Origin of the sequence: Plantactinospora sp. CA-294935, assembly GCF_050936445.1 — a bacterium.
Classification (GTDB): domain Bacteria; phylum Actinomycetota; class Actinomycetes; order Mycobacteriales; family Micromonosporaceae; genus Plantactinospora.
Window position 1 is genome coordinate 1913965 of record NZ_JBNJMU010000001.1, and the last position, 461373, is coordinate 2375337.

General features: G+C 71.8%; 397 protein-coding genes, 6 tRNA genes and 9 pseudogenes (2 of these 412 cut by a window edge). 184 read left to right on the forward strand and 228 right to left on the reverse strand.

Translation table 11 applies throughout. From position 1 onward, the window contains the following. From ACQEVC_RS08625 to ACQEVC_RS08640, 4 genes are all read right to left on the reverse strand, one after another. Window positions 1-895: the 5' portion of an acetyl-CoA carboxylase biotin carboxylase subunit gene (locus tag ACQEVC_RS08625; protein ID WP_432874896.1), read on the reverse strand. 482 nt of this gene lie to the left of the window's left edge; the window shows 895 of its 1377 coding nt (coding positions 1-895); it begins with the start codon at window positions 893-895; the stop codon falls past the left edge of the window. Window positions 896-1052: 157 nt separating this feature from the next. Next, window positions 1053-1661, reverse strand: coding sequence for a TetR/AcrR family transcriptional regulator (locus ACQEVC_RS08630; protein WP_432891177.1), 609 nt, complete (start codon window positions 1659-1661; stop codon window positions 1053-1055). A 144-nt stretch (window positions 1662-1805) separates the two neighbouring features. Continuing rightward, complete coding sequence (locus tag ACQEVC_RS08635) at window positions 1806-5000, reverse strand: hypothetical protein (RefSeq protein WP_432874899.1); 3195 nt, start codon at window positions 4998-5000, stop codon at window positions 1806-1808. A gap of 2 nt (window positions 5001-5002) precedes the next feature. Next, complete coding sequence (locus ACQEVC_RS08640) at window positions 5003-6796, reverse strand: HSP90 family protein (protein WP_432891179.1); 1794 nt, start codon at window positions 6794-6796, stop codon at window positions 5003-5005. 423 nt (window positions 6797-7219) lie between these two features. Here ACQEVC_RS08640 and ACQEVC_RS08645 point away from each other — a divergent pair, with 423 nt between their 5' ends. Then, window positions 7220-8572, forward strand: a complete 1353-nt coding sequence (locus ACQEVC_RS08645; protein WP_432874901.1) for an MFS transporter — start codon at window positions 7220-7222, stop codon at window positions 8570-8572. Window positions 8573-8623: 51 nt separating this feature from the next. Then, window positions 8624-9193, forward strand: a complete 570-nt coding sequence (locus tag ACQEVC_RS08650) for an NUDIX hydrolase (RefSeq protein WP_432874904.1) — start codon at window positions 8624-8626, stop codon at window positions 9191-9193. Window positions 9194-9213: 20 nt separating this feature from the next. On the opposite strand, the gene ACQEVC_RS08655 is transcribed toward ACQEVC_RS08650, so the two are convergent. After that, on the reverse strand, window positions 9214-9405 hold the full coding sequence (locus tag ACQEVC_RS08655; RefSeq protein ID WP_432874907.1) for a DUF397 domain-containing protein: 192 nt from the start codon (window positions 9403-9405) through the stop codon (window positions 9214-9216). A gap of 239 nt (window positions 9406-9644) precedes the next feature. On the opposite strand from ACQEVC_RS08655, the gene ACQEVC_RS08660 reads away from it, so the two are divergent. Together ACQEVC_RS08660 and ACQEVC_RS08665 are read left to right on the forward strand one after the other, a co-directional pair. Beyond that, window positions 9645-11006, forward strand: coding sequence for a YncE family protein (locus ACQEVC_RS08660; protein WP_432874910.1), 1362 nt, complete (start codon window positions 9645-9647; stop codon window positions 11004-11006). A 96-nt stretch (window positions 11007-11102) separates the two neighbouring features. Further along, window positions 11103-12257 (forward strand): low temperature requirement protein A, encoded by a 1155-nt coding sequence (locus tag ACQEVC_RS08665; protein WP_432874913.1) that lies wholly within the window; start codon window positions 11103-11105, stop codon window positions 12255-12257. Here ACQEVC_RS08665 and ACQEVC_RS08670 read toward each other — a convergent pair. After that, a complete protein-coding gene (locus ACQEVC_RS08670) occupies window positions 12254-13162 on the reverse strand; it encodes a sulfurtransferase (protein WP_432874916.1) in 909 nt (302 codons plus the stop codon). The genes ACQEVC_RS08665 and ACQEVC_RS08670 overlap by 4 nt on opposite strands. 63 nt (window positions 13163-13225) lie before the next feature. On the opposite strand from ACQEVC_RS08670, the gene ACQEVC_RS08675 reads away from it, so the two are divergent. Further along, on the forward strand, window positions 13226-13837 hold the full coding sequence (locus ACQEVC_RS08675; protein WP_432874919.1) for a pentapeptide repeat-containing protein: 612 nt from the start codon (window positions 13226-13228) through the stop codon (window positions 13835-13837). Window positions 13838-13959: 122 nt separating this feature from the next. Here ACQEVC_RS08675 and ACQEVC_RS08680 read toward each other — a convergent pair whose 3' ends face one another. Both ACQEVC_RS08680 and ACQEVC_RS08685 read right to left on the reverse strand, forming a co-directional pair. Further along, window positions 13960-15303 (reverse strand): hypothetical protein, encoded by a 1344-nt coding sequence (locus ACQEVC_RS08680; RefSeq protein ID WP_432874922.1) that lies wholly within the window; start codon window positions 15301-15303, stop codon window positions 13960-13962. A 168-nt stretch (window positions 15304-15471) separates the two neighbouring features. After that, window positions 15472-16257 carry an SGNH/GDSL hydrolase family protein gene (locus ACQEVC_RS08685; RefSeq protein ID WP_432874924.1) on the reverse strand — a complete coding sequence of 262 codons (786 nt, stop codon included), beginning with the start codon at window positions 16255-16257 and terminating at the stop codon, window positions 15472-15474. Window positions 16258-16481: 224 nt separating this feature from the next. On the opposite strand from ACQEVC_RS08685, the gene ACQEVC_RS08690 reads away from it, so the two are divergent. Further along, window positions 16482-18257 carry a proline--tRNA ligase gene (locus ACQEVC_RS08690; protein ID WP_432874927.1) on the forward strand — a complete coding sequence of 592 codons (1776 nt, stop codon included), beginning with the start codon at window positions 16482-16484 and terminating at the stop codon, window positions 18255-18257. Here ACQEVC_RS08690 and ACQEVC_RS08695 read toward each other — a convergent pair. Continuing rightward, complete coding sequence (locus tag ACQEVC_RS08695) at window positions 18254-19198, reverse strand: LysR family transcriptional regulator (RefSeq protein WP_432874930.1); 945 nt, start codon at window positions 19196-19198, stop codon at window positions 18254-18256. The genes ACQEVC_RS08690 and ACQEVC_RS08695 overlap by 4 nt on opposite strands. A gap of 122 nt (window positions 19199-19320) precedes the next feature. Here ACQEVC_RS08695 and ACQEVC_RS08700 point away from each other — a divergent pair, with 122 nt between their 5' ends. Next, complete coding sequence (locus ACQEVC_RS08700) at window positions 19321-20547, forward strand: MFS transporter (RefSeq protein WP_432874933.1); 1227 nt, start codon at window positions 19321-19323, stop codon at window positions 20545-20547. A gap of 90 nt (window positions 20548-20637) precedes the next feature. On the opposite strand, the gene ACQEVC_RS08705 is transcribed toward ACQEVC_RS08700, so the two are convergent. Then, window positions 20638-21267 (reverse strand): dTDP-4-dehydrorhamnose 3,5-epimerase family protein, encoded by a 630-nt coding sequence (locus tag ACQEVC_RS08705; protein WP_318399762.1) that lies wholly within the window; start codon window positions 21265-21267, stop codon window positions 20638-20640. A gap of 161 nt (window positions 21268-21428) precedes the next feature. Between ACQEVC_RS08705 and ACQEVC_RS08710 the strand changes: the two genes are divergently transcribed. Together ACQEVC_RS08710 and ACQEVC_RS08715 are read left to right on the forward strand one after the other, a co-directional pair. After that, complete coding sequence (locus ACQEVC_RS08710; protein ID WP_432874936.1) at window positions 21429-21854, forward strand: CBS domain-containing protein; 426 nt, start codon at window positions 21429-21431, stop codon at window positions 21852-21854. A 22-nt stretch (window positions 21855-21876) separates the two neighbouring features. Next, window positions 21877-22308, forward strand: a complete 432-nt coding sequence (locus tag ACQEVC_RS08715; RefSeq protein WP_318399766.1) for a SufE family protein — start codon at window positions 21877-21879, stop codon at window positions 22306-22308. A gap of 90 nt (window positions 22309-22398) precedes the next feature. Here the strand turns inward: ACQEVC_RS08715 and ACQEVC_RS08720 are convergent, their stop codons facing one another. After that, on the reverse strand, window positions 22399-23481 hold the full coding sequence (locus ACQEVC_RS08720; protein ID WP_432874940.1) for a helix-turn-helix domain-containing protein: 1083 nt from the start codon (window positions 23479-23481) through the stop codon (window positions 22399-22401). 670 nt (window positions 23482-24151) lie between these two features. Between ACQEVC_RS08720 and ACQEVC_RS08725 the strand changes: the two genes are divergently transcribed. After that, window positions 24152-24820: a DUF6882 domain-containing protein gene (locus ACQEVC_RS08725; protein ID WP_432874943.1), complete on the forward strand. Its 669-nt coding sequence runs from the start codon at window positions 24152-24154 to the stop codon at window positions 24818-24820. Window positions 24821-25060: 240 nt separating this feature from the next. Further along, window positions 25061-25423 (forward strand): hypothetical protein, encoded by a 363-nt coding sequence (locus ACQEVC_RS08730; protein WP_432874946.1) that lies wholly within the window; start codon window positions 25061-25063, stop codon window positions 25421-25423. Here the strand turns inward: ACQEVC_RS08730 and ACQEVC_RS08735 are convergent. The 3 genes from ACQEVC_RS08735 to ACQEVC_RS08745 all read right to left on the reverse strand — a co-directional run bounded on the left by ACQEVC_RS08735 (window position 25352) and on the right by ACQEVC_RS08745 (window position 26788). After that, the gene (locus tag ACQEVC_RS08735; protein WP_432891182.1) at window positions 25352-25903 is read right to left on the reverse strand and encodes a YbaK/EbsC family protein; all 552 of its coding nucleotides are present in this window, start codon (window positions 25901-25903) and stop codon (window positions 25352-25354) included. The two genes, ACQEVC_RS08730 and ACQEVC_RS08735, sit on opposite strands and share 72 nt — an antisense overlap. 84 nt (window positions 25904-25987) lie before the next feature. Next, on the reverse strand, window positions 25988-26182 hold the full coding sequence (locus tag ACQEVC_RS08740) for a hypothetical protein (protein WP_318399774.1): 195 nt from the start codon (window positions 26180-26182) through the stop codon (window positions 25988-25990). 30 nt (window positions 26183-26212) lie between these two features. Further along, on the reverse strand, window positions 26213-26788 hold the full coding sequence (locus ACQEVC_RS08745) for an exonuclease (RefSeq protein WP_432874949.1): 576 nt from the start codon (window positions 26786-26788) through the stop codon (window positions 26213-26215). Window positions 26789-26915: 127 nt separating this feature from the next. Here ACQEVC_RS08745 and soxR point away from each other — a divergent pair. Next, window positions 26916-27353, forward strand: a pseudogene (gene soxR, locus ACQEVC_RS08750) (redox-sensitive transcriptional activator SoxR); the annotation flags it as partial. A gap of 286 nt (window positions 27354-27639) precedes the next feature. Beyond that, entirely contained in the window at window positions 27640-32166 is a 4527-nt protein-coding gene (locus tag ACQEVC_RS08755) for an HAD-IC family P-type ATPase (RefSeq protein ID WP_432874951.1), read from the forward strand. A gap of 102 nt (window positions 32167-32268) precedes the next feature. Here the strand turns inward: ACQEVC_RS08755 and ACQEVC_RS08760 are convergent, their stop codons facing one another. Further along, the gene (locus ACQEVC_RS08760) at window positions 32269-33225 is read right to left on the reverse strand and encodes a GNAT family N-acetyltransferase (protein ID WP_432874953.1); all 957 of its coding nucleotides are present in this window, start codon (window positions 33223-33225) and stop codon (window positions 32269-32271) included. A 240-nt stretch (window positions 33226-33465) separates the two neighbouring features. Between ACQEVC_RS08760 and ACQEVC_RS08765 the strand changes: the two genes are divergently transcribed. From ACQEVC_RS08765 to ACQEVC_RS08790, 6 genes and pseudogenes are all read left to right on the forward strand, one after another. Further along, complete coding sequence (locus tag ACQEVC_RS08765) at window positions 33466-35379, forward strand: PPC domain-containing protein (protein WP_432874956.1); 1914 nt, start codon at window positions 33466-33468, stop codon at window positions 35377-35379. 125 nt (window positions 35380-35504) lie between these two features. After that, window positions 35505-35681 (forward strand): annotated as a pseudogene (locus ACQEVC_RS08770) (YciI family protein); the annotation flags it as partial. 19 nt (window positions 35682-35700) lie between these two features. Further along, entirely contained in the window at window positions 35701-35844 is a 144-nt protein-coding gene (locus tag ACQEVC_RS08775) for a hypothetical protein (protein WP_432892094.1), read from the forward strand. Window positions 35845-36005: 161 nt separating this feature from the next. Further along, window positions 36006-36983, forward strand: coding sequence for an aldo/keto reductase (locus tag ACQEVC_RS08780; protein ID WP_432874959.1), 978 nt, complete (start codon window positions 36006-36008; stop codon window positions 36981-36983). Between the two features lie 73 nt (window positions 36984-37056). Beyond that, window positions 37057-37929 (forward strand): annotated as a pseudogene (locus ACQEVC_RS08785) (serine/threonine-protein kinase); the annotation flags it as partial. A gap of 1029 nt (window positions 37930-38958) precedes the next feature. Then, window positions 38959-39234 (forward strand): hypothetical protein, encoded by a 276-nt coding sequence (locus tag ACQEVC_RS08790; protein WP_432874962.1) that lies wholly within the window; start codon window positions 38959-38961, stop codon window positions 39232-39234. Between the two features lie 536 nt (window positions 39235-39770). On the opposite strand, the gene ACQEVC_RS08795 is transcribed toward ACQEVC_RS08790, so the two are convergent. The 6 genes from ACQEVC_RS08795 to gyrB all read right to left on the reverse strand — a co-directional run bounded on the left by ACQEVC_RS08795 (window position 39771) and on the right by gyrB (window position 47302). After that, window positions 39771-39846: transfer RNA gene (locus ACQEVC_RS08795), tRNA-Ala, on the reverse strand. Window positions 39847-39890: 44 nt separating this feature from the next. Beyond that, a complete protein-coding gene (locus ACQEVC_RS08800) occupies window positions 39891-40019 on the reverse strand; it encodes a DLW-39 family protein (protein ID WP_225945452.1) in 129 nt (42 codons plus the stop codon). 42 nt (window positions 40020-40061) lie between these two features. Then, window positions 40062-40135, reverse strand: a tRNA-Ile gene (locus ACQEVC_RS08805). 169 nt (window positions 40136-40304) lie between these two features. Beyond that, window positions 40305-41402 carry a DUF3566 domain-containing protein gene (locus tag ACQEVC_RS08810; RefSeq protein WP_432874965.1) on the reverse strand — a complete coding sequence of 366 codons (1098 nt, stop codon included), beginning with the start codon at window positions 41400-41402 and terminating at the stop codon, window positions 40305-40307. Window positions 41403-41405: 3 nt separating this feature from the next. Then, a complete protein-coding gene (gene gyrA / locus ACQEVC_RS08815) occupies window positions 41406-45191 on the reverse strand; it encodes an intein-containing DNA gyrase subunit A (RefSeq protein WP_432874968.1) in 3786 nt (1261 codons plus the stop codon). A gap of 167 nt (window positions 45192-45358) precedes the next feature. After that, window positions 45359-47302, reverse strand: a complete 1944-nt coding sequence (gene gyrB / locus ACQEVC_RS08820; RefSeq protein WP_318399794.1) for a DNA topoisomerase (ATP-hydrolyzing) subunit B — start codon at window positions 47300-47302, stop codon at window positions 45359-45361. 590 nt (window positions 47303-47892) lie between these two features. Between gyrB and ACQEVC_RS08825 the strand changes: the two genes are divergently transcribed. Beyond that, window positions 47893-48447: a hypothetical protein gene (locus ACQEVC_RS08825; RefSeq protein WP_346261110.1), complete on the forward strand. Its 555-nt coding sequence runs from the start codon at window positions 47893-47895 to the stop codon at window positions 48445-48447. Between the two features lie 364 nt (window positions 48448-48811). Continuing rightward, a pseudogene (locus ACQEVC_RS08830) lies at window positions 48812-49999 on the forward strand (MFS transporter); the annotation flags it as partial. Window positions 50000-50129: 130 nt separating this feature from the next. Here the strand turns inward: ACQEVC_RS08830 and ACQEVC_RS08835 are convergent. The 5 genes from ACQEVC_RS08835 to dnaA form a co-directional block, all read right to left on the reverse strand. Then, window positions 50130-50882, reverse strand: a complete 753-nt coding sequence (locus ACQEVC_RS08835) for a DUF721 domain-containing protein (protein ID WP_432874972.1) — start codon at window positions 50880-50882, stop codon at window positions 50130-50132. Beyond that, on the reverse strand, window positions 50872-52047 hold the full coding sequence (gene recF / locus ACQEVC_RS08840) for a DNA replication/repair protein RecF (protein WP_432874978.1): 1176 nt from the start codon (window positions 52045-52047) through the stop codon (window positions 50872-50874). The genes ACQEVC_RS08835 and recF overlap by 11 nt, the downstream gene beginning before the upstream one ends. Before the next feature lie 3 nt (window positions 52048-52050). Further along, on the reverse strand, window positions 52051-52923 hold the full coding sequence (gene gnd, locus ACQEVC_RS08845) for a phosphogluconate dehydrogenase (NAD(+)-dependent, decarboxylating) (protein ID WP_432874981.1): 873 nt from the start codon (window positions 52921-52923) through the stop codon (window positions 52051-52053). Between the two features lie 26 nt (window positions 52924-52949). Further along, a complete protein-coding gene (dnaN, locus tag ACQEVC_RS08850; protein WP_432874984.1) occupies window positions 52950-54083 on the reverse strand; it encodes a DNA polymerase III subunit beta in 1134 nt (377 codons plus the stop codon). Window positions 54084-54839: 756 nt separating this feature from the next. Continuing rightward, window positions 54840-56915 carry a chromosomal replication initiator protein DnaA gene (dnaA, locus tag ACQEVC_RS08855; protein WP_432874987.1) on the reverse strand — a complete coding sequence of 692 codons (2076 nt, stop codon included), beginning with the start codon at window positions 56913-56915 and terminating at the stop codon, window positions 54840-54842. A 766-nt stretch (window positions 56916-57681) separates the two neighbouring features. On the opposite strand from dnaA, the gene rpmH reads away from it, so the two are divergent. The 10 genes from rpmH to ACQEVC_RS08905 all read left to right on the forward strand — a co-directional run bounded on the left by rpmH (window position 57682) and on the right by ACQEVC_RS08905 (window position 67393). Then, window positions 57682-57819 (forward strand): 50S ribosomal protein L34, encoded by a 138-nt coding sequence (rpmH, locus tag ACQEVC_RS08860; RefSeq protein WP_318399805.1) that lies wholly within the window; start codon window positions 57682-57684, stop codon window positions 57817-57819. Between the two features lie 35 nt (window positions 57820-57854). Further along, window positions 57855-58286: a ribonuclease P protein component gene (gene rnpA, locus ACQEVC_RS08865; RefSeq protein WP_432874990.1), complete on the forward strand. Its 432-nt coding sequence runs from the start codon at window positions 57855-57857 to the stop codon at window positions 58284-58286. Between the two features lie 26 nt (window positions 58287-58312). Continuing rightward, window positions 58313-58576 (forward strand): membrane protein insertion efficiency factor YidD, encoded by a 264-nt coding sequence (gene yidD / locus ACQEVC_RS08870; protein WP_346262372.1) that lies wholly within the window; start codon window positions 58313-58315, stop codon window positions 58574-58576. Next, a complete protein-coding gene (gene yidC / locus ACQEVC_RS08875) occupies window positions 58573-59628 on the forward strand; it encodes a membrane protein insertase YidC (protein ID WP_432874992.1) in 1056 nt (351 codons plus the stop codon). Before yidD ends, yidC begins: the two co-directional genes overlap by 4 nt. A 218-nt stretch (window positions 59629-59846) precedes the next feature. Then, entirely contained in the window at window positions 59847-60551 is a 705-nt protein-coding gene (locus ACQEVC_RS08880) for a protein jag (RefSeq protein WP_432874995.1), read from the forward strand. Window positions 60552-60558: 7 nt separating this feature from the next. Beyond that, window positions 60559-61497, forward strand: coding sequence for a 16S rRNA (guanine(527)-N(7))-methyltransferase RsmG (locus ACQEVC_RS08885; protein WP_432874997.1), 939 nt, complete (start codon window positions 60559-60561; stop codon window positions 61495-61497). Between the two features lie 117 nt (window positions 61498-61614). Then, window positions 61615-62253 carry an HAD family hydrolase gene (locus ACQEVC_RS08890; protein WP_432891186.1) on the forward strand — a complete coding sequence of 213 codons (639 nt, stop codon included), beginning with the start codon at window positions 61615-61617 and terminating at the stop codon, window positions 62251-62253. Window positions 62254-63001: 748 nt separating this feature from the next. Next, the gene (locus ACQEVC_RS08895) at window positions 63002-64288 is read left to right on the forward strand and encodes an AAA family ATPase (RefSeq protein WP_432875000.1); all 1287 of its coding nucleotides are present in this window, start codon (window positions 63002-63004) and stop codon (window positions 64286-64288) included. A 27-nt stretch (window positions 64289-64315) separates the two neighbouring features. Then, a complete protein-coding gene (locus ACQEVC_RS08900) occupies window positions 64316-65347 on the forward strand; it encodes a ParB/RepB/Spo0J family partition protein (protein ID WP_432875003.1) in 1032 nt (343 codons plus the stop codon). A 1236-nt stretch (window positions 65348-66583) separates the two neighbouring features. Then, window positions 66584-67393, forward strand: coding sequence for a hypothetical protein (locus tag ACQEVC_RS08905; RefSeq protein WP_432875006.1), 810 nt, complete (start codon window positions 66584-66586; stop codon window positions 67391-67393). A gap of 126 nt (window positions 67394-67519) precedes the next feature. Here the strand turns inward: ACQEVC_RS08905 and ACQEVC_RS08910 are convergent, their stop codons facing one another. Then, entirely contained in the window at window positions 67520-68551 is a 1032-nt protein-coding gene (locus tag ACQEVC_RS08910; RefSeq protein WP_432875009.1) for a D-alanine--D-alanine ligase family protein, read from the reverse strand. Between the two features lie 8 nt (window positions 68552-68559). Further along, window positions 68560-69873, reverse strand: a complete 1314-nt coding sequence (locus ACQEVC_RS08915; RefSeq protein ID WP_432875012.1) for a PLP-dependent aminotransferase family protein — start codon at window positions 69871-69873, stop codon at window positions 68560-68562. A 511-nt stretch (window positions 69874-70384) separates the two neighbouring features. Here ACQEVC_RS08915 and ACQEVC_RS08920 point away from each other — a divergent pair. Further along, complete coding sequence (locus tag ACQEVC_RS08920) at window positions 70385-71044, forward strand: GNAT family N-acetyltransferase (protein ID WP_432875015.1); 660 nt, start codon at window positions 70385-70387, stop codon at window positions 71042-71044. Between the two features lie 40 nt (window positions 71045-71084). Here ACQEVC_RS08920 and ACQEVC_RS08925 read toward each other — a convergent pair whose 3' ends face one another. From ACQEVC_RS08925 to murJ, 7 genes are all read right to left on the reverse strand, one after another. Beyond that, entirely contained in the window at window positions 71085-72254 is a 1170-nt protein-coding gene (locus ACQEVC_RS08925) for an N-acetylmuramoyl-L-alanine amidase (protein WP_432875017.1), read from the reverse strand. Between the two features lie 405 nt (window positions 72255-72659). Further along, a complete protein-coding gene (trxA, locus tag ACQEVC_RS08930; RefSeq protein ID WP_130461256.1) occupies window positions 72660-72983 on the reverse strand; it encodes a thioredoxin in 324 nt (107 codons plus the stop codon). A gap of 35 nt (window positions 72984-73018) precedes the next feature. After that, a complete protein-coding gene (trxB, locus tag ACQEVC_RS08935; RefSeq protein WP_318399826.1) occupies window positions 73019-73975 on the reverse strand; it encodes a thioredoxin-disulfide reductase in 957 nt (318 codons plus the stop codon). Window positions 73976-74158: 183 nt separating this feature from the next. Beyond that, window positions 74159-75364 carry a hypothetical protein gene (locus ACQEVC_RS08940; protein WP_432875022.1) on the reverse strand — a complete coding sequence of 402 codons (1206 nt, stop codon included), beginning with the start codon at window positions 75362-75364 and terminating at the stop codon, window positions 74159-74161. Continuing rightward, window positions 75361-76125: an RNA polymerase sigma factor SigM gene (sigM, locus tag ACQEVC_RS08945; protein ID WP_432891189.1), complete on the reverse strand. Its 765-nt coding sequence runs from the start codon at window positions 76123-76125 to the stop codon at window positions 75361-75363. Before sigM ends, ACQEVC_RS08940 begins: the two co-directional genes overlap by 4 nt. A gap of 370 nt (window positions 76126-76495) precedes the next feature. Continuing rightward, entirely contained in the window at window positions 76496-78121 is a 1626-nt protein-coding gene (locus ACQEVC_RS08950) for a protein kinase family protein (protein ID WP_432875025.1), read from the reverse strand. Between the two features lie 585 nt (window positions 78122-78706). Next, window positions 78707-80425: a murein biosynthesis integral membrane protein MurJ gene (gene murJ, locus ACQEVC_RS08955; protein ID WP_432875028.1), complete on the reverse strand. Its 1719-nt coding sequence runs from the start codon at window positions 80423-80425 to the stop codon at window positions 78707-78709. Window positions 80426-80569: 144 nt separating this feature from the next. On the opposite strand from murJ, the gene ACQEVC_RS08960 reads away from it, so the two are divergent. After that, entirely contained in the window at window positions 80570-82048 is a 1479-nt protein-coding gene (locus ACQEVC_RS08960; RefSeq protein WP_432875031.1) for a CCA tRNA nucleotidyltransferase, read from the forward strand. Window positions 82049-82132: 84 nt separating this feature from the next. Here the strand turns inward: ACQEVC_RS08960 and ACQEVC_RS08965 are convergent, their stop codons facing one another. Together ACQEVC_RS08965 and ACQEVC_RS08970 are read right to left on the reverse strand one after the other, a co-directional pair. After that, window positions 82133-82369, reverse strand: coding sequence for a hypothetical protein (locus tag ACQEVC_RS08965; protein WP_432875034.1), 237 nt, complete (start codon window positions 82367-82369; stop codon window positions 82133-82135). Window positions 82370-82432: 63 nt separating this feature from the next. Beyond that, entirely contained in the window at window positions 82433-82867 is a 435-nt protein-coding gene (locus tag ACQEVC_RS08970) for an Rrf2 family transcriptional regulator (RefSeq protein ID WP_432875037.1), read from the reverse strand. Window positions 82868-83003: 136 nt separating this feature from the next. Between ACQEVC_RS08970 and ACQEVC_RS08975 the strand changes: the two genes are divergently transcribed. Beyond that, window positions 83004-83630 (forward strand): hypothetical protein, encoded by a 627-nt coding sequence (locus ACQEVC_RS08975; protein WP_432875039.1) that lies wholly within the window; start codon window positions 83004-83006, stop codon window positions 83628-83630. 196 nt (window positions 83631-83826) lie between these two features. Here ACQEVC_RS08975 and ACQEVC_RS08980 read toward each other — a convergent pair whose 3' ends face one another. The 14 genes from ACQEVC_RS08980 to ACQEVC_RS09045 form a co-directional block, all read right to left on the reverse strand. Further along, on the reverse strand, window positions 83827-85356 hold the full coding sequence (locus ACQEVC_RS08980) for a flotillin family protein (RefSeq protein ID WP_432875042.1): 1530 nt from the start codon (window positions 85354-85356) through the stop codon (window positions 83827-83829). A gap of 133 nt (window positions 85357-85489) precedes the next feature. Next, window positions 85490-86002 carry a hypothetical protein gene (locus ACQEVC_RS08985; protein ID WP_318399841.1) on the reverse strand — a complete coding sequence of 171 codons (513 nt, stop codon included), beginning with the start codon at window positions 86000-86002 and terminating at the stop codon, window positions 85490-85492. A gap of 309 nt (window positions 86003-86311) precedes the next feature. Next, entirely contained in the window at window positions 86312-87493 is a 1182-nt protein-coding gene (locus ACQEVC_RS08990) for a WD40 repeat domain-containing protein (RefSeq protein ID WP_432875046.1), read from the reverse strand. After that, entirely contained in the window at window positions 87490-88014 is a 525-nt protein-coding gene (locus ACQEVC_RS08995) for a SigE family RNA polymerase sigma factor (RefSeq protein ID WP_346262392.1), read from the reverse strand. The genes ACQEVC_RS08990 and ACQEVC_RS08995 overlap by 4 nt, the downstream gene beginning before the upstream one ends. Before the next feature lie 182 nt (window positions 88015-88196). After that, on the reverse strand, window positions 88197-90392 hold the full coding sequence (locus ACQEVC_RS09000; RefSeq protein ID WP_432875050.1) for an MMPL family transporter: 2196 nt from the start codon (window positions 90390-90392) through the stop codon (window positions 88197-88199). A 52-nt stretch (window positions 90393-90444) separates the two neighbouring features. After that, on the reverse strand, window positions 90445-91023 hold the full coding sequence (locus ACQEVC_RS09005) for a TetR/AcrR family transcriptional regulator (RefSeq protein WP_432875053.1): 579 nt from the start codon (window positions 91021-91023) through the stop codon (window positions 90445-90447). An 87-nt stretch (window positions 91024-91110) separates the two neighbouring features. Further along, window positions 91111-92112 carry an NADPH:quinone reductase gene (locus ACQEVC_RS09010; protein WP_432875056.1) on the reverse strand — a complete coding sequence of 334 codons (1002 nt, stop codon included), beginning with the start codon at window positions 92110-92112 and terminating at the stop codon, window positions 91111-91113. Further along, window positions 92109-93338: an MFS transporter gene (locus ACQEVC_RS09015; RefSeq protein WP_432875059.1), complete on the reverse strand. Its 1230-nt coding sequence runs from the start codon at window positions 93336-93338 to the stop codon at window positions 92109-92111. The genes ACQEVC_RS09010 and ACQEVC_RS09015 overlap by 4 nt, the downstream gene beginning before the upstream one ends. Before the next feature lie 31 nt (window positions 93339-93369). Next, entirely contained in the window at window positions 93370-93849 is a 480-nt protein-coding gene (locus tag ACQEVC_RS09020) for an RrF2 family transcriptional regulator (RefSeq protein ID WP_432875062.1), read from the reverse strand. A 50-nt stretch (window positions 93850-93899) separates the two neighbouring features. Beyond that, window positions 93900-95846: an anthranilate synthase family protein gene (locus ACQEVC_RS09025; protein WP_432875064.1), complete on the reverse strand. Its 1947-nt coding sequence runs from the start codon at window positions 95844-95846 to the stop codon at window positions 93900-93902. Between the two features lie 26 nt (window positions 95847-95872). Next, window positions 95873-96526: an isochorismatase family protein gene (locus ACQEVC_RS09030; RefSeq protein ID WP_432875066.1), complete on the reverse strand. Its 654-nt coding sequence runs from the start codon at window positions 96524-96526 to the stop codon at window positions 95873-95875. Window positions 96527-96541: 15 nt separating this feature from the next. Continuing rightward, window positions 96542-97324 carry a 2,3-dihydro-2,3-dihydroxybenzoate dehydrogenase gene (locus ACQEVC_RS09035; RefSeq protein WP_432875068.1) on the reverse strand — a complete coding sequence of 261 codons (783 nt, stop codon included), beginning with the start codon at window positions 97322-97324 and terminating at the stop codon, window positions 96542-96544. Between the two features lie 7 nt (window positions 97325-97331). Further along, complete coding sequence (locus ACQEVC_RS09040; RefSeq protein ID WP_432875071.1) at window positions 97332-98900, reverse strand: class I adenylate-forming enzyme family protein; 1569 nt, start codon at window positions 98898-98900, stop codon at window positions 97332-97334. 16 nt (window positions 98901-98916) lie between these two features. Further along, entirely contained in the window at window positions 98917-99483 is a 567-nt protein-coding gene (locus tag ACQEVC_RS09045) for an SRPBCC family protein (RefSeq protein WP_432875074.1), read from the reverse strand. A gap of 1044 nt (window positions 99484-100527) precedes the next feature. Between ACQEVC_RS09045 and ACQEVC_RS09050 the strand changes: the two genes are divergently transcribed. From ACQEVC_RS09050 to ACQEVC_RS09080, 7 genes are all read left to right on the forward strand, one after another. Next, window positions 100528-101502: a hypothetical protein gene (locus ACQEVC_RS09050; protein WP_432875076.1), complete on the forward strand. Its 975-nt coding sequence runs from the start codon at window positions 100528-100530 to the stop codon at window positions 101500-101502. After that, complete coding sequence (locus ACQEVC_RS09055) at window positions 101499-102575, forward strand: cysteine synthase family protein (protein WP_432875079.1); 1077 nt, start codon at window positions 101499-101501, stop codon at window positions 102573-102575. The genes ACQEVC_RS09050 and ACQEVC_RS09055 overlap by 4 nt, the downstream gene beginning before the upstream one ends. Then, a complete protein-coding gene (locus ACQEVC_RS09060) occupies window positions 102568-104145 on the forward strand; it encodes a lyase family protein (protein WP_432875082.1) in 1578 nt (525 codons plus the stop codon). Before ACQEVC_RS09055 ends, ACQEVC_RS09060 begins: the two co-directional genes overlap by 8 nt. Next, window positions 104138-105364: an ATP-grasp domain-containing protein gene (locus tag ACQEVC_RS09065; RefSeq protein WP_432875084.1), complete on the forward strand. Its 1227-nt coding sequence runs from the start codon at window positions 104138-104140 to the stop codon at window positions 105362-105364. The genes ACQEVC_RS09060 and ACQEVC_RS09065 overlap by 8 nt, the downstream gene beginning before the upstream one ends. Continuing rightward, complete coding sequence (locus ACQEVC_RS09070; RefSeq protein WP_432875086.1) at window positions 105361-106356, forward strand: EamA family transporter; 996 nt, start codon at window positions 105361-105363, stop codon at window positions 106354-106356. Before ACQEVC_RS09065 ends, ACQEVC_RS09070 begins: the two co-directional genes overlap by 4 nt. Beyond that, window positions 106353-107417 carry a low-specificity L-threonine aldolase gene (gene ltaE / locus ACQEVC_RS09075; protein ID WP_432875088.1) on the forward strand — a complete coding sequence of 355 codons (1065 nt, stop codon included), beginning with the start codon at window positions 106353-106355 and terminating at the stop codon, window positions 107415-107417. Before ACQEVC_RS09070 ends, ltaE begins: the two co-directional genes overlap by 4 nt. Before the next feature lie 135 nt (window positions 107418-107552). Beyond that, window positions 107553-108056 (forward strand): methylated-DNA--[protein]-cysteine S-methyltransferase, encoded by a 504-nt coding sequence (locus ACQEVC_RS09080; RefSeq protein ID WP_432875091.1) that lies wholly within the window; start codon window positions 107553-107555, stop codon window positions 108054-108056. A gap of 42 nt (window positions 108057-108098) precedes the next feature. Here the strand turns inward: ACQEVC_RS09080 and ACQEVC_RS09085 are convergent, their stop codons facing one another. The 3 genes from ACQEVC_RS09085 to ACQEVC_RS09095 all read right to left on the reverse strand — a co-directional run bounded on the left by ACQEVC_RS09085 (window position 108099) and on the right by ACQEVC_RS09095 (window position 112145). Further along, the gene (locus ACQEVC_RS09085; RefSeq protein WP_432875093.1) at window positions 108099-110279 is read right to left on the reverse strand and encodes an HAD-IC family P-type ATPase; all 2181 of its coding nucleotides are present in this window, start codon (window positions 110277-110279) and stop codon (window positions 108099-108101) included. Between the two features lie 118 nt (window positions 110280-110397). Further along, window positions 110398-111477 (reverse strand): inositol-3-phosphate synthase, encoded by a 1080-nt coding sequence (locus ACQEVC_RS09090; RefSeq protein ID WP_432875096.1) that lies wholly within the window; start codon window positions 111475-111477, stop codon window positions 110398-110400. A 50-nt stretch (window positions 111478-111527) separates the two neighbouring features. Then, on the reverse strand, window positions 111528-112145 hold the full coding sequence (locus tag ACQEVC_RS09095; RefSeq protein ID WP_432891192.1) for a PadR family transcriptional regulator: 618 nt from the start codon (window positions 112143-112145) through the stop codon (window positions 111528-111530). Between the two features lie 199 nt (window positions 112146-112344). Between ACQEVC_RS09095 and ACQEVC_RS09100 the strand changes: the two genes are divergently transcribed. The 3 genes from ACQEVC_RS09100 (at window position 112345) to ACQEVC_RS09110 (ending at window position 117558) form a co-directional block, all read left to right on the forward strand. Then, the gene (locus ACQEVC_RS09100; RefSeq protein WP_318399883.1) at window positions 112345-112809 is read left to right on the forward strand and encodes a DUF5318 domain-containing protein; all 465 of its coding nucleotides are present in this window, start codon (window positions 112345-112347) and stop codon (window positions 112807-112809) included. 200 nt (window positions 112810-113009) lie between these two features. Continuing rightward, window positions 113010-115898, forward strand: coding sequence for a transglycosylase domain-containing protein (locus tag ACQEVC_RS09105; protein WP_432875098.1), 2889 nt, complete (start codon window positions 113010-113012; stop codon window positions 115896-115898). A gap of 157 nt (window positions 115899-116055) precedes the next feature. After that, complete coding sequence (locus ACQEVC_RS09110) at window positions 116056-117558, forward strand: glycosyltransferase family 87 protein (protein ID WP_432875100.1); 1503 nt, start codon at window positions 116056-116058, stop codon at window positions 117556-117558. A gap of 201 nt (window positions 117559-117759) precedes the next feature. Here ACQEVC_RS09110 and ACQEVC_RS09115 read toward each other — a convergent pair whose 3' ends face one another. Beyond that, window positions 117760-119805, reverse strand: a complete 2046-nt coding sequence (locus ACQEVC_RS09115) for a hypothetical protein (protein ID WP_432891195.1) — start codon at window positions 119803-119805, stop codon at window positions 117760-117762. Window positions 119806-120076: 271 nt separating this feature from the next. Continuing rightward, window positions 120077-120856 carry a deoxyribonuclease IV gene (locus ACQEVC_RS09120; RefSeq protein WP_432875102.1) on the reverse strand — a complete coding sequence of 260 codons (780 nt, stop codon included), beginning with the start codon at window positions 120854-120856 and terminating at the stop codon, window positions 120077-120079. Window positions 120857-121818: 962 nt separating this feature from the next. On the opposite strand from ACQEVC_RS09120, the gene rpsF reads away from it, so the two are divergent. The 4 genes from rpsF (at window position 121819) to rplI (ending at window position 123489) form a co-directional block, all read left to right on the forward strand. After that, window positions 121819-122109 (forward strand): 30S ribosomal protein S6, encoded by a 291-nt coding sequence (rpsF, locus tag ACQEVC_RS09125; protein WP_101368798.1) that lies wholly within the window; start codon window positions 121819-121821, stop codon window positions 122107-122109. Between the two features lie 74 nt (window positions 122110-122183). Then, window positions 122184-122741: a single-stranded DNA-binding protein gene (locus ACQEVC_RS09130; protein WP_432875105.1), complete on the forward strand. Its 558-nt coding sequence runs from the start codon at window positions 122184-122186 to the stop codon at window positions 122739-122741. 44 nt (window positions 122742-122785) lie between these two features. Further along, complete coding sequence (gene rpsR / locus ACQEVC_RS09135; protein ID WP_007073789.1) at window positions 122786-123025, forward strand: 30S ribosomal protein S18; 240 nt, start codon at window positions 122786-122788, stop codon at window positions 123023-123025. 14 nt (window positions 123026-123039) lie between these two features. Next, entirely contained in the window at window positions 123040-123489 is a 450-nt protein-coding gene (gene rplI, locus ACQEVC_RS09140) for a 50S ribosomal protein L9 (protein WP_331210053.1), read from the forward strand. Between the two features lie 86 nt (window positions 123490-123575). On the opposite strand, the gene ACQEVC_RS09145 is transcribed toward rplI, so the two are convergent. Continuing rightward, window positions 123576-125993, reverse strand: a complete 2418-nt coding sequence (locus ACQEVC_RS09145; RefSeq protein WP_432875115.1) for a hypothetical protein — start codon at window positions 125991-125993, stop codon at window positions 123576-123578. Window positions 125994-126474: 481 nt separating this feature from the next. Here ACQEVC_RS09145 and dnaB point away from each other — a divergent pair, with 481 nt between their 5' ends. Next, entirely contained in the window at window positions 126475-127905 is a 1431-nt protein-coding gene (gene dnaB, locus ACQEVC_RS09150; protein ID WP_432891198.1) for a replicative DNA helicase, read from the forward strand. Between the two features lie 63 nt (window positions 127906-127968). Here dnaB and ACQEVC_RS09155 read toward each other — a convergent pair whose 3' ends face one another. The 9 genes from ACQEVC_RS09155 to ACQEVC_RS09195 form a co-directional block, all read right to left on the reverse strand. Further along, window positions 127969-129114 (reverse strand): RNA polymerase sigma factor, encoded by a 1146-nt coding sequence (locus tag ACQEVC_RS09155; RefSeq protein WP_432891201.1) that lies wholly within the window; start codon window positions 129112-129114, stop codon window positions 127969-127971. Window positions 129115-129122: 8 nt separating this feature from the next. Beyond that, window positions 129123-129530, reverse strand: a complete 408-nt coding sequence (locus ACQEVC_RS09160) for a YciI family protein (protein WP_432875118.1) — start codon at window positions 129528-129530, stop codon at window positions 129123-129125. A 209-nt stretch (window positions 129531-129739) separates the two neighbouring features. Then, entirely contained in the window at window positions 129740-130468 is a 729-nt protein-coding gene (locus ACQEVC_RS09165; protein WP_432875121.1) for a maleylpyruvate isomerase N-terminal domain-containing protein, read from the reverse strand. 187 nt (window positions 130469-130655) lie between these two features. Then, entirely contained in the window at window positions 130656-131060 is a 405-nt protein-coding gene (locus tag ACQEVC_RS09170; RefSeq protein ID WP_432875124.1) for a zf-TFIIB domain-containing protein, read from the reverse strand. 19 nt (window positions 131061-131079) lie between these two features. Then, entirely contained in the window at window positions 131080-131715 is a 636-nt protein-coding gene (locus tag ACQEVC_RS09175) for a phosphoribosyltransferase (protein ID WP_432875126.1), read from the reverse strand. Window positions 131716-131950: 235 nt separating this feature from the next. Beyond that, complete coding sequence (crcB, locus tag ACQEVC_RS09180) at window positions 131951-132316, reverse strand: fluoride efflux transporter CrcB (protein ID WP_432891203.1); 366 nt, start codon at window positions 132314-132316, stop codon at window positions 131951-131953. A 22-nt stretch (window positions 132317-132338) separates the two neighbouring features. Then, window positions 132339-132911: a fluoride efflux transporter CrcB gene (gene crcB / locus ACQEVC_RS09185; RefSeq protein WP_432875129.1), complete on the reverse strand. Its 573-nt coding sequence runs from the start codon at window positions 132909-132911 to the stop codon at window positions 132339-132341. Between the two features lie 17 nt (window positions 132912-132928). After that, window positions 132929-134287, reverse strand: coding sequence for a glycosyltransferase 87 family protein (locus tag ACQEVC_RS09190; protein WP_432891206.1), 1359 nt, complete (start codon window positions 134285-134287; stop codon window positions 132929-132931). Window positions 134288-134434: 147 nt separating this feature from the next. Continuing rightward, on the reverse strand, window positions 134435-136957 hold the full coding sequence (locus ACQEVC_RS09195; protein ID WP_432875131.1) for a putative bifunctional diguanylate cyclase/phosphodiesterase: 2523 nt from the start codon (window positions 136955-136957) through the stop codon (window positions 134435-134437). A gap of 879 nt (window positions 136958-137836) precedes the next feature. On the opposite strand from ACQEVC_RS09195, the gene ACQEVC_RS09200 reads away from it, so the two are divergent. Beyond that, window positions 137837-138256, forward strand: coding sequence for a BTAD domain-containing putative transcriptional regulator (locus ACQEVC_RS09200; protein WP_432875134.1), 420 nt, complete (start codon window positions 137837-137839; stop codon window positions 138254-138256). Window positions 138257-138617: 361 nt separating this feature from the next. On the opposite strand, the gene ACQEVC_RS09205 is transcribed toward ACQEVC_RS09200, so the two are convergent. Next, window positions 138618-138851 (reverse strand): hypothetical protein, encoded by a 234-nt coding sequence (locus ACQEVC_RS09205; RefSeq protein ID WP_432875136.1) that lies wholly within the window; start codon window positions 138849-138851, stop codon window positions 138618-138620. A gap of 563 nt (window positions 138852-139414) precedes the next feature. Here ACQEVC_RS09205 and moaC point away from each other — a divergent pair. From moaC to ACQEVC_RS09225, 4 genes are all read left to right on the forward strand, one after another. Next, window positions 139415-139906, forward strand: coding sequence for a cyclic pyranopterin monophosphate synthase MoaC (moaC, locus tag ACQEVC_RS09210; RefSeq protein ID WP_432875138.1), 492 nt, complete (start codon window positions 139415-139417; stop codon window positions 139904-139906). After that, complete coding sequence (locus ACQEVC_RS09215; protein ID WP_432875141.1) at window positions 139903-140385, forward strand: MogA/MoaB family molybdenum cofactor biosynthesis protein; 483 nt, start codon at window positions 139903-139905, stop codon at window positions 140383-140385. The genes moaC and ACQEVC_RS09215 overlap by 4 nt, the downstream gene beginning before the upstream one ends. Before the next feature lie 187 nt (window positions 140386-140572). Next, window positions 140573-141841: a molybdopterin molybdotransferase MoeA gene (locus ACQEVC_RS09220; RefSeq protein ID WP_432875143.1), complete on the forward strand. Its 1269-nt coding sequence runs from the start codon at window positions 140573-140575 to the stop codon at window positions 141839-141841. A gap of 1 nt (window position 141842) precedes the next feature. Further along, window positions 141843-142310, forward strand: a complete 468-nt coding sequence (locus ACQEVC_RS09225; protein WP_318399921.1) for a molybdenum cofactor biosynthesis protein MoaE — start codon at window positions 141843-141845, stop codon at window positions 142308-142310. Window positions 142311-142340: 30 nt separating this feature from the next. Here the strand turns inward: ACQEVC_RS09225 and ACQEVC_RS09230 are convergent, their stop codons facing one another. Then, window positions 142341-143786 (reverse strand): glycosyltransferase 87 family protein, encoded by a 1446-nt coding sequence (locus ACQEVC_RS09230; protein ID WP_432875146.1) that lies wholly within the window; start codon window positions 143784-143786, stop codon window positions 142341-142343. 294 nt (window positions 143787-144080) lie between these two features. Further along, on the reverse strand, window positions 144081-144626 hold the full coding sequence (locus ACQEVC_RS09235) for a DoxX family membrane protein (RefSeq protein ID WP_318399925.1): 546 nt from the start codon (window positions 144624-144626) through the stop codon (window positions 144081-144083). 83 nt (window positions 144627-144709) lie between these two features. Between ACQEVC_RS09235 and ACQEVC_RS09240 the strand changes: the two genes are divergently transcribed. After that, entirely contained in the window at window positions 144710-145249 is a 540-nt protein-coding gene (locus tag ACQEVC_RS09240; RefSeq protein ID WP_432875149.1) for a GNAT family N-acetyltransferase, read from the forward strand. A gap of 54 nt (window positions 145250-145303) precedes the next feature. On the opposite strand, the gene ACQEVC_RS09245 is transcribed toward ACQEVC_RS09240, so the two are convergent. The 3 genes from ACQEVC_RS09245 to ACQEVC_RS09255 all read right to left on the reverse strand — a co-directional run bounded on the left by ACQEVC_RS09245 (window position 145304) and on the right by ACQEVC_RS09255 (window position 149136). After that, window positions 145304-146566 carry an ATP-binding protein gene (locus tag ACQEVC_RS09245; RefSeq protein ID WP_432875151.1) on the reverse strand — a complete coding sequence of 421 codons (1263 nt, stop codon included), beginning with the start codon at window positions 146564-146566 and terminating at the stop codon, window positions 145304-145306. A 342-nt stretch (window positions 146567-146908) separates the two neighbouring features. Then, the gene (locus tag ACQEVC_RS09250; protein WP_432875154.1) at window positions 146909-147301 is read right to left on the reverse strand and encodes an LppU/SCO3897 family protein; all 393 of its coding nucleotides are present in this window, start codon (window positions 147299-147301) and stop codon (window positions 146909-146911) included. A gap of 932 nt (window positions 147302-148233) precedes the next feature. Continuing rightward, the gene (locus tag ACQEVC_RS09255; protein WP_432875157.1) at window positions 148234-149136 is read right to left on the reverse strand and encodes an LppU/SCO3897 family protein; all 903 of its coding nucleotides are present in this window, start codon (window positions 149134-149136) and stop codon (window positions 148234-148236) included. A gap of 85 nt (window positions 149137-149221) precedes the next feature. Between ACQEVC_RS09255 and ACQEVC_RS09260 the strand changes: the two genes are divergently transcribed. Both ACQEVC_RS09260 and ACQEVC_RS09265 read left to right on the forward strand, forming a co-directional pair. Then, window positions 149222-150445 (forward strand): EamA family transporter, encoded by a 1224-nt coding sequence (locus ACQEVC_RS09260; protein ID WP_432875160.1) that lies wholly within the window; start codon window positions 149222-149224, stop codon window positions 150443-150445. Continuing rightward, a complete protein-coding gene (locus ACQEVC_RS09265; RefSeq protein ID WP_432875163.1) occupies window positions 150442-151368 on the forward strand; it encodes a prepilin peptidase in 927 nt (308 codons plus the stop codon). Before ACQEVC_RS09260 ends, ACQEVC_RS09265 begins: the two co-directional genes overlap by 4 nt. Window positions 151369-151414: 46 nt before the next feature. On the opposite strand, the gene ACQEVC_RS09270 is transcribed toward ACQEVC_RS09265, so the two are convergent. From ACQEVC_RS09270 to ACQEVC_RS09295, 6 genes are all read right to left on the reverse strand, one after another. Further along, on the reverse strand, window positions 151415-154681 hold the full coding sequence (locus tag ACQEVC_RS09270) for a UvrD-helicase domain-containing protein (protein WP_432875166.1): 3267 nt from the start codon (window positions 154679-154681) through the stop codon (window positions 151415-151417). Between the two features lie 115 nt (window positions 154682-154796). Beyond that, window positions 154797-155981: a low temperature requirement protein A gene (locus ACQEVC_RS09275; protein WP_432875169.1), complete on the reverse strand. Its 1185-nt coding sequence runs from the start codon at window positions 155979-155981 to the stop codon at window positions 154797-154799. A 147-nt stretch (window positions 155982-156128) separates the two neighbouring features. Beyond that, entirely contained in the window at window positions 156129-157505 is a 1377-nt protein-coding gene (locus ACQEVC_RS09280; protein WP_432875172.1) for a metallophosphoesterase, read from the reverse strand. A gap of 13 nt (window positions 157506-157518) precedes the next feature. After that, window positions 157519-157776 (reverse strand): MoaD/ThiS family protein, encoded by a 258-nt coding sequence (locus ACQEVC_RS09285; RefSeq protein ID WP_432875175.1) that lies wholly within the window; start codon window positions 157774-157776, stop codon window positions 157519-157521. 2 nt (window positions 157777-157778) lie between these two features. After that, window positions 157779-158849, reverse strand: a complete 1071-nt coding sequence (gene moaA / locus ACQEVC_RS09290; RefSeq protein ID WP_432875178.1) for a GTP 3',8-cyclase MoaA — start codon at window positions 158847-158849, stop codon at window positions 157779-157781. Between the two features lie 17 nt (window positions 158850-158866). Continuing rightward, window positions 158867-159757, reverse strand: a complete 891-nt coding sequence (locus tag ACQEVC_RS09295) for a fructosamine kinase family protein (protein ID WP_432891209.1) — start codon at window positions 159755-159757, stop codon at window positions 158867-158869. Between the two features lie 79 nt (window positions 159758-159836). On the opposite strand from ACQEVC_RS09295, the gene ACQEVC_RS09300 reads away from it, so the two are divergent. The 3 genes from ACQEVC_RS09300 (at window position 159837) to ACQEVC_RS09310 (ending at window position 160998) form a co-directional block, all read left to right on the forward strand. Further along, window positions 159837-160346, forward strand: a complete 510-nt coding sequence (locus tag ACQEVC_RS09300; protein ID WP_432875180.1) for a GNAT family N-acetyltransferase — start codon at window positions 159837-159839, stop codon at window positions 160344-160346. 92 nt (window positions 160347-160438) lie between these two features. Further along, window positions 160439-160687: a hypothetical protein gene (locus tag ACQEVC_RS09305; RefSeq protein ID WP_432875183.1), complete on the forward strand. Its 249-nt coding sequence runs from the start codon at window positions 160439-160441 to the stop codon at window positions 160685-160687. Then, complete coding sequence (locus ACQEVC_RS09310; RefSeq protein ID WP_432875186.1) at window positions 160684-160998, forward strand: type II toxin-antitoxin system PemK/MazF family toxin; 315 nt, start codon at window positions 160684-160686, stop codon at window positions 160996-160998. Before ACQEVC_RS09305 ends, ACQEVC_RS09310 begins: the two co-directional genes overlap by 4 nt. Window positions 160999-161024: 26 nt before the next feature. Here the strand turns inward: ACQEVC_RS09310 and ACQEVC_RS09315 are convergent, their stop codons facing one another. Beyond that, complete coding sequence (locus tag ACQEVC_RS09315; protein WP_432875189.1) at window positions 161025-161216, reverse strand: DUF397 domain-containing protein; 192 nt, start codon at window positions 161214-161216, stop codon at window positions 161025-161027. Beyond that, entirely contained in the window at window positions 161207-161986 is a 780-nt protein-coding gene (locus ACQEVC_RS09320) for a helix-turn-helix domain-containing protein (RefSeq protein ID WP_432875192.1), read from the reverse strand. The genes ACQEVC_RS09315 and ACQEVC_RS09320 overlap by 10 nt, the downstream gene beginning before the upstream one ends. Before the next feature lie 416 nt (window positions 161987-162402). On the opposite strand from ACQEVC_RS09320, the gene ACQEVC_RS09325 reads away from it, so the two are divergent. Both ACQEVC_RS09325 and ACQEVC_RS09330 read left to right on the forward strand, forming a co-directional pair. After that, entirely contained in the window at window positions 162403-162720 is a 318-nt protein-coding gene (locus ACQEVC_RS09325; RefSeq protein ID WP_432875195.1) for a hypothetical protein, read from the forward strand. Between the two features lie 82 nt (window positions 162721-162802). After that, window positions 162803-163858 carry a DUF4192 domain-containing protein gene (locus ACQEVC_RS09330; RefSeq protein WP_432875197.1) on the forward strand — a complete coding sequence of 352 codons (1056 nt, stop codon included), beginning with the start codon at window positions 162803-162805 and terminating at the stop codon, window positions 163856-163858. 38 nt (window positions 163859-163896) lie between these two features. Here the strand turns inward: ACQEVC_RS09330 and ACQEVC_RS09335 are convergent, their stop codons facing one another. After that, entirely contained in the window at window positions 163897-164331 is a 435-nt protein-coding gene (locus ACQEVC_RS09335) for a nuclear transport factor 2 family protein (RefSeq protein ID WP_432875200.1), read from the reverse strand. A gap of 180 nt (window positions 164332-164511) precedes the next feature. Then, the gene (fdhD, locus tag ACQEVC_RS09340; protein WP_318399961.1) at window positions 164512-165369 is read right to left on the reverse strand and encodes a formate dehydrogenase accessory sulfurtransferase FdhD; all 858 of its coding nucleotides are present in this window, start codon (window positions 165367-165369) and stop codon (window positions 164512-164514) included. A 282-nt stretch (window positions 165370-165651) separates the two neighbouring features. Here fdhD and mobA point away from each other — a divergent pair, with 282 nt between their 5' ends. From mobA to ACQEVC_RS09360, 4 genes and pseudogenes are all read left to right on the forward strand, one after another. Beyond that, on the forward strand, window positions 165652-166251 hold the full coding sequence (gene mobA / locus ACQEVC_RS09345; RefSeq protein ID WP_432891212.1) for a molybdenum cofactor guanylyltransferase: 600 nt from the start codon (window positions 165652-165654) through the stop codon (window positions 166249-166251). Continuing rightward, window positions 166248-166499: a DUF6457 domain-containing protein gene (locus ACQEVC_RS09350; protein ID WP_432875204.1), complete on the forward strand. Its 252-nt coding sequence runs from the start codon at window positions 166248-166250 to the stop codon at window positions 166497-166499. The genes mobA and ACQEVC_RS09350 overlap by 4 nt, the downstream gene beginning before the upstream one ends. A gap of 158 nt (window positions 166500-166657) precedes the next feature. Then, window positions 166658-166714 (forward strand): annotated as a pseudogene (locus tag ACQEVC_RS09355) (hypothetical protein); the annotation flags it as partial. Between the two features lie 97 nt (window positions 166715-166811). Continuing rightward, window positions 166812-166961: a hypothetical protein gene (locus ACQEVC_RS09360; RefSeq protein WP_432875208.1), complete on the forward strand. Its 150-nt coding sequence runs from the start codon at window positions 166812-166814 to the stop codon at window positions 166959-166961. Here ACQEVC_RS09360 and ACQEVC_RS09365 read toward each other — a convergent pair. The 4 genes from ACQEVC_RS09365 to ACQEVC_RS09380 all read right to left on the reverse strand — a co-directional run bounded on the left by ACQEVC_RS09365 (window position 166936) and on the right by ACQEVC_RS09380 (window position 172081). Then, window positions 166936-170343, reverse strand: coding sequence for a S8 family peptidase (locus tag ACQEVC_RS09365; RefSeq protein WP_432875211.1), 3408 nt, complete (start codon window positions 170341-170343; stop codon window positions 166936-166938). The two genes, ACQEVC_RS09360 and ACQEVC_RS09365, sit on opposite strands and share 26 nt — an antisense overlap. Further along, window positions 170333-171007, reverse strand: a complete 675-nt coding sequence (locus ACQEVC_RS09370; RefSeq protein ID WP_432875214.1) for a hypothetical protein — start codon at window positions 171005-171007, stop codon at window positions 170333-170335. The genes ACQEVC_RS09365 and ACQEVC_RS09370 overlap by 11 nt, the downstream gene beginning before the upstream one ends. 2 nt (window positions 171008-171009) lie before the next feature. Beyond that, window positions 171010-171387, reverse strand: a complete 378-nt coding sequence (locus ACQEVC_RS09375; RefSeq protein ID WP_432875217.1) for a PadR family transcriptional regulator — start codon at window positions 171385-171387, stop codon at window positions 171010-171012. Window positions 171388-171481: 94 nt separating this feature from the next. Continuing rightward, the gene (locus tag ACQEVC_RS09380; RefSeq protein WP_432875219.1) at window positions 171482-172081 is read right to left on the reverse strand and encodes a PadR family transcriptional regulator; all 600 of its coding nucleotides are present in this window, start codon (window positions 172079-172081) and stop codon (window positions 171482-171484) included. Window positions 172082-172163: 82 nt separating this feature from the next. On the opposite strand from ACQEVC_RS09380, the gene ACQEVC_RS09385 reads away from it, so the two are divergent. Together ACQEVC_RS09385 and ACQEVC_RS09390 are read left to right on the forward strand one after the other, a co-directional pair. Beyond that, the gene (locus ACQEVC_RS09385; protein ID WP_432875221.1) at window positions 172164-173063 is read left to right on the forward strand and encodes an extracellular catalytic domain type 1 short-chain-length polyhydroxyalkanoate depolymerase; all 900 of its coding nucleotides are present in this window, start codon (window positions 172164-172166) and stop codon (window positions 173061-173063) included. Window positions 173064-173194: 131 nt separating this feature from the next. After that, window positions 173195-174301, forward strand: a complete 1107-nt coding sequence (locus ACQEVC_RS09390) for a T3SS (YopN, CesT) and YbjN peptide-binding chaperone 1 (RefSeq protein ID WP_432875224.1) — start codon at window positions 173195-173197, stop codon at window positions 174299-174301. A gap of 5 nt (window positions 174302-174306) precedes the next feature. Here the strand turns inward: ACQEVC_RS09390 and ACQEVC_RS09395 are convergent, their stop codons facing one another. The 3 genes from ACQEVC_RS09395 to ACQEVC_RS09405 all read right to left on the reverse strand — a co-directional run bounded on the left by ACQEVC_RS09395 (window position 174307) and on the right by ACQEVC_RS09405 (window position 178732). Then, window positions 174307-176343, reverse strand: coding sequence for a beta-propeller domain-containing protein (locus tag ACQEVC_RS09395; protein ID WP_432875226.1), 2037 nt, complete (start codon window positions 176341-176343; stop codon window positions 174307-174309). 164 nt (window positions 176344-176507) lie between these two features. Beyond that, a complete protein-coding gene (locus ACQEVC_RS09400; protein WP_432875229.1) occupies window positions 176508-177872 on the reverse strand; it encodes a glycoside hydrolase family 6 protein in 1365 nt (454 codons plus the stop codon). A gap of 401 nt (window positions 177873-178273) precedes the next feature. Beyond that, complete coding sequence (locus tag ACQEVC_RS09405) at window positions 178274-178732, reverse strand: Lrp/AsnC family transcriptional regulator (RefSeq protein ID WP_318400033.1); 459 nt, start codon at window positions 178730-178732, stop codon at window positions 178274-178276. Window positions 178733-178838: 106 nt separating this feature from the next. On the opposite strand from ACQEVC_RS09405, the gene ddaH reads away from it, so the two are divergent. Then, complete coding sequence (gene ddaH, locus ACQEVC_RS09410) at window positions 178839-179624, forward strand: dimethylargininase (protein ID WP_432891216.1); 786 nt, start codon at window positions 178839-178841, stop codon at window positions 179622-179624. Between the two features lie 30 nt (window positions 179625-179654). Here the strand turns inward: ddaH and ACQEVC_RS09415 are convergent, their stop codons facing one another. After that, complete coding sequence (locus ACQEVC_RS09415) at window positions 179655-180866, reverse strand: ABC transporter substrate-binding protein (protein WP_432875232.1); 1212 nt, start codon at window positions 180864-180866, stop codon at window positions 179655-179657. Between the two features lie 45 nt (window positions 180867-180911). Then, on the reverse strand, window positions 180912-181763 hold the full coding sequence (locus tag ACQEVC_RS09420) for an alpha/beta hydrolase family protein (RefSeq protein WP_432875235.1): 852 nt from the start codon (window positions 181761-181763) through the stop codon (window positions 180912-180914). Between the two features lie 119 nt (window positions 181764-181882). Between ACQEVC_RS09420 and ACQEVC_RS09425 the strand changes: the two genes are divergently transcribed. Then, on the forward strand, window positions 181883-182488 hold the full coding sequence (locus ACQEVC_RS09425; RefSeq protein WP_346258129.1) for a bacterial proteasome activator family protein: 606 nt from the start codon (window positions 181883-181885) through the stop codon (window positions 182486-182488). Between the two features lie 73 nt (window positions 182489-182561). Here ACQEVC_RS09425 and ACQEVC_RS09430 read toward each other — a convergent pair whose 3' ends face one another. The 4 genes from ACQEVC_RS09430 to ACQEVC_RS09445 all read right to left on the reverse strand — a co-directional run bounded on the left by ACQEVC_RS09430 (window position 182562) and on the right by ACQEVC_RS09445 (window position 186655). Then, the gene (locus ACQEVC_RS09430) at window positions 182562-183440 is read right to left on the reverse strand and encodes an HAD family hydrolase (protein ID WP_432875239.1); all 879 of its coding nucleotides are present in this window, start codon (window positions 183438-183440) and stop codon (window positions 182562-182564) included. Continuing rightward, complete coding sequence (locus tag ACQEVC_RS09435; RefSeq protein WP_432875242.1) at window positions 183440-184261, reverse strand: HAD family hydrolase; 822 nt, start codon at window positions 184259-184261, stop codon at window positions 183440-183442. The genes ACQEVC_RS09430 and ACQEVC_RS09435 overlap by 1 nt, the downstream gene beginning before the upstream one ends. A 151-nt stretch (window positions 184262-184412) precedes the next feature. Next, complete coding sequence (serS, locus tag ACQEVC_RS09440; RefSeq protein ID WP_432875244.1) at window positions 184413-185669, reverse strand: serine--tRNA ligase; 1257 nt, start codon at window positions 185667-185669, stop codon at window positions 184413-184415. A gap of 167 nt (window positions 185670-185836) precedes the next feature. After that, a complete protein-coding gene (locus ACQEVC_RS09445; protein ID WP_432875246.1) occupies window positions 185837-186655 on the reverse strand; it encodes a hypothetical protein in 819 nt (272 codons plus the stop codon). A 141-nt stretch (window positions 186656-186796) separates the two neighbouring features. Here ACQEVC_RS09445 and ACQEVC_RS09450 point away from each other — a divergent pair, with 141 nt between their 5' ends. The 3 genes from ACQEVC_RS09450 (at window position 186797) to ACQEVC_RS09460 (ending at window position 188629) form a co-directional block, all read left to right on the forward strand. Next, a complete protein-coding gene (locus ACQEVC_RS09450; protein ID WP_346258124.1) occupies window positions 186797-187228 on the forward strand; it encodes an OsmC family protein in 432 nt (143 codons plus the stop codon). 204 nt (window positions 187229-187432) lie between these two features. After that, window positions 187433-187774 carry a metallopeptidase family protein gene (locus ACQEVC_RS09455; RefSeq protein WP_346258123.1) on the forward strand — a complete coding sequence of 114 codons (342 nt, stop codon included), beginning with the start codon at window positions 187433-187435 and terminating at the stop codon, window positions 187772-187774. Between the two features lie 126 nt (window positions 187775-187900). Next, on the forward strand, window positions 187901-188629 hold the full coding sequence (locus ACQEVC_RS09460; protein ID WP_432875249.1) for an AIM24 family protein: 729 nt from the start codon (window positions 187901-187903) through the stop codon (window positions 188627-188629). 57 nt (window positions 188630-188686) lie between these two features. Here ACQEVC_RS09460 and ACQEVC_RS09465 read toward each other — a convergent pair whose 3' ends face one another. The 6 genes from ACQEVC_RS09465 to ACQEVC_RS09490 form a co-directional block, all read right to left on the reverse strand. After that, a complete protein-coding gene (locus tag ACQEVC_RS09465; protein ID WP_432875251.1) occupies window positions 188687-190078 on the reverse strand; it encodes a carbohydrate-binding domain-containing protein in 1392 nt (463 codons plus the stop codon). 320 nt (window positions 190079-190398) lie between these two features. Beyond that, the gene (gene pheA, locus ACQEVC_RS09470) at window positions 190399-191355 is read right to left on the reverse strand and encodes a prephenate dehydratase (protein WP_432875254.1); all 957 of its coding nucleotides are present in this window, start codon (window positions 191353-191355) and stop codon (window positions 190399-190401) included. 10 nt (window positions 191356-191365) lie between these two features. Further along, window positions 191366-191914, reverse strand: coding sequence for a hypothetical protein (locus ACQEVC_RS09475; RefSeq protein WP_432875257.1), 549 nt, complete (start codon window positions 191912-191914; stop codon window positions 191366-191368). An 88-nt stretch (window positions 191915-192002) separates the two neighbouring features. Then, on the reverse strand, window positions 192003-192392 hold the full coding sequence (locus tag ACQEVC_RS09480; RefSeq protein WP_318399993.1) for an ACT domain-containing protein: 390 nt from the start codon (window positions 192390-192392) through the stop codon (window positions 192003-192005). Between the two features lie 250 nt (window positions 192393-192642). Beyond that, the gene (locus ACQEVC_RS09485) at window positions 192643-193140 is read right to left on the reverse strand and encodes a hypothetical protein (RefSeq protein ID WP_432875260.1); all 498 of its coding nucleotides are present in this window, start codon (window positions 193138-193140) and stop codon (window positions 192643-192645) included. A 176-nt stretch (window positions 193141-193316) separates the two neighbouring features. Further along, a complete protein-coding gene (locus ACQEVC_RS09490; RefSeq protein ID WP_318399997.1) occupies window positions 193317-194054 on the reverse strand; it encodes a hypothetical protein in 738 nt (245 codons plus the stop codon). Window positions 194055-194218: 164 nt separating this feature from the next. Between ACQEVC_RS09490 and ACQEVC_RS09495 the strand changes: the two genes are divergently transcribed. Together ACQEVC_RS09495 and ACQEVC_RS09500 are read left to right on the forward strand one after the other, a co-directional pair. Beyond that, the gene (locus ACQEVC_RS09495; protein ID WP_432875264.1) at window positions 194219-195442 is read left to right on the forward strand and encodes an arginine deiminase; all 1224 of its coding nucleotides are present in this window, start codon (window positions 194219-194221) and stop codon (window positions 195440-195442) included. A gap of 413 nt (window positions 195443-195855) precedes the next feature. Then, window positions 195856-196044, forward strand: a complete 189-nt coding sequence (locus ACQEVC_RS09500) for a DUF397 domain-containing protein (protein WP_432891219.1) — start codon at window positions 195856-195858, stop codon at window positions 196042-196044. Between the two features lie 160 nt (window positions 196045-196204). Here ACQEVC_RS09500 and ACQEVC_RS09505 read toward each other — a convergent pair whose 3' ends face one another. The 20 genes and pseudogenes from ACQEVC_RS09505 to ACQEVC_RS09600 all read right to left on the reverse strand — a co-directional run bounded on the left by ACQEVC_RS09505 (window position 196205) and on the right by ACQEVC_RS09600 (window position 216810). Continuing rightward, window positions 196205-196912 (reverse strand): Clp protease N-terminal domain-containing protein, encoded by a 708-nt coding sequence (locus tag ACQEVC_RS09505; RefSeq protein WP_432875267.1) that lies wholly within the window; start codon window positions 196910-196912, stop codon window positions 196205-196207. Next, window positions 196912-197130: a helix-turn-helix domain-containing protein gene (locus tag ACQEVC_RS09510; protein ID WP_318400012.1), complete on the reverse strand. Its 219-nt coding sequence runs from the start codon at window positions 197128-197130 to the stop codon at window positions 196912-196914. Before ACQEVC_RS09510 ends, ACQEVC_RS09505 begins: the two co-directional genes overlap by 1 nt. Before the next feature lie 157 nt (window positions 197131-197287). Then, entirely contained in the window at window positions 197288-198205 is a 918-nt protein-coding gene (locus ACQEVC_RS09515; RefSeq protein WP_432875270.1) for a DUF5926 family protein, read from the reverse strand. A gap of 132 nt (window positions 198206-198337) precedes the next feature. After that, window positions 198338-198778, reverse strand: a complete 441-nt coding sequence (locus tag ACQEVC_RS09520; protein WP_432875273.1) for an ATP-binding protein — start codon at window positions 198776-198778, stop codon at window positions 198338-198340. Between the two features lie 148 nt (window positions 198779-198926). Further along, window positions 198927-200387, reverse strand: a complete 1461-nt coding sequence (locus ACQEVC_RS09525; protein WP_432875276.1) for a sensor histidine kinase — start codon at window positions 200385-200387, stop codon at window positions 198927-198929. 145 nt (window positions 200388-200532) lie between these two features. Further along, window positions 200533-201348 carry a glycerophosphodiester phosphodiesterase gene (locus tag ACQEVC_RS09530; protein ID WP_432875279.1) on the reverse strand — a complete coding sequence of 272 codons (816 nt, stop codon included), beginning with the start codon at window positions 201346-201348 and terminating at the stop codon, window positions 200533-200535. A 161-nt stretch (window positions 201349-201509) separates the two neighbouring features. Beyond that, complete coding sequence (locus tag ACQEVC_RS09535; RefSeq protein ID WP_318398914.1) at window positions 201510-201845, reverse strand: rhodanese-like domain-containing protein; 336 nt, start codon at window positions 201843-201845, stop codon at window positions 201510-201512. A 41-nt stretch (window positions 201846-201886) separates the two neighbouring features. Continuing rightward, on the reverse strand, window positions 201887-202834 hold the full coding sequence (locus ACQEVC_RS09540; RefSeq protein ID WP_432891222.1) for an LCP family protein: 948 nt from the start codon (window positions 202832-202834) through the stop codon (window positions 201887-201889). A gap of 260 nt (window positions 202835-203094) precedes the next feature. Continuing rightward, window positions 203095-204351, reverse strand: a complete 1257-nt coding sequence (locus tag ACQEVC_RS09545; protein ID WP_432875282.1) for an LCP family protein — start codon at window positions 204349-204351, stop codon at window positions 203095-203097. A 124-nt stretch (window positions 204352-204475) separates the two neighbouring features. Continuing rightward, on the reverse strand, window positions 204476-205732 hold the full coding sequence (locus ACQEVC_RS09550; protein WP_432875285.1) for an LCP family protein: 1257 nt from the start codon (window positions 205730-205732) through the stop codon (window positions 204476-204478). A 75-nt stretch (window positions 205733-205807) separates the two neighbouring features. After that, complete coding sequence (locus ACQEVC_RS09555) at window positions 205808-206788, reverse strand: GDP-mannose 4,6-dehydratase (RefSeq protein WP_432875288.1); 981 nt, start codon at window positions 206786-206788, stop codon at window positions 205808-205810. Between the two features lie 168 nt (window positions 206789-206956). Beyond that, entirely contained in the window at window positions 206957-208648 is a 1692-nt protein-coding gene (locus ACQEVC_RS09560) for a solute symporter family protein (protein WP_432875291.1), read from the reverse strand. Beyond that, window positions 208645-209010, reverse strand: coding sequence for a DUF485 domain-containing protein (locus tag ACQEVC_RS09565; RefSeq protein WP_318398919.1), 366 nt, complete (start codon window positions 209008-209010; stop codon window positions 208645-208647). The genes ACQEVC_RS09560 and ACQEVC_RS09565 overlap by 4 nt, the downstream gene beginning before the upstream one ends. A gap of 240 nt (window positions 209011-209250) precedes the next feature. Then, window positions 209251-209784: pseudogene (locus ACQEVC_RS09570) on the reverse strand (flavin reductase family protein); the annotation flags it as partial. 89 nt (window positions 209785-209873) lie between these two features. Then, complete coding sequence (locus tag ACQEVC_RS09575; RefSeq protein ID WP_432875294.1) at window positions 209874-211517, reverse strand: cation acetate symporter; 1644 nt, start codon at window positions 211515-211517, stop codon at window positions 209874-209876. 1 nt (window position 211518) lies between these two features. Next, window positions 211519-211926 carry a hypothetical protein gene (locus tag ACQEVC_RS09580; protein WP_432891225.1) on the reverse strand — a complete coding sequence of 136 codons (408 nt, stop codon included), beginning with the start codon at window positions 211924-211926 and terminating at the stop codon, window positions 211519-211521. A gap of 745 nt (window positions 211927-212671) precedes the next feature. Then, a complete protein-coding gene (locus ACQEVC_RS09585) occupies window positions 212672-212926 on the reverse strand; it encodes a Scr1 family TA system antitoxin-like transcriptional regulator (protein ID WP_432891228.1) in 255 nt (84 codons plus the stop codon). 55 nt (window positions 212927-212981) lie between these two features. Then, on the reverse strand, window positions 212982-214286 hold the full coding sequence (locus ACQEVC_RS09590; RefSeq protein ID WP_432875297.1) for a DUF4153 domain-containing protein: 1305 nt from the start codon (window positions 214284-214286) through the stop codon (window positions 212982-212984). A gap of 722 nt (window positions 214287-215008) precedes the next feature. Beyond that, window positions 215009-216127, reverse strand: coding sequence for a HAMP domain-containing sensor histidine kinase (locus tag ACQEVC_RS09595; RefSeq protein ID WP_432875300.1), 1119 nt, complete (start codon window positions 216125-216127; stop codon window positions 215009-215011). Beyond that, window positions 216124-216810, reverse strand: a complete 687-nt coding sequence (locus ACQEVC_RS09600; protein ID WP_432875303.1) for a response regulator — start codon at window positions 216808-216810, stop codon at window positions 216124-216126. The genes ACQEVC_RS09595 and ACQEVC_RS09600 overlap by 4 nt, the downstream gene beginning before the upstream one ends. A gap of 111 nt (window positions 216811-216921) precedes the next feature. Between ACQEVC_RS09600 and ACQEVC_RS09605 the strand changes: the two genes are divergently transcribed. The 4 genes from ACQEVC_RS09605 to ACQEVC_RS09620 all read left to right on the forward strand — a co-directional run bounded on the left by ACQEVC_RS09605 (window position 216922) and on the right by ACQEVC_RS09620 (window position 221161). Further along, entirely contained in the window at window positions 216922-217743 is an 822-nt protein-coding gene (locus tag ACQEVC_RS09605) for an RNA-guided endonuclease InsQ/TnpB family protein (protein WP_432875306.1), read from the forward strand. A gap of 183 nt (window positions 217744-217926) precedes the next feature. Further along, the gene (locus ACQEVC_RS09610) at window positions 217927-218640 is read left to right on the forward strand and encodes a hypothetical protein (RefSeq protein ID WP_432875309.1); all 714 of its coding nucleotides are present in this window, start codon (window positions 217927-217929) and stop codon (window positions 218638-218640) included. A 17-nt stretch (window positions 218641-218657) separates the two neighbouring features. Next, window positions 218658-220016, forward strand: a complete 1359-nt coding sequence (locus ACQEVC_RS09615; RefSeq protein WP_432875312.1) for a radical SAM/SPASM domain-containing protein — start codon at window positions 218658-218660, stop codon at window positions 220014-220016. A 5-nt stretch (window positions 220017-220021) separates the two neighbouring features. Next, a complete protein-coding gene (locus ACQEVC_RS09620; protein ID WP_432875315.1) occupies window positions 220022-221161 on the forward strand; it encodes an SUMF1/EgtB/PvdO family nonheme iron enzyme in 1140 nt (379 codons plus the stop codon). Between the two features lie 46 nt (window positions 221162-221207). On the opposite strand, the gene ACQEVC_RS09625 is transcribed toward ACQEVC_RS09620, so the two are convergent. After that, window positions 221208-221759: a phosphoribosyltransferase family protein gene (locus ACQEVC_RS09625; RefSeq protein WP_432875318.1), complete on the reverse strand. Its 552-nt coding sequence runs from the start codon at window positions 221757-221759 to the stop codon at window positions 221208-221210. A gap of 187 nt (window positions 221760-221946) precedes the next feature. On the opposite strand from ACQEVC_RS09625, the gene ACQEVC_RS09630 reads away from it, so the two are divergent. From ACQEVC_RS09630 to ACQEVC_RS09645, 4 genes are all read left to right on the forward strand, one after another. Beyond that, window positions 221947-222585 carry a septal ring lytic transglycosylase RlpA family protein gene (locus tag ACQEVC_RS09630; protein ID WP_432875320.1) on the forward strand — a complete coding sequence of 213 codons (639 nt, stop codon included), beginning with the start codon at window positions 221947-221949 and terminating at the stop codon, window positions 222583-222585. A gap of 266 nt (window positions 222586-222851) precedes the next feature. Further along, the gene (locus ACQEVC_RS09635) at window positions 222852-223979 is read left to right on the forward strand and encodes a PP2C family protein-serine/threonine phosphatase (RefSeq protein WP_432875323.1); all 1128 of its coding nucleotides are present in this window, start codon (window positions 222852-222854) and stop codon (window positions 223977-223979) included. A gap of 178 nt (window positions 223980-224157) precedes the next feature. Further along, entirely contained in the window at window positions 224158-226047 is a 1890-nt protein-coding gene (locus ACQEVC_RS09640) for an acyl-CoA dehydrogenase (protein WP_432875325.1), read from the forward strand. Between the two features lie 144 nt (window positions 226048-226191). Continuing rightward, a complete protein-coding gene (locus ACQEVC_RS09645; RefSeq protein ID WP_203859392.1) occupies window positions 226192-226461 on the forward strand; it encodes a DUF6458 family protein in 270 nt (89 codons plus the stop codon). 76 nt (window positions 226462-226537) lie between these two features. On the opposite strand, the gene ACQEVC_RS09650 is transcribed toward ACQEVC_RS09645, so the two are convergent. Continuing rightward, complete coding sequence (locus ACQEVC_RS09650) at window positions 226538-227113, reverse strand: SixA phosphatase family protein (RefSeq protein ID WP_432891231.1); 576 nt, start codon at window positions 227111-227113, stop codon at window positions 226538-226540. Window positions 227114-227480: 367 nt separating this feature from the next. Between ACQEVC_RS09650 and ACQEVC_RS09655 the strand changes: the two genes are divergently transcribed. Continuing rightward, window positions 227481-227747 (forward strand): DUF6458 family protein, encoded by a 267-nt coding sequence (locus ACQEVC_RS09655; RefSeq protein WP_432875329.1) that lies wholly within the window; start codon window positions 227481-227483, stop codon window positions 227745-227747. 177 nt (window positions 227748-227924) lie between these two features. On the opposite strand, the gene trhA is transcribed toward ACQEVC_RS09655, so the two are convergent. From trhA to ACQEVC_RS09685, 6 genes are all read right to left on the reverse strand, one after another. Then, window positions 227925-228602, reverse strand: coding sequence for a PAQR family membrane homeostasis protein TrhA (trhA, locus tag ACQEVC_RS09660; RefSeq protein ID WP_432875332.1), 678 nt, complete (start codon window positions 228600-228602; stop codon window positions 227925-227927). Window positions 228603-228680: 78 nt separating this feature from the next. Beyond that, window positions 228681-230519 carry an NHL domain-containing thioredoxin family protein gene (locus ACQEVC_RS09665; RefSeq protein ID WP_432875336.1) on the reverse strand — a complete coding sequence of 613 codons (1839 nt, stop codon included), beginning with the start codon at window positions 230517-230519 and terminating at the stop codon, window positions 228681-228683. A 131-nt stretch (window positions 230520-230650) separates the two neighbouring features. Continuing rightward, a complete protein-coding gene (locus tag ACQEVC_RS09670; protein WP_432875338.1) occupies window positions 230651-231001 on the reverse strand; it encodes a hypothetical protein in 351 nt (116 codons plus the stop codon). 285 nt (window positions 231002-231286) lie between these two features. Continuing rightward, window positions 231287-232072, reverse strand: coding sequence for a class I SAM-dependent methyltransferase (locus ACQEVC_RS09675; RefSeq protein WP_432875341.1), 786 nt, complete (start codon window positions 232070-232072; stop codon window positions 231287-231289). Window positions 232073-232090: 18 nt separating this feature from the next. Further along, a complete protein-coding gene (locus tag ACQEVC_RS09680) occupies window positions 232091-232882 on the reverse strand; it encodes an ABC transporter permease (RefSeq protein ID WP_432875344.1) in 792 nt (263 codons plus the stop codon). A gap of 11 nt (window positions 232883-232893) precedes the next feature. Next, entirely contained in the window at window positions 232894-233925 is a 1032-nt protein-coding gene (locus ACQEVC_RS09685) for an ABC transporter substrate-binding protein (protein ID WP_432875347.1), read from the reverse strand. Window positions 233926-234274: 349 nt separating this feature from the next. On the opposite strand from ACQEVC_RS09685, the gene ACQEVC_RS09690 reads away from it, so the two are divergent. Then, on the forward strand, window positions 234275-234469 hold the full coding sequence (locus tag ACQEVC_RS09690) for a winged helix-turn-helix domain-containing protein (RefSeq protein ID WP_239312855.1): 195 nt from the start codon (window positions 234275-234277) through the stop codon (window positions 234467-234469). A gap of 95 nt (window positions 234470-234564) precedes the next feature. Here ACQEVC_RS09690 and ACQEVC_RS09695 read toward each other — a convergent pair whose 3' ends face one another. The 5 genes from ACQEVC_RS09695 to pdhA form a co-directional block, all read right to left on the reverse strand. Then, complete coding sequence (locus ACQEVC_RS09695; RefSeq protein ID WP_432875350.1) at window positions 234565-237639, reverse strand: hypothetical protein; 3075 nt, start codon at window positions 237637-237639, stop codon at window positions 234565-234567. Window positions 237640-238000: 361 nt separating this feature from the next. Continuing rightward, window positions 238001-238138 (reverse strand): hypothetical protein, encoded by a 138-nt coding sequence (locus ACQEVC_RS09700; protein ID WP_203867450.1) that lies wholly within the window; start codon window positions 238136-238138, stop codon window positions 238001-238003. A 234-nt stretch (window positions 238139-238372) separates the two neighbouring features. Continuing rightward, window positions 238373-239893, reverse strand: coding sequence for a 2-oxo acid dehydrogenase subunit E2 (locus ACQEVC_RS09705; protein ID WP_432875354.1), 1521 nt, complete (start codon window positions 239891-239893; stop codon window positions 238373-238375). Between the two features lie 5 nt (window positions 239894-239898). After that, the gene (locus ACQEVC_RS09710) at window positions 239899-240888 is read right to left on the reverse strand and encodes an alpha-ketoacid dehydrogenase subunit beta (protein ID WP_432875357.1); all 990 of its coding nucleotides are present in this window, start codon (window positions 240886-240888) and stop codon (window positions 239899-239901) included. Continuing rightward, window positions 240888-242072, reverse strand: a complete 1185-nt coding sequence (gene pdhA, locus ACQEVC_RS09715; protein ID WP_432875360.1) for a pyruvate dehydrogenase (acetyl-transferring) E1 component subunit alpha — start codon at window positions 242070-242072, stop codon at window positions 240888-240890. The genes ACQEVC_RS09710 and pdhA overlap by 1 nt, the downstream gene beginning before the upstream one ends. A gap of 483 nt (window positions 242073-242555) precedes the next feature. Here pdhA and ACQEVC_RS09720 point away from each other — a divergent pair, with 483 nt between their 5' ends. Next, on the forward strand, window positions 242556-243356 hold the full coding sequence (locus ACQEVC_RS09720; RefSeq protein WP_432875363.1) for a hypothetical protein: 801 nt from the start codon (window positions 242556-242558) through the stop codon (window positions 243354-243356). A 277-nt stretch (window positions 243357-243633) separates the two neighbouring features. Here the strand turns inward: ACQEVC_RS09720 and ACQEVC_RS09725 are convergent, their stop codons facing one another. Beyond that, window positions 243634-244329, reverse strand: a complete 696-nt coding sequence (locus tag ACQEVC_RS09725; protein WP_432875366.1) for an NUDIX hydrolase — start codon at window positions 244327-244329, stop codon at window positions 243634-243636. 391 nt (window positions 244330-244720) lie between these two features. Between ACQEVC_RS09725 and ACQEVC_RS09730 the strand changes: the two genes are divergently transcribed. From ACQEVC_RS09730 to ACQEVC_RS09740, 3 genes and pseudogenes are all read left to right on the forward strand, one after another. After that, window positions 244721-246253, forward strand: coding sequence for a M28 family metallopeptidase (locus ACQEVC_RS09730; RefSeq protein ID WP_432875369.1), 1533 nt, complete (start codon window positions 244721-244723; stop codon window positions 246251-246253). Window positions 246254-246407: 154 nt separating this feature from the next. After that, window positions 246408-246587: pseudogene (locus ACQEVC_RS09735) on the forward strand (Uma2 family endonuclease); the annotation flags it as partial. Between the two features lie 16 nt (window positions 246588-246603). After that, window positions 246604-247023, forward strand: a complete 420-nt coding sequence (locus tag ACQEVC_RS09740; RefSeq protein ID WP_432875371.1) for a Uma2 family endonuclease — start codon at window positions 246604-246606, stop codon at window positions 247021-247023. A 6-nt stretch (window positions 247024-247029) separates the two neighbouring features. On the opposite strand, the gene ACQEVC_RS09745 is transcribed toward ACQEVC_RS09740, so the two are convergent. Genes ACQEVC_RS09745 through ACQEVC_RS09760 form a run of 4 tightly spaced genes read right to left on the reverse strand, consistent with a single transcriptional unit; the run spans window position 247030 to window position 252370 of the window. Continuing rightward, window positions 247030-248259 (reverse strand): hypothetical protein, encoded by a 1230-nt coding sequence (locus ACQEVC_RS09745; RefSeq protein WP_432875373.1) that lies wholly within the window; start codon window positions 248257-248259, stop codon window positions 247030-247032. 9 nt (window positions 248260-248268) lie between these two features. Beyond that, window positions 248269-248730 (reverse strand): hypothetical protein, encoded by a 462-nt coding sequence (locus ACQEVC_RS09750; RefSeq protein ID WP_432875376.1) that lies wholly within the window; start codon window positions 248728-248730, stop codon window positions 248269-248271. Beyond that, window positions 248727-250442 carry a GTPase gene (locus tag ACQEVC_RS09755; RefSeq protein ID WP_432875378.1) on the reverse strand — a complete coding sequence of 572 codons (1716 nt, stop codon included), beginning with the start codon at window positions 250440-250442 and terminating at the stop codon, window positions 248727-248729. Before ACQEVC_RS09755 ends, ACQEVC_RS09750 begins: the two co-directional genes overlap by 4 nt. Further along, window positions 250439-252370 carry an ABC transporter gene (locus ACQEVC_RS09760; protein ID WP_432875380.1) on the reverse strand — a complete coding sequence of 644 codons (1932 nt, stop codon included), beginning with the start codon at window positions 252368-252370 and terminating at the stop codon, window positions 250439-250441. The genes ACQEVC_RS09755 and ACQEVC_RS09760 overlap by 4 nt, the downstream gene beginning before the upstream one ends. A gap of 303 nt (window positions 252371-252673) precedes the next feature. Here ACQEVC_RS09760 and dnaK point away from each other — a divergent pair, with 303 nt between their 5' ends. The 7 genes from dnaK (at window position 252674) to ACQEVC_RS09795 (ending at window position 260255) form a co-directional block, all read left to right on the forward strand. Next, window positions 252674-254554, forward strand: coding sequence for a molecular chaperone DnaK (gene dnaK, locus ACQEVC_RS09765; protein ID WP_432875383.1), 1881 nt, complete (start codon window positions 252674-252676; stop codon window positions 254552-254554). Window positions 254555-254704: 150 nt separating this feature from the next. Further along, the gene (gene grpE, locus ACQEVC_RS09770; RefSeq protein ID WP_432875386.1) at window positions 254705-255679 is read left to right on the forward strand and encodes a nucleotide exchange factor GrpE; all 975 of its coding nucleotides are present in this window, start codon (window positions 254705-254707) and stop codon (window positions 255677-255679) included. Between the two features lie 140 nt (window positions 255680-255819). Next, a complete protein-coding gene (gene dnaJ / locus ACQEVC_RS09775) occupies window positions 255820-257007 on the forward strand; it encodes a molecular chaperone DnaJ (protein ID WP_432875388.1) in 1188 nt (395 codons plus the stop codon). A gap of 84 nt (window positions 257008-257091) precedes the next feature. Continuing rightward, on the forward strand, window positions 257092-257484 hold the full coding sequence (locus ACQEVC_RS09780) for a heat shock protein transcriptional repressor HspR (RefSeq protein WP_432891233.1): 393 nt from the start codon (window positions 257092-257094) through the stop codon (window positions 257482-257484). A 504-nt stretch (window positions 257485-257988) separates the two neighbouring features. Continuing rightward, a complete protein-coding gene (locus ACQEVC_RS09785) occupies window positions 257989-258534 on the forward strand; it encodes a DUF4360 domain-containing protein (protein ID WP_432875390.1) in 546 nt (181 codons plus the stop codon). Between the two features lie 250 nt (window positions 258535-258784). Next, window positions 258785-259429: a DUF4360 domain-containing protein gene (locus ACQEVC_RS09790; RefSeq protein ID WP_346258073.1), complete on the forward strand. Its 645-nt coding sequence runs from the start codon at window positions 258785-258787 to the stop codon at window positions 259427-259429. A 187-nt stretch (window positions 259430-259616) separates the two neighbouring features. Beyond that, window positions 259617-260255 carry a DUF4360 domain-containing protein gene (locus tag ACQEVC_RS09795; RefSeq protein WP_432875394.1) on the forward strand — a complete coding sequence of 213 codons (639 nt, stop codon included), beginning with the start codon at window positions 259617-259619 and terminating at the stop codon, window positions 260253-260255. Between the two features lie 375 nt (window positions 260256-260630). Here the strand turns inward: ACQEVC_RS09795 and ACQEVC_RS09800 are convergent, their stop codons facing one another. The 3 genes from ACQEVC_RS09800 to ACQEVC_RS09810 all read right to left on the reverse strand — a co-directional run bounded on the left by ACQEVC_RS09800 (window position 260631) and on the right by ACQEVC_RS09810 (window position 262969). Next, complete coding sequence (locus tag ACQEVC_RS09800; RefSeq protein ID WP_318398959.1) at window positions 260631-261062, reverse strand: hypothetical protein; 432 nt, start codon at window positions 261060-261062, stop codon at window positions 260631-260633. A gap of 200 nt (window positions 261063-261262) precedes the next feature. Further along, entirely contained in the window at window positions 261263-262462 is a 1200-nt protein-coding gene (locus ACQEVC_RS09805) for a cation:proton antiporter (RefSeq protein ID WP_432875397.1), read from the reverse strand. Between the two features lie 6 nt (window positions 262463-262468). After that, entirely contained in the window at window positions 262469-262969 is a 501-nt protein-coding gene (locus ACQEVC_RS09810; protein ID WP_432875400.1) for a cation:proton antiporter regulatory subunit, read from the reverse strand. Window positions 262970-263227: 258 nt separating this feature from the next. Between ACQEVC_RS09810 and clpB the strand changes: the two genes are divergently transcribed. The 8 genes and pseudogenes from clpB (at window position 263228) to ACQEVC_RS09850 (ending at window position 270596) form a co-directional block, all read left to right on the forward strand. Further along, a complete protein-coding gene (clpB, locus tag ACQEVC_RS09815) occupies window positions 263228-265819 on the forward strand; it encodes an ATP-dependent chaperone ClpB (protein ID WP_432875403.1) in 2592 nt (863 codons plus the stop codon). A 129-nt stretch (window positions 265820-265948) separates the two neighbouring features. Further along, window positions 265949-266326, forward strand: a complete 378-nt coding sequence (locus ACQEVC_RS09820; protein WP_432875406.1) for a hypothetical protein — start codon at window positions 265949-265951, stop codon at window positions 266324-266326. 169 nt (window positions 266327-266495) lie between these two features. Next, window positions 266496-267236: a hypothetical protein gene (locus ACQEVC_RS09825; RefSeq protein WP_432875408.1), complete on the forward strand. Its 741-nt coding sequence runs from the start codon at window positions 266496-266498 to the stop codon at window positions 267234-267236. Window positions 267237-267620: 384 nt separating this feature from the next. After that, complete coding sequence (locus ACQEVC_RS09830; RefSeq protein ID WP_432891236.1) at window positions 267621-268397, forward strand: SDR family NAD(P)-dependent oxidoreductase; 777 nt, start codon at window positions 267621-267623, stop codon at window positions 268395-268397. A 182-nt stretch (window positions 268398-268579) separates the two neighbouring features. Further along, complete coding sequence (gene pyrE / locus ACQEVC_RS09835; RefSeq protein WP_318398966.1) at window positions 268580-269119, forward strand: orotate phosphoribosyltransferase; 540 nt, start codon at window positions 268580-268582, stop codon at window positions 269117-269119. Window positions 269120-269176: 57 nt separating this feature from the next. Beyond that, window positions 269177-269554, forward strand: a complete 378-nt coding sequence (locus ACQEVC_RS09840; protein ID WP_007073957.1) for an ArsR/SmtB family transcription factor — start codon at window positions 269177-269179, stop codon at window positions 269552-269554. A gap of 94 nt (window positions 269555-269648) precedes the next feature. Beyond that, a pseudogene (locus ACQEVC_RS09845) lies at window positions 269649-269852 on the forward strand (class II aldolase/adducin family protein); the annotation flags it as partial. Between the two features lie 312 nt (window positions 269853-270164). Beyond that, on the forward strand, window positions 270165-270596 hold the full coding sequence (locus ACQEVC_RS09850) for a class II aldolase/adducin family protein (protein ID WP_432891239.1): 432 nt from the start codon (window positions 270165-270167) through the stop codon (window positions 270594-270596). A gap of 59 nt (window positions 270597-270655) precedes the next feature. Here the strand turns inward: ACQEVC_RS09850 and ACQEVC_RS09855 are convergent, their stop codons facing one another. From ACQEVC_RS09855 to ACQEVC_RS09870, 4 genes are all read right to left on the reverse strand, one after another. After that, entirely contained in the window at window positions 270656-271369 is a 714-nt protein-coding gene (locus tag ACQEVC_RS09855; RefSeq protein WP_432875412.1) for a DedA family protein, read from the reverse strand. 208 nt (window positions 271370-271577) lie between these two features. Next, window positions 271578-274187 carry a polynucleotide kinase-phosphatase gene (locus ACQEVC_RS09860; RefSeq protein ID WP_432875415.1) on the reverse strand — a complete coding sequence of 870 codons (2610 nt, stop codon included), beginning with the start codon at window positions 274185-274187 and terminating at the stop codon, window positions 271578-271580. Further along, complete coding sequence (locus tag ACQEVC_RS09865) at window positions 274184-275767, reverse strand: 3' terminal RNA ribose 2'-O-methyltransferase Hen1 (protein ID WP_432875418.1); 1584 nt, start codon at window positions 275765-275767, stop codon at window positions 274184-274186. Before ACQEVC_RS09865 ends, ACQEVC_RS09860 begins: the two co-directional genes overlap by 4 nt. Window positions 275768-275965: 198 nt before the next feature. Then, entirely contained in the window at window positions 275966-277534 is a 1569-nt protein-coding gene (locus ACQEVC_RS09870) for an LPXTG cell wall anchor domain-containing protein (RefSeq protein WP_432875420.1), read from the reverse strand. 193 nt (window positions 277535-277727) lie between these two features. Here ACQEVC_RS09870 and ACQEVC_RS09875 point away from each other — a divergent pair, with 193 nt between their 5' ends. The 3 genes from ACQEVC_RS09875 (at window position 277728) to ACQEVC_RS09885 (ending at window position 281202) form a co-directional block, all read left to right on the forward strand. Continuing rightward, a complete protein-coding gene (locus ACQEVC_RS09875) occupies window positions 277728-278207 on the forward strand; it encodes a SigE family RNA polymerase sigma factor (protein WP_318399087.1) in 480 nt (159 codons plus the stop codon). Between the two features lie 2 nt (window positions 278208-278209). Next, window positions 278210-279358, forward strand: a complete 1149-nt coding sequence (locus tag ACQEVC_RS09880; RefSeq protein WP_432875423.1) for an LCP family protein — start codon at window positions 278210-278212, stop codon at window positions 279356-279358. 269 nt (window positions 279359-279627) lie between these two features. Further along, window positions 279628-281202 (forward strand): glycosyltransferase family 4 protein, encoded by a 1575-nt coding sequence (locus ACQEVC_RS09885; RefSeq protein ID WP_432891243.1) that lies wholly within the window; start codon window positions 279628-279630, stop codon window positions 281200-281202. Here ACQEVC_RS09885 and ACQEVC_RS09890 read toward each other — a convergent pair. Next, window positions 281193-281408: a hypothetical protein gene (locus ACQEVC_RS09890; protein ID WP_432875426.1), complete on the reverse strand. Its 216-nt coding sequence runs from the start codon at window positions 281406-281408 to the stop codon at window positions 281193-281195. The two genes, ACQEVC_RS09885 and ACQEVC_RS09890, sit on opposite strands and share 10 nt — an antisense overlap. Window positions 281409-281543: 135 nt before the next feature. On the opposite strand from ACQEVC_RS09890, the gene ACQEVC_RS09895 reads away from it, so the two are divergent. Together ACQEVC_RS09895 and fbaA are read left to right on the forward strand one after the other, a co-directional pair. After that, the gene (locus ACQEVC_RS09895) at window positions 281544-281924 is read left to right on the forward strand and encodes a phage holin family protein (protein WP_432875429.1); all 381 of its coding nucleotides are present in this window, start codon (window positions 281544-281546) and stop codon (window positions 281922-281924) included. A 221-nt stretch (window positions 281925-282145) separates the two neighbouring features. After that, a complete protein-coding gene (fbaA, locus tag ACQEVC_RS09900; protein WP_432875433.1) occupies window positions 282146-283174 on the forward strand; it encodes a class II fructose-bisphosphate aldolase in 1029 nt (342 codons plus the stop codon). Window positions 283175-283264: 90 nt separating this feature from the next. On the opposite strand, the gene ACQEVC_RS09905 is transcribed toward fbaA, so the two are convergent. After that, on the reverse strand, window positions 283265-284497 hold the full coding sequence (locus ACQEVC_RS09905; RefSeq protein WP_432875436.1) for an LOG family protein: 1233 nt from the start codon (window positions 284495-284497) through the stop codon (window positions 283265-283267). Between the two features lie 305 nt (window positions 284498-284802). Between ACQEVC_RS09905 and ACQEVC_RS09910 the strand changes: the two genes are divergently transcribed. After that, window positions 284803-285231: a DUF3151 domain-containing protein gene (locus ACQEVC_RS09910; RefSeq protein ID WP_432875438.1), complete on the forward strand. Its 429-nt coding sequence runs from the start codon at window positions 284803-284805 to the stop codon at window positions 285229-285231. A gap of 33 nt (window positions 285232-285264) precedes the next feature. On the opposite strand, the gene ACQEVC_RS09915 is transcribed toward ACQEVC_RS09910, so the two are convergent. Beyond that, a complete protein-coding gene (locus ACQEVC_RS09915) occupies window positions 285265-285711 on the reverse strand; it encodes an NUDIX hydrolase (RefSeq protein WP_432875441.1) in 447 nt (148 codons plus the stop codon). A gap of 186 nt (window positions 285712-285897) precedes the next feature. Between ACQEVC_RS09915 and ACQEVC_RS09920 the strand changes: the two genes are divergently transcribed. The 3 genes from ACQEVC_RS09920 (at window position 285898) to ACQEVC_RS09930 (ending at window position 288841) form a co-directional block, all read left to right on the forward strand. Beyond that, window positions 285898-287352, forward strand: coding sequence for a helix-turn-helix domain-containing protein (locus ACQEVC_RS09920; protein WP_432875444.1), 1455 nt, complete (start codon window positions 285898-285900; stop codon window positions 287350-287352). 35 nt (window positions 287353-287387) lie between these two features. Then, window positions 287388-288254 carry a PfkB family carbohydrate kinase gene (locus ACQEVC_RS09925; RefSeq protein WP_432875447.1) on the forward strand — a complete coding sequence of 289 codons (867 nt, stop codon included), beginning with the start codon at window positions 287388-287390 and terminating at the stop codon, window positions 288252-288254. Between the two features lie 269 nt (window positions 288255-288523). After that, window positions 288524-288841 (forward strand): hypothetical protein, encoded by a 318-nt coding sequence (locus ACQEVC_RS09930; protein WP_432875450.1) that lies wholly within the window; start codon window positions 288524-288526, stop codon window positions 288839-288841. Here the strand turns inward: ACQEVC_RS09930 and ACQEVC_RS09935 are convergent. Both ACQEVC_RS09935 and ACQEVC_RS09940 read right to left on the reverse strand, forming a co-directional pair. After that, window positions 288807-290633: a chromosome partitioning protein gene (locus tag ACQEVC_RS09935; protein ID WP_432891246.1), complete on the reverse strand. Its 1827-nt coding sequence runs from the start codon at window positions 290631-290633 to the stop codon at window positions 288807-288809. The two genes, ACQEVC_RS09930 and ACQEVC_RS09935, sit on opposite strands and share 35 nt — an antisense overlap. A gap of 1033 nt (window positions 290634-291666) precedes the next feature. Next, window positions 291667-292662: a hypothetical protein gene (locus ACQEVC_RS09940; protein WP_432875453.1), complete on the reverse strand. Its 996-nt coding sequence runs from the start codon at window positions 292660-292662 to the stop codon at window positions 291667-291669. Between the two features lie 126 nt (window positions 292663-292788). On the opposite strand from ACQEVC_RS09940, the gene ACQEVC_RS09945 reads away from it, so the two are divergent. From ACQEVC_RS09945 to ACQEVC_RS09955, 3 genes are all read left to right on the forward strand, one after another. Next, a complete protein-coding gene (locus ACQEVC_RS09945) occupies window positions 292789-294087 on the forward strand; it encodes an adenylosuccinate synthase (protein ID WP_432875455.1) in 1299 nt (432 codons plus the stop codon). 219 nt (window positions 294088-294306) lie between these two features. Beyond that, entirely contained in the window at window positions 294307-295596 is a 1290-nt protein-coding gene (purD, locus tag ACQEVC_RS09950) for a phosphoribosylamine--glycine ligase (protein WP_432875457.1), read from the forward strand. 187 nt (window positions 295597-295783) lie between these two features. After that, complete coding sequence (locus ACQEVC_RS09955) at window positions 295784-296392, forward strand: hypothetical protein (RefSeq protein WP_432875459.1); 609 nt, start codon at window positions 295784-295786, stop codon at window positions 296390-296392. On the opposite strand, the gene ACQEVC_RS09960 is transcribed toward ACQEVC_RS09955, so the two are convergent. From ACQEVC_RS09960 to ACQEVC_RS09970, 3 genes are all read right to left on the reverse strand, one after another. Then, window positions 296393-297982, reverse strand: a complete 1590-nt coding sequence (locus ACQEVC_RS09960; protein WP_432875462.1) for an AMP-binding protein — start codon at window positions 297980-297982, stop codon at window positions 296393-296395. A 113-nt stretch (window positions 297983-298095) separates the two neighbouring features. After that, complete coding sequence (locus ACQEVC_RS09965) at window positions 298096-299310, reverse strand: acyl-CoA dehydrogenase family protein (RefSeq protein ID WP_432875464.1); 1215 nt, start codon at window positions 299308-299310, stop codon at window positions 298096-298098. Window positions 299311-299377: 67 nt separating this feature from the next. Further along, the gene (locus ACQEVC_RS09970) at window positions 299378-299830 is read right to left on the reverse strand and encodes an SCP2 sterol-binding domain-containing protein (RefSeq protein ID WP_318398983.1); all 453 of its coding nucleotides are present in this window, start codon (window positions 299828-299830) and stop codon (window positions 299378-299380) included. A 96-nt stretch (window positions 299831-299926) separates the two neighbouring features. Here ACQEVC_RS09970 and ACQEVC_RS09975 point away from each other — a divergent pair, with 96 nt between their 5' ends. Beyond that, complete coding sequence (locus ACQEVC_RS09975; protein ID WP_432875468.1) at window positions 299927-300574, forward strand: TetR/AcrR family transcriptional regulator; 648 nt, start codon at window positions 299927-299929, stop codon at window positions 300572-300574. A gap of 178 nt (window positions 300575-300752) precedes the next feature. Here ACQEVC_RS09975 and ACQEVC_RS09980 read toward each other — a convergent pair whose 3' ends face one another. The 3 genes from ACQEVC_RS09980 to ACQEVC_RS09990 all read right to left on the reverse strand — a co-directional run bounded on the left by ACQEVC_RS09980 (window position 300753) and on the right by ACQEVC_RS09990 (window position 304436). Then, window positions 300753-301625, reverse strand: coding sequence for a pectate lyase family protein (locus ACQEVC_RS09980; RefSeq protein WP_432891249.1), 873 nt, complete (start codon window positions 301623-301625; stop codon window positions 300753-300755). Between the two features lie 403 nt (window positions 301626-302028). Next, window positions 302029-302994, reverse strand: a complete 966-nt coding sequence (locus ACQEVC_RS09985) for a MaoC/PaaZ C-terminal domain-containing protein (protein ID WP_432875471.1) — start codon at window positions 302992-302994, stop codon at window positions 302029-302031. Next, window positions 302994-304436 (reverse strand): 3-oxoacyl-ACP reductase, encoded by a 1443-nt coding sequence (locus ACQEVC_RS09990; protein WP_432875474.1) that lies wholly within the window; start codon window positions 304434-304436, stop codon window positions 302994-302996. The genes ACQEVC_RS09985 and ACQEVC_RS09990 overlap by 1 nt, the downstream gene beginning before the upstream one ends. A 57-nt stretch (window positions 304437-304493) precedes the next feature. On the opposite strand from ACQEVC_RS09990, the gene ACQEVC_RS09995 reads away from it, so the two are divergent. From ACQEVC_RS09995 to ACQEVC_RS10020, 6 genes are all read left to right on the forward strand, one after another. Then, window positions 304494-305786, forward strand: coding sequence for an acetyl-CoA C-acetyltransferase (locus tag ACQEVC_RS09995; protein WP_432875477.1), 1293 nt, complete (start codon window positions 304494-304496; stop codon window positions 305784-305786). Between the two features lie 74 nt (window positions 305787-305860). Next, entirely contained in the window at window positions 305861-305986 is a 126-nt protein-coding gene (locus ACQEVC_RS10000; protein WP_432875480.1) for a hypothetical protein, read from the forward strand. Window positions 305987-306172: 186 nt separating this feature from the next. Next, on the forward strand, window positions 306173-306748 hold the full coding sequence (locus ACQEVC_RS10005) for an ArsR/SmtB family transcription factor (protein WP_432875482.1): 576 nt from the start codon (window positions 306173-306175) through the stop codon (window positions 306746-306748). A gap of 2 nt (window positions 306749-306750) precedes the next feature. Beyond that, entirely contained in the window at window positions 306751-308076 is a 1326-nt protein-coding gene (locus ACQEVC_RS10010) for an MFS transporter (protein WP_432875485.1), read from the forward strand. Between the two features lie 146 nt (window positions 308077-308222). After that, on the forward strand, window positions 308223-310127 hold the full coding sequence (locus tag ACQEVC_RS10015; protein ID WP_432875488.1) for a sugar ABC transporter permease: 1905 nt from the start codon (window positions 308223-308225) through the stop codon (window positions 310125-310127). A gap of 288 nt (window positions 310128-310415) precedes the next feature. After that, entirely contained in the window at window positions 310416-311534 is a 1119-nt protein-coding gene (locus ACQEVC_RS10020) for an IS630 family transposase (protein WP_432891150.1), read from the forward strand. Window positions 311535-311537: 3 nt separating this feature from the next. Here ACQEVC_RS10020 and ACQEVC_RS10025 read toward each other — a convergent pair whose 3' ends face one another. Both ACQEVC_RS10025 and ACQEVC_RS10030 read right to left on the reverse strand, forming a co-directional pair. Continuing rightward, window positions 311538-311807: a hypothetical protein gene (locus tag ACQEVC_RS10025; RefSeq protein ID WP_432874635.1), complete on the reverse strand. Its 270-nt coding sequence runs from the start codon at window positions 311805-311807 to the stop codon at window positions 311538-311540. A 51-nt stretch (window positions 311808-311858) separates the two neighbouring features. Next, window positions 311859-314282 carry a sigma-70 family RNA polymerase sigma factor gene (locus tag ACQEVC_RS10030; protein ID WP_432875491.1) on the reverse strand — a complete coding sequence of 808 codons (2424 nt, stop codon included), beginning with the start codon at window positions 314280-314282 and terminating at the stop codon, window positions 311859-311861. Between the two features lie 332 nt (window positions 314283-314614). Between ACQEVC_RS10030 and ACQEVC_RS10035 the strand changes: the two genes are divergently transcribed. The 3 genes from ACQEVC_RS10035 to ACQEVC_RS10045 all read left to right on the forward strand — a co-directional run bounded on the left by ACQEVC_RS10035 (window position 314615) and on the right by ACQEVC_RS10045 (window position 317807). Further along, entirely contained in the window at window positions 314615-315586 is a 972-nt protein-coding gene (locus ACQEVC_RS10035; protein ID WP_432875493.1) for a hypothetical protein, read from the forward strand. 82 nt (window positions 315587-315668) lie between these two features. Beyond that, on the forward strand, window positions 315669-317093 hold the full coding sequence (gene purB / locus ACQEVC_RS10040; RefSeq protein ID WP_432875495.1) for an adenylosuccinate lyase: 1425 nt from the start codon (window positions 315669-315671) through the stop codon (window positions 317091-317093). A gap of 207 nt (window positions 317094-317300) precedes the next feature. After that, window positions 317301-317807 (forward strand): hypothetical protein, encoded by a 507-nt coding sequence (locus ACQEVC_RS10045; RefSeq protein ID WP_432875498.1) that lies wholly within the window; start codon window positions 317301-317303, stop codon window positions 317805-317807. 28 nt (window positions 317808-317835) lie between these two features. On the opposite strand, the gene ACQEVC_RS10050 is transcribed toward ACQEVC_RS10045, so the two are convergent. Then, complete coding sequence (locus tag ACQEVC_RS10050; protein WP_318398999.1) at window positions 317836-318294, reverse strand: YbjQ family protein; 459 nt, start codon at window positions 318292-318294, stop codon at window positions 317836-317838. 219 nt (window positions 318295-318513) lie between these two features. Beyond that, window positions 318514-319194 carry a S1 family peptidase gene (locus ACQEVC_RS10055; protein ID WP_432875502.1) on the reverse strand — a complete coding sequence of 227 codons (681 nt, stop codon included), beginning with the start codon at window positions 319192-319194 and terminating at the stop codon, window positions 318514-318516. A gap of 357 nt (window positions 319195-319551) precedes the next feature. On the opposite strand from ACQEVC_RS10055, the gene purS reads away from it, so the two are divergent. The 4 genes from purS to ACQEVC_RS10075 all read left to right on the forward strand — a co-directional run bounded on the left by purS (window position 319552) and on the right by ACQEVC_RS10075 (window position 324198). Then, window positions 319552-319815, forward strand: a complete 264-nt coding sequence (purS, locus tag ACQEVC_RS10060; protein ID WP_318399001.1) for a phosphoribosylformylglycinamidine synthase subunit PurS — start codon at window positions 319552-319554, stop codon at window positions 319813-319815. Beyond that, window positions 319812-320495, forward strand: coding sequence for a phosphoribosylformylglycinamidine synthase subunit PurQ (gene purQ / locus ACQEVC_RS10065; RefSeq protein WP_432875506.1), 684 nt, complete (start codon window positions 319812-319814; stop codon window positions 320493-320495). The genes purS and purQ overlap by 4 nt, the downstream gene beginning before the upstream one ends. 143 nt (window positions 320496-320638) lie before the next feature. Continuing rightward, entirely contained in the window at window positions 320639-323377 is a 2739-nt protein-coding gene (purL, locus tag ACQEVC_RS10070; protein WP_432891251.1) for a phosphoribosylformylglycinamidine synthase subunit PurL, read from the forward strand. A 47-nt stretch (window positions 323378-323424) separates the two neighbouring features. Next, the gene (locus tag ACQEVC_RS10075) at window positions 323425-324198 is read left to right on the forward strand and encodes a 2-phosphosulfolactate phosphatase (RefSeq protein WP_432875509.1); all 774 of its coding nucleotides are present in this window, start codon (window positions 323425-323427) and stop codon (window positions 324196-324198) included. Window positions 324199-324317: 119 nt separating this feature from the next. On the opposite strand, the gene ACQEVC_RS10080 is transcribed toward ACQEVC_RS10075, so the two are convergent. Beyond that, window positions 324318-325820, reverse strand: coding sequence for a carboxypeptidase-like regulatory domain-containing protein (locus ACQEVC_RS10080; RefSeq protein ID WP_432875512.1), 1503 nt, complete (start codon window positions 325818-325820; stop codon window positions 324318-324320). Between the two features lie 609 nt (window positions 325821-326429). Between ACQEVC_RS10080 and ACQEVC_RS10085 the strand changes: the two genes are divergently transcribed. The 5 genes from ACQEVC_RS10085 (at window position 326430) to amcA (ending at window position 331324) form a co-directional block, all read left to right on the forward strand. After that, entirely contained in the window at window positions 326430-326783 is a 354-nt protein-coding gene (locus tag ACQEVC_RS10085) for a sterol carrier family protein (RefSeq protein WP_432875514.1), read from the forward strand. 151 nt (window positions 326784-326934) lie between these two features. Beyond that, window positions 326935-328500, forward strand: coding sequence for an amidophosphoribosyltransferase (gene purF, locus ACQEVC_RS10090; protein ID WP_318399091.1), 1566 nt, complete (start codon window positions 326935-326937; stop codon window positions 328498-328500). 144 nt (window positions 328501-328644) lie between these two features. Next, window positions 328645-329790: a phosphoribosylformylglycinamidine cyclo-ligase gene (gene purM / locus ACQEVC_RS10095; protein ID WP_318399006.1), complete on the forward strand. Its 1146-nt coding sequence runs from the start codon at window positions 328645-328647 to the stop codon at window positions 329788-329790. A 222-nt stretch (window positions 329791-330012) separates the two neighbouring features. Then, window positions 330013-331116, forward strand: a complete 1104-nt coding sequence (gene amcB / locus ACQEVC_RS10100) for a cyclophane-forming radical SAM peptide maturase AmcB (RefSeq protein ID WP_432891254.1) — start codon at window positions 330013-330015, stop codon at window positions 331114-331116. After that, complete coding sequence (gene amcA / locus ACQEVC_RS10105) at window positions 331085-331324, forward strand: multiple cyclophane-containing RiPP AmcA (RefSeq protein WP_318399007.1); 240 nt, start codon at window positions 331085-331087, stop codon at window positions 331322-331324. Before amcB ends, amcA begins: the two co-directional genes overlap by 32 nt. Window positions 331325-331598: 274 nt before the next feature. On the opposite strand, the gene ACQEVC_RS10110 is transcribed toward amcA, so the two are convergent. Both ACQEVC_RS10110 and ACQEVC_RS10115 read right to left on the reverse strand, forming a co-directional pair. Further along, complete coding sequence (locus tag ACQEVC_RS10110; protein ID WP_203867382.1) at window positions 331599-331814, reverse strand: DUF3073 domain-containing protein; 216 nt, start codon at window positions 331812-331814, stop codon at window positions 331599-331601. Between the two features lie 343 nt (window positions 331815-332157). Beyond that, window positions 332158-333240 (reverse strand): Glu/Leu/Phe/Val family dehydrogenase, encoded by a 1083-nt coding sequence (locus tag ACQEVC_RS10115; RefSeq protein WP_432875517.1) that lies wholly within the window; start codon window positions 333238-333240, stop codon window positions 332158-332160. A gap of 196 nt (window positions 333241-333436) precedes the next feature. Between ACQEVC_RS10115 and ACQEVC_RS10120 the strand changes: the two genes are divergently transcribed. Both ACQEVC_RS10120 and ACQEVC_RS10125 read left to right on the forward strand, forming a co-directional pair. Next, on the forward strand, window positions 333437-334276 hold the full coding sequence (locus ACQEVC_RS10120; protein ID WP_318399009.1) for a hypothetical protein: 840 nt from the start codon (window positions 333437-333439) through the stop codon (window positions 334274-334276). A gap of 265 nt (window positions 334277-334541) precedes the next feature. Continuing rightward, window positions 334542-334751: a BldC family transcriptional regulator gene (locus tag ACQEVC_RS10125; protein WP_007073996.1), complete on the forward strand. Its 210-nt coding sequence runs from the start codon at window positions 334542-334544 to the stop codon at window positions 334749-334751. A gap of 78 nt (window positions 334752-334829) precedes the next feature. Here ACQEVC_RS10125 and ACQEVC_RS10130 read toward each other — a convergent pair whose 3' ends face one another. The 7 genes from ACQEVC_RS10130 to ACQEVC_RS10160 all read right to left on the reverse strand — a co-directional run bounded on the left by ACQEVC_RS10130 (window position 334830) and on the right by ACQEVC_RS10160 (window position 345562). Continuing rightward, window positions 334830-335543 carry an ABC transporter ATP-binding protein gene (locus ACQEVC_RS10130; RefSeq protein WP_432875529.1) on the reverse strand — a complete coding sequence of 238 codons (714 nt, stop codon included), beginning with the start codon at window positions 335541-335543 and terminating at the stop codon, window positions 334830-334832. Between the two features lie 62 nt (window positions 335544-335605). Further along, entirely contained in the window at window positions 335606-336586 is a 981-nt protein-coding gene (locus ACQEVC_RS10135; protein ID WP_432875532.1) for an ABC transporter ATP-binding protein, read from the reverse strand. Window positions 336587-336611: 25 nt separating this feature from the next. Beyond that, complete coding sequence (locus ACQEVC_RS10140) at window positions 336612-339404, reverse strand: FtsX-like permease family protein (RefSeq protein ID WP_432875534.1); 2793 nt, start codon at window positions 339402-339404, stop codon at window positions 336612-336614. Beyond that, window positions 339401-342610: an FtsX-like permease family protein gene (locus ACQEVC_RS10145; protein ID WP_432875536.1), complete on the reverse strand. Its 3210-nt coding sequence runs from the start codon at window positions 342608-342610 to the stop codon at window positions 339401-339403. The genes ACQEVC_RS10140 and ACQEVC_RS10145 overlap by 4 nt, the downstream gene beginning before the upstream one ends. Before the next feature lie 316 nt (window positions 342611-342926). Continuing rightward, a complete protein-coding gene (locus ACQEVC_RS10150; protein ID WP_318399012.1) occupies window positions 342927-343175 on the reverse strand; it encodes a hypothetical protein in 249 nt (82 codons plus the stop codon). A 240-nt stretch (window positions 343176-343415) separates the two neighbouring features. Further along, complete coding sequence (locus ACQEVC_RS10155; protein ID WP_432875539.1) at window positions 343416-344051, reverse strand: hypothetical protein; 636 nt, start codon at window positions 344049-344051, stop codon at window positions 343416-343418. Window positions 344052-344191: 140 nt separating this feature from the next. Then, entirely contained in the window at window positions 344192-345562 is a 1371-nt protein-coding gene (locus ACQEVC_RS10160) for an ABC transporter substrate-binding protein (protein ID WP_432875542.1), read from the reverse strand. A 170-nt stretch (window positions 345563-345732) separates the two neighbouring features. Between ACQEVC_RS10160 and ACQEVC_RS10165 the strand changes: the two genes are divergently transcribed. The 3 genes from ACQEVC_RS10165 to ACQEVC_RS10175 all read left to right on the forward strand — a co-directional run bounded on the left by ACQEVC_RS10165 (window position 345733) and on the right by ACQEVC_RS10175 (window position 349394). After that, on the forward strand, window positions 345733-346122 hold the full coding sequence (locus ACQEVC_RS10165; protein WP_101368637.1) for a hypothetical protein: 390 nt from the start codon (window positions 345733-345735) through the stop codon (window positions 346120-346122). 85 nt (window positions 346123-346207) lie between these two features. Then, window positions 346208-346918 (forward strand): DUF2786 domain-containing protein, encoded by a 711-nt coding sequence (locus ACQEVC_RS10170; protein WP_432875544.1) that lies wholly within the window; start codon window positions 346208-346210, stop codon window positions 346916-346918. A 280-nt stretch (window positions 346919-347198) separates the two neighbouring features. Then, complete coding sequence (locus tag ACQEVC_RS10175; protein ID WP_432875547.1) at window positions 347199-349394, forward strand: FUSC family protein; 2196 nt, start codon at window positions 347199-347201, stop codon at window positions 349392-349394. 18 nt (window positions 349395-349412) lie between these two features. Here the strand turns inward: ACQEVC_RS10175 and ACQEVC_RS10180 are convergent, their stop codons facing one another. Beyond that, window positions 349413-349934 carry an SRPBCC family protein gene (locus ACQEVC_RS10180; protein ID WP_432875549.1) on the reverse strand — a complete coding sequence of 174 codons (522 nt, stop codon included), beginning with the start codon at window positions 349932-349934 and terminating at the stop codon, window positions 349413-349415. Window positions 349935-350218: 284 nt separating this feature from the next. On the opposite strand from ACQEVC_RS10180, the gene ACQEVC_RS10185 reads away from it, so the two are divergent. Continuing rightward, entirely contained in the window at window positions 350219-350716 is a 498-nt protein-coding gene (locus ACQEVC_RS10185; protein WP_432875551.1) for a hypothetical protein, read from the forward strand. A 43-nt stretch (window positions 350717-350759) separates the two neighbouring features. Here ACQEVC_RS10185 and ACQEVC_RS10190 read toward each other — a convergent pair whose 3' ends face one another. The 9 genes from ACQEVC_RS10190 to crtI form a co-directional block, all read right to left on the reverse strand. After that, complete coding sequence (locus tag ACQEVC_RS10190; protein ID WP_432875554.1) at window positions 350760-351434, reverse strand: excalibur calcium-binding domain-containing protein; 675 nt, start codon at window positions 351432-351434, stop codon at window positions 350760-350762. A gap of 254 nt (window positions 351435-351688) precedes the next feature. Continuing rightward, complete coding sequence (locus ACQEVC_RS10195) at window positions 351689-351892, reverse strand: hypothetical protein (RefSeq protein ID WP_432875557.1); 204 nt, start codon at window positions 351890-351892, stop codon at window positions 351689-351691. A gap of 166 nt (window positions 351893-352058) precedes the next feature. After that, window positions 352059-352132 (reverse strand) — tRNA-Phe (locus tag ACQEVC_RS10200). A 103-nt stretch (window positions 352133-352235) separates the two neighbouring features. Next, window positions 352236-352312: transfer RNA gene (locus ACQEVC_RS10205), tRNA-Asp, on the reverse strand. A gap of 36 nt (window positions 352313-352348) precedes the next feature. Then, window positions 352349-352421 (reverse strand) — tRNA-Glu (locus ACQEVC_RS10210). Window positions 352422-352559: 138 nt separating this feature from the next. After that, window positions 352560-353351 carry a polysaccharide deacetylase family protein gene (locus ACQEVC_RS10215; RefSeq protein WP_432875560.1) on the reverse strand — a complete coding sequence of 264 codons (792 nt, stop codon included), beginning with the start codon at window positions 353349-353351 and terminating at the stop codon, window positions 352560-352562. Between the two features lie 90 nt (window positions 353352-353441). After that, window positions 353442-354362 carry a MerR family transcriptional regulator gene (locus ACQEVC_RS10220; protein WP_432875563.1) on the reverse strand — a complete coding sequence of 307 codons (921 nt, stop codon included), beginning with the start codon at window positions 354360-354362 and terminating at the stop codon, window positions 353442-353444. Continuing rightward, complete coding sequence (gene idi / locus ACQEVC_RS10225; RefSeq protein ID WP_432891257.1) at window positions 354352-354999, reverse strand: isopentenyl-diphosphate Delta-isomerase; 648 nt, start codon at window positions 354997-354999, stop codon at window positions 354352-354354. The genes ACQEVC_RS10220 and idi overlap by 11 nt, the downstream gene beginning before the upstream one ends. A gap of 185 nt (window positions 355000-355184) precedes the next feature. Continuing rightward, the gene (gene crtI, locus ACQEVC_RS10230; protein ID WP_432875566.1) at window positions 355185-356672 is read right to left on the reverse strand and encodes a phytoene desaturase family protein; all 1488 of its coding nucleotides are present in this window, start codon (window positions 356670-356672) and stop codon (window positions 355185-355187) included. A 219-nt stretch (window positions 356673-356891) separates the two neighbouring features. Here crtI and ACQEVC_RS10235 point away from each other — a divergent pair, with 219 nt between their 5' ends. Beyond that, on the forward strand, window positions 356892-357839 hold the full coding sequence (locus ACQEVC_RS10235) for a phytoene/squalene synthase family protein (RefSeq protein ID WP_432875569.1): 948 nt from the start codon (window positions 356892-356894) through the stop codon (window positions 357837-357839). Here ACQEVC_RS10235 and ACQEVC_RS10240 read toward each other — a convergent pair. The 3 genes from ACQEVC_RS10240 to ACQEVC_RS10250 form a co-directional block, all read right to left on the reverse strand. Further along, a complete protein-coding gene (locus tag ACQEVC_RS10240; protein ID WP_432875572.1) occupies window positions 357829-358716 on the reverse strand; it encodes a carbohydrate ABC transporter permease in 888 nt (295 codons plus the stop codon). The two genes, ACQEVC_RS10235 and ACQEVC_RS10240, sit on opposite strands and share 11 nt — an antisense overlap. Window positions 358717-358728: 12 nt before the next feature. Beyond that, window positions 358729-359685 carry a carbohydrate ABC transporter permease gene (locus tag ACQEVC_RS10245; RefSeq protein ID WP_318399034.1) on the reverse strand — a complete coding sequence of 319 codons (957 nt, stop codon included), beginning with the start codon at window positions 359683-359685 and terminating at the stop codon, window positions 358729-358731. Window positions 359686-359765: 80 nt separating this feature from the next. Beyond that, complete coding sequence (locus ACQEVC_RS10250) at window positions 359766-361145, reverse strand: ABC transporter substrate-binding protein (protein ID WP_432875575.1); 1380 nt, start codon at window positions 361143-361145, stop codon at window positions 359766-359768. A gap of 649 nt (window positions 361146-361794) precedes the next feature. Between ACQEVC_RS10250 and ACQEVC_RS10255 the strand changes: the two genes are divergently transcribed. From ACQEVC_RS10255 to ACQEVC_RS10275, 5 genes are all read left to right on the forward strand, one after another. Further along, window positions 361795-363234 (forward strand): dihydrolipoyl dehydrogenase family protein, encoded by a 1440-nt coding sequence (locus tag ACQEVC_RS10255; protein WP_432875577.1) that lies wholly within the window; start codon window positions 361795-361797, stop codon window positions 363232-363234. Between the two features lie 70 nt (window positions 363235-363304). Continuing rightward, complete coding sequence (locus ACQEVC_RS10260) at window positions 363305-364306, forward strand: LacI family DNA-binding transcriptional regulator (protein WP_107262679.1); 1002 nt, start codon at window positions 363305-363307, stop codon at window positions 364304-364306. 410 nt (window positions 364307-364716) lie between these two features. Further along, on the forward strand, window positions 364717-366354 hold the full coding sequence (locus ACQEVC_RS10265) for a glycoside hydrolase family 13 protein (RefSeq protein WP_432875579.1): 1638 nt from the start codon (window positions 364717-364719) through the stop codon (window positions 366352-366354). A gap of 17 nt (window positions 366355-366371) precedes the next feature. After that, complete coding sequence (locus tag ACQEVC_RS10270; RefSeq protein WP_432875581.1) at window positions 366372-366554, forward strand: hypothetical protein; 183 nt, start codon at window positions 366372-366374, stop codon at window positions 366552-366554. Between the two features lie 17 nt (window positions 366555-366571). Beyond that, window positions 366572-367156, forward strand: a complete 585-nt coding sequence (locus ACQEVC_RS10275; protein WP_432875583.1) for a pyridoxamine 5'-phosphate oxidase family protein — start codon at window positions 366572-366574, stop codon at window positions 367154-367156. Window positions 367157-367175: 19 nt separating this feature from the next. Here the strand turns inward: ACQEVC_RS10275 and ACQEVC_RS10280 are convergent, their stop codons facing one another. From ACQEVC_RS10280 to ACQEVC_RS10300, 5 genes are all read right to left on the reverse strand, one after another. Beyond that, a complete protein-coding gene (locus ACQEVC_RS10280) occupies window positions 367176-367943 on the reverse strand; it encodes a crotonase/enoyl-CoA hydratase family protein (protein ID WP_432875585.1) in 768 nt (255 codons plus the stop codon). A gap of 61 nt (window positions 367944-368004) precedes the next feature. Then, window positions 368005-368961 (reverse strand): EamA family transporter, encoded by a 957-nt coding sequence (locus tag ACQEVC_RS10285; protein WP_432875587.1) that lies wholly within the window; start codon window positions 368959-368961, stop codon window positions 368005-368007. 42 nt (window positions 368962-369003) lie between these two features. Next, entirely contained in the window at window positions 369004-369531 is a 528-nt protein-coding gene (locus tag ACQEVC_RS10290; protein WP_432875589.1) for a DUF402 domain-containing protein, read from the reverse strand. A 72-nt stretch (window positions 369532-369603) separates the two neighbouring features. Beyond that, window positions 369604-369963, reverse strand: coding sequence for a nuclear transport factor 2 family protein (locus ACQEVC_RS10295; RefSeq protein WP_432875591.1), 360 nt, complete (start codon window positions 369961-369963; stop codon window positions 369604-369606). A 115-nt stretch (window positions 369964-370078) separates the two neighbouring features. After that, window positions 370079-371122 carry an NAD-dependent epimerase/dehydratase family protein gene (locus tag ACQEVC_RS10300; protein ID WP_432875594.1) on the reverse strand — a complete coding sequence of 348 codons (1044 nt, stop codon included), beginning with the start codon at window positions 371120-371122 and terminating at the stop codon, window positions 370079-370081. Window positions 371123-371228: 106 nt separating this feature from the next. Between ACQEVC_RS10300 and ACQEVC_RS10305 the strand changes: the two genes are divergently transcribed. Beyond that, window positions 371229-372077 carry a Rieske 2Fe-2S domain-containing protein gene (locus ACQEVC_RS10305; RefSeq protein ID WP_432875596.1) on the forward strand — a complete coding sequence of 283 codons (849 nt, stop codon included), beginning with the start codon at window positions 371229-371231 and terminating at the stop codon, window positions 372075-372077. A 55-nt stretch (window positions 372078-372132) separates the two neighbouring features. Here ACQEVC_RS10305 and ACQEVC_RS10310 read toward each other — a convergent pair whose 3' ends face one another. Both ACQEVC_RS10310 and ACQEVC_RS10315 read right to left on the reverse strand, forming a co-directional pair. After that, entirely contained in the window at window positions 372133-372819 is a 687-nt protein-coding gene (locus ACQEVC_RS10310) for a LuxR C-terminal-related transcriptional regulator (protein WP_432875599.1), read from the reverse strand. An 8-nt stretch (window positions 372820-372827) separates the two neighbouring features. Continuing rightward, complete coding sequence (locus ACQEVC_RS10315) at window positions 372828-373955, reverse strand: sensor histidine kinase (RefSeq protein WP_432875602.1); 1128 nt, start codon at window positions 373953-373955, stop codon at window positions 372828-372830. 259 nt (window positions 373956-374214) lie between these two features. Here ACQEVC_RS10315 and ACQEVC_RS10320 point away from each other — a divergent pair, with 259 nt between their 5' ends. Together ACQEVC_RS10320 and ACQEVC_RS10325 are read left to right on the forward strand one after the other, a co-directional pair. After that, window positions 374215-375162 carry a hypothetical protein gene (locus ACQEVC_RS10320; protein ID WP_432875604.1) on the forward strand — a complete coding sequence of 316 codons (948 nt, stop codon included), beginning with the start codon at window positions 374215-374217 and terminating at the stop codon, window positions 375160-375162. 68 nt (window positions 375163-375230) lie between these two features. After that, complete coding sequence (locus tag ACQEVC_RS10325; RefSeq protein WP_432875607.1) at window positions 375231-375530, forward strand: hypothetical protein; 300 nt, start codon at window positions 375231-375233, stop codon at window positions 375528-375530. A 126-nt stretch (window positions 375531-375656) separates the two neighbouring features. Here the strand turns inward: ACQEVC_RS10325 and ACQEVC_RS10330 are convergent, their stop codons facing one another. The 12 genes from ACQEVC_RS10330 to ACQEVC_RS10385 form a co-directional block, all read right to left on the reverse strand. After that, entirely contained in the window at window positions 375657-376850 is a 1194-nt protein-coding gene (locus ACQEVC_RS10330) for a LysM peptidoglycan-binding domain-containing protein (RefSeq protein WP_432875610.1), read from the reverse strand. Between the two features lie 15 nt (window positions 376851-376865). Further along, complete coding sequence (locus tag ACQEVC_RS10335; protein WP_432875612.1) at window positions 376866-377375, reverse strand: pilus assembly protein TadG-related protein; 510 nt, start codon at window positions 377373-377375, stop codon at window positions 376866-376868. Further along, on the reverse strand, window positions 377372-377851 hold the full coding sequence (locus tag ACQEVC_RS10340; RefSeq protein ID WP_432891260.1) for a TadE/TadG family type IV pilus assembly protein: 480 nt from the start codon (window positions 377849-377851) through the stop codon (window positions 377372-377374). Before ACQEVC_RS10340 ends, ACQEVC_RS10335 begins: the two co-directional genes overlap by 4 nt. Before the next feature lie 14 nt (window positions 377852-377865). Continuing rightward, window positions 377866-378282, reverse strand: coding sequence for a TadE/TadG family type IV pilus assembly protein (locus ACQEVC_RS10345; RefSeq protein WP_432891263.1), 417 nt, complete (start codon window positions 378280-378282; stop codon window positions 377866-377868). A 72-nt stretch (window positions 378283-378354) separates the two neighbouring features. Next, window positions 378355-378600 carry a hypothetical protein gene (locus ACQEVC_RS10350; protein ID WP_432875615.1) on the reverse strand — a complete coding sequence of 82 codons (246 nt, stop codon included), beginning with the start codon at window positions 378598-378600 and terminating at the stop codon, window positions 378355-378357. Window positions 378601-378634: 34 nt separating this feature from the next. Beyond that, window positions 378635-379504, reverse strand: coding sequence for a type II secretion system F family protein (locus tag ACQEVC_RS10355; protein ID WP_432891266.1), 870 nt, complete (start codon window positions 379502-379504; stop codon window positions 378635-378637). A 421-nt stretch (window positions 379505-379925) separates the two neighbouring features. Continuing rightward, window positions 379926-380822, reverse strand: a complete 897-nt coding sequence (locus tag ACQEVC_RS10360; RefSeq protein WP_432891269.1) for a type II secretion system F family protein — start codon at window positions 380820-380822, stop codon at window positions 379926-379928. A gap of 307 nt (window positions 380823-381129) precedes the next feature. After that, window positions 381130-382695 (reverse strand): CpaF family protein, encoded by a 1566-nt coding sequence (locus ACQEVC_RS10365; protein ID WP_432875618.1) that lies wholly within the window; start codon window positions 382693-382695, stop codon window positions 381130-381132. Then, entirely contained in the window at window positions 382685-383488 is an 804-nt protein-coding gene (locus ACQEVC_RS10370) for a ParA family protein (protein ID WP_432875621.1), read from the reverse strand. The genes ACQEVC_RS10365 and ACQEVC_RS10370 overlap by 11 nt, the downstream gene beginning before the upstream one ends. A 2-nt stretch (window positions 383489-383490) precedes the next feature. Further along, window positions 383491-384150 carry an SAF domain-containing protein gene (locus tag ACQEVC_RS10375; protein ID WP_432875624.1) on the reverse strand — a complete coding sequence of 220 codons (660 nt, stop codon included), beginning with the start codon at window positions 384148-384150 and terminating at the stop codon, window positions 383491-383493. Beyond that, window positions 384147-385061 (reverse strand): hypothetical protein, encoded by a 915-nt coding sequence (locus ACQEVC_RS10380; protein ID WP_432875627.1) that lies wholly within the window; start codon window positions 385059-385061, stop codon window positions 384147-384149. The genes ACQEVC_RS10375 and ACQEVC_RS10380 overlap by 4 nt, the downstream gene beginning before the upstream one ends. Further along, a complete protein-coding gene (locus ACQEVC_RS10385; RefSeq protein ID WP_432875630.1) occupies window positions 385055-385615 on the reverse strand; it encodes a hypothetical protein in 561 nt (186 codons plus the stop codon). Before ACQEVC_RS10385 ends, ACQEVC_RS10380 begins: the two co-directional genes overlap by 7 nt. A gap of 431 nt (window positions 385616-386046) precedes the next feature. Here ACQEVC_RS10385 and ACQEVC_RS10390 point away from each other — a divergent pair, with 431 nt between their 5' ends. Together ACQEVC_RS10390 and ACQEVC_RS10395 are read left to right on the forward strand one after the other, a co-directional pair. Then, window positions 386047-386955, forward strand: coding sequence for a prepilin peptidase (locus tag ACQEVC_RS10390; RefSeq protein WP_432875633.1), 909 nt, complete (start codon window positions 386047-386049; stop codon window positions 386953-386955). A 291-nt stretch (window positions 386956-387246) separates the two neighbouring features. Next, window positions 387247-388455: an LPXTG cell wall anchor domain-containing protein gene (locus ACQEVC_RS10395; protein WP_432875635.1), complete on the forward strand. Its 1209-nt coding sequence runs from the start codon at window positions 387247-387249 to the stop codon at window positions 388453-388455. 82 nt (window positions 388456-388537) lie between these two features. Here the strand turns inward: ACQEVC_RS10395 and ACQEVC_RS10400 are convergent, their stop codons facing one another. The 5 genes from ACQEVC_RS10400 to recD2 all read right to left on the reverse strand — a co-directional run bounded on the left by ACQEVC_RS10400 (window position 388538) and on the right by recD2 (window position 395168). Continuing rightward, window positions 388538-389110, reverse strand: a complete 573-nt coding sequence (locus ACQEVC_RS10400; RefSeq protein WP_318399058.1) for a CGNR zinc finger domain-containing protein — start codon at window positions 389108-389110, stop codon at window positions 388538-388540. Window positions 389111-389197: 87 nt separating this feature from the next. Continuing rightward, window positions 389198-391639, reverse strand: coding sequence for an RNA polymerase sigma factor (locus ACQEVC_RS10405; protein WP_432875639.1), 2442 nt, complete (start codon window positions 391637-391639; stop codon window positions 389198-389200). Further along, window positions 391620-392474, reverse strand: a complete 855-nt coding sequence (locus tag ACQEVC_RS10410; RefSeq protein ID WP_432875643.1) for a trypsin-like peptidase domain-containing protein — start codon at window positions 392472-392474, stop codon at window positions 391620-391622. Before ACQEVC_RS10410 ends, ACQEVC_RS10405 begins: the two co-directional genes overlap by 20 nt. 6 nt (window positions 392475-392480) lie before the next feature. Then, a complete protein-coding gene (locus tag ACQEVC_RS10415; protein ID WP_432875646.1) occupies window positions 392481-392786 on the reverse strand; it encodes a CU044_2847 family protein in 306 nt (101 codons plus the stop codon). A 171-nt stretch (window positions 392787-392957) separates the two neighbouring features. Beyond that, on the reverse strand, window positions 392958-395168 hold the full coding sequence (recD2, locus tag ACQEVC_RS10420; RefSeq protein ID WP_432891272.1) for an SF1B family DNA helicase RecD2: 2211 nt from the start codon (window positions 395166-395168) through the stop codon (window positions 392958-392960). A 204-nt stretch (window positions 395169-395372) separates the two neighbouring features. On the opposite strand from recD2, the gene ACQEVC_RS10425 reads away from it, so the two are divergent. The 3 genes from ACQEVC_RS10425 to ACQEVC_RS10435 all read left to right on the forward strand — a co-directional run bounded on the left by ACQEVC_RS10425 (window position 395373) and on the right by ACQEVC_RS10435 (window position 397268). Further along, window positions 395373-395675, forward strand: coding sequence for a hypothetical protein (locus ACQEVC_RS10425; protein ID WP_432875649.1), 303 nt, complete (start codon window positions 395373-395375; stop codon window positions 395673-395675). Between the two features lie 115 nt (window positions 395676-395790). Further along, the gene (locus ACQEVC_RS10430) at window positions 395791-396666 is read left to right on the forward strand and encodes an ABC transporter ATP-binding protein (RefSeq protein ID WP_432875652.1); all 876 of its coding nucleotides are present in this window, start codon (window positions 395791-395793) and stop codon (window positions 396664-396666) included. Further along, the gene (locus ACQEVC_RS10435) at window positions 396666-397268 is read left to right on the forward strand and encodes a hypothetical protein (RefSeq protein WP_432875654.1); all 603 of its coding nucleotides are present in this window, start codon (window positions 396666-396668) and stop codon (window positions 397266-397268) included. The genes ACQEVC_RS10430 and ACQEVC_RS10435 overlap by 1 nt, the downstream gene beginning before the upstream one ends. Window positions 397269-397385: 117 nt before the next feature. Here ACQEVC_RS10435 and ACQEVC_RS10440 read toward each other — a convergent pair whose 3' ends face one another. After that, window positions 397386-397667, reverse strand: coding sequence for a hypothetical protein (locus tag ACQEVC_RS10440; RefSeq protein ID WP_432875657.1), 282 nt, complete (start codon window positions 397665-397667; stop codon window positions 397386-397388). Window positions 397668-397723: 56 nt separating this feature from the next. Here ACQEVC_RS10440 and ACQEVC_RS10445 point away from each other — a divergent pair, with 56 nt between their 5' ends. From ACQEVC_RS10445 to lon, 6 genes are all read left to right on the forward strand, one after another. Further along, window positions 397724-398728 (forward strand): fibronectin type III domain-containing protein, encoded by a 1005-nt coding sequence (locus ACQEVC_RS10445; protein WP_432875660.1) that lies wholly within the window; start codon window positions 397724-397726, stop codon window positions 398726-398728. A gap of 334 nt (window positions 398729-399062) precedes the next feature. Next, the gene (locus ACQEVC_RS10450) at window positions 399063-400094 is read left to right on the forward strand and encodes a LuxR C-terminal-related transcriptional regulator (protein ID WP_432875663.1); all 1032 of its coding nucleotides are present in this window, start codon (window positions 399063-399065) and stop codon (window positions 400092-400094) included. Continuing rightward, window positions 400091-401152 (forward strand): hypothetical protein, encoded by a 1062-nt coding sequence (locus ACQEVC_RS10455; RefSeq protein WP_432875665.1) that lies wholly within the window; start codon window positions 400091-400093, stop codon window positions 401150-401152. Before ACQEVC_RS10450 ends, ACQEVC_RS10455 begins: the two co-directional genes overlap by 4 nt. A 150-nt stretch (window positions 401153-401302) precedes the next feature. Then, entirely contained in the window at window positions 401303-402334 is a 1032-nt protein-coding gene (locus tag ACQEVC_RS10460) for a response regulator transcription factor (protein WP_432875668.1), read from the forward strand. Window positions 402335-402383: 49 nt separating this feature from the next. Continuing rightward, the gene (locus ACQEVC_RS10465; protein WP_432875671.1) at window positions 402384-403457 is read left to right on the forward strand and encodes a hypothetical protein; all 1074 of its coding nucleotides are present in this window, start codon (window positions 402384-402386) and stop codon (window positions 403455-403457) included. Window positions 403458-403574: 117 nt separating this feature from the next. Continuing rightward, window positions 403575-405917: an endopeptidase La gene (gene lon / locus ACQEVC_RS10470; RefSeq protein WP_432875674.1), complete on the forward strand. Its 2343-nt coding sequence runs from the start codon at window positions 403575-403577 to the stop codon at window positions 405915-405917. A gap of 95 nt (window positions 405918-406012) precedes the next feature. On the opposite strand, the gene ACQEVC_RS10475 is transcribed toward lon, so the two are convergent. Continuing rightward, window positions 406013-407560, reverse strand: coding sequence for a glycosyltransferase family 39 protein (locus ACQEVC_RS10475; RefSeq protein ID WP_432875677.1), 1548 nt, complete (start codon window positions 407558-407560; stop codon window positions 406013-406015). A gap of 155 nt (window positions 407561-407715) precedes the next feature. Between ACQEVC_RS10475 and ACQEVC_RS10480 the strand changes: the two genes are divergently transcribed. Further along, the gene (locus ACQEVC_RS10480; RefSeq protein WP_432875680.1) at window positions 407716-409617 is read left to right on the forward strand and encodes an ABC transporter ATP-binding protein; all 1902 of its coding nucleotides are present in this window, start codon (window positions 407716-407718) and stop codon (window positions 409615-409617) included. A 119-nt stretch (window positions 409618-409736) separates the two neighbouring features. Beyond that, window positions 409737-410243, forward strand: coding sequence for a hypothetical protein (locus ACQEVC_RS10485; protein ID WP_432875683.1), 507 nt, complete (start codon window positions 409737-409739; stop codon window positions 410241-410243). Here the strand turns inward: ACQEVC_RS10485 and ACQEVC_RS10490 are convergent. Both ACQEVC_RS10490 and ACQEVC_RS10495 read right to left on the reverse strand, forming a co-directional pair. Continuing rightward, entirely contained in the window at window positions 410220-410447 is a 228-nt protein-coding gene (locus ACQEVC_RS10490; RefSeq protein ID WP_432875686.1) for a hypothetical protein, read from the reverse strand. The genes ACQEVC_RS10485 and ACQEVC_RS10490 overlap by 24 nt on opposite strands. A gap of 168 nt (window positions 410448-410615) precedes the next feature. After that, entirely contained in the window at window positions 410616-411800 is a 1185-nt protein-coding gene (locus tag ACQEVC_RS10495) for a low temperature requirement protein A (RefSeq protein ID WP_432875688.1), read from the reverse strand. A gap of 84 nt (window positions 411801-411884) precedes the next feature. On the opposite strand from ACQEVC_RS10495, the gene ACQEVC_RS10500 reads away from it, so the two are divergent. Next, on the forward strand, window positions 411885-413075 hold the full coding sequence (locus ACQEVC_RS10500) for a MalY/PatB family protein (protein ID WP_432875691.1): 1191 nt from the start codon (window positions 411885-411887) through the stop codon (window positions 413073-413075). A 16-nt stretch (window positions 413076-413091) separates the two neighbouring features. On the opposite strand, the gene ACQEVC_RS10505 is transcribed toward ACQEVC_RS10500, so the two are convergent. Further along, window positions 413092-414612, reverse strand: a complete 1521-nt coding sequence (locus tag ACQEVC_RS10505) for a hypothetical protein (protein ID WP_432875694.1) — start codon at window positions 414610-414612, stop codon at window positions 413092-413094. A gap of 52 nt (window positions 414613-414664) precedes the next feature. Between ACQEVC_RS10505 and ACQEVC_RS10510 the strand changes: the two genes are divergently transcribed. Together ACQEVC_RS10510 and ACQEVC_RS10515 are read left to right on the forward strand one after the other, a co-directional pair. Then, window positions 414665-415477, forward strand: a complete 813-nt coding sequence (locus ACQEVC_RS10510) for an alpha/beta fold hydrolase (RefSeq protein ID WP_432875697.1) — start codon at window positions 414665-414667, stop codon at window positions 415475-415477. A gap of 386 nt (window positions 415478-415863) precedes the next feature. Beyond that, on the forward strand, window positions 415864-416559 hold the full coding sequence (locus ACQEVC_RS10515) for a C39 family peptidase (protein ID WP_432875700.1): 696 nt from the start codon (window positions 415864-415866) through the stop codon (window positions 416557-416559). Between the two features lie 138 nt (window positions 416560-416697). On the opposite strand, the gene ACQEVC_RS10520 is transcribed toward ACQEVC_RS10515, so the two are convergent. Then, a complete protein-coding gene (locus ACQEVC_RS10520) occupies window positions 416698-417408 on the reverse strand; it encodes a B3/B4 domain-containing protein (RefSeq protein WP_432875702.1) in 711 nt (236 codons plus the stop codon). 41 nt (window positions 417409-417449) lie between these two features. Between ACQEVC_RS10520 and ACQEVC_RS10525 the strand changes: the two genes are divergently transcribed. From ACQEVC_RS10525 to ACQEVC_RS10540, 4 genes are all read left to right on the forward strand, one after another. Next, window positions 417450-418976 (forward strand): PLP-dependent aminotransferase family protein, encoded by a 1527-nt coding sequence (locus ACQEVC_RS10525; protein WP_432875705.1) that lies wholly within the window; start codon window positions 417450-417452, stop codon window positions 418974-418976. A gap of 30 nt (window positions 418977-419006) precedes the next feature. Next, entirely contained in the window at window positions 419007-419864 is an 858-nt protein-coding gene (locus tag ACQEVC_RS10530; protein WP_432875708.1) for an SMP-30/gluconolactonase/LRE family protein, read from the forward strand. Between the two features lie 117 nt (window positions 419865-419981). Continuing rightward, window positions 419982-422294 carry an ATP-binding cassette domain-containing protein gene (locus tag ACQEVC_RS10535; protein WP_432875711.1) on the forward strand — a complete coding sequence of 771 codons (2313 nt, stop codon included), beginning with the start codon at window positions 419982-419984 and terminating at the stop codon, window positions 422292-422294. Further along, on the forward strand, window positions 422291-422686 hold the full coding sequence (locus ACQEVC_RS10540; protein ID WP_432875714.1) for a hypothetical protein: 396 nt from the start codon (window positions 422291-422293) through the stop codon (window positions 422684-422686). Before ACQEVC_RS10535 ends, ACQEVC_RS10540 begins: the two co-directional genes overlap by 4 nt. A 221-nt stretch (window positions 422687-422907) precedes the next feature. Here ACQEVC_RS10540 and ACQEVC_RS10545 read toward each other — a convergent pair whose 3' ends face one another. Further along, the gene (locus ACQEVC_RS10545; RefSeq protein WP_432875717.1) at window positions 422908-424077 is read right to left on the reverse strand and encodes a low temperature requirement protein A; all 1170 of its coding nucleotides are present in this window, start codon (window positions 424075-424077) and stop codon (window positions 422908-422910) included. Window positions 424078-424412: 335 nt separating this feature from the next. Between ACQEVC_RS10545 and ACQEVC_RS10550 the strand changes: the two genes are divergently transcribed. Then, entirely contained in the window at window positions 424413-425207 is a 795-nt protein-coding gene (locus ACQEVC_RS10550; RefSeq protein ID WP_432875720.1) for a SigB/SigF/SigG family RNA polymerase sigma factor, read from the forward strand. 183 nt (window positions 425208-425390) lie between these two features. Then, window positions 425391-425462: transfer RNA gene (locus ACQEVC_RS10555), tRNA-Lys, on the forward strand. Between the two features lie 775 nt (window positions 425463-426237). Here ACQEVC_RS10555 and ACQEVC_RS10560 read toward each other — a convergent pair. Then, a complete protein-coding gene (locus tag ACQEVC_RS10560; RefSeq protein WP_432875723.1) occupies window positions 426238-426927 on the reverse strand; it encodes a hypothetical protein in 690 nt (229 codons plus the stop codon). A 169-nt stretch (window positions 426928-427096) separates the two neighbouring features. Between ACQEVC_RS10560 and ACQEVC_RS10565 the strand changes: the two genes are divergently transcribed. Continuing rightward, entirely contained in the window at window positions 427097-427465 is a 369-nt protein-coding gene (locus ACQEVC_RS10565) for a cyclic-phosphate processing receiver domain-containing protein (protein ID WP_432875725.1), read from the forward strand. 425 nt (window positions 427466-427890) lie between these two features. Here the strand turns inward: ACQEVC_RS10565 and ACQEVC_RS10570 are convergent, their stop codons facing one another. The 3 genes from ACQEVC_RS10570 to ACQEVC_RS10580 all read right to left on the reverse strand — a co-directional run bounded on the left by ACQEVC_RS10570 (window position 427891) and on the right by ACQEVC_RS10580 (window position 430618). Beyond that, on the reverse strand, window positions 427891-429258 hold the full coding sequence (locus tag ACQEVC_RS10570) for a hypothetical protein (protein WP_432875727.1): 1368 nt from the start codon (window positions 429256-429258) through the stop codon (window positions 427891-427893). Between the two features lie 332 nt (window positions 429259-429590). Further along, window positions 429591-429875 (reverse strand): DUF6225 family protein, encoded by a 285-nt coding sequence (locus tag ACQEVC_RS10575; protein WP_432875729.1) that lies wholly within the window; start codon window positions 429873-429875, stop codon window positions 429591-429593. Between the two features lie 170 nt (window positions 429876-430045). Further along, on the reverse strand, window positions 430046-430618 hold the full coding sequence (locus ACQEVC_RS10580; protein ID WP_432875732.1) for a TetR/AcrR family transcriptional regulator: 573 nt from the start codon (window positions 430616-430618) through the stop codon (window positions 430046-430048). A gap of 283 nt (window positions 430619-430901) precedes the next feature. On the opposite strand from ACQEVC_RS10580, the gene ACQEVC_RS10585 reads away from it, so the two are divergent. Next, window positions 430902-431486: a class I SAM-dependent methyltransferase gene (locus ACQEVC_RS10585; protein ID WP_432875734.1), complete on the forward strand. Its 585-nt coding sequence runs from the start codon at window positions 430902-430904 to the stop codon at window positions 431484-431486. A gap of 361 nt (window positions 431487-431847) precedes the next feature. Here the strand turns inward: ACQEVC_RS10585 and ACQEVC_RS10590 are convergent, their stop codons facing one another. The 7 genes and pseudogenes from ACQEVC_RS10590 to ACQEVC_RS10620 all read right to left on the reverse strand — a co-directional run bounded on the left by ACQEVC_RS10590 (window position 431848) and on the right by ACQEVC_RS10620 (window position 440498). Next, the gene (locus ACQEVC_RS10590; protein ID WP_432875737.1) at window positions 431848-432594 is read right to left on the reverse strand and encodes an alpha/beta fold hydrolase; all 747 of its coding nucleotides are present in this window, start codon (window positions 432592-432594) and stop codon (window positions 431848-431850) included. A gap of 713 nt (window positions 432595-433307) precedes the next feature. Continuing rightward, a pseudogene (locus ACQEVC_RS10595) lies at window positions 433308-433592 on the reverse strand (macro domain-containing protein); the annotation flags it as partial. A gap of 247 nt (window positions 433593-433839) precedes the next feature. Further along, window positions 433840-434484: a response regulator gene (locus ACQEVC_RS10600; protein WP_432875740.1), complete on the reverse strand. Its 645-nt coding sequence runs from the start codon at window positions 434482-434484 to the stop codon at window positions 433840-433842. Window positions 434485-434531: 47 nt separating this feature from the next. Further along, the gene (locus ACQEVC_RS10605) at window positions 434532-435875 is read right to left on the reverse strand and encodes a sensor histidine kinase (RefSeq protein ID WP_432875743.1); all 1344 of its coding nucleotides are present in this window, start codon (window positions 435873-435875) and stop codon (window positions 434532-434534) included. 74 nt (window positions 435876-435949) lie between these two features. Next, a complete protein-coding gene (locus tag ACQEVC_RS10610; RefSeq protein WP_432875746.1) occupies window positions 435950-438028 on the reverse strand; it encodes a serine hydrolase domain-containing protein in 2079 nt (692 codons plus the stop codon). A 690-nt stretch (window positions 438029-438718) separates the two neighbouring features. Then, window positions 438719-439471, reverse strand: coding sequence for a DUF6928 family protein (locus ACQEVC_RS10615; protein WP_432875749.1), 753 nt, complete (start codon window positions 439469-439471; stop codon window positions 438719-438721). A gap of 331 nt (window positions 439472-439802) precedes the next feature. Beyond that, on the reverse strand, window positions 439803-440498 hold the full coding sequence (locus ACQEVC_RS10620) for a TetR/AcrR family transcriptional regulator (protein WP_432875752.1): 696 nt from the start codon (window positions 440496-440498) through the stop codon (window positions 439803-439805). A gap of 95 nt (window positions 440499-440593) precedes the next feature. Here ACQEVC_RS10620 and ACQEVC_RS10625 point away from each other — a divergent pair, with 95 nt between their 5' ends. Both ACQEVC_RS10625 and ACQEVC_RS10630 read left to right on the forward strand, forming a co-directional pair. Continuing rightward, window positions 440594-441514 (forward strand): alpha/beta fold hydrolase, encoded by a 921-nt coding sequence (locus tag ACQEVC_RS10625; protein ID WP_432875754.1) that lies wholly within the window; start codon window positions 440594-440596, stop codon window positions 441512-441514. A gap of 356 nt (window positions 441515-441870) precedes the next feature. Continuing rightward, window positions 441871-442116 carry a hypothetical protein gene (locus ACQEVC_RS10630; RefSeq protein ID WP_432892097.1) on the forward strand — a complete coding sequence of 82 codons (246 nt, stop codon included), beginning with the start codon at window positions 441871-441873 and terminating at the stop codon, window positions 442114-442116. Between the two features lie 359 nt (window positions 442117-442475). Here ACQEVC_RS10630 and ACQEVC_RS10635 read toward each other — a convergent pair whose 3' ends face one another. Then, complete coding sequence (locus ACQEVC_RS10635) at window positions 442476-442907, reverse strand: peptidase inhibitor family I36 protein (protein WP_432875757.1); 432 nt, start codon at window positions 442905-442907, stop codon at window positions 442476-442478. Window positions 442908-443224: 317 nt separating this feature from the next. On the opposite strand from ACQEVC_RS10635, the gene ACQEVC_RS10640 reads away from it, so the two are divergent. Then, window positions 443225-444586: an IS1380 family transposase gene (locus ACQEVC_RS10640; protein ID WP_432875759.1), complete on the forward strand. Its 1362-nt coding sequence runs from the start codon at window positions 443225-443227 to the stop codon at window positions 444584-444586. Window positions 444587-444848: 262 nt separating this feature from the next. Then, window positions 444849-446129: an IS256 family transposase gene (locus ACQEVC_RS10645; RefSeq protein WP_432875762.1), complete on the forward strand. Its 1281-nt coding sequence runs from the start codon at window positions 444849-444851 to the stop codon at window positions 446127-446129. Between the two features lie 253 nt (window positions 446130-446382). On the opposite strand, the gene ACQEVC_RS10650 is transcribed toward ACQEVC_RS10645, so the two are convergent. Continuing rightward, the gene (locus ACQEVC_RS10650) at window positions 446383-450777 is read right to left on the reverse strand and encodes an FG-GAP-like repeat-containing protein (RefSeq protein WP_432875764.1); all 4395 of its coding nucleotides are present in this window, start codon (window positions 450775-450777) and stop codon (window positions 446383-446385) included. Window positions 450778-451055: 278 nt separating this feature from the next. Between ACQEVC_RS10650 and ACQEVC_RS10655 the strand changes: the two genes are divergently transcribed. The 6 genes from ACQEVC_RS10655 to ACQEVC_RS10680 form a co-directional block, all read left to right on the forward strand. Then, window positions 451056-457973: a polymorphic toxin-type HINT domain-containing protein gene (locus ACQEVC_RS10655; protein WP_432875766.1), complete on the forward strand. Its 6918-nt coding sequence runs from the start codon at window positions 451056-451058 to the stop codon at window positions 457971-457973. Continuing rightward, window positions 457967-458482 carry a hypothetical protein gene (locus ACQEVC_RS10660; RefSeq protein ID WP_432875768.1) on the forward strand — a complete coding sequence of 172 codons (516 nt, stop codon included), beginning with the start codon at window positions 457967-457969 and terminating at the stop codon, window positions 458480-458482. The genes ACQEVC_RS10655 and ACQEVC_RS10660 overlap by 7 nt, the downstream gene beginning before the upstream one ends. 214 nt (window positions 458483-458696) lie before the next feature. Continuing rightward, the gene (locus ACQEVC_RS10665; RefSeq protein WP_432891275.1) at window positions 458697-458972 is read left to right on the forward strand and encodes a hypothetical protein; all 276 of its coding nucleotides are present in this window, start codon (window positions 458697-458699) and stop codon (window positions 458970-458972) included. Continuing rightward, complete coding sequence (locus ACQEVC_RS10670) at window positions 458969-459091, forward strand: OST-HTH/LOTUS domain-containing protein (protein WP_432875771.1); 123 nt, start codon at window positions 458969-458971, stop codon at window positions 459089-459091. Before ACQEVC_RS10665 ends, ACQEVC_RS10670 begins: the two co-directional genes overlap by 4 nt. Window positions 459092-459374: 283 nt before the next feature. Next, window positions 459375-460337 (forward strand): endonuclease/exonuclease/phosphatase family protein, encoded by a 963-nt coding sequence (locus ACQEVC_RS10675; RefSeq protein WP_432875773.1) that lies wholly within the window; start codon window positions 459375-459377, stop codon window positions 460335-460337. A 623-nt stretch (window positions 460338-460960) separates the two neighbouring features. Continuing rightward, window positions 460961-461373: the 5' portion of a hypothetical protein gene (locus ACQEVC_RS10680; protein WP_432875776.1), read on the forward strand. It continues 403 nt past the right edge of the window; only the first 413 of its 816 coding nucleotides appear in the window; it begins with the start codon at window positions 460961-460963; the stop codon falls past the right edge of the window.

Genomic DNA, 461373 nt, shown 5'->3' on the forward strand with positions numbered 1-461373 from the left:
CCAGGAAGAAGAACTCTTCGGAGTCGGTGCCATCGCCTTGGGAGTCCCGCTGGCGCGGGACCAGCAGGCACTCCACGGTGCCGGCGTTGCGGTAGCCGACCGCCTCGCCGGCCCGGACCGCCGCCGCCAGCAGCCGCTCCCGCAGCGCGGGGTCGACGGCCGGGGACGGCGACTCCTCGACCAGCTTCTGGTTGCGCCGCTGCACCGAGCACTCCCGCTCACCGAGCGCCACCACCCGGCCGTCGGCCAGGCCGAGGATCTGCACCTCGACGTGCCGCACCCGGGGGAAGTACCGCTCGATCAGCACCGAGCCGTCCCCGAACATCCGCTCGGCGAAGGCGCGCACCCTGTCGTACTCGGTGCGCAGGCTGGCCTCGTCGGCGGCGGCCGCCATGCCCATCCCACCGCCTCCGGCGGCGGCCTTGACCATGACCGGGAAGCCGATCTCCTCGGCGGCGGCGATCGCGGCCTCGACCGTGCCGGCCGGGTCGGTGCTGCCGGGTGCCACCGGCACGCCCGCGGCGGCCATCAGGTTACGAGCATTGATCTTGTCACCCATCGCGGTGATCGCGTCGGCGCCGGGCCCGACCCAGATCAGGCCGTTCGCCTCGACGGTACGGGCGAAGTCCGCGTTCTCCGACAGGAAGCCGTACCCGGGGTGGATCGCCTGCGCACCGGTCGACTTGGCGGCGGCGAGGATCACCTCGGCGTTCCGGTAGCTCTGCGCCGGGTTCGGCGGGCCGACACAGACCGCCTCGTCGGCCTCGCGGACGAACGGCAGGTCGGCATCTGCCTCGGAGTAGACCGCGACAGTCCGTACGCCGAGTCGCCGGGCGGTCCGGATGATCCGGCGGGCAATCTCGCCACGGTTCGCGACGAGCAGGGACTCGATCATGATCGTGTTCTACCTCTCCGTACTCGAAGCGGCCGCACCTCGTTGTACGGCCGTCCGCGGCCCGGCTCGGTGAACCTCTTCAACCTCCCCGTGCGGTCCGGCGGACCGCAGGGCGGACGCGGTGCCCGAGCGCCACGCGGCTCAGGTCGAGAAAGGTTCAGTCATCCGGGTCGGCGAGCAGCGCAGCCAGGGTAGCGGCTCGGAGCAGCGCCGCCCGGCGCTGGCGGTCCACCTCGCCGCCGAGGAAGGGCGTGGAGTTCATCAGGCCGAACGCGGCATGGGCGAGCACCCGCGCCTCGCCTGCCGACAGTTTCGGGTGCAGCGCGGTCAGCACCCCCACCCACTCCTCGACGTAGAGCCGCTGGAGTCGCCGGATCTGCCGGCGGGGCTCCTCCGGCAGCCGGTCCAGCTCGTGCAGGTGCAGCGCGATGACCGCCGGGTTGGCCAGGGCGAACTCGACATGGAAGTCGATCAGGGATTCGAGGGCTGCCCGGAAGTTCTCCGGATGCTCCGCGACCCGCTGCCGGCCGCCGGCCAGCAGCCCGTCACTCACCGGCATCAGCGCGGCGATGAGCATCGCCTCCTTGCCGGCGAAGTGGTGGTAAAGCGCCGGGCCGGTGACCCCGGCGGCCGACCCGATGTCGTCCATCGAGACTCCGTGATAGCCGCGGGCCGCGAAGAGGCCGACCGCAATCTCCAGAATCTCCTCGCGCCGGGACCGCCGTCGCCGCACGCCGCTGGCGGGCGCGCCGGCCTCCGTCGCCATCACCTGCTCCTCCACCGTCACCCGACCAGCCTAGTCAGCTGTCAATCGCTGGCTCTCTGTCGAGTGTCGGCCGCCACTGGGCGGACGCCTCCGTCCGACCCGCGCCCGGGCCGGTGCCCGATCCGGCGGGCGGGATCGAGCCGGCTACTCGCCGTCGGGGTCGAGGTCGTAGCTGGCACGCAGGGCGTCGGCCTCCGCCGTACGGCCGAGCGCGGCGAGCGCGACGGTGAGCAGCCAGGCCGTCCGGCGTACCGGCTCGGAGTGCGCGGGCAGGCTGTTCAGGGTGGTCCGGAGCAGCGGTTCGGCCTCGGCCGGCCGGTCCAGCCGGAGCAACACCTCCCCGGTCAGCAGGTCCAGCAGGAGCGCCTCGCCGAAGGCCTGGATCGACCGCAGCGTGTCGGCGGCGCCGTCCAGCCGGGCCAGCGCCTCGTCGGGCCGGTCCGCGCCGAGCAGCGCCCGGGCCGCGACGTCGGCCAGCATCGCCCGCTCCCAGTGCACCGCCGGCTCGACCTCGGCGTCGTCGGAATCCGACGTACCGGATCCTGAGCCCGCCGGTGCCGAGTGCGCGGGACCGCCCGGCAGGGCCGCCGCCACCCGGTCGGCCACCTCCAGCGCGGCCAGCGCCGCCGCCGGGTCGCCGGCCCAGTGCTGGGCGGCCACCTCCCGACGCCGTACCCGCAACTCGTCGAGGGGCAGCCCGGCGAGCTGGAACGCGGTCGCGGCGGCACCGAACCGCTGCGCGGCGAGATTGTCCCGGTCCTGGGCGTAGAGCAGCTCGCCGGCCTCCTCCAGCACCCCGGCCCGGGCGGGCAGGTTGTCCGGGCCGTCGAGGTTGTCGGCGAGTTCGTCCAGCAGCGCCAGGGCGGGGCCGTCCTCGCCGAGCGACCGGTAGACGGTGGCGAGCAGGTGCCGGCACTGGTCCGCGTCGGCCTGCCGGCCGAGCCGGTCCAGCTCGCCGACCGCCTCCTCCGCCGCCTCGGCCGCCTCCACCGCCCGGTCGGCCCGCCGGTAGGCGTCGGCCAGCTCCCAGCGCAGGTAGGCGGCGCCGTCCACGATGCCGCGCTCGACGCAGAGCGCGACCGCCTCCACCAGGTCGTCGACCGCCTCGCCCGGTCGGCCGGCGGCGACCAGCGCCCGGGCCCGCCCGGTCCGGGCCGGCAGCGCCAGCCTGCCGGTGGCGAGCCGCACCGCCTCGTCGAACGCCGAGACCGCCTGCTCCGGGTCGTCGAGCGAGTTGGCGTAGCCGAGGCTGGCGACCGCCCGGTGTTCGGGCAGGCCGAGTTCGTCGTAGAGGTCCCGGGCCCGCAGCGCCGCCTCGCCGACCTCGGCACCCCGGTCCAGCAACTCCAGGACCCGGACCCTGGTCAGCGCGATCCGTGCCACCAGATAGCGGTCGTCGGAACCGGCCGCCTCGGTCGACGCCCGGTCCACCGCCGCCAGCGCCTCGGCACCCCGACCCCGCTCGGCGGAGGCGATCGCCAACCGGTCCTGCGCGGCGGCCCGATGCCAGGCGTCACCGTGCGCCATCAGGTAGTCGGCGGACTCCTGGACCAGCGGCATCCCCTCGTCCGGCTCACCAGACATCACCAGCAGTACGCCCAGCCGGCCGGCCACCACCTGGGCGCGGAGCGGATCCGGCACCTGCCGGTGCAGCGCCAGCGCCTCCCGGTTCGCCGCCACCGCTCCCGCCACGTCGCCGGCCACCTGCCGCTCGACCGCCCGGAACTCGGCCCGACGGGCGGCGACCGACTGCCCCTGCGCCTGCGACTGCCCGGCGAACCGTTCGTCGAAGACCGCCAGTACCGCGAAGAGGTCGTCGTCGCGCTCGGTACGCCAGGCCGCCTCGGCCAGGTCGAGCAACTGCTCCGGGCCGGCGTCCGGCGGTACGTCGAGCCGGACGGCTGGACGGGCCGACCCTGCGGAGGCTTCACCGGGCTCGGCGGCCGGAGCCGACCTGGCCGATCCGGCCGGAGCCGCCGTGGTGTTGCCGATCCCACCGGTGCCGTCGTCGCCGGACACGGCACCGGCCGGGCCGGTCGACGCGCCACCGCCCTCACCGGCCGGGCCGGTCGACGCGCCGCCGCCCTCAGCGGTCGAGCTGCCGGTCGACGCGCCGCCGCCCTCGGCGGTGGAGGTGCTGCCGGCGGAACTGCCGGCGGGCCGGCGGGCCGGGGCAGGCGCGGCGATGGGGGACGCGCTGGCGGGGGCCGGGCGGCGGCGGGCGGTCGGCGACAGCGGCAGGTACTCGCCGACCGGCTGCCCGCCGAGCAGTTCGGCGACGATCGCCGACTGCGCCCCGGTGCCGTTCCGGGCGTCGAACCGGGCGGCCAGGTCACGGGCCGTCCCGGTCAGCTCGGCGGCGAGCACCGTCACCGGCACCTCGGCCGCCGGGCGGTCCAGGTGGCCACGGCGCTGCACCGGCAGCTCCCCGTGGCCGTCGGCGGCCAGCCGGTGCAGCAGCAGCGCCCCGCTGGCGGCGAAGGCCATCGCGTCGGCCGGCGAGGGTGCCTCGTCCAGCCAGCCCAGATGCCGTTCCAGCAGCTCCAGCCCGCGCGCCTCGTTGCCGGTCAGCGCGCAGAAGGTCAGATGCTCACCGACCAGCGACATGTTCGCGATGTTCGTCCGGTGCCGGCGGTACGCCCGCAGGTGCGCGTCCCGCGCCTGCTCCCGCCGGCCGGTGTGCAGGTACGGCAGCATCAGCGCGGTGAGTACGCACTGCGGCTGCTCGACACAGCCCAGCCGGCCCGCCAGCACCGGCTCGGCCATTGCCACCGCCTCCTCGTGCCGGCCGAGCGAGGCGAGGTATTCGATCTGGTCCGTCGGGTCGCAGCCGGCACAGTCGGAGAGGTCGTCCCGGGGCGCGGTGGTCCACCGGCGGTACCACTGCGCGGCCTCCGCCGCCGCGCCGACGTGCACCGCCACCTGGTGCCGGTATTTGTAGACCATCTGGAGGCTGTGGCCGCCGTCGCGGTAGCGCCGTTCCATGTCGTCGAGTACCGCCATGGTGCGGTCCAGCGGCACCTCGGGAAACTCGAGCAGGCCGCTGACCATGTGCTTGAAGTACCAGAGCAGGGTGTGCAGGTGCCGCTGGTGGTGGGGCCTCGGGTTGCGGTCGAACTCGGCCAGGCACCAGGAGAAGGTGACGAACGACTTGGCCGGCTCGCCGCCGTAGTAGTAGGCGGCGGTGGCCAGCATCCGGGCCGCGAAGGCGAGCTGCTCGTCACCGGTGGCGTCCACCTGCCGGAGGAGCTGTTCGGCGGCGGCGACCTGACCGCTGCCGTACGGCATCTCGCCGACCCGGTCGATCGTCCGCCAGAGGTCGTCGGTGTCCCGGCCCATCGTCACTCCTGTCCTGGTACGGCCCGGCCGAGCAGGCCGAGGAACGAGCTGTTCAGCAGGGCGGCGTCGGCGGGGCGGATCGGGTGGTAGCCGAGCAGCAGCGCCTGGCCGTACAGGGCTTCGACGGCGAGCCCGACCAGCGCCGGATCGCCGAGCGCGCTGACCCGGCGGACCAGCGGGTTGCGGTGATTGAGCACCAACTGCGGGCGCTCGGCCGGTCCGGAGGCGGCGAGCGCGTCGAGTACCCCGGCCCAGGTCTCGTCGGCCCGCTCCCGGGTCGACCGGAGTTGCTCCTCGAAGGCCGCCGACCGGCTCACCAGATAGAGCGCCGGCAGCGACGCCGGGGCGTACGAGCGGAGCACCACCTCGACACCGAGCCGGTCCAGGGCACGCTGCGCGGCAACGACGAACGGCCGCAGCGCCAGTTCCGCCGCCGGGTCGAGGGCGTCGAAGCGGGTGGTCAGGTCGTTCGGCTCCAGCCGTTCGACCAGCACCGACCGGTCCACCGTCGGCAACCGCTCGATGATCTCGGTGTCGTACGTGTAACCGGCGTTGACCACCGCCAGGTCCTGCGCCGCCGCCACCCCGGCGAGCTGGCGGAACTCGTCGATGCTGGCCGCGTAGCGGATGAGGCCGTGCCGCTCGCGGAACTCCGCCAAGGTGGTCTGCCCGGTGTTGGTTTCCATCGGCCACCAGCGCTCGACCAGCCGCAGCATCTCGTCGTCGTGCAGGGCCAGCGCCTTCACCCCGAGGTGGTGCACCTGGAGGAACTCGGCGAGCCGGCGCGGCGCACCACCGGCCAGCCGGACCAGCCAGCCCCGGAGCTGGTCGCCGAGCGCCTCCCGGGTCGCCTCCAGCAGGCTGTCCTCGTAGAGCGCCTCGCGGCTGGCGGTCGGGCGCAGCTCGGTGGAGTCGACCACGCAGCGGGCGAAGAACGCCCAGTCCGGCAGCAGCCCCTCGGCGCCCTCGGTGAGCAGCATCCGCTTCAGATAGACCCGGTGACCGGCCCGGGCCGCCGGGTTGACCGCGGTGGGCAGCACGAAAGCCGCACCGGTCAGCCCCGCCTCCGGCACCGACAGCGGTACGACGTCGAACGGGGTGAAGCCGAGTACCTCGCGGGCGTACCCGACGAGGTTGTCCCGGCGGGCGGACGGCGAGGTGCCGGCGGAGGCCGACCACGGCGGCGGCCCGGTGGTGGTCTCGACGTCGCCGACCAGCACCCGGACCGGCAGCAGCGACCCGAACAGCCGGGCCAGCTCGGTCACGGTCGGCCGGGTCAGCCACTGCTCGGCGTCGCGGCGTGGGACCAGCGTGACGGTGGTGCCCGGCTCGGCGCGCTGCGCGTCGGCGGCAGCCGGCTCGACCCGGTAGCGGCCGTCGGCGTAACCGGTCCAGAGCACGGTGGGCTCGTCGCCGTGCCGGGTGCGGACCCGGACCTCGTCGGCGACCAGGAAGCAGGAGAGCAGGCCGATGCCGAACTGGCCGAGGAACTCGTGGCGGGCGAAGCCCAGCTCGTCCCGCTTCGAGCTGCGGCCGATGGTGGCGAGCAGCTCGTGCACCTGCGACTCGGTCAGGCCGATGCCGGTGTCGTACACCCGCAGCGTGCCGTCGCCGGTCAGCTCCGGCGGCTCGATCCGGATCACGGCCGGGGCGCCGGGGTCGGTGGCCCGCCGAGCGGTGATCGCGTCCACCGCGTTCTGCAACAGCTCCCGGACGTAGACCCGAGGACTTCCGTAGAGATGGTGACTGAGCAGGTCGACCACGCCACGGAGGTCGACCTGGAAGGTCCGGTCCACGATCGCTTCACTCACTCCTGTCCGGTGACGGCGCTCACGGTACCGGCCCGAGGTGACACGTCGCGTCCTGCTTTTCCGCCGACTTTCCCCGCAAACGGCGGGCGGGTGGCTTGACACTCGACCCGATCGAGACCGCAGGCTCGGCCCGGTCAGGAGGGCAGGTTGCGGAGCCGGTCACGGACGTACGGCGGTCACGGACGTACGGCGGTCACGGACGTACGGCGGTCACGGACGTACGGCGGTCACGGACGTACGGCGGTCACGGACGTACGGCGGTCACGGACGTACGGCGGTCACGGACGTACGGCGGTCACGGACGTACGGCGGTCACGGACGTACGGCGGTCACGGACGTACGGCGGTCACGGACGTACGGCGGTCACGGGCGCGGTTCCGGCAGGTCGACGGAAGGCGGTCACCCCCGATGCCCGACACGGCGGCGGTGAGGAAGGCGGCTGGGCACTTCGTCGGCGCTGTCCGAGCTGGCGGCTTCCGAGCACTGTGGACGGCGGCGGTGGTGTCCCGGCTCGGCGACGCGCTGCGTACCCCGGCTCTGGCACTGCTCGCCGCGTCGGTGACCCGGGATCCGCGCGCCATCGCGGCCGTGGTGGTCGCCGGGCAGCTCCCGCCGCTGCTGTTCGGCCTGCTCGGTGGCGTCTACGCCGACCGTCGGGACCGGCGCCGGACCATGGCCACAGTGGACGGGGTGCGTGCCGTCCTGGTCGCCGGCTTCGCTCTGCTGGTCATAACCGGCGAGGTCGGAATCGTCGCGCTCGTCGGCTGTGCCTTCCTGCTCGCCAGCCTCGGCGTACTCTTCGACGCCGCCGCGTTCGCCGTACTGCCCGGGATCGTGCCCGCCGAGCGGCTGGCGGTGGCCAACGGCCGGCTCCAGGCGGGTACCGCCGTCGCCGGTGGATTCGTCGGCGCACCGCTGGCCGGGGTGCTCTTCGCCGTCTCGGCGGCCCTGCCGTTCGCCGTCGACGCGCTGACGTTCGCGGTCGCCGCCCTGCTGGCCCTGACCCTGCGACCGACCTCGCTCCCGACAGCCCCGGGCGGGCCGCCACCGGTCGGGCCGGCACGTCAGGTCGTCGCCGTATCCACCGCCACGTCGCCGTCGGCTCGACAGCCAGGCGTCGGTGACCTGCGGCGCCCCGCCGGTCCAGGTGCTGTCCGGCGGGCGGCCGGGGACGGGCTGCGGTGGATCTGGCAGGACGCCACGCTGCGCCGGATCACCGCACTGACGATGGTCACCAACCTGGCCACCAGCGGCCTGATCGCGATCATCGTGCTCTACGCGTTGGAGGTGCTGGCGGTGCCCGCCGCCGGCTACGGCCTGTTCATGTCGGCGGCGGTGCTCGGCGCGCTGGCCGGTGGACTCTGCGCGGGGCGGGTCGCCGCTCGGCTCGGCGTCCTGCCAGGGCTGCGTTGGGTACTGGTCGCCGAGACGCTGGCGGTCGCCACCCTGGCGGTGGCCCGGCATCCGGTGCCGGGTGCCGTCGCACTCACCGCCTTCTCCGCCGGCACCGCGATCTGGAACGCGCTCTGGTCGGCGTACGGGCAGCGGAACGTCCCCGCCGAACTACTCGGCCGGGTCGGCAGCGCCCAGCGTACGGTCGGCCTGCTTGCCGCCCCGGTCGGTGCGATCGGTGCCGGAGTGCTCGGCGCCACCGCCGGCCTGCCCTCGGTGCCGTACGCCGCCACCGGAATCTTCGCCCTGGTCACGATGGCTTCCTGGCACTCCCTCCGACCCCGCGAACGGGCCATCGTCAGCGCGTAGCGTTCGGCTCGCTGTAGCCGGCCGAACACTACGTCCTGACATGATGCACGGGTGCGGACGTCGGTGGGAGTGGTGCGGGGTGTGGTGGCGGGGATCGTGCCCTGCGACGAGGTGGAGGCGGGCCACCGGTCGGAGACACTGCACTGGTTGCGGAGCACCGACGACGTGTTCCGGCGGCTGAAGCCGGCAACCCCGCCCCGGCACCTGGTGTCGTACGTGGTGCCGGTCGATCCGGCCGACGGTGCTGTGCTGCTGGTCGACCACGTCAACGCCGGCTTGTGGCTACCGCCGGGCGGGCACGTCGACCCGGACGAGCACCCCGCCGAGACGGCTCGCCGGGAGGCGTACGAGGAGTTGGGCGTACCGGTCGAGGGCGGTCTCGTCGGGGAGGAGCCGGTGTTCGTCACCGTGACCCGTACCGTCGGGATCGACGCCGGGCACACCGACGTGAGCCTGTGGTTCCTGCTCCGGCTGGACCGGACGCGACCGCTCACACTGGACAGTGGCGAGTTCCGGTCGGCCCGCTGGTGGTCGCCGGCAGAGGTACGCGACGTCGACCCGACCCGCTTCGATCCGCACTTCACCCGCTTCTGCTCGAAGCTCCAGCAGATGCGCTGCTGAGGCGGGTACGGCGCTGGCAGTCAGCGCGCCCGGACCTGCCCGACGAACGAACGCCACGCGGATGCGCTGAAGAGCAGCGCAGGACCCGTCGGATCCTTGCTGTCCCGCACCCCGACCACCCCCGGCAGGTTGTCCGCCACCTCCACGTACGCGCCATTGGCGCCATTGCTGCGACTGCTCCTGCGCCAGACTGCTGCTGCCGTCAGCTCCATCGCTCCGCCACTTCTGATATCAGCTTGGTGGACTGGTGGTGCGGCAGCGCGAACTCGCCGCCCGGATCGTCCACTGGCTCCCCCGCTCCCGCCCACGCTGACGACGAGCGGGACCACCAAGATTCTTGGCGAATTGTGGCGCGCCGCTAACCACAGTTCGCCAAGAATCTTGCAACCCTTCGGGCGTGGCCGCACCGGTGGCGGTGGAACCGGCGGGGGATGTCAGGGCTCTACCCGGCATGACGACGACGAGGCGTGACGTGTTGCGGCTGACCGGCGCGCTGCTGGCCGGTACCGCCGGGATCGGTGCGGTCGCGGCCAGCGCCGGCTGCCAGTTCCGGTCCGGAGGCCGGGCCGACGAGGCGGCCGCCCGCCGCAAGCTGGCTCCGGGTGAGGCGCTCGTGGTGGAGTTGGCCGACGGCAAGCTGGCGGTGGTCGACGCGGCGACCGGGCGGATGCTGGTCCAGCCCGCCCCGGCGGTGGTCAGCGGCGACGGCCGCCGGCTGGTCCGGGTCGAGCGCCCGGACGGGGGTACCCGGGTGACCAGTCACCGGCTGCCGGACGGTGCGGCGGTCAGCGCCGGTACCCTGACCGGCGCACTCGCCGTCCGCACCACCTCGGCGGAGGGCGACCTGGTGGCGCTTGCCGACGACGCCGGGCCGGGGCACTCGCCCTACCGGCCGGGGCCACGGGAGCGGACCACGATCGTGGTCGCCGACGGCGCCGGCCAGCGCCGTCGGCTGGAACTGCCCGGCAACCTCGAACCGGAGGCGTTCGACGCGTCCCGCCAGGCGCTCTTCGTCCTCGACTACCTGCCGCCGACCGCACCGGACCGCTACCGGGTCCGGGTCGTCGACATCGCGTCCGGGCGGGTGGAGCCGCTGCTGACCCGGGTCAAGGCGGTGGTGCCGGAGGGTGCCGAGGAGGAGATGCGCGGCGAGGGGCGGCAGGCGGTGTACGACCGGCAACGCAACCGGCTCTTCACGCTCTACACCCACCAGCCGGACCACGTGCACACCCGGGACCGGATCGCCGCTGCCAGGGACCCGCACGGCGCCGGAGCGCGCGACGACGCCCCGCACGTGCACGCCTTCGTGCACACCCTCGACCTCACCGAACGCTGGGCGTTCTGCGTCGACCTGCCGGCACCGTTCGGCGAGCGTGCGGCGACCGGGCACACGATCGCGCTGAGCCGGGACGGCAGCCGGCTCTACGTGGCGGACACCGGTACCGGCGCGCTCGCCACGATCGACCCGGCAGGGTTGACCGTGATGGACACTGTCCGGTTCGACGCGCTGGCCGGCACCGCCGGGCCGGGTAGCGCCGCACCCGCCGCCGCGAGCTTCGACGGTGCCGGGACCCTGCTGGTCGGGGCCGGCCGCGAGGTGGTCGGGATGGCGGCCAACACGGGCGGGGACCCGGCGCCGCGCTGGTCCACCCCTGCCGAGGTACGCGGTCTCGCCGGCCCACCCGACGGCTCCCGGCTGTACGTCGGCCAGCCCGACGCCGTACTCCGGGTCGACGCCGGCACCGGGGCGGTACGGCAACGTATCGACGTACCCGGGTTGGTGGCCCTGCGTCAGGTGGTCGCCCCGGGCTGACCGCCGGCCGTACCCGCCCCGGGCCGACGGCCGGCCGTGGTCGCCCCGGGCCGACCGCCGGACGCGGTGCGGGCGGCGGCCCTACGCTGTCTGATTGTGAGTCGTCTTGCCTGGCGCGGCGGGGCCCGCCGGCCGGCCGACCGGGTGAACCCCGTGGAGATCTTCTTCGACCTGGTCTTCGTCTTCACCCTGACCCAGCTCACCCGGATCCTGGAGGCGGACCTCTCCCTGCCCAGCCTCGGCCGGGTACTGCTGCTCTTCGGGATCATGTGGTGGATGGTCACCGGCTACGTCTGGCTACCCAACAGCGTGCCGCCCCGCCGGCCGGTCCAGAAGCTACTGCTGTTCGCCGGGATGGCGGGCTTCCTCGTCGCCGCGGTCGGGGTGCCGGAGGCGTTCGGCCGCACCGGCCTGGTCTTCGGCGTGGGATACCTGGTGGTGATCTGCGTCCACCTGCTGCTCTTCACCCAGGCGGGGATCGGCGTCGCCCTGCTCTGGTTGGCGGTCTACAACATCGGTTCCGCCCTGCTGGTCGTCCTCGGCGGGCTCGCCGACGGAGCGGCCCGGTACGAGCTGTGGCTGGCGGCCTTCGCGTTCCAGTCGGTCGTCCCCTACCTGGTACCCCGGCTCTCCTGGGTCAGCGTCATCGCCTCGTTCCACATCGCCGCGCGGCACTTCGTGGAGCGGCACGGCCTGCTGCTGATCGTCGCGCTCGGCGAGTCGGTGGTGGCGATCGGCGTCAGCGTGGACGTCGCACACCTCACCGCGGGCACCGTCGCCGTGACGGTCGCGGCGCTGGCCCTGCCCTGCGCGCTCTGGTGGACGTACTTCACCGACACCGGGACGGCGGAGGCGGCGCTGGAGCGGGCCGAGCACGGGCCGCGGGCCCGGTTGGCGCTCCGGATCGGCTTCACGCACATCCCGCTGCTGCTCGGCATCGTCGTCGCGGCCGCCGGGATCCACTCCGTGGTGGCGCACCCCGGCGAACCGGCGTCGGTGCACGCGGCCCTGGCCCTGGCCGGCGGGGTGGCCCTCTATCTGGCCGGAATCGCCGTGGCCCGGCAGTCCCTGCACGTCCCACTCTGGTGGAGCCGCTGGGTGGGCGCCGGCGTCGTACTCGGCACCGTGCCGCTCGGCACCGTCGTGAGTGCCTGGCTGCAACTGGTCGCGGTGATCGCGGTGATCGTCGCGATGCTCGCCCTGACCGGACACCGGAACAGGACGAGCACCGAAGGGGTTGGAGCGGTCTAGGACTGCGGGGTGAGGCCGCCCGGCTGGTCGCCCTTGACCACGGGTGCCCGGACCAGGTTGCCCCACTCGGTCCACGAGCCGTCGTAGTTGCGCACCCGGGGGTAGCCGAGCAGGTGCCGCAGCACGAACCAGGTGTGGCTGGACCGCTCGCCGATCCGGCAGTACGCGATCACGTCGTCGTCCGGTGACAACCCGAGCTGGTCGGCGTAGATCGCCCGCAGCTCGTCGGGGCCCTTGAAGGTGCCGTCGTCGTTCGCCGCCGACTTCCACGGCTTGCTCAGCGCGCCCGGGATGTGGCCGCCGCGTAGCGCGCCCTCCTGCGGGTACTCCGGCATGTGGGTCAGCTCCCCGGTGTACTCCTTCGGGGAGCGGACGTCGACCAGCGGCCGGGCCGCCGCAATGTGCGCCAGCACCTGGTCCCGGTACGCCCGGACCGGCGCGTCGTCCCGCTGCGGCGTCGGATAGTCGGCCGGCGGCCGCGCGGTCTTCTCCCGGGTCAGCTCCCGCCCCTCGGCGACCCACTTCTGCCGGCCGCCGTCGAGCAGCCGTACGTCGGGGTGCCCGAAGAGCGTGAAGACCCAGAGCGCGTACGCCGCCCACCAGTTGAAGTTGTCGCCGTAGAAGACGATCGTGTCGTCCCGGCCGATCCCCTTGGCCGCGCAGAGCCGGGCGAACGCCTCGGCGTCCAGGTAGTCCCGGGTCACCTGGTCGTTCAGTTCCAGGTGCCAGTCGACCTTGACCGCGCCGGGGATGTGCCCGGTCTCGTAGAGCAGCACGTCCTCGTCCGACTCGATCACCATCAGGCCCTGCTGGCCCAGGTGTTCGGCCAGCCACTCCGTGGTGACCAGGCGCTGCGGGTCGGCGTAGCCCTGAAGGCTCGGGGCGGGATCGCTCGGGATCGGCATGATCTCCACGGTACGCCGGGCGCCTGCTGGAGGAGGCCGGCTCTCCTCGGTTAGCGTCGTCACATGACGGAGCCGGCCCGGACAGGCGTACGACACGAGGGTCGGACCTTCCGACGCGACGACTGGTACGGCGACGAGTTCGTCGAACACGAGTACGTCGACTGCGAGTTCTTCGACGTCGACCTGACCGAGGCGACCCTGGAACGGGTCAGCTTCACCAACTGCGTCTTCGGCAACGTACGGTTCAACGCCTCCCGGCACACCGACTCGGCGTACCTGCGCTGCACCTTCACCCGGTGCAACTTCTTCGAGGCCGAGTTCGCCGGCTGCAAGCTGGTCGGCAGCACGTTCGCCGACTCGGCGGTCCGGCCGCTCACGGTGCTCGGCGGAGACTGGTCGTTCGTCAGCCTCTCCGGTGCCGACCTGCGCGGCGTCACGATCCAGGGGGTACGGATGCGCGAGGCCGACCTGACCGGTGCGAACTGCACCGACGCCATCCTGACCACCGTCGACCTCTCCGGTGCGCAACTGCGCGGCGCCCGGTTCGTCCGGGCCGACCTACGCGGCAGCGATCTCAGCACGCTCGACCCGACCACCGTCGAACGCTCCGGTGCCATCGTCGACCCCGGTCAGACGATCGTGCTCGCCCAGGCGCTCGGCTTCCAGGTCGGCTGAGGGCCGGGCCCAGCCCGCGCCGGTACGGCAGACGCGCACCGGCCCGGCGCCGAAGGGTCGGTGGCGGGAACGGGACCGGCCCGCCGTCGCGGAAGTGCTACGGCGGGCCGGTGCAAGCTCGCTCAGCTCGGCGTCACGGCCACCTGGAACTGGTACGAGGTGCCCGCCGTCGCGCTGCCGTCAGGGTAGATCCCCCGCACGCTGAGCAGGGTCTGGCCCGCCTTGGTCGGCGTCCAGGTCACCGACGCCCCGCCCGTGCCGTCGGCGTCCACCACCCGCTGCGGCTGGCCGAGAAACGTGTAGCGGTACCGCACCACGCCGGGCAGCCGGGGAGTGAACGTGAAGACTCCGGGGACGCCGACCCCACCCGACGCCGCGCCGGCGGGGTAGTCCGGCGAGGAGACGAAAGGCTCGGTCCGGACCAGGAAACTCCGGGTCGCGGTGGCCTCCAGTCCGGCGGCTGTCCGGCTGGTGACCGTCAGGGTGCGCTGACCGCCCCGGTTGTCGGTGAGGCTGACGGTGGCAGTCCCGTCCGGTCCGGCGGCGACCGTCTGCTCGGGCTCCCCGTCGAGGTGGTAGCGGTACTCGACCACGTCCGGCATGCCGGGACGGAAGGTGATCGGGGTGGCCACACCCGGCTCGGTCAGCCGGCCTTCGATGACCGGAGCGGTGTTGTTGACCCGAAAGTAGTAGCTCGTCGCCGGGGACCGGTTCCCGGCCTCGTCCATGCCGTACACCGTGATCCAGTTCGGGCCGTCGTCCACCGGGGTGATGGTGACCGTGGCCCGCCCGCCCGGCCCGTCGGCCGGTACGTACTGCGGGAGGGCGCTCTTCAGCCCGTAGCCGAACCCGACGACATCCGCGTCACCGTTGGCGTCGAAGGTGAACTCACCGGGGATGCCGATCCCGCCGTACCAGCCGTCGTCGTCCGGGTAGTCGGCCGAGGAGACCGTCGGCGGCTGGGCCGGGGCCTCGCTGTCCCGGGCGAAGTAGCAGGTCTGGCTCCACGCGCTGGTCACGCCCGCCTCGTCCCGGGCCCGGGCCGCCCAGGCGTACGTCCGGCCGTGTTGGAGCGCCGTCCCGGGCATGGTCGTCCAGGTCTGGGTTCCGCTGTAGTACCCGCCGAGTTCCGTCTCGGTGCGGCTCGCCGGGTCGTCGACCGGCCACAACGCGAACGTCGTCCAGACCACCGCCAGGTCGCCGGTGGAGTGGTCCGGGTCGGTGGAGGTCGCGAACAGGTACAGGTCGCCGGTTCCGAGCACCGGGTACGGCTCGGCCGTGGCACAGGGCAGGTCGGGATAGAGGTACAGGTTGGTCGGCACGTCCGGCGGGGTGTTGTCCTCGGCGGCGGCCAGGGCGGGTTGCCCGGTGGCCGCGAGCACACCGGCGGAGATCGCCGCGGTCACGACGGCGAGCCGCCGGACACTGCGGTGTCGGTAATGGACCGTGCTGGGCGCGAGACGCATGCGCCGTCCACCTCCACGAAATCGTCCCCCGTGGGTTTGGGGAGGGAGCATGATCATATCGACGGATGGCAGCCGGACGGTAACCCTTTGTCAAAGGTGGGCGCAGCCGGATCGACCCGTCGGTAGTGGACAGAGCGGCCCGAGAAGGTCTTGAAGGGGTGCCGGAGGTCAGTCCACGGAGGGCTGGCGCTGAGCGTACGGCTCCAGCGCCGGGCGCTTGGCGGTGATCGTGTCGCCGGACGACCGGCCGGTGAGCCGGCGCCTGATCCAGGGTGCGAAGTGCTGCCCCACCCAGCGCAGGTCCGCACCCCGGGCCGCCAGCCACGGCGTCGGGGCAGGTCGGGGCGGCACCACCAGCCAACCCTCGTCCGGTACGACGTCGAGCGCGGCCAGCACCCGGGCGGCGACCCGGCGATGGCCGGCGGCCGACAGGTGCAGCCGGTCGGGGCTCCAGAGCACCGGGTTGAGGAAGACGTCGTCGGCGAAGAGGTCCACCAGCTTCGCCCCGTGCCGCTGCGCCGTCTCGCCGACGGCCCGGTTGAGCAGCGCCACCCGGGGGGCGACGAGCCGCTGGCCGGGCAGCCGGGCCATCACGTCGGCGAACCGGAACAGCAGCACGTCAGCCCCGGTCGCCCGGAACTCGGCGACCACCTGGTCGAAGCGCTCCACCAGGGCATCCGGCTCGAAGTTGCGGCGCAGTACGTCGTTACCGCCGGCCGCGAAGCTGACCAGGTCGGGACGCATCGCCAGGGCGGCCGGCACCTGCTCGGCCACGACGTTGCCGAAGAGCCGCCCCCGGATGGCCAGGTTGGCGTACCCGAAATCCGGCCCCGCCTCGGCGGCCAGCGTTGCGGCCACCAGGTCGGCCCAGCCCCGGAAACTCCCGTCCGGGTACGCGTCGTCCAGTCCCTCGGTGAAGCTGTCACCCACCGCCACGAAGTTGCGCCAGCGCACGTCGCGCCTCCCCTGCACTACTCCCCAGTCCCACCACCCGCCGGGGGCGGACTCCCACCGGCCGGGGGCCAGTCTGTCAGCCGGCCCCCCGGCCGGGACACGCCCGGCGACCGAAGGTGATCGGGACCGCAGGCCCGACCGCGTGCCGCTCGTCGATGCGACACCCGGCCGACCGACCCGACAATTCGGCTGCTCCGCTCCGGTGCCGGGTCTAGGCTGCCCGGATGTTGCTGCGGATGTCCACGCTGTTTCTGCGTACGCTGCGCGAGGACCCAGCCGACGCGGAGGTGCCGAGCCATCGGCTGCTGGTCCGGGCCGGTTACGTCCGTCGCGCCGCCCCGGGCGGCTACACCTGGCTGCCGCTCGGCCGGCTGGTGCTGGACCGGGTCACCCAGGTGGTCCGGGAGGAGATGGTCGCGATCGGCGGCCAGGAGGTGCTCTTTCCGGCCCTGCTGCCCCGGGAGCCGTACGAGACGACCGGCCGGTGGACCGAGTACGGCGACGACATCTTCACCCTGAAGGACCGCCGGGGCGCGGAGTACCTGCTCGGCCCCACCCACGAGGAGATGGCCACCCTGCTGGTCCGGGACACCTTCACGTCCTACCGGGACTTCCCGGTCTCGATCTTCCAGGTGCAGACCAAGTACCGCGACGAGGCGCGGCCCCGGGCCGGGCTGCTGCGCGGGCGGGAGTTCCTGATGAAGGACTCGTACTCGTTCGACCTGGACCGGGCGGGGCTGGCGGCGGCGTACGACCGGCACCGGGCGGCGTACCAGCGGATCTTCGACCGGCTCGGGTTGGCGTACACGATCGTGGCGGCGACCTCCGGCGCGATGGGCGGCTCCGCCTCCGAGGAGTTCCTCGCCGCCACCCCGGTCGGCGAGGACACCTTCGTCGGCTGTACCGCCTGCGACTACGCGGCCAACACCGAGGCGGTGACCACCCCGCCGGCACCGGCCGGCGACGTGCACGCCCACCCTCCGGCGCAGGTGTACGACACCCCGGAGACGCCGACCATCGAGTCCCTGGTCGCGCTCGCCAACGCCCGGCAACTCGGCGGCCGGACCGACTGGACGGCCGCCGACACCCTGAAGAACGTCGTCGTCGAGCTGCGCCGGCCCGGCTCGGACGACCCGGAACTGCTGGTCATCGGCGTACCGGGGGACCGCGAGGTCGATCTCAAGCGGCTCGCCGCGGTGCTGAGCCCGGCCACCGTGTCGATGTTCGACGGCTTCGCCGACCGGCCGGAGCTGGTCCGGGGCTACCTCGGCCCGCAACTGCTGGCCAAGCTCGGCATCCGCTGTCTGGTCGATCCCCGGGTGGCGCCCGGCACCGCCTGGCTGACCGGCGCCAACGAGCCGGGGCGGCACGCCACCGACGTGGTCTGCGGACGGGACTTCACCCCGGACGGGACGATCGAGGCGGCCGAGGTCCGGGCCGGCGACCGGTGTCCGGCCTGCCGCCCGGGGGTGCTGACGATCCGCCGGGGCGTCGAGATCGGGCACGTCTTCCAGCTCGGCCGGCGCTACACCGACGCGTTCCGGGTCGACGTGCTGGGCCAGGACGGCAAGCCGGTCCGGTTGACCATGGGCTGCTACGGCATCGGGGTGTCCCGGGCGGTGGCGGCGATCGCCGAACAGCACCACGACGACCGGGGGCTGGTCTGGCCGGCGGCGGTGGCGCCGTGCGACGTACACCTGGTGGCGGCCGGTAAGGGGCCACAGGTGGAGGCGGCGCTGGAGTTGGCCGGGCAACTCGCCGGGCGCGGCCTGCGGGTGCTGGTCGACGACCGGACGCACGTCTCGGCCGGGGTCAAGTTCGCCGACGCCGAGCTGATCGGAATCCCGCGCGCCGTCGTGGTCGGCCGGCGCTGGGCCGACGGGTACGTCGAACTGCGCGACCGCGCCACCGGAGACCGCACCGAACTGTCGGCGGCGGAGCTGCTGGCGCGGCTGACCGAGCCGGCCCGTCCCGGATCGGACGGCTCCCCGGCGAGCTAGTGGCCGTCTCGCCCTGTCATTGCCCAGGGCGGGAGCCAGGCCGCCTCGGGGAGCGGTGCCAGGCTTGCGAAGTGGTTGATGATCGCCCGAAGTCCCGGGTGCGGACTCGTTCTGGGGAACATGAGGAAGAGCGGGTAGACGAGCATCGGGTTCACGATCGGGATGCGGCGTAGGTCGTGGTTCACCGGCCAGATGTACCGGTCGCGCGCGCCGACGAGGGTGGCCAGGTCGGCGGAGTCCGCGAGGGCGTCGAGGAGTACCTCGTTGCCGAAGTTCGGGCCTGCCGCGTCGATGCGGAGGTCGAAGGCGCTGCCGAGCTGATCGTAGAACTCCGCCCATTCGCTCCGGGGCACGATGCCCGGCACCCAGATCCGATGCTCGCGCAGTTGGGGTGGTGTCACTGTTCGTGCGGAGGCGAGCGGATGCCTGGGGCCGACGAGGAGTTCCAGTGCGGAGTCGAAGACGTGGGTCATTTGCACGTCGCGCGGCAGCGTGGCCGGATCGGTGACGGTGCGGAACGAGGCGTCGATCTCGCCTGCCTGGACGGCGGCGGCCGCCACGTGCGGGTCGTCGACCCTGAGGGTCACCACGTCGAGGTCGGTTTCGGGATGCGACCGCCAATAGTCGTGCAGGACGACCGCCTGCGCGCTTCGCAGCCCTAGAACGTCGATCCGTTGGGCCCGCGAGCCCGGCCTTACCGCGGTGACGGCGCGATCGGCACCCGCGACGATATTCCGGGCGTGTGGCAGGAATGCCTGGCCGTCGAGCGTCAGTTCGACCCCTCGGGCGGTACGGGTGAACAGGCGGACCTCCAGCTCGCGCTCCAGGGTGGCGACCCGCTTCGAGACCGCCTGCTGCGTCACGCCCAGCTCGTCGGCCGCCTGCTGCAACTGTCCCAGCTCGGCCGCCCGGACGAACGATCGCACTGCCTCGGTGTCCACCGGTCCAGCCTATGCATGCCCAACTGATCGTTGTGGCTCGCCGAAAGGCGGTTGTTTGATCCTGCCCCCGGACAGCCGATGTGATCACCGGACCCAAACACCGGTTGTCGCGGAGGAGTCAGGTGCGCGTGAAACTGGGGCCCGGTTTCGGCTGGCTGTGGTCGGCCTACGCCGTCAGCACGTACGGCACCTGGATCGCCTTCGGAGCGTTCCCGCTCATCGCGGTTCGAGTGCTGCACTCGTCGGCATTCGCGGTTTCGCTCCTGGAGGCGGCCGGGCTTGCCGTCGCGGCAATCATCGCCATCCCGCTCGGGCCGTGGGTCGAGCACCGGTCCAAGCGTCCGGTGATGATCGCGATGAACCTGGCTCGGTTCCTCGCGATGGCGAGTGTTCCGGTCGCCTACCTCCTGGGCCTGCTGTCCTACGGCCAACTGCTGGTCGTCTCGGTCATCTCCGGAGCCGCGAGCATCGCCTTCACCGCCGCCTCCGGCGCGTACCTGAAATTGCTCGTCCGCAGTGATCACCTGCTGACCGCGAACGGAAGATTCGAGGGCACGAACTGGGTGGCGACCGCAGCCGGACCGCCGCTCGGTGGCGCGCTCATCGGGCTGCTCGGCCCGGTCATCACTGTCACGGCCGACGCCGTCAGCTACCTGCTGGCCGCGCTCGGGATCCTCCGCATCCGCGGCGGCGACGTCGCGGCACCCCGCGACGGGGCCATCCGGCAGCGCGGGGACGACCTCCTTGGTGGCTGGCGGTTCATCCTGCACGACCGCGCACTACGGTGCCTGTTCCTCAACTCGATCCTGGTCAGCGGCCTGATCATGGCCACCGTCCCGCTCCTGGCCGTCCTCCTGTTGGGCGAATACCACTTCCCGGCCTGGCAGTACGGCCTTGCCTTCGGCATCCCGGCACTCGGCGGCTTCGTCGGCGCCCGCCTCTCCGCACGCCTCGTGCAGCGTTACGGCCGGCACCTGGTCATGACCGTCTCCGGCTGGCTGCGATCGCTATTCCCGTTCGGTCTCGCGTTCCTCCAGCCCGGCATCGCCGGACTCCTCACCGTGATCATCGTCGAGAGCCTGCTGATCACCTGCATGGGCATCTTCAACCCGATCTACGCCACGGAACGCCTGCAACGGACTCCCGCGAATCATGTCGCCCGGGTACTCAGCGCATGGAGTGTCAGCAGCAAACTCGGGCAGGCCACCCTCACGGTGATCTGGGGCATCCTCGCCACCCTCACCAGCCCGCTCGCCGCGATCACCATCTCCGGCGTTCTCCTGCTCGCCACCCCGCTCTTGCTGCCGAGACGGACACACCTCTCCGACCCTGAACCCGCGACGCGCTGAACATGTCGAATCTGCACACCACCACCGACCTGACGGCGCCCATGACGGCGAACCGCCCGCTGCACGCCGTGCCGGCAACGTCCCGGCCTCCTACACCTGGTCCGTCGGCCGGCTGGCCCGGCGGGACCGCTGTGCCTGGTAGAGCCGCTGGCACTCGGCGTACCGGGGCAGCAGGTCCGCGGCGCGCAACTCGGCGAGGCCAGGTGCGTCGGCGTCGCGTTCGGAGAGGATCGCGTCGAGGTCGGCCGGCCAGGGCAGCGCCAATTCCGGGTCCCGGACGTGCACGATCCGCTCCCGCGCCGGGGCGTACCGGGCGGAGCAGAGGTAGCTGACGATGCTCTCCTCCTCCAGCGCCACGAAGGCGTGACCGACCCCCTCGGGCAGATAGACGGCACGGTTGTCGATGGTGTCCAGCCGGGTCACCTCGTGCCGGCCGAAGGTCGGCGAACCGACCCGCAGGTCGACCACCATGTCGAGTACCGCGCCGCGCGGGCAGTAGACGTACTTCGCCTGGCCGACCGGCACGTCGGCCCAGTGCACACCCCGGATCACGCCCCGCCGGGAGACACTCTGGTTGGCCTGCGCCACGGCCAGCTCGAAGCCGAGCGCGTCGGCGAAGACCGCCGCGTCGTACCAGACGACGAGCCGGCCCCGGTCGTCGGAGAACTGCTGCGGGAGGAACTCCCAGGCGCCGGGGATGGAGAGCTCGGTGGCCTTCACTCGCACCTCACAGAGTCGCTCGGTTCTCTCCGGCTTATCGGGACCAACCGCACCATACCGTCCAACGGCCGGAGTGGCCGATCGGAAACCCGACACGGTGTTAGCGTGCCGGGCAGGGGGTAGCAGGTGGTATCGGGAAACCGGGGGTTCGGAGGCACACCGTGACTGAGGTCAGAGTCCGCGACGTCATGACCAGGGGGATCGTCTATCTACCCGCGGCCACCACTCTGGACGAGGCCGCCCGGGCCATGCGGGACGCCGACATCGGCGACGTGGTGGTGACGGACGGGCCGAACCTGTTCGGCATGGTGACCGACCGCGACATCGTGGTCCGGGCCGTCGCCGAGGGCAGGGATGCCCGGCAGACCACGATCGGCTCGGTGACCGCCCGAGACATCGTGATGATCGAACAGAACTCCACCGCCGCCGAGGCCGCCGCCCTGATGCGGGATCGCGCGGTACGCCGGATCCTGGTCTGCGACAACGACCGGCAACTGGTCGGCATCGTCTCCCTGGGCGACCTGGCGGTACGCCTGGACCCGTCGCCGGCGCTGAGCGAGATCAGCGAGGCCGGTCCGCGCCCCTGAGGCACCTCGGTAGCCTGGGTCCATGCCGCAGTCGATGCCACCGAAGCTCGCCGAGATCGTGGCGGAGTTCGCCGCCGCTCCCCGGGACGTGGTCCTCGAGATGCTGCTGGAGTACTCCGACGCGGTGCCGCCGCTGCCGACGGAGCTGACCGGCCACGCCGGGATGGAGCAGGTCCCGGAATGCCAGACCGCGTTCTTCCTGCGGGCCGAGGTGGCCGCCGACCGGACGGTGACGACCTGGTTCGACTGCCCGCCGGAGGCGCCCACCACCCGGGCCTTCGCCGGGATCCTGGCCGAAGGGCTGGCCGGGGCGAGCGCCGACGAGGTGCTGGCCGTGCCGGACGATCTCTACCAGCGGATGGGGCTGGCCCAGGCGATCAGCCCGCTGCGGGTACGCGGCGGCAACGCCATCCTGGCCCGGCTCAAGCGGCAGGTCCGGGAACAGCTCGACTGACCCGCACCGGACCGAACCCCGAGGTGTGGCAACGTTTCACGTGCAACAGTATCGACAGGCGTCGCTCCATAGCCGCCGGAGGGGGGTTCGTCAGTGCGCCGCTCCGGCCACCCGTTCCACCTCGGCCAGCATCAGCCGCAACGACAGGCTGTGCCGCTCCGGCGGCAACCGGTCGAGCGCCCGCCGGGCGTGGCCGAGACCGCCGGCCGCGTCTCCGGCGGAGGCCATCATCAGCCCCCGGTGCAGCTCGATGTGGGTGGCGAACCGGGGCAGGCTGTCCGGGCGGGTGCGGTCCGCCGCGTCCTGCGCGGCCACCGCTCCGGGATGGCCGAGCCGGGACAGCAGCATCGACTCGAAGGTGTGGAACCGCCACCGCGGCACCGCGAAGTCGGAGATCTGCTCCGAGCTGCCGGCCGTGTCGAAGACCCGGCGGGCGTCGTCCAGCCTGGCCAGGCCGGTGGCAGCGTCGCCCCGGCAGGCCGCGACGTGCGCCTGTGCGGTCAGCGCGTTCAACCGGCCCAGGGTCGGCCGGTCGGAGAGCGCGACGGCCTGCTCGGCGAGGCGGGCGGCGACCGGCAGGTGCGCCCCCTCGTACGCCAGCGCCAGGGCGGCCCGACCGCGTACCCAGACCCGGGTCTCCAGGTCGCCGGAGCGGTCCGCCGCGACGGCGGCCATCTCGTACGACCGGATCGCGCCCCGGCCACCGTCGTTGCCGGGCAGGGTCTTGCCGTGCACCGTCATCAACCGGGCGGCCACTCCCCACAGGTGTGGACTGTCCAGTTCCTGTTGCAGCACCACCAGGTCGGCGGCGAGCCGGGCCTGCAACTCGGCGGCGCCGAGCGACATGTAGTCCTGCCCGTACGCCTCGGCCCGGGCGACCCACTCGTCGATGTCCCGACGTGGCCCGATGGCGGCGGCGAATCCGTGCTGGACCAGCTCGGCCACGGCGGAGGAGACGACGACGGTCGCGGCGAGCGCGAGGGCACCTCTGCGGTTCACACTGTCTCCCAACACCCGCTCGTAGGCGAGGACCAGGTCCGGGGTGGCCGGTCGCTTGCCGAGCTCGACGTTGCACAGATGACTCTTGCTGTAGTTGGTACGGGCCGCCATCTGGGTCAAAGTGACCTGGGCGTCCGTACGCGCCACCCTCAGCCTTGCGCCGACGTGATCCATCCGTCTACCGCCTGTGCGCTCCGGAAAACACCTGAAAACCGCGCCTACTATCGGTAGTTCTCTGGTTACGGGAATGTGGGGATGTGGATCGCTTCAGTTCGATGTGGCACCGGTCAATGTTCTACCGCTTCCGGGCTCAGAACGTAAGCCTGGGATGACCTCGGGATCGGTGCCGGGACGGGAGTTCCACGGCCCGCGGGTATGACACGGCTCGACCTCATCGGCCTCCAGGTCGGCTCGTGATCGGTCCGCGCGGGACCGGGGCGCGTACCCGCTCTCTTCCCCCTGGGAAGCGGGCAGGCGCCCCACCGGGTGCGGCGGTCGTGCCGGCGACCGCCGCACCTTCCCGGCCAGCCCAGGAGGCGACTCGGCGTGCGGGTTCCCGGGATCACCGGGCTTCGCAACCTCATGATCACCAACGGGTCGCATCCGTCCTACATGGACCCGACCCCGCCCGAACACCCAGCTCAACCGCCCCACAACCGACGACGCCACAGCCGGAGGGCTGGCGCGGTGGCGAGTACACCGACTACTGGTCCTGTTCCGGACGGTTCCACTCGCATCTCCACCAATCTGCGGCGACAACGGAGTGAGACGCTGGCGTATCTGTTCCGGAATCCGCACCGCATGCGCAGGCACGCCTCACCTTGCGGTCTGGCACACTGCAGCGATGCTGACGTTTGATCGACTCTTCGCCGAGCATGTCGCGACCGGGCTCGCCCGCCAGATGGCGCTGAGCGAGCTGGTCGGCGAGCGTGACTGGCAACTCGACCTGCCCAGTGGCACCGTGACCTTCGGGAACGACCTGCGGTACCACATCCAGCTACTCGGCACTGAGAGCCACGACGACGGTAGCTGGCTGTGGGCATGGGCCAACGAGGCGAGCGACCTCCCGCCGGCGGTGCTGCGTTTGTGCGGCTGGCTGCGCGAGTACGGCCACCGCCAGGGAATTGCCGAACTCACCGAGCCCACGTTCGCGCTTCGGCGCGCAGACGGTCACCGCCTCGCCCTGCTGGCCTCCGGCCTGACCGGCCGGTGTTACTTCCGCGGCCCGTACTCCGGCGGCGCGGTCTTCTTTCACCTCGACGACGCCCCGCCGCAGATCACCGCGGCTGTCCGGCCGGAGCGCGCGCTGACCGTCCTGGGCCAGGTCATTCAGGGCTTCCAGGTGGAGCACCGCATTGCCGTGGAGTCGTTCCTGCACCAGCAGTCGTGGCGCCTGGACCAGGCGCCCACGTCGGTGACCGCGCACCACTCCGACGGATCCACCCTGCGCGTCGACTTCGACGCCCAGGGTCGTGTCAGCAACATGTCCGGCACGGTCAAGGCTGTGGCGTAGTCGCTCGATCGGCTACCACCGCGGCAACGGCGAAACCGACATCGCCCGAGCCACCCGACGCGCAGCCCATCGCCCACACGACCTCATCGACGCCGTGACCAGGAGCAACCCGACAACGCAATAGCTCTGATTCGGACCCGCACATCCGGTTGTCGATGTGGTAGACATCGACAGCCTGTGCTGCCCCCTCGGCGGGGGTGACCGGCGGCGAGCCGGTCGACGGGGGCGGAGGGAAGTCGGATGAGCGAGACGACGCTGTGCCTGCCCTGCGCGCTCGCCCTGCGCCCGCCGGTGACCGCGCCGCCCCACCACTGCCCGGGGCAGGTACGCCTGGTCTCCGGCACCGGCCAGGTCCGGATCGTCCTCTGCGGATGCCGCATCTGCTGGCCGGGCCGCTCGACCAACCCGTCCGGCCCAGAGCCGGCCGAGCCGGCCACCGCGAAGCCGACCGAGCCGGCCGAGCCGAAGCCGGCCACCGCGAAGCCGACCGAGCCGGCCGGGCCGAAGCCGACCGACGGGTCGGGGCAGCCGTCAGCCGACCTCCCGGGCGAGCCCCTCGACGACCTCGGCGTTCGGCAGGAGCCCGAGGGCGGCGCCGGGTAGCGCGATCTTGCTGTGTCGGACGCCGGACCCGACGATCACGTACGGCGTACCGACCACTCGCGAGTCGACCAGGATCGGCCACTGGCCGGGCAGCCCGATCGGGGTGATGCCGCCGTACTCCATCCCGGTCAGCTCGACAGCCTCGGCCATCGGGGCGAAGCTCGCCTTGCGTACGTCGAGGTGGCGGCGCACCACCCCGTTCACGTCGGCCCGGGTGGTGGCCAGTACGACGCAGGCGGCGTACCGGACCGCCCCCTCCCGCTTGCCGGCCACCACCACACAGTTCGCCGACACGTCCAGCCCGACGTCGTACGCGGTGCAGAAGGCGGCGGTGTCGGCCAGGGTGGCGTCGATCGGTGCGACCAGGATGTCGTCCCCGCCGACCGCCGAGTCGGCGGGCCAGCGGTGCAGGGCCTCGATGACCGGCGGTGCGAGCAGATCCTGGCGGGTTCGGGCCGGCTCCGTCTTCAGGGTTCCCATCACGCCCGTGATCCTCGCACCGACCGCCCCGGCCAGGCACACCGCCCGCGTTCCGGTGCATCGACCGGCGGCGGTGACGGCCAATCAGCTACCGGCGAGGAAGGCGTTGTCCGGCACCAGGGTGCGCTCCCGGAGCCGGTCCCGTTCGGGTGCCTGGGCGGCGCGCTCCCGCTGCAGCTCGACGTCCTCGATGGCGTGCCGGACGGCGAACCGGACCACGCCGTAGAGGAAGACGAAGCCGCAGACGTACATCATCGCGGCCAGAGCCATGTAGATCATGCGTTCGAGCCTAGGCGCCGAAGCCGGAAATTATTCGCGTACCGGACGGGGTCGCCCGGTCGGGTGGCGCAGTACGGCGTCGAAGACCTGGGCCAGTTCCGCCGCGTCCTCGCCCGCGTGGTGGGTGTGCGGAATCCCGGTCAGCCCGAGGGCGTGCTTGATCTTGCCCTTGTGCGTACCGGCCCACTCGCTGCCGGTCCGTCCCATCCAGTAACTGCGCAGGTCCACTCCGGAACCGGTCGCCCCGAACGGACTCCGGCCGGTGAACCGGACGAAGTACCAGTGCACGAACATCCCGTCCCAGACGGCGGGAGCGGCCAGGAAGACCGGCCGGCCCTGCTTGCGCAGCCCGTTCACCCACCTCGCCGCCGCGGCCATCGCCACCTCGGCCGGCGGCGCCTCCCGGAGCAGGCGCTCCCGATCCAGTCCGGAGACGGCGAGCGCCTGCGGCACGAACTCGTCGGAGATCGGGCGCAGTTCGGTGTAGAAGGCCAGCTCAGGGCGCCCGGCCACCGCCATGCCCAGCGAGATCATGCTGTACGGCCCGGGGATCGGCCCGTCCGCCTCGACGTCGACCGCGACGTACAGCTCCGGAAGATCAGCCACGGGACCAGCTTGCGGTGCCGGGGCCGGAGGGGTCCACCGAATTCCGCCCGGACGCCGAAGGGCGGCCCGACTGCGGGACACGCCACACCTGAATATTAGTTGAGGTATTCGGGGATACCCTCGACCCGTGACCGAACCCGCACACACCCTCACCGTCGGACAGCTCGCCGAGCGCAGCGGTGTCGCCGTCTCGGCCCTGCACTTCTACGAGGCCAAGGGGCTGATCACCAGTACCCGGACCAGCGGTAACCAGCGCCGCTACGGCCGTGACATCCTGCGCCGGGTCGCCTTCATCCGGTTCGCCCAGCGGGTCGGTGTGCCGCTGGCCCAGATCCGGGAGGCCCTGGCCAGCCTGCCGCAGGAGCGCACACCCACCCGGGCTGACTGGGCCCGGCTCTCGGCGAACTGGCGCGGCCAGCTCGACGAGCGGATCGTCGCCCTGCAACGGCTCCGCGACGACCTCTCCGACTGCATCGGCTGCGGCTGCCTGTCCCTGGACCGGTGTGCCCTCTCCAACCCCGACGACGTGATGGCCAGCACCGGCCCGGGGCCGCGCCACCTGCTCGCCGGCCTCACCGGGCCGGCACCCGCACCCGAGGACCCGGTCGACGCCCTGGGCGGAACGTGCGGCGGACCGGACGTCTGCACCCCGGACGACTCCACCGACCCCGCGATGGCCCAGGTCTGACGGCAGGGGAGATTTCATGCCGGAATAGGGTATAAGGCCGCGCCGACCGGGAACGCAGGGCCGATCTACGGCTCTGGGAGGGTGAGATGCGGTACCCGAGTGCGGCCAGCGACAGCCGCCCCGCCGCCGGGCGGAGCGGCCGGCCAGCCGGCGGCTCCGGTCGATGACGCCACTCGGGTTGAGGATTCCCGGCGTGGACCTGCGCCGCGTCCACCTGCCCAGCCTGCCCGAAGCCCTCTCGCCGCGCAGCGTGCCGCAACTCGTCGCCGGAGTCGCGCACAACGCCGAGTCGATGGTGACCCGGGCGGCCCGGGCCGCCGGACTCGATCGCCGTGCGGTCTGGACCCGGCCCGGTCGGCACCACATCGAGGTGCACGGCATCGCCCAGCCCGGTGGTGAACGGCTGGGCGCGCAGATCGAACAGGCGCTGGAGGCGGTGCCCGGGGTCGAGTGGGCCCGGATCAACGCCCCCTCCGGACGGGTGGTGGTGGCGGTCGGCACGCCCGCGCCGCGACTGCGGGAGCTGATCGCGGTGATCGCCACGGTGGAGCGTACCGACGGACGGGAGCCCGACCCGGACTGCGCGGAACCGCATCCCCCGGAGGAGGGGCCGCGGACCCGGCGGGCGATGACCCGGATCGCCACGGACGCGTTCGGGCTCGGCCTGTCGGCAGCGGTCCGGATCATGCCGTTCACCCGGGCACCGGGCGAACTCGCCGGCCTGCTCCGCGCGGTTGACCTGCACCCGAGGCTGCACGCGCTGGCCGGCCGGGGGCTGCGCGGCGACCACCGGGCCGACTCCTGGCTGCCGCTGGCCACCGTGCTGGCCCAGGGCCTGACCGGCGGCTGGGCCGGAATCCTGCTCGACGGTGCCCAGCGGGTCCTGCAGTGGGGCGAGGCCCGGGCCCAGTTGGCCGCCTGGGAGAAGACCGAGCCGCTGCTCGCCGGCACCCCGGAACGGGCCCGGGCGGCACCGCCGCCGGACGAGCGGCCACGCCCGAAGCCGGACGGCCCGGTCGAGCGGTATCTGGCCCGGGTGCTCGAATCCGGCACCGTCGCCGGCGCCGCCGCGCTCTCGCTGGGCGGCCGCAAGCGGGCGGCCGCGCTGGCCCTGTCCAGCATCCCGAGCGCGGCCGTCGCCGGCCGGGAGGCGTACGCGGCCCGGCTCGGCTGGCTGCTCGCCCGCCGGGGCGTGATCGCCATGGACCGTACGGTGCTGCGCGAACTGGAACGCCTGGACGTGTTGGTGCTGGACGCCGCCGCGCTGCGTTCCGCCCGGGGCGTCCTCACCGACCTGCTACCGCTGCCCGACGTCGACGCCGAGGAGGCGGCGGGACGGGCCTTCGACCTCTTCGACCCGGAGACCCCGGACCGGGTACGCGACGCCGACGGCTGGAGCCTCGGCCCGCTCGACGCGCTGCGGCTGCCCGCCGGGGTCGGCGCCGAGCAGATCGCACGGCTCCGCCCGGACGGTGGCACCCTGCTCGGCCTGACCGCCGACGGCCGGCTCGCGGCGGTGGTCCGGGTGGCCGCCGAACCCGCCCCCGGAATCGACGCGCTGCCGGCCGCGGCCCGGCGGGCCGGCCTGCGCCTGCTGGTCGCCGACGACGGCGACGGTGAGCACGACTTCGCGGACGGGCACCTGCCCGGCGGGCCACGACTCGCCGGGTCGATCCGGTCGTTGCAGTCCGAGGGGGCGATGGTCGCCCTGGTCTCCGGCGATCCGCGTGCGCTGGCCGCCGCCGACTGCGGACTCGGGATGTGGCACGCCGACGAGCCGCCGCCGTGGGGCGCCCACCTGCTGGTCGGCTCCGACCTCGGGGTGGCGGCGCTGGTGGTCGAGGCCGCCGGACTGGCCCGTACGGTAGCCCGGCAGAGCATCGCGCTGGCCGCCGGAGGCAGCGGGCTCGGCGCGGTGGCGGCGTTCACCGCGGCACCGGCGCAGCTACCGGCCCGGGCCATGACGGCGGTCAACGCCGCCGCCGGACTGGCGATCGGGCACGGCGTCTGGCGGGCGGGCCGGCTGCCGCAGCGGCGTACCTCGACCGCGGCCCCGCCGACGCCCTGGCACCTGATGCCGGTACGCAACGTGCTGGAGAGGCTCGGCACCGACCAGGCGGGCCTCTCCACCGAGGAGGTCGGGCGGCGCGGCCGGACGGCGTCGACCGGCCCGGCCGACAACCTCGACCTGCCCCGGGCGTTCCTCGAGGAGCTGGCGAACCCGCTCACCCCGGTACTGGCCGGCGGCGCCGGGCTCTCCGCCGCGGTCGGCTCGATCGCGGACGCCGCGCTGGTCGGCGGGGTGATCGGGCTGACCGCGCTGATCGGCGCCGCGCACCGGGTCTCCACCGAACGGTCGTTGGCCGAACTGCTGTCCCGGTCGGCGGTGACCGCCCGGGTCCGGCGGGACGGCACCGAGCGGGTCGTCGCCGCCGGCGAACTGGTCCCCGGCGACATCGTGGCGCTCGATCCGGGTGACGCCGTGCCGGCGGACTGCCGGGTGGTCGAGGCGGTCGGCCTGGAGGCCGACGAGTCGTCGGTGACCGGGGAGTCGCTGCCGGTGACGAAGACCAGCCAGCCGGTGGTGGCCGCCGCGGTCGCGGACCGCCGCTCGATGCTCTACGAGGGGACCACCGTCGCCGCCGGCCGGGGCCTCGCCGTGGTGGTGGCGACCGGGGCGGACACCGAGGTCGGTCGGGGGATGGCGCTGGCCGGCGAGGCCGCTCCGACCAGCGGGGTCGAGGCCCGGCTCGGCCGGCTGACCAAGATGTCGATTCCGCTCGCCGCCAGTTCGGCGGTGGCGGTCGCCGGGGCCGGGCTGCTCCGGGGCGTACCACTGGTGGAGTCGGCCGGCACCGCCGCCAACCTCGCGGTCGCCTCCGTACCGGAGGGATTGCCGTTCCTGGTCAGCGCCGCGCAGTTGGCGGCCGCACGCCGGCTGGCCGAACACGGCGCCCTGGTCCGCAACCCGCGCACCATCGAGGCGCTGGGCCGGGTCGACGTGCTCTGCTTCGACAAGACCGGCACCCTGACCGAGGGCGAGCTGATGCTGGCCGGAGTCGGCGACGGCGAGCGGTACGCCGACCTCGACGCGCTGGACAAGCCGCTGCGTGGCGTACTCGCGGCGGCGCTGCGGGCCACCCCGGCGGCCGACCGTCCGGAGGAGGTCAGCCAGCAGACCGACCGGGCGGTGCTGACCGGCGCTCGCCGGGCCGGCGTCGGCACCGGCACCCGGACGCACCCCTGGCAGCAGGAGCACGCGCTGCCGTTCGAGCCGTCCCGGGGCTACCACGCCACGGTCGGCCGACACCGGGGCCACCACCTGCTCAGCGTCAAGGGCGCCCCGGAGACGATCCTGCCCCGGTGCACCCGGCACGGCGACCGGAGCCTGGACGAGGCCGGTCGGCGGGCCCTCCAGGAGACGTTGGACCGGCACGCCGGGGCCGGGCAGCGGGTACTCGCGGTGGCCGAGCGGGAACTGCCCGGCGACACGGTCACCGAGACCGACGTCGAGGAGCTGACCTTCGTCGGCTTCCTGGCCCTCTCCGACGGGGTACGCCAGAGCGCCGCCCCGGCGGTGCACCGGATCCGGCAGGCCGGGGTGCACACCATCATGATCACTGGTGACCATCCGGCCACCGCCGAGGCGATCGCCGCGATCATCAGCACCGACGGCACCGCCCAGCGGGTGGTCACCGCCACCGAACTCGACCGGCTCGACGACGACGCGCTCGCCGAGCGGCTGGCCCGGACCGACGTGGTCGCCCGGTGCACGCCGACGCACAAGGTACGGATCATCCGGGCGTTGCAGAAGTGCGGCCGTACGGTGGCGATGACCGGGGACGGCGCCAACGACGCGCCCGCGATCCGGCTCGCCGACGTCGGCATCGCGCTCGGCCAGCGGGGCACCCCGGCCGCCCGGGCCGCCGCCGACCTGGTGGTCACCGACGACCGGCTCGAAACGATCATCGCCACCCTGGTCGAGGGGCGCGCGATGTGGTCCTCGGTACGGCACGCGCTGAGCATCCTGGTCGGCGGCAACCTCGGCGAGATCGCGTTCAGCGTGCTCACCGCCGCACTGACCGGCCGGTCGGCGCTGAACGGCCGGCAGATGCTGCTGGTCAACCTGCTCACCGACCTGGCACCGGCGATGGCGATCGCGGTCCGGGCACCCCGGGAGGAGAGCATGGAAGGCCTGCTCACCGAGGGGCCGGAGACCTCCCTCGGCGCCACCCTCACCCGGGAGATCGCGCTCCGGGCCGGTACCACGACCCTCGGTGCGACCACCGGCTGGACCCTGGCCCGCTACACCGGGACCCGCCGCCGGGCCGGCACGGTCGCGCTCGCCTCGCTGGTCGGTACCCAGCTCGGCCAGACCCTGCTGGACGGTGGAGCGAGCCCGAGCGTGCTGGCCTCGACCGCGGTCTCGGTGGCGGTCCTCGCCGGGGTGATCCAGACCCCGGGGCTGAGCCAGTTCTTCGGCTGCACCCCGCTCGGGCCGGTCGGCTGGGGGATCGCCGCCGGCAGCGCGCTGAGCGCCACCCTCACCAACGCCGCCGTCGACCGGCTGATCACCCCGCCGGCCGCCGACGGCCACCCCGCCGGGACCGGCGGTTCGCCACCGGCCGGTGATGCGGCCACGAACGGCGACGGCACCACCGGTCGGGGCGACGGCACCACCGGCCGGTGAGAATGCCCCGGTCGGGAAGGCAGTCGGGTGGTCGAGGAGTGGCCGGCCGGGCGGCCGGTGTCCGGGTGAAGGTCGGCAGCGGTCTCGTCGCTCCGGTAGGGGTCAGCCGACTCCGGAACCTGCCACCGCGAGGAGAGACTTCGCATAGGAAACGAACTGGGACACCGCGACGAATCCCGCCCGCTCGTAGATCCTGACCGCGCCGGTCGGGTTGGTCGCGTCGACGTTCAACCGGGCCGTCGTCTTCCCGCCCGAAGCAGCGGCGCGCAGTACGTCGGCGAGTAGGAGAGACGCGATGCCTCGGCCGCGCCAGGCTGGCCTGGTACCGACGACGCCGATGTACAGGTTCTCGGGCTGGGTCTCGTCGTCGAAGGACAGGACGTAGGCGACGATCTCCTGGCCGTAAACGATCCGGGACAGGTCTGGCCGGAAGACTGTCGACGCCGTGGTTTGGGCGGTCCACTCCTGCATGCCGCGGGGTTCGTGTCCGAAGTGCCCGGCAAAGGCGTCCAGGTGTGCCGCGTAGAGTGCCGCCGGGTCGACGTCTGCGGCGCTCTGCACCCGCAGCCCGTCCGGCAGCGCCCCGCCGGCCGCCACTGTGGTCGGTGCCTCCATGACGAACCAGTACCGAACCTTGGCGAAGCCCGCGCGCTCGAGCAGACGCCGGGCCGCGGTGTCCTGCCGGAGAGCGCCTGCCCGAACGGTCCAGTCGACTGCGGGCGCGACCCGACGATGCAGATCGTCCAGGCGTCCGAGCTGCCAGGCCAGGAGATCCCGACCGATGCCTCGACCACGCCAGGCCGGATGGACGGTACCTCTCAAACGGGCCTGCTGACCTCCGTCCGCCGGCACCGAGACCAGCCCGTACGCGACAGCCGTGCCGTCCGCGGTGACCGCCAGCCGAGTATCCAGGTCCACATCCCGTACCTCCCGCATCCGGGCGCCCACGTCGTGAGGCCCGAACAGCGGCGGTCCACCGAAGTGGACCTCGACCTCGTTCAGGAGCGCCGCCAACGCCGGAGCATCCCGGTCGACATATGACCGAACGACCACCGCCATGACCGCAGACTCTACGATCCGTCCCGGTCGGTCCGCCGTCGCCGGGAAGGTCGCTCGTCGTACGTCACCCGCCGGACGTACGCCTCGGTGGACCGCGACAGGTGGGAACGACGCTCCCGAGATACACGGCGACACACTCAGATATGTCGCTACTTCTATTAATTTCCCTTCGAGATCAGTAGCGTCACGGTAGCCATCGGTGGCGGGGGCCACCGAGAGATGGCAGACGGAGGGGGACATATGCGTCGAACGATCGCCATCCTGGCCGCCGGAACGTTGGTGGCCGCAGGGTTGACACCGGCCGGTGCCCAGGCCCGGCCGGGTACCGACGAGCGCACCACAGGCGCTGCCGCCAGCGCCCCGACCATCGGCCTCGCCAAGGTGAAGCCGAGCGCCGCGAAGCAGCCGGCCGGGCCGAACCCGTTCCTCGCGCTGCTGCCGGATCCCGCCAAGGCGGACTACGTCGGGTGGAAGAACTGGCTGGCGAAACAGGGCGACCAGCGGGCCGGGCTGCGGGCGCAGCAGCGGACGGTGGCCGCCGCACCGGTGCTGGCCGACGAGGAGGAACCGGCCGGCATCCGGGGCGGCAACGACACCCCGGCCACCGCGCAGCGGATCACCGGATTCGGTACCGCCGGCAAGGACAATCCCCGGCTGCGGATCCTCGGCACCCTCTCTCCGGAGCAGGTGGACGCGACGGAGATCGAGCCGAACCCGGAGGACGACGGCGCCATCCCGCTGGCCGGCGAGACCGGGGTCGGTGCGGCCGAGCAGGCCGTCACCACCACGGCGGCGATCGGGGACGGCCCGCACGGCAGCACCGGCAGCGGCAGCGGTGACTTCGACTTCTACGAGGTGACCGGCACCGCCGGCCGAACCCTGACGGTCGACATCGACACGCCGGCCGGCGAACTCGACTCGGTCGTGCTGCTCTACGACGCCGAGGGCGAGTTGATCGCGCTCAACGACGACAGCCCGGAGGGACTGGACAGCCTGCTGGTGCACCAGTTCGCCGCCGACGGCACCTACTACGTGGCGGTGGTCGGCTTCCCGACGATTCCGGAGGACCCGTTCGACTCGGCCAGCGGTGCGGGTGCCGGCAGCGAGGGGCCGTACCAGGTGACCATCGGGACCGCCGAGCAGGACAGCGACTTCTTCGCCGTGAAGCTGCGGCCGGGTGACGTACTCGGTGCCTCGGTCGAGGGGTCGGCCGCCAAGATCACGGTCTACGACCCGGAGGGCCACGAGGTACACGGCTCCGACCAGGACGGCTCCTCCCTCTATCCGCCGAACAGCCCGCTCCCGGGCGGCGGAAACGCGGTCACCGAGCACGTGGCCGACGAGGCCGGCTGGCACTACGTCGGCGTCAACCTCGGCGACGGCATGTACGACATCACGGTCGAGGCGTACCGGCCGGGACAGCAGCCGCGGCAGACGCTCTTCCTCGACTTCGACGGTGCGCGGATCAACACCGCCATCTTCGGCGGCCCGGGCGTACGCACCCTCAGCCCGATGCGCTCCTTCCTCGGCCGCTGGGGGCTGACCGCCGCCGACGAGGACGCGGTGATCGACGCGATCGTCGCCGAGGTCCGGGAGAACCTGCGCCACGACATGATCGAGAGTGGTCTCAACCAGCGCTTCGACATCCGGATCCTGAACAGCCGGGACCACGCGGACCCGTTCGGGCAGGCGAACGTCAGCCGGATCATCATCGGCGGCAGCATCGAGGAGTCGGGCGTACCCACCATCGGGGTCGCCCAGTTCATCGACCCGGGCAACTTCGGCACCCAGGACTCCGCCCTGGTGCTGCTGGACGTGCTGAGCGACCCGGCCGGTGACGACGCGTCGCTGAACACGTACCTCAGCGGGGCCAGTGACCGGATCGGCTTCGTCGGCCAGGCGGTGGGCAACGTGACCGCGCACGAGGCCGGGCACTTCTTCGGCGACTGGCACGTCGACCAGTTCAACGACCACGCCAACCTGATGGACCAGGGCGGCAACTTCCCGCTCATGTTCGGGGTCGGCCCGGACGGCGTCGGTGGCACCGCCGACGACCCCGACGTCGACTTCGGCGAGGACACCTTCAACCCGGGCGAGGGCTTCACCGGCACCGAGGACACCCTCAGCCGGATCGTCTTCGGCGTCACCCGGTGAACGCCGACTAGCACCGTCGACCGTTCACGGCGGCCCCTTCCGGTTGCACCCGACCGGGAGGGGCCGCCGGCTGTCCGGGGTCGATCCGGCCGGCACGCACCGCCGGCGGAGAAATTTTCCGGCCGTTGTCCTCCCGGCCGCCGGCTCTTCGACGCGTTGGTAGACAGGCACTACGCAGGATCAAAGGAGTCCGACGATGCGATTCATGTTGCTGCTCAAGGGGGCTGGTCGCCGGCTTCTACCTGATCCAGGTGGCGTCGCGGGAGGAGGCGATCGAGTGGGCGAGGCGCTGCCCGGTCGGGAGCGGAGCCTACTGCGCGAGTGGCGAGGCGCTGCCCGGTCGGGAGCGGAGCCTACTGCGCGAGTGGCGAGGCGCTGCCCGGTCGGGAGCGGAGCCTGCTGCGCGAGCGGGCCGCCGCCTGCGCGGAGCGGCTCCCGGCGCCGGCCGGTGATCCGGAGCGCTGACCGTTCCGGAGCCGGTCGTGATGGTGTCTGCCGTCATGGTCACGCACGGTTCCCCGGTCGCCCCGCCCGCCGGTACGTTGCCTGCAGCCGGTGATCGAGGGCTCGCCGGTGCGGTGTGCCGACGTCGTCGCGCACGACTACGGACGAGGCGAGGAGTACTGATGCGGTACGTACGGCTGGGCGGTTCGGGACTGGAAGTGTCGAGCGTCGTCCTCGGATGCATGAGCTTCGGCGACCCGCAGCGCGGCACCCACTCCTGGTCGGTCGGGCTGGACGAGGCGCGGCCGTTCATCCGGCAGGCGATCGAGGCCGGGATCACCACCTTCGACACCGCCAACGTCTACTCCCTCGGCACCAGCGAGGAGATCACCGGAAAGCTGCTCGGCGAGTTCGCCCGGCGGGACGAGGTGGTCATCGCCACCAAGGTGCACGGCCGGATGGGTCCGGGGCCCAACGGCGGTGGACTGTCCCGGGCGGCGATTTTGACCCAGGTCGACGAGAGCCTGCGCCGGCTCGGCACCGACTACATCGACCTCTACCAGATCCACCGGTACGACCCGGACGTGCCGATCGAGGAGACGATGGAGGCGCTGCACGACCTCGTACGGGCCGGCAAGGTGCGCTATCTCGGCGCCTCCTCGATGTGGACCTGGCAGTTCGCGCAGGCGCAGTACACCGCCGACCTGCACGGCTGGACCCGGTTCGTGTCCATGCAGGACCAGTACAACCTGATCATGCGGGAGGAGGAGCGGGAGATGCTTCCGTTCTGCCTCGACCAGCGCGTCGGGGTGCTGCCCTGGAGCCCGTTGGCCCGGGGCCGGCTGACCCGGGACTGGCAGGTCACCACCACCCGCAGCGAAACGGACAACTTCGGCGGCACCCTCTACAAGCAGGCCGAGGAGGCCGACCGGCGGGTGGTCGGCGCGGTCGCCGAGGTGGCCGGCGCACTCGGGGTTCCCCGGGCTCAGGTGGCGCTCGCCTGGCTGCTGCACCAGCCGGCGGTGACCGCCCCGATCGTCGGTGCGACGAAGCCCGAGCACATCACCGACGCGGTCGCCGCGGTCGACCTGTCGCTCGGCGAGGACGAGCTACGCCGGCTCGGCGAGCACTACGTACCGCACGCCCCGGAAGGCTTCTGACCGGTCGCCGGACGGTCGGGCCGGGCGGTAACCACCGCCGAACCGGCCGTCCGGCGACCGGTACCGTGATCGAATGTTGTCTCCGGGAGTCGTGCTCAACGACCGCTACCTGCTCGGGAACCGGGTCGCGACCGGCGGCATGGGAGACGTCTGGTCCGCCACCGACACCCTGCTGAAGCGACGGGTCGCGGTGAAGGTGCTGCTGCCGGCGCTGGTCTCGGACACCGAGTTCATCACCCGGTTCCGCACCGAGGCCCGGCTGATGGCCGCGCTGCGGCACCCCGGCATCGTCGCCGTCTACGACTACGGCGAGGACGCGGAGGTCGACGGGCGCCGGGTGGACTACCTGGTCATGGAGTTCATCGACGGGACGTCGCTGTCGAAGCGGATCAGGGAGCTGGGCCGACTGGGCGTCGCCGAGACCCTCTCCGTGCTGACCCAGGCCGCCCAGGCACTGCACGTCGCGCACCAGGCCAGCATCGTGCACCGGGACGTCAAGCCGAGCAACCTGCTGGTCCAGCCGGACGGTTCCGTCGTACTGGTCGACTTCGGGGTCGCCCGGTCGGCGAACGTGACCAGCATCACCGCCAGCAACATCGTGCTGGGTTCGGCGCACTACATGGCCCCGGAGCAGATCGCCGGCCGCCCCGTCTCGGCGGCGACCGACGTGTACGCGCTCGGCGCGGTCGGGTACTCCTGCCTGACCGGTCGGCCGCCGTTCACCGGCAGCAACCCGCTGCACATCGTGACCCAGCACCTCCAGGACGCGCCGCCGGCGCTGCCGCCGGACGTACCGGCCCCGGTGGCGATGCTGATCAACCGGGCCCTGGCGAAGGAGCCGGCCGACCGGTACCCGAGTGCGGCGGAGTTCGCCGAGGCCGCCCGCGCCGCCGGGCACGCCATCTCGTCCTCCTCGACGGTGCCGCTGCCCTCCGGCCCGCCCCCGCAGTCGACCATCCCGCCGCCAGCCGGACCGCTGCCGCCGGCCGGGGTTTCGCCGTCGACGTTTCCGCAGGGCTGGTCGGCCGGGCCCGGGCACACCGGGCCGACCCTGCCCGCCGGGCCCGGCGCGGTCGACGCGGTCGGCGCGGTAACCACCGGCGGCAACCGGCGCCGCACCGCCGTACTGGCCGGGGTGGCGGCCACCGTCGCCGTCGCGGTGGTCGGCCTGGTCGCGCTGCTGGTCCTGCAGCCCGGGCCGGAGGAGTCGACGACGGGGCCGCAGAACCGGGTACGGGTCGGCACGTCGACCAGCGGGGACCCGGGGACCGGGGCCGACGAGACCGAGCCGGCGGCCCAGGCCAGCGCGAGCGCCGGGCCGAACCCGTCGGTGAGCACACCCGGCCCGGACCGCTCGGCGGCGGCCCAACCCAGCCAGCCGGGCGGTGCCGGCGAGCCGGACCCGAAGCCCAGCGCCACCCGTCCGGAGCCCGAGAAGAACCCGCACACCCCGGGCAAGGTCTGCGGCAGCGGGTACGAGGTCATCGACTCGGCGACCCTGAACGGCGCGAACGGGGCGCAGTTGGCCCGGGTGTACCTGCTCTACAACAGCAGCAACGGCAACAACTGCACGGTCGCCCTCAAGACCAGTTCGGTCGGCACCGCGAGCCAGGTCTCGGCGTACCTGGAGGTGCAGGGCGGCAGCCGGCACACCGACGGCGGCGCGTTCGAGTACTACGCGGGCCCGGTACGGGCCAAGGCCGCCGGAACCTGCGTCAGGTGGGGCGGGTCGGCCGGCGGGGTCAGCTACAACAGTCCCTTCGAGCACTGCGACTGAGATCGGTCGTACCCGCTGCGCCGACCCGGATCGGCCAGAATTGTCGAGGACGGGTACTCCGCTCCGATCTCAGTCGCCCAGTTCCGGGAGAGCGCGGACTCCCGCCGACGTTCCCCCGGGTCAGGGCCGCTGGACCCGCTCGTTGACGCACTGGTCCACGGACAGGACGTCGCCCGTCCGCTCGGCCGGGCCCGGACGATGCCGCTGGAGCCGGCGCTCGCCGGCCTCGAGTACGCCCGACGCAGCTCCTTCCACGGTGCCCGCAAGCGCTTCCGGGGCACCCGGCTGGTCGCCACCGACCTGGACTGGTCGGCCGGGGACGGCCCCGACGAGGTACGCGGACCCGTCGCCGACCTGCTCATGCTGGCCACGGGTCGGGCCGCCGGCCTCGCCGCAATCTCCGGGCAGGGCGCCGAACGCATCGCCGCGACGATGCAGCCGAGGGACCCGGCCGTGCTCGTCGGTCGACCGTAGTCTCGGTGCCGTGCCGGCGGACGACTTCACCATCAGACTCACCCACGACCAGGCCGCCATACTGTCGGTTGCCCCCGGCCCTGTACGCAACTCGTCAGGTAGTTGAGTCGCCAGGGGGCGCCGCGATCGGACACGTACGGGTTACGTCCTCCGACAGAACCAGATCGTTGATCTCCAGTCGGTCGACCCGTACCGAGTGCAGCCGTACCTCCTGGATGACGGCGCGGCGGATCACCAACCGGCCGATGGCCAGCGCACCGACGGCGACCGCGCCGAGGGCCAGTGCGCCAACCGCTGATGCGCCGAGGCTGGCAGCGCCGAGGGCGGATCTCCTGCGGGCCGTCGCCGTGGTACCGCCGATCCCAGCGATCCGCGGGAGCGGGACTGACGACCCGCAGTGCCGACATGCCGTCATGACCCCATCGTGTACCAGGGGGATCGGCGCGGTAGGTACTTTCGACAGCCACCGGCAGCCCGTCGCAGAGACGGGTGGTAAAGATTGCTGTGCGCAAACCGAGGGTGACAAGTATTCGTGCTGGTGGAGCCGAGGGGACTCGAACCCCTAACCCCTGCCTTGCAAAGGCAGTGCTCTGCCAGTTGAGCTACGGCCCCGGGCGGGACGATGCCGTCCCGGGGATGGCAGTCCGGTCGACGCCCTACCGCAGGTCGGGTGCGGTGGTGGCCTCGTGCCAGAGGGCGCGCTCGTCGTTGGATTCCTTGACCTTCTTGTAGACGAGGGCCGCGACGCCCACCACGCCGACAACGAGCAGGATCTTCTTCAACATGGACGTATCCTCACGCTCGACGAGCCGTCGGACGGTATGAAGTGGGGCTAGATGGAATCGAACCATCGACCTCAGAGTTATCAGCTCTGCGCTCTAACCGACTGAGCTATAGCCCCCCGTTGCGACGAGCAAGGTTACCGTACCTCCGGCGCCGATCCCAACTCGGGGGCGGCGGTCCGCCGACCGAGCCGTCGTACCAGCTACGACGCAGACCGTACCGGAACGGCGAATGCCGGGGCCACCGCTTTGCGGCGCCCCGGCATCGACGAAGCTGCTGTCGACCGTTCAGTCACGCTCGGCGAGGGTCAACTCGACACCGCCGACAAGGTCGGCGCAGACGTTGTAGATGAACGCGCCGAGGGTGGCGAGTGCGGTGAACAGCACCACGTTCACCAGCCCGATCAGACCGGAGGTGAGGATCACGCCTTTGGCCGTGATCTGGAAGGTGTCGCCGGTGCCCTGCCCGCCACTCGCGCTGATCATGTCGGTCAACGTGCCGTTCACGCTGTCGAAGACACCCATCGCGTCGAGCGCCAGGTAGAGCACGGAGGTCGCGACGATCACCACGATGAACAACACCAGCGAGACCGCGAACGAGAACTTCATCACGGACCACGGGTCGATCCGCTTGAGGTTCAGCCGGGCCCGACGGGGACCACGCGAGGCGGCGGAGCTGACCGTACTGCGGGCGGCGCGGACCGCCTCGGTCACCCGGGCCGCACCGACCGCTCCGGCGCTACCGGGCGTACCCGGGCCCGGTGCGCCCGCGACACCGGTGCCCGCGGCTCCGGCAGTTCCGGTCGCGGTACGCGCCGCCGCGCCACCGAGGCCGAACCGGCCGGTGCCCGGGGTTGTCTGGGCACTCCCACCGGCCCTACCCGGCCGGAACGCGCTCTGCGGCGCACCGCCGGAGATCGGCTGGGTCGCCTCGGCGCCGGTGGCGGCACCCGGGGAACCCGGCCGGTCGGTCCGGCCGGGAATCCGCTCGGTACGGAGCGCCTCGCCGGGCTGCTCCAGCCGGCTCGTCGCGGTCGAATCGCTGTTGCCCGCCTGATCGGACCGGTTCACCTCGGAACTGCCTCGGGAAGCCGCAGCGGTCGCCGCCGGAGACGTCGCGGCAGTCGCGGCTTCCGTCGTGGCAGACGCCGGTTTTCCGCCCTCGGCCGCCCCGGCCGACGGTGTGGTCGACTCCTCGGGCAGCTGGTCGGGTGGCGGCGGCATGCCCGGCGCCCGGGTGAACTTGGGGGACGGCGTGTCGGCGCTGACCATCGCCCGGCCAACGGCCGCGCGGCCGGTCGCTGGTGCACCGCCCGCGGCGGCCTCCTCGTCGACCGGGTTGGTCGAGGTCCCCGCAGCCCCCGACTTCGCCTGTGTCTCCGTCATCAACTAGTCCTGTTCGTCAGGCTCGTCGGCATTGCGAGCAATCGCCACAATAGTCACGCCGTCTGGTAGGTCCATCAGTTTGACCCCCATTGTGTTCCGGTCACGCGTTCGGCGTACAGGCTTCACCGGAGTCCGGATCACGCCGCCGTTGCTGGTGATGGCAAACAGCTCGTCGTCCGGGCTGATGACAACCGCGCCGACCAGACCGCCGCGGCGCTCTGTGATCTTCGCGGTCAGCACCCCTTTACCTCCCCTACCCTGCACGGGGTACACCTCGATCGGGGTACGTTTCGCGTAACCCCCGTTCGTCGCCACGAGGACATCCAGGTCCATGCCCTCGCGGACCACCTCCATCGCCAACAGCACGTCGTCGTCGGTGAACCGCATCCCGATCACGCCGGAGGTGGCCCGGCCCATCGGCCGGAGCGCCTCGTCGGTGGCGTTGAACCGGATCGCCTGCGCCTTCTTGGACACCAGCAGGAGGTCGTCCCCGGGTCCCGCCAGCGCCGCTCCGACCAGCTCGTCCTCGTCGCGGAGGTTGATCGCGATGATGCCGCCGGAGCGGTTGGAATCGAACTCCTCCAACCTCGTCTTCTTCACCAGACCGTTCCTGGTGGCCAGGACCAGGTACGGCGCGACCTGGTAGTCCGGGATCTCGATCACCTGGGCGATCTGCTCGTCGGGCTGGAAGGCGAGCAGATTGGCCACGTGCTGGCCCCTCGCCACCCTACTGGCCTCCGGCAACTCGTACGCCTTGGCTCGGTAGACCCTCCCCTTATTGGTGAAGAAGAGCATCCAGTCGTGCGTGGAGCAGACGAAGAAGTTGCTGACGATATCGTCCTGACGCAGCGTCGCGCCACTGACCCCCTTGCCGCCCCGGCGCTGCGAGCGATAGAGGTCGACCTTGGTCCGCTTGGCGTACCCGGTCCGGGTGATGGTGACGACCACGTCCTCGCGGGCGATCAGGTCCTCCATCGAGACCTCGCCCTCGAAGGGCACGATCTTGGTCCGCCGTTCGTCGCCCCACTTGGCCACGATCTCGCCGAGCTCCTCGGAAATGATCTTCCGCTGCCGCTCCGGCTTGGCCAGGATGTCCTTGAGATCGGCGATCTCCAGCTCGATCTTGGCCAGCTCGTCGATGATCTTCTGACGCTCCAGCGCGGCGAGCCGGCGAAGCTGCATGTCCAGGATGGCGGTGGCCTGCACCTCGTCGATGTCGAGGAGCTGGATCAGGCCCTGCCGGGCCTCCTCCACCGTCGGCGAGCGCCGGATCAGCGCGATGACGTCGTCGAGTGCGTCCAGCGCCTTGACCAGACCCCGCAGGATGTGCGCCCGCTCCTCGGCCTTGCGCAACCGGTACGCCGTCCGCCGCCGGATCACGTCGATCTGGTGGCCCACGTAGTGCCGGATGAACTGGGCCAGGTTGAGCGTGCGCGGCACCCCGTCGACCAGGGCCAGCATGTTGGCGCCGAAGGTCTCCTGGAGCTGGGTGTGCTTGTAGAGGTTGTTCAGCACCACCTTCGCTACCGCGTCCCGCTTGAGCACCAGCACGATCCGCATACCGGTACGCCCGGAGGACTCGTCCCGGATGTCGGCGATCCCGGCGAGCTTGCCCTCCTTGATCAGCTCGGCGATCCGCTCGGCCAGGTTGTCGGGGTTGACCTGGTACGGCAGCTCGGTGACGACGAGGCTCGTCCGGCCCTTCTTGTCCTCCTCGACCTCCACCACCGCGCGCATCCGGATCGAGCCGCGCCCGGTCCGGTAGGCGTCCTGGATCGGGGTGGTCCCCACGATCAGTCCGTGGGTCGGGAAGTCCGGCCCCTTCACGATCCCGATCAGCGCGTCGAGCGTGGTGGCCTCGTCGTCGTCCGGGTGCTCCAGGCACCACTGCACCGCGTTGGCGATCTCCCGCAGGTTGTGCGGCGGGATCTTGGTGGCCATGCCGACCGCAATGCCCTCGGAACCGTTCACCAGCAGGTTGGGGATCCGGGACGGCAGGATGGTCGGCTCCTTGGCCCGGCCGTCGTAGTTGTCCTGGAAATCGACGGTGTCCTCGTCGATGTCCCGGAGCATCTCCATGGCAAGCGGGTCGAGCTTGCATTCGGTGTTGTGGCTGACGAACCCGTCGCTGACGAAGGAGTGGTCGTCGGTGTCGACCCGCAGGCTGTAGACCGGCTGTACGCCCGCGTCGGTCACGTCCGCAACCTCAGCGTAGTAAAACCGGCCGTCGACCAGCGGTTCGACGACGTCCAGTACCTCCTGGTCGGTGATTCGGGCCGCGATCTCGGCCCGGTCCCGCTCCCAGTGCTCGACCCGGTCGACGTTGTGCCGGCGCAGCCAGTCCCGCTCGGTCCAGCGCTGTGCGCCGTGCTCCCGGATGAAGTCGCCGACGTACGGCACGTGGTCGCCCGACAGCGCCGTGCTGGTGGACGGCATGCCGGCCAGCTCCGACTCAAGCTTGGCCTGCTTCCGGCCGAGGAAGCCGACCCGCTGCGCGAACAGCCGCGCGTCCCGGCGGTTGGTCACCACGACCTTGATCTCGCCGCTGTCGTACCGGTACTGCCGGCTGATCACGCCGAACTCCAGCAGCAGTTGCTGGACCTCGCGGGCCAGCCGCTCGCTCCGGGTCGAGTACGAGATCTGCATGGTGTTGCGCGGCAGCAACGAGGACGACCCGTCCCCCTCGAAGAGGGCCTGGAGGAACGCCCGCTTGACCTCCGCCGGCCCCTGCCAAACGAACTCCGGCACGAACTTCGCCGCGCTCCGCGCCCCGACCAGCTCGCCGAGCAGGCTGTCGCGCAGTTCGGTGAGATCCTGCACGTCGAGTTCGTGCAGCACATTGCCGGAGGCGATCACCCGCTCGGAGACGTAGCGGGGGCCGCCGACCGCAAGGTCGTAGGCGGCGAGCACCCGGACGAAGAACTCCCCGTCGACGTTGTTGAACCCGGCCCGCTCGGCCGAGACCCAGCCCTCGCTGACGAACGCGCCGGCCAGCACCGCCGCCTCGACGTGCTCCAGCATCGGGTAGCCGATCTCGTCCGGCACCGTACGCTGCAACACCACCCGGTCACCGGGGCGGACCTCGGCGAGCAGCTTCCAGAGCAGGGTCGGCACCCCGGCCACCTGCACCAGGCAGAGCACCGGGTGGTTGTGCGTACCGGTCAGCTCGTAGCCTTCACGGGTGCGCAGCCGCAACGTCGGGTGCTCGCCGGAGTGGAAGAACTTCGAGGCCCGGACCGGGTCGCCGTTGCGGTCCCGGACCTTGAGGTCAATGTCGGTCTCGGAGCTGGGCGCGGCATCGGGAACGATCTGGTCGATCCGGAGCGTGCCCTCGATGCCACGAACCCGGACATCTCCGGTCAGGCAGTAACGCATAGCCGCAGCCGGGTCATTTCCCGGCGAGCCGAAGTTGCCGTTGCCGTCGACCAGCGGGTAGCGCAGCGACCAGGTCTGGGCCATCCGGACCAGCGCGTCGTAGATCGCCGAGTCGCCGTGCGGGTGGAACTGACCCATCACGTCGCCGACCACCCGGGAGCACTTCACGTACCCCCGGTCGGGCCGGTAGCCGGAGTCGAACATGGCGTAGAGGATCTTCCGGTGTACGGGCTTCAACCCGTCCCGTACGTCCGGCAGCGCCCGCCCGACGATCACGCTCATCGCGTAGTCGAGGTAGGAGCGCTGCATCTCCACCTCGAGCCCGACCGGCTCGATCCGGTCGTGTTGAGCGACCGCGCTGGCGGCCGCCTCCTGCTCCGGCTCGTTAGCAGAGGACTCGGGAGTATCCGTCACTGTCAACCCTTATCAGACTCAAAGCCGCATTCCGCTGTGGATAACGGCTGTGGAAACCGTGGAAGCTGTGGATAACTGTGTGGAACGGCGGTCCCGGTCGGCCGTTCGGCCGGGTCGGAGATCTCGCCCCGGCCGAACGGCCAGCGTCGGGAGCCGCCGTACCGCCACTAGATGTCGAGGAACCGGACGTCCTTGGCGTTGCGCTGGATGAACGAGCGCCGTGCCTCCACGTCCTCGCCCATCAGGACGCTGAACAGTTCGTCGGCGGTCGCCGCGTCGTCCAGGGTGACCTGGCGGAGCGTACGGGTCGCCGGGTTCATCGTGGTCTCCCACAGCTCCGGGTAGTTCATCTCGCCCAGACCCTTGAACCGCTGGATGTCGTCCGGCTTGGCGTTCGGCTTCTTCTGCTGGCGCAGCGCGATCAGCCCGTCCCGCTCCCGGTCGGAGTAGGCGTACTGGGCGTCGTCGCCCTTGCGGTTCCACTTGATCTTGTAGAGCGGCGGTGCGGCCAGGTAGACGTGCCCCAGCTCGACCAGCGGCCGCATGAACCGGAACAGCAGGGTCAGCAGCAGGGTCTGGATGTGCTGCCCGTCGACGTCGGCATCGGCCATCAGCACGATCTTGTGATAGCGCAGCTTCTCGATGTCGAAGTCGTCGTGGATGCCGGTGCCGAGCGCGGTGATCAGCGCCTGGACCTCGTTGTTCTTCAGTACCCGGTCGATCCGGGCCTTCTCCACGTTGAGGATCTTGCCCCGGATCGGCAGGATCGCCTGGGTACGCGGATCCCGGCCCTGCTTCGCCGAGCCGCCCGCCGAGTCACCCTCGACGATGAACACCTCGGACTCGCGCGGGTCGGTGGACTGGCAGTCGGCCAGCTTGCCCGGCATCGAGCCCGACTCCAGCAGCGACTTGCGCCGGGCCAGCTTGCGGGCCTGCTGCGCCGCGATCCGGGCCCGGGCCGCCTGGGTCGCCTTGGTGATGATCAGCTTGACCTCGCCCGGGTTCCGGTCGAACCAGTCGACCAGCCACTCGTTGCAGACCCGCTGCACGAAGCTCTTCACCGGGGTGTTGCCGAGCTTGGTCTTGGTCTGCCCCTCGAACTGCGGGTTGGTCAGCTTGACCGAGATGATCGCCGCGAGCCCCTCCCGGATGTCCTCGCCGGAGAGCTTCTCGTCGCTCTTGAGCAGCTTCTTCTCCGCACCGTACCGGTTGACCACGCTGGTCAGTGCGGACCGGAAGCCCTCCTCGTGGGTGCCGCCCTCGTGCGTGTTGATGGTGTTGGCGAAGGTGTAGACCGACTCGCCGTACGACTCGTTCCACTGCATGGCGATCTCGACCGCCATGCCGTCCTCCTCCGCGCCGAACTCGACCACGGTCTTGTGGATCGGGTTCTTGGAGGCGTTGAGGTGCCGGACGAAGTCGGCGATGCCGCCCTTGTAGCAGAAGGTCACCTCGCGCGGCTTGCCGTCCTCCTCCCGCACCCGCTCGTCGCGGAGCTGGATGGTCAGCCCCCGGTTGAGGAAGGCCATCTCCTGGAGCCGCCGGTAGATGGTCTCGAAGGAGAAGTCGACGGTCTCGAAGACGTCCGCGTCGGGCCAGAAAGAAACCGCCGAACCGCTGGTGTTGGTGGTCTCGCCCTTCTCCAGCGGTGATGGCTTGGAGTTGGTGTAGCTCTGCCGCCAGACGTAGCCGTCCTTGTGGATCTCGACGAACATCCGGGTGGAGAGCGCGTTGACCACCGAGACGCCGACGCCGTGCAGGCCGCCGGAGACCGCGTACGCCTTGCCGTCGAACTTGCCGCCCGCGTGCAGCACGGTCAGCGCCACCTCGACACCCGGCTTCTTCAGCTTCGGGTGCAGGTCGACCGGGAAACCCCGCCCGTTGTCGGTGACCCGGACGCCGCCGTCGGCGAGCAGCACCACCTCGATGGTGTCGCAGTAGCCGGCCATCGCCTCGTCCACGGCGTTGTCCACGACCTCCTGGACAAGGTGGTGCAGACCGCGCTCACCGGTCGATCCGATGTACATACCGGGCCGCTTGCGAACGGCCTCCAGGCCCTCCAGAACGGTGATCGACTCGGCGCCGTACTCCTGCTTCTTCTGCGCTGCCACCTTGGCCACTTTCTCGCGCGGTCCGCGCCGTGCGGCGCGGAAGCGCGGGTTTGGTGGGCGGCCCACGACAGGCGCGCGGGCCGGCACCACGAGGAATTCCGGGTACGGTCGAACGCGCCGGTCGCCGCGGCTGCCCACGGATCGCGATCGGCTCGGACCCGGTGCGGTGCTGGCCGGACCACCCCGGGCCCGGTCTCCGCTCCACACCGTGTCGTCGTCTCGCCGTCAATCTTACTGTGCCCAGATGACATATTGGGTATGCGGCACCCCTGCGCGGCGCCCTGAGAACCTCGTAGGCGGCCGTACCCCCTCGCCTACGACTCCCCCCACACGCCTGAGATCGAATCGTGGGCCGTTTCCGGCATCGTCGTACCGTCGCCGGCCGACACCGCTCAGCCTGGTCGTCCCCGCCCAACCGGGGGCATGCCGGACCGGACGTTCGGCGCACCGGCGACCGGGGGTCGCGCGGAGGGTGAGCGGTGCCGTAACTTGGCGACGCCGGAAGTAAGCTCCGTGGCCGGGATGCCCGGTAAGCGCATCGGACGGTCCCAACGACCGGTTTCGTCAGGTGCATGGAGAGGTGACGCCCGATGGGGCTGGACAACGTCGCGGTGCGCTGGCCGCGGACCGGCCGCTTCTACGACCCGGTCGCCCCGGCCGAGTTCGTCGACTTCGGCGAGCTGGCCGACTCGCCCGAGGTGGCCGCCCCGACCGCGGCCCTCGCCGGATACATCGCCAAGAACGGTTCGGTCCGGGCGACCGCCTACACCGAACTGGTCGACCTGCTGCTCGGGCTGGACGGGGTGCTCTACGCCACCGAGGCCGCCGCCGAGGACGAGGATCCGGTGATCGACCCGGACGGCTGCGCCTGGATCGCCGGCGGCCTGGAGCGCTTCGTGGACGGGCACCGGGAGTACGGCGACTCGGTGACCTTCGACACGGTCAGCGCCGTACTGCGGGCCGCGCTGGCCGGCGGTCGCCTGGCCGAACAGCAACTGCGCTGGCTGGACAGCCGACTCGACGCGCTGCGCGACGAGTCCGGTGCGCCGCCGCAGTGGAGCTTCTCCCGCTCCGAGCTGGGCGTGCTGGCCGGTTTCTACCGCCGGTGCGCCGAACGCGGCTTCGCCGTCTACGCCGACTCCTGACGGACGCCTCCGGCGTCCGCCTGGACCGCCTCCGCCTGGACCGCCTCCGGCACGGGCTCCGACTCCGGTAAGGGAGCGCCGGACGGCGGCGGGGCTGAGCACGGCTGGGCTGGCGGAGCGTTCGGTCCGTCGTCGACTCCGGGCGTCCGACCGACCTCCCCTCCTCCGAATGGGTACGCCCCTATTGGCCCGAATCGTCGATTGTATGGCGGTACGGCGTGACGCGGCTCATCGCCCCCTGCACGGCGGGGTGAAGCAGAAGTCAGACTTGCCCGTCGCCCGGAGAGTCACGTCTTGGTGACATAGGGCCACGGCGTCAGGACGTACCGCGTTCGCCGCCGACCAACGGGGAGGGTTCGCGGCCTTGCGTACGACGTTCGGGGCGCTGCGCCATCGGAACTACCGGATCTGGGCCGGTGCCGGCTTCGTCTCGGTGATCGGCACCTGGATGCAGGTGCTCGGAGTCAACTGGTACGTCCTCCAGCAGACCGGCTCGGCCACCTCCATGGGGCTGGCCGTACTGCTCCAGGCGCTGCCCACCCTGCTGCTCAGCGGCTGGGGCGGCGCGCTGGCGGACCGGCTGCCCGCCCGACCGCTGCTGGTCGCCACCCAGGTCGGGCACGCCGGACTCGCCGCCGGGCTGGCCGCGGTGGCCTGGTCGGATGCGCCGCAGATGTCGACGATCTTTCTGATCTCGCTGGTCAGCGGCGTGCTCTCGGCGATCGAGGGACCGGTGATGGGGCGGTACGGCTCGACCATGGTCGACCGGGAGACCCTCGGCAACGCCCTGGCGCTGGGTTCGCTGACCAACTCCGCCGGGCGGATCCTCGGAATGAGCGTCGGCGCGGTCGTGGTGGCCGCCACCGGGCCGGCGATGCTGTTCGTGATCAACTCCGTCAGCTTCGCCGCGGTGGTCGCCGGGCTGCTCGCCGTACGCCAGCGGGAGTTGCACCAGCCGGAGGCCGCCGCCGCGGGAGGCGGCGGCGACCGGCACGGCGTACGCGCCGGGCTGCGCTACCTCTGCCGGCAGCCGGTCGTGCTGACCGCCCTCGCGCTCGCCTTCGTACTCGGCAGCCTGGGCCGCAACTACCAGGTCACCATGGCGGCGATGAGCGCCGGCCCGCTCGGCGGCGGAGCCGGCGGCTACGGGCTGCTCTCCACGGTCTTCGCGGTCGGCACGGTCCTCGGCGCGCTGGCCGCCGCCCGCAGGCGCGACCTCAGCTACCGGCTCCTGGTCGGTGCCGGGGTGGCCGCCAGCGTGTTGCAGGCGGTCGCCGGGCTGGCCCCCGGGATCTGGACCTTCGCCGTCGCAATCCTGCCGATCGCCGCCGCTGCGGTGATCATCGACACCACCGTCGGCACCCGGGCCCAGCTCGACACCGACGGCGCCATGCGGGGCCGGGTGCTGGCCGCCATCGCGGTGACCGGTTCGGTCGCCGCCGCCGTGGGCGCGCCGGTCCTCGGCTGGCTCTCCGAGCACGCCGGACCCCGGCAGACCCTGGTCCTCGCCGGTTGCGTCGGCCTGCTCGCCTCGGTCTGGGCCGGCCTGGCACTGGCCCGCCGCGAATCGGCGCCCGCCCGGCCCGCACCGCGCCGGCTCGCGCTGCCGGCCGCCCGCTCCGCCGCCGGCCGGCGCCGGCTCGCGGTCAGCCGGTTCGCCCGGCGCGTGCCGTCGGTCCGGCTCAGCCGTACGTATCCCGAGGGCCACGTCCTCGCACCCGCCGCGGACCTCGCGACCAGGACGGTGCCGTCGGGCCGTGCACGTGCAGCCGACGAACCACGCCGTGCCCGACCACGGCGGCGATCCGCCGCAGCAGCGAGCCGGCAAGCAGCCGGAGCTGCGTCGCCCACGCCGTGGACTCCGCCTCGACCGTGAGTTCGCCGTTCTCCAGCTTCACCGGGCGGCTGTGCTGGGCCACGTCCGGCCCGACCACCCGCTCCCAGGCGCCGAAGACGGTCGCCTCGGCGGCCGGCTGCTGCCAGCCCCGAGCCTTCACCAGCCGGGCCAGCACCGCACCGAACAGCTGCGGATCGCGGGGGTCCGGCCCGGGGCCGGAGTAGCCGCGCGGCCGGCGCCGCTGCCCGCCGGGTCGACCGGCGGTCGAGCCGGCACCGCCGGGCCCGCCTGCCGCGCCGTCGGCCGCCGACTCCGCGTCCAGGTCGGCTCCGCCAGAGGTACGCCGACGCGGGCCGGGCGCTCTCCGTTTCGCGAGCGCCGCGTCGAGAACCGCCCTGGCCAACGCCGGACCGGCAAGTTCACCGTCTCCGGCCTGCGCCGCGTCTGGTGGCGGTGTCGGCTCGGCCGGGGTGGCCGGGGTGGGGGTGGCCGGGTCGGCGGTGGAACGCGCCGCCGGCCTGCCGCGGACCCGGCCGCTGCCGTCACCGGAGCCGCGCGGTTCCGGGGCCGGACGTGGGGTCCGTGGATCAGTCGGCACGGGACACCTGCCCATCGGAGACCTCGTAGCGGGCGCCCCGCAGGGCCTGCGGCACGTCGTCGGCGACCGCGCAGGTGACCAGGAGCTGGCTCGCTCCGGCGACCAGTTCGGCGAGGCGTTCCCGGCGGCCGCTGTCCAGCTCGGCGAAGACGTCGTCCAGCACGAGTACCGGCTCGACGCCGTCGGCGCGGAGCAGGTCGTAGGCGGCGAGCCGGAGCGCCAGCGCGTACGACCAGGATTCGCCGTGGCTCGCGTACCCCCGGGCCGGCAGGGTGCCGAGCGTCAGGGTCAGCTCGTCGCGGTGCGGCCCGACCAGGGTCATGCCACGGTCGATCTCGGCCGGCCGGGACTCGGCGAGCGCGGCCGACAGGGCCCCCTCCAGCGCCGACCGGTCCGGCACCGGGTCGGGCAGCTCCACCGACGGGCGGTACGCGATCGACGCCGCGCCCCGCCCGGCAGCCACCGCGTCGTACGCCTTGGTCACGTGCGGGCCGAGCGCGGCGACCAGTTCCAGCCGCCCGGCCAGCAGCTCCGCCCCGTGCCGGGCCAGGTGGGTGTCCCAGACCGCCAGGGTCGACAGGTCACCGCCGCCCTCGGCCGGCCGCTCGGCGTCGGCGCGGGCGGCCTTGCCCCGCCCACCGGCGGTCTTCCGGGCCAGATAGGCGGTACGCAGCAGCGCGTTGCGCTGTTTCACCACCCGCTCGTAGTCGGCGCGGACCGCGGCGTACCGGGGCATCCGGGTGACCAGCAGGTCGTCGAGGTAACGCCGCCGCTCGGCCGGGTCGCCCCGGACCAGTTCCAGGTCCTCCGGGGCGAAGAGCACCAGCCGCAGCGCGCCGAGCACGTCCCGGGCCCGGCGGGCGGGCGAGCGGTTCAACCGGGCCCGGTTGGCCCGACCCGGGGCGATCTCCAGCTCGACCAGCAGCTCCCGGCCGTCGTGCACGATCGCGCACCTGAGCACCGCGACCGCGGCGCCGGCCCGAACCAGCGGGGCGTCGGTGGCGACCCGGTGGCTGGCCAGCGTCGCCACGTAGCCGAGCGCCTCGACGAGGTTGGTCTTACCCACCCCGTTCGGGCCGACGAGCACGTTCCCACCCGGCTCCAGATCGACCCCGACCCGCTCGTACGAGCGGAAGTCGACCAGTTCGAGCCGGCGGACGTACACCGGTCAGTGCTTGCGGACCGCGTGCCCGCCGAACTGCTGGCGCAGTGCGGAGACGGCCTTCAGCGCGGGCGAGTCGTCCTGGCGGGAGGCGAACCGGGCGAAGAGCGAGGCGGCGATCACGTTCAGCGGCACGGCGAGCCGGACCGCCTCGTCCACCGTCCAGCGCCCCTCCCCGGTGTCCTCGGTGTAGTCGCTGAGCTGGGACAGCTCCGGGTCCTCGTCGAGGGCCCGGTCGAGCAGGTCGAGCAGCCACGACCGGACCACGGTGCCGTCCCGCCAGGACTTGAACACGCCCGGCACGTTGGTCACCAGTTCGGAGGCGGTGAGCAGCTCGTAGCCCTCGGCGTAGGCGTGCATCAGGCCGTACTCGATGCCGTTGTGCACCATCTTGGCGTAGTGCCCGGCGCCGACCGGCCCGGCGTGCACGAAGCCGAACTCACCCTCCGGCTTGAGCGCGTCGAAGATCGGCATCAGCCGCCCGACGTGCTGCTCGTCACCGCCGGCCATCAGGCCGTAGCCGTTCTCCCGCCCCCAGATGCCGCCGGAGACGCCGACGTCGATGTAACCGATGCCGTGCCGGTCGAGCTTCTCCGCCCGGGGCAGGTCGTCGCTGAACCGGGAGTTTCCGCCGTCGATGACGATGTCTCCGGCGGAGAGGACCTCGATCAGCCCGTCGACGGTCGGCTCGGTGTACTGCACCGGCACCATCACCCAGACCGCCCGGGGCGCGGCCAGCTTCTCGGCCAGTTCGGCCAGGCTGGCCACGTCGGACAGCGCCGGGTTCTGGTCGTAGCCGATTACCTCGTGCCCGGCGGCGCGCAGTCGCTCGCGCATGTTGCCGCCCATCCGGCCGAGGCCCACCAGGCCGAGTTGCATGAACTTTCCTTCCAGAACCGGTGCGATCAGCGGGTGACCCGGATCGGCATGATCAGATAGCGGTAGCCGGGAATGATCTCTCCGTCCTCGGTGGAGGGCGAGATCACCGCAGGCTTGAAGGCGTCGACGAAGGAGAAGACCGCCAGCGCCGAGCCAAGGTTCTGGAGTCCGTCGATCAGGTACTGCGGGTTGAAGCCGATGGTGAGCGGCTCGCCGGTGAAGGTGGCGTCCATCGCCTCGCTGGCCCGGGCCTCCTCGGTGCTGCCGGCCTCGACGACCAGGCCGTCCGAGCTGAAGTTGAGCAGTACCGGCGTGGTCCGGCCGCCGACCAGCGACACCCGCTTGACGACCTCGACGAGCGCGGCGACCGAGACCCTGGCCTCCGCGTTGGAACTGGCCGGGAAGAGCGAGCGCACCGGCGGGTAGTTGGCGCCGTCCAGCAGCCGGCTGGTGGTCCGGCGGGTGCCGCCGGCGAACCCGATCAGGCCCTCGCCGGCCGCGCCCTGGGAGAGCGCCATCGTGACGTCGCCGCCGAGCGGCCCGAGGGCCTTGGCGGTGTCGTGCAGGGTCCGGGCCGGGACCAGCGCGTTGATGCTGACCTCCGGGTCGTCCGGCCGCCAGTCGATCTCGCGCAGCGCCAGCCGGTAGCGGTCGGTGGCGAGCATCGACAGGGTCGAACCGTTCAGCTCGATGCGTACGCCGGTCATCATCGGCAGCGTCTCGTCCCGGCCGGCGGCGATCGCGACCTGGCCCACCGCGGCGGCGAAGGTGGCCGCGTCGATGGTGCCGGCGCTGCCCGGCATCTCCGGCAGGGTCGGGTAGTCCTCGACCGGCATCGTCGGCAGGGTGAACCGGGCGCTGCCGCAGACCAGCTCCAGATGGGCCCCGGCGGCGGCGATGTCCACCGGCTTCGCCGGCAGTGCCTTGGTGATCTCCGCCAGCAGCCGGCCGGAAACCAGGGCCGCGCCCTCCGCCTCGCTCTGCACGTCGACGGTCACCTGGCTGGACACCTCGTAGTCGAAGCCCGAGACGTGCAGCCCGCCCTCACCGACCCGGAGCAGTACGCCGGCCAGCACCGGCACCGAGGGACGGTTGGGCAGACTCTTCGCGGTCCACGCCACGGCGTCGGCGAGCGCGTCGCGCTCCACGCGGAACTTCATGCCATGCCTCCGGATCGACGTCAGCGACAACTGTCTCATGCCGGCGGTCGCCTTCCGGCCCCGCCAACCGTGCGGCCCTGCATCGCACCTTAGGGCCCGGCCACATCGGCTGTGCGCCCGACCCCGGTACTTCGGCAGATCTTGACCCATGGGTACGACGGATCAAAAAGAGTCCACAGCATGCCCAACGCCGGTGATTGGTTTTTGTTCTCTTGAAGAGATAACTCAATCGTCTTCATCGGTGCTGTGCAAACTGTGGAGGGGTCGCCTTTACGCAGCTCAGCGGCTTCTCCACCGGTGTGCGAGGTGTGGACAACCGGGGTCGAAACCGGGCTCGCGATCCACAGCCACCGCCGTCGGCGGGGTTTTCCACGCTTGTCCACCGGCCGTCCACCGGGTTACCCACCGGCTTTTCCCCATCTGTGGGCACAGCCGGGCGGAGATCGACAGGCACCGTCCCCAGAACCTTCAACAGCCCGTACACAGCCCGCCCTGAGCGGTGGACAACTATGTGACAGTGGGTAACCGTCCACACACGTTTCCCCAACCCTTGTCCACAGGTTGTGGGTTGTCCGTCCGACGCCGAACCGAGGTTATCCACCGGCGGTGGACAACCGGCTGTGGACAGCTTGGGTACAACGAGCGGCCCTGTGTACGACCGAGGGCCGGACGATCGCCCCCGGAGGCCCCGGATCACGACCGAGGGCCGGGTACGGACCGGGTCGGCCCGTACCCGGCCCTCGCCGGTTCGGTCGGTCAGGTGTTCTGCTTGATCCGGTTCGTCAGCTCGGCGATCTGGTTGTAGAGCGAGCGGCGTTCCGCCATCTGCTGCCGGATCTTCCGATCGGCGTGCATCACGGTGGTGTGGTCGCGCCCGCCGAACGCCTGGCCGATCCGGGGCAGCGACAGGTCGGTCAGTTCCCGGCACAGATACATCGCCACCTGCCGGGCGTTGACCAGTACCCGGGACCGGGACTGCCCGCGCAGGTCCTCCAGGCTCACCCCGAAGTAGTCGGCGGTGGAGATCATGATCTGGTCCGCGGTGATCTCCGGCCCGGAGCCGTCCGGGATGAAGTCCCGGAGCACCTCCTCGGCCAGCGAGAGTTCGACCGGGGACCGGGTCAGCGACGCGAACGCGGTGACCCGGATCAGTGCCCCCTCGAGTTCCCGGATCGAGTTGGCGATCCGGGAGGCGATGAACTCCAGTACGTCCGGCGGGGCGAAGAGCCGCTCCTGGGCCGCCTTCTTCTGCAGGATCGCGATCCGGGTCTCCAGGTCCGGCGGCTGGATGTCGGCGAGCAGGCCCCACTCGAACCGGGTACGCAGCCGGTCCTCCAGCGTCGCCAGGTCCTTCGGCTTCCGGTCCGAGGTGATCACGATCTGCTTGTTGGCGTTGTGCAGGGTGTTGAAGGTGTGGAAGAACTCCTCCTGGGTCCGCTCGCGGTTCTCCAGGAACTGGATGTCGTCGATCAGCAGGATGTCGACGTCGCGGTAGCGGCGCTGGAACGCGCTCGTCTTGTCGTCCCGGAGCGAGTTGATGAAGTCGTTGGTGAACTCCTCGGTCGAGACGTACCGGACCGAGCGGGCGTTGCCCAGCGTCGTCGCGTAGTGCCCGATGGCGTGCAGCAGGTGGGTCTTGCCCAGCCCGGAGCTGCCGTAGATGAACAGCGGGTTGTACGCCTTGGCCGGCGACTCGGCGACCGCGACCGACGCCGCGTGGGCGAACCGGTTGGACGAGCCGATGACGAAGGTCTCGAACATGTACTTCGGGTTCAGCCGGTTGCCGCCGACGTCCCCGGCCCCGCCGACCCCGCCCGGCCGGCGGTCGTCCCGGCCACCCGGCCGGTGCAGGGCGTTGCCGCCGCCCCGCCCCGGGCCGTTGTCCGGGCCGCCGTCCCGGCCCGGGCCGAGCCGTCCGGCACCGTCCCGGGTGTCGTGGTAGCGGCGGTCCGCCGCCCGATGGTCGCCGAACTGGCCCAGGTCGCCGGTGTCGGTCCCCCGCTCGTCGAAGCCCCGCCGCTCCTGGTGCGGAGCGGTCGGCCGGTACGGCTCGGGATAGGGCGCGCTGAAGAGCGGCTCCTGGCCGTCCCGGCTGGTCGGGATCAGGTTGCCCCGGGCAGGGTCGGGGCGCCCGGGGGGCCGTCCCGCAGCGCCGGACGGCACCTGAGCCGAGCCGGTGAACGTCGGGGGCTTGCGCCCGCCGGTCTGGTCCGGCACCGGGTTCCGGTGTTCGGGTGCCTCCGGGCCGGGGCCGGCCGGAAACTCCCGCTCCGGTCGTACCGGGTATTCGCGTTCGGCCTCACCGGGAAAGCGGAGCGGCTCGGCCCGGTACCCGCCGGTCGGGTCGGAGTCGGCGTACCCGGCCGGCTCGCGGTCGCCGTATCCGTCGGCCGGGTCCGGGCCGGCGTAGCCACCTCCCGATGGGTCGGCGCCGTCGTATCCGCCGGCCGGCTCGGCACCGCCGGGATAGCCCGGCGGGCCGCCGGATCCGGGATAACCCGGGGGCGCGGCCATCCCCGCCGGTTCGGGTCCGGCCGGATAGCCGGTACCGGTCGGGCGCACCTGGCCGTCCTCGGGCGGCCGTACGGTGACCGCCACCTGGACGGCCCGGCCCAGCCGGCGGGAGAGTGCCTCGGTGATCGCCGGGCGGAGTCGCGACTCGATCACGTCCCGGGTGAAGGCGTCCGGTACGGAGAGCAGCGCGGTGTCCTCGATAATGGTGTGCAGCCGGGTCAGCCGGAGATAGGCGCGCTGCTGGGCCGAGATGATCGCGTCGGCCAGTTCCTCGGTCGTCGCCGCCCACACCGCGCCAAGGTCGATCGTGTCGGCCACCGTCGCGCCACCCCCATCGCCTCTGCGTCTCCGGCCGCCGTTGCCGTCCCAGTCGACCGTTCCAGGCTTGCTGACGTGCTCGAACAGGCACGACGCGGCGTTCGGCGGGTGCCGGCGCCGTCCACAGGTTATCCACAGCCTGTGTATCGACCGATTGTGTCGCCCGGCCGGGCGTCCGTGTCGTCTGCCCCCGGCCCGACCGGCGTTGACGCGGGTTCATCTGTCGAACGATCGACGAGCTTGTCCGGTTTTGCCCGTCAGCGGCATCCCCACCCCTTGACGCTGACGTGCAATCGGGCACGCTAACAGCGTTGTCCACAACCCTTCAACCGTCGGCTCCCCCCGGGACCTTGCCGACAGCAGAGAAAACCCCGTCCGGCGGGGTGGCGTCAGCGGAGTCGGGCACCGGCTTCGCCGGTATACCCCGGCCGGGCCGTCCGCCCGGCGAAGCCTGCGCCGGGCCGTCCGCCGAGGATGGTCCCCGACACCCACGCCTGACGCCCGACGGTCCGGAGCCCCGCGCCGGCAGCACGGCCGAGCCGGGTGCCGATCATGACGTTTGACGGCCGTTGTCGGGCTGCGTAGGCTCCAACGGTTGCTCTGTCGCCCTCTGCTAGGGTGATGGGAGACTGTTGACCGCGGCCCGGCACGGGCCGTGGCTGATGCCTGGACGGCATCGACACCCGGCCGTCCCGGCGGTCGACGCCAGACAATCACACGACCCCGCTGTCGCACGACCGGGGCGTACGACGACGGAGAGCCTGACGTGAGCAAGCGCACCTTCCAGCCGAACAACCGCCGGCGCGCGAAGACCCACGGCTTCCGGCTGCGCATGCGCACCCGGGCTGGTCGCGCCATCATCTCGGCCCGCCGTGGCAAGGGTCGCACCCGCCTGTCGGCCTGACGGCTGGCAAGGCCGGTCCGGGGATGTAGGCAGTCGTGCTGGCGGCCGCACAGCGACTGCGGCGCAGCAGTGACTTCGCCGCGGCGATCCGGGGTGGGCGCCGTGCCAGTCGAGGAACCGTGGTGGTCCATCTCGATTCGGCCGGAACGCCGGCGCCGACTTCTTCCCCGACCACGACGGCATCGGAGCCGGTTCGGAGCGCCGGTGCGGGACACGAGCCCGCGCCCGCCCGGGCCGGCTTCGTCGTGTCCAAGGCGGTGGGCGGCGCGGTGGCCCGGAACAAGGTCCGGCGCCGCCTGCGACACCTGGTCCGCGACCGGCTGCCGGGCCTGCCGCCCGACAGCACCCTGGTGGTACGCGCACTGCCCGGTGCCGCCGACGCCGCGTACGCGCGGCTCGGCACCGACCTGGACGCCGCGATCGCGGCGGCACTCGCCCCCCGGAAGTCCTCCCGGCGGTCCCGATGACGACGTCGTCCGACGGTACGCCCGGGATGACACTCGGTGCCCGAGTGCTGGCTGGAGCCATCGTCGCGTACCGTCGTTGGATAAGCCCGGCGCTGCCGGCCCGCTGTCGGTTCTACCCGTCCTGCAGCGCGTACGCCCTGGAGGCGGTCGCGCGGCACGGTGCACTCCGGGGAGCCGTCCTGGCGGTCCGGCGGCTGTTGCGCTGCCACCCCTTCCACCCCGGTGGATATGACCCGGTGCCGGAGCCGGGCGCACGCCGCCATGCCGATGTGACTGGAGCCCCGAATTGAGTCTCGACTGGATCTACTGGGCGATCTCGTGGATCCTGCTGCTGTGGCACTCCGCCTGGGACGCCATCGGGGTGTCGGCGGGGGCGGTCCTGGGCACCAACTGGTCCTGGATCCTGGCGATCATCTTCCTGGTGGTCACCCTGCGGGTGATCCTCTTCCCGATCTTCGTCAAGCAGATCAAGTCGCAGCGGGCGATGCAGGCGCTCCAGCCCCAGCTGAAGGCCCTCCAGGAGAAGCACAAGGGTGACCGGGAGACGCTCCAGAAAGAGATGATGGAGCTGTACCGGAAGGAGAAGGCGAACCCGCTGATGGGCTGCCTTCCGATCTTCCTACAGGCTCCGGTCTTCATCGGCCTCTTCCACGTGCTCCGCCGGCTGGACCCGGCCAACCAGGGCAAGACCCGGTACGGCTGGACGATCGACCAGTTCGAGAGCGCCACCCACGCCCGGCTCTTCGACGTGCCGATCGCCGGCAAGTTCGGCTCCAGCGCGGCGGAGCTGGCCCGGCTGAACGCCAGCGGCACGTCGGTCAAGATCCTGGCCGGCGTCCTGGTAGCCATCATGATCGCCACCACCTACCTGACCAGCCGGCAGATGATCCTCAAGACCGGCTGGGCCGAGGACCCGCAGCAGCGCATGATCCAGCGGCTGATGCTCTACGGCATCCCCGCCTCGCTGCTGGTCTCCGGCGCGATCTTCCCGATCGGTGTGGTCATCTACTGGGTCACCAACAACCTGTTCACCCTCGGCCAGCAGCAGTGGGTGCTGCGCAAGTACCCGCCGCCGCAGACCGCCCCACGGCTGCCGAAGCCGGGCGAGTCCGCCCCTCGGCGTACCACCGGAGCCGGCGGCGCGGCCGGGCGGCGGGGGACCGACTCCCGTAACCCGGTGCAGCCCGGCAAGCCGGCGAAGCCCGCCGGGCGGTTCGGGCGGTCCAAGGCCAACGGTGCGCAGCCGGAGAAGCCGGCCGTCGACACCAAGGCGCTCGCCCCCAAGCCGGGCGCCAAGCCGGTCAACCCCAAGAAGGGGCGTCCGGCGAAGCGTCAGGGTTGACGCGACCGGCCACCGGCCGTAACTGTCGGTCGGTGGCCCGGTAGGACTTCGGGCCGTGCTGCCACCAGCGCTGGCGCCGGACCGGAATCCGCCGCGCCCCCGTGACGACGGGCACCGTTGCCCGTGCAGACGTGCCCGTGGCACTCGGCGATCTCCCGCCGGGCCCGGGAAACCAGCGGGACCGTACGGTCCGGCCGAGAGAGTACGGAGATGAGACGGTGACCGACACCAGTATTCCGCGCGCCGAGCAGCCCATCGGCGACACCGACCCGGTCCTGCCGGCGGGCTCGCCCGCGGACGCCGAAACCACCGAGGCCGTTGCGGTTGCCGGGGACGTCGCGGACGCCGGTCCGGGGCAGGACGACGACGTGGACGACGTGGACGACGACGAGGAGGGCGACGAGGAAGGCGACGAGGTCGAGCAGGCCAGCAACGGTGGAAAGCCGGCCGGGGCGACCAGCGACGCCGACCTGTTCCGGCAGAGCGAGATCGCCGCGGACTACGTCGAAGGGCTGCTCGACATCCTCGACTACGACGGCGACATCGACGAGCTGGTCTCCGCCGGACGACCCGTGGTCGAGGTGGTCGGCGGGCGTCTGCAGGCGCTGGTCGGGCAGCGCGGCGCCACCCTGGAGGCGCTCCAGGAGCTGACCCGGCTCGCCGTGTTCCGGCAGACCGGATCGCCCAGCCGGCTGCTCCTCGACGTCGGCGGCTACCGGGCGACCCGCCGCAAGGAGCTCTCCGCGGTGGCCAAGAACGCGGTCGAGAAGGTCAAGCAGCACGGCGAGGCCGTCCGGCTGGAGCCGATGTCCGCCTTCGAGCGCAAGTGCGTGCACGACGTGGTGAACGCCATCGCCGGGGTGGAGAGCGAGTCCGAGGGCGTCGAGCCGAACCGCCGGATCGTCGTACGCCCGGTCGACTGAGCGGTCGATGACGTACCGATCCGTTTCCGGCCCGGGTGGCGAACCGCCGCCCGGGCCGTCGGCTGTCCGGGCCGGAGGCGACAGCTCGCCGGCCGTACCGCCGCCGGCCGTACCGCTCCCGGCCGAACTTGCCGAGCCGGCCCGTACCCTCTTCGCGGAGCGGCTTCCGCTCGCGGCCGCGTACGCGGAACTACTGGCCGGCCCCGGCGTGCTGCGCGGCCTGATCGGCCCCCGGGAGACTCCCCGGATCTGGGACCGGCACCTGCTCAACTGCGCCGCGGTGGCGGAACTCCTGCCGGTCGGTGCCTCGGTCGTGGACGTCGGCTCGGGTGCCGGGCTTCCGGGAATCGTCCTCGCGATCGCCCGGCCGGACCTGGCCGTCACGCTGGTCGAGCCGCTGGCCCGGCGGGCGGTGTTCCTGGCCGAGGTGGTCACCGCACTCGACCTCGCGGACACCGTGACCGTGGTCCGGGCCCGGGCGGAGGAACTTGCCGCGAGCCGGCGTGAGAGTGCCGCTGGTCGGCGGCGGCGAGCCGGCCGAAGCGGCCCGTCCAGCCGCCCGCTTCCGGTCGACCCCGACGTCCCGCTTCCGGTCGGCACCGGCGGGCCGGTGGATCTGGCCAACCTTCCGGCCGAGTTGCGGGTGCCGGCCGACGTCGTGACGGCGCGGGCCGTCGCCCCGCTCGACCGGCTCGCCGGCTGGTGTCTCCCACTCGCCGTGCCCGGCGGGCGCCTGCTGGCACTCAAGGGAGCCAGTGCCGCCGAGGAGGTGGCCGAGCACGCCGAGACGGTACGCCGGCTCGGTGGGTCGGCACCGGTCGTCCGGCAGGCCGGCCTCGGAGTTGTCGACCCGCCGACCACCGTTGTGGAGGTGGTCCGGGAGCGCGCCGGTCGACCGGCTGGCCCGGGTGCCTCGGGCGGTCGGCGGGGCGGTGCGGCCCGGTAGTTCCCTCGCGCCGGCGGGCGGCGGTGGCCGCTCACCCGCGGTACCCAGTTGCGCGGCTTCGGGCGTACCGGTTCGGTGCCTCGGCGGTAAGCGTGCCGGCGATACCCTGTGCCGGTGATGCTGCCCCTGCCGTCCGGCGAGTTCCGCGCGTACCTCTTCGACTGCGACGGCACCATCGCCGACTCCATGCCACTGCACTACGTCGCCTGGCAGCAGGCGCTGGCGGAGTGGGAGTGCGACTTCCCGGAGGACCTCTTCTACGCCTGGGGCGGGCGGACGGTGGTCGACATCATCGCCACGCTCAACGAGCGGCAGGGTCTCGCCATGCCGCCGGAGGTGGTCGCCCGCCGCAGGGAGGATCTCTACCGGGGACTGTTGCCGCGCCTCACCGCCGTACCCGAGGTGCGGCAACACATCGACCGGGCCCACCGGCGGCTTCCGCTCGCCGTGGTGTCCGGCAGCACCACGGAGTCGGTCACCGCCTCCCTGGAGAGGCTCGACCTGCTGGAGAAGTTCGACGTGCTGGTCTGTGCCGAGGACTACACGATGGCCAAGCCGGATCCGGAGGGCTTTCTGCTCGCGGCCCGCCTGCTGGGCGTACCTCCGGAGTCCTGTCTGGTCTTCGAGGACACCGAGTTGGGCATCCAGGCGGCGACGGCGGCGGGGATGGCATCGGTACGCGTACCCCAGCCCTGGCAGCGTCAGACGGCCGTCGGTCGGCAGGACCGTCTCGGTGAGGCGTCGGCGGCACTCTGACGGAAACGTTTCCCGCAGGTCGCAGCGACAACCAGCCAGGGCTTGTTTCGATAGGCGCCGATATACGTCGCGTCCTTCGTCGGCTGTGTCCGGGCGCGGGCCGTCGTAGCGGTTGCGATCCCCTCGTGGTGTGGCTCTGGGGAGCGGCTCGCGGTCCCTGGGATCGGGTGGCGGCAGGGCGGCGTGGGAACCCCGACGCGGCGGTGTGGCGGGCACAATTGTTGGCGGTCGAGCCGAGGCGTCGAATCCGCTGATCAGACACGGTCCCCGGGGGCAGATCTCCGGAACGGTGGGTTTTCATCCTACGGACAGCCGTGGCCCTAATTGCCCAGCGGCCGTAGGCTGACCGCGCGTCGATAGTGTAGACCGGGCAGCGGGTGGCGCCTCAGGCCTTCCCCGCTTCTTGCCGGACCGCACGCTAACGCCCAAGGCGCGGGCATGGGCGCTGACCGGGCCGACACCATCCGAAGCTGGCAGGGATGACACGGTGCATGACAACGGTAGGTATGACGATCCAGAGATGACGGACTCCGGGGGCTATCACTCCGGCGGCGCCGATGTTTCACGTGAAACCGACTATGAAGGTTGGTCTGCCAGCGGCCGGGCTCGGCCGCCGGGGCGGGACGACGGCTCCGACGGCCAGCCGACCGGGTATGACTCCGCACCGCCATCCGGTCCGAGTCGTGGTACCGCCCGGGTCGCCCCACCGCCCGGTGAGCCCGGGCACGGCGGGCCGGGATACCCCCCGGTGGGTTCGCCGTTCGCGGCAGAGGCATCCGGCCCGAGAGCGACAGCGGATCTGCCCCGCCAGCCGGTACCCGGACCGGGGCCGGACCAGTCCGGGAACGGCCCGGAGCACCCGAGGCCGGCCGGGCGGGCGGCGGCACCGACGTTCTCGGCGCCGCCGGACGTACCGCCGCAGTCGACGGCCCCACGCCCCGGCGCCCAGGTGCCGGTTGTGCCGCCTGTCAGCGCTGAGGCTCCGGCGGCTCCGGTCGGTTCGCCGGCACCGGCCCGCGCTGACGGCGCGGGTCTGGGCCCGCGCCCGGCCGTCGAGCCCGAGTCTCCGGCCGACACGCCGTCGGCGGTACCCGAGACCTTCCCCGAGGACGCCGCGTCCGACGCGTACGTTTCACGTGAAACCCCGTCGCGCGAACAGGACGATCCCCCGTTGGCAATGGAGGCAATGCGCGCTGTGCAAATCCTGAACCCGAGCGGCGAGGTGACGATGCCGCGTCCGGACCGGCCACGGATCATGTGTGTCGCGAATCAGAAGGGAGGCGTCGGCAAGACCACCACCACGGTCAACCTGGCGGTGGCTCTGGCGCTGCACGGCAACCGTGTCCTCGTCGTGGACCTCGACCCGCAGGGGAACGCCTCGACCGGACTGAACGTGCCGCACCACGCCGGCGTACCGGACGTCTATGACTGCCTGATCGACAACGTACCGCTGGCCGAGGTGGCCCAGTCGGTCGAGGGGATTCCCGACCTCTGGTGCGTACCGGCCACCATCGACCTGGCCGGTGCCGAGATCGAGTTGGTCTCGGTGGTAGCCCGGGAGTCCCGTCTCGCCCGGGCGATCGCCGGCCACCCGGCGCAGTTCGACTACGTCTTCATCGACTGCCCGCCCTCGCTCGGCCTGCTCACGGTCAACGCGCTCTGCGCCGCCCAAGAGGTGCTGATCCCGATCCAGTGCGAGTACTACGCGCTGGAGGGCCTCAATCAGCTGATCAACAACATCAACCTGGTACGGCAGCACCTGAACCCGACCCTTGAGGTCTCGACGATCCTCCTCACCATGTACGACCGGCGGACCCGGCTCGCGGACGCGGTCGAGCAGGACGTCCGGAACCATTTCGGCGACAAGGTGCTGCAGGCGGTGATTCCGCGCAACGTGCGGGTGTCGGAGGCTCCGAGCTACGGCCAGTCGGTGATGACCTACGATCCCGGTTCGCGGGGCGCCACGAGTTACTTCGAGGCGGCCCAGGAGATCGCCATGCGCGGGGTCAAAGAGTCTGTTGGCCGCAATGCATAGCTCGGTTGATGCGTCGGGAGGCGTGGCATGAAGAACCGTCCGCGGGGCGGGTTGGGTCGTGGACTGGGCGCGCTGATTCCCACAACACCGGAACCAGCGGCCGGGGTGGCGACGGCGGAGCCTCCAGCCGGTCGACCGGAGGCCGCGCAGTCGCTGCCCGGCGAATCCTCCTGGTCCGCGCCGGTGCCCTCGACTCCGGTGCAGCCGACGGGGCCGGAACTGGCGCCCGTACCCGGCGCCCGATTCGCCGAGATCCCGCTCGACGCGATCGTGCCCAACCCGAAGCAGCCACGGCAGGTCTTCGACGAGGAGGCCCTGGAGGAACTCAAGCTCTCGATCCAGGAGGTCGGATTCCTCCAGCCGATCGTGGTACGCCAGCTTCCCGGTGAGCGGTTCGAGCTGGTGATGGGCGAACGCCGCTGGCGTGCGGCGCAGGCGGTCGGTCGGGAGTCCATTCCCGCGATCGTCCGGGACACCCGGGACGACGCGATGCTCCGGGACGCGTTGCTGGAGAACATCCATCGGGCCAACCTCAACCCGCTGGAAGAGGCGGCCGCCTATCAGCAGCTCCTGGAAGAGTTCGGCGCGACGCACGAGGAGCTGGCCCGCCGGATCGGCCGCAGTCGTCCGCAGATCTCGAACACCATCCGGCTGCTGAACCTCCCTGCCGAGGTGCAGAAGCGGGTGGCCGCCGGAGTGCTCTCCGCCGGGCATGCCCGGGCGTTGCTCAGCCTGGAAAGTTCGGCAGCGCAGGAGGAACTCGCCCGGCGGATCGTGGCCGAAGGGCTTTCGGTGCGGGCCACGGAGGAGGTCGTGAAGCTGACCGAGACCTCCCCCAGTCGCCCCAGCCCAGCCAAGCGTCGCGCCAAGGTGCACGCCCCGGGGTTGACCGATCTCGCGGACCGGCTGTCGGATCGGTTCGACACCCGAGTCAAGGTCGACATCGGGCGTAACAAGGGGAAGATCACCATCGAGTTCGCCACGGTGGACGACCTTGAGCGGATCGTCGGCCTCATTGGAATGACAGGCTCGGACGCCGAACCCGACGAGTCGGTCTGACCGCAGGCCCGCGCCCGCCGTTCGGGCGAGGGCGGGCGATCCGGTCGACAGCGCGCGACTGGCCACCACCCCGACTTGGATCGGGGTGGTGGCCATTTCCGTCATCGATCCGGGGAGTCGGTGCGCTGGTTTCACGTGAAACAAGCGCACCCGGAGCGGGCGGACGTCCAGCCGCCGTTGCGCGGGCGCGACCGCTTCATCTCCGGGACTTGCGGCGACGGCGAGGGTCTGAGGACCGGCGAGTTGCCGTGCGCAAGGCCGAGCCGCGCGTCGATGGTGCGGGCGCCGCGAGCCTCAGTCGCCGCTCTCGGCTCCGCTCTCGGGCGCAGTTTCTCGGCTCTCGCCCTTCCGCTCTCGCCCTTCCGCTCTCGGCGGATGCCGGGTGATGTGGACGGATGGCGTCGACCGCCAAGACGCGGGGGACGGGGTCTGCCGGCGGGGATGGATTCGGCTGCAACGCGCCCCGGGGTCTGCTGTTCCAGTAGCCGGTAGGCGCCCGGCGAGTCCTGCTTGAGCCGGTCCAGGGACAGGCCCCCAGGTGTCGCCATCTCCTTCAGGGTCGGTGGCGCTGCTTCTCCGCCTCGTCCGGTACCTGCGATCGCGGTTCGAGTACTGCTCGCCGTAGGCGTGGACCGCCGCCGGATGTCGGCTGGGCGGGGCAGCCGACACGGCGCCGTCCTTCCCCCCGACCTCGCGGAGTTGTCGCTGCTGTGGAGATCCCAGCGGTCCCGGAAGGCGGTTGCGTGTCCCGGGCCGGATCTGTTCCCTAGCGGCTTGCTTCGGCGGGTGCCAGCGCGACGCCGTGACGGGCACTCCTCACCCCGCTTTTCCACCGTCCGCTCGGGGGTCCGCGGACGGACACAGCGCGGACGAGGATGGGATGAGAGGCGGGTCCGGAGATGGGCGAGAGGTAATCCACAGGGGTTGTCCACAGGCACCCCCCGTTTCACGTGAAACAGCGCGTGGAACGCGGTGTGGGCCTGTGGATGACGGTGGTGAAATTCGCCCGCGAGGGCCCATATTGGTGGCGGAGCCGGCCCGGAGGACGGTGCGCCGGAGACCAGGGAACCTGCCCTTGCGAGCCGGCTCGATGCCGCCGTACCGGGAGCGATTCGAGTCGCCCGTGCCTCGTCCAGCAGACGGCGGAAGTGGTACGGATGCCCCGCCGGGACGGCGATGATCGGCGGCCGAAACAGGGTAGGGACAGCGGTCCCGAACTCGGTTAGGGTCAGCGTCGTGCCCCACACCCCTCCCGCTGTACCAGACTTCACCAGGTGGCCTTCGTTCCCCTTCGAAGGCGAGTTCCGGGTCAAGCAACTCGACGAGCCCGTGGCGGTCGAGCCGCCGCGCAAGGGCGAGGGTTCCGGCGAGTGTCACTCCTGCAACGCTCCCGACGACGCCTACATCTGGGTCAGCGAACGCTGGCGGGTACGCGCCATGGACCGGCCGACCGGGCTGCCGATGGTGCTGATCCTCGAATCACGTTCGCATCTGGACCTGGGCGACCTGCCCAACCTGCTCGCTGCCGAACTCGGGGTGATGACGGTACGGCTCGAACGGGCCGTACGGTCCCTGGACGGGGTCGCCCGGGTGCACGTCAACCGCTGGGGTGACGGCGCCGCACACCTGCACCTGTGGTTCCTGGCGCGGCCGTACGGGCGGCTCCAGTTGCGCGGGACCTTCCTGTCCCTGTGGGACCACATCCTGCCTCCGATTCCCGAAGCACAGTGGCGGGAAAATCTCGCGCTGGTGGCAGCCTGGCTCGCCGAGTTCGGCGGACGTCCGCTGGCCGAGCCGCCGCGCATCCAGTGGCAGGCGCCGTCGAGCCTGGCCCAGCAGGGCGCCAGGGAGGCATCCGTCACCGCACCGGTAACCGGCTCGGCGACGTCGACCGAGCCGGCCGCCGCTTCCCCACCCCCGGCTACGCCGACGGTGACCGAGGCGGAGGCGGGGCCGGGGATACCGGAGCCGGCGGACTCGGCGGACGCCACCGATCCGGGCGCCCGCCGCGAGTCACCCGGTGATCCGGCCACCCGGGCCTACTAACCAGCCGGGCGACGACGAGGCACCGCTCCTCGACCAGCGCACGGTCCCGCCCGGTGCCGGGCACGACGCGCGGGTCGTCGGCGCCCGGCGGGTGGGCCAGTGCGCGGAGCCGGCGAGCGGCGTGGGTCAGGAGCGGCCGAGGGTACGGCGCTGGGATGCGCGGGCGACCAGGGTACGGAGCAGCTCGCCGAAGTCGAGTCCGGCGGCGTTCACGGCGAGCGGGAGCAACGAGGTCTCGGTCATGCCCGGCGAGACGTTGACCTCCAGCACGTGCGGCCGGTCGTCCTCGTCCACGATCAGGTCCACCCGGGACAGGTCGCGGAGCCCGAGCGCGGAGTGGGCCGCGAGGGCGGTTTCCGCTACCCGGGCCGCCGCGGTGGCCGACAACCGGGCCGGGGCGTGCCAGGTGGTGAGCCCGGCGGTGTAGCGGGCGGCGTAGTCGTAGACGCCGTTGCGGGGGACGATCTCGACGGCGGGCAGGGCACGCGGGCCGTCGCCCAGGTCGACCACCGAGACGGCCACGTCCATTCCGGGTACGTAGCGCTCGACGAGCGCCGTCGAGTCGTACGCGAAGCAGCCGACCATCGCCGCCGGCAGCGCGCCGGGATCCCGGACCACGGCGGCGCCGAGACCCGAGCCGCCCTGGGCCGGCTTGATCATGAGTGGCAGTCCGAGCCGGTCGACGATCCGGTCCAGCACCGCCACCGCGCCGAGTTCGGAGAACCGGTCGTGCGGCAGCGCCACCCAGTCCGGGGTGGGGATGCCGCCCTCGCGGAGCACCGCCTTCGCCGACGGCTTGTCCCAGGCCAGTCGGGACGACCGGGCGTCACAGCCGACGTACGGGACGTCGCAGATGTCGAGTACGCCGCGCAGCGAGCCGTCCTCTCCGGTCGACCCGTGCAGGGCGATCACCACCGCGTCCGGGGGATCCTCCCGGAGCAGTGGCAGCAGCGAGACGTCGGCGTCCCGGAGTTCCGCCTCCACGCCTACCGAGCGGAGCGCGTCGAGTACCCGTCGACCGGACTTCAGTGACACGTCCCGCTCGTACGAGAGTCCTCCGGCGAGTACCAGTACCCGCAGCTCCGCCGTGGCCTCCCGTGGTACGAGGTCCGGCCATTCGGCGGCGAGCAGCGGATCGTCGGCAGAGTGGGTACCCATGCCGGAGATCATGCCAAGTCGGGACCTGGCACGTCCGCGCCGGCCTGCCCACGACGGCGGGACGGAGCAGCCACGGTGCCGAAGACCTCGCGCATCGCGGTCTCCTGCTCCATCACACTCGCCAGCCGGCGCACGCCCTCGCGGATCCGCTCCGGCGGCGGGAAGGAGAAGTTGAGCCGCATGTGACCCGCCCCGGTGCCGTCGGCGAAGAAGCCGGTGCCGGGTACGTAGGCGACCCGGGCGGCGATGGCTCGCGGCATCATCGCCTTGGCGTCCAAGCCGTCCGGCAGGGTCGCCCAGACGAAGAGGCCGCCGCCCGGCTCGGTCCAGCTCGTGCCGGCCGGCATGTAGTCGGCCAGCGCGTCGAGCAGGGCGTCCCGGCGCTCCCGGTAGACCTCACGGTAGATCTTGAGCTGCTGCCGCCACGGCATCGTCGACAGGTAGGTGGTGACGGCGGCCTGGGCGAAGGCGCTGGGGCAGAGGATCTGCGCCTCGCTGGCGATCACCAGCTTGTCGCGTACGGCGTGCGGGGCCAGGATCCAGCCCACCCGCAGCCCAGGGGCGAAGGTCTTGGAGAAGGTGCTCAGGTAGAACACGCCGTCCCGGCGGCGCGCCCGCAGCGGCAGCGGCGCCTCGCAGTCGAAGCCGAGCTGGCCGTACGGGTCGTCCTCGACCACCAGCAGGCCGGCCCGTTCGCAGATGTCGAGCACCCGCTCCCGGCGTTCCTCGCTCAGCGTCACGCCGGCCGGGTTCTGGAACGTCGGGATCGTGTAGAGGAACTTCGCCCGTCGACCCGAGCGGGCGACCTCGGCGATGGCCAGCTCCAACGCCTCCGGGATCAGTCCGTCGGCATCCATCGGGACATGCACCACCTGGGCCTGGGCGCTCTGGAAGACACCGAGCGCGCCGACGTAGGTGGGCCCCTCGGCGAGTACGACGTCGCCGGGGTCGAGGAAGAGCCGGGCGACCAGGTCCAGCGCCTGCTGCCCGCCGACCGTCACCACCACGTCCTCCGGGGAGGCGCCGCAGCCGACGTCGATGCCGGAGAGCGCCATCACCTCGCAGATCCGCTCCCGCAGCTCCAGCGTCCCCTGGCCGATGCCGTACTGCAGGGTGCTCGCGCCCTGGTCGGCGGCGAGCTTGTTGAGCATCTCGCCGACCGCGTCCAGCGGCAACGCGGCGATGTACGGTGCGCCGCCGGCCAACGAGACGACCTCCGGACGGCTGGCGACAGCGAAGAGGGCCCGGATCTCCGATGCCGTCATCCCGCGTACCCGCCGGGCATAGCGGTCCGTGTAGTCGTCCAGCGTCGTGCCGGTCATGCCGCCTCCTCGCTGTGCTCTCTCCTCGTCACGACGTCCGCGACCGGGCCGGGGGATGGCGGCGCCGCGCCCGCTCATCCCGCCTCCCTGCGCTCGTCGTGCCTCCCCCATGATGGCCGCGACGGTCACCGAACGCATTCCCGGAACAGGTCGTTTGATCCCGCCCGGGCGCCCTCGGCACCTCGAACGCCGCGCCCGCTCTCCGTCCCGGTCCGCTCGACCCCGCCGTGCGGGCGGGTCGGTGGGGCTGTCCGGCAACTCCGCCGGTCGGCGCTCGTCGGTCGATCGTAATCCCGATCACCCGGTAAGGCCCTCGGCCCGGCGGTCCCGTCCACATGTCGGACCGGTTGACCTGCCCGGTCACCGACTGACCCGGCGGAACGGTGCGTAGTCGACCCGTCCTCTCCCGAGCCGGGAGGTTCCGGCGTACGATCGCTCGTTGGGGGTAGGGACCGGAGATGGCGGTATTTGCGGTCTTTGGACCTCCGGGACGATTTGTGGGGATGCGCCGATGTCGCGACGTCTGGTCAGTCTGACCCTCGACACTCTCGAAGACCTGCCCCGGCCCTGCCGGCGGTGCGTCTACTGGGAACTGGATCCGGTGGCGGCCGAACGTGCCCGCGAGGCGGGCGACCCCGGCCTGGAGAAGGAAGCCTGGGTCTCGCAGACGCTGCTCGAATGGGGCTCCTGCGGAAAGCTCGCGTACGTCGACGGTATGCCCGCCGGATTCGTGATGTACGCCCCGCCGGCCTACGTTCCCCGGTCGATGGCGTTTCCCACCTCGCCGGTCTCGGCGGACGCCGCACTGCTGACCACGGCACACATCATCGCCGCCTTCGCCGGTGGCGGGCTGGGCCGGATGCTCGTCCAGGGGGTCGCGCGGGACCTGACGAAGCGGGGCATCAAGGCGATCGAGGCGTTCGGCGACGCGAAGTTCGGCGACGCCGGTGAGGGCGCGGGCGGCTGTGTCGCCCCGGCCGACTACTTCCTCTCCGTCGGTTTCAAGACGGTACGTCCCCACCCACGCTTTCCCCGCCTCCGGCTGGAGCTGCGTACCGCACTGTCCTGGAAGTCCGACGTCGAGTACGCGCTGGAGAAGCTGCTCGGCTCGATGAGCCCGGAGGGGCTGCTCCGCCCGGTACGCCCCGCCACCCGCTCGGCCGCCGGCTGACGGTTGACGGTTGACGGTTCACCGAGCCCGCGGCAGTCGGTCAGTCGTGGGCGGCGGCGCCGGCCGCCACCATCGCCCGCAGCTCGCTGACGTCGATCGAGCCGGTCGGCACGTCCTCCTCGACCGGGAAGTACATCCGTTGCACCGCGGCGACGATGGCGTCCACCACCCGGTCCCGGAACCGGGGGTCGATCAGTCGGGCCCGGTCGGTGGGTGAGGTGAGGTAGCCGACGTCGACGCGTACCGCCGGCATCCGGGTCAGCCGGAGCAGCTCCCACGTCTTCGCGTGGGTTTGGCAGTTGCGCAGCCCGGTCCGGACCACGATCTCCCGCTGGACGAGCCCGGCCAGCCGTTCACCGACGCTCGAGGTGACCCCGTTGGCGGTGCCGTAGTGGTAGGTGGCGACCCCCTCCGCCTCCGGGTTGGCGTGCCCGTCGATGTGCAGCGAGATGAGCAGGTCACCGCCGAGTTCGTTGGCCAGGTCGGCCCGGGTGAGGTCGGCCAGCGGCGCGGCCGGCGCCGGGCCCCGGGTGAGGTGCACCCGCATGCCGGCGGCGGCGAGCCGGCCCTCCAGCCGGGCGGCGAGGTCGTAGGCGAGGTCCGCCTCGGTCCACCGCATCGCGCCGTCCTGCACCACGAACCCGGGATCGAAGGGGTCGTGACCGGGGTCGACCACGATGACCTTGCCGACCAGGTTCGGACCGGACTGGCGGAACGCGTCGGATTCGCGGAGCAGGGTCGGCCGGCCGCCGACCACCTTGCGACCGAGCCGGCGCAGCGCGTTCATGGTGTGCGGGCCGCAGGCGCCGTCCGGGGGGAGCCCGACCTCGCGCTGGAACTGGGCGACCGCGCGGGCCGTCCGGGCCCCGTACACGCCGTCGGCGCGACCGACGTCGTAGCCCATCTCCAGCAGGCGCTCCTGGAGGGTACGCACGTCCTCGCCGATCAGCGGGTCGGGAATCGCCTGGTAGAGGGTACGGGCGCCGAGGCGCCAGCGGGCCGCGTCCAGCGCCCGCCAGGTCTCCGGGCCGACCTGACCGTCGACGCTGAGCCCACGGTCCTGCTGGAAGGCGCGTACCGCACGCTCGGTCTCCGCCTCGAACTCGTCGGCGCCGGGCGGCCCACCGGCGGGCAGCAGGCCCAGCCCGACCAGGACGGCTCGGATCTCGGTGACTGCACGTCCCCGGTCACCACGTCGGATCGGACGCACGGACGACCTCCCTCTGCGTGCCTGCGGTTGACTGCCCGGCTGTCGGGCGGTGTGCCGGATCGGCCCTGCGACCGGTCCGGCGGCGGACGGTTCGTGGCTCCTCCGGGCGGCCCCGGTGGACCGGTCGACGGAGATCCGGGCCGGTGGCGCCGGCCCACCGTCGCGAGGAGGAACGCTTCCGGAGCGTACCGTGGCGCTCCGGCCCCCGCCCGTCGTTGACCGTACGGTATCCGGCCAACCTCGCTGATGAGCTGGGGATATACCCGCTCGGCCGGTGCCCGACGCGTGCCGGCCGCGATTGTGGCGGATCAGTCTCGACCGGTGGCCGGTCCCGCCGGTCGGAACGCCGACGCGCCCGCGTCCGAGGATCCGGAGACGGGCGCGTCGGCGTTTCGGTGGTGTGCGCTACAGCGCCGTTTCGATGAGCTTGATCAGGTCGCTCTTGGGGCGGGCCCCGGCGATGGACTGGACGGGTTCGCCGCCCTTGAACATCGTCAGGGTCGGCACCGACAGCACCCGGTAGGCACGGGCCGTCTCCGGGTTGTCGTCGATGTTGAGCTTGACGATCCGGACCTTGTCCCCCAGTTCGCCGGCGATCTCTTCCAGCAGGGTGTCGACCTTGCGGCACGGCCCGCACCACTCGGCCCAGAAGTCCACCAGTACCGGCGTATCGGACTGCAGCACGTCACTGGCGAAGTTGGCGTCCGTGACGGCGCTTGTTGCTCCCACTAGTCCTCCTCGGGGGTTGCTTCGTGCGTTGGTGTTCAGTCTTCGTCGAGCGTCGCGAGGAACCGCTCGGCGTCGAGGGCGGCGGCACAGCCGGTGCCGGCCGCGGTGATCGCCTGGCGGTAGGTGTGGTCGACCAGGTCACCGGCGGCGAACACGCCGGGGATGTTGGTCCGGGTGCTCGGCGCCTCGACCTTGACGTAGCCGCTGTCGTCCAGCTCCACCTGGCCCCGGAAGAGTTCGCTGCGCGGGTCGTGGCCGATCGCCACGAACACGCCGCTGACGTCGAGCGTCTTGGCCTCGCCGGTGTGTGCGTTGCGCAGGCGTACCCCGGAGACCTTGCCGTCGTCGCCGAGCACCTCCTCGACCACGCTGTTCCACTCGACGTGGATCTTGTCGTTGGCCAGTGCCCGGTCCGCCATGATCTTGCTGGCCCGGAACTCGTCGCGGCGGTGCACGATCGTCACCTTGCTGGCGAACTTGGTGAGGAAGGTCGCCTCCTCCATCGCCGAGTCGCCGCCACCGACCACCACGATCTCCTGGCCGCGGAAGAAGAAGCCGTCACAGGTGGCACAGGACGACACACCGTGCCCCAGATATTCCTGCTCGCCCGGCACACCCAGCGGTCGCCAGGCCGAACCGGTACTCAGGATGACCGCCTTCGCCCGGTACGCCGTCTCTCCGACGTACGCCGTGCTCACCCTGCCTTCGCCCGGTACGCCGGTGTCGACCAGCTCGACCCGGGTCACGTCGTCGGTGACGAACTCGGCCCCGAACCGCTCGGCCTGCTTGCGCATCGAGTCCATCAGCTCCGGACCCATGATGCCGTCCGCGAAGCCGGGGAAGTTCTCCACCTCGGTGGTGGTCATCAGGGCACCACCGGACTGCACACCCTCGATGACCAGCGGTTTGAGATTGGCGCGCGCGGCGTAGACCGCCGCGGTGTAACCGGCCGGCCCAGAGCCGATGATGATCAGGTTGCGGACCTCGTCCACTGCCGTCTCCCGATGTGTGTCTCTGCGCCACCGACGCCAGGCGCCGACGGCGGTCCGAGCGCCGGCCACGTACGGCACCGGCACCTGCAAGCCAGAACGTCATCGTACGAACCGGGGATTCCCGAGCCGGTCATCCGGTGGGTCATGTCACTGCGTCGACGAAACAGCCGATGAGGCGTTGTTTCACCCTACCCGGCTCTGGTAGATGAGGTCGGCAGCGGATGAACCGCAGTTCGGGCCGGTCACCCAGGCCCAGCGGGCTCCCGAGCGGTCGGTGAAGACGACGACGAGCGCGGCCCGGCCCTGGAAGGTGGCGTAGTCCACCAGGTCGACCGCGACCGGGCCCTGGGCGTGGGCCGTTGCGATCGCGTCGAGGCAGGCGGCGAGTACGGACCGGTCGGCCAGGCGTTCCAGCGCCTTGCCGGCCCCCGTCGGCAGGCAGCACGGCGAGGCGCCGGCGGCCGAGAAGGGGCTGGCAGCCGGGGCGGCGTCCTCCCGCACCGGGCCGGAACTGCGGTTCCGCGGCGCGGACTGGGTGGCCGGCGTGGTCGGGGCGGCCTGCTTGGTGAGCTGGGAGACGGTGTCCGGCAGCGAGTCGGGGGTGTAGTCGGTGCCGGTGGAGAGGACCCGCTCGGCGGACGGTTCCACCACCGTCCGGGGCGGGCCGGAGCCGAGGACCTGCGGCGCGGCCGCGTCCTCGCCGGAGTTCATCGCCGTGCCGGCGGTCTGGTCACCGGCGCTGTCGCCGCCGTCCACGAGACCACTGACGGCGAACCCGGCGAAGCCGGCGACCACGGTGGCGAGCAGGATCGGACCGGCCATCCGTCGCGTCCAGCGCCGCCGCCGACCCGGTCGGCCGGGACGCTGCCCGCCGCCGGGCTGCGCGGGTACGCCGGGCTGGTGTCGACGGGGCCGGCCGCCCGGCCGCGTCGGTCCGCCCGACGGAGACCCGCCCGACGGCCCGGGCCCGGAGTCCGGGACGGCACCGGACCGGGTACCGGCACCCGGTGCCGCGGCATCGACCGGCTCGTCCGAGGCGTCGTCCGGCTCGTCGGCCGACGCCGCCAGAACGTCGTCCGGTGCCTCGGCAGGCTGCTCTTGGCCGGCGGCGGCCGGGTCGGAGGTGCCGGGGGTGGCAGCGCCGGCCAGCGCCGAGCTGAGCCGGTCGACCACCAGGGGCGGCATCGGGGTCTGCGCGGCGGCCAAGCCCGCCAGGTCGAGGCGTACCGCGTCCAGGCCGGCGGTGAGGTCGGCGAACGCCTCCGCCCAGGCCGGGTCCTGGTCGACCAGCCGGGCGATCTCGACCTCGTCCGGGGTGCCGTCCAGCGCGCCACCGACATAGTCGGCCAGCAGGTCGAGATCGACCTCCCGGAACTGGCCCCCGGTCACGATTCCTCCTGGTCCTGGTCGGTCCGACCACCACGCCGGTCCGGTGCCACCTGCCTGTCCGCCCCGAGCCGGATCGATTCTGATCGGACGCCGCCACCGGAGCCGAGGTTCCCGCTGGTGACCGACGGCACCCTGGGGCTCGGCGCGGGATCGCGGCCGGTACCCGCCGGTCGGAGGTGGCCGAGCAGGACGGCGAGTCGGGCCCGTCCCCGGGCGCACCGGCTCTTCACGGTGCCCTCGGCGACGCCGAGGATCTCGGCCACCTCGGCGACCGGGTAGCCCTGTAGGTCCACCAGCACCAGCGCGGCCCGCTGCTCGACCGGAAGTTCCGCGAGCGCCTGCCGTACGACGAGCGTGGTGTCGTGGTCGGTGGCCGGCGCGGCCGGCTCGACGCCACCCTGCCACCGGGCGGTGTCGAGCGGGCGGCTGCTGTCCGGCAGCGGCACGGTCGGATGAGCCTGCCGACGGCGGATCCGGTCGAGGCAGGCGTTCACCACGATGCGGTGCAGCCAGGTGGTGACGGCGGCCTCGCCCCGGAACCGGGCCGCCGAGCGGTGCGCCGAGAGCAGGGCGTCCTGGAGGGCGTCCGCCGCCTCCTCCCGGTCGGTCACCGTACGCAGCGCCACCGCCCAGAGGCGGTCCCGGTGCCGGTGGAACAGGGTCGCGAAGGCGTCCCGGTCGCCGTCCACGTGTGCCCGGAGCAGTTCGGCGTCGCTGCGCTCCGGGTCGCCGGGCCATGCACTGCCGGCGGGGCGGGTCACCCCGTCAACCGGGTTCGACACGTCCGTGGCCGGCGCTGTGGCGTCCGTGGCTGGCGACGCCCCGGCCGGGCTCGGCTCGTCCGTCGATGACCCGGCCCCGGACGGAGTGAGTCCGTCGGATGCACCGGGGCGGGTGGTCGGGTCGAGCCGGGTCGAGGAGGCCGGCGAGGTCGTACGGTCGGTCCGACCACCGGTCTGTGGTCCGCGCGGGTCGGCGTTGCCCATGGGCGGGCCCGTCGGCCGGGCCGGGTCGGTCGGCGCCCAGGGGCGGGCGGAGGGCGAGCCGGCCCGGCCGGCAGCGTCGGAACCCAACCCGCCGGTCATGGCCGCACGATAACCGAGTCACGCACGCACTGGGACGACCGGTAGCTCACCGACTCTGGACCGTGATCTCCTGAACGCCGATCTTCCACCGGCCGGAACCCGGCTCGGTCTCCGGCAGGTCGGTGATCCACAGCATCAGGTACTGGTATTTCTGCCCCGGCGCGAACTGGCTGAACAGGACCTTGGTCCGGTCGCTCTTCTCGTACGCGTTGCCGATCCGGGTGCTGTACGCCTCGACGAGATCCCGGTCGCCGCCAGCGGTCGCCGGGAAGTCCCTGGTGCCCGAGCGCAGCTCGGCCGAGACACCGCTCTCGGAGAAGTCCACCTGCACGCTGGTGACCTCGCGGGGCTGACCCAGGTTGATCAGGATGCCCATCCCGGACTTCGTTTTGCCGAAATTCGAACCGCTCTTGTAGGTATCGGTCTCCCAGCCCTCGTTGACGTCACCGTCGACCGCCTTCTCCACGTCGTCCAGCTCGGTCCGGTCGCCGTCCGGGTCGATCACCCGGACCTGGTCACCCTTGAGGCTGATCTTGTGCGGGGTGGCGGTCGGTGGCTCCGGGTCGCCGGCCACCGCGGGTTGGGTGCTGGTCCCGGTGCTCGGCGCCGGTCCGGCCTGGCCGTCGGTCGAGTCCCGATCGCCGACCAAGGCGTTGATGCCGAGCGAGAGCCCGACCAGCGCGATCACCAGCAGGGCGGCGATGCCGATCAGCATCCTGCGGTTGCTGGGCGTCGGCAGGTCGGGGCCGCCGTCCTCACCGGAGGTGAAGCGGAGCGGCCCGCTGTCGAGGTAGTGCTCCTCTGCGGCGGCGTCGAGCCGGCCCAACTCGGCGGCGAGGACGTCCGAGGACGGCACCGCGAGCTGCGAGTCGAGCAGGTCCATGGTGAGGTCGTCGAGGTAGGCGGGGACTCCGGCCCGGACCTGCCGGGGGGCCGCGATGGTGCCGCTCGCGTCCCTGACCGCGTCCGGCAGCGGAGAGCGGGACCGCCGGGTCGAGCCGGCGGTGAGGGACGCCTCGGTGTGCGGCCAGTGGCCGGTCAGCGCGTAGTAGAGGATGCCGCCGACCGCCCGTACGTCGGTCTCGGGGGTGTCCGCGCCGTCGGTGCGTGCGTCGGCGAGCACCACCCGGCCGTCGTCGCCGACCATCACCGTGCCGGGGTGCAGGTTGCCGTGCACCATGCCGGTGGCGTGGATGGCGGAGATCGCCCCGGAGACGGCGTGCGCGATGCTGGTGGCCCGGGCCGGGTCGAGTACGCCCTCGGCGACGAGTTCGCGCAGGGAGTGGCCGTCCACCCACTCGCGGACGACGTACGCCCGCTCCTCCTCGTCGATCGCGTCGTAGACGCCGACCAGGTTGGGGTGGATCACCCGGCTGGCCGCCACCGCGGCCTGGAGCATCTCCTTCGCCGAGTCACCGCCGGGATAGCGCAGCACCACCGCGACCGGTCGGCGCAGCACCACGTCGACACCGCGCCAGACCTGCCGGCCCGCGCTGTCGTCGTTGATGTGTTCGGCAAGCTCGTACCGATCGGCCAGGACCTCACCGACGGCGGGGGCACCGAAGGTCATCACGGACGGAGCCGCCTCGTCCGCCTCCTGACCTTCGCCGACCTGGGTCACCCGTCCTCCCTTGGTGATCGTGTCGATCGATGGACCCGTGCTGCTAGGCATCTGGCTTCCCGCTCCGCCTTCGAAGGAAATCGGACGGCCACCGGCACTCCTAGCCTAGGCGCTCGCCGCACTCGTCGAGAGCGACCTTACCCGGGTCTGACTGATCCCCGACACGTCATCTTGCGGCCGTACGTGGACCTGCTGGGCGGATGTGTCGGGAAGCGCGCTGGATCGTCCGCTGTCAGCCACCTTGATGGCCCGTGCTTTTAGCAATCTATAGGTTAATTTCAACAGTTTGCTACCGGGTCGGTGTGCCGGCCCGCCGCCCCTGCCCGGCACCCTTGTCGTCCGGGGCGTCGGCGTGCACCCGGCACCTTCCCCCGTGCGCCGGAAGTATGCCGGACGCCCAAGGTCGACAGCATCCGGGTGGTTGCCGAACGGCGGTCACGTCGGTCACACCGCGACGGTGGTCCACCGCGGCCCGACGGTGTCGAGAGCCGGGCCGGCGCAGCGCGGTCGTCGCCGCTTCGCCGTGACACCGGGTCGGCCGACGCTGACGAGCCGTTGTCCACAGCCTGTGCGTGGAGGTCCGAGCCGGACCCGCCGGGTTTTCCACAGGTACGTCCCCAGCCCGTGCGCGACCGCTCACCGGCCGAGCCGGCGGCGGACCATGCCGAACACCGTGGTTATCTCCCGGATCCGCAGCAGCAGGGCCAGTCCGAGGTACGTCGCGCCGATCGCCGCGCCGCCGATCGCCACCTCCAGGAAACCCAGCCAGCGGTTCTCGATCGCCTGACCCGGCAGCAGGGTCACCACCAGCAGGCCGACCAGGGTCGCGCCGAGGGCGGCCACGAGCACCCGGCCGAAGGTGTTGAACATCGCGCCGAGGCCGATCCGGCCGATCCGGGGCCGCAGCAACCAGGCGGAGATCACCGCCGCGGCGACGTACGAGACCGCGTTGCCGAACATCATCCCCGAGGCGAGTACCGAGGTGGAGAACGCGGCGAAGACGAGAACCTGCACCAGGATCCGGAGCAGTACGACCGGGATGTTGATCAGGGCCGGCATGCGGGTGTCGGGCAGTGCCCAGAAGGCGAAGGTGAAGACCTGACTGACCGCGAACGGGATCAGCGCCAGCGCGGCGACCAGCAGCACCGGCGAGATGGCACCCGCGTCGCCCCGGGCCGCGCCGTAGTCGAAGAGGCTCACCGCGATCGGCTCGGCGAGTACGGCGTAGCAGACCGCGATCGGCGCGAGTACGGCGGTGACGGTCCGGACGGTACGGGACAGGTCGCTTGCCATGTCCTCGAACCGGCCGTCGGCGGCGGCGGCGCTCATCCGGGGCATCAGAGCGGTGATGATCGAGACCGCGATGATGCCGTGCGCCATCATCAGCAGCAGGAAGACGTTGTTGTAGATGGCCGGTCCGGCCGACTCGCCCTCCACCTGGTTGAGCAGGTTGAAGAGCACGACCAGGCCGAGCGAGTTGACCGCCACGTAGCAGAACATCCAGCCGCCGAGCCGACCCAGCTCGCGCAGGCCCAACTCCCGGAAGTCGAACCGCCACCGCCAGCGGAAGCCGACCTTGCGCAGCGCCGGCAGCAGCCCGACGGCCTGGACGACGATGCCGAGCAGGGTGCCGCCGCCGAGCAGCAGGATCCGACCCGGACTCATCTCGTCCGGCTCGATGATCTGCGCGCCGTAGATGGCGATGTAGAGCGCGCAGGCGGCGATGATCACGAGGTTGTTGAGAATCGGTGTCCACATCGGGGCCGCGAAGTGCCCACGGGTGTTGAGCACCGCGGCGACCAGCGCGCTCAGCCCGGAGAAGAAGATGATCGGCAGCAACAGCCGGGAGAGTGTGGTGACGAGGCCCTGGTAGTTGTCGCCCCGGCCGCCGGCGACGATCTCGGTCAGCACCGGGGCGGCCACGATGGCCAGCACCGCGGCCACGCCGAGGGCGAGCACGGCCAGGGTGAGCAGGCGTTGGGCGTACGCCTGGCCGCCGTCGGCGTCGACCCGGCGCCGGCGTACCAGCACCGGCACCAGCACGCTGGTCAGGATGCCGCCGAGCAGGAACTCGTAGACCATCTGCGGGATGATCAACGCGGTGGCGTACGCGTCGTTGACGGCGAAGGCGCCCAGCGCGGCCGTCACCATCAGGGTGCGCAGGAAGCCGGTACCCCGACTCACCAGGCTGCCGATCGCCATGATCGCGCTGTTCCCGGCCGCGCTGCCGGCGGTCTCCGGCGGTGGCGCGGTGCTCTCCAGGGCCGGCGACGCGGAGATCAGCGTCGCGCCGTCCTGGGGCGGCGGGACGCCGTCGGGCATGGCGTTGGCGCTGCGGTACAGCCCGCCAGCCATCTCAGCCTCCCAAGGGGTACGGCGGGCAGGGCGCCCGCCGGCACTGTTGGAACATTAGTCAACCCGGTCACCCGGCCGAGTCGCCGGTCAGTCGGTGTGCCCGGCGCCAGCCGGTGCCGGACGGTTCAGTAGGCTGGCGATCCCATGTCCGAAACCTCCGCCCCGCACAGCGCCCCTTCGACGCCGTCCGACAGCCGGTCGGCCCTGAGCGCTGCCCAGCGCAACGCCGTCGCGGAACTGCTCCGGGTCTCGCCGGTCGCCGACGAGTTGGGTCGCCGGTTCGCCCGGGCCGGTCACGAGCTGCACCTGGTCGGCGGCTCGGTCCGGGACGCCCTGCTCGGCCGGCTCGGTGAGGACCTCGACTTCGCCACCGACGCGCACCCGGACGAGACGCTGCGGCTGCTGAAGGGCTGGGCCGAGGCGACCTGGGAGACCGGACGCGAGTTCGGCACGATCGGCGCCCAGCGGGACGGGCTGCGGCTGGAGATCACCACCTTCCGGGCCGAGTCGTACGACCAGGTGAGCCGGAACCCGGTCGTCCGGTACGGCACCGACCTCGCCGAGGACCTGCGGCGCCGGGACTTCACCATCAACGCGATGGCGGTGAGCCTGCCGGGGCACGACTTCACCGACCCGCACGGAGGGCTGGACGACCTCGCCGACCGGGTGATCCGGACCCCCGGCACCCCCGCCGAGTCGTTCGGGGACGATCCGCTGCGGATGCTCCGCGCGGCCAGGTTCGCCGCACAACTGCGCTTCGCCGTCGCGCCCGAGGTCCGGGAGGCGATGCGGGCGATGGCGGCCGACCTCGACCGGATCACCGCCGAGCGGATCCGGGACGAGTTCACCAAGCTGCTCTGCGGGGCCGACCCGATCACCGGGCTGCGCCTGCTGGTCGACACCGGCCTCGCCGACCGGTTCCTGCCGGAACTGTCCGGGTTGAAACTGGAGATCGACGAGCACGCCCAGCACAAGGACGTCTACGAGCACACCCTGATCGTGGTGGGCAACGCGGTGCGGCTGGAGGAGGAGGGCTGCGACTTCGTCCTCCGGATGGCCGCACTGATGCACGACGTCGGCAAGCCGGCCACCAAGGCGGTCGGGCCGGACGGCCGGGTCAGCTTCCACCACCACGAGGTGGTCGGCGCCCGGTTGACCAAGCAGCGGATGAAGGCGTTGCGCTATCCCAAGGACGTGATCGGCCAGGTGGTCGCACTGGTCGGGCTGCACCTGCGGTTCTACGGGTACGGGCGCGGCGAGTGGACCGACTCGGCGGTGCGCCGCTACGTCACCGACGCCGGTGACCTGCTGCCCCGGCTGCACAAGCTGACCCGCTCCGACTGCACCACCCGCAATCGCCGCAAGGCCGCTGCGCTGGCCGCCGACTACGACGCGCTGGAGGAGCGGATCGCGCGCCTGGCGGCGGAGGAGGACCTCGCCCGGGTACGCCCCGACCTCGACGGCAACGCCATCATGGAGCTGCTCGGCGTACCGCCGGGGCCGATCGTGGGTCGAGCCTGGCGGTACCTGAAGGAACTGCGTCTGGAGCGGGGCCCGCTGGACCGGGCCGAGGCCGAGGCCGAGTTGCTGCGCTGGGCCCGGGAACAGGGCATCACCGACTGACGGGCCGGCCTGGCGGTCCGGCCGATCCCGCCGCGCGGACCGGCCGTCCGGGGCGGTGCCGGGTCAGCGTCCGGGCGGTGCCCGTCAGCGCAGCGCCGATCGGGTCGTCGGCGCCAACCGTAGCTGTCGCGGCGGCGCGACGAGCGCGGCGCGCAACTCGGGCAGCACCTCGTCCCGCCATCGGGTAGACCGGTCCAGGCGCCGGAGGTGATCGGCGAGCCGGGTGGCATCGGCGAACCGGGTGAGCCAGCAGACGACGTGCTCTCCGGTGCGGACCGGCAGGGCCGGGTAGGTGTTCTCGGCGTACTCGGTCGACGTCACGCGCGCCGCCGTGCAGGGTGTACTGCCGGAGTTCGACGACCGGATGGCGTACGCCGTCGCTCATTACTCTCCCGTCTCCAGGGTCTGGTCCAGCACGTGGGCGATCGACGTACCCGCGAGTTCCCGGCGCAGCGCCCGGTCGACGTCGCCGTAGAACCGGCCGAGGGCGGGTCGGATGCCCCTGCCGACCGGGCACTCCAGGTTCGGCTCGCTGTGGTGCAGCGCGAACAGGGGCTCCCGCTCGACCGCGGCGTACACATCGAGCAGGGTGATCTCCTGCGGCGGGCGGGCCAGACTCCAGCCCGCCCCGACGCCGTGTCGCACGACGACCAGGCCCGCCTGCCGAAGGTCACCGAGACTCCGCCGGATGACCACCGGGTTGGTCCGCACGCTCGCGGCGATCTGGCCGGAGGTGAGCACCTGCCGGCCACGCCGCTCGGAGAGCGCCATCCAGGTCAGCGCGTGGATCGCGATAGTCAGTCGGCTGTTCGCCGCCACCGTTCCGCACCACCCTTCCGCTAGCTGTAACAGCTTTTGTTACAACTAACGCGGTGTCAATGCCGGAACGGACGGTCGCCCGCCGGGTCCACTGGCGATACCGTCCTATCCGGCGTCGACAGGCGGGGAGGTGATCGTGGACGTCTCGGGTCGGCCGGGCGACCGTTCCTTCCTGGTCCCGATGGTGGCGCTGGTGTCGACGCTGGTGGCCCTCGTCGTCGCGATCGTGCTGGTGCTCGTACTCCGGGGCGGCGGGTCGCAGGACCCGACCGGCGCCGGCCCGACGCACCCCGCCACCGGCAGCGACCCGCCGGCCGGGAGTACGCCGAGCGGCGCACCGGGCGCCGCCGGCTGCCTGGTCGGCACCTGGCGGGTCACCGAGCATCAGGAGCAGGTGGACGTGCCCGAGGTGGGCCGGCTGCGCTTCACCGGCGGCACCGGGTCGACGCTCTCGCTCAGCGCCGAGGGCGCCGGGATCGCCGACTACGGCGACGGCACGGTCTTCTCCAGCAGTCACGGCGGCCAGGAGGTCGTGCTCGAACTGCGGGGCAGGGTCAGCTACCGCTACGCGCTCGTCGGCGACCGGATCGAGCTGCGGGACGTACGATCCGCCGCCGAGGTGCGGCTGCGGGTCGGTGCCGGTACGCCCGGACGCTGGCGACCCTTCACCGCCTCGACCGCCCCGTCCAACTACACCTGTGCCGGCGACCGACTGACCCAGCAGTCCCTGGCCTCCACCACCCTGTACGCCCGGTCGGCGTAGGGAGCCCAGAGCGGTGATCACCACGCCGGAACCGCCGGCCGAACGAACGGCCGCGCCCGCGCCCCCGCCGGACCGGACGAGCACGGACGTCCGCGCCGCAGGCCGGTGCGGGAGCCGGTGACGGGGACAGCAGGCGGCCCGGCACCGGAGCGGCAACTCCGGTACCGGGCCGCAGGGGTGGAACGTCCCCGGGTGGTCAGCCCTTCGGCTCGACCGCCTTGCCGCCGTTGGTCAGCGTGCCGTCGACGATCTGGTCGGCGTTGCCGCGGGCCGCGCCGAGCCGGGCGAGCAGCCCGGCCAGGTCGACCCCGGTCAGGTCGGTGCCGAGCTGGAGCCCCTGGGCCACGTTGGCCGCCACCGACTTGGTCAGCGAGGAGGCGCCGTCGGTGGAGATCACCGTGATCTTGTCGATCGCGCCGACCGGGGCACTCGCCGCCTCGACCACCTGCGGCAGTACCTTCACCAGCAGGTCGAGCACGGCGGCCTCGCCGTACGACGCGAAGGCCTCGGCCTTGCGCGACATCGCCTCCGCCTCGGCCTGGCCCCGGGCGAGGATCGCCGCCGCCTCCGCCTGGCCCTCCCGCTCGACCGCGTCGGCGATGGCGGTACGCCGGCGCTGCTCGGCCTCACCCTCCTTGGCACCCTCGATCGCGTTCGCCTCGGCCAGGGCCGCCCGGCGGGCCCGCTCGCCCTCACCGGTCAGCCGGGCCTGCTCGGCGGCGGCCTGCGCGGCCGCGATGGTGGCCTGCCGCTCGGCGTCGGCGGCCAGCACCGCCGCGTTGCGGGACGCCTCGGCCTCCTGCTCCACCTTGTACCGGGCCGCGTCGGCCGGCTTGCGGACCTCGGTGTCGAGCTGGCGCTGCTTCAGTTCGGCGTTGCGCTCGGCGACCTTCTGCTGCTCGGTCAGGATCGCCTGGTCCCGCTCGGCCTGGGCCAGCGGGCCGGCGGCGGCGGACTTGGCCTTGGCGGCGTCGATCTCGGCCTGGATGCCGGCCTGCTTCAGCGCCAGGTTCCGGTTCGCCTCGGCGATCTTCTCCTCGGCGAGCAGCCGCTCCGTCTCGGCGATCTGCCGGGCCCGCGCCTCGGCGATGGCCGCGTCCTTGAGTACCCGGGCCGCCTCCGGCCGGCCCAGGTCCTGGAGGTAGGAGCCCTCGGCCAGGATGTCCTGGAGCTGGAAGGTGTCCAGCACCAGGCCCTGGTTGGTCATCGAGTGCTCGGCCTCCTCGGCGACCGCGCTGGCGAACGCGGCCCGATCCCGGATGACCTCCTCGACGGTGAGCCGGCCGACGATCGAGCGGAGCGCACCGGCCAGCACCTCGCGGGTGAAGCTCTCGATCTCGTCCTGCTGGTGCAGGAACCGCTGCGCCGCCGCGCGGATCGCGTCCTCGGTGCCGCCGACCTTGACGATCGCCACGCCGTGCAGCTCGGCCCGGATGCCCTGCTTACTGACCGCGCCCTTGATGCTGACGTCGATCCGCCGGCTGGACAGGTCGAGCGACTGGAGCTTCTGCACCACGGGCAGGACGAAGACCGAGGCGCCGAGTACGACCTTCTGCCCGGACATGTCGGTGGAGCGGCTGCCGTCGGCGCTCTGCGTCGTACGGCCCTTGCGGCCCGTGACGATGAAGGCCTCGTTCGGCCCGGCGACCTTGATCCGGGAGAGCACGAACATGACGAGGATGAGGGCCAGGAGCACTGCTCCGCCGATGGCGATGAGGATCAGCATGACACCGTCCATTTCGGATTGAGGGGTTGACGTGCGCGGTCGACTGCCGAGGGTCGTGGGGGTGGACATGGTGTTCGGGGTGGGCGGTGCCGGTGTCCGAGCGGCGGCGCTCGGCGTGCGGACCGGCTCCGAGTCAGTAGGTCTCGACCAGGACGCTGGTCTCGGTCAGCGCCTCGACGACGAAGATCTGCGCGCCGAGCGCTATCGGCCGCTCGGCCCTGGCGTTGAGCTTCACCGGCTGGCCACCCACCCGGACCCGCACCTCGCCGTAGCCGGCGTGGGGGATCGGGGTGACCACCACCCCGAGGGCCCCGACCAGGTCGTTGCGGGTCGGGGTGGCGTCGGTGTGCATGTTGCGGGCCGCCCGGGAGAGCCGGGCCGCGAGCCAGCCCGCCGGCACCGCCGCCAGCGCGCCCAGGCCACCGGCGGCGGCGACCTGGCCGAAGGTACCGCCGCCGATCACCTCGTTGGCGATGGCTCCGCCGAAGCCGAGTACGCCGGCGAACCCGGCGATCGTCTCCAGGCTGATCGGGCCGTCGATGTCCGGGTTGCCGAGGTGCGCCAACTCCGTACCGAGCAGGGCGAGCACCAGCACCGCGACTCCGGCGCCGCCGATGATGAGGAAGATCAGAGTCCCCGCTGCCACGACTGCAAGGTAACCGGCCCGGGCAACCTGTGAGTTGGCTGAGCACGACCCGCAGCGGGAACTCCGGACTGGACGGTGCCGTCCGGAGAGCCCGGACCGGGTGTCATCCGGAAGGCGAGGTTGCGGAGCGGCCGGCTGCCGGGCCCGGTCGGGGCGGCTCGGACGCCGGCCGGTGGGCAGCGGATCGGGGCCTGGTTCACCGCACCCACCCCGGCCGGACGTCCGTGCGGACATTAGCCGCTCGCCGCTCCGGATTGGGGGCAGAACCTGTTCGATCCCCGGTGTGCGTACCGGATCGTTACCCGACGATCACCTGGCCGCGAACGTGATGTCGTCGCTGCTGGCCAGTTCGAGGGGAAGTTCTGCCCGCTCGTGCTCGGCACCGGTCGGATCGACGAGCACCACGGTGAGCCCCCCGGGCCGGGCCGGGTCCAGATAGAGCAGCCGGCTGGACGTGACCCAGGTTACGTCGGCGCTCGGCAGTTGCCGTACCACCTTCCCGGTCTGCGTCGAGACGAGCTGTGCGGTCAACTTCCCCTTGGCCGGTGGTTCCGGATCGTCCCGGACCGCCGCGGCCGACGATGTCGAGACCACCACCAGCGAACCGTCCGGAGACCACGCCGCCGAGCTGGCGACACCGCCCCGGACCGGCAGGAAGCGGGTGGGCATGCCGTCGTCGGCCGCGAAGAGCTGCAGGCCGGGTCCCGTGGGTGGGGGCACCTTCGGGGAGCCGACGACCGCTTCGGCCTGCGACAGTGCCACCTCCCGGCCGCCGGGAGCCCAGGTGAACCGGCAGAAACCGAGGCAGGACACCGGGCGCGTCTTGACCGGGTAGTACCGGAAGGCTCCGGCGTCGGGGGTGAGCAGCCCGATCGTGTAGGTCCCGGCCTTCCTGTCCTGGAGGGTGGCCAGCAGTCGCCGCCCGTCCGGCGACCACTCGACGCCCATGACCGTCCTGCCGGTCCGGAACCACTGCGGCTTGCCGGTCGCCAGGTCGTACAGCCCGACCTCGGTGGGGCGGTCGGAACTGCGTACCGCGGCGATCGGGCGGTGTGGCGCGACCCGCACCGACGTGTAACTTGCCGGGACGCTGACGTAGCGGCGCCGGACGGAGTCGTACGCCCAGGTCGGGCCCGCCTGCCGGGTCGAGCCGGCGCTGAGCAGCAGAGCACCGCCGGGCAGTTCCACCGGCCCGTTCGGCCAGCCGCCCGACGGCGCGGACCGGGGCGTCGGCGAACTCGCCGGCGTGGTCGCCGCCGGTGGCCCGCCGATACCCAGGGCCGGTGGCTGCGGGTCGGGCCGGAGCCAGACGTACGGTGCCGCGATGGCGCCGATCGCGACGAACGCCGCCGCGGCCGCGATCGTCTGCCGGCGTCGGCGCATCCGCCGGCCCTGGACGATGGCGGTGGCGGCGAAGTCCGGCGGCTGGTGGGGGGTACCGGCCAACTCGCGTACGGCCTCCCGCAGCAGCCGGTCCGCGTGCTCGCTCATCGCAGTGCCTCCGCCCGTTGCGTCAGCTCCGCGAACTCCGGCACGAGTTCGCGGAGTTTACTCAGGGCCCGGGACGCCTGGCTGGCCACGGTGCCGGGGCGGCAGCCGAGCGCGGCGGCGGTCTGCTCCACCGTCTGGTCCTCCAGGTAGCGCAGCACCAGTACCGCCCGCTGCCGGGGTGGCAGCATCATCAGCGCGTCCCGGAGCATCATCCGGACCGCCGTGTCGTGGTCGTGCTGGGTGTCGGCGGCAGGTGGCTCCGGCACCTCGGCATGCGGCACCTCGGCCCGCCGTCCGCGCCGCCGCCAGGCCGAGACCTGGTCGTGGTAGAGGATCTGCCGGACGTACGGCTCCGCGTCGCCCCGGATCCGGGGCCACCGGGCGTACGCCTTCGCCAGCGCGTTCTGCAGCAGGTCCTCGGCGGCGTAGCGGTCACCGGCGAGCGCCTGGGCGACGCGGAGCAGCACGTCGCCCCGCTCGTGCACGAACGCGGTGAATTCCCGCTCGGACGCCCGACCCACGGCACACCTCCCGCTCCCTCAGACGCCGGGGACAGCGAAAAGTTTGCCTCGTTCGGAAAACGCGCCGGCCAGCGGCTTCGCCGCCGCTGGCGGATACGGCCGGCGCGACGACCGGCTCCGCAACGGATCGTGGGCTGTTACCGCCCCTCCAGGGGTGGTAACAGCCCACGGTCGGGCGGGGCTCAGACCCCGGCGGGGACCCGCTCGGGTGCGGTGTCGGCGGCCAGGTGCCGGCGCAGGCGTTCGCCCTCGATGTCGACGTTGGGCAGCAGCTTCGACAGCCAGCCCGGCAGCCACCAGGCGCTCCGGCCGAGCAGCGAGATCACCGCCGGCACGATCGTCATCCGGACCACGAACGCGTCGATCGCCACCCCGATGGCGAGGGCGAAGCCCATCGACTTGATCACCGGGTCGTCGAGCAGCATGAAGCCGGCGAAGACCGAGGTCATGATGAGCGCGGCGGCGGTGACCACCCGGGCGCCGTGCCCCATGCCGTTGATGGTGGCCTGGGTCGGGGTGTCGCCGTGCACGAAGTCCTCCCGCATCCGGGAGACCAGGAACACCTCGTAGTCCATGGCCAGGCCGAACAGGATGCCGATCAGCAGGATCGGCAGGAAGCTGACCAGCGGGCCCGGGGTGTCCAACCCGACCAGGTCACTGAGGTGGCCCTGCTGGAAGACCAGCACGGTGAGCCCGAAGGTGGCCCCGACGGTGAGCAGGAAGCCCAGCGCCGCCTTCAGCGGTACCAGCAGCGACCGGAACACCAGCATCAGCAGCAGTACTGACAGGCCCACCACGAGCAGCAGGTACCACGGCATCGCGTCGGCGAGCTTCTCCGAGACGTCGATCCCGACCGCCGTCTGGCCGGTCAGCGCCACGTCGGTGTCGCCGAGCCGGTCGATCGGGCCGACCTTCTCCCGGATCTGGTGCACCAGCGTCTCGGTCGCCGGGTCGGTCGGGCCGGTCGTCGGGATCACCGCCAGCAGGGCGGTCAGCCTGTCCCGGCTCAGGTTGGGCGGGCTGACCGCGAGCAGGTTCTCGGTGCCCTGGAGCACGGCGGTGACCTCCTGGGCGACCGTGCCGGTCCGTTCGGGCGAGTCGCTGGAGACCACCAGGGCCAGGCGGTTGTTGAACCCGGGCCCGAAGCCCTCGGTGATCAGGTCGGCGGCCTCGCGCTGCGGCGTACCGTGCGGCGCGGTGCCGTGGTCGGGCAGCGCGACCCGCATGTCGGCGGCGGGCAGCGCGAGCGCGCCGAGCCCGAGTACGGCGACCAGGATCAGCGGCACCCGCAGCCGGATGACCAGCCGGGCCCAGCGGAAACCGAACCCCTGGACAGCGGCGGCCGGCACCGCGCCGGTCGCGGTGCGCCGCAGCCGGCGTGGCAGGATGCGCCGGCCGGCGAAGCCGAGCAGCGCGGGCAGCAGCGTCAACGCCACGAGTACGGCGACCGCGACGGTTCCGGCCGCGGCGAGTCCCATGATCGTCAGGAACGGGATGTTCACCACGGCCAGCCCGGCGAGCGCGATCACGACGGTGACCCCGGCGAAGAGCACCGCCGAGCCGGCCGTGCCGATCGCCCGTCCGGCCGCCTCCTCCGGTTCCAGCTCCTCCAGCAGGTTCTGCCGGTAGCGCGAGGTGATGAAGAGCGAGTAGTCGATCCCGACCGCGAGGCCGAGCATCAGGGCGAGCACCGGTGCGGTACTGGTCAGCTCGATGGTGTTGCTGAGCGCGTACAGGCCGGCCATTCCGGCGCCGACCCCGATCAGCGCGTTGAGCATCGTCATCCCGGCCGCGACCAGCGAACCCAGCGTCACGACGAGTACCACCAGCGCGATCAGCACGCCGATGCCCTCGGTGCCGCCCACCTCGGGCACGCTGGACATCACCTCGCCACCGCGTTCGATCCGTAGCCCGGCCGCCGTCGCCGCCGAGCCGCTCTGCTCGTACGCCTCGCGCTGCGCCTCGGTGACCTCGTCGGCCTGGTGGGCGAACTGCACCTGTACGAGCGCGTGCCGGCCGTCCGGGGAGAGCGCCCCGGTGGTGAACGGGTCGAGCGCGCCGACCACGCCGGGCAGGGTGCCGACCTCGCGTACCAGCTCGGCCACTGCCGCCCGGCGGTCCGGGGTGCCGAGCTGCTGGCCTTCCGGTGCGGCGACCACGATGGTGCCGGTCGCGCCGCTCGCCTCCGGGAACTCCCGCTTCAGCGCGTCGATCGCCCGCTGTGACTCGGTGCCGGGGATGGAGAAGTTGGTCGAGGTGGGGCCCATGAACGCCACCGCTGCCCCGCCGAGCGCGGCGAGCAGGACGAGCCAGAGGACCACCACGAGCCGGCGGCGCCGGAACGATGCCCGGCCTAGTCGGTAGAGGAGGGTCGCCATGTCGTTTCCTTCGGTCGAGGGGTCGGGCTGGTGGTGGAGGGTCGGTGCGGGTTCAGTGCCGCGCCGTGCGGTCGGCGGTGGGTACGCCGGCCTCGGGACGCAGCGCGCGGCGGGCCACCCGGAGCAGTGCCGGGCGGAGGTCGGCCTCGTCGTCGTCGGTGTGCTCGATCACCACCGCCGAGATGCCGGCGAGCACCACCTCGGCGGCGATCCGGTCGGCCGGGTCGGTGCAGCGCCCGGCGACGGCGTCGACCAGGCGGGCGGTGACGGAGGCGAGGTCGGTGAACGCCGGCTGTTCCAGCAGGTGCGCCGGGTCGTCGTAGATCAGCGCTACCTCCCGCCGGTAGGTGAGCACCAGGTCGACGAATCCGTCGATGGCGGTTTCCCGGGCGTCCGCCGCGGCGAGCCCGGCGAGCCGGGCGTCGAGGGCGGCCAGGTCCCGGGCGGCGGGCGCGACCAGCGCCAGCAGGATCGCCTCCTTGCTGTCGAAGTGGTACAGCAGGGTGGCCTTCGAGCAGCCCACCTCGACCGCGATGTCGTGCAGCGAGGTGCCCTTGAAGCCCATCCGGGCGAACTGCCGGGCCGCGACGACCAGGATCTCGTCCCGGGTCCTGCTGCTGCCGCGCGCCATCCGGCTCACCTCCGGACCCGAGCATGCCTGACCGATCGGTCAGAGAGTTGACCGATCGGTCAGCATGTGACCTGAAGCACTCTCAGGTCAGCGCCCGGCCGCCAGGACCAGCCGGGTGCCGCGCAGGTTGCCGGCCTCGACCCGGCGGTGCGCCTCGGCCGCCTCCGGCAGCGACAGGATCTCGGTGCCCCGCGGGCGCAGCCGTCCGGCGGCGAGCAGTTGGTTGATCATCCGAGCCGCCGCGCCGAGTTCGGCGGTCGACGCCCGCGAGATGACGAACCCGATGACCGCACCGTCCCTGGTGTAGAGGCTGCCGGCCGGGAGCACCGGTCGGGTCCGCAGTCCCGCCAACAGCACCACCCGGCCCCGGTGGGCGAGCAGTTCGACCGCGTTCTCCAGGTCGTTGCGGCCGTACGTGTCGAGGTAGAGGTCCACCCCGTCCGGACAGAGCGCGCGAATCCGCTCGGGCCACCGCTCGTCGCGGTAGTCGAGGACCTCGGTCGCGCCCAGCGACCGGCAGTACGCCTCGTCGGCAGCGGCGGCGGTGGCGATGACCCGGGCCCCGGCGGTACTGGCCAGGACCACCAGCGCACCGCCCACGTTGCCGGCCGCGCCGGCCACCACGACGGTCTCGCCGGGCCGCAGCCGGCCGTGCGTGAACAGCGCGAGGTACGCGGTCGCGGTGGGGTGCACCACCGCCACCGCGAGTTCCGCCGGCACCCCGTCCGGCAGCCGGTAGAGCCGGTCGACCGGCACGACGGCCCGCTCGGCGGCGGCACCCTGCCGGCCGTCGTGACCGAGACTGTTGCACCAGACCCGGTCACCGGCGGCGAACCCGGGTGCGCCCGGCCCGGCGGCGACCACCGTGCCGGCCAGGTCACGGCCGACCACGAAGGGCAGCGGCACCGGGGTCGGATAGCGGCCCGACCGGACGAAGGTGTCCACCGGGTTGACCACGGTGGCGTCGACGGCGACCAGTACGTCGGTCGGCCCGGGGCCGGCGATCGCGAGGTCGCCGTACCGGATCTCCGCGGCTGCGCCGAGCCGTTCGACGTACGCGGCCCGGGTGGTCAGTGGCGCCGCGGTCATCCGGTCGCGCTCCCGGCCCGCCGTGTCGGCGCGGTGGCCAGCAGGAAGAGCAGGGCGGCCAGCGCACCGGCCGCGCCGACGGCGAACGCGGCGGCCGCCCCGGAGGTGATGGCGAGGCCGCCGACCGTGGTGCCGAGGCCGATGCCCAGGTAGATGCCGGAGGAGTTGAGCGACACCACCAGCGGTGCCTCCTGCGGGGCTGCCTCGATCAGCCGGTGCTGCTGCGGAGGCGTCTGGCACCAGCTACTCGCCCCCCAGACCAGCACCAGGACGCCGACGACGGCCGGGTGGACGCTGCCGCCGCCGGCCGCCCAGCCGAGCAGGGCCAGGCAGGTCACCATGCCGAGATATCCGGTGCCGAGCACCCGGGTCGGCCCCCACCGGTCGGTGGTGTAGCCGGAGAGCAGGTTGCCGACCACCGCGCCGACCCCGTAGAGGAAGAGCATCAGGCTGACCGAGGTCGGCGGGATCCCCGCCGCGCCCAGGGCGGGGACGGCGTACGCGTACCCGGTGTAGCAGGCGGCCATCCCGAGGACCGTCAGCGGCAGTACGGTCAGCACTCCGGGCCGGCGCAGCACCGCCAACCGGGTGCGCAGCGGGGTACGCGGGTTGCCGGGCAGGCTGGGCATGATCAGTCGTACCCCGACCGCCACCAGCAGGCAGAGCCCGGCGACCGTGCCGAGCGCGGCGCGCCAGCCGAGCCACTGGCTGGCCACGCCGCCGAGCGGTACGCCGAGCGCGGTGGCGACGGTCAGCCCGCCGACCACCACGGCGAGGGCCCGGGCCCGCAACTCCGGGCGGACCAGCGCGGCGCTCACCGCCCCGGCGTTCGGGGTGTACGCGGCGGCGCCGGCCGCTGCGGCGACCCGGGTGGCGATCAGCATCGGCAGGCTCGTGGCCAGCGCGGAGCCGAGGTTGGCGACGCAGAGGACCAGCAGTGCCCCGACCAGCAGTGGACGGCGCGGCACCCGGGCGGTGACCGTGGCGACCAGCGGGGCGAGTACGGCGTACGAGAGCGCGAAGACCGTCACCGACTGTCCGGCGGCGGCGGTGGAGACGTGCAGGGTATCCGCCATCTCCGGCAGGAATCCGGCGACGACGAACGCGTCCGTACCGACCGCGAAGGTCCCCATCGCCAGCACCAGGGTGGGCTTCAGGCCACGGTCCTGCGCTGCCGCGCGCCGTTGCACGGCGGACCGGTCGGACGGGATCGAGAGCCGGGACATCAACCTTCTCCTGTGCTGGGCCGGGTGGTGGTCAGCCGCGGAGCAGCCGGTGGCGCTGCTGGGCCCGCTCGGCCGCCTGCGGCGGCGCGGCGGACATCAGGTCGGCGAGGGTCTGCCCGGCCAGTTCCCGGCGCCAGGCCAGCTCGGCGCGGCGCATCACCGCGGTGATCGCGCAGGGCCGGCGGAACTCCGGCGCCGACGGGTCGACACCGGGCCCCTGTTGCCGGATCTCGGTGCACCGGAACGCGTACTCCGGGCCCTCGACCGCCGTGACCACGTCCATCACCGTGATCTCCGCCGGTCGCCGGGCGAGCCGGAACCCGCCGCGTACCCCGGGGGTGGAGCTCAGGATGCCGGCGCGGACGAGCGCCTGGAGGCACTTGCTCAGATATGCGGGCGGCAACTCGAACCAGGTTGCCAGCCGTGGTGCCGACACCGGCTCGTCGTCGCCGATCCAGGCGAGCGTGAGGCAGCAGTGCAGTCCCCATTCGACCCCTTCGCTTATCCGCATAACCCAGATGTTAGACATCCGGATTCGGTATGTCTCCCGTACCGCACGGGTCAGCGTCGCGCGGCCGCCGGTTCGGCGAGCCGGGTACGCAGCACCGAGCCGACCAACTCGTGCAGGATGTCGACGCCGCCCTCGGTGAGGATCGACTCGGCGTGGAACTGGATCGAGCGGAACCTCGCCCCGCGCAGCGCGTACACCTCGCCGGTGGTCCGGTCCCGATCCACCTCGACCAGGCCGGCGGGGTCGGCGCAGCGCACCCGGTCCGCCTCGCTGTGCGCGGCGAAGCTGTTGTAGAACCCGACCCGGACCGGGCGGCCGGACAGCTCGATCTCCTTCTGCACGCCCTGGTTCGGCGCGTCCAGCCGGGCCAGCCGGAAGCCGAGCAGGTCGCTGAGCACCTGGTGGCTCAGGCAGACCGCGAGGAACGGCCGCGCCTCGTCCAGCAACCGCCGGGCGGTGTCCCGCAGGTGCGCGATCTTCGGATGGCCGAGCGCACGCGGATCACCCGGGCCCGGGCCGAGCACCACCAGGTCGTGGTCGTCGATCGAGTACGACTCGTCGAACCGCCGGACGGTGACCCGCAGGCCGAGCGCCCGGAACTGGTGGCCGAGCATGAAGGTGAAGTTGTCCTCGGCGTCGACCACCAGCACCCGCCGCCCGGCCAGCCCGCCGCCCCGCCCGGCGGTGCAGCCGCGCCAGAACCCGGCGACCCGCTCGGTACGCCGGGTCAGCGCGTGCCGGACCGCCGGATGCGCCCCGAACCGGGGAGCCGGCCGGGCCTGGAAGGCGGCGAGCAGCCCGGCCGCCTTCGCCCGGGTCTCCGCCGCCTCGGCGTCGGGTTCGGAGTGCCGGACCAGGGTGGAGCCGACCGTGATCCGGAGCCGCCCGGTCCGGTCGATCTCGGCGGTGCGGATCAGGATCGCCGAGTCGAGGGTGCGTGCGCCGGTGCCGTCCCGGCCGATCAGCGCGACGACGCCGCTGTAGTAGCCGCGACCGGCCGGCTCGTACTTGCTGATCACCCGGCTGGCGCTCTCCACCGGGCTCCCGGTGACGGTCGGGGCGAACATGGTCTCCCGGAGGACGTCGAGCACGTCCCGGCGGGTACGCCCCTCGATCAGGTACTCGGTGTGGGCGAGCCGGGCCATCTCCTTCAGGTACGGCCCGACGACCCGTACCCCGTCGTCGCAGATCCGGGCCATCATCTTGAGTTCCTCGTCGACGACCATGTGCAGCTCGTCGGCCTCCTTCGCCTCGGCGAGGAAGCCGAGCACCCCGGAGAGGGTGGGACCGGACACCGGATAGCGGTACGTGCCGCTGATCGGGTTCATCGTCGCCGTGCCGTCCCGCACGCTGACGTGCCGTTCGGGGCTGGCCCCGACCAGCGTGCGGTCCCCGGTGTGCACGACGAACGTCCAGTACGCGCCGGACTCGTCGGCCAGCAGCCGCCGGAAGACGGTCAGCGCCGTCCCGGTCGTGTAGTCGGTGATGTCGGCCAGGAACGACCGCTTCAGCACGAAGTTGGCGCCCTCGCCGGTGGCGATCTCGTCGGCCAGCACCGTGCGGACCAGCTCCGCGTAGCCGTCGTCGTCCAGGTCGAAGTGGCCGCCGGAGAGCGTGACCGGCGCGTCCGGGATCCGCTGCCGCACCTCGGCGACCGGGACCACCGCGTGCCGGTCGACGGTCATCGCCAGCAGCGGCGTGCCGTCGTCGGGAGTGGCGTGGCCCCGTTCGGCGATCTGCCGGTAGGGGACCACCACCAGGGTCCCGGGCCCGGAGTCGCCGGGGACCGGGTCGGGCAGCGGCACGTCCGCGAGCCGCTCCAGCGCGTGTACCCGGCCGAGCAGCACCTCGATCCGGCCCGGTCCGGTCAGCTCCGGCCGGTGCAGCAGGGCGAACGGGCCGGGCCGGTCCGCCAGTACCAGGTCCAGCACCGACGGGCCGGGATCGGCGGCACCGCGCGGCGGCGCGGCCCCGGCCGGTGCCGAGGAGAACGTCATCACAACGGTCCTTTCGTCGCGGGCCGTCAACCCGGCACCCGTACGGCGGAGAGCTGGCTGAGCAGTGTCCGGGCCGGTGTGACCACGGCACACCGGCCGGCCGCGTAGTCGAGCGCCATCCGGTGCTGTTCGGCACCGAAGTCGGCGACGGCGTCGGCGGCGATGAAGGGCTGGATGTCGTGCGAGAAGGCGTCGCAGGCGGTCATCAGTACCCCGACGTGGGCGTAGACGCCGCAGACCAGGAGCTGGTCCCGGCCCGCGGCCCGGAGCCGGTCGAGCAGGCCGGTGCGGTGGAACGCGCTGTAGCGGGACTTGACGAAGAACCAGTCGCCCAGTCGGGGCGCGAGCGCCGGCTCCACCTGCCGGTGTGCCGGCTCGGCGGTCATGCCCGGCCCCCAGAAGTCCTTCAGCAGGCCGCGTTGTGCGTCGCTCATCCCGCCCGGCTGTCCGGTGTAGGCCACCGGGACGCCGAGTTGGCGGCACCGGTCGAGCAGGGCGGCGACGTTGCGTACCAGGTCGACCAGGGGTGCCGCGCCGGCCGCGAACGGCCGGAGGAAGTACCGCTGCATGTCGTGGACCAGCAGCACCGCCCGGTCCGGTCTCGGGGTCCAGTCGGCGATGTTGTCGGGCAGGTCCCGGGAGACCGGCATGGCGTAGGCGATGCGGTTCGGAATCCCCACGTCGGCTAGCTCCAATCAGACGCCGAGGGTGGCGCCACCGTCGACGGTCAGGTCGTGCATGGTGATGTGGCCGGACTGGTCGGAGAGGAGGAACAGCACCGCGCTGGCCACGTCCGACGGCTGGCCGAGCTTGCCGAGCGGGATGCCGAGCCGGAAGACGTCCGGGGTTCCCTCGATCGTCTGCCGGCGCCCGTTGCCGTCCGTCCACAGCTTGCTGAGCATCGGGGTGTCGGTGGATCCGGGGGCGACCACGTTGCAGCGGATCCCGTACCGGGCCACCTCGAGGCCGAGCGTCTTGGTGAACATCGTGGCCGCGGCCTTCGAGGCGGCGTACGCGGCCATCCCGACCCGTGGCGTGCCGGCGGCGTTAGACGCCACGGTGACGATCGCCCCGCGCCGGCGCGGCACCATCCGGTTCACCACCGCCCGGGAGACGTTGAACACGCCGGTGGTGTTCACGGCGAAGGTGGTCGCCCACGCCCCGTCGGTCAGCGTCCGGACCTCGCCGGTGTGCAGTACGCCCGCACCGTTGACCAGGAAGTCGATCGGTCCGAGCCGGCCCTCGACGGCACCGGTCAGGCCCTCGGCCGCGATGCTGGAGGTGACGTCGCCGGGGAACGCCAGTACGGTTCCGCCGCTGCCGGCCGTCGCGGTGACCGCGCGCAGCCGTTCGGCGTCGTTGTCGACGGCGGCGACGCTGGCGCCCTGCCGGGCGAGCGCCCGGACCAGTTCCGCGCCGATCCCGCCGGCCGCCCCGGTGACCACGGCGACCCGTCCGGCCATGTCGTAGCTGACCATGGCGCCGCTACCGGTCGCCGTTCCGGCTGGCGAGGATCCGCGCCAGTTCGAGCCGCTTGATCTTCGTGGTCGCGGTGTGCGGCAGTTCGTCGAGCCGCCAGTGCACCGGCGGAGCCATCGGCGGCAGGTCGGCGGCGGCCGTCCGCCACGCGTCGAGGTCGAGTGGCCGGTCGTTGCGGGTGCAGACCACCGGTACGGCCCGCCCGTCCGGGTCCGGTACGACGACCACCTCGGTGAGGTCGGCCAGCCGGGCCAGCAGGGTGTCCTCGGCGACCAGTGTGCTGCCGAAGCCGGGGACGATGTCGACCTCGCGGTCGAGCAGGTGCAGGCAGCCCCACCGGGTCCGGTAGCCCACGTCGCCCATCCGCCACCAGTCGCCGTCGACCTGCTGCCGGTAGCGCTCCGGCTCGCCGAGGAAGGTCACCGCGCGCCCGTCGCTGCGTACCTCGATGTAGCCCGGTGACGACGGGGAGGGCGGCCTGCCGTCGCGGCTGACGACCCGGACGTCGGTCATCCCCGGGAACGGCATGCCGACACAGCGGCCGTCGGTGCCGCCGGTCCAGCGCCGGGTGTACGTCCGGCCGACCACCGGGCCGGTCTCGCTCTGGCCGTAGAGCTGGGCGAACCGGGGCGAGCGGCGGCGGGAGGCGGTCAGCAGCCGGTGGATCGTACGCGGGTGGATGGCGTCGAACGTGCTGCTGAAGTACCGCACGTTGGCCAGCGGCTCGCGGGGGTCGTCGGCCAGTTCCTCCCAGAGCATGAAGGAGTTCGGGTGCGCCTCGATGACGCCGGGGCGCAGCCGGGCGAAGAGTTCCGCGACGTGGGCCGGGTCCTCGTCGGCGAGGATCAGCAGCGGCGCGCCGCGCAGCAGGGTGATCGCCATCGCGCTGACCATCCGGGAGTGCACGAACGAGACGTGCACCGCCACGGTCTCCCGCCGCCGCACCAGCGCCGCCGCCGTCGCCTGCGGACGGTACCGGGCCAGCAGCGTCCGGCCGGTGTGCACCGCCATCTTGGGGATCCCGGTCGTCCCGGAGGTGTGCGTCACCAGCGCCGGGTGGTCCGGCGGCATGGTGACCGCCGGCACCCGGGGCGTACCGGCCAGCGCGCGCAGCCCGACGGCGTCCGGGTGCTCGCCGGCGGCCAGCAGGATCCGCTCGGCCAACTCGTGCACCGTCGGCGGCAGTTCGGCGTCCAGCTTGGCGCGGTCGGTCAGCAGGTACGCCGGCCGGGCCCGGCGGAGCAGTTCCGCGGCCGTACCGCCGTCCAGTTTGGGGGAGAGCAGCACCGGTACGGCGCCGATCCGGGCCGCGGCGAAGGCGAGGAGCGGGATGTCGAAGCCGTCGGACTTGTAGACCACCACCCGTTCACCTGGACGGACCTTCGCCGCCCAGAGCCGGGACGCGAGGTCGTCCACCAGGTCGGCGAGTTCGGCGACGGTGCACCGCCGGCCCAGTTCGGGCGCGACGTCCAGGTCGTGGTCGAGGACGACGACGTTGGCCGGGTGTCGGGCGGCGGCCCGGTCGAGGAGGGTACCCAGCCCGATGCCGGAGTTGCCGATCCGTTGCAGCAGCATGTCGATCCTTCCTGGGTCAGCGTGGGGTGCCGGACTCCGGTCCGGTCCCGCTCGTCTCGATCACGGTCTTGATCCGGGCCAGCGTCGTCGCCAGGTCGTTGGCCAACTTGCCGCTCCAGTCGGCGAAGAACCGCCGGCGGTCGGCCGGGGTGAGTCCGGCGGTGATCGACCGGACGCCCTCGGTCGGCGCGCCCATCCGGAACCGGTGGACGAGTCGGCAACCGCCGTCGCCGGCACCGGTGAACTCGTACGTCCAGACGCTGTCCTGCCGGCGCCCGGAACTGTCCCGCATCGCCCAGCTGAAGATCCGGCCCGGCTCGGCGGCGACCACCTCGCAGGTGGTGCTCCAGGTCCCGCGTGCCACCGGTGCCCAGGCGACCACGTCCGGCTCGCGCCGGTTGTCTCCCTGGAAGATCGCGCCGAGGGTGCCGGGAATGCCGGCGATCCATTTCCCGCCGGTGCATTCCGGGCTCCATTCGCCACTTCGGGAAAGGTCTGTGACGATCGCGTACACCACGTCCGGTGGCGCCGATATCACGGTTTCCGCACGTACCTGGAACAGGGGTTCATAATCCGTTTTCATCGTGTTCACCTGAGCCATCCTGACCGAGTGGAGTACGGCACGACGTCTCGTAGCCAGACCTACGATCGTCGACATGAAACGGTCCGCCACGCCACTGTGGCTGGTGTGCCAGCGCGACCCGTCACCGTGATCTTCCATGGCAAACCGCAGGTCGCAGCCGCTGAGTGTGGCTGGGCCGCGGGTGCCCGGGACTCGGTGGGGCGGCGGTTCGGCGCTCGTCGGGAAATTGTCGTCGACGGTGCCTCCGACGCAATTCGTCGGGTGATCGAGAGAACTGTCAGTACGCCATCGCCTGTCGCCTCCCCGCATGCGACGTCGGCCGGATACAACGGCTCGCATTCCGTGAACAATCGACGGATGCGATTACCTCGGCCGGACGGTAGACCCCGGATAGGACGGTATGCAACCCGTCTCTCCCGGCGGGCGGCAGTCGCTCGGGGTTCATCAGTACCCAACGTAATCAAATGATCACGATTGGCTGATCCGGCCTCTCGGTGCTCTCGGTGTGCACTCCCTCCTGGTCGAGATCGACGCATACGGAACGTGAGGTCGTTTCTCCCGATCGATCTCCCGAATCCTGGGACGGCCGGCTCGGGTACGCCTCGGGCGCCGTGCGCCCGGAGGCTGCCCTCACCGGTCGACCGACCCATGAGCCGCATGTCGAACCGCATCCCACTCCGGTCGGCGTTCAGGGGGCCCGGGATGCCGGCGTCCGGGGTGGACGGTCCGGCCGGCGCGGACGCCGCTCCCGCTCCGGCCCGCTCCGCCCGCCCGCTGACCGTGCGTGACATCGAGACGCGCCGACGTCAAATCCGGATAAGACTTGTCGCGGTTCGGTCGGCTCCCCTAGACTCGCCAACCGAACGGGAATGTTCCGGCACCGACGCACGGGGGCTGCGGTGTTCGACAACGGGTTTCGACGACGGCAACCCGTGCCACCGCTATCCACGACCCACGATCCGATCTGGCGCGCGACCTGCGCCGACTCCCGCGTGCGCCCGGACTGCCGGCCGACGACGTGTCCGTAACCTGGCTGGGGGTTTGATGTCGCTCCTCGACGAACGGATCATCGACTGGCGGGGCACCTCCGCGGTCGACAACCTCGACACCACACCGCGCACCGGCCTCGGGATGTGCCGGGGGCACCACGGCGAGCTGCTCCAGGGCGCGTTCTGGATCGACGGCTCGCTGGTGCGGGCCCTGGTCACCCTTCCGCTGCCGGATGTCGCCGCGGTGGCCAGCGCCGAGTTGTCGCCGGACCAGGCCGGGATCGTGGTCCAGCCCGAGTGGAAGACCAAGGCGGGCCGGGCGGCCCGGCTCACCCTGGACCTGCTCGGTGTCGAACACGGCTGCCAGGTCTCGCTCAGCTCGGACATCCCGGTCGGGCTCGGGCTCGGCTCGTCCACCGCCGACGTGGTGGCCACCATCCGGGCGGTCTCGGACGCCGCCGGCCACCGGCTCCCGGGCCGCACGGTGGCTCGGCTGGCGATCGCCGCGGAGTACGCCGCCGACTCGGTGATGTTCTCCGGCTCGGTGCCGCTCTTCGCCCACCGGGAGGGCCGGGTCCTCGACGTGCTCGGCCCGGAGCTGCCGCCGCTGCTGGTCGTCGGCTGCGCACTCGCACCGACCGGAGTGGACACCCTGGAGTTGCCGCCGGCCGAGTACACCCCGGCGGAGATCTCCCAACTCGGCGCGCTGCTCGGGGCGACCCGGCACGCCGTCCGGCACGGCGACCCGGTACTGCTCGGCCGGGTGGCCACCCGCAGCGCCGAGATCAACCAGCGGTTCGTCCCGCTGCCGCTGATGCCGGAGCTGTGCCGGCTCGCCGAGGCGGTGGGCGCGGTGGGCGTACAGGTCGCGCACAGTGGCACCGTCGCCGGTGTCCTCTTCGACGGCCGGGATCCGCGCGCCGCGCGGGCGGCCAGTGAACGGTGCCGGGCCGGACTTGCCAGCCTCGGCATAGCCGAGACCTACCGGTACGCGCCGTACGAGTCGCACTGGCGGGCGGTGCACCGATGACCGGCCGGGCCGCCGACACGTACCCGGACGTCTTCTCCGGGACCTACTCCGACGCCATCGCCATGCCGAAGCTGGTCCGGCTGGGGCCGAACCTGGTGGGTGCGGCGTTCACCCTGATGAAGCTGGTACCCGCGCGGTACATCCTGCGGCGGGCCGCCGCCGACGGCCGGCTCCGCCCGGGCGGCCGGATCGTGGAGACCACCTCGGGCACCTTCGGGCTGGCCCTGGCGATCGAGGCGGCGCTGCACGGCTGGCGGCTGACCCTGGTCAGCGACCCGGTCATCGACGACCGGCTGGCCGCCCGGCTGCGGGACCTCGGCGCGGAGATCGAGATCGTCACCGAGCCGGCGCCGGGCGGCGGCTACCAGCAGCCCCGGCTGGACCGGGTGGCCCGGCTGCTGCGCGACGACCCGGCGGCGTTCTGCCCGGAGCAGTACCGCAACCCGGACAACCCGCTGTCGTACTCGGCCGTGGCGGACCTGCTGCTCGAACGGCTCGGCCGGATCGACGTACTGGTCGGCACGGTCGGTTCCGGCGGCAGCATGTGCGGTACGGCGCGGTTCCTCCGCGAGGTCTGCCCCGAGTTGCGGGCGGTCGGCGTCGACACCCACCGCAGCGTCATCTTCGGCCAGCCGGACGGGCCGCGTCCGCTGCGCGGGCTCGGCAACAGCCTGATGCCGGCCAACGTCGACCACACCGTCTTCGACGACGTGCACTGGCTCTCGTACGGTCATGCCGTGCGCGCCACCCGGGACCTGCACCGCCGGCACGCCGTCTACATGGGTCCGACCAGCGGCGCCGCCTACGCCGTCGCCTCCTGGTACGCCCGGAACGACCCGGGGCGGCTGCACGTGGTGCTGCTGCCCGACGAGGGACACCGTTACCAGGACACGGTCTACTCCGACGAGTGGCTGCACCGGAACACCGAGCCCGAGGTCCCGGCCGAGCCCCGGCTGGTCGACGACCCGCGCGACGGGCTGGACGGATGGAGCTACCTGCACTGGGACCGGCGCCCGGCGGCGTACGCCGCCGGCCCGGTGGAGGCGGCGGCCGGCGGGGTGCGCGGTGGCTGACGTGACGGGCCCGGGCACCGGGCGACTCAGCCGGGCGGCCCTGCCGGGTGCGCGCCGGATCGTCTTCGGCGAGACGGCCGACGCGACGATCGACGACGAGTTGCACCTGATGACGGCGGTGGACCGGGCTCACCTGGTGATGCTCCGGGCCCGAGGGCTGATCGGGGCCGCCGACGCGGCCACGCTGATCGCGGCAATCGACGACCTGGACCGGGACGGCTACCGGGCACTACGCGGCCGGCACGCGCCACGCGGGCTGTACCTGCTCTACGAGTCCCACCTTGCCGAGGTCACCGGTGCCGAGGTCGCCGGGCGGTTGCACAGCGGCCGGTCCCGCAACGACGTCAAGGCGACGATCTGCGCGCTGCGCCTTCGGGAGTGGCACGCGGCGGTACTGCGCGAGACGCTGCGTACCGAGGCTGTGGCGCTGAACGCCGCCCGCCGGCACCGGGCGGCCGTACTCGCCGGGTTCACCCACTTCCAACCCTCGGTACCGATCACCTACGGCTACTACCTGGCCGGGGTGGCGGCGGCGCTGGGCCGCGAGGCGGACCGGCTGCTGGCCGAGATCCCGCACCTGTCCCGCTGCCCACTCGGCGCCGGCGCGATGGCCGGCACCGACCTGCCGATCGACCCGGAGCTGACCGCCCGGCTGCTCGGGTTCGCCGCGCCGCACCCGGTGGCGCTGGACGCGGTGGCCAGCCGGGACTCCGTCTCGGCGGTGCTCGCGATCGCCGCCTCGGTCGCGGTGACCGCCTCGCGGGTGGCGCTCGACCTGCAACTCTGGACCAGCGCCGAGCCGGCCCTGCTCCGGCTGCCGGACGACCTCGTCGGATCCAGCTCGGCGATGCCGCAGAAGCGCAACGCCTACCTGCTCGAACACGTACGCGGCCGGGCGGCCCGGGTGCTCGGCGCCCACACGGCGGTGCTCGCCGCCACCCGGTCCGCGCCGTTCAGCAACTCCATCGAGGTCGGCACGGAGGCGATGGCCGAGGCGTGGCCGGCGTACGCGCACACCGTCGACGTGCTCCGGCTGCTCCGGATGCACCTCTCCGGCGCCCGGCCCCGGCCCGACCGGATGGCCGGGCACGCCGCCGGGCACTGGACCACCGCCACTGCGGTGGCGAACCGGCTGGTGGTCGAGGGCCATCCGTTCCGGCGGGCGCACGAGGTGGTCGGCCGGCTGATCACCGGTATCGAGTCCGGCCGTCCGGTCCGGCCCGGTCCGCCGATCGAGCGGCGGGCGGCGGAGCTGCTCGACACGCTCGACGTCGGCGAGGCCGTCCGGGCCGCCCGGTTCGGCGGCGGGCCCGGGCCGGAGTCCTTCGCCGCCCTGTGGCCGCGGCTGCACGCCGGGCTGCGGGGCCGGGCGGCCGCCGCGGCCGGGCACCTCGACGTCGCGGTGCACTGGCGGCAGCGCCTGCTGGACCAGGTCGACGCCGCCGAGGGCGGCGACGTCCGGGGCAACGACGACCGGGTCGGCGGCGACCAGTTCGACGGGGCCGCCGTCGCCCCGGCCGCCGTCGAGCGGCCGGTCGGCCCGCTGGCAGAGGAGGGCGTCGGTGTCTGACCGGTACGCCGTGTTCGTGGAGAGCAACACCACCGGCACCGGAGGGCTGTTCGCCGAGGCGGCCACCGCGCTCGGATACCGGACCGCGCTGCTGGCCCGGGAGACCGGCCGCTACCGACCCTGGCTGGACCGGTACGACGAGGTGGCGACCCTCGACACCGGCAGTCCGGCCGAGGTCGCCGGGTGGTGCCGGAGCGTCGGCCCGGCCCGGGTCGCCGGGATCACCAGCAGCAGCGAGTACTTCGTGGTCGTCGCCGCCCGTGCCGCCGAGGAACTGGGCCTGCCGCACCCGTCGGCGGAGGCCGTGCTCCGGTGCCGGAACAAGGAACTCTCCCGCCGGGTGCTCTCGGCCGCCGGTGTCGCGGTGCCGGGCTGGCGGCTCTGTTCGACCGTCCAGCAGGCCCGGGCGGCCGCGGAGCGCCGGGGCGGCCCGGTGGTGGTCAAGCCGGTCGACGGTTCCGGCTCGGTCGGCGTACGGCTCTGCGCGGATCCGGCCGAGTGTGCCGGCGCGGCCGCGGAGTTGCTGGCCGGCGGGGTGAACGAGCGCGGAATGCCCCGGATCGCGGGCGTGCTGGTCGAGGACTTCGTCGACGGTCCCGAGGTGTCGGTCGAGGTCTGGAACGGCCGGGCGCTGGTGGTGGTCCGCAAACACCTCGGCTCCCCGCCCTGGTTCGTCGAGGTGGGCCACGACGTCGAGGCGAACCTGCCGGACCACCTGGACACGGCGGTACGCGGCACCGCCGAACGGGCCGTCGCCGCCCTCGGCATCGGCTGGGGCCCGGTCCACGTCGAGCTGCGGCTGGCCGCCGACGGCCCGTACGTGATCGAGGTGAACCCGCGACTGGCCGGCGGCAACATTCCGCGGCTGGTCCAGCTCGCCACCGGCATCGACCTGATCGGCCAGCATCTCGCCCAGGTGGTCGGCGAGGCCGTCGCGCCGCCGGTGCCCGCGCACCGGCGGGCGGCCTCGATCCGGTTCCTGCTGTTCGACCGCGCCGGTCGGTTCCGCCGGGTACCGGCCGCGCCGACGGGCTCGGATCCGCGCACGGTCGAGGTGGTGGCCCGGCCCCGGGCCGGGGACCACTACCAGCCGCGCGGCGACTTCACCGACCGGGTCGGGCACGTGTTGTCCTGCGCCGAGAGTCCGGCCGTGGCGGTCCGGGTCGCCGACGCCGAACTCCGGCGGCTGACCGCGCAGTTCGAATGGGAGAACAGATGACCGCGACCTCCACACCCGTCCGGCCCGTCGTGCCCCGCGCGGCCGTACCCGGGTTGGCCCTGGCCCTGTCCGCCGCGTTCAGTTTCGGGACCTCGGGACCGGCCGCGAAGGCGGTGATCGACGCGGGTCTCACCCCGCTGGACACCGTCTGGCTGCGGTTGGCCGGCGCGGCGGTACTGCTGGTCCCGCTCGCCCTGGCGATCCGTGGCCCGGCGCTGCGTACCCTGGTCCGCCGGCACCGGGCACTGCTGGTCGGGTACGGCCTGCTCTCCATCGCCGGGGTCCAGGTCTGCTACTTCTTCGCGGTGTCCCGGCTGCCGGTCGGGATCGCCCTGCTGCTGGAATACCTCGCCCCGGCGCTGGTGATCGGGTGGCTGGTGCTGGTCCGGCGTACCCGGCTGCCCCGGGAGGCGTTCGCCGGTGCCCTGCTCGCGGTCTGTGGGATCGCCGTGGTCGTGCAGGTCTGGAGCGGGCTGCACCTGGACCTGCTGGGGCTGCTCGCCGGCCTCGGGTCGGCCGCCTGCCAGGCGTCCTTCTTCGTGCTGTCGGACCGGCTGGCCGGCGAGGGCGACGCGCTGGCGCTGGCCGCCGGCGGGATGGCGGTCGGCGCGGTGGTGCTGGGCCTGGTCGCCCAGCCCTGGCAACTGCCGTGGTCGACGCTGCTCGGCGAGGCCAGCGTCGCCGGTACGGTCCTGCCGGTCCTCGTCCTGGTCGGCTGGATCGTCGTGGTCAGCACGGTGCTCGCCTACACGACCGGGATCGGTGCGGTACGCCTGCTCTCCGCCCCGGTGGCCGGTGTCATCGCCACCGTCGAGGTGGTGATAGCCGCCTTGGTCGCCTGGCTGGTACTCGGCGAGCGGCTCAGCCCGGTCCAGTTGCTCGGCGGCGTGATCGTGCTCTGCGGTGCCCTGCTCGCCCAGCGTGCCGCGAGCCAGCCCGTCCCACCGCCCTCGCCGGTCCCCGGCCCCGCCGTTCAGGAGGCGCACCGATGACGTCCACGATCGTCCGCACCAGCGTGGAACTGCGCAGCGACACCTTCACCCGTCCCACCCCGGAGATGATGGCGGCGATCGCCCGGGCCCCGCTCGGCGACGACGTCTACGGCGAGGATCCGACCGCGAACGAGTTGGAGGAGCGGGCGGCCGAACTGCTCGGCAAGCCGGCCGCCTGCCTGGTGCCCAGCGGCACCATGGCCAACCTCGCCGCGATCACCGCGCACTGTCCGCGCGGCAGCAAGGCGCTGGTCGGCGACCAGTCGGACATCTACGTGTACGAGGCGGGCGGCGCCTCGGTGTGCAGCGGGGTGGTGCTGGAACCGGTCCGGACCGAGCCGGACGGCCGGCTGCCGGTGCACCGGCTCGCCGCCGCACTGCCGGAGGACCCGGACGACCCGCAGTTCGCCCGGCCCGCGCTGATCAGCGTGGAGAACAGCCACAACCGGTGCGGCGGCGTACCGCTGCCCGGGGCGTACCTGGCCGAGGTGGCCGAGTTCGGCCGGCGCCAGGGGATGGCCGTGCACCTGGACGGGGCCCGGCTGTTCAACGCCGCGGTGGCGCTGGGCGTACCGGTCACCGAGCTGACCTGGCACGCCGACTCTGTCCAGGTCTGCCTCTCCAAGGGGTTGTCCGCGCCGGTCGGTTCGGTGGTGGCCGGCGACCGGGAGTTCGTCGACCGGGTGCGGCGGATCCGCAAGATGCTGGGCGGCGGGATGCGCCAGGTCGGAGTGATCGCCGCGGCCGGCATCGTCGCCCTCGACACGATGGTCGGCCGGCTGGCCGAGGACCACGCGAACGCCCGCCGGCTCGCCGACGGGTTGGCCGGGATCGCCGGGATCGAGATCGACCCGGCCCGGGTGCGGACCAACATCGTGATGTTCCGGGTCGTCGACGACCGGTACAGCCACGAGTCGTTCATCGCCCGGCTCGCCGACGCCGGGGTCCGGCTGGCCGAGCTGGGCCGGGGACAGCTCCGGGCCGTGACACACCGGCACGTCACCGCCGAGGACGTGGACCGGGTACTCACGGAGGTCGCCGCACTGCTCGACCCGGCCTGACCAGGCTCGGACGGCGCCGGACGCCCGGGTGGAGAACGAACTTCCTCAACCTCAACAGCGCGGCGCTTGCGCCCCGACTTCAACCTGCGGTCACCGCCGAGCGCAACGGGAGGTGGGAAGAGGTTCAATGGTGGGATGCGCTGGACAGTGCTCGACTCCCCGATCGGGGAGCTTTCCGTCGGGGTCGACGACGTCGGCGTCTGTGGCGTGCACTTCGGGCCGGTGGAGGGGGCGCTGCCCGCCACCGCCCTGCCTGAGGCACCCGACCCGGACACCGTCGGGCTGCCGGCGGCGGTGGCGCAGTTGCGGGCGTACTTCGCCGGTCAGTTGACGGAGTTCGCCGTGCCGCTCTCGGTACGCCGGGGCTCGGAATTCGAGCGGGCGGTCTGGACCGAGATGTCGAAGATCCCGTACGGCGAGACGCGCACCTACGGCGAGGTGGCGGCGGCGGTCGGTGACCCCGGGGCGGCTCGGGCGGTCGGGGTGGCCTGCAACCGCAACCCGATCCCGGTGATCGTGCCCTGTCACCGGATCGTCGGAGCCGGCGGCAAGCTGGTCGGCTTCGGCGGTGGCCTGCCCCGGAAGCGCCAGTTGCTGGAGCTGGAGGCCCGGATCGCCTTCGAGCGCGCCTGGGCGTGAGGCACATATATATAGGTGTCGCCGCCGCACCCTTCGGCGGGCTCAGCGTGCCGGCGGGGCCAGCCGTACCCGGCGGAGGAGTTGGGCGTTCAGCGCCACGACGATGGTGGAGCCGGACATCAGTACGGCGCCCACCGCCGGGCTCAGCGCGATCCCGGCCCAGCCGAACACCCCGGCGGCGAGCGGCAGCGCCACCACGTTGTAACCGGCGGCCCAGGCCAGGTTCTGGATCATCTTCCGGTACGAGGCCCGGGACAGCCGGATGACACCGGTGACCCCACGCGGGTCGGACGAGGCGAGCACCACACCGGCCGACTCGATCGCCACGTCGGTGCCGGCGCCGATCGCGATGCCGACGCTGGCCCGGGCCAGTGCCGGGGCGTCGTTGACCCCGTCGCCGACCATCGCCACCGTGGAGCCCGCGCGCTGGAGGTCGGTCACCTTGTCGTCCTTGTCCGCCGGGAGCACCTCGGCGAAGACCTCGTCCACCCCCGGTCGGAAGCCGAGCTTCCCGGCGACCGTCTCGGCGACCGGCCGGGCGTCACCAGTGATCATGGCGATCCGACGTACCCCCTCGGCCCGCAGCTCGGTGAGCGCCTCGGCGGCCTCCGGGCGTACCTCGTCCTCCAGCGCCAGCGCGCCGAGCACCCGAGGGGCGGCGCCGTCGAGGCGTACCAGATAGAGCACGGCGGCCCCGCGCGCCGACCAGTCCGCGGTGACCCGGTCGAGGTCGGGGCCGGGCCGGGCGGCCAGCTCGCGCAGCAGTGCCGGCCCGCCGACCGCGAGGTCCCGCCCGTCGACGTCGGCCCGCACGCCCCGGCCGGTCAGTGAACGGAAGCCGGTGGCGGTCGCCGCGCCGCCCCGGCCGGCGGCGGCCGCGACGATGGCCCGGGCGAGCGGGTGTTCGCTCTCCGCCTCGACCGCGCCGGCCAGCCGGAGCACCTCGTCCTCGGCGCCGCCCGTCCCGGGCACCTTGTTCCCGGCATCGTCCGTCCCGCCGCCAACCGGACCGGGACGATCCGGAGACGGCTGGTCGGCGGCGAGGTCGGGGCCGGCGGCGACGGCGGTGACGGTGTGCGCGCCCCGGGTCAGCGTGCCGGTCTTGTCGAACAGCACGGTGTCCACCGTGCGCATCCGCTCCAGCGCCAACCGGTCCTTGACCAGGATGCCGGCCTTGGCGGCCACGGCGGTGGAGAGCGCGATCACCAGCGGGATCGCCAGGCCGAGCGCGTGCGGGCAGGCGATCACCAGCACCGTCACGGTACGTACCACCGCCTCGTCGACGTCGCCCAGCGCGGACCAGACCACGAAGGTCACCGCAGCCGTGGCGGTGGCGATGTAGAACAGCCAGGCGGCGAACCGGTCGGCGAGCACCTGGGCGCGACCGCTGGACTGCTGCGCCTGGGCCACCAGCCGTTGGATGCCGGCCAGCGCGGTGTCGTCGCCGACGGCGTCGATCCGGACCCGGATCGACGAGTCGGTCGCCACGGTGCCGGCCACCACCCGGTCGCCGGCGGTACGGGAGACCGGGCGGGACTCGCCCGTGATCATCGACTCGTCCAGCTCGGCGGTGCCGTCCAGCACCCGGCCGTCGGCCGGTACCCGGGCGCCGGGGCGGACCAGCACCACGTCGCCGACGCCCAGTCCGGTCAGGGGCACCCGGCGTACGCCGCCGTCGGCGTCGATCCGCTCGGCCTCGTCCGGCAGCAGTGCGGCCAGTGCCGCGAGCGCCCCCCGGGCCTGGCCGATGGCCTTCATCTCCTGCCAGTGCCCGAGCAGCATGATGGTGACCAGGGCGGCCAGTTCCCACCAGAAGTCGAGGTCGAACGCGCCGAGGCTGGTGGCGAGCGAGGCGACGTACGCGACGGTGATCGCCATCGAGATCAGCAGCATCATTCCCGGCGTACGGTCGCGCAGCTCGTGGAGCCCGCCGACCAGGAACGGCCAGCCGCCGTAGAGGAAGACCACCGAGCCGAGCACCGGCCCGACCAGCGACATTCCGGGGAAGTCGAGCGAGTAGCCGAACCAGTCCATCAGCATGTGGCTGGTCAGCACGATCGGCACGGTCAGCGCCAGGCTCAGCCAGAACTTCCGGCGGAACGCCTCCGGATCGTGCCCGGCGTGCTTGTCGTGCCCGTGCTGATGCCGGTGTTGTCCTTGCTGCTGGTGGTGCTGCCCGTGCCGCTGGTGCTGCTCGTCGTGGTGCCGGTGGTCGTGGTGCACGACCGATCACCCCCTCGGGATCGAATATACCCCCCGGGGGTAAAGAGGCAAGCCGTCCGGGAAACAGCAGGCGGGGCCGGACCGTTTCCGGTCCGACCCCGCCTCCCGGGTGTCGTCGTCAGCGCTCGATGGTGCCGGCGATGAAGTCCTCGACGGCCTGGTGGGCGTCGTGGTCGGCGTACTGCTCCGGCGGCGACTTCATGAAGTAGCTCGACGCCGAGAGGATCGGACCGCCGATACCCCGGTCGAGAGCGATCTTCGCGGCCCGGACCGCGTCGATGATGACGCCGGCCGAGTTGGGCGAGTCCCAGACCTCGAGCTTCAGCTCCGCGTTCAGCGGCACGTCACCGAACGAGCGCCCCTCCAGCCGGATGTACGCCCACTTGCGGTCGTCCAGCCACGGCACGTGGTCCGACGGCCCGATGTGCACGTCGCCCTTGTTGATCTCGTGCGGGATCTGGGAGGTCACCGACTGGGTCTTGGAGATCTTCTTCGAGACCAGGCGGCTGCGCTCCAGCATGTTCATGAAGTCCATGTTGCCGCCGAAGTTGAGCTGGTAGGTGCGCAGCAGCTCGACACCCCGGTCCTCGAAGAGCTTGGCCAGCGCCCGGTGCACGATGGTCGCGCCGACCTGGCTCTTGATGTCGTCGCCGACGATCGGCAGCCCGGCGTCGACGAACTTCTGCGCCCAGGCGGGGTCGGAGGCGATGAAGACCGGCAGCGCGTTCACGAAGGCACAGCCGGCCTCGATCGCGGCCGTGGCGTAGAACTTCGCGGCCTCCTCGGAGCCCACCGGCAGGTAGCAGACCACCACGTCGACCCGGGCCTCGCGCAGCGCCGCGACGACGTCGGCCGGCTCGCGGTCGGACTCCTCGACGATCTCCCGGTAGTACTGGCCCAGCCCGTCCAGGGTCGGGCCGCGCTGCACGAGTACGCCGGTCGGCGCCACGTCGCAGAGCTTGATGGTGTTGTTCTCGCTGGCGACGATCGCCTCCGCGAGGTCCATGCCCACCTTCTTGGCGTCGACGTCGAACGCCGCGACGAACTCCACGTCCGAGACGTGGTAGTCGCCGAAGGTGACGTGCATGAGACCCGGGACGCGGTCGTTGGGGTCGGCATTGCGGTAGTACTCGACGCCCTGGACCAGGGACGAGGCGCAGTTACCCACACCGACGATGGCGACGCGGACGGAGCCCATCGCGTTTGCCTCCTTTGTGTTCATCACGGCCGCTCCGACTCATTCCTGGACTACCCAGGCGGAGGCGGGATGTTCTCTCTTGACGGACCCGGGTCGGTGCCCGGGGTGGACCCATCCGGGGTCCGGCCGGAGCGCTCGTTGGCGATGAGCTCCTCCAACCAGCGGACCTCGCGCTCACAGGCGTCGAGGCCGTGTCGCTGAAGTTCGAGCGTGTACGCGTCGAGCCGTTCGGCCGCTCTGCCCAACACGTCGCGCAGGCCCTCACGACGCTCCTCCACCTTGCGGCGCCGGCCCTCCAGGATCCGGAGGCGGGTCGCTCGGTCAGTACGGGCGAAGAACGCGAAATGCACTCCGAACCCGGTGTCCTCGTAACTCTCTGGACCGGTCTGGGCGATCAGTTCGGCGAACCGTTCCTTGCCCTCCGCGGTGATTTTGTAGACGACCCGCCCTCGACGGCTGGTCAGTGCCGGGATCTCCTCCGCGGTGGCCGGTGTCTCGGCCGCCTCGGTGATCCAGCCGGCCGCCTGCAACCGACGCAGGGTCGGATAGAGCGAGCCGTAGCTGATCGCCGCCCGGATCGCCCCGAGTTTGGCGCTGAGTTCCTTGCGGAGCTCGTAGCCGTGCATCGGGGACTCCTGCAGGAGACCGAGGATGGCGAGCTCAAGCACGAGCACCCCTCTCCGTGTCTCCGTCGGACCCCAGCGGCTGCCCGCCGTTGGGAGCCCGTTCACCGGCCCGATGTATCGGCCCGATACATCGCACCGTAGACCCTCTGGAGCAACGAGGCAAACCCTCGTACGGCACGGGTTCGATCACAGTAAGTGACGATGGTCGCCTCGTCCGGCCGGACCCAGTACTCTTCTGCCCATGCGTTCGCAGCGCCAGGTCGTCGACTACTCGCTACAGAAGCGAGCGGTGCTGCGTGAGGTGCATTCGGGCCGGGTGGGGACGTACGAGGTCTGCGACGCCTCGCCGTACCTCAAGAACGCTGCCCGGTTCCACGGCGAGCCGACCGAGACGCTCTGTCCGGTCTGCCGGCGAGAAAATCTGACCCACGTCCACTACATTTACGGCGATGAGCTCAAGCAGTCGGCCGGTCAGGCCCGCACCCGAGCGGAGCTTTCGGTGCTGGCGATGACCCTGCGTGAGTTCCAGGTGTACGTGGTGGAGGTGTGCCGCGGCTGCGACTGGAACCATCTCGTCGAGCAGTTCCTGCTCGGCCGGGACGGCGTCTCCGGTGACGACAGCGTGGGCGCCGGGCCGGCCGCCGGTGCGGCGGTGGCCGCGTCGACGGGCACCTCGGTCAGACGAAGGCGCGAGGCGCGCCGGTGACTGCGACTCGTTCCTCGGCCAGCGGGATCTTCCCCCGCCGATGGGACGAGTTCTACCTTCCAAACCGGATAAGTCCGGTTTTTTCCGATGTCGCACCATCCGTAGATCGGCGCGTCCGATCCCGGGTGGAGCGTGTCCCAACTCACGGCAACCCGGTGGTGGCGCGCATGGCCATCACCGCGACCGGCAGGGTGTGACGAATGAACTCGTACGGCGATCCTAGTTCCGCGCGCGGTCGGGCCCAGTACCCGGGCGCGAACGGCGACCACGGACCAGCGGACGATCCATACCAGCGCCCGTCCTGGGACGACCCGGGAGCCGCTCGCCGCTCGTCCGACGGTGACCAGGGCGGCTGGCCCGCCAACAACGGTCGGGCCGGCGGCGCGTCGGCCCGGGCCAGCGTCAGCGGCCGGGCCTCCTCCGGCCGGGCCACACCACCGGGGCGGGCCTCCGCCGACGGCGGTTGGGCCGCGCCGGTGTCGCCCGCCTCCGGCTCCGCATCGGTCGGCTCGACTTCCCCGGGGCGGGCCCGGGTCGGTGGCCGGGCCGGCGTCGGCAGCGCGTCGGTTCCCGACGCCCCGGGCTCCGGTGGCGGCTACGGCGCCGGCCGGGCCTCCGCCGGCCGGGCCACGGTGGGCACCGCCTCGGTCAGTGGCGCCGGCGCGAACGGTGCCGCCGGCCGGGCCCGGGTCGGCCGGGCCGTCGTGCCCGTCTCGCCGGCCGGGCCGGGCGGACCGGACGACCCGAACGGGCCCGGTGGCCGGCGGGGCCGTCGGGGTGCGGGTGACCTCGACCCGGCGGCGCAGAAGCGGGCCAAGAAGCGCAAGCGGGTCAACATGCTGATCGCCGCCTTCGCCGTCTTCATCATGCTGGCCGGCGGCGGCGTGGTCGCCGCGACCTGGTATTCGACCAGCGTCCCGATGCCGAACCAGCTCCCGCTGCCGCTGGCGACCACGATCTACGCCGCCGACAAGAAGAACGTCGTCGCCAAGCTGGGCGACGAGAACCGGCAGATCGTCACGATCAAGCAGATCCCGCCGCACGTGCAGCGCGCGGTCGCCTCGGCCGAGGACCGCAACTTCTACACCCACGACGGTGTGGACTACGTCGGCATCGCCCGGGCCGCCTGGAACAACTTCACCGGCGGCAGCAAGCAGGGTGCCTCGACCATCACCCAGCAGTACGCCCGGAACGCGTACGAGAACCTCCAGGACGACAGCTACCAGCGCAAGGTCAAGGAAGCGATCCTCGCCTCCAAGTTGAACGACCAGTTCGACAAGGACGAGATCATGCAGCACTACCTCAACACGATCTACTTCGGTCGGGGTGCGTACGGCATCGAGGTCGCGGCGCAGACCTACTTCGGCAAGCCGGCGGCCAAGCTCAACGAGGCCGAGGGCGCGGTGCTGGCGGCGGTGATCAAGCAGCCCCAGGTCGACACGGCCACCGGGCACAAGGGCTTCGATCCGGCGGAGAACCCCGAAGAGGCCAAGGCCCGCTGGGAGTACGTCCTCAACGGCATGGTCGAGAAAGAGTGGCTGACGCCGGAGAAGCGGGCCACGCTCACCTACCCGAAGGTGCAGCCGCGGAAGAGCGCCAACGAGGCCTTCGGGGTGAAGACCCCGCGCGGCAACGTCGTCAACTACGTCAAGGCGGAGATGGCGGAGCGCGGCCTCTGCACCCTCGGCGCACCGACGGCCGGCAAGGTCGACTGCTCCACGGCGCTCCGGGACGAGGGCTACAAGATCACCACCACCATCGACTGGAAGTTGCAGGCGGAGGCCGAGAACGCGGCGCAGCGCAAGAAGGGCTCGCCGATCTACGACCAGCCCAAGAACCTGATGTCCGCGCTGGTCTCGGTCGAGCCGAAGACCGGCAAGGTGCTCGCCTACTACGGCGGCGACAGCGGGGCGGACTACGACTACGCCGGTTTGAACACCGACTCGGCCGGGGTCCTGAGCGGAGGCCACCCACCGGGCTCGAGTTTCAAGGTCTACACCCTGGCAGCCGCGATCGAGGCGGGGATCTCGATCGACTCGATCTGGGACGCCCGGCCGTTCACGGTCAAGGACACCGAGATCAAGGTGCAGAACGCCGGTCGTGACGTGAAGAAGACCTGTGACCAGGCGTGCACGCTCAAGGAATCCACCATCAAGTCGTACAACGTGCCCTTCTACCACGTGACCGAGCAGATCGGCGCGGACAAGGTGCTGTCGATGGCCCGGCAGGCCGGCGTCCGGACGATGTGGGAGACCAAGGACATCCCGCCGAAGTGGCACGACCTGACCAAGGAGAAGCCGGAGGAGCTGGCGCCGGAACCCTTCTTCAACGTGGTGGCGTACGGGCAGTACCCGATCACCGTGCTCGACCACGCCAACGGGCTGGCCACGCTCGCCAACGGCGGCGTCTACAACAAGGCGCACTTCATCGAGCTGATCGAGAAGCAGGACCCGGAGACCGGCCAGTGGAAGAAGATCGGCGGCGCGAAGGCCGATCCGAAGCAGCGGATCCGCAAGGACGTGGCCGACGAGGTCACCTCGGTGCTGAAGAACATTCCCAAGGAGAACAACGGCAACATCGAGGGCCGCGAGGAGGCCGGCAAGACCGGCACCTGGGAATACGCCAAGACCGAGTTCAACGCGCACGCCTGGATGGTCGGCTACACCCCGCAGATCGCCACCGCGGTCTGGGTGGGCAGCAAGGATCCGAAGAAGCCCGAGATCAAGACCAAGGGCGGCGGCAACATCGGCGGTAGCGGACTGCCGGCCGACATCTGGCAGAAGTACATGAGCAAGGCTCTGGCCGGCAAGCCGGCGATGTCCCTGCCGGACTCCAAGGAGCTCGGTGACAAGGAGGCCGGCAACGGCAAGAAGAAGGAGACGCCTCCGCCGGTTCCGCCGAACCCGGGGGGTGGCAACCCCGGTGGCGGCAACCCCGGCGGCAACCCCATCTGCCAGGGACCGAACCCGCCCCCGCTGATCTGCCCACCGACCGGCGGTGACACCGGCGGCGGCGGTCCGGAGTTCCCGCCGGAGGACGACGAGGGCGGCGGAGGCGGAAACGGCAATGGTCGTGGCGGCGGTGGCTAGCCACCGACTCCCGTCCCAACGGAACAGATAGCCATCGATCGATGCGGCCGGCGGCCGGGTCCCACGACCCGGCCGCCGGCCGCGTTTTCGACTCCATCCGCCGACACGGTGGACCGGGCCGGACGCAACCCGACCGCGTACGGCAGGATGCCTGTTCATGAGCGCGCAGTCGCCGGCTGGCATCGACGAACCTCAGAAGGCTGACCACCCGTCCCGGTCGGACGGCTTCGTCCGAGGGCTCTCCGAGGCAATCGGCGGCCCGATCGGCGCACACGCCAGTGGCGTCGAACGCCGGGGCACCCAGGCCAGCGGCCGGTTCTGGACGGCCGCCCGGATCGTGCTGGCGCTGACCTGCCTCACCCTGGCGCTGCACTGGGTGCAGAAGTCGCCCTGCCAGGACGGCGCCTGGCAGAACAACGTCCAGTACACCCGGTTCTGCTACACGGACGTGCTCGCGCTCTACTACGCCGAGGGGCTCAACGAGGGCAAGGTTCCCTACCGGGACCACCCGGTGGAATACCCGGTGGTCACCGGCTACTTCATGGGCGCGCTCGGCCTGCCGGTGCACAACATCGGAGTGGACCGGCCCGAGATCAACCAGGCGCAGTGGTTCTACAACCTCAACGCGCTGGTCCTCGGGGCGCTCGCGGTGGCCACCGTGGCGATGATCCTGTCGTTGCGCCGCCGCCGGCCGTGGGACGCCGCCATGTTCGCGCTCTCCCCCGCGCTGCTGGTCACCGCCACCGTCAACTGGGACCTGCTCGCCATCGGGCTGGCCGCGATCGGCATGTACGCCTGGGCGAAACGACAACCCCTGGCCGCCGGCATCCTGCTCGGGCTGGCCACTTCCGCGAAACTGTGGCCGCTCTTCGTGCTCTGGCCGCTCTTCCTGCTCGGGCTGCGTACCGCCCGGGTGAAGGAGATGCTGGTGACGATCAGTTCGGCCATCGTCACGATCGTGGCGGTGAACCTGCCCGTCGCGATCCTCTATCCCGACAACTGGCGACGCTTCTTCGACCTGAACAGCGAGCGGGCGGTCGACTGGGGCACGCTCTGGTACATCGGCCGCTACCTGGACAGCAAGTGGAACAGCGGCAGCCCCGGCGACCAGGGCCCGTTCCAGTGGCTCAGCAACAACATCCCGACCCTGAACACGGTGTCGTACGCCCTGATCACGCTGGCCTTCCTCGCCATCGGCGCGCTGGCGCTGTTCGCCAAGCGCCGGCCCCGGCTGGCCGCGCTGGTCTTCCTGATGGTCGCGGCGTTCCTGATCTTCAGCAAGGTGTGGTCACAGCAGTTCAACCTCTGGCTGCTGCCCCTGTTGGTGCTGGCCCGGCCGCGCTGGGGCGCCTTCCTCGCCTGGCAGTTCGCCGAGGTCGGCTACTTCGTCGCGTTCTACGGCGAGCTGCTCGGGGCCGGCGGCAAGCAGGTCTTCCCGGAGGGTGTCTTCGTGTTCGCCGCCACGCTGCGGCTGACCACCGTCGTGGTGCTCTGCGTGCTGGTCGTCCGGGACATCCTGCGGCCCGAGGGCGACCCGGTCCGGAGCACCTACCTCGACGACCCCGACGGCGGGAGCTACGACGGCGCCCCGGACGCCTCCTGGCTCGCCCGACTCCGTGGCCGGCCGGCCCCGGCCGAACCGGCACCTGTCACGACCTGACGCCGGCCGAGCCGGCACCGATCAAGCCTCACCCGCAACGGGGCCGAGCCGGCGCCGGTCACCACCTGAATCGGACACGCCAGCCGGCACCGCCCACACCACCCGACCGGACGGCGAGCGTCCACGACCCTGACCGCACCGGTCGCCAGCGCCGACGCGATCCCGGACGGGGCCGGGACCGCGGACGGAGGGCTGCGGGGATCAGAGCCGGTAGACGACCGTCTCCCCGACGTCCTCCCGGCTGATCCCCAGGGTGTCGACCGGTAGGTCGACGGTGGCCTGCAACGGGGTACCGGCCACCCGGTCCCGGAGCACGATCACCGTACGTACGCCCATGTTGCGCAGGAAGTCGATGCTCGCCTGGTCGGGGAAGTTCGCCGTGGCCCGGCGTACCTCGGCGAGCCGGTCCGGCGTGAACCCGCTGCCGCCGTTGACGATGTCCTGGAACCGGCTGGTCGACCAGAGCATCACGTGCTGGTCGGTCTTCTGGTCCGAGGGAAGCACCAGGATCGGGCCGTTGGCGACCCGCATCGACGCGGGCTGCACCGGTACCACCGGATGCGGCGTGGTGTTGAGCCCTTCGGCCAGCACCAGCACGATCGGCAGCAGCGTGACCAGCCGCAGGAACGGACCCGGCCGGGGCGGCACCCGTTCGGCGGCCGAGATCTGCCGGGCCCGCTCCGCGAAGGCGCCGACCGAGCCGGCGGCGAGGACGCCGAGCAGCAGGGTGACCCAGATCATCAGTCGGCCCGGCGTACGCAGACCGTCCCAGCCGGGCAGGTGCTCGAAGAGCGGGAGATAGGTCCAGGTGCCGCCGAAGAACCGGCTGCCCATCGCCAGCACCCCGGTGACGAGCACGGCCGCCAGCAGCAGCAGGCGCTGGCGTACCGTCCAGATCGAGAAGAGGAGGCCGCCGAGGGCGAGCGCGAAGAGGACGTACCCCGGCAGCAGGGTGGTCTCCGGCAGCCCGGGCAGCCCGGCCCGGACCGGCTCGTGCAGGTCGCCCCAGATCAGCGACTCCGGCGGCGCGGTGAGGAAACCACCTGGCGGCGGGGAGTAGTTGTGCAACTCCTCGGCGGTCCGCCGGGCGTTGGGATGCAGTTCGGCGACCTTGAAGTACGGGATCGCCAGCAGGGCTCCGGTCGCCGCGAAGATCGCGCCGCCCCAGAAGTCGGCCAGCAGCAGCCGGAACCCGAACCACTGGCGCCGGGGACGGCGCAGGATCCGCCGGACCAGCCAGCCCAGCAGCACCACGACCGCGATCAGACCCATCACGTACGCGAAGACGAGGCCGATGCCGAAACCGAGGCTGAGCTGCCAGGCGGCGACCAGCCAGCCGGCGAACGCCCAACCGGAACGTCGACGTTCGGGTCGGTAGCCGTGCCGCAGCGACCAGCCGTGTCCCCGCGCCAGCATGGCCAGGGCGAGCGGGATACCTCCGTTGGAGAGCACGTGCAGGTGACCGGCCTGGCCGAGCAGCCAGGGCGCGTACGCGAAGCCGATCCCCGCCACCGTGGCGCCGATCCGTCCCGCCCCGAGCTGCCGCACCAGCGCGTACGCCCCGAGCACGGCGAGCGCGTGGGCCAGGACGAAGAGGATGTTGTAGCGGAGGATCGCCGCCTCCGGGCCCTGACCGATCATGCCCGCCGGGGCGTACCCGAGCAGGGTGTCGGAGAAGGCGAAGGTCCAGGTCTCCGGGAAGAACGCGTTGCTCTGCCACAACTGGGCTGGCTTGGTCAGCAGGATGTGCCCGGACCAGGCGACCTGCCAGGCCTGTAGCGCCGGATCCCAGTAGTCCTGCGGCAGCGTGTGCCGGGGGTAGCGCAGCGTCGGCCAGGTCATCAGGACGGCCAGGACCAGTGCGCCGAGCCCGGCCAGGGTCCACTCGTGTACCAGCCGACGGCCGACACCTCGACCGATCCGCCGGATCCGCCCGGGTACCACCTCGGGAGCCGGCGCGAACGCGACGAACGGGTCTGCGGGCTTCGCCGGCTGGTCGTCACCAGCCGCCTTCTCCTTGCTGTCCTTGCTGTCCTTGTCCTTGCTGTCCTTGTCCTTGCTGTCCTTCGACGTCTTGTCGTCGCCGGCCGCCTTGCTCTCGGCGTCGCCGGCCTTGCTGTCCTCGGTGTCGTCGGCTTTCCCGGCTTCGCCTCCGCCGCTGCCCGACTGCGCCGGCTTCCCGGACGGGGTGTCGAGCTTCCCGCCCGGCACCGGGTCGGAGATCTGCGTCGTCGACGTCACCGCCATCGTCGGAGCGCCGGCTGCCGACGCCGTAGCGTCGGAGGCGGTGGGGTGCGGGTCGCTCTCCGAAGCCGGTACCGCCGACCGCAGGGTCGTGGCGGTCCCGGCTTCGGTCGATGTCGTCCGCACCCCGGCGGCGCCGGAGTCCGAACTGGTGGGCGTACCCGATGCGGCCGTCGTGGCCGGGGTCGGGTCCGGGTTGGTGCCGGCCGGCGCGGCGCCGGGACGGGTTGTCTCGTTGGCGTTGGACTGGTCCGTCGACATCGGGTCCTCGCCCCTACCGGCCTACGCGGTCGCGGAGGTAGGCGATGTCGGTGGCCTGACCGTCGACGCCGCCGGGCGTCTCGACGATGACCGGCGCGCCGGCCGCCCGGACCACCGCCACCACCAGTTCCGGATCGATGGTGCCGCCGGCGAGGTTCTCGTGGCGGTCCCGGCCGGAGTCGAAGGCATCCTTGGAGCCGTTGGCGTGGATCAGGTCGATCCGGCCGGTGATCGCCAGGATCCGGTCGACGATGTCGAGCAGGTCCTCGCCGCCCGCGTGCGCGTGGCAGGTGTCCAGGCAGAAGCCGACGTCGTAATCGCCCACCGCGTCCCAGAGCCGGGCCAGGTTGTCGAACCGGCGGGCGCAGGCGTTGTCGCCGCCGGCCGTGTTCTCGATGAGCACCGGTACGTCGTGCCCGCCGGACTCGGAGGCCTGGGCGAAGGCCTTGCGCCAGTTGTCGAAGCCCTTGGCGATGTCGTCGCCCGCGTTGACGTGCCCGCCGTGCACGATCAGGCCCTTGGCGCCGACCGCGGCGGCGGCGGTGGCGTGCCCGAGCAACAGCTTCCGGCTCGGGATGCGGATCCGGTTGTTGGTGGTGGCGAGGTTGATGACGTACGGAGCGTGGATGTAGACGTCCACCTCGGAATCGCGCAGCCGGGCCGCGTCGGCCCGTGGCTGCGGTGTCTTCCAGTCCTTCTGCGGATCGGCGAGGAAGAACTGGACCGCGTCCGCCTTCCGGAGGGCCGCCTCGTCCAACGGATCCGTGGCATCGACATGGGCTCCGATACGCATGAAGGCGAGCCTACGTCGCGCCGGTCGGTCGGGCGGGGACGGGCGCACCTGTCCGGCCCGGCAGCGCGGGCGCGGTAGTCCCGCGGCGGTCCGCGTCACCGGCCGGAGGATGGATCGTTTCTCCAGGTGAGATCCGTTCGCCCGGCGTACGGGCCCGGGTCGATTCACGAGTTGTGCCGGAAAGAGGGAAGACGTGGTCCTGTCGCTCCGCCGCCGAGCCGCAGCAGCGGTCCCCGCGTTCGCCGCGGGCGCACCACGGCTGTTGTCCGGCTTCGCGGCCGGGGCGTCGGAGCCACTGTCCCGGGCCGGGGTCACGCCGGTCCGTGTCTTCCCCGCCGGGTCGGTCGGGCGGGTCGAGGTGGGGTCGGTGCCGCATGGTCCCGATGTGGCCGGCTCCCGGAGCGCCGGGGCGCCGCAGGACGCGGCGCCGGGCAGCTACCCTCCGCCGTCCGACCGACTCGGCGGGGCTGCCGCCGGCCGGGTGCGCCCGGGTGACCGTCCGGCCCGCCGGACGGGCCCGGCTGCTGGCGCCGGTGGCCACGGTCGGTGTGCTCGGGGTCTCGGCAGGAGCAATTCAGGCAATTTTCGCTCAACGCACAACACAGACTATTATCGCGTAAGATGACAATACAATAGGCTCCGCGGGGCGCCTTCCATCCAACTCATCGGTGTGGTCGTTCCTCCCCAGGTCCCACCCAAAGAATGCGGACGGGATGCGCCCCGCGGCTCTGCGTCGAAGAGCCTCCTCCGGTCAACGCGACCCGGAGGAGGCTCTTGGCGCCGGTCCGTGCACAGGGCGGCCGGCGGGCGCGGGGTCCGCCGACGCCCGACGCCGGTGGACCGGGTATTCTGCTCAGGTTGCCCGCGCGCGACGGGATCCCTCCCGATACCGCCCGGCAACGACGCATGACCTCCTGTCACGGAAGGACCGTGGCCGCTAGCCCAGAGGAGGTGAGCACGTCTTGCGTCATTACGAGATCATGGTCATCCTCGATCCAAGCCTCGAGGAGCGCACCGTCGCCCCGTCGCTCGACACGTACCTCAACGTGATCCGGACCGCGGGTGGCTCGGTGGAGAAACTCGACGTGTGGGGTCGTCGGCGCCTCGCGTTCGAGATCGACAAGAAGGCCGAGGGAATCTACGCCGTCATCGACCTGCAGGCGACGCCTGCGGCGGTGGCCGAGCTGGACCGGCAGCTCCGACTCAACGAGTCCGTGCTGCGCACCAAGGTCATCCGGCCGGAGACGCGCTGACGCGTTTCCGGCACGCCCGGATCAGCCTCATCCGTCCTGTCGTACTGCTCTGGCAGCCTTTCAGGGATTGATGAGTGCGCGAGGAGATGGTCATGGCAGGAGATACCACCATCACGGTCATCGGCAACCTGACCGACGACCCCGAGTTGCGTTTCACCCCGTCCGGCGCCGCGGTCGCCAAGTTCCGGGTCGCCTCGACGCCCCGGTTCATGGACCGGACGACGAACGAGTGGAAGGACGGCGAGCCGCTCTTCCTCTCGTGCACCGTCTGGCGGCAGGCGGCCGAGCACGTCGCCGAGTCGTTGCAGCGCGGTGCTCGCGTGATCGTGTCGGGCCGGCTCCGGCAGCGGTCCTACGAGACCCGCGAGGGCGAGAAGCGCACCGTCATCGAGCTGGAGGTCGACGAGATCGGCCCGTCGCTGCGGTACGCCACGGCGAAGGTGCAGAAGATGTCGCGCTCCGGCGGCGGCGGGTTCGGCGCCTCCGGCGGTGGTGGCGGTGGCGGCGGCGGTGGTCAGGGTGGCGGCGGAGGCAACTTCGACGACCCGTGGGCCACGGCGGCTCCGGCCTCGGCCTCCTCGCGTTCGTCCGGTTCGGGCGGCGGCAACTTCGACGACGAGCCCCCGTTCTGACCCGGGTGGCTACCATCCGGGATCGCAAACCAGGAGCAAGAGCAATGGCAAAGGCTGCGGCACTGCGCAAGCCGAAGAAGAAGGTGAACCCGCTCGACAAGGACGGGATCACCTACATCGACTACAAGGACACCGCGCTGCTGCGCAAGTTCATCTCCGACCGCGGCAAGATCCGCGCTCGGCGGGTGACCGGGGTCACCTCCCAGCAGCAGCGGCAGATCGCTCGTGCGGTCAAGAACGCCCGCGAGATGGCGCTTCTGCCGTACACGGCCACGGCCCGCTGAGAGGAGGCACCGACATGAAGATCATCCTGACCCAGGAGGTGTCGGGCCTCGGCAGCCCCGGCGACATCGTCGAGGTCAAGGACGGCTACGGCCGCAACTACCTGCTGCCGCAGGGCTTCGCTATCGCCTGGACCAAGGGCGCGGAGAAGCAGGTCACGGTCATCCAGCGGGCCCGCGCGGCCCGGGAGATCCGGGATCTCGGTCACGCCAACGAGGTGAAGGCCCAGCTTGAGGGCCTCAAGGTCAACCTGACCGCGCGCGCCGGCAACGGCGGGCGGCTCTTCGGCTCGGTGACCCCCGGCGACGTGGTGGACGCGGTGAAGGCGGCCGGTGGTCCGTCCCTCGACCGGCGTCGGCTGGAGCTGCCCGGTGCCATCAAGTCGGTCGGCAGCCACCAGGTGCGGGTCAAGCTGCACCCGGAGGTCACCGCGCGGTTCGACCTGAAGGTCGTACCGGGCAAGTAGCCGGCCAGGCGACAGACAGAGTTCCGGGGTGCCGTCCGATCGGGCGGCACCCCGGAGCCGTCTTTCCGGCGGGGCGGGACCAGACCTCAGCCGACCGGTTGACCACTGATCGCGCTGAAGAAGACGGTGGAGAGCCCACCACCGACGACCGCTGCCGCGAACCCGACGGTCACCGCCCGCCAGGTGCGGTTGAACCAGCGCATCAGGGCCGCGACCACCAGACCGGTCGCCAGCGCGGCGAGGAACCGGGGCACCCCGGCCAGCAGCGCGGACATCGCCTGGCCGCGCTCCGACTCACAGCCACCGGAGACCCCGGGTACGCAGTCCACCGGCACACTGGCATCGAGCGTGAGTACCCAGACGAAGACGGCCAGCACGGCGACCGCGTACCAGGCGGCGGTGTAGAGGACGGCGGTGAGCGGGCCGCTGGGCCGCGGATCGAGTAGATCGTCTTCGAGCCGTCGACTCAGCGGACTGGGGCGGCCCGTCCTGGTCGCCGAGGTCAGCAGGGTGCCGCTCGGTGCGCGCCGGGTGGCCGTACCCGCTCCGCTGACGCTCCGGGCGGAGCCGACCGTACCGGCACGACCGCGACCCGGTGCCGCTGCCGGCCGCCGAGTGGTGGGGGTCGGGGGCTCGCTCGCCCGGCGTGCCGGCGGCACCGGTCGGGCCGGTGGCGGGTACGCGACCGCCGGAGAACGCGGCGCCGAGTCCGGGATGCCCATCCAGCGCGGGTCGTCGCCGGCCAGCCTGGTGCCGGACCAGAACGTGTCGCCACCCTCCGGCCCGGTGCGGCCCGCGCCCCGGGAGCCGCTGTCGGTGGTGTTGTCGCGTCCGGTCCCGGCATCCCCGGCCAGCCCGGCGAGTTCGTCGTGCCGCCACTCGGTGGTGTCGGTGAACCCGTCCCACTGACCGGTGTCGGTGCTCCGGTCGCGGCGACGGCCGGTGGCGGGAACTTCCGGCGGTTCGGAGTCGGTGACCCGATCCAACATCCCGGTGTCGGTGAGCCGGTCCCATGGCCCGGCCTCGGTCCGCCAACCTGGGTCGGCATCCGCGACCCGCTCCGGCCTGGAATCGGCGTGCCGGCCGCGGCCACTCCGGTCCTCGCCGACCCGGCGTACCGGTCCGGCGTCGGCCCCGTACCGGCGCACGGGCTCGGCGTCCGGCTCACGTTGCCGTCGGCCGGCACCGGTGCCCGCCGGACCCGGCAGCGGATCGCCGCTCCGCGACCGGCGGCCGGTTCCGCCGCCCGGATCGCTCTCGCCGGGCGACCGTACCCAGCGCGGGTTCGTCCTCGACCGCTCGGTCTCCGGGCCCGGCTCGGTCGCGGCGGTGGCGTCCGGCTGCTCCGCGACCTCTGTCGGGTCCTCCGCGCGGTGCCGGGAACGCCGCCGTCCGGCGGTCGGCACCGGGCCGCTCGGATCGTCGGGCTCCCATCCGGCCGGCTCGACCCGGCGACGACGCCCCGGCGCCCGTCGCGCCGAGCCGTACGTCGTGCCGGGCTCCCGGTCGCCGGTCCGGTCCCACCGGCCGGGCGCGGGATCGTCGGCCGGCTCCCGCCAACCGACCGGGGTGTCGCCCCGGTGGCGCCGGCCGGTCTCGGTGGACGACGAATCGACGGCTCCGGCACCCCAACCCGAGGTGGGTACCGCGGTCGGATCGTCGTCCGGGTCGGCCCGGCGCCGTCTGCCCCGGCCGGAGGTCGTGGGAGGGTCGCCGAGCAGCCCGCTGTTGGCGCCGGCACCGGTGGTCGGCGCGGCGGCGGCCCATCCGCCGGAGGTAGGCGCCTCGGAGATCCATCCGCCGCTGGTCGGGGCGGCGGCGCCGGCGCCGGTGGTGGGGGCCGCGCCGACCCAGCCGCTGGTAGGGGCCGCGCCGACCCAGCCGCTGGTGGGAGCGGCGGCGGCCCAGTCGTCGGCCTCGTCCCCGTGCCGGCCCGCACCGGCGCGACGCCGGCCGTGCCGGCCGGCCGCCCCGGTGTCGGCGGCCTCGCTCCGGGTGCTCCCGGTCGCGTCGCCGCGTCGCCGGTCGCCGGCAGCGCGCCAGCGGTCGTCGCCACTCTCCCCGCCCGGTGTGTCGTCGGCCGCGCCGCTCGGACCGCGCCAGTATTCGCCGGTGCTGTCCCAGGTCACCTCGGGGGCGATTCGCCGACGCCCGGGCCGGCCGGTCTCCGGCGCCGGCTCGGCCGCCGCGTCGGCGCGGTGGTGCCGGCCCCCGTCGCGACGCTCCGGCTCCGGGTCGGAGGCCCATGTGGAGCTGTCGGCGTACGCCCGCGAGGAGCGGGGCTGGAGCGGCTCGGTGGACTCCCGGGCCCAGGACGGCGTGTAGCTGTCGACCGGGTCCGGCGCGCCACGGTACCGGGCCCGCCGCCGGCTCGGGGTGCGATAGGTGACGTCGGGACGCGAATAAGGATCACCTGACCAGGGCGTCGCCGGGTCGCTCCGGCCGGCGCTGTCCTGCCACTCGTGTCGGGCGAGCTCACCCCGCCCCCGATCCCGATGGTCCACTGCCGAGGCGTGACCTTTCTGGCTAGTTGATCGCGAGGAGTCTGGTAGCTGGTAGGTCGTTCGCGAGTAGCCGTAGCCGTACGCAAGATTGCCGTCGCCCGATGATACGCCGTCCCGGTAGCCCGAATTTGACCTGTTTCTTTCCTCCACATGGTGGGGACCGAGTCGGCGCAGGTCAGAGCGGCTACAGGCTATCTTCCCCAATCGTTATCCACAGCCTGTGCACAGGGCCGCACACACCCCGCCGGGAACCGTCCACAGGTTGTCCCGAACTCCGTCCACCGGCGTGCTTGAGTCCCTGACCTCGACGTCCGTATCGTTGCTGCCCTGACCCTGCCACCCGTGCCGACATTTCCCCCGGTCAAGGCGGCTGGCCAGGGCCGGTCCGGCCCGTCGGCCGGCCGGGACCGTGGGTCAGCCGAGAAATGTCGTACGTCGGCGGTTCGCTAGGAGCCAGCCGGTGTGGCGGAGGGGGATGCCCGTGTCGGTCACCGACGACGTCCGTGGGGAGTCGCGCCCGTCGCGCGGAGAGTCGCGACCGTCGACGCCGCCGACCGACGTTCCGGCGCCGCGCGACGGCCAGTTCGACAAGACGCCGCCGCAGGACATCGCCGCCGAGCAGTGCGTGCTCGGCGGGATGCTGCTCTCCAAGGACGCGATCGCCGACGTCGTCGAGATCCTCCGCACCAACGACTTCTACCGGCCGGTGCACTCGACCGTCTTCGACGCGATCCTGGACCTCTACGGCCGGGGCGAACCGGCCGACGCCATCACCGTCGCCGCGGCGCTCGCCGACTCCGGCGACCTGGCCCGGATCGGCGGCGCGCCCTATCTGCACACGCTGATCGCCAGCGTGCCGACGGCTGCCAACGCCGCCTACTACGCCCGGATCGTCGGCGAGCGCGCGGTGTTGCGGCGCCTGGTCGAGGCAGGCACCCGGATCGTGCAGCTCGGCTACGGCTCGGCCGGTGGCGGCGGGCGGGACGTCGACGACGTGGTGGACCTGGCCCAGCAGGCGATCTACGACGTCACCGAGAAGCGGGTCAGCGAGGACTTCGCGGTGCTCGCCGACATGCTCCAGCCGACGCTGGACGAGATCGAGGCGGTCGGCGCGCAGGGCGGCGTGATGACCGGCGTACCGACCGGCTTCACCGACCTGGACCGGCTGCTCAACGGGCTGCACCCGGGGCAGCTCGTTATTGTGGCGGGTAGGCCTGGTTTGGGCAAATCGACGGCTTCGATGGACTTTGCTCGAAATGCCGCCATTCGGCATAACTGTGCGAGTGCCATCTTCTCGCTGGAAATGAGCAAGGTCGAGATCGTGATGCGACTCCTCTCGGCCGAGGCCCGGGTGCCGCTGCACGTGCTGCGCAGCGGGCAACTCTCGGACGACGACTGGACCAAGCTGGCCCGCCGGATGGGCGAGATCAGCGAGGCGCCGCTCTTCGTTGACGACACCCCCAACATGAACCTGATGGAGATCCGGGCCAAGGCCCGCCGGCTCAAGCAGCGGCACGACCTCAAGATGATCGTGGTGGACTATCTCCAGCTGATGAGTTCGCCGAAGCGCACCGAGAGCCGCCAGCAGGAGGTCGCCGAGCTGTCCCGAGGGCTGAAGCTGCTGGCCAAGGAGGTCGAGTGCCCGGTGATCGCGGTCAGTCAGCTGAACCGTGGCCCGGAGCAGCGTACCGACAAGCGTCCCCAGTTGTCCGATTTGCGGGAGTCTGGGTCGATCGAGCAGGATGCCGACGTTGTCATACTTCTGCATCGCGACGACTACTACGACAAGGAGTCGCCCCGGGCCGGCGAGGCGGATTTCATCGTCGCCAAGCACCGGAACGGGCCGACGGACACCGTGACGGTGGCGGCGCAGCTCCACCTGTCGCGCTTCGTGGACATGGCAATCGTATGACGGGCCCGATCGATCCATCTCGGCGGAACGACCGGTGCCGCGGGAGGATCCGAACGCGAACCGTCAGCGACGCCGCCGGGCGTTGAGCCGGGCGGCCTGGCGCGTCAGGTGGTCCCGCTCGGCGAGGTTGGGTGCCTTCCGGGCCGCCTCGGCGTACAACCGTGCCGCCGTCGCCAGGTCGCCGTCGCGCTCGTGCAGGTACGCCGCCACCGCGGTGTGCCGGGGCAGCGAGTCGTCCAGCGCCGCGAGCGCCGCCAGCCCGGCGCGTGGTCCGTCGGCCTCGCCAACGGCCACTGCACGGTTGAGCCGGACGACCGGGCTGTCGGTCAGGCGCGCGAGTTCGTCGTACCACTCGACGATCTGCACCCAGTCGGTCTCGTCGGCGGTGAGCGCGTCGGCGTGGAGTGCCGCGATGGCGGCCTGGGCCTGGAACTCGCCCAGCCGGTCGCGGGCGAGGGCCGCCTGCAGGATGTCGACGGCCTCGGCGATCGACTCGGTGTCCCACCGGCCGCGGTCCTGCTCGGCGAGCGGCACCAGGCTGCCGTCGGGCGCGGTCCGGGTGGCCCGGCGGGCGTGGTGCAGCAGCATGAGGGCGTGCAGCCCGGCCACCTCGGGGTGGTCGATCGCGGCCGCGAGCTGCCGGGTGAGCCGGATCGCCTCGGCGGCGAGGTCGACGTCGCCGGAGTATCCCTCGTTGAAGACCAGGTAGAGGACCCGCAGCACGGTGGCGACGTCGCCGGGCTGGTCGAACCGTACGCCGGAGACGCTGCGCTTGGCCCGGCTGATCCGCTGCGCCATGGTCGCCTCGGGCACCAGGTAGGCCTGGGCGATCTGGCGGGTGGTCAGCCCGCCGACGGCGCGCAGCGTGAGCGCGACCGCGGACGACGGCGTCAGCGACGGGTGGGCGCAGAGGAAGTAGAGCTGGAGCGTGTCGTCCACCGCGGGCGCGGACCCGGGTGACGGCTCCTCGTCGACGGCCTCCTCACGCCGGCGGCGGGCGGTGTCCGCCCGGGTCGTGTCGAGGAACCGTCGCCAGGCCACAGTGATCAGCCAGCCCTTCGGGTCCCGAGGCGGGTCGACCGGCCAGACGCGGACCGCCTCGACCAGCGCGTCCTGCACGGCATCCTCGGCCGCCGCGAAGTCGGCTCCGCGGCGGACGAGGATGCCGAGCACGCTCGGCGTGAGGCTCCGGAGCAGGGCCTCGTTCATCTCAGAGGTCACTCCGTGATGGTGGGCGGCTCGGTCAGGAACGGGCGCAGCTCGAGCCACTCGTGGATCGGCTTCCCGCCCGCCCCGGGGGCGGCCGACAGCTCTCCGGCCAACTCGACGGCGCGCTCGTAGTTGTCGACGTCGATCACCATCCAGCCGGCGATGAGGTCCTTGGTCTCGGCGAACGGGCCGTCGGTGACCGGCGGGCGCCCCTCACCGTCGTACCGGACGAACGTCCCCTCGGGGGCGAGTGCCTGACCGTCGACGAACTCGCCGGTGCCTTCGAGCCGGGTCGCGAAGTCGCGCATGTACTGCACATGCGCCGAGATCTCCTCCGGCGTCCACTGGTCCATGGGCACGTCGTTGACCGCGGCCGGAGCGCCCCGGTAGTGCTTGAGCAGCAGGTACTTGGCCATCGTGTTTCTCCTTGGTGCCGGTGCGACCCATCTTGGTCACGTTCACCCGCGGGGACGGAGCCGGGCACGGATTCTCGACATCACCGCCGGAGTTTGTTTGACTCTCGTGGCTGAGCCTGGCTGAGCCGTTTCTGTCCGGTTCCATGGCGTGGCGTGAGGGCGAACCGGAGGGGGAGCACCCGGGTCTGCGAGTGAGCCGCCTCGCGGACTCAGCCGAGCAGTGGGAACCAGCCGGCGGCCTCGCCGAGTACCAGCCGGTCATGCGCGGTCAGCGGGAGCCGCCCGGTGCCCTTCAGCAGATAGTCGGTGTCCGACCAGTCGGCCGGGCGGATCGCCTCGGCACTGAGCAGCCCGTCCAGGGTCGCCACCGCGATGGCCACGCCGTCCGGCGCAGGCTCCGGCGCGCCCGGAAGGTCCACCGTCAGGTCGAGATGGTGCACCACCGCCTCGGTGACCAGGGTGGCGAGGAACTCCGGCACCGCCAGCACGTGACCCTGGGTGGTGAGGTACCCGAGCGGGTCGGCTGCGGCGGCGGCCCGGACCGCCGCCGGTGCGGTGTCGGTCCAGAGCTGGACCACCCCGCGCGGCCGGTCGAAGGCGGCGGCCGACCGACGTACCCAGGCGGCGTGCCGCCCCTCGTCCGGATCGCTCGGCGACAGCCAGTAGCTGACGCCGTCCACGTCGGCCGGCCCGACCACCGGGCTGGCGAGCGTCACCAGGGCCCGCTGGGCGTCCAGGACGAGATGCAGGAGCAGGTCGACGACGAACCAGCCCCGGCAGCGGGTCGGCCGGAGCAGGTCGGCGTCGGCGAGGCCGTCGACGGTCGCGGTGATCCGGTCGTACGCCGCACCGAGCGCTCGCCGCGGCTCCGCCGCCCGGGCGGCCTCACTGCCCGGCGCCGGGGACAGTTCACCGCCCGCCGCCCGGGGCGCATCCACGCCGTCCAGCCGACCCACCCACCTTCGCCGAATGGCCGGATCCCCGGGCCCGGCGACGTACGCCCGCCCGTCGATGACGCGCGAGGTTCGTTGCCGGGCACGGGGATCCGCGAAGACTCCGGTCAGCCGGCCGGTCCGGTAACCGGCCCCGCAGTGGGGGCCGACACCGTCCTGCCGGCGGGGCCGGTCAGTCGAAGAAGTCGTTCAGGAAGCCCTTCCGCTTCTTGTTCCGGTAGTGCCCGTGGTAGCCGTAGTGCGGCTGCCCGTGCTGCCCGTACGCCGGAGCCGGCGCGGGCGGGTAGCCGTGGCCGGGCGGTGGCGGCGGCGGTGGCGGTGTGTGGCTCGGACCTCCGTAGGCGGGCTGGTGCGGGGCCGGCGGCGGAGGCGGCGGGTATCCGGCACCCGGCGCGGGGGCGTGCTGCGACGCCGGCGCCTGCTGCTGGCTCCAGTTGGCCTCGGCCTCGAACAGCTTCTCCAACTCGCCCCGGTCGAGGAAGATGCCACGGCATTCGGTGCACTGGTCAACCGTGACGCCGCTGCGCTCGTACTGGCGCATGTCGCCACGACACTTGGGACAGGTCATCTGCATCACTCGACGGTACCCGGTCGAATCACCTAGTTCCCGTCAGCGCGGCCACCACTTCGGCATCGGACACCTCGTGGAAGTCGTCGTAGTAGCGGCTGACGGCGCCGAAGTCGGCCGGGCGCTCCGGGCAGACCACCTCGTCGGCGGCGTGGCTGAGCACGTCGTACGCCTGCGGCGCGCCGACCGGGACGGCCAGCACCACCCGCCGGGCGCCCAGTTGCCGGCCGACCCCCACGGCGGCCCGCGCGGTGGCCCCGGTGGCCAGCCCGTCGTCGACGATCACCGCGATCCGGCCGTCCAGCCGCAGCGGGGGCCGGTCCTTCCGGTAGAGCCGCTCGCGCCGTTCCAGCTCGGCGGTCTCGGCCCGCACCACCGCGTCCACCTCCTCCGGGTCCAGCCGGTCGGCGATCTCCTCGTTGAGTACCCGCAGCCCGCCCGGTCCGACGGCACCGAAGGCCACCTCTGGCGCCTCCGGCAGGCCCAGTTTCCGCACCACCAGTACGTCCAGCGGTGCGCCGAGCCGCTCCGCCACCGCCGCGGCCACCGGTACGCCGCCCCGGACCAGCCCGAGGACGACCGCGTCCGGGTCGCCGGCGATCGAGGTGAGCCGGTCGGCGAGTGCGGCACCGGCCTCCGCCCGATCCCGATAGGTCGCGTTCATGCCTCAGGTTTACGCCCCGCCGGCCGATCCCGCTCGGCAGACGCCCCAGAAAAGCTCTCAGGAGGGCGTCTGGGACGTTTCCCGGGCAGCGGCCCGGCCATCCTGCCCGGTCCGGCGTGCCGTCGGTCACCTCGACAGGGTTCCCCCCGGAGGCGCCGACCAGCGCGATGCGGAGCCCGGGCGGCACGAACCACCACCGGCGCCACCGGTTCGGCCCGTCCGGCGGGCGGCGGGGTCACCGGAGGCTGCCGAGCTGCCAGCCCAGGGCGGCGGCGCCGAGCCCGGCGGCGAGGGAGGCCAGCACGTTCAGCACCGCCCAGCCGCGTCCGGCCGGCCCGCTCCGGAGTAGCTGCACGGTCTCGTAGCCGAACGTCGAGTACGTGGTGAGGGCGCCGCAGAAGCCGGTGCCGACCAGCGCACCGACCCAGCCCGGCAGGGCGGCACCGGCGCCGGCGAGCACGCCCAGCACCAGCGAGCCGGCGACGTTGACCGTGAACGTCGCCCACGGCGCGGGGCGGGACCGGCGCTCGACCAGCCAGTTGACCGTGAACCGGCCGACCGCGCCGACCGCGCCGCCGACCAGTACCGCCGCCCAGGTCAGCATCGCCCGACCCGCTGCCCGGTCACGACCGCACCCGGTCCGCCGCCCACATCCCGAGGCGTACCGCGACCAACGCTCCGGCGAGGGTGCCGAGCAGGTAGCCGACGGCGACACCGGGGCGGCCGGCGGCGAGCAGTCCCCGGGTCTCCACCGCGTACGTGGAGAACGTGGTGAAGCCGCCGAGGATCCCGGTGCCGAGGAACGGCCGGACCAGCCGGTGCGGGGCGGCGGCGGTGGTGACCAGCCGCATCAGCAGGCCGATCAGGGCGCAGCCGGAGAGGTTGGTGAGCAGGGTCGCCCACGGTATCCCGGTGGGGGCGTGCGGCCAGAGCACCACCAGCCCGTACCGGCCGGCCGCGCCGAGCGCCCCGCCGAGGGCGACCACGGCGAAGACGTCCCAGCCCGGCCGGTTCGGCAGCGCGGGCGGCTCGTCGGGTTCGTCGGGCTCGTGCGGCTGGTGGGGCTCGGCGGGCTCGGCGGGCCCGGCGGGTTCGTCGGGCTCGGCGGGTTCGTCGGGCTCGGCGGGTTCGTCGGGCTCGGCGGGTTCCTCGGGCTCGGCGGGTTCGTCGGGCTCGGCGGAGCGGGGCGGATCCACGGGACGGTCGTCGGCATTCACGGGGTGGCCGTCGGCACCGGGGTGCGGTCGGAGTCCGGGGTGTCCTGCGGGGTGCGGGCGAGCCGGAGCGCGGGGACCCAGCCGAGGAAGGCGACCGGATAGAGCAGGTACCCGAACCGGGTCGACGGCATCAGCAGGATCGCGGCGAGCAGCCCGTACCCGCAGAACAGCGCGGCGGAGGCGGCCGTGCGCGGCGGGCGGCGCAGCAGCAGGACGGCGATCAGCAGACCGGCCACGACCAGCAGCGCGGCGGCGACCACCCGGCCGGCGGGTAGCGCCTGCGCGATCAGGTACCCCGGGAACGGCGACGCGGCCGGGCTGCTGACCAGGCCGTGGCCGAGCGGAAAGCGCAGCACGTTCTCGACCAGCGCCGCCGAGTCGACGAGCTGGGCCGGGACGAGGGCGACCAGCGGGAGGCCGAGCGCCCCGACGGCCAGCCGCAGCCCGGTCCGGCGGCCCCGGACTGCGGCGTGCACCAGCAGGACCAGCGCGACCGGCCAGGCGAAGAGTTTCAGTGCCGCCGCCAGCCCGACCGCCAGCCCGGCGCCGACGAAGCGGTCCCGGGCGGCGCAGGCGAGGGCGAGCAGGCAGAGGGCGAGGACCGGCAGGTCGTCACCGCCGGTGGCCAGGGTCAGCGCGCAGACCGGCAGTACCGTCGCGAGCTGCACCGCCCGGACCAGCGCGGCGTCCCGGGCACCGGCCCGTTCCGCCGACCGCACGCCGGCCCGCCCGGCGACCGCCGCCGGGCGGCGGAGCAGCAGCACGGCCAGCCCGAGCGCGACGGCGGTCGCCACGGCGAACCAGATCCTGGCGTCCGTCCACCACGCGGTGCCGGCGACGGCGCGGGGCAGCCCGAAGAGCGCCATGCCCGGCTGGTACGGGGTGTAGCCGAGTAGCTGCTCTCCGCCGGGCAGTGCGGCGATGGCGTCCCGGGTCAGGTACGGCGTGCCGTGGTCGAGCAGCCGGGCGCCGGAGTGCTCGACCACCACCACCTCCTCCTGGGCCCGGTCGAGCCGGCCGCCGACCCGCTCGACCGCCTGCCAGACCAGCGGCAGCAGGGCGGTGGCGGCCCAGGTGAGGACGGTCAGCCCGCCCCGAGCGGCGGTACCGGCCAGCCGGGAGTCGGGCCGGCGGCGCCGGACGAGGAGTTGACCGAGCACCACGATCGTGCCGAGCAGGTAGCCGACGGCGGCGACGCTGCCCCAGGCCCGGTGCGGCAGGAGTGTGGAGGTGGCTGCGGTGACGGCGGCGAAGCCGGTGGAGAGGAGATAGAGCACCAGGTCGGCGGCGAGACCTCCGGCGGCCCGGTCGGCCCGGCGCCAGTATCTCCGGCGGTCGGCTGCGGCGGTCTCCAGTTCGTCCGTGGCAGTCACGCGGGCAAGTGTGGCAGACCGCCTGCGGCACGTGCGGTGGTTACGCCGGCAGGTGTGGCGGAGGGGGCCTGCGGCGGGTGCGGTGGTTACGCCGGCAGGTGTGGCCAGGCGGGGTGGCGGGTGCGGTGGTTACGCCGGTAGGTGTGGCAGGCGCTCGGCGCGGCGCGGCCCGGGCCGGCGGCCGGGGGAGAGCCGGACCACGGCGCCCTCGTCGTGCAGCGCGGGGGCCAGCGTGCCGGGCCGGCCGCCCGCGCCCTGGTGCAGGGCGGCGAGCAGCCGGGCGGCCGGCATCGGTCGGGCGAAGAGGTGACCCTGTCCGGCGGCGCAGCCCAGCTCCCAGAGCGCGCGGCGCTGCGGCTCGCTCTCCACGCCCTCGGCCACCACGGTCAGGTTGAGGCTGCGGCCGAGGTCGACGGTGGACCGGATCACCGCCGTGGCCTCGGCCGAGGTCTCCATCGCGGTGACGAAGCCCCGGTCGATCTTCAATTCGTGTACGGGGATCCGGGACAGCACCGACAGTGACGAGTAGCCGGTGCCGAAGTCGTCCAGCGCGAGCCGGATCCCCGCGTCCCGGAGCTGCCCGAGCACCTGGTCGACCACCTCGAGTTGGCTGAGCGTCAACGTCTCGGTCAGTTCCAGCACCAGCCGGTCCGGCGGCAGGTCGTGCGCCCGAAGCCGGGCCAGTACCGAGCCGGGGAACCGGGCGTCCAGCAGGCTGCGCGGCGAGACGTTGACCGCCACCGGCAGGTCGAAGCCGGCCTCCCGCCAGGTGTTGGCGGCGATCAGCGACTGGTCGAGTACGGCCTCGGCGAATGCCGGCAGCAGCCCGGACCGCTCCACCGTCTCCAGGAACCGGAGCGGGTCGATGGTGCCCCGGGCCGGATGCCGCCACCGGGCCAGCGCCTCGGCGGCCACCACCTCGCCGCTGCCGAGGTCGACGATCGGCTGGAAGTTGACGGTGAACTCGTGGTCGGCCACCGCCCGGGGCAGGTCGCCGCCGAGCGAGAGCCGCCCGAGGTCGGCGGTGTCCCGGGCCGGGGCGTACGTGGCGATCCGGCGTCCGGCCCGCTTGGCCTGGTACATCGCCACGTCGGCGCGGCGCAGCAGTTCGGTCATCCCGCCGCTGCTGGGCGCGACCGCGATGCCGCCGCTGGCCTCGACGCTGATCCGCATCCCGTCGAGTTCGATCGGCTCGTGCAGCGCGGTGAGCAGCGCCTCGGCCCGGTGCGCGGCGACCGCCGGGGCCGGCAGGCCGTGGAAGAGCACCGCGAACTCGTCGCCGCCGAGCCGGGCGACGAGGTCCTCACCGTGTACGGCGCCGCGCAGCCGCTCGGCCACCTGGATCAGTACCCGATCGCCGGCCGCGTGCCCGAGGGTGTCGTTGACCTCCTTGAAGTGGTTGAGGTCGATCAGCAACAGCGCGACGACACCCTCGGTGCGACGCTGGCCGAGTTGCTCGGCGCCCCGGTCGAGCAGGTGTCGCCGGTTGGCCAGGCCGGTCAGCGCGTCGTGCGCGGCGGCGTGTGCGTGCTCCTCGGCCACCCGGTTCAACTCGGCGTACGCGGACGCGTTGCGGACCGCCGTGCAGAGCGCCGACGCGAAGGTGCGCAGGGTGTACTGCTCCCGCTCGGAGAGCTTGACCGGCCCCCGGAAGCGCAGCCGCAGCATCCCGACGTGGCTGCCGTCGTAGCCCTTCATCTCTATCGGGATGACCGAACCGTTGACCGTCGAGGGCTGGCTGGCGAGGCCGTCGTGGGTGATGGCCTCACTGCTGCCCCTGACGGTGCGCCGGCTCTCCTGCAACTCCACTTCGACCTCGTCGGCGGAGAACAGGTTGGCGGCCTGTGACACGGCGGTGTGCAGTACGGCGTCGATGTCGACGACGTTGAGCGCGTCGGTCGTGTGCGCCAGGTCCTGCCAGGCCTGCCGCTCGGCCCGGGCCCGCACCCGCGTCGAGTACGCCAGGTGCAGGCTGAGCGCCAGCGGCGGCATGGCCACCAGCAGCCAGGGCTCGACCCAGAGGAGGACCAGTGTGAAGACGGCGACGACGAACCGCACTCCGAAGCCGGCAAGTCGCAGGTCCCAGTTCGTCGCGAAGTGTCGGAGCACGTTCGTCCGGGCCGCGAGAGCGATCACCGGTATGCCGAGTGCTTCGTCGAGCAGCGCCGCGACGGCGTAGGCCGCGGCGAGTGGGGCGATCAGGTTCTGTAGTTCGTCCGGTGGCCAGGACCAGCCAAAGAGCATCAGGGTCATGCCGGCCCCGGCTGCCACCAGCATGTTCTTGCTGACAGTGAAAATCGTCTTAATCGAGGAAACCCTCATGATCCTCGTTGCGATTGTCACACCGAGACCGGTGCAGAGCACGACCCAGGAAGTGGGCGCCAAGGCGACACCTATGATGATGGCGGTCTCCACCCATGCGGTTGCGTGAGTCGTCGACCTGATCCGAATTGGAGCTTTGACGGGGAGGCTGATCGTCAGCGTCACGATCAGCAGCGCCACGGTGAGCAGTTGATCGCCTGACCTCGGCGGGTTACCGATGGTCTCGATCAGCGCGAGGGTGGCCACGACCGCGGCGGAAACAGCGACGAGACCGACGAGCAGCAACAGCCGCTGATCGGTCCCGTTGTCGTCTCGCTGTGTCTGACTCACGCCGATTCCTGTGTCGCCAAGACCTGGTGGTCTGTAACGGTAGCAACCTTCTGGGTGCTCAGCGTGATGACTGTATCGCTCTCAGAGCCACTCGTTGCCGCGCATGCCGACGCCTCCATCTGAATGCATCCGAGTCACACCCGAACGTGCGGAATGTTCCCTTGCTTGCCGGTCTCAATCGCGAGATGGGTGAAGCTTAGGGGACTACGACAGGGTTAGCGACGATAAATGTCGCTATGCTCAGTATTAGCCAACCGGCGCCATATTCGTCACGCTCTGTCCATATATGGGAACTGTGAGCGGCCAGCGTGGCTGGCGAACTGAGGTTAGGGAGTGAACGTGCTCGGCTTCCCTCCGGGATACCCGCTTCCACGCGTGCAGTGGAAGGTCTGATCCAGTGGTCGCGGGAATCGGGTCGTTCGGCCTCGGCGGCTGGCGATGCGGTCGACCGGTGTGGTGCACTCCACGTGATTGGCGTCGAGTCTCGGCCAAACCGACCATGAGTCTCCATCGGCTGACCTGGTAGAACTCGGTTCGTGTCGATCCGCTGACTCTAGGTGCGGGTCGCCGCTGCAAATGTAAGCCTGGATGATTGGGTTCATTGCGGGTGAATTCGGTCCGCCCCAGTCGCCGTCAGGAGAATGACGTCAGTGAATGTGACCCGGGCTGATCGGTAGACTGCATTGGGTAAATGCTCAACTCGTCCTTTTTGTACGATTTGGGGCCGTCAATGATTGAGATCCAGCTTCTCGGACCGTTGCGGGTCGTCGCAGACCCGAAGCCGTTATCGGTCGGTACGCCGAAGGAGCAGGCCGTGTTGGCGATGCTGGCGATCCGGCCGGGACGGATGGTCACCTTGGAGGAGTTGATCGACGAGCTGTGGCCGGAGGCAGGGCCGACGAGGCTCTCGCCAGTGGGGACCTGTCGGGCGCGGACGACCTGCTCCGCCGGGCCGAGCGGCGGTGGCGCGGACCGGTGTTGTCGGGGGTGCCGCTCGGACCGGTGTTGTCGGCCCGCCGGACGACGGCAATCGAGCAGCGCGCTGGCGACACGGGCCAGCCACCCGTACGAGCAGGGGCGGGCGTTGGCCGCTATGGCTGGACACCTGGAACCGCACGATCCCGCCGAGGCGCCTCGGCACTGGGAGCGGGCGTTGGCGATCTTTCGGCGCATGGGCGTACCAGAGCGCTTCGAGGTCGAGCGTCGCCTCGCCAGGCTCCCCGATCCTGCCAAGTGAACCGCAGGTCGTGGGTTGGCGGGACGTCGTCGATTGCTGACCGGGGATCTTTTCCACTGTGATGAACCTCTTCCGCCTCCGACGAACCGTCGCCGGCTGGTCGTACTGGCCGCTACCCGCGAATGTCGGTCTCGTATCGAGTCCTTATCGGTAGCCGGCATAGAATTTGAGGGCCGATACCGGGAGGGCCCCTCCCAGGGCGGGCGGCAAAAGAACCGGCTGGCGTTGACGCCCCCGAGCCTTCACCAGCGGGATGAGGGTGAAGTGCGGGTCGGGTAGCCGCGTCGTGCAGCACCCACGACAGGTGAGCGAGACCCGCCCCTTCACTCGCCGGCCGATCGCTGTGACGGTGGCAATGCCGGTGCGGGTTGCGGTGGCGTACTCTGCCGGCGAGGCGGCCGGACGCTTGGCCGTCTCGCCGGGTCAGGGCAGCTCGGCTACAACGCGGCCGGCGTGGTCCCGAGCGACGACCGCAGTGATGTCCGACAAGGTTATCCCGTGCGTTTCGCGGGATGACGGCGGTAGGTGTTGGGGCTCGCCACAACCCTGTAATGCAACCCCGGCGACCACGATGATGGAGAGAGCTACCCGGAGTTTCGTCAGAATGGATGGACCATCCTGCTGGTGGCGCTTCACCCTGGCCTTCTCCTTCTCCATGCCCTCACCATCCCAGATGCGAAGCGTTCGTAGTAGCCCTTAGCGGCGGACGGCGCCGACACAGCGACGCCGTCCGCCATGCTGCTAATCTCCTCGCATAGGGTTCAGTTGCGCCCCCTCTCCCCGTCAACCATCTTGTGGGCCAGCGTTCACTGTGGACATCTGGTGGTGGCATGACCCGCAGCCCTGACCGACGACGAGAGGAACCTATGCCGAAGCGCGATAAGAATTCGATACACGGGCGATGTGCATTGAACCTTTTTCAACCTCCCCTTGCGGTCCGGCGGACCGCAAGGTCGGACGCGGTGCGTGAGCGCCGCGCGGTTCAGGTTGAAAAAGGTTCATTGAATGGGGAGAATGTAAGCCGTTCGTCACGGCATCCGTTGTCTCATCTCCGCTCACCCGTACGGGCGGCGTTACCCGGGCAGACCGCCATGTCGGGTTCCGCGACCCCCTGGCGAGTTTGTAGGACCGGAGGCATCGATGCCGGGCCACGACGTACCTCGGCGGCCTACCTCGGCTCTGCCGGGCGGACTCGGGACCGGCTCGCTAGGCTCGCGGACGTGACCGAGTCCGCACACCTCAGCCACGTCGACTCCGCCGGGTCGGCCCGGATGGTCGACGTCTCCGCCAAACCGGTCTCGGTGCGCCGGGCCGTCGCCGCCGGCCGGCTGCGTACCACGGCCGAGGTGGTCGAGCTGCTGCGCCGGGACGGGCTGCCCAAGGGCGACGCCCTGGCCGTCGGCCGGCTCGCCGGCATCATGGGCGCGAAACGCACCCCGGACCTGATCCCGCTCTGCCATCCGATCGCGCTGCACGGCGTCACCGTCGACCTGGAACCCGGCGAGGACACGGTCGAGATCACCGCGACGGTCCGGACCGCCGACCGGACCGGCGTCGAGATGGAGGCGCTGACCGCCGTGGCCACCGCCGGGCTCGCGCTGATCGACATGGTCAAGGCCGTCGACCCGGCGGCCTCGATCGAGGGGGTACGCGTGCTGCGCAAGGAAGGCGGCAAGACCGGCGACTGGACTCGACCGGCGGACCGGCCGTGATCCGGGCCAGGGTGGTGGTCGCCTCCAACCGGGCCGCCACCGGCGTCTACGCCGACACCAGCGGCCCGCTGCTGGTCGAGGGACTGACGAAGCTCGGCTGCCAGGTCGACGATCCGGTGGTGGTACGCGACGGCGACCCGGTCGGCGCCGAGTTGCGCCGCGCGGCGGCCGAGGGCGTCGACGTGGTGCTGACCAGTGGTGGCACCGGCATCAACCCGACCGACCGGACCCCCGAGGTGACCCGGGCCCTGCTCGACTACGAGATCCCCGGCATCGCCGAGGCGATCCGGGCGCACAGCCGGGACAAGGTGCCGACGGCGGCGCTCTCCCGTGGCCTGGCCGGCGTACTCGGCCGGACGCTGGTGGTCAACCTGCCCGGCTCCACCGGCGGCGCCAAGGACGGGCTCGCCGTACTCGGACCGATCCTGGGGCACGCCGTCGACCAGCTCCGGGGCGGCGACCACCCGCGTACCGACTGAACCTTCTTCAACCTGAACCGCGCGGCGCTCACGCACCGCGTCCGTCCTTGCGGTCCGGCGGACCGCAAGGGGAGGTTGAAAAGGTCCACGGAACTCCACCGCCGAGCGTCGGGCCGCGACGATAGGCTCGTACGGTGAACGTGAGGAGCGCGCAGCAGCGGACCGGACGCGCGGCGGGCGGGTCGGCGTGAGCACCGAGACCGCCGTCGCCACCGATCCGCCGGCCGTCCCACCGACGCTGAGCTGGGCGCAGGCCCGGTCCCGGGTCTACGAGGCCGGCCTCGCCGCCGCGCCGGAGCCGGTCGAGCTGCCGGTCGCCGAGGCGGACGGCCTGACCCTGGCCGAGCCGCTGACCACCCTCACCGACCTGCCCGCCTTTCCGACGTCGAGCGTGGACGGCTGGGCCGTACGCGGCACCGGGCCGTGGCGGATCGTCGGCCGGGTCCTCGCCGGCGGCACCCCGGCACCGCTGGTCGAGGACGACACCGCCGTCGAGATCGCCACCGGTGCGATGCTGCCGGACGGCGCGGCCGGAGTGCTCCGGGTCGAGGAGTCGAGGCGTACCGCCGACGGGCTGGTCGCCGGCACGCTGCGGTCGGCGCCGGAGTGGCGCGCTCCCGGCGAGGAGGCGCGGGCGGGCGAGGAGCTGCTGCCGGCCGGTACCCCGGTCGACCCCGGCGTGATCGGATTGGCCGCGTCGTGCGGCTACGACACCCTCCGGGTCCGTCGGGCGCCCCGGGCCTCCCTGATCATCTTCGGTGACGAGCTACTCACTGCCGGCCGCCCCGGCGCCGGCCAGGTACGCGACTCGCTCGGCCCGGCCGTCCCCGCCTGGCTGCGCCGGTACGGCTGCACCATCACCGCCGCCGACGTGGTCGGTCCGGTGGCCGACACCCTGGAGGCACACGTCGAGGCGCTCCGCCAGGGTCTCGGCACCGCCGACCTGGTCTGCACCACCGGCGGCACCATGCACGGACCGGTCGACCACCTGCACCCGGCCCTGCGCGAGCTGCGCGCGGAATACGTCGTCAACACCGTGGCGGTACGCCCGGGCTTTCCGATGCTGCTCGCCCGGGTGACCGGGCCGGACGGCCGGGTCCGGTTCGTCGCCGGGCTGCCGGGCAACCCGCAGTCGGCGATCGTCGCGACCGTCTCCCTGGTCGCCCCGCTGCTGGCCGGGCTGCGCGGCCGGGCGATGCCGGAGCTGCCCCGGGTGACGCTGGCCGAGCCGGTCGCCGGACGGGGTGACTTCACCCATCTGGCGCTGGTCCGGGTGGACCCCGCCGGCAACACCGCCGTTCCGGTCCGGCACGTCGGCTCGGCGATGCTGCGCGGGCTGGCCGGCGCGGCCGGGTTCGCCGTCATCGCCCCGGGCACCAAGGGCGAGCCGGGCGACCGGGTGCCGGTCGTACCGTTGCCGCTGCTGCCCGGAGAGCGCCCCGAGCGAGGAGTGTGAGATGAGCGTACGGAGCGAGCCGGCCGTCGGGACCGGAGCCGTGCCGCCGAGCGGCCGGCTGCACACCACCGTCGGCACCGCCCCGCTGGACCTTGCCTTCCACGAGTCCGTGGTCGCCGACGCCGCCGCCGGTGCGGTGGTCTCCTTCCAGGGCGTGGTACGCGATCACGACCATGGCCGCTCGGTGCTGCGGCTGGAATACGAGGGCCACCCGAGCGCCGCCGACGTGCTGCGGGAGGTGGCCGCCGAGATCGCGGCCGATCCCGACGTACACGCGGTGGCGGTCTCGCACCGGCTCGGCCCGCTGGAAATCGGCGACGTGGCCCTGGTGGCGGCGGTGAGCACCGCGCACCGGGCGGCGGCCTTCGCGGCCTGCGCGCGGCTGGTCGACGAGGTCAAGGCCCGGTTGCCGGTGTGGAAGCGGCAGCTCTTCGCCGACGGCACCGAGGAGTGGGTGAACTGCCCCTGACCCGGGCGGCGAGCGGGGCGGGCCGGCGAGTTACCGCTGGCCCGCGAGCCGGCGGTCGAGCCGGGAGTGCTCGACGTAGAAGGCGGGCTCCGCACCGGGCCGCCACGGTAGCGCGGCGACCAGCAGGATGATCGCCAGGGCCAGGGAGTTCTCCATCAGGGCGCCGAAGAAGCCGTCCTGGTAGTGCGACACCTCCGGCAGTTGGTGCTCGTACGGCCAGATCGGTGAGATCAGGAAGAGCAGGTAGAGCCCGACCGCCGCCACGCCGTGCCGCAGGCCGGTCAGGGTGGGGAACCAGATCGGCGCACGCAGCCCGGTGATCCCGGCCGGGCCGGCACCGGCCGTCGACAGTGGATGACGCGGCCCCGGACCCCGGCTGGCCGTCCGGCGTCGACTCGCGGCGTCGGCGAGGATCACGATCGCCGGGATCACCCAGACCAGGTGGTGCGACCAGGAGATCGGGCTGATCACGTTGGTGGTGAGCCCGACCAGGGTGAAGGCGGTCAGCTCGTCGCCGTCGGCGTGCGCGTGCGAGGCACGGGACAGCCCGAGCGCCAGCAGCAGCATCGCGAATGCGAGCCAGAGCAGGGTGGGGGTCTCGATCGAGTCGTACAGCCGGGCGAGCACCCCGGCGAGCGACTGGTTCGGCGTCATGTCCGCCGCGCCGACCCGTTCGGTCTGCCAGAGCACCGACATGAAGTAGGTGGTCGACTCGCGACCGGCGATCGCGAAGGTGCCGACGGTGACGGCGATCGCCGTGCCCACCGCGGTCATCGCGGCCCGCCACTGCCGGGTGATCAGCAGGTAGACGACGAAGAGCGCCGGAGTGAGCTTGATCGAGGTGGCCAGGCCGATCCCGACCCCGGCCCAGGCACCGCTGAAGAAGAGCCGGCGCAGCGGGCCGTCACCGGCGGTGATCCGGCTGCCACGCCGGGCCCGCCAGCGCAGCGCCACCAGGTCGGCCATGACGAGGCCGAAGAGCAGCAGGTTGACCTGGCCGTAGCCGAGCGTCTCCCGGGCCGGCTCGATGGCGACCGCCATCGGCACGGCGAGACCGAGGGTGAACCATAGCGACCAGCCGAGCCGGTCGGTGATCGGCTTGAGCAGCGCGGCGAGCACGATCGCCAGGGTCGCGACGCTGGCGACGATGTTGATCCAGCCGGCGAGGCCGAGCGGGATGCTCGCCATCGGCAGCATGACCAGGCCGGCGAAGGGTGGATAGGTGAAGCCGAGGGTGGTCCTGGGTGCGATGAAGTCGTAAAGCTCGTGTCCGCCCGCCCACCAGACCACCGCACCGTGGTAAATCTTCATGTCGAAGAAGTTGTACGGCCGTCCGAACGTGGCGATGGCGAGCCACGCGGCGTAGCAGACGACGGCGACGATGCCGATCCGTACGACTGCTCGACGGTCGATTCCACGAGCAAAGCGGCGGACTGGGGCGAGGCGGCCTAGCCGTCTTTCGACGGTCGCCGGCATGGCGTGGCCACCCCCGTACCAATGTCGGTCTTCCGCCCAGGTCCTCCAGGGAGCCTAGAACGGTGAGTCACTCGAGTGCCTCCTGCGTTATGCGACCGTGTCCGATCCCACACTGGTTCGCGACATTTCCGCCGCGTTAACGCGACGAGTGCGGTTCAGGGGATTCACAGCCGCTCAGTCAGGTGAAACTAGCATATGTCCGGCATGGACCGTGGCCCGATCGGCGATCCCGCGGCCGTCCGGCAGACCGGGAACCGCCCCTGGGAACAGTGCCCGGTCGGGGCGGTTCGGCGCTCAGCCAGGCAGTTTCCTGGCCGCCGTCGCGGAGCGTACGGCGATCCGCGCGTCACGGCGAGCGGTGCGCACCGCCCGGCGTACCCGTCGACGGCCGCCACCCACCGCGTGGCTGGTCCGCCAGCCCAGGCCGGGCCGGCCCTCGGTGTCGGCGGCCGCGAGCAGCAGCCCGCCCATCAGCCCGAGGTTCTTCATGAAGTGGATCTGATGGAGCCGCCGCTGTGCGGGGTCGTCCTGCTCCCAGAAGGGGTGCCCGGCGATGGTGGTCGGCACCAGCGTGCCGGCCAGCAGCCCTGCGGCCGGCCGGGTGAAGTGCCCGGTGGCCAGCAGCAGCCCGCCGAGGAGCTGGGCGGCACCGTTGATTCGGACCAGACTGGCCGGATCGGTGGGGATCCCCTCGTGGATGCCCTGCAACAGCGGGGCGACCTTGCCCGTCACCCGCTTCGCCCGGTCCACGTGAAGTTCGGGATTGGCCACGGCGCGGGCGCCGCTGACCACGAAGATCGTGCTCAACAGGGTACGGGCCACGGTGCGTACGGGTTTCATGGGTCAAGTCTTACCCGTTCGCGCCGTCTTTCACCCGTGGAAGTGGGAGACTGGACGGCGCGGTCGCGGTACCGTCGCGAGCTGTGACAACTGTGCGGCTCCGCGCAGAGGGCCCTGCCGACGCGGTGGCGATCCGTCAACTGGTCGCCGAGGCGTTCGCCAGCCCGGACACCCGGCTGCCCGCTGAGGTGCGGCTCGTCGAGGCGCTGCGGGTCACCGACGCTTGGCTGCCCGAGCTGTCCATGGTGGCCGAAGTCGACGGCGAGCTGGTCGGTTACGCCCTGCTGAGCCGGGTCGAGGTGTGGCCGGGCGGGGTACCGGCGCTGGCCCTCGGCCCGGTGGCGGTGCGGCCGGGCCGGCAGCGCCGCGGCTACGGTCAGGACGTCGTCCGGGCCGCGCTCGACGCCGCCGCCGAACTCGGCGAGCGCCTGGTGGTGGTGCTCGGCAACCCCGCCTACTACCGCCGGTTCGGGTTCTCCCCCGCCGCGCGGTTCGGGCTGACCAGCCCGTGGTCCGGGCTGGGTGATCCGTGGCAGGCGCTGATGCTGCCCTCGGAGGACGGCTCCGACGACCCGGTGCCGAGCGGCGAGGTGACCTTCCCGCCACCCTGGTCACAGGTCTGAGGCTCGCCGGTTCGGTGCGTGGTGCCGGTCGCGGGGGCGCCCGGGCGGTGCCGGTCAGGCCGGCTGGGTACGCAGGTACCGGCCGAAGTGCGGGACCGTGAAGGCCACCGTGCCGCGCTCGCCCGAGTAGATCAGCCCCTTCTTGATCAGCGCGTCCCGGGCCGGCGAGAGGCTGGCCGGCTTGCGCCCGAGCGAGCGGGCGATCTCGGCGGTGGAGACGGCGGCGTCCATGTCGTCCCGGGGACCGCCCCCGGTGCCGTCGTCGCCGTCCGGCGCCTCGACCAGGGAGAGCGCCGCCATCGCCCGCATGTACTCCCGTTCCGCCGGGGTCGCCCGCTCGAAGCGGGAACCGAAGAACCCGACCGCCAACTCGGCCTCGGCCTCGGGCGCGGCGACCCGGACGTCGGCGGCGGTCACCGGTGACCGGGGCGCGGAGTCCCAGGTGGCCTTCCCGTACGCCTGGACGAAGTACGGATAGCCGCCGGACTTCTCGTAGAGCAGGTCGAGGGCCTTTGGCTCGTATTCGACCTGCTCCCGGGCGGCGGGGGCACAGAGCGCCTGGTCGGCGGCGATCCGGTCCAGCCGATCGATCCGCTGGTAGCGGAATAGTCGCTCCGAGTATGACTTGGCGGCGGAGAGTACGGCCGGCAGGTGCGGCAGCCCGGCGCCGACCACGATCAGCGGTGCGCCGAGTTGGGACAGCTCGTGGCATGCCGCGCAGAGCCCGGAGACGTCTTCTGGGCCGAGGTCCTGCATCTCGTCGAGGAAGACCGCGACCCCGGTGCCGACGTCGGCGGCGACCTCGGCCGCGTCGGTGAAGAGTTCGACGAGGTCGATCTCGATGTCGCCGGAGTCGGCCCGGCCGCTCGCCGCCGGTACGTCGATGCCGGGTTGCCAGCGGTCCCGCAGCCGGGTCGTCCCGCCACCCCGCCCCGATCCGGCCGGAGTCGAACGCAGCGCGAACGCCTTGAGTACGCCGAGGAAGTCGTCGATCCGGTCGGGTGCCCGGTGCCGGGGAGCCAGTTCCCGGATCGCCATGTGCAGGGCGGCGGCCACCGGGCGGCGGATCGACTGGTCCGGTCGGGCCTCGATCTTCCCCGTACCCCACAGCCGGTTGATCGCCTGGGAGCGGAGCGTGTTGAGCAGCACCGTCTTGCCGACTCCGCGCAGGCCGGTGAGGACCAGGCTGCGTTCCGGGCGACCCCGGGCGATCCGTTCCAGCACGATGTCGAAGACCTCGAGCTCGCGCCCCCGCCCGGCGAGTTCGGGCGGGCGCTGGCCGGCGCCCGGCGCGTACGGGTTGCGGACCGGATCCACGTCTCGCACGCTATCGGGCCGTCTAGCCGGGGCGCTAGACATCCGTAGATCGGGGTACTCGTGTCGCGCCCGGGTAGGGCGGGCTGGCAGCGCGGATGGCGATCGCCGGGCCGGAGGCCGGCCCGGGCTGTGGGCGCGTAGCGGCGTCGGGGGCCGTCGCGTGGAGGCGTCGCGGGCCGTCGCGGGCGGCCCCTGCGGCGGCGGTGCGTTCGGCGAGGCCGTGGCTCGGTCTGCGTCGCGGCCCTCGCGTAGAGCGTCGTGGGGCGTCGAGCAGAAACTAGGACCGTCTAGCGTGGATGCTAGACGGTCCTAGTTTTGCCTACCGAAGTGAATCCGTGCTGGTCAGCGCCGTTTCAGGCAGAGGACGAAGTCGCCCAGGTCCAGCGGATCGTCCTGTACGTAGTTGGCGTCCGCCTCCGGTGAGCCGAAGATCGGGTCGTCCTCGCACTGCTTCGGGTCGGTGGTGAACGGGATCCGGGACAGCACCTCGTAGGTGCCCGGTCCACACGCCACCTTGCGGAGTTCCGGCTCTTCGTCGGTACCGTCGTTGACCAGGCAGTCGCCCTTGACGTACCGCTCGGACGAACTCGACGGGGTGCTGGCGGGGCGGCTCGGGGTGGACCGCGCCGAACTGGTCGGAGTGGGAGCCCCGATGTCCGGGCCGGAGTCGTCACCGGACTGGTCGACCGTCCACCAGATCCCGACGCCCCCACAGACGCAGAGCAGCAGCAACACGATGCCGCCGACGATGAGGGCGATCTTCAGCCCGCCGCCGGACTTCGGCGGGGCGCCGGCCGGGCCGAGCGGCGCACCCGGCGGGCCGTACGGGGCACCCGGCGCACCGGGCCCACCCGGAGGCTGGTACTGACCTCCGCCGTACGGTGCGCCGGGCGGACCGGACTGCGGCTGGTCGGTCGCTCCCGGGTACCCGGGCTGGTACGCCCCGCCACTGGAAGGCGGCTGCCCCCACTCGGGACCCGGTCCGCCGCTGGTGGGCGGCTGCGGCTGCTCCCAGGCCGGATTCGGTCCGCCGCCAGACGGCGGCGGGCCCCACTCTGGACCCGCTCCGCCGCTCGCCGCTGGCGGGCCCCATGCCGGGCTCGGTCCGCCGCTGGACGGCGGTTGCCCCCAGGCGGGGCTCGGTCCGCCGCTGGACGGCGGTTGCCCCCAGGCGGGACTTGGTCCGCCGCTGGAGGGCGGTGGGGCCCACTCCGGACCCGACGGCGGCTGGCCCCACCCCGGGCTCGGCGCGTCGCTCGGCTGCCCAGGTCCGCTGCCGACCGGCGGCGGGTAACCGGGGGGTGGATAGCCCGGAGCAGGTGGATAGCCCGGAGCAGGTGGATAGCCCGGAGCCGGTTGTGGCGGCTGATAGCCGGCGTCCGGGGCCGGAGGATAGCCGGGGTTCGGCGGCGGGGTGCCCGGTGGTGGGGGTGGACCGCCACCGGCGGGCGGGCCCGACGAGGGGGACTGGTCCGGGTCTTCGGGCTGCCCTCCGGCAGGCGTTCCGTAAATCGACATGCTTCTCCAGGGTCGGGCGCGCGCTCCGACTGCGTTACGGAAACCTGGGATGGCTGGCGCAGGGGTCGGGGTGGGCGCGGATCGTACGCGGCAGGTCGCTCGGACCTCCGCTCATCTCGTCGGAGTGCCGGGTGGCGGCACTCCGGGAGCTATCGTTTCCGAAGACAGAGCACGAAGTCCAGTTCGTCCAGCTCGCTGTTGAAGAAGTAGAAGTTCGTGTAGTTGCGCACCTGGGCACATTTGGTCTTGGCGTCCTGGGCACCGGTGGTGGCGCCGTTGTAGCGGGCGAGCACCTCGTAGGTCTGCGGCGCGCAGTTCGTGATGGCCAGCTTCGGCGTCGCCTCCGTACCCTCGTTCCGGACGCACTGACCGGCCTTGACGAACCGCGCGTCGGTGGGCGGTGCGGCCGGCGCGGTCGTCGGTGCCGGCTCGGCCGGGAGGCTGGCCTGGTCGGCCGGCTCCTCGGTCTGCTCGGTGGTCGACGGCTGGGCGTCCGCCGGCGGCTCGTCGCGGTTGAGCAGGTAGACGCCGATCGCCGCACCGCCGAGGACCAGTACCGCCAGCCCGACCAGGACGGCGACGAAGGCCCGGTTGCCGCGTCCCTTCGGCATCGGGTCCGGTGTCGAGGTGGACCATGACGGGTCCGGGGCTGGCGTCGCCCACACCGGGTCGGCGTCGGACGCGGTCCAGCCGCCCGGCGGCGCACCGTACGGTGCGGACCCGCCGGAGTGGTGCGGCGGCGGAGCGTGGCCGACGTCGTGCCGCCGGGTCGGTGCATAGCCGGCGCCGGGCGCGCCCGGGGTCGGCGCCGCGCCGGGCCCGGCCGGCCCGGGATATCCGGCCGGATAGCCGGGGTGGCTGACCGGGGAACCGGGGCCGCCCGGCGGCGCCGACGGCTGTCCACCTCCCCACTGCCCCGCCCCGCCCGCCTGGTCCTGCTCGCCCCAGGGGTCGACCGGCTGGCCGTACTCGTCGGTGGTCTGCCGGTCCGGGTCGTTCCACGGCTGCGACGGACCGGGGTACGGTCCGCCGGGCGGTCCGTAGTTGGCCATCGACTGTCCTCCTGGTACGGATCGGTGAGAGTCTCGCCACCCGCCTGGGACGAGTCTGCTGTGGCCACCGTAGCGTGACCCCCCGATGACCTCACCTCCCGGAAGCGCGCCAACCTCGCCGGCCGGGGCCGCCCCGGTCGAGGCGGAATCCGTCGCCCGGGTCGAGGCGGAACGCGCCGCCCGGGTCGAGTGCTCGGAGACGCCGGCCGGGCCGGTCGACCGGCCCGCCGTGCCGGCCGGTCTCGCCCCGGCGCCGCCGACCCGCTCGGCCCTGAACCTTCTTCAACCTGAACCGCGCGGCGCTCCGGCACCGCGTCCGACCTTGCGGTCCGTCGGACCGCAAGGGGAGGTTGAAAAGGGTTCACTGATCTGGGTCGCGCTGGGCATCGTCTACCTGGTCTGGGGCTCCACCTACCTCGGCATCCGGGTCACCGTGGAGACACTGCCACCGCTGCTGTCGGCGGCCGGCCGGTTCGTGGTCGCCGCCGGGGTGCTGGCGGTGGTACTGCGGCTGTGGCGCGGCCCCGGCGTACTGCGGGTGACCCGGGGCCAACTGGGCAGCACCGCGCTGGTCGGCGTACTGCTGCTGGCCGGCGGGAACGGGCTGGTGGTGCTGGCCGAGTCGGGGCCGCCGTCGGTCGCGGTCCCCACCGGGGTCGCCGCGCTGCTCGTCGCCATGGTGCCGCTGCTGGTGGTGGTGCTCCGGGCCGGCACCGGCGACCGGCCCAGGCTGGCCACCCTGCTCGGGGTGAGTGCCGGCTTCGCCGGTCTGGTGCTGCTGGTACTGCCGACCGGAGGCGCTGGCGCGGCCCCGATCGTCGGGGCGCTGACCGTGGTCGCTTCCGCCGTCTCCTGGTCTGTCGGCTCGTTCCTGTCCGGCCGGCTCGACATGCCCGGCGACCCGTTCGTGGCCACCGTCTACGAGATGCTCGCCGGCTCGGCCGCGCTGGCCGTACTCGGTGTCGCCCGGGGCGAGACGTACGGCCTCGACCTCGGCGCGGTCACCTCCCGTTCGTGGCTGGCGCTCGGCTACCTCACCCTGGCAGGGTCGCTGGTCGCGTTCACCGCGTACGTCTGGCTGCTGCACCACGCGCCGATCTCGCTGGTGGCGACGTACGCCTACGTCAACCCGGTGGTCGCGGTCACCCTCGGCGCGCTGCTGCTCGACGAGTCGGTGACCGGGCAGGTGCTGCTCGGCGGTGCGGTGATCGTGCTCGGCGTTGCCATGGTCGTCTCCACCGAACGCCCACGCTCCTCGGCCGGCACCCGCCCGGCCCGCACCGCGACCCGGAGGCGGGGCGGGACGTGACACCGGGCGTGGTGGCGGCGGCCGGGCTTCTCGGAGTCGTGCTCGGACCGCTGCTGCGCCGGCAGATCTTCCGGTACGCCGTGCCCGAGGCGGGGCGGCGGGCTCCGCAGACCCGCCCGGACCGGGCCGACGTCGCCGCTCAGCGGGACAGTGCCGGTCAGCGGGACAGTGCCGGTCAGCGGGACAGTGCCGGTCAGCGGGACAGTGCCGGTCAGCGGGACAGTGCCGGTCAGCGGGACAGCGCCGGCCTCCCGGGGTCGGGGGATCGTGCCGGGCGGACCGGCCGGCGCAACTGCCCGCACTGCGCGGCGGCGCTCGGCACGCCGACCCGGCGGAATCCGCTCGGCGTACTGCCGCCGACCGGGCGCTGTCCGCGCTGCCGGGGAGTGGTCGGCCCGCGGCCGGGGCTGGTCGAGGTCGTCGCCGCGACCGGGTACGCCGCGCTCGCCGCCCGGGTCGACGGGATACTCCCGTTGCTGGCCTACGCCTGGCTCGCCGGCTTCGGCATCGTGCTCGGCTTCGTCGACGTCGCGGTACGGCGGCTCCCCGACCGGCTGACCCTGCCGGCGGCGGCCGGTACGGCCGGGCTGCTCGGCGCGGCCGCGCTCACCTCCGGCCAGTTCGGCCGGTACGCGGTGGCGACGGCCTGCGCGCTGGCGTTGGCCGGGGCGTACCTCGGGCTGGTCCTGCTCTCGCCCGGCGGGCTGGGGCCGGGAGACGCCAAGCTCGCCCTCGGGCTCGGCTTCGCCACCGGCTGGTACGGCTGGAGCACCGCGTTCTCCGGCGCGCTGGCCGGCCTGCTGCTGGCCAGCGGGTACGCCGCCGTGCTGCTCCGGCTGCGCCGGATCGACCGCCGCGACCACCTGCCGCACGGTCCGGCGATGCTCACCGGCACGCTCGGCGCCGTACTCCTCGCCGCCTGAGCCACGCGCCGCACCACCGGTGAGCCCGGTCCCCGGTCGGGGCAGCTCAGAGCAGCCGGAGTTGGCGGTCCTTCGGGCGTCGGGGCACGTTGTCGCCGAGCCGTTCGAAGAGCCCGGCGTCGATCGCGTCGAGGAACGGCGAGGGTACGCAGTCCCGCTCCTGACCGTGCCGCAGCCGCCGGCCCACGTGGCTGAGGTAGAGCCGGTCCTGCGCCCGGGTCAGCCCGACGAAGAAGAGCCGGCGCTCCTCCGCCACCTCCTCCTCGCTCGGTGTCGAGCCGGGGAAGCGCAGCGGCAGCAGCCCGTCCTCGCAGCCGGGCAGGAAGACCACCGGGAACTCCAGGCCCTTGGCGGCGTGCAGGGTGAGCAGGGTGACCGCCTCCGCGCGCGGGTCGAGCGCGTCCACCTCGGCGCCGGTGGCCAACTGGGAGAGGAACAGCTCCAGGTCGTCGCCGCAGCGCCGGGCCAGCGGGGTGAGCAGGTCGGCCGCGGTCCAGATGTCGTCCGGGCCGATCCCGCCGGTGGCGTCCAGGGTCGGGGTGGCGTGCCGCTCGGCGAGTACCTGCCCGGCCAGGCGTACCCGGGCGGCGACCGAGCCGCCGAGGCCGTCGGCGTGCCGCAGCTCGCGGGCGATCACCGAGACGCCGGGCCGATCCCGCAGCCGGTTGTGCGAGCGCTTCTGCACCGGAATGTTCGCCCGGGCCAGCGCGTCCAGGATCGGTGCCGCCTGTGCGTCGGTGCGGTACAGCACGGCGATGTCGGAGAACGACACGTTGCTGGTCCGGCCGTCGATCCGACCGGAGTCGAGCGAGCGGTGCGACAGCCCGCCGACGAGGTCGTCGACGGTGCGTACCACGAAATCGGCCTCGTCCGCGACGGAGGCCGCCGGATAGCGGCCGACCAGCGGCGCCTCCGGGTCGAGCCGGGCCGGGTCGAGCCGGCGGCCCCGGACCAGGGTGGACGGCGCGATCGCCTGCACGGCGGCGGCCAGGATCGGCGCCGACGAGCGGTAGTTGCGGGTCAGCCGGACCAGCCGGGCGTCCACGAAGTCCTGGGAGAACCGCAGGAAGTACGCCACGTCGGCGCCCCGGAACGAGTAGATCGCCTGGTCCGGGTCGCCGATCGCACAGAGGTTGCCGTCGGCCGGGCTGAGCAGCCGGAGCAGTTCGTACTGCGTGGCGTCCACGTCCTGGTACTCGTCGACGAAGATCCACCGCCACCGGTCCCGGTAGCGCGCGACCAGCTCCGGATCCTCGCGCAGCAGCGTCACCGGCAGGCCGACCAGCTCGTCCAGGTCGACCAGGTCCTGGCCACGCAGCAGCTTCAGGTATGTCGCGTCGTCGTCGCCGGCCTCGGCCCGGGCGGTCGCCCGCTCGGTGTCGTCGGCGATCCGGAAGTCGTCCGGCAGCCCGGCGGCCCGGGCGTTCTCCCGCAGGATGGTCAGGCCGAGCGAGTGGAAGGTGCCGACGGTGACGTCCTCGGCGACCGGCCCGAGCAGCCCGTCCAGCCGGTGCCGCAGCTCCTCGGCGGCCCGCCGGGTGAAGGTGATCGCCAGGCAGTGTTCCGGATAGACGTTCAGCTCGGCGCAGAGGTACGCGATCCGGTGGGTGAGGGTGCGGGTCTTGCCGGTGCCGGGGCCGGCCACGATCAGCAGCGGCCCGCCCGGAGCGGAGGCGGCGACCCGCTGCATCGCGTCGAGCCGGTCCAGCAGCCCGGTGCCCACCTCCTCCATGCCGGCGAGCATCGGCTCGAACGGCTCGTGCGGCGACGGCGGCGGGGCGAGCGGCGGCGCGGGTTCGGCCGGCGGGGTGGCGGCCCGGGGCCGGCGGCGCGACTCGGCCGGGGCGTCCGGCGCCGGCTGCGTCGGGCGGGCGGCCCGGGGCGGCGCCTTCGGCTCCGCGGGCGGTCGCTGTCGCGGCACGGGTACGTCGAAGAGCGCGTCCGCGAAGAGCGTCTCCGCCTGCCCGGCGCCGCCCCGACCGGCACCGCCGGGGCCGGACGGCAGCTCACCGGGCTCGAAGAGGGTGATCACGCCGTACTCGCCGTCGTAGCCGGGGATCCGGCGTACCTGGCCGCGCCGGAGTCGGGTGATCGCCTCGGCGAGTAGTTCGCCGCCGACCCGGCGGATCTCCTCCACCGGCGTGACGGTGAGGATGTCGAGTTCGGCACCGAGGCCGGCGACCAGGGTGTTGAGCTGTCCCTCCACCGTCTTCGACTTCGGACCGACCTTGTTGATCTCACCGAGGATCTCGGCGAGCTGGATCAGGTGGGTGACCCGCGGCGCGTTCGCCGGCCGGTGCCCGTCCGGCCGGTCGGCCAGGTCCTCGACCCGGCTCAGTACGCCGACCGTGAGCGGCTTGCCGCACTCCGGGCAGCGCCCGCCCGCCTCCCTGGTCCGCTCGGGCTCCCAGTTCACTCCGCAGAGCCGGTGCCCGTCCGCGTGGTACTTCCCCTCCTCGGGGAAGAACTCGATGGTGCCCCGCAGCCCGTCCCCGGTACGCAGCGCCGCCCGCACCGCGTAGTAGTCGAGTTCGGTGGCGAAGACGGTGGCCTCCCGGGCCAGGGCCGGCGGGGAGTGCGCGTCCGAGTTGGAGACCAGCCGGTAGCGGTCCAGACTGGACACCCGCCAGTTCATCCCGGGGTCGGAGGAGAGCCCGGTCTCGACCGCGAAGATGTGCTCGGCGAGATCGGCGTAGCAGTCCGCGATCGCGTCGAAGCCGGACTTCGAACCGAGCGCGGAGAACCACGGGGTCCAGATGTGCGCCGGGACGAGGTAGCCGTCCGGGCTGGCCTCCAGGGTGATTTCCAGCAGGTCCCGGGAGTCCAGGCCGAGGATCGGCCGCCCGTCGGAGCCGATGTTGCCGATCCGGCCGAGCGTGGTGTTGAACCGGGCCACCGCGTCCAGGTCGGGCAGGTAGATCAGATGGTGCACCTTGCGGGTCCGGTCGTCCCGCTTGTAGATGGTGGAGATTTCGACGCTGAGCATGTAGCGCATCGGGCTCGCCTCGGCGACGCTGGCCAGCCGGGGCGGCAGCCGGCGTGCGATGTCCCGCTCCGCCTCCGGGCTGAGCCGGTAGAGCCCCGGCTCGGCCGGGTGCAGCGTCTCGCGCAGGTGCTCGTACCAGGCGGGGTGGGTGAAGTCACCGGTGCCGAGCAGGCTGATTCCCTTGCGCCGGGCCCACCAGGCGAGGTTCGGCATGGTGAGGTCACGGCTGCACGCGCGGGAGTATTTCGAGTGGATGTGCAGGTCCGCGACGAAGGGCACGGCGGCGGAGGGGGAGCCGTCAGCGGATGCGGCGCGCAACGGAGACACGCCGCATCCTGTCACGGCCTCACCTGTGGACGCGTGTCGCCACGCGAGAGTGTGATTTCCCGCCTGCGGCCCCGGCCGTCCCGCCGCCCGTTACGGTGGCATGCCGACGCTGCGGTCACAGCCGGCGGGGCAGGTCCTGATCGCCGGGCTTGACACCGGTGTGCACGAGGTCCCAGGCCACGACTCCGGCCAGGATCGCGACGATCGATCCGGCGAGGAGCACCACGGAGTGCCCGGCCAGTACCGGCGCGGCGGCGACCAGTGCGAGGATGCCGGCCAGTCGTGGGGCGGCGACGCCGACGAACTCGTGTCGCCCGAGCAGCGCGTGCCCGGCGAGGAAGAGCACCGGACCCGCGACGAAGACCGCGACCTCGAACGGGGGCGCCGTGCCGGTCGGCTCCGCTATCAGCGTGCCGGTTGCCGTGGTGGTGGCGACGACCCCGGCCACCATGACCAGGTGTGCGAGGCCGGCCTCCCGGGGGCGGACCCTGGGATCCGGCGCACCGGCGAAGCTCGGTGCGAGCCTCTCCCGAATCCGGTGGAAGTAGATCCAGTAGAGCAGCACGGTGATGGCGAACGACATCACGAACGCGACGCCCCGGTGTGCGGTGAAGTCGCTGTTGTGGAAGGCCAGGCCGCTGACCGCGACGGTCTGGCCGAGCGCGATGATGATGAACTGCCGGTAGCGTTCGGCGAAGTGTTCGCTGGCGAGGTTCAGTTCCCTGGCCGGAGTGCGACCGATCCCCGGAGCGGGCCAGCCGATGAGGGCGCAGACGTAGTCGATCGTGATGGCGAGGCCCCAGAGGGCGAACCGGGCGTCGCCCTCGACGAACGCGCCGGCCAGCCAGGGCACCGCGGAGACGGCGAACCAGAAGACGGCCCGCAGCGGTCGGAGGCCGAGTTCGTCGTGTCGCAGGACGAAGGCCATGATCGAGGCGCGGCCGAGGTTGATCGCGAGGTAGCTGACCACGAAGAGCAGGCCACGATGCTCGAACGTCTCCGGGATGGCGGTGGAGAGCGCCAGCGCACCGAACATCGACCCGATGACCAGCAACTGGAGGCTGATGGCCCGGGAGTCCATGGTGTCGGTGAGCAGGTTGGTATATGCCCAGACCCACCAGATGGCCATGAGGACGAGCAGGGTCTGGGCGGCACCGACCCAGTGCAGGCGGTGGGTCAGCATCTCCGAGAGCCGGAACAGGCTGAAGACGTAGACCAGGTCGAAGAAGAGTTCGACGAAGGTGATGGGCTTCGGACGCTGGAGGTCCCGGACGGCTTCGGATCGCCTGTCCCGGGTCATCCGTGTCGCCTCGCCTGCTCTCCGAGAAATCTCCCCCCGACGGTTGGGCGAGCACGATCAGAGTATCCGACGATTCAGGGATGAAAGAGGACTTTTCGGCTCCAACTCGGGTCGGGTGGTCGTAGTCCGGATCGCCGTGCCGCTGGCTCAGGCCGAGCGCAGCTCGACCAGGGTCACCTGGGGCGGGGCGCCGACCCGGACCGGCGGCCCCCAGAACCCGGCGCCGTTGGTGACGTAGAGCTGGGTGCCGTCGATGGTGGCGTGGCCCGAGACGACCGGCTGCTGCAACCCGACCAGCAGGTTGAACGGCACGATCTGGCCGCCGTGGGTGTGCCCGGAGAGTTGCAGGTCGACGCCGTGCCGCGCCGCCTCGTGCACGTTGACCGGCTGGTGCGCGAGCAGCACCACCGGCCGGCTCGGGTCCCGGCCGCCCAGCGCCGCCTCGAAGTCGGGGCCCGAGGCGAACCCCAGCCCCTCGCCGGTCGGGTCGTTGACCCCGGCGAGGTCGAGGGCGCCGCCCCGGGCGACGATCTCCTCGCGCCGGTTCTGCAACACCCGCAGCCCGAGCCGGTCCAGCTCGACCACCCACTCCTCGACCCCGGAGTAGTACTCGTGGTTGCCGGTGACGAAGAAGCTGCCGTACCGGGACCGGAGGTCGCGCAGGGGTGCCGCGGCGGGGCCAAGTTCACCCACCGTGCCGTCGACGAGGTCACCGACCACCGCCACCAGGTCGGCGTCGAGCCGGTTGATGATCGACACGATCCGCTCGGTGTGCGCCCGGCCGGTCAACGGTCCGATGTGGATGTCGGAGACGGTGGCGATCCGCAGCCCGTCCATGCTCCGGGGGAGCTTGGCCAGCGGGATCTGGACCCGGTCGAGCTGCGGCGGGCCGAGGGCGGTGCGGACGCCGTACCCGACGACCCCGGTCGCGGTGAGCCCGGCGAAGATGGCCGCGCCGCGGGCGAGCAGCAGGCGGCGGCCCGGGTCGTGACCCGGTGCCGGCGGTGCGGCCGGGACCGGCGGCGGCGCGGCGGTCGGCGCCGGCCCGGACGGCGTCGCGGCGACCAGCGCCGGCTCCCGGCCGGCCTCGTCGGGGGCGGCGTCGGTCGGCTGGGCACCGCCGACCGGCCGTCCCGGGGCAGCGGCTCCGGCATCCGTACCGCCGAGCGGGACACCGTCGGGCTCCACCCCGGCCGGGGCGGCCGCCGGTACGACCGCCCGGCTCCGGCGGCGCAGCGCCAGCCTGGCCGCCAGCATCGGGATCTCCAGCACGGCCAGCAGGACGAGCAGGTAGAACATCACGGCCAGCCAGAGGTAGCCCGGCCAGGCCAGCCAGTAGAAGCCCTGCCGGGTGCCGACCAGTGTCGCCGGGGTGAGCAGGGCCAGCACCAGCACGGTCACGCCGCCGACCCGGCGCCAGCGTCCCGGCCGGGTGGTGTCCCGGACCAGCCGCTTCCAGAGGTAGAGATGGATCAGGCCGGTGACCAGCGCCAACGTCCCCGCGAAGCCGAGCACCCCGAACAAACTCGTGCCCTCCTCAGCCGCCCGCGAACGGCGGCAGGACGTCGACCGTCGCACCGACCGGGAGCGGCGCCTGCCGGTCGTGCCAGGCGACGCCGTCGACCAGGAAGCTCGCCATCTTGAGCACGGTGGCCAGCCGCTCGCCGTGCCGGTCGACCAGCTCACCGGCGAGCTGGTCGAGGCTGCCGCCGCCCGGCACGGTCTCCTCCGGTACGCCGGCAGCGGCCCGCGCGGCGGCGAAGTAGCGTACGACCAGGATGGGTGTGGAGTTCATCGTCAGCCGCCGATCGCCGACATCGGCCGGGCCGGCTGGAGGAACGTCGGGTCGTCGATGCCGTGCCCGGCCCGCTTGCCCCACATCGCCATCCGCCACCGGTCGGCGAGTTCGTCGTCGGAGGCGCCGCCGCGCAGCGCTGCCCGCAGGTCGGACTCGTCGGTGGCGAAGAGGCAGTTCCGGACCTGCCCGTCGGCGGTGAGCCGGGTGCGGTCGCAGTCTCCGCAGAACGGCCGGGTCACGCTGCCGATCACGCCGACCCGGGCCGGTCGGCCGGCGGCGTCCGTCCAGCCCTGCACCAGCCAGGTCTCGGCCGGCGCCCCGCCCCGCTCGTCCGGGTCGGGCAGCAGGGTGAACTCGGCCCGCAGCGCGGCGAGGATCTCCTCGGCGGTGATCATCGTCGACCGGTCCCAGCCGTGCTGGGCGTCCAGCGGCATCTGCTCGATGAAGCGGAGCTGGTAGCCGTGGGTGAGGGCGAAGCGGAGCAGTTCCGGAGCCTCCGCGTCGTTGACCCCGCGCATCAGCACCGAGTTGATTTTCACCGGGGTCAGCCCGACGGCCACCGCCCCGGCCAGCCCGGCCAGTACGGCGTCCAGCCGGGGGCGCCGGGTCAGCTCGGTGAACCGGGTCGGATCGAGGCTGTCCAGCGAGACGTTGACCCGGTCGAGCCCGGCCTCGCGCAGCGGCCCGGCGAGCCGGTCGAGCCCGATCCCGTTGGTGGTCAGCGAGAGTACCGGCCGGGGCGAGAGTGCGGCGACGGCGGCGATGATGCCCGGCAGGCCGGGGCGGATCAGCGGCTCGCCGCCGGTGAACCGGACCTCGGTCACCCCGAGCAGGCGCACCGCGATGCCGACCAGGCGGACGATCTCGTCGTCGGTCAGCACCTCGGACTTCGGCAGCCAGGGCAGCCCCTCGGCCGGCATGCAGTAGGTGCAGCGCAGGTTGCACCGGTCGGTGAGCGAGACCCGGAGGTCGGTCGCGGCCCGGCCGTACCGGTCGACGAGGCCCCCGACGTCCGGCCGGTCCGCCGACGTCCGGTCCGGTGCTCCGCCGGATCGAACGGGAATGGTCATCGCTCGACGGTAGCGCGTCAGACCGACAGTGCGGCGCGAGCCGCCTTACCTACCGCATCCCGGTACGCCGCACCGAACAGCGCGGTGTGCACCAGCAGCAGGTGGAGCTGGTGCACCGGCACCCGTTCCCGCCAGCCGTCGGCCAGCGGCCACACCTCCTGGTAGGCGTCCACGATCGTGTCCAGGTGCGGGGCAGCGCCGAATAGGGCGAGCTGGGCCAGGTCGGTCTCCCGGTGCCCGCCGTGCGCCGCCGGGTCGACCAGCCAGACCCGCCCGTCGGCGCCCCACAGCAGGTTGCCGGGCCACAGGTCGCCGTGGATCCGGGCGGGCGGCTCGGCGCCGCCGTACTCCTCGATCCGGGAGATCACCCGTTCCACCTGGGTGACCTCGGCCGCGGCGAGCGCACCGTTGTCGACCGACTGCCGCAGGTAGGGCACGAGCCGGTGCTCGCCGAACCAGACCGGCCACGGGCCGGCGGAGAGGGTGTTGTCCTGCGGCAGCGCCCCGACGAAGCCCGGCCAGTCCGCCCCGAAGGTGTCCGCACCGGCCCGGTGCAGCGCGGCCAGCTCGGCACCGAACCGCCGGGCCGCGGCCGGGGTCGGCTCGCCCGGCTCCACCCACTCCAGGGCCAGCAGCTCCGGCAGCGCCGCGATCACCTCCGGCACCGGCACCGCGCCGGCCGCGCGCAGCCAGCGCAGCCCGGCCGCCTCGGTGGCGAAGAAATTCTCGGGTACCGGCTCCGCCGCCCCCTCCGGCCAGGACTTGGCGAAGACGGAGTTGCCGTCGTCCAGGGTGAGTCGGGTGGCGGCGCAGATGTCGCCCCCGGGCACCGGCGTCTCCCTGATCCGCTGATGGGTGAGGAAGAGCGGAAGCTGCCCGGGATGCTCCCGCAGGTACGCCAGGTCCATCTGGGCAAGGTAGCTGTTCACCGGCTGCTCTTGGCCAACCAGGTGTCGCGACGCGGCGATCCGGAGTAGATATGAGAGCGTGGCCGCCACCGCGATCCGACCGTACCGGCCGGCCGACCATCAGGCTGGTCGGCGGCTCTGGGCCGAGCTGACCGAGCAGCACCGCGAGTTGTACGAGGATCCGACCTTCGGCGGCGCCGACCCGGGCGCGGCGTTCGAGGAGTACCTGACCCGGCTGGACCTCTCCGGGGTGTGGGTGGCGGAACGGAAGGATGCCGGGGTGGTCGGGCTGATCGGCCTGATCATGGACGGCCTGGACGGCCGGGTCGAACCGGTGGTGGTGACCGCCCCGCTCCGGGGTCAGGGGATCGGCCGGGCGCTGCTCGACCAGGTCGCCGAGGAGGCCCGGCGGCGCGGGCTGGCCCGGCTCACGGTGAAGCCGCAGTCCCGCAACGTGGAGGCGCTGCGCTGTCTGCGCGGCGCCGGCTACGACGTGCTGTCGGCGATCGAGCTGACCGTCGAACTGCGGCCGGGCTCCGGTGCCCGCCGTGGCCCGGTCGAGCTGCACGGGCAGCAGTTCCACACCTGAGCCGCAGCTCTCGCCGGCCGTCCTTCCGGTTCGCCTCGGCGACCGCTGCGCGCCACGCAGGCCGCCTGCCGCTTCGGCGGTCGGATGAAAGTATGACCGTGAAGCTCAGCATCAGCGTGCCCGACGACGTCGCCGCCTACCCGTACAGCCAGGGCAACGCGTCTGCCGCCGTTGTCGATGCTGTCCGACGCGTCCTTCCGGAAGCGCGCCGGGCGCGTCAGCGGGAAGCGGCCCAAGCGTACGGGGAGTGCCTGCGTCGGCGGTCCGTCCGGCAGTCCGAGGACGAGCGGGCGCTGATCGAGGAGAGCAACGACATCGCCCTGCGTGACTCGCAGTGGTGAAGCGCGGGCAGATCTGGACCCTGCTGCGCGGTGGTAACCAGCATGGAGTGCTGGTGATCAGCAACGACGAGTACAACCGCGTCGAAGAACTCGCCATCTGGGCGCTGACCGTCGTCCGGGACGTACCGCATCCCAACCGTCTGGTGGTACGCCTGGATGACGACAACCCGCTGGCCGGAGCCTACGTCAGGATCCACAGCGTCGTGCAGATCCTGGACCGGAGCGCGCTCCGCGACAACCACGGCTTCGTCTCGCCCACCACGATGAGCACTGTCGAAACCGCGCTGCGGGAGTTCCTTGAGCTGCCGTAGCAGCGGGGACGTCTCGCGCCGCCTTCTCAGCGGCGGCGGGCCAGATCGGTGATGAAGGCGTGCCAGGTGGCGGGAGCGAAGGTGAGCGTGCCGCCATCGCGGTCCTTGCTGTCCCGGACGAGTACCCGCCCGGCCAGGTTGTCCGCGACCTCGACGCAGTCCCCGCCGTTCGGGGTGGAACGGGTGCTCTTGCGCCAGGCGGCGTCGGTCAAGTCCATGACTTTGCCACTTCCTTGAGGAGGTCCAGGGATTGGCGAGCTGGCAGTGCAACTGCGCTGACACTATCCCAGACCTCGTGCAGGGTGGCCACCTGGTTTGGGCTGGTCACGGTCTGCCCTTCCAGGTGGTTGTCCAGGTAGCCGACATCTTCGGCATCGGTGAAGCTGGCGAGCGCCAGCGGACCACCCCAACCGAGATGCGCCGGGGCGTCAGTCGGGATCACCCGGATGGTGATGTTGGGCCGATCGGTGAGCGTAACGAGGTGTTGGATTTGGTCTGCCATGATCTGTGGCTCGGGGCGTCGAAGCGCCAACTCTTCGACGATGGCCGAGACGCGAGGCGGATCGGCACGATCAAGAATGGCCTGTCGGCTCATCCGGAGTTGGACCTTGCGCTCCAACTCGTCGGTCTGGAGCGGACTACACGACAGGACCATTCGCGCGTACCGCTCGGTTTGGAAGAGTCCGGGGATCACCAGTGCGCCGTAGAGTCGCAGGGCGGTGGCCTTCTCCTCGTACTCCAGCCAGGGTCGTAACCACACCGGGGCGAGTTCCTGCTTGACGAAGCTCTCGTAGAAGACCGCCAGCGACGTGCCGTACTCGTTGTCGACGGCCTGGAGATAGTCGAGCTTCGCCGGCCGGGCGCCTCGCTCGACGGCGCTCACGTGCTGGGACGAGAAGTAGATCCGTGATCCCCACTCGCCCTGGCTGAGCCCCTCGACCGCCCTCCGGCGGCGCAGTTCCCATAGCAGAAACTCGCTGGCTGACATACTCATTCGCACTCTCCGGCTCTCTACGAAAGGTGCTCGATTCTCTACGCCCTAATACCTCCGCAGCCGGCCCGACCACCCGGCCGTCGCCCATCTTCCCGGCTCGGTCATCCCGCGTCCAGAGTGGAAGGCAAGCGCATTCGTCCGGATCCAGCCCCGTGATTCCCCCAAGGACGGGCGGATGTGCGCGGGGGTGGCATCGGGGTGTACGTCCGCGACGCCGCCCCCGCTTCCATCGCGCATCCCGCCGGGCGGAAGGAAGGCACCATGAAATGGCGATCTCGATCAGATTCCGAACATCGCCGGGACTGGCGCCGACTGTGGCGCTACTGCCGTTGCGGACTTCGTTGGCGCTGCCCCGACTCGATCACACTCGCGCCGTACCCGATGTCGCGCCTACGGGCCAGGAACTCCCGGTGGTGACCCGCCGGCCGTACGCCCGGTTCCGGCCGCACACGCCGATCCGCCCGCTGTTCCGCTGCCGGGAGTGCGGCGGACCCTGGCCGTGCCAGCCCGCCCGGCTGGTGCTGCTGGCGATGTACCAGGACGACCGGCACCGGTTGGCCGTCTTCCTGGCCAGCCGGTTGCTGGCCGCGATCGAGGACCAGCCCGGTCGGGAACCGATGGATCTCGCCGCACGGTTTCTGGGCTGGCTTCCGCCAGCATCGGCGAAATCCGATGCATCTGGCGGCGGGTCGCGACTGCCGGCTGACCAGCGGAACTACGAAGAGTAGCTGTGGATAACCCTGGACGTGTCGTCCACAGGCGGCGAATCGGGTACCCGATCATCGCTGCCGCCTCGGCACGCTGCCCGCCATGACCCCGATCGATCGAGCCGTCCTCGCCGTCCGCTCGACCACCGACCTGCTCGCCGCCGTGCCATACCTGCTCGGTTTCCACCCGGCCGACAGCGTGGTGGTGATCGCGTTGCGCGGCAACCGGGTCGTCTTCGTCGCCCGTGGCGACCTGCCCGGCACCACGGCCGGCCCGGCGGCCACCGTCGAGGTCGGCGAGGCCGCCGCGCAGGTCGCGGCGGTCGTCGCCCGGCAGCGCGTCGAGACCACGACCGTCATCGGGTACGGCGAACCGGCCCAGGTCACCCCGGCGGTCGACGCGGTGACCGCCGCCCTCGGTCGGGTCGGACTACCGGTGCTCGAAGCGCTCCGGGTCACCGGCGACCGCTACTGGTCCTACCTCTGCGGAGACGCGGACTGCTGCCCGGCCGAGGGGCGGCCGTTCGACTCCTCGACCAGTCAACTCGCTGCGGCGGCCACCTTCGCCGGCCAGGTCGCGCTCCCCGACCGGGACGCACTGGTCCGGCGGATCACCCCGGTCGACGGCCCGGCCAGGGACGCGCTGCGGGAGGCGGCCAGGAGGGCGGAGTTCCGCCTCGGCACCCTGCTGGACAAGCCCTCGCCCGGGGATCCGCAGGGCCGCCGGGCGCTGCGCCGGGCCGGCCGTACGGCGGTACGCCGGGCGATGCACCGATACCGTACGGGCGGCCAGCTCACCGACGACGAGGTGGCCTGGCTCAGCCTGCTCCTGGTGCACCTGCCGGTCCGGGACGACGCCTGGCAGCGGACCGGTGGCGAGGAGTGGCACCTGGCGCTCTGGACGGACGTGCTCCGTCGGGCCGAGCCGGACCTGGTGCCCGTCCCGGCCAGCCTGCTCGGCTTCGCCGCCTGGCGGGCCGGGCAGGGCGCCCTGGCCAGCGTGGCGGTGGAACGCGCGTTGCAGGCGCAGCCCGGCTACTCGTTCGCCCAACTCCTGGCCGAGGCGTTGCAGGCCGGGATCGGCCCCTCCGTACTCGACGACTGGCTCGACTCCGACCGCGACGATTCGCCGCCCTGCCCCGGAGACGAGCGGCGATGACGGCTCGGGTGGCGCGTGCGCCCGGCCCGGTGGGAGGGCTATCCGGCGGTGCCCGTGGCGGGAGTCGGCTCGCAGGCCAGCGCGACGGCGAGGCTGTCCTCGTAGACGTGGTGCCGGACGATCAAGCCGTCCTCGACGGTGAGGTGCAGGGCGAAGCGGGTGCTGAACCGTTTCCCGGTGGCCCGTACGGTCTGCGCGGTCTCGCCGATCACCACCGCGTCCGGGCCGTCCACGAGGATCCTGTCGATCGCGACGGAACCCTGCCCCGGCACACTGCTCGCCGCCAGGGTCCGGTGGTGGTCGACGACGTCCGCCCGGCTGGTCCGGGGTCGGATCCACGGCACCGCCGGGTGGGTCGGCTCGGGCCAGTTGACCTTCCAGTCGACCGCCTCGGCGTAGAGCGCGGCGGTCCGGTCCGGGTCGCCGGCACCGATCCGGCGCAGCAGTTCCTCGACGGTGGCTCGGGTGTCCATGACATGCCTCCAGTGCTGATCACGCTTGCCCGTCGAGCCTGCCAGCGCAACCGCGCCCTGGCGATTACCTCCCAGGTAGGGCACGAGCTTGGGGGATCCGGTGTGAGTACAGACGGGGCAGCTCGACAGTCCGCACCGCAGACACCCCGGCCCCGCCGGAACTGGGTGGGGGAGTACGGGTCAGAAGCTGATCCGGGTGTCTCCGGCGTACACGTTCATGGTGCCGCCCCGGAGAAAGCCCACCAGGGTCATCCCGGCCTCGGTCGCCAGCTCGGCGGCGAGGGTGCTCGGCGCGGAGACGGCGGCGAGCAGCGGGATGCCGGCCATCCACGCCTTCTGGGTCAGCTCGAAGCTGGCCCGGCCGGAGACCAGCAGCAGGTGTCCGCGCAGCGGCAGCCGCTGCTCCCGGACGGCCCAGCCGATCACCTTGTCGACCGCGTTGTGCCGGCCCACGTCCTCGCGGAGCACCACGAGTTTCCCGTCGGCGCTGAACAGCCCGGCGGCGTGCAGCCCGCCGGTACGGTCGAAGCCGCGCTGGGCCGCCCGGAGCTGATCCGGCAGATCGGCGAGGGTACGTGCCGGCACGGTGACCGGGTCCGTCGACACGTCGTGCCGGGACCGGGTCCGGACGGCGTCGATGCTGGCCTTGCCGCACACCCCGCACGAACTGGTGGTGTAGAAGTTCCGGGCCGGATCGGTGGCCGGTGCCGGTACGTCGTCGGCGAGGACGATGTCCACCACGTTGTAGGTGTTCGGGGTGTCGGTGCCGGCACAGAGCTGCGCCGTGCGTACGTCGTCGGCGGTCCGGATGATCCCCTCGGTGAGCAGGAACCCGATCGCCAGGTCGATGTCGTCGCCGGGGGTACGCATGGTGACCGCCAGCGGGGCGCGCCGGTTCGGCCCGGCCGGACCCACCCGGATCTCCAGCGGCTCCTCGGCGGCGAGGTTGTCCTGCCGACGCACCGAGACCCGACCACCCGCCTCGGCGGAGTCCAGGTCTATCCGCAGCACACTCCGCCGACCACTGGCTCGTCCCATCCCACAATCCTGCCTCGCGGGCTCCCGCACACCGCCGTAAGCCCCGGTTACCGTTACCGGATGACCGCGATCGGGCCGCCCGCCGAACTCCAGCCGACGGGCGGAATCGAGTCACCCGCCGAACCCCCGGCCGGCGGAGTCGGGCTGCCCGCCGAACTCCATCCGGCCGGCGGAGTCGGGCTGCCCGCCGAACCCGAGCCGGCCGGCGGAGTCGGGTCACCCGCCGAGTCCGAGCCGGCCGGGTTCGCGGCGGTGGTGCTGGCTGGTGGGGCGGCCCGCCGGATGGGTGGTGCCGACAAGCCGGCGCTGCCGGTGGGCGGTCGCCCGATGATGGACCGGGTGCTCGCGGCGGCCGCCGACGCCGACCTCCGGATCGTGGTCGGCCCGGCCGGCGAGCTGCCGGCCGGCGTGCAGGCGACCCGGGAGCGACCGCCCGGCGGCGGACCGGTCGCCGCGCTCGCCGCCGGCCTGGCCCTGCTCCCCGCGACAGCGCCGCCCGACGCATCCGCCACCGGCACCGCGTCGCCCGACGCATCCGGCACCGTCGCGCTGCTAGCCGCCGACCTGCCACTGCTGACCACCGACGCGGTACGCCAACTGCGTACCGCGCTGTCCCGGGCTCCCGGTGCCGACGGCGTGGTCTACGTCGACGACACCGGACGGGCGCAGTTTCTCTGTGGGGTCTGGCGGGTTGCTCCGTTGCGGGCCGCGTTGACCCGGCTGGCCGCCGGCCGCGACGGCACCCTCACCGGTACGTCGATGCGTGCCCTGATCGCCGGGCTGACGGTGACCGAGGTGGCGTGGCGGGGGACGGGGCTGCCACCCTGGTTCGACTGCGACACTGAGGACGACGTACGCCGGGCGGAGGAGTGGATCAAGTGAACGCGATGGACCGCTGGGTGGCGGCGGCCTGTGCCGAACTCGATGTCGATCCCGGGCAGGTCGACGTGCCCCGGGTACTCGACCTGGCCCGCGACGTGGCGCACAACGTTCTCCGGCCCGGCGCTCCGGTCACCGCGTATCTGCTCGGGCTCGCGGTCGGTCGTGGCGCGGACCCGGCGGTCGCGGCGGCCAACCTCGCCGACCTGGCCGCCCGCTGGACCTCCGAGGGAGGCGGCGCCGACGCCTAGGGGACAGGAGGCAGGTCCGTGACCGTGACCCCGCTCTGGCAGTTCGCCACCTCGCCGAGGGTGCTGCGAGAGCCCTGGGGTAGGGCCTGCCCCACCGGCGATCTACCCGCTCACCGGCTGTCACCTGGGTCGTCGCCGTACTCGCGCCGGCCGGACGGATGTCCCTGTCGAACTACCTGGGTCAGTCGCTGCTCTGCGTGCTGGTCTTAACCGGCGTCGGGCTGGGCCTCGCCGGTGCCGTCGCACCCCCGGTCGTCGTACTCATCGCGGTCGCCGATCTACTGCGTGCAGCTCGCCGCCAGCGCGGCGTGGATGGCCCGGTTCCGGTACGGGCCGATGGAGTCGCTGTTGCGGGCCTGGACCGAGCAGCGGTGGTCAAAGCCTCTGCCGCTCGTCGACGGACAGCCCGCCGAGCTGTCCGTCGACGAACGGTGGGCTAATGAATTCGGTACGCGTGTGTGAGGGTCTGGATCGTCGTGTTGCCAGCGCTGTCAGTGGTGCTGGCCCGCAGTGAGACGTACCCGGGCCGGTTCGGGTGGACAAGTCTGGCGGTTCCGTTCCGGATGGTCGCCCTGTGCCAGGTCCGACCGTCGTCGTAGGAGGCGTCGACGGTCAGCCGCCGCACGTCGGCGTGCGGGGCGCCGGGCTGGCGTTGGACGGTGACCGGGATGTCGAACGGCCGGCCGGCCGGGGCCGAGTTGCCGGCGGAGAGGGTGGGGGTGAACCGGACCGCGGAGACCGGCAGCCGGGCGGGGACGTCGCCGTCGACGTGCCCGGACCGGAACGTCCACTCTGCGGTGACCTGGGTCGTCAGGTCGCTGACCGCCTGGGTGAGGTCGAGTTCCAGCCGGTATTCGGCGCGTCCGGCCGGCACCTCGAACTGGCTGTGGTCGAAGGTGTCGTTCTCCCCGACCAGCGCGCCGTTGCGGTACAGCCTGGTACGGGTCGTGTCCGGGACCGTGAACCCCGCGTGTCCGGCGCCGTCTCCGTAGAACGGTATGTCGACCAGGATCCGATCCCCCTGCCGGGTGACCCACTCCCCGGGCGCCTCGGGTTCGGGGAACGCCACTCCGTACGGTCCGGTGTTCCACCGGTCGCGGTACACCCGCCCGGCTCGGTACGTCACGGGTGCCTGGAGGAGGAGAAGCTGCGGGTCGATCAGCCCGGTGTCGTCGGGGACGCCGATGAGGATTTCGGAGCGCCACCGCACCTGGTCGGTGCTGTAGAACTCGACTCGGCGCCCGGAACGGGGCAGGGGCATCTCGTTGATCAGGTTGCCGTTGCCGTGCCCGTACTCGGGCGTGGTCTGCCGTACGCCGCCGCGCCCCGGCCCTGCCGGGCCGAACTCCTGCTGTACGGTCGCGAACTCCCCGGCCGTGTAGCGGCGGGTGTAGCCGGTCGGGAACCGGCCGGGAAACGGCTCGGCGACCGCATAGAGGTACGGGCTGTCGGCGAACGTTCCGTCCGGGCCGGGAAGCGCCCACTGGCTGGCGACCGCGCCGACGAAGTCGGGCGCGGCCGGTGCCGGGCCGATCTGCCGGCTGCTCAGGACCTCGAAGGTGGCACCCAGCAAGCCCCGGAATACGGAACTGCCCCCGTGGCGCCGTGTATACGACACCTCGACCAGCGCCGGTCGGGCGGTCGGATCGGGCACCGTCGTCCGGACCGGTTCAGCGGTACGGGCGTCCAGCACGACCGTGGTGTCCCTGTCGACGGTCACGATCGGCCGCACCAGGAAGGCGCTGTCGTGCTCGGGCTCGGCCGGACCGCGGGGGGTCCAGATGACCGCGTCGACCTGGTAGCTGCCCCGGGCGACCCGGATGGTGGCGGTACCGTCATCGTCCCTGGGCCACTCGTACACGTCCTGTTCGAGGTCGAACAGCTCCGGTGCGCTGAGGCCGGTGGGGGTACCGGTCTTGTCGATCGTGGTGACGGTGACGTCGTAGCTCTCGATCTCCTTCTCGACCCACAGCGGAGTGCTGACCACGGCCGAGCCGGCGGTGGCGAACAGGTAACCGGAATAGCGCCCGTCCGGACCGTCGACGCTGGTGTCCGCGACGACGGCGACTTCGGCATCGCTGCCTGCCGGCACGGTTACCGAGCGGCTGGCGGGCGTGAAGAGGCTGGTTGGTGCCGGCGAACCATCCGGGCCGGCGGCCTTGACGGTCAGGTCCAACGTCACCGCGTTGGGGCCCGAGTTGCGGTAGGTGACGGTCCGGACAACCGGCGCGTCGTCCTCGTGCGGCCACGCCGCCAGGCCGTAGCCGAGACTGACCGGGGTGCTGGTCACCGTGTGTGTGATCGCACCGGCCACATCTACGCGACCGGCACCCTGCTGGTCCGGGGTGAGATCGGGATTGGTTCTCGCCGAGCCGGTGAGGGCCGCCTTGAGGCGTTCGGCGGTCCAGCCGGGACGACGCTGGGCCAGGAGCACCGCCGAACCGGCGACGTGTGGGGTGGCCATGGAGGTGCCGGACGCGGTGACGTATCGATCGCCGACGGGGGTACCCAGCTCGGTGCCGGCGGCCCGGGCTGCGACGATGTCGACGCCGGGTGCGGTGAGGTCCGGTTTGACCGCGCCGTCGAGCCGAGGGCCGCGGTTGGAGAAGCCGGCGAGCTGGTCGGCCCGGTCGACGGCGCCGACGGTCAACGCCGCGTCGGCGCTGCCCGGCGAGCTGACCGCCCGGTCCGCGCCGCTGTTGCCGGCCGCGACCACGAAGAGGGTGCCGTACTCAGCGGTGAGCCGGTTCACCGCCTCTTCGATCGGGTCGATCTCCGGCGTGTCGGGGCCTCCGAGACTGAGGTTCACCACGGTTGCCCGCTTGTCGGCCGCGGCCCAGTGCATGCCGGCGAGGATCGCCGAGTCGTCGCAGAACTCGCCCGGGCAGACCTTGCCGGAAACCAGCGTCGCCTCGGGCGCGACACCCCGGTACCGGCCGCCCGAAGCAGCTCCGCTGCCGGCGATGGTGGACGCCACGTGGGTACCGTGGCCGGTCACATCGCCGTCGTCGGTGGCGTCGGTGAAATTGACCGAGTCGGCCACCCTGCCGGCCAGGTCGGGATGCCGGGCGTCGACACCGCTGTCGAGGACCGCGACGGTGACCCCACGGCCGGTGTATCCGCCCTGCCATGCGACCGGTGCGCCAATTTGCGGCACGCTGGTGTCGAGCGAGACCCGCCGTTTGCCGTCCAGCCAGATCCGGTCGATGCCGCCGGCGGTCTCGCCGCGCTGCGCCCGGTTTCCTGCGGTCACCGCGTTCCAGAAGGCGGTGGCGTCGGACTTGTCGGCGGTCATCGCCGCACCGGAGATGGCGGGCAGGTCACGGGTGACCCGGGCGCCCGCTGCGGCGAGCGTATCGCCGCCCCTGCGCGCGGCACCGGGACGGTAGGTGACAATCAGCGGCAACGTGCCCCGGGCGCCGTCGTGGTAGCCGGCCCGGAGCAGTCCGGCGACGTCGAAGAGCCGCCGATCGATCCCGCCCGTCTGGACCAGGGGCTGGGCGTCGCTCGGGACGACGTACACGCTGTCACGCTCGCGCCGGACCACGAACTGGATGTGGCCGCGGCTCCTGGCCGGCCGTACCGTGATCCTCTTCGCATCGGCGGACGGGACCGAAACCCGATCTCCGGTCAGAAGGGTGACCGAGAACCGCGTCGCTCCGCGCTGCTCGCTCGTCGTCCGCTTCCCTGGCGCAACGGGCGAGCCGGGCGTGCTGGCGGCGACCGGCGGCACCGAGCCGAGCAGTAGTCCGATTCCGAGCACCCCGGCCAGGACCCTGCCCAGTACTGCGGTGCCCTCCCGCGATCGGCGCACCGTTGCCGGTGCCCACACCTCAGGCGACACCGGAGGCCTCCGCTCGGGCCGGCCCGAGGGCAGGGGCGAGCGCCCAGCGTCGGGCCAGGACGATCGCCCCGCCGAGTGCGGCGGCCACGATCGCGGCCTCGACGGCAACGGCCGGCAAGGCCGTGCTGTAGTCGACCAGCGCGGCGAAGCCCATCACCACCGGGGTGGCCAGCGCACCGGCCAGCGGCACCAGCAGCGCCATCCGCGACACCGTCGGGCCGATCACCGCTGTTCCGCGCATCCCCCAGCGCACCGCAACCAGCGCACCGACCAGAACGAGCAGGGAGAACGCGAGGTACTGCGAAGTCAGCAGCCACGGACTCGGCTCCAGTGGCAGCGGTCTTTCCCAGAGGAGGATCCAGGCCAGGACCAACCCGGGGAGCGCGCCGGCGAACGCGGTCAGAAACAGCCGCCTGAACTCGTGTGGCACGCGACGCACCCCGGCCCCGGCCGCGAGAGCACGGAGGAACCCGCGGATGTCGGCACCCAGCAACTGACGCGGCGTCAGCCCCTCGGCCGCCGCCCCGGTCAACTCGCTCCGCAGGTCGTCGACGAGCCCCGCCCGGTCGGCCTCGATGACTCCCATGGCCCGCCACTCCCGGTCGGCGAGGGCCATGACCTCTTTGACCGAGATGTCGACGCTGCCTTCGGCTACCTTGCCCATGTTCACCCCTCGGTACTCGACGTCGAAGGCGCCACGCCCGCGAGCGTGGCGTTGATCATGTCCACCAAACCGGCCCACTGCCCGGCCCAGCCGTGCAACGCCTGGCGGCCCTGCGGCGTCAGGCGGTGGACCTTGCGGGCCGGTCCGCTCGGGCTGTCCTGGAGTTCGTCTGCCACCAAGCCGAGCCGACGCATCCGGGCGAGTAGGGGATAGACGGTGCCGTACCCCACCGCCTCCAGGCCCGCGGCGTTGAGACGGCGGACCAGTTCGTAGCCGTACGTCGGCGCCCCGGACAGCAACGCGAGCATGCACATGTCGAGCACCCCACGAAGCAACTGGCTACGCCGATCCGTGGCGGAGACGTGTTCGGCAACTATCATGCGACACATAATAGCCAGCTATTATGTGTCGTCAAATAGCATCGCGCTCCTCCGGCACCTGGCGCGTCCCGACGCTGGTCAGCCGGGCACGCTGCTAGGACAACTCCTCGGATCGGGGCCCGGGCTCCTCGCGCCGGAGCCGGCCGAGTTCCGTCATCCGCTCGGCCATCCACCGGCACCAGCGGATCCGGGGCGGTGTGCCGGCCAGCGCCAGCTCCAGGGTCGCGAAGGCGCCGAACTGCGGATGGAGTGGATCGTCCGCGTGCCGGGACAGCAGGTCGGCGTGCTGTTCCTGGAAGGCGTCCAGGCGGCGCTGGTACGTCTCGGCCTCGGCGAGATAGAACTCCCGCATCCCGTCCGGATCGGCGGCGGCCAGCGCGTACGTCTTGAGGAGCGCCTCGTCCCGGAACGCCCGGGGTGCGGGCGGCTCGACCAGCCAGGCGGCCAGCGTCTCCCGGCCGGCGGCGGTGAGCCGGTGTGTCTTGCGCTGCCGTGGCCCCGGCCCGGCCTCGGCGTCGTGTTCGATCAGCCCGCTCGCCGACAGCCGGGCCAGCTCGGGATAGATCTGGCTCTGCTGGGCGGTCCAGTAGTAGCCGATCGGCTTGCGCATCCGCTGGACCAGTTCGTAGCCGGTGAGCGGGCCACGGTGGAGAGCGCAGAGCAGGGCGTAACCCAGCGCACTGACGGTAGCCAAACTGTTATCTCCCGGAGCGGCAATGCTATGTCAATTTTGACATAGTCTCCCGACCAGCAACCGCACATCGAACGGGGAACTGATGCGCAGCGTTGGACGATCCATCCTGGCAGCGATCGCCCTCACGGCGGTCATCGGCACGACCACGGCCTGCGGTACGGACGACGACGCCGGTCCGGAGACCGACCCGGGTGCGTCCCGGGCCGCCCGTCCGGCGATCCCCCCGGCGCCCGGCGACCACACCCTGGCGCTCGACCGGGCCGGCGCGGAACGGAGCTGGGCGGTGCACGCCCCGCCCGGCTACCGCCCCGGCGCGCCCACCCCGCTGGTGGTGGCCCTGCACGGCACCGACCAGAGCCCCGACCGGCTGCGGGACACCAGCGGGCTGAACGCCCTCGCCGACACCGAAGGCTTCCTGGTCGCCTACCCGAAATCGCTGAACAGGCAGTTCAGCCGAATCGCGGAGCAGGGCGACGACATCAACTTCGTCCGGTCGCTGGTCGACAGGATGGTTAAGGAGTGGTCCGTCGACCCGGCCCGGGTCTACGCGACCGGGTTCTCCTCCGGCGCCGAGCTGACGTACGCGCTCGGGGTCGAGGCGCCCGAGGTGTTCGCGGCGATCGCGCCGGTCAGCGGGGCCTTCGCCGGTGGCCCTGCGGCCAGTGACCCGAACTACAAGCCGAGCCGGCCGGTCTCGTTGATTACCTTCATCGGCCGGGAGGACCGGAACGCCTCCCGGATGTACGGTGGGCTGTCCCGTTGGCAGAAGAATCTGGGCTGCACCGTGGGAACGCCGGTCTGGGTCGACGCGACCAGGACGGTGAACCGTACGACCAGCACCTGCCCGGACGGCAGCCGGGTCGTCGACTACACGGTGAACGGGATGGGTCACGCCTGGCCGTCGGCGAGCGGCTACCGGGCCGCCGTCGACGCCACCGCCGCGATGTGGGAATTCTTCGCCGCCAGTCCCCGCCGCCAGTGACGGTCTGCGCCGAGGGGCCTGTCCTCCGGGTACCCGGGACGGCCCCTCTAGTGTCTGATCGGGGTCCGCACTATCCCGGCCAACCGGCCGGCTGGGTAGGGTGTGCGGTGCCCTGACGGACGGAGGCGGTTATGGCGGCTGACAACCCTGAGGCGCCGGGGGACGAAGTGACCGAGGGGAGCCCGGCCGAGCACTACGAATCGATCCTTCTCGACGAACCGACCACCGCGGACCTCCGGGTGAAGGTGACCGAGGCGTGGCAGGAGTTCGCCCGGGCGCTCGCCGCCCAACTGCGCGGCCTGCCGACCGGTACGCAGATCGCGCTCACCCTCGACCCCACCGCCTCCGGCACCGGGGACGCCGTCTACTCGGTGAGCATCGGGATCGGCGAGGACGGCCAGGTCGACCTGCGGGCGGTGGGCAACGCCGCCCTGCCTCAGGGGTACCGGCTGGACCGGGCCGCGATCGCCGACATGATCGCGCTCGGCTGGTCGCCCCCCGGCGTGCTCGAGGGCTCCGGTGGGCACTTCGGGATGCGGGCCAGCACCAGCGAGGCGGTCCGGCTCGCCGCCACCGTGTCGCGGACCCTGCGCGACGTGTACGGCGCACCACACCCGGCCTTCCTCGTTTTCCTGGTCCACGACGAGGAAGACGAGCCGCTCGCGGTCGAACCGCTCGGCACCGCCCGGCCCGAGGTGGCGGCGGACCCGACCGCCGACCTCGACCTCGACGAGGCGCTCGCGGCGGCCCGGGCCGCGCAGAGCGGCAACGACGCGCTGGCCCTGGAGGACCGGGTCCGGACAGTGGTCTCGGCGATGCTGAAGTCGTCGGCGGACCAGCTCCAGGTCGACTCCGACGGCGACATCGGCATCCGGGCCGGCTCGGCGATGGTCTTCGTCCGGGTCCGGGACAACCCTCCGCTGGTCGACGTCTTCTCCCCGGTGCTCACCGAGGTCGAGCCGACCGAACAGCTCTACGTCAAGCTCTCCGAGCTGACCAATCGGATGCCGATCGGCCGGCTCTACTGCACCAACGACACCGTCTGGGCGTCGATCCCGGTCTTCGGCCGCAACTTCCAGGCGACCCACCTGATGCTGGCCGTACAGGTGATGACCGGGCTCGCCGACGAGTTGGACGACCGGCTGCACGGCGAGTTCGGCGGCCGGCGGTTCTTCGGCGAGGGCGACAAGCCGCAGCACCGGGGCACGGGCGAGCACCGCACCGGGATGTATCTGTAGTCCTCCTAGATGCGGATCACGCCCAGCGTGCCGAGGGTGCCGAGGTCGGTCGCCTTGATGGCGCTGTCGGAGATGGTCCAGAGCACTCCGTCGACCATCAGGGAGCGGCGGATCATTCCGCTCTGGTTCGTGCTTCGGGCCTCGGCGTGCTCCACCAGGCCCGCCTCGGTGAAGCCGCCGTCGGTCACCCGCAGCACCAGTGCGCCGCCGCCGGGCACGCCCTTGCCGTCGATGCCGGCTGCATCGTGCGTCGTCAGCGGCACCACCAGCGTCCTGGTGGCCGGCCAGTAGAGGAACGCGTGCGGGTCGAACTCGGCCTCGGAGTGGCCGTACCGGACGTGGTGCTGGGCGATCCGGGTCGGCCTGGTCAGGTCGGAGACGTCGAAGAGGGAAACCTGGCTGCCCTCGGTCCGCCCCTGCCGGTTGGCCTCCTGGCCGACCCCGATCAGCCGCCCGTCCCCGATCGGGTGCAGGTACGACGAGTACCCGGTGATCTTCAACTCGCCGGTGACGGTCGGCTTCCGGTGATCGCGCAGGTCCACGGTGTAGAGCGGATCGGTCTGCCGGAAGGTCACCACGTAGCCGGTCCCCTCGGCGAACCGCACGCTGTAGATGCGTTCGCCCTTGCCCAGCCCGGTGACCCGGCCGGTCTCGGTCAGCGTCCGCCCGTCGGCGCGCAGCACGTACACCGCTGAGCTGGACTTCGGGTTCCGTCCCCAGGTACGCCCGCTGGTGGTGGCCACCCGGAGGTGTCCGTCCCACTCCGACAGCGCGTACTGGTTGACCAGCCAGCCGGGCACGGTGGCGGCGGTGACGTAGCGGGGCCGGTCCGGGCCGGAGATGTCGAACTGGTAGATGTCGGTCTGCTCGTCCTTCGGCTCGGGCGCCCGGTCGCCGGAGGTAAGCGCCGGCAGCACGCGCCAGCGCTGGTCACTGGCGAGGTAGAGCCGCGACCCGTTGCTGTAGACGGTCTCGCCGTCGGCGGCGACCGTCACCGGGTCGCCGTCGCCGAGGCTGGCGGCGCCGAGGTCGAAGCTGAGCAGGGTGACCAGCGAGGTGCCGGAGTAGACCGCCGGCCGGCTCAACCGGTCGCAGCCGACCCGCCCGGTGCTGGTCTGCCCACCGGTGCTGGTCTGGTAGCGGGGCAGCCAGGCGTCGATCGGTGCCTGATCCACGATCTTCCGGTTGGCGGCGAGGTTCTTCTTCTCGTCGACCGGCCCCGCTGCCTTGTTCAGCGGGAAGTCGAGCCGGGGCCAGGAGCGGACCACCACCCGGACGGTCGGGCCGACCTGCCGGGCGTCGACCAGGCCGCCGTCCATCCGGTAGTCGCCGACGATTTTCGGGGCGCCGGCCAGGTCGACCAGGATCAGTCGGGGGCCGACGATGGCCTGCTGCTGGTCGTCGGCGGGCGGTACGCCCGGCCGGGCCCGCCGGCTCCGACCGGGGTCGACCACGCCGTGCTCCCGGGTCAGCACCAGCGCCCGGTCGCCGTGCAGCAGCAGGTTGGTCTCGGCCCAGCCGAAGTCCGGGCCGGAGTCGAGCTTCAGGGTGCCGGTCAGCCGCCGGCTCGCCGGATCGATCACCCGCAACGTGCCCTGGTCGACCGTCACGATGCGCCGGCCGTCGGTCTTCACCAGGTCCGGCTCGTCCACTCCGGCCTCGTGGGTGTTGGTCCCCGAGTGGCCGGATCCGGCGCCGGGTGCGGCGGCGTTGTCCCGGGCGGTCCCCGCGTCGGCGCCGGCGGCCCGCTCGGCACCACCGTCGGTGGCCTGGAACGCCGGCTCCATGGAGCCGCCCGGCAGGCCGTACGGCCCGACGTACGCCCTGGCGGCGGCGCGGAGCCCGGCCAGCGCGCTCGCGCAGGAGTCGAAGGCGACCAGCCGCAGCCCACCGGCCGGTACGCCGGTGTCGGGCGACGGCTGCGGCGGAGTGGGATCCGGCTCGGAGGTGCAGCCGGTCAGCAGCATGCCGGTCAGCGCCAGGCCGGCGACGAACGCCGTGCCGACGGTGGCGCCGGATCGAGTTCCCCGTTCGGGTGTCATGCGCGGTTCGACGCGCCGACCCGCGTCCACGGTTCCCGGCCCCGGTCACCGGTCCCCGGACACGCCCCTGGTGCGGCCGACGTCGGTCGACCGCACCAGGTCTCCTACCGGGCTGCTGCCGGGTCAGATCCTCCAACGGAGCAGGGCGAGAGCCGTCCGGGGGATCACAGCGGCGGGTAGGCGTTGCGGAGTAGTTCCTGGAACTGGGCCTCGAACCAGTGCCCGGAGAGCGGGGCGTCCGGCAGGGCACCGGACATGTTGTTCTGGTTGCGCGGGTTGCCCTCGTACGTCGGGTCGCACATCCGGTCGAAGCCCTTGCCCTCGTCGTTCTGGATCTCCCGACTGGCGCCGTCCGACTCGCCCGGCGGCTTGATCCAGACGTACGCGTCGATGCCGCTCTCGGGAGACGCGGTCGGCCGCTCGCCGATGCCGGCACCGGACTGGTTGCACCAGTTGCCGAGGTGGATCCGGCGGTCGATGCGCGACTCGTTGACGAAGGTCTCCGGGTCGGTGGAGGTGCTGGCCTGGGTCGGCCGGTCCGGGCCGCCCCAGCCGTTGCGGGAGGTGTCGATCAGCATCCCGATGTCGTCGTTGAAGCCGACCGAGACCAGCTCGTCCCGGTACGCCTGGGCGTACGACAGCTCGTCGACGTAGCGGTTCCAGTCGACGAAGGTGCTGGCCTCGCGAACCGGCCGGCCGCCGACCACGGTGTCGGCGTCGAAGAACTCCTCGCGCAGTACGCCGTAGTTGGCGGTGTTGCTGATGAAGCCGTGCACGTCGTCCACGGTGGCGCCGGCGGCGGTCGCCGCCTCGTGGAAGAGCTCGGCGGCCGGGCCGAAGTTGTCGTCCCAGCCCAGCCAGCCGTGGTGGCCGATGTCGATGTAGTTGTAGGTGTTCTCCAGCGAGCCGAGCTGGGCCAGCGCGTAGCCGACACCCTCGACGTAGTTGCCGTTGGCCAGCATCTCGTCGCACTCCGGCGTCGCCGTCTCCCGCGAACCCACGTTGGTGATCAGGTTCGGCAGCGAGTCGATTTCGATGATGTTGACGATCCGCAGGCCGGCATAGGCGGGGTCGCCCATGATCTCGACGATCGGGTCGATGTACTCGGACTTGTAGATCTCGATGTCGTCCGGCCCCAGTTCGCCGTTGGAGGCGAGCGCGGCGCAGTCCCGGCCGGGCAGGTTGTAGATGACGATCTGGATCAGGTCGGCGCCCTGCTCCACCGCCGTGTCCAGGTGTTCCCGCAGGCCACGGGCGCCCTCGGTGCCGGTGATCGCGGCGCGGCGGTCCATCCAGACCCCGGTGGGCTGGTCGGCGATCGCGGCGCCGCCGCTGGCGGTGGCCTTCGCGGCCCAGTCCGGGTTCACGTAGACCGTGGCCCCCTCGTAGGGGTTGTCGACCCGGGGGGCGGCGCTGGCCTGGCTGGCCTGACCGACCAGCAGACCGGAGACGAGGGTGAAGACCGCGGCGGCGGCCAGCCCGCGACGGGCCGGCGACCACGTACCCCGGGCTAAGGGGTTGGTGTGCATCTTGATTACTCCTCGCGACGATGGCATCCACCGTTCGCCCTGGTGGGGCGTGACGGCGGCACATTCGGATCGGGTGGTGCGGCGCGGTGCCCGCTCCGCGGTAGCGGGTTCCGGCCTGCGGTCGCCCATTTCCTGAAATCGGCTGCCCTGGGCGACGTAATGTTCTTGCCCGGCTCGCGACTCAAGTACCAATTGATGGCCATCATTACATGGGAACGCTCCCACCGCAACCGGAAGGAAACAGGGCAGAAACGTACCTTCGCAACCTCCCCTTGCGGTCCGTGGTCGCCGCAGGTGGAAGCGGGGGCGAACGCGCCGCGCTGTCCGGGTTGAAAAGGTTCGATGCCAACGTGATCGAATGCCGCATCTGCCCCCGGATGGTCGCCCGGGGGCGCTCCCGGTCAGGCCGGGGCGGCCACCACGGTCGGCGAGTCGACCAGCCGGGACAGCACGATCATGCTCCGGGTCGAGGTGACGAAGGGCTCGGCGCGGAGCCGTTCGAGGGCCTGCTCCAGGTGGGCGATGTCGGCCGCCCGCAGGTGGACCAGTGCGTCGGCCTCGCCGGAGACGGTGTAGGCGGCGACCACCTCGGGATGCCGCCGGGTCGCCACGGTGATCTGGGTCGGGGTGGTCCGCCCGGTGCAGAAGAGTTCCACGAACGCCTCGGTGCTCCAGCCGACCGCCGCCGGGTCGATGACGGTGGTGAATCCCCGGATCACCCCGGCCGCCCGCAACCGGTCGACCCGGCGCTTCACCGCCGGCGCGGAGAGCGAGACCCGGGAGCCGATCTCCGCGTACGAGGCGCGGGCGTCGGCGACGAGGGACGCAATGATTCGCTGGTCTACGTCGTCGATCTGCAACGTTCCGCCTCTCTCAGGCAACGGTTCTGGCTGTTAGTAAACCTGTACCGTACCTACCCTTGGATCCGTGAACCAGCCGAGGATCCCCAGAAAGCGGACATATCTCATGTGTCCGCCGGAGTACTTCACCGTGGAGTACGCGATCAACCCGTGGATGGACACCGCCACCCCGGTCGACCGGGAGTTGGCGGTCAAGCAGTGGCACGGGTTGCGGGAGGCGCTGCTCGGCCTCGGTCACACGGTGCACGAACTCGCTCCCGAAGCCGGCCTGCCGGACATGGTCTACGCGGCCAACGGCGCCCTCGTGGTCGACGGCACCGTCTACGGCGCCCGGTTCCGGCACCCGCAGCGGACTCCCGAGGCGGCGGCGCACCGCTCCTTCCACGAGGCGCGGGGCGCGCGGTTCGTCGCGCCCGCCGAGATCAACGAGGGTGAGGGCGACTTCACCTACCTGCCGGAGGCGCACGGCGGCCTGATCCTGGCCGGGTACGGCTTCCGGACCGAGCCGGCCGCGCACGCCGAGGCGCAGGAGGTGCTCGGCCGACCGGTCGTCTCGCTGCGCCTGGTGGACCCGCGCTTCTACCACCTGGACACCGCGCTGGCCCCGCTCGACGACGGCAACATCGTGTACTTCCCGGAGGCCTTCTCGGTCGCCGCCCAGCGGGTACTGGCCCAGCTCTTCCCGGACGCAATCCGCGCCGACGAGGTCGACGCGTTCGCGTTCGGGCTGAACCTGGTCAGCGACGGCCGGCACGTGGTGCTCAACAGCGAGGCCAGTGGGATGGCGGCCAAGGTCGCCGCCGCGGGCTACCTGCCGGTCCCGGTCGAACTCTCCGAGCTGAAGAAGGGCGGCGGCAGCATCAAGTGCTGCGTCGCCGAGCTGCGCGACTGAGCCCGCCCTGCCGGGACGCCGTCCCGGCGGTCAGCCGAGCGTCGCCAGCTCGTTGATCAGTACGTTGGAGAGCACCTGCCCGTCCAACTGCACCTCGCGCAGATACCACTTCTGCTGCGGCGTACGCGGCTGGTTGAACTGCCACGGGCCGCGCGGGCTGTCGATCTGCCCGATCCGGCCGAGCGCCAGGTTGAGCTGCAACGGGTTGAGGTTCTCGCCAGCGATCCGGATCCCCTTGCCGAGCACCTGCGCGGCGTCGTAGGAGGCCATCGCGTAGGTGGTCGGGGTCGAGCCGTGCGCCTTGCGGAAGGCGGAGGCGAACCGGCGGTTGGCCGCGTTGTTGAGGTCGGCGGAGTAGTTGAGGGAGGTGACGATGCCCTCGGCCTCACGCGACCTGAGCTGCCCGAGCACCGGCCCCTCGGTGAGGAAGCCCGGCGCGTAGATCGGCTTGCGGTAGCCGGCCTGGCGCAGCTTCTTGAGGAACTCGACCGCCGAGTCGCCGGAGAAGAAGCAGTAGATCGCGGCGGGATCGCGGTTGACCAGTTGGGTGATGTACGGCGCGAAGGCGTTCCGGGGCGGCTTGCCGGGGAAGTACTCGGTCCAGATCACCGGGTCGGAGATCCGCTCGTCGGACTCCCCGAAACTCTGCCGGAAGCCCTGCACGGCGTCGAGACCGGCGTCGTACTCCGGAGCGATGATCGCCACCCGGCCGTTCGCACCGACCTGCTCCTTGACGTACGGTGCCAGCGCCCGCCCCGGCTCGTCGTTGATGTACGACGTACGCCAGATGTAGACCACGCTCTGCAACGTCGACGGGGACGCGTTGGAGCCGATCAGCGGGATCTTCGCCTGTTCCACGGCGTCCCGCAGGCCGAGCATGACCGCCGAGTTGACCACTCCGGTCAGCGCCAGCACCCCCTGCTTGACGAGCTGGTCCAGGGCGGCCCGGCCGGACTCGGGCGTCTCGCCCTCGTCGGCGACGACCAGGTCGACCGGATGCCCGCCGAGCCGCTGGTCGTTCAGGTCGAGATAGAGCTGGAACCCGCGCAGCATCTCGTCGCCGATCGGCTTGTAGACGCCGGACTGGGCGACGATCATGCCGATCCGCACCGGTTCGTCGCTGATCGGCTCCTCGGTTTCGAGGCCGTCCGACCGGCCGCACGCGGCGGCCAGCCCGGTGGCGCCGAGCGCGCCGAGCGAGCCCAGCAGCTTGAGCGCTCGTCTGCGGTCCATCTGCGACACGGATCCCTCCCGGAGCGGCGTTGGGAGCGCAGCTCTCCCGGGGTTCTACCGGGAACGCGGTGCTGCGTCAATGCCGCCTGATCTCCCAGTTAGCCAATGTAACTCGGCCAGTACAACTGTCCACGCGCGGGACAGTGGGTCGATCAGCCCGAAGTGCTCGTATTCGGGCAGCTCGACGAAGCGCAGGTCAGTGCCGTCGGCCCTGGCAGCGTACCGGCGGCTCGACGCCACCGGTACCTGCTGGTCCAGGGTTCCGTGCACGATCGAGGTCCGGACCGGGGGTGCCGCCGCCCGGGCCGGGTCGGCCGCCGCGTACCGGTCCGGCACCTCCTCGGGGCCGCCGCCGAGCAGTGCGGCCACCGCGCCACCGTCCAGATCCAGCCGGTACGCCTCGGCGAGGTCCAGCACCGGGGCCAGGGCGAGCACCCCGCGTACCCCGGCCGGGGCACGCAGCGCGGCCCAGAGCGCGAGGTGCCCACCGGCGGAGTGCCCGAGCAGGATCGGCGGGCCCGGCGCCATCCGGCCGGCCGGCAGTACGGCCCCGACCAGCCCGGGCAGCGCGGCGACCCCGGTCGCGACGTCGTCGAAGGTGCCCGGCCAGCCCCCGCCCGGCTGCCCCGTCCGGCGGTACTCCAACTGGGCCACCGGGTAGCCCCGGCCGGCCAGGTCCGCCGCGAGCGGTCCGGTGTGCCGGCGGTCGTACTCGGCCCGCCAGAAGCCGCCGTGCACGACCACCACCAGCGGTCGGGCCGGACCGGCGGGTGCGGCGGGCAGGCGCAGGTCGGCGACCTGCTCGGGGTCGGCACCGTACCGCAGTCGCAGGTCGGGGGGCGCCGCCGGCCGATCGAGCACCTCCCGCGGATCGGCGGGTGGGGCGGCGGGACGGTCTTCGGCCATGGTGCCGACCGTACGGCGCGGGCGCCGCCACCATGCCCGGGAGGCGGCGCGGCACCGCGCACGCTCGCCGGGCGGTGGGCGGCGCGTGTCGCGGGAGGTCGTTGCGGGAAGATGGGGGCATGACCGACGTGCCACGTTCCCAGGAAGACAACGACGACTCGGCTCCGGCGGGCAAGCGCCCTGGCGGCGGCGCCGTGCTGGTGGTCGGCCCGGACGGGCGCCCGGTCGGCACCGTGCCGACCGACGGCGAGACGCCCGGCGAGGACCCGTCGCGGTTGATCGAGCAGCCGGCGAAGGTGATGCGGATCGGCAGCATGATCAAGCAGTTGCTGGAGGAGGTCAAGGCCGCGCCGCTCGACGACGCCAGCCGGCACCGGCTGCGGGAGATCCACCAGCGGTCGATCGTCGAGCTGGAGGACGGGCTCGCCCCGGAACTGCGGGAGGAGCTGGAGCGGCTGTCCCTGCCGTTCGGCGAGGACGCCGCGCCGAGCGAGGCGGAGCTGCGGATCGCCCAGGCCCAGCTGGTCGGCTGGCTGGAGGGGCTCTTCCACGGCATCCAGGCGGCGCTGGTCGCCCAGCAGATGGCGGCCCGGATGCAGTTGGAGCAGATGCGTTCCGGCGGGCGTCCCGCGCTGCCGATGGGCCCCGCCGGCACACTTCCCGGCATGCCGGGCGGCAACGCCGGGCAACCCGGCGAGGGCCCCGGCCCCGGCCAGTACCTCTAACCCCCGACCACCGACCGGTCCCGGCCGGGCCAGAAACACGAGCCCGGCCGGGCCGGAACCAGAGCGCGGCCGGTCAGGCCGGGCCGGCGATCCGGTCCGCGGCGTGGCTGCCCGGTCCGGCGGCGTCGGCGCCGCCCGCCGGGTCGGGGTCGAGCAGCGCCTCCAGGTACGCCGCCACCCCGTCCTCCTCGTTGCTCGCCGTCACGTCACCGGCGATCTCCAGTACGGCCGGATGCGCGTTCGCCACCGCCACCGCCCGGCCGACCCAGGTCAGCATCGGTACGTCGTTCGGCATGTCCCCGAAGGCGACCACGTCGGCGGCGTCCACCCCGTGCCGGGTGCAGTACCAGGCCAGCCCGGCAGCCTTGGTCACCCCGGCCGCCGAGATCTCGATCAGCCCGCCGTACGACGAGTGGGTCGCCTCGGCGAGCCCGGCCAGCGCCCCGGCCACCACCCTCACGAAGACGTCCGGGTCCTGGGCGCCGGCCCGGGCGAGCAGTTTCACCGCCGGTACGGCGTGCAGGTCGGCCGGACTCTCGATCATCCGGATGTCGGGGTAGCCCTGGTCCCAGCTCAGCGGATAGTCCACCTCGTGCCGGATCTCGCGGCCGTCGGTCACCTCCACCGCGAAGGTCACCCCGGGCACCTCGGCGCGGAGCCGCTGGACCACCTCGGCGAGCAGGTCCGGAGCGAGTGGATCGGCCCGGAGCACCTGGTCGGCGACCGGGTCGTAGACCACCGCCCCGTTGGCGCAGACCGTCGGCAGCGGCTGGCCGAGCTGGTCGTAGACGTGCTGGAGCCAGCGGATCGGGCGGCCGGTCACCAGGACCACGCCGACGCCCTCGGCGGAGATCCGCGAGATCGTTTCGACGGTACGCGGGCTGACCGTCTTGTCCGCCCGCAGCAGCGTGCCGTCGAGATCCGTGGCCACCAGCCGAGGTAGTCGTCCCATCAACGCGAGAGTAGTCGATCGAGGTAGACCGCGACCCCGTCGTCGTCGTTGCGCAGGGTCACCTCGTCGGCGGCCCGCCGCACCGTGGGGTGGGCGTTGGAGACCGCCACCCGGGCCCAGCCGGCCCACTCGAACATCGGCAGGTCGTTGGGCATGTCCCCGAAGACCAGCACCTCGGCGGGGTCGACGCCGAGGGTCTGGGCCACCACGGCCAGCCCGGTCGCCTTGTCCACCCCGGGCGGGCAGATCTCGATGAAGCCGAGCCCGGCCTGGGTGATCGAGGCCTGCTCCGCCGGTACGAGCCGGCGGGCCGTCGCGAGCAGGGTGTCGACGTCGTGGTCGGGGGTGCGGGCGAAGGCCTTGATCACGTCGCTGCCCAGGCAGTCGAGCCGGGTCCGCGCCTCGAACCGGTCCTGGTAGGGCCAGGTCGCGTCGAAATCACCCCAGAGCGGGGCACCCGGCGCGTCCAGCGCCTCGACCATCACGGTCATCGGCCCCACCTCGGCCTCCAGCACCCGGAGCAGCTCGGCCAGGGACGCACCGGGCAACCGCTCGTCCCGCAGGATCACCGGCCCGGCCGGGTCGGTCTGGTCGACCACCCGGCCGCCGCCGGCCATCACCAGGAAGTCGGCGGCCCGGATGTCGTTGCGGGTGAGCTCGGCCAACCGGGGCCCGCGACCGGTGGCGCCCACCACCGGAATGCCGGCGGCCCGGACCCGGTCCAGCACCTCGTGGGTGTACGCCGAGACGGTCTCGTCGGTGCGGACCAGCGTCCCGTCGAGGTCGGTGGCGATCAGCTTCGGCAACCCGGGTCGGGGCATGGCTCCTCCTCCACCCCGCCGCCCGCCAGGCTCGGAGAAGTCGCCGGAACTGCTGCTACCGGGTCAGCTGGCGGTGACGGGGCAGCAACCGTATCTCACCTTCCGGGGTGGCTCCATGACATTTGTGTGAAGTGCTCTTCACCGGAGGGCTTCACTTCGGTTCGAGTACGTCCCGGCCGCCGAGGTACGGCTGGAGGGCCTTGGGGACCCGTACCGAGCCGTCCGGTTGCTGGTGGTTCTCCAGGATCGGTACCAGCCATCGGGTGGTGGCCAGGGTGCCGTTCAGGGTCGCGGCCGTCTGCGGGCGGCCCTGATCGTCCCGGTATCGCACGTTCAGCCGCCGGGCCTGGAAGGTGGTGCAGTTGGAGGTCGAGGTGACCTCCCGGTAGCGGCCCTGCGACGGCACCCACGCCTCGCAGTCGTACTTGCGGGCCGCGCTGCTGCCCAGGTCACCCGCTGCCACGTCGATCACCCGGTAGGGCAGTTCGACCTTGGCGAGCATCTCCTCCTCCCAGGCCAGCAGCCGGAGGTGCTCGTCGTGCGCCTCCTCCGGGCGGCAGTAGGAGAACATCTCGACCTTGTCGAACTGGTGTACCCGCATGATGCCCCGGGTGTCCCGGCCGTACGAGCCGGCCTCCCGGCGGTAGCAGGACGACCATCCGGCGTACCGGACCGGCTCGGCCAGGTCCAGGATCTCCCCCGAGTGGTACGCGGCCAGCGGCACCTCGCTGGTGCCGACCAGGAACAGGTCGTCGGCCTCCAGCCGGTAGACCTCGCTGGCGTGCGAGCCGAGGAACCCGGTGCCCTCCATCGCCTCCGGCTTGACCAGCGACGGGGTGATGGTCGGGACGAAGCCGTACTCCACGGCCTGGGCGACGGCGAGTTGCAGCAGACCGAGCTGGAGCAGCGCGCCCACCCCGGTCAGGTAGTAGAACCGGCTGCCCGATGTCTTCGCGCCACGCTCGACGTCGATCGCCCGCAGTGCCTCGCCCAGCTCCAGGTGGTCGCGCGGGTTGTCGATTTCGGGCCGGGTGCCGACCTCGCGGAGCAGCACGAAGTCGTCCTCGCCGCCGGGCGGGGTGCCCTGCTCGACCACGTTCGGGATCGCGTACTGCGCCCGGCGCAGCGCCGCCTCGGCCACGCCGACCGCGGCCTCGGCCGCCTTCACCTCGGCGGAGAGGTCCTTGGTCCGGGCGAGCAGTCCGGCCTTCTCCGCCGGGTCGGCCTTCGGCATCCGCTTGCCGAGCTGCTTCTGCTCGGCCCGGAGCGCCTCGAAGCGCCCGACCGCCGACCGCCGCGCCTCGTCGGCCCGCAGCAGGTCGTCGACCACGGACTCGGACTCGCCACGGGCACGCTGGCTGGCACGTACGGTATCCGGATCGTCGCGGAGCAGACGCAGGTCAATCACGGGAACCGAGCCTACCGGTGCGCGGCGGGGCAGGTGTATCGAGATACGCCCGGCCGACGCACCGGCCGGTCGGGGCGGTGGTGGCCCCCGTCCCCGGCATCCGGATCGTGGCCCTGGCCGAATCCGTGCCAGGCCGGCCGGCTCGGCCGGCTCAGTGCGCGAACGGCTCAGTGCGCGAACGGCTTGGTCGGGGTCACCGTCAGGTCGATCGGTGGCGGCCGGCCGTCGTCATCGTCGGCCACCTCCGGCGCGCCGGCCGCCCGGGGCCGCCGCCGCCACGGCCAGTCGGACTCTTCCGCCGGCAGGGGTCCGGCCGGTGCGTCCGGCCCGGCGGCCGGCGCCGGTGCGACCGCGCTCCGCCGGACGAAACGCCCGGCGAGCAGCAGGGCCAACCCGAGCCCGCCGGTGCCGACGTACGCCAGCACGAGGCCCTGGCCGTACTCGATGACCATCCCGTCCAGTTGGCCGTACATCTGCCAGCGGTCGGCCAGGGTGTCGAGCGAGCCGGTGGTGGCGAGCAGTACCCCGAGCACCGCCCCGGAGACGGCGAGCCCGACGACCCGGGCGTTGTGGCGTACCCCGGGCGAGCCGAACAGGACCAGCGCCAGGCAGCCGAGCACGCCGAAGACCCCGACCAGGTACGCCGTGCCGAACGTCGACATGTCCACCACGCCGCTGCCCAGGGCGACCGCGTTCTCGGCGCCCTCGACCGTCATGCTGGTGACCGCCCAGTCGCCGATCAGCGAGGCGAAGACGGCTGCCGCCCCGGCCGCGCCGACCACCGGCACCAACCGGCTGTCCCCGCCGAGCCGGCGCAGGGCGAGCCCGGCCCGCCCCCCGGTACCCGGGCGGTCGCCCCACGAGACGATGCTGGCACCGTCCGGTGTGGTTTCCGCGTCGTCGTCCGGTCGTTCCGGATCCGCCGGGCCGGCGTCCCGACGGCCGTCCGGCCCGTCCTGGCGGGGGATGGAGACGTCGTCGGGCATCGCTGACCCCTTCCACGGCGGACTCCTGCCATCGATGATGGCACAGCAGCCGCGGACCGGCCCCGTACCGCGGGGCCCAGGTGGTCCGCGTCCTGGCCCGGGTCGTCGCGTCGCCGGTCGCTTTAAGCTAGCGTCGGCACCATGCCTATCCGCACCGCATCCGCCCGCTGGCAGGGCAATCTCACCGAAGGTTCCGGCACGATCCGCACCGGCAAGGGCGGGTTGCAGGGGAACTACTCGTTCAAGTCCCGCTTCGAGGAGGGCGAGGGCACCAACCCGGAGGAGCTGATCGGCGCGGCGCACGCCGGCTGCTTCTCGATGGCCTTCTCCAAGGCTCTCGCCGACGCCGGATTCACGCCGACCTCGGTCGAGACCACCGCCCAGGTGCACCTCGACAAGACCGACGCCGGCATGACGGTCACCCGGATCGACCTCGACACCGTCGGCGACGTGCCGGGGATCGACGAGGCCGAGTTCAACAAGCTGGCCGAGGCCGCCAAGGCGGGTTGCCCGATCTCCCGGCTGCTCTCGCCCGGGGCCGAGATCTCGCTCAACGCCCGCCTCGCCGCCTGATCCTGGCGAAACCTCTCCGTCCATCCCTCGGTCGCGGTGGTCAGGGCACTTCCCGGTACGTCGCCGAGCGCGGCGCCGCCGGCCCTGATCATCGCGATCGTCGATGTCGGCGGCGCGTCCCGCGGGTCCGGACGGCCGCCGCGTCCTCCGACGGGCGCCGGCCCATCCCGTCGGGTGCGGCACAATTGGGCGGTGCCGGTCGAGATGAGCCGCGAGCGTTTCGAGGAACTGGTCGCCGAGGCCCTCGACGAGGTGCCGGAGGGACTGCTCAACCTGATGAGCAACGTCGTCATCCTGGTGGAGGACGACTCGCCGGAGGACGGTCCCGAACTCCTCGGTCTCTACGAGGGCCACGCGCTGACCAGCCGGGGCTGGGACTACGCCGGGGTGCTGCCCGACCGGATCTTCATCTACCGCCGGCCGATCCTGCGGATCTGCGACACCGAGGACGACGTCGTCGACGAGGTCGCGATCACGGTGGTGCACGAGATCGCCCACCATTTCGGCATCGACGACGACCGGCTGCACGACCTCGGCTGGGCCTGAACCAGCGACCTCGGCCGCGCCTGGCCGGTACCGGACCTGCCTGACCACCGGGAACGGCCGCCCCCGGGAACTGCCTGGTTGCGCCGGTTGCCTACCCTCGGTCCTCCACCCGTCAGGAGGAACGTGATGCGCAGCGCGCTGTTTTCGGCAGAGAACCTGGAGAAGGAGTCACACCAGCCCGGGATGCGGCTGCAGAACTCCAAGATGCTGAAGATCGAACTCAACGGCGAGGCGATGGCCCGGGTCGGCTCCATGGTCGCGTACCAGGGGCAGGTGCAGTTCCAGGCGTTGGGCTCGGGCGGGCTCGGCAAGTTTCTCAAGCAGAAGCTGACCGGCGAGGGTGTCCCGCTGATGAAGATCAGCGGACGGGGTGACGTCTTCCTCGCCGACTACGCGGCGGACGTGCACATCATCGACCTGGAGCCGGGCGATTCGCTGTCGATCAACGGCTCCAGCGTGCTCGCCTTCGACTCCACCCTGCAGTACGACATCAAGATGGTCGGCGGGGCCGGCATGATGTCGTCGTCCGGGCTGTTCAACTGCGTCTTCAGCGGCTACGGCCGGATCGCGATCACCACCAAGGGCACCCCGGTGGTGCTCAACGTCGACGCGCCGACGTACGTCGACCCGCAGGCCGCGGTCGCCTGGTCGGCGAGCCTGCAGACCGGCTACCACCGGGCCGAGCAGCTCGGCCTCGGCACGCTGCTCGGCCGGCGTACCGGTGAGGCGTTCACGATGAGCTTCGCCGGCCAGGGCTTCGTGATCGTCCAGCCCTCCGAGGAGCCGCCGATCCAGGGCATGGGCCGCCAGGAGCAGGGCGGTGGCGGCGGACTGCTCAACCAGCTCCTGGACTGACCGACTGCCGGAGGCGCCCCGCCCGGGACGCCTCCGGCCCGCGTCGGCCGGTACGGCTCAGAACCGGCCGTACCGCCCGGCGGTGACGCCGGTCAACACCCGGGTCGCGCCGGTGATGCTGCCACTGGGGTAGTAGCCGCCGATGCCGGTGCCGCTGACGCTGCCGCCGGTGTAGACGTCGTACGGCTGGCCGTTGGTGATCCGGTTCGACGAGAAGACGACCTCCCGGATGGTCCGCGACGACCGGAACGAGGCCAGCACCGTGCTGCCGGAGACGACGTGCACGATGGTGTTGGCGGCGAGGTTGGTGGTGAACCGGGGTGCCACCCAGCCCTGGCCGGTGTTCGGCACCGCCCGGAACACGGCCAGCGAGGTCAGGCCGGCGCCCACCACCGTGCCGGCGGTGAAGGTTATCGGCCCGTCGGCGTCGAACGCGCCCTCACCGCCGCCCACGGTGCTGGAGCCGTTGGCCACCACCGTGCCACCGGCGAAGGTCAGCTCGCCGTTGGAGTCGAAGCCGTCGGTCCCGCCGGTGGCCACCACCGTGCCGCCGGTGACCCGGATGAACGCGATCGTGGAGGGGACAAAGTCCCCCAGACCCTCTTCCACGGCGTTGATCGCGTCGTCGCTCGCCACCGCGTTGACGGTGCCGCCGCTGATCGTCGTCCGCAGCCCCTCCACCGCCTCGTAGGACCGGGTTACGTTGATGGTGCCGCCGGAGATGTTCACCGCGTTCTCGCCCTTGACGGCGTCGTCGGCGACGGCGGCGGTGATCGTGCCGTTGGTGATGGTGACGATGCCCTTGCCGGCCTCGGTGTCGTTGGACTTGATCCCGTCGCCGCCGCTCGATGTCACGTTGATGGTGCCGCCGTTGACGGTGAGCGAGTCCTTGCCCCGGATGGCGTCGTCCACCGAGTTCACGGTGATCGTGCCTGACTGGATGACCAGGGCGTCCTTGCTGACGATCCCGTCGGCGTAGTTGGCGCGGACGTCCAGCGAGCCGGTACCGCCGATGGTCAGCCCGGCCGCGCTGAACAGTGCGGCGTCCGGCTCGCCGGTGTTGGTGTAGGTCGACGCGTCGGTGAGTCTGTTGCTGGTCCCGGCGGCCAGCGTGACGGTGACCGCGCTGGCGTTGGTGACGTAGAGCGGAGCGGAAGTCGAGTTCGTGATCGAGGCGCCGGCGAGGACGAGTTCCACGTTTCCGGTGGCGGCGGTGTCCACGTTGACGTGGCCGTCGTTCAGCGTGCCGCTGATCTGGTAGGACCCGGGAGCCGTGATGGTGACGGCGTTACCGGAGACGGTGACGTTGCTGCCCGAGACGCTCGCGCTGGACCCGTTGAGGGTGATCGTGGCGGTCGGGGCGGCGACGGCCGCGACGGCGAGCGGGCCGGCCAGCAGGGCGGCCGTGAGCCCTCCGGCGAGGGCGGTCCGGCGTACTGCGGATGTCATGAGGGGTCCTGTCTGTCGGGGACGGAGGCTGGACCGAGGCGTGGCGGGGGTGCCTCTGTCACCGGCGGCCCGATCATGAACCGCAGGTGAACCAGGGGTGTCCATCGATGAGTGTAAATGAGTACGCCCGGTGTCAGAGACTCCGCGGCCAGAAACTTCTGCTGCCGCGGAGGCTCTCCCCGCTCGCCGCCGGCGGCGTCACGGTCCGGGGCTCCCCCCCGCGACGGCGGCACGCCCGCGGCACCACCGATCGGCTCGGTGCGGCGTCGCAGAGTGCGTCAGGCGCTGCGCCCCGCTTCGCCGGGCGCCGCCGCCATGACTCAGGAGAGTTCGCCGGCTCGCAGCCGGGCGAGCCAGGCCGCCGCGTCGGCGTAGTCGACGTCGGAGAGCCCGGCCGGTGCCGGGACCGGGCGCTCGGCCACCGCCGTGCTCCCGCGATGCCTCGGGTACGACCCCAGGAAGCGCACCTCGGCGCAGATCCGGCGCAGCCCCTGGAGCGCCTCCCCGACCCGGTCGTCGGCGACGTGCCCGGTGCAGTCGAGGAAGAACGCGTAGCGGCCGAGCGCCTCGCCGGTGGGCCGGGACTCGATCCGGGTCAGGTTGACCCCGCGTACCGCCAACTCCATCAGCACGGCGAGCAGCGCGCCGACCCGGTCGTGCGCGATGTAGACGGCGAGCGAGGTCAGGTCGTCACCGGTCCGGGGCGGCGGCGGGCCCGGCCGGCTGAGCAGTACGAACCGGGTCACCGCGTCGTCATGGTCGGCGATCTTGTCGGCGAGCACGGTCAGCCGCTGCCGGGCGGCGCCGATCGGCGCGCAGATCGCGGCGTCCTGCTGGCCGTCGACGGCGGCGAGCGCCGCGGCGGCGTTGGAGAGTACGTCCACCACGACCGCGTCGGGCAGGTGCTCGCGGAGCCAGCGGCGGCACTGGGTGGACGCCTGCGGATGGGCGGCCACGGTACGCACCTCGCCGAGGGTCCGGCCCGGCGGCGCGGCGAGCACGAACTCGACCGGCAGCACCACCTCGCGCGTGATCACCAGAGGTTCGCCCTCGACCATCTCGTCCAGGGTGACCGCCACCGCGCCGCCGATGGAGTTCTCCAGCGGCACCAGCGCGGCGTCGGCGTCGCCGGCCCGGACCGCGTCCAACGCCTCCGGAACGCTGCGCGCCGGGGTACGGATGCCGCGCTCGGCGGCCGGGATGGTGCGCAGCGCCTGCTCGGCGAAGGTCCCCTCGGGCCCCAGGTAGACGAAGCGGGTCGGCGGTGTTCCGGGCATACCGTCCAGCCTACAAACCGGCGTACGCGGGCGGGGGTGCGTCACACACCGTTGTCCGGAGCGCGGGCGGCGCCTCGGCCCGGACCGTGATGGTGCAGACGTTGGAGCCGGCGGTGACCAGCCGCAGGTTCCCGGGGCGGCCCCGGGTCACCGCCTGCAACGGCTCCCGGTCGGCCACCGTCACGACGCTGTACTGCCAGTCCTGCACGCAGAGCGGCCCGGTCTGGAAGGTGACCCGGCCGGAGCGGGGCAGGTTCGCGGTGCGGCGCAGCAGCGCGGTCACCTGGTCGCGGCTCGGCCCGCCGGCCGGGCAGGCGACCAGCGAGGTGGGGCTCGGCGTCGGCGTCGGCGACAGGTTCGGCGTGGATGTCGGCGTGCCGGTGGGGTCGACCGTCGGGGTGGGGGTCGGCCGGGTGGGAGTGGCTCGGGGCGTCTGGAGTTCGGGGGGCACGCCACAGGCCGCCAGGGCGAGGCAGCCGGCCAGGGCCAGGCAGCCGAGCAGGGCGCCGGCGGTATGGAACCGGCCTGCGGTGGGGGCGGACGACGGAAGACGGAGCACGGCCGGATCCTCGGGCATAGGTGGCTGCCGTGGGTGGTGCGGCGAATGGCCCCGCCAATGGTAGGGCGTCGGCGTGATCGACCACCCTTCAGGTGGTGATCCGGTGTCCGAACTGTCGCAGCGCGGCGAGCGCCTCGACGAGCCGTACCGAGGGGACCAGCAGGTAGTCGGTGTCGAACGTCGAGAACGCCACGATGTTGACCCGGGCGTCGGCCAGCGGCACGACCAGGGAGGCGAGGATCCCGGTCAGCGCCAAATCGAGCGGGCCGGCCACCCGGAGGCAGCGCCACGGGGTCTCGGCGGTGGCGTCGGCCGGGACCTGGTCGGCCCGGCAGATGATCGACAGTTCGGCGCCGCTCCGGGTCACCGACAGCACGCCGGAGTCCGCCGGAGGGCTCAGTAGGCCGGCCGGCACCGGTGAGCCGGCGGGCAGCCGGCACACGGCGTACTCCTCCGGCAGCAGAGCGATGTCCAGCATGAGGAGACCTTACGGGGGGTACGGCACCGGCCCAACACCACCGCCCTGCGGGAGGGCCAGATCGCGACGCGCGTCACCTGCCCGGCGCCCCCCGGGTGGCCGGAACGTCTCGCGGAGCTGTCCAACCGGTGACCGGCGTATCTCCCGAGCCACCCTTCGCCGGCCGGCGGCCGACGGGCCCGCCCAGGTCGGGCAGGCGGTGCTCGGACCCCCGGGAGCAGGGCGCTCAGACTCCCCGGGAGAAGGGTGCTCAGACCTCGGAGAAGAAGGTGAGCGAGCCGGCGACCTCGCCGTCGGTGAGGACTGGCGTGGCGATCGCGTCCACGGTCGTGGCGTCCGGCCCGTCGGCCTCAGGGCAGCGCACCCGGAGCAGCCCCCGGGCGAGCCGGCCCGAGTGCAGGGCGAGCAGCGGCGGGATCTTCTCGACATCCTGCTCGGTCAGCTCGCCGCGGGCGGCGGTGAAGTCGAGCAGCCGCAGCCCGCTGCCGAGTAGCAGGAGGCCGAGCACGTCGAGCGGGGTGCCGAGGCCGAGCAGTTGGCAACAGGCCGGCGAGACGGCGGCGATGGTGGTTTCCCGGTCGATCAGCAGGCACGGCTCGGCAGCCGCCGAGACCGTCTCGGACCACCGGGTGAACCCGTCGAGGTGACCTCGCCCGTCGGCGTCGTCGAAGCCGGTGGACCCGTGCCCGAGCGACGGGGTCGCCGGCGTCGGGAACGCCTCCGAGATCGAGAGTTCGACGTGGGCCACCGCGCCTCCTATTTGCCGCACCACGCCCAACGCTAGCCGGTGCCTCCCGGGGTCGCGACCCCCGCGGTGCACCGGCCGGTCGGGCCATCCCGCAGCCCCCGCCGGTACGGCACACACCCCACGGCCCCTTGGGTGGCGACGGGGCGCCGCCCGGCGGGTGGCGTCGGCTGGTGACGCTACCGGCGACCGGCGTGCTTGTCAGCCGCCGTTCGGCCCTCCTCGTACCACCGGTAGTCCGCCGCCGACCGGTACGGGGCGTTCAGCCAGGTGGCGGGGGACTGGGCGACCCGGGACAGCTTCTCCGCGGTGGCGGCGCTGATCCGGTTGCCGCCCGCGACGAGCAGCCGGTCGAGTTCCCGGTGGGTCGCCACCAGGCACTCCTTGGGCAGCCCGTACACGCTGATCACCCCGGAGCCGACGAAGGTCAGCACCGGGGTGACCGGAATGGTCAGGCCGACCGCGTTGGAGAGTGCCTTGGCGGCGCGCTTGGCGTCCCGCCGCGCCTCCGACACGTACGCCGGCCGCTTGCCGTTGATCTGCACGACGTCCCCGGCGATCAGGACCCGGGACCGGCCGTGGTCGGCCACGGTGACCGCGAAGAGTCCGCTGGGACCGATCGCGAGGAAGCCCGCGCGCTCGTCCCGGGACCGGTAGTCCAGGTCGAGCATGCTCGCCTCGGTCATCTCGGTACGCGGCCAGTCGACCACGTGCCACGATGGACCGAGATGGTCGAGCCGGCTCAGCGCCCGGGCACCGGCGGCCTCGATCCGGCGCGCGTCTCGTTCCGCGCGGCGCCGACGGGCCCAGTCCATCGGCGTCGGCCGGACGGCCTCCAGAGGGGGAAGTTGGTTGACCGGCGCGGGAGGGAGGGCCCGCGCAGCGGGAACCGCTGATCGTGCAGAAAAGACAGTCATCGTGACCTCCGGCAAAAGGTCCCTCGAAGTTATCTCCTCACTACGGTACGTGGCCAGACCTAGGGGGCGGCAAGTCGAAGCACCGGAGTGAGTGTGGATGAATGCCCTATTCACCCGAAGCCCTTTTTCCCGGATGGTGCCAACTGCTGCCCTACGCTGCGAGGATGACCCATTTCGTGGACAGCGAGGTCGGGCGTCTCGGCACCGTACTTCTGCATCGTCCCGGGCCTGAACTTGCCCGACTCACGCCCCGGAACAACGACTCGCTGCTCTTCGACGCGATCCCCTGGGTCGGGCGGGCGCAGGAGGAGCACGACGCGTTCGCCGCCGCGCTGACCGAGCGCGGCGTCGAGGTGCTCTACATCGGAACCCTACTCGCCGAGACGCTGGCCGTGCCGGACGCGCGGTCCGAGATGACCGAGCGGGTACTCGCCGACACCCGATTGGGTGACACGCTGCGGCGCCGGGTGGCGGCGCACCTGTCGTACCTGGACCCGGCCGCGCTGGCCGACGTGCTGATCGCCGGCCTCGCCCACGAGGAGCTGCGGCTCGGCGGCGACCGGGGCGGCGGCCTCGTCTACCGGCTGATGGACCGGCTGGACTTCGTGATCGACCCGCTGCCGAACCTGCTCTTCACCCGGGACTCCTCCACCTGGATCGGCAACCACGCCGCGGTGACCAGCCTGGCCATGCCGGCCCGGGGCCGGGAGACCAGCCTGACCGACGCGATCTACCGGCACCACCCCCGGTTCGCGGGAACCCCCTTCGTGTACGGCCCCGGCCTGGAGCACCTGGAGGGCGGCGACGTACTGCTGCTCGCCCCCGGGGTGCTGGCGGTCGGGGTCGGCGAGCGCACCACCCCGGCCGGAGCGGAGCGGCTGGCCCGACGGGTCTTCGACGCACGCCTGGCGCACACCATCCTGGTGGTGCCGATCGCCCAGGAGCGCGCCACCATGCACCTGGACACCGTCTGCACGATGGTCGACGTCGACGCGGTGCTGATGTATCCGAACATCGCCGACACGCTCTCGGCGTACACGGTGGTGGCCGGCACCGACGGTGACCTCCAGCTCGACGGGCCGGCCCCGTTCCTGCGCGCGGCGGCGGACGCGATGGACCTGGACACGCTCCGGGTGATCGATACCGGCCTGGACCCGGTGACGGCGGAACGCGAGCAGTGGGACGACGGCAACAACACGCTGGCGCTCGCGCCCCGGCTCTGCGTCGCGTACGAGCGGAACGTGGAGACCAACGCCCAACTGGAACGGGCCGGTATCGAGGTGATCCGGATCGCCGGTTCCGAACTCGGCTCGGGCCGGGGCGGCCCGCGCTGCATGTCCTGCCCCCTCGTCCGGGAGCCGCTGCGCCCGGCAGCACCGTCCAGGTGATGACGCGGACCCGCCCAGGTCGCCGAGGGGAGGCGGCGGACCGGGGCGGGTCGCTCGGGTGACGAGGCAGGTCAGCGTCGGCGCGGTACCCAGTGGAGGATCTGGCCGACGATCAGTGCGGGGTGCGTGTCGGGCAGCTCTTGCAGCGCGCGGGCGAGGTGGGCACCGAGGTACATCATCAGGCCGACCCGGTCGCCCTCGAAGCCGACGAGCAGGGGGCATTCGTGCTGGCGACGCTCCCCGCTGGCCGCCGTGCCGGCTACGTCGATGACCAGCTTCAGGGCCGCGTGGTGACGGACGGGGAGATCTGTACCAGTTGGAAGTATCGTGGGAGATTGTCAGCGGGCTGGCCCTACCGGCGCGGCCGTCCAGGGACCTCCCGCAGAGCGCCATCACCGATCATGACTGACCGGATGCCACAGTGGCGCAAGAGCACCCGCAGCGGCTCTAACCAGGGTGCCTGCGTCGAGCTGGCCGACAATCTGCCGGGCCGGGTGCTGGTCCGGGACAGCAAGGACCGCGACGGCGGCACGCTGGTTTTCGGGCCGGCGGGCTGGCAGGCGTTTGTCGACCTGGCGAAGCGGGTCGGGCCGGTCGGCTGACCGCCGCTCACGACGAAGAAAGACGGCTCCCGGCGATGACGCTGGGAGCCGTTCTCGTTTCATGCCGCCGCTGGGGGCGGCCGGTCGTGCCGCCGCTGGGGGCGGCCGGTCGTGCCGCCGCCGGATGGTCTCGGCGCAGTTGACGCAGGCCGGTTCGACGTCAGCCGGTGATGAGTGCGGCGACCGCGCCGCCCGAGGTGACCGTGCGTCCGGTCGTACGCTGGTAACGCCGGACCAGGTCGTGGCCGCGGGACCGCTGGCCGAGCCGGCGCTCGGCGCGCAGCAATGGGCTTCGTGACGGTGGTGGGAAGGTGTCGGCCAGATCGGCGAGCAGGGCCCGGGTGTCCACCCCAGCCGTCTTCAGCGCCCATGCCGCCCCGGGATCGAGCGCGACGAGGGAGAGGGCGAGGTGTTCCGGCCGGTGCTCGCGGTCCCGGCGGGCGAGTGCGAGCCGGAGTGATGCTTCGTAGGCCGCCTGGGCGTCGAGCCCGAGGGGCGGGCTCGACCGGGCGCATCGCCGTCGTGCCTCGGCCGCTCCGAACGGCAGCAGCGGCTCGGGTGCGGTCGCCCGGTCCAGCACGGCCGGACTCAGGCGTGACAGGATTCCGTCCACGTCGATGCCGAGCGGTGCCAGGGTGTCGCGGTCGGCGGCGGCTCCGGCGCCCAGCGGCGCGGCTCGGCGTACCGCTTCCCGGATGGCCGACTCGGTGGCGCCGTGCCGGTCGAGGGCGGCGCTGACGGGGTGACCCGTCGCGGTGAGGGCGAGCAGGAGATGCTCGCTGCCGGCCCGGGGGTGGCCGAGATCACGGGCCCTGGCCAGGGCCCGATCCACCGCGCGACGGAGATCGGGGTGATCGCCTCGGAACATCAGACCTCCTGGTCGCGGCGGTATTTCCGGTGCACGGTCTGCTTGGTGACGCCCAGCCGGACGGCTATGTCCTGCCAGGACCAGCCTGCCCGTCGGGCCGCCGCGACCTGCTCGGCCTCCAGCTGTTCCACCAGGCGGCGAAGCCGGGCGACCGCCCGCAGCGCGGCATCGGGGTCGCTGCCGTGTGCGGCACGGTCAAGGTCGGCGATCGCGGACATGCCGTCAGCATATGCTGACGTTGACCATTCGTCAACACATGCTGACGCACAGCGCTGACACTCGCACGCGGTTCAAGATCCTTGGCGAGTTATGGCGTGTGACGAACCGCAACTCGCCAAGAATCTTGACGTACGGGGGTGCTTGCCGGTCGGTGGTTCAGCGGAGCGTGAGCTGGCGGCCGAGCAGCCCCTGCTTCGCCCGGCGACCGGCGGCGTCCAGCGGGGCCGGGTCGGCCAGGGCGGCGGCGTACCGCTTCACGAAGTCCCCCAGCGGGGCCTCCCAGGACTCCGGCGCGGCGTCCCGGGGGATGTCCCAGACCGGTACGAGCCGGCCGTGCGCCCGGAACATCCCGGCGAACCGGGTCTGCGGGCCGAGCGGCAGCTCACCGGCGGCGGAAAGCCGGGAGAGGGCGTCCAGCGCGGCGTCCTCGTCGTCGGGCAGTACCCAGCGGACGTGGCTCTTGTCGGTGACCTGGCACCAGTACGCGGCCGGCGCGGCAGCCAGCCGGACCGTCGGGTAGATCGAGGCGTTGGCCCGCTCCAGCGACGCCTTGACGTTGGGATCGTCGCCCGCCCCCGGGTCGAGCCAGAACTCGAACCCCTCGTGCATGGTGATGTCGAGCGGCCCGTCGACCAGCACGTCCGGCAGCCGGGGCCCCTCGCCGGGCAGCGCCGGCACCGAGACCGTGCCACCGGGCTCGGTACGCAGGGCGCAGAGCAGCGCCTCGGCCAGATCCCGGGAGACGTCGCCGGACTGCACGTGCCGCTGGAGACCGATCATGATTCGGCCGTCCGGCTTGGTGATCGCGGGCGTGGCCATCGGCAGCACGGTGGCCAGGGTGACCGGGCGGTCCCCGAACTCCTCGACCAGATGGGGCGCGAGAGTCAGTGGGGCGGAGGCCGCCGGCACCAACTCACGGAGCGCGATCCACTCCGCCTCGTCGGTCAGCCCCTCGAAGGGGCGGGGCACGAAAATGTCCCGTACCTTCTGCCGCTTCTCGGCCCGGTTCTCCCCGCTCGCGGAGCTGCTGGCGTCCGCTGCGGCGGACCGGGAACTCTTTCGACGCTTGCCCACGGCGAGACAGCCTAGGCGCAACCGGGCGGGCACGGACACCCGGCGGCACCACCGGCGGGTCACCTGCGGACTACCGGCGGGTCACCTGCGGCTGACCGTCGGCGGCGCGCCTGTGGCCGGCCGACCGGCGCGTCACGGGACGGCGACGGTGTGCCGGACCGGATGCACCAGCCGGGCCCAGACGCTCTGCCCCAGCCCGTCGCGCTCGACCCCCCAGTCGGTGGCGAGCGCGGCCACCAGGAGGAGTCCCCGACCGTCCGTCGCCTCCGGCCCGACCTGGCGCATCCGGGGCGGGCCGGCGGCGCCGCCGTCGGTCACCCGGATCTCCACGGTGTGCGCGGTCGGGCTGGTACGCAGCAGCCAGGTCAGCCGGATCATTCCGCCGGGCAGCGGCGGCGCGTGCCGTACCGCGTTGCCGAGCAGTTCGGCCGCCACCATCTCGGCGTCGGCGAGCAGCGCCGCCGGGACCGCACCGTCGAGTTCGGCGCCGAGCCGGTGCCGGGCGGTACGGGCCCCCTGGGCGTGCTGTGGCACCAGCAGGCACCACGATCGTTCGGTCGAGACGCTCGACATTGAACCTTTTTCAACCTCCCCTTGCCGTCCGACGGACCGCAAGGTCGGACGCGGTGCGTGAGCGCCGCGCGGTCCAGGTGGGAAAAGGTTCACTCCAGGTGCCTCCTCGACGGACCACCGGGGCACGGCGCCACCGGGCGACCTCGGTTCAGCCTCGGGGTAGCCGTACCTCTGCGACCGTACCGCCCCCGTCGCGCGGGCGGAGGGAAACCCACCCATTCTGTCGCTCGACGATCCGGCGTACGAGGTAGAGCCCCAGGCCAGCGCCGGGATAGCGGCGTCGGTCGCCGGACTCCCCCTGCCAGAACCGTTCAAATGCGCGCTCGACATGCTCCGGACGTACCCCGATTCCCCGGTCGCTCACCCGGAACGCCACCGTCCGCCGGTCGGCCTCGGCGGTCAGCAGCACGGGCGAGCCGTCCGGCGAGTACTTGCCGGCGTTGGTGGTGAGCTCGGTCAGTACCGTCGCCAGGCTGGCCCGGTCGCCGAGTGCCTTCGGCAGGTTCTCCGGAAGCTGGATGACCAGCCGGTGGCGCAGCTCGGCCGGGAGGTCGGCGGCGGCCGCCCGGAGCGTGTCGAGCAGGTCGAAGGGGATCGGCGGGGAGCCGCCGACCGGGCCGGCCTCGTTGGTGGTGGCGAGCAGCCGGTCCACCAGTCGGGCCAGCTCGCCGGCCCGCTGGCCGATCACCCCGGCCGCCTGCCGGCGATCCGAGTCCGAGAGCGACTCCCAGTGCGTGCCGAGCGTGTCGGCGTACCCCTTGATGACCGTGACCGGAGTACGGAGTTCGTGGCTGGTCACCGCGACGAAGAGGTCCCGGTCGTGGTCGCGGATGTGCTGGTCGCTGCTGTCCCGGAAGGTCACCACCCGGGACGCCGCCGTGCCCGGCAACTCGCCGGAGGTGATCTTGAGCCAGCGCCCGTCCGGCAGCCGGTGGTCGAGTACCTGCCCGGGCGGCGGCACTGGAAACGGCAGCGGCCGGTCCAGCAGTTCGGCGGCGCGCAGCCCGGTGACCTTCTCCGCGGCCGGGTTCCAGAGCTGCACGGTGGCGTCCCGGGTGACGATCGCCAGCCCGTCGGCCAGCGCCGCGACCACCGTGCCGTCGCCGTGCACCGGCAGTCCGGCCTGGTCGCCGTACATGTGCGCGGCGGTGGCGGCCAGGAAGCCGAGCGCCGAGCGGTGTTCGGGATCGTCGGGGGACTCGGCGTCCCGATAGAGCGCGTACAGGTTGCCGATGGTCAGTCCGCCGATCTCGACCTGGGCGGCGAGCATGTGTCGCAGCCCGCGCCCGTCCAACTCCTCGGCGAGGTCGGGCGGGAGGATGTCGACGCTCATCGCGCGTACCCCCGGGCCGCAGAGCAACTCGTCGGCCGGCTGCTCGACGATCGGGATCGGTCGGCCGACCGCCCAGTCCAACTCCCCGTTGCCGGAGACCACCCGGCCGCCGTTCGGGCCGAACTCGACGAACGCGACGCCGGGCGCGCGGAGCGCCCGGGCGGCGACCCGCAACAGTCGGTTGAGCACCGGAAGACCCACCTCGCCCGTGTTCAGCATCTCCATCACCTCGGCGTGGCCGGCGATGAGGCAGGGGTAATCGGGGCGTTCCGGCATGCCCCGAGTCTGCCCGTTCGGCGGGGCTTTCGGCAGTACCGTCATCCGGCCGGCGTGCTCCGGCCGAGGCCCGGCCCAGCGGTCGCCCGGGTCCGGGCCCAGCGGTCGCCCGGGTCCGGCCCCAGCGGTCGGACCCCGGCTCGGTTCAGCGATCCGACCCGGCTCGGCCCAGCCGGTCGAGGACCATGGCGGGCCGGTCGGTGATGATGCCGTCCACCCCGTAGGCCAGCGCCAGGTCCAGCTCGGGGGTGTCGTTGACGGTCCAGACGTAGACCCGGTTGCCCGCCCGGTGCAGGGCCGGGACGAGCTGCGGGCGGGTGCGGAGCAGCTTGAGGCTCGGGCCGGCGATCCGGGCGCCGAACGGCAGCCGCCCCCGGCGCAGCCCGGGAGGCGCGAGCTCCAGCAGCAGTACCGTCGACAGTCGGGGCGCCAGCCGGTGGATCTGGCGTACGGCCAGCGGGGAGAAGGACATCACGGTCGCCCGTACCGGATCGTCCGGCCGGGGATCGGCCAGCCCGTGCCGGTCCAGCAGCGCGATCAGGCGGCGCTCGACGCCGGAGCCGTACCGGACCGGGTGTTTCGTCTCGATCAGCAGCTCGACCTCGCGGTCGGCGGCCCGGACCGCCCGGAGCAGCGTGTCGAGGGTGAGCAGCCGGGTCCGTTCCGGATCCGGCGGCAGATCGCCGTCGGGTGCGGCCCCGCTGTGCCACGAGCCGTAGTCGAGCCGTTCCAGCTCGGCCAGGGTGTACGCCCCGACCGGCCCCCGGCCGTTGCTGGTCCGATCCAACCGCCGGTCGTGTACGCAGACCAGGTGCCCGTCCCGGCTCAGCCGTACGTCGCACTCCAGCCCGTCCGCGCCCTCGGCCAACGCCCGGAGGTACGCCGCCAGGGTGTGCTCCGGCATCGCCGCCGAGGAGCCGCGGTGCGCGAAGACCAGCGGACGCGTCCGGGGTTCCGGCACCCCGCCCGACCCCCGAGGCCGCAGGACCCCCAACCCCGGCTCGCGCTGCGGGGCTCGCGACCCCGGCTCACTCCTCGCGCTCACGGTGCTGGCTTCTTGTTCGCGCTGCGGGGCTCGCGACCCCGGCTCACTCCTCGCGCTCACGGTGCCCACCGGTCGTGTTAGATGACCCGGGGCGGCTGCCCGTCCTCGCTGGCCAGCGGGCGTCCGGCGGCGGCCCACTGGCGCATCCCGCCGTCGAGGTTGCGGACGTTGTCCCAGCCGTTCTTCATCAGGTAGCCGACCACCTGGCCGGAGCGGCCGCCGGAGCGGCAGACCACCACCACGTCGGCGTCGGTCGGGATCTCGGACATCCGCGCGGGGACCTCCATCATCGGCAGGTGGTGGGCGTCGGGCGCGTGCCCGGCCGTCCACTCGTCCGGCTCCCGTACGTCGAGCAGGTAGGCGTCGGCGGGTACCTCGGCGGCGGTCACGGCGGGAATGTTGGCTGCGAACACGGTTACCAAGGGTAGAGCCTGTCCGGGACATCGCCGGAGGGCTACAGCTTGTTGACCCACTTCGGGTGCTGCTGTGCCCAGTTGTCCAGGTCCGCGGCGTGCATCGAGTCGAACAGGGTGTTCGCCGGCTCGTCCAGCAGGACGTACGAGACCTCGTCGATCATCTCGGAGTGGGACGGGAGCTGGATGCCGCGCAGCACGTCGGAGCGGATCCGGCGCAGACCGAAGATCAGGTCCTCCAGCGGTACGCCGTTGGTGTCGACGGTGAACGAGGAGCCGATGGCCCGGATCACCTGGTCCAGCCGGAGCGGGTTGCGGAGCATGTCCGTGGTGGTGGCCTTGTCCATCATCGCCCGTAGCAGTTGTTGCTGGTGTCGCTGCCGGTCGAAGTCGCCGTTCGGCAGGTCGTACCGCTGGCGGGCGTAGTCCAGTGCCTGTGCCCCGCTCATCTGGTGGCAGCCGGCCTCGAAGACGTGCCGGGTGTGTATCGACCGGACCGGGGTGTCGACGCACATCCGCACCCCGCCCAGCAGGTCGATGGCGCGCTGGAAGCCGGCGAAGTTCACCAGGGCGGCACCGTCGAAGCGGATTCCGGTGAGCCGGCTCAGAGTCGCGGAGAGCAGTCGGGTGCCGTCCTGGCCACCGCCGCCGTACTGGAACGCCGAGTTGATCTTGTCGGAGCCGCCGGGCCAGCCGGTCGTCGGTGCGGGCGGGATCTCGACGAGCAGGTCCCGGGGTACCGAGATCAGGTAGGCCCGGTCCAGCCCGGCGGGCAGGTGGGCGATCATGATCGTGTCCGACCGCTGGTCGTCACCGGGGCTGGCGGCGGGGCGCTCGTCGGAGCCGACCAGCAGGTAGTTGAGCGGGCCGGCGACGTCGCCCCGTTCCCCCCGGGCGGCCGGATCGAGGAGCAGTTGCTTGACCACGCTGTTGTCGTAGCGGTTGGCCAGCATGTGCAGGCCGGCGCCGCCGGCTGCGGAGACCAGCAGCAGGACCAGGCCGAGCCCCAGCGCCACCTTCGCCCAGACGGGCGCCTTGCGCCGGTGCCGTCGCGCACGTACCGGTCCACCGGTACGTGCGGTGCCGAAGACGCGTCCAGGCTGCCCGGGTTGGCCCGGAACTGCCCGCTTGGGTGTGAACGTGACCCCTCCCCGGACCCGGCTGAGTGAAGCTTCCTCACCTCAGGCTAGGGGCCCGGTTTGAGCGTCTAGTGGCTTTTGGGATTTTCGCTGGCGATGTCCGCCGTCGCCTACTTGCTCGGCGCGAGCACGGTCGGATTGTTGATGATGAACTCGTCCAACCTGTCGTTCTTGACCGCCGTGAACATCTGCTGGCTGATCGGCTTGAGGGTCTCCCGACCGTTGTCGTTGCCGGCGAAGTTGCCGCCGTTGGTACGCAGCAGCACCAGGTCGTTGGCGGCCACGCCGCGCATCGTGAAGATGAAGTTGGCGATCGGGGTGCCGCCGGTGTCCAGGATCAGCGCCTCGCCGGCCGCCTTCATCAACTGGTTCAGCTTGCCGATGTCGGTCATCACGCCGTCGCTCATGGCCTTCTTGGCCATCGCCTTGATCAGCTGTTGCTGGTTCTGCTGGCGGTCGTAGTCGCCGTGGGTGAGTCCGTAGCGCTGGCGCGAGTAGTCCAGCGCCTCCCAGCCCTGCATCTGCCGGCAGCCCTTCTTGTGCACCACCGGCTTCTTGACGCCGCTGGCCTTGTCGGCCTCGTGGTTCCACATCGGCTTGCCGTCGACCAGCTTCATGTGGTGCGACTTGACCTCCTGGCGCACGCACATCGGGATGGTGCCGAGGGCGTCGATGATCTTCTTGAATCCGCTGAAGTTGATGATCGCCGCGCCGTCGAAGCTGATCCCGGTCAGCTTGTTGATGGTCAGCGCCATCAACTGCGCGCCGCCGGAGAGCCCGCCGCCGTTCTGCGCGCCGTGGTAGAACGCCTCGGTCGCCTTGGCGGTGCCGCCGCCGTACCTGCTCTTCTTGAACGCCGGCACCTGCACCTCGGTGTCGCGCGGGATGGAGAGCAGGTACGCCTGGTCGTGGGTGGCCGGGATGTGCAGCACGATGATGGTGTCGGCCCGGACGTTGTCGGCGTCCAGCCGGGCCCGCGCGTCGATGCCGAGCAGCAGCAGGTCGATCGGTCCCTCGAGGTCCTTGCCGCCCTCGGCGTCGGACTTGCTCGCGGCGCCGAGCAGATTCTCCTGCTGGATGGTGCTGGTCGCCTGGTCGATCACGACCTGCATGCCGACGATGGCCACCCCGCTGGAGAGCATCAGCACGGCGCCGAAGACCAGCGTGAGGCGAGCCCAGAGCGGGGTCTTGCGGCGCCGGGCGCTTTTGCCGCCCTTACCCTTACTCCCCTTGCCCTTTCCACCGGTGCCGTTCGGCGCCTCCGCCCAGTCGTCGAGAGTCGCACCGGACCCGACCGACGCGGCCGTGCGGGAGGGTGGGACCGTCGCGGCGGGCCGTGGGGGACGTCGGCGGGATTGCACCGGCATGCCTGCTCCAGGGTCAGGGGGTGAGGAGCGGGGCGCCGTGACATGGTGCGGACACCCGCCAGTCGCCCCGAATTCAACTACGTTACCTGCTCCTGTTCATCTACGGGTGAGCGTGCGGATCGGTTCAACCGCCGTTGGCCGGTGTGGGCGTCGGGGCGACGTTCGCCGCGACCCAGTCGTCCATTGTGTCCGCCGCCATCGCGCGGTACATGGCCAGCGCCTTCTCCCGGTTCGACACCACCACCGACTCGCCGTTGATGGTCTCGCTGCCGTTGTGCGGGCTGGTGATGAACCGGAGGTTCTCGCCGCGCAGGTTGCGGAACTGGATCGCCATGTCGACCAGGGAGAAGCCCTCGTCGACGGTGACCGCGCTGGTGACCGACTTGAGAAAGGCGTTCAGCTTGCCGGGGTTGGTCAGCGTGCCGGTGCTGGCCGCCTTGTCCATCAGCGCCCGCAGGAACTCCTGCTGGTGGCGCATCCGGGCGAAGTCGCCGTCCGGGAACTGCTTGCGCTGGCGGATCCAGTCCAGCGCCTCGGCGCCGTCCATGTGGTTGACGCCCTTCTTGAACTTCCGGTACGGCTTGTGGATCGAGGTGGTGTCGCGTTCCACCTTCAGGTCGACCCCGCCGAGTGCGTCGGTGACCTCCTTGAAGCCGGCGAAGTCGATCGCCATCACGTGGTCGATCCGGACGTCGGTGAAGCACTCCACGGTGCGTACCGCCAGGGGCAGGCCGCCGAACGCGAAGGCCGCGTTGATCTTGCCGCGTTCGCCGCTGCCGCACTCCGCCTTGGCGTTCTCCGGAATCGGTACGTAGAGGTCCCGGGGTACCGAGACCAGGTAGGCCTTGTCGTGACTGGCCGGGATGTGCATCACGATGATGGTGTCGGCCCGCCACTTGCTGGCCTGGTCGATCGGGGCGTCCGGATCGCGGGAGTCGCTGCCGACCAGCAGGATGTTCAAGGCGCCGCTGACCGACTCGGGCCGGCCGCCGGCCAGTTCGGAGAACGGGTCGGTCCGGGCGATGTCGTCGTCGAGCCCTCGGACGTAGAGCCAGAGGCCACCGCCGGCGAGCAGGCCCAGCACCAGCACGGCGACGCCGACGACCAGGGCGATCCGACCCCACCGGGGCCGTGGGCCGCTTCGGCCGGGGCCGCCGGGCAGGCCCGGACCGCCGGGACCGCCGGGGCCACCGCCGCCGGGACCGGGCGGTGAGTCGTAGGGACGGGCCTGACCTGGTACGCCGGAGACGTGCGCCCGGCCGGAGATCCGGCTCGAACCGGCCGCCTGACCCGGGCCGGGGACCGAGGCCCGACCGGCGGATCCGCCGGCCGTCATCCGGTACGAACTGCTGGCCGCGTTCGGTGCAGGGCTCTCGAACATGCCCTCAGGGTACGTAGCGGAACCAAGAAACCGCCGTGTGCCACGGCCGGGCTGGCACGGACCCGGTATCCTCCGCTACCCCGCCAACCGCTGGCTGAAGTGCTCGATCGTCCGGCGCAGCCCCTCGGCCGGAGTCACCTCGGGTTCGTAACCGAGCCGCTCGCGGGCCAGGGTGAGATCCGGCCGGCGCATCTCCGGGTCGTCGGCGGTCCGGGTGATATAGGTCACCTGGGAGCGGCTCCCGGTCAGCTCGGCGATCGTCTCGGCCAGCTCGCGCATCGACACCTCGTGCTCGGTGCCGCAGTTGATCGGGCCGGTCTCGGTGGAGTCGAGCAGCAGCAGAATGCCGCGGACCAGGTCGCTGACATAGCAGATGGACCGGGTCTGCGCGCCGGTGCCGTGCACGGTCAGTGGCTCGCCGCGCAGTGCCTGGGTGATGAAGGTGGGAATCGCCCGCCCGTCGTCCGGCCGCATCCGGGGACCGTACGTGTTGAAGATCCGTACGATGCCGACGTCGAGCCCGTGGTAGCGGTGGTACGCCATCGTGCTCGCCTCGGCGAACCGCTTGGCCTCGTCGTAGACGCTGCGTACGCCGATCGGGTTGACGTTGCCCCAGTACGTCTCGACCTGCGGGTGCACCTGCGGGTCGCCGTACGCCTCGGAGGTGGAGGCCAGGATGAACCGGGCCCGGTCGGCGACCGCCCGGTCGAGCAGGTGCAGGGTGGCGAGCGAGCCGACCCGGAGGATCTCGATCGGCAGCGTGGCGAAGTCGGTGGGGCTGGCCGGCGAGGCCAGGTGCATGATGGCGTCGAACCGCTCGGTCATCGCCGGGTGGTGCCCGGGGAGTCCCTCCGAGACGTCGGCCTCGACCAGGGTGAACCGGGGATGGTCGGCCAGCTGGGCGACGTTCTCCTTGGAACCGGTGACGAAGTTGTCCACCGCGACCACCGTGCAGCCCCGCGCGATGAGCGCGTCGACCAGGTGGGATGGGACGAATCCGGCACCGCCGGTGACGAGGACGCGGTGTTCCGCTCCGAAACGCTGGGCTACCACCATATGGTCAGCGTACTCAGAAAGCTGATCACCGGCTGGCCGAGGGCCCTATCCGGGACGGTCGGATCGGGACGGCAGGACGGGTGGCGCCGGGTCACCTTCGTGCCCGACACCACCCGTTGCGCAGATCTGACTATTGGTGATCGTCGAAAAGCGTCGACGGTGCGCCGGTCAGTGCGCCCCGGCGCCGGTGAGGGCCCGCACCTCCAGTTCGGCGTACTTCTCGGCGTCCGTCTCCTTGGAGATGATCGTGCCGATCCAGCCGCAGAGGAAGCCGACCGGGATGGAGATGATGCCCGGGTTCGACAGCGGGAACCACTGCCAGTCCTGCTCCGGGAACATCGCGCTGGGTGCCCCGGAGACCACCGGGGAGAAGAACACCAGCCCGACGGCGCTGATCAGGCCGCCGTAGATCGCCCAGACCGCGCCGGAGGTGTTGAACCTCTTCCAGAACAGGCTGTAGAGGATCGCCGGCAGGTTGCCGGAGGCCGCCACCGCGAAGGCCAGGGCCACCAGGAACGCCACGTTCAGGTTCTGCGCGAAGATCGACAGCACGATCGAGATCGCGCCGATGATCAGTGCCGAGATCCGGGCGACGTTGACCTCCTGCCGCTCCGACGCCTGGCCGCCCTTGACCACGTTGGCGTAGAAGTCGTGCGCCAGGCTGGACGAGGAGGCCAGGGTGAGCCCGGCGACCACCGCGAGGATGGTGGCGAAGGCGACCGCCGCGATGACGGCGAGCATTGCGGCCCCACCGACGTCGCCGCCGAAGAAGTCGACCCCGAGCGCCTCGGCGAGCTGCGGTGCCGCGGTGTTGCCCGCCGCGTCCTGCGCGGTGATCGCCTCCCGCCCCACCAGGGCCGCCGCGCCGAAGCCGAGGGCCAGGGTGAACAGGTAGAACGTGCCGATGATGCCGATCGCCCAGAGCACGCTCTTCCGGGCCGCCTTGGCGGTCGGCACGGTGTAGAAGCGGATCAGGATGTGCGGCAGGCCCGCGGTACCGAGCACCAGGGCGATGCCGAGGGAGAGCAGGTCGACCTTGTTGTAGAAGGTCTTCGTCGCGTCCCCGGCCACCTCGACGCCGTAGCGAAGCCCTGGTTCGAGGAACGCCTGGCCCTTGCCGGAGGCGTTCGCCGCGTCGCCGAGCAGGGTGGAGAGGTTGAACTTGTAGTGCGCCAGCACCAGGATCGTCATCACCAGGGCGCCGCTCATCAGCAGGAACGCCTTGACGATCTGCACGTAGGTGGTGCCCTTCATGCCACCCACCGTGACGTAGATGATCATCAGGGCGCCCACCATGATGATGGTGGCGATCTTCGCCGCTTCCGCGTCCATGCCGAGGAACGTGGTACCCGGCCGGATGCCCAGCAGCAGCGCGACCAGCGCGCCCGCGCCGACCATCTGGGCCAGCAGGTAGAAGATCGAGACGGTGATCGTGGAGACCGCCGCCGCGGTCCGGACCGGCTTCTGCCGCATCCGGAACGCCAGCACGTCGGCCATGGTGTAGCGGCCGGAGTTCCGCAGCAGCTCCGCCACCAGCAGCAGGGCGACCAGCCAGGCGACCAGGAAGCCGATCGAGTAGAGGAAGCCGTCGTAGCCGTACAGCGCGATGATGCCGGCGATGCCGAGGAACGAGGCGGCGGACATGTAGTCGCCGCCGATCGCCATGCCGTTCTGGAAGCCGGAGAACGAGCGACCGCCGGCGTAGTAGTCGGTGGCCGTCTTGGTCTGCCGGCTGGCCCAGATCGTGATGCCCAGGGTCACCGCGACGAAGACCAGGAAGAGCGTGATGGTCAGGGTACGGGCGGTGCTGCTCCCCGCCTCGGCGGCCAGGGTGAACCCGGCCAGGACGTCTCGACTCATGACGTCGCCTCCTTCTGCTCGTCCGTCGCGCCGTTGAGCTCCTCACGGATCTTGTCGGCGATCGGGTCCAGCTTCCGCTCCGCGTGCCGGGAGTAGAGCCAGGCGATCAGGAAGGTGGAGACGAACTGCAACAGGCCGAAGACGAGGGCCACGTTGATGTTGCCGACGAGCTTGGTGCCCATGAAACCGCGCGCGTACGCGGAGAGGATCACGTAGAGCGCGTACCAGAGGAAGAACGCCACGGTCATCGGAAAGACGAAGCCGCGTAGCGCCTTGCGCAACCCGGCGAACTCGTCCGATTGCTGTACGGCGACGTACCGGTCCGGCGGTGCGCTGGCCGGTGCGGGAGTGTCCGTAGACATGCTGGTCTCACCACCTTCGCAGGGGCAGGGGAGTTTCCGCGCACCGTATGGAGCAGTCCGGATATCGGAAAGCAGTGATCCGGAGCCTGGTCGCCGGCTGCGCCGAACGGGCCGGTGGCTGCGCCCAGTGACCCCGGTCACGCCGCTTGGCGACAGGCCCGGCTGGCCACTGTGCGTCACGCTGACCGGTCGTCTGCCGGCGGCCGACGACCGTCCCCGCCGTCGCCGGGGCGAGCGTCGCTAATCGGTCAGGTCGCGGTAGCGGCCGCGGTGATGCAGCAGCGGTGCGGCAGTACCCGTCAGCTCGACCGTCTCGATGGTGGCCTCGACCAGCAGCGCCCAGCCGTACTCCCGGGCGCCGTCCAGCCGGCAGCCGGCCCAGCCGCCGATCCCGGCCCCGCCCGGCACCGGCCCGTACGGCGTGCGCGTCCACTCACCGGTGGCGAAGAGCCCGCCCGGGGCCGGGAACAGCCCGGCGAACCGGTCGGCGAGCTGCCGGTGCGCCGGGCCGAGCAGGGTGACCGCGAACCGCCCGCTGGCGGATGCCGCCGCCCACAGCTCCGACTCCTCGTCGACCAGTCCGAGCAGTCGACCCGGTTCGCCGTCCGCGACCAGCGTGGACGAGACGGTCAGCCCGGCCGGGTCGCCATCCGTCGACGCGTACGCCGTCCAGAGCGTCACCGGCGCGGGTAGCCGGCCGCGCAGCCGGCGCAGCGGGGAGCGGTCCCGCTCCGGGGTGGCGAACGGGTCGGTGTGGTGGATCTGCCCGCCCGGCGGCTCGGCTCGGCTCACCGCACCATTGTGCCGGCCCGGATCGGGATGGCGGTCGGCACCGGGACCTTCCAGCAAGCGGACCCAGAAGTTCAGAGGCGGAGCGTCTCCGGGGCGTGCAGCCGCAGCATCGTCGCGGCGACGTCGGTCGGGGCCCGGCGCCGGGTGGCCCAGGAGACGGTGACCATCACGGTGAAGGCCAGTGGCACGGTCCAGGCGGCCGGCTGGGCGATCAGGACGGCCGGCCAGCCGGCCAACTCCGGCCCGACCACGGTGAAGAGCACCGCGCCGACCGCCGCACCCCCGCCGGCCAGGATTCCGGCCGCCGCCCCGGCGTCGGTCAGCCCGCGCCACCAGATGCCGAGCACCAGCAGCGGGCAGAAGCTCGACGCGGCGACCGCGAAGGCCAGCCCGACGACCTGGGAGACGTCCAGCCCGGAGACGTTCAGCGCCAGCACCATCGGCACCAGCCCGCCGACGACCGTGGCCAGCCGGAAGTCGCGTACCGAGCCGCGGCCGAGCACGTCGGTGGAGAGCACCCCGGCCACGCTGGTGAGCAGGCCGGAGGAGGTGGAGAGGAAGGCGGCGAACGCTCCGGCGGCGACCAGCGCGGCCAGCAACTGCCCGGTCAGGCCGTCGCCGAGCGCCGCACCGGGCAGCAGTACCACCGCCGCGTCGGTCCGCCCGGTCAGCAACAGTTGCGGGGTGTAGATCCGGCCGAGCACGCCGTACAGGGTGGGAAACAGGTAGAAGGCGCCGACCAGGGCCAACACCACCAGGGTGGTACGCCGGGCCGCCGCGCCGTCCGGATTCGTGTAGAACCGCACGAGTACGTGCGGCAGCCCCATCGTGCCGAGGAAGGTCGCCAGGATCAGCGAGTAGGTGGCGAAGAGGCCCCGGTCGTCGTTGCCGGCCATGCTCGGCAGCAGCCAGTCCGGCCCCCGGGCGGCGGCCACGCTGGAGATCTCCGGCACCGGGTCGCCGGCCGCGAACGACAGCTCCTCGCCGGGGCGTACCTCCCGGGAGGAGCCGTCCGGCAGGGTGAGTTTCGCCGGCTCCTCGACCACGACGGTGGTCGCGGCCGCGAAGACCGGACCACCGACCGGGGTGACCGGCGGTCGGGCGTCCGCCTGCCACTGCAACACCAGGAAGATCGCGGGTACGGCCAGCGCGGTCAGCTTGAGCCAGTACTGGAACGCCTGCACGAAGGTGACCGCCCGCATCCCGCCCAGTGCGACGTTGGCGGTGACCACGGCACCGACCAGCAGCGCACCCAGCTCGTACGGTCCACCGGCGACCGTGGTCAGGGTCAGCCCGGCTCCCTGCAACTGGGGCACCAGATAGAGCCACCCGATGAAGACCACGAAGGCGGTGGCCAGTTTGCGCAGCCGTCGCGAGCCGAGCCGCAGCTCGCAGAAGTCGGGCAGGGTGAACGCGCCGGAGCGGCGCAGCGGCGCGGCCACGAAGAGCAGCAGCGCCAGATAGCCGGCGGCGAAACCGACCGGATACCAGAGCACGTCCACGCCGTACTTGAGGATCAGGCCGGCGATGCCGAGGAACGAGGCGGCCGACAGGTACTCCCCACCGATCGCCGCCGCGTTCCAGGTCGGGCTGACCATCCGGGACGCCACCAGGAAGTCCGAGGTGGTCCGGGCCAGGGTCAGCCCGTAGAAGCCGATCGCGACCGTGACCAGGGTGACCACGATGATCGCCGGCACCGTGTAGGCGTTGTCCACCTCAGCGCTCCGGCCGCTGGACCACGTCGGTGAAGTCCTGCTCGTTGCGCTCGGCCAGGTGCACGTACGCCCAGCCGACCGCGACCAGGAACGGGAAGGCGGCCACCCCGAGCAGCAGCCAGGGCAGGTTGACCCCGAACAGCTTCGCCGCGCCGACCTCCGGGGCGATCGCGAAGAGCAGCGGCAGACCGCCGAGCCCGATCCCGACCACCAGTGACAGCCGCAGCGCGAGGGCGAGCTGGGCGCGGATCAGTCCCCGGAGCAGGGCCTCGCCGACCTGGGTCTGCTGGGTCAGCTCGGCCCTGGTCCGCTCGGCACCGGTGCCGCTGCGGGCCACCTCGGCCAGTACCACCCGGGTCCGGCGGGGCGCTCCGGGCGGCCCCGGCTCCGGCTGCCGATCGATGGGGATGGCCACCCCGGCAGTCTCACCGGCTGGCCGGGAATGTCAAGTCACCATCGGGGCTGCGTCGGGCAGCCCGTTCGGTTGGTCACCGGCAAAAGTCCTCCGCCCGCCTGCGGCCCCGACCTCAACCGAACCACCTACAAAGCCACTATTGAGATCGACATCCTCGACACCAGCCCTTGACAGCCGACCAACCCGACTAACCGGACGACGTTGCTGCTAGTGCCTCGTCCTTGAAGGTTGATCGAGTAATCCGGTGGTCCGGGTACCTCTCCGCAGGCTGTCTCCGCGCCTCTGCGATCGTCTCCACGATCCGCGATCCCGGATCACCGGTCCCGGGCTGTGTGACGTGGCACCGGCGCCGCTGGGCGGGCGGCCCGGCTGGCCAGGATGAGCGACCCGGCGGCCCGGCTGGGGAGTGGTTGGTGCGCGGACTGTCGAGCTGGGTGCACAGACGGGGCACGGAGAGTCGGGCTTGCCGAGACGGCACATGGCGATGCGGTTCGGGTCGACCGGCCGGCGGGGGTCGGGGCCTGGACGGCCCGGGACAGTGGGCGCACAGGCGGGGCAGCTCGACAGTCTCGCTGGCAGGTATCCCAACCCCACACCACCGCATACACGATCAACGTCAAGAGATCGCCAGCCCGAGAGGTACCCGGAAGCAACGGGTTACCCGATCACCGTTCAAAGACGAGGCACCAGAAGCCGTGGCGGACGCACGAGCGGGTCGACTTCCGCCACCGTGCGCCGGTCACGTCCATCTCTTGGCCACTTCCTTGATCAAGTCAAGCGACTGTCTGTTCGGGAGCGCTTCGCTCCGCACGGCCTCCCACGACCTTGCCAGATTAGCAATGTCGCCGGGGCGCTCGATGATGTCGGTGCCGATCTGGTGGTCCAGGTGGCCGTACTGGCGGTTGTCCTCCATCGTGGCGATGATGAACGACCCGGCCAGCCCGGGATAGAGCCCGACGTCTGACGGCACGACGTGGACCTGGACGCTGGGCAGCCCGGGGTGGACATCCTGCGCGGGAAAGTCAAGTCGTCGTCAGGGCTGGGTCAGGTCACCATCCGGATCGGGTTGGGCAGAACCTTCGGCTGGTCGCCGGGCGTTCGGCCAGAATCCGCCGGGCCTCGATCCGGGCGAGATTGGTCTCCCGCCAGTCGTCTGGTCGGGAACCGGCCGCCAGGCTCCACAGCGCGCAGTCACGCAGCGAATCCGGCAGCCGGTCGAGCGCCGGTACCGCGTCGGCGGAGAGCCCGGACAGGTAGGCGACGTCGATCTGGCCGCTCTGCCGGTACCGGTCGACGTTGTGCTCTGCGATCAGCCGGTCCGGGTTCGCCACCGCCAGGGCGAGCAGCGCGAGTACCGCCGTACCGAGCGCCATCCCGGGGAGCCAGCGGGCGGCCAGCCGTACCCCGGCCACCGCGACCAGCACGAAGACCAGCCCCAACCACGCCTCGCAGACCGCGACCAGCAGCCGGAGCCGGGTCGCGCCGTACGCGTCGGCGTAGACATCCATCCGGAACAGCGCCGAGGCCACCACCACCAGGCTGAGCAGGGTCAACCCGCCGAGCAGGATCCTGACCAGCGCCCGATCCGCCCGGCTCTCCCGGGGCGCCCAGCGGGCGGCGGCACCGATCACCAGCAGGGTGAGCAGGGAGACGGCGAGTAGCTGCCAGAAGCCGCGCCGGGCGTACTCGGCATAGCTGAGGCCGGCGGTCCGCAGTACGTGGTCCGAACCGCCGAAGAGGGTGGTGACCTGCACCGCCACGAACCCGGCGAAGAGCGCGTCGAGCAGTGCGACCGGCAGTATCCAGTCGGCCCGGCGCAGCCGTCGCCGGCTCGGGCCGGACGCCATCCCGGTCAGGTCCGGCGGGGCCGCCAGCACGTACGCCCCACCGAGCAGCGCCGCGCCGACCACTCCGAACACGAACACCCAGCGGAACACCGTGGCACCCGACAGCTCCGGAAGGAGCGCGTCCACCAGCCCGGCGAAGGCCGCGTCGGCGGAGGAGAAGAGCAGGCCGAAGACCACCAACAGGCCGACCGAGACCAGGACGCTGACCAGCGTACGGCCGACCGCCGGTCCCCGGCCCGACCGGGCGTTCCCGGCCCGCCTCTTGGCCAGCCACGTCAGCGACCGGATCACGGCCGCCGGTGGGACCAGGGCGGAGAGCAGCATCGCGCGTACCGACCGGCCGTCCGCGAGGGTCAGTGTCGCGGTGACCGCTGCGGTGAGCAGGCAGAGTACGAACAGCCAGCCCGCCGCCCGGATCGTGCCGACGCCGAGCAGCGCGACGGTCGTGGCGGCCCAGAACGGCCGCAGCCAGCCGATCCGTTGCCATCCACCGAGCGGCCGACTCACCCTCCCGACCGGTGCGGCCGGCCCCTTGACCGCTACGGCCGTCGCCTGGGGCGGTGCGGTTGCCGCCTGGGGTGGCGTCGCCGGGCTCTGGGGTGGTGTGGCTGCTGCTTGCGGCGGTGTGGCCGGGGCTTGAGAGGGTGCGGTTGTTGCCTGGGGCGGTGCGGATGGCGGGGTAGCGGGGTCGGGCACGCTCTTCGGCCGGGTGGAGCCGGGGTCGCTGGCCGGGTGGACGGCGTCGGCGGTGGTCGCGGGACGTGCGGTGGGCCAGGCGGCGGTGACCAGGGCCGCCGTTCCGGCAACTCCGGCGACCAGCCAACCGACACCGGGCCGGGTCAGCGGGAGGCTCACCGCGGCGACGGCTGCCGCTGCGGCCACTCCGACCAGCACCGGCTGGGTCGGGCCGCCGGCCGGTCCGGGCCAGCGGGTCGCGATCCAGGACGGCGGAGGCGGCGGGAGCGGCCGGGATGTCGGGGACGGCGGGAGCGGCCGGGATGTCGGGGACGGCGCGGGCAGGCCCCCGAGCGCCGCCCAGGTACCGGGCACGGGCGGCCCCTGCCTCGGAGGCGGTGCGGCCGTCGCGGCTGCTGGGGTCGGTGCCGGGCGCGGGGTGGGCGGCGTGCCGGTGCGGGGTGCCGGATCCGGCTGCCCCTGCAGGGTCGGCCCGTTCGTGGGTCCGTTCGCGGGCCCGGTCGGCTGGTCGTTCATCCTCGGTTCCACCTCGTTCAACGCTGTTCTACCAGTACGGCGGAGTGGTCCCCGGCAGCCGGCGCCACCACCGGCAGGCTGACCCGGATCTGGCAGCCGACCGGACGGTCCGAGCGGTTGGCCGGACCGGGCTCGACCAGGGGACGGTCGGCGACGGCGATGCTGCCGCCGTGCAGATCCACCACCCAGTGCGCGATCGCCAGGCCGAGCCCGGTGCCGCCGTCGCTGGTCCGCTCGCCCCGGGTGAAGCGCTCGAACACCTCCGGCCGAAGCCGGGCCGGAATCCCCTCGCCCTCGTCGGTCACCTCGAACCGCAGCTCGTCGCCGACCCGCTGCGCGGCGACCAGTACGGTGCCGGCGGGCGGACTGTGCCGGGCGGCGTTGTCCAGCAGGTTGGCGAAGACCTGGTGCAGCCGTCGGGGATCCGCCTGCACGGTCAGCTCCGCGGACTGCTGGCGTACCTTGAACCGGACGTCGCGCCCGGCGCCGGCCGCGGTGACCCTGGCCTGTTGGACCACCTCGTCCAGGAACTCCGCCACGTCGACGTTCTGCCGGCGCAGCGGCAGCACCCCGGCGTCCAGCCGGGAGAGGTCGAGCAGGTCGGCGACCAGGTGCCCGAGCCGCTCGGTCTGGGCCAGCGCGACCCGCAGCGTCGGCAGGTCCGGCTCCGCCACCCCGTCGACGATGTTCTCCAGCAAGCCCTGGAGGGCGGTGATCGGGGTACGCAGCTCGTGCGACACGTTCGCGATCAGCTCCCGGCGGCGCCGGTCGGCCTCGGCCAGGTCTCCGGCCATCTGGTTGAACGCGGCGGCCAGCGTGCCGACCTCGTCCCGGGAACTGGCCCGGACCTGCCGGGTGTAGTCGCCCCTGGCCATCGCCCGGGCCGCCGCCGTCATCTCGCGCAGCGGCGAGGTCATGCCGTGGGCCAGCACCTGCGAGGTGAGCAGCGCCAGCCCGATGGCCGTCCCGGTGGTCCAGGGCGGCAGCCAGCCGATGCCGAGGATGAACACGGTCATCCCGGCGGCACCCGAACCGACGATCAGGATGCCGAGCTTCAGCTTGATCGACCAGATCGGGTCCAGCGGTCGGGGCAGTACGTCCATCGTCCGGTTGACGGTGGTCCAGAAGCTCGTCACGGCCGTACCTCCAACGCGTAGCCGACACCGTGCACGGTGCGGATCAGATCGGCGCCGAGTTTGCGGCGCAGGGCTTTGACGTGGCTGTCGACGGTGCGGGTGCCCGAGCTGTCGGCCCAGCCCCAGACGTCGGCGAGCAGCCGTTCCCGGGGCAGTACCATCCGGGGCCGGTTGGCGAAGTGCGTCAGTAGGTCGAACTCGGTCGGGGTCAGGTGCGCCTCGACCCCGTCGCGGCGGACCCGCCGCTCGGCCTGGTTGATTTCGAGCCCCCCGATCCGGAGGATCTCCACGCCGTTGCGCGCCGCGGCCGTGGCGCGGTCGACCCGGCGCAGCAGCGCGTGCACCCGGGCGGCGAGTTCGCGCAGCGAGAACGGCTTGGTGAGGTAGTCGTCGGCACCGACGGCGAGCCCGACCAGCAGGTCCGTCTCGTCGTCCCGGGCCGTCAGCATCAGCACCGGGACGGGCCGGTCGGCCTGGATCCGCCGGCACACCTCCAGGCCGTCGAAGCCGGGCAGCATCACGTCGAGGACTACCAGCTCCGGCCGGCCGCTCCGGAACGCCTCGACGGCGCCCGGCCCGTCCCGCGCGATCTCCACCACGAAGCCCTCGGCACGCAGCCGGGCGGCCACCGACTCGGCGATGGTGCGCTCGTCCTCCACGACCAGGATCCGGCGTTCCATCATCAAGAGCCGCCCGAGAAACCCCTGGCTTTAGCCATGGGGAGGAAAGGGCGGTCCGGCGTTGTGTTGGTTTTCGGCATGGCGTCGACTCCTCTGCGGGGCCAAAACTGTCGGATGCGGCTGAGATGGTTGCCGATGTGGGCGAGACGGTGCCCGTCCGATCCGACCAGCGTCCGCGTCTACCAGGACACGCTCGGGCACTGGTACGCCTCCTTCGTCGTGCGCCGCGACACCACGCCCGCGCCCGACGTCGAAGGTGCGATCGGTGTCGACTGGGGTGTCATCACGACCGCGACGACCACCGACCCGGCCTACGACTTGCCGTATCTCGGCCACCGGAAACGGTGTGCCGCCGAACTCGCCAAACTCCAGCGCCGGATGGCCCGCCGTCGGCGCCCAAGGGGTGTGAAGTCGTCGAGCGGCTACCTGCGGGCCAAGCGGCAGGCGGCGAAGCTGGCCAGGAAGGCGGCCCGGCAGAACATCCACGACGCCCGCGTCTGGGCGAAGAAGATCGTCGACAACCACGCGACGATCGCCGTTGAGGATTTCAAGCCGACGTTCCTGGCCAGGTCCCGGATGGCGGGTAAGGCTGCTGATGCGGCGATCGGGACGGCGAAGCGGGAACTGGTTGACCGTGGCTTGCGGGCGGGCCGGAGGGTGGTGTTGGTGCCGCCCGCCTTTACCACGATGACCTGCTCGCAGTGCGGTACGAGAGCCAAGTACCGCCTCGGGCTGGGTGTCAGAGTCTTCCGGTGCGACATCTGCGGGTACACCGCGTGTCGGGACCGGAACGCCGCGAGGACGATCCTCGCCACGGCAGAACGCGGCCGTGCTGGTGCCGACGACGTGAGACATGCGATCACCTCCTTCCGCGATGGTGGTCGGGTGCGGTCCGAGCCAGAAATCCCCCGGCTTCCAGCCACGGGGAAGCGTTAAGCCCTGACTGTAGGAAGCCGGCGTGCGGGAACGTGGATCACGTTGTGAACAACCTGTGGAGAACCGCGCGGCCCTGTGGATAACCATCGGACCAGCGGAAGCGGCGGCCGGAAGGGTACGTCCCGGAATGGCATCGCTGCGATAGGTTGGGCGACCTTGGGACGGCCGGCACGAGAGGTGGGCATGCGGGACCGGGAACTGAGGCTCAACTCGGTGTCGAGGTACGCCAAGGAGTCGCCGCTGTTCATCCTGGAAGAGCACGGGCACTGTGAGGTGCCGGCCGGCTGCGGCGGCGTGGTGCTCCGCTGGCGCGACCCGCTCGCCGGGATACCGCTGCGGATCCGGCTCCACGCCGCCGGGGAGTGCCGGATGCTGCTCGACGGCGCGGAACCGCCCTCGGCCCGCCCCGTCGTCCCGTACGGCGAGCACGTCCTCGCCTGCACCGTCGCCGAGGTCGATCCCGCGTACATCGCGCTGATGTTCGCCGCCGTGTACGGCCCGGGCGACTCCCACGTCGACTCCACCCCTGAGCCGGCCGGGGAGACCTCGATCCTGTCCACCGTGGACGGTACGTGGCGGTGGTCGTCGACCGAGCCGGCGGACGACGCCTGGACCCGTACGGGCTTCGACGACACCGGCTGGGCGCCGATGGAGCTTCGCGCCGAGCACCGCCCGCCCGAGGGCACCGGCTGGGACCAGGCCGGCTACCAGGTCCGGCAGCTCGGCGAGCTGGGCGCGGTCGGGCTGGGCGTGCCCGACGGCACCGGACCGATCTGGGTACGCAAGACCTTCCGGCTCGCCCCGGACGGCGCGATCGACGGTTCCGCCGCCAGCGCGACCGACGGTTCCGCCGCCAGCGCGATCGACGGTTCCGCCGACGGCGGGGCGGCACGGTGACGGACGGAGGAGGTCGGATGCCCCCGCTGGTGCTGATTCCCGAGTACTTCGGCAGCCTGGTCTTCGACCGTCGCACCTCGCGGTACCTGCCGTTCGACGCCGAGGCGACCGCCCTGCTGCGCCGGCTGGTCGACCGGCCGATCGGCGAGGTCCTGTCGGAGGTCACCGACGACGAGCAGCGGATGCGGATGCTCCGCTTCTACGAGCACTTCTACGAGCTGGGCTTCTTCACGGTGCGGCACCGGTTCGCCGGGGTCGTACTCGACGGTCCGGAGCCGCCGGCCGACCATCTGGCCGGGCCGCTCGCGGTACACCTGGAGGTCGCCTCGGCCTGCAACCTGAGCTGTACGCACTGCTTCGCCGGTGACCTGCCGCGCCGGGAGCAGCGGTTGAGCCTGGCCGAGATCGACCGGCTCTTCGCCGAGATGGCCAGCCTCGGCAGCTTCCGGCTCGGGCTGACCGGTGGCGAGCCGCTGCTTCGCAAGGATCTCTTCCAGATCATCGACCTCGCCACCGCACACGGGCTCGCGCCCTGCGTCACCACCAACGGACTGCTGGTCACCGAGGAGATCGCCCGGGAGTTCGGCCGGCGGGAACTGGTCTGGCTCAACGTCAGCCTGGAGGGCGCCACGGCCGAGACCAACGACCGGGTACGCGGTGCCGGTACCTTCGCGAAGGTGCTCGACCGGCTGACGGTGCTCCGCCGGTACGCCCGGTTCACGCTGGCCTTCACCATCATGCGGTCGAACGTCGAGGAGGTCGAGGCGTGCGCCCGGCTCGCCCGCGAGGTGGGCGCGGACACGGCGGTGTTCCGGCCGCTCTACCCGGTCGGGGTGGCACAGCGGCACCTGGAGCTGATGCCGAGCTTCGCGGAGTACAACACCGCGTTGAACACCCTGGCCCGGATGGACGACGACCGGATGGAGCTGCGCCAGATCGACCCGTTCGGCCCGCAGACCCGGCGGGAGGCGCAGTCGGTGATCCAGCAGAACTACGGCTGCGGGGCCGGCAACCTGGTCTGCTCGGTCTCCGTATCCGGCGACGTCAACCCGTGCAGCTTCCTCGGCCCCCGGTTCGTCGCGGCGAACGTCCGGGACCGGTCGTTGGCCGACATCTGGCGGCACAGCACCGGTTTCCGGGCGATCCGGGCGCTGCCGCACACCGAGCCGGCCAGTACGCGGGGCGGGACCGCCACCTTCGGCGGTGGCTGCCGGGCCCGGGCCCTGGTGCTGAACGGCTCGGTGAACGCACCGGACCCGTGGATCGAGGGCCAGGTGGCGCTGGAACGGCGGTCGCCGGATCGGGTACGCAACCCGCTGGTCGTACTGGACGTGTCGGCGGGGACCGGTCGGAGCCGTCCGGGCTGCGGGGGCTGACCGGGGTGGGTGCGACCGAGGAGTGGCTGCGCGCCGAGCTTGCGGCGACCGGCGGTCCGGTCCGGCTGTGCCGGCTGGCCCGCAAGCTGGTCCGGGTCGGCGAGTTGCGGGCCGCGGCGGCGGTCTACGACCGGGCGTACGCGCTGGACCCCGGTGACGTCGACCTGGCCGGGGCGCGCCGCGAGCTGCTGGACCGGTTGGCCGTCGAGGAGCACGGCCTGACCTTCCGGTACGTCCCGGCCGGCACTTTCCTGATGGGCTCGGACACGGCCGACCCGGACGAGTGGCCGGTACACCGGGTGCGGCTGGACGGCTACTGGCTCTCCGAGACCCCGGTGAGCTGGTCGGCGTACTGCCGGTTGATGGGTTGGCGGCCGCCGCCGGACGGACGCCCGCCGGAGGACGGTGCCGAGGCTGCCACGATCGACCGGGGCGGGTGGTTCATGCTGGACGGGGCGAACCGGATCCGCCTGCAATATTGCGAGGACGAGACCACCCGGGCGGTCGACTGGCACGCCCACCATCCCCGGATGACGCTGACCCGGGGCGGCGAGCCGGTCGACCCGGCGTCCGTCTTCGGCGTACCGCCCCGGGCGGACCCGGGCCGGCCGTGGGGGTACGACCACAAGCCGATGGTCTGTGTCGCCGCGCAGGAGGCCGAGGAGCTCGGCGAGCGGATCTCCACGGCTACGGTCCGTTACCGGCTGCCCACCGAGGCCGAGTGGGAGCGGGCGGCCCGGGGTGGCCTGGTCGGCCGCCGCTATCCGTGGGGGGACGAGCCGCCGACGCCGCAGCGGTGCGACTTCGACCGGTTCGACGAGTTGTCGATCCTGCCGATGCGCCGGCTTCCGCCCAACGGCTACGGCCTGTACGGAATGGCCGGCTCGGTCTGGGAGTGGACCGCCGACTGGTACGACGCCGAGTACTACCTGCAGAGCCCGGTGGACAATCCGACCGGACCGGTCGACGGGGAGCAGTGGGTGCTGCGCGGCGGTTCCTGGGCGGACTGTGCCGGCGCGGTCAGCGTCTCGTTCCGGATGTCCCGCGCCTCGACGAGCTGGCGGGACGGTGAGTGGGGTGACCACTTCGCCCCGAACATCGGCTTCCGGCTCTGTCGCACCGAACGCCCGGCACCCGACGCCTGACAGCCTCACCGGCGGACGGTTCGCGCCGAAGGGCGGCGCGGGGTGGTCAGGGGTCCAGGTCGGCCGGGGTCAGCAGGCTGTCGAGCCGGAGTTCCGCCACCACCTCCGGTGCGGCCTCGGCGACCAGGCACGTCGTGCCGAGGACGGTGGCTCCGCGCCGGGCGGCGATCTCGTGCAGGGCGCGTACCTGGGCGCCGCTGGCCACCCAGTCGTCCACCACCAGTACCCGGTCGCCGGGCCCCAGGTGCCGGTTCCGTACCCCGAGAGCCAGCCGGCGGCCCCGGTAGTCGGAACCGGTCCACGCCCAGGTGGTCGGCTCCGCGATCCGCCGCTCGCCGGTGTTCTTGTACGCCGGGACGAAGCCGGCGCCGAGCGCGGTCGCCACCAGCGGCCCGAGCAGCAGACCGGTGACCTCGGGCGCGACCACGACGGTGGGCGGGTCCGTCCGGAACGGCTCGGCCAGGACCGGACCCAGCCCGGCGAGGATCGCCGGGTCCCGCCACCAGCCGGACACGTCGCTGACCAGGTGCGTGCTCTCCGGCCCCGGGTCGGTCCACCGGAACGCCCCGACCAGCCGCCTGCTCAGCTCCGCCCGCACGGAGACCATCTTGCGGCATCTCCGGCCCGACCCGGGTACGGGCACGTCCGACCCACCCAGGGTCGGATGATCGGCTACACGTTTCACCCCATACCCGGGCGAAAGCAGATGATCACGTTGACTTCCGAAGTACCTCCCTCGTTACGGTCCGACCCGATCTCTGTTGTTCCTGGGAGAGGACGGTGCGGTGGCTGGGAAGCATGCCCGAGTTCGGATTCTGCGCTGGCCAACCGGCATGGTGGCGGCCGGAGCGGTCGCCGTCGCGCTGGTCGGCGCGGGTGCGGCCGGTGTGGTGAAGCTCGGCACGGAACCGGCCGCCAACTCCGCCTCGGTGCCGGCCCTGGTCGACGCGACCACCCCGGCCACCCCGAGCGGGCCGGTGACGACGTCGCCCACCCCGGACGCGGTCACACCCACGCCGGAGCGGTCGCCCGAGCGCGCCTCGCGGGCCAGTTCCCGTCCCTCGCCGAGCCAGACCCGGACCAGCACCGCGAAGAAGCCCGCCACGAAGCGCCCGGCGAGCAGCCCGCCGGCCCGGGTAGTGCAGAGCGGCTCCTGCGGCGCCTCCTACTACGACCAGGGGCAGGTCACCGCGAACGGTGAGGCCTTCGACCCGAACGCGCTGACCGCCGCGCACAAGACCCTGCCCTTCAACACCCGGGTCCGGGTGACGAACCCGGACAACGGCCGGTCGGTGGTGGTCCGGATCAACGACCGGGGTCCGTTCGTCGAGGGCCGCTGCATCGACCTGTCCCGGGCCTCCTTCGAGGCGATCGCCTCGCTGAGCCTCGGCGCCATCGACGTCCGGTACGAGGTCCTCGGCTGAGCGGCGGGCACGGAGTAGCGGTGGCAGGTGGCGCGGGTCCGGTGACGGTGCCGCCGGTCCCGGTCGAGATGGAGCGGTGCGACCGGCCCGGTGACCAGGCGGGTGCGCGATGTGAGGTACGTGAGCCAGGAATGTTCATTCGACTTGCAACGGTTGGCTGACTCGTCGACAAGATCCGGCGGGTCCGGACCGGTGGGATGCGCCAGGTGGCCAGAACCCGATCGGACGAGGAGTCAACTTCGTACAATCGCGGTCGTCGATCAGGCATGCTGTTCCGCGTACCCATGCGACTGATGCCACCGGGCCGTCGCCCGCTGAGCCAAGGTTCCCGCGCCGGTCTCGGCGCGGCCCTCGTGCTGCTCGCGCTCGTCTCGGTGGTGGAGTTCGCGGACGAATCCAAGGTCAACTATGTCGGGCTGGTCGCGGCGGCTCCCTTCCTGGCGGCCGCGTTCGCCTCCTGGCGGGTGGTACTCGCGGTCGGCGTGATCGCCACCGTGCTGGCCGGCTCGCTGGCCTGGGGCGGCCGCGTGGTGCCGCTGGCCACCACGGTCAACCTGATCGGCGTGGTGCTGGCCACGGCGATCGCGGCGCTCTTCGCGGTGATCCGGCAGCGGCAGGCGGAGCGGATCGCCGAGCTGTCCAAGCTCGCCTCGGTGGCCCAGCAGGCGGTGCTGCGGCCGGTCGGCCCGCAGGTCGGCAGCCTGGCGGTGGCCGGGCACTACATCTCGTCGACCGCCGCCGCCGACATCGGCGGTGACCTGTACGAGGCGATCGACACCCCGTACGGAGTGCGGATCATCATCGGCGACGTCCGGGGCAAGGGGCTGGACGCGGTCCGGTTGGCCAGTATCGTGCTCGGCTCGTACCGGCACGTGGCGTACGAGCGGGCCGACCTGCGGGCCATCGTCGCCGACCTGGACCGGGCGGTGGCCCGCAACGTCGGCGACGAGGACTTCGTGACCGCCGCCCTGGTCGAGGAGCGCGGCGGCACGCTCACGATCGTCAACTGTGGTCATCCGGCACCCCTGCTGCTCCGTCGCGGCCAGGTGATTCCGATGGAGCCGCCGGCCCCCGCGCCGCCGCTCGGGTTCATGCCGGTGGTCCGGCCCCGGGTCGAGCGGCTCGAACCGGGCGACCGGCTGCTGCTCTTCACCGACGGGCTCGGCGAGGCACGCCGGGACGGGGAGTTCTTCCCGACCGCGGACCGGGCCTGGCGGCTGCTCGGGCACGGCACGGTCGCCGACGGCCTGGCCTCGCTGGAGACGGCCCTGGTCGAGTGGGTACGCGGCCGGCTCGACGACGACATCGCGCTGGTCCTGATGGAGTACCCGGGACCGCACTCGGCAACCGCGTCGGCGGTGCCGAGTTGGGAGGTCGGCGCCACCGACAGCTGACCGGCCCGGTCCGGTGAGCGCGGCGCAACCGCACGTCCGGTCCGACACCGCTCGTCAGGTTGCCGTCAGTGTGGTGCGGGTCACTGAAGCCGGTGCTTCGCGGTGACTTACCCGCGAGTAATATAACCACTGTTACTGCCGGGTAACCTGTGTTCGCGAGTCCGGGGGGCAGAGGCGTATGAGCCACTACAGGAGCAATCGGCGAGACCTCGAGTTCAACCTCTTCGAGGTGTTCGGTGCGGACCAGGCGTTCGGCGTCGGCCCGTACGCCGAACTCGACGCCGACACCGCGCGGAGCGTGCTCGCGGAGGTGGAACGGCTGGCCCGGGAGGACCTGGCGGCCAGCTACGCCTCCAGCGACCGCAACCCGCCGGTCTTCGACCCGGCGACGCACAGCGCGCCGCTGCCCGAGCCGTTCAAGAAGTCCTACCAGGCGATGATGGACTCCGAGTTCTGGCGGATGGATCTGCCGGCCGAGCTGGACGGCACGATGGCACCCCGGGCGCTCTGGTGGTCGGCCGCCGAGCTGATCCTCGGCGCCAACGCGCCACTGTGGATGTACGCCGGCGGCCCCTCCTTCGCGCACACCCTCTACCGCGAGGGCACCGAACGCCAGAAGAAGTGGGCCAAGCTCTTCGTCGAGAAGCAGTGGGCCGCGACCATGGTGCTCACCGAGCCGGACGCCGGTTCGGACGTGGGCGCCGGCCGTGCCCGGGCGATCCCGCAGCCGGACGGTTCCTGGCACATCGAGGGCGTCAAGCGGTTCATCACCAGCGGTGAGCACGACCTGACGGACAACATCATCCACTATGTCCTGGCCCGGCCGGTCGGGGTGGAGGGTGCCGGCGGCCCGGGCACCAAGGGGCTGTCGCTGTTCGTGGTCCCCAAGTTCCACTTCGACGACGAGACCGGGGAGCTGGGCGAGCGCAACGGCGTCTACGCGACCAACCTCGAGCACAAGATGGGGTTGAAGGTCTCGAACACCTGCGAGATGACCTTCGGCGAGCACGGCGTACCGGCCAAGGGCTGGCTGCTGGGCGACGTGCACGACGGCATCCGGCAGATGTTCCTGATCATCGAGTACGCCCGGATGATGGTCGGTACCAAGGCGATCGCCACCCTCTCCACCGGCTACCTCAACGCACTGGACTACGCGAAGAGCCGGGTACAGGGCGCCGACCTGCTCCGCTCGACGGACAAGAACGCGCCCCGGGTGACCATCACGCACCACCCGGACGTGCGCCGTTCGCTGATGCTCCAGAAGGCGTACGCCGAGGGCCTGCGGGCGCTGGTCTGCTACACCGCGTCCTGGCAGGACCGGATCAACATCGCCGAGGCGAACGGCGACGAGTCGGCCGCCAAGCTGGCCAAGGGCGTCAACGACCTGTTGCTGCCGGTGGTCAAGGGTGTCGGCTCGGAACGCGCCTACGAGCTGCTCGGCCACGAGTCGTTGCAGACGTTCGGCGGCTCCGGTTTCCTCCAGGACTACCCGCTGGAGCAGTACGTCCGGGACGCGAAGATCGACACTCTCTACGAGGGTACGACCGCGATCCAGAGCCTCGACCTGTTCTTCCGGAAGATCGTCCGGGATCGCGGTACCAGCCTGATGGCGGTGGCCGGCGAGATCGCGGCGTTCGTGGAGTCCGGGGGTGGAGAGCCGGCCGGCGCGGATTCGACCGAGCCGGGCGACGGGCAGCTCAAGGAGGAGCGGGCCGCGCTGGGCCGGGCGCTCGGCGAGGTGCAGGCGATGCTCGGCACCATGACCGGGTGGCTCGGCGACGCGCAGGGCGGCGAGGCCCGGGCGCTCTACAAGGTCGGGCTGAGCAGCCGGCGCTTCCTGCTCGCCGTCGGCGACCTGGTGGTCGGCTGGCTGCTGCAACGGCAGGCCGAGGTCGCGCTGCGGGCGCTGGGCGGCGAGGTGAGCGCGGCCGACAAGGCGTTCTACACCGGCAAGCTGGCCGCCGCGCGGTTCTTCGCCCGGGAGGTACTGCCCCGGATCGGTGCTGACCGGCGGATCGTGCAGGGCGCCGACCTGGAGCTGATGGACCTGCCCGAGGAAGCCTTCTAGCAGGGCCGCGACGAGCGTTCTTTCGGCGGCCGGTGGAGCTGTTGCTCCCCGGCCGCCGCGCTATTGTTGAGGCGGTGCTAGGAGCAGTTTGACCTGATTTGTCATGAAAGCCCACGACCCATCGCACGGGGGAGTGCAGCGGACATGGGCATCGGTACGGGAATTTTCCTCATCACCCTGGGAGCCATCCTGACGTTCGCGGTCAGAGCGAATGTCTGGTGGCTCGATCTTCGGGCGGTCGGCTGGGTCTTCATCCTGGCCGGGGTCGCGGTGCTGGCCACCACGATGTGGTACTGGCAGGACCGCAAGAAGCGGGCGCGGACCCTGATCGTCGAGGAGAACCGGCTGTCGCATCCGACGGCGATGATGCCGCCGCCGCCGGATCCGCCGCCGCCGAGCGCGCCACCCACCTGACGTCCCCGGTGCCCGGCCTGGTGGCGATGTCACCGGCCGGGCACCGACCCGTCCCGGTACGCGATTCGATCGTCGGTCAGCCCCGGGCGGTGTGCCACTTCACGATCGGTCCTGCCTGGGCGCGTACGTCCGTCCATTCGCCGGCGATCCGGTGGATGACGATTCCGCTGGTACGCAGCCCCTCCGGGTCGGCGTGCACCGGATCGAGCAGAGTGGACAGTTCCGAGATGGCCGGGTTGTGCCCGATCAGCAGCAGGGTGCTCGCCTCCGGATCCGTGGCACGGACGAGTTCGAGCAGGTCCGCCGCGTGCCCGTGGTAGATCCGCTGGTCGTACCGGACCGACGGCACATCGCTGCGGCCGGGAGGGCTGGCGGCGGCGGTCTGTCCGGCCGGGACGCCGAGCGGGCGGATCGGTGGTGCGGCCATGCCCAGCGCCACGTCGTGCCAGGTCTGCCGGGTGCGCTTGGCGGGCGAGCAGACGACCACCGTCGGCAGGTAGCCGCCGTGGCCGAGCCAGGCACCCGCGGCGGCGGCGTCCGCGTGCCCACGGGCGGTGAGCGGGCGGTCGGCGTCCGGCGCGGTCGTGGGCCGCTCGGCCTTGGCGTGCCGGAGTAGCACCAGGCTCCGCCCGGGTACGTCCGGCCGCCCCACGCCGCCCGGGTCGCTGTGTCCGCCGGTCCGGCCGGCCGCGCTGGTATCCGTCACGTTGGTCTCCCTGGGTCGCGTGGCGTGTGCGTCCCGACGGCCCGGTCCAGGCTGGCGCGGCCCGTCCGGTCCGGCCGTCGTCCTGCCGGTTCGGCACCGACAGCGACGCTCTTCCCAGCTTGCCGGATTCGGATTTGAAACGCCTGGGTATGTCGATGGATGCCGCGACCGTAGCCGGGACCGGCACGACCGGTACCAGTGAACCTTTCCAACCTGAACCGCGTTGCGCGCAGGCACCGCGTCCGACCTTGCGGTCCGCCGGACCGCAAGGGGAGGTTCAAAGGTTCAGTCGACAGCCTAGGAGGGCGGCACAGTGGGCATCGGTGGAAGCATTTTTCTCATTGCTCTCGGCGCGATCCTCGCCTTCGCGGTGCGCGTCGAGACGGGCTGGCTCAACCTGAACGTCGTCGGCTGGGTACTGATGCTCGCCGGCCTGGCCGGGCTGATCATGACCAGCTACCTCTGGCGGAACCGCCGCCGTACCGTCGTCACCCCGGTGGTCGACCCGCGCGTGCCGGGGCGGGAGGAGCAGATCGTCGAGGAGTACCACGACGTGCGGCGCCCCGGCCCCCCGCTCTGAGCCACGGACCGCCGGCCGCCCGGTGCGGCTGCGCCGTCCCGATCGCACTGCGCCCGTCGCGCAGCTTCACCATCGTCGGCGACCGCGTCCAGGCCCGGCACGGGTTCACCGAGTCGTGGGCCGGCTGGTGGCCGGACCGGGCCGTTCCGCCGACGGGTCGGCCGGACCCGGGGATGGTCAGGCGAACAGGGCGAAGTAGATCGCGACGTGGTGGCAGATCGCCGCGACCAGCGTGCAGGCGTGGAACAGTTCGTGGTGCCCGAAGACGGTCGGCCACGGGTTGGGGCGGCGTAGCGCGTAGCAGACGGCGCCGACGCTGTAGGCCGCGCCTCCGGCGACCAGCAGGGCGAGCACGGTGACGCCACCCCGGTCCAGGATGTCCGGCAGGACCGCCACGGCCACCCAGCCCAGCGCGAGATACAGCGGCGCGGAGACCCAGCGGGGCGCGTGCGGCCAGACCAGCTTCATCGCCACCCCGGCCACCGCGCCGCACCAGACGATCAGCAGCAGTACGGCCGCGCTCGTCGCCGAGAGCACCAGCAGGCAGAACGGGGTGTACGTACCGGCGATGAACACGAAGATCATCGAGTGGTCGAGCCGGCGCATCACCCGGTAACCGCGTTCGGACCAGACCCGCCGGTGGTAGAGCGCGCTGGTGCCGAAGAGGCCGCAGACCGTCACGCTGTAGACGACGCAACTGACCAGGGGCGTCCAGCCCGGCCGGGTGGCGGCGATCGCGCAGAGCACGACACCGGCCACCACCGCGACGAAGAAGGCGTACGCGTGCAGCCAGCCTCGCATCCGGGGCTTGCCCAGGTCGACGGGGCGCAGCCGGATCGGGGCGGAGGTACTCACCCGACCAGGTTACGGCACCGTAGGTTACTCGGAGGTAGTGATTCGGGCAGTGGTTCCGGTCACGTACCTGGTCGAGGGTCAGCCGTCCAGGCCGCGCAGGATGAGCGGCAGCCGGCGTACCCCGTCCGGGGTGATGCGGACCGGCACGCCCCAGTCCTGGCGGCTCAGGTGGCAGGCGGCGTGCTCGGCCTCGGCGTCGCAGGTGGCGGCCTGCGCGACGACTTGGAGCACACCCGAGCTGACCTGGTCGTTCAGCACCAGCCGGCGGGACAGCTCGGTGCCCACCCCGGCACCGTCGAGCAGCAACTCGGGCGGGGAGGCGGAGACCTCCAGCCGGGTGGAAGGGCCGAACGAGGAGTCCAGCTTCTGCCCGGGCGGCGGCTCGAAGATGACGTCCAGGCTCAGCTCACCCGCGGCGAGATCGGTCGGCGGGCGCTCCGTACGGTGTCGACTTCCGGCGATCGTGCTGGCCCCGGCGGCGGAGAGCGCGCCCGGCGCCAGCCGGCTCAGCCGGTGTCCGGCGGACTCGACCACCAGCACCTCGCCGTCCGGGGTCAGCACCACGTCGCTCGGCTCGGCCAGCCCGGAGGCGACCGTCGAGACGGTGCCGGTCTCCGGGTCGAACCGCCGGACCGCGCCGTTGTAGGTGTCGGCCACCAGCACCGAGCCGTCCGGCAGCGCGCCGACCCCCAGCGGATGCTGGAACAGCGCCTGCTCGGCCGGGCCGTCGACGTGGCCGAAGTCGAAGAGCCCCTGCCCGACGGCGGTGCTCAGCACCCCGTCGGAGACGAACCGCAGCGCGCTGGTCTCACTGTCGGCGACCCACAGCCGGCGACCGTCGGCAGAGGTCGAGAGTCCGGACGGCTGGGCCATCCAGACGTCCGGCAGCGGCCCGTCCCGCAGCGCCTCCACGGTGGTGCCGGCGTAGACGCCGACGGTCCGCTTGATGGGGTCGAACCACCAGAGCTGGTGGATCCCGGCCATCGCCACGATGACCCGGTCGTCGTACCAGGCCAGGTCCCAGGGGGAGGAGAGGTCGGCGGCGAGCGCGTCGTGCGCGTGGTCGTCCACGGTGGAGCGCCACTGCCGGCCGGTACCGGCCACGGTGATCACCTCGCCGGTCGCCAGCCGTACGCCCCGGAGCAGGTGGTTGACGGTGTCCGCGACCACGATGTCGTAGCCGGCGACCTCGGCGGCGTGCTCGGGCAACCGGCACAGGCCCTGCGGCTCGGCGAACCGGGCCACCTCGGCCGGGCCGTCCGACCGGCCCCGCTCGGTGGAGCCGATCCGGCGCAGCACCGTCTCGCCGTCCGGGGCCAGCTCGACCACGGAGTGCCGGGCCGAGTCCGAGACCAGCAGGTTTCCGCCGTCCAGCACGATCGCCTTGCCGGGGAACCGCAGCGCGGTCTCCGGCTCGGCCGGCGGCACGTACGGGCCGTCGCCCCGGTGCAGCGTGCCCTTGGCCTCGTGCGTGGCGATCAACTCGTCGAGCAGCCGGGAGAGCCCCTCGGCGTGCCCCTCGCCGGCCATCGAGGCGACGACGTAGCCCTCCGGGTCGATCACGTTCAGCGTCGGCCACGCCTTCGCGGCGTACTGCTGCCAGACGGCCATCTCCGCGTCGTCGAGTACGGGGTGGGCGACGCCGTACCGCTCGACGGCGGCGGCCAGGGCGTCCGGATCGCGCTCGTGCTCGAACTTCGGCGAGTGCACCCCGATCACCACCAGGGTGTCGCCGTACTTCTCCTCCAGCGGGCGCAACTCGTCCAGTACATGCAGGCAGTTGATACAGCAGAAGGTCCAGAAGTCCAGAATGACTATCTTGCCGCGAAGGTCCGGCAATGTCAGATCCGTTCCGCCGGTGTTGAGCCACCGGCGGCCCCTCAGCTCGGGCGCACGGACGCGGGGCGAAGTAGCCATACGGCCACCCTGCCATGTCGTCGCCGAGAACGGTCCCGGGCCCCGCGCATTGTGGTACGCCGAACCGGCCGCGCCCCGGCCCCACCCACCGGGACCGGGCCGCACCGCCGGACCAGCGGACCGGCCGGCGGCTACGGCGACGAGTCGACCCGCGGCCGTGCCTCGGTGGACAGGACGGTGCCGGCGCGGCGGAGCATGTCGGTCAGCGCCTCCGCCAGGGCACCGCCCTGCTCGACGGTGATGTGGAAGACCTGCCGGTCCTCGAAGTCGGTCCGGGCGAACCGGATGAAGGGTCGCGGCTGGGGGTCGTCGATGTACTGCACGAGTTGAGCCCTGACCTCGACCGCCTGCCGGTCATCCTGCGGATTGCAGTCGTACCACCGGCTGGCGTGGGTCGGGGGTGAGGAATCGGGGTGGGTGCCGCGAAAGTTCGCGGTGCATTCGCCCGGGTCACACCAGCCCGGATGCGGATCGGTGGCCATCGGCGGCTCCTTGCGAAACTGTCAGGGTCTCGGACGCGGAAGTGCGTGGCTGTCGTGGCGAGGTCCCCGCACCGACGGACTCCACGACGCCACGTCGTGCCGGTCCGCCGCCGTAGCGGGCGTTACGCTGCGTGACTCGATGGCGTCGGTCGGCAGCGCCCGATAGACCTTATCCAATGTGTGCTGCCACCACTCGGTCAGGTGTCGGGCAGGTTGCCGGTATTCGGTGCGATTGTCTCTTCGTCGATCCCGCCCCGACGATTTCCGGTCTCAGCCGATCCGTGCTCAACGCGGGCGCCGCCCGATGGTGGACAGCGCGAGATTGCTCTTGACCCTCAGCTCGGGGACGAGGAGCAGTTGCCGGAAGGCGTCGAGGTCCGCCGGTGACATACCCGCATCGATCAGCTTCTGGCGGATGGCACCAGCGGTCCCCCACGGGAGTAGGCATCCGTGGCTGCCGCCCGGCCAGGTCCCGGTGTGCCCGACGGTGTCGCACTCCGTCAGGCCGAGGTCGAGCATCGCACCGTGCACCCGGCGGCTCCACTTCGAGCGGTTCCCGGCGTCCTGCAACGCGGTCTGGAACGCGTCGTGATAGGCGCCGAACAGCCGGTCGGCCTCGTCGGGGTCCGGCGCGGCCAACACACTCGTACGCCAGGTCGGCTCGAACTCCTCGACGGCCAGGATGCCGTGCGGGTTGAGGGCGTCGACGAGTTTCCTGAGGACGTCGAGCCGCTGCGGCAGGTGTCCGAGTAGGAGCCGGACGTGGATGAGGTCGAACCTCCCGGGCAGGGGCTCGGTCACGACATCGTGCTCGCGCAGGTCGACCCGGGGATCCCGCTGGCAGGGGCGCAGGTCGACATCGGTGGCGATCACCTCGCCGCGCGGGGCCAGCCCGGCGATCGTGGCGGCGATGCTGCTCGCGCCCACCGCGACCACCAGACAGCGGGCGTCCTGGGCGATTCCCGCATCGCGGAGCCGGCGCTCGCTGAACGGGTCGTACATGCCCGCCAAAGCCCGGAGCATCACGTCGTTGTCGGTTTCGGCGTCCTGGAAGATGTACGTGGTCGTCACGGTGTCTCCTCGTGGCTGTCAGGCGGTGGTGTGCCGGATCCAGGGGGCGATCGCCCGCAGGGTGGCGGTGAGGGCGTAGAAGAGGTTGATGCTCATCGCGGCGAGCACGACGATCGCCGCCCAGGCCAGGGCCGCGTTGGTGCCGGCGTTCTGGATGACGACGCCGAGCCCCTCGGTCGCGCCGAACAACTCGGCGACGGTCGCGCCGATGAGCGCGAGCGGTAGGGCGATCCGGAGGCCGCCGAAGATGTGCGGGAGCGCGGCGGGCACCCGGAACTTCAGAAAGGTGGTCCACCGCGAGGCGTTGAGGGACTTGGCCAACTCCACGAACTCCGCGGAGGTGGCGGTCAGCCCGGTACTGGTGGCCAGGGCGATGGGGAAGAAACACATCAGCCAGACCAGCACCACCTTCGGTCCTGCCCCGAACCCGCCGATGGTGATGAGCAGCGGCGCGAAGACCGGCTTCGGTGTGCTGCTGAGGGTCAACAGCATCGGGTACAGGGCCCGTTCGAGCCGGCGTGATGCCGCGAGGACGGTCCCGAGCAGCACGGCGGAGGCGATCGCGAGAGCAAATCCCGCCATCGCCTCGCCGAGGGTGACGGCTGCGTTCCGCAGCAGATAGCCCGGCTCGTCCCGGATCGCCGCGGCCACCGCCGGTGGCCCCGGCACGATGTACGGCGCGACGTCCAGGGCGACAACCGCCGCCCACCAGGCGGCGACGAACCCGGCAATGCCCACCAGCGGCGTTCCGACGGTGGTCAGCGCGGTCCGCCAGCGGGGTAGACGCGCGGAGCCTGCGCGGCTCGGCATGCCGGGCCGGCCTACCCGACCAGGTCGGACGCGATGATGTCGTTCGGGGTGAGGCCCACCGGAATCGTGCCGGCAGCCTGGAGGATCGCGATGTTCTTGGCCATCCGCGTCTCGCTGAAGTGGCCGAGCGGGCCGTCCGAGATGCCCTCGACGTACGCCCGCAGGGCCTTGACCTCGGCGACCGCCGCCGCGGGCGGCTGTCCCTGCGTCTCCTTCTCCGACGCGTAGATCTGGCCCGCCTCTTCGGGATGGTTGATCGCGTACTCCACTCCCCGCAGCAGCGCCCGGTTGAAGCGGCGGACCAGATCCGGCTTCTTCTGCGCGGTCTCGGTGGTGACACCGATGGCGGAACCGTGCAGGTCGCCGATGTAGTCCGTGAAGGGCAGGGTCACGAGATCCTGCTTCGCCACTGTCCGGACCGACTCCACCGCCGGGACGAACTGGCTGATCGCGTCGACCTTCTTCTGGGCCAGCATCGCCGCGTGCTGGGTCGCGATCGGGTTGCTCACCCACTTGACCTTGGAGGGGTCGAAGCCGGCCAGTCGGGCATAGGTGTTGAAGAGGAGGTAGTTGATCCCGCCGGGTATGTAGGAGAGCGTTCTGCCGGCGAGGTCGCGCGGCGTGGCGATGCCGCTCGACCTGAGCGCGACGAAGCATGCCAGGTTCCGCTGATGCAGCACGGAGGTCAGCCTGAAGTTCTTGATGCCACCGCCACGGGTGAACTCGATCATCGCGCCGTTCACGTCCACCGTCGCGAAGGTGGCCTGACCGCCGGCCAGGGTCTGTAGGTTGCTCGTGGTGCCCTTGCCCGGAAGGACCTGGACCTCCAGCCCGACCTCGGTGAACCAGCCCTTGGCCCGGGCCACGAAGATCGGGGCTTCGCGGCCCTGGAAGCCTGCCCCGCTCAGGATCGAAACCTTCTCCACCGGCAGTTCGCTACCGCCGCTCCCGTCGCCGTCGCCGTCGTTGCAGGCCGCTATCGCCGCGGTGGCGGTAACCGCCGCACCGGCCAGCAGGCGGCGGCGGGTCAGTACGAGCGTCATCTGATCTCCTCACACTTGTAAAGCTTGGTAAGCCAAGTCGGTGGTCGGGATCCTCCGGCCAAGGGGGCCCCGTGGGCTGGGCGCGGATGGCATGCGATGCGGGTCATGGTCGGGCCGTTGTGGTGGCACGACGGAGGAGCGGGTGCGGACGGACTCGGAGGAGCCGCCTGCCGTGGAGATCACCCGGACCTGCCCAGCCAACTTAGATTGCCAGGTAAGCCAAGTCAACGTCGATGTCTAGGCTTGCTTGTGTCGCCAGGTCAGTCGTGGTCCGATCTTGGTTGACTACACAAGGGGACCTCATATGCCTGCACCTGCCTCGCCGGCCGAGCCGGTGTACCGCCGCGTCATGCGAGACGTAGAGGCCAAGATCGCGAGTGGCGAGCTTCGGCCGGGCGACCAGCTACCCTCGATCAGCCAGCTCCGGGAGCAGTACAAGTGCTCGGCGCCGACCATCAAGCAGGCGTTGGCACGGCTACAGGAGCGGGGTGTGCTCCAGGGGCATCAGGGCAGGGGCGTGTACGTGACCCCCGCTCCCGACTGACCCCGGCGACCGGGGCGCCGGACCGGCACAGCGACGACCAGCGCCCCGCCTGGCAGCCAGGCGGGGCGCTGAACGAGGTCAGCCGTTTCGGGCGGCTATCCGCCGGCCGGAGCCGCCGCCGGTTGCAGGCAGAGCACTTCCTTGCGGTCCGGTACGACGATCGTCTGCGGGGTGTCCGCCGGGCACTCGTTCTTGTCGGTCACCTTCGAGGCAACCTTGAAGACGCCCTGCTCGGCGCAGTCCGCGATCACCGGCGTGCCGCCGGCGTCCTTGACACAGGCGCCCACCGCCGGGTTGAACGGTGGTGCCGCGTCCTCGCCGCCGATCTTGCCGAGCAGCCAGAGCGTGCCCAGCGGGATCGCCAGCAGCAGTACCGCCGCGACCAGCACCAGGAACAGCACCTTGCCGTTGCGTACCTGCGGCGTCGGCGGCTCGGTCTTCGTCTCCGACTCCGCCGCCTCCGGCTTGAACGAGTCGAACCGGCCCTGCTCGCCCTCGTTCGCACCGCCCCAGCCCGGTCCGGCGGACGCGGGTGACCCGTACGGAGGCGCGCCGCCAGGCGGTGCCCCGTACGTCCCCGGTCCCGCCCCGGGTGCTCCGTACGCCGTCGGTGCCGCACCCGCGGCACCGGACCGGCCGAATCCGGGGCCGTCCCCTTCCGGCGGCGGCCCGAAGCCCGGCTGCCCGGGCGGTGGCCCGAAGCCCGGCTGTCCGGGCGGTGGCCCGAAGCCCGGTTGCCCGGGCGGTGGCCCGAAGCCCGGTTGCCCAGGGGGTGGCCCGAAGTCGGGCTGCCCGGGCGGTCCGCCGAACCGGTCGGTGCCGGGCGGGGCGGAAGCGCCGAACTGGCCGGCCCCGGCCGGGCCGGGGCCACCGAAGCGGTCCCCGTCGAAGGGAGCAGGGCCGCCACCGGCCGGACCAGGACCGAACTGGCCGCCACCGGCCGGTCCGGGGCCACCGAACCGGTCGGGCTCGCCCTGGCCGGGGCCGCCGAACCGATCCCCGTCGAACGGGGCCGGTCCACCGAACCGGTCCTGATCAGTTTGGCCTGGTCCACCGAACCGGTCCTGATCCGTTTGGCCTGGTCCACCGAACCGGTCCTGATCAGTTTGGCTTGGGCCGCCGAACCGGTCCTGTCCAGCCTGGCCTGGGCCGCCGAACCGGTCTCCGTCGAACGGGGCCGGCCCACTCGGACCGCCGGATCCGTCCACCCCGACCCCGCCCTGGCCGGGCATGCCACCGGGACCGATCAGATCGGCGAAGGCCGACCCGCCCGGCGGGTGGTTCGGGGCGTCGGGTTGGGGTGTCCGGGCGCCGGGAACCGCTACCCGGGTCGCCGGTGGGTCGTCGGGGAAGCCGTCGCCGCGCTCGCCCTGCCCTGGTTGGGCCGGTGGCGCACCGTAGACCGTCGGGCCGGCCCGGCGTGCGTCGGCAGCACCCGGCCGGTCGGCGTCCCAGCCACCGCCGGGTGCACCACCCGGCCGGTCGCCGTCCCAGCCACCGCCGGGTGCACCACCCGGCCGGTCGCCGTCCCAGCCGGCAGGACCGGCTGGCGACCCCGGTTGGTTGGTGTCCCAGCCGCCCGGTCCGCCGGTCGGCGCCGGTTGCTGGTCAGGCTCGTCCGCGCCGGCCGGTCGGCCGTACACCCGGGGCTTGGGCGCCGGTACCGAGGCCGCGGCGGCGAGGTCGGCGGGGGGCAGTACCCGGCTCGCCGCGGGTACGGCCGCACTCCCGGCCACGGCGCGACCGGTGGGCCGGTCGGGTGAACCCGCCGACTCCGGCTGCCCCGGTACGCCGGGTACGGAGACCCGGCCGGCCACCGCCGAATCGGTCGGAAGCCGCGGCTGCGGTACGACCGGTGCGGCGCCGGGTGTGGGCACGGGCGACTGCGGTGCGGCGTCGGGTACCTCGGGCGCCCAGCCACCCTGTTCCCGGGCCGGCGAGCCGTACTCGCCCGGCGTCTGGCGACCGGCGGACGGGGGAAAGTCGGCCGGTGGTGACGCCGCCAGGCTGGCCCCGGGGATCCGGGTCTCCTGCGGCGGCAGCGGTACGGCGTTTCCGGGCGAGATGCCCGGCGCCGGACGCGGCTGGTACGCCGGCCCGTCCGGCTCGCGCCGGTCGAAGTCGGGCTCGCGCCGGTCGAACGCCGGCTCGCGCCGCTCGAAGTCGGGCTCGCGCCGCTCGAAGTCCGGCTCGCGCCGCTCGAAGTCGGGCTCCTGGCGGTCGAACTCGGGTCGGGACGGCTCGAACGGGCCGGGCCGGCCGTCGCCGGGTCCCGTCGACCAGGTCGGCGCCTGGGGTGCCCAGGCGGAGGACTGCGGCGCACCGTCGTGCGGCGCGTCCGGCTCGGCGGGGTGGGGGCGGTCGGCGGGGTGTTGTGGATAGTCGCTCGGCGGTCCGCCGGAGTCCGGGCGGGACCCGGAATCCGCGCGGGACGATGCGGCGCCCCATACCTCGGATGCCGGCCACGGCTCACCCTCGGGGATGGCCGGTCGGGTGACCGGCGGATAGCTCGGCGGCTCGGCCGGCTGGGCGGGGCTACCCGGTGCCGCCGACGGATAGGCGGGGCTGCCAGGTGCCGCCGACGGGTACGCCGGGGCACCGTACTGCTGGCCGGGGTAGCTCGGGGCACCGCCGGCCGACGGGTCCGGATAACCGGGCGCTCCGGCGGGCGAGCCGGGCTGGTCGGGATAACCCTGCGGGCCGGACGCGGGCGGATATCCGGGCGGGCCACTCGACGGCTCGGCGGGCTGGCCGGCCCCGGTCCAGCGCGGTGGACCGGACTGGTTCGGCGGGCTTCCCCACTCCGGCGGGAAGCCCGAGCCCTCCGAGGGTGCCGGCGGTGTGCCGGCGGACTCCGGGGGCGGACCCCACGGGCCGTCCGGGCGGGGGCCGGGCGTACCCGGCTCGTCGCCCGGTGTCGCCCAGCCGGCCGGGCCGGGGTGGCCCGGGGCACCGCCCGGTGGTTCGTTCCAGGCCACCGGCGCGCTGGCCCGCCCGGCGGGCGGCGGCGGAGCCCAACCGAAATCGGCCGGTGGCGTACCAACGGATCCCTGGGGCGGGAACCGGTCGTCGTGGTGTGGTGCGGGGTTGCCGTACGGGGCTGGGCCTGCGGCGCCCGGCGCAGCCTCGTCCGGCCACCGGCCGGGTTGCTGCGGATCCTCGGACGTCATGCGCGCGCCTCCTCCATCACATGTAGGCCGCGCCGGTCTCACGCGCCGATCGCCAGCCAGATTGCCGGCGACTCCGGCGTGACACCGGGCTGGGCAAGCTCCCCGCACGGTAGCCGGTCCAGGCCGGCACCGCCCGGGCAGCGCGGGTCGCCGGGCCCGGTCGTCCAGGGCGAGCCGAACTGACATCTGCTCGGCGCACGTCCTACCGGCCGGTCGGGGCGGCGACCGAGCCCCACCGTACCGGGCGGTGTCGTGGGGGCGGTACTCCGGTGGCGTGCGGGTGGGAAACACCGACGGCCCGTCCGGAGTGCTCCGGACGGGCCGTCGGTGTGGTGCGGAGGAGGTGAGGAGTCTGTCGAGGTCAGCCGTAGTAACGCTGCGCGGCGATCAGGATCTCGTCCCGGACGGCCGGCGAACTCGTCGCCCGCAGCGCCCGCTCGATCGCCCGCGCGCGCCGCGCGCTGTCCCGGCGGTTACGAAGTCGGTTGAGCATGCTCATGGTGTTGCGCCCCCTGGCTATTCGGTTGTGCCCGCGTCTGTTGAGTCCATTGAACCTCGCCAGCATGGTGTCCGCCACCGATTAGTAGGTGAGCTGAGACACCAGCCGAAGAATCAAAGGTCTGAGGGCCATCGTGGCGATGTTTCTTCGTAACCTTACGGAAACAGCCGGTGTGCCCGGGAGTAACCCGGGGCACACCGGCCGGCTGTGACAGGTGCTGCCGTGTGGTGGAGGTCAGGTCCAGCCGAGCAGCGCTGCCTCCGGATCGGCCAGGAAGTCACCTACGTCGCGCAGGAACTTCGACCCCAACTCGCCGTCGATGATCCGGTGGTCGAAGGAGAGCCCGAGCGTGGTCACCTGACGGACCTTGACCTTGCCCTTGTGCACCCAGGGCATCTCCCGGATCGCGCCGAACGCCAGGATCGCCGACTCGCCCGGGGGCAGGATCGGGGTACCGGTGTCGACGCCGAAGACGCCGACGTTGGTGATGGTGAGGGTGCCGCCGGACATGTCCGCCGGAGCCGTCTTCCCCGCCTTGGCGGTCTGCACCAGTGCCGTCATCGCGTCGGCCAGCTCGCGCAGACTGAGCCGGCCGGCGTCCTTGATGTTCGGCACGATCAGGCCGCGCTCGGTCGCCGCCGCGATGCCCAGGTTGACGTACTCCTTGACGACGATCTCCTCGCCGGCCCAGGTCGAGTTGACCATCGGATGCCGGCCGACCGCCAGCAGCACGGCCTTGGCGACCAGCAGCAGCGGGGAGACCCGGACGTCCTGCCACTCCCGGCGCTTGCGCAGCCGGTCGAGCGCCTTCATCGAGCGGGTCACGTCGACCGTCAGGAACTCGGTGACGTGCGGCGCGGTGAACGCCGACGCGGCCATGTTCTGCGCGGTGAGCTTGCGAACGCCCTTGACCGGGATCCGCTGCTCCCGGTCCGGCCCGAAGGCCGACGCCGTCGCGGTCCCGGTCGTCGGCGCCGGTTCGGCCGCCGTTGCCGTGCCCGCCGCCGCCAGGTGTACGTCGTCCCGGGTGATCGAGCCGAGCGGCCCCGACCCGGTCAGGGTACGCAGGTCGACCCCGAGATCCTTGGCGAGTTTGCGCACCGGCGGCTTGGCCAACACCAGTCCACCCGGTGCGGCGGCACTCCCGCCGGTCTGCGGTGCCGGCTCGGCAGCCGCCGGACGTACCGGCTCGGCAGCCGCCGGACGTACCGGCTCGGCAGCCGCCGGACGCACCGGGTCGGCTGCGGCCGGGCGTACCGGCTCGGGCGTCGGGCGTACCGGCTCGGGAGCCGGAGCCGCCACCGGCGCACCGTTCGAGGCGGGTACCCCGGCGCCCTTGCGCGGGCGGCGCTTCGCGGCACCGGTGCGCGGGCCGTACCCGACCAGCACCGCCGTCCGGCCACCCGGAGCGGGCCCGCCGATCAGGCCGGGCTCGACGGCGCCCTCGGCGGGCGCGATCTCGACAGCGGCCAGCGACGCCGCCGACGGCTCCGGCAGGTCACCGGCGCCCGGGTCGGTGTCCACGGCGAAGATCGGCGAGCCGACGTCGACCACCGTGCCCTCGTCGTGGAAGATCGCGGTGATCTTGCCGGCCCACTTGGCCGGGATCTCGACGGCCGCCTTCGCCGTCTCGACCTCGACGACCGGCTGATTCAGCTCGACAATGTCGCCGACTGCGACCAGCCACTTGAGGATCTCGCCCTCGGTCAGCCCCTCGCCGAGGTCGGGCAGGGGGAACTCCCTGACGCGCGACATTCCGCTCACCACCCGAAGGTGCGGTCGACGCCGTCGAGCACCCGGTCGAGGTTGGGCAGGTAGTCCTCCTCCAGCCGGGCGGCCGGATAGGGCGTGTCGAAGCCGGTTACCCGGAGTACCGGGGCCTCCAGGGAGTAGAAGCACTCCTCGGTGATCCGGGCCGTGATCTCGGAACCGAGGCCGAGGTTGCCGGGGGCCTCGTGCACCACCACGCACCGTCCGGTGCGCTTCACCGACTCGTAGACCGGGCCGAGGTCCAGCGGGGAGAGGGTACGCAGGTCGATCACCTCAAGGTCCCGACCGTCCTCCTCGGCGGCGGTGGCCGCCTCCATCGCGGTACGCACCATCGGCCCGTACGCCAGCAGCGTGGCGTCCCGGCCCGGCCGGACCACCCGGGCGGCGTGCAGCGGGTACGCGTCGCCGAGCGGGGCGTCCAGGTCCACCTGGCCCTTCTCGTGGTAGCGCCGCTTCGGCTCGAAGAAGACGATCGGGTCGTCCGAGGCGACCGCCTGCTGGATCATCGTGTACGCGTCCTGCGGCGACGAGCAGGCGACCACCTTCAGCCCGGCGGTGTGCGCGAAGTACGCCTCCGGGGACTCCGAGTGGTGCTCGACCGCGCCGATGCCGCCGCCGAACGGGATGCGGATGACCATCGGCACCCTGACCTTGCCCTGCGAGCGGTAGTGCATCTTCGCCACCTGCGACACGATCTGGTCGTACGCCGGGTAGACGAAGCCGTCGAACTGGATCTCGCAGATCGGCCGGTACCCCCGGATGGAGAGCCCGACCGCGGTGCCGATGATGCCGGACTCGGCGAGCGGGGTGTCGATCACCCGGTTCTCGCCGAAGTCCTTCTGGAGCCCGTCGGTGATCCGGAAGACGCCGCCGAGCTTGCCGACGTCCTCGCCCATGATCACGACCTTGGGGTCGTGCTCCAGTGCGCGGCGCAGGCCGCGGTTGATCGCCTTGCCCAGGGTGAGGGTCTCGGTGGCCATCAGTGCACGCTCCCCTCGAACGAGTCCAGGTAACGGGCGGTGAACTCGCGCTGCGCGTCCACCTCGGGTGAGCCGTTCGGGAACACGTGGTCGAAGAGGGTCAGTGGCTCGGGGTCGGGCATCTCCAGCACCCGCTCGCGCAGCCGCAGCGCCTCCTGCTTGGCCTGCTCCTCCACCTCGGCCAGGAACGTGTCGTCCGCGATGCCCTGCTTGGTGAGGAACGCCCGGACCCGCGCGATCGGGTCCTTGGCCTGCCACGCCTCGACCTCGCTGGCGATCCGGTAGCGCGTCGGGTCGTCCGTGGTGGTGTGCGCGCCCATCCGGTAGGTGTACGCCTCGATCAGGGTGGGGCCCTGACCGTGACGCGCGTTGTCCAGCGCCGCCCGGGTCACCGCGTACGTGGCCAGCACGTCGTTGCCGTCCACCCGTACGCCGGGGAAGCCGAAGCCGGCGGCCCGCTGGTAGAGCGGGATCCGGGTCTGCCGTTCGAGGGGTTCGGAGATGGCGTACTGGTTGTTCTGGCAGAAGAAGACGATCGGGGCGTTGAAGACGGCCGACCAGATGAAGGCCTCGTTCACGTCGCCCTGCGCGGAGGCACCGTCGCCGAAGTAGGCGATCACCGCCTCGCCGTCGTCGGTGCCGGTCCGGCCGTCCATGTTCACGCCCATCGCGTAGCCGGTGGCGTGCAGCGTCTGCGCCCCGATGACGATCGTGTACATGTTGAACTTGAACTCGTTCGGGTCCCAGCCGCCCAGGTCGACGCCACGGAACAGGCCCAGCGGCATGATCGGGTCGATGCCCCGGCAGTAGAGCACGCCGTGTTCCCGGTAGGTCGGGAAGGCCATGTCCTGCGGCCGCAGCGCCCGACCCGAACCGACCTGCGCCGCCTCCTGGCCGAGCAGGCTGGCCCAGATGCCCAGCTCGCCCTGCCGCTGCAACGCGGTCGCCTCGGCGTCCAACCGACGGACCAGCACCAGGTCCCGGTAGAGGCCGCGGTATTCCTCGTCGGTGAAGTCGACGCGGTACTCCGTGCCGTCGGACCAGGTGACCTTGTCGATGCGGTCGCCCTCGGGCGTGAGTAGTTGCACCAGGTCACCGGTGCCGGGGGATTTCCCGCCAGACCGTGCGGACCGGGGTGTGGCTCGCCTGCCGCGGGCCGTACCCGCGGGATCGCCCTTCGCCATCCCTATCTCCCTGTCGTTCGTGCGTCGGCACCGGGGGTGTCCCGACCGCGCAGCTGGTGCGCCCGTCCGGCTGCTGCCGGACCGGGGGTGGCTGCCGCGCCTGTCCCCGGTAGGGGTAGCCACGCGGCATGGACCAGATTCTGCCGAACCCGGTCCATCGAGCGCCGGCACCACGTCCTGCCTGCCGCGGGGGTGCGCGAAGGTCGCGGCCGCGTTGCCGTCGGCTCCATATTCGCAGAGCAGGTCGGTACCGCTACAGCTCGGCCTCCGTCGGATCCGGGCCGCCGCCGGCTTCGCACCACATCAACCGATTTGATCGGGTACGAACATCGGATCGACCGAAACTCGATTGCTGACACGCTGTGTGACGCTGGCCAACGCAGGGTTACTCGGCCACTGTAGGTAGCGGCGGCGTCACCCTCGCCGCGATCCGTACCACCCGGCCGCCGCCTGCCCCGCGCCGCCGACGACGAGGAGTTTTCCGTGCCCAACCACGGTTACGAGCCCCCGGCTCCCGTGCTGCTGGCCCGGCACCGCCGGTCCGGCGGCGCGCACGTCGGATATCGGAGGGTGACCGGGGTGCATCGGGCGGAAGGGCTCGGACGCCCGGCCCGCCGGTACCTGTTCACGGTCGCTCTGCTGGCCGGCACCTCTTCGTTGCCGATCCTGGCCGCCATCGGCAGCGGCTCGGCGACCGTCTCCGACGGGATGCGCCCGGCCGACGCCACCCCGTTCGTCCCACCCTCGCCGGGTGCACTGCCGGGCTACCCGACCGTCCCGCCGCTGGTGGAACCGGGACCGGCCGGTACGGGTGCCAGATCCGAGCAGACCGGCTGGCTGCCGTTCCCCGTCCCGACCGGCGCCCTGCCCGACCGGGCTTCCCCGTCCGCGGGCGAACCCGGCCGGGTGTCGCCGGAGATCGACCCGCCCGGTGCGAACGGGCCCGGTACACCGCTGCCTCCGACCGTCCGGCCACCGGCCCAGTCGCCCGCCTCGTCCCCGCCCCCGGTGACGTCGCCGTCTCCCGTGCCGTCGCCGTCGTCCGGCTCCCCGACCGGGTCGCCGTCCGCCGCGCCGACCAGGTCACCCGCGCCGACGGGCGCGCCGTCCGTCCCCGCCGCACCGGAACCGTCCCCCGCTCCGCCGACCAGCCCGGTGCCCACGCCGGGCGCTACGACCTCGGCGGGCCCGAGCGCCACCCCGGGACCGACCGGCCATCCGGCCACCCCCGCACCCACCCCCGCACCAGTACCCAGCACCCCGCCGGCCGGCAGCGCGTCCTGAGCCGCCCCGGGAGTGACGCTGTGGAACCGCCCCTCGCGGTGGCCGTCCGGCGACGTGGACCCGTCGGGGTCGACGTTGACGAGTTGTCTCTCGCGGTGGCTTGTCTGTCGCGGTGGCCGTCCGGCGGCGTGGACCCGTCGGGGTCGACGTTGACGAGTTGTCTCTCGCGGTGGCCGTCCGGCGACGCGGACCGGTCGGGGCGTGACGCCGTCGAGCTGCCCGTCCGCGCGCCCACCTGGGCGGTCGGGTGACGGATGCGGTGAAGGTGGGCCGCGGCTCAGCTCCGGGAGACCGACGGGCGGAGCATCGGTGGGTGCAGCAGTTCGGCCGGACCGCGCCGGAAGAGCTGGGCGGGCCGGCCCCGGTCGCCCTCGGTGACCCGGCCGGCCGGCTCCACGAAGCCGGCGGTACTGGTGACCTTGCGGTGGAAGTTGCGCGGGTCCAACCGGCCGCCCCAGACGGTCTCGTAGACCGTACGCAGCCGGGCGATGGTGAACTCCGGCGGACAGAACGCGGTGGCCAGCGGGGTGTACTCAAGCTTCGCCCGGGCCCGTTCGAGCCCGTCGGCCAGGATGACGTCGTGGTCGAAGGCGAGTTGGGCGTCGGCGACCCGGGACACCGGCAGCCAGTCCGCCGCCGCCGCATCCGTGCCGGCCACCGGAGGCGGTAGGTCCGGCAGCAGCGCCAGGTACGCCACGGTGACCACCCGACCCCGGGGGTCCCGCTTCGGTGACCCGTACGTGCCCAACTGTTCGAGATGGCCGATCGGCTCGGGAACTCCGGTCTCCTCGGTCAGTTCCCGGGCGGCGGCGTCCGGCAGGTCCTCGTCGAAGCCGACGAACCCGCCAGGCAGCGCCCAGCGATCGTGGTACGGCGGCACGCCCCGGCGTACCAGCAGAATGCAGAGCTCGTCCGCCCGCACGGTGAGGACCACCAGGTCGACGGTCACGGCGAACGGCGGAAATTCGGCCATCTGAATTATCACCACCTTGACGAGAAGCTATCACAGCGGTTATCGTCACTAGGACGAGAAAGGATTCGGTCCCGCACTCACCGGCCGGACCGAACTACCGGAACAAGGTCGTCGACCGGCAACGACGGCCTTCGGCGGCGCTGGCCTCCGGGCCAGCGCCGCCGCCCTGATCGGCTGGCGGGGGGCCAGGCCGCTCACCGGTGGTGTCGGCGGGCCCGGCCTGCTCTCCCAGGTCGTGGCCCGCCGGCCATCGATGGCCGATCATTGCCGGGGTCCCGCACCACCGGGCGGTAAGCACACTCGTGTGGACTATTCACCGGCCAGTGACGCATAGCTATGCTGACCTCCCTCGATAAGACCGGTAACCCCGGTGACCCGACAGGGAGGCAGCGTGGGTCGCACCAGCAACAGGTGGAGCCGTGGCCTACTGGCCACCACGCTCGTGACAGCGCTCGCGGTGGTGGCGGCGCCCGCGCCGGCACAGGCCAGCTCCGGCCTCGGGAGCCTCGGCTCCTGGGTGCTGCGCAAGGCCGTCACGGCCAAGGGCGTACACAAGCATCTCAAAGAGCTACAGAAAATCGCGGACCGCAACAACGGCAACCGCGCCTCGGGCGCGCCCGGATATGACAAGTCGGTCGACTACGCGGAAAAGGTGTTCCGGAACGCCGGATACCGGGTCACCCGGCAGGCGTTCGACTTCCAGACCTTCCTGATCAACACTCCGTCCGAACTGGAACGGGTCTCGGCGCCCGCCGGCGACCTGCCACATCGGATCATGAGCTACTCGGGCAGCGCCGACGTGACCGCACCGGCCAGCGTGCCGACCGGTGACTCCCAGGGCTGCGAACCGGGCGACTTCGGACCGGCCAACGTCGGCACCATCGTCGTGGTCAGCCGGGGCACCTGCCCGTTCGGGCAGAAGGCCAGCACGGCGGCGGCGGCCGGCGCGGCGGCGGTGGTCATCTACAACAACATCCCGGGCGACCTCTCCGGGACCCTCGGCAACGACTACACCCTGGACTTCGCCGCCGTCGGCGTCTCGCAGGCGCTCGGCCAGGAACTGGTCGGCCAGGTCGCGGGCGGTCTGACCCTGCGGGTCTTCACCGACACCTTCCGGGGCCAGGCCACCACCGAGAACATCTTCGCCGAGTCGCGCTGGGGCAACCCGGGCAACGTGGTGATGGCGGGTGCGCATCTCGACTCGGTACCGGAGGGCCCGGGCATCAACGACAACGGCAGCGGCAGCGGGGCCCTGCTGGAGATCGCCGAGCAGCTGCGCTGGTTCCCCACCAAGAACAAGGTCCGGTTCGCGCTCTGGGGCGCCGAGGAGGCCAACCTGGTCGGCTCGACGTACTACATCGCCAACCTGCCGCAGGCGGAGCGGGACAAGATCGCCCTCTACCTGAACTTCGACATGGTCGGCTCGCCGAACTACGTCCGGTTCGTCTACGACGGCGACAACTCGGCCTTCCCGCCCGGCACCGGGTCCGCAGCCGGCCCGCCCGGCTCGGGAGCGATCGAGAAGCTCTTCCACGACTACTTCCGGTCGCAGCGGCTGGCCTCGGCCGAGACGCCGTTCTCCGGGCGCAGTGACTACGGACCGTTCATCGCGGCCGGGGTGGACATCCCGTCCGGCGGCCTCTTCACCGGGGCCGAGCTGGTCAAGACGGCCGAGGAGGCCCAGGTCTACGGCGGCACGGCCGGTGCCCCCTACGACTCGTGCTACCACCAGGCCTGCGACGACATCGACAACATCAGCCTGAAGGCGATCGACGAGATGTCCGACGCGGTCGCGCACGCGCTCATCACGTACGCCTACGACACCCGCGGCCTCGACACCCCGCTGACCGGACCGACCCGCGGCAGCACCGCGCCGGCCGGTGGCGGCGGCGGACTGCACGACGACCACGAGGTCGCGATCTGATCCATCGGGTACCGGACGACGGGGCGGCGCGAATGCGCCGCCCCGTCGTCGTTACGTGAGACTGTCGCTGCTCTGGAGTTAGCGTGGCGCCCGTGAACGTCCCACCCGTAGCCTTGACCTCGTGGCTTCCCCGACCGATCCCGGAGGTTCTCCGATGAGTGCCGCCCCGATCGCCCTCGACCGGCCCGGCCCACACGGCTACACCACGGCAGACCTGCACGCCCTGCCCGATGACGGCCGGCGCTACGAGCTGATTGACGGAAGCATCATCGTGTCCCCCTCGGCCACGATCGACCACAACACCATCGCCCGGTGGATCGCCAACATCCTGGAGGATTCGTGTCCGTCTGATGAGTTCGCGGTCGGCACCGACCAGTCGACCACGGTCGACGCGCACAACGAGCCCCGGCCGGGACGTGGTGGTGACCCGGGCGGAGCACCTGCGGCGTACCCCGTTCCCGATCGTCGACGCGCTGTTGGTGGTCGAGGTGGTGTCGCCGACCTCGGCGCTGCGGGACACCGAGACCAAGCGGGCTCTCTACGCCCGGGCCGGGGTCCCGGCGTACTGGATCGTGGTGCCGGAGGAGGAGAAGCCGACCATCTCCCTCGCCGAACTGGTGCTCGACCCCGGCAGCCGGAAATACCGGTACGTCACCCACTACACCACCGAGCCGTTCGCGACCGCGCAGCCGTGGCCGGTCCGGGTGGACCTGCCCGCGCTGACCGCCCGCCGGGCCACGCTGCTGGGCCAGCCGGCCGGGCAGGGCTGACCGCCGCTATGCCGGCTCGTCGTCCATCCGCTGCCGGTTCGCCTCGATCCAGGCGTCCAGCGCCGCCGGGTCGTTCGGGTCGACGCCGTCGGCGATGAGCTGGGCCACCGCCGCCGTCGCCGGGCTGCGCCGCTCCCCGGTGGTGTAGAGCCGGACGAACTCCGGCACCATCTCCTCGATCGAGGTGTCGGTCTGGGACGCCGCCTCGGCCGGCAGTCCCCGCAGCCGGGCGGCGTACGCGGCCCAGCTCCGGACCACCCGGGGCAGCATCGCCGCGTCGTCCATGTCGAGTACCGCCCGCCGGTGCACCCAGTCGAGCAGGAACAGCCCGGCCACCGCCGGGCTCCACCGCAGCGGGTCCGGGTCGGAGAAGGTCGCCGAGTGGTCCAACACCAGGCTGAGGCAGAAGTGCAGCGAGGCGAGGTCGGCCTCGGACACCTCGGGCAGCCCGAACCGGGCGGCCTCGGGCGAGGCGAGGAAGGACCGGACCAGCCGGTCCCGCTCGGCCGTGGAGAGCGGCTCCGGCTCGTCGTCGACGGTGGCGGCCGGCGCGGGCGGGGGCAGCAGCGCCAGCCGGGCGCCGACCAGGGTCCGGTCGGTGGCCAGCGAGCCCTCGTCGGGCAGGTCCCCCAGCTCGTCGGTGATGACCAGATGCCGGGCCACCTCACCGCGCAGCCGGGCCGGATCCTCCTCGCGGAACCAGGTCAGCGCGTCGCCGGCACACATCTCCCGGACCTGACCGAGGATCCGCTCGGCGGGACCGCCGACGAAGACGTCCTTGGTGATGCCGATGTTGTGGTCCACCAGGGCCACCACGGCGTGCTCCGGCCCGCCCGACGTGCTGTCGTCGTAGGCGAAGGTGGCGAGGTAGGAGGTCTGGTCGCCGTACACGTCGCCGTAGGCGTAGCTGCCGGTCAGGCGTACCTTGCCGAGCTGGCCCGACCAGGACGGCGCCTGCGCGCCCGGCTTGACCGAGGCGGCGCCGGCGGCGTCCGGCACCAGGGCCGCGAAGACGGTCCGGATCGTGGTCGCGGCGGCGGTACGCCGACGGGACGTGGCGGAGAGGAAGTCGCTCACGAAGTGCCGAACGGCACTGTTGCGATCTTCCTCCGCGATCGCGTAGACGCTGCCCAGCAGTGCGGTGCCGAGCATCTCGGCGTCGAGCGCGCAGTCGAGCTTGGTCACGTCGCGGGCGGCATGCAGCACGGCTTCAAAGGGGGTCCGAGGCGAGGCCATGGACCGACCCTACGCCCGAGGACGCCGGTCCAGCACGAGCAGCGCGCCGGGGCCGAGCACGCCGAGCAGCAGCGTGCCCCGGCTGGCGAGCAGATCGGCACTGCTCAGCGTGCCGATGTGCGCCAGGTGGAAGACCAGGTGCACGGTACTGAAGATCAGCAGCCCGCTCAGCACCACGGCGGTGACCCGCCGGTCGTCGAACCAGGCGGCGGCCAGCAGCATCGCGCCCAGGGTCAGGAACGCCGCCCCGACGTCGGTCATCAGATGCGAGTTGTACGGCGGGTAGCCGGCCGTCCAGGAGAGCCCGAAGCCGGGGAAGTTGTCGAAGAACCAGCGCGGTGCCAGCACGGCCGGCACCCCCCAGGAGATGTGCAGTACGCCGAGCAGCACCAGCCCGCTCCGGACCAGTACCGGCCGCCACCTGCCCGTGGTCGTCCCGCTGTGCCGCTCGCCGAGGACGCGGCGGCTCATCGGCGCCCGGCGGCGACGCCCAGCGCGGACCGTGCCTCGGCGTACGCCCGCAGCACTTCGCGGACCGGGGTCACCACGTAACCCCGGGCGGCCTCGGCCACCGCGTCGTGCATCCGGCCCTCGGCCCGCCACCGCGCCCGCCGGGCGGCCCACCTGATCACGGGCTTGACCAGCAGCGAGAGCAGTGCACCGCAGAGCAGGCCGCCGAGCAGCCCGACGGTGGGCAGCGGCGCCACCCCGACCATCGGATAGTCCAGTTCCGGCAGCCCGAGCGCGCGTACCGCGTAGCCGAGGAGCAGCCAGCCCAGGCCGATGACCGCAGTGACGGTGACCAGCCACTGCACCGCGTTGACCAGCCGCCACCAGACCGGCTGGCGGTCCACCCCGAGGTCGGTGGTGGCGACGGCCCGGTCGAGCGCGTCGGGCAGGTCGGCCAGCCGGGACCGGGCCGCCGCGGTCACCGCCGCCGGCCAGGGGCTCGGCAGCGTCGCCCCGGCCCGGTCGGCGACCGCCCGGACGGCGAGTCCGACGGCGGAGCGCTGTGCCGCGCTCGGTTCGGGTACCGAGGTCGCCGCGACCGGCGGGCGCTCGATGCCCAGCAGCCCGCCGGGTTCCGCTGGACGTTCCGGCTCGGCGGGTGCCCCGGTCAGGTGCAGCCGGCGGAGCGGGTCGGGACGGAGCCGTCGCAGGCCCCGGGCCAGCGGCCAGCCGGTCGCGGCCACCGCCCGGTGCCGGTACGCCTGCTCGGTCGCCTCGGCCACCGCCGGTACGCCGGCCGCGGCGGCCAGCGCGTCGATCAGCCGGCGGATCGTCGGCCGGTCCACGTCGTCGTCGGCCCGTCCGGGGTCGACCAGTCCGGCGAGCCCCTCGACGACCGTGTCCACGTCTCCGGAGAGCCGCCGCAGCGCCGCCTGCCGCTGCGCGACCGCCTGCTCCAGGGCGCCCCGCAGCGGTGCCGTACCGGCGTCGCCGAGCGCCGAGGTGGCGAGCACCGGTACCCCGGTGAGCTGGTCGGCGTCGACCAGCCGGCGCAGGTCGGCGAGCACCCGGGGCAGCTCGTCCGGGGACAGCCGGTCGGCCTGGTTGAGCACCACCACGGTGACGTCCCGGTGCCGGTGGAACTCGCGCAGGTAGCTGCGGTGCAGCACCTTGTCGGCGTACTTCTGCGGGTCGACCACCCAGACGACCAGGTCGACCAGGCCGAGCAGCCGGTCCACCTCGGAGCGGTGCGACCACTCCACCGAGTCGAAGTCGGGCAGGTCGAGCAGGACCAGGCCGTGCAGCGCCGCCTCGTCCGCACCGTCCAGCGCGCTCTCCCGGACGAACCGGTGCCGGGGCAGTACGCCGACCCAGTCGAGCAGCCGGGTCGCGCCGTCCAGCGGCCCCCAGACGCAGGCATGGGTGACCCCGGTGGTCGGCCGGCGTACCCCGACCGGCGACATCTCGAACCGGGCCAGCGAGTTGAAGAGGCTGGACTTGCCGCTGCCGGTGGCACCGGCCAGTGCCACCACGGTGTGGTTGCGCGAGAGTGCCAGCCGGGTGCCGGCCCGCTCGATCAGGGTGTGCGCCGCGACCAGCCGCTCGTCGGGCAGGTGGCCGTCGACGGCGCCGAGGAACCGGTTGACCGCGTGCAGGCGCTCGACCAGCCGATCCGGGTCGGCCCGCTGGTCGGGGCGGAACGCGTCCCGAACCCTGCCCAGGATGTCGGTCATCGGGCCTCCGCTCCGGCGGTCTCGGCGGCGCCGGCCCGCGCGGCGTCGACCAGCCGGGCCGCCTCGCGGAGCTGGTCGCCGTGGCCGGCGTCGACGCCGGCCGTCGCGGTGCGGGCCAGGTAGCGGGCCGCCTCCTCGTCGAACAGCCGGTCGACCATACCGAGCAGCTCGGCCCGGGCCCGGGTGGCCAGGCTGCGGGTCGCCTGGTCGCCGAAGATCGCTTCCAGTACCTTCTGCGCGGCGACCGTGGTGCCGCCGGCCGCCGCCACCTCCAGACCGGTCGGGATGAACGCGGTGGAGGCGAAGACGGCGATCATCACCGTCAGTCCGGTGGCGTTCACCGCGTACGCCGCGCTGCGGGCCACGAAACGCTTGTCGCCGCCCTGGGCGCGGACCAGCTCCAACACGCCGCGCTGCCAGTCCCGGACCAGCCGCTCGGCCCGCTCCGGCAGGTCCTCGCCCGGTCGGGACAGCTCGCTGGTGAGCAGCGCGGCGCCGGCCGGATGGGTCTGCCAGGCCGCGGCGGTCTGCTCGGCGGCCGTGGCGGCGGACTCCCGCAGCAGCGTGACGAGCTGCGACTCGATCGCGCTCCGGAGCTGGGCGTTGGGGGCGGGGCGACCGGTCACCGCGGCGACGAGCCGGTCACGGAGCTGGCCGACCCGGGCCTCCAGGGTGCGGAAGAGTTCACCGGTGCCGACGAACTCCTGCCAGCGGGCCAGCACCTCGCCGCGGAGCAGCCGGCCGTCCCGGAGGGCCTCCTCGACCGAGCGGCGGGCGCCCCGGTAGCCGCTCCGGACCCGTTCGTCCAGCGCCTGCGCGGCGTTCGCCTGCTGGTCGGCGGCGGTGGCGAGGCTGTCGACGGCCGGGCCGAGCGCGGCGACGGCGCCGTCCAGGGTCTGCCGGATCACCGCCGCCCGGGCCTCCGAGTCGGCCGCGAGCCGACCGAACCAGGAGCGCAGCGGCTCGGTCAGCCGCCCCGGCAGCAGCCCCTGCCCGTCGACCACCGTCTCCGGGAGTACGAACAGCGGCGCGGCGCCGAGCTGGTGTTCGGCCAGCATCTCGGCCAGGTGTGCGGTCACCTCGTCGGCGGCGGCCGGCGGCACCCGGTCGAGGACCAGCGCGATCGCCGTACCGCGGAGCCGGGCGGTGTGCAGGAGTTCCCAGGGCACCGCGTCGGCGTACCGGGCGGCGGTGGTGACGAAGAGCCACAGGTCGGCGGCGGCGAGCAGTTGGGCGGCGAGCGCCCGGTTGGTGTCCACCACCGAGTCGATGTCCGGGGCGTCCAGGAAGGCCAGCCCGGCGGGCAGGGCGGGCGCGGTGACCAGGTGCAGGGTCTCCGGCTGGTCGCCGGGGGTGGTGGTCCGGGTCAGCCCGGGCAGCAGTTCGCCCTGCCGGAACCAGGCCGCGTCGAGCGGGCTGCAGACCAGCACCGGCGAGCGGGTGGTCGGCCGGAGCACGCCGACACTGCTGACCCGGGCCTGGACCAGGCTGTTGACCAGGGTTGACTTGCCGGCGCCGGTCGAACCGCCGACGACCACCAGCAGCGGCGCGTCGAGCCGGGCGAGTCGGGGTAGCAGGTAGTCGGCGAGCTGCGCCCGCAGCGCCGAGCCGAGCCGGCGGGCCTCGTCCGCTCCCGGCAGGGCCAGTGGATAGGCGGTGACGTCGATCGCGGTCCGCAGCCGGGTGAGCGCCCAGCGCAGGTCAGCGGCGGCGTCGCCGCCCGGGGGCCGACCCTCCGCGGCGGCGGGGACGGTCTCGGGCGGCGTGGGGACGGTCGGGGGCACCCGGTCCACCGGGCCGGCCGGGTCGCCGGCCGGTGGGTCCCGGAGGGTGGTATCGGCCTGCTCGCGATCCGCGTCGGCGATGGGGTTTTCCGGGCCGACCAGGGGCGTGCCGAGGCCGGTGGCCGGTTCGCCGTGGGTCGTCACGGGGTAAAGACTGCCCGATCCCTGCAACACAGACAACAGGCACCGTTGCTCGCGGATCAACGCACTGCCCGCCGCCGGTTTCCTGGCCGGCTCTCCGGATCCCCACGACCACTGTCGATGCCCTGCCGTGTCGAGGCATTCGCGGTGGTGGAAGCCCTGGCACGGGTTGCGTCGATGTGACTCAAGTCCGACTTTGCGCGTACGGCGGATCGTGGCACTATTGAGCCCGGTCCACTCAACTTGCGGTGGGTGCGCTGCGGGCGGTGCCCGTCACCTGCCTTGTAACGAAGCGAGGAAGCGAAGATGGCACGTGCGGTCGGAATCGACCTCGGCACGACGAATTCCTGCGTCAGCGTTCTCGAAGGCGGTGAGCCCACCGTCATCGCGAACGCCGAGGGCTCGCGGACGACTCCTTCGATCGTCGCGTTCGCCCGCAACGGCGAGGTGCTCGTCGGTGAGGTCGCCAAGCGTCAGGCGGTGACCAACCCGGACCGGACCATCCGGTCGGTCAAGCGGGAGATGGGCACCAACTGGTCCGTCGACATCGACGGTAAGAAGTACACCTCACAGGAGATCTCCGCCCGGACGCTGATGAAGCTCAAGCGGGACGCCGAGGCGTACCTGGGTGAGCGGATCACCGACGCCGTGATCACCGTTCCGGCGTACTTCAGCGACGCCCAGCGGACCGCCACCAAGGAGGCCGGGGAGATCGCCGGCTTCAACGTGCTGCGGATCGTGAACGAGCCGACCGCGGCGGCGCTGGCGTACGGGCTGGACAAGGGCTCCAAGGAGCAGACCGTCCTGGTCTTCGACCTCGGCGGCGGCACCTTCGACGTGTCGCTGCTGGAGCTGGCCGAGGGGGTCATCGAGGTCAAGTCGACCAGCGGTGACAACCACCTCGGTGGCGACGACTGGGACGAGCGGATCATCGACCACCTGGTGAAGACCTTCCGGGGCCAGCACGGGGTCGACCTGTCCCAGGACAAGATGGCGATGCAGCGGCTGCGCGAGGCGGCCGAGAAGGCCAAGATCGAGCTTTCCGCCGCCACCACCACCAGCATCAACCTGCCGTACATCACCGCCGGCCCGGCGGGTGGCGACGGTGCCCCGTCGGCGCCGCTGCACCTCGACGTGACGCTGACCCGGGCGGAGTTCCAGCGGATGACGCAGGACCTGCTCGACCGCTGCAAGGGCCCGTTCGACCAGGCCATCAAGGACGCCGGGGTCAAGGTCTCCGACGTCGACCACGTGATCCTGGTCGGCGGCTCGACCCGGATGCCGGCCGTCTCCGAGCTGGTCAAGCAGCTCACCGGCCGGGAGCCCAACAAGGGCGTCAACCCGGACGAGGTCGTCGCGGTCGGTGCCGCGCTCCAGGCCGGTGTGCTCAAGGGCGAGGTGAAGGACGTCCTGCTGCTCGACGTGACCCCGCTGTCGCTGGGCATCGAGACCAAGGGCGGCATCTTCACCAAGCTGATCGAGCGCAACACGACCATCCCGACCAAGCGCTCCGAGGTCTTCACCACGGCCGACGACAACCAGCCGTCGGTGCTGATCCAGGTCTTCCAGGGCGAGCGGGACATCGCGGCGTACAACAAGAAGCTCGGCACCTTCGAGCTGACCGGCCTGCCGCCGGCGCCGCGCGGTGTGCCGCAGATCGAGGTCACCTTCGACATCGACGCGAACGGCATCGTGCACGTCAACGCGAAGGACCTCGGCACCGGCAAGGAGCAGTCGATGACGATCACCGGCGGCTCGGCGCTGCCGAAGGACGACATCGAGCGGATGATGCGGGACGCCCAGGACCACGCCGACGAGGACAAGCGGCGCCGGGACGAGGCGGAGACCCGCAACCAGGCCGAGCAGCTCCAGTGGCAGACCGAGAAGTTCCTCGCCGAGAGCGGGGACAAGCTGCCGGCCGAGCCGCGCGACAAGATCAACGAGGCGCTCGGTGACCTGCGCTCCGCGCTCGGCGGGACCGACCTGGAGAACGTCAAGTCGGCCCACGAGAAGCTGCTCAAGGTCTCCCAGGAGGCCGGCTCGCTGCTCTACGCGCAGCAGCAGGCCGAGCAGCCGGGGCAGCCGGGTGCCGCCGACGCGGGCCCGGAGGCCGGGCCGACCGGTGCCAAGGGCGGCGCCGACGACGTGGTGGACGCGGAGATCGTCGACGAGGACGACAAGAAGTGAACCTTTTTCGACCTGAATCGCGCGGCGCTCACGCACCGCATCCGACCCTGCGGTCCGTCGGACCGCGAGGGAAGGTTGAAAAAGGTTCAGTGACGACGCGTTCTCCGCGTACCCGGGCTGGCCGTAAGCACAACGGATCGAGGTAGCTGAATGACGGACAAGCCACGAGCCGCCGAGCCGGAGTCCACCGGATCGGCGCCGGGTGGCTCCGCGCCCGCCGGCCCTGCCTCGGGCACGGACGGCGAGGGCGTCGTCATCCGGAACAACCGGAAGATCAACCCGACCGGCGACCAGCCGGGCTCGGGCGGTACGACCGACGGGACCACCCTGGCGGCGAAGGATCCGAACCCGGATCCGGAGCCGCCGGGTGACACCGAGCCGGTGGTGGCCGCCGGAGAGGTGGACGACACCGCGTCGACAGGTGCCGCGGCCTCGGTCGACGACGCGAAGTCGGCCGAGGGCGGGCCGGAGGTGACGGACGACGCGACCACCGGTCCGGGCGACGCGACCGTCGACGACTCCGGTGCGGCGACCACCGACCCGGCCACCCCGGTGGTCGACGACACCGAACTCGCCGAGGTGCTGGCGGCGGAGCGACCGTCCGGCACGGACGGACCGGTGGTGGACGCCCCGGCCACGCCGGTCATCGAGACCACCGCCGACGTCGACGGGCGGGGCCCGCTCGGCGCCGAACTCGCCGCGCTGCGGGCCGAGCTGGACGAGCGGACCAGGGACCTCCAGCGGGTGACCGCGGAGTTCGCCAACTACCGCAAGCGGATGGACCGGGAGCGGGCCAGGGACGCGGACCGGGCCACCCGGGTCGTACTGGCCGCGCTGCTGCCCGTACTCGACGACCTGGATCGGGCCCGCGAGCACGGCGACCTGGTCGGGCCGTTCGGCACGGTGGCGGAGCAGTTGAACACCGCCCTGGCCAAGTTCGGGCTGACCCCGTTCGGCGAGAAGGGCGACCCGTTCGACCCGAACCAGCACGAGGCGGTCGCGCACCAGACCTCGGCCGAGGTCACCGAGCCGACCTGTGTCGAGGTGTTGCGCCGCGGCTACCAGGTCAACGATTCGCTGCTGCGGCCCGCGCTGGTCGCGGTGGCCGATCCGGAGCCGGAGTGAACGCTCCGGCGGTGGAGGAAACCGGGTCGAAGCGAGGTTGAGCCGGTGCGTCGCGGTCGAGGTGCCACCCGTACGCCGTCCGTCGGACGGGGTGCGGGCGGCACCTCGACCGCGCCACAGGGGAAGGAGGTGGACGACCGATGAGTTCCAAAGACTGGCTGGAGAAGGACTTCTACGCCGTACTGGGGGTGGCCAGGTCCGCCTCTCCTGACGAGATCAAGAAGGCCTACCGCAAGCTGGCCAGGGAATCGCACCCGGACCACAACCCGGGTGACGCCCAGGCCGAGGAGCGGTTCAAGGCCGTCTCCGAGGCGTACGACGTGCTCGCCGACGCGCGCAAGCGCAAGGAGTACGACGAGATGCGCTCGCTCTTCGGGTCGGGCGCGTTCCGCCGCAACGCCCGGTCGGGCGGGCCCGGCGGATATCCGTTCGACGTCTCGGACCTCTTCGGCGGGGTTGGCCAGCCGGGCGGTGCGGCCGGCGGGGACCGTCGGTTCGGTGGGGCGGGCTTCTCCGACCTGTTCAGCTCGATCTTCTCCGGCGGGGGGCCCACCCGGACCCGTGGCCCGGCCCGTGGTCGCGACGTGGAGGCCGAGGTGATGCTCGACTTCGACGACGCCGTACGCGGGGTGACGGTGCCGTTGACGCTGCGCGCTCCCGGTGTCTGCGACACCTGCCACGGTGACGGAGCCAAGCCGGGCACGCTGCCCCGGACCTGCCCGCAGTGCCGGGGCGCCGGAGTCGTCACCCGCGACCAGGGCTCGTTCAGCTTCTCCGAGCCGTGCCGGGAGTGCCAGGGCGTCGGCACGATCGTGGACGAGAAGTGCCCGGAGTGCCGGGGCACCGGCGGGGTGACCAAGTCCCGCACGCTCAACGTGCGGTTTCCGGCCGGGGTCGCGGACGGCCAGCGGATCCGGCTCGCCGGCCGGGGTGAGCCCGGTGACCGGGGCGGCCCGCCCGGCGACCTGTACGTCCTGGTCAAGGTCCGCGAGGACGACCTCTTCGGGCGCAGCGGCGACGACCTGACCCTGACCGTGCCGATCACCATCGCGGAGGCGGTACTCGGAACGGACCTGCGGGTGCCCACGCTGGACTCGGCGGTGACCCTGCGGGTGCCGCCGGGCACCCCGAGCGGCCGTACGCTGCGGGCCCGGGGCAGGGGTGTGCTGAGGCGGGACGGCCAGGCCGGTGATCTGCTGGTGACCGTGGAGATCGTGGTCCCCGAGCAGCTCTCCCCGGAGGCCAGGAAGGCGCTGGAGGAGTTCGCCGCGCAGACTCCGGCGGCGGCACGGGAACATCTCGACGCCCGGGTGCGTCGTTTCAACTGAGCTGTTGGCAACGCGGAGGTGATCAAGGTGGCCGAGGAGTACGTCGTCGTCTCGATCGAGCAGGCGTCCGACGCCAAGGTTCTGATGATCTCGGTCGCGGCCCGGATGGCCGGCATGCACCCGCAGACCCTGCGCCAGTACGACCGGATGGGGCTGGTGCAGCCCGGTCGCGCCCCGGGCGGCGGTCGCCGGTACAGCGCCCGGGACGTCGCGCTCCTCCGCGAGGTGCAACGGCTCAGTCAGGACGACGGTGTCAACCTGGCCGGCATCAAGCGGATCATCGTGCTGGAGCAGATGGTCGACGAACTCCAGCAGCGGATCGCCGGCCTACAGGCCGAGCTGGAGGCCGCCTATCGCCGGGTGGCCGAGCTGGAGGCGCTCGGCGGGCTGCCCCGCCGGGACCTGGTGCCGACCAGCCGGCCCTCGACCGCGCTGGTGGTCTGGCGCCCCCGCCGCACCACGGACCCGTCGGCCTGACCTCTCCGGCTGCTCCGAAACCACTACGCCGGGTGTTTCGGGAACATTACGCCCGATTCTCGGAATCCGTTAGCCAGAAGGCTCGGAAACCATTACCCCGGGGAGCCCGGGAGGCTTCACCGTACATAGCGGTGGCGTCGGAGTCCGTTGTACCGCCGGTCTCCGGCATCTTTCTCCGTACGCCCCCGGCGAAGGTCATGAAGCGTCTTGTCCATCCGGCCTGGTCCGGGTAAGGGGTGGCGGGCCGCCGAGTCGTGTCTTGATGCCGCGCTATGACGCGGCTCTGCGGATGCTTGTGACCCGAGCGAAGGAATTGATCAACAGTTTCCGGAATGTGCACGGTTACAAGATTGTTTAATTGACGGCTATCAATGTTCTGACTATGGTGGGCTGCGGGCGCGACCGCATCGCGACGACCGGAAGGGAACTACCATGTCCAACGTGATGGCTGTCGGCGGCGTACTCGCGGCATTGTTTGCCTCGACGGTAGCTACCGAGCCTTTGGTGACTCCTGCCGAGAGGGTCACCATCAGCGTGGAGACCGTCAATGGATCGGGCTGCCCGGCGGGGACGGCCGAGGTGAGCACCGCAGCCGACAACACGGCCTTCACGGTGAGCTACAGCGACTACTTCGTGCTGGCCGGTGCCGGGGCGAAGCCGACCGAGTTCAGGAAGAACTGCCAGCTCAATCTGCGGGTCAACATCCCACAGGGGCTCACCTTCGCGGTGGCCCAGGTGGACCTGCAGGGCTTCGCGTACCTCCAGCGGGGAGCCAGCGGTTCGCAGCACTCGCACTACTACTGGATGGGCAGTTCGTCGACCGCGCAGACCAGCCACGAGTTCACCGGGCCGTACAGCGGTGGCTGGCGTACCTCCGACCGGGCCGCTGCCCTGGTCTACGCACCCTGCGGTGAGGCGCGCAACCTCAACGTCAACACCGAACTGCGGGTCGACGGCGGCGGCGCGGACAACGGCACGAGCTTCATGACGATGGACTCGAGCCGGGGCAGTGTGCGCAGTGTCTACCACCTTAGCTGGAAAGAGTGCTGACCACGCCGTCGTAAACGCGTCCCCCGACGGCGGTCTGTCGGGTTAGCGCGAATCAGGGCCCCCGGGCCGGCCGATGGAATTGTGAATGTCCATCGAGCCTGGCCCGGGGGCCCTGTGTATTCGGTTGCGGGTCGCAGTACCACCCTTTCGGCTATTACGCATTCAACTTTAAGACATTGACGGGGTTCAATAAATAGAGTTAAGGTGTGCCTGCGCGCGCGACATTATCGCCACGATCGGGAGGGAACCCATGATCAGTGTGCTGGCCATTGGCAGTCTCGTTGCCTCGATGCTCGGCGGGATTGTCATCCCGACGGATCCGCCCGTGGAGCCTCCGGACGAGCAGATTGTCATCGAGGTTATTACCATCAATGGTTCGGGTTGCCCGGCCGGGACCGCGGCCGTCGCGGTCGCCCCCGACAACACCGCCTTCACGGTGACCTACAGCGACTATCTCGCCCAGGTCGGCGTGGGGGCGCGGCCGACCGACGCCCGGAAGAACTGCCAGTTGGCCTTGCAGGTGCACGTCCCGGAGGGCTTCACCTACGCCATTCTCCAGGCCGACTACCGCGGCTACGCCTACCTGGCGAACGGTGCGACCGCGGTGTCAAGGGCGAACTACTACTTCCAGGGCTCCTCGCCGACGACGTACAAGAACCACAACTTCAGCGGCCCGCTGGACGACAGTTGGCAGACGACCGACACCTCCGAGCTCACTTCGGTGAGCTACGCGCCCTGCGGCGAGATGCGCTTCCTCAACATCAACACCGAGCTGCGGGTGAACGTCGGGACGTCCAACCCGGCGACCACCACCAGCTTCATGGCGATGGACTCGACCGATGGTGGCATCAACACCATCTACCACTTCGCATGGAAGAAGTGCGAAGAGTCCTGACGTGAAGCCTCCGGGTTGGGATGCGGGAATCTGCTCCGGCATCCCGGCCCTGGGGACGGGGCCCGCCCGGTCGGCGTTGTCCGGGCCGTGCGGGCACCGGCGAAGAGGGCCATCCGATCGATGGATGACGTTTGATACATCGCGCGGGCAACGGCTCGCGCGACGGTGACCGAAGGGAGCCCCGGAAATGTTGCACACATTAGTCATCGGCAGCCTGGCGGCGTCGTTAATGGGTCTGCCGGTACTCGCCGATCCCGTACCGACCACGAATCCGCCGGCAGAGCGCATCACGATCGAGATCGTGACGGTCAACGGGTCGGGTTGCCGGCTCGGCACGGCGGCGGTCGCCACGGCGCCGGACAACACCGCCTTCACGGTGACCTACAGCGACTATCTCGCCCAGGCCGGCGCGGGTACCGCGCCGACCGACTTTCGGAAGAACTGCCAACTGGTCCTCAAGGTGAACGTCCCGGGTGGCTTCACGTACGCGATCGGGCAGGCCGACTACCGCGGCTTCGCCCATCTCGAACGCGGTGCCAGCGGCATGCAGCGGGCGAGCTACTACATCCAGGGGACGTCGCCGACGGCGGCCGAGTCGCACTCCTTCGCCGGCCCGGTCAGTGACAGCTGGCAGACGACCGACGTCACGGACGTGGCCTCGCTGGTCTACGCCCCCTGTGGCGAGGTACGGCTGTTCAACATCAACACGGAGCTGCGGGTGAGTCGGGGTACGTCGGACCCGAAGACGACCAGCTTCATGATGATGGATTCCACCGACGGCGGCGTCAGCACGACGTACCACTTCAACTGGATGCGGTGCGAGTAGACCTCGCCGGGACCGGGTCCCGGCGTGCCCGAGCCAGGGCGACATCCACGCGCACCGGTACGGCAGCCGCCGTCCGGCGTCGCGACGGTTCAAGCGAAGAACTCGGCTGGCGCTCGTCGAGAGGTGCTTCGAGCGCCAGCTCTTCCTGCCGGACCTCCGGGGCGGTGACCCGGAAGGGTCCGTCTCCCGTCCCGCTGCCCGTTTTCCGGCACACGGGACCGGTGAGATCAGTAACCTGACCCGTGGTGCGGCTCCCGCAGATCGTGGTCCTCCGGTACGCAGGTCAGGTCCCGTGCTCCGCACCGGCACCAGAGGTGGCCGGTGGTCCGGGGTCCACGGGGGGTCCCGGCCCACCGCTCGTCCGGTCGACCCGGGTCAGCTCAGCCGGCGGGACTGCCGGACCAGGCCGCCCTCGCACCAGTCGCGGTAGTCGAACAGCTCCGGCCTGGCCTGGAGCATCCGGGTGTTGTGCGCCCAGATGACCATCGGCTCGTCGCCGAGCCGCTCGGCCTGCTCGACCAGCTTCCGCAACCGCCGCTTCGGATGGGCCTGGAACTTGGTCCGGATGCCGTCCGCGGCATAGATGTAGAGGCAGTGCAGCGCGAACCGGCGGGCCGGACACGACCGGTCCATCGCCAGCTCGAACAGCGTGCCGATCAGCCGGTCGCCGGAGACCAGCAGGTCCCAGTCCTTCGGCATCGTATGCAGCGGGACCGAGTCCGGCTCGTAGGCCCAGGCACGAAGCTCGGTGGGGGACGGGTCTACCGGGTTGGCAAAGCCCCGGAACGCAGAGTCCTGCACGCTCAACGGGCCGCCTTTCCGCTCGCACGGCTGCCGGGCACCCCGGCCCCCGCAAGACCTGTGGCTACTGCGGCGACACGGTAACGCGCTGTTGCCAACCTGCGAAAGGGCCGCCACGTGCTATTTCATCAACCCGTTACGCGTTGGTGGAACCGGCCGAACGGTGATCCCGATATGTGGAGCGCGGCACCCCGCCGCGCCCCAGCTCACTCCGCCGCCGGAGCCGGTGTCGGCGCGGCGGCGGACCGACGCAGCCACCGCTTGAACCAGCCGAAGTCGGGCAGCCGGGCCAACATCGGACCGGTGATCACCGTGATCAACACGTACGCGGTCGCCAGCGGACCGAGTTGCGGATTGACCACGCTGGTGGTGACGGCCAGCCCGGCGATGACGATGGAGAACTCGCCGCGCGGCGACAGCGCCAGTCCGGTCCGCCAGCGGCCCGGGCGCCCGATGCCGACCCGTTTCGCCGCCAGGTAACCGGTCAGCACCTTGGTGGCCATGGTGACCACGGCCAGCGCGAGCGCCGGCAGCAGCACCGGCGGGATGGCCCGGGGGTCGGTGTTCAGGCCGAAGAAGACGAAGAAGACGGCGGCGAAGAGATCGCGCAGCGGCGAGAGCAACTCCGTCGCGTTGTGTGCCACCGGACCGGAGAGCGCGATGCCGACCAGGAAGGCGCCGACCGCCGCCGACACCTGGAGCCCGGCCGCGAGGCCGGCGACCAGCAGGGTCAGCCCGAATACGCCGAGCAGCAGCGCCTCCGGGTCCCGGGCGGAGAGCATCCGGGAGATGAAGTTGCCGTGCCGGATCGCCACCACCAGCACCAGGACCACGGTGAAGACCGCGATGGCCAGCGCGATACCCCCGCCGAGCAGGCTCTGACCGCTGAGGATCGCGGTGACCAGCGGCAGGTAGAGCGCCATCGCGAGGTCCTCGATGACCAGCACCGACAGGATGACCGGAGTCTCCCGGTTACCGAGTCGGCCGAGGTCGGCCAGTACCTTGGCGATGACGCCGGACGAGGAGACCCAGGTGACCCCGGCCAGCACGACCGCACCGACCCAACCCCAGCCGAGCAGCAGCCCGAAAGCCGCCCCCGGCAGCGCGTTGAGCAGGCCGTCGACCAGCCCGGCCGGCGCCGCGGCGCGCAGGTTGCCGACCAGTTCGTCGGCGGAGTATTCCAGGCCCAGCATGACCAGCAGCAGGATCACACCGATCTCGGCGCCGACCTCGAAGAATTCCTCGCTGGCCGAGAGCGGAACCAGCCCGCCGTGCCCGAAGGCGAGCCCGGCGAGCAGATAGAGCGTGATCGGTGAGAGCCCGATCCGCCGACTGAGCCGGCTGAGTAGTCCGAGGACGAACAGCAGCGCACCGACCTCGATGAGCAGGACAGTGGTGTGATGCATCTCCCGTCAGCCGTCCGGGTCGGTCTCGGCGAGGATCGCGGTGACACCGTCGAGTCCCTGGCGGGTGCCGACCACGACCACGACATCGCCGGCCTCGAACCGGAAGGTCGGATCGGGTGAGGCGATCACCTCGCGTTCCCGGAGGACAGCGACGATGGATGCGCCGGTACGGGTGCGGGTCTGCGTGTCGCCCAGCCGCCGGCCGACGTACCGCGAGCCGGCCGGGATGGCAATCTGCTCGGTGAGCAGCCCGGCGGCCTGCTGGCGCAGCCCGGAGAGCTGGCCCAGCATCAGCGAGGCGCCGAGAATGTCGGCCAGCGCCTCCGCCTCGTCGTCGGTGAGGGGGATATCGGCGGTGCAGGAGTCCGGATCGTCGGGGTCGTACAGCACCAGATCCCGTCGGCCGTTGCGATGCGTGACCACACCGAGCCGGCGTCCGGAGGCGGTGACCACGTCGTGGCGTACGCCGATCCCGGGCAACGCCGTCTGCTCCACACGTACTCGCACGTAACCAACCGTACCCGTTTGTCGATCGAGGGCCGGTACCGGCGTCCGACGGGCAGGGCGGGCGGAACGTATCTTCGGTCGGGCGAGGCCGGCACCGGCTGAATGTGACCGACGTCATGCCTGGAGACTTGAGTGGAATAGACTCAACTCTGGTTGTGTCGTTCGTACTGGAGGTGGTGTCGCCGGGCGGCGGCGTCACCGCCCGCCACGCTGCCGATGCCGGCCCGTCCCACGGCCGGCGGACCGTATTGGGAGCCCATGAACGCCGAACGTCTCACCACGAAGAGCCGCGAAGTCATCACCGGCGCCGTCGCGACGGCGAACCAGCGCGGCCACGCCACCGTCGAACCGTGGCACCTGCTGCTGTCCCTGCTGGACACCGGCGGGTCCACCGCCGCCGGGCTGCTGCGGGCGGTCGGGGCGAATCCGGCCGACATCCGGCGGGCCGCCGCCCGGGCCGTGGAGAACCAGCCGGCCGCCCGGGGATCCAGTGTCGCCGAGCCGAGCCTGTCCCGCGAGTTCGTCAACGCGATCGGCGCGGCCGAGCAGATCGCCCGGCCGCTCGGCGACGAGTACACCTCGACCGAGCACCTGCTGGCCGGGCTGGCCCGGGTCGGCGGCGCGGTCGCGAACACCCTCAAGCAGGCCGGCGCCACCGAGGAGAACCTGGTCGCCGCCTTCCCCGCGGTACGCGGCGGCGACCGCCGGGTGACCACCGCCGACCCCGAGCAGACCTACCAGGCGCTGGAGAAGTACGGCGTCGACCTGACCGCGAGCGCCCGGGACGGCAAGATCGACCCGGTGATCGGCCGGGACGCCGAGATCCGCCGGGTGGTCCAGGTGCTCTCCCGGCGTACCAAGAACAACCCGGTGCTGATCGGTGAGCCGGGCGTCGGCAAGACCGCGATCGTCGAGGGGCTGGCCCAGCGGATCGTCGCCGGTGACGTCCCCGAGTCGCTCCGGGACAAGAAGCTGGTCTCGCTCGACCTCGGCGCGATGGTCGCCGGTGCGCAGTACCGGGGGCAGTTCGAGGAGCGGCTGAAGTCCGTGCTGGAGGAGATCAAGAACTCCGACGGCCAGGTCATCACCTTCCTCGACGAGCTGCACACCGTGGTCGGCGCCGGCCGGGGCGAGGGCTCGATGGACGCCGGCAACATGCTCAAGCCGATGCTGGCCCGGGGCGAGCTGCGGATGGTGGGCGCGACCACCCTCGACGAGTACCGCGAGCACATCGAGAAGGATCCGGCGCTGGAGCGGCGCTTCCAGCCGGTGCTGGTCGGCGAGCCGACCATCGAGGACACCATCGGCATCCTGCGCGGGCTCAAGGAGCGCTACGAGGTGCACCACGGCGTACGCATCACCGACGCCGCGCTGGTCGCCGCCGCCAGCCTCTCCGACCGGTACATCACCGAACGGTTCCTGCCGGACAAGGCGATCGACCTGGTCGACGAGTCCGCCTCCCGGCTCCGGATGGAGATCGACTCCCGGCCCACCGAGGTGGACGAGATCGAGCGGGCGGTACGCCGGCTGGAGATCGAGGAGATGGCGCTGGCCAAGGAGCCCGACCCGGCCTCGGCCGAGCGGCTCGAACGCCTCCGCAAGGAGCTGGCCGACAAGCGCGAGCAGCTCACCGCGCTCAGCGAACGGTGGCGGCTGGAGAAGGAGCACATCACCCGGATATCCACCGCCAAGGAGGAGCTGGAGCGGCTCGGCGGCGAGGCCGAGCGGGCCGAGCGGGACGGCGAGCTGGAACGCGCCGCCGAGCTGCGCTACGGCCGCATCCCGGAGCTGAAGGCCGCACTGACCCGGGCCGAGGGCGAACTGGCCGGGTTGCAGGCCGACGGGGCGATGCTCAAGGAGGAGGTCGGCGCCGACGACATCGCCGCGGTGGTCGCCTCCTGGACCGGCATCCCGGCCGGCCGGCTGATGGAGGGCGAGACCGCCAAGCTGCTCCGGATGGAGTCGTCGCTCGGCGCCCGGGTGGTCGGCCAGGCCGAGGCGGTCGCCGCGGTCTCCGACGCGGTACGCCGGGCCCGCGCCGGGGTCGCCGACCCGGACCGGCCCACCGGCAGCTTCCTCTTCCTCGGCCCCACCGGCGTCGGCAAGACCGAGCTGGGCAAGGCGCTCGCCGAGTTCCTCTTCGACGACGAGCGGGCCATGGTCCGGATCGACATGAGCGAGTACGCCGAGAAGCACTCGGTGGCCCGGCTCGTCGGCGCCCCGCCCGGGTACGTCGGGTACGAGGAGGGCGGGCAACTCACCGAGGCGGTGCGCCGCCGGCCGTACTCGGTGATCCTGCTGGACGAGGTGGAGAAGGCCCATCCGGACGTCTTCGACGTACTGCTCCAGGTGCTCGACGACGGCCGGCTCACCGACGGCCAGGGGCGTACGGTCGACTTCCGCAACGCCATCCTGATCCTCACCTCCAACCTCGGCTCGGCGGTCGTCTCCGACCTGACCCTGGGTGAGGAGGAGCGCCGGGAGGCGGTGCTGGCGGTGGTCCGCTCGCACTTCAAGCCGGAGTTCCTCAACCGGCTCGACGACATCGTGGTCTTCGCCTCGCTCACCGGGCAGGAACTGCGCGGGATCGTGGACATCCAGCTCGACCGGCTGCGGCGGCGGCTCGCCGACCGGCGGCTCGGCCTGGACGTCACCGACCCGGCCCGGAGTTGGCTGGCCGAGCACGGTTACGACCCGATCTACGGTGCCCGGCCGCTGCGCCGGCTGGTGCAGTCGGCGATCGGGGACCGGCTGGCCAGGGCGCTGCTGGCCGGCGAGGTGCGGGACGGCGACACCGTCCGGGTCGACCTGGCGGACACCAAGGAAGGTCTGACCGTCGTCCGGGTCTGAGGACACCTCCGGCGGGGCCGGCCCGACCCCATGGCGGACCGGGCCGGCCCCGCCGTCCGTCGGTGAGCCCGAGCGCTCCGGCGCCCTGCCGGCGAGCGCTCCGGGCCGGGCCGGGTCACCATTGGTGGCATGACCGAGTTTCCGGGACGGGCCGACGACCTGACGACGGCGGTACGCGAGCTGGCCGGCGCCGACGTCGTCGCGTTCGGCGGGGTGGGGCTCGCCGGGCAGGTGCTGGTGCCGACCGAGGCGTACCGGACCGTCGAGGCGGCACTGCCCGACCGGGCCGAGGAGATCCGTCCCCGGCTGACGTGGTTGCTGGCGAACGGCTCGGCCGCCGGCAAGGCGTACGCGGCGACGCTGCTCGACCGGCTGGACCCGGCGGCCGCCCGGGAAGCCTGGCGGGGACTGCGCGGTGACCCGGCCGAGCTGACCACCTTCAGCGGCTGCCTGATGGACCAGACGACCCTCGGCGAGTACGCCGCCGCCCGGCTCGACCAGGACTGACACCGGTCCGGCCGGGTCCCCGCCGCACCGGCGGCGGTTCACCCCCGGTCGACGGGACCGATACCGATACGGTGGTCCGGAATCTGGGAGTTTCGATCCGGGAACACTCGACCCGCACAAACCGGTCCCGGGACCCCGAGCCGGGGACCCGAGCCAGGAAAGGAGAGCCGTGTCGGAACCAGCCAATCCCGCGCCGACCGCGAGGCCGCGCCCGGGCACCGTCACCAACGCCAGCTATCTGCTCTATCTGGCGGCCGCCCTGATCGCCGTCTCGGCGGCGGTCAGCCTCGCCACGCTCGGCACCGTCTCGACCGTCTTCCGTGAGGAGTACGCCGGCACCTCCGCCGAGGGCACCGAGGGCTTCGCCGTCGGCGCCACCGTGTTCAGCGCCGTGCTGCAACTGCTGATCGCCGTCGGCCTGGTGGTGCTGGCTCTGCTGAACAACCAGGGCCGCAACGGCGCCCGGATCGCCACCTGGGTGGTCGCCGGGATCGGAGTCTGCTGCACCGGGTTCGGTGCCGCTGGCACGGCGCTCTCCGGGATGGGCACCGGCGGCGGCTCCACAGGGGACCTTCCGGACGGGGCCGAGATCCAGCGCCGGCTCGAGGCGGAGTTGCCCTCGTGGAGCGGGCCGCTCACGCTGGTCTGCTCGATCGTCGCACTGCTGGCGCTGATCGCCGCGATCATCCTGCTCGCACTGCCCGCGTCGAACGAGTTCTTCCGCAAGCAGCCGGCCGGCTGGGAGCCGCCGGTGCCGGGCGCGGCGTACCCGGGCCAGCCGCCCTACCCGGGCCAGGGGCCGACCTCCGGCACCGATCCCGGGTACCCGCAGTATCCGCCGGCCGGACCGCCGTCGAATCCGCCCGGCAACCCGCCGACGAACCCGCCCCCCAACCCACCGGCGAGCTGAATTCCCGCACACGGATCCCCCGGTCGGCACCGGCCGCCGGGGGATCCGGCACGTCCGGCAGCCGGCGGCGACCGGGGGTACGGCGGGTGCGGCGGTCGGCGTCCGAGCGCGCCGCCGAAGCCTGTCGCCGCCCGTGACGGTCTTTTCCGATTCGAGCCGCTCCGCTACGTTGTGGGAGCGGTACCGCCGCTGCGGTAGGCCCCGCAGGTGCGGCCGCACGGTGTGCCCCGCGTCGCGGTCCGCCTCGACCCGTGCCCGGTCCCGCCGTACGCCAGCGAAGTCGTCGAGGTGAGGAAGTCAGTGGCAGAAGCCGTTTCCCCGTCGGACGCCGACTCCGACGCCGGTCGGCCTTCCGGGGCGGGCCGGAGCGGAACCCGCCGCGCCCTGATCACCGGCGCCACGGCCGGGATCGGCGCCGCGTTCGCCCGGCGGCTCGCCGCCGACGGGTACGACCTGCTGCTGGTGGCCCGGGACGGCGAACGGCTCACCGAGTCCGCCGCCGAGCTGACCGCCCGGCACGGCAACACGGTCGAGGTCCTCTCCGCCGACCTGGCCACCGACCAGGGGTGCGGCTCGGTCGAGGAGCGGCTCTCCGACGCGTCGGCGCCGGTCGACATGCTCGTCAACAGCGCGGGGATCAGTCTCAACCGCTCCTTCCTGCACTCGACCGTCTCCGACGAGTCCCGGCTGCTCCGGCTGAACGTGCACGCCGTGCTCCGGCTGACCCTCGCCGCCCTGCCCGGGATGACCGAGCGGCGCCACGGGGCAGTGATAAATGTCTCTTCCGTCGCGGGCTTCGGGCCGGTCATGCCCGGGTCGACGTACCCGGCCAGCAAGGCGTGGGTGACCAACTTCAGCGAGTCGGTGGCCCAGTCGGTCCGGCCGATGGGCGTACGGGTGATGGCGCTCTGCCCCGGCTACACGCGTACCGAGTTCCACGACCGGGCCGGTATCAACATGTCGAAGACGCCGGACTGGATGTGGCTACGCGCCGACGACGTGGTGCGGGACGCCCTTCGTGACCTGGATCGGGACCGCATGGTCAGCGTCCCGGACTGGCGGTACAAGGTGGCGGTCTTCGGCCTGCGGCACGCGCCGGGCCGGATCTGGCGGGCGGTGGCCAAGGACGCCCGGGGCCGGACCGGTCGCGGAGAGTTGTGATCCGGCCGCACGACGCGGTTCCGGCGCTCCTACGGCTGCGATGACGACGGCGCGCGTAGGCAAGATTCAGTGCGGAGAGTAGCCGATTTTTCGGCCCATCGGCCACCGTCAGACCGACGCGAACGGCCCTCCCGCCGGGTCGGCCATTCGGCTCTCACCTTGGCGCAGTACCCTTACCGGCCATGGGGGACCACGACGACCTGCGTAAATTCATCACTGACCTTGCCGTCGTGCACGGTCGGGTGGTGCTGTCCTCTGGTCGTGAGGCGGACTGGTACGTCGATCTGCGGCGCGTGACCCTGCATCACGCGGCGGCACCGTTGGTCGGCCGGATCATGCTCAGCCTCACGGCGGACTGGGATTACGACGCGGTTGGCGGCCTGACGTTGGGTGCGGACCCGATCGCCGTCTCGATGCTGCACGCCGCCTCGGCGACGTCGCGTCGACTCGACGCTTTCGTGGTGCGCAAGGCCGGCAAGACGCACGGGTTGCAGCGCCGGATCGAGGGTCCGGAGGTGAGTGGTCGCCGGGTGTTGGCGGTGGAGGACACCTCCACCACGGGAAGCAGCGTGCTGACCGCAGTGGAGGCGTTACGGGAGGCCGGAGCCGAGGTCGTGGGCGTGGCGGTTATTGTTGATCGTGGTGCGGGCGACGCCGTACGAGCCGCCGGATTGCCATACCGGGCAGCCTATACGTTGGCTGACCTCGGCCTAGTGGCCTAAAAGTTTGCCGATTCGGATCTGCTGATATGCAGGCGGGTCGATGCTGCTGGTGGAAGGATGGAATACGTGGGAACTGCGTTGGCCGAAATGACTATGCCTCAGATCTCGCCGCTTGCCGGCGAGCCGATCGAGCGCGCCGACGCTGAGCGGCTGGCAGGGGTCCTCAAGGCCCTTGCCGACCCCGCTCGGCTTCGGCTGCTCAGCCTGATCCAGTCGGCACCGGAGGGCGAAGCGTGCGTGTGTGATCTCACCGCGCCGCTTGGTCTCTCCCAGCCGACGGTCAGCCACCACCTCCGTATCCTCACCGAAGCCGGCTTGCTGGAGCGGGAGAAGCGGGGCGTGTGGGCTTACTACCGCCTGGTGCCGACGGCGATCGCCACGATCGCCGATCTGCTGACCCCGCCGCGTAAGCGGGCCACCAAGAAGGCCCGCTGAATCAGTGGCCGGCCCGTCTGGTGTCCGCCCTGTGTAGGACGGCGCCAGACGGTCCAACCGCTGCTGACGCGGTGGGGCGGGGCGGGCTTCCGGCGTGAACTATCTCCAGGGAGACCTGCGAGATCAGCTCGCGTACGTCGGGCAGGACGTCGTCCGGACCGGTCTCGTGGTCGGTTCCGGCGGCAACCTGTCCGCCCGGTTGCCCGACGGCGATTCCTGCTGGGTGACCGCTGGCGGCACCTGGCTGGATCGGCTTGACCGTCCATCCTTCGTCCGAGTGCGCATCCCGGATGGTTCCGTCCTTACGGACTATCCGGCTCACTCAGACGTTTCGCTCCGCCCTGGGGAGCCGGCCGCCGACGGTGGCTCGGCACAGCCGAGCCGGCTCGCCGGACAGGCCCTCCAGGACGGTGCCGCCCTCCCGGACGGTACGACGCTGCCCGTACCCCGGGGTCCGGACGCAGCCTCGGACGCCGGTGGTGCCTCCGCGTCCGTCGGTGCGCCCGCTATCGGCGCTGCCCCGACGCGGCATTCCGCGCTCCCGCACGCCCAGGGCGCTGGCGGCCCGTCGCGTGCGGAGACCGCAGGCGGCCCGACGAGGCCGGCGGTCGTGCCGACCAGCGAGGTCGAGCTGCACCTCGCCACCTATCGGGCCCGGCCGGACGTGAACGCGATCGTGCACCTGCACCCGCAGACCGTGCTGCTGCTCGACGCCCTCGGCGAAGAGATCCGGCTGGTCACCACCGACCACGGCTTCTATCTGCGCCGGGTCACCCGGGTGCCGTTCCGGCTGCCCGGCACCACCGAACTGGCCGAGTTGGCCGCCGACGCGACCCGGGACGGCACCAACTGTCTGGTGTTGAGCCGGCACGGCTGCTCGGTGCTGGCCGACAGCGTGGAGCTGGCACACAAGCGGGCCGCCAACCTTGAGGAGGCGGCCCGGCTGACGTACCAGGCGCTCGCCGCCGGCCGGCTCGCCGAGCTGCCGAAGCTGCCCGCCGAGTTCCTGGCCCGGATCGAGGGCGGCGCCACCAGCGTCTGAGCCGGATTCCTCGCCTGGGTAGACGACGGCGCGACCAGCGTGTGAGTTCCTGGCCCGGCCTAGTAGCCCTGGCGGTGCCGCTGCGCCTCCTGGGCCGCGTGTTCCAGCTCGGCCCGCTCGGCCGGGGTGGTGCCGCGCCGGGCGGCCATCCGGGCCCGGAGCAGCTCGATGACGATCGGGATGACCGAGACGACGACGATGGCGATCAGGATCAGCTCGATGTTCGTCTTGACGAACGGGATCTGGCCGAGGAAGAAGCCGAGCACCGTGACCCCGGTGCCCCAGAGGATGCCGCCGATCACGTTGTAGACCACGAACGTGCGGTACCGCATCCCGCTGACCCCGGCGACGATCGGGGTGAAGGTACGGACGATCGGCACGAACCGGGCCAGTACCACCGATCGGGCGCCGTACTTCTCGAAGAACTCATGCGCCTTGATCAGGTTTTCCTGCTTGAACAGCCGCGAGTTGGGGCGGCGGAACAGCGCGGGACCGACCTTCTTGCCGAACGCGTATCCGACCTGGTCGCCGGCGATCGCCGCGATCGTGATCAGCAGGCAGACCAGCCACAGCGGGTAGGTGATGTATTCACCGTCGGCGGTCAACAGACCGGCGGTGAACAGCAACGAGTCGCCGGGCAGGAAGAAGCCGATCAGCAGCCCGGACTCGGCGAAGACGATGGCCAGGATGCCGAGCAGCCCGAAGGTGGAGATCAACCACTCCGGATCCAGCCAATCCGGACCCAGGGCCAGCGTGGTGGTAGGCGTCGGCACGAGGAGACCTCCGGAACTCTCGGCATGGCGCGGTGAAGGGTCCGCCAGCATGGTGGCGGGTACCACAGCAGTCTAGGCGGACGTTCCCGGCAGCCGCCGCGCGATGCCGCCCGCCGGGCCGTACCCGATCGGACGCCGACGGCGGTTTCTGGACGAGCGCCCTGGTCGGCGCCGGAATGACCGGACGCCGACCAGGGCGGGGACGGCCCTAGAGTCGCGGATCGACCGGTTCCGACTCGCAGGCGAGGATCGCGAAGACCAGCTCGTGCCGCCGCCACAGCGGGGCGCCGTCGGCCAGCCGGTCCAGCGCGGCCAGGCCGAGTCCGTGCTCGCGCAGGGCCAGCCCGCGCTTGCGGCCCAGCGACCGCTGCCGGAGAACGGCCAACTGGTCCGGTTCGGCGTACTCCGGGCCGTAGATGATCCGCAGGTACTCCCGGCCCCGGCACTTCAGGCCCGGCTGGAGCAGCCGGCCCTCGGCGTCCCGGGCACCGAGCCCGGCGTACGGCTTCACCACCATCCCCTCGCCGCCGGCCCCGGTCAGCTCCAGCCACCAGTCCGTCGCCGCCTTCTCCGCGACGGAGTCGCCGAGGTCCACCACCCGGCGCCGGGTCGGGGTGAACAGCTCCGGATCGGCGCCGTGCAGCCGGTCGGCCAGGGCCAGGTGCCAGCCGTGGTCCCGGCCGGCGTGCGAGGCGCCCTCGGTGGCGAGTACGGCGAACGGCGCCAGGGTCACCCCGGCAAGGCCGTCGGTCGGCCGCACGTAGCTCCGGTACGCCTCGGTGTAGCGGTCGAGGTCGGTCGCGCGGCGGGCCATCCGGTCCCGCAGGTCGGCGACCGGCAGGTCCCGCCCGGCGGCCCGGTCCAGCGCGTCCAGCACGGCCGGCAGTGCGGCCCGGCCCGCCGCACCGACCGGGGCGTACTGCTCCCGGATCAGCCCGCCGGCCTTGGCCGACCAGGGCAGCAGTTCACAGTCGAGCAACAGCCAGTCGGTGTCGAGTTCGGCCCACAGCCCGGCACCGCCGACGGCGGCGCGTACCCGGGCCAGCAGCGCCCGGTCGAGCCTGCCGCCGAAGAACGGCCGCCCGGTGCGGGTGTAGACCACCCCGTCGCCCGGCCCGAACCGGCCCGCGCCGGCCGCTGCCGCCGGATCGACCTCGTCCCGGCAGACCAGCACCACCGCCCGGGACCCCATGTGCTTCTCCTCGCAGACCACCCGGTCGACCCCGGCCCGCCGGTAGTCCTCGAACGCCTGCGCGGGATGCTCCAGGAAGCCCTCGACGGTCGAGGTGGAGCAGGGTGCCATGGTCGGCGGCAGCCAGGGCAGCCAGCGCGGATCGACGGCGAACCGGCTCATCACCTCCAGCGCCGCGGCGGCGTTCTCGGCCGGTACGGTCACCGTGCCGTAGCCGTAGTCGAGGTGCCGGCGCCCGGTGACGTCCCGCAGGTCCAGCCCGAGGTCGTCCCGCTCGGCGGCTCCGGGCCGGCCGGTGCTGCCGGACGAGGCCTCCGCCGCCCCCGACGGCAGCGCAGCCGGCGTCGAGGTCAGCGGCCGGGCCGGCCGGTAGTACTCCTTCGCCGCCGGCACCGCGACGAGTTCCCGGCTCGGGTAGCGCAGCGCGGTCAACGCGCCGCCGAAGACACAGCCGGTGTCGATGCAGATGGTGTTGTTGACCCACTCGGGGGCCGGGGTGGGGGTGTGGCCGTAGACGACCATCGCCGAGCCGCGGTAGTCCCGGGCCCACGGGTAGCGCACCGGCAGGCCGTACTCGTCGGTCTCGCCGGTGGTCTCGCCGAAGAGCGCGAACGCCCGGACCCGGCCGGACGCCCGACCCTGGTATTCGGCCTTGAGACCGGCGTGCGCGACCACCAGCCGGCCGCCGTCCAGTACGTAGTGGCTGACCAGGCCGTCGACGAACGCGGCGATCTCGGCGACGAACCCGGGTTCCTCGCCGTCGAGCTGGGCCAGCGTCTCGGCCAGGCCGTGCGACACCGTGACGTTGCGGCCGCGCAGCTTGCGCAGCAGCTTCTGCTCGTGGTTGCCGGGCACGCAGAGCGCGGTGCCGGCACCGACCATCCCCATCACCAGCCGGAGTACGCCGGGCGAGTCCGGCCCGCGGTCGACCAGGTCACCCACGAAGATCGCGGTACGACCCTCCGGGTGCGTCGCGTTCACCGGCCGCCCGCTCCCGTCGCGGTGCAGCGTCCAGCCGAGCCGGAGCAGCAGCGCCTCCAACTCGGCCCGGCAGCCGTGCACGTCGCCGATGATGTCGAACGGTCCGGTCAGCTCCCTGCGGTCGTTGAACAGCTTCTCGTAGCGGATCTCGGCGGCCTCGATCTCCTCGACGCCGCGCAGCACGTGCACCTTGCGGAAGCCCTCCCGCTCCAGCCGCCCGACACTGCGCCGCAGGTCCCGCTGCATCCGGCCGAGCACCTGCCGGCCGAACGTCCGGTCCGGGCGGGCCTGCGTACGCTCCCAGCAGAGCGGCTCGGGCACGTCCAGCACGATCGCCACCGGCAGTACGTCGTGTTCCCGGGCGACGGTGACCAGCCCGGCCCGGGCGTGCTGCTGGAGGTTGGTGGCGTCCACCACGGTCAGCCGACCGGCGCGCAGCCGCTTTCCGGCGACGTGGTGCAGGACCTCGAATGCGTCGCCCGAGGCGGACTGGTCGTTCTCGTCGTCGGCCACCATCGCCCGGAAGGTGTCCGAGCAGAGCACCTGGGTCGGCGCGAAGTGCCGGCGGGCGAAGGTCGACTTGCCCGAACCGGAGACGCCGACCAGGGCCACCAGGGCCAGTTCGGGAATGTCCAGCGTGCTCATCGGGCGTCTCCTCCGTCACCAACGGTGCTGTCACCGGTCGTACTCGTGCTGGTCGTGCGGTCGGTGCCGGCCGTCGGCGGTGCCGTGCCGGGCGGAGAGGTCGGTGTACCTCCCGACGGCGCGGTGCGGGCGAAGACCGCGAGCTGGGTCGGGCTGCCCACCTCGGGGTCGTCGGCGCCGACGCCGCTGATCGTGACCGCGTAGCCGTAGCTGGCGCCGACCGCGTCGGCCCAGTCCGCGAACTCGGCCCGGGTCCACTCGAACCGGTGGTCGGTGTGCCGGAACGCACCGGCGGCCAGGCCCGGATACCGCACGTTGTACTCGACGTTCGGGGTGGTCACGACCACCGTCTCCGGTCGGGCGTGCCCGAAGACGGCTGCCTCCAGCGCGGGTAGGCGCGGCGGGTCGAGGTGCTCGACCACCTCCATCAGCACGGCGGCGTCGTACCCGCGCAGCCGGTCGTCCCGGTAGGTCAGCGCGGACTGCCACAGCTTGATCCGGTCGCGCTGCCGGGGTGGCAGCCGGTCCAGCCGCAGCCGTCGCTGCGCGATCGCCAGCGTCCGGGACGAGACGTCGGTGCCGACGATCTCGGTGTACCGGCGATTCTTCACCAGCTCGGTCAGGAGCGCGCCGCCACCGCAGCCGAGGTCGAGCACCCGGGCGGCGCCGGAGCGGTCCAGCGCGTCGAGTACGGCGGCCCGGCGCAGCGCCGCGAGCGGCTGCCGGTCGACGGTGGCCGGCAGCCCGGCCTCCTCGTCCGCACCGCCGTCGGGCGCCTCCACGATGGTGTCCGGGTCGCCCGGCTCGTCCGCGAGCCGCTGCTCCGCCAGCCGGGCCAGCGCGGCGCCGGCCAGGGCCCGCCGGTGGGCCAGGTAGCGGCGGGTGATCAGCCCTCGTTCCGGATGTTCCGCCAGCCAGCCGGCGCCGGCCCGGAGCAGCTTGTCGATCTCGTCCGGCGCGACCCAGTAGTGCTTGGCGTCGTCCAGCACCGGCAGCAGTACGTACAGGTGGTTGAGGGCGTCGGCGAGCCGCAGCGTGCCGGTCAGGGTGAGGTCGACGTACCGGCTGTCGCCCCAGTCGGGCTGGGTCGGGTCCAGCGGGATCGGGGTGGCGTTCACCGTCCAGCCCAGCGGGGCGAAGAGCCTGCCGGCCAGCTCGGCCCCGCCCCGGCAACGCAGTGCGGGCACCCGCAGTTCCAGCGGGATCGGGGTGGCGGCCAGCTCGGGCCGGTCCTTCGAGTTCCCGCGCAGCGCCGAGCGGAACACAGTGGACAGTGCCGATGAGAGCAGGCTGGAGGCGGCGTACCCGCGGTCGTTGACGTACTGGCCGAGGGTGAAGCCGTCCGGCGTCGGGTTGCCGCCCCGGCCGGCCCTTCCCCGCCGCCCCCGACCGCCCTGCAGCGCTAGCGGGTCGATGTCGAGCAGCAGGGCGGCGGTGCAACGTTCGGCGCCGGCCTCCGGGTACACCACGTACGCCGTACCGGTGGGCATCTCGAAGGTGTGCACCCGGTCGGGGTGCTTCACGAGCAGGTAGCCCAGGTCGGTGGCTGGCTGGTGGGTGGTGGTCACGGTGATCAACACGTCGACCATGCTGACAGTTCCCCGACCACCCGTCGCGTCGATTACCACCGCCGGCACCGACCGCGACACGCCGACCGAGGTCCCGCCGGCCGGAACGGCGGCCACGCGCCACCGCACTGGAACCGCCCGACACGGCGACACCCCGCCGACCCGTACCCGGGCCGACGGGGTGTCGGTGGTGCTGGTGTCCGGTGGAGGTCAGACGACGAACCGGGTCCGGCGGCGCCGGGCCAGGACGAAGCCGAAGACGCCCGCCGCGAGCAGCAGAAGACCGACCGCGGCGACGATGCCGGTCGACGCGCCGGTAACCGGCAGACCTCCGCCGCCGCCACCCTCCTCGGTCGCGTTCACCAGGATCTTCGCCTCGTCGTTGGACCCGTCGAGGTCACTGTGCCGGCCCTCGCACGGGCAGTCGATGTTGATCTCGATGCTGCCGGTGGCGTTCGGCACGACGTTGTCGATGCGCAGCTTGAACTCGAACGCGTGCTGGTCACCCACCTTGATGAAGGACTCCGAGTAGCAGTGGTACGCCGGGGCGCCGGTCTTGCCGAACTGCTCCCAGTCGCCGCTGCCGTCGCTGTCGCGCGGGCTGCAGTTCTCCGGTACGCCGACCGCGGTGGTCCCGGTCGGGACCGTGACGTGCACGTTGGTGAAGGAGCCGCCACCCCGGGTCGCGTCGATGGTCGCCGGACCCTCGTTGCGGAGCCCGAGCTTGGCGGTCACCACGTCGCCGGCCTCGCCGGTCAGGGTGGCGCCGATCGCGGAGAGGTCGGCACCGTTCTTGCCGGTGACCTCGAGCGCGACGCTCGACCAGTTGTTCTCCGGGTCGGTGTCGGCCTGCCGGCCCTGGGCCTGAACGCCACCGGCCTGAGTCAGGTCCAGCTCACCGTCGGTGCCGGGCTTGCCCAGGTCGGTGACGCCCCGGTGGGCCAGGTAGGCGACGTAGTCCTCGAACTCGGCGGTGGTCATCCAGACGATCTCGCCGTACGCGCCGCCGGGCGCCTCGGTGTCCGCGCCGATGGTGTACGGCAGCGTGGCGCTGTAGGAGCCGCCCGGTGCGAGCGCCTCGTCGAACTTGCAGGTGAGCAGGTCCTGGTCGGCGTACGTGCAGTTGCTGAACCGGGTCGTCGAGCGGAAGGCGTAGTCGTTGTAGAAGACCGCGACCGCACCCTGGATGGTGGTCTCGCCGTCGTTGGCCACGGTCAGCGGCGTGCTGATCTTGCCGCCCGGCTTGCCGCTCCTGGTCAGCTCGTCACCCGCGGCCAGGTCGACACCCTCGCCGACCCGGATCTTCGCGGTGTGCGTGACGGTGTCGACGCCGGCCGCGCTGACCGAGACCTTCAGGTCGCCCTCGTCACCGTCCTCGGCCTCCTCGGTCGGCGCGAGGACCACCCAGGCCACCCCGGCGAGGCCATCCTCGTAAACGTCGATGGGGTACGGAATCGTGCAGGTCAGCGCGGTGGCGCCCGAGGGGGTACAGTCGCCGAACTCCTCTTCCTCCTCGGCGACCTTCACCTTGCCGGCCAGATCGGCGAAGTCGTACCGAATGGTCAGCTCGTGCAGGGTCAGCGGTCCGGAGGTGGAGTACAGCACCGGCGACTCGATCTTGCCGGCGCTGCCGGCCGCGATCGTCGTGTCGGCGAAAAAGACGTCCAGTTCTCCGGCCGGTGCGCCGGCGGTGGCCGGGCCGGCGGCGGTGGCGGTGGCGACGAGCGCACCGGCTACGCCGACCCCGGCCAGCCAGCGCCGCGCGGTCGTGAATCGCATCGAGGGGTTCCTCCCGTGAAGAGCGGGTGCAGCCTGCCGTAACGGGTCAGGTGCAGCCTGCGGAGCTTAAGGGCTCCTTAGCTGACGGCGCTGTCCTGGATGGAGAGGTTCGGCCGAACGGCTGAGTTGTAAGTCAGGCAATCTTCCTGTCCCACGCTTCCGTCTATAGGGGAGGAGAGGCCCGGAGGTGCCCGTGACGTACGAGGAGTTCGCCGACTCCAGACTCACCGCGCTGCTGCGCTACGCGGTGATGCTGACCGGCGATCCCCATCTCGCCCAGGATCTCGTGCAGGAGACGATGGTGCGGGTTCAGCTCAACTGGCGGCGGGTGGCCCGGGCCGACGCACCCGAACGGTACGTACGCCGGATGCTGACCAACCAGTACCTCGACTGGCAGCGCGGCTCCTGGGTACGGCGGGTGCTACTGCGCGCGGAGCCCGACGAGGCCCTCGCCGTACGCGTCGACCACGCCGAGACCACCGTGGAGCGGGACCAGGTGTGGAACTGGCTGTCCCGGCTGCCACGCCGGCAGCGGGCCGCACTGGTGCTCCGCTACTACGAGGACCTGCCGGACGCCGAGATCGCCGAGGTGCTCGGCTGCGCGGTCGGGACCGTCCGGTCGGCAATTTCGCGCGCCCTCGCCACCCTACGTGCCGAATTCGTGGAGGCCTGAGAATGAGCGACGACGACATTCTGGTGTTCGACGACTCGCCGGGGCCGGACGAGTCGGGTGCCGGCCCGGATCCACGGCTGGTCGAGCAGGAGTTGCGGGCGGCGTTCGTCCGGTACGAGTCGCTGACCCCGGAGGCCGGGCCGCTGCGCGCGGCGATCGACCGTCGGGTGGTACGCCGACGACGCCGCCGGCGCGCCGCCCAGGTCGCCGGGGTCGCCCTCGCCATGCTCGGCGTGCTCGCGGTGCCGACGTTCGGTCGTACCGTGGGGGTGCCGCCGGTGCCGGAGGTCGCCGCGCCGCCGCTCGCGGCCCGGCCGACCGGCCCGGTCGAGCCGCTGAACTTCCTCGTCCTCGGTGTCGACGGCGGGGACGGCCGGAGCAACGGCCACCGCGCGGACACCGTGCTGCTGGTGCACGTGCCGGCGGACCGGAGCCGGCTCTATCTCGTCTCGGTGCCCCGGGACCTCGGCGTCGAGGTGCCCGGGCACGGCTTCGGAAAGCTCAGTGCCGCGTTCTACCTCGGCAGTCACCGGCCGGGGAGCCGGCCCGACCTGGCGGCCGGCGCCGCGCTGACCGAGCGGACGGTCAGCGCGCTGACCGGGATCCGGTTCGACGCGACCGCGACGCTGACCTACGCCGGACTGCGCCAGCTCACCGACGCGGTCGGCGGGGTCCGGGTGTGCCTGCCGGAGCAGGTGCGGTCCCACCACACCGCCCGGGTCTTCCCGGCCGGCTGCCAGCAGCTCGACGGCGCCGCCGCGCAGGACCTGCTGCGCCAGCGGTACCGGCTGGACCAGGGGGCGCACGACCGGGACCGCAACGGCCAGCGGTTCGCCGAGGCGCTGCTGCACGAGGTCACCGATCCGGCCGACGGGCTCGATCCGGTCCGGGTCGCGGAGATCGTCCGGGCGCTCGGCCGGAACCTCACCCTCGACCTCGACGGGATGACCCCGCAGGAACTGTTCGGCGCGCTGCGGACGGTGGCCGCGGCGGACGCGGTGGGGATCGGCTGGACGTACCACCCGGACCGTGGACCGGTGGGCGAGGTCGAGAGCCTGGACCCGGCCCAGAGCCGCAGCCTGTTCGACGCGTTCCGTCGGGACGCCCTGGCCGAATGGGTCGGCAAGCACCCGGAACGGGTCACCCGGTGAACCCTTTCCACCTCGGTGAACCTTTTTCAACCCTGAATTGCGCGGCGCCCGTGCGATAGGGCCGGACCGCAGCGGGAAGGTGGAAAGGTTCACCGGCCCGGCCCGGCTGGTTCCTGTCGCGCGCTGTTCATCTCCGCGTCATGTGGCCCCGCCCTGGTTGCCGAGGTTGGCCCGTACACTCGCCGGGTCCGTGGGGCGGTGCGTGGGACGGAGCCGAGATGACGCCTGACGATGCCGGGGCAGGCCGCCACTCGCCGGGCCGGATCGTCATGCTGGTCGACAACGGCGTCAACGGGGACTCCCGGGTGCAGAAGCAGGCCCGGTCGGCGGCGGACGCCGGCTGGGAGGTGATCCTGCTCGGCCGGTCGCCGACCATGGCGCCGCAGAGCTGGCAGCTCGGCCGGGCGCAGGTCCGGCTGCTGCCGATGCCGGAGCCGCTGTTCCGCAAGCGTCACCAGTACCGGCGCGCCTGGCTGCGCTGGCCGCTCGGCTACCCGCCGAACGGGATCGCCGAACACCGGGCCCAACAGGTCGCCGCCTGGCGGGCGGACCTGCGGTTCCGGGGCGCCCAGCTCGAACTGGCCGCCCGGGCGGGCCGGCGCGACCGTGCGGCGGAACTCTGGCTCCGGTTCCGGCTGGTGCTGGCCGCCCTGGCCGGCCGCTGGGTCTGGGTCCGGACGAAGATGCACAACCGGGGCCTCTACGGCCGTCGCTACCGCAACCCGTGGGACCGCGCGTACACGCTGTTCTGGCAGTTGACCATGGGCGACGGGGCCTGGCGCCGGCTCGAACCGGGACTCTGGGACTACGAGCTGGCGTACGGGCCGGTGGTCGACGAGCTGGCGCCGGACCTGATCCACGCCAACGACTTCCGGATGGTCGGGGTGGGTGCCCGGGCCAAGATCAGGGCGCAGGCCGCCGGCCGGCCGGTCAAGCTGGTCTGGGACGCCCACGAGTTCCTGCCGGGCATCCGGCCGTGGCAGCCGCACATCCGCTGGCTGCCCGCCATGCGGGCGCACGAGCGCGAGTACGCCCCGTACGCCGACGCCGTGGTCACCGTCTCCGACGCGCTCGCCGACCTGCTCCGCGCGGAGCACCACCTCGACGAGCAGCCGGCGGTGGTGCTGAACGCGCCCGCCGCCGAGCACGCCCCGGGCGGGGCGGACGGGGGCGTTCCGGACCTGCGGCAGCGCTGCGGGGTCGGGCCCGACGTTCCGCTGGTGGTCTACAGCGGCAGCGCCGCCGAGCAGCGTGGCCTGCGTACCATGGTCGACGCCCTGCCCGAGCTGCCCGGGGTGCACACCGCGCTGGTGGTGAACCCCGACCTCCAGTACGTGCGCAAGCTCGTCGCGCGCGCCCACCGGATCGGTGTCGCCGACCGGGTGCACGTGCTGCCGTACGTCGAGCACTGGCAGGTGGTGCCGTTCCTGTCCGGAGCGGACGTCGGGGCGATCCCGATCCACCACTGGCCCAACCACGAGATCGCGCTGATCACCAAGTTCTTCGAGTACGCGCACGCCCGGCTGCCGCTGGTGGTCAGCGATGTGAAGACGATGGCCGGTACGGTCCGGTCGACCGGGCAGGGCGAGGTCTTCCGGGCCCGGGACGTCGCCGACTACGCCCGGGCGGTCCGGGCGGTACTGGCAGACCGGGAGCGTTACCGGGCCGCGTACGACCGGCCGGGACTGCTGGAAGGTTGGACCTGGGCGGCCCAGGCCGAGATCCTCACCGGGATCTACCGCCGGCTGCTCTCCGGCGCGCCCGAACCGGCGGGAACTCCCGCCCGGCCGTTGACGGTGGCGGGACGTCCGGACGGGCTACCGGTGCCGGCGGCTCAGCGGTAGTCGTCGTCCTCGGTGCCGACGACCTGGGCCTGCTCCAGGGCGTCCCAGTCGTTGACCTCCAGCCCGGTCCGCACGGCCGGCTGCTCCTCGTTGTTCGGGTTCGCGACCGTCGCCTGCTCCACGGCGTCCGCGGCCGGCGCCTCCGGGTCGCGCTCGTCCGGGGTCAGGTGGTCGCCGGGAGCGAAGTCCTCGTCGGGCTGGCCCATGTCTACTCCTGCCGATTGGTGCCGCTGGTTCCACCGTACGGGCTGATCGGGTGGTCCGTACCCGGAGCACCGTGCCCGGTCCCGGAGCGGGCTAAACCGCCCGTCCGGGTCCGGAACGCGTGCCACGATGAGGCGGTGGGCTTCCTGATCAGGCTGGTGATCGGTGCGTTGGCGCTGTGGATCACCAGCCTGGTGGTGCCCGGTATCGAGCTGACCGGGGGGTCCGCCGGAGAGAACGCGCTCACCGTACTCGTCGTGGCGTTCATCTTCGGGGTGGTCAACGCGGTGCTCAAGCCGATCATCCACGTCGTCGGCTGCGTCTTCTACGTGCTGACGCTGGGACTCTTCGCGCTGGTCGTCAACGCGCTGCTCTTCCTGCTCACGGACTGGATCGCGCACGTGTTCGACCTACCGTTCGAAATCGACGGCTTCTGGCCGGCCTTCTACGGGGCGATCGTGATGGCGGTGGTGAGCTGGCTGATCGGTGTCGTGTGGCCGGGCCGGTCCGAACGCTGAGCCGGGGCCGGGTGGGTTGAATTGGCGCGAGCGGACTACGGGATACTTCGGGGCGGAGGACAGCGCGGTCCGGGCGCACCCATCGAGTCTTTTCCCACCTGAACCGCGCGGCGCCCGCGCATCGACCCTCAGCCGCGACCACCGGCCGCGAGGGGAGGTGGGAAGAGATCATCCAGACAGCGGCCGAGCAGGCCGAGAGCGGTTAGTAAGGAGCGTTTCACATGCCCATCGCTTCCCCCGAGGTCTACGCCGAGATGCTGGACCGCGCCAAGGCGGGCCGGTATGCGTACCCGGCGATCAACGTGACGTCCTCGCAGACGCTGAACGCGGCGCTGCGCGGCTTCGCCGACGCGGAGAGCGACGGCATCATCCAGGTCTCCACCGGCGGCGCGGAGTACCTCTCCGGCCCGACGGTGAAGAACATGGTGACCGGTGCGGTGGCCTTCGCCGCGTACGCCCGCGAGGTGGCCAAGAACTACCCGGTCAACATCGCGCTGCACACCGACCACTGCCCGAAGGACAAGCTCGACAAGTTCGTCCGCCCGCTGATGGCGATCTCCAAGGAGCGGGTGGCCCGGGGCGAGGAGCCGCTGTTCCAGTCGCACATGTGGGACGGCTCCGCCGTACCGGTCGGGGAGAACCTGGAGATCGCGTCGCAGTTGCTCGACGAGGCGGCGGCCGGGCACATCGTGCTGGAGATCGAGGTCGGCGTGGTCGGCGGCGAGGAGGACGGTGTCGAGAACGCGATCAACGAGAAGCTCTACACCACCGTCGAGGACGGCATCGCCATGGTCGACGCGCTCGGCCTCGGTGAGAAGGGCCGCTACATGGCGGCACTGACCTTCGGCAACGTGCACGGCGTCTACAAGCCCGGCAACGTCAAGCTCCGCCCGGAGATCCTCAACGAGATCCAGCAGGCGGTCGGCGCCAAGTACAACAAGGGCGACAAGCCGCTCAGCCTGGTCTTCCACGGCGGCTCCGGCTCGCTGCTGGAGGAGATCCGCGAGGCGCTCGACTACGGCGTGGTGAAGATGAACATCGACACCGACACGCAGTACACCTTCACCCGGCCGGTGGCGGACCACATGTTCCGCAACTACGACGGCGTGCTCAAGGTCGACGGCGAGGTCGGCAACAAGAAGATGTACGACCCCCGGGTGTGGGGCAAGGCGGCCGAGGCGGGCATGGCGCAGCGGGTCGTCGAGGCGTGCGAGCACCTGCGCTCGACCGGTACGACGCTGGCCAAGTAGTTCCGGCAGTCCACCCCGGCGGCGGGTGGGGCCACGGTCGCCGATCCCGGCACCGGCCAGGCCCACCCGCCCCGGGCGGGGTCGCCCCCGTTACGGCGTGGCGGTGAGCAGCCGGACGGCCTCGTGTACGTCGTCGGTGATGTGCACCGAACGGGCCAGGTCACCGGCGGGCGCGAGGGCCAGCAGCGGGCGCAGCAGCGCCTCGATCGGCAGGGTCCGGGTCCAGAACGCGCTGTCCAGGAAGACGTACGGCCCGCTGTCGCCGTCGGTGCCGTAGAACGTCTTGGTGGCCGCCTGGAACACCTCCTGCACGGTGCCGGCCCGACCGGCGGCGAAGACGATGCCGCCCCGGGCCAGCCGGAGGATGGTGTCCTCCCGGATCGCGTTGGAGAAATACTTGGCGATCCGGCCGGCGAAGAGGTTCGCCGGCTCGTGCCCGTACAGCCAGGTGGGGATGGCGAGCCCACCGCGCCGGGCCCAGCCGTCCGGGTCGGCGCCCCGCTTGCCGTTGCCGTTGCCGTTGCGGGCCTGCGGTACCGCCGGTTCGTACCGGGCCCGCACCCGGAGCGCGGCGGCCGTGTAGGGGTCGTGGTCGGTGAAGTCCGGCGCGGTGGCCAACAGGTCGATCGCCGAGCTGAGGTCGGTCGCCGGGCGTTCGGAGAGGTAGGCGCCCAGGTTCGCCGCCTCCATCACCCCCGGGCCGCCGCCGGTCACCACCAGCCGGCCGGCCCGGGCCAGTTCCCAGCCGAGCGTCGCGGCCAGCCGGTACGCCGAGGTGCCGCGCGGCACCGCGTGCCCGCCCATCACCCCGACCACGGAAGCCGGGCCGTGCCGGGCCAGCCAGGTGCGGGTGGCGTCGGCCAGCGCGTTGTCGACGGCGTGGTCGTGCAGCCGCTGGGCCAGTGCCTCCCGCAGCTCCGGCAGCGCACCGCCATGACTGCGGAAGTGCTCGTAGACCACGGTGTCGTACATCCCGGCGAAGCCGCCGGTGTCGAACCCGGCGGCCAGCTCCCCGGCGGTGTAGAGCCGGGACGGGTGCGTCGGGTACGGCAGCGCCGCGAAGTCGGGTACCACGGTCGCCCCGCGCCGGACCAGCTCCGCCTCCACCTCCCGGGAGACGAACCGGCACCCCGCGAAGAGGGTGCCGGTCAGGTCGACCGCGGTCAGGTCCGGCACCGGGTCGAGATCCAGCCGGAGACCCTGCACGGTCAGCCCGGCGAGGCTGCCGCTCCGGAGGTGGAGATCCAGTTCGGCGCGCGACTCGATTTCGTCGGCGGTGTCGTCGTGCGGTTCGAGCACGTCGGCGGGGGGCGGGGTGGGCACCCCGCCATCTTGCCCCGACCCGGCAACCGGCTTGCGCCGGACCCCACGGCGGGCTCGGGGCGGGCTCGTGGCGGGCCGAAACGGTAAGCCGAGCACAGGGCGGCAGCAAACCGGCGAGAGCCCGGCGACACCAGGTCGCCGGGCTCTCTGTTACCGGGTCCTGGGGAGGCTCCGGATCTCTATTTGTAGTCCAGTGCCGCCCGAACCGCACCGGCCGCACGCGTGACGGATCCCTCAGCCGTTCAGTCATCCGACGTGACACACCCCGCTCGCCGGAGCCGGTGACGGCCGGGTTGAATGGTCCGATGCAGAACCTCTTGCCCGAACCGCCGGCCACCCTGCTTCCCGCAGACGACGCCGCCGAGGCCGCGCTCGCCGCCGCCCGGGCGGCGGACACCGACGAGGCGTACGCCTCGGCCGCCGCGCAGCACCCGACGTTCAGCGCGGCCTGGGCGGCCCTGGCCGCGCGGGCGCTCGGCTCCGATCAGGTCGTCGCCGCCTACGCGTACGCGCGCACCGGCTATCACCGGGGTCTGGACCAGCTCCGCCGCAGCGGCTGGAAGGGCCACGGTCCGGTGCCGTGGAGCCACGTGCCGAACCAGGGTTTCCTGCGCTGCCTGCACGTGCTGTCCCGGGCGGCCGGCGAGATCGGCGAGTCCGACGAGGCGGCCCGCTGCGCGCAGTTCCTCCGCGACTGTGATCCGGCCGCCGGCGACGCCCTCTCCGGCACCTGACCCACAGCCGGGGCGGTGGACGCTCCGGAGCGGCTACGACCAGCCGTCGAGCCGGAAGGTGTCACCGGCCCGATAGGCGGCCACCGCCACGCGGCTGTGGCTGTAGGTGTTGCTCGGCAGCAGCTCTGCCGGCGTCCATTGGATCTTGGCGCACTTGTGCGGTTCAGCGTTGACCGGCTCGTCGTGTCGCTCGGGTTCGTATGCGGCGGTGAAGACAAGACCGATCCGGCCCTGTCCGCCGGGGCTGCGGTGGTGCACGGTCACCGCCAGCCGCACCTCCGCCGGATCGAGGTGCATCCCGATCTCCTCCCTTGCCTCCCGGATGACGGCACTGCGGGCGTCCTCGCCGGCCTCCAACTTGCCGCTGGGCAGGTTCCACTGCCCGTCCGCGTACCCGGTGCCGTCGCGGAGCGCGAGCAGCACATGATCGCTGTGGGTGAGGATGAGTAGTACATCGACCGGATGAGTCGGCGCCGCCATCCGTCGACGGTAGGCGCGCGTACCCGGCCGATCCGAGCGGCTCGCCGTGTCATAACTCTGGTGGCTGCGGAGGCGGCTGGCAGATGGTACGACTCGACTGGCGGCGCTGCGCGACGTCCGCACACTTGCGGAGTCTGCGAAAATCCAGTGACGTGCCGATCACGATCCGGATTGGCGGTGCCACCGATGACCACGCCGGAACAGGTGGCCGAGGCGCAGCGAGACCTCGGCCGGCAACTCTCCGCCTGGCGTAAGGCCGCCGGGCTGACCCAGGCCGGATTCGGCCCGCGGATCGGCTACTCGCGGAGCGCCGTCGCGAACATAGAGACGGGCCGGGAACAGGCACCACAGAGCTTCTGGGAGGCTGCCGACCGGGGCCTGTCGGCCGGCGGGGCGCTGCTGGCGGGCTATCGGCAGGTGGCGGAGTTGGAGCGGCGATACAAGACGGGTCTCGCCCGGGCCCGCGAACGGCAACGTGCGGCCAGGATGGCCGGTTTGTTGCCGCCGACCGACGAGCAGCCAGGCAACGGTGCGAGCATTCCGGCATCGGGATCGGAATGGATGTCGCTACCGATGCCCGACGCCTCCGTCTGTGAGCCGTCCGAGGCAGGCATGATCGACGGCGAAACCGTTACTCTGACGGTCGTGTCGGACGGACCTGCACGGGCATTCAGGGTCAGCCGTCGCGCCCTGTTGGAGCTGACAGCCGGTGCCGTCACGACCTCGGCATCGACCGTCCTCGGCGTCGCCGTGCCACGAACGGTCGACCCGGCCGTGGTCAGCCACTTCGCGGCGCTGCGCGCACTTCTCGTACGGGCTGACAACCGACTCGGCGGACTGAGCATCTTGTCGACGGTGCAGCAACAGATCGCAATCATTGCGGAGTTGCGCAGGAAAGCCCGGGGAGGCCTGCGTGATCAACTGCTGAGTACGGAGGCGAGCTGGCATGAGTTCGGTGGCTGGCTCAACGACGACCTCGGGAATCGGGAGGCGGGAGCCCGCCTGCTGGATCGTGCGGTGAGCATGGCGCAGGAGTCTGACGACCGGGAACTCTGCGCGTACGTGCTGGCCCGGAAGGCGCAACGCGCGATCGGCACCGACGACGAGGACCGGGTGATCGGGCTGGGTCGGGCTGCGGCGCGTACCAGTGGCGCACCGGCGCCGGTGCGGGCGTTCGCCGCCGTCCTGTACGCCCGGGGCAACGCCATCGGCGGTGACCGTCACGGCTTCCAGGCCGCTCTCCATCAGGCCCGTTGCCTTGTCGAGCAAGGCAGCACCGACGGCGATGCGTTCGGCTCCTTCTGCACCTCCGCGTACCTCTCGGCGAACGAGGGCGAAGGCTGGTTGCGGTTGAACGATCCGCGCCGCGCCGTCGCCAGCCTCACCGCGGCGATCCGTGAGTGGCCCGCCGGTTACCAACGGGAGCGTGGCCGCTACCTGGCCCGGACGGCGCACGCTTATTTGGCGGCTGCGGAACCCGACCAGGCTGCCACGGTCGGAGCTGCTGCCCTGGCACTGGCCGACAGGACCGGATCGGCCCGTATCCGCCAGGAGATCTCCGCGCTCGGAAGCCACCTGGGAGCGTTCCGCGCACGACCGGCGGTCAAGGACCTGCTCGACCAGTTGGCCGTCCGGCCGTGACCGGCCGCCGGCCTGACGACTCGCGGTCGGCGGCTGTGGACGTGCTCGTCGTGGGGCGTGCCAACGTCGACATCACGGTACGGATACCCCACCGTCCGACGCCCGGTCGTACGGCATTTGGCTCGCCGGTGCTGACCACCGCTGGCGGTAAGGGGCTCAACCAGGCGGTTGCCGCCGCTCGCGCGGGCGCCCGGGTCGCCCTGCTCGCGAACGCCGGCGCGGACGACTGGGGCCGTCTCCTGATCAGAACGCTCCGGCAAGCCCCGGTGGAGCAGTCCTGCTTCCAACTCCTTTCCTCAGCCCGGACCGGCGTGGCGATCGTCGAGGTCACGCCCGACGGGGAGAGCTACGTGGTGCTGGCACTCTCTCCGGAGACCGAACTGACCGGGCAGCACGTGCGGACCCGCTTCCGGCGGGTGAGTCCGTCTGTCGTGGTGACACAGCTCGACCTGCGGCCGGAGGCCGTTGACGCGGTCCTGCGGGAGCAGCGCGCCCGGCTGCTCATCGGCAATCTCGTACCGCACCCGGACATCGGGCCGGCGGTCTTCGCCGGGCTCGACGTCTTCGTCGCCAACGAACATGAGGCGGCGGCGATCCTCGGTCGGCGCGACGACGATCCGGTCGTACTGGCATGCGAGCTACGCGCCCTGGGCCCCCGTACGTCGGTGGTGACCGCCGGGGCACGCGGTGCCGCCTACGCCTCCGACGACGGCACGGGGTTGATCGACGCCCGGCGGGTGTCCGTGGTCGACACCAGCGGTGCTGGGGACGCCTTCCTGGGTGCCCTGGCGGCGCGGCTCGCGGAAGGACATCCGCTGCCAGCGGCGGTGACCGACGCGGTGACCGCCGGAGCGATGGCGGTGCAGGTCGACGGGCCGGATCTTCGACCAGCCGAGCGGTGACGCCGGATAGTCGTACGCCGGTGTCTGCGATGCGGTCGCGGCCTCGGTCGCCAGATTGTCGGCGGCCGCGGTCGGCAGTTCCCGACAACGCCCCGGTCCGGATTGACTGCCGGTAAGCCCTCCGATCGGCAAGTCGGGCGGCGAACTGCTGGTCGGGATCGGTGCCCGCGCCCTCCGAGGCGCCGGTCCCGACCCTCGGTCCGGATGCGGCGGTCGGCGCCCGAAGAGACCCGGCCGCCGCGTCCCGTGTCCAGGACGGGAGGAGGACGGTGTCCAGAAGATGGTGGCCCCGGCGGCGCGGCCAGGACGTGCGGGTGGTCGACGCGGTCGGGCCGGCGACGGCGTACCCGAACCAGCGGGGCGGTTACGCTCCCGGCGCGGCTCCGACCGAAGCCGTCGACGCGGCTCGTGTCGGGGCACCCGGCCCGGCTCCGCTCGCCCAACCGGATCGGGTGAACCGGGTCGCCTGGAACCTGCCGGCCCGGTTCGACGGCCGGCCCGTGCTCGGGTACGGGCACCGCCGCCCGCTGATCCTGTTGGCGTCCAGGCTGGTCAGAGCCCTTCGGCCACCGAAGCCGCGATCTTGAGCCAGGCGTCCCGGGTCGCGGACGAGAGCTGGGCGTACCGGATCGGCTCGCCGGTGTCGATCAACCGCTCGTACGGGGCCAGCAGTACCGCCCTGGTGCGGGCGGCGAAGTGCCGCTGGATCGCCGGCAGGTCGATCTCCTTGCGGGACGGTGGCATGGAGACCACCGTGACCGCCTGGCGGACCAGCCGCTGCCGGCCGCTCTGCTCCAGGTGGTCGAGCATCCGGGCGGCCGTCTCGGCGGAGTCGTTCCGGGCCGACATGGTCACCACGAGCTGGTCGGTGGCGTCGATCGCCGCCTGCCAGTTCTGGGCCCGGACGTTGTTCCCGGTGTCCACGAAGATCAACTTGTAGAACCGGCTGACCACCTCGCGGATCTCCGCGAAGGCGGCGGCGGTGAGCATCTCGCCGCCGGTCGCCGACTCGTCCGAGGCGAGGACGTCGAACATGCCCTCGCTCTGCGACCGTACGTACTGCGACAGGTCACCGACCCGGCCGCCGTGCGCCCCCTTGAACTGGTACAGGTCGCGCAGCATGTCCCGCACCGTGCGGGAGTGGAAGTCCTGCTGGGCCCGCATCCCCAGGGTGCCCTGGGTCTCGTTGTTGTCCCAGGCCAGCACGTACCCGCCGCGCTTCTGCCCGAAGGTCATCGCCAGCAGCAGGATCGCCACCGTCTTGCCGGCACCGCCCTTGGGGTTGACGACCGTCACCTGCCGGAGCCCGCCGAAGTTGCGGCGGATCATCTCGATGTCCTGCTTGATCTCCTGCTCGTGCCGTCCCGGAGCGAGCTTCACCAGCCCCAGGGTGGTCTTGTTGACCGCGGCGCGTACCCCCATCTGTGCGATCGGGTCGGCGGGGCGTACCGCCCGGCGCCGGGCGAAGTCCTCGGCGGTGGGCGTGCCGGAGTCCGGCGTCCAGAGCGGATCGGGGTAGGCGTTCGCCGGTTGTGGCGGCACCCGTTGCACCCCGGCCGACTCGGCGTACGGCTGCTGCGGCACCTCGGTCACCCCGGGGTGCGGCGGGACCGGGGGCACCGGCGGCGGCGCCCAGCCGGACTGCGGGCCGGGTACCGGCGGGGGCGGATAGCTCGGATAGCCGGGCTGGCTCGGATAACCGGGCGGACCGGGCTGGTCCGCCGGCTGCGGCGGGTACGCCGGGTGCCCCGGAGGAGGTGGCGGCTGCGGCGGGCCCGGCGGCGGATAGGCCGACACCGGACGCGCCGCCGCCGAGTACGGGCCCGGCGTGATCGTGGGCGGATACGGGCCGACCGGCGGAGCCGATCCGGTCGCCGGGTCGGGACCGGGGCCGGAGACCGGCTGCACCGGGACCGGCTGCGGAGGCACCGGCGGTGGCGGGACCGGTTGTGCTGCCACCGGTGCCGCCGCGCCCTGCTGCGGGCCGAGCGGTCGCTGCGGCGGCTGCGCCCACGGTGACTCGGCGGGCGGCCGGGCTGGGCCGCCGTCCGGCTGGGACCGGCTGGTGGCCGGCAGCGTCGCCCGGCCCCGGGCCGGTTCGGCGGACCGGGCGGATTCCCGCTGCTCGGCCGGCTCGGCCTCCGGCTGCGCCACGCCGGCCTCGGCCGCCCCGGCACCGCTGCCCTGGCTGGTCGCCGACCCGCTCTGCGCGGGACCGGACGAGGACTGGGCCGCCCCGGCGCCTCCGCCCGCCGCCCCGCTCACCGGAATCGCGCCGCTGGTCGAAGCTGCCCCGCTGGTCGGGGTCGCGCCGCTGGTCGAAGCCGTCCCGCTGGTCGGGGTCGCGCCGCTGGTCGGAGTGGATCCGTTCGTCGGAATGGTGCCGCTGGTCGAGTTCGCCCCGCCGCCCGGGGCGGCGCCGCCGGTCGGGACGGCCGGGTTCGCCCCGCTCGCCGGCCCGACCGTCGCCTTGCCCGCGGTCGGGCTCACCGTCGCCTTGCCGGCGGTCGGAGAGGCGGACGCCTTGCCTGCGGTCGGGCTCATCGGGCTGACGGTCGCCTTGCCGGCGGTGGGGCTCACACTCGCCTTGCCGGCGGCCCGAGGATCGGCCGTACCGGTGCCGCCGGTGCGCTCCTCGCCGGTCGCCGGCCGGTCCGGGGATCCCGGCCGGGTCCGGCCGGCCGCCTCCGGGTCACCGGTGTTCTCCGGCCGGCCGGAGGTGTCGGGGCGGCGGATGTCGCCGGTACCCACCGAGGCCCGGCCATGGTTGCCCGGGACGACCGTGGGCCAGACCCGGGTCGGCGAGTGCACCGGATCCACCGCCGGGCCGGTGCTCGGGACCGGACCGGGCGGTGGCGGCGCCGGCACGGGCGGTGCCGGTGGGTGCACGGGCGGTGCCGGTGGGTGCACGGGCGGTGCCGGTGGGTGCACGGGCGGTGCCGGCGGGTGCACCGGTACGGCGGTCACCGGCGGGACCGGCGGCTGCGGAACGGGTGGCCCGGGCGGGATCGGCACCGGGGAGAAGGTGGGCGGTACGGCCGGGACCGGGGGCATCGGGATCGGGGGTGGCGGAGCGGGAACCGCAGGTGGCGGAGTGCCCTGGTAGGGCTGGTGCGCGACGGGCTGCGGCACCCCGGCCATCGGGCCCGGTGGGGTCGCGTCCGGTGGCGGTGGCGGCGTCGGCGCCCAACTGATCGGATTGGACTCGTCACGGGGCTCGGCGACGATCTCGTCCGGCGGCCACAGCGGCTCGGCCTCCTGCGGCGCCGCCGGCACCTGGCCCGGCACGTACACCCGGTCTCCATGATTGTTCACCACGGCCTAGCTACCTCCCTCCCACACCCGAGGATATGCCCGCCGATCGGCCTCGGGCCGGGCACGGAGGTCCCCACGTACAGCCTTCCACAACAGATCAGTGGTCGTACACCGCCCATGCCCCCGGCTCGATCCACCACGATCGCTTGCGGGTCAGTGTGCCCGTTACCCCGTCGTCCAGGAACGGAACCTCCGGATCGCGGGGCGTGACCGCGACCGCACGACCCCGGGCCCGGCGCACCTCGAGGCGTACCGTCCGGCGGCCCCAGCGGGTCCGGGCGGCCACCGGTACGGCCACCGCGACCTCGACCGCGCCGTCGGCCGGGTCCGCTGTGGACAGCAGGCGTACCCCGCCGAGTTCGGCGTAGCCGCCTGCGTTGCCGATCGCACAGGCGAACAGCGGATCGTCGCCGGCCGACAGCACGGTGTCGTCGACCTCCACCCGGCCACGCCAGGCCAACGGGGTGCCGGCGTCGTTGGCGGCACCGAGCAGCGCCCCGTCCAGGGTGACCGAGCCGCCGTCGTTGCGGAGCAGGTCGAGGCGGCGTACCCGACCGTCGAGTACGGCCGCGGCGACCGCCGCCGGTTCGCGGGGCAGGCCGAGTTGCCCGGCGAGGTCCCGGGGCGGCTCGGACGCCGTCGACCGGCTCGGGTCCAGCGGCAGTACGCCGATCGCCGGCAGGTCCGGCACGGTCCGGTTGTCGGCGAGGTCGGCCGGACGGCGGCTGGGCGGCGGGGCGTACCGGCGGACCAGCCGACGCATGACGGCGCGTAGCTGCGCGTCACTCGCTGTAGCGATCACGAGTCGGGTCTTGCCGTCCGGATCGGGCCAGTCGAGCCCGTCCGGTCGGGGCGGACCGTCCAGCCGGGCCAGCACCGCGTCGATCTCCCGATCCGACCGGGCGGTCACGGTCTCGACCCGGGCGCCGCGCTCGGTGATCGCGTCCGCGCAGGCCAGTACGGGTACCCGTGGGGTGTCCGCGCAGTCCGCCCGGTCGGGTGCCGCACCGGACGAACAGCAGTCGCCGCCCGCGCCACAGCCCGCCGGGTCGTCCTCCCCCGGGGCGAGGGTGAGCAGTACCACGTCGTACACCGGGAGTCGCCTCCTGCCGCCAGCCGGCCTCTGCCGGCCGGGTCGTCACTTTTTGTTAGCCTGACACCTCGGGCTCGCCACGCGGTCGCCACCTGGCACCCGAGCCCCCTGGAGGCGGGTTTAGAGATGCCGGCGATCGTGCTCATCGGGGCGCAGTGGGGCGACGAGGGCAAGGGCAAGGTTACCGACCTGCTGGGTGACCGGGTCGACTACGTCGTCCGTTACTCCGGCGGCAACAACGCCGGACACACGGTGGTGACCCCGGACGGGCAGAAGTACGCGCTGCACCTGATGCCGTCGGGCGCGCTCTCACCGAGCGCGGTGATCGTGATCGGCAACGGCGTGGTCGTCGACCCGAAGGTGCTGATCTCCGAGATCGACGGGCTGGCCGAGCGGGGCGTGGACGTCTCCCGGCTGCGGATCTCCGGCGACGCGCACCTGATCATGCCGCACCACCGGGCGCTGGACCGGGTGGTCGAGCGCTACCTCGGCTCGTCCCGGATCGGCACCACCGGCCGGGGCATCGGCCCGGCGTACGGCGACAAGGTGGCCCGGATGGGCATCCGGGTGCAGGACCTGCTCGACCCGGGCATCCTGCGCAAGAAGCTGGAACTCGCCCTGCGGGAGAAGAACCAGATGCTCTTCAAGGTCTACAACCGCAAGGCGCTCGACGTGGACGCGGTCACCGAGGAATACCTCGGCTACGCGGAGCGGCTGCGGCCGTACATCGCGGAGACCCGGGTGATCCTCTGGGACGCCCTGGACCGGGGCGAGACGGTGCTGCTGGAGGGTGCCCAGGCCACCATGCTCGACATGGACCACGGCACGTACCCCTTCGTCACCTCGTCCAACCCGACGGTCGGCGGCGCCTGTGTCGGGGCCGGCATCCCGCCGATGGCGATCAACCAGGTGATCGGGGTGACGAAGGCGTACACCACCCGGGTCGGGTCGGGGCCGTTCCCGACCGAACTCTTCGACGACAACGGCGCGCACCTGCGCAAGGTCGGCGCCGAGTACGGCACCACCACCGGCCGGGAGCGCCGGTGCGGCTGGTTCGACGCGGTGATCGGCCGGTACGCCGTCCGGCTCAACGGCATCACCGACCTGGTCGTCACCAAGCTCGACGTCCTCTCCGGGATGGAGAAGGTACCGATCTGCGTCGGTTACGAGATCGACGGCAAGCGGTACGACGACATGCCGATGACGCAGACCGCGATCCACCACGCCAAGCCGATCTACGAGGAGCTGGACGGCTGGTGGGAGGACATCTCCAAGGCGCGCTCCGAAGCGGAGCTGCCGGAGAACGCCCGTCGCTACCTGGCCCGGATCGAGGAGCTGTGCCGGACCCGGGTCAGCGTGGTCGGCGTCGGCCCCGGCCGGGAGGAGAACATCGTCCGGCACGAGCTGATCCCGGCCAGAAGCTGAGCGAGCCCCGCCCGGGACCAGGTTGATCCGTCGGGAACCCGGTTGCCCCCCGTCCGGGACCGGGTTGATCCCGTCGGGAACCCGGTTGCCCCCGTCCGGGACGCCACCGGCACCATCATCCAGCCCGCCCGGGGCGCGTCCCCGGTAATCGTGGCCGGGAGCGAGCCGAGCGTGGCCGGGAGCGAGTGGCTCCGGGCCGGACCCGTAGGATCGGTGGCCGTGCGCGTACTACTCATCGGTGGCGGCGGGCGGGAGCATGCTCTGGCGCTCGGCCTGGCCGCCGACCCGGCCGTCGACCAGTTGATCGCCGCACCGGGCAACCCGGGCATCGCGGCGGTCGCGGAACTGCGCCCGGTGCAGGCCACCGATCCGGCGTCGGTCGCGGCGCTCGCCGTCGAGGTCCAGGCCGACCTGGTCGTGGTCGGTCCGGAGGCGCCGCTGGTCGCCGGGGTCGCCGACGCGGTACGCGCAAAGGGCATCGCCTGCTTCGGTCCGTCCGGCGCGGCGGCCCGGATCGAGGGCTCCAAGGCGTTCGCCAAGGACGTGATGGCGGCGGCGGGTGTGCCGACGGCCCGGGCGCGGACGGTCGACAACCCCGGTACCGGCGTCGGGTCCGCCCTGGTGGCGCAGGCGCTCGACGAGTTCGGCCCGCCGTACGTGGTCAAGGACGACGGACTCGCCGCAGGCAAGGGCGTGGTGGTCACCGAGGACCGGTCGGCCGCGCTCGACCACGCCGCCGCATGCGGCCGGGTCGTCGTCGAGGAATACCTGGCCGGCCCCGAGGTCTCGCTCTTCGTCGTCACCGACGGCGAGACCGCGCTGCCGCTGCTGCCGGCCCAGGACTTCAAGCGGGTCGGCGACGGCGACACCGGCCCGAACACCGGCGGCATGGGGGCGTACGCGCCGCTGCCGTGGCTGCCCCCGGGCACCGTCGACGAGGTGATGGCCACGGTGGTCGAGCCGACCCTGGCCGAGATGCGACGCCGGGGCACCCCGTTCGGCGGGCTGCTCTACGTCGGGCTGGCCATCACCCGGCACGGGCCACGGGTGATCGAGTTCAACGCGCGGTTCGGCGACCCGGAGACGCAGGTCGTACTCGCGCTGCTGGAGACGCCGCTCGCCGGCCTGCTGCACGCGGCGGCCACCGGCACGCTGGTCGCGCATCCGCCGCTGCGGTGGCGGGCCGGTGCGGCGGTCACCGTCGTGCTCGCCTCGGAAGGCTATCCGGACACCCCCAGGACCGGTGACGTGATCACCGGCGCCGAGCGGGCCGGGATCGTGCACGCCGGCACCGCGCGCCGCGCCTCGGACGGCGCGCTGGTCTCCGCCGGGGGCCGGGTCCTCTCCGGTACCGGCCTCGGTGCCGACGTCGACGCCGCCCGGCTGGCCGCCTACGAGCTGGTCTCCGGGATCGGCCTGCCGGGAGCGCACCACCGGACCGACATCGCGGCGCTCGCCGCGGCGGGTCGGCTCGCCGCCCCCGACCGGGTGGAGCCCTCGGCCGGCTGAGCCCTCTCCGGCACCCGCCCTCGGCCGGCTGAGCCCTCTCCGGCATCCGTCTGCGGGTGCGCCCGCCCCGGCACCCGCCCCGCGCGTGCTGGCACGAAACCGTGATTCGCCGATCGCACCGGGTTTCCTACCGTGAGATCACCCCCGGCCGTCGGTCTCGGGGGATCCCAGTGGCGGAGGAGCGACCATGCACAGGTACCTGACCCGGGCGGCCCTGGTCGCCCTCGGCGGCGCGATCGCGGTCGCGGCGACCGGTTGCGTGACGATCGAGACCGGTGGGTCCGCACCGGCCAGCTCGGCGCCGGCCACCGGCGACGCGGGCCTGGGCGGCGCCCCGCCGGACGGGACGGCCGCGGCGCCGGCACCGACCGGCAGCCCGGCGGGCCACGGCGGCCAGCCCGGTGGCGGCAACACCGGCGGTGGCGGCAACACCGGCAGCGGTGGCAACAACAACGGTACGGCGGGCAAGAAGCCGAGCGGCCCGACGATCGTCTACTACCGGATCAAGCAGAAGCCGCAGTGCGACCAGGGCACGAACGTCAACCGCATCCCGGGGGTGCCGGTGATCCTGGAGTGGAAGGTGACCGGCACCGACAAGGTGACCCTCTCCGTCGACGGACCCGGGATCTACGACACCTATCCGGCGGTCGGCACCGCGACCATCGACTTCCCGTGCGCGGGCGTCCCCGGCGAGCACGTCAAGCACACCTACCAGCTCCGGACCGTCGGCGGCGGCGAGGTGCGGTCGAAGACCCTGACCGCCTCGGCACTGGTCCACGAGATCCCGATGGTCTAGTCAGGCGCGGTGGTAGCGGCGCAGCTCCCGGGTCAGCACCTTGCCGGTCGCGTTGCGCGGCAGGGCCGGTACGAAGAGCACGTCTCGGGGCACCGAGAACCGGGCGCGGTAGCGGCGGACGTACTCGCGTACCGCGTCCGGGTCGAGCGTCTCGCCCGGGTGCAGCACCAGGTACGCCGCCAGCCGCTGCCCGTACGTCCGGTCCGGAACGCCGATCACCGCCACCTCGCGTACCTGGGGCAGCTCGGCGAGCAGGTTCTCCACCTCGGACGGATAGACGTTCTCGCCACCGGAGACGATCATGTCGTCGGCGCGGCCGTCCACGTAGAGCAGCCCGTCGGCGTCCAGGTGGCCGAGGTCGCCGGTGTCCAGCAGGCGCCCGTCCACCGCACCACCCCGACCCTCCTGCTCCGGGCCGCCCGCCGTGTACCCCTCGAAGAGCAGTTCGTTGCCGACCAGGATCCGGCCGACCTGGCCGGTCGGGGTCGGCTCGCCGCGCCGGTCGACGATCACCAGCCGGGTGCCGTGCGGCGGCCGCCCGGCGGTGGTCGGCGCCCGGCGCAGCTCGGCCGGGGTGGCGATGGCGGCCCAGGAGACCTCGGTGGAGCCGTACAGGTTGTAGAGCACGTCGCCGTAGCGATCCATGAACCGGGTGGCCAGCCCGCCGGGCAGCGCCGAACCGCTCACCGCGACCACCTCCAGCGGTGGTCGGGTGGCCGGCGGCGGTACCTCCAGCAGCCGCTGCACCATCACCGGTACGGCGAACAGCGCCGTGCAGGAGTGCCGTTCCACCGCCGCCAGCGCGGCCAGCGGCTCGAACCTGCGGTGCAGCACGACGGTGCCGCGCAGCGCGAAGGCCATCTGGAGCGCGGCGTACCCCCAGGTGTGGAAGAGCGGGGCGGCGATCATCATCCGGACCCCGTTGTGCAGCGGGATCCGGCCGATGATCGCTACGAGCGGGCCGAGGCCGCTCGGGGTGGGCCGGCGGGCGCCCTTCGGTGTACCGCTGGTGCCGGAGGTGAGCACGATGGTCCGGCCGTCCCGGCCCGGCGGACGCAGCTCGCCCCGCGGTGCCCCGGCGACCAGGTCCGGGTACTCCCGGTCGTCGACCCGCTCCACCTCCGCCGGCAACCCGACCACCCGGTCGAGGAACTCGGCGTCGTGCACCAGCAGCCGGATCCGTTGCTCCTCGGCGACGGCCGCGAGCTGCGCCCCGGAGAGCCCGGTGTTCACCAGCACGATGTCGGCGCCGAGCAGCCCGCCGGCGAGGGCGGTCTCCACCAGACCGGAGTGGTTGCGGCAGAGCACCCCGATCCGGTCGCCCTCCGCGACGCCGTAGCGGGCCCGCAGCGACCAGGCCAGCCGTTCGGCCCGGTCCAGCAGCTCCCGGTAGCTGATCTCGCCGCGCTCCTCGTCGATCAGCGCGACCCGGTCCGGATCCCGAGCCGCCGCCTGGCGCAGTTCGCCGGCCAGGCTGAACCCCCAGTTCCGCAGCGCGCCGAGCTGCGCCGCGACCCGCCGGGGCGAGCCGGGCTTGAGTAGTCCGCGCCGGGTCAGCGTGGTGACGAGAAACGCGAGGTCCGAGGGCAAGGAGTGGCTCCGCTGGGTGTCGTTCTGCTTTCGGGGAAGAGGGTTCGCCGGTCGGGACGGCACCGGGCCGGCTCGGCCGGGGCCGGGCTCGATCGCCGCCGCGACCGGGCCGGTCAGCGGATCTGGCGCCCGGAGATGGCCCGGGAGATGACCAGCCGCTGGATTTCCGACGTTCCCTCGAAGATGGTGTAGATCTTGGCGTCCCGGTACCAGCGCTCGACCGGGTGCTCGCGCAGGAAGCCGGCGCCGCCGAGAATCTGCACCGCCTTCTCGGTCACCGAGACCGCCACCTCGCCGGCCTTGAGCTTGGACATCGAGCCCTCACCCGCGCTGAACGGGCGATTGTTGCGCCCCATCCAGGCGGCCCGCCAGACCAGCAGCCGGGCGGCGTCGATCTCCATCCGCATGTCCGCGAGCTGGAACGCGATCGCCTGGTTCTCGATGATCGGCCGGCCGAACTGGACCCGCTCCTGGGCGTACGCCAGGGAATATTCGTACGCCGCCCGGGCCACCCCGATCGCCTGCGCGCCGACGGTGGGCCGGGAGAGTTCGAAGGTACGCATCGCCGCCTGGCTGTTGCCGCGCTGCCCGGAGCGGGCCCGGTCGAGCCGTTCGCGCAGTGCCTCGCGCCCGCCGAGCAGGCAACGGCCCGGCACCCGTACCTCGTCCAGGAAGACGTCGGCGGTGTGCGAGGCGCGTAGGCCGAGCTTGCGCAGCTTCCTGGACGCGGTCAGTCCCTCGGCGCCGGGCGGCACCACGAACGCGGCCTGCCCCCGGGAGCCGAGTTCCGGCTCCACCGACGCGGTCACCACGTGCACGGCGGCGATCCCGCCGTTGGTGGCGTACGCCTTCTGCCCGGTCAGCACCCACTCGTCGGTGGCCTCGTCGTAGCGGGCCCGGGTACGCATGGCGGAGACGTCGGACCCGGCCTCCGGCTCCGTGGTGCAGAACGCCGCCACCGCCGGCCGGTCGGCCTCGCCGTAGCACTGCGGCACCCATTCGACCAGTTGCTCCGGGGTGCCGGAGCCGTAGATCGCGGCGACCGCGAGGGTGGTGCCGAAGAGCGCCATGCCGATCCCGGCGTCGCCCCAGAAGAGTTCCTCGTTGGCGAGCGGCAGGGAGAGGCCGGTCGGGTCGGCCCAGCAGTTCGCGATGAACTCGAAGCCGTACAGTCCGACCTTCGCCGCCTCCTGGATCACCGGCCAGGGGGTCTCCTCGCGGGCGTCCCACTCGGCGGCGGCCGGGCGCACGATCTCGGCGGCGAAGCCGTGCACCCAGTCGCGCAGGTCCCGCTGCTCTTCGTTCAGGTCGAGCGAGAACTCAGCCACGCCGTCCCCTCGTCGTCGGTCGTCGGGTCGGTCCCCGGGTGCCGGCTCTGCCGGCCCGGTGTCGGGGTCAGGCCTTCGGGATGTCGAACAGGTTGGCGATGTTGGCCGCGAGCCCGAGGTCACCCTTTGCCTTCAGCTTGCCGGTCATGAACATCATCACCGGGTTGGCGTCACCGGAAACGATCTTGAGGAACTCGACCGGGCCCATCGTGAGGGTCAGCTTCGGGTCCCGCTGCGGCGTCTCCGAGACCTGGCAGGCCCCGTTCTCGATGACGATCTCGTAGGTGTCGGAGCCGCCATCGGGCCGGCCGGTGATGGTCCAGTGCAGGACCGTGTTGGTGTTGCCGGCCCGGTCGGCCCGGAACAGCGTCGGCATCCGGCCGAACACCGCGTCGAGGACCTTGCCGCGCAGGTCGCCGCTCATCACTTCGGCCAGCTTGTCGTCCGGGGTGGACTTGACGATCTGGGCGAACTGCTTGGGCTCGAGCGAGGCGAAGTTCGCCGGGTCGAAGTCGGTCATGCGAAGGCCCTCCGGGCTGCTGGTGATGGTTGCTCTCCGGTCAACATTATTGGTTACTCGCGCGTAACCTTACGCACGAGTAGGTAAGCTCGCAAGGTGTCGACTCCGCCCGCCTTCCGGCGGCTGCCCCGGGCCGTACGGGAGCAGCAGATGCTCGACGCCGCGGTCAAGGTCTTCTCCCGGCGTGGCTTCCACGCGGCGAGCATGGACGAGATCGCCGACGAGGCGGGCATCTCCAAACCCATGGTCTACGCCTATCTCGGGTCCAAGGAGGAGCTTTTCACCGCCTGCCTGCACCGGGAGGGGACCCGGCTGGTGGAGGCGATCGTCGGCGCGGTCGTACCGGACGTGCCGTTCGAGGAGAGGCTCTGGCGCGGCCTGCGGGCGTTCTTCCGGTTCGTCGGGGCGCACCGGGACGGTTGGGCCGTCCTCTACCGGCAGGCCCGGGGCGAGCGGCCGTTCGCCGATGAACTGTCTGCGATGCGTAGCCGGATCATCGAGGTGGTCGCCGGGATGCTCGCCCGGGGCCTGGCCGCCGACGGCCGCGAGGTCAGCGTGCCCGAGCTGGAGGTCATGGCGTACGCCCTGGTCGGTGCCGCAGAGTCGGTCGCGGACTGGCTGGCCGACCACCCCGAGGCCGACCCGGACGCGATGGCCGGCCGGATGATGGCCTTCGCCTGGACCGGCGCCGGCGACCTGCTCGCCGGGCGGCCCTGGCGACCGCCGGCCGCCCCGCCGGACTGACGCCCTCCGTCCTCCGGCCCGAGACTGCCCGTCCCCGTCCGACCGATCGCGCTCCCCGCCGAAGGCAGCGCCGGCCTGTCGCCGGAAACGGAGGTACGGGTGCTCCGGCCCGGTGGGACCGGAGCACCCGTCACGTCGCCGGTGGCGCGGGTCGGATCGGCCGACGCCGTGCCGACGGTCAGATCCGGCCGGTGCCGGCGCCGCCGGTGACGATGGACTTGACGTTGGCGGCCGGGTCGACGCTGACGCTGTACGGAAGACTCCGGACACTGCCGCCGGCCTGGCCGCTACCCGAGTTCACGAAGTGGTTGTTCCGGGCGACCAGGGTGCCGGGGCCGGAGCTGGCCTCGCCGAGGTGGTACGGGTCGTCGGTGTTCTCGAAGTAGTTGCCCTCGACGAGCACACCGGCGCCCTCGGTCGAGGCGACGCCGTAGCCGCCGACGTTGTTGTAGTAGTTGTTGAAGACGTGCACCGGGTTGCCGAACCGGACCCGGGGGTGCCGCTGCTCCGAGCCGTCGAACCAGTTGTGGTGGTACGTCACGCGCAGCTTGCCGGAGTCCTCGCCCGAGTTGTCGTCGGAGTGGCCGAGCAGGAACGACTTGTCGTGGTCGAAGACCCGGTTCCAGGAGACGGTGGCGCAGTCCGAGGCCCGCTTGATGTCGACCGCGCCGTCGGAGCCGTTGCTGAAGCTGTTGTGGTCGATCCAGACCCGGGTCGAGTACTGCACGTTGATCGCGTCGTCGCTCCAGTTCCGGAAGTTGATGTTCCGGATGATGACGTTGCTGACGCTGGCGACGTTGAGCCCGCCACCGGTGATGGCGGCACCGCTGCCCACCCCGATGATGGTCTTGTTGGCGGCGACCTTCTGCATGCCGCTGATCGACAGGCTGCCGGAGACGCGGATCACGCGCGCGCCGCTGGCCTGCATCTCGCTGACCAGTTGGCTGCCGCTGGTGACCGTCACCGGGGAGGCGTTGCCGCCGCCGGTGGTGCCACCGCACTGGGTCGCCCAACCCTGCATGTTGAACGAGGCGGCCGACGCGCTGGGCATGGCGACGAGGGAGCTGCCCACGAGCGTGGCGGCGGTGGCCGCGGCGAGCAGCGGGAGCCGGGAGAGCCGCCGGGTACGGCGGGTGGTGGATTCGGTGCTGGACACAGGAAAACCTCCGAGCGGAAGTGGTCCACCCCGACGGCCGGGTCGCGGGTGGGACGCGGACGCCGCCAGCGGTGGGTGGACGGTGCGGCCGGCGGGTCCGGACCGCACTGGGACGGGTGCTGGAAAGCGCTTTCCAGCATCAAGCGAAGACTATCGATGCACATCGGCCATGTCAACGACAAATCTCGATGTTTGTTCCGTCCTGTCGGGCTTGGCCCGAGAGGGTGATCAGTCCGGATCACCCGCATCAGTCCCGCTCGCGGCGACCCGGATCAGTCCTGGGTCGCGGCCGTCCGGATCAGTCCTGGGTCGCGGCCACCTCGCCGAGCAGGTATGGGCGGCCGCGCGACGGGTCGTGCAGCCCGAAGCTCCAGCCCGGGGTAGCGGAGAACGCCACCGTGCCGGGCAGCGGCACGGGCAGCTTGAACGCCACGTCCACGGTGTACGCGTCGGGCAGCCGTCCCTCCAGCGCCGCCAGGCACCGGGCCTTGCTCCACATGCCGTGCGCGATCGGCCGGGGGAAGCCGAACAGCCGGGCGGCGATCCGCGAGGTGTGGATCGGGTTGTGGTCGCCGGAGACCCGGGCGTAGTCCCGGCCCACCCGGGAGTCCACCCGCCACAGCGCGGTCGGGGCCGGCGGAGCCGGTCGCTCCGTGGCGTCGCGTCGGCCGCGGTCGGCCCCGGTACGCTCCCGCCGCAGGTACGTCGACACGCCACGCCACACCACCTCTCCGCCGGTCGAGGCGGTGCAGACCATGTCGAACTGCCGGCCCCGGTCGTGCGGGCGCAGGTCGACGGCGCGTACCGCCAGGTCCAGCGGCTCCGCCGCGTCCACCCGGCGGTACGTGGTGATCCGGTTCGCCACGTGCACCAGGCCGACCAGGGGCAGCGGAAACTCCGGCGCGCTCATCAGGCGCAGGGCCAGCGGGAAGGCGAGCACGTGCGGATAGGTCGGCGGCAGCGCGTCGGCGAGCCGGAACCCGCACACCCGGTCGTACGCCGCCAGGTGTTCCCGGTCGACCGCGACCTCCCGCACCAGCAGTTCGGTCCCGGGGAGCCGATCGGCACGCCGGGCCGGACCGAACCTCGGGGCCAGCCCGATCGCCGCCCGCCGGTAGAGCGGCCCGGCGGCCGGCAGCACCGCCAACTCGACCCCGGATCCTTCCGGCGCGCTCCCGGGCTGGTCGGGCAACCCCTCGGCGGCCGCCCGGCCGTGCGGCTCGGCCGGTGTGGTGCCCTCGACGGTGTTCGGCTGCTCGGACATCAGGCCCCCAGCAGGCTCTGGCCGCAGACCCGCACCACGTTGCCGGTGACGCCGGCCGAGCCGGGCGAGGCGAACCAGGCAATGGCCTGTGCGACGTCCACCGGCAGGCCGCCCTGCGCCATGCTGTTCATCCGCCGGCCGGCCTCGCGGAGCACCAGCGGGATCCGGGCGGTCAGCCGGGTCTCGATGAAGCCCGGTGCGACGGCGTTGACGGTGATACCGCGTTCGGCGAGCGCCGGAGCCATCGAGTGCACCAGGCCGATCACCCCGGCCTTCGAGGTCGCGTAGTTGGTCTGGCCCCGGTTGCCGGCGATCCCGGCGATCGAGGAGACCCCGATCAGTCGCCCGCCGCGCGGGATCAACTCGCGGTCCAGCAGTACGTCGTTGATCCGCTCCTGGCTGGTGAGGTTGACCTCCAGCACCGAGTCCCACCAGTCCGGGCTCATCCGGCCCAGCGTCCTGTCCCGGGTGATCCCGGCGTTGTGCACCACCACGTCCACCCGGCCGTGCCGGTCGGCCAGGTGGTCGGCGAGCCGCAGAGGCGCGTCGGGCGCGGTCAGGTCGAGCTGTACCGCCGTACCGCCGACGGCGTTGGCGACCTCGGCGAGCGCGTCACCGGCCGCCGGTACGTCCAGCGCCACCACCCGGGCACCGTCGGCCGCCAGTACCTCGGCGACCTTCGCCCCGATTCCCCGGGCGGCCCCGGTGACCAGCGCGATCCGGCCGTCCAGCGGGCGGGCCCAGTCGACCTCCGGCACCTCGGCCGGACCGACCCGGACCACCTGCCCGGAGACGTACGCGGAGCGGCCGGAGAGCAGGAAGCGCAGGGTCGACTCGACGGCCCGTTCGGCACCCGGCGCGACGTAGACGAGCTGTGCGGTCGTACCCCGGCCGAACTCCTTGCCGATGCTCCGGGTCAGCCCTTCCAGGGCGCGCTGCGCGGTCGCCTCCCGGGGCGTGCCGCAGGACTCCGGCGGGGTGCCGAAGACGACCACCCGGCCGGACGGGTGCAGCGCCCGGGCCAGCGGGTGGAAGAAGTCGAAGAGCGCGCGCAGTCCGGACGAGTCGGTGATGCCGGTGGCGTCGTAGAGCAGGGCGGCCTGTGGCGGCACCAAGCCCGCACCGTCGCCCGGCCCGGTCGCGGTGGCGCTCGGCCCGGTCGCGGTGGCGCTCGGCCCGGTCGCGGTGGCGCTCGGCCCGGTCGCGGTCGGGTCGGCCGCGGTCGCGGTCGGGTCGGTGATCTCCACGCCGGCCGAGGTGAGCAGCTTGGCCAGCGGTTCGACCAGGCGGCCGCCGGAGGCGGCGTCGAGGCGTACCGGGCCGTGCGTCAGCGGGTCGCCGGGTCGGTGCCGGCGCAGCCTGGGCGGGTCGGGCAGGCCGAGGCGCTTGACCAGCGCCCGGCCGGGACCGGTGTGGGCGAAGCTCGCGTACCTGTCGCTCATGACCGTAGCCTACTCGCGGGTAAGGTAGGAACAACCCTGCGTTCTGGAGGCGTCACCATGGAAGCCGTACGTCGCGTCGCGGTCCTCGGAGGCAACCGGATCCCGTTCGCCCGCTCCAACGGGCGGTACGCCAAGGCGTCCAACCAGGACATGTTGACCGCCGCCCTGGACGGGTTGATCGCCCGGTTCGGCCTGGCCGGCGAGCGGCTCGGCGAGGTGGCCGCCGGTGCGGTACTCAAGCACTCGAAGGACTTCAACCTCACCCGGGAGGTGGTGCTCGGCTCCCGGCTCGACCCGCGCACCCCGGCGTACGACCTCCAGCAGGCCTGCGGCACCGGGCTGGAGGCGGCGATCCTGGTCGCCAACAAGATCGCGCTCGGCCAGATCGAGGTCGGGGTCGCCGGTGGCGTGGACACCACCTCGGACGCGCCGCTGGCGGTCAACGAGGACCTGCGGCGCACCCTGCTGGAGATCAACGCCGCCCGTACCCTGGGCGGGCGCCTGAGGGCCGCCACCCGGCTCCGTCCGGCCCAGCCGTTCCGGCCGGAGATCCCACGCAACGCGGAGCCGCGCACCGGACTGTCGATGGGGGAGCACGCGGCGGTCACCGCCCGGCGGTGGAACGTCGACCGGCAGGCTCAGGACGAACTCGCGGTCCGGTCGCACCAGCGGCTCGCCGCCGCGTACGACCGCGGGTTCTTCGACGACCTGGTCACGCCGTACCTCGGACTGACCCGGGATGCGAACCTCCGCCCCGACACCAGCGTGGAGAAGCTCGGCACGCTCAAGCCGGTCTTCGGCACCCGGGGGCCGGACGCCGAGCATGCCAGCATGACCGCCGGCAACTCCTCCCCGCTCACCGACGGGGCGTCGACGGTGCTGCTCGCCTCCGAGGAGTGGGCCAAGGCGCACAACCTGCCGGTACTGGCCTGGTTCGGTGCATCGACGACCGCCGCCGTCGACTTCGTACACGGCGACGAGGGACTGCTGATGGCCCCCGCGTACGCCGTGCCCCGGCTGCTCGCCCGGACCGGGCTGACCCTGGCCGACTTCGACTACTTCGAGATCCACGAGGCGTTCGCCTCGCAGGTGCTGGCCACCCTGGCCGCCTGGGAGTCGCCGGAGTTCTGCACGGAGAGGTTGGGCCTGGACGCCCCGCTGGGGTCGATCGACCCCGCGAAGCTGAACGTCAACGGCTCGTCGCTGGCCGCCGGCCACCCGTTCGCCGCTACCGGCGGCCGGATCGTGGCCACCCTGGCCAAGCTGCTCGCCGAACGCGGTTCGGGGCGCGGGCTGATCTCGATCTGCGCGGCCGGCGGTCAGGGCGTGGTGGCGATCCTGGAACGCTGAGTTGGCCCGTCCGTCTCGGCACCGCCCTGCTGGCGGCCTCAAGCCGATCCGCCAGGCCAGGCGAGGAAGCGGGTATGCAACTCCTCGGGCGAGAGGTCGGGCAGGTCGACGGCTGCGAGTGCCACGTACCGGCCGAGGTGGCTGAGCAGCGCCAGCATGACGAACTCCAGTACCGCCAGGACGTCCCGCCGGAGAGCTGACCGTCAACCTGCGTCTGTGGGTCGTCAGCGGGATGTGGTTGTGGCGGGAGCACAAGCGGGGCAGCTCGACAGTCCCTGAGACCGGCATGGCCGGCCCGCATCGCGCCGACGCACCTCCAGCTCTCGTCGGTACAACTCCCCAATGACTGTTTGATAGTTGAGTCGGCGCCTCCTACACTCCCCAACATGTCTTTGGGAGTTGACGAACCAGAGCACGAACCGGGCGCCGACGACGCGCCGGATCCCACCGCCCGGCTTCGGGCCCTGGCCCATCCGGTACGGATGCGGATCCTCTCCCTGCTCACCGCGTCGGCGCTGACCGCCGCCGAGATCGCCCGCGAACTGAACCTCACCCACGCCAACGCCAGCTACCACCTGCGGCACCTGCTGGCCGCCGGCCTGATCGAGGTGGCCGGCGAGGAGCGCATCCGGGGCGGTGCCGCCAAGCGCTACCGCTACGACCCGGCACGCCAGCCCGACCAACCCGCATCCACGCCGGCCGACAGCCGGGCCACTTCCGACCACCGCCTGCTCTACGACGCGCTCGCCGCCGAACTGCGCCGCCGCGCTCACCACCTGCGGCGCGGGCCAGGCAACTTCCTCACCGACGCCGAGTTCTGGATCGACCCGGAGACCTGGGACGAGATCCGGAACACGATCGCCGAGGCGTCGGCCCGGCTACACCACGCCGCCCGACCGCCACACACCCCCGGCACCTCCCGGGTGAGCGCCACCGTCGCGCTCTTCCGGATGCAGGACTGATCTTGGGTACCCGGGACGGCGTGCTGGCGCCGCTGCGGCATCGGCCCTTCCGTTATCTGGCGATCGGTCGGGCCGCCACCATGCTCGGCAACGCGGTCGCACCGATCGCGCTGGCGTTCGCCGTACTCGATCTCACCGACAGCGTGCGCGACCTCGGCCTGGTGGTCGGCGCGCGGTCGCTGACCCACGTGGTGTTCCTGCTCTTCGGCGGCGTGCTGGCCGACCGGCTGCCCCGGCAGGCGGTGATGGTGGTCTCCTGCACGCTCGCCGCGCTCACCCAGGGCGCGGTCGCGGCGCTGGTGCTGACCGGAACCGCGACGATCCCGGCGCTGGTTGCGCTCGCCGCCGCGAACGGCGTGGTGGCCGCCTTCGCCTGGCCGGCCGCCGCCGCGCTGGTCCCGCAGACCGTGCCGGCCGAGCTGCTCCAGTCGGCCAACGCGCTCAACCGGCTCGGCATCAACGCCGCCATGATCGGCGGCGCATCGCTCGGCGGCGTGCTGGTGGCCGGCGTCGGACCGGGCTGGGGCCTGCTGGTGGACGCCACGACCTTCGCGCTGGCCGCGCTGGCATTCGCCCGGGTACGCGTCCACGCGGTTGCCGGCCCGCGCCACGAGCGGGCCAACCCGATCCGCGAACTGCGCGAGGGTTGGACCGAGTTCGTCGCGCGCTCCTGGGTCTGGGTGGTGGTACTCGGCTTCCTGCTGATCAACTTTGCCTACGCCAGCTCGGTCAACGTCCTCGGCCCCGACGTGGCGGACGGGACAATCGGCCGGACCGCCTGGGGCGTGGTGCTCGCCGCCCAGACCGCCGGCATGGTCGCCGGGGCGCTGGTCGCGCTCCGGATCCGGGTACGCCGGCTGCTCCTGCTCGGCGTGTTCTGCATGTTCGCCGACGTACTGCTGCTGCTCGGGCTGGCCTGGGCGCCGTCCGTAGTCGTGCTGGTCGCCGCCGCGTTCGTGGCCGGGCTGGCCGTCGAGCAGTTCTCGGTCGCCTGGGAAACGTCGATGCAGCAGAACATCCCCGCCGACAAGCTCGCCCGGGTCTACTCGTACGACGCGCTCGGCTCGTTCCTGGCGATCCCGCTCGGCCAGATCGCGATCGGTCCGGTGGCGGAGGAGATCGGCAACGACCCGACCCTGCTGGTCGCCGCCGGCATCGTGCTCGTCGCGGTGCTCGGTATGCTCGCGGATCCCGGCGTACGCCGCCTCTCCGCCGAGATTCCGGCTGCCGGTGCGGTGCCGGCCCCGTTGACAGCCCCGACGTCGGCGGCGAGGGATTCCGAAACCGCAACGTCGGTAGCCTCACCGGCGGGCGGCCGGGCCGACTGACCCGGGATTGCCGGAATCGGCAACTCCTGGGCAGTCGGCGCGGCGTTCTTCGCACCCGTAACCGACGGCCGGTACGGTCGCGGTGGCCGGACAGGCGAGCGGCGGGGGCATGCGCGATGGGCTATCCAGGGCAACCATCCGGGACGGTGCCGGTTCCGCCGGCCGGGCAGTACCCGGCCCGGCAGGCCGGGGCGAACTCGCCAGGACGCGCGCTGCTCGGCCTGGCGCTGCTGCTGCCGGCGCTGATCGCGCTGATCTGGTCGTACGTCGTACCGACCGCCTCCACCGTGCTCACCAGCTTCCGGCACGAGAACCTCTTCCGAGAGCCGCGATCGGCCGGGATCGAGAACTATCAGGCGGTCTTCGAGGACGGGTTCCTGGGTCAGTTCGGGTTGGCGCTGCTGCTCGGTCTGCTGCCGCTCGCGTTCGCGCTGCTGGTCGCGCCGCTGCTGGCGGTGGTCGCCGACCGGGCCGGCCGGCTGGGTCGGCTGCTCACCCGGGCGGTACTGGCCGTGCCGATCGCCGGGTACGCCCCGGTCGCGGTGTTCCTCGGCTGGCGGCTGCGGCTGGCCGAGTCGGGCTCGCTCGGCGACGGCGCGCGGTTCGAGCTGACCTGGATACTCGCGGCGACCTCGTTCGGGCTGGTGGTGGCGGTCGCCGCGACGGCGTTCCTGAGCGCGCTGCGGCAGCGGGAACCGGGCCGCTGGCCGACACCGGCCCTGCTCACCGTCGGCGGGCTGGTCGGCTTTGCCGTGCTCGCCCTGTCACTCCAGATCTTCACCGCGCCGGCGCTGCTCACCGGCGGCGGGCCGGCGCGCTCGACCATGACACCGGTCCTCGGGACGATGCAGACGAGCTTCACCACCTTCCGGCTCGGCCTGGGCGCGGCCACCTCCACGCTGCTGCTGGTCGTACTCGGCGGGCTCGGGCTCGCCGCGACCGGGTTGCTGCTGGCCAGCCGTACCCGGATCGAGTTCGACGGTTGGCGGGACCGGCCCGGCGCCCCGCCGGCTCCGGTGCGCGGCCCCTCCACCGTCCACCTCGGAATCGTCATCGCCGGACTGGTCGTCGTGCTCGGCGTCTTCGGCTGGGCCTCCGCGCCCTGGCTGCGGCATGCCTTCGCCGGGGCCGACCTGCCCGGCGAGGTCAGCACGGTGGACGTACTCGTCAACACCTGGCTGCCACCGTTCGTCTCGGCGCTGGTGTCGGTCGGGCTGGCGGCGGTGGCCGGGTTCGGCATCGGGGCGCTGCGCCCGCTCGGCCGGTGGAGCGAGCTGCTCCTCCTGCCGTTCGCGCCGTGGCTCTTCGTGGGCATCGGGCCACTGGCCGTCGCCGGGTTCAAGCGGGTCAGCGAGAACGACCAGGTCAACACGTTCCTCGGGATGATCCCGCCGGTCTGGCTCTGCGTACCGGCGCTGTTCGTCTTCACCCTGCTGTTCCGGGGACAGCAGCCGAAGTGGCGGGCCGGCGGAAACGCCGTCCGTACCCTGCTGCTGCCGGCACTGCCGATGCTGGCCGTCGCGTTCCTGCTGACCTGGCTGTTCAGCGCCCAGCAGCCGCTGTGGCCCCGCCTGGTCACGTCCGACCCCGAGAACGCGTCGGCCCCGTTGCTGGCCGAGATGCTGATGGCCGAGTTCGGCAACCGGGGCACCGGCTTGCTGGGCCTGGTCCTGCCGCTGCCGTTGCTGGTGATGTTCCTGCTGGCGTTCGCCGGGCTCCAGATCGGTTACCTGGACCGGCTGGCGATCCGGGTGGGCCGGTCAGCCGTCGAGCCGGCGCCGCAGCCCGGTCCGCCGCCGCACATCGGGTCCGGCGGCCAGCCGGTGCCCGCACAGCCGTACGGGCCCCCGACCCAGCCGTACCCGGCCTCGCCGTACGGGGTGCCGCCGTCGCCGTACCCGCCCCAGCCCAGCCCGTACGGCGGACCGCCGGTGCCGCCCCAGCCGTACGGCCCACCGCCTGAACCGGGCCAGCCGCCCCAGGCGGCACAGTCATCCCAGTCGCCCTGGGACTCGCAAACCGAGCCGCCGTCGACGGGAAAGGCGGAGTAGCGCCCCGCCCGACCGCCCGCCCGTGTTGCCCCACCCGTGCCGCCCCAGGCAGTGACCTGGACGCCAAAGGCGCTACCCGGGCCCGGTAACGCCTTTGATGTACAGGTGAAGGTCGGCCCGCGATGGTGGCGGGCGCAGAGGCGGGGCAGCTCTACAGTCCGCGTCCGTGCGGATGTGCGGCGGCCGATGCGTTCGCGGCTAGTGCTGTGGCCACGAACGTTCACGGTGTTGGGTGACACGCCGTCTGGCATGTCGGCCGGGCGACGTCGTGGCGGTCAGGCTGTGATGGTGGCAGATCCTGTACGCGTACGGCGGCTGAGTGACCAGGAGGGTCAGCAGTTGCTGCGCATCACTCGCAGAGGTAGCGGCTCACCGATCCGATTACGGCGTGCCATGGTCGTGCTCGCCTCGGCCGGCGGGAACACCGTGCCGGCTATCGCCCGTCTCGTGCAGGCGGACGAGGACACGATCCGGCAGGTTATCCACCGGTTCAACGAGATGGGCATGGCCAGCCTGGACCCTCGGTGGGCGGGTGGCCGTCCCCGCCTGATCAGTCCTGACGACGAACAGTTCATCGTCGCGACGGCCAACACCCGCCCCGAAGCGCTGGGGCGGCCGTTCACCCGGTGGAGCATCCGCAAGCTCGCCGACTACCTCACCACACGGCCGGACCGCCGGATCGCGATCGGGCGGGAACGGCTGCGGCAACTGCTGATCAAGCACGGGATCACCTTCCAGCGGACCAAGACGTGGAAAGAGTCGACCGACCCCCAGCGCGACGCCAAACTCGCCCGCATCGACCACGTCACCAGCAACTTCCCGCATCGGGTGTTCGCGTTCGACGAGTTCGGCCCCCTCGTCATCCGCCCGCAGGCCGGTGCCGGCTGGGCGCCCAAGGGCCACCCGCGCCGACTGCCCGCGAACTATCACAAGCTGCACGGCGTCCGGCAGTTCCACGGCTGCTACTCCGTCGGTGATGACCAGCTCTGGGGCGTCGTGCACCGCCGCAAAAGCGCCGCGAACACCCTGGCCGCGCTCAAGTCCATCCGCCGCGCGCGACCCGACGGAGCACCGATCTACGTCATCCTGGACAACCTGTCCGCGCACAAAGGCCCGAAGATCCGCGCATGGGCAGCCCGGAACAAGGTCGAACTGTGTTTCACCCCGACCTACGCCTCCTGGGCCAACCCGATCGAGGCCCAGTTCGGGCCATTACGTACCTTCGTCATCGCCGACTCGAACCACCCCAACCACGCGGCACTGATCCGTCACCTACACAAATACCTGCGCTGGCGCAACGCCAACGCCCGCCACCCCGACGTCCTGACCGCCCAACGCCGCGAACGCGCCCGCATCCGCAGCGAACGACAACGACGCTGGGGCCAACCCACCGCCCGCGCAGCCTGACCGTCACGCGTCGCCGGTTGGTCGTCCCACCTCGCCGAGCGCATCCAGTAGCCGGTTCCTCGCCGCCTGCAGCCGGACAGGATAGTCCGGCCTGAACACCTCCGCCAGCGAGGTCTCCAGCGTCCCGGAGATGCGATATAGCGGGGACCACACTGCGCGGTCGCGATCGGCCAACTCGTCGAAATCGGCAGTGCCCATCATCCGGTGAAGCCAGTCTGAGAGCACCAACGCTTCGTCCCGGCTCAGCCTGATCATGAAGTCGTCCTCCGTCACCGCGCCGAGGTTACCGTCCGCTCGACACCGTGAACGTTCGTGGCCACAGCACTAGCCGGCCGGCGCCCTGGCGCTGATCGCGAGCGTGCCGAGCAGCCAGGCGTCCCGGCCGGTCCGCGCGGTGACGACGGCGGGTCGGTCGCCGGGCAGGCGGGTCTGGAGCACCCGTGCATCCGTACCGAACGTGTTCCAACCGGCGGCCGTTCCGTCGGCCCGGCTGGCGGCGGTGTTGTTCGGGTTCTGCCGGTCGACCGGGCCGGCGTTGATGTCGAGCCGGTCGCCGACGCTCGCCCGGTCGGTCTCCCAGCCGACGAACCCGATCTGGGCATCGGCGCCCGGGGCACCCGGCAACGGAACGGCCACCGCGCCGCCGGGCCGGAGCGCGAGGGCGCCGTCGAGTACCGCGACGGCCCGGGGTGGGCCCCCGTCGGCGACGACGGCGACCAGGCTCCAGCCGCCGAACGCGCCGATCCCGCCGAGGAAGGCACCCCGGTGTAGCCCGACCCACCAGGTGCCGGAGCTGGCGCTACGGGCGAGCCGGGTCACGTCGGCGAACGCCTGGTAGCCACGCCGCCCCTCAAGGGTGGTCGGGAAGTCGTCGACCCGGGAAGCCCGGACGGGGGTGTAGCGGGTGCCGCCCGGTGCCCGGACGTACGCCGTCGGGCTGGCCGGCGAGTGCCCGGTGCCGGCCCAGTAGAGGCCCGCCCAGAGGACCCGGCCGGTCAGTCTCACGGTGGCGCCGCTGACCATTCCACCGCCGGGCGCGCCGGCCGGTGCGCCCGGCGCCGAGTACCGGGTCATCAGGTAGTGGCCGTTGTCGACGCGACCGAGGGCGGGGCGACCCGAGCGGGCCGCCCGGCAGGTGAGGTCGAGGTCCGGGCAGGACAGCAGCGAGTTGCCGGCGGTGGTGAGCCGCGCCGGTACCGTACCGGCGAAGACCGCGGAGAGTCCGGTGCCGGCGACCGCGAGCTGGGCCGACGCGGTGTGGGTCGGCAGGCCGGGCGTGTCGAGGGTGATCCGCACGGCGCCGCCCCGAGCGGTGCCCGCGACCGTGACCGGCAGGTACGCCGTACTCGACGACGCCGGGCCCAGCGGTCCACGCCGACAGGTGCCGGAGGTGCCGGCGGTGCAGGTCCAGCCGTCCCCGGCAGCGCCGGCGCGCAGCCGGATCCCGCTCGGCAGCGTCAGTCGGGCGCTGAGCGGACCCGTCGCGGCGAGTCCGGCCCGGAACGTCCCGGGGAGCCGTCCTCCGCCGCTGTTCGCCCCGGTCCTGTTGGTGACGGTCATGGACAGCACTGCGGACCGGCCCCGGACCAGCGTGCCGACCGGCGCCAGTGCGACGGCCACCGCTCCGGGGCGGGCCGGGCCGGCGGCGCCGGGTGGGCTCCCGTCGGCCGAGCCCGCCACACCCGGCCCGCCCGGCGGCTGGCCGCCGACGGTGCCGGGCTCGGTGGGGCCCGGCGGGCCGGGTGTGGGCTCGGAGGTCTGCCCCGGATCCTGCGGTCCGGTCGGGGGTACCGGGGCCGGCTGTTCCGGCCCGGCGACCGGCCCCGGGTTGCCGGTGAGGGTGAGCGCGACCGCCGCCACGGCGACGAGTACCAGGCCGGCCGCGACGAGTTGGGTTACCCGGCGGCGGGCCACCCGCCGGACCCGGTTCCACAGGGCGCCCGGAGCCGCCGTACCGGTGCTCAGGTAGCCGCCGGCCGCGGTCGTGCCGATCACGGCGGGAGCCAGCACGGCACCGAGGCCGGCGTTGATGTCGCCGAGTTCGACGAAGAGCAGGTGACAGGCCCGGCATCCGGAGAGGTGGCCCTCCACGTCGGACGTCTCTCGCCGGGACAGTCCGCCCCGGACGTACGCGCCGAGCCGCTCGGCGACCCAGCGGCAGGTGTCGTCGGTACGAGCGGCGGCATGCTCACGCAGATAGTTCTGGCGTAGGCGTTCCCGGGCGCGGTAGGCGAGCGCCGAGATCGTATTGGGGCGGACGCCGAGCAGGCGCGCAACCGTTGCCGGCGGATCGCCCTCCACCTCGGTGTGCCAGAGCACCAGGCGCCACCGTTCGGGCAGCGCGGCGAACGCCCGGGCGACCATCGCCTGTTCCAGGTTGCGCACGGCGGGGTCGGTGAAGGGTTCGCCGGCATCGTGGCGGGCCATGTCGTCGACGAGTTCGATCCGGCGGGTGCGGCGGGTCTCGTCGTAGAAGACGTTGCGCACGGCGGTGAGCAGGTAGGTGCGGAAGGCGGCATTGGGTCCGTGCCCGCCGCGCAGTACGGCGAGGACCCGGGTGAAGGCCTCCGCCACGAGTTCGTCCACTTCGGAGGGACGAGGATCCAGCGTACGGGCCAGTCGCCGGGCCGCCGCCTCGTGTCGGCTGTAGAGGGTGGCGTAGGCGTCGGTGTCACCGGCCCGAACGGCCCGGATCAGTTGTAGGTCGCTCCGCACGTCGACGGCAGCGCTGTCGTGGTCGTCCGCCATGTCCTGCCAAGTCCTGAGGTGTGGTCGGTCCGTCGTGGGCAGTGCGGGCGCTCGTGGCTCGGCCGGGCTCCTGGGCCTGGCCCGCGCTCCTGCGGCTCGGCCGGGCTCCTGGCTGGTCCGCTGCTGGCTCGGCCGTCTCGTCGGGCTGAAGGCTCGTCGGGCGGGACCAAACTACCAACAGCAAGTGGCCAAGGGCAGAAGGTGAGGGAGTGTTGTTGAGCTGCCTACACCATTAATCCGTTTTGTTGCTTTTATTCCGGGCGTCGTCACGGTGCTCGGCAATCTCCGTCTAGACGAGAGGAACCGCCGCGACGGATGGAGTACTGACCCGGATGGACGACGAACGCCGACTGACACCGACGGCCGCGCACCGCCGCGCACGCGCCATCACCCGCTTCCGCACCGAGGCGGTCGTCCTGCGCGAGGCGTGGCGGGCGGCGGCGCTGCGCCGCTGCCCGGAGCGGACCGGCGGGTGGTGGACGCCTGCGGTCGACAGCCTGACCAGAGCCATCGCGGAGACGCGTGATCCACGGCCGGCCTGCGCCCGGCTGGGCCGGGCCAGGGCCGCCGCCGGGATGGGCGTCGACGACACCCTCGCCGACCTCACCGTGCTGTACCGCCAGCTCCCGGCCGGCGAACCCCCCGCCCAGCTGGTACGAACACTCTGCGACTCGTGGACCGCAGCGACCCTCGTCCCGGAGCACGCGGCGGCCTGTGTCGGCGCGCTGCCCCGGCTCGGCAGTGTCGGCCAGCTCCGGGCGGTGCTGAAGGAGATCGCCCGGCGTGCCTGCCGAGCCGGCGTCCCGCTCGGCAACCGGCACGTGCTGCTGGTCGCCGACCTGGCCGTCCCACCACCGCCGGCCGGTTCCGTTCCGTCACCGATGGCCGATTCCGCCTCGTCACCGATGGCCGGTCGCGCCCCGTCACCGGTGACCGGTCCGGTCCCACCACCGGAGGCCGGGCCTGCCACGCCACCGGCGGCCGGATCTGCCATCCCACGGACGGAGTGCGGAGAAGACCGGGCGATCGCCGAGGAGTCCGTGCTCCGGGCCCGGGTCGCCACCCGGTTCCGGGCCAGTTTTCCCGACGGCGAGCCGATCATCCGGCTCTGGCCCGGTGGTTACGTCGTGCCGACGACCGCCTCGGCCGAGCTGGCGCACCGTACGGTGGTGCTCTCCCGTGGGCTGGCCCGGATCGGGTTGGCCACCGCCCGGCTGTGGTGTCAGGACCTCCCCGACGACATCCCCGCCACCCAGACGCTCTTCCGGCACCTCGCCGACTTCCGGTACCGCACGGAGGGCTGAGCCGGCGGCGCCTGGGCGAGACGGTTCCGCCCGGCCGGTGGCCGGTAGGCCGGTCGGTCGCGGGATGGTCGAGAATGGCGGGGTGACCAGCATTCCCAACGTCCTCGCCAACCGCTACGCCTCGGCCGAGCTGGCCGCCCTCTGGTCTCCGGAGGAGAAGATCCGGATGGAGCGCCGGCTCTGGCTGGCCGTACTCCGGGCACAGCGCGATCTCGGCGTGCCGGTGCCGGACGGGGCGGTCGAGGCGTACGAGCGGGTGCTGGACCAGGTCGACCTGGCCTCGATCGCGGCCCGGGAGCGGGTGACCCGGCACGACGTGAAGGCACGGATCGAGGAGTTCAGCGCGCTGGCCGGGCACGAGCAGGTGCACAAGGGGATGACCTCCCGGGACCTGACCGAGAACGTCGAGCAGCTCCAGATCCGCGCCTCGCTGGAACTGGTCCGGGACCGGGTGGTCGCCTCCCTGGCCCGGCTGGCCCGGCTCGCCGTCGAGCATGCCGACCTGGTGATGACCGGCCGATCGCACAACGTCGCCGCCCAGGCGACCACGCTGGGCAAGCGGTTCGGCAGCGCCGCCGAGGAGCTGCTGATCGGGTACGAGCGGCTGACCGACCTGATCGGGCGCTATCCGCTGCGCGGCGTGAAGGGTCCGGTCGGCACCGCCGCCGACCAGCTCGACCTCTTCGACGGGGACGCGGCGAAGGTGGCCGAGCTGGAGCGCCGGGTCGCCGAGCACCTCGGGTTCCGCCGCGTGCTGGACAGCGTCGGCCAGGTCTATCCGCGTTCGCTGGACTTCGACGTGATCTCCGCGCTGGCGCAGGCCGCCGCCGCGCCGAGCAGCCTGGCCACCACGATCCGGCTGATGGTCGGCCAGGAGCTGGCCACCGAGGGCTTCCGCCCGGGTCAGGTCGGCTCCAGCGCGATGCCGCACAAGATGAACACCCGGTCCAGCGAGCGGGTCAACGGCTTCGCGGTGATCATCCGGGGCTACCTGTCGATGGTCGGCGAGCTGGCCGGCGACCAGTGGAACGAGGGCGACGTCTCCTGCTCGGTGGTACGCCGGGTCGCGCTGCCGGACGCGTTCTTCGCCACCGACGGGCTGTTCCAGACCTTCCTGACCGTGCTGGACGAGTTCGGCGCGTACCCGGCGGTGATCGCCCGGGAACTCGACCGCTACCTGCCGTTCCTGGCCACCACCAAGCTCCTGGTGGCGGCGGTGCGGCGCGGGGTCGGTCGGGAGACCGCGCACGAGGTGATCAAGGAGCACGCGGTCGCGGTGGCGCTGGCGATGCGGGAGAAGGGTGCCGCCGAGAACGACCTCTTCGACCGGCTCGCCGCCGACGGCCGGCTCGGGCTGACCCGGCCCGAGATCGACGAGCTGGTCGCCGATCGCGCCGGCTTCGCCGGGGCGGCGTCCGCACAGGTCCGGGCCGTGGTCGACCGGATCGCCACGGTGGTCGCGGCGCACCCCGAGGCCGCCGCGTACGACCCGGCGCCGATCCTCTGACCCGCCGGCCCTGACCGCCGATCCGCCGGCCCTTACCCGCTGGGCCGCCCGCCGGCCCGCCGGCCCTGACCGCTGACCCGCCGGGCCGCCCGCCGATCTGTGGGCCCTGACCGCCGGCCCTGACCGCTGACCCGCCGGGCCGCCCGCCGAGCGGGCCCAGCCGTCGACCCGCCGGGCCCGTTGGCGGCCGGGTCGCACACTGAGGCCATGCTCGACGACCTGGCCGACCGGGTGTCCCGGCTGGACCGTGCGATCGCGCCGATCGCCAACCGCCCCGTCGACCTGGCCGACCCGGAGTGGGCGGACCGGCTGCGGGCGGAACCGCCCGCAGCCGAGCAGGCCGGCGTGGCCGACGAGGCGGCCGTGGTCCTGGCCGCGCTCCTCACCCTGTACGCCGAAGGGGACGAGTCGACGCGTACGGCGATCCGGGGGCTGTTCCGGAAGCACCGGTCGTTCCAGTGGGGGGTCGGGATGTCGTTTCCGGCCGACACGGCGGAGCGGTTCCGGCGCCAACTGCTGCTGCTCTCCGCCCGCGACCAGGGCCTCGACACCCGGGACGAGATCCTGACACTCACCGAGCTGTGCCGGGAGGCGAGGGCGGCCGGGGTGGCGCTCGGGCCGGTACTCCGCGAGGTCGCGGAACTCTCCAGCGACGTCGACCGGTACGGCATGGGCTCGATGCGGCAGATCCTGCTCCGCTGCGTACCCGAATGACGCCTGCCTCGGCGGCAGCTTCCTCCGGTCAGTTACGCGGTGTCGGGGTGCCGGCGGCGCTGCCCAGGTCCGGTGCGCTGGGCGCCTCGGCGATCGCCCCGGAGTCCAGCGGCTCCGCCAGGTGCGCCGTCTCGGCGGCCACCTTCGGCTGGTCGCTGGGTGGATTCTCCGGTGGCTGCCGGACCGCCACCACCGCCGTGCCGTACGCGCACAGCTCCATCCACATCTCGCCGACCTCGCGGTGGTCGAACCGCATCCCGATCACGGCGTTAGCGCCGAGTCGGGTCGCTTCCTCACCCAACTTCTGCACGGCGTCGGTACGCCAGCGGGTGAGGTTCTCGGGCGCCTTGGGGTCATAGGCGCCACCACGGAGGTTCTTCACGCCTTCCCGGTACGGGTTCCGGGTTCGGGCCTGGGAAGATACGACCTCGCCGAGTACTGCGCGGATCTCGTACCCCGGTAGATGATCCGTCGTCACGACCAGCACACCTTGATGCTGGCAGAGCCGGGGCCGCCCGCTTTGTGAGGGCTGTTCACATCGCTCCAGTTTGCGAAACGGCGCGGCTGCCGCGAAAGGGCGCCGGGAGCCCGACACCTGCACCCACGCCGCCAAACGGCCCGGAGTTGACGGAAACGGCGCGGCGCGGACGTCCCAACGCAGCCGGAACGTCCGCGCCATACCCCTGAGGAGGGCGTGGAGTGGTGCCTAGACGCCGGAGACGGAGGTGATCCAGGAACGGTTGTAGGCGACGCTGCCGTAGTTCTGGATGCTCTGCCCGTCGGCGGTGGACGCGACACCCACCTGGGCGCCGTTGTAGACCTGCGGGCCGCCGGAGTCACCGCGCCAGGCGTTGCCGTTGATCCGGGTGCTGCGGATCGCCCGGCCGCCGTACGCGTCGGTGACGTTCGTGCTGGTCACCCGGACCGTGGCGGTCTTCAGGGTGGTGGACGCCGAGCAGCCGCTGTAGCAGGTCATCCCCCACCCGTAGATCGAGTTGGTGGAGTTGACCGGCGGGTACGCGCTGGACAGCGGCATGTAGCTGGTGTTGATCGAGGTGGACAGGTTCAGCAGCGCCAGGTCGTAGCGGCCGTAGCTGGCGGTCACGCCGCTGGTGGTGCCGCCGGAGGACCGGTTGACGCTGCCGACCCGCACCGACATCGTGCCGCTGACGCAGTGCCGGGCGGTGAGCACCCAGCGGGCCGCGATGATGGTGCCGGAGCAGGTGAACGAGCCGTTGCTGAAAACCGCCGCGGCCCACGGGGCCGACGAGACGGTGCCGCCACCGATGATGAACGGGCTGACCGGGGCGGCTGAGGCGACGGACGGCGCGACGAGCGCGCCGGCCAGGGCGGTGGCGAGCATCACCAGGGTTCGGCGAAGACGCACGGGGGGCTCCTTCCGGGGGGTTTACCCGGGGTCACCGGGTCGGTTCGAGCCGCCGTAGGCGGGAGGATGTCCGCCATACGGGTCTGGACACTCAACGTTCGGTGTTGGTAACCGGACGTTTGACGCCACACGCTAAGCCGTTCGTCACCTATCCACAAGGGTGAACCTCTGCGGCCGGTTTCCGACCCTCTCCGGCGGGCGACCGGGTCCACCGGAGACGCCCGGCGGGCACCCCCGGTCCGTCAGGGCATCGACGCGCCGGCCCGTGCGTCAACTCGCTGGTCGGCCGGGTACGCTGGCTCCGCTCGCCCCTTTCGTGGGCCGGCACCCAACTGCGTACACAGTCAGGAGTGCCCAGTGCCTCGCGTCGTCGTCGACGTCATGCTCAAGCCGGAGATTCTCGATCCCCAGGGCCAGGCCGTCGCGAATGCGCTGCCGAGGCTCGGAGTCACGGACGTGTCCTCCGTGCGCATCGGTCGGCGGATCGAGATCGAGTTCACCGGCCAGCCGGACCTGGACCGGGCTCGGGAGATCGCGGACAAGTTGCTGGCCAACCCGGTGATCGAGGACTTCTCGGTCCGGGTGGCCGAGGCCGGGGACGCCGAGGAGAGCAATCCATGACCGCCCGGATCGGCGTGGTGACGTTCCCCGGATCGCTGGACGACCGTGACGCGGCCCGGGCCGCCCGGATCGCCGGCGCCGAGGTGGTGTCGCTCTGGCACGACGACCCCGACCTGCACGGCGTCGACGCCGTGGTGCTGCCCGGCGGCTTCTCCTACGGCGACTACCTGCGGTGCGGCGCCATCGCCCGGTTCGCACCGGTGATGGAGACCATCGCCGCCGGAGCGCGGGACGGCCTGCCGGTACTCGGCATCTGCAACGGGTTCCAGATCCTCTGCGAGGCACACCTGCTGCCCGGCGCGCTCACCCGCAACCAGCACCTGCACTTCCGCAACCGCGACCAGGTGCTGCGGATCGAGTCGGCGGGCACCGCCTGGACCAACGCGTTCCAGCCCGGGCAGGAGATCCTGATCCCGGTGAAGAACGGTGAGGGCTGCTACGTCGCCGACGAGCGCACCCTCGACGAGTTGGAGGCGACCGGCCGGGTGGTGGCTCGCTACCTGGGCGGCAATCCGAACGGGTCGCTGCGGGATATCGCCGGCATCCGCAACGAGGCCGGCAACGTGGTCGGGCTGATGCCGCATCCGGAGCACGCCGTGGAGGCGCTGACCGGCCCATCCCTCGACGGGCTCGGCTTCTTCACGTCGATCCTCAAGCACCTCGCGGGAGTACCCGCATGATCGAACGGAGTGAGGTCATGGGCCAGCCAGAGCCCGCCCTCGCCGGCCAACCCTCGGCGCCCGATCCCGCCCCGGTGCCCCTCTCGGCCGTCGATGCGGTGGGCCGGATGGCTCCGGCGGAAGCGCCCGTACCCGGTCAGGCGATGCCGGTCGGCGGCGCCGCGGAGCTGCCGGTGAACGGCTACCCCGGCGGCGTGGACACCGTCTCGAACGCGGCGGCCACCCCTGGCGACCTCCAGCCGTACGCCGAGTTGGGTCTGCGCGACGACGAGTACGACCGGATCCGGCAGATCCTCGGCCGCCGCCCCACCCAGTCCGAGCTGGCGATGTACTCGATCATGTGGAGCGAGCACTGCTCCTACAAGTCGAGCAAGGTGCACCTGCGGCAGTTCGGCGAGAAGGCCCCGCCGAGCGACCGGCTGCTGGCCGGCATCGGCGAGAACGCCGGGGTGATCCAGATCTCCGACCAGCTCGCGGTGACCTTCAAGGTCGAGTCGCACAACCACCCGAGCTTCGTCGAGCCGCACCAGGGCGCGGCGACGGGTGTCGGCGGGATCGTCCGGGACATCCTGGCGATGGGTGCCCGGCCGGTCGCGGTGATGGACCCGCTGCGGTTCGGTGCCGCCGACCACCCCGACACCGCCCGGGTACTGCCCGGCGTGGTCGCCGGGATCGGCACGTACGGCAACTCGCTCGGGCTGCCCAACATCGGCGGCGAGGTCGTCTTCGACGCCTGCTACCAGGGCAACCCGCTGGTCAACGCGCTCTGCCTCGGCGTGCTTCCCGTGCAGCGGTTGCAGAACAAGGCCGCCGCCGGCCCCGGCAACGTCGTGGTGCTGCTCGGCGCCAAGACCGGGCGGGACGGCATCGGCGGGGTCTCCGTGCTGGCCAGCGCCACCTTCGACGACGGCAGCGCGCAGCGCCGCCCGTCGGTGCAGGTCGGCGACCCGTTCATGGAGAAGCTGCTGATCGAGGCGTGCCTGGAGCTGTACGACGCCGGACTCGTCGTCGGCATCCAGGACCTCGGCGGTGCCGGCCTGACCTGCGCGCTCACCGAGACCGCCGCCGCGGCCGGCACCGGCATGCGGGTCTTGTTGGAGCGGGTACCGCTGCGCGAGGCGTCCATGCAGCCGCACGAGATCCTGGCCAGCGAGTCGCAGGAGCGGATGCTGCTGATCGTCGCCCCGGAGAAGCTCGACGCGGTGCTTCGGATCGCCGAGAAGTGGGGCGTACCGGCCAGCGCGATCGGTGAGGTGACCGGTGCCCCGGAGGGCTCCGGTCCGGGCCGGCTGCTGGTCACCTGGCAGGGGCACACCGTGGTCGACGTACCGCCGGGGTCGCTGGTGGACGACGGTCCGGTCTACGCCCGCCCGATGCGGGAGCCGGCCGACCTGATCCTGCTCCAGGCGGACCGGGCCGAGACGCTGCCCAGGCCGGCCACCGCCGAGGCGCTCCGGGAGACCCTGCTCCGGATGATCGCCTCACCGAACCTCTGCGACAAGACCTGGGTCACCGAGCAGTACGACCGGTACGTGCTCGGCAACACCGTGCTGGCGCAGCCGGAGGACGCCGGGGTCATCCGGATCGACGAGCGGTCCGGGCTGGGCGTCGCCATCTCGGTCGACGGCAACGGCCGGTACGCCCGGCTCGACCCGTACCACGGTGCGAAGCTCGCGCTCGCCGAGGCGTACCGGAACGTGGCGGTGACCGGTGCGAAGCCGGTCGCGGTGACCGACTGCCTGAACTTCGGCTCGCCGGAGGACCCGGGCGTAATGTGGCAGTTCGCCGAGGCCGTACGCGGGCTCGCGGACGGCTGCGCCGAGCTGGGCATCCCGGTCACCGGGGGCAACGTCAGCTTCTACAACCAGACGGGTGCGGCGGCGATCCACCCCACCCCGGTCGTCGGGGTGCTGGGCGTGCTGGACGACGTCGCGCAGCGGGTGCCGATGGGCTTCGCCCGGACCACCGGGGCCGACCACGACCTGATCTTCGTGCTCGGCGAGACCCGGCTGGAACTCTCCGGTTCCGAGTGGGCCTGGGTCACCCACGAGCATCTCGGCGGGGTACCGCCGAAGGTCGACCTGGCGGTCGAGCGGGCGCTCGCCGAGCTGATCGCGGAGGCGGCCCGGGTCGGGCACCTGCGCTCCGCCCACGACATCTCCGACGGCGGCCTCGCCCAGGCGCTGGTCGAGTCGAGCCTCCGGCACGGCGTCGGCGCCAGGATCGCCTTGCCGGAGGGCTTCACCGCCGGCTCGATGCCGTTCGTCTTCCTGTTCAGCGAGTCGGCCGGCCGGGCAATGGTGGCGGTGCCGCGTGGGCACGAGAAGGCGTTCACCGCGCTCTGTGTCGAGCGGGGCGTGCCGTGGACCCTGATCGGGGTCACCGACGCCGCCGGAAACGAGCTGGAGATCCGGGACCAGTTCACGATCGGCCTGTCGGAGCTGCGCGCGGCCCACAGCGCGACCCTGCCGAGCCTGTTCGGCGGGGTCGCGGCGACGCTGGCCGAAGCCGTCGCCACCGGGACGAGCACGCCGGACCCGGTGCCGACCGGTGCCGACCGGCGCGCCGTCGAGCCGGTCGTCGACACCGACCCGGCCGAGCCGGACACCGCCGACGGGAGCGAACCGGTGCAATCCGACGCTGCCGCGTCCGCGCCGGCCCCCGGCCCGGAGGCCGCCGCAGGTCCCGCCGCCGTTGCCGCCCCGGACGACACGGCCGGCGCCAGTCCGGACGACACCGCCGGTGCCAGTCCGGACGACACCGCCGGTTCCGGTGACGCCGCTCCCGCGGCTTCGGCTCCGGCGGACGTCGCTCCGAGCACCGGTGCCGAGGACCAGCAGGCGACGACCCGGACCGACGCCGGAGATCGCCCGACGGATTGATCCGACCGCGCGGGGGTCGGATCAACCGGTGGCGGGGGAACTGCATCGTGACGGAACCAACAGGACCGGCCGAGTCGGTCTACGCCCAGCCCGGTACCGGCGCCAGGCTGGACTGGGGGCTGGCCGGCGCGGCCGAGTTGAGCCGGGTCTGCGCGGTGCTGGTGGTGGTGGACGTGCTCTCCTTCACCACGTCGGTCGAGGTGGCGGTCGCCCGGGGGACGCGGGTGCACCCGTTCCCCTGGGGCGCCCAGGCCGCCGAGTACGCCACCCGGGTCGGCGCGGTGGCCGCCGTCGGCCGCCGCGCGGTGACGCCGGAGCATCCCTGGTCGCTCTCCCCGGCGGCCCTGTACACCGCTCCGGTCGTACCGGACCTGGTGCTGCCGTCCCCGAACGGCTCGGCGATCAGTGCCGCCGCCAGCGCCACCGGGCTGCCCGTGGTGGCGGCCTGCCTGCGTAACGCCACCGCCGTCGGGCGCTGGCTCCTCGCCCAGGGGTACGGCTCGACCACGGCACCGATCGGTGTCGTCGCGGCGGGGGAACGCTGGCCGGACGACAGTCTCCGGCCGGCTGTCGAGGACCAGCTCGGCGCGGCTGCCGTGCTGGACGCACTCTCCACAGTGTCCGGCGGGCTCTCCGTCGAGGCGGCGCTGGCACTGGCCGCGCTGAACAGCCTCCCGGACATATCGGCGGCAGTCCGGGGCAGCGTCTCGGGGCGGGAACTCGCCACCCGGGGATTCGGCCAGGACGTCGAGATCGCGGTCCAGGTCGGCGTCTCCGACGTGGTGCCGGTACTCCGCAACGGTGTCTACTCGCCGGCCTGACCAGGTCCTTCCCGTCGCCGTCCCGGGTGTCGGACCCGTGCGCTGGTGAGAACCGGTAGGGGCCCGGCTCGCCGTCGCGAACCGGGCCCCTACGGGTCATCTCGTGCGTGCCGCCTCGGTCAGTCGTCCAACCAGTCGAGCGACCGGCGCTCCGAACGGCTCGACTGCTGCGGCGCGGCGGACCGGCTGTGCCCGGCCCGTGGCGCCTCGTCGTAGTAGCCGCCGCCAGCCTGCTGCTGGTCGTAGCCACCCCGGTCGTCGTAACCGTTCTGCTCGTCGTAGCCACCACGCGGCTGGTCGTAGCCGACACCGGTGGTCGGCTGGTCGTAGCCGGCCCGGTCGGCGTCGTAACCCTGCTGTTCGTAGCCGGCCCGGTTGTCGTAGCCCGGCTGGCCGTAACCGTCGTCGGCGCGGTCGTATCCGGCACCGGTACGCGGCTCGTCGCCGTAGCCGCCCTGGCCCGCGCCGTAGCCGCCGGCCTCGTAGCCGTCGTCGTCCCGGCCGTACTGCTGGGTGGGCTCGTAGCCACCCTGGCCGGCACCCGAGGACGGACGGTAGGCGTTGGTCTCGTACGGGTCGGCCGCCGGGCCGTACTCGTCGGCACCGCCCCGGCCACCGGTGTAGCGCCCCGTCGGCTCGTCGTACCCCTCGTCGTAGCCGCCGGCACCGTTGGCGGAGTATCCACCGCCGGAGACGGGCGCACCGTAGCCGGCACCCGAGCCGGGAGCGTTGCCGTAGCCGGCCCCGGAGGCGGGAGCGCCGTAGCCGGCACCCGAGCCAGGTGCGTTGCCGTACGCGCCGGCCCCCGAGCCGGGGCTGTCACCGTAGCCGTTGGCGTTGCCGCCCCAGCCCTGCTGTCCGGCGCCGTAGCCCGGCGTCTGCGGACCGGGCAGCGGCGCGCCGTACGGGTCCGGGAACTCGTCGTCGACCAGTGGGGCACTGTGCATCATGGTCGGTGCGTCGGCCAGGTTGCCGCCCCGGCTGACCATCGTCGGGTCGGCACCGGCCCGGTTGGTGACCCGGGTGGCGTCGTCGTCGTAGCCGCCCCGGCCGGCCCCCACGCCCGAGCGTGGCCCTGGCCCGCCCGGCCCGCCCGGCCCGCCCGGCCCGTCCTCGTCATCGCCGCCGTCTTCCTTGCGGCGCATCAGCAGCAGCACGATCGCGCCGACACCGAGTGCGACCAGCAGGCCGCCGGCCAGGATCAGTACCCACGAGCCGAGCCCGCCGGACTCCTCGTTGGCGGCCTGGTCCGCCGCCCCGGCCTCCTGGCTCTCCTCCGCGCCGGCCTCCTCGGTCGGCTGCTCCTCGGCGGCGTCCTCGGTCGGCTCGGCTGAGGTCTCCGGCGTCGCGCTCGGCGTACCGGCCAGGGCGAGTTGGATGCCCTGGTTGTTGATCCGGGCGCCGGCGGTCCCGTTCACGTCCTTGGTGTCGGTGATGCCGTCCTTGGTGGCCCGGATCTGGAGCCGCCCCGGCGCGATCGGCTGTTCCCGCGAACCGGTGAACCGGTAGCTGCCGCTGCTGCTCGTTTTGGTCGTGTGGGTACGACCCTGCCCGTCGGTCAGCCGGACGCTGGCATCGGGAACCCCGTCTCCGGTGGCCTCGTTGGTGATCCGCCCCGACACCTCGGCAACGGTCTGCACCTCCGGCGGAGGCGGCGGTGCCTCTCGGGCAACCAGCGTCACCTGTGTGCTGGCTTGATCCGACTCGCCGAGGAGACCGTTCTCCCTAGCCTCGATCGTGACGGTAGCGGCTTCGTTGTTGTTCAGCGCCGCCGATGATCGTCTGAGGGTCGCGGTGAAACTGCCGGCGTCCACCCTTGTCCCGGAGCAGCCGTCCACGCAACTGAGCCTTGAGTTGTTCGAGCTCACGGAGAAGTCGGCAGTGCCGCCGTCGGACAACCCGATGTTGAACCTCACCCGGACGGTGCCGTTGACATCGACAGAACTCGGGGAGGCGCTGACGTTTCCTACGCTTGCATCAGCCAACGCTGGTGTGGTGGGTAGAGCGAATACAGCGCTGGCTGCCAGCGCTACGACCACACCGGCCCGGGAGATCCAGGCTCGTCGGTGTGCTGTCACGTCCACCGCCTTCCGGGGCTCCACCGCCGACCCGTCGTCGGCCGGGGATCAACCCATACGACTACACCGTCGGCAACTATGCCTTGTCTGACCGGATGAGCGCGACCCAGGGGCGGCGAAAAATGCCACGAAGCCGGGTCGTATCGTCCCGACGTGTCCTCTCCGCACAATAAGTCCGCAGCGGTCGCAGCCGCACTGGCGGACCTCGACGTCGGCCGTAGGCCGGACCGGACGACGCTGCGGGACGCCGTTCGTGCCCTGCTGAGCGACCTGGCCCGGGCCGCGCCGGGTCGGGCGGTAGAGGTCCGGGTGCCACCCTATGGGGCGATCCAGTGTTGTGCGGGGCCCCGACACACGCGTGGCACGCCGCCGAACGTGGTGGAGATGGCACCGGAGACCTGGCTCCGGCTGGCGACCGGGCGGATGTCGTGGTCGGCGGCGGTCACCGAGGGCCTGGTGCAGACGAGTGGCAATCGTGGTGATATCTCCCCATTTCTTCCTGTCTAACCATACTTATCCATCACCATCCGTCACTTACAGGGGCCGTAACGTGGCTCTCTGTATCGGCTGCGGTTCGCGTACACTGTCTGAGTCGACGGAACCCGAAATCACCCGGGTGACAGGCGAGTCCGAGCAGATCAGCAAGAGGGAGCGGCAGGTGCCCCGAGGCGACGGCCGGTTGAGCCATGACCTCGACCCCCAACGACCCGGCCCACAGGACGCGTGCGGCGTTTTCGGAGTCTGGGCTCCGGGCGAAGAGGTGGCGAAGCTCACCTACTTCGGTCTCTACGCCCTCCAGCACCGGGGCCAGGAGGCTGCCGGCATCGCCGTCAGCGACGGGTCGGGCGTGGTGGTCTACAAGGATCTCGGCCTCGTCGCCCAGGTCTTCGACGAGCCGACGCTGGCGAGCCTGCGCGGCCACCTGGCGATCGGCCACACCCGATACTCCACGACCGGCGGTTCGACCTGGGAGAACGCCCAACCGACCATCCGGGCCAACACGGCGGGCACGACGATCGCGCTGGCACACAACGGCAATCTGGTCAACACCGCCGAGCTTGCCCGGGACGCGGTCGAGCGCGGCATGGACTCCGACGGGTCGACCTCCGACACCGCCCTGGTGACCACGCTGCTGGCCAGCCGCCCCGACCTGTCGGTCGAGGCCGCCGCGCTGGAGGTGCTGCCGACGCTGCGCGGCGCGTTCAGCTTCGTCTTCATGGACGAGACCACCCTCTACGCCGCCCGTGACGCGTACGGGGTCCGCCCGCTGGTGCTCGGTCGGCTGGAGCGCGGCTGGGTGGTGGCGAGCGAGACCGCCGCGCTGGACATCGTCGGGGCGAGCGTGGTCCGCGAGGTCGAGCCCGGCGAGCTGATCGCCATCGACGAGCACGGCCTGCGGTCGGCCCGGTTCGCGGCACCGGAGCCGAAGGGCTGTCTCTTCGAATACGTCTACATCGCCCGGCCGGACACCACGATCGCCGGCCGCAACATCCACGCCGCCCGGGTCAGCATCGGCCGGCAGCTCGCCCGGGAGCACCCGGTCGAGGCCGACCTGGTGATCCCGGTCCCGGAGTCCGGCACTCCGGCCGCGATCGGCTACGCGGAGGAGTCCGGCATCACCTACGGCGCCGGCCTGATGAAGAACCCGTACGTCGGGCGCACCTTCATCCAGCCGTCGCAGACGCTCCGCCAGCTCGGCATCCGGCTCAAGCTCAACCCGCTCCGGGAGAACGTCCGGGGCAAGCGGGTGGTCGTGGTGGACGACTCGATCGTGCGGGGCAACACCCAGCGGGCGATCGTCCGGATGCTGCGTGAGGCCGGCGCCCTGGAGGTGCACGTCAGGATCTCCTCGCCGCCGGTCAACTGGCCCTGCTTCTACGGCATCGACTTCGCCACCCGGGCGGAGCTGCTCGCCAACGGGCTGGACAACGAGGGCATCCGGCGGTCGATCGGGGCCGACAGCCTCGGGTACGTCTCCCTGGCCGGTCTCATCGCCTCCACCGAGCAGCCGAAGACCCGGCTCTGCCGGGCCTGCTTCGACGGGGAATACCCGATCGAGCTGCCGGCCGGGAACCTGATCGGCAAGCACGTACTCGAAGGAGTTGACCGCCGGGTCGCCGGCGCCGGGGCGGAGGAGGCGGTCCCGGACGGGGCCGCCCGCGGTCCGGGCGGTCAGCCGTTCGTGAGCAGTTCCAGTGGCGGCGAGGTGTCGTCGCACGCGTAGGCACCACGTCGGGCGGGCTCATGGGCACGACGCCCGGCGACAGGACCGGCCCGACCGGACACATCCGGCCGGGCAGCACGAAAGTCGAGCGATCCTCGACCGCTACCGACGCGGCCAGCCGCGAGAACCACAAAGGGGAGAACCGTGACGCACGTGACCGAGCGCAGTGGTGCAGGAAGCGGCCCGGGCGGCACCCATCAGCCCTGGACGGCGGGGATGGGCCGGTCCGGCCGCAAGCGCACCGTGTCGTACGCGGACGCCGGCGTCTCGATCCACGCGGGTGAGCGGGCGGTCGAACTGCTCCGGCCGAAGGTGCAGGGCACCCGGCGCCCCGAGGTGATGGGCGACATCGGCGGCTTCGCCGGCCTGTTCCGGTTGGACACCCAGAAGTACCGCAACCCGATCCTCGCCTCGTCGACCGACGGCGTCGGCACCAAGCTGGTCATCGCGCAGCAGATGGACATCCACGACACGGTCGGCATCGACCTGGTGGCGATGGTGGTGGACGACCTGGTCGCCTGCGGTGCCGAGCCGCTCTTCCTGCTCGACTACATCGCCTGCGGCGAGGTCGTCCCGGACAAGGTCGCCGAGATCGGCGCCGGCATCGCCGACGGCTGCCGGTACGCCGGCTGCGCGCTGCTCGGTGGCGAGACCGCCGAGCACCCCGGGGTGCTCCGTCCGGACGAGTACGACGTCTCGGCCACCGGCGTGGGCGTGGTGGAGGAGAGCGAGATCCTCCGCCCGGAGCGGGTCGAGGTCGGCGACGTCGTGATCGCGATGGGTTCGTCCGGCCTGCACTCCAACGGCTACTCGCTGGTCCGGCACGTGCTGCTCGGCGCCGGCCGGATGCGGCTGGACAGCGTGATCGAGGACTTCGGCCGGCAGCGCACCCTGGGTGAGGAGCTGCTGACCCCGACCAAGATCTATGCGCAGGACTGCCTGAAGCTGATCGCCGAGGCCGAGGTACGCGCCCTGGCGCACGTCACCGGCGGCGGCATCCCCGGCAACCTGGTCCGGGTGCTCCCGGACAACGTCGACGCGGTGGTCAACCGGGCCACCTGGCGGCCGCAGCCGATCTTCGACCTGGTTCAGGCCAAGGGCCGGATCGAGGACCAGGACATGGAGTCCACCTTCAACATGGGTGTGGGCATGTTCGCGATCGTGTCGGCCGAGGACGCCGACCGGGCGCTGGCCTGCCTGACCGGCCGGGGTGTCGAGGCCTGGCAGGCGGGTGAGATCATCGAGGGCACCGGCGAGGTGCACATGATCGGCCAGCACACCCGGGGCTGACCCGGCGCACGGCGGCCACCCCGGGTGCGACCCTGCCACCCGGGTCGCGACGCCGGGCCGAGTACAACAAAAACGCCAAAACCCGCATCCGCGATATTTGCCCGTGATTCTCGGCATACCTGGTCAGGACTTCACCGGGGTGGCTACCGCCACCTAGCCTGAGGGGCACCTCAGAGGCGGGGGAGGAGGGCCATGGCTGTCCGTGGACAGGAGTTTTCCGGCATGCGGGGGATCGCCGCGGTCCCCAGCTACGTGGTCATGCAGCCGACCACGCTCTGCAACCTTGATTGCGCGTACTGCTATCTCCCGCTGCGGGCGGCGAACCGCCGGATGACGGTACCGGTGGCGGCCGCGGTGGCCGGGCCGGTCAACGACTGGGCCCGGCACGGGCGGTTCTCCGTGGTCTGGCACGGGGGTGAGCCGCTCGCCGCCGGACGGGAGCACCTGGCGGCCCTGCTGGCGCCCTTCGACTCCTCGGTCGAGCACCACGTGCAGACCAACGCGACGCTGATCGACGACGCCTGGTGCGAGTTCTTCGTCGCGCACCGGATCCGGGTCAGCGTCAGCATCGACGGACCCCGGGACCGCAACCGGGAGCGGGTCGGCCGGGGCGGCCAACCGTCGTACGACCGGATCATGGCGGGCATCGAGGCGCTGCGCCGGCACGGGATCCCGTACTCGGCGCTCTGTGTGGTGAGCCGGCCCGAGCCGGGGCTCGCCACCGAACTGTACGACTACTTCCTCGACCTCGGCTGTGAGGTGCTCGGGATCAACATCGAGGAGACCGAGGGGGTCAACACCCGGCGCAACGCCCATCCGGCCGAACTGGTCAGCGGCTTCTGGGCGGAACTGGTCGCCGCCTGGCGCCGGGACCCCCGGATCCACCTCCGGGAGATCGAGTGGTCGCTGCGGTACGCGGCGGCCGTCCTCGACGGGGCCGAGGACGACGTGCTGCCCCGCGAGCTCGACCCCATCCCGACCATCGGGTACGACGGCTCGGTGGTGCTGCTCTCCCCGGAGTTGGCCGGCTTCTCCGACCCGGACTACGGCGACTTCACCAGTGGAAACGTCTTGGAGACCCCGTTGGGTGACATTCTCGGCACAGCGGCACGGACGCCGTGGGTGACGGAGTTCCTGACCGGCGTGGAGGCCTGTCGCGCCCGCTGCCCGTACTTCGGATTCTGCGGGGGCGGGCACGCCGCCAACCGCTACTTCGAGCACGGGCGTTTCGATGGTACGGAGACCGACCACTGCCGCAACAGCAAGATCCGTCTACTAGAGGGAGTGTTGGACCATGCCCGAGACCACGAGCCAACGGCCGCCTGAGCCCGTCGAGGCCGGACCGCACGATCCGCTGGCAGCCCGGGTCCTGGGTGCTCGGGCCGGGCTCACCACACTGCTGCGGGAGGCGGCGGAGGCGCGACGGCTCCGGGCCGAGGTGGCGACCGGCGGGGACGGCGCGGCTGCGGTCTGCGCCTGGAACCACTTCGAGAACATCCCGACGTTCTACAACTGGAACAACCGCCCCCGCTGAGCGCCCGAGGACGGCCGACCCGCCGGAGAGTCCGGTCCGTCCGCCGAGAGGCCGGACGTCCCGTTGTGCGGCGTACGACGGGTACGCGAAGGGCGGGTGGGGCCTTCCGGGAGGACGGGCCACGGCCAGCGGTAAGGACCTGCCGGCGGGGTTGGAGTCAGCTCCGTCCCCGGCAGGTCCTTACCGGTTGGCGTCCCGATCGGCGGTACGGCCCGCAGGCACTCGGACACGCGTGAGCACGCGGTGTTACCGCGTGCTCAGATGTGACCGGAGGTCAGCGGGTTGACGCCCAGTTGCCCGGGTCGTCGTCCGCGTCGTGATCCTCGTCATCGTCGTCGACATACTCTTTGTAGTCGTCGTCGAAGTCGTGATCCGACTTGCGGCTGCCGCCGAGTTCTCGCTGCAAGGCGGCGAGGTCGGTGTTCGGGGAGTGGTACTTCAACTCCCGGGCGACCTTAGTCTGCTTGGCCTTAGCACGGCCGCGCCCCATGGCTCGACCCCCTCGCACAGAATTCGGGGCAGCCCGAAGGCGGGCCCCGATGACGTCAGGCATCTCTCGTGGCTCTTACGGTACATGGGGATGCCCCGGTTCGGCACCTCGGGTTACCACCGCCCGTGCCCGCGCGTCGCGCGGACATCGACGGGCGGTTCCATTCTACTCAGTAAGGAGCGCCCGCCGGCCTGGCCGTGACGCGTTTGAGGCCTTCCAGACCCATCAGTCCAGTACAGCGTACTTTCTGCCTGATTAACCGGCAATCCACCGGACGTCCGTCCGGGAGGTGGGCGCCGAGCCGGTACCCGCATCGGCCCCACCCTCCGGGTACGGGGACCGGTCAGCGCAGGTGGATGGTGCGCAGCCGGCCGACCTCGGCCATCCGGCGCTCGGCGAGCCGGTCCGCGGCGACCGCCGGTGGCACCCCCTCGGCGTCGGCCAGCCGCAGGATCTCCCGGGTGGTGTCGAAGATCCGGGTGGCCCGCAGCTTGGCCCGCTCGAAGTTGAAGCCGTCGATCTCGTCGGCGACCTGGATCACCCCGCCGGCGTTCACCACGTAGTCGGGGGCGTACAGCACGCCCCGGTCGGCGAGCAGCTTCTCGATGCCCGGGTGCGCGAGCTGGTTGTTGGCCGCGCCGACCACCACCGAGGCGCGCAGCGCCGGCACGGTGTCGTCGTCCAGGGCGCCGCCGAGGGCGCACGGGGCGTACACGTCGATGTCGGAGGTGATCAGGGCCTGGGTGTCGGCGACCACGTCGACCTGCGGATAGGCCTGCCGGACCCAGGAGAGCGCCTTGGGGTTCACGTCGGTCGCCACCACCGAGGCGCCGTCGTCGATCAGGTGGCCGGTCAGGTGCTTGCCGACCTTGCCGAGCCCGGACACCCCGACCCGGCGCCCGGCCAGGGTCGGCGAGCCCCAGGTGTGCTCGGCGGCGGCCCGCATCCCCTGGAAGACGCCCCAGGCGGTCAGCACCGACGAGTCACCGGCTCCGCCGTGCTCGACGCTGCGGCCGGTCACGAAGCGGGTCTCCCGGGCCACCAGGTCCATGTCGGCGACGTAGGTGCCGACGTCGCAGGCGGTGTAGTAGCGGCCGTTCAACGACTCCACGAAGCGGCCGTACGCCCGCAGCAGCGGCTCGGTCTTGATCCGCTCCGGGTCGCCCCAGATGACCGCCTTGCCGCCGCCCAGGTCCAGCCCGGCGAGCGCGTTCTTGTACGCCATGCCACGGGACAGGTCGAGCACGTCGTGCAGCGCCTCGGCCTCGGTGGCGTACGGGTAGAACCGGGTGCCGCCGAGCGCCGGGCCGAGCGCGGTCGAGTAGATGGCGATGATCGCCTTGAGCCCGGTCTGCTTGTCCTGGCAGAACACGACCTGCTCGTGGCCGTCGGATTCCGGACCGTCGGTACTGGCGAATACGTCCATGTCTGGCTCCTGATCGCAGGTGGGCATCCTTGTGGGATGCGGCGGGAGGGGGCTCCCGGTGTGCCGGCGGGGGATGTTGCCGGCCTGCTCCGAGCCTAATCGTGATCGGGCCCAGGGTGGATCGCGGCGGGCACGCCCGAGACTGATTGGAGATGCTGGAGACTCCTCCGCTCTCGTTTCGTGGGAGGATCGCGCCGTGCCGTCGCTCTTCGCTTCCTACCTGCGGGTGTACGAGCCCTTGACCGCCTTCGATCGGGACCGGCAGCTCTTCTGGCGTCGCTACGTCAAGGAGGGCAGGGCGGTGGCCCCGCTGGAGGGGCCGGTACGGCAGCGGACGGCGGTGATCGAGGCGCTCGGTGCCGGCTGGACCCGGCTGCCCGACCTGCCCGAGGAGGCGTACGTCCTGGAGGCCGACGACACGCTGCTGGTCTGCCCCTGGAACCTGCGGGTACGGGTCGCAGAGGCGGCGCTGAGCGCCCGGGACGGCGTGCCTCCGGTGCTGGCCGACGCGTTCGTCCCGCCGGTGCTGGCCGGCCAGGCGAAGGCCGTGGTGGAGGACTGGCGCAGCGGGGCCCGGGTGCTGGAGCACGGGGTGCCGAGGCTGCACGAGCAGATCGCCACCTGGGGAGTGCCGCTGCGGTGGTTCGTCTTCGTCGACCCGGAGGAGCGCGAGCTGACCACCCGGCCGGACCGGCGGGTGCTGCGCTACCGCACCGAGATCTCCAAGGCCCGGCGGCGGGCCTCCCGGGGCCTGTCGGTGCTGCGCAAGTCGGTCGGGGACGCGCCGATCACCGAGGCCGTCGAGGAGGGAGCCCGGTGGCTGGAGGAGTTCCATCCCCGGTCGGTGGTGGAGCTGGACTACGGCGGACTGGTCGACCTGCTCCCGGACGAGGCGCTGGCCGCGGACGACTCCCCGGAGCTGGTCGCGGCCGGGCTGGCCGGGCTGTCCCGGGGCGACGCGGATGCGGCCACCGAGGCGTACGAGAAGCTCGTGGCGCGCTGGCGGGCGGTCCAGTTACTGGAGCGTTGCAATTAGCGAACAATGCGGCTCAGGGCCCATTGGGAGCGCACACAGGTGAATGCCCCTCGTAATATCGACGTCACGAGGGGCAATCGGCCGTCCGGTTAAGTCTTTTTCTGGCATAAAAAAGGACCATATATCGGTCATTGTTCATCCGTCCATCCAGGGACCTTCGGCCGTTCGGCCCATGTCGGACATCGGGGACTAGCCGGACCATGGGAGACGCGTCGGCCGGCGGGACCCCGGCCGATGTCTATAGGCACCTGTGGAGGAGTGACCGATGGCATCGCGTACGCATGAACCTGAGCCGCTACTCACGCCGGCAGAGGTCGCGTCGATGTTCCGTGTCGACCCGAAGACCGTGACCCGGTGGGCTAAGGCGGGGAAGCTCAGCGCGATCAGAACGCTGGGCGGGCACCGTCGTTACCGCGAGTCGGAGGTTCGTGCCCTGCTGCAGGGCCAGATCCCCCAGCAGCGGCAGGGCGACTGAGACTCGAAACCGAACGTCGAAACAGGGGTGGGGCTCGTACGAGCGTACGAATCCCACCCCTGAATCGTGTCCGGACAGTCAGTTCCCGGTCAGCACCGCGTCTTCCCGCTCCGCCCCGTCCACCAGCCGGCCGTCCCGCAGCGTCAGGACCCGGTCCGCCAGGTCGATCAGGGTCGGATCGTGCGTGGCCACCAGCGCGGTCATCCCTCGGGCGTGCACCAGCGCGCGGAGCAGGTCCATGATCGAACGACCGGTCTCCGAGTCGAGCTGGCCGGTCGGCTCGTCCGCGATCAGCAGCGCCGGATCGTTCGCCAGCGCCCGGGCCACCGCGACCCGCTGCTGCTGGCCGCCGGAGAGTTCGTACGGGCGCTGTGCCGCCTGACCGCCCAGCCCGACCAGTTCGAGCAGCATCGTCACCCGCTCCTCCCGCTCCGCCCGGCGCCGCTTCGCCAGCCGCAGCGGCACCCCGACGTTCTCCGCCGCGGAGAGGATCGGGATCAGCCCGAAGGACTGGAAGACGAAGCCGATGGTGGAGCGGCGCAGCTCCAGCAGTTCGCTGCTCCCGGCGGCGGTGACCTCGTGCCCGGCGACGTGTATCCGCCCGTAGCTCGGCCGGTCCAGGCCGCCGATCAGGTTCAGCAGGGTGGTCTTGCCCGCGCCGGACCGGCCCCGGATCGCCACCAGCTCGCCGCGGGCGGCGCTGAACGAGACCTCCCGGACCGCGTGCACCACCCGGTCCCCGGCGGCGTAGTTCCGGCCCACCCCCTCGACCCGGACCAGTTCCTCACCCATCAGCGGCCCCCTCTGCCCGTCTGCGTCCACTTCCGGTCCCCGGTGCCGCTCCGCTCCGCCGGTCACGACCGCTCACCGTCCCCGCCCGGCCGGACCTGCACGTGGTCCGGCTCCAGGTTGAGCCGGACCCGGTCGCGCAGGCTCAGCGCATCCACGAAGGCGGAGGGCAACTGCATCCGGCCCGACCGGTCCAGCAGCGCGTACTCCTCGGTGACCAGCTCCTCCACCCCGTCGGCGCCGAGCCGGGTGGAGCGGCGTACCTCGGAGGCGGTCCGCCCGTCGCGGATCGCGACCGTCCGGCGGACCTGGGACGAGACGGCGTGGTCGTGCGTGACCACCACGATGGTCACGCCGAGTTCGGCGTTGATGGTGCGCAGCGCGCCGAAGACGTCGGCCGCGGTCGCCTCGTCCAGCTCACCGGTCGGCTCGTCGGCGAAGAGCACCTCCGGGTCGTTGGCCACCGCGACCGCCACCGCGCAGCGCTGCTGCTCGCCGCCGCTCATCTGGTCCGGCCGCCGGTCGGCGCAGTAGCCGACGCCGACCATCTCCAGCAGCTCGGTCGCGCGCTCGCGGGCCGCGCGGCCGCGCAGTCCCCGGGCCAGCCGCATCGGCAGCTCCACGTTCTCCCGGGCGGTCAGGTACGGCAGCAGGTTGCGGGCGGTCTGCTGCCAGACGAAGCCGACGGTGTGCCGGCGGTACCGCAGCCGGCGCTTCGGCGACATCGTCAACAGGTCGAAGTCAGCCACCCGGGCGATACCGGCGGTCGGCACGTCCAGCCCGGAGAGGATGTTGAGCACCGTCGACTTGCCCGAGCCGGAGGCGCCGACGACGGCGAGCAGCTCGCCCCGGTCGACCACCAGGTCAAGCCCCTGAAGCGCGACCACCTCCACGCCCTCGGTCTTGAAGATCCGGACCAGCCCGTCGCAGACGATGTGTCCCCGCAGCCGGTCCTCGCCGCCGGCCCGGGCCGCCGCCCGCTCCGCGGCCCTGCGCTGGAGTACGGCGAGATCGGGCACCGCAGCGGCAGTCGTCGGACTCGCCATCAGTTCTCGTCCCCTCTCCGAGCCATCAGTTCTCCTCTCCGAGCCGGAGCACCTCGCCGAGGCGCATCCGGCGGTTGATCAGATTTTCGACACCGAGAGCGGCGACCAGCGCCACCACCACCAGCAGCAGTACGCCGACCACCAGCAGCGGATCCAGGTGGATCCGGGCCGGCAGGCCGCCGGTGAACCCGGACAGCCCCAGCGCCGGCCCGAGCAGCCGGGGCAGGGCCACCCCGACCAGCCCACCGGCCAGCACGGCGACGCCGAGCAGCGGCGCCAGTTCGTAGACGAGCAGTCCCCGGCCCTGCCGCCCGGAAAGCCCCATCGTGCGCAGCCGGGACAGCATCCGGCCCCGCCCCGGCGCCTCGGCGAGTACGGCGAAACCGACCGCCAGCAGCGCCAATGCGGTCGCCCCGGCCACCCCGGTGCCGAAGGTGAAGCTGAGCAGCCGGTTCACGCCGCTGCGCTCCAGCGCCTGCCGGTGCGCCGACCAGGTGGCGACGCTGACCGGCGTCTGCGGGCGTACCTGCTCGACCGGCTGTCCCAGCACCGTCGCCAGGTACTCCCGCTGGGCGGTGTCGACCGTCGCGGCCAACTCGGCGGTGGCGAAGCCGTCGCCGGCCACCAGGAACCGGTTCGACCGGATCGGCTGGAACTGCGGCACCGGCAGCGCCTGCCAGGGAAGTACGACGAACCGGCGGACGTCGGCCGCCAGCCCCGGAAAGCCGGACGCCACCCGGTCGACCCGGAACTCGTACCGCCGGCCCTGCACCTCGGTCACCGCACCGGCACCGACCGCCTCGGCCACCTCCGGCGAGACCAGCGCCGGCACCGGACCGTCGATCCGCCCCGGCGCGGCCAACCCGGCCGGCACGGCGACGTCGATGCCGCTCGCCGCCAGCACCCGGGCCAGCGACGGGCCGTCCACCACGAGCACCTGGGTCTGGCCGAGGTCGCGCCCGCCGAGCAGGTTCGGGGTGGGCGAGCGCAACGGCTGGCCCACCTCGACCGCCAGCGGGCTGACCGCACTCACCCCGGGCAGTGCGGCGAGCCGGTCGGCGGTGGCCTGGTCGGAGTAGGAGCCGATGACCCGGGCGTCAGCGCCGATCTCCTGGTCGGTGACCCGGTCCCGGGCCTCGGCGACGGTGCTGGTCACCACGCTGGTGAAGACCCCGGTGGCGATCGCGACGACGAGCACGGCCAGCGGCCCGACGGTCACCGGCGCGCTCCGGCCGGCCCGGGCCAGCCCGACGAACGGCACCACCGTACGGGCCCGGGCGGCGATCCGACCCACCTGACGCAGCGGCCACGGCACCAACCGCAGCGCCACCAGGGCGGCGGCCACGGCCAGCAGCACCGGCACCGAGACCAGGTACGGGTCGACCCCGCTGTCCTGGCTCAGCCCGCGCCGGTGCAGCAGTACCACGCCGAGCACCGCGAGCAGCAGCACGAAGAGTTCGGCGGTCAGCCGGCGTACCGACGGGCGGTGGCGCACCAGGTCCCGGCGCCGGCCCACGAAGCTCGCCCGGCGCTGGCTCAGCATCGCCAGCAGCGGAATGGCCAGGGTGGTGCCGACGGCGACCAGCGCGACCCCGAGCGGCTCGGCCCCGGCCGGGCGACCCGGCGCCAGCCGGCCGAGCAGCCAGCCGGCGAGTACCGCGACCGGCAGCACGGCGACGGACTCCCGCAGGGTACGGGCACCGATCTCCACCGCCGCCGCCCCTCTGGCCCGGAGCAGGGTGAACTCCTCCCGGCGGCGCTGCACCGCCAGCCCGGCGGCGAGGGCGACCAACCCGAGCAGGGTGGCCAGGATGCCGGCCTGCACCACGGCGAGCAGTGCCCGCACCGCGTGCAGTTGGCCGTCGAACCGGGTCAGGCTGTTGTCCAGGCCGGTGGCCAGCGCCAGTCCACGCTCCGGCGGGGTACGCCGGGTCGCCGCGATCGCGGTCAGCACCTCCGGGATGTCGGCGGTGGTCACCCGCTCCTCGTCGACCCGGTAGCGCCACTCGTAGGTGAGCCCGAGCCGTCCACCGGCGGCGGTCATCCCGGACAGGTCGGTCAGCAGGGCGGCCCGGTGGGTGGTGCCGGCCGCCGGGTCCGAACAGGGCACCTCGGCGAGCCGGATCGCGTCCCAGGCGGGCGCGGCCGGGTCGATCGGGTCGTACAGCCCGACGATCCGGACCGAAACCGGCCCCGGCGCGAACCTGCCGCTGAGCACGACGACGGTGCCGACCCGCAGCCCGAGGATGCCGGCGGCCTCCCGGGAGAGCGCCGCCTCGATCCCGCCCCGGGACGCCGGCCAGCGCCCCTCGACGACCCGCAGCTCCCGTTCGACGTCGACCTGGCCGCGCAGTTGCAGCTCCGGCCGGCAGCTTCCGCGCAGCGACGGCGCGTCGCCCGCCACGCCCAGGTCCTTCGGGCCGATCCGGCCGGCGAACCACTGCTGACCGACCAGCGACGGCAGCGGCCCGGGCAGCTTCTGCCGGTACCGGTCGAGCTGGGCGGCGGCCAGGTGGGCGTCCGGGCTCTGGATCGCGTCCTGGTCGGCCGTGTAGGTCAGGTCCCGGACCTGGTACGGCAGTCCGCGTACGTCGTGCCGCATCCCGTCGTCGGCGAACTCGTTCGCCAGCCGGGGCGCCCCGGTGACCAGCAGCGCGGCCACCAGCCCGAGTACGCCGAGCAGCCCCAGGTAGCCGGCGAAGATCCGGGCCCGGCGCAACGGCCCCGGCAGTCGACCCCCGGCCCGCCTCGGCACCGATCCACCGTGCACAGCGTCCTGCCCCTCCACCGGTCCCGCCTCCACTGGTCCCGCGTTCACCGGTCCTCCCCGATCCGTAGCTGGGCCGCGGCCAGCCGTTGCCGCATGGTGGCGGCGGTCAGCCCGCTCAGCGCGAGGGCGAGCAGCAGCAGTACGGCGGCGGTCCCGGTAGCCGGCAGCCAGGCGACGTCCAGCAGCGGCGCCGGTACCGGCCGCTGCGCCGACGGGGTGAGGATGACCAGCGGGGCCATCGTGGCCGCCACGCCGATTCCCACCCCCAGTCCGACCAGCACGCCGATGCCGGCGAGGAACGCCTGCTCGACCAGGAGCGACCGGGCCAGCAGCCGAGGGCCGGCGCCCAGGGTGTGCAGCACAGCCAGCTCGGTGACCCGGCGCCGGGCGGTGGCCCGGACGTCCACGGTGATGCCGACCGCCGCGAGCAGGATGGCGCCGAGCGCGGCGGCGAAGAGGGCGGCCCGGGCACCGACGCCGTACGGGTCGTCGCCCGAGCGGCTGGCCACCTCCAGCCGGTCGGCGACCTGGAGCCCGCCGAGCCCGGCCGCCGCCCGGGCCGCCTCGGCGTGCTGGTCGGGACGGGTGGCCAGCCACCACTCCTCGGGCGCGGCGAGGATGCCCCGCTCGTGGAAGAGCGCCGTAGCAAGCGACGGCAGGTCGACCAGGAGCGCGGCCGACTCCGGTACGCCGGGCAGCGCGGCGACCGTACCGGTGATCCGGACGTCGACGGCTCCGCCGGCCAGCACCAGTACGGTCTGGTCGCCGACGCCGAGCCGCAGCGCCGCCAGCGCCTCCGGGGTGGCCACCAGCGGCACCGGCCCCGGGCCGGGCGCGACGGCCACGGCGAACGAGATCGACGAGCTGACGCCCGCCCAGCCTCCCGAGGGAGATGCCTGGTACTGGGCGGTCAGCCCGCGCGGTCCCACCGTCGCGGGTGCGGTCTCGCCGGAGCGGTGCACCGCCTGCCACTGCCGGCCGTCGGCGAGCGGCATGGCGGTCCCGGTGCCGCCGGCCGGGGCGGCGCGCAGGTCGGTGAGCTGCCAGTCGACGACGTACCCGGGAGGTCCGTGGGTGTCCACCGCGAAGCCGGCCAGCCTCGGCGGGGTGTCCCCGCTCGCCGGTAGCTGCACGCTGAACCGCAGCGGCTCGTCGTCGTAGCTCGCGCCGAGCGGGATCCGGAGGTGCCCGCCGTGCGGCTCGGTGAAGACCGCCGTGGTACGGACCGGAATCCGGGCGGAGCCACCCGTGCCGGTGGTGGTGATCTGACCGGTCAGCCGAGTGGTCCCCGGCGGAAGCCCCACGACCGGGGCGGTCACCCGGGCACCGGCCATCCCGGTGAAGAGCCCGGCGGCGTCGCCGTCGACCAGGTCGTCCCGGAGCCGGACGACCTGTCCGGCCTCGGCGACGTCCAGCGCGACCATTCCGGCCGGCACGCCGTCGGTGCCGAGCCGGGGACTGTCCCGCCACGCCGGCAGGACCAGTTCGGTGCCGGGCAGCTCGGCGAGCTGCCCGGCCCGGGCCGGCGGCGCGACCCCGCTCGACTCGACCAGCCGCAGGTCGGCGCCGACCTGGTGGTTGGCCTGGTCGGTCAGGGACCGTTCCGAGGTGGCGGCCAGGCACCAGGCGAGGGTGCCGACCGCCACCGCCAGGGCGAGCAGCAGCACCGGGCCGGCGTGCGGCCGGCGACCGGCCTGCCACATCCCGAGCATGGTGCCGGTCCAGGACCTGCGGTCGACCCACCGCTCGGCGAGCCGGGCCATCGGCGGCAGGCCGCGCAGCGCGAGGACCGCGCCGGCGAGTACGCCCACCGTGGGGGTCGCGGCCAGCAGCGGGTCGATCCCGAGGGCGCCGTCCGGGCGGGCGCCGGCCAGCGGCGAGGAGTACTGCCGCAGTTGCAGCCAACCCAGCACCGCCAGGGCGACCAGCGCGACGTCCAGCCCGGCCCGCTGCGCGATCGTCCGCCGGCTCGGCCGGGACCGGCTGGCCAGCTCGCCGACGTAGCTGCCGCCGCGGCGCAGCGCCGGGCCGAGCATCGCCAGCGCGCAGCCGAGCGCGGCCAGCGCGGCGATCAGCCAGGCCCGGGTGTCGAGCCGGGGATCCAGCCGCAGCGCGGCGGCGGCCAGCATCGGGGTACGGTCGGCCAGCCGGACCAGCTCGGTGGCGAGTACGGGCGAAATCACGGCGGCCGGCAGGACGACCAGCAACGCCTCCCGGGCGGCCAGCCCGGCCAACTGGCCCCGCCCGGCGCCCCGGGCCCGGAGCAGCGCCGCCTCGCCCCGGCGCTGTTCGGTGAGGAGCAGCGCGACCAGCAGCAGCGCGTACCCGCCGAGGACCACCACCAGCAGCATCGGGGTGACCAGCGCCGACCGGCCGACCAGCCCGGCCCGGTCGAGCCGCTGCACGAGCTGTTCGAGCTGCGTGGTGACCAGCCCGGAACTGCCGAGCCCGGTCTCGGCGGGCAGGCTGGCGGTGGTCTGGCGCGCGGCCTCGCCCAGCCGGCCCAGCGAGTTCATGGTGGCCCCGGCGAGGTCGGGTTCGACCAGCCAGCCGGCGGAGGCGTTGGCGATGAAGTGGTCGAGGAAGTCGGCCCGGTCGACGGCCAGCGGCCCGTACGTGGCGGACCCGGTCGCGACCCCGTCCCCCACCTCGGGCACGAGCCGCCAGTACGGGTCCCGGACGTCGCGCGGCTTCCAGACGCCGGTGACGGTCACCTCGGTCACCCGCTCGGTGACCCGGTCGGTGATCGGGATCCGGTCGCCGACCCGGGCTCCGAGGATCTTCGCGACCGGCTCGGCGAGCGCGGTCTGCACCGGTCGCCGGCCGGGGCTCGGCCACGCGCCGTCGGTCAGCAGGGCGTGCCCGGGAAGGTCGTCGAGGAAGACCACCCGGGCGAAGACCAGGCCCTGAGCGTCCGGTACGGCGTTTCCGGTACGCCCGGCGAACTGCCGTCCGGCGGCGTAGCCGGCCCCGGAGATGTCGGCCGGTACTCCGCCGAAGCCGTCGGCGAACCGGGAGCGTACCGCCTCGTCCCGCTCGGCGAGGCTCTCCGGGGTGCTGCCGGCGGTGCCGCGTACCAGGATCGACCGCTCCTCCTGGGAGGCCGACGCGACCGCGCGCTCGGTGCCGGAGTCGACCACCTCCCGGCTGTACCCGGCGAGCCCGGTGAGCAGGGCGGTGGCGATCAGGGTCGCCCCGGTCGCCGCGAGGAGCAGACTCTTCGCACCGCGGGCACGCCGAAACACCAGCCTCATCGTTCTGCTTCTCCCCCATGGGCGAGGCGGGCGGCGTCGGTCGTCGCCCCTTCATGGCTGCGAAGCGCCCGAGGGCGAGCGAAAGGTTGGCGTACGGCGGGAGTGAATTGGCCGACAGGCGACTTCGTGACCCGATCATGACGGAACTGAGATCGAGTCGTTGTCGATCACCACTGGCCCGGGCGGTGCCGGGCCCGCACCGTCCGAGACGATTCCGGGTACGACAAGGCCGTGGTGGCGGCTCCCCGGATCCGTCGTACCCGGAGAGCCGCCACCACGGCCGCGGTCGGTCTGACGCCCGGCGGCGTCGGTCAGGTCAGGTGGTCGGCGGAAGGCCGCCGTCCCCGTCCACCACCTCGTCCGGCTTGCCGTCCTCGTCGGCGTCGACCATGGTGATGTCCACTTTGCCGTCGCCGTCGGTGTCGAACTGGAAGAGGTCCGCCTTGCCGTCGCCGTCGGTGTCCACCACCCAGACGTCGGTCTTGCCGTCCTGGTTGGCGTCCGCCCGGAGCAGTTCGATCCGTTCGTCACCGCGGGTGTCGACGGTCTCCTGCGACTCGCTCATCTGTTGCCCTTCCGTCAGCTAGAAGTTCTGGCCACGCCGGAACCCTCGATCTGCGTGCCGCCCGGACACCCACGAGAAACTCCCCGACACGACTACCGCACTGTGCCACCTCGCACTACCCCCGTGGGGCCCCGACCATGCCGACCGGGGAACGGCGGCACCCGGGCACAGGCGGCCGAGCTGGACGGATCGGGCAGCACGACGGCCGCCGTACGCGTCCGGCGGCGTTCGCCGCCGCGATCAGTTCGTGACGTACGGGTTGGTCTGCCGGTCCTGGTAGTTGACCTGGTCGACGGTGCCGTCGTGGTCGGTGTCCACCATCAGCCGGTCGGCCTGGCCGTCCTCGTCGGGGTCGACCCGGATCTCGTCCGGGCGCCCGTTGAAGTCGCTGTCGGTCATCCAGGTGTCCGGCCGGCCGTCGAAGTCGGCGTCCGCGACCACCCGGTCCACCACGCCGTCCCGGTTCGCGTCGGTGACCACCGAGTCGACCCGGCCGTCGCCGTCGTTGTCCTCCAGCACCTGGTCGACGTGGCCGTCCAGGTTGGAGTCCCGCTCGACGCTGTCCAGCCGGCCGTCCCAGTCGGTGTCCTGGTAGCGGACGTCTGCCACCCGGTCGCCGTTGACGTCGAACTCGAGCAGCTCGGCGTAGCCGTCGCCGTCGAGGTCGGTGGCGACCTCGGTGATGCCGTCCGCGTAGTGCGTGACCACGGAGGTGACCGGCGGGGGCTCCTCGGCGACCTCCAGCGGGTCCGGCCCGAGCGGGTCCGAGCCGAGGTCCGCCGCCGGTCCGAGGCCCTGCTGGTCGTCGACGCCGGGCAGTTCGTGCTCCGGAAGGGCGTCGCCCAGCGCGCTGGGGTCGTCACCGTCGTAGCTCATGTCGTACCTCCCCGGTCTCCCTGTGCCCGGCGGGACCGCCGGACACAGGGGTAACGCTAGGCCGACCAGCCCACCCGGCGACTCCCGGAAGTGTGCCACTCCCATCGGGTACCGGCGGACCGCCGCCCGGGCGGGTGAGGTTACTGCTGCTGGATGTGCACCCCGGCGGCGGCGAGCGCCTCGATGACCCTCGCCGACTCGCCGAAGCCGATCACCAGGATGGCGTCGGCGCCGAACTGCTTGATCTCCTGAGCGCCCTCGGTGAAGTCCACCGGCGGGGCGTCGGGGCCGTCCTTCACCTCGTAGTTGAACAGCCGTACCTGGTCCGAGCCGTGCCCGGCCCGCTCCAACTCGGCCCGGACGTTGCCCTGGAGGCCCTCGCCGTACGAGTCCTGCCGGGCCACCAGCGCGATCCGGTTCGGCCCGTCCCGCAGGATCATGTCGGCGAGTGCCCGCCCCTGGAGGATGTCCGACGGGGCGGTACGGAAGTAGAGCCCCTGGTCGTCCACGGTGCTGAGCCCGGCGTCGGTGTTGCTCGGCGAGAAGAGCACCAGCCCGGCGGCCATCACGTTTGGCAGCACCGCCCGGGAGATGCCGGAGGCGCCGGCCCCGATGATCACGTGTACTCCGGCGCGTACGTGCTGCGCCACGGTCGCCTTCGCGGTGTTCGGGTTGGTGCCGTCGTCGCCGTCGACCCAGACCACCGGCTTGCCGAGTACGCCCTCGGCGGTGTTGACCTCGTCGACCGCCAGCGCCACTGCCGCCGCCATCGGCGGATAGGCGAGCGCCAGGTCACCGGTGCGCGGCAGCAGGCCGCCGAGCTTCAGCGGTGCACCGCTGCTCTCCTCGAGCGCCTCCGTCTGCCTCTTGCCGGCCGGCGGCTTCTTGACGCTGGCGGTGGACTCGTCACCGGCGCCGAGGAACTCGGTCTTGCCGTCGTCGAGCTGCTCGTCGCTGCCGAAGTGCAGGGTGGCGTAACTCGCCGTGGAGGGCTCGCCGGCGTCGGTGAAGCCGCCCCGGTTCAGCGAGACGCCCCGGTAGGCGACGTCGGTGCCGGCCCGGGCGAGTTGCAGGCAGGCCGCGATCGAGTCGCAGCGCTCCCCGCCGGTGGTGACCCCGACGATCTGCCTGGCGATCTGGGCGGGGTCGGTCGAGCCGGCGAGCTGCGCCGCGATCGCACTGATCGCGACGGCGTCGTACGACTCGGCGGCGTAGAGGAAGTCGGAGAGCTTCGGGTCCTTGCGTCGCAGTCGGTTCTTGAAGTCCTCGGAGAGCGGGGTGAGTGGCGTGGTGCCCTTCATGCCCTTGAGCAGACCGGTCTGCTGGTCGAACTCCGCCTTGAAGGAGTTCTGCATGTTGCCGTCCGTGCCGTACAGGCGGACCTGGGTCGGCCGGGACTGCTCGGCCTGCCCGGCCTCACCGTCGCCATCCGAACCGCAGCCAGCCAGCAGCAGCGCCGCACAGGCAGCGGCGGACAGTGCGGCGCGGCGGGTGCCGCGGAATACGAGCATGGGGTCGTCCTTCCTCCCCGGAGATCCGTTGCGCAGATTAGCGCGCCTGCTTCCGGCGCGCGCCCGCGGTCGACCGACAATTGGCGACCGTGGGGCTCTATCATCCTGGATAGGTATCGTTCATGCCGTTTGTCGGACGCTGCTTGACCTGGCGGCATACCCTTCCGCACGTGACGGACGTTCCGCAGGAGACGCTGGATGACGCCACCGCCGTGCTCACCTCCGCGCTGGCCGGTGACAGCGACGGCGTGGTCGGCACGTTCGACGCGGTGGTCGACCGGTCCGGCGTCGCCGGTGCGTACGAGGTGGCCTGGTGCCTCGCCGCCACGATGGTCGGCGACGGTGTGCCCCGCGGCGCCTGGACCCTCGACTTCCCCGGGATCGACGAGGCGGGTTACGACGCGCGCTGGGTGGCCCGGTTCGTCAGCGCGTACGCGAACGCCGACGGCGACACGGGTGCCGCGCTCTTCGGCGCCGCACTCGCGGACGGACAGTTGCCGGAGTGCCTGCTCACCCTCGCCGGGTCGGCCGTCGCGACGCTGCGGCACCGCGCCGGTTAGCTGTCTCATCGACGCCCATCTTTGCATGTTCCTCATCCGGTTTGTCCAGGGGCATCCACCGATGCCGGTGTGATAGCTCTGGTGCATGTCCGACGCGATGCTCAGTAAGGTCCGCAAGTTGCTGGCCAAGGCGGAGGACCCGGCCTGCACACCGGCCGAGGCCGAGGCGTTCACCGCCAAGGCGACCGAGCTGATCGCGCGGTACGGGGTGGACCGGGCCCTGCTCGCCGCCCGTGACCCCGGCACGGATCCGGTCGGCGACCGGATCGTCGACATCCCCGCCCCGTACGCCCTGGACAAGGCGGGCCTGCTGGCCGGGGTCGCCGACGCGTTGCGCTGCCGGTCGGTACGCCGGCGCGGCGGCAGCGGGTTCGTCATGCACCTGTTCGGCTTCGCCAGCGACCTGGAACGGGTGGAGCTGCTCTTCACCTCGCTGCTGGTGCAGGCCGCGCACGGCATCTCGGTCGCGCCGGTCCCGCCGGGCGACCATCCGGCCGCGTTCCGCCGCTCCTGGCTGGTCGGCTTCGCCGTCGAGGTCGCCGGGCGGTTACGCCGGGCCGAGGCGGCCGCCGCCTCGACGGCTCCGTCCGGCGCCCCCTCGGTGGCCCTGGTCCTCGCCGACCGGTCCGACCGGGTCGACCGGCGCCTTGCCGAGGCCTACCCACGACTGCGCACGGCCGCACCCCGCCGGCTGCTCGGCGGTGGCCTGGAGCAGGGCGCCGCGGCGGGCCGCCGAGCCGACCTCGGTGGCACCGAACTCCGCTCCGGCCGCCCCACCCCGCTCTCTCCGGCCTGACCGGCCGGAGCCGTCCCGTCGCCCCTCCCTCCCGACTGGCCGGCCGGAGTCGGCTCGTCGCCCTCCCTCCCTACTGACCGGCCGAAGCCGTCTCCGCCGCAGGCATGCTCAGTCGGCAGTGGGCACCGAACGCCGGCCGGCCGGCGCAAAGCGTCGGCGGGGCGTCGGCGGAGGTGAGAGGGTGAGGGCGGGCGGCCACGGGGGCCGCGTAGCGCCGCTGCCCTGATCTCCGTCGCGCCTGGCTGGCCGGCCGGTCGGGTGGGAGCGGCAGAGGGCACCCATGACCAGGATCGGCGTCGTGCAGTGGCTGCGTCGGCGGGACCCGGACCACCGGGTACTCCGCCGGGGTCTCCGGCTGGCGCTGGTCGCCGGCGCCGGCCTCTTCGGCGGCAGGTACGGCCTGGGCAACCCGCTGCTCGGGCTCTACACCCTCTTCGGGGCGATCGCCCTCGGCTTCATCTCGCAGGTACCCGGTGGCCCCACCCAGCGGGCCCGTACGCTGCTCGCCGCGCTTCCGGCCGCCTGGCTCCTGGTGACCGTCGGGTCGCTCCTCGCGGTCAACACCTGGATCGCGGCGGCCGGCATGCTGGTGGTGGGATTCGCCATCCCGTTCGCCGGAGTCGGCGGGCCACGGATCCTCGGCCTCGCCACCGGACTGCAGCTCTTCTACATCGCGGCGTCGTTCCCGCCGTACCAGCCGGAGACCCTGCCGTCCCGGCTCGGCGGGGTGACGCTCGGGGTGGGCCTGCTGATCGCCGCCGAGCTGCTGCTCTGGCCCGACCCGGCGCCGCCCGGCTACCGGCAGCGGCTCGGCGAGGCGGCCGGTTCGGCGTCCCGCTTCCTCGGCCTGCTGGCCGGGCTACCCGTCGGTGCGCCGGTCGACCGGGCCGAACTGTCCCGGCGGGAGGAGGAGGCGGCGCGGGCGATGGAAGGGGTCTGGCTGGCCCGGATCCCGCCTACCCAGCGGCCGGCCTCGGCCGGTCCCCGCGACCGCGCGCTGCGGCACGGCGACCGGCTGCTGCGCCAACTGCTCCATCACGCGTGCCGGATCGCCGGCGACCTCGGCGACGTCCGCGACGACGAACTGGCCGGGCTGCTGCGGCAGTCGGCCGGCGTCCTGCACGACGCCGGCCGGACACTGCGCGGCGGGGCGGAACCGGTCGAGATGACCCGGCTGACCGAGCTGGAGGCCCGGATCAAAGACCTCTACGACCGGCCGCCGACCATATCGACGCAGGAGTCCGGCCCGGCACAACTGCGGCGGGAGGCGATCTGCCTGCGGGCCGCCGACCACGCCCACGCGTTCGGCGTCGCGGCCCGGATCGCCGCCGGGTCGCGTCCACCGGCCCGGTCTCCCGGCGCACCGGGCCTGGACGAGTTCTGGTACGCCCACCGTTCGCCGTTCGCGCTCTACTGGCAACAGTTCCGGTTCCATCTGACGACCCGCTCGGTCTATCTCCAGGGGGCGATACGGGTCTCCCTGGCCCTGGCCACCGCCCGGGTGGTCGCGGGCTTCCTGCACCTCAACCACGGGTTCTGGGTACTGCTGGCGATCCTCACCCTGATGCGGACCTCGGCGGTCGACACCCGCAGCGCGCTGCGCCCGGTGCTGCTGGGCACGCTGCTCGGCGCCGCCGCCGGCAGCCTGCTGCTGTTCGGCGCGGGCGAGGCCCCGGAGGTACTGCTGGTGGTCCTGCCGGTCGCCATGGTGCTGACCTTCGCGATCGGACCGCTGCTGCCGCAGCTCTGGGGGCAGTCGCTGTTCACCGTGCTGTTCGTGATGGTCTTCGCCCAAGCCGGCCCGGCGAACCTGCAGATCGCCGGTGCCCGGCTGCTCGACGTGACGATCGGTGCCGTGCTCGGGGTGCTGGCCGGCCTGCTGCTCTGGCCGAAGGGCGGCAGCGGGGAACTGCGCCGCTCCATCGCCCGCTATCTGGCGGTGAGCGCCGCCGCGGCCGAGGAGGTGACCCGGACGCTGTCCGGCCGGCCGTCCCGGCAGGACGCGGTCGGTGCGGCGGGGCAGGCGTGGGTCCTCGCCGAGGCGTCGTTCCTGCAGTACCAGATAGAGCGGGACGACCCCCGGTTGCCGCCGGTCAACTGGCAGGCGGCGCTCGCCGCCGGCCAGCACCTGCACCTCGGCGCGGTGTCCCGGCTGCGCCGGGGCGCGCACGCCCGGCTGACCCGGGTGCAGGACGCCGCCGGTCCGCTCGACGACCTCGCCGGGCGGCTCCGCCGCCGCTACGCCGACCTCGCCGAGCAGGTGTCCACCGGCCGGCTCAGCCGTCGGGTGACCCCGCCCCGGCCACCGGAGGACTTCCCCGCCCGGGTACGCGGTGTGCTGGCGGCGGGTGAGTCCCGGGCCGCCGCGTTGAACCTGGTGGACGTCGAGCTGTGGCTCACCGGCGCCGGGGCCGAACTGGAGCGGATTCAGCCGGAGAGGGCGAAGGCGACCGTCGGCCACGGCCAGCCCGGCTGAGCCGGTATGCGGCCGGGGTCAGCCCTGGTCGCTGATGCTCTCGACGGCCGCCGCGTAGCGGGAGAGCAGCTCGTACCAGCCGGCGGTGAGCGCCTCGCGGTAGCCCTCGGCGGCCTCGCCGTGCCGGTCGAAGTCGCGGTGTTCCACCTCGACCAGGGTGGTTCCGTCGGCCTGCGGCGCGAACCGGGCATCCACCACACTGCTGTGGGCCGGATCCGGCACCGGGGCCCGGTCCGGGCCGATCTGCCAGTTGAACACCAGGCGCCGGGGCGGCTGCCAGTCCAGCACCCGGCCCCAGTCGGCGCGGAACCCGTGCGGGCCGATCTCGTACAACATGCCGCCGCTGCCGGGCTCGATGCCGAGCTTGGCCAGCTTCTGCGGGCCGGACCAGGTGTATTCCTTCACCCACCAGTCGGCGAGACGCTCGGTGAAGACGGTGAAGGCCCGGTCGGCCGGGCCCGGGACACGGAGGCTGCTGCGCACCGAGTACGTGGTGGTGGCCTGCTGGATATCGGAGGCGTTCGTAGTCTCCTGTCCCATACGCCGGGACCATACCGGCTGCTGCTGAGCTGTGCAGCTTCTACATCGACGGACGGTCGATCCCTGCGCCGAGCGGTAGATCATCAATGAACCTTTTTCAACCTGGACCGCGCGGCGCTTACACACCCGCGTCCGACCTTGCGGTCCGTCGGACCGCAGGGGGAGGTTGAAAAAGGTTCAATGGCCGGTCAGACCGGGCCGCGCGACTACCATCGACCGGGAGCACTGGCCGAGCGAGTCGACCCGGCCGCACCCGGGGCGACGGCGGTGGGAAGGGGACCGGCGTGCCCGACGATCTCGCCGCGTACCGCCTCGACGGGCGTCGACTCCGGCGCCGACTGCTGGTGGTCGCGTCGTCGTACCTGCTGGCGGTGCTGGTGTCGGCCCTGGTCGCCCGCGCGGGCCTGGCGGCGGGCCGGTCCGGCGTCGACCGGATCGGGTTGCCCTGGGCGGTCGTCGGGCTGGCCGGGATGCTCGGCGCCGGCACCCTCACCGCCGCCGCCTGGTACGCCCGCCGTGGCCTCGGCACCGGCCCCGCCGATCCGACCCGGCTGGCCCGGGCGGTACTGCTGGCCCGGGTCGGCCGGATCGGGATGGTGCTGGTCGCGGCGATCGCGGCGGTACTCGGGGTGGTGCTGGCGCCGGACGGGGCCGAGCGCGGTTTCGCCATCCTGGCCAGTACCGGCCTCGCCGCCCTGCTCGCCCTCTTCGCCGTACTCGCCAACGACCTCACCCGGCTCCTGCGCCATCCCACCCCGGCTCCTGACCGGGGCAGCGGGTAGCGTCTGGCCTGCTCTGGCCTGCCAGACGCTACGCGATCAGCGGTCACTCGCAGCCGACGCCGTCGCCGTCGCGGTCGAGGTGTCGGCCGTAGCCGGGGTCGCCCCTTCGGATCGGGTCGGCACCGGCGGCCCGGACGGCGGTGCAGTTCTTGTAGTAGACCGAGGACGGCCCGTCGTCGTCGTTGTCGTCGCCGGTGCCCGGTGCCGGCCCCTCGGACGACTCGCACGCCCGGCCGTCGCCGTCCCGGTCCAGCCCCGCACGGTAGCCGGGCTGGCCCTTGCGCAGCGGTGCCTTGCCGGCGTCGCGCACGGCGGAGCAGTTCTTGTAGTAGACCGGCTTCGGCGGGGCCTTGCTGGTGGGCTTCGGCGGTGGCGGAGGTGCCGCAGCGGTGGTGGCCGGCGGGGTGGGTTCAGGTGCGCTGGTCACCACCACCGGCGCCGGCGTCGTCGGTTGACTGCTGGCCTGGGCCGCCGCCGGCTCCCGGTCGGTGCCGCCGTCGTCGTCCGGGGAGAGTGCGGAGATGACCGAGGTTCCGCAGCAGGCGAGAACGAAGAGGCCGAAGATGCCGAGTACGGCGACGCCGAGCCGCTGCGCGCCGGTGAGCTTGCGAGGTTGCCGCCCTGGCCGGAGCGGTTGTGTCGGGTGGATCGGCGGTCGGCCCGGGACGGCGGGTGGCTGCTGGCGGTTCCAGGGGTCTTGCGGTGGCGGATAGGACATTGTCGCAGTGTTGCCGTGTAGATACGCTCCGGATAGCGCTTGATCGGATCGGATCGGCGGCCGACCGTCCGGCCTCCGGTCGAGGAGTCAGCCGGTGGCGCTCGCCGTGCGTACGGCGCTGTGGAGCGTCCCGCTCGGGCTGCGGTCCGGCCAGACACCTAGGGCTCGCCCGGTGTGGACTGAGGGCGGCGGTCAGGCGGAGCGGAGACCGGACGTAGCGGCAGCGCTCGCGTCCGTTCGGTCCACGCGAACGATCACGCCTCGACCGGCGACGGCAGTACGGGCAGATCCATGGCAGGTCCCCAGGGCAGATGTGAGGTGCCGATCTTCCGCCAGCCGGCCTGCCGGTAGAGGCGTCGGGCAAGGGATCGTGGGTCGGATGCGAGGGTTGCCCACGTCTCGGGGCGGCCGACGAGGAGTTGACGCATCAGCTCGGCGCTGGCTCTGCCGACCGGCACGCCGCTGCGCCTTCGGCCTACGGATTGGAGGTCGGGGTCGTGGGGTGCCCGGTTGCTGTCCCGGGACGCGATGCTCCATCAGCCCCTTCGGGCATGAGAATAGAGCGGCCCCCGTCCAGCGTTTCGGCTGGTGGGGGCCACTCTGATAGCCCGGCGAAAGGCTATGTGGCCAGGGGCGGGGTCGAACCGCCGACCTTCCGATTTTCAGTCGGACGCTCGTACCAACTGAGCTACCTGGCCGGGTACTCGGCTCATGTTACCTGGGTGACCGACCCGCTGCCGCCCTGGGTAACCTGCTCCGAAACGCAGAACGCCGCGCGTGCACACGCGCGGCGAGCGGCGCTGGCGGTCCTGACGGGACTTGAACCCGCGACCTCCGCCTTGACAGGGCGGCGAGCACTCCAACTGCTCCACAGGACCTTGCTCTTTACTGCTGCCCGGCCGAGACCGGGGTCGTGCCCCCAACGGGATTCGAACCCGTGCTACCGCCTTGAAAGGGCGGCGTCCTGGGCCGCTAGACGATGAGGGCGGCCCCGCCATCATTGCACATGACAACTTCAGCGGCTGTGCTCCCATCCGGCCCCGCCGGAGGCTCCGAAAGCATACGTGATGGCCAGCCGCCCGACCAAACCGGTATTGGCTATCGGACAAACCACCCCAAACTATCTCACCGAAGCCGGGTTATCCCGTACTTCCGCTTCAGGGAGCTGATCACCTGGGGGCAGGCGCCGAGGGTGCGACTTCGATCACCGCCGCCGTCGTGCAGCAGCACGATCGAACCGGGCCGGGCCTGCTGCGCGACCCGACGGCGGATCTCCGAACTGCTGGTGTCGTCCCAGTCCGCCGGGTCGACGTCCCAGTGCAGCGGCTTCATGCCGAGGGACTTGGCGACCGCGACGATCGACGGGGTCCACTTGCCGCCCGGCTGGCGGTAGTACCGGACCTTGATCCCGGGCACGGCCCGCTGGATCGCCTGATCGGTCCGGCGCAGGTCGGCCCGGATCTGCGCCGTGTTCTTCTTGCCGAGCTTGAGATCGTGCTGCCAACTGTGGTTGCAGAGCGTGTGGCCCTCGCGCACGATCCGGCGTACCAGCGCGGGATACGCGCGGACCTTCACCCCCACCACACAGAAGGTGGCCCGGACCCTGGCTCTGCGGAGTTGGTCGAGCACCTTAGGCGTCCACTGCGGGTGCGGGCCGTCGTCGAAGGTGAGCGCGACCCCGCGTACCCCGGTCAGCCGCTGGGTGTTCAGCGGGCCGACGGTACCCCGGGCGGCCGGCTTCTTCCGGCTCGGTTTTGTCGGCGGCGCGGTCGGTGCGGCCGACGCCGTCGCGGTCACCTGGGGAATCGGCGGATAGGGCAGCGGTGACCTGGTCGAAAGCGGCTTCTCGTTCGCGCAACCGGTGGACAGCAGCACCAACAGGACGAGACCGGCGGCGAGCGCCGTACGTCGGGTCATCGAGCGGCTCCCGAGGGGTTTTCGGGTTACGGCTGCCCCACGTTAGCGGAGTGCGTACGGTGGCGATGTCCCGAATGCTCGGTAGCCGAGTCAGCGCCCCGAAGATCCGGGTACGTCCCGCAGCATCGTCAGCGCCTCGGCCAGCGTCGCCGGGATGCGTACCCCGGGAGGCAGCAGCTCGGGCGGCCAGCCGGGACCGGCGGCGACCAGCAGCGGCGGCCGCCAGGCGCCGGCCCGTACGGCGGTGAGCTGGGCCGGGTCGCCGGTCGCCGAACGGTGCGACCAGACCACCACGGCCTCGGGGGCGGTCCGGTCCACGGCGTCGACCAGGGCGGTCACCGGCACCCGTGCGCCGAGCAGCCGGCAGTGCACACCGACCTCGGCGAGCGCGGCGGCGAGCGCCTCCAACGGCAGGCTGTGCTGCTCCTCGTCGGCGCAGGAGAGCAGGATCCGGGGTGGCGAGCCGCCGGCCGGCGGTCGGGGTACCGCCGCCAGCGCCTCCGACACGCAGCGGGACAGCAGGTGTTCCACCTCGATGAACGCCGCGCTGGCGGCGTGCCGTTCGCCGATGCCGACCAGCACCGGCCGGAGCATCCGCTCCCAGGTGGCGACCACCCCGCCGGCGTCGATCGCCGCGCCGATGCCCGCCCGCATCGCCAGCGGGTCGAGTCGCATCGCCGCCCGGGCCAGGCCCCGGGCCGCCGGACCGGCCCGACCGACCGCGATCGCCGTGCCTCCGCCGGCCCGCGCCGGCCCGTCCCGGTCCGGCGCCTCCTCGGGTACGGCGCCCCGGCGCGCCCAGTCCGCCGCCTCGGCCGGGGCGATCCCCTCGGCGGTGAGCCGGCGCATCACGTCCAGCCGGTTCAGGTCCTCGACGCTGTACCGCCGGTGCTGGCCCGGCACGTGCCGGGTCGGGCCCAGCCCGTACCGCTGGTGCCAGCTCCGCAGGGTGGTGACGGCGATGCCGAGCCGCCGCGCGACGGCTCCGGCGCTCAACCCGTCATCGGCCACCCGACCGCTCCGCCGGGTTGTCCTCCTGACCCGTGGCGGCCGGGACCTGCTCCCACCGGCCGCGGTTCTCCGCCCGGCGCGGTGGCCCGGACGGGGACGACGGTGTGCCGGCCGGGGACGACGGTGCCGGGCCGGTCAGCCGGTTCAGCACCCCGGCCAGCCACGGGGCGTACGCCTCCGGGTCGGCGTCGAGCCCGGCCCGCAGCTCGTCGGGGTGTACCCAGCGCAGGTCGGCCACCTCGTCCGGGTCGGGCAGCACCGTGCGGTCGGCGTCGAAGTCGCCCCGGAGCACGTGGTCGTACTCGTACTCCACCCGGCCGGTGCCGGGGTCCTCGGCCCGGTAGAGGTACACCCCGATCTCGGTCAGCGGCACCGCCTCGATGCCGAGTTCCTCGCGCAGCCGCCGGCCAGCGGCGGTGTCGAGCGACTGGCCGGGCTCCGGGTGCCCGCAGCAGCTGTTGGCCCAGCGCAGCGGAAACCTGGTCTTGGCGGCGGCCCGCTGCTGGAGCAGAATCCGGCCGGCCGGGTCGACCAGCAGTACGGAGAAGGCCCGGTGCAACTGGCCGGGCGGCCGGTGCGCCTCGTCGACCGTACGGGCCCCGAGCGGGGTACCGGCCTCGTCGACCAGCTCCACCAGGTGCCGCTCCCGGTCGGTCGGGCGGCCCCGCTCCCCGGCGTCGTCGCCCCGGTCGTTCCCGCCACGGCTCGCGGCATCGTCGCTCCGGGCTGCCCCGCCGCTGCGGCGCTCGGTCTCGTCGCCCCGGGCTGGCCCGCCCTTCCGGCCGGCGTCGTCGCTCCGGCCCGGCGTGTCGCGGTCGGCTGTCATCTGCCACCTCCAGTCACCCGGGCGGCGGCGAGCTTCCCGGAGATCATCACCATAGGCACGCCCACCCCGGGCTGCGTGCCGGAACCGACGAACACCACGTTGGGCAGGTCGCGGTGCAGGTTGCCCGGCCGGAACGGGCCGGTCTGCCACAGGTTGTGCGCGGCCGCGAACGGCGTACCGGCGGCCAACCCCGCGTCGGACCAGTCGGCCGGGGTGACGATCCGGAGCACCTCGACGCTGCCGGCCAGCCCGACGTAACCCCGGCGTTCCAGGGTGGTGAGCAGGTCGTCCGCGTACCGGCGGGGTAGGTCGCCGCGCCAGTCCAGCCCGGCGCCCCGGTCGAGGTTGGGCACCGGGGCGAGCACGTAGTAGCCGTGTCGGCCGGCGGGCGCGACCGACGGGTCGGTCCGGCTCGGGTTGGTGACCAGCAGGGACGGGTCCGACATCAGCTCGCCGCGCCGGATCACCTCGTCGAAGGTGCGCCGCCAGGCCCGGCCGAAGTGGATGTTGTGGTGGGCGATGCGCCGGTAGCCCTGCCCGGCGCCGACGTGCAGCACGACGCAGGAGGGCGAGTAGCGCAGCCGCCGCGGTGGCGCACCGTCGGGCAGCAGGTCACGGTATGCCACCGGCAGGTCCGGGTTCAGCACCACCACGTCGGCGGGGACGAACTCGCCGTCGGCGGTGCGTACCCCGGTGGCCCGGCCGGCGGAGGTCTCCACCCGGTCGACCGTGCTGCCGTACCGGATCTGCACGCCGTGCTTCTCGGCCGCACCGGCCAGCGCCCGGGGGACGGCGTGGATGCCGCCGCGCGGGAAGTAGACCCCGGCGACCGAGTCGAGATAGGAGATCACGGTGTAGACGGCGAGCGCGTCGTGCGGGGCGAGGCCGGCGTACATGGCCTGGAAGGAAAAGATCCGCCGGGTACGCGGGTCGGCGAAGAACTGGTCGACCTTGGTCTGCAACCGCCGGAACGCCCCGGCGGCCAGCAGCCGGACCAGGTTGGTGGTGAGCAGGTCGGTCGGGCGGTCCAGGTTGCGGTCGATGAAGTCGGCGCGTTCGAGCTGCCAGAGCCGGCGGGCGTAGTCGACGAACCGCAGATAGCCGTCGGCCTCCCGGGCACCGCAGACCCGGGCGATCTCCGCGGCCATCCGCGCGGTGTCGGTGACGACGTCCAGGGTGGACCCGTCCGGATAGTGCGCCCGGTACGCCGGGTCGAGCGGGACGAGGTCGAGCCAGTCGTCCAGTTCCTCGCCGACCGCCCCGAGCGCCTCGGCGATCAGGTCGGGCATGGTCAGCACGGTCGGTCCGGTGTCGAACTCGTACCCGTCGACGCTGAGCCGGCCGGCCCGCCCGCCCGGGACGGGCTCGCGCTCCAGCACGGTCACCTGGCGTCCGGCGCCGGCCAGGTGCAGGGCGCAGGCGAGGCCGCCCAGGCCGGCGCCGACCACCACCACCCGGTCGGTCCGTCCACGTACGGTTCGCACCCGATCACCTCCTGGAACCGACCATCATCCTGGGTCCAAGGTCAGCAGGGCAGCACTCTTCTCGTTTTTGTACCTGAAAGATCCCTGGTTGATTCCTGGACAGGGCCGCGACCGGCACCTGGGCAGGCCGCGAACCGCGCGCGCGAGAGCCGGTCGAGCGTACCCTGAAGCCTACGAGTTGCGTCGATTGATGCGTCGATTTTAGCCCCTGGAGGGTCGGTGGACACCAGTCTCGGCGGGTCCTATGAACGCTGCCGTGAGCTGCACAGACGGCACGGCCGGACCTACTATCTCGCGACCCGGCTGCTGCCCGCCTGGAAACGACGGCACGTGCACGCGCTCTACGGCTTCACCCGGTACGCCGACGAGATCGTGGACCGGACCGAGGAACTCCCGACCCCGGCCCGGTCCGCTCGGCTCGCCGACTGGTCCGAGCGGTTCCTCGCCGGGCTGCGGGGCGAGCCGGTGACCGATCCGCTGCTGCCGGCCGTGCTGCACACCATCGCCGTCTTCGACCTCGACCGGGCGGACTTCGCCGCCTTCCTGCGCAGCATGGCGATGGACCTGACCGTGCCCAGCTACCCCCGCTACGCCGACCTGCTCGACTACATGGCGGGCTCGGCCGCGGCGATCGGCACGATGATGTTGCCGATCCTGGGCAGCACCGACCCGGCCGCCGCCCGCGAGCCCGCCCGGCAACTCGGCTTCGCCTTCCAGCTCACCAACTTCATCCGGGACGTCGCCGAGGACCTGGCCCGGGGCCGGGTCTACCTGCCGGCCGAGGACCTGGCGAGGTTCGGGGTCACCCCGGCCGACCTGGTCGCCGCCGCGCGGCGAGGGCGGGCCACCCCGCCGATCCGGCAACTGATCGAGTACGAGGTGAGCCGCGCCCGGGAGCACTACGTCGCCGCGGCACCCGGGGTGACCCTGCTCGCACCCGCCTCGCAGTCCTGTATCCGCACCGCCTACCTGCTCTACGGCGGCATCCTCGACGAGGTGGTCGCCGCCGGGTACGACGTCTTCGCCGGTCGGGCCGTCGTGCCGCGCCGACGCCGGGCGGCGGTCGTCGCCCGGGCCCTGCTGACCCCGACCGGCACCCCGCTGGCCGTGCCCGGGGCGCCGACCGGAGTGCGGCGCGGGGCCGCCGAGCCGCTGGCTATCCCTTGAGGCTGCCGGTGGTCAGGCCGGACATGATGTTCCGCTGGAAGATCAGGAAGATCACCACGGTCGGGATCGCGGCGATCACCGAGGCGGCGATCACGACGTTCATCGGCGTACCGCCGGAGAAGGCGTAGATGCCGACGCTGACCGTGCGGGTCTCCGGGGACGGCATCACCAGCTTCGGCCAGAGGAAGTCCTTCCAGACCGCCGTCACCGCGAAGATGGAGACCACCCCGAGGATGGGGCGCGACATCGGCAGGATGATCGACCAGAGCGTGCGCAGCGGCGTCGCCCCGTCCATCACGGCCGCCGCCATCAGGTCCTCCGGGATCGAGTCGAAGAACCGCTTCAGCAGGAAGATGTTGAACGCGTTCGCGACCAGGGGCAGCCAGATCGCGAACGGCGAGTCGAGCAGGTTGATGTGCAGGATCGGCAGGTCGATCACGGTCACGTACTGCGGGACGATCAGGACCATCGCCGGGATCATCAGTGTCGCCAGCATCAGGCCGAGGATCGCGTTGCCGAAGACCGGTCGCAGCTTCGACAGCGAGTACGCCGCGGCGGTGTCCAGGACGAGCTGGAACAGCAGCGCCCCGGCCGCGTAGTAGAACGTGTTGAAGAGCAGCTTCGCCAGGTCGAGGTTGTTCCACGCGTCGGCGTAGTTCTGCGGCTGCGGATCCTGCGGGAAGAGCGTCGGCGGGGTCTGCGCGATCTCCTGGCCGGACTTGAGCGCGCCGGTGACCATCCAGTAGAGCGGACCGAGGAAGACCAGAGTGAACACCACCACGACGGTGGTGAGCAGCACCCAGTAGACGACCTTGCCGCGTCCCCGGCGGAGCTGGGCGGCGGAGATGAGGGTCCGGGTGCCGGAGTCCTGTGCCATTGGTTGCCCGTCCTAGTCCTGTTTCGCGGTCAGCCGCGCGTAGACGGCGGAGAAGCCGGCCAGCACCACGAGCATGATCACGCCGAGCGCCGCCGCGCCGTTGAGGTCGTTCTGGAAGAACCCGTGCTGGTAGATGAGGTACGCCACCGAGGTCGCCGAGTCCTCCGCGCCCGCGCCGTTGGCGAGAATCAGCGGTTCGATGAAGAGCTGCATCGTGGCGACGATCTGGAGCATCGCCAGCAGCAGCAGGATCAGCCGGGTCTGCGGGATGGTCACGTTGAGAATCCGCCGCCAGATCCCGGCGCCGTCCAGCTCGGCCGCCTCGTAGAGTTCGCCGGGGATGTTCTGCAACGCCGCCAGATAGATCAGCACCGCGCTGCCCATGTTCATCCAGGTCGAGGCGATCACCATCGCCGGCATCGTCATCTCCGGGGACTGCATCCACTCCGACGTCGGCAGGTGCAGCGCCTTGAGGATCGCGTTGAAGAGTCCGGCCTCGCTGGGGTCGTAGGCGTAGTACTTGAAGAGGAAGAGCGCCGAGGCCGGCGGCAGCATCACCGGCAGGTAGACCAGGATCCGCAGGTATCCCTTGGCGTGCCGGAACTCGTTGAGCAGGATCGCCACGAAGAACGGCACCGCGTACCCGAGGACGAGTGCCAGGACCGTGAAGTAGACGGTGTTCTTCCAGGCGGGCCAGAAGCTCGGGTCGTCGAGGATCCGCAGGTAGTTGTCCCAGCCCACCCAGGTGGTCTCGCCCCGCCGGGTGCGCTGGAAGCTCATCACGATGCCGCGGATCATCGGGTACCAGGAGAAGACGACGAAGCATGCCACCGCGCCGATCAGGAACGCGTGTCCGGTGAGGTTGTCCCGGACCTTCCGGCCGAGGCCGGTGCTACGTCGTGGCCGTTCCGGGTACGGCCGCACGGCGCGACCCGGCCTGGTGGTACCCGGGGCGGTGGTGGTCGCCAAGGCAACTCCTGGAGAAAGTCGGTGACCGTACGGTGCGGGCGCGGTGGGGGCCGGTCGCGCCGGCCCCCACCGCAGCGGGATCAGCTCTCGGCGGCCAGGAGTTGGTTGACCTTTTCCTCGGCTGTCTTGAGCAGCGCGTCGACGTTCGCGTTCGGGTTGGTCAGCACCCCGGACATCGCGGCGTCGAGCACCGCGTAGATCGCCTGTGCGTTGCGCGGCTCACCCTTGATCGGGACCGGGTTCGCCTCGAAGAGCGCGAAGTTCGCGGTGTCGAGGTTCGCGTTCGCCTTGCGCAGTTCGAGTTCCTGCTTCTGCGCCTCGCTGCCGTTGGCGAAGAGCAGCGGCTGCGGCAGGCCCACCGGGTAGTTCTGCGGCTTGGCCCGTACGTAGTCGAACTGGCCCTTGCCCGGCGTCAGCTTCTGGTACGCGATCCACTTCAGACCGGCCTTGACCTGCTCCGGGGTCAGGCCCTTCTTGAAGAAGTAGCCCTCGCCGCCGCCGAGCGTCCCCTTGGCCGGCCCGTCCTGGCCGGGCATCGGGCCCATCGCCCAGTCCTGGAACTTGCCCTGGAACTGGCTGACGATCGCCTGGGTGGAGTCCGGTGCACCGATGAACATGCCGACCTTGCCGGCGGCGGCGTTGGTCAGCAGGTCGCCCCACTGGAGGAGTTGGCGGGCGCCCATGCTGTTGTCGCCGTACCGCATGTCCTTGAGGTTCTGTAGGACCTGCTGGCCCATCGGGTTGTTGAAGTCGGCCTTCTTGCCGTCCGGGCTGAGGACCTGGCCGCCCTGCGAGTAGAGCAGGGCGGTGAAGTGCCAGCCTCCGGTGTTGCCGGCGCTGTATTCCGAGTAGCCGGCGATGCCGTTGCCGAGGGCCGAGATCTTCTTGGCGGCGGCCCGGACGTCGGCCCAGGTCTTGGGCGGGTTGTTCACGTCCAGTCCGGCCCGCTGGAACAGCACCTTGTTGTAGACCAGGCCCATCGAGTAGTTCTTCACCGGTACGGCGTAGAGCTTGCCGCCGTCGGTGAAGACCTCCTTGAGTGCCGGGTCGACGCTGTCCCAGGTCGGCACGGTCTCCTTGTCGGCGTACTCGGTGATGTCCATCGCCTGACCGGAGTCCAGCACCTGCGCCAGGTCGGTCATGTACCCGTAGAAGACGTCGGTCACGGTGCCGCCGGCGAGCCGGGCGGTGAAGTCCGGCGGGTTGTTGCACTGCTCGCCGACGCTCACGCTCTTGATGACGATGTCGGGGTTCTGCCGCTGGAACTCGGCGACATCGGCGTTCCAGTTCTGCAACAGCTCCTTCTGGGAGCCGACCGGCTGGCAGTCGACCGTGATGGTGACCTTGCCGCCGGCGTCGGAGTTGTCGTCGTCGCTCTTCGTGGAGCATGCCGTGAGGCTGAGTCCCAGGCCGGCCACGAGCGCCAGCGCCGCGACCTTCCGGTACTGCGGTACGGACATCTGTCCATCCCTTCGGGAACGGGAGTCTCCATGACCTGTGCTGATCCGCGGGATCGTCACCGTGGCCGTGCCCTGCTGCTGGTCTGCACCCGCCATGTGACCGGCCCTGGAGCTGTATGGCATCGAGTGTGAGTGGGGTCACTGTAGCGAGGCGAACTCATTTCAGCAAGATATCGATCGTGCTGTGAAAAGACACGACTTGATTACGGCAAATGAAGACAACGGATTGAGGTGTTGTCCGAAATCTTGCCGTTTCAGGGGACTGTTGCGAGGGGTGGAACCCGGACCGCTCGGCGGCAGGCGGGCCGGATCGCTTCGCGGGTACGCGCTCCGGAGCGCCAGAGGGCCCCGCGAACCCGACCGAACGCCGGCAGAACCAGGCCCAAAGAAGACAGACGGCGACCCGGGAACCAACAGGTTGGAATGGAGCCGGGCGCGGACCCAGCTTCCGCCGAGGCTCCGGATCGCCCTGTCGAGGTCCCGACCGCGCGGCGCCGCCTCCAGGGCCGGCTGCCCCTCCCCACGGCCGTGCACCGCTCCGACCGCGTGGCGGGTCGGCCCGGGCAGCCGCACCGTACGTCCCGACCCGGGTAGGACGGTGATCCGATCCACCTGGCTGACCGGGGGCGGATCGGGAAAGCTGGCGGGTATGGCTGAACAGGAGCGGACGCAGGTGAAGGCCGACGAGATCGCGTCCACGGACGTGACGGCGGACGTGGACGTGGTGGTGGTCGGGTTGGGCGTGGGCGGCGAGGAGACGGCGAACCGGCTCGCCGCCGCCGGCCTCTCGGTCGTCGGCATCGAGCGCAATCTCGTCGGCGGCGAGTGCCCGTTCTGGGGATGCGTACCGAGCAAGATCATGATCCGGGCGGCGAACGCGCTGGCCGAGGCGCGCCGGGTCGACCACCTGGCCGGGCAGGCCCGGGTCGAGCCGGACTGGAGCATCGTGGCCAAGCGGATCCGCGAGGAGGCCACCGCCGGCTGGACCGACGACGCCGGGGTCGAGCGGTTCACCTCGAAGGGCGGCCGGTTCGTCCGGGGCTCCGGCCGGCTGGTCGGCCCCGGTCTGGTGCGGGTCGGCGACGAGACGTTCCGGGCCCGGGTCGGCGTCGTGCTGGGTACCGGCACCACCCCGGTGATCCCGCCGGTGCCGGGGCTGGCCGGCACGCCGTACTGGACCAACCGGGAGGCGATGGAACTGGCCGAGCTGCCCGGGTCGGTGGTGGTCCTCGGTGGCGGGGCGATCGGCGCGGAGGTGGCGCAGGTCCTCGCCCGGTTCGGCGTACGGGTCGGCATGGTGGAGGCCGGCGAGCGGGTGCTCGCGCAGGAGGAGCCGGAGTCGTCGGAGCGGGTCGCGGCGGCGCTGCGCGCGGACGGGGTGACGGTGCATACCGGGGCCCGGGCCGAGCGGGTGGAGCACGACGACAGCGGCTTCACCGTGCATCTGGCCGACGGCGACCGACTCCGGGGCGAACGGCTGCTGGTGGCCACCGGCCGGCGGGCCGTACTCGACACGCTCGGCCTGGAGACCGTCGGGCTGGACCCGACGCGGCGGTTCGTGGAGACGGACGACCGGATGCGGGCCGGCGACGGGATCTGGGCGGTCGGCGACCTGACCGGGCACGGTGCCTTCACCCACGTGGCGATGTACCAGGCCGGGATCGCGATCGACGACATCCTGCGCCGGGCCGGCGTGCTCGACGAGGCGGCCGGCGAGCGGCGGGCGGACTACCGGGCGCTGCCCCGGGTGACCTTCACCGATCCCGAGGTGGGTGCGGTCGGACTGACCGAGCGGCAGGCCCGGGACCGGGGGCTGAACGTCCGGACCAGCCTCACCCCGCTCTCCGAGTCCAGCCGTGGCTGGATCCACCAGGTGGGTGACGAGGGCTTCATCAAGCTGGTCGCCGACGTCGACCGGGGCGTACTGGTCGGCGCGACCTCGGCCGGTCCGGTCGGGGGAGAGGTGCTGAGCGCGCTGGCGGTGGCGGTGCATGCCGAGGTGCCGGTGAGCACGCTGGCCGGGATGATCTACGCCTATCCGACCTTCCACCGCGCGATCGAGACGGCGGTGCGCGGTTTGTTGCGGTAACGCGGTTTGTTGCGGCAGCGCGGCGAACTTCAGTTCGGTTTTTGCAACTGCCTGTCGTACTATCGCGGCCGTGACCAGAAGACTCACCGAGGTGGCCCGGAAGGCCGGGGTCAGCGAGGCCACGGTGAGCCGGGTGCTCAACGGCCGGGGCGGTGTCTCCGAGAGCACCCGGGTCGCCGTGCTGACCGCGCTGGACGTGCTCGGTTACGAGCGCCCCAGCAAGCTGCGCGGCGAGCGGGCCCGGTTGGTCGGGCTCGTCCTGCCCGAGTTGCAGAACCCGATCTTCCCGGCCCTGGCCGAGGTGGTCACCGGATCGCTCGCCCAGCGAGGGCTCACCCCGGCGCTCTGCGCCCGCACCATCGGCGGAATCTCCGAGATGGACTACGTGGAGATGCTGCTGGACCACCAGGTCTCCGGGGTGATCTTCGCCGGTGGCTCGTACGCGCTGGCCGACGCCCCGCACGACCACTACCGGCGGCTCACCGACCGGGGCCTGCCGGTCGTACTGGTCAACGCCGGTGTCGACGAGCTGGGCTTCCCGTGCGTGTCGACCGACGACGCGGTGGCGGTCGAGCAGGCGTACGGGCACCTGCGGTCACTCGGCCACGAGCGGATCGGCCTGGTGCTGGGCCCGGCCGACCACGTGCCGTCGCGCCGCAAGCTCGCCGCGATGGCGAACGTCGCCGGCTGGGCCGACGACGAGGAGTGCGTCGAGCGGTCCAGCTTCTCCATGGAGGGGGCCCGGGTCGCGGCGAGCAAGTTGATCGAGCGCGGCGTGACCGGGATCATCTGCGCCAGTGACGTGATGGCGCTCGGCACCATCCGGGCCGCCCGCCGGCTGGGACGGTCGGTGCCGGCCGACATCTCGGTGGTCGGCTTCGACGACTCGGCGTTGATGACCTGCACCGACCCGCCGCTGACCACCGTCCGGCAGCCGATCGAGATGATGGGCCAGGCCGCGGTGGACCTGCTGGTGAACCAGATCGAGGGTGTCGGGGTGCTCACCGACGAGTTGCTCTTCGAGCCCGAACTGGTGGTACGCGGATCCACGGCGCCGGCGCCCGGACACTGACGGATCCGTTACCTGCGCCGAGACCGTCGCGCGGCCCGGTGCCCCGCACGTCGTCGGGCCCGCGGCGCGCCTGCCCGGCCGTGCCACCGCATCCCCGGGCCCACACGTCTCCGGCTGACCCGCCTCGACCGACCCGCCCCGGCTGACCGGGCACTTTCGCGTCCCCGCGCAGGGGTTCCGCCGTGTCCCGGCGCCCTGCTCGGCACAGCTCCGCCGTCCTCCGGAAGCCGGACGACTTAAGTCGTCATCTTTCAGAGTTCTGTCGCATTATTGCGGTGCCGCAATCGAGTTTGTATCGTCATCGGCACGAAACGAGGCACATCAGAGGTCCCATCACACTACGACCGCCCGGACCCAGCGTGCAGGTACCGGTGGACAGCTCACCGGACCGATCCAGAGAGCAGGTACTCGTGTCCACATCAGAGCGCCGCCGCCGGTGGTGGCGAGACGCGGTGATCTACCAGGTCTACCCGCGCAGCTTCGCCGACGACAACGGCGACGGCATCGGCGACATCGCCGGCATCCGGAAGCGGCTGGGCTACCTGTCCGGGCTGGGCGTCGACGCCATCTGGTTCGGTCCCTGGTATCCGTCGCCGATGGCCGACGCCGGCTACGACGTCTCCGACTTCCGGGCCGTCGAGCCGGTCTTCGGCACGCTCGCCGAGGTGGAGGAGCTGATCGCCGAGGCGCACGGTCAGGGCCTGCGGATCATCGCCGACCTGGTGCCGAACCACTGCTCGGACCGGCATCCGTGGTTCCAGGCCGCGCTGGCCGGTGGCCCGGGTGCGCCGGAACGGGAGCTGTTCTGGTTCCGTCCCGGCCGCGGCCCGGACGGCGACCAGCCGCCGACCGACTGGGTCGGCGAGTTCGGCGGCCAGACCTGGACCCGGACCACCAACCCGGACGGCACCCCGGGCGACTGGTACCTGCACCTCTTCGCCGCCGAGCAGCCCGACTTCAACTGGGACCATCCCCGGGTACGTGCCGAGTTCGAGGAGATCCTGCGGTTCTGGTTCGACCGGGGTGTGGACGGCATCCGGATCGACTCGGCGGCGCTGCTGCTCAAGGACGCCACCCTGCCCGAGGTGATGGAGGGGGCGGCGCATCCGTTCCACGACCTGGACGGGGTGCACGACATCTACCGGAGCTGGCGGCGGATCGCCGACAGCTACCCGGAGCCACGGGCCCTGATCGGCGAGGTGTGGCTGCCGGACCGGCAGCGGTTCACCAACTACCTGCGCCCGGACGAACTGCACACCGCGTTCAACTTCGACTTCCTCACCTGCGCCTGGGACGCGGCCAAACTGCGGGAGAGCATCGACGGCACGCTCGCCGAGCACGCCCCGATCGGTGCCCCGGCCACCTGGGTGCTCTCCAACCACGACGTGACCCGGGTGGTCACCCGGTACGGCCGGGCCGACACCACGTTCAGCTTCGCCAGCAAGCGCGAGGGGACGTACACCGACCTGGAACTGGGTACGGTGCGGGCCCGGGCCGCCGCGCTGCTCTCGCTCTCCCTGCCCGGTGCCGCGTACGTCTACCAGGGCGAGGAGCTGGGGCTCTGGGAGGTCGAGGACATCCCACCGGCGCTGCGGCAGGACCCGATGTATCCGCGCTCCGGATTCGTCGACCCCGGCCGGGACGGCTGCCGGGTGCCGCTGCCGTGGTCGGGTGACACGGCGCCGTTCGGGTTCAGCCCGGACGACGCGTCGACCTCGCCCTGGCTGCCGCAGCCGGCCGCCTGGAAGGACCAGACCGTGCAGGCGCAGACCGACGACCCGCACTCGATGCTGGAGCTGTACCGCGAGGCGATCCGGATCCGCCGGAACCTGCCGGCCCTCGGCGACGGCACGCTGCGCTGGCTGCCGGCGCCGGACGGGGTACTGGCCTTCGCCCGCGACCCCGGGTTCGCCTGCGTGGTGAACCTCTCCGAGGCTCCGGTGGAGCTTCCGCCGCATCAGAGCCGCCTGCTGGCCAGCCGGCCGGTGGACGGTGATCTGCTGCCCTCCGACACCGCCGTCTGGCTGCGTACCGCCGACCCCAGTTGACGGTGCGCGCGCCGGCCGTGGCCACCGCCCGCGGTGGCGCTGGCACCGGTGAGTACGCCGACCTCACCGGTGTCGCGGTGGTGCACGCCGGCGGTGGGGACGCCGACCCCGCCGCCGGCGGGCTCACCGGCCCGGTAGCCCCGCCGGCCCTTCCCGGCCGCTGGGAGTTGCCCGGCGCTACTACGGTGGGCCGGAGCTGACCAGGGAGGATGGCCGGATGGGAAAGACGTACGACCGGATCGACGGCAGGCTCCGCAGCTTCATCGAGGCGCAGAAGGTCTTCTTCGTGGCGACCGCGCCGCTCGCCGCCGACGGGCACGTCAACCTCTCGCCCAAGGGGCTCGCCGGGTCGCTGGCGGTGCTCGACGAGCAGACCGTGGCATATCTCGACTTCGGCGGCAGCGGGGCGGAGACCGTCGCGCACCTGCGGGAGAACGGGCGGATAACGCTCATGTGGTGCGCTTTCGACGGGCCGCCGAACATCGTCCGGGTGCACGGCCAGGGCGAGGCGGTGTTCCGGGACGATCCCCGGTGGGCGGAGCTGATCCGGCACTTCCCGGAGCAGGCCGGCGCGCCGGGTCTGCGGGCGATCGTGCTGGTCAGCGCGGGGCGGATCAGCGACAGTTGCGGCTACTCCGTCCCGTTCATGGACTATCGCGAGGAGCGGACGCTGCACGCCGACTACTTCGGCCGGAAGACCGACGAGGAGTTCGCCGCGTACTGCGAGCGGAAGGACCACGTCGGCAGCAGCATCGACGGCCTGCCCGCGCTGCCGCTCCCGCTGCCGCCGCTGCCGGTCTGAGCCGCCCGCCGGCCCGGCCTCACGCCGGGCTGTACGACCCGTGCCGGCCCTCGCCGGAGGTGAACCGGGCCACCCCCTCGGTGGCGTCGGTGGCGAGCGAGTTCATCCCGTACGCCAGCTCGGTGCGCATCGCCTCGTCCTCCGGCCGGCCGGCGGCGGCCAGCGTGGAGAGCCGGTCGTTGCGCAGGCAGGTCTGCGGGAAATTGGCGATCTCGGCGGCCAGCGCCTCGGCGGCGGCCCGTGCCTCGCCCGGCTCGACGAGCCGGTTGACCAGCCCCATCTCGTACGCCTCCGGAGCCGGCACGGGGCGGCCGGTGAGGATCAGGTCCATCGCCCGGCTCTGCCCGATCAGCCGGGCCAGCCGCACCGTCCCGCCGTCGATCAGCGGTACGCCCCAGCGGCGGCTGAACACCCCGAAGACCGCGTCGGACTCGGCGACCCGCAGGTCGCACCAGAGCGCCAGCTCCAGCCCGCCCGCGACGGCGTACCCCGAGACGGCGGCGATCACCGGCTTGCCGAGTCGCATCCGGGTGGGGCCCATCGGGCCGTCACCCTCCGGCTCGACCCGGTTGCCGCTGGGCGTGGTGATCGCCTTCAGATCGGCGCCGGAGCAGAACGTGCCACCCTCGCCCCAGAGCACCGCCACCGAGGCCCGCGTGTCGGCGTCGAAGCCCCGGAACGCGGCGGCCAACTCCCGCGCGGTCGGGCCGTCCACCGCGTTCCTGGTCTCCGGCCGGGACAGTACGACCGTCCGCACCGGACCGTTCTCCTCGACTCGTACGCCCACCGGACAAGGATGCCCGCACCGGACCCCGCTGCGCATCCCCCGATCTCGTCACCGGCTCCGGTCAGCCGGACCGGGCGGGCCGGCCGGTGATCGCGCCCAGCGAGGCGGCGACGACACAGCCGATGCCGAGCAGTTGCGGCCAGCCCAGCGTCTCGTGCAGCAGGGTCAGCCCGACCAGCGCCGCCACCGCCGGCTCCAGGCTGAGCAGTACCGCGAAGACCCGGGCCGGCATCCGGCGCAGCGCCGCCATCTCGGCCGAGTACGGCAGCACCGAGGAGAGCAGCGCGACCCCGAGCCCGAGCGTCATGGTCCACGGGTCGAACAGTGCCGAACCGCTGCCGGCCACCCCGAACGGCAGTACGCAGACCGCCCCGACCGCCATCCCCAGGGCCAGCCCCCGACTCCCGCCCAGCCGGGTGCTGACCGCCTTGCCAAGCACGACGTAACCGGCCCAGCCCAGCGCGACGAGCCCGCAGCAGAGCAGCGCGGTCGCGTCGAGCCGGCCCGTACCCCCGGAGCCGGTCAGGGCGCCGAGGTCGAGCAGCCCGGCGAGCAGTGCCACCCCGAGCCCGGCCAGGGCCACCCAGCCGAGGTCCCGGAGCCGGCGGCTGGCCGCGACCGAGACCAGCAGCGGACCGGTGAACGCGATGGTGACCGCGATGCCGAGCGGCACCCGTTGCAGGGCGGTGTAGAAGGCGAGGTTCATCCCGGCCATCGCCACCCCGAACGCCGCGACCAGCCCGGCGGTGCGCCACCCGAGCCGCAGCGCTGGCCGGACCACCGCGAGCAGCACCAGGGCGCCGAAGCCGAGCCGCAGCGCGGTCGTACCGCCGGGGCTGGTGGTGCGGAACAGTTGGGTGGCGATCGCCGCGCCGACCTGGGTGGAGACCATGCCGAGCAGCATCAGCAGCGGCGGCGGCACCGCGTCCGGCCCGACCAGGGCGGCGAGCCGACCCGCGCCGGCCGGCGCCGGCTCCGCCCCTGACGGGCCCACGGTGCAGGTGTACGTCCCGGACATGCCGATCATCCTCCGGCCCGGGCCGCCCCGGAGGCGAGCGGGTTACCGGCCGGTGAGCGTGTCGAAGCCGTCGGCGGCCAGTTCGGCCAGCTCGTCGAGGGCCTGTCGGGCCCGGGCCGCCGTGGCCGGATCCCGTTCGGGCAGGCCGCTGGCGAGGAACTCGTCCTCGTCGAGCCGGAGCACCCGGCTCAGGTCGGCGGACGCCCACAGGTCGAGGTCGAGGTCAGGTACCACGACCACACCGTCCCGCACGGTCGCCGGCCGAGCCACGTCGCAGTACCAGCCCTTGAGCGTGCCGGCGGCGTCGTAGACCTCCTTGACCGAGTACCACCGGTCCCGCCAGTAGTGCTCGGTCCAGACGTCACCCGGCTCGAACCGGACGAAGCCCATGTCCCGGACCACGTCGTCGGCCCAGGGTGCCCGGACCGCCAGGTGGATGCCGTCGTCGGAGAGCACCGACGCGGGATAGCGCAGGTCGGGGCGGGGCGCCTTGACCAGATGGATCGTCACCGGCTGGCCGACCGCGAGGATCTCGCCGTCGTGGTCGTAGCCGCCGTCCCGGACCGTCATGCCCTACCGCTCCCGCCGCTGGTGCCGTCGCGGCCGACGGTACCGGACCCTCGGGCGGTGCGTCCGGGTCGGTCAGGAGGGCGGCGAGAAGGGCCACTCCTCGAACGCCGCGCACCGGCCGTCCCCGGCGAAGGTCATGATCCAGAGATCGCGGAACTCCTCGCCGTTGCCGTACCGGACCTCGATCCGGGCCACCCCGACGTCGCCGTCCACCGCCACGATCTCGCTGGTCATCTCGAACTCCTCGTCCGGGCCCTCCCGCTCGGCCTCCCACATCTCGCCGATGTCCCGCAGGCCGACCACCGGCTCCCGGTACGGCCCCGGCAGGTAGCTCGCGTTCGGGGTGAAGAGCGCGGAGAGGGGTTCGGTTCCCGGCGTACGCCAGGCCCGCTCGTAGCCGACGATCCAGTCCTGCACCCGAGTCCGGTCCATGGCGCTTTACTGTGCCACCGGCAGTTGCCCGAGGCCCGCCCCTTTCCGGCTCCGTACCCGAAAGGCCCCATCGCCGGTTCCGTACCCCGGAAAGGCCCACCCCCGGCACGGCGGGTCAGGCCGCCTGGCGGCCGGCGACCCGCTCGATCGGCCGCAGCGGCGGGCTGGCCGTCCCCGAGCCGGCGGCGATCCCGGCGAGCAGGTCCCGCAGCGCGTCCCGGGCATCCCGCCGGGGCCGCCAGCCCAACTCCCGTTCCGCCCGGGAGCAGTCCAGCAGCGGCACCGCCGCACCCATCTCCAGCCAGCCCTCGTCCACCGGCACCAGCCGGGTCCGCCAGGCGGCCCGGCTCAGCAACCGGAGCAGTCCCAGCGGCAGCGGCGCCGCCCAGCCGCCCAGTTCCGCCGCGACCAGCGGCCCATCGACCACCGGTTCGGCGGCGATGTTGAACGCGCCGGTCCGGTCGCTGCGCAACGCCCGCAGGTACGCCTCGGCGGCGTCGTCGGCGTGCACCACCTGGACCCGGAGCCGCCGGTGCCGGGGCACCACCGGCAGCCGGCCCGAGCGGAGCAGCGAGACCGGGGCGAACCGGCCAAGGAAGTACCGGGTGATCTCGGCTCCGGCGTCGTGCTGGAGGACCAGCGCGGTACGCAGCCGGGTGACCCGGAGCACCGGATAGTCCCGCTCGGCGTCGACGAGCATCGCCTCCACGGCCGCCTTGTCGACGCTGTAGCCGGATCGCCCGACGCCGGTGACCGGCCAGTTCTCGTCGACCCGCCGGTCCTTCGGCCCCGGGGCGTACGTTCCGATCGAGGAGGCGTACACCAGCTTCGGTACGCCGGCCGCCAGCATCGCGTTGACGACGTGCCGGCTGCCGTTGATGTTGGTCTGGCGCAGCCGCGCCCGCTGGTGACTGGGCTGGACCTGCCAGGCCAGGTGCACCACGGCGTCCGTCCCGGCCAGCCGTTCGGCGAGCGGATGCAGGCAGGCCGGGTCCCCGAGGTCGGCGGCGTGCCACCGTACCCCGTCGTAGGGCGGCCCGGCATCCGGCGGCGGGCAGCGCCGGACGATGCCGATCACCTCGACGTCCGGCTCGCGGGCCAGCCGACGCAGCAACGCCGTACCGACGTTGCCGGTGGCTCCGGTGATGGCGATCCGCATGTCGGCCGGTCTACCCCGAGTGCTTCCCGGTAACCCGTCCGGGGGTATCCGGCTGATCCGCGAGGACGCGAGGTTTGTCCGGCCGCGCGGCGGGTAGTCCGGCTCGGTGCGAGCGATCCTGAGACTTGAGCAGGCGACCGGCCTGGACCGGACGGCGGAACGCATGCAGCGGATCGTCGCCGGGGCGATCCGGTCGCAGCGGCTGCGTGACCTCCTGCACGGGGTGCCGATCGGCCATCCGCTGCACCCGGCACTGGTCCAGGTGCCGATCGGCGCCTGGCTGAGTACGGCCGTGCTCGACCTGATGCCCCACCAGCGGCGGGCCGCCACCACCCTGGTGGCGATCGGTACGGCCGCCGCGGTGCCGACCGCGATCTCCGGGTGGAACGACTGGGGGTCGCTCTCCCGGGAGCAGCAGCGGGTCGGTCTGGTGCACGCGCTCGCCAACGGCATGGCCATCGCGCTGTACGCCGGCTCGCTGGCCGCCCGACTGACCGGGCGGCACGGCCTCGGCCGTACCCTCGGCTACCTCGGCATGGCCGCGGTGGGCAGCGGCGGATTCCTCGGCGGGCACCTCGCCTACAAGCAGGCGGCGAGTGTCAACCAGGGGGTGCCGGACCTGCGCCGGATCGAGGACGGCTGGCACGCGGTGGCGGACATGTCCGCCCTGCCGCAGAACAAGCTGCTGACCCGCCGGATCGACGACATCGCGGTCGTCGTCTACCGGGACGGCGACGACGTCACGGTGATGCTGGAGCGGTGCGCCCACCAGAGCGGCCCGCTCGGCGCCGGCCAGGTCGTCCGGGAGAACGGGCGTACCTGCGTGAAGTGCCCCTGGCACGGCAGCACGTTCGAGCTGGACGGCGGCGAGGTGGTGCACGGCCCGGCCAGCAGCGACCAGCAGGTCCTGCCCACCCGGGTGGTCGGCGGCGTCCTACAGACCCGCCTCCCCTGAGGATCGCCAACACTCGATCGCTACGGTCTGCCCGGTTCGCATCCGCCGGATCAGCTCACTTGCCCATGTCGACGCGCCACCAGTCCTTCACGTCGGTCGCTTCCCCGGACCAGAATTCCAGGAGGTCTCCCGGCGCGAGTCCGAGGGCTCGTTCGATCTCGCCGGGCGTGAGGTTGCGCAGGGAGTCGGAGAGCGACCGGGTCAGGTCGAGCCAGTAGCCACGCAGCGTGGATTCGCTCACGAACAGTTGCTTGGCAATCTGGGCGTAGGTCAGCCCGCGGGCCCGGCCGTGCAGGATCTGGCGCTGGCGCTCGCTGAGCAGGGTGATGCTGTCCCGCCGGACCAGAACCTCGAGTATCCCGACGACCGACTGAGGTATGACGGTGCCACCGGCGGCGGCGTTGAGGAGGAGCCGTTCGGCCCGGCGGGTCGGCAGCGCCTTGGAGACGACCCCGCTCGCACCCGCCGCGATGCACGCCGCAAGGACGAAACGGCGCTCCTCCTGGCTGTAGACGCAGACCCGGTAGCCGCAGCGCGTCAGCGCGCGGATCGCGGCGATGCCCTGCCGGACGTCGGGCTGCTGTTCGAGGTTCGCCAGGTGCAGGTCGAGCAGGACCATATCGACCACGGGGCGGAGGCGCACCAACTCCTCCACGGTCGCGACCGCGGCGACGACGTCGAGACCCGGCATGAGTAGGCCGAACGACTCGCGTATCAGCGACGCGTCGTCGACGACCGCCACCGGGGGCCTCATGCCGCCCCCGTGGCGGCGTCGCGGTCCGGACCAACGGCTGCCGGCCCAGGGCCGGACGAGATCGTCACTGTCGTCCCCTCACCCACGGCGGACTCGATCTCGACATCGAGCCCGCGCAGCCGCAGTTCACCCACGACGACCTCGCGCAGCCCGACCCCGGCGGCCACCGACGCCGGGTCGAAGCCGATGCCGTCGTCGCGCACGGTCAGCGTCCAGCTCCCATCCGTGCCCCGGTCGAGGTGGACCACGACTGCCTCTGCCCGGGCGTGCACGCGTACGTTGAGCAACAGGCTCTCGAGCGCACGCTCGAGAGCCTCGGCTTGCGCGGCGGGGAGTTTCAGGTCGGCGCCGAGGTCGAGCAGGGCATCGACGTTCAGGTCGGCGAACCGGTCGCACACCCGCTCGATCATTGCGGCGAGCACCACGGGGGCGTCGGAACCGGCCCCTCCGGCGGGGACGTCTCCGTCCGGCGCCCGACCACGCAGGTAGGAGCGCATCCGCCGCAGTTCCGCCTCGGCCTGGTCGATGAGCCGGGTGCGCGACTGGTCGGTCCCCGGCTCCGTGAGCAGCCGCATGAGGGCGACCCCGTTGTGCATCATCACCTGGGCGCGTCGTTTCTCCTCGCGCCGTGCCAGCTCTGCCGCGCGAGCACGTGAGGCGTCAGCGTCGTGCGCGATGCGGCGCGTGTATCCGAAGAACATGCGGGCGACCAGCGCGTACACCACGTAGGTGAGGACATTGCCGACGGTGGTCGGGATCAGGTCCGCCCCGACTTCGCCGCGGAGATACACCGCGTAGCAGACGATAACGCCGAGGAGGCCGCCCACCCAGTGGGTGCGGCCGCGGACACCGCCAGCCGTGATGATGATCGACAGCGCGTAGGCCGGCTGGAACGCGGCCCAGGTACCCAAGCGTTCTCCCGGCGCCAGCACCAGCGGCCCCAGCACGAGCAACAGGCAGGCCAGCGCGAAGTCCGCTGCCGAACCCGGCCCGCCCAGCGGGCGGCGGCGTACCAGCGTCACCACGCTCACCGCGATGGCCGCGCAGGCCGCGGCGAGCCAGCACGCGAGGTAGGCGACACCATGCGGTGACGTCTCCACTCCGATGTGTACCGCCGGGACCATCTGCGCGACCGTGCCGAGCCGGACCCCCGCGATGAAGTACGAGAACGCCCGCTCGACGCCGGCCCTGGTCGTCGGCAGATCCGCGACCCGCCAGAGCCCGTTCCGTCTGCTCATAGTCCTCCCCGCGTGGCCGACGGCCCCGGGGACCGACGAAACCTTGCGGATTCGTTGGGTCACAGCGAACCCGCGAAACGCGATGATCAGCGTACTTCAGCCGACGGCGCTGGATATCACCAGTTTGTCGGAGAGGACGCGGTAAATGCGACGAGTCCTGGCCCTGCTGACCTCGCTGGGGGTCACCGCTGGCCTGACAGTGGTCGCCGGAGCACCCGCCAGTGGCAACGACACCAAGAACAACGCGGCAACTTTCGTGAACGCGAGCGTGCCGGTGCGGGCCGTGCCGATGTCGGCGGGCACGTTCCGGGTGACCGGGACGGGCCGGTCCGCCCTGGCTCTGGACGACGCGACGATGCAGGACCTGACCACGTACGCCAAGGAGAGCGGACAGGACCTCTCCGCCGTCGTCGCGGCGCACCAGGGTATCCACGAGTTCAGTGCCTACATCACCCGGCTGGAGGAGACCAGGCCGGACACGTTCGTGCGGGCCGGCCTGGCCGCCCCGGGCGGGTCGGCCGGTCACTGGATCCAGTTCACCGCGAAGCCGAGCGCCGAGATCGTCGCCGAGCTGGAGCGTCTACCGGTGAACACCGAGGTGCAGTACGGTGCGCCGGCCAGCTCGAAGGAACTGGCCGACCTGGCCTACGCGCTCACCACGTCCCTGACGGCGCGCACCGACGTCATCCGGTCGGCGGGGACCCGCTACGACTACGAGCGGCGCGTACTGCGCCTCGAGTACGCACCGGTCGGGGGGATCACCCGGACCAGCGCGCTCGACTCGGTCTTCCAGGAGGCGCTGACCGCGGGCACCGTCGGGGGACAGCTCCCCATCGACGTCGTGCTCGAACTCGATGTGGACCAGGTCGGGGTCGTCGAGCGAACCGTCGAGGGCGGGCGGGACCTCAACCTGGCCAACGGCGACGCCGACTGCACCGCGGGGTTCACCGTGGTCCGCTACGGCAACCGGGGTGTGCTGACCGCACGGCACTGCCACAACGCGCTCCGGTACGGCACGCCACGGGGGTCATCAGTACCAACCCGGGCCAGACCCCGAACGACGCGATCGATTTCCAGTTCCACCGGACGCTGACCGAGAATGGTCACTCGACGAACAAGCAGTTCCGGGCGACCAGCCGGCAGTCTGGCGGAGACCGGACGGTGACGGCCGTCGGCAACGCACCGATCAACTCGGCCGTGTGCCATTGGGGCCGGACCAGCGGGTACCGCTGCTCCCACGTCGCCGACACCGACACCTGCCGGACGTTGAGCGGCCATCGGTACTGCGGTCTGGACGTCACCGATGACGATGTCTCGGCGGGTGGTGACAGCGGCGGCCCGTGGTTCTTCGGGAACACCGCCCGGGGCGGCCACAGCGGCGCCTCGGACGGCGTGGCAAGCTACTTCACCCGGATCGGTCGGGTGCGGGTCCACCTCGATGCCACGGTACTGCAGAACTAGAGCTGAGCCGGTCAGTTAGGCGCTGCGGAGCTCCGGTAGCGAGGGTCTGTCCTCCGAGACATCCTCGACACCGGGGCTTCGCTGTCCGCTCAGACCGTCCTGTCTGGCCCGTCCTGTCTGGCCCGCTCAGTCGCGGATCCGGTGCCGGCCGTTGCCGAAGATGGGGCGGCGGCCCGAGCGGTTCCGGAGCCCGAAGACCGCACCCACCTGCGCGCCGACGATGCCGGCCACGGCGATCACCGCCGAGACCGCGAGCGGACGGTTCAGTTCCTCCGCCGCGCTGGCCCGGGAGGCGGTGACCGCGTAGCTGGTGCCGTCGCCGTCACCACCGGACCGCTGGGCGGGCGGCGGGTCGGCGGGCGGCTGCGGACCGGCCGGTGGTTGCGGCCCGTCCGGTTGCCCGGCCTTCGGCGCCGGATCCACGGGTACGGTCTCCGGCCACCCGCCGGGCGGCGGCGGGGTCGCGACCAGGCCGGTGGCGTGCTGGCGTGCGCCCCGGTCCTCGGCGCTCGGGGGCAGGTGCAGCAGTTGGCCCGGCCGGATTCGGTCCGGATCGCGGATCTCGTTGAGCCGGGCCAGTTCCGGATAGCGGTCGAAGTCGCCGAGGTAGCGGCCGGCGATGTGGCCCAGGTAGTCACCCTTCTCCACCCGGTAGACCGGCTCGGGCTGCTCGGCCCGCTCTTCCGGCTCGCCGGCCAACCACTGCGGCGCGGGTCCCGACGCCGGCTCCGCCGCCAGCCAGTGCGGCGCCGGCCCCGAGGCCGGTCCATCCCCGCTGACCGGCTGCCCCCCGTTCACCACCTGCCCCACACCGACCGGCTGCCCGGTGATGCCCAACTGCCCTGCGGCGGCGGGCTGCACCGCCGTCCCCGGTCGGGCCGCCGTTCCCGGCTGGGCCGCTGCCGCCGCCGTCGTTCCGAGGACCGTACTGGCGGCGGTGGCGGCCGGGCTGACCGCCAGGACCAGCGCCACCGAGCCGACCAGGGTGGCGGCCCAGCGTTGCTGGCGGCCGAGTCCGGGCAGCCGGATCGCCGGCCGGCGCAGCATCCGGGCCGGGATCTCGACGAGGACCGAGAGGGCGAAGGTGGCCCAGCCGGCCCAACCGACGACCGCCAGCGCCCGGAGGAAGAGCTGACCATCGTCCCGGCTGGTCAGCGCGGTGCCGATCTCGTCCAACCCCGGCACGTGGTCCGGCAGCGGGTTGCCGGCCAGGGCCAGCAGCGCCAGGGGCGCCCCGACCAGCAGTCCGATCAGGACGATCAACGCCCCGAGCCCGGTGCAGAACTGACCGGCGCGGCGGGCCGCCCGGGATGCAGGCATGACTATGCCCCCTATTCAGCGGTTCGTCGTGGTGAGGAGTGTCGCGGTGGCCGTACCGGGCACCGTGATGTTGTCGGCGAAACCGAACAGGTCGAGGAAGACCGTGTCGTAGTCGAGTTCGAGGGTGACCGTCAGCGTGGAGTTGTCCCCGGCGACCGCGAAGTCCACGTCCCAGCGGTCGACGCCGTCCACGCTCGCGAGGTAGTTGCCGACGGCGGTCCTGGCCGCGGTCTGGTCCAGCAGGGTGGTGCCGTCGAGGAGTAGCTGCCCCAGGTCGATCGCCTGGCCGCCGGCCCGGGCCGCCTCGGCCGCCAGGTTGTCGGCGCGCTGCATCGTGCGGAGCTGGCCGGCGCCGTCGTACGCCAGCCCGATGATCGCGAGTACCCCGATCAGCGCGACCGCGAGAAACAGGCTGACCCGCCCCGCGTCCGGCCCGATCGGGTGAACCGGCCCGACCGGATGACCTGGCCCGATCGGATGACCCGGCCCGACCCCGTTACCGGCGGAGCAGCCCCGGGCGGTCACGAGGCGCCCCGGCCACGGTAGCGGTCCAGTGGGGACGCGAAGGTCGCCTCGACGGTGCTGTACGTCCGTACCCCCGGCAGCAGCGGCATCCGCAGGTCCCGGACGGAGACGTCGCAGGTGACCGTGACGACCACCGAGGCGTCGGTGCCGAGGCCGGTGACGTACACCTCGTCGAAGCCGGCCCGCTGGCCGTTGACCGTACCGGCGAAGTCCAACTCGGGTTCGTCCGAGCAGGCGAGCCCCTCCGCGTCGAGCCGGCTCCGCACCGCCGCCCGTGCCGCGTCCCGCCCCTCGCCCGAGGTACGCGAGATCGAGGCGGCCCGGGCGGCGTCGTGCGCGGCGGCATCGATCGCCTCGTGCGCGACGGCGGTCCGGCCGGCGACGCCGGCCAGCGCGATCAGGGCGAGAAAGGCCGGCGTGAGGATTGCGGTCTCCACCGATACCGAACCCCGGTCCCGGCCGCGCGCTCCGCGCAGCATGCCCGCGCCGGTCACGGCGCCTCCTCGTCGGTGAACCGCTCCACCGTGCCGAAGGCGGTCTCGCTGATCGGCGGCAGCGAGATCAGCGGCACCACCCGGAGCGGCTGCCCGGTGACGGTGGCGCTCACCTGCGCGTCGTCCGGCTCGGGGGCGGTCACCGTGACCTCCCAGCCGACCAGCCAGTCACCGGCCCGCTCCAGGAAGTCCTCGGCGCGCTGCTGCCCCACCCCCGGCTCCGCCTGGTAGGTGCGCTGCGCGCTCACCGCCGACTGGGCGGCGTTGAGCGCGGTGGCCCGGGCGATGAACCAGGAGGCGGTCTGGATCGAGGCGAGCAGCAGGATCAGGATGGCCGGCATCAGCACGGCCAGCTCGACCGGGGTGGCACCCCGATCCCGCTCCGCGCCGGCCAGCCGGTCCACGGGCACGATCCGGCGCCACCGGGCCCCGGCCGTCGTCGCCGGGAGCCGGTACCGGATGCTGCCGCTCGGCCGTGGCACGGATCAGTCCTGCGGCAGTCCAGCGGGGTCGCCGCCGGTGTCCGCGCCGCCGCCCGGCTCCGGAATGGCGTCCATCCAGTCCGCGACGCTGCGTGACACGGCGACGGTCACGGCCAGGGCCGCGGCCACCAGACCAAAGATGATCACCGCGGTCGGGACCGGGCTGTCACCCCGATCCCCCTCACCGGCGCGGCGCAGCTCGGCGATCCGCACGACGAACGCAATGTGCAGGTAGTTGATGATCGACATTGCGGTCTCCCTTCAGTGCAACGGTGGGTCGGGGTCAGATCCGGGCCACGAACGGATAGAGGACGAAGCCGACGAGTACGAAGACCAGCAGCGCGCCCGGCACGTCCAGCCGGCTGGTCACCGCCTCGGCCCGGGCCAGGTTGTCGGTCCGGATCTGGTCGCGCAGCGAGTCGGCCCGGCCCCGCAGCGAGTCGTGCACCTGTGCGCCCTCGGTACCGGAGGACTGCATGATCGCCCCCACGTCACCGAGTTCCGGGATGCCGATCTTCTCCGCCAGTTCCCGTAGCTCGTCCCAGGGCGAGTGCATCTGGAGCTGGGCCAGTCGCAGCGCCTCCCGGATCCGCTCGAAGACCCAGCCGTCGCAGACCTCGGCCGCCCGTTCCAGCGCCTGCACCGGACCGTGCGCGGCCGACAGTTGCAGGGCGACCAGGTCGAGATAGGCGCAGACGGCCTGCCGGAACTCACGCCGGGCCCGTTCCGCCTTCACCAGTACACTCCGGTGCGCCATCAGCACACAGAGCAGCGCGAAGCCGAGCGCGCCGACGGTCGGTACCACGAACGGCAGCCGGATCCCGGCAAGGAAGAGGATCGCGGTCGACACCGCCGGAGTCGCCAGCCCGATCAGGCCGGAGAGCAGCAGCGACAGCGTGTACTGCTCGGGCGACTGCCCGATCAGCGCGAGCTGCCGATGCGGTGGACGCAGCCAGCGGGCCGCCCCGGCGAGCCAGTCGAGGTCGCGGCGGGAAGCCCGGCCCGGCCGGCTCAGCCCGGCCGGCTGGTGCAGCCGGCGCAGCGCCGGACCGAGCGCCGGAGTCGCCGGCAACGCCTCCCGGACCAGCAGGAAGAGTCCCATCCCGACTGCGGCACCGCCGAGTACCCCGAACGTCAGGTGCCAGTTGAGGATCACACCGTCCTCCGGTCCGTTCGCGACTGCGGGGCTCGCGACCCCGGCTCACTCCTCGCGCTCGCTGTGCTGGCTGGCGTTCGCGACTGCGGGGCTCGCGACCCCGGCTCACTCCTCGCGCTCGCTGTGCTGGCTGGCGTTCGCGACTGCGGGGCTCGCGACCCCGGCTCACTCCTCGCGCTCGCTGTGCTGGCTGGCGTTCGCGACTGCGGGGCTCGCAACCCCGGCTCACTCCTCGCGCTCGCTGTGCTGGCTGGCGTTCGCGACTGCGGGGCTCGCAACCCCGGCTCACTCCTCGCGCTCGCTGTGCTGGCTGGCGTTCGCGACTGCGGGGCTCGCAACCCCGGCTCACTCCTCGCGCTCGCTGTGCTGGCTGGCGTTCGCGACTGCGGGGCTCGCAACCCCGGCTCGCTCCTCGCGCTCACCGGAGCGCCTCCTCGCGGTTCGGCGGGGCGAGGAACCGGGCCGGCCGGGGCGGCAGGCTCATCGCGCGTACCCAGGCCAACAGGGCGACGAACGCGGCACCGAGCAGCACCATCACCAACTGCCCGTCCGGCGTACCGTACGGCTCCATGTAGTCCGGGTTCACCAGCCCGTACGCCAGAACCAGCAGGGTCATCCCGGTCAGGAAGCGCACCGCGAACCGGGGTTGCGCCCGCTTCGCCTCCACCTCCCGCCGGGTGACCACCTCGGCCGCCGCCGCCGAGGCGATCGCCCCGAGTACGTCACCGAGCCGCTCGCCCCGGTCGGTCAGGTGCAGGATCAGCGCGGCCACCACCTGGTCGCAGACCGGGTCACCGATCTCCTCGGCGAACGCCAGCAGTGCGGCCCGACCCTGCCAGCCGGCCGCCAGCCTGGCGGCGAGCAGGCGTACCTCCTCGTCGATCTGGTCAGGTGCGGTCGCGACCGTACCGATGATCGCCTGCTGGAGGCCCTGGCCGGTGCCGGCGACGTCCTTCAGCCGGCGGGTCCACTCGCCGATCGCCTCGATCCGGTTGATCGCCCGTCGTTCGGCCCGCCCGGTGCCGAGCAGCCACGGCACGCCGGGCACCGCGACGGCGACCAGCAGGCCGACGACCGGCAGCCCGGTGAGCAGGAACGCCACCGCCCCGGCCAGGGTCGCCCCGACCAGCAGCGTCTGGTGCGCCCGCCGTTCCCGGGCACTCGTCCCGTTGCCGAGCCAGAGCCGGTGCAGCACGGAGTCGCGGCGTGGTCCCGCCGGCCGCTTCGTACCGACCAGCGCGGCGACCACCAGCACCAGCCCGGTCGCGCAGGCGATCCCGGAGAGTACGGCGATCAGCTCGATGTTCGACGGCAGCGTCACCACGCCACCCCCGGACCCGCCGGGCGGCCCGCGACCGGCACCACCGAGGCCGGGCCTGCCGTGCCCGGCGGAGGGATCAAGCCTGACCGCCCGGAGCCGGGCACGGCAGGCCCGGCCCCCACCACGCGCCCCGCGCCGCGAACGTCCACAGCGATCTCTGCCGTCCCCCCGACCTCCCGACCGATTTTCGTCGTGGTCCGGGCTATCCGACCGACCTCCGCCGTGGTCCCGGCTTCCGCCCTGACCGCCGCCGTGCCGGAGTCTCCTGCTCCGGGCCGCCCCGTCGTGCCGGCCGCCCGAGTCATGCCGGCCGCCCGAGCCGACTGTGCCGAGGCCGCCGCCACGCGCCGGTACCCGCCTCGATGTAGCGGGTCAGCAGCCGCGCGTCGTACCCGACCCGGAGCAACTGGTCGCGGACCCGTTCCGGCAGATGGCGGGGGACCGCCCGGCCGTCCGGCCCCGGCCCGAAGACGGTGGTCGTGATGATCCGGTTGCCCTCGCCGACCCCGATGACCTCCTCGACGTGCGAGACGAACCGGTGCTTGCGGCCACCGATGGCGGTCTCGTCTTCGATGGTGACGTAGACGATCAGATCGAGCGCGTTGCCGGCCATCCGGCGGGCCTGCTCGACGGTCATCTCCCGGCCGTGCGACAGCGCCAGCTCGATGATCCGCTCGCTGACCCCGGCCGGGGTACGGGCGTGGATGGTGCACATCGAACCCCGGCTGGTGGTCATCGCCTGGAGCATCGGCACGATCTCCCGGGACCGGACCTCCCCGACGATGATCCGGAGTACCCCCATCCGCAGCGCCACCGGGATCAGGTCGGCGATGGTCACCTCACCCGCTGGCCGGCCGTCCGGCCCCCGGTCGCCGTGCCCCTCCCGGGACTCGAAGCTCATCACCGCCCGGTGCTTGCGTCCCCGCCGGGCGGGCAGCAGCTCCCGGCTCTCCTCCAGCAGCACGTACGGCTCGTCGGCCGGGATCTCGTCCATCATGGCCCGGATCACCGTGGTCTTGCCCGCCCCGGCCAGCCCGGCGACCATGATGTTCAGCCCGGCCCGCATCGCCGCCCGGAGGAAGTCCCGGATCAGTACGTCGAGCATCTCGTCCAGGTCGGCCCGGCCGCCGGAGATGTCGTCGAGGGTCACCTCGATGGTGTTGTGCTTGCGGATCACCGCGTACGGGCGGTGGCTGACCAGGAAGACCGCCGCCAGCCGGCTGCCGTCCGGCAGTTGCAGGTCCAGGGTCGGCTTCGACGTGGAGAGCGACCGCTCGGTGGCACCGGCCCGCCGCGCCGCCGCCTGGAGGATCTCCACCATCTCCTCGTCGCTGTCGGCGATCGGCTCGGCCCAGTCAACGCCACCGTCGCGCCGGGTGATCCGCACCGAGTCACAGCCGAGAATGTGCACCTCTTCGATCGAGTTGTCGACCAGCAGGGTCTGCAACCGGCCCAACCCGACGAGTTCCGCGTTGACCTGGTCGAGCAGCATCCGTTCCTCGGCCGCCGACATCGGGGTACCGGCCCGGCGGGTGGAGTCGGCGTACTCGGCGACCACCGCCACCGCGAGCCGGGCCCGCTCGACGTCCTCCTCCGCGGTGCTGAACTCCCGACCGCGCTGCCAGAGGGTCAGCCGTTCGCTCAGTTCGCGCCGGAGTTCCCGGACCACCGCGAAGTCGAGCCGGGGCCGGGGCGGGGCGGGCGGCGTCACCGGCTGCGGCACCACCGCGTACGGCGGCACCTCGCCACCGCTCGGCAGCGGTACGGGACGGTGCCCGTTGTGCGGGACGACCTGCCAGATCGGAGCGGTGGAGGCGCCGTCCGGGTCGTGCGGACGCGGGTCGGAGTAGACCGGCTCAAACCGCACCCGGCACCCCCTCGATCGCGGCCGGCCAGCCGAGCCGGGCCCGGCGCCGGTCGAGGACCGCCCGGACCGGCACCTCCAGCGCGCTGGCCGCCCGCATCAGCGGCCGGTTGGCGCGTACGGTCCCGCCGTGGCTGAGCACCTCGGCGGTACGCGGGTCGTCCGGTAACTGCGCGACGACCGGCAGCCGGAGCGCCTTGCCCACCTCGCCGCGGCCGTGCTCGCCGCCGATCAGCAGCAGTCGCAGCGTGTCGGCCGGTACCCGGTGTTCGGCGAAGTCCCGCTCGATCGCCCGGATGGTGGCCTGGGCGCTGGACAGGTGCGGCAGCCGGGCGGTGGTGACGACCAGCACGAGATCGGCGGCCCGGAGCAGCGGCCACGGTGGCCCGGCCACCTGGAGCCGTCCACAGTCGACCAGCACGTCGTACGCCGGGCGGCCCTTGGCCAGCCCGGTGAAGAAGTCGGCGAACCGCTGCCAGAGCGGTACGACGCTGCCGGCCTGCGCCGGGTCGACCACGCCGGGCAGCAGCAGCCGTTCCCGCTTGGGCGCGTCGAGGTCGACGAGCTGCGACCAGAACGCCTCTTCCAGGTTGCCGTCCCGCAACTCGCCGACGGCCAGCTCGCCGATGCCCCGGGGCCCGGCCAGCGCCCCGCCGAGATAGCCGGCCAGCACCGATCCGCCGGAGGGGTCGCACTCGGCCAGCACCACCCGGTGGTGCCAGGTGAGCGTGCAGGCGAGCGCGGTGGTGGTGACCCCGGGGGATCCCTTGGCCGAGACGAGGGCGACGATGGCCACGGTCAGGCTGCCGCGTTCAGCACGACCGCGATCCGGTCGCTGGTGGCCAGCGCCACCACTGCCGGGACGTCCTTGGCCGCGAGCGCGAGGTAGAGGACCACCGAGTTGCTGGCCGGGGCGGCCATGTCGATGACGGTGGCCTGGAACCGGGTGGCCGGCGCGGCGGCGGCCCGGGCGTCGTCGCCGGCCGTGCTGAACAGCAGCACCTTGTCGCCGGGGCGGAGCCGCTTCGCGGGTACCTCGCTGGGGCGCAGCCCGACCGAGATCTGCTGCTGCCCGGGGCCGAGCAGCGGCTTGTCGGTGAGCTGCGCCATGGTCAGCAGGGTGCCCGGGGTGAGTGTCACGGTGGCCCGCTTGCCGAGTACCTCGTCGATCCGGTCGGCGGCCACCGGTTCGAGGCCCTGGCCGCCGGCGACCTGTACCGCCACCAGGTCGTCGGCGGTGAGCGCGGTGCCGACCGGTACGGCCCGGGCGACCGCGAGATAGCTGCCGGTGGCGCGTACGGAGGTGATCGCGAACGCGGAGCCGAGCCCGCCGAGCGCGATCAGCAGTACGGCGAGGCCGAGCAGCCCGGGGCGCATCCGGCGTTGCCGGACGATCCGGGGCGGGGTGATCGGCGCGTCGATCGGCGCCCCTGTTGTCGGACTGGTCGCCACGGTCACCTCGTCACCACCTGAAGTTCGTCGATCCGGATCGAGGTCGTGGCGTCGCGGCTGGTGGAGAGGGCGTCCTGGTCACCCTCGCCGGTGCTGCTGCCCCACGGCACCGTCCACTGCTTGACCGCGGTGATCTCGTACCGCCCGCCCTGCTCCGTGCTGCTCGCCCGCGGATAGCCGGGGTACGTACACGCCTCGCGGGGTGGCTGGCGCGGGTCGTGGGTGCCGGCCTTGAACGGGATGCCCGCCCGGGTGCACTCCAGCGTCTCGCCGTTGCCCATCCGCCAGACGATCTTCGTCGGGATCGCCTCGATCCAGACCGTCACGTCGCCCTCGACGTCCGTCCTCCGCTCGGGTTCCCAACTCGACGCGTCGTAGAGCCACACCGGCACGCCGACCAGCCCGGGCGCACCGCTCGGCGCGGTCCGGATCTCCGGCGGGTCCAGCGTCAGGTTGGCGAACAGGTCCAGGGCCATCTGCTCGGGGTCCGGCGGCGCGAATCCGGCCGGCGGGTCGGTCAGATGAACTATCTCGGAACTCCCCGCCGCGCTACAGGTCCGCAGGTACGCGGTCTTCCCCGGCTCGACGTCCGCCAGCGGCTCGGCCCGCTTGTAGTAGCAGTCGTCGGCGCTGTTGAACCAGCCGAGCACGTCGTCGTAGCAGGGCACCACCGTGCCGTCGTCCTTCTCGCAGACCCGGTCCCCGCCGCCGGAGCCGCCGCCGTCACCGGAGCCCGAACCGCCACCGTCGCCGTCGCCCGGCTCGCCGGGCAGCTGCTCCCAGACGTTGCAGTTGCCCTGCCCCGGCGGGCACTCCGCGACCGGGTCGGCTGCGGCGGGACCGCCGGGCACCACCAGCGCGACGGCCAACACCAGCCCGGTCACGGCACCGGTCGCGAACGCCCGCCGGGTCAGCACGGCTGGTCCTCGTGCGACGCGCCGACGTTGATCAGCCAGCGACCGTCGGGATAGCGGGTGGCGGTCGCGGTGGCGAGGTGCCGGCCACTGGCCGAACCGGGGACCACCTTCTTGTCCTTCTTGTAGACCAGCCGGTAGCCGGTGGCGTCGATGCAGTCCTGGATCGAGACGGTGGCCGGGTCGGAGTCGAGGTCGACCGCGGTGACCGTCGGATTGGAGACGAGCTTTCCGGTACGCATCGCGCCGTGCTCCTTCGCGTCGCGAATGGTGAGCCTGACCCGGGTCAGTAGTGGATCGGCGAGATATTTCCGCAGTTGCGGATCAAGCGGATCGCCGGTCAGCTCCGCTTTGCGGACGGCGGCCAGATAGCCGGCATAGGCGGCGAGTGCGGATTTCTCCGCCTCGGCGGCCCGGGCGTCGGCGCTGGCGGCCGGCTCGGGTCCGGTGCCGCGTGGCGCGGCGCTGCCCGGCCGGTTGCCGCAGCCGGTGCCGACGACGAGCAGCGCCACCGCGAGTAGGGCGCTCCAGAGGTACGCCGGTTGCCGCGTTCGCAACGGTGCCTCCTCCTGCTGCGCCGCTGACCGCCCACCTGAGCGGAGTTGACCGGGTTACTCCCGCCGATCCGATCTGTCGGCGGTGACGTGGGCACGGCCGCTCCGCCCCGAAGGCCCTCGACCGGGCCCGGCGCCGCTGCATCCACATTCGGGTGAGTCGATCTAGATTCTGGGTGTGGTATTGCCAATCGATCTTTTTGTTGCCTGTTGGTCGACGGTTGCGCGCCGTCCAGATGGCGAGCATAGGCTCACCGCTGACGATACAACAGGGGCTATTTGAGAGAATACGTACGGTTACGATCTCTGTTGGCGACCGACGTCTCGATCATAAGATGTCGATCGATGGTGCACATTTGATCAATAGTTGGCGGGCGGGATGGAGCCGCCGCCCCTTCCGTTCCGATTGTGCCGGCCCGGTGGAGCGAAATGCCATGGATGACGATGATCTGACAGCTTCCGTACCGGGGGTTCCGGGTGGCCGTGCCGGGATCGCCGGGCCGCCGCGACGGCGGGATCCGGCCGCTGCCCGCTCGGTGGACGGCCACTCGCCGGACCAGGGAAGATCCGAAGATTGCGATCATGAAGTTACTCTGCGTACCCAGGGTCGGCCCGGATCCCGCTGGCCGGCCCGGGGCCTCGCGCTGCTCTGTGTCGCCCCGGCGCTGCGCTGGCTCGTCGCCGCCGAGTCGGTGCCGTACGGCCGGCCGCGCCGGTCCGGCTGCGACCACTGTGGTACCCCGATCGGCCTGGCCGGTCCACTGCGTCCGCTCACCCCATCGGCCCGGTGCGCCGGCTGCGGCGGCAGGGTCGGCGCGGCACCGCTGGCCGTCGAGACCGCCCTGCTCCTCGCGGTGGCCGCGGTGGTCGTGGCGGCCCGGTCGCCGATCGAGTCGATCGCGTTCGGCTGGTGGGCGGCGTGCGCCGTGCCGCTGCTCTTCGTCGACGTCGCCGTACACCGGCTGCCGGACCGGCTCAGCTACGCCGCCGCGGCCGGCACCCTGGGCCTGCTCGGCGTGGCGGCTCTGGTCGCCGGCGACCCGTCGGCCTGGTGGCGGGCCGTACTGGCCGGGCTCGGAGCGGCCCTGTTCCTCGCCGGCACCACCCTGCTGCTCGGCCGCCGGGGCTTCGGACTCGGCGACGCCAAGCTGGCGCTGAGCGCTGTCGCGGTACTCGGCTGGCTCGGCTGGCCGGCGGTGGTGCTCGGCGCGCTGCTCACCTTCGGCGCCTCGGCGCTGTGCGGGCTGGCCCTGCTCGCCACCCGCCGGATCGGCTGGGGCGGCCACCTTCCGTTCGGCCCGTTCCTGGTCCTCGGCACCCTGGGGACCCTGGCTCTGAGCTGACCTCTGCCGTGCGGGTCGACCCGGGCGGCTGGACCGGTGCCGCCGACCGGCTGCACCGGCCGACCAGCCGAAACGTCTCATCCGGACGGTGGGCGCGTGGCCGGATGGCCGGTCGAGCTTTCTGACCGATCACTCGACCGACCGGCCAGCACACCGCCGCAAAGGCCCCGCAACCGGGCACAGCCTCGGGCACCGGGGGTGAGCAGGAGATCAACCGGTACGACGTGCCCGGTCGAGGGCCGGTACCGTACGGCGGTCATCAGGTCTTCGATCTTGTAATTCGGGGGAACCATGAAGCTGCGTACCCGGCGCGTGCTGGCCCGGGCCGGCGCGAGCGGCCTGGCGTTGTTCGCCAGCGGCGCGATGATTGCCGTCGGCGGTGCGGCCCACGCGGACGCCGGTGCCGACCTGGAGTTGACCGTGTCGTCCGGCTCCGTCGCGATCGGCGAGCCGCTGGCCACGCACCGGGCGACGACGTTGAACAAGGGCCCGGGCGACGCCGTGGGCTGGCAGTTCGAGTACGACCTCAGCGGCCTCGACGACAGCGTGGTGACGGTCGGCGACCGCCTGCACCTCGGCTGCGAACTGGCCGGTGAGAAGATCCGCTGCTCCACCGTGGGCCTGGCCCAGGGACACAGCCTCGCCCAGCCCACTCCGTTCACCCTGACGAAGGTGCCCGGCAAGCACGGCAGTGCCGGCTTCTACACGGTCACGGCGGTCTCGGAGACGGACCCCGACCAGACGAACAACTCGGCGAAGGTCGAGGTGGAGGTCCCGGCGATCGGGGTGGACCTGGCGGTCTACGCCGAGGACGTCCACCAGGTCACCGAGGAGGGTGAGTTCACCGACCGGCCCGTGCCGCCGGGCGGCCGTACCCTGACCTTCGGCGTGGTCGGCAACTTCGGTGACACGATCGCCAGGGGCATCAAGGTCCGGGTCACCCTGCCGCAGTACCTGACCTTCGACGAGGTCGAGCCGGGCTGCGCGTACTCGGCCGGCAACCGGACGGTCACCTGCGACTACGACCAGATCACGCTGGTACCGGCCGACCAGGACACCGACGATTCCGACGACGTCATCTCCGCCGTCGGAATCGTCTTCCCGGTGAAGGTCGCCGAGGACGCACCCGGTCCGGTCGTCGCCCGGGGCGGCGAGATGTTCAGCAGCGCCCTCGCCGTCGAGGACGGGGTCGACCCGGCCTCGGTGGCCCGGAGCCGGAGCACCGGGCTGCCGGAAGGTGCCACGGGGATGTCCGCGAAGCAGCTCGACGACGCCGACCCGGCCGACAACACCGACACGTTCCGGGCGCACATCGGGGCGCCGGCCGGTGACGGTGGTGGCGGTGGTGTCGGTGGAGGCCTTCCGGTGACCGGCGTCCAGGCCGGGCTGATCGGTGGCGTCGGAGCCGGCGTGGTGCTGCTCGGCGGGGCGCTGTTCCTGCTCGCCCGGCGTCGCCGGGTCGTACTGGTGAATCCGGGCGACGAGAAGACGGTCTCCTGACCGGTCGTGGGATCTCCGGGCGGGGCGGCGAAGCCCTCCCGCCCGGAGACCGCAACGGGTGGAACGGGCCGGGCCCGCCCGGTCAGCCCGTCGAGCGGGCGGCCGACCGGCCGGCCCGGTAGGCGCGCATCTTGGCCCGGCTGCCGCAGATGCTCATCGTGCACCAGCGGCCCCGGCCGGCCGGGCTGTGGTCGTAGTACACCCACTGGCAGCGGTGTGCCGCGCAGGCTTTCAGCCGCGACCAGGTGCCGGCGGTGGCGGCGTTCAGGATCGCGGCCGCCACGCCGGCGATGAGCGCCGCCGACCCGCCGAGCCCGGCCACCGGGACCGCCCGCGCCGCGCCGGTGCCGTCGATGGTGAGCAGCAGCGGTGACGTGGCGAGGGTGTAGCGCAGCGCGGCGGCGGACGCGGCCGGCACCTCGCTGCCGGCATGCCCCCGGCAGGCGTCCCGCAACGCCTCCCGGAACCGCCTCGTCTCGGTCACGTCGGAGTCGGTGAAGCTGAGTCCGGTCGTGCCGTGCGCGGCGGCGAAGGCGGTGAGTTCGGCGATCGTACGCAGCCGGTCGCGGCCCGCCTCGATATCGACGGTGTTCAACAGATCCTGCACCAGTGCCAGCGGTCCGGGTGCGGGGGCACGGTCACCGGGCTGCCTCATGGCGCCACCGTACGCATCCGGCGCCAGATACGGAAACGCCTGTCGATATGTTTCGCGCCGTCGAGTCCGGGACGACTCCTTCGGCCGTTATCGCGTGGCGCAGTCGGCGGGCAGTGGACCGAGGGTGTCCACGCCCTCAGGCACCCCGTCGTCGCAGCTCAACGTCGTACGCAACCGGTCGACCCGGCAGCGTACGGCGTCCAGCAGTCGGACCGACTCGGCCACCCGGTTCCGCTCGGTGGGGCTGGCCCGGACCAGCAGTTCGGCGACCTGCCGGTGCTGCCCGTCGAGAAAGGCGTCCACCGAGTCCAGCGCCGCCCGGTCCCGCCGCCGGACGGCCGAGGTGGTGAGCAGTCGACTGCCCTGCCGGATGTCGTCGTCCACGCCGTCCAGCAGGGCGCCGAGGTCCTCCCCGGTGTCGCGGTGGGCGCTCGCCTCGTCCAGCCGGGACCGCGCGATCCCGAGGAGCAGCCGGCCCCGGTTCGGCTCCGAGGCGGCCGGCTCCGGTTGGACCGGTGCGACGGAGCGGTCCAGCGCGTACGCCGGGCGGGCCGGGCGGGTGCTCCCGTCGCCGGCCGCAAGCGCGGAGACGGCGATCGTGACGACGCCGAGGCCGGCCACGACCGCGTCCCGGCCCCGGGCCCGTCTCCACCGCCGGTCGCGGCGGCCCTCGGCGTTCCGCCCGACCCGCCCCGTCACGACGATCCGGGGTCCGCTCCGTACCGCACCGCCGGGCGTACCCGGTGCGCCGTCGGCTCCGGCCATCGTGACCGCCGCTCCGCCGACGATCGTCAGCAGCATGCTCCGCAGCCGGGCGTCCGAGTCCGGCGTGAGCAGCGAACCCTGGTCAACCTTCCCGTGCGGTCCGCCGTGGCCGCAGGTGGGAGCCGGGGGTTCGGGTGGAGACAGGTTCGGCGGTGGCGGGCAGCCGATCGGGTGCTGTGGGCACGGCCCACCATCGATGCTGGACCGCGTGGTCGGGATGGCCCGGAGCTGGAGCCCGAGCACGATGAGCCGGTCGGCACCGTGTACGACGCCCCGGCCGGCGACCGACCCGCTGTCCTCGCCGTCGCCCCGGAAGAGATCGGGCGGGCTGGGGCGGAGCAGCTTGCGCAGCAGGTACCGGGCCCGGTGCACCCACCGCCGCGTCACGTCCGGCCAGGGCGGTGGCGGACCGGGCGGCAGCAGCCGGGTGAGCGCGCGGACGGCGCGGCGCTGTACGGCCCGGACCCGGCTCTCGGTCTGCCCCGTCGCCCGCGCGGTCTCCGCCACGGAGAGAGCCTGGAGGAACCGGAGGACGAGGCAGTCCCGCTGCTCGGGGTCGAGTCGCCGGACCGCGGCCAACAGGGGACCGTTCACCAGCTCCGCGCCGCCGTCCCGGGCCGGGTGGTCCGGGTCGTCGACCGGCGGCAGCGGCCGGTCGCCCGGAGGGTGGTCGGCCAACACCTGCCGGGCGGTGCCGATCAGCAGGGCGCCCAGCTCGCGGTCGGGACCGGTGAAGGTGTCGATCCGGTGCAGCACCCGGCGTACGGCGGTCGAGGTCAGCTCGTCGGCGAGCCGCCGGTCGCCGACCCGGTAGTAGACGAACCGGAAGACGGTGTCCAGATACCGGTCGACGACCAGGTGGTACGCCTCCGGCACGCCCACCCGGACCGGGTCGGGCGGGGGCACCGGCGGCCGGTCCGGGGCGACGGCGACCGGCCGGGCGGCGACCGGGAGCGGGGCGGCGGGGCTCGCCGCGCGCAGGTCGGCGTACCGGTCCTCGGCGGTGGCCAGTTTCTCGCGCAGCCGTACGGACTCCGGATGGGTCGCGGGCAGCCGGGCGGTCAGGTGCTGGCCGGCCAGCTCCATCACCTCGATCGCCGACTCCACCAGGTCGAGCCGTCGGCGCCGCATCGCCAGCGCGAACTGGGTCTCGGCGAGGTCCCGCAACTCCTCGGCGGTACGCGGCGGATCGGTGGCGGACCGCTCGATCGCCTGGATGGCGCTGGCTTCCGCGCTGGCCAGCAGGTCGGCCGGCCACTCCGCCGGCCGCTCGGTGCTGATCGCGGCGGTCAGCGCGGCGGTCGCGTGCCGGGCGGCCCGGCCGGACTCGCCGGTCTCCAGGCAGAGGACGGCCAGGTTGGCGTGCAGTTTCGCGCTGGTCACCGAGAGCCGGTCGGTGGTGCGCAGGGCCAGGTCGAGCAGGAGCGCCGCCCGGTCCCGGTCGCCCCGGGCCGCCGCCAGGATCGCCCGGACGTTCTCGGTGGCCAGCCAGGCGTCGCTGCCCCGGGTGGTCCGCCAGGCCGCCCAGTCGAGCAGCCGCCCGGCCTCGGTGTGCAGGCCGAGCCGGGTGAGCAGCATCGCGAGCCGGTGCACGGCACCCGGGTTCCGCTTCGCGTCGAAGGCGGCCAGCGAGGTCACCGTCGGCCGGAGCAGGTCGAGCCCGGCCCGTCCCCGGTTCGGCCGCCGCAACGCCGCCTCGGCCTCCGCGATGGCCCGGGGCAGCAGTTCGTCGAGTACGAGTTCGTCAGATGCGGATTCGGTCACGGTTGCTCCTGGCGATCCAGTACCGGAGGGTCCGGTCCAGGACCTTGTGCAGAAAACGGCGGGCCTTCCGGCGTCCCAGCAGGCCCCGGCTGATCATGCGGTCGAGTTGGTCGCCCATCACGTTGAGTTCCCGGAGTTCCTGGGTCAGCGCGACCGGTTCGGCGTCGGACGCCCGTTGCAGCGCCCGGGTGTTCTCCTGGGCCAGTCGCCGGGCGTCGGCGAGGACGTCGAGTTCGGCGAGGGCGTACTCGGCCTGCACCGCGATCAGCACGTTGGTGGCGTCTCCGGAACGGTTCCACTTCGGTGCCTGCTCGACGAGCATGCCGAGTACGACCGGCGGGCCGGGCTCGTCGGACGGGCGCGGTACCCGCTCGACCGGACCGCCGCTGTAGCCGTGGTAGTCGCCGAGTTCCTGTTCGACCTTGAGTTCGAGGGCGGCGATCTCGCCGCCACCGGCGCACCGGTGCCGAAGGTCGGCGTTGAGTACCGAGCCCGTCAACCGGTGCGGGCTGGCCTCGGGTCGGCCGGGTGCCACCCATCCGTCGTTGTCCGTGGCCCTGGCCAGGACCGGCCGGACCACCTCCCGGGGCGGCGGGCCGGTGACGCAGATCAGGCCGAGGTCGTCCCGCTCGGCGATCCGCACCACCCGCCCGTCGACCGTTTCGCTGCCGGCCAGGGTCATCCGGACCGGCTCGTCCTCGGCCAGCCTGGAGAGGCAGTGCCCGGCGGTGATCACCCAGTGGCTGCTGACCAGGAACCCGACGGTGTATCCCGGTGGTGCGTCGGGCTTGTCGCGCGGGCGGATCCTGACCAGGTACGAGTTCCGCGACTCCACGACGGCTCAGGTGCGTTCGATGGTCAGGGTGACCTCGAACGAGACCTCCGCCGACGCGCGCGTGACCACGACACCGCCGCTGGTGGCGAGGGTGAGCCCGAAGGTCGAGGTCACGCTCGACACCCGGAATCCGGTGTCGTCGGGTTCGGTGTCCACCGACTCGCGCAGCATCCGGGAGATGTCCCGGACGGCGGTGCCGATCTCGTCGGCGCGCTCCTGTAGCAGGGTCGTGAGCCGGCGACTCGGCCCGATCTGGCGGAGATCGGCGTCGTCCGTCGGGAAGACCTCGACTCTGACCGTTGTGTTCGACATGTATTCCGTCCGGTGACAGGGGGACACTCGGGCCGCTGCGGCGGGCGTACGCCGGACGGCAAGAGTCCTAACGAGACATCGATGCGGCGGAGACGCTGTCGAATGGTGTATCGGCGGGTCTTATCGGGATTTTTGCAGGTCTATCCGGTGAGACTGGGCGCGTGATTCACGTCACAGGGCGGGTCGGAGCGAGGTCGGGTCGCTCAGCCGGTGGGTGAGCGCGGTGTGCCGGCGGCCGGTGCCGGCGGTGCGCACCGCGATGGCCAGCGCCTTGCGCGACCCGGCCAGCACCACCAGCTTCCTGGCCCGGGTCACCGCCGTGTAGAGCAGGTTCCGTTGCAGCATCGTGTAGGAACTCATCGTTACCGGTATCACCACCGCCGGATACTCGCTGCCCTGCGACCGGTGCACCGTGATGGCGTACGCGTGTTGCAGCTCGTCGAGCTCGTCGAAGTCGTACCCGATCTCCTCGGCCTCGTCGGTGCGGACAGTGAGCTTCCGGTCCTCCACCGACAGCTCGGTGACCACCCCGACGGTGCCGTTGAAGACCCCGGCGGCGCCCTTGTCGTAGTTGTTCCTGATCTGGATGACCTTGTCGCCGACCCGGAAGACCCGGGCGCCGTGCCGGCGCTCCGGCTGCCCCTCCCGGTACGGCGAGATCGCCTGTTGCAGCGCGGTGTTCAGGCTGCCGGCGCCGGCCGGTCCCCGGTGCATCGGGGTGAGCACCTGGATGTCCCGGGGACGCAGGCCGAACTTGCGCGGCACCCGGCGGGCGACGATGTCCACCACCAGCTCGGCGGTGGCCTCCGGCTCGTCCACCGGAAAGAGGAAGAAGTCGGGATATTCGCCGAGCAGCGGCGCCTGGCCGGCATTGATCCGGTGCGCGTTGACCACCACTCCGGACTTCTGCGCCTGCCGGAAGATCTTCGTCAACCGGACCCGGGGGATCGACTCGGCGCCCAGTACGTCCCGGAGCACCTCGCCGGCACCGACCGAGGGCAACTGGTCGACGTCGCCGACCAGCAGCAGGTGCGCGCCGGGCGCGACCGCCTTGACGAGCTTGTTCGCCAGGATCAGGTCGAGCATCGACGCCTCGTCCACCACCACCAGGTCGGCGTCGATCGGGTTGTCCCGGTCGTGTGTCGGGTCGCCGCCGGGCCGCAGTTGCAGCAGCCGGTGCACGGTCGCGGCCGGATGCCCGGTCAGTTCCGTCATCCGTTTCGCGGCCCGGCCGGTCGGCGCGGCCAGCACGATCTTCGCGCCCTTGGCGGCGGCGAGTTTGATCACCGAGGAGACGGTGAACGACTTGCCGCAGCCGGGTCCGCCGGTCAGCACCGCGACCTTCGAGGTCAGCGCGAGCCGGACCGCGGCCTCCTGCTCCGGGGCCAGGTCGGCACCGGTCCGGGTACGCAGCCAGGCCAGCGCCTTCGCCCAGTCCACTCCGGCGAACGCCGGCATCCGGTCGTCGCGGTGGTGCAGCAGCCGGAGCAGACTCGCCGCGAGGGCCGACTCGGCCCGGTGGAACGGCACCAGGTATACCGCCGGAATGGTGGCGCCCTCGGCACTCGGGTTCGGCACCGCCTCCCGGACCACGCCCTCGTCGGCGGCGAGGTCGGCCAGGCAGTCCCGGACCAGCTCGACGGGGACCCCGAGGATCTCGGCGGCGTCCGCCACCAGGTTCGGTTCGGGCAGGTAGCAGTGCCCGGCGTCGGCGGCCTCGGAGAGGGTGTACTGGATGCCGGCCCGGACCCGTTGCGGGCTGTCGTGCGGGATGCCGACGCCCCGGGCGATGGTGTCGGCGGTCTTGAAGCCGATCCCCCAGACGTCGGCGGCCAACCGGTACGGCTCGTTGCGGACGATCGAGATCGACCCGTCGCCGTACTTCTTGTAGATGCGTACGGCCAGCGAGGTGGAGACGCCGACGCCCTGGAGGAAGACCATCACCTCCTTGATGGACTGCTGCTCGACCCAGGCGGCGGCGATCAGCTTCGTCCGCTTCGGACCGAGCCCGGGGACCTCGACCAGCCGCCCGACCTCCTCCTCGATCACCCGCAGGGTGTCGATGCCGAAGTGCGCGACGATCCGTTCGGCCATCTTCGGCCCGATTCCCTTGATCAGCCCCGAGCCGAGGTACCGCTCGATGCCCTGCACCGTCGCCGGCAGTACCGTCGTGTACGACTGCACCTCGAACTGCCGCCCGTACTTCGGGTGCGAACTCCAGCGCCCGACCAGCCGTACGCTCTCGCCGGGCTGTACCCCGAGCAGCGAGCCGACCACGGTGAGCAGGTCGGGTCCGGTGCGCTCGGTGGCGAACCGGGCGATGGTGTAGCCGGTCTCCTCGTTGGCGTAGGTGATCCGTTCCAGCACCGCCTCCAGCACCACCCCGCCCGGCCGGTCGGTGGGGTGGCGTTCGGCGGTCGGCGCCTGCCGTACGGCGGTCGGCGCCTGCTGTCCGGTCACCGCAGCATCATGCAACACAGCCGTGTCACCCGATGCCCAGCAGCCACCCTGAGCCCGCTGGCCCCGGCGGTCGCCACCTCGGTCGATCCGGGCCCGTTGCGCGGCGACCGGGCTTAGCGTGAGGCCATGGACGACGGGGAGCGGGCCCTGGTTATCGACGGTGAGCTGCACGAACTCCTGGTGATGCTGGCCAACGCCCGGGGTGAGACGGTCGGCGAGACCGCCACCCGCCTCATCGAGGCGGAGTTCGACCGGATCAACCCGGGGATGCTGGACGACATCCGCCGCCCCGGCGCGGCGATCAAGCGCCTGTACGCGGCGACCGGCCGGCCGGTTCCGCCGGCCTTCCAGCAGATGGTCGACCGCGAGTTCGGTGGCGCCACCGGGCTGCGCGAACTCGACGAGACCGGCGAGCTACAGCGCATGTAGGGCGCTGCGGGGGATCGCGACAACCTACAGCGCATGTAGGGCGCTGCGGGGATCGCGACAACCGGGGGGAACCGCTGCCCCCGGTGGCGCGGCGGACCGGGTAAGAATGGCCGGGATGATCGAGGCCATCGAACTGACGAAGCAGTACCGGCGGGTCCGGGCCGTGGACGGCGTGACGTTCTCCGCCGTACCGGGCCGGGTGACCGGATTTCTCGGGTTGAACGGCTCGGGCAAGACCACCACCCTGCGGATGCTGCTCGGGTTGAGCCGGCCGACGTCCGGCCGGGCGCTGGTCAACAAGCGGCGGTTCCGCGATCTGGCGCACCCGCTGCGGCAGGTCGGCGCCGTCCTCGAACAGGGCGTCAGCCATCCCGGCCAGACCGGCCGGGCCCATCTGGTCAGCCAGGCCATCCTGGCCGGCGCCGGCCGGTCCCGGGTCGACCACCTGATCGAGTACGTGGGATTGGCGCACGCCGCCGACCAGCGCACCGGCGACTATTCGCTCGGCATGCGGCAGCGGCTCGCGGTGGCGACCGCGCTGCTGGGCAGCCCGCCGGTGCTGGTGCTGGACGAGCCGGCGAACGGGCTCGACCCGGAGGGGATCGCCTGGCTGCGCGGGTTGCTGCGCGACCATGCCCGGGCCGGCGGCACTGTCCTGATCTCCAGTCACCTGCTCGCCGAGCTGGCCCAGCTCATCGACGACGTGGTGATCATCGCCAACGGCCGGGTCAGGTGCGCCGCCCCGCTCGCCGAACTGTACGGCGGAACCACCCGCCGGCTGCGGATCCGGGGTCGTGATCCCCGGCGGCTGTGGCAGGCGTTCGAGCGGGCCGGCGGCCGGGTCAGCGCGGACGGGTACGTGCTGGAGGTGGTGGGCCTCTCCCCGGAGGACGCGGGCGAGATCGCCTTCGAGGCGCAAGTGCCGATCTACGAGTTGACCGAGGACGCCCCGAACCTCGAACAGATCTTCCTCAACCTGGCGGCGGCCTGATGATCGCACTGGTCCGCAGCGAGCTGTACCGGGCGGCCACGATCCGGTCGAGCTGGGTCTCGATCGCCGTGTTCAGTGTGCTGGGTGCGCTCTTCGGCGCGGTGAACGTGGACGCCTGGGCGCTGCTGGCCGGGATGGGCGCGTTCGGCCTCGCCGTGTTGGGCGTGACCCAGCACTTCCAGCACCGTACGGCCGTGCTGCTCTATCTGGCCCGACCGGCCCGACTGCTCACCCTGCTCGGCCAGGTGGTGGCCGGCGTGATCGTGGCGGTCGGGTTCGCCGCCGTCAGCGGGGTGACCGTGCTGGCCAAGGGCGACCTGACGCAGTACCGGAACACCCTCACCCTGGTGCCGGTGATGGCGGTCTTCGGCGCCGCCAACGCGGCGGTGGTACGCCGCCCCACCTGGCTGTTCCTCGGGTACGCCGGCTGGTTCGTCTTCGTCGAGGGCCTGCTCGGCCGGCTCTCCGCGCCACTGCCGTTCTCCGCGTTCCTGGGCGCCGGCGGCGGTGACCGGACGAGCCTGCTGATCGCCGCCGGCTGGACGCTCCTGGCCCTGACCGCCGCGACGATAGCCACCCGCCGCGACCTCACCACCGACTGACTGCCGACCGACTGCCCTCGATGTGGCTACCCGGCGGGCGTCGGGGCGGCTGCCCGGGTGACCCGAAATGTTTGGCAAGTCACCGCCGGCCTGGCGTCGAACTGGACACCAGAGGCGTTATCCGAAGCCGTTCACGCCTCTGGTGTCCAGGTGAGCAGGGCGGGTGGTCGGGGTGACGAGAAGGATGCCGTGCCAGGGGTCGACGATGTCGGCGCGCGGCACCGGCAGGCGTACGCCGCAGGCTTCGACCAGTGCGCGCGGGGCGGCCCGGGTCCGGTGCTCGACGGCAGTCGGCGGGTCGCGGTGCGGGACAGCCTTTCTCGGTCCGGAGAACTGACGGGACCAGACCCGTCGACTACTGGCCGGGTGGGGGATCCCGGACGCTGATCCATCGTTCACGATGAATATCCCGACGTCCGGCGCCCCGGCGTCGGTAGTCGAGAGCGAGGATTCCCGTGCGAAGTCGTCCGTCCCGACCGGCCCGATGCTGGGCCCGTACCCTGATCCTGCCCTTCCTCGTCGTCGCCCTGGTCGTGACCGGCGGCACCGCCTACGCGGCGGCGGAGGACACCGAGCCGCCGAGCGCCCCCGGTCCGATCACCGTCGCCGGCACCACCGCCAACTCCGTCAAGCTCACCTGGGCAGCCTCGACCGACGACGTCGGGGTGGTCGAGTACCACGTCTCGCAGATCTTCACCGACATCGCGATGCTGCACCGGACTCCCACCAACAGCATCGTGATCAGCGGAATGCTGCCGTCCCGGACGTACACCTTCGGGGTCTGGGCGCTGGACGCGGCGGGCAACCGTTCGGCGGCGCCGCCGTCGCTGCGCTTCACCATGCCGCCGGGGGACGGCCAGCCGCCGACCCCACCCGTCGCACTGACCGTGGGGGCGGTCGGGGAGACCACCGTCGACCTGAGATGGGGGCCCTCCACCGACAACGTGCTGCTCGCCCAGTACGAGGTGCTGTCGTTCACCCTGACCGGGAACACCGTGGTCGGACGGGTCTACCTGATGCCACCCGCCTATCCCCGCACCAGTACGACGATCTCGGGGCTGACGCCCCGCACGACGTACCGGTTGGCGGTGCGGGCGGTGGACGAGGCCGGCAACCCCTCGGCGCTGTCCAACACGGTGACCGTGACCACCGGGCCGGCGCCCACCTGCACGGCCTACCACTACCGCCGGGGCCCGGAGACCTGGATCTCGGTCCGGAACACGGCTCCGACCACGGTCGACGGGTGGACGCTGTCCTGGGGGCTGCCGGACTCGCAGCGGATCGCCGCGATCTGGAACGCGTCCCTGGTCAGCCACACCGGCGGCATCGTCACCGCCCGGAACCTTGGCTGGAACGCGGTGATCGCGCCGGGCGTCGCGGTGACCATCGGGTACCTCGGCGGCGGGGCCTTCCTGCCGAGCGGTATCGCGCTGAACGGCCAGCCCTGCCAGGTCGGATAGCGACTCGTGTGCCAGGCCGGATAGCGACTCTGCCAGGCCGGATATCGACGCGTGTGCCGAGCCGGACGGCGGCACCCCGGGTAGCCGGCGACCGGCCGTCGGTCCGGTACGGGTGGAGGGCGCGCCGGAGCGTGCGCGCCCTCCACGACCACCGCGCCGGCGGGCCCGCCGTCCGTCTCCGGGCCGGTTCCCCGGATCCGGCTGCCGCGTGTCCTGTGGTGTCGACCGGCGTTTACCAAGGTAATCGCACCCGTGCCGGTGCTGTCGATTGACAGGACTGCCGATATGAGAAGGAGCGTCCGACCGCATGTGCCAAGGGTCGGGGCGCTGACCGGTGGGCCAACTGCCACCGTACGCCGCCGAGATCGCCGCTCAGGTCGAGCGGGTGGCGTCGTCGTCGGCCGGCGTCGACGAACAGGTGGCTGAACTCTTCACGGTGCTGCGTCGGCTGGTCCCGTACGAGGCGGGAGCGCTCCAGGTGCTGGATCCGGAGCGCTACGGGCTCGAAACGGTGTGCGCCGTCGGCTACGACGAAGCGATCATGGAGCACCTGCACAGTCCCCAGCACTACCAGGACGTGGAACAGCTCGGATCCGGCCCTGACCGCGGCCCGGTCCTGGTTCGGGACGCCCTGGTGACGGCGCCCGAAATCTGCTCTTGGACCGAGTACTTCGCGCCGGCCGGCTTCCAGGACGGCATCGGCGTCGCGTTGTTCAGCCAGGACGGTCGGCAGGTGGGTGCGCTGGGACTGCACACGGAGGCCACCGACCATCCGACCGACGAGGCCCGCGACTTCCTCGGCCTGCTGGCACCGTTGATCGCCGAGGCGGTCGACCCGGTGCGGTCCGTCGCCGCGCTGTCGACGGTCGTCACCGCCGCGGTCGCGGGGGTGGTGCTGACCCGTGGCGGTGACGTGCTTCCGCTGCCGGGACTGCCGGACCACCCGCAGCTCCGGCCCGGCTCGGCGGTGCTCACCGCCGCGGCGGAGAGTCTGGCCGAGGAGGAGCCGCACGCCGCGTTCCTCTGCCACGGCGACCCGGAGACGGGGGATCGCGGGTTCGCCCGGATCACCGTGCTGGCGTGCCCGTCGCACGTGCCGGCGTACCTGCGTGCCGTGGTGCTGCTCTCGCCCCCCGGTGAGCTGCGCGGGTTGACCCGGCGGGAGCTGGAGATCCTCGGTCTGCTCATCGACGGCTGGTCCAACCGGCGGATAGCGAACACCCTGGTGATCGCCCCGCGCACGGTCGCCGCACACGTCGAACACATCCTGGCCAAGCTGGCGGCCCCCTCCCGGACCCTGGCAGCCGTACGCGCGTTCCGGCAGGGCCTGTACCTGCCACGGTCACTGACTCGGAGCAGAAGATGACGCGTTCCCCCTCAGGGGCCGACCTCCTCCACCAGGCGGCGGTCGTCGCCGCGAGTCCGGTCGGCGCCGACCGTCCGGGGCAGTGGCTCGGCCTGCTGCGCCGGGTGGTCCCGTACGACGCGGCCTGGATCTCCCTCTTCGACGAGCGGGACCAGTTGTTCTCCGAGGTCGTCAGCACCGGGTACGACGACCGGATCCGGAACTACTTCGGCACCCGGGAGGTGGTGCGGCAGGCCGAGCAGGCGGGGTTGACCGAGTCGCCCGTCCCGCAGCGCGGCCGGGACCTTCCGGTGCCGGCGACCGAGTATCCGGTCTGGAGCGACTACTACCTTCCGGCCGGGTTCCGGGAGGGGCTGGCGGTCGGCCTCTTCACCCGGGACCGCCGGCACGTCGGCATGCTCGTGCTCAGTACCGAGGACGCGGACCATCCCACCGACGTGGAGCGGGACCTGGTCGGCGTACTGGCACCGCGGATCGCCACCACCCTCGACCCGTTGCGGTCGCTGTCGGTACTGGCCAGGGTCGTCCACCAGGCCGTCGCCGGGGTGGTGCTGACCCACGCGGGCGACACGCTGCCGCTCTGCGGCCTGCCCGGGCATCCGCTGCTGGCGGTGGGTTCGACCCTGCTCAGGGTGGTCGGCGAGCACGAGCCCGATGGTGGCGGCTCGATCTCGTTCCTCTGGCCCGCCCGGCCGCCCCGGCGGCCGTCGTCCCGAGCTGGTGGCTCCGGGCTCGCGCGGGACGGATTGTTCCGGGTCACGGTGCTGGGCTGCACGACCGCGCCGGTGCCGCTGGTCGGGGTGGTGATGCTCGCTCCGCTGCCGAGAGGGAGGTGCCCGCTGGACCGTCGCGAACTCGTGGTCCTGGGGCTGCTTTTGGCGGGCTGGACGGACGAGCGCATCGCGGTCGGCCTCGACCTCCCGCTCGCGGCGGTCGCCGAGACGGTGGAGCGGAGCCTCGCCGTTCTCCAGGCCCCGGACCGGCACGTCGCCCTGCTCCGGGCGGCCCGCCGGGGTTGGTTCATCCCACACCTGCCGGGGACGGCGCCACCGGGTTGAGCACCGTTCGTGTCCGGTGCCGTTTCCGGGGGCGGCGCTCGCCGTTCTCTTAGGTAACCGCGTCGGCGCGGACGGTGGATTGACAGGACTGCCGATACGGCGAGGAGTGGATCATCATGCGGGCGACGGCTCGGGGTACCGGTACGGGGGATGGTTGACCTGCCACCCGGTGCTGCCGAGGTCGCGGCCGACATGGAGCGGATCGCGGCGCTACCGGGAGATGTGCGGGACCGGGTGCCGGAACTGTTGAAGGTGCTGCACCGGCTGGTGCCGAGCGGCGGCTCTATGGTGCACGTGCTCAACCCCGAGCTTCGGGAGTTCGAGGGGATGGGCGAGTCCGGCTACACGGAGGCGGCTCTCGCCTTCATGCGCGGTTCGGACCACTACCGGGAGATGGAGTTGCTCGGCATGGACCGGGACCGCCCGCCGATGTGCGTACGCGACGCGCCCGTGCCGCCGGGCGAGTTGCAGTCCTGGGCGGAATTCCTGGAGCCGGCGGGCTACCGGGAGGGGGTCGGCCTCACCCTGTTCAGTCGGGACGGGCGCCACCTCGGGTTGATCACGCTGCACACCGACGACCCGGCGCAGCCGACCGACGAGGTCCGGGACTTCCTCGGGCTGCTCACCCCGATGATGGCCGAGGCCGTCGACCCGATGCGGTCGATCGTGACGCTCTCCAGGATCGTCGCCGACGCGGAGTGCGGCGTGGTGCTGACCCGGGCCGGCAATGTGCTGCCGCTGCCCGGGTTGCCGGACCACCCGCTGCTCCGGGTCGGGTCGCCGGTGTTGGAGGTGGCGGCGGCGGGGCTGCGCGAGGGGCACGTGCACAACTCCTTCCTGTGCCCGTACCCGGCGGCGGACGATCCCGGCGGCCACGTCCAGGTGACCGTGCTGCCCTGCCCGACGTCGGCACCGGCACACCTGCTGGCGGTGGTGCTCACCTCTCCCGCCGGGGACCTGCGCGGCCTGACCAGGCGGGAGTTGGAGATCCTCGGCCTGCTTGTCGACGGCTGGTCCAACCAGCGGATGGCGAGCGAGTTGGTGATCACCCAACGGACCGTCGCCGCACACATAGAACACATCCTGGACAAGATGGATGCTCCGACCCGTACCCTGGCCGCCGTCCGCGCGCTGCGCCTGGGCCTGTACGTCCCCAAGCCCCTCGCCCGGACCCGACGCTGACCCCGTCCCGCGCCGTGGTACCGGCCCGCCCGCCGACGAAGGTTCCCTGATGACCGCTCCGCCACCGCCCCCGTCGAACGTCATCCACGATCTGGCCGAGATCGCCGGGACCCCGGGTCGCGACGGTCAGGCGGCCGAGTTGCTCGCCCGGATCAGCCGGGTGGTGCCGGCCCAGGCCGCCTGGCTCGCCCTGCTCGACGACCGGCACCGCCGGTACACCGAACTGGCGAGCTTCGGTTACGACACCCGGATTCGGGACTACTTCGGCACTCCCGCGCTGCTGGAGCAGGTTGAACTGGTCGGGCTGGCCAGCTCGCCCGCGCCGCAGCGGGGCCGGGACTCGCCGGTCCCGCTGGCCGAGTTGCCGGTCTGGGGCGACTACTACCTACCGGCGGGATTCCGGGAGGGGATCGCGGTCGGGCTGTTCACCCCGGAGCGCCGGCACATCGGGATGCTCGTCATGTGCACGGACGACCCCGACCGTCCGACCGACGCCGAGCGGGACCTGGTCGCGGCGTTGGCTCCCCAGGTCGCCGCCGCGGTGGACCCGGTACGGACGCTGGCGGTGCTGGCCCAGGTCGTCCGGAACGCCCAGGCGGGAGCGGTGCTGACCCGCACCGGCGCGGTACGCCCACTGCCCGGCCTGCCCGGGCACCGGTTGCTCGCCCCGGATTCGGCGCTGCCCGGCGTGGCCCTGCACCAGGCCAACCACTGTGGCGGCTCCGCCTCGTTCCTCTGGCCGGTCTGCGTCGTGCGCCTCACGTGCCGTTCGGGGTCTCCGGCGGGGGAGGGGCACGACGACCGTTCGGGTCTGCTCCAGGTCACCGTGCTGGGCTGTCCGACCGCCCCGCCGTCCGCGGTCGGGGTGCTGGTGCTGTCCCCGTTGCCCGGCGGCCGGTCGGTGCTGACCCGCCGCGAGCTGGTGGTGGTCGGTCTGCTGCTGGAGGGTTGGTCCGACCGGCGCATCGCCGTCGGCCTGGACCTGCCGGTCGGCGCCGTCACCGAGACCGTCGCGCGGGTCGTGGTCGGGCTCGACGCCCCGGACCGGCACGCCGCGCTGCTCCGGGCAGCCCGGCGCGGCTGGTTCATCCCGCCCTGCGCCGGCCGTCCCCCGCTGGGCTGAGCGTCCGGTCCGGTCGGGTACTTCGGGTCGTCGTAGTGGCCTGGATCACAAGCCGGAACATGGAGCACCGTTTGTTACTTGAGTCGTACAAGCTCAACTAACGATGGCAGGTGTGTGATGGCAACTCTTCCGGTTCTTCCTCTGACCGACGCTGTCCTGCTGCCCGGCATGGTCATCCCGGTGACCCTGGACGCGACCACCCAGGCAGCGGTGGACGCCGCCCGGGCCACGGGCGACAAGAAGCTTCTGGCCGTGCCCCGGGTCGACGGGGAGTACGGCTCCATCGGCGTCATCGCCACGATCGAAAAGGTCGGCCGGCTGCCCAGCGGCGAACCCGCCGCCGTGGTACGCGGGCTGTCCCGGGCCCGGATCGGCTCCGGCGTGCCCGGCCCCGGCGCGGCCCTCTGGGTCGAGACCGTCGAGGTCACCGAGCCGGCACCGGCCGGTCGGGCCAAGGAACTCGCCCGGGAGTACCGGGCACTGGTGACGGCACTGCTGCAACAGCGCGGCGCCTGGCAGGTCATCGACGCGGTCGAGCGGATGACCGACCTGACCGAGCTGGCCGACTCGGCCGGCTACGCGCCGTGGCTCACCCTGGAACAGAAGATCGAACTGTTGGCCGCGCCGGACGTGACCGCCCGGCTCGAACTGCTGGTCGGCTGGGTGAAGGCGTACCTGGCCGAGCAGGAGGTAACCGAGCGGATCAACACCGACGTGCGGGAGGGGCTGGAGAAGTCCCAGCGGGAGTTCCTGCTCCGCCAGCAGCTCGCCGCGATCCGTAAGGAACTGGGCGAGGACGAGCCGGACGGCTCCGCCGACTACCGCTCCCGGGTCGAGTCCGCCGACCTGCCCGACAAGGTACGCGAGGCGGCACTGCGCGAGGTCGGCAAGCTGGAGCGGGCCAGCGACGCCTCTCCGGAGGCGGGCTGGATCCGTACCTGGCTGGACACGGTGCTGGAGATGCCGTGGAGCACGCGTACCGAGGACAACACCGACCTGGTGCAGGCCCGGCAGGTGCTGGACGCCGACCACGCCGGCCTGGCCGACGTGAAGGACCGGATCCTGGAGTACCTGGCGGTGCGCAACCGGCGCGCGGCCCGCAACCTCCAGGTCGTCGGCGGCCGTGGCTCGGGCGCGGTGCTGGCCCTGGGCGGCCCGCCCGGAGTCGGCAAGACCAGCCTCGGCGAGTCGGTCGCCCGGGCGCTGGGCCGGAAGTTCGTCCGGGTCTCCCTCGGCGGCATCCGGGACGAGGCCGAGATCCGTGGCCACCGCCGGACGTACGTCGGCGCGCTGCCCGGCCGGATCGTCCGGGCGCTGCGCGAGGCGGGCTCGATGAACCCGGTCGTGCTGCTCGACGAGGTCGACAAGATCTCGGCGGGGTACGCCGGTGACCCGGCCGCCGCCCTGCTGGAGGTGCTGGACCCGGCGCAGAACCACACCTTCCGGGACCACTACCTGGAGGTCGACCTCGACCTGTCGGACGTGCTCTTCCTGGCCACCGCCAACGTGGTGGAGGCGATCCCCGGCCCACTGCTGGACCGGATGGAGCTGGTGACACTGGACGGCTACACCGAGGAGGAGAAGGTCGCGATCGCCCGGGACCACCTGCTGCCCCGGCAGATCGAGCGGGCCGGACTGACCGCTGACGAGGTGAGCGTCTCCGACGAGGCGCTGGGCCGGATCGCCGCCGAGCACACCCGCGAGGCGGGAGTACGCCAGCTCGAACGCGCGCTGGCGAAGATCCTGCGCAAGGTCGCGGTCGCGCTGGCCTCGACCGAGGGTCCGGTACGCATCGACTCCGACAACCTGGCCAGCTACCTGGGCCGGCCGAAGTTCACGCCGGAGTCGGCGGAGCGGACGGCGGTGCCCGGAGTGGCGACCGGGCTGGCGGTGACCGGTGCCGGCGGTGACGTGCTGTTCATCGAGGCGACCAGCATGGAGGGCGAGCCGGGGCTGACCCTGACCGGGCAGCTCGGCGACGTGATGAAGGAGTCGGCGCAGATCGCGCTCTCCTACCTCCGGTCGAACGGCCGGGCGTTGGGGCTGGACCCGAACGCGCTGGCCGGGCGGCGGATCCACCTGCACGTTCCGGCGGGTGCGGTGCCCAAGGACGGGCCGAGCGCCGGCATCACCATGGTCACCGCGCTGGCCTCGCTGGCCAGCGGCCGGCCGGTACGCCCGGAGTTCGGCATGACCGGCGAGGTCACCCTCTCCGGCCGGGTACTGCCGATCGGTGGGGTGAAGCAGAAGCTGCTCGCCGCGCACCGGGCGGGGCTGACCGAGGTGATCATCCCGGCCAGGAACGAGCCGGACCTGGACGACCTGCCCACCGAGGTGCGGGAGGCACTGACCGTGCACACCCTGGCCGACGTGGCGGACGTACTGGCGCTGGCCCTGCGGCCGGCGGACGACCCGGGGCTGCTCGACACCGCCGACGGCCCGGCGCTGGCCGCCGCCTGACCTGACCCGACCCGACCGATGACGGGCCGCCCGCGATGCGCGGGCGGCCCGTCGCCGTCTCGCCCCAGGCTTCAGGCTGCCGGCGGCGCCGGGCTTCAGGTTGCTGGCGGTGGCGCCGGGTAGAGGTGGTAGCCGGCCACGGTCTCCGGGATGCTGCCGGGCATCCGCCGGGCCAGTTCGGCGTCCAGCGGTGAGCCGACCGGAGCCAGTACGGCCTGCGCCTGCGGGCGCCAGTAGCCGGGGTACCGGTTGAGTCCCCGGTCGAGCCGGTCGTCGACGACGCCGCAGGTGGTCCGCTCCGCACTCAGGTACGTGATCCAGTTGCAGGTCCAGTACCCGCCGTGCACGTACGTCAGCCGGCGCTCGCGCAGCGCCGCGAGTACGGCCGCCTTGGTCTCGCGGTCCGTCCGGTATTCGCCGACAGCGCCGGTCAGGCTCACCGTGGCGGCCAGCATGGTGGCCGTGAGCGCGGCGATCGGCAGCGCCGCCGGCACCGCCCAACGGCCGCTGGCCCTGGCCAGCCGGTAGAGCGGCCAGAGCGCCACCGGCAGCGAGACCGACAGCACCGACAGGTAGCGGGCACTTTCCACCGGTGTGTCGGCGGCGGCCGGGCTGCGTACGTAGCTGAGCACGCTGAGCAGGCCGGCGGCGGCCAGTACCAGCCAGATCGCCGCCCGGGCGCGGCCGGCGGGGTCCGGGGCCCCGGGGGTACGGAGCCGGCGTACCGCCATGACCAGCGCGACGGTCAGCAGCACCAGGACGACCGGCCCCCACCAGAGCGACCAGCCGGCGCAGGAACCTGGTTCGCACAGGCCCATGCCCAGCGGAAGGCCCAGCCAGGCGCCGCCGACGATCCGGTCCCACAGCCCGGCGTCGGTGCCGGCCCCGCCCAGCCGGAGGAAGACCGCGAGCGAGTTCTCGCCCCACCCGGCCTGCACGTTCCCGACGACCAGCGGCAGCACCCCGACCAGCAGCCCCGCCCCGACCAGCCCGGCGGTACGCCGGGTCAGCACCCGGGCGGAGCCGAGCACCACCAGCGCGCCGAGCAGGTACGGCGCCGGCAGCCAGTGGTTCCAGACGATCAGTCCGAACAGGGCGCCCCAGCCGGCGAAGGCGTACCAGCGGGTCTGGGCGCGGATGACCAGCAGGTAGGTGAGGAGCAGCAGGCCGGCCACCATCGGGGCGGTCTCCGGATAGCCGCCACCGGCGATCAACTGGTTCTTCACGATCCGGTCGGAGCCCAGCGCCAGCAGCCCGACGGTCAGCACCGCCAGGCCGGCGGTGAAGAGGCGCCGGACCAGCAGGTACATCAGCACCAGGAAGAGCGCGTAGAGCAGCAGCGTCGGTATCCGCAGCACGGTCACCGACGGCCCGGCCAGCGCGACCAGCGGCGCCGCCAGGTACGCCTCGACGGTGCCCATGTAGTGCTGGCCGTAGAAGAAGACCGGCAGGTCCCGCCCCTGCGCGATGTGCAGCGCGGCCAGCCCCATGGTGGCCTCGTCGCTGTTGGTGGGCGGGGTGCCGACCGTGGTCAGCCAGATCCGCCAGAGCAGACCGACCGCGCCCAGCGCGGCGGCGAGCCAGCCGTAGCGGTCGGCGGCGAGCCGACCGTGGCGGTCGGGTCGGGGAAGGCGGAGCGGCACGAGTCGCGAGTCTGTCACATGTTCGGCGGGTTTGTTCTACCCCGACGGCCGGCCCGACGCCCCGCCCGACATTGACCTCGACATTGCTTGAGGTCGTACTGTCGGTGGGCGCCGGTAGGGTCCGGGCGACTCGGTGTTCAAGGGGGGTGCCAGGGATGGATATGGAAGTCACGGCGTGGAACTCGCTGTACCACGCGATGCATGCCCAGCAGGACAAACGTCCGTTCTCCAAGGCCACGCTCCGCCGCATCGCCGGCTTCGCTCGGCCACACCGCCGGCGACTGACCCATTATCTGCTGCTCAGCGTGGTGATGGCGGTGCTCGCGGTGGCCACGCCGGTGCTGGCCGGCCGGGTGGTCGACGGGATCGTCGGCGGCGGGAGCACCGACCTGGTGGTCGGGCTCGCCGTGCTGATCGGGGTCGTCGCGCTGGCCGAGGCCGGCCTGGCGCTGCTGACCCGCTTTCTCTCGGCGAGCATCGGCGAGGGGCTGATCCTCGACCTGCGTACGGCGGTCTTCGACCACGTGCAGAAGATGCCGGTCGCGTTCTTCACCCGCACCCGCACCGGCGCCCTGGTGAGCCGGCTCAACAACGACGTGATCGGCGCGCAGCGGGCGTTCTCCGACACCCTCTCCGGGGTGGTCGGCAACCTGGTCACGCTGCTGCTCACCCTGGTCGTGATGATCGGCATCTCCTGGCGGATCACCCTGCTCGCGCTCGTGCTGCTGCCGGTCTTCGTGCTGCCGGCCCGCCGGATGGGCAGTCGGCTGGCCCGGCTGGAGCGGGAGGCCGCCAACCACAACGCGACGATGAGCACCCAGATGACGGAGCGGTTCTCCGCACCCGGTGCGACCCTGGTCAAGCTCTTCGGCCGGCCGGCGGAGGAGTCGGCCGAGTTTGCCGACCGGGCCCGCCGGGTCCGCGACATCGGGGTGCGCACCGCGATGGTCCAGTCGGTCTTCATCACCGCACTCACCCTGGTCTCGGCGCTGGCGCTCGCCCTGGTGTACGGCCTCGGCGGCCTCTACGCGCTGCGCGGCCAACTGGAGCCGGGTGCCGTGGTCGCGCTCGCCCTGCTGCTGACCCGGCTCTACGCCCCGCTGACCGCCCTGGCCAGTGCCCGGGTCGAGGTGATGAGCGCGCTGGTCAGCTTCGAGCGGGTCTTCGAGATCCTCGACCTCAAGCCGCTGATCACCGAGAAGCCCGACGCGAGCCAGGTGCCGGACGGGCCGGTCTCGGTCGAACTGGACGCGGTGACCTTCGGCTACCCCTCGGCGGACAAGGTCTCGCTGGCCTCGCTGGAGGAGGTGGCGACCCTGGACACCCGGGGTGGGGTCGACGTGCTGCACGACGTGTCGTTCCGGGTGGAGCCGGGCCAACTCGTCGCCCTGGTCGGCTCCTCGGGAGCCGGCAAGTCCACCATCGCCCAGCTCGTACCCCGGCTCTACGACACCGACTCCGGCGCCGTACGCCTGGCCGGGCAGGACGTCCGGGATCTCTCCGCCGACTCGATCCGGGACACCCTCGGCCTGGTCACCCAGGACGGCCATCTGTTCCACGACACGATCCGGGCCAACCTGTTGCTGGCCCGGCCCGGCGCGGCCGAGGAGGAGTTGTGGGACGCGCTGCGCCGGGCCCGGCTCGCGGACCTGATCGAAGGACTGCCCGACGGGCTCGACACCGTGGTCGGCGAGCGCGGCTACCGGCTCTCCGGCGGCGAGCGGCAGCGGCTGACCATCGCCCGGCTGCTGCTGGCCCGGCCCCGGGTGGTGATCCTGGACGAGGCGACCGCACATCTCGACTCCACCTCCGAGGCGGCGGTGCAGGCGGCGCTCGGCGAGGCGCTGGCCGACCGTACGGCGTTGGTGATCGCGCACCGGCTCTCCACCGTACGGGCCGCCGACCAGATCCTGGTGGTCGAGGAGGGCCGGATCGTGGAGCGCGGCACCCACGACGAACTGCTCGCCGCCGGTGGCCGCTACGAGGAGCTGTACCGCACCCAGTTCGAGCAGGACGAGCGGCCCCGGGCCGAGGAGGAGGCGCTGGTCCCCGGCTGACCGCCGACGTGTGGGCCGACGGTGTGGGGGACGGGTGCTCGACCGGTTCGTCGCCGAGGAGGTGCACGGCACCGGGGGTGGCATGGCAGGCCGGCGCGGCTCGACCCGACAATGGTGGGGTGACAGCCGAGCCATCCCGACCCGTGTCGTCCGCCGGATCGGTGCCCGCCCAGCCGGCGCCGCCGGAGATCGCCCCGGAGGTCGTGCCGGAGACCTCACCGGCCCCCGAGACCTCGCCGCCGGAGGTCCCAGCCACTCCCGGTACGCGGAACGTCCCGGCCACCGCCGAGGCGCCGCCCCCGCATGCCGCGACCCCGGCACCTGCGGCGGTGGAGCCGGCGTCAGCCCCGACCGACGACACGGCGTCGAGGTCGTCGGGCGACGGCTCGGCCAGTCCGACCAAGGTCCGGATCGACACCCCCGGCGCCACCATCGAGATCGAGGCGAACGAGTCGCTGGCCGAGGTGGTGGCGACCGCGCTGCGGCTGTTCCACGAGGCCGGCGGCTGGCCGCAGGTGAACAGCCGGTCCGCCGGGTTCGCCCAGGCGGAGCGCCGGGAGACCTATCCGGTGCAGCCGAGTTCGATGCCGTACGGGCCGGGGTCATATCCCGTACAGATGCCGTAGTCGCCGGGCGCGGGTGATCAGCAGGCGTGGCCGGACCCAGCCGAGGAAGCGGGCGTGCATCCGGGCCGGGTCCGGTGCCGTGTCGGGGTTGAGCCGGTGCAGGTCCTCCATCGCCGCCTGGAGCAGGGTGGCGAGGTAGATGTGCAGGGTGAGCGGGTCGGCCCGGTGCTCGGATCGGTAGCAGGGTCGGGGTAGTGACCTCACGCAGCGCCGGGCGCGGTCGCAGCGGAGGGGCAGGGCCACTCGGCCGCGCAGGCCCGGCAGAGCCAGAGCGGCCGCTGCGGCAGATGGGGCCGCGCCGGCCTCGGTCGGGCGGCGCTCACCGGACGGTACCGGGTAGGCGGCTCTGGGTGAGGAAATGGCCCGGTGGCGTCAGTTGCCCACCACCGGGCCGGCGTCCGCCGTACCCGGGTCGCCACGCATCTCGTCCTCACTCGCTCGGACCCGGGAAGCTGCGGGGTGGCGCAGGATGATCTCCTCCAGCACGCTCACCCCGGCGACCACGGCGAGCAGGATCGCCAGGGCGGCCAGGGCCGGCATCAGCGGAGCTAGTGGCAGCAGAACCAGGCAGAGCACGCCCGCGCTGATCCGCCGCCACGCGACCTGCCGGTGGATCTGCCAGTGGGTCTGGGCGAAGGTGGTGAGGAAGAGTGCGGCGCCGCCGAACAGCATGCCCGCCTCGCCGGCCCTGAGCGGCTCGATGGGGTCCGTCACCACCTCGGCTAGGCCGACGGCGATCATGATGATCGCGAAGCTGAACAGCAGGTGTCCGTAGACCATGACCGAACGGCGGATGTCTGCCTGCTCTGCGGTCCGCTGCACCGCTTGCCGGAAGGCCCGCACACCGTAGATGAAATACGCCCACCAGAGCGCGCAGACCAGGGCGTACCCGATAACGATGGCGATCAACCGGGCGAGAGTCAGCGGCTCGTCGACGGCCACCATCCCGACCTGGATCACCGACTCGCCGAGCACGAGGATGATCAGCAGTCCGTACCGGTGTGTGTAGTGCAGCGGCCGGACCCGGACCTGGGCCAGCGTCCGCCGCGTGACCGTGGTGCCGACCACATCGACGAGGATCGCGATCGACCAGAGCACTATCCGGGTCGTGCCGTGCAGCAGGCCCCCCGCCAGTTGCAGCGGCCCGGCTACCAGGCCCGACCCGTAGGCGCGGAGAACTGGGGACCGCCAGCCGTGTGGAGTGCCCAGGGCCAGTGCCGCCAGCAGCACCCGCATCGCCAGGTAGACGCCGGCGAACAGTAGGCCCCGCTCACCGTAGGCGTCGGGAATCATCAGGGCCAGCAGCAGGCTGCCGAGCCCGAGTGCGAAGACTCCCGCCCGGTCCAGCGCGTTGTCGACGTTGCGTTGATCGGTGTAGATCGTGGTGCCGGCCCAGGCCCAGTAGACCGTTACGAACAGGAGTAGCACCCGACCAACGCCCGCCCAACTGTGGTCGTCGTGCAGCATCCGGGAGAACTGGGTGAGCGCGAACACGAAGGCCAGATCGAAAAAGAGCTCTTCCCAGATCACCCCCTTCTCTGGCGGCGAGGGTTGCACCACAACACTGTATCGACCCGTTGGCCGCGAATGTCCTGATTGGCGTCGACGTCCGGGGGGCCGGCGGGACGCGAGGTGGGGCCGTTGGGCAAGTACCGTGGCCTGGTGGGCAACCCCTTGCAGACCCTCTCCCTGGCCGACCTGCGGCGCCGTACCAGCGAGAAGTGGCGGCGGTACCCGCCGGACGTACTGCCGCTCTGGGTCGCCGAGATGGACGTGCCGCTCGCCGAGCCGGTCGCGCGGGCGCTGACCGACGCGGTCGCGCTCGGTGACACCGGCTATCCGCCGGACGGTACGGACTACGCCTCGGCGCTCGCCGGGTTCGCCCGGGAACGCTGGGGCTGGGCCCCGAAGATCGAGCACACCCGGCTGGTCCCCGACGTGATGCTCGGCGTCGTCGAGATGCTCAAGCTGGTCACCGGGTACGGCGACGCGGTGGTGATCAATCCGCCGGTCTATCCGCCGTTCTACGACTTCCTCCGTGGCGGTGACCGGCGGGTCGTCGAGGCACCGCTGAACGCCGCGTACCGGCTCGACCCGGACGCCCTGGCGGCGGCCTTCGCCGATGCCGTCGCCGGGGGTCGGCGGGCCGCCTACCTGCTGTGCAGCCCGCACAACCCGACCGGCACCGTGCACACCGCCGACGAACTCGCGATGGTGATCGAGCTGTCCGACCGGTACGGCGTACGCGTCGTGGTGGACGAGATCCACGCGCCGCTGATCTATCCGGGCGTGACATTCCGGCCGTACCTCTCGATGCCCGGCGGTGAACGCGGCCTCGCGCTCTTTTCCGCGTCGAAGGCGTGGAACCTGGCCGGGGTGAAGGCGGCGCTGGCGGTCGCCGGGCCGGCGGCCGCCGACGACCTGGCCCGGATGCCGAAGGTGGCCGGCGACGGCGCCAGCCATCTGGGCGCGCTCGCGCACACCGCCGCGCTGCGCTACGGCGGCGGATGGCTCGACGAGCTGCTGGCCGGGCTCGACCAGAACCGTCGGCTCCTCGGTGACCTGCTCGCCGAGCACCTGCCGCAGGTGCGGTACCGGCCGCCGGAGGGCACCTATCTCACCTGGCTGGACTGCCGGGACCTGGCCCTGCCGGTCGGCGACTCCAGCACACCGGCCGACCCCGCGCAGGTGTTCCTGGAGCGCGGCCGGGTCGCGTTGGTCTCCGGGCCGCTGTTCGGGACCGGTGGTGCCGGACATGCCCGGTTCAACCTGGCAACCTCCCCGGAACTGGTCACCGAGGCGGTCCGCCGGATGGCCGCCGCATTGCGCTGACCGCCCCGGCGGCGGCTCAGAAGTCGCGCCAGTCGTCGAACCAGGTGTCGGCGAGATCCGCCGGTACGCCGGCCCGGTCGGCCAGGGCGAGGAACACGTCCCCGGCCTGCTCCCGGTTGACGGTGTCGATGATCTCGTAGCGCTGCTCGATCCGGTTGAGCGCGTCGACGAGGGCCCGCAGGATCGGCTCGGCCGCCTCGACCCGCCCGGCGCCGTCGGCCGGCAGCCGGTCGACGGCCCGCAGCGCGGTCGCGTACGCCCGGCAGGCGGCCGTGCCGCCGCGCGGATCGTCGTCGACCCAGTCCCGGAACGGGTTGCCGAAGTTCGCCTCCAGCCACGCGTCGGACTTCGCACCCCGGAGCAGCAGCTCGACGCGGCTGCCCCGGTAACGGGACCGCAGGGGAGCGACCACCGAGCGGCGCAGCCCGTCGACCTCCAGATGGCGCAGGGCCGGCAGCTCGGGCAGGGTGTCGGCGGCGCAGCCGTACCCGTCGAGCAGTTCGACGGCGTACAGCCGGGGCAGCGTCGCCAGCGGGTCGGCGTCGACCAGCAGGCCGGGCGCCTTCTGCCAGCTCAACAGGAGCGTCTCCAGCTCGGCCAGCTCGCCGAGCGACGCCGCCGAGATCACTCCGTCGCCGCGCAGCCCCAGGCGGCGTACGCCGTGCAGCCCGGCGGGGAGCGGCACCGGAGTGTCGGTGACTTCGACGCTCAGGCTGATCCATCGCCCCCACTCGGCCGCGTCGACGGTGGCCGGCACGCTGCCGGCGAGTCGGCAGCGCAGCAGGGTGGGCGGCAGCCGCAGGGTCCGCACGCCCGAGCCGTGCAGGGTGAGGTCGGTCAGGCTGCTGGCCGCGAGGTCGACCTCGGCCGGGGGATCGTGCCAGGTCAGGCTGGAGACGATCGGCCGGGCCGCGAGCGCCTCGGGCAACCCGCGGGCCGGGCCGCGCCAGGTCAGCGTGGTGCACCGGGGCAGCGCGTCGAGGCCGGCCCAGCGCACGTCGCCGGTCGCCGGTAGCAGGGCCGAGCCGGCGAGGTCGAGGCGCCAGGTGGCCGCGCCCAGGGTCGCCGGCTCTCCGCCGAGGTCGACCTCGACCTGGCCCCGGGTCCGCGCTGCCCGGTATTCCGTCTTCACCCGCTCCGGCAGCCGCAGGTCCCACTCGCGCTGCCGGTAGACCTGGTCGGGCAGGTAGGACCAGCCGGCGTAGCTGGCCGACGTCTCGGGTGCACCGGGTCGGAGCGGCAGGTCACCGAGCCAGTCGAAGTCGAGCGGGACGGGGCCGTCCCGCCGCACGTTGATCGCTGCCACCCCTCCGTCGTGGCTGTGGTGCCGCAGGCGCAGCGGCCCGGCTCCGGCGAGCTGCGCCAGGGTCGGCCGCTGCGCCGAATACCAGTCCAGGGCGTACGCGAGCAGAGTCTCCTCGCCGACGGAGACCACCTGGACGGCACCGTACCCGCCGCGCGGCAGCGTCAACACCGCCACCGCGCCCGGCCGGATCCCGGCCCCGGTGGCAGCTCTGCTGGTGGGAGTATCCGACATCCGGCCATGCTATGTGGACGGTAGGACAACCCCCGGTGGCAGACTGCTCGGCATGACGGGTGGAGATCCGGCGGCCCGGGACCTGCGGGTGGCGCTCGGTGGGGGTACGGGCCAGCCGGTGCTGCTGCTGTTGCACGGGATGGGCGCGACCGGTGCCGTGTGGCGGGGCTGGGCAGAGCCGCTCGCCGACCGCTGGCCGGGCCGCTGGCTGGCGCCGGACCTGCCCGGGCACGGCGGCTCGGGCCCGCTCGACCGGTACTCCTTCGACTCCTTCGCCGCCGGTCTGGCCGGGCTGTTCGCTCCCGGCGACCGGGTGGTGGTGTTCGGGCACTCGCTGGGCGGGGCGGTCGGTCTGGCCCTGGCCGGGCGCGGCTGTGACGGTCCGACCCGTGCCGGCTCCGACTGGGCGGTCGAGGCGGTGATCGCGCTGGGTGTGAAGGTCGGCTGGACCCCCGACGAACTCGCCAAGGCCGCCGTGCTGGCCGCCCGTCCGGTCGCCTGGTACGACTCCCGGGCCGAGGCGGCCGAGCGGTACCTGCGGGTCTCCGGCCTGGTCGGCCTGGTCGAACCGGACGATCCGCTCGTCGGCGCCGGAATCGTCGCAGCCGAGGACGGCCGCTGGCGGCTGGCGATGGATCCGGGCGCGTGCGGCGTCGGGGCCCCGGAGATGGGCGGCTTGCTGTCGGCGGCGTCCGCTCCGGTGCTGCTGGCCCGCGGCCAGCGCGACCCGATGGTCGGCGACGACGAGTTGGCCCGGTTGGGCGTACCCTCGCGCACCCTGTCCGGTCTGGGGCACAACGCCCACGTCGAGGACCCGGCCGCGACGCTGGCGCTGCTCGAGTCGGTCGCGGACGTCCTGTCTTAGGCCGGGTGTCCGGTTTTTGGTCATGATCGGGCCGGTGGTGGGGGCGGATCGCGGAACACCGGGCCGCCGGCCACGGTTATACCTGGCGTACGTCCGCAGCAGCGCCCCCGGCATCACGCCGGAAGTCGGGCTGGTCTGTCGGATCCCGGGCGGTTTCGGCCGCCGGGTCCGATCCACCGGCCAGCCGGGTGTGCTGGACGGGGTCGGGCAGCCGCCGGGAATGGCGGGCCGCCGGCCGTGGTTACATCCCCCCGGGCACACCCGAGCAGCAGCAGTTCGCCGGGCGAGTGCCGATCCCCCCGGAACCTGGTTTTCGGGTTTCTTTCCCTTCGACACGCCAGATCCTGCACGGCGTTGTCGTACCCCCGGAATGGAAGGCGACCATCATGACTTTCGTCAGCCGATGGCTACCGGCCATCACCGAAACCCCGATCCGTAAGACCGCGCTGGGTATCGCCGGACTCGCCGTCGTCGGCGGCGCGTTCGCCGGCCCCGCGATCGCGATGGACACCCCGACCCCGGCATCGCCGACCGCCGCGTCGGTGACCGCCGACATCAAGGACCTCGACAAGCGGGCACCGTCGAAGGTCCTCGACTACCAGTACAAGGCGCAGGAGAACTTCTACTACTGCGCACCCGCCGCCACCAGGATCGCGCTGTCCGCGCAGGGGCACACCCCCAGCCAGGACGACGTGGCCAGCCAGCTCGGCACGACCGAGGCCGGTACCAACTCGGCCGAGGACACCACCCGGGTGCTGAACAAGGCCGGCGGCAGCGACTACAAGACCGTCGCGATCCCCGACACCACGGCCAAGCCGGCCGAGATGGACCGGCTCCAGGTCGACATCGTCAACGCCATCGACGCCAAGCGTCCGGTCGTGATGAACATCAAGGGCACCGCCACCGACGTCGACGGTACCCCGCACTCCTACGAGGGCGGGCACTACCTGACCGTCGTCGGCTACGACGACCACGGCCGCAAGGTCAAGATCGCCGACCCGGCCAACCCGAACCAGAGCGAGTACTGGATGAGCACCATCACCCTCGCCAACTGGGCCGCCGAACGCGGCTACTCCGCCTGACACGGCAACCGATAAACACCACCGGTAAACACCACCGGTAAACACCAACCGAAAGGGCCAGCCCCACCCGGGGCTGGCCCTTTCGTCGTCTCCGGAGCACCCGTACCCGCGGGCCCGCCGCCCCCGAGCCGGCGGCCCTCAGGTGCCGAAGTCGAATCGCGGACTGTCCCGGCTCAGGATCGCGGTCTTCGGTTCGACCGACCAGAGCGTGGCCAGTTCGTCCGCCAGCGCGGCGGTGAGCTTCGGTACGTCTACCGGCGCCGACCCGTGCAGCGCCTCGACGACGATCAGGACCTCGTCGGTGTTCTCCCGGACCGCCGAGTGGCCGCTCTGCCGGTTGGTCCAGCGCCGGGCGTGGGCCCGACCGACGGCGTCGGCGAAGACGACCTCGCCGGCGCCGGGATGCTCCGACTCGCCGGAGAAGGTCAGGTAGGTCTCGCTGCCGTCGGCCGGCCGTACCTCGACGCCTCCGGTGATCCGGGCGGTGTCGAAGACCGCGACCGGGATCGCGTAGCCGAGCGAGGCGGCGTTGCAGAGATCTATCAGCGGATGGATCCGGGGCAGCGGTCCCTCCCGGGCGAACCGCCGGAGCAGTGCCTCCGCGGCACACCGGTACTGCGTCGGCTTCAGTCCCATCCGGGAGAAGGCCCGGCGCCAGGCCGAGATCTCGGGTTGCTCGGCGGCCGGGCCCGCGGCGAGGCGGGCCTCGGCGGCGGCGGTGAACCTGGCGATCGCCGGGTCCACCGCCGGGCCGAGCGCGGTTCCCCGGGCGAGCCCGGTGGCGGCGACCACCCCGGCCACCAACTCGGGATGGTCGGACCAGATCTGGGTCGAGTGCTGGAAGTACACGTGTCACCCCCGTCGCCCACTCTGCCCGGCACAATGGCCTGATGGACAGGGCCAAACAGGAAGCAGCCGACCGGTCCATATCCTCCGGCTCCGACTTCCTCCAGCTCGACATCGGCGAGGCGCCGGCCGGCGGGCGGGCCGACTGGCTCGCCAACCGGCTGCGGTCGGCGATCTCGGACGGCCGGATACCGGTGGGCGGGCGGTTGCCGGCGACCCGGGTACTCGCCGCCGAACTGGGCGTCTCCCGGGGCGTGGTCACCGAGGCGTACCAGCGGCTCGTCGAGGACGGTCACGTCACCGGGCGGGGCCGGGGCGGCACGGTCGTCGTCTCCGCCCCGCTCGACGCGCCGGCCGTGCCGTACCGGCCGACCGGCACCCCGGCGCCGGCCACCGGACTCTTCGGCACCGGCACCCCGGCGCCGGCCACCGGACTCTTCGGCACCGATCCCCGCCCCGACATCTTCGACTCGCTCCGCGCCGCTCCGGCCCGGATCGACCTGACGCCCGGCGTACCCGATCTCGCCGCCTTCCCCCGCGCGGCCTGGCTGCGGGCCGAACGCGCCGTGCTGCGCGACCTGGCGCCCGGCGACTTCGGCTACGGCGACCCGAGGGGTACCCCGAGGCTGCGGGTGACCGTCGCGCACTGGCTGGCCCGCAACCGGGGTATCGGTGTGGACCCGGACGACGTGCTGGTGGTGGCCGGGGTCGCGCAGGCGCTGACCCTGCTCGGGCAGGTGCTGCACGCCGACGGTGTGCGGACGGTGGCGGTGGAGGACCCGGGCTCGCTCGGGGTGCGGCAGCAACTGCGGAGCTGGGGGTTGGCGACGCCGCCGATTCCGGTCGACGCCGGTGGGCTGCGCGTCGACGAGCTGGTGGCCAGCGGTGCCCCGGCGGTGATGCTGACCCCGGCACACCAGTTCCCGACCGGGGTGGTGCTGGACGGTGCCCGGCGACGCGAGCTGATGCGCTGGGCGGCGGACGGCGGGTTGATCGTGGAGGACGACTACGACGCCGAACACCGGTACGACCGGCCACCCGTACCGGCGCTCCGGGCCGTGCTGCCCGAACAGGTCTGCTACGCCGGCAGCGTCTCCAAGCTGCTCGCCCCCGCCCTGCGGGTGGGCTGGCTGCTCACGCCGAGCCGGTACCGCGCCGCCCTGGTCGACGCCAAGCGGACCGCGGACCTCGGCAACGCCGCGCTGCCGCAACTGGTGTTGGCAGAACTGATCGAGTCAGGGGCGCTGGAGCGGCAACTGCGGTTCCTCCGGCGCCGCCACGTCCGGCGCCGGGACGCGATGATCGCCGCGATCCGGACCCACCTGCCGGACGCGGTCGTGCACGGCGCGGCGGCGGGACTGCACCTCATGATCACCTTTGCCGGCGGCCGGGGCGCTCGGGTCGACGACGTCGAGCTGGCGACGGCGGCGCTGGCCCGGGGCGTCAAGGTGCAGCCGCTCTCCTGGCACCGGCAGCGTCCCGGCCCGCCCGGACTGGTGCTCGGCTACGCCGCCAACACCACCGCCGAGATCTCCGACGGCATCGCCGCCGTCGGCGCCGTACCGCGCTGACATGATCGAGGCTGTCGAAAGGAGCGCGACGTGGTGGACGCGACGCAGGTGACGGACCCGTGCTGCCAGCATGCCGAGGGACCGGTGTGGGATCCCCGGACGGACCGGCTGTTGTGGGTGGACATGCTGGCCGGCGACGTACTGACGATGACGCCCGGGACGGAGCGGGTGGACCGGCACCACGTCGACACCGTGGCGGCGGTGGTCCGGCCCCGGACAGAGGACGGCTACCTGGTCGCGATCGAGCGCGGGTTCCTGTTCACCGACGCGCAGCTCCGGCCGGTACGCCGGCTGCCCGACCTCTGGACCGATCCGGACCTGCGGATGAACGAGGGCGGCGTCGATCCGGCCGGCCGGTTCTACTGCGGCTCGATGGCGTACGACACCCGGCCGGGTGCGGCGGCGCTCTACCGGATGGACGCCGACCTGGTGGCCCGGCGGGTACTCGCCGACGTCACCATCTCCAACGGCATCGCCTGGTCGCCCGACGGCACCCTGACGTACTACGTCGACACCCCGACCCAGCGCATCGACGTCTTCGACTACGACCCGGACGAGGCGATGCTGACCGGTCGACGGCCGTTCGTGCGGATCGAGCCGGCCGACGGTGCCCCGGACGGGCTGACCGTGGACGCCGAGGGCGGGGTGTGGATCGCGCTCTGGGGCGGCGGCGAGGTACGCCGCTACGCGCCGGACGGCCGGCTCGACGTACGGGTGCCGCTGCCGGCCCGCCAGGTCACCGCCTGCACCTTCGGCGGACCGGAGCTGCGCGACCTCTACGTCACCACCTCGCGGCTCGGCCTGGACGACCCGGAGCCGGCCGCCGGCGCGCTGTTCCGGGCCAGCCCCGGGGTCGCCGGACTGCCGGTCACCCCGTTCCGGGGCTGACCCGCCGCCCGCCGGCCACTCGACGCGGTAAAGCCTGGAGTTGAGACTTTCGACCCCCTGTCAAGGGCTCACGGGCGAAAACTTTAAGCATCGAAGTTCAACGATAAACTTGAGGGAATGAGTGTCCTCCAATCTTCCGGGCAGGGTGCGCCGGTCACCGAGTGGATCCGGGTCACCGGAGCCCGCGAACACAACCTCGCGGCCGTCGACGTCGAGATCCCCAAGCGCAGGCTGACCGTCGTCACCGGCGTCTCCGGGTCGGGGAAGTCGTCGCTGGTCTTCGAGACGATCGCCGTCGAGGGCCAGCGGCAGATGACCGAGATGCTGCCGATGTTCGTCCGCAACTTCCTGCCGAGTTCCGCCCGGCCGGCCGTCGACCTGATCGAGCACCTGCCGGCGACGGTCGCGATCGACCAGCGACCGCTCACCGGCGGGCCGCGGTCCACCGTCGGCACCATCACCGACATCGCCCCGCTGCTGCGGCAGCTCTTCGCCCGGGTCGGCGAGCCGTTCGTCGGCTACCCCGACGCGTTCTCGTTCAACATGCCCGCCGGGATGTGCCCGGAGTGCGAGGGCCTCGGCGAGGTCACCGACGTCGACCTGGCCGCCTTCCTCGACCCCACCCGGTCGCTCAACCAGGGGGCGCTGCTCGCCCCGATCTTCAAGGTGGGCAGCCGGGACTGGCACCTGCTCGTCGCGTCGGGCCGGCTCGACCCCGACAAGCCGGTGTCGGCGTACTCCGAGCGGGAACTCGACGACCTGCTGTACGCCACCGACGGCACGGTGCCGCTGGAGGTGGCCGGGTCGACGCTCAACCTGAGCTACGAGGGCGCGGTGGTGAAGTTCCGCCGGCGGTACCTCGACCAGCAGTCCGAGCCGGCGGAGCGGACCCGGCGGATGGTGCGGGACCACACCACCACGGTCCCGTGCCGGGCGTGCGGCGGCAGCCGGCTGTCGCCGCTGGCGCTCTCCAGCCGGGTCGGCGGGCACAACATCGCCGAACTCTGCGCGATGGAGGCGGAGGAGCTGCTCGGCGTACTGGCCGGGCTGGAGGTGCCGGCGGCCAAGCCGGTGCTGGACACCCTGGTCGCCCAGGTCGGGCACCTCGTGGAGATCGGGCTCGGCTACCTGAGCCTGGACCGGCGTACCGGCACGCTCTCCGGGGGCGAGTCCCAGCGGGTCAAGATCGTACGACACCTCTCCAGCAGCCTGAACGACCTGCTGTACGTCTTCGACGAGCCGAGCGTCGGGTTGCACCCCCGGGACGTGCACCGGCTCACCAACCTGCTGCGCACGCTGCGGGACAAGGGCAACACGGTACTGGTGGTCGAGCACGACCGAGACGTGATCGCGGTGGCCGACCACGTCCTCGACCTCGGCCCCGGTGCCGGTACGGCGGGCGGCCGGGTGGTCTACGCCGGCGGGCCCGGTGCGCTGACCGGGGCCGACACCCTGACCGGCCGGGCGATGACCCGGGGCACCCGGCTGAAGGAGGCGGTACGCACCCCGACCGGCGTACTGCCGATCGTCAACGCCCGTACGCACAACCTGCGCGACCTCAGCCTCGACATCCCGGCCGGTGTGCTCACCGTGCTCGCCGGGGTGGCCGGCGCGGGCAAGTCGAGCCTGGTGGGCGGCGCGTTCCGGGTCCAGCATCCGGAGGCGGTGATCGTCGACCAGTCGATGCCGCACGCCAACCGCCGGTCCACCGCCGTCACCTACACCGGGGTCGCCGACCAGATCCGGGCCGAGTTCGCCCGGGCCAACCGGGTCAGCCCGGCCCTGTTCAGCGCCAACTCCTCGGGTGCCTGCGCCACCTGCGCGGGGCTGGGCGTGGTGCAGACCGACTTCGGCGCGCTGGAGGGCGTCTCGCTGGTCTGCCAGACCTGCGACGGCCGCCGGTTCTCCGACGAGGTACTCGGCTACCGGCTCCGCGGGCGGACCATCAGCGACGTGCTGGAGATGACGGTCGCGCAGGGGCGGGAGTTCTTCGCCGGCAACCGCCGGATCGCACCGGTGCTGGCGGCGATGGCCGACGTCGGGCTGGACTACCTGCGGCTCGGTCAGCCGCTGACCAGCCTCTCCGGTGGCGAGTGCCAGCGGATCAAGCTCGCCACGCACCTGCACGGCGGCGCACCCGCGTACGTGCTGGACGAGCCGACCACCGGGCTGCACATGGCGGACGTGGGGCGGCTGCTGGGCGTACTGGACCGGCTTGTCGACGAGTACGCGGCGACCGTACTCGTGATCGAGCACAACCTGGACGTCGTCGCGCACGCCGACTGGGTGGTGGAACTCGGGCCGGAGGGCGGCAGCCGGGGTGGCCGGGTGCTGTACCAGGGCGAGCCGCGCGGCCTGGTCGAGCGGGACGGCTCGCCGACCGGCGTGCACCTGCGCCGGGCGCTGGGTGTCGCGGAGGTGACGGCATGATCCCGGTACCGGACGAGGACCGTCGCCGGTTCGCGGCCGACGTCGCCGAGAACGCCGGGGCGGTGGCCGAGTTGCTCGGCGCGTACCAGTTGCGGTCCGGCGCGCCGTTCCCGGTGGCCGAGCTGCTGCCGCCGCTGACCGTGCGGCACCGCGCCCTCCAGGCGGCCGTCGACGGGTACCCCGGACCGCTGTCCGTGGACCCGACCGGCCGGCCCGAGCCGCTGGGCCAGGAACTCGCCGGCCTGATGAGCTGGCTGCAACTGCTCCAGGTGGTCTATCGAGGGCTGGACGACATCCCGGAGCCGCTGCGGGTCAGCGCCGGCCGGAGCCTCTCGGCCGCGCACCTCGCCGCCCGCCGGGTACGCGACCGCGCCCGCCGCCTGGCCGCCTGACCGCGCCTGGCCGCTTGGCCGCGCCTGGCCGCTTGGCCGCTTGGCCGCCGCCTGGCCGCTTGGCCGCTTGGCCGCTTGGCCGCCTGGCCGCCGCTTGGCCGCTTGGCCGCTTGACCGCCTGGCCGCAGCTTGGCCACCTCGCGCCGGTCGCCGCCTGGTCGCCCGTCACCGCCGGCTGCCGGGGCGACGGCCGGGTGGCCGGGCGGCCCCGCCGGGCGGCGCTACGTCTCGATCCGTTCCTTGCCGAACCGGACGATGAGCCGGCTGACCACGACGGCGTAGCAGATCATCAGCAGGGCGAGCAGGGGTATCAGGGCGAGCGGCGGCGGCACCAGGGCGGCGGCCCCGACCAGCCCGATGGCGACCGCCCCGATCCCGAGCCGCAGCGGCGGTATGGTGCCCAACGCGATCCGTTGCAGAGCCAGGCCACCGAGCATCCAACTGGCCAACGAGACCGACAGCAGCAGGCGCAGCATCTGCGGCAGGTCCTCCCGGCCGGCCCCAACCTCGCGGACCGCCTGTCCCAGGCACCAGCCGAGCAGCAGCAGCGCGGAGCCGATCGCCCCGTGCACGGTCGCGTAACCGAGGCCGGCGCTCAACCGCGAACTGGTCAGCCCCATGGTCACGAAGGTGGTGTAGACCCACCACACCGAGGCCGGGATCAGGAACCCGGCGATCGCCACCACGACGACGGCCGGCGACGGCCGGGGCGGCACCGCGCCGATCAGGTCGGTCAGGCTGACCCCGAGCAGGATGATGGTGAACTGTCCTATCCGCTCCGGCAGGTGTGAGGGGTGGACGGGATGCTGGACCAGCCAGCGGCGGCCGAGCCACGGGGTCAGCACCTCGATGACCAGCCCGATCAGCCACAGCATCGGGCGGTTGTGCGCCGGTACCGCGAGCGAGGCGAGCCAGAACAACAGGCCCGCGCTGAACCCGACGAAGTAGACGGTGGTCAGCCGGCGCGCGGTGGCGCCGGTGCTGCGGACGCGGAGGTAGAGCACCAGTAGGGTGCCGCGGACGACGAGGTAGCCGATCGGCAGCAACAGGGTCTTCGGAGCATCCTTGGCACCGACCGCCATGATCCCGGCCCCGATCATGCCGACGAGTACGACCAGCCGGTGGCCGAGGTCGTCGGGGTCGAACCGGGTGTCGTAGAACGCCTGTCCGACCCAGGCCCACCAGACGATCACGAAGAGGCCGGCGGTCCGGAGGATCTCGTCGACGTCGGGCACCGCATCGGTGAGCCGGTTCTGTACGGCGGCGAGGGCCAGTACGAAGACCAGGTCGAAGAAGAGTTCGAGCCAGGAGGCGTGCCGCTCCTCGTGCTCGCCGGGCAGCGACTTCGGGTCCAGCCCCCAGCGCTCGATGAGCCGGCGTGGCCGGATCACGCCGTACCCCCGTCGCCGGTCCGACCCACCGGGCCTGGTACGCGGTGCGGCCTCCAGCTCACAGCCGGTAATCATCCCGTGCGTGCCGGGCTGGGTGTGCCGGATCGGCGAATTCCGTTCGGCCGACGGATCGGCGACAGGCCTCCGTCAATCAGGCGCTAGTATGCCCATCTTCCTCCATATCCATCCCTTTTATACATCAGCCGTTCGGCTAGCCTCAGCCAATACCAACGGGCTAAGGTGATGCCTGAACAGCCACACAACAACCCACCACCCGACCACCCACCACCGGACAACCCCCGTCCCCGCCACCACCCAGTGCAGGGAGGACCACCATGACCACCACCACAACCACCACCCGAACCGACAACCCCACCCTCACCGACACCGCCACCGACCTACTCCACGCCATGACCGCCCTACCCACCCACCACCCCTCCCGCCCCACCCTCCGCGACAAAGCCATCGAAGCCTGGCTCCCCCTCGCCCACCACCTCGCCCACCGCTACAGCGGACGCGGCGAACCCACCGACGACCTCACCCAAACCGCCGCCGTCGGCCTCATCAAAGCCATCGACAAATGGGACCCCACCCGCGGCGTCGACTTCGCCGGCTACGCCATCCCCACCATCATCGGCGAACTCAAACGACACTTCCGCGACCGCACCTGGGACATCCGCGTCCCCCGCCGCCTCCAAGAACTCCGCCTCGCCATCAGCGAAGCCAACAGCACCCTCCTACAAACCCTCGGCCGCTCCCCCACCATCACCGACATCGCCACCCACCTCCACCTCACCGAAGAAGAAATCCTCGAAGGACTCGAAGGCGCCCGCGCCTACAACGCCGTCTCCCTGTCCACCCCCACCGGCGACGGCGACCGCACCACCGAACTCGGCGACCTCCTCGGCACCGAAGACAACGAATACGAACTCGCCGAACTCCGCGTCGCCCTCGGCCCCGCCCTCGCCACCCTCGACCAACGCGAACAAAAAATCCTCACCCTCCGCTTCTACGCCAACCTCACCCAATCCCAAATCGCCGAACAAATCGGCGTCTCCCAAATGCACATCAGCCGCCTCCTCACCCGCGCCCTCACCAAACTCCGCAACCAACTCGCCGACACGTACTGAACCTTTCGCGACCGCCCCTGCGGTCCGCCGTGGCCGGAGGTGGAAGTCGGGGTCGCACGCGTGGCGCTCTCCAGGTCGAGAAGGTTCACCGACCGGCGCCGGGCCGCCCGGGGCGGGCGGCCCGCCGGCCGGTTATCCCCGGGGCAGACCGGGCACCGTCCGGTACTCTGTACGGGCTAGCGGGCTGTTAGCTCAACCGGCAGAGCAGCGGACTTTTAATCCGCGGGGAGCGGTCTTTGTTCCCGCTACCGAGCGTAAAGCCATTCGTCCGGATCCTTGGCCGGGAATCCAGACAAGTGTCGCCGAGTATCAGCAGGTCAGAATGGTTGTTGCGCATTGTAGTCGCTCTATCCAAGGTCACTCAGAGTCGAAATCCAGATTCTAGGCGTGGAATCCGTCCAGGGTCGCTGGCATCCGAGCGCCCACGGAGCACCCACGACCGCGCCAGCTGTTCCCGTTGTCCCCGTCGGTGGTACGGCCCTGGCGGCGGTCGTCGGCGCCCGGCGCACGCCGCTCGCTGTGTATGGTGCCACCCGCCTGCATCCCGCCATAGGTGCGGGAGGACCTGGAGACCCGGGGCGTCACCTCGGTGACCTTGATCGGCAGCCCATCGGTAGCGCCAAAATGACGTCGGGGAAACATGGTTAGTCGAACAGACGGGTCAGCCTCGAATGCTCTCATCGGCTCCTAGGACCGTGCGCCACACGCCTGCTGGGGTCATCACGCTGCGTAGTTTGCAGGTGACCCGGCGAGGCGCGCTCTGCGGCTACGAGCGGATGGCTGGTTCTGGCATCGCTGCCTTGCGCTCATCCGGGCAACTGGCTCGGATTAGGGAGCCAGCCGGTGTTGCCCGGCACGGTGGCTGTAGGCGTCCGGCAGGCCCTGGCTGCCGGTTGGCAGCCGTCCCGCCCGGTGCCGGCCTCCGAACTCCTCCTGCCGGGGCTCGTCGGACGGGTGCTGACAGTCGCTCCGTCGGCCGGTGCGCGAATCGCGGCGTGAGCGCGCATTCGATCGGCTGCCCCGCGAGCGACTACAGCACTTCCAGCAACGTTTCCACGCGTGCGGCCAGGACCAGATCCATGCCGCCGCCGACACGGACACTGATCACCGCACTGCCCTGTGATTGCGCCAGACGAACCACCAGCGCGGGCATGCCCTCCAACGGATATTCGAACCAACCATCGGCTGACTCGTCGTTCGTATTGTCCAGCGCGCCCGTCAGTGCCGCCTCGTCCAGATCGTCGTACGGATAGCCGATGTATCCGCTGATCTCCTCCAACAACCGGACGACGTTGTCCTGGGCCACCCATCCGTCGACCCACACCACGGCGTCCGCACGGTCATTGCGCGGCCCTGCCTCGCTAATTGACCTTGCCTGAGAAGGCATCAGCTTCCGGGACTGCGGATCGTAGGAGTCGAGCCCGTATGCGCTGGCGAGAACGGGGAGCGCAGCAGTGTGTTCCCAGCTGTAGGGCAGGGTCACCCCGACGAACCGATCGGCGAGATCTGTGCGGCCCCATGGTTGCCGCCAGCCCAGATCGTGATGCCACGGAGCGATCATGTCGGCAAGGTCGGGCCAGCGTCGTAGCAGTTCAGCGCGAAAGGCAACGACCCGCTCATCCGGCTCAAGACCATCGGCATCCTCATCCGCCAGCTGCCCAGCTAGCCGACAAGGGTTCACGGCCACGCCGGAAGGCCAGAAGTACAGGTCGTAGCTCACCCGCAGCAGGGTAGCGGCCCCCAGGTTGACGCCCGCCCCTCGGCAGTTCCGGACGTCGGCTGGCATGGAAGGTCCGCCGCGGAGCGTGACGACTCCGGCTCATAGTGGCGCGCACGGACGGCGGCAAATCCGGATGTCGGATCATGAGAGTGCCAGGCACCATCATCGTGTGAATGCCCGCCGAACGATCGTCCTGGTCGATGACCTCCGTTCGTTCGTGGATGGCCGTAGCGCCGAGGTGGCCCGCACCAGCGCCGCCGCAGTTGAAATCCTCGATCGGTACCGGGACCGGCGCCTGGACGAGCTGTGGCTGGACCACGACCTAGGCGGGGACGACACGATCTGGCCGGTCGTGGAGGTCCTGGAACGGGCCGCCTTCGACAAGCGCTCCTTTGACGTCGGCGTCATCAACGTCCACTCCGCCAACCCCGCTGGCGCCACGAAGATCGCCCAGGTCTTACGACACTGGGGGTATCACGTCCGCGTCGCGTCGGGCTCCACGGACGTCGGCTATCTCGACGCCCCCGCAGTGAGCTGACCGGCTCGAACGCGCCGCCCGGCGGCTGTCACACTCGGACGGCGGCAGTTGAGGATGCCCGCCGCAGGGGCGATCATCGTGGGATGTCGGAAAGCAAGCGAGACGAGAATCAGAATGACGGGTCGCTACCCACGGAATTGACGTGGGTCGTCTGGCGGCAAGACGATAACGGGAACCGATTCGAGGTTGCTCGCCGAACGGTACGCGTGGACACTGACGCGCTGGCGGAAGCTATGGAGCGGCGTGGCCATAAGCAGACGTACTGGGTAGAGCGGGCTACTTGACAACGCCCCGGCCCTCGGCACGAGCGTGCGTTCGACAATTGGACGATGGCGTACGGACAGCGACGGGCGCCGCGGCGTACGGCTTGCGCGCCCGTCGCTCAGCGGCAGATGAATGCGTGGTGGCGGTGGCTGGGCGGCGGGTCAGTCGGTCGCGAACTTCTCGAGGATGCGATGAGCGGCTACTGCGGGAAGGCTCGGATTTCTCGCAAGTTCCAGGATCACATGGGGATCCGAATGGGACGCCAGCTCGATCAGCATGTCCGGGGGCGGCGCCGGATTACAGGCGACGTAGGCGGCGGCATGCGGATGTTGAAGGCAGGCAGCCAACGCGGTGGGCGGCGCTGCTTCATGTACGGCGACATCGATGATGGCCTCGGCTGAGCTCAGCGGATCCGTGGCGATGGTGAGCAGGACATCGGGCGGGCAAGATGGATGCCCAGCCACCAGCGAGGAAACGAGTGGACCATAGCGCGCTGCAATCGCGCGGACCTGCTCGGAGGGCACGGAGTAGTAGCGGACAGCCCGGCATGCGACGTCGAAGTCCGCATCTCGGATCAAAGTCGCGCGGACGTCTGCCGGCAACCTGTGGCTTGCAGCCGCGACCAGTCTGACCCGCGGGTCTGGGTGCGTGGCCAATCCGAGCAACCCGTCGAGGTCCGGGTGGTTATCGGTCCGCGGTGAGCCGCCCTCGCGGCTGTGCCGCACGAGCAGGTCCAGTGGAGTGCGTGGATTCGCCAGCACATAGCTCCGCCAGCGGCCAGCCTCAAGATCGTACAGCTCGCGGAGTAGATCAGGAGGCGCCGCCCAGTTCATCGCGACGCGAACCATCACGTCGTGGTCGCGCAGTGACAGAAGCCGCTCGTAGGTCTCGTCGCGTAGGTCTGCTCGGCCCGCGAGTGCCAGCACCAACGCGGGATCACATTCGGCGATCAGAGGCTCAACCGCTGTTACGGGAGTCGCGGGATTGCCCGCGGCCAGCCGACGTACCTCGCACAGCGCTGCCACGATGTTGGGCCAGTGTGGACACGGGCTCATCGAGGGCTCGCCACCATGGCCGATCAGGTCAACCAAAACGATGCCAGGAGTATGGATGTTCGACGCCAGGGTGACCCGGACGCAGGCCTCAGCACGTCGCGACAGCCGCAACGCCAGCGTCTCGGGAAGTTCCCAGAGGCGGCCGGCGGACGCAGCCACCGAGCAGTCTTCATCGTCGGCCACGAGCTGCGCGACGTCCAGGCGCTCCGACGCATAGTTGCCCAACGCCAGACGCACTGCGGTGTCCGGCCAGGAGCCGAGCCTGGACAGCAAGTCGTCAGGTGCGTCGACCCGGTTGATGACGGCGAGCAGCGCCCATGGGTCACCGTCTGGAATCCGCTCAATCGCGAGATTTCCCGACTCGATAAGCGCTACCAAAATGTCGCGCTGCCCACTTCCGGCAAGGAAGTATGACTGGGCCGAGGTTAGGCGCTGCTCCCGCGCCAGCTTCCGCAACAACTCTGGATGCCCCATAGCCGCAAGGACATCGATGTGCTCCGAGAGCAGCGCAGGGTTACCTGCTAGAGCAAGCAGGATCGGCGAGGCAGACACAGCACTCCCGGACAAAGGGCCGGGCAACGCGATTCGCGACGCGTACGCAGCGGCGTACATCGTCGGGGGAACATACAACGCGCGTCGAACCCCTGTCTCGCCCCAGGGTGCACCAACGCCCGGACATCGGCACGACCGGACGTCCTCGCACCTGGCCGCGCTGGGATCCACGGCTACCGAAGGTGACGGCCTCGCTGGCAACGGCGCGCACGGACGGCGGCAGATGCGGATGCCGGCAACTGCCTTGGTGGGACCTAGCCTGTCAGGTTCTCCCTGGGCAGCATGTACGAGCCCGAGGAATAGTCGACGCGGATGACGAGGTCTCCAGTCGAGAAGTCGTCGTCATCGTCGACTGCTGCACTGGTGACGACGAACTGGTCGTTGCCCCACGGGTCGGGGTGGCCTGTGCTTGGCGCCAGTGCTACCTCGACTCGCAGCCCTGCCTCATCCGGCAGATCGCGCAGTGCCTCACGAAGTTGGCCTACGGTCCATCGCCGGACGTCGTGGCGGTAACGGCCATCGCGGTAGTCGCTGGTCACCTGCTGACGCTACTCCATCGGCGGAGTCATCGATCCCACCCGCGACGGCTACCTGCAGTTCATCGCCGATCGGCCCGGAGGGATGGCTGCGAAGCGTAACGATTCCGACTGGGTCGACACGCACGGACGGCGGCATGAGAGTGAGCCCATGGCTCGCTCCGGCATACTCGTCAGCGCAGGACGCTCGCCACGACATTGTGCACGTCTTCGACTGGCGGCTCGCCGCGGTGCTCGGTGAACAGCAGCTGCACGGCGCCGATCAGGGTCGGCGCCAGCACCCGCACGTCCGCGTCGGCGGCGAACCGGCCGCGGTCTCGCTCGGCTTCCAGATAGCCGGCCACCGCGGCGACCGCCTCGCCCGCTAGGGGGAACCGGGCAGTGCCGGCCGCGCGCAGGCGGTTGCGGAGCTCGTCGCGGGTAATGGTGAGCACCACGATCGCGGACATGACCGGCTCGAAAAGTTCGAACATCGCGCCGGTGAGGTTGCCGGCAACGGTCCCGGTCCCGGCCGCATCGCGGAGCGCGGCACCTTGCGCCTCGACCCGCGCGATGTGGTCGAGCACCAGATCGACCAGGAACGCGTCGAAGTCGGCAAAGTGCCGATGCAGCACACCCTTGGCCACTCCGGCCTCATCGGTGATCGCGCGGCTGGTCAGCGCCGCGACGCCGCCGCGGATGAGCACCCTCACGGCCGCGTCGAACAGTTGCTGGCGCGGATCGCGCAGAGCTACGCCGGTCGGCAAGGGATCCTCCCGCTTTCCCAGTGGGCGATTGCCCACTAAGGTGGGCGCATGGTCACTCTACCGCCGCAACCTCACGAAGCGCGCCGCGTCGCGGAGTCGTTCGGAAGCGATCCAGGGCGCTACGACCGCAGTCGGTCGCCGTATCCGGACGCGCTGATCGAGCACATCGTCGCCGCCGCGCCGGGCACCGCGTTCCTCGACGCCGGTTGCGGGACCGGGATCGAAGCCCGCCAGTTCCGCGCCGCCGGGCGCACGGTCCTCGGCGTCGAGCCCCGACCCCCGGATGGCCGCATTCGCCCGCGCAAGCGGCATCGACGTCGAGATCGCGACCTTCGAGACGTGGGAGCCGGCCGGCCGCACCTTCGACGCGATCGTCTCCGGCACGGCCTGGCACTGGGTCGACCCTATCGCCGGAGCAGCCAAGGCAGCCGAGGTACTGCGCCCGGGCGGCCTCCTCGCACCGTTCGGCCACGTCTACGAACTGCCGTCGCCGATTGCCGCAGCGCTCGGTGAGGGACTGCGCCGGGCGGCGCCCGACCTGCCCTACCAACAGCCGACCGGTTCCATCCTCGACGGCTATCGCGCCATCTACGACCGCGCCGCCGAGGCAGTCCGCGCGTCCGGCTGCTTCGCCGAACCCGAGATCCGCCGTTACGACTGGCAGCGCACCTACGCCCGCGACGAACTGCTCGAACTCATCCCGACATCCGGCGGCCTCGCGAGCATGCCACCAGACAAACTCGCCGAGATCCTCTCGACGGTCGCCGCCGCGGTCGACGGCGACGTCACCCTCGCCTATGCCACCTGGTGCCTGACCGCTGTCCGCAGGTCACCCGCCGACGCCGCTCGCCACGACACAAAGCGCTAGTCACACACACCCGGATGACGTGCATTAACAAGTGCGCTCACATCGGCACGAGCGAGCGTGCGGCATACGGACGATGGCCTACGGAGAGTGACGGGGTGCCGGGGTCCAACGCGCCCGCTCGGCGGCAGAAGAGCGCGTCTTCGGGACCAACGTTGCGTAACGCCATTGCCGCAGTACAATCGTGAGCCGCCCCCGTCCTGAAGATTGGCGCGTACGAGCGGCGATTGCCTCTACAGGACAGTACTCCCCCGCACACACCATCAGTTTTTAGGTAGGGATCGTGCTCGCCCCACGCGAGCGCGTGCCGGCGGTGACGCTCGGTCCGCCTCGCCGCCCTCGACACCCCCGGCAGGATGACCGTTCATTTGACGGTGGCGGCCATCCGCTCGACTTCCGCGATTACCAGGGCGGGCTTGTCCTTGGGGACGTCGTGCGAACTCTCCTCAGCGGTGACGAGCGTGCGGCCGGGGCCGGCGGCCACGAACGCGGTAGCCGCGTCCCGCCAGTGCTGGGCGTCCTCCGGTGATCCGTCAAAGGGCGTCTTCTCCGCCACGATAGCGGTGACGGGGACGCTGTCTGGCCAGGCAAGCAAGTGGTACGCCTGGTGCGTCGGACCGAAGTTGTCGGCTGTGGCGATGAGCTGGCGGTTCGCCTTCGTCGCCGGCTGCTTCTTGAGTTCCTCGATCTGCGGCGCGGTGAGTGCGATGAGACGCTCAATCTGTGAGTCGGTGAAGAACTGCGGCAGGTTGGCGTCAACAAGCACCGCCCCTGAGAGCACGCCCGGGTTCGCGCGGGCGAAGTAGGTGGCGACCTCCCCCGCCTGCGAGTGGGATACGAGGACTGCGTTTCGGGTGACGCCGAGTTCGCGTAGACCGGCCTGCAGGTCGGCGGCGGCGGCCCGGGGATCCCACGGGCCCTGCACCTCGTCGCTGGCGCCAAGACCTGCGCGGTCGTAGGTGATGATCTGCGACCCGGTGGCCTTTGACAGCTGAGGCACCAGGGCATCCCAATACGAGGAGTCTTCGCCGCCGCCGGCGTCCAGCACGAGGGTGGGCGAATGCCCAGGCGTGACGTGGAAGGCGAGCCGACGCCCGTTGTTAGCGATCATGTGCGTGCCCGCTGCGGGGGCCGGGCCTGTCGGGTTGGCCGGGGTCGCGGGAGCCGTGGATGCCGGACTGGCCGTGGGTGCGGCGTTCGGCGCTGCGGAACCATTGCACGCACCGACCGCCGCCACCCCCGTGACGGACAGGACAAGGGCGAGGGAAGCCTGGCGGAACCGGGATGCTTTCTGGATAACCATGGAATCCACTGTTCCCGGTTTTCTGATCCCGCTCGAACCCGCTGACCCCCCAATATGGCGGAGGTTAACCCTACCTGCGTACCGCACCGTCCTCGCCCCGGTCGCACGTCAACTCTTCACGGAAGTACGACGGGACAAACTCGCACACGGGCCCGTCAATTGTTTGCCCCGCCCCCCGGCGCAATTCTTACCGACTGGCAGCCATTTATTGACCAGACGACTCCAGAATCGCTGACCTTGTGGATGGCCTCAAACACACAATCACCGGGCGTCGGCCGGAAGCCTGCATCATGTCATCGGCATTATCGCATCGCAATGCTGTCCTGTAGGTCGGTGGGCGCGGCGTATTCGCCCTTGACCTGATCGCCACCTGAAACCTTTACGGAATCGCCACGTGAAAGCCTTTGAAGAACAGACACATCACCTGAACAACGACGTACTCATTTCGGCATGGTCGCGCACCCGACACTACGATCTCCGTTACGCTCGGTAACGCCCGGCTCGTGGCAGTTGCGGAGGTGTCAGTCGCTGCCGAGCGCTGCCGCTTGCGGGCGTTCCCGGGTGTCCTCGTCGAATGCGACGAGTCGTACCCGTTGAACCGCTGTTGGTGTGGCCTTGAGCGTTGCTACGGCGATCCGGGCGGCCTGGTCGGGAGGGAAGCCATACACGCCGGTGGCGATCGCGGGGAAGGCGACGGTCCGGGCGCCGAGTCCGTCGGCGAGTTGCGGGCTGCGTCGGTAGCGGGAGGCCAGGACGTCGGCTTCGCCGTGGTCACCGCCTTCCCAGATCGGCCCGACCGGCTGTAGGCGGCGATGACTTGCTCGGGGTCGGGGTCCGGGAGGTTGGTGATGTGGACCTTGATCCCGGCCAGCGCCCGGTTCTTGGCCTCCAGCACACGGCTGACATCCTTCGCCGCGCCGGTCCGGCGTACGTACCGGTTGCGTTTGACCGGGGTCTTTGCCGGCGACCGCGCGGGTCGCCCGGGAGTTGCCGGCCGCGATCTACAAGTTCTACCCGCACGCCGGCGTCACCCTCCCCGTCCTCGGCTGACTGTCAGCTCGGGGTCAACCCGTTCTGGTACGCCCACACCACGGTCTGCACCCGGTCCCGTACGCCGATCTTGGTCATCGCCCGCCCGAGGTGTGACTTGACCGTGCTGGTCTCGATGAAGAGTTCGTCGGCGATCTCGTTGTTGGACAGCCCTTTGGCGAGCAACCGTACGATCTCGGCTTCGCGCGGGGTGAGCTGGTGCGCCGCCGCGGACTCGGGCGGTGCTGCCGGTCGCCGCCGGGCGAACTCCGAGATCACCCGGCGGGTCACGGCCTGGTCGACGAGACCGTAGCCGTTCGCCAGCCGACGGATCGCGTCGATCAGGTCCTCCGGCTCGCAGTCCTTGAGGATGAAGCCACTGGCCCCGGATTCGAGTGCGCCGAAGACGTACTCGTCGAGGTCGAACGTGGTCACCACCAGGATGGCTGGCGGCGACTCGGGCGCGGCGGCGAGGATCTCGCGGGTCGCGGTGAGCCCGTCGCCGCCGGGCATCCGGACATCCATGCAGATGACGTCGGGGCGCAGCCGGGCGGCCACCGCCACCGCGGACGATCCGCTGGACGCCTCCGCCACCACCTCGATGTCGTCCGCCTGCGCCAGGAGCACCCGGAAACCGGCCCGCACCACCGCCTGGTCGTCGACCAGCATCACTCGGATCGTCCCAGCGCCAGTCTCGGCCCCAGTCTTAGAACCGGTCACGACGGGTCCCCTCCCTTTGATGTCAGCGTCGCTGTGACGGACCAGCCGCCTTCGGTCGTCGGCCCGGCCGCGAAACGTGCGCCGATCAACTGCGCCCGTTCCCGCATGCCGATCAGCCCGACCCCGCTGCTGGTGCGCGCCGCCGCCGGCTCGGGACGCCGCGCTGGCGGACCGTTCACCACCGCCAGCGACACCTCCCGCGGCAGGTAGCGCAGCGTGATCAGCACCGGCGCGCCCGGCGCGTGCTGCCGCGCGTTGGACAGCGACTCCTGCACCATCCGATAAAGAGCGACGTCGGCGATCGGCGGAACCGGACGTGGCGACCCCTCGCCCACGAGCTCGACTGGCGTGCCCAGGTCCCGAGCGGTCCGGACCAGGTCGTCGAGCACGGCCAGCCCCGGCACCGGAACGCTGCCTTCGCCATCGTGGCCAGGTGTGTCGCCGCCGCCGCTACTGTCGGCCGGGGTGCCGCGCAGCACCCCGACCACCAGCCGCAGGTTGTTCAGGGTTTCCTTTCCCTGGGACCGGATCCAGGCCACGCCGGCCTTCGCCGCCTCCGGGTCCCGGTCAATCAGCCGGTGGACCGCCGCCGCCTGCACCACCATTCCGGACAGGTGGTGGGCGGCGACGTCGTGCAGTTCCCGAGCCATCTGGGTGCGCTCCGCCTCGATCGCGGCCCGCACCTTCGCCTGCTGGGCCCGGACCGCATCGGCGGCCTGCAGGCGTAACAGCTGCGTGTAGCGTCGACGGGTCGCCACGTAGTTGCCGACGACGACCGCGCCGAGGTTGGACAGTGCGCTCGACCCGGCAGGGCCGACAGCCGACAGCAGAAGGTCCGGCGTCGTCACGGCGGCGATGCCGAACGCCGCTGTCGCCTCGACCGCCACCGCCGCGCCCACCAGCACGAACGCCGTCCGGGCCGGCAGCAGAACCCCAATGGTGTACGCGACGACGAACGGCGCGAATCCCCGGATCGTCGCCTCTGGTGGGGACAGGGCGATCATGGCGACCTGAAGGCCGACGATGCCGGCGAGGCAGAGCAGCGGGCGGAGCCGGCGCAGGCAGAGCAGCAGCGCCTGCCCGACCCCGAGGGCGACGAGCAGCCAGGCCCGCACCGGGCCGACCACGATTTCGTCCGGTGGCGTCACGACCCAGAACAGAGCTGCCATCAACGTGAACGTCAGCCCGGCGACGCAGGCCGCGAGCAGACAGTCCCGGGCGAACTGCCCGGTCACCCCGAGGTTGGCGAGCAGTACGTCCAACCGCTTCGTCAGCCGGGGCTGGTCCGCCGGCTCGGTTGGCTCGGCGGTGACCGGGCCGCCTCCGATGTGGTCGTTCACCGTGTCAGCATCCTCTGCTCGTAGATCGAGACGGATCGGGAGGGGGTGGGTCGGGAAGGGATCGGTCGACACCGTCAGTAGGAGATGTTCGGCGAGAGCAGCATGAACTCGACGGCGAACCATCCCGTACCGGCGAGGGCCAGCAGGACCAGCGCGCTGCCGGCGGTCCGCGACCAGCCGACCCGCCGGCGGAGGTCGTCCACCAGCCGGACCGCTGCGGGGATCACCCCGAGCAGGCCGATCAGCTGGGCCACCTGCACGCTCCGCATCGAGACGGTGGAGAGATCCTCCAGGCTCATGATGAGCACCAGGCTTCCTACCCAGCCGCCGACCGCGAGCAGGGCGCAGCCGACGGCGACGCGGCTGAGGATGCGCGCGGTGCGTCCAGCCCGATCACGCGGTGCCCGCCGCCGCAGCCGGCGACCGATCGCCCCGATCGGCCAGGCCAGGACAGTGAGCAGGAGGATGACCACCGAGCCGACGATCACCGGGATGGCCAGGTAGGTGCTGCGTGCGGTCTCGACGGGCACCAGGGCGAACGCGGAGTCGAAACCGATCACTTCGACCCGGCCGTCGACCGCTCGCATCGCGATCGTCTCCTGGCCGCCCACCTCGCGCCAGACCCAGGGCTCGATCTCTTCGTAGACGGCGGCGGTATCGGCCATCGGACGCGGTTCGAGCAGCAGCCGGCCGTCATCGCGGACGCTCACCGTGGTACGCCCGGACAGGCCGATCACGGTCAGGAAGTTGCTCTCGATCGCGCGGGAGCTCTCGTAGGTGCCGGCGGCCATCGCGGCCCGCTCGGCCGTGCCCGAGGCGTCGGTGGTCGGGGCGGCCAGCTCGGTCGCCGGCACGTTGTTCGCCGCCGCACCGGGCACCGCCGGGAAGTAACGGTCGGCGAAGGCTTTCGTCAGGTTCTGTCGCAGCTTGTGGTTGGCCAGGGAAGACGTACCGGTGCTGTTGAGCGAGATGAACAGGCCGGCGCCCTCGTCCGGGTAGATCTGCAGGTGAGTGTGGAAATAGAGGGTGTCGCCGCCGTGGCCGATGATCCGATGGCCGTTGCGGCTCTCGTCGAAGAACCCGAGGGTCATCCGGGGTGCACCCGCGAGGGTGCCGAGCGTGGTGGCGTCGAGCGCTGGCTGGTGCATCAGGTCGAGCGTCGGCTCGTCCAGTATCGGGGTGTCGCCGACCGGTTCGCCCAGGTGGGCGAGCATGAACCGGGCCATGTCCGGGGCCGAGGCGGTCATCGACCCGGCGGGCGGGGTGCCGACGATCTCGAAGTACCCGGCGGGGGACGACGCGTTGTCGTACCCGTTCGAAACGCGGCCGGCCAGGTCGGCGGGGAGCGGCTGGGCGAATGAGGACGATGTCATGCCGAGGCGGTCGAAGACGTTACGGTCGACGTACTCCTCGAAGGGGATGCCGCTGACCCGTTCGACGATGTATCCGGCGAGCGAGTTGCCGTAGTTGGAGTAGGCCGGCACGGTCCCCGGCCGGTAGATCTGCTCCGGCGGATCGGTGACCAGAGCGTCGCGTAGGTCTGCCCGGGTGCCTTCCTTGCCGATGAGGCCGGCGATCCGCTCCTCGAACCCGGCGGTGTGGGTCAGCAGATGCCGCAGGGTGATCGGCTCGTCGAAGTTGCGGGGGATGGCGAAGTCGAGGTAGGCGGCGATGTCGGCGTCGAGGTCGACCTTGCCGTCCTGGACGAGTTGCATCGCGGCGGTGGCGGTGGCGAGCTTCGACACCGACCCGATCCGGAACAGGTGCCGCTCGGGGTCGACCGGCACCGGCTCGGTGCCCTCGCCACCGGTGTCGACGTGGCCGTACCCCCGAGTGGTGACGGTCCCACCGTCGTTGACGACGGCGACCGTTGCCCCGGCGATGTCATTGGCTTCCAGCGCGGCCGGGAGCATCTCGTCGAGCCAGGCGTTCACGTCGCTGGCGTTCAGCACGCCCGGTTCGACGGCTGCTGCCGGGCCGTCGCTCGTCGGGGCCGGCTCCTGCGCGGCACCGGCACCGGCACCGCAGCCGACGACGGCCGCCCCGACGACGACCACGGTTGCCAGGACGGCACCGAGACGCCGCAGGCGGAAAGCCGGCCGGGACGGGTAGGACCGGGAAGGAGTCTGCTCTGGTGCATCGCTCTGGTTCATACCCGAGAGCCTGCTGCAGCGGCACCGCCGCGCCATCTGGCGCAGGACCACACTCGACTTACGACTTAAGTAGGAGGCTCAACCAGCGATCAAGCCGGACCATACCGCCGACCGGCCCCGCAGATCGGCCGGGCTCGCGGCAACGACGTAGTGCCGCTGATCGGCGTACCGCGAACCAGCCGGCGCGCCTGTTGACCACGCCATTGCCGTACCTCCTGACCTCGACCCTACGTCCGAACCGGCGCCGGACGGCGCACCATCGACGGCACCGGGAGTTCGGGAAACATGACGCAGAGCGCTCGCCGGCAAAAGTGGCTGCTCCACGGGTGCTCGGACACCAAGGAACTGCCACAGACGTTTCCGGACCCGGATGAATTTCGGCCCGTCGCACAATAGCAACAGACATCCACGATCTTCGAAGTGCGGCGGGACCTGCGGGCATGTAGCTGGACCAGCCGACACAACTCGGACGTCCCCAGACTCCGTCACTCTTCGCAAGAACATCGGACTACGGATCTGACGAGCCGCCTCGTCGGCATATCCGACCAGGCGGCCGCCGTCGAGGCGTGACTACGCCACGTATCGATCGGATCGCGGCAGATCCGGATATCCGATCAAGGTTGACTGGGCGCCATCAATCGGCGGTCGGGCCGTTGGCGCCGGACAACGTCCGTTCGGTGGCAGCGGGCGTCAGGTCTCGTCGTCGCCGAGTTCGCGCAGGGTGCCGTCTGGCATCATGCGGTAGCGGCGTGGCGGTGTCATCCTCTGTAGGACTTGTTCCATCCTGGCCGCGCGTTCCGCTTGTTCCCGGCCAGTCGGGTCAGCGACTCGGAAGCCGTGCAGGTGGACGTCGAACGGATCGATGTCGTCGAGCTCAGGGCGGCCCTCGATGACGAACCCGAAAAGTGCGCGCAGGGCCTGCTCACCCAGGTCCAGCGGGTGGAAGGGAAGAGGATACGAGTTCTCGGAGAGCATCGGCTCGACAGGATGCTCGCCCGCCCAGTAGGGCAGCTCGAAGTCGTACGGCTCACCGATGTTTTCCCGGATGCCCGCGTCGGGAGAGAGGCTCAGCGAGCGGACGAGTTCGCCGTTCTCCCATACCGCGAAGCACAGCCAATCGGAGACCGAGTGCATTCCGTGCAAGATGATCCGCCGGCCCGCTCCGGCCTGAAGCAGCCGGGCCGGTAGCTGTGATGGGGGATCACAGACAAGCCGTCGGTCACAGAACAGTTCGGCGCCGGCCTGGACGGTTGCGTAGCTGATGTCGTCCGGCGGATAGCTGTAGTCACCGAGCGAGGCGTCGCCGATCGGTGTCACCTGGTAGCCAGGATGCAGCTCGCGCACGAGGTCGATGACCTCTGCCGGGTCCGACCGAACCGCTCCCCACAGAGCAGGGCGCAGATCGCCTTCGGTGAAAGCCAACAGTGCGGTCTTCGCACCCATCGATCTTGCCTCCAGCGCCGATGATCAACGCAGACTACGGCGGCTCGCCCTCGGCTCCGTGAAGGGGGTGCTGCACGGGCTGGCCACCGGCGCGACGCCGGTCGCAGCGGATCCGCTCTTCGGCACGACCGGACGTCCTCGTACCTGGCCGCGCTGGGATCCACGGCTACCGAAGGTGACGGCCTCGTTGGCAACGGCGCGCACGACCTGCGGTATGAGAGTAAGCCAATATTTGGTCTGGAGCCGATCTTCGCTTATGCGTGGAAGGCCGCTCGGCGCAGGGCAGCGGTCGGATCTGTGCCGCAATTTCAACGTGCGCTTCCCCTTCTACTCAACCCCGCAGGATCCCGGTCATGATGCGGGCGAGGATGGTGTCGAAACGGTGCTGGTCATTGTTCTCGGCTGCCGCGACGGCGAGGGCATGGGCGAGCCGAGGGTGCCTGCCCTGGCCGGCGACGTGTTGCAGGTACCTAGCCTGTGCGAGCTGCGCCTGATGTGGGGTCTGGCTGTCAGCACGCTGAGCGAGTTCGTTCTGCATGTACGCGGCGGCGACGGCGTTGAGCATCGCGATCGCTTCGAGTTTGGCGGGGCCGTCGGCGGGGTGGTCGGCGAGCACATTGAGGATGTGTTCGATGAGGTTCAGCGCGTTCGGACCGATCGCGGGCCGAGTCGTCGCGATGGCCGGCAGCCACGGGTGGCGGCGCATGATCGCGCACGCTTGGCGCCCGACGTTGACGAGATCGGCCAGCCAGTCGCCGGTTGGCGGCGGTAGCTCGTACTCGACGGCGACGGCGTCGACCATCAGGTCGAGAAGGTCATCGCGGGTGCTCACGTAGCGGTACAGCGACGCCGCTCCGGTCCCCAGGGCAGCGGCGACCCGGCGCATCGAGACCGCCTCCAAGCCCTCCTGGTCGGCGAGAAGGATCGCGGCGGTGGTGATCTCGGCCCGGCTACGTTCGGCCGGTCGTCCGACCGGCCGCGACTCGGGTCGCATCCAGATCAGGTCGTTCTGGTCGCCAGCCACCATCGTGCCTCCCCTCCCATCCGTTTGCGAACACTGTACTCGAAGTCGTACAGTCATTCGCGAATGCTGTTCGCGAATGAGATGGTTCGGAGGAAACCTTGGACACCGGAGACCAGACCCCACCGCATCCCACACGGTTCGCCCACAACGGCGACGTAGCGATCGCCTTCGACGACCTCGGCGGCGCGGGCGGTGAGCCGCTCCTACTCGTCATGGGGCTCGGCGTGTCCCGGTTCTGGTGGCCCGCCGGATTCGTCGCGGAGCTGATCGGGCGCGGCTTCCACGTGGCTCGCTTCGACCAGCGTGACGCCGGCGAGTCGACGCACCTGACCAACGCGGCCGAGGCCAGCCCGTTTCGCGCGCTCCTACGCCGGCAATCGGCCGCCTACAGCGCCGAGGACATGACCGACGACGCGATCGCGGTCATGGACTCGCTCGGCTGGAGATCGGCGCACCTGTTCGGCCACTCGATGGGCGGCCTCCTGGTGCAACGCACTGCGCTACGGCACCCCCACCGGGTCTGCAGCATCACCTCCTCCGCCGCCCTCCCGAGCGATGCCACCGGCCCGCGGATACTGCGATACCTACGGCTCGGACTGCTGTTCAAACTTGCCCGGCAACGCTTCCCCGCAGGCCGCGAGGGCGACATCGCGGCCGGCATGGCGGTCGCCCGCGGAGTCGCGTCCCCGGGCTACCCCTTCGACGAGGTCGCCGCCCGAGCCTGGATTGAACTCGAGGCCGACAGCGGCGTCCGCGACCCCCAGGCACAGAGCCGACAGATCGGCGCGAAATGGCACGGCGGACACCTCAGCGAACTACGCGTCCCAGCGCTCGTACTACACGGAAACGACGACCAGATCCTCCGCCCGGCCGCCGGCCGGGACACCGCAAACGCCATCCCCGGCGCCCGGTTGGTCACCTATCCCGGCGTCGGCCACGACATTCCCCGCGAACTGTGGCCCAGCGTCGCCAGCGAAATCCGCGCGCTAGCCGACCAGACCACCCCACAGCCACTTTGACAGTTCAGGCCGAGAACTGTGCACGTTCCGGCCGTACCTCGTTGAGCACGGTCACCAAGCTCCTCACCGAGCATCCGCCAGATTCGATACCGCTCGTTCCCAGTAACTAATACGCATACAGGCCGGTCGAGGCCGGCGCCTATTCGCTCACTCCTGCCACGGCGCGCTCATCTCGGCAGAAGCGGAAGCCGAGGTACTGGCGTACTCAGCCTGGATCCACCGGTGAATAGCGTTCGTATCGGCGTGCCGGAGATGGAAGATGCCCTCTGAACTGGGAGGATAGGAGTTCTGACGCTTCTATTGCACGGTTCGAGAGGGCACCTCGCAGGTGAGATTACGCCAAAGACGCGCCGGTCGTGCGCGCAACGTTCGATGATCCGAATCTCGTGTCGTGTGCCGGTCTGGTGCCGGTGATGCGGCTGGCCCAGATGGTGGGGTTGCCGGCCGCGGTCGCGGACCGGGTCCATTTGCCCGGTGACACCGGGTCGAACCCGGCGGGCAAGGTCGCCACGATCGTCAACGTCAAAGCCCTGACCAGCGTTCCCGCTGGTCAGGGCTTTTTCTGTGTCGGGACGGCGGGATTCGAACCCACGACCCCTTGACCCCCAGGACGATTCGTTAAGCATTTTCGCAGCCCAGAACATCTTTACGAAGGTTCCTCACGTGGCACCGCATGTGCCGCGTTCGGTACCGCGCACTGCGTGCGGTCCCCACGTGGTCCCCTCAGCCGTCTTCGTCCTCCCGCCTCTGCCCAACAACAACACGGTGGGGCCAACTGGCCACCGGTGCGGCCTGGCTCAACACCGCGATTCCGCAAGGTGCGGGGCCACCCGGGCCGGGATCGCGTAGACGTCCAGCGACACGAAACACCCCCACCGGTCAGAGGATGGGGGTGTCGTCTACGACTCTTCGGCCAGCCAGGGAGCCGCCCTCAAAGGGCCATGACAGCGACCATTTCAGTTCAGTAGAAATATTTGTGCGATGCGTTGTCGTTTTTCAACTGCTCGATGAGGTTCTCCCACGATCCGTTAAAGATGAGCTGAGCATATCCCTCCCAACCGCTATTGTAGTAAACTATGACCGAGCCAGATCCACTTCTGCGGTTCCACGCGGACGCTGCGTTGTTCTTCACGCATTGACCTTGACCGGCACCAGGGCCGCGAAATTCGTAACAGGTTGGTTGCGAAGCGCCATAGTCTTCAATTGAAGTATTAAAATCAGATACCGAGCCACCTAGGTCCGAGTTGTAGTACAAGCAGAATTCTCCAGCTTCACATATCCCATTGCGGGCGACAGCCGCGGATGCGGGGCCGGCGGGAACCGCGACAACCAGCCCGGCAGTCATCAGGATCGCGATCAGCCCAAGCCGCAGCAATCTCCTGGCGACACCCATGATCGCCCTCCCCTTGTCGTTGATAATTGACGGCAGATCGAAGCTTTCCTCACTACAATATCATTCTCAAGCATTCGCAGATATTTTTCGCCATTGCGCAACACGGGAACCCTCCCGTGAGATCTTGACGAAGGCCCGCTACAATCCGCCTCTAATGCCTGGATCCACCGGTGAATAGCGTTGGTGAATAGCGTTCGTATCGGCGTGCCGGAGATGGAAGATGCCCTCTGAACTGGGAGGATAGGAGTTCTGACGCTTCTATTCCACGGTTCGAGAGAGCACCTCGCAGGTGAGATTACGCCAAAGACGCGCCGGTCGTGCGCGCAACGTTCGATGATCCGAATCTCGTGTCGTGTGCCGGTCTGGTGCCGGTGATGCGGCTGGCCCAGATGGTGGGGTTGCCGGCCGCGGTCGCCGACCGGGTCCATTTGCCCGGTGACACCGGGTCGAACCCGGCGGGCAAGGTCGCCACGATCGTCGCGGGGATGCTCGCCGGCGCGGACAGCATCGATGACCTCGGCATCGCCCGGCACGGCGGGATGCCATCGTTGTTCACCGGCGTGTACGCGCCGTCGACGCTCGGCTCGTTCCTGCGCACGTTCACCCACGGGCACGTACGGCAGTTGCAGGCCGCTGCCCGCGACACCCTGATCGGCCTGGCCGACCGGGCGCCGATCCTCGCCGGCGTCGACGTGCTGACCTTTGTCGACGTCGACTCGATGCTGCGCCGTGTCTACGGCAAACAGAAACAGGGCATCGGGTTCGGCCACGCCAAGGTCGGCGGTTACAACGTCTACCTACGCGGCTACAACCCGCTGGTCACCACACTGTCCACACCGCTGTCGGCGCCGGTGATCGCCGCGACCCGGCTGCGCGCGGGGAACGCCGGCTCCGCCCGGGGCGCCGCCAGCCAGATCTCCGAAGCGATCACCACCGCCCGAGCCTGTGGCGCGTCGGGCGAGATCGTGGTGCGGGCGGACTCGGCGTTCTACACCAAAACCGTGATCACCATCTGCCGGCGCCGTGACGTGCGGTTCTCGGTCACCACCCGCATCGACGCGAAGATCCGCGCCGCGTGCGACAGCATCGGCGACGATCAGTGGATCGACATCCAGTACCCGCAGGCCGTCTTCGACGAAGACACCAGCCGGTGGATCTCCGACGCGCAGATCGCCGAAACCGTCTACACCGCGTTCGCCGGCACCCGCCACCAGGTGAGCGCCCGGCTGATCGTGCGCCGGATCCGCCGCGACGACCCGACCCAGATCCCCGGCCAGGAAGAACTGCTACCCACCTACCGGTATCACGCGGTGTTCACCGACTCACCGTTCACCCTGGTGCAGGCCGAGGCCCAGCACCGCGGCCACGCGATCATCGAGCAGGTCAACGCGGACCTGATCGCAGGACCCCTGGCGCACCTGCCCTCCGGGAAGTTCAGCGCGAACGACGCCTGGCTGACCTGCGCCGCGATCACCCACAACCTCACCCGCGCCGCCGGGCACCTCGCCGCCAGCGCCTACCGCAACGCCAGACCCACCACGATCCGAACCCGGATCATCAACGTCGCCGCCCGCCTCGCTCACCGAGCCCGCACCATCCACCTGCACCTGCCCGACCAATGGCCCTGGCAAGCGGCACTCGACAACCTCTTCACCGCCGTGAACACCACACCCGACTGAGCAGCCCACACCCGCTGACATCAGACGGCTCCACCACAGGCCACAATCCTCATCCCACCCCGAACAATCGCACCGGAGCGAGCCGACCACGCGATCGGCGACACCCACACGCCCGCCGGATCACCCAACACCGAAATGATCAACGGCGATCAACACCGACTGCGTCGGTGGATCGGGACTGTGCCGCGGGCGGTGTTTTCGGCCCGACACGCCGGGCTGAGGTCCGGCGGGATGGGCACTGTGAGTGATGACATCGGACGTTGTGAGTCCACAGAAGAAGGTCGATGATCCGGGGCGGCGGTTGACGCCGGAGCAGGCCGCTGCGGCGGCGATGGTGGCCGAGGCCAAGGCGCGGGGGTTGGAGCTGACCGGCCCGAACGGGTTGTTGAAGCTGTTTACTAAGAATGTTCTCGAGACGGCGCTGAACGAGGAGATGACCGAGCACCTCGGTCATGAGAAGAACAAGGCCGAGCCGGGACGCGAGTCGACGAATGTGCGTAACGGCAGCCGAGGCAAGACGGTGCTCTCGGACGCTGCCGGCGAGGTGCGGATTGATGTGCCCCGGGATCGGGAAGGAACGTTCGAGCCACGGATCGTCAAGAAACGGCAGCGCCGGCTCACCGAAGTCGACGAGATCGTGCTGTCGCTGTACGCGAAAGGCATGACGACCGGCGAGATCTCCGCGCATTTCGCGGAGATTTACGGCGCGTCGGTGTCGAAAGAGACAATCTCCCGGATCACCGACAAGGTCGTCGCCGAAATGACCGAATGGTCGGCACGGCCTCTGGACGCGGTGTACGTTGCGGTGTTCATCGACGCCATCGTGGTCAAGGTTCGAGACGGCCAGGTCGCCAACCGGCCGGTCTACGCGGCCATCGGGGTCACTGTGGACGGCCGCAAGGACGTCCTGGGCCTGTGGGCCGGCACGGGCGGCGAGGGTGCGAAGTTCTGGATGAGTGTCCTGGTCGATCTGAAGAACCGCGGCATACGAGATGTGTTCTTCGTCGTCTGCGACGGGCTGAAAGGACTGCCCGACACGATCGAGGCAGTGTGGCCGCAGGCGATCGTGCAAACATGCATTATTCACCTGGTTCGCAACACGTTTCGGCTGACGTCCCGCGCCGACGCCGACGCGATCAAGCGGGACATCAAACCGATCTACACCGCACCGAACGCCGACGCCGCCCTGGCAGCCCTGGACGACCTGGAGGAGAAATGGGGCAGTAAGTACCGGGCGATGATCCGGCTCTGGCGGAACGCGTGGAACGAGTTCATTCCGTTCCTCGACTACGACACCGAAATCAGGAGGGTGCTCTGTTCGACCAACGCCATCGAATCGCTGAACGCCCGCTACCGTCGAGCGGTTCGCGCGCGCGGGCACTTCCCGACCGAGCAGGCCGCGTTGAAGTGCCTGTACCTTGTGACCCGTAGCCTGGACCCCACCGGGACCGGTCGCACCCGATGGACGATGCGCTGGAAGCCAGTAATCAACGCCTTCGCCATCACATTCGGTGACCGCTGGCCGGACGCCGAGACCTACTAACCAAAGATGCCGAAACCACCGTTCGCGTTACGGACCCGGTGGATCAAGGCTCAGGGCGTCCGTCACGCAGGGTTACCGGAGGAGTCTGCGGCTGAGTCCGGTAGTCGTCAGGGTGATCGTTCGCTGGGGTAGGCCGACCTGGTGCGAGGTTTGCAGTCAGTCCGTATCTGGCTTTGGTGGTGCCGGTATGGCGACACGGGTGGTGCTGGCGAGGGTTGCCGGCACCACCCGTGTGGTGGTCTATCGGTGGATGTCAGCCGATGGTTTTGGCGGTGGTGGTTGTCCAGTTGCTTGCGATCTGGGTTCGGTCGTTGAAGCTGCCGGTGCCGTTGCCGGGGTAGAGCCACACATTGTTGCTTGCGTCGGCGCCGATGATGTCGGGTTTGCCGTCGGAGTTGATGTCGGCGACCGCGACGCGGTAGGTGGACCAGCCTGATCCGATCGACTGGCGGGGGCCTAGCATCGCCAGGCCTGCCTGTCCGGTGTTGGGGTAGAACCACAGAGCGCCCGAGCTTTCGATCGCGACGATGTCGTCGCGGCCGTCTGAGTTGAGGTCTGCCGGGTAGATGCGGTAGTTGGTCCAGCCGGCTGTGCCTACGAGGGTTTTGCAGCATCCGTCGGGGTAGTAGAAGAGTTCGCCGGTTGTTGTTCTGATGCCGAAGTGGTCTGGGTTTCGGTCGCCGTCGGCGTGGCCGGTGGTGTGGGTGTAGCTGGTCCAGCCGATGCCGACCTGGCGGCGTTGTGCGAAGCCCGGTGCGCCGTTGACGTTGGGGTACATCCAGAGGAGCCCGTCGCCGTCGACGCCGAGGACGTCGGCGCGGCCGTCCATGGTCCAGTCTCGGATGTTCCACCGGTAGGTCGACCATCCGACCCCGACCTTGACGGGTGTGCCGAAGGTGGACAGGCCGCCGTTTCCGGTGTTCGGGTGGAGCCACAGGCCTCCGGATGAGTCGGCGGCGACGATGTCGGCTCGGCCGTCGCCGTTGAGGTCGTGGGCTGTCGGCTCGGGGCCCATGGTTGCCACGTCCCAGGCCTGGGTCAGGGAGACCTCTCCGTTCAGGTAGCCGCTGTAGCTGGTCGGTCCGGTTTTGACGGCGCCGATGCGGAAGCCGTTGGCGGCGTTCCACACGGTGGTGTGGGTTGCGGAGGCGACGTTGCGGCCGTCGATGAAGAGGAACATGCTGTGCAGGTTGCCGGCGGCGGGGCTGAAGACAGCCGTGAGCTGGGTCCATACGCCGAGTCGGGCTGATCCGGCGCCGGCGCTGGCGGTGTCCCAGACCGGGCTCGCCACGTTGCTGCGTGTCATGGCGAACCGCCAGGACTTGTCGCTGGATTCGGCCCAGACCTTGAATCCGGCGGTGTTCGTGCCATCCTGCGACAGCACCGTGCCGCCGTGGCTGTTGAGTTTGACCCAGGCCGAGACGGTGAAGGCGGTGTTGGTGGGTACGGCCGGTCCGGGGGTGGCGAGGGTGCCGGTGGTGCCGTTGAGGGCGACGTCTGGGTCGAACAGGTCGCCGGTGCTCCAGGTGGCGCCGGTGGTGCCGGTGGCGTGCAGTGTGCCGGCGGTGTCGTTGGCGGTGGTGACGGTTCCGGTGTCGCTGTCGTTGAGTTGCCAGGCGTGGTCGGCGGTGATCAACGCCCTGGTGGGTTGGGCGGTGATGGTTCCGGTGCCGCTGGTGAGGTCGGTGACGTGCCATTCGGTGGTCTGGCCGCCGGTGGTGGTGGTCCAGAGGTCGGGGGTGTCGTCGGCGTTGAGGTCGGCGGCGCGTAGGTCGATGGTGGCGCCGGTGTTCCAGCCGTTGGCCGCCAGGGTGTGGGCGGTGTAAGTGAGCTGGCCGGTGTTCTCATCGTAGGCGAGCGCGGTCCACAGGTGCAGGGCGCCGGTGGTGCGTTCCCAGAGGAACATGGCGGTGCCGGTGGTGGTCTGGGTGGTGGCGATGGTCCAGTCGTTCCAGTTCGTGCCGCCGGTGGGGGTCAGGGCGGTGGTCTGGTAGGCGAAGTAGTAGCCGTTTGGTGCGCCGAGGTTGGGGTGGTAGGTGAGGTGGTAGCCGTGTTCGGCGCTGCCGGCGATGCCGATCAGGTCGGGCAGTGGGGAGCCGCTGTCGCGGGGGTCGCCGGCGTTGACCAGTTGTTGGGGTGAGTTGCCGTTTTCGTCGCGGAGCTGGTCGGCGCGGATGAACTGTTGTACGCCGCTGCGCAGGGATTCGATGGTGGAGCCGTCGCCGTTGCCGCGCAGGATGCTGGCGCCGCCGGCGTGCGGTCCGCTGCCGTAGTAGACGAGGAGGTCTTGGAAGCCTTCGCCGAAGAAGCGGCCGGTGACGGCGTGGGCGCCGTTGAAGTCCGCGGGGTTTCTGCTGGCGGGGTCTTCCGGGTTGGTGGTGCCGGGGACTCCGTTGCCGCGGGCGCCGATGTTGGTGGCGAGGATGTTGCCTTGGCCGGGGCCGCCGGGGGCGAGCCAGAGTCCGGACGGCAGTCCGTGGCGGCCGCCGACGGTGAGTAGGTCGGGGGAGTCGTCGCCGGTGAGGTCGCCGTCGGCGGCGTCGACGCTAGGTATGGAGTTGAAGGTGACGGCGGCGGTGTCGCCGAAGTTGCCGCCGGCGGAGACGCTGGTTACCGCCAGGGTGTTGACGAAACGGGTCGGCGCGACGGTGATGGTGGCGTTGCCGGTGGCGTCGGCGGTCACGTCGACGGGCGGGCCTGCGTTGAGTTGGTAGACGTAACCGCCCGGGACCGTGGTGCCCGCCGGTGGGGTGACGGCGAAGGTCCACGGTTGCCCGACCGCTGTTTCCCCATCGGTCGGCTGCGGGACGGTGGGGGCGCCGGGCCGGGTCGGGTCGAAGGTGAATGTGCAGGTGCCCGACCAGTCGCTGGGGGTGCGGAAGTCGGTGGCCTGCACCTTCCAGGAGAAGCTGGTGGCGGCGCCGGCGGCGGCGGTGCGCAGGGTGGCGACCGGGACGACGAGTACAGCGGTGCTGCCGGACGGGTAGGTCAGCAGGTTGGGGTTGGACGAGGCGAGGGCCGTCTGAGTGGTGTCGCTGGTCTTCCACAGCTTGAACGAGACACCGAGGGTGCCGCGGTTGGGGTCGGACACGGGCGCGTAGAGCGAGACGCTGCTGTCGCCGACGAAGGAGCCACCGGCGCAGACGGTTTTGGGGGAGGTGGTCAGGTTCGTGGGCTTGTTGGGTTTGTGGTTGTAGAGGATCTCCAGGAGAGGGCTGGTTTCTTCGAATTCTTTCCAGCTTTGGGCGTCGCTGGCTTCGTTGGCGGCGACCATCCAGAGGGTGCGGGTGGCGCGTCTGTCGGTGACGTCGGTGCGGATCTTGCTGGTGATGTCGAAGGAGACAGCGGCGGGGTCGCAGCCGGAGTAGCCGTGGGCGAAGCTCTTGGATGCGATGGCGGAGCCTTTGCTGACGCCCTCCCAGTAATTCCAGGTGGCGTTCGAGCGCGTCAGTGTGGTGCTGGGGCCGTAGATGTAGACGGTCTTGGGGGTGCAGTTCCAGGACCGGGTGTTGGTGATTTTGAAGGTGGCGGAGTTGATTTCGGCGCCTGCGAGGGTGCCGTAGGGGACAGGGAAGTTGATCAGGGTGTTGGAGCGTTGGCTGCCGGAGTTGCCGACCTGCATCTGGCCGTACGGGTCGGGGGTGTTGTTCCAGTAGTTGGTGGATTGGTGGTGGTAGGAGATGCTGGCCCAGCCGGACACTTTCGGGCCGACGGGTGTCCATACGAAGCTGGGATCGATGTAGACCGGGAAGACGGTCTCCTCACCGGTCAGCAGGTCACGGTCGGGAGTGAGCGTGACCTTGTCCGGGCCGATCTCGACCCCGACGGGTGCGGTGCGGCCGGGGACGGTGGGGTCGTTGGCGGCCTGTCCGCGGCTGGTGGCTTCCGTGGCGGGTGCTGTGGAGTCCCACATGAGCGGTGCGGGTGCGGTGAGGACGGCGGCGCCGGTGCGGTCGCGGCCGGTGATGTTCCTGTCCCCGTCGACGGTGAGGGTGACGCCCGTGGTGGTGGTGGCCAGTTCCAGGGCGGTCAGTTGTGGGTGTGTGGCGGCCTGCCGGGTCTTGACGACGAACGTGTGGGAGAAGGCGCCCTCGGCGGTGACCCGTACCGTCAGGTCCACCCCGGGCAGCACTTCGGTGTAGACGGCGGTCGGGCCGTCCAGTGTCGGTTCCGGTAGCGGCATCGGTGCGGTGAACGCCACTGCCCGGTCGCCGCTGGTCAACTCCGCCAGAGGGCCGGTACCCCCGCCGGACAGGCGGACCGTGTTGGTGGTGACCGCGGCGGTGATGCTGCCGTCGGCCTGCCGGACCAGGGTCGGATCCAGCGTCTTCCAGACTCCGTCGACCCGCTTGCGGGTCGGGACCGCTGACTGCGTCAACTCCAGCAACCCGTCGGGGCGGGCGGTGAGGGTGGATGTCGGGGTGCCGGCGGCGGTGGCCTCGACCGGCCTGCCGATCCGTCTCGCCTCGGCGATCGCCGCGTCCGCGTCGAGGAGTCCCGCGGGCCGGGGGGCGGGAGGAGGCGTTGGTGAGGCGGCGGCCGAGTCGGCCGACAGCGGCAGGCCGGCGATCAGGACGGCGCCAGCAGTGACGCCGACGGCCCCGATACGAAGCGAGCGCAGCCCCGCCCGGACGTCGAATGTGGACAACACATACCTCCCCACGCGAGGCCACCGGTGCGCGCGTGCCGCGTCCGGTGGCGGCCACAGTGAAGCAGGCGGTCCGGGGGACAGGGAACGTCTTTCGTCACAACGAGTCGTCCCGTTCGTGCGTTCTGCGACTGAATTGCGGGGCGGCGCGCTTGATCATCGTTATCTCATCGTTACCAAGCGAGGGCAGTGACATGAAAGATTGTCAGCGCCACGGGGGGTGTCGATCCGAACACTCAAACGGTGGCTTGTGTCGATCTTCGCTGAGGTGGGGTTGCATGAGCAGGCTCGGCCGGTCAGGCATGTCCGCATTCGGACGGACCGCCATCGCTTTCGTTGCCGTTGGTTCGCTGCTGGCGGGCACGCTGACCGCGACGCCGGCGCGGGCCAAGCCGGAGCCGTCGGTGCCTTCTCCGTCGCCGGGTCCGTCGGTGAAGGGCGTCAAGCCGTTGCCGACGAGGTTCGTGACACCGCCGAACGCGGCGAAGGACTCCTACCGGCCCACGCGAACGGTGTGGCCGAAGGCGGCAGCGTCCCGGCTGGACCTCGCTGCCGCCTCTGCCCGGGCGGCGACTCCGGCGAAGGTGCGCGCCGTCGGCACGCCGGTGTGGGCGCAGCCGGTCCCGCGCGATAACTCCGATCAGGGACCGGGCCTGGTCGAGGTGCGGGTGGCGGATCGCGCCGCAGCCGAGGCCGCCGGTGTCGACGGTGTGCTGCTGTCGCTGCGGCCAGAAGCGGCGCAGGCAGCCGGCGTGGTGCGCGTCGGTGTCGACTACGCTGGGTTCGCGGAGGCGTTCGGCGGCAACTTCGGCTCGCGGCTGGGCCTCGTTCGGCTTCCGGCGTGCGCGTTAACGACGCCGCAGGTGGCCGCATGCCGGACCGGCTCGCCGCTGGTGTCGTCGAACGACCTGTCGACGCAGTCGGTGTCGGCGCAGGTACCACTGCCGGCAGGCGGCCCCCGGCCTGCCGCTGACGCGACGGTGGTGCTGGCGGCGGTCGCGGACGCGGGTGACGAGGGCGGCGAGGGCGGCACCTACGCGGCCACCGACCTGAAGCCGTCAGGATCCTGGACCGGCGGGGGAAGCACGGGCTCGTTCACGTACTCCTACCCGGTCTCCGTGCCGCCAGCGGCGTCGGACCTGGCACCGACGGTGGAACTGTCGTACGACTCGGCGAGCGTGGACGGCCAGACGGCGTCGACGAACGCGCAGGCGTCGTGGGTCGGCGATGGCTGGTCAACAGGTCGGTCGTTCATCGAGCAGACCTTCGCCTCGTGCCAGGACGATCCCGGCGGTGAACCGTCGCCGGTAAAGACGTACGACCGGTGCTGGGACGGGCCGGTGTTGACGATGTCGCTGAACGGGTCGTCGACGGCGTTGGTGTGGGACGCAGGCAAGGAGATCTGGAAGCCGGAGCAGGACAACGGTGAGGTCATCACCCGGGTCACGAACTCGAACAACGGTTCCGGCACGTACAACACCGACTATTGGCGGGTGACGCTGCGTGACGGGACCGTCTACGAGTTCGGCCGCAACCGCCTACCCGGCTGGACCTCCGGGAAGCCTGAGACGAAGTCGGTGGACCACACGCCGGTGTACTCGCCGCATGCGGGGGATCCCTGTTACGACTCGGCGGGCTTCTCGGCGTCGGTGTGCACGATGGCGTACCGGTGGAGCCTGGACCATGTGGTCGATGTCCATGGGAACGCGATGGCGTACTACTACGGGCAGGACACCAACTTCTACGGTCGGAACAAGGGCGCGACCGATGTGTCCTACATCCGGGACTCGTGGCTGAGCCGGATCGACTACGGGTTCCGCGATGGCGGGGCGTACGGGACGGTGCCGAACCGGGTGGTGTTCCACACCGGGGACCGGTGTCTGTCCGGGACGTGTCAGCCGTTGAACGCGGCGAACAAGGCGAACTGGCCGGACGTGCCCTTCGATCTGATCTGCGCCTCAGGGACGGACTGCGACAACTGGAGTCCGTCGTTCTTCTCCACTGTACGGTTGACGTCGATCGAAACCCAGCAGTGGAACACCGGCACCAGCCAGCACGAAAAGATCGACTCGTACGCGTTGACCCACACGATGCCGGCGACGGGCGACGGCACATCTCCGACGTTGTGGTTGTCGTCGATCACCCGCACCGGCCACGACCTCAGCGCGGGCGGGACGGCGGCGATCACGTTGCCGTCGGTGAGCTTCAGCGGAATCAAGCTGGCCAACCGGGTCGACACCGCGGGTGGGCTGCCGTCGTTCTACCGGCAGCGGATCTCGGCGATCACCACCGAGACCGGGTCGGTGATCGCCCCGAGCTATGAACTGCCGGTGCCGTGCACCGCCCCCGTCACCCAGTCGCCGGCGTCGAACACGAAGTCGTGTTACCCGTCGTACTGGACGCCGGACGGGTATGTGGACCCGCACCGGGACTGGTTCCACAAGTATGCGGTGACGCGGGTGACGTCCACCGACCCGACCGGCGGCGCTCCGGCCCTGACCACCAGCTACAAGTACCTCGACGGTGCGGCGTGGCGGTATGACGAGAACGAGGTCGTCAAGGCCAAGTACCGCACCTACGGCCAGTTCCGCGGCTACGGCAAGGTACAGACGTTCACCGGTGACGGCGTCAACGACCGCCGCACTATGTCGCAGGCCACCTACTACCGGGGCATGTCAAAGAACAACTCGACAACCGTGGTGAACGTGACCGACTCGGCCGGTGGCGTGCACGAGGACGTCGACGAGTTCGCCGGCCGGGTGCTGGAGACCACCGAGTACCTGGGCGAGAACGGGCGCATCGACTCCTCGACGATCACCTCGTACTGGGCGTCCGGCGCCACCGCCATCCGCACACGCAGCGGACTGTCGGCATTGACGGCGCGGTGGGTACAGCCGGTCAAGACCTACACCCGAAAAGCAGTGACCAGCGGCGCGACACCGACGTGGCGTTACACGGCGACGGAGCACAGCTACGACGCGAACACCGCCAGCGCGACTCTCGGCGCGCTCAAGCACACCTACACCTACACCGTGCCGACCAACCCCACGTTTGACCAGTGCACCAGCTACACCTACGCCCCGGCCAACACGGGAAAGAACCTGGTCGGTCTGCCATCTCAGGTGGAGACCGTCGCCGTGGCGTGCGGCGGGTTCACCGCAGGCAGCCCGCCATCGGAGCCGGGCAGCGTGAACACGCTGACGGCCCCGGCGTCGGTGAGCCGGCCGGCCCAGGTGGTGAAGGCCGAACGGATCTTCTACGACGACACGACGTTCGCCGTGACGTTCCCCCAGGCGTCCGCGCCCACGAAGGGGAACGTGACGATGACCCGCACGGCCACGGACCACACCGCCGACGGCTACGTGTGGCAGACCACCGCACGCGGCACCTTCGACAGCTACGGCCGGTCGGTGGACAGCTTCGACGCGAACGGCAACAAGTCCACCCTCGGCTACACCATGAACGCCGTGGGCCTGACGACCGGCGCATCGAGCACCAACGCCCTGCAGCAGACCTCCACAACCACGGTGAACCCACGCCGCGGCAGCACACTGACCAGCACCGACCCGAACAGCGTCGTGACCCGCCAGCAGTACGACGCGGTAGGCCGGGCCACATCGGTCTGGCTGCACTCGCGGGCGACGACCAGCTTGGCGAATCACACTTTCAGCTACACGGTGTCGAAGACCAGTGTCACTGCGGTGACGAGCCGGAGCCTGCTCAGCTCCAACGGCTACCTGACCTCGGTGACCTTGTACGACGCTATGCTGCGGGAACGACAGACACAGGCGGATACGCCAAACGGCGGCCGGATGATCACCGACACGTTCTACGACACCCGAGGCTGGACCCGGGCCACCTACAACGGCTGGTGGGACACCGGCAGCCTGCCCATCGTGAGCAACCCCGTGTCGGCGGCGGACCTCGGCAGGCAGGTACCGAACCAGACCTTCACCACCTACGACGGCCTCGGACGAGCGGTCGTCGTTGAAGCGAAGAAGGACGGGGTCACCATCTCGTCGACAACGACCGTGTATCACGGCGACCGCACCACCGTCGTACCACCCGACGGCGGCACGGTCGCCACCACCGTCACCGACCCCCTCGACCGCAAGACACAACTGGTCGAGTACACGTCCCGGCCGACGGTCACCGCACCGCCGGACACGTTCACCGGCACGTACACCGTCACCGGCGGCACCACAACCACCAGCAGCTACGGCTACGACGCACGCGGCAACCAATCCACGGTGACCGACGCCGCCGGCAACGTGTGGACGTCGACGTACAACCTGCTCGGCCAGGTGGTCAGCAAGTCCGACCCCGACGCCGGCACCGGCACGATGAGCTACGACGCCAACGACAACCTGCAGCAAACCACCGACGCACGCGGCAAGACCCTGTCGTTCACCTACGACGCCCTCAACCGCAAGACCGGCGAGTACGCCGCAACCCTGACCAACCAGGCGCCAGCTAACCAGCGGGCCAAGTGGGTCTACGACAACAGCAACAACGTCGCCGGGGTCACCAACCCGATCGGCCAGCTCACCACCACCACCGCCTACCGCGACGGACACGCCTACACCACCCAGCAGAAGGCATTCAACGTCTTCGGCAACAGCCTCGGCGCCACCATCACCATCCCCGACGCCGAAGGCGCCCTCGCCGGCTCCTACGTCTACGGACACACCTACGACACCGTCCTCGGCCTGCCCCTGACCGACAGCTACCCGGTCAAGGGCAGCCTGCCAGCGGAAACCGTCGGCCACGGCTACAACCAGTACGACCTACCGGTCAGCCTCGCCGGACTCGCCGGCTACACACAAGACGTCACCTACGACGCGTGGGGCCGGGTCAACCAGCAGAAGATCGGCACCGCGACCAACTTCGCCCTGGTCACCAACACCTACGACACACACACCAGCCGACTCACCAACCAACTCGTCAGCAAGGCCACCAGCGGCACCACCGCCACACCCCTCGACGAGCAGGAATACCGCTACGACCTGTACGGCAAAATCAACCGCAAGACCAGCAAACGCAACGGCGCATCAACCCCCGCCGAAACCCAGTGCTACGGCTACGACGGCCTCAACCGGCTCACCGAAGCCTGGACCGCCACCGACAACTGCACGACCGCACCCACCCCCGGCAACCGCACCATGGTCGGCAACAACATCGGCCAAGGCAGCGCCTACTGGACCAGCTGGGAAATCGACGCCATCGGCAACCGCACCAAACAGACCGAACGCAACCTCACCAGCGGCAACGACACCACCACCACCTACACCCACGACGGCAACGGACAGAACAAACCCCACACCCTCACCGCCACCAACACCACCGGCGCCGCCACCGGCACCGGCGCCTATACCTACGACAACGCCGGCAACATGACCGGCCGCAACGCCACCGAAGGCAACCAAACCCTCACCTGGGACGACGCCGGGAAACTCGTCACCGTCACTGGCGGCACCAGCGGCACCAACACCTTCACCTACGACGCCGACGGCAACCTCCTCCTGCAAAAGGAACCCGGCAAGACCACCCTCTACCTCCCCGGCCAACAACTCACCCTCAACACCACCACCGGCACCATCGAAGGCGACCGATACCACGCCCTGCCCGGCGGCGGCACCTGCATCCGCTCCGGCACCGGCACCAACTACACCTTCGCCATCGCCGACCACCAAGGCACCCCCACCCTCTACCTCAACAACACCGCACAAACACCCACCTGGCGCCAATACACCCCCTACGGCGCACCCCGCGGCACCACCGCCACCTACCCCGACAACCGCGGCTTCCTCAACAAACCAATGAGCCCCACCGGACTCACCACCATCGGCGCCCGCGCCTACGACCCCGTCATCGGACGATTCATCTCCGTGGATCCCGTCATGGACCTCACCGAGCCGCAGCAGTGGCACGGCTACAGCTACGCCAACAACAACCCCAGCACCCTCAGCGACCCCGACGGACAAAGACCCCTCGCCACCAACGGCGGCTACGAAGAGGACCGCTACTGGAGCAGCGGCGGCGGCAAGGGAACCAAACTCGCCAAGAACCCGAAGACCAAAAAGTGGGGCGTAGCTAAGAAAAAGCCCAGTGCTCCGAAACCGCCGCCGAAAAAGAAGCCGGCCATCATCCTCGGAGACAAGCAAATCGGGGCGCCGGACCGCAAGGCACTCGAGGACGCGATCAACAAGTGGTCCATCGACGGTGCGGGGCTCGGCCTTGGGGACAAGGAATACTACGTAGGCTTTAGGATTTGCCAGGAACACGCCGACTGGTGCTCGCAGTGGGCTCTCGAAAACGCGGAGTGGGTCGGGCAGATCGACGGCTTGGGCTATTACGAGCACCGCATGGCCTCAGATCCGTTCTTCAGCCTGTTCGAGAGCCTGCAATCGGCTCCCGCCGGCGGTAAGGGCCGGGGCCGTTCCCGGCCAGGAGGAAGCTGCTTCCGCAGCTTCGCGGCAGACACCCAGGTCCTCATGGCCGATGGCAGCACCAAACGCATCGAAGACATCAAGGTCGGCGACCTCGTCCTCGCAACCGATCCGGAAACCCGGAAGCACGGGCCGCGTGAAGTAACCCACGTCTGGGTGCACGGGGACCAACTCGTAGACCTCAAGATGGCCAACGACACCAAGATTACAACTACCGAAGACCACCCCTTCTGGAACCACACAGACCAGCAATGGCAAGACGCCCAACACCTCGACCGCGGCGACCTGCTCCTGACCGCCACAGGCGGAAGCGTGCCGGTCGTCGGCCTGCTGGACACAACCGAGACCTGGGGAGCCGCCTACAACCTTACGGTCGACGACATCCACACGTACTATGTGATAGCCGGCAAAACACCAGTGCTCGTCCACAACGACGATCCCTGGATCTACGTGACCGGTCCGAATGGTGAACGTCTTGGGGTTGCTCGAGCCAGCCAAATTCCGGGATCACCGCTGGATTGGGGTTATGGGCGTAGCTACGATGTTGCTGAGGGTACGCCAGGACTGCACAAGAACGTGAAAAGTGTTCGGGTCATGGATCCTTCGCCTAGGAATTCCGACGGCTATGTTGTATATCGAAACGCGGCAGGACAAACGGTGAATCCGGTAACCGGCAGGACCACAGTCGGAAAGGCGGATCCGTACGCGCACATTTCTGGAAAAACGTTAGGGACGTCTTCGTGTTGATACGAGAGCTTTTGTCGAACCCAGTGGCGGGCATACCGGATATCGAACCGGATCTTGATCCTTTGCGATCTACCTGGCTCTTGCATGAGTGTCAGGTGCTTGATATTAGAATTAATGCCCTTCGATCAACGGTGGCTGTGCTCCTTGAGCAACGGGCAGCCTTTGATTCTTTGAAGGGTAACACGGGCATAATAGTGATGCGCGGCATTCGCAGTGTTCATTGGGAAGTAATCGGGTCTGTTCCGGGCTCATTGACTGCGTGGGTCGTTGTAGGAGCGACAGTGGCGGCTGGCTCGGAAGGTTTCGAGATGAGCATTGGTCTCTCGCCGAGTGCGCGGCTGACTGGGGTAGCCGAAATCATTGAGTACTATGCGGTGGATGCGAATATTGGCTTGATAATTCCGGATTACATGGAGGCAAGTAATAGCGAAATTCTATCGACTGTAGCAACGTGGGAGTCTGCTGCGGTTCCGGTTGAGCGCTCGTCGTTGCATTCGGGTCAATACTAAACCATGACAGCTCGACTTGTGGCCCGGCGAGCAGTTTGTCGAGCCCCCTCTCGCGGCTCGACACCGCCCATGTGAGACGGCGCCTACGGCAACTGAGCTGGCACCACGTTACGCGGCTGGAAGGGCTATCTTCTCGCGCAGACGATTCGACCGATTCAGACTTCGCCTACACCATCGACAGAACGCCACCGACGCAGCTATGATCACCGACGCGATGGATCTGCTCTACACCGCCCGGCTCGACGCCTTCTGCATCGTGTCCAGCGACAGCGACTTCACCCGCCTGGCCCCCGCATCCGCGAATCCGGACTCACCGTCTACGGCTTCGGCGACCGCAAGACGTCCCAGTCCTTCGTCGCAGCCGGCGACAAGTTCATCTACACCGAAAACCTCCGCCTACGATCACCCGAAGGCAGCGGCCGAGACCACCGTCGTCAAACGGCGAACTCCCACTCCCGCCGACCGCCGAGAAACGACACCACCCTCGTGACCCTGCTCCGCGACACCATCGAAGCCGCCTCTGACGATGACGGCTGGGCCCACCTCGCCGCCGTCGGGCACCTCCTGACCCAGCCCCGACCCGACTTCGACTCCCGCACCTACGGATAGTGTCAAACTCACCGACCTGGTCACCGCTACCGGTCTGTTCGAGGCCGATCGCCGTGTTCCCGCTGACGGAAACCCACCGTCGTCTAGGCCCGTGACCGACGCCACCCCACACCCGAACGCGCCACCCCAACACCCCGCCGCACCAGGGTCGCTTCCGACGACACCCGTGGCAGCTGACGTCGAACAACCATCGTCCAGGGGCGGGTCGCCATCTTGACTGCAGTGAACGGCCTTCGGCGTTACTGTTCGCCGGATTGTCGGCCGATCTGGACGGGGCTGCGCGATGCTGGTGATGACCTGGAACGTAGAAAACCTATTCCGGCCCGGGGACGAGTTCGGGCCGGACACGGCGGCGACCTACCAGGCCAAGATCGAGGCGTTGGCGTTGACGATCAACTCCGCTGGTCCGACTCTGGTGGGTCTGCAGGAGGTCGGGGATCCGGATGCGTTAGAGGATCTTGTCACCGCGCTGAACGGGGACTGGCACACGGTCACGTCTGGTCATTTCGACATCCGTCACCCGATCCGGGTGGCGGTTATCAGCCGATTACCGCTGGAGGTGGCCGCGGACGTGGCCGCGTTCCCGGCCGATCTGGCGCCGGTGCACGCCGACGACACTGGGACTCCGGTCACGGCGATGGGGCGGGGCGCGCTCGCGGTGCACGTCAACGCAGGCGGTGACGGGGCCGGGCTGCTCTTCGTCACCTGCCATCTGAAGTCGAAACTGTTGTCGTATCCTGCCCCGCCCGGCAGGAGTCGGTTCCAGCCGCGTGACGAGGCCGAGCGGGCCCGGACCGCCGCCTACGCGCTCAACCGCCGGGCCGCTGAGGCGGTGACGGTCCGCAGGCTGGTCGACGAACTGCTCGACGGATTTGGGACGCAGCGGCGGCTGGTGTTGTGCGGTGATCTCAACGACGAGGTCCAGGCCGCGACCACCCAGATCCTGCTGGGTCCACCAGGGTCCGAGTTCGGCACGGCGGGGGCGGATCGGCCGGACAAGGGCGACAACCACCGGCTGTGGAACATCGCTGCGATGATCGCCGAATCACAGCGGTTCTCCCGTGTCTACCAGGGCCGCCGGGAACTCATCGACCACATCATGGTTAGCCACGCTCTGCACAAGAGAATCGCCGCCGCAGGCACCATAGCTGCGGCGGGCCTGACGTCGATCGGAGACGATCCCGAGATACGCAGACAGGCCGGCGACTCCGATCACGCTCCAGTGCTCGCGGACCTCGACATCTGAGACGACCAGCGCCGCGGTGGCCGGCCGGGCGGCGTGGACTGTTCGGCATGTACGGGGGTGGGCCTTTCGAACCGTCGGATTGTCCATGTTGCCGCCGGAGCCGCAGCTGGACGCGCTCAGATTGCGAATCGTCGGGCCGTGCGCCGACCGCGACGGCTCGCGGGGCCTTCCGGGGCTGAGTGCCGTATCGCTGTGGGCACCGCTGCTTCCCAATACTCGCGGTACCGTAGGAGACGGCGCTCGCGGCGGGGCCTTTGAGCAGACAACCGGTTCGGCTGTATCGACGAACTCGTCGGAGACGCCCGCTCCGGTGAGCCCTCAGCCAAGGTCGCCACGGTCGCGCGGCTCCGGTCGCGCTGCTCGACCCTGGGGAGCAGGGTTGACCGCCGGGAGGTCTACCGCACCGACAAGACCGTGCCGAACTGTTTACGGCCGGACGAGGCTGCCGACCAGCACCGTTCGTAGGTCTGGATACGCGGCTCGGGAAACGCAACGGCCTGTGTGGACACCAAGCTGCGGTGACGTGACACGATCGCACGGTGAGCCCAGACGTTGCCAGGCGTGTGCCGAAACGACTCCAGATCCGGTTCTCGCAGTGGGACGCGGGTGGTCGGCCTCCGCAGGTGGCGACAGCATGGAGCCGGCGCGCTTGGCAGAAGCGGTTGCCGGAGTTCCACGACTTCTTCGTCGCGTTGCCTGATCGCCTAGACCGTCCGGCGGTCGCCAGGTACGGGCGGCTCGCTGCGGATGGGGAAGCCGAGTGTCTGCGCGCGTTTCTGGCGGCGATGGTGTGGGGGCACGGGCCGGTCGGGTACGGCGCATTTCGGACCGAACGGATCTTGCGAGAGAACCCGCAGGCTCCACGTGTGCTGCGTGAAGCGGCGCAGCGGGTCGCCGGTGAGGGTGGGGCGGAGGCTTTCGCCTGGTTCAGCGCCAATCGTCTGCGTCACCTCGGCGTCTCGTTTGCGACCAAGTACCTGTTCTTCAGTCCAAGCCCACAGTCATCGCCGGCACTGGTGCTCGACAGCTTGGTGTG

Excerpts from the sequence above, each read along its gene's own strand:
- ACQEVC_RS09560 (WP_432875291.1), bottom strand. The coding sequence starts at position 208,648 with ATGAGTCGAGACGTCCTGGCCGGGTTCACCCTGGCCGCCGAGGCGGGG.
- ACQEVC_RS10110 (WP_203867382.1), bottom strand. The coding sequence starts at position 331,814 with ATGGGGCGCGGCCGTGCTAAGGCCAAGCAGACTAAGGTCGCCCGGGAG.
- ACQEVC_RS08680 (WP_432874922.1), bottom strand. The coding sequence starts at position 15,303 with ATGCGTCTCGCGCCCAGCACGGTCCATTACCGACACCGCAGTGTCCGG.
- amcB (WP_432891254.1), top strand. The coding sequence starts at position 330,013 with ATGCGGGGGATCGCCGCGGTCCCCAGCTACGTGGTCATGCAGCCGACC.
- ACQEVC_RS09520 (WP_432875273.1), bottom strand. The coding sequence starts at position 198,778 with ATGTCGAGCGTCTCGACCGAACGATCGTGGTGCCTGCTGGTGCCACAG.
- ACQEVC_RS10300 (WP_432875594.1), bottom strand. The coding sequence starts at position 371,122 with ATGCGGATCGCCATCACCGGAGCCACCGGCAACGTCGGTACGGCGTTG.
- ACQEVC_RS09235 (WP_318399925.1), bottom strand. The coding sequence starts at position 144,626 with ATGAAACCCGTACGCACCGTGGCCCGTACCCTGTTGAGCACGATCTTC.
- ACQEVC_RS09320 (WP_432875192.1), bottom strand. The coding sequence starts at position 161,986 with ATGTCAGCCAGCGAGTTTCTGCTATGGGAACTGCGCCGCCGGAGGGCG.
- ACQEVC_RS08910 (WP_432875009.1), bottom strand. The coding sequence starts at position 68,551 with ATGGGTACCCACTCTGCCGACGATCCGCTGCTCGCCGCCGAATGGCCG.
- ACQEVC_RS10170 (WP_432875544.1), top strand. The coding sequence starts at position 346,208 with ATGTCCGACGCGATGCTCAGTAAGGTCCGCAAGTTGCTGGCCAAGGCG.
- yidD (WP_346262372.1), top strand. The coding sequence starts at position 58,313 with ATGACACTCGGTGCCCGAGTGCTGGCTGGAGCCATCGTCGCGTACCGT.
- ACQEVC_RS09425 (WP_346258129.1), top strand. The coding sequence starts at position 181,883 with ATGACCGACGTGCCACGTTCCCAGGAAGACAACGACGACTCGGCTCCG.
- ACQEVC_RS09055 (WP_432875079.1), top strand. The coding sequence starts at position 101,499 with ATGACCGGCCGGGCCGCCGACACGTACCCGGACGTCTTCTCCGGGACC.
- ACQEVC_RS08825 (WP_346261110.1), top strand. The coding sequence starts at position 47,893 with ATGGGGCTGGACAACGTCGCGGTGCGCTGGCCGCGGACCGGCCGCTTC.
- ACQEVC_RS10415 (WP_432875646.1), bottom strand. The coding sequence starts at position 392,786 with ATGTCGAACACAACGGTCAGAGTCGAGGTCTTCCCGACGGACGACGCC.
- ACQEVC_RS09395 (WP_432875226.1), bottom strand. The coding sequence starts at position 176,343 with ATGACACCCGAACGGGGAACTCGATCCGGCGCCACCGTCGGCACGGCG.
- ACQEVC_RS09390 (WP_432875224.1), top strand. The coding sequence starts at position 173,195 with ATGGCGGCTGACAACCCTGAGGCGCCGGGGGACGAAGTGACCGAGGGG.
- ACQEVC_RS08755 (WP_432874951.1), top strand. The coding sequence starts at position 27,640 with ATGACGCCACTCGGGTTGAGGATTCCCGGCGTGGACCTGCGCCGCGTC.
- ACQEVC_RS09050 (WP_432875076.1), top strand. The coding sequence starts at position 100,528 with ATGTCGCTCCTCGACGAACGGATCATCGACTGGCGGGGCACCTCCGCG.
- ACQEVC_RS10635 (WP_432875757.1), bottom strand. The coding sequence starts at position 442,907 with ATGGGTGTCGCCAGGAGATTGCTGCGGCTTGGGCTGATCGCGATCCTG.
- ACQEVC_RS09985 (WP_432875471.1), bottom strand. The coding sequence starts at position 302,994 with ATGTCCGAGCAGCCGAACACCGTCGAGGGCACCACACCGGCCGAGCCG.
- ACQEVC_RS10430 (WP_432875652.1), top strand. The coding sequence starts at position 395,791 with ATGATCGAGGCCATCGAACTGACGAAGCAGTACCGGCGGGTCCGGGCC.
- ACQEVC_RS08990 (WP_432875046.1), bottom strand. The coding sequence starts at position 87,493 with ATGAGCGAGCACGCGGACCGGCTGCTGCGGGAGGCCGTACGCGAGTTG.
- ACQEVC_RS10390 (WP_432875633.1), top strand. The coding sequence starts at position 386,047 with ATGGATGACGATGATCTGACAGCTTCCGTACCGGGGGTTCCGGGTGGC.
- ACQEVC_RS09450 (WP_346258124.1), top strand. The coding sequence starts at position 186,797 with ATGCCTATCCGCACCGCATCCGCCCGCTGGCAGGGCAATCTCACCGAA.
- pheA (WP_432875254.1), bottom strand. The coding sequence starts at position 191,355 with ATGCCCGGAACACCGCCGACCCGCTTCGTCTACCTGGGGCCCGAGGGG.
- ACQEVC_RS08630 (WP_432891177.1), bottom strand. The coding sequence starts at position 1,661 with ATGGCGACGGAGGCCGGCGCGCCCGCCAGCGGCGTGCGGCGACGGCGG.
- ACQEVC_RS09435 (WP_432875242.1), bottom strand. The coding sequence starts at position 184,261 with ATGCCCCGACCCGGGTTGCCGAAGCTGATCGCCACCGACCTCGACGGG.
- ACQEVC_RS09680 (WP_432875344.1), bottom strand. The coding sequence starts at position 232,882 with ATGCCGAGCCGCGCAGGCTCCGCGCGTCTACCCCGCTGGCGGACCGCG.
- ACQEVC_RS09020 (WP_432875062.1), bottom strand. The coding sequence starts at position 93,849 with ATGCGGATAAGCGAAGGGGTCGAATGGGGACTGCACTGCTGCCTCACG.
- dnaN (WP_432874984.1), bottom strand. The coding sequence starts at position 54,083 with ATGAAGTTCCGCGTGGAGCGCGACGCGCTCGCCGACGCCGTGGCGTGG.
- ACQEVC_RS09955 (WP_432875459.1), top strand. The coding sequence starts at position 295,784 with ATGCACAGGTACCTGACCCGGGCGGCCCTGGTCGCCCTCGGCGGCGCG.
- ACQEVC_RS09790 (WP_346258073.1), top strand. The coding sequence starts at position 258,785 with ATGATCAGTGTGCTGGCCATTGGCAGTCTCGTTGCCTCGATGCTCGGC.
- ACQEVC_RS09755 (WP_432875378.1), bottom strand. The coding sequence starts at position 250,442 with ATGACCGACATCCTGGGCAGGGTTCGGGACGCGTTCCGCCCCGACCAG.
- ACQEVC_RS09915 (WP_432875441.1), bottom strand. The coding sequence starts at position 285,711 with ATGGCGGCGCCGACTCATCCGGTCGATGTACTACTCATCCTCACCCAC.
- ACQEVC_RS09295 (WP_432891209.1), bottom strand. The coding sequence starts at position 159,757 with ATGGACCTGGCGTACCTGCGGGAGCATCCCGGGCAGCTTCCGCTCTTC.
- ACQEVC_RS09555 (WP_432875288.1), bottom strand. The coding sequence starts at position 206,788 with ATGGTGGTAGCCCAGCGTTTCGGAGCGGAACACCGCGTCCTCGTCACC.
- ACQEVC_RS09665 (WP_432875336.1), bottom strand. The coding sequence starts at position 230,519 with ATGGCTACTTCGCCCCGCGTCCGTGCGCCCGAGCTGAGGGGCCGCCGG.
- ACQEVC_RS09445 (WP_432875246.1), bottom strand. The coding sequence starts at position 186,655 with ATGCCCGACGACGTCTCCATCCCCCGCCAGGACGGGCCGGACGGCCGT.
- ACQEVC_RS09460 (WP_432875249.1), top strand. The coding sequence starts at position 187,901 with ATGCGCAGCGCGCTGTTTTCGGCAGAGAACCTGGAGAAGGAGTCACAC.
- ACQEVC_RS08950 (WP_432875025.1), bottom strand. The coding sequence starts at position 78,121 with ATGCCTAGCAGCACGGGTCCATCGATCGACACGATCACCAAGGGAGGA.
- ACQEVC_RS08885 (WP_432874997.1), top strand. The coding sequence starts at position 60,559 with ATGACGTACCGATCCGTTTCCGGCCCGGGTGGCGAACCGCCGCCCGGG.
- ACQEVC_RS09545 (WP_432875282.1), bottom strand. The coding sequence starts at position 204,351 with ATGCCGGTGCAATCCCGCCGACGTCCCCCACGGCCCGCCGCGACGGTC.
- ACQEVC_RS10525 (WP_432875705.1), top strand. The coding sequence starts at position 417,450 with ATGGACAGGGCCAAACAGGAAGCAGCCGACCGGTCCATATCCTCCGGC.
- ltaE (WP_432875088.1), top strand. The coding sequence starts at position 106,353 with ATGACGTCCACGATCGTCCGCACCAGCGTGGAACTGCGCAGCGACACC.
- ACQEVC_RS09490 (WP_318399997.1), bottom strand. The coding sequence starts at position 194,054 with ATGACTGTCTTTTCTGCACGATCAGCGGTTCCCGCTGCGCGGGCCCTC.
- ACQEVC_RS09090 (WP_432875096.1), bottom strand. The coding sequence starts at position 111,477 with ATGGGCTCCGTCCGCGTCGCCATCGTCGGTGTGGGTAACTGCGCCTCG.
- ACQEVC_RS09695 (WP_432875350.1), bottom strand. The coding sequence starts at position 237,639 with ATGACGTCCGAGGATCCGCAGCAACCCGGCCGGTGGCCGGACGAGGCT.
- ACQEVC_RS10675 (WP_432875773.1), top strand. The coding sequence starts at position 459,375 with ATGCTGGTGATGACCTGGAACGTAGAAAACCTATTCCGGCCCGGGGAC.
- ACQEVC_RS09710 (WP_432875357.1), bottom strand. The coding sequence starts at position 240,888 with ATGGCCACCGAGACCCTCACCCTGGGCAAGGCGATCAACCGCGGCCTG.
- ACQEVC_RS08660 (WP_432874910.1), top strand. The coding sequence starts at position 9,645 with ATGACGACGACGAGGCGTGACGTGTTGCGGCTGACCGGCGCGCTGCTG.
- ACQEVC_RS10250 (WP_432875575.1), bottom strand. The coding sequence starts at position 361,145 with ATGTCCGTACCGCAGTACCGGAAGGTCGCGGCGCTGGCGCTCGTGGCC.
- ACQEVC_RS09565 (WP_318398919.1), bottom strand. The coding sequence starts at position 209,010 with ATGTCTACGGACACTCCCGCACCGGCCAGCGCACCGCCGGACCGGTAC.
- ACQEVC_RS09045 (WP_432875074.1), bottom strand. The coding sequence starts at position 99,483 with ATGAAAACGGATTATGAACCCCTGTTCCAGGTACGTGCGGAAACCGTG.
- ACQEVC_RS08720 (WP_432874940.1), bottom strand. The coding sequence starts at position 23,481 with ATGGATCACGTCGGCGCAAGGCTGAGGGTGGCGCGTACGGACGCCCAG.
- ACQEVC_RS10115 (WP_432875517.1), bottom strand. The coding sequence starts at position 333,240 with ATGGACGTATTCGCCAGTACCGACGGTCCGGAATCCGACGGCCACGAG.
- ACQEVC_RS10190 (WP_432875554.1), bottom strand. The coding sequence starts at position 351,434 with ATGTCCTATCCGCCACCGCAAGACCCCTGGAACCGCCAGCAGCCACCC.
- ACQEVC_RS08790 (WP_432874962.1), top strand. The coding sequence starts at position 38,959 with ATGCCGCTGGAGCCGGCGCTCGCCGGCCTCGAGTACGCCCGACGCAGC.
- ACQEVC_RS09305 (WP_432875183.1), top strand. The coding sequence starts at position 160,439 with ATGACCGTGAAGCTCAGCATCAGCGTGCCCGACGACGTCGCCGCCTAC.
- ACQEVC_RS10045 (WP_432875498.1), top strand. The coding sequence starts at position 317,301 with ATGCTCGACGACCTGGCCGACCGGGTGTCCCGGCTGGACCGTGCGATC.
- ACQEVC_RS09315 (WP_432875189.1), bottom strand. The coding sequence starts at position 161,216 with ATGGACTTGACCGACGCCGCCTGGCGCAAGAGCACCCGTTCCACCCCG.
- ACQEVC_RS09420 (WP_432875235.1), bottom strand. The coding sequence starts at position 181,763 with ATGGCCGAAGACCGTCCCGCCGCCCCACCCGCCGATCCGCGGGAGGTG.
- ACQEVC_RS08690 (WP_432874927.1), top strand. The coding sequence starts at position 16,482 with ATGTTGCTGCGGATGTCCACGCTGTTTCTGCGTACGCTGCGCGAGGAC.
- ACQEVC_RS09820 (WP_432875406.1), top strand. The coding sequence starts at position 265,949 with ATGACCGAGTTTCCGGGACGGGCCGACGACCTGACGACGGCGGTACGC.
- ACQEVC_RS10150 (WP_318399012.1), bottom strand. The coding sequence starts at position 343,175 with ATGAGCGAGTCGCAGGAGACCGTCGACACCCGCGGTGACGAACGGATC.
- ACQEVC_RS08635 (WP_432874899.1), bottom strand. The coding sequence starts at position 5,000 with ATGGGCCGGGACACCGACGACCTCTGGCGGACGATCGACCGGGTCGGC.
- ACQEVC_RS10425 (WP_432875649.1), top strand. The coding sequence starts at position 395,373 with ATGGACGACGGGGAGCGGGCCCTGGTTATCGACGGTGAGCTGCACGAA.
- purL (WP_432891251.1), top strand. The coding sequence starts at position 320,639 with ATGCCGGTCGGCGGCGCCGCGGAGCTGCCGGTGAACGGCTACCCCGGC.
- ACQEVC_RS10240 (WP_432875572.1), bottom strand. The coding sequence starts at position 358,716 with ATGGCACAGGACTCCGGCACCCGGACCCTCATCTCCGCCGCCCAGCTC.
- ACQEVC_RS10610 (WP_432875746.1), bottom strand. The coding sequence starts at position 438,028 with ATGAACCAGAGCGATGCACCAGAGCAGACTCCTTCCCGGTCCTACCCG.
- ACQEVC_RS09015 (WP_432875059.1), bottom strand. The coding sequence starts at position 93,338 with ATGTCCCGGCTCTCGATCCCGTCCGACCGGTCCGCCGTGCAACGGCGC.
- ACQEVC_RS09010 (WP_432875056.1), bottom strand. The coding sequence starts at position 92,112 with ATGACCGCGGCGCCACTGACCACCCGGGCCGCGTACGTCGAACGGCTC.
- ACQEVC_RS10395 (WP_432875635.1), top strand. The coding sequence starts at position 387,247 with ATGAAGCTGCGTACCCGGCGCGTGCTGGCCCGGGCCGGCGCGAGCGGC.
- ACQEVC_RS08915 (WP_432875012.1), bottom strand. The coding sequence starts at position 69,873 with ATGACCGGCACGACGCTGGACGACTACACGGACCGCTATGCCCGGCGG.
- ACQEVC_RS10585 (WP_432875734.1), top strand. The coding sequence starts at position 430,902 with ATGGCCGCATTCGCCCGCGCAAGCGGCATCGACGTCGAGATCGCGACC.
- ACQEVC_RS08645 (WP_432874901.1), top strand. The coding sequence starts at position 7,220 with ATGCCCGACACGGCGGCGGTGAGGAAGGCGGCTGGGCACTTCGTCGGC.
- ACQEVC_RS08760 (WP_432874953.1), bottom strand. The coding sequence starts at position 33,225 with ATGGCGGTGGTCGTTCGGTCATATGTCGACCGGGATGCTCCGGCGTTG.
- ACQEVC_RS08810 (WP_432874965.1), bottom strand. The coding sequence starts at position 41,402 with ATGACGGAGACACAGGCGAAGTCGGGGGCTGCGGGGACCTCGACCAAC.
- ACQEVC_RS09255 (WP_432875157.1), bottom strand. The coding sequence starts at position 149,136 with ATGGCCAACTACGGACCGCCCGGCGGACCGTACCCCGGTCCGTCGCAG.
- ACQEVC_RS09805 (WP_432875397.1), bottom strand. The coding sequence starts at position 262,462 with ATGCATCACACCACTGTCCTGCTCATCGAGGTCGGTGCGCTGCTGTTC.
- ACQEVC_RS10615 (WP_432875749.1), bottom strand. The coding sequence starts at position 439,471 with ATGGGTGCGAAGACCGCACTGTTGGCTTTCACCGAAGGCGATCTGCGC.
- ACQEVC_RS09980 (WP_432891249.1), bottom strand. The coding sequence starts at position 301,625 with ATGCCCAGCGCGTCGGCCGCCTCGTTCAACATGCAGGGTTGGGCGACC.
- ACQEVC_RS09385 (WP_432875221.1), top strand. The coding sequence starts at position 172,164 with ATGCGCAGCGTTGGACGATCCATCCTGGCAGCGATCGCCCTCACGGCG.
- ACQEVC_RS10535 (WP_432875711.1), top strand. The coding sequence starts at position 419,982 with ATGAGTGTCCTCCAATCTTCCGGGCAGGGTGCGCCGGTCACCGAGTGG.
- mobA (WP_432891212.1), top strand. The coding sequence starts at position 165,652 with ATGGGTGGTGCCGACAAGCCGGCGCTGCCGGTGGGCGGTCGCCCGATG.
- ACQEVC_RS10600 (WP_432875740.1), bottom strand. The coding sequence starts at position 434,484 with ATGCTGGTCGACGACCAGGCGGTGGTGCGGGCCGGTTTCCGGGTGCTC.
- ACQEVC_RS09430 (WP_432875239.1), bottom strand. The coding sequence starts at position 183,440 with ATGGGACGACTACCTCGGCTGGTGGCCACGGATCTCGACGGCACGCTG.
- ACQEVC_RS10000 (WP_432875480.1), top strand. The coding sequence starts at position 305,861 with ATGCAACTCCTCGGGCGAGAGGTCGGGCAGGTCGACGGCTGCGAGTGC.
- ACQEVC_RS08725 (WP_432874943.1), top strand. The coding sequence starts at position 24,152 with ATGCTGACGTTTGATCGACTCTTCGCCGAGCATGTCGCGACCGGGCTC.
- ACQEVC_RS09635 (WP_432875323.1), top strand. The coding sequence starts at position 222,852 with ATGCTGTTCCGCGTACCCATGCGACTGATGCCACCGGGCCGTCGCCCG.
- ACQEVC_RS10590 (WP_432875737.1), bottom strand. The coding sequence starts at position 432,594 with ATGATCGCTAACAACGGGCGTCGGCTCGCCTTCCACGTCACGCCTGGG.
- ACQEVC_RS10480 (WP_432875680.1), top strand. The coding sequence starts at position 407,716 with ATGGATATGGAAGTCACGGCGTGGAACTCGCTGTACCACGCGATGCAT.
- fbaA (WP_432875433.1), top strand. The coding sequence starts at position 282,146 with ATGCCCATCGCTTCCCCCGAGGTCTACGCCGAGATGCTGGACCGCGCC.
- ACQEVC_RS10215 (WP_432875560.1), bottom strand. The coding sequence starts at position 353,351 with ATGACCCGACGTACGGCGCTCGCCGCCGGTCTCGTCCTGTTGGTGCTG.
- ACQEVC_RS09840 (WP_007073957.1), top strand. The coding sequence starts at position 269,177 with ATGGAATACGTGGGAACTGCGTTGGCCGAAATGACTATGCCTCAGATC.
- ACQEVC_RS09945 (WP_432875455.1), top strand. The coding sequence starts at position 292,789 with ATGCCGGCGATCGTGCTCATCGGGGCGCAGTGGGGCGACGAGGGCAAG.
- ACQEVC_RS09275 (WP_432875169.1), bottom strand. The coding sequence starts at position 155,981 with ATGACCCGGGACAGGCGATCCGAAGCCGTCCGGGACCTCCAGCGTCCG.
- ACQEVC_RS10655 (WP_432875766.1), top strand. The coding sequence starts at position 451,056 with ATGAGCAGGCTCGGCCGGTCAGGCATGTCCGCATTCGGACGGACCGCC.
- ACQEVC_RS10125 (WP_007073996.1), top strand. The coding sequence starts at position 334,542 with ATGGCATCGCGTACGCATGAACCTGAGCCGCTACTCACGCCGGCAGAG.
- ACQEVC_RS10295 (WP_432875591.1), bottom strand. The coding sequence starts at position 369,963 with ATGGACCGGACTCGGGTGCAGGACTGGATCGTCGGCTACGAGCGGGCC.
- ACQEVC_RS09690 (WP_239312855.1), top strand. The coding sequence starts at position 234,275 with ATGCGAGACGTAGAGGCCAAGATCGCGAGTGGCGAGCTTCGGCCGGGC.
- ACQEVC_RS10285 (WP_432875587.1), bottom strand. The coding sequence starts at position 368,961 with ATGTCCGGGACGTACACCTGCACCGTGGGCCCGTCAGGGGCGGAGCCG.
- ACQEVC_RS08780 (WP_432874959.1), top strand. The coding sequence starts at position 36,006 with ATGCGGTACGTACGGCTGGGCGGTTCGGGACTGGAAGTGTCGAGCGTC.
- ACQEVC_RS09505 (WP_432875267.1), bottom strand. The coding sequence starts at position 196,912 with ATGTTCCGAGGCGATCACCCCGATCTCCGTCGCGCGGTGGATCGGGCC.
- ACQEVC_RS10030 (WP_432875491.1), bottom strand. The coding sequence starts at position 314,282 with ATGGCGGACGACCACGACAGCGCTGCCGTCGACGTGCGGAGCGACCTA.
- ACQEVC_RS10665 (WP_432891275.1), top strand. The coding sequence starts at position 458,697 with ATGGATCTGCTCTACACCGCCCGGCTCGACGCCTTCTGCATCGTGTCC.
- ACQEVC_RS09110 (WP_432875100.1), top strand. The coding sequence starts at position 116,056 with ATGAGCGCGCAGTCGCCGGCTGGCATCGACGAACCTCAGAAGGCTGAC.
- ACQEVC_RS09375 (WP_432875217.1), bottom strand. The coding sequence starts at position 171,387 with ATGATAGTTGCCGAACACGTCTCCGCCACGGATCGGCGTAGCCAGTTG.
- ACQEVC_RS09025 (WP_432875064.1), bottom strand. The coding sequence starts at position 95,846 with ATGACGTTCTCCTCGGCACCGGCCGGGGCCGCGCCGCCGCGCGGTGCC.
- ACQEVC_RS09080 (WP_432875091.1), top strand. The coding sequence starts at position 107,553 with ATGCGCTGGACAGTGCTCGACTCCCCGATCGGGGAGCTTTCCGTCGGG.
- ACQEVC_RS09970 (WP_318398983.1), bottom strand. The coding sequence starts at position 299,830 with ATGACCGACTTCGACCCGGCGAACTTCGCCTCGCTCGAGCCCAAGCAG.
- ACQEVC_RS09040 (WP_432875071.1), bottom strand. The coding sequence starts at position 98,900 with ATGCTGCTGCAACGGATCGGCAACTCCGGCATCGGGCTGGGTACCCTC.
- ACQEVC_RS09990 (WP_432875474.1), bottom strand. The coding sequence starts at position 304,436 with ATGAGCGACAGGTACGCGAGCTTCGCCCACACCGGTCCCGGCCGGGCG.
- ACQEVC_RS10135 (WP_432875532.1), bottom strand. The coding sequence starts at position 336,586 with ATGGCGAGTCCGACGACTGCCGCTGCGGTGCCCGATCTCGCCGTACTC.
- dnaJ (WP_432875388.1), top strand. The coding sequence starts at position 255,820 with ATGAGTTCCAAAGACTGGCTGGAGAAGGACTTCTACGCCGTACTGGGG.
- amcA (WP_318399007.1), top strand. The coding sequence starts at position 331,085 with ATGCCCGAGACCACGAGCCAACGGCCGCCTGAGCCCGTCGAGGCCGGA.
- ACQEVC_RS09465 (WP_432875251.1), bottom strand. The coding sequence starts at position 190,078 with ATGACATCCGCAGTACGCCGGACCGCCCTCGCCGGAGGGCTCACGGCC.
- ACQEVC_RS09645 (WP_203859392.1), top strand. The coding sequence starts at position 226,192 with ATGGGCATCGGTACGGGAATTTTCCTCATCACCCTGGGAGCCATCCTG.
- ACQEVC_RS08765 (WP_432874956.1), top strand. The coding sequence starts at position 33,466 with ATGCGTCGAACGATCGCCATCCTGGCCGCCGGAACGTTGGTGGCCGCA.
- ACQEVC_RS08670 (WP_432874916.1), bottom strand. The coding sequence starts at position 13,162 with ATGCCGATCCCGAGCGATCCCGCCCCGAGCCTTCAGGGCTACGCCGAC.
- ACQEVC_RS10570 (WP_432875727.1), bottom strand. The coding sequence starts at position 429,258 with ATGGGGCATCCAGAGTTGTTGCGGAAGCTGGCGCGGGAGCAGCGCCTA.
- gnd (WP_432874981.1), bottom strand. The coding sequence starts at position 52,923 with ATGCAACTCGGCCTGGTGGGCCTCGGCCGGATGGGCGGCAACATGCGC.
- murJ (WP_432875028.1), bottom strand. The coding sequence starts at position 80,425 with ATGGCTGGCGGGCTGTACCGCAGCGCCAACGCCATGCCCGACGGCGTC.
- ACQEVC_RS09205 (WP_432875136.1), bottom strand. The coding sequence starts at position 138,851 with ATGGAGAAGGAGAAGGCCAGGGTGAAGCGCCACCAGCAGGATGGTCCA.
- ACQEVC_RS08800 (WP_225945452.1), bottom strand. The coding sequence starts at position 40,019 with ATGTTGAAGAAGATCCTGCTCGTTGTCGGCGTGGTGGGCGTCGCGGCC.
- ACQEVC_RS10330 (WP_432875610.1), bottom strand. The coding sequence starts at position 376,850 with ATGCCTGCATCCCGGGCGGCCCGCCGCGCCGGTCAGTTCTGCACCGGG.
- ACQEVC_RS09740 (WP_432875371.1), top strand. The coding sequence starts at position 246,604 with ATGAGTTCGCGGTCGGCACCGACCAGTCGACCACGGTCGACGCGCACA.
- moaA (WP_432875178.1), bottom strand. The coding sequence starts at position 158,849 with ATGACCATTCCCGTTCGATCCGGCGGAGCACCGGACCGGACGTCGGCG.
- ACQEVC_RS10400 (WP_318399058.1), bottom strand. The coding sequence starts at position 389,110 with ATGAGGCAGCCCGGTGACCGTGCCCCCGCACCCGGACCGCTGGCACTG.
- ACQEVC_RS09600 (WP_432875303.1), bottom strand. The coding sequence starts at position 216,810 with ATGATGGAACGCCGGATCCTGGTCGTGGAGGACGAGCGCACCATCGCC.
- ACQEVC_RS09750 (WP_432875376.1), bottom strand. The coding sequence starts at position 248,730 with ATGAGCCGCCGCGTCCTCGGCGAGCGGCACAGCGGGACGACCACGGGC.
- ACQEVC_RS09725 (WP_432875366.1), bottom strand. The coding sequence starts at position 244,329 with ATGGCCGAATTTCCGCCGTTCGCCGTGACCGTCGACCTGGTGGTCCTC.
- ACQEVC_RS10160 (WP_432875542.1), bottom strand. The coding sequence starts at position 345,562 with ATGCTCGTATTCCGCGGCACCCGCCGCGCCGCACTGTCCGCCGCTGCC.
- ACQEVC_RS09115 (WP_432891195.1), bottom strand. The coding sequence starts at position 119,805 with ATGGCGGTGACGTCGACGACGCAGATCTCCGACCCGGTGCCGGGCGGG.
- ACQEVC_RS09890 (WP_432875426.1), bottom strand. The coding sequence starts at position 281,408 with ATGGGCCAGCCCGACGAGGACTTCGCTCCCGGCGACCACCTGACCCCG.
- ACQEVC_RS08735 (WP_432891182.1), bottom strand. The coding sequence starts at position 25,903 with ATGGGAACCCTGAAGACGGAGCCGGCCCGAACCCGCCAGGATCTGCTC.
- ACQEVC_RS10155 (WP_432875539.1), bottom strand. The coding sequence starts at position 344,051 with ATGAGCTACGACGGTGACGACCCCAGCGCGCTGGGCGACGCCCTTCCG.
- ACQEVC_RS09860 (WP_432875415.1), bottom strand. The coding sequence starts at position 274,187 with ATGAGCACGCTGGACATTCCCGAACTGGCCCTGGTGGCCCTGGTCGGC.
- ACQEVC_RS09285 (WP_432875175.1), bottom strand. The coding sequence starts at position 157,776 with ATGAACTCCACACCCATCCTGGTCGTACGCTACTTCGCCGCCGCGCGG.
- ACQEVC_RS09455 (WP_346258123.1), top strand. The coding sequence starts at position 187,433 with ATGAGCCGCGAGCGTTTCGAGGAACTGGTCGCCGAGGCCCTCGACGAG.
- ACQEVC_RS09000 (WP_432875050.1), bottom strand. The coding sequence starts at position 90,392 with ATGGCGACCCTCCTCTACCGACTAGGCCGGGCATCGTTCCGGCGCCGC.
- ACQEVC_RS10505 (WP_432875694.1), bottom strand. The coding sequence starts at position 414,612 with ATGTCGGATACTCCCACCAGCAGAGCTGCCACCGGGGCCGGGATCCGG.
- ACQEVC_RS09400 (WP_432875229.1), bottom strand. The coding sequence starts at position 177,872 with ATGCACACCAACCCCTTAGCCCGGGGTACGTGGTCGCCGGCCCGTCGC.
- ACQEVC_RS09105 (WP_432875098.1), top strand. The coding sequence starts at position 113,010 with ATGAACTCGTACGGCGATCCTAGTTCCGCGCGCGGTCGGGCCCAGTAC.
- ACQEVC_RS10435 (WP_432875654.1), top strand. The coding sequence starts at position 396,666 with ATGATCGCACTGGTCCGCAGCGAGCTGTACCGGGCGGCCACGATCCGG.
- ACQEVC_RS10255 (WP_432875577.1), top strand. The coding sequence starts at position 361,795 with ATGGCTGAACAGGAGCGGACGCAGGTGAAGGCCGACGAGATCGCGTCC.
- ACQEVC_RS10130 (WP_432875529.1), bottom strand. The coding sequence starts at position 335,543 with ATGGGTGAGGAACTGGTCCGGGTCGAGGGGGTGGGCCGGAACTACGCC.
- ACQEVC_RS09160 (WP_432875118.1), bottom strand. The coding sequence starts at position 129,530 with ATGGCCAAGTACCTGCTGCTCAAGCACTACCGGGGCGCTCCGGCCGCG.
- ACQEVC_RS09230 (WP_432875146.1), bottom strand. The coding sequence starts at position 143,786 with ATGCCGGCGACCGTCGAAAGACGGCTAGGCCGCCTCGCCCCAGTCCGC.
- ACQEVC_RS10465 (WP_432875671.1), top strand. The coding sequence starts at position 402,384 with ATGACCGCTCCGCCACCGCCCCCGTCGAACGTCATCCACGATCTGGCC.
- ACQEVC_RS10320 (WP_432875604.1), top strand. The coding sequence starts at position 374,215 with ATGCGACGAGTCCTGGCCCTGCTGACCTCGCTGGGGGTCACCGCTGGC.
- ACQEVC_RS09795 (WP_432875394.1), top strand. The coding sequence starts at position 259,617 with ATGTTGCACACATTAGTCATCGGCAGCCTGGCGGCGTCGTTAATGGGT.
- fdhD (WP_318399961.1), bottom strand. The coding sequence starts at position 165,369 with ATGGGACGAGCCAGTGGTCGGCGGAGTGTGCTGCGGATAGACCTGGAC.
- purQ (WP_432875506.1), top strand. The coding sequence starts at position 319,812 with ATGACCGCCCGGATCGGCGTGGTGACGTTCCCCGGATCGCTGGACGAC.
- ACQEVC_RS08655 (WP_432874907.1), bottom strand. The coding sequence starts at position 9,405 with ATGGAGCTGACGGCAGCAGCAGTCTGGCGCAGGAGCAGTCGCAGCAAT.
- ACQEVC_RS09640 (WP_432875325.1), top strand. The coding sequence starts at position 224,158 with ATGAGCCACTACAGGAGCAATCGGCGAGACCTCGAGTTCAACCTCTTC.
- ACQEVC_RS09685 (WP_432875347.1), bottom strand. The coding sequence starts at position 233,925 with ATGACGCTCGTACTGACCCGCCGCCGCCTGCTGGCCGGTGCGGCGGTT.
- ACQEVC_RS09885 (WP_432891243.1), top strand. The coding sequence starts at position 279,628 with ATGCTGGTCGACAACGGCGTCAACGGGGACTCCCGGGTGCAGAAGCAG.
- ACQEVC_RS08920 (WP_432875015.1), top strand. The coding sequence starts at position 70,385 with ATGTCGCGACGTCTGGTCAGTCTGACCCTCGACACTCTCGAAGACCTG.
- ACQEVC_RS08715 (WP_318399766.1), top strand. The coding sequence starts at position 21,877 with ATGCCGCAGTCGATGCCACCGAAGCTCGCCGAGATCGTGGCGGAGTTC.
- ACQEVC_RS10145 (WP_432875536.1), bottom strand. The coding sequence starts at position 342,610 with ATGAGGCTGGTGTTTCGGCGTGCCCGCGGTGCGAAGAGTCTGCTCCTC.
- ACQEVC_RS10620 (WP_432875752.1), bottom strand. The coding sequence starts at position 440,498 with ATGGTGGCTGGCGACCAGAACGACCTGATCTGGATGCGACCCGAGTCG.
- rpsR (WP_007073789.1), top strand. The coding sequence starts at position 122,786 with ATGGCAAAGGCTGCGGCACTGCGCAAGCCGAAGAAGAAGGTGAACCCG.
- ACQEVC_RS09175 (WP_432875126.1), bottom strand. The coding sequence starts at position 131,715 with ATGAACGCGACCTATCGGGATCGGGCGGAGGCCGGTGCCGCACTCGCC.
- ACQEVC_RS09155 (WP_432891201.1), bottom strand. The coding sequence starts at position 129,114 with ATGAACGAGGCCCTGCTCCGGAGCCTCACGCCGAGCGTGCTCGGCATC.
- grpE (WP_432875386.1), top strand. The coding sequence starts at position 254,705 with ATGACGGACAAGCCACGAGCCGCCGAGCCGGAGTCCACCGGATCGGCG.
- ACQEVC_RS09360 (WP_432875208.1), top strand. The coding sequence starts at position 166,812 with ATGGCCCGGTTCCGGTACGGGCCGATGGAGTCGCTGTTGCGGGCCTGG.
- ACQEVC_RS09335 (WP_432875200.1), bottom strand. The coding sequence starts at position 164,331 with ATGGACACCCGAGCCACCGTCGAGGAACTGCTGCGCCGGATCGGTGCC.
- ACQEVC_RS10350 (WP_432875615.1), bottom strand. The coding sequence starts at position 378,600 with ATGTCGATCATCAACTACCTGCACATTGCGTTCGTCGTGCGGATCGCC.
- ACQEVC_RS09920 (WP_432875444.1), top strand. The coding sequence starts at position 285,898 with ATGACCACGCCGGAACAGGTGGCCGAGGCGCAGCGAGACCTCGGCCGG.
- ACQEVC_RS09670 (WP_432875338.1), bottom strand. The coding sequence starts at position 231,001 with ATGGCCACCGATCCGCATCCGGGCTGGTGTGACCCGGGCGAATGCACC.
- ACQEVC_RS09705 (WP_432875354.1), bottom strand. The coding sequence starts at position 239,893 with ATGTCGCGCGTCAGGGAGTTCCCCCTGCCCGACCTCGGCGAGGGGCTG.
- ACQEVC_RS10035 (WP_432875493.1), top strand. The coding sequence starts at position 314,615 with ATGGACGACGAACGCCGACTGACACCGACGGCCGCGCACCGCCGCGCA.
- ACQEVC_RS09995 (WP_432875477.1), top strand. The coding sequence starts at position 304,494 with ATGGAAGCCGTACGTCGCGTCGCGGTCCTCGGAGGCAACCGGATCCCG.
- ACQEVC_RS09225 (WP_318399921.1), top strand. The coding sequence starts at position 141,843 with ATGAGCGTACGGAGCGAGCCGGCCGTCGGGACCGGAGCCGTGCCGCCG.
- ACQEVC_RS10175 (WP_432875547.1), top strand. The coding sequence starts at position 347,199 with ATGACCAGGATCGGCGTCGTGCAGTGGCTGCGTCGGCGGGACCCGGAC.
- ACQEVC_RS09605 (WP_432875306.1), top strand. The coding sequence starts at position 216,922 with ATGCGGCTGAGATGGTTGCCGATGTGGGCGAGACGGTGCCCGTCCGAT.
- ACQEVC_RS09525 (WP_432875276.1), bottom strand. The coding sequence starts at position 200,387 with ATGCCGGAACGCCCCGATTACCCCTGCCTCATCGCCGGCCACGCCGAG.
- ACQEVC_RS10460 (WP_432875668.1), top strand. The coding sequence starts at position 401,303 with ATGGTTGACCTGCCACCCGGTGCTGCCGAGGTCGCGGCCGACATGGAG.
- ACQEVC_RS09610 (WP_432875309.1), top strand. The coding sequence starts at position 217,927 with ATGCGGGACCGGGAACTGAGGCTCAACTCGGTGTCGAGGTACGCCAAG.
- ACQEVC_RS09100 (WP_318399883.1), top strand. The coding sequence starts at position 112,345 with ATGCGTTCGCAGCGCCAGGTCGTCGACTACTCGCTACAGAAGCGAGCG.
- ACQEVC_RS10455 (WP_432875665.1), top strand. The coding sequence starts at position 400,091 with ATGACGCGTTCCCCCTCAGGGGCCGACCTCCTCCACCAGGCGGCGGTC.
- ACQEVC_RS10005 (WP_432875482.1), top strand. The coding sequence starts at position 306,173 with ATGTCTTTGGGAGTTGACGAACCAGAGCACGAACCGGGCGCCGACGAC.
- ACQEVC_RS09700 (WP_203867450.1), bottom strand. The coding sequence starts at position 238,138 with ATGAGCATGCTCAACCGACTTCGTAACCGCCGGGACAGCGCGCGGCGC.
- ACQEVC_RS09510 (WP_318400012.1), bottom strand. The coding sequence starts at position 197,130 with ATGTCCGCGATCGCCGACCTTGACCGTGCCGCACACGGCAGCGACCCC.
- ACQEVC_RS09035 (WP_432875068.1), bottom strand. The coding sequence starts at position 97,324 with ATGGTCAGCTACGACATGGCCGGACGGGTCGCCGTGGTCACCGGGGCG.
- ACQEVC_RS10550 (WP_432875720.1), top strand. The coding sequence starts at position 424,413 with ATGACCACCACCACAACCACCACCCGAACCGACAACCCCACCCTCACC.
- ACQEVC_RS09870 (WP_432875420.1), bottom strand. The coding sequence starts at position 277,534 with ATGCGATTCACGACCGCGCGGCGCTGGCTGGCCGGGGTCGGCGTAGCC.
- ACQEVC_RS09330 (WP_432875197.1), top strand. The coding sequence starts at position 162,803 with ATGACCCCGATCGATCGAGCCGTCCTCGCCGTCCGCTCGACCACCGAC.
- ACQEVC_RS09120 (WP_432875102.1), bottom strand. The coding sequence starts at position 120,856 with ATGCGTATCGGAGCCCATGTCGATGCCACGGATCCGTTGGACGAGGCG.
- ACQEVC_RS09005 (WP_432875053.1), bottom strand. The coding sequence starts at position 91,023 with ATGGCGCGCGGCAGCAGCAGGACCCGGGACGAGATCCTGGTCGTCGCG.
- ACQEVC_RS09615 (WP_432875312.1), top strand. The coding sequence starts at position 218,658 with ATGCCCCCGCTGGTGCTGATTCCCGAGTACTTCGGCAGCCTGGTCTTC.
- rplI (WP_331210053.1), top strand. The coding sequence starts at position 123,040 with ATGAAGATCATCCTGACCCAGGAGGTGTCGGGCCTCGGCAGCCCCGGC.
- ACQEVC_RS09550 (WP_432875285.1), bottom strand. The coding sequence starts at position 205,732 with ATGTTCGAGAGCCCTGCACCGAACGCGGCCAGCAGTTCGTACCGGATG.
- ACQEVC_RS10315 (WP_432875602.1), bottom strand. The coding sequence starts at position 373,955 with ATGGTCCCGGCGGTACACATCGGAGTGGAGACGTCACCGCATGGTGTC.
- ACQEVC_RS08960 (WP_432875031.1), top strand. The coding sequence starts at position 80,570 with ATGTCCGAAACCTCCGCCCCGCACAGCGCCCCTTCGACGCCGTCCGAC.
- ACQEVC_RS08740 (WP_318399774.1), bottom strand. The coding sequence starts at position 26,182 with ATGATCTACATGGCTCTGGCCGCGATGATGTACGTCTGCGGCTTCGTC.
- lon (WP_432875674.1), top strand. The coding sequence starts at position 403,575 with ATGGCAACTCTTCCGGTTCTTCCTCTGACCGACGCTGTCCTGCTGCCC.
- ACQEVC_RS09495 (WP_432875264.1), top strand. The coding sequence starts at position 194,219 with ATGACCCATTTCGTGGACAGCGAGGTCGGGCGTCTCGGCACCGTACTT.
- ACQEVC_RS10515 (WP_432875700.1), top strand. The coding sequence starts at position 415,864 with ATGACTTTCGTCAGCCGATGGCTACCGGCCATCACCGAAACCCCGATC.
- ACQEVC_RS10290 (WP_432875589.1), bottom strand. The coding sequence starts at position 369,531 with ATGACGGTCCGGGACGGCGGCTACGACCACGACGGCGAGATCCTCGCG.
- dnaK (WP_432875383.1), top strand. The coding sequence starts at position 252,674 with ATGGCACGTGCGGTCGGAATCGACCTCGGCACGACGAATTCCTGCGTC.
- pyrE (WP_318398966.1), top strand. The coding sequence starts at position 268,580 with ATGGGGGACCACGACGACCTGCGTAAATTCATCACTGACCTTGCCGTC.
- ACQEVC_RS10510 (WP_432875697.1), top strand. The coding sequence starts at position 414,665 with ATGACGGGTGGAGATCCGGCGGCCCGGGACCTGCGGGTGGCGCTCGGT.
- ACQEVC_RS08900 (WP_432875003.1), top strand. The coding sequence starts at position 64,316 with ATGAAGAACCGTCCGCGGGGCGGGTTGGGTCGTGGACTGGGCGCGCTG.
- ACQEVC_RS08675 (WP_432874919.1), top strand. The coding sequence starts at position 13,226 with ATGACGGAGCCGGCCCGGACAGGCGTACGACACGAGGGTCGGACCTTC.
- clpB (WP_432875403.1), top strand. The coding sequence starts at position 263,228 with ATGAACGCCGAACGTCTCACCACGAAGAGCCGCGAAGTCATCACCGGC.
- ACQEVC_RS10275 (WP_432875583.1), top strand. The coding sequence starts at position 366,572 with ATGGGAAAGACGTACGACCGGATCGACGGCAGGCTCCGCAGCTTCATC.
- pdhA (WP_432875360.1), bottom strand. The coding sequence starts at position 242,072 with ATGGCGAAGGGCGATCCCGCGGGTACGGCCCGCGGCAGGCGAGCCACA.
- ACQEVC_RS09370 (WP_432875214.1), bottom strand. The coding sequence starts at position 171,007 with ATGGGCAAGGTAGCCGAAGGCAGCGTCGACATCTCGGTCAAAGAGGTC.
- ACQEVC_RS08980 (WP_432875042.1), bottom strand. The coding sequence starts at position 85,356 with ATGCTGATCCTCATCGCCATCGGCGGAGCAGTGCTCCTGGCCCTCATC.
- ACQEVC_RS08890 (WP_432891186.1), top strand. The coding sequence starts at position 61,615 with ATGCTGCCCCTGCCGTCCGGCGAGTTCCGCGCGTACCTCTTCGACTGC.
- ACQEVC_RS10540 (WP_432875714.1), top strand. The coding sequence starts at position 422,291 with ATGATCCCGGTACCGGACGAGGACCGTCGCCGGTTCGCGGCCGACGTC.
- ACQEVC_RS09745 (WP_432875373.1), bottom strand. The coding sequence starts at position 248,259 with ATGGCCTCGCCTCGGACCCCCTTTGAAGCCGTGCTGCATGCCGCCCGC.
- ACQEVC_RS08730 (WP_432874946.1), top strand. The coding sequence starts at position 25,061 with ATGAGCGAGACGACGCTGTGCCTGCCCTGCGCGCTCGCCCTGCGCCCG.
- ddaH (WP_432891216.1), top strand. The coding sequence starts at position 178,839 with ATGTGTCCGCCGGAGTACTTCACCGTGGAGTACGCGATCAACCCGTGG.
- ACQEVC_RS09070 (WP_432875086.1), top strand. The coding sequence starts at position 105,361 with ATGACCGCGACCTCCACACCCGTCCGGCCCGTCGTGCCCCGCGCGGCC.
- ACQEVC_RS09780 (WP_432891233.1), top strand. The coding sequence starts at position 257,092 with ATGATCTCGGTCGCGGCCCGGATGGCCGGCATGCACCCGCAGACCCTG.
- ACQEVC_RS09480 (WP_318399993.1), bottom strand. The coding sequence starts at position 192,392 with ATGCTGGACATCGCTCTGCTGCCGGAGGAGTACGCCGTGTGCCGGCTG.
- ACQEVC_RS09500 (WP_432891219.1), top strand. The coding sequence starts at position 195,856 with ATGCCACAGTGGCGCAAGAGCACCCGCAGCGGCTCTAACCAGGGTGCC.
- ACQEVC_RS09910 (WP_432875438.1), top strand. The coding sequence starts at position 284,803 with ATGCAGAACCTCTTGCCCGAACCGCCGGCCACCCTGCTTCCCGCAGAC.
- ACQEVC_RS10180 (WP_432875549.1), bottom strand. The coding sequence starts at position 349,934 with ATGGGACAGGAGACTACGAACGCCTCCGATATCCAGCAGGCCACCACC.
- ACQEVC_RS09880 (WP_432875423.1), top strand. The coding sequence starts at position 278,210 with ATGAGCGACGACGACATTCTGGTGTTCGACGACTCGCCGGGGCCGGAC.
- ACQEVC_RS09260 (WP_432875160.1), top strand. The coding sequence starts at position 149,222 with ATGACCTCACCTCCCGGAAGCGCGCCAACCTCGCCGGCCGGGGCCGCC.